Annotated in this window: 383 protein-coding genes, 1 tRNA gene, 2 other RNA genes, 21 pseudogenes and 3 riboswitches (1 of these 410 only partly in view); of the genes and pseudogenes, 206 read left to right on the forward strand and 201 right to left on the reverse strand. The window is 41.0% G+C overall.

Annotated features, from left to right (window positions below; all coding sequences use genetic code 11):
- Positions 1-303: 303 nt before the first annotated feature.
- From Q0Y52_RS00725 to Q0Y52_RS00740, 4 genes are all read right to left on the reverse strand, one after another.
- The gene (locus tag Q0Y52_RS00725) at positions 304-792 is read right to left on the reverse strand and encodes a ribonuclease HI (protein WP_297816702.1); all 489 of its coding nucleotides are present in this window, start codon (positions 790-792) and stop codon (positions 304-306) included.
- 382 nt (positions 793-1,174) lie between these two features.
- Positions 1,175-1,717, reverse strand: a complete 543-nt coding sequence (locus tag Q0Y52_RS00730; protein ID WP_297816704.1) for a demethoxyubiquinone hydroxylase family protein — start codon at positions 1,715-1,717, stop codon at positions 1,175-1,177.
- A gap of 10 nt (positions 1,718-1,727) precedes the next feature.
- The gene (locus tag Q0Y52_RS00735; RefSeq protein WP_297816707.1) at positions 1,728-1,868 is read right to left on the reverse strand and encodes a hypothetical protein; all 141 of its coding nucleotides are present in this window, start codon (positions 1,866-1,868) and stop codon (positions 1,728-1,730) included.
- 329 nt (positions 1,869-2,197) lie between these two features.
- A complete protein-coding gene (locus Q0Y52_RS00740; RefSeq protein ID WP_297816710.1) occupies positions 2,198-3,436 on the reverse strand; it encodes a serine hydrolase domain-containing protein in 1,239 nt (412 codons plus the stop codon).
- Positions 3,437-3,702: 266 nt separating this feature from the next.
- Here Q0Y52_RS00740 and Q0Y52_RS00745 point away from each other — a divergent pair, with 266 nt between their 5' ends.
- Both Q0Y52_RS00745 and pckA read left to right on the forward strand, forming a co-directional pair.
- On the forward strand, positions 3,703-4,095 hold the full coding sequence (locus tag Q0Y52_RS00745; protein WP_271862133.1) for a phasin family protein: 393 nt from the start codon (positions 3,703-3,705) through the stop codon (positions 4,093-4,095).
- A 634-nt stretch (positions 4,096-4,729) separates the two neighbouring features.
- Entirely contained in the window at positions 4,730-6,379 is a 1,650-nt protein-coding gene (pckA, locus tag Q0Y52_RS00750) for a phosphoenolpyruvate carboxykinase (ATP) (protein WP_297816714.1), read from the forward strand.
- Positions 6,380-6,744: 365 nt separating this feature from the next.
- On the opposite strand, the gene Q0Y52_RS00755 is transcribed toward pckA, so the two are convergent.
- Positions 6,745-7,734, reverse strand: coding sequence for a helix-turn-helix domain-containing protein (locus tag Q0Y52_RS00755; RefSeq protein WP_297816717.1), 990 nt, complete (start codon positions 7,732-7,734; stop codon positions 6,745-6,747).
- Between the two features lie 147 nt (positions 7,735-7,881).
- On the opposite strand from Q0Y52_RS00755, the gene Q0Y52_RS00760 reads away from it, so the two are divergent.
- The gene (locus Q0Y52_RS00760) at positions 7,882-9,786 is read left to right on the forward strand and encodes a beta-ketoacyl synthase (RefSeq protein ID WP_297816720.1); all 1,905 of its coding nucleotides are present in this window, start codon (positions 7,882-7,884) and stop codon (positions 9,784-9,786) included.
- Between the two features lie 276 nt (positions 9,787-10,062).
- On the opposite strand, the gene Q0Y52_RS00765 is transcribed toward Q0Y52_RS00760, so the two are convergent.
- On the reverse strand, positions 10,063-10,800 hold the full coding sequence (locus tag Q0Y52_RS00765; protein WP_297816722.1) for a crotonase/enoyl-CoA hydratase family protein: 738 nt from the start codon (positions 10,798-10,800) through the stop codon (positions 10,063-10,065).
- Positions 10,801-11,145: 345 nt separating this feature from the next.
- Here Q0Y52_RS00765 and Q0Y52_RS00770 point away from each other — a divergent pair, with 345 nt between their 5' ends.
- From Q0Y52_RS00770 to Q0Y52_RS00805, 8 genes are all read left to right on the forward strand, one after another.
- Positions 11,146-12,069, forward strand: coding sequence for a DUF1295 domain-containing protein (locus Q0Y52_RS00770; RefSeq protein WP_297816725.1), 924 nt, complete (start codon positions 11,146-11,148; stop codon positions 12,067-12,069).
- Positions 12,070-12,320: 251 nt separating this feature from the next.
- Complete coding sequence (locus tag Q0Y52_RS00775) at positions 12,321-13,217, forward strand: fatty acid desaturase family protein (RefSeq protein ID WP_297816727.1); 897 nt, start codon at positions 12,321-12,323, stop codon at positions 13,215-13,217.
- Between the two features lie 133 nt (positions 13,218-13,350).
- Complete coding sequence (locus Q0Y52_RS00780) at positions 13,351-13,776, forward strand: PaaI family thioesterase (RefSeq protein WP_297816730.1); 426 nt, start codon at positions 13,351-13,353, stop codon at positions 13,774-13,776.
- 365 nt (positions 13,777-14,141) lie between these two features.
- Complete coding sequence (locus Q0Y52_RS00785; RefSeq protein ID WP_297816733.1) at positions 14,142-14,465, forward strand: hypothetical protein; 324 nt, start codon at positions 14,142-14,144, stop codon at positions 14,463-14,465.
- A gap of 461 nt (positions 14,466-14,926) precedes the next feature.
- On the forward strand, positions 14,927-17,230 hold the full coding sequence (locus tag Q0Y52_RS00790) for a TonB-dependent receptor (RefSeq protein WP_297816736.1): 2,304 nt from the start codon (positions 14,927-14,929) through the stop codon (positions 17,228-17,230).
- A gap of 226 nt (positions 17,231-17,456) precedes the next feature.
- Entirely contained in the window at positions 17,457-18,803 is a 1,347-nt protein-coding gene (locus Q0Y52_RS00795) for a nucleobase:cation symporter-2 family protein (protein ID WP_297816740.1), read from the forward strand.
- Between the two features lie 512 nt (positions 18,804-19,315).
- The gene (locus Q0Y52_RS00800) at positions 19,316-20,113 is read left to right on the forward strand and encodes a thioredoxin family protein (RefSeq protein WP_297816742.1); all 798 of its coding nucleotides are present in this window, start codon (positions 19,316-19,318) and stop codon (positions 20,111-20,113) included.
- 213 nt (positions 20,114-20,326) lie between these two features.
- Entirely contained in the window at positions 20,327-21,166 is an 840-nt protein-coding gene (locus Q0Y52_RS00805) for a carboxylate/amino acid/amine transporter (RefSeq protein ID WP_297816745.1), read from the forward strand.
- Between the two features lie 267 nt (positions 21,167-21,433).
- Here Q0Y52_RS00805 and Q0Y52_RS00810 read toward each other — a convergent pair whose 3' ends face one another.
- The 13 genes and pseudogenes from Q0Y52_RS00810 to sbcD all read right to left on the reverse strand — a co-directional run bounded on the left by Q0Y52_RS00810 (position 21,434) and on the right by sbcD (position 38,360).
- Positions 21,434-22,459, reverse strand: coding sequence for an arginine N-succinyltransferase (locus Q0Y52_RS00810; protein WP_297816747.1), 1,026 nt, complete (start codon positions 22,457-22,459; stop codon positions 21,434-21,436).
- A gap of 451 nt (positions 22,460-22,910) precedes the next feature.
- Positions 22,911-24,776, reverse strand: coding sequence for a DUF885 family protein (locus tag Q0Y52_RS00815; RefSeq protein ID WP_297816750.1), 1,866 nt, complete (start codon positions 24,774-24,776; stop codon positions 22,911-22,913).
- A gap of 423 nt (positions 24,777-25,199) precedes the next feature.
- On the reverse strand, positions 25,200-25,847 hold the full coding sequence (locus tag Q0Y52_RS00820) for a LysE family translocator (RefSeq protein ID WP_297816753.1): 648 nt from the start codon (positions 25,845-25,847) through the stop codon (positions 25,200-25,202).
- Positions 25,848-26,389: 542 nt separating this feature from the next.
- A complete protein-coding gene (locus tag Q0Y52_RS00825) occupies positions 26,390-26,566 on the reverse strand; it encodes a hypothetical protein (protein ID WP_297816756.1) in 177 nt (58 codons plus the stop codon).
- Positions 26,567-26,965: 399 nt separating this feature from the next.
- Positions 26,966-27,217 (reverse strand): annotated as a pseudogene (locus Q0Y52_RS00830) (IS91 family transposase); the annotation flags it as partial.
- Positions 27,218-27,917: 700 nt separating this feature from the next.
- Positions 27,918-28,751: a hypothetical protein gene (locus Q0Y52_RS00835; RefSeq protein ID WP_297816759.1), complete on the reverse strand. Its 834-nt coding sequence runs from the start codon at positions 28,749-28,751 to the stop codon at positions 27,918-27,920.
- A gap of 872 nt (positions 28,752-29,623) precedes the next feature.
- Positions 29,624-30,967: a hypothetical protein gene (locus Q0Y52_RS00840; RefSeq protein WP_297816762.1), complete on the reverse strand. Its 1,344-nt coding sequence runs from the start codon at positions 30,965-30,967 to the stop codon at positions 29,624-29,626.
- Positions 30,968-31,564: 597 nt separating this feature from the next.
- A complete protein-coding gene (locus Q0Y52_RS00845; RefSeq protein ID WP_297816766.1) occupies positions 31,565-31,765 on the reverse strand; it encodes a hypothetical protein in 201 nt (66 codons plus the stop codon).
- Positions 31,766-31,767: 2 nt separating this feature from the next.
- A complete protein-coding gene (locus Q0Y52_RS00850; protein ID WP_297816768.1) occupies positions 31,768-32,376 on the reverse strand; it encodes a hypothetical protein in 609 nt (202 codons plus the stop codon).
- A complete protein-coding gene (locus Q0Y52_RS00855) occupies positions 32,360-32,680 on the reverse strand; it encodes a hypothetical protein (RefSeq protein WP_297818068.1) in 321 nt (106 codons plus the stop codon). The genes Q0Y52_RS00850 and Q0Y52_RS00855 overlap by 17 nt, the downstream gene beginning before the upstream one ends.
- 11 nt (positions 32,681-32,691) lie before the next feature.
- Entirely contained in the window at positions 32,692-32,883 is a 192-nt protein-coding gene (locus tag Q0Y52_RS00860) for a hypothetical protein (protein WP_297816771.1), read from the reverse strand.
- 567 nt (positions 32,884-33,450) lie between these two features.
- The gene (locus tag Q0Y52_RS00865) at positions 33,451-37,125 is read right to left on the reverse strand and encodes an AAA family ATPase (RefSeq protein ID WP_297816773.1); all 3,675 of its coding nucleotides are present in this window, start codon (positions 37,123-37,125) and stop codon (positions 33,451-33,453) included.
- Complete coding sequence (gene sbcD / locus Q0Y52_RS00870) at positions 37,122-38,360, reverse strand: exonuclease subunit SbcD (protein ID WP_297816776.1); 1,239 nt, start codon at positions 38,358-38,360, stop codon at positions 37,122-37,124. The genes Q0Y52_RS00865 and sbcD overlap by 4 nt, the downstream gene beginning before the upstream one ends.
- 358 nt (positions 38,361-38,718) lie before the next feature.
- Positions 38,719-38,870, forward strand: a riboswitch (cobalamin riboswitch).
- Between the two features lie 178 nt (positions 38,871-39,048).
- On the opposite strand from sbcD, the gene Q0Y52_RS00875 reads away from it, so the two are divergent.
- Genes Q0Y52_RS00875 through Q0Y52_RS00915 form a run of 9 tightly spaced genes read left to right on the forward strand, consistent with a single transcriptional unit; the run spans position 39,049 to position 47,093 of the window.
- Positions 39,049-39,882 carry an ABC transporter ATP-binding protein gene (locus Q0Y52_RS00875; RefSeq protein ID WP_297816779.1) on the forward strand — a complete coding sequence of 278 codons (834 nt, stop codon included), beginning with the start codon at positions 39,049-39,051 and terminating at the stop codon, positions 39,880-39,882.
- Positions 39,879-40,901 carry an iron ABC transporter permease gene (locus Q0Y52_RS00880; RefSeq protein WP_297816781.1) on the forward strand — a complete coding sequence of 341 codons (1,023 nt, stop codon included), beginning with the start codon at positions 39,879-39,881 and terminating at the stop codon, positions 40,899-40,901. Before Q0Y52_RS00875 ends, Q0Y52_RS00880 begins: the two co-directional genes overlap by 4 nt.
- A gap of 29 nt (positions 40,902-40,930) precedes the next feature.
- On the forward strand, positions 40,931-42,025 hold the full coding sequence (gene cobT / locus Q0Y52_RS00885) for a nicotinate-nucleotide--dimethylbenzimidazole phosphoribosyltransferase (RefSeq protein WP_297816783.1): 1,095 nt from the start codon (positions 40,931-40,933) through the stop codon (positions 42,023-42,025).
- Positions 42,026-42,035: 10 nt separating this feature from the next.
- A complete protein-coding gene (gene cobS, locus Q0Y52_RS00890; protein WP_297816786.1) occupies positions 42,036-42,824 on the forward strand; it encodes an adenosylcobinamide-GDP ribazoletransferase in 789 nt (262 codons plus the stop codon).
- Between the two features lie 16 nt (positions 42,825-42,840).
- Positions 42,841-43,377: a bifunctional adenosylcobinamide kinase/adenosylcobinamide-phosphate guanylyltransferase gene (gene cobU / locus Q0Y52_RS00895; RefSeq protein WP_297816789.1), complete on the forward strand. Its 537-nt coding sequence runs from the start codon at positions 42,841-42,843 to the stop codon at positions 43,375-43,377.
- Positions 43,374-44,024 (forward strand): histidine phosphatase family protein, encoded by a 651-nt coding sequence (gene cobC, locus Q0Y52_RS00900; protein ID WP_297816792.1) that lies wholly within the window; start codon positions 43,374-43,376, stop codon positions 44,022-44,024. Before cobU ends, cobC begins: the two co-directional genes overlap by 4 nt.
- A 3-nt stretch (positions 44,025-44,027) precedes the next feature.
- Positions 44,028-45,605 carry a cobyric acid synthase gene (locus Q0Y52_RS00905; protein WP_297816795.1) on the forward strand — a complete coding sequence of 526 codons (1,578 nt, stop codon included), beginning with the start codon at positions 44,028-44,030 and terminating at the stop codon, positions 45,603-45,605.
- Positions 45,606-45,609: 4 nt separating this feature from the next.
- Positions 45,610-46,212 carry a cob(I)yrinic acid a,c-diamide adenosyltransferase gene (cobO, locus tag Q0Y52_RS00910; RefSeq protein ID WP_297816798.1) on the forward strand — a complete coding sequence of 201 codons (603 nt, stop codon included), beginning with the start codon at positions 45,610-45,612 and terminating at the stop codon, positions 46,210-46,212.
- The gene (locus Q0Y52_RS00915) at positions 46,209-47,093 is read left to right on the forward strand and encodes a cobalamin-binding protein (RefSeq protein WP_297816800.1); all 885 of its coding nucleotides are present in this window, start codon (positions 46,209-46,211) and stop codon (positions 47,091-47,093) included. Before cobO ends, Q0Y52_RS00915 begins: the two co-directional genes overlap by 4 nt.
- Before the next feature lie 592 nt (positions 47,094-47,685).
- Here the strand turns inward: Q0Y52_RS00915 and Q0Y52_RS00920 are convergent.
- Positions 47,686-48,156: a BLUF domain-containing protein gene (locus Q0Y52_RS00920; RefSeq protein ID WP_297816803.1), complete on the reverse strand. Its 471-nt coding sequence runs from the start codon at positions 48,154-48,156 to the stop codon at positions 47,686-47,688.
- Between the two features lie 288 nt (positions 48,157-48,444).
- A complete protein-coding gene (locus Q0Y52_RS00925; protein WP_297816806.1) occupies positions 48,445-49,269 on the reverse strand; it encodes a LysR family transcriptional regulator in 825 nt (274 codons plus the stop codon).
- Between the two features lie 165 nt (positions 49,270-49,434).
- Here Q0Y52_RS00925 and Q0Y52_RS00930 point away from each other — a divergent pair, with 165 nt between their 5' ends.
- A complete protein-coding gene (locus tag Q0Y52_RS00930; RefSeq protein WP_297816809.1) occupies positions 49,435-51,660 on the forward strand; it encodes an alpha-ketoacid dehydrogenase subunit alpha/beta in 2,226 nt (741 codons plus the stop codon).
- 254 nt (positions 51,661-51,914) lie between these two features.
- Here the strand turns inward: Q0Y52_RS00930 and Q0Y52_RS00935 are convergent, their stop codons facing one another.
- The 5 genes and pseudogenes from Q0Y52_RS00935 to Q0Y52_RS00955 all read right to left on the reverse strand — a co-directional run.
- The gene (locus Q0Y52_RS00935; RefSeq protein ID WP_297816811.1) at positions 51,915-52,097 is read right to left on the reverse strand and encodes a hypothetical protein; all 183 of its coding nucleotides are present in this window, start codon (positions 52,095-52,097) and stop codon (positions 51,915-51,917) included.
- A 283-nt stretch (positions 52,098-52,380) separates the two neighbouring features.
- Positions 52,381-55,230: a putative Ig domain-containing protein gene (locus Q0Y52_RS00940; protein ID WP_297816814.1), complete on the reverse strand. Its 2,850-nt coding sequence runs from the start codon at positions 55,228-55,230 to the stop codon at positions 52,381-52,383.
- A gap of 978 nt (positions 55,231-56,208) precedes the next feature.
- A complete protein-coding gene (locus tag Q0Y52_RS00945) occupies positions 56,209-58,182 on the reverse strand; it encodes a family 16 glycosylhydrolase (RefSeq protein WP_297816817.1) in 1,974 nt (657 codons plus the stop codon).
- A gap of 334 nt (positions 58,183-58,516) precedes the next feature.
- Positions 58,517-58,885 (reverse strand): hypothetical protein, encoded by a 369-nt coding sequence (locus tag Q0Y52_RS00950; protein ID WP_297816819.1) that lies wholly within the window; start codon positions 58,883-58,885, stop codon positions 58,517-58,519.
- A 9-nt stretch (positions 58,886-58,894) separates the two neighbouring features.
- Positions 58,895-59,543 (reverse strand): annotated as a pseudogene (locus Q0Y52_RS00955) (hypothetical protein); the annotation flags it as partial.
- A gap of 746 nt (positions 59,544-60,289) precedes the next feature.
- A riboswitch (cobalamin riboswitch) is annotated at positions 60,290-60,469 on the forward strand.
- A gap of 160 nt (positions 60,470-60,629) precedes the next feature.
- Here Q0Y52_RS00955 and Q0Y52_RS00960 point away from each other — a divergent pair.
- The 5 genes from Q0Y52_RS00960 to Q0Y52_RS00980 all read left to right on the forward strand — a co-directional run bounded on the left by Q0Y52_RS00960 (position 60,630) and on the right by Q0Y52_RS00980 (position 68,980).
- Entirely contained in the window at positions 60,630-62,501 is a 1,872-nt protein-coding gene (locus Q0Y52_RS00960; protein WP_297816824.1) for a TonB-dependent siderophore receptor, read from the forward strand.
- Positions 62,502-62,671: 170 nt separating this feature from the next.
- Positions 62,672-64,150 (forward strand): betaine-aldehyde dehydrogenase, encoded by a 1,479-nt coding sequence (gene betB, locus Q0Y52_RS00965; RefSeq protein ID WP_297816827.1) that lies wholly within the window; start codon positions 62,672-62,674, stop codon positions 64,148-64,150.
- Between the two features lie 9 nt (positions 64,151-64,159).
- Positions 64,160-65,839, forward strand: coding sequence for a choline dehydrogenase (betA, locus tag Q0Y52_RS00970; RefSeq protein ID WP_297816830.1), 1,680 nt, complete (start codon positions 64,160-64,162; stop codon positions 65,837-65,839).
- Positions 65,840-65,890: 51 nt separating this feature from the next.
- Positions 65,891-67,108, forward strand: coding sequence for a BCCT family transporter (locus Q0Y52_RS00975; RefSeq protein WP_297816833.1), 1,218 nt, complete (start codon positions 65,891-65,893; stop codon positions 67,106-67,108).
- Between the two features lie 441 nt (positions 67,109-67,549).
- Positions 67,550-68,980 (forward strand): TonB-dependent receptor, encoded by a 1,431-nt coding sequence (locus Q0Y52_RS00980; RefSeq protein WP_297816835.1) that lies wholly within the window; start codon positions 67,550-67,552, stop codon positions 68,978-68,980.
- A 51-nt stretch (positions 68,981-69,031) separates the two neighbouring features.
- Here Q0Y52_RS00980 and Q0Y52_RS00985 read toward each other — a convergent pair whose 3' ends face one another.
- From Q0Y52_RS00985 to phoB, 6 genes are all read right to left on the reverse strand, one after another.
- A complete protein-coding gene (locus tag Q0Y52_RS00985; RefSeq protein ID WP_297816837.1) occupies positions 69,032-69,607 on the reverse strand; it encodes an NUDIX domain-containing protein in 576 nt (191 codons plus the stop codon).
- Positions 69,608-71,953 carry a zinc-dependent metalloprotease gene (locus Q0Y52_RS00990; protein ID WP_297818070.1) on the reverse strand — a complete coding sequence of 782 codons (2,346 nt, stop codon included), beginning with the start codon at positions 71,951-71,953 and terminating at the stop codon, positions 69,608-69,610.
- A 247-nt stretch (positions 71,954-72,200) separates the two neighbouring features.
- Positions 72,201-74,324 carry a S9 family peptidase gene (locus Q0Y52_RS00995; RefSeq protein ID WP_297816840.1) on the reverse strand — a complete coding sequence of 708 codons (2,124 nt, stop codon included), beginning with the start codon at positions 74,322-74,324 and terminating at the stop codon, positions 72,201-72,203.
- A gap of 74 nt (positions 74,325-74,398) precedes the next feature.
- Positions 74,399-75,628: a serine hydrolase gene (locus Q0Y52_RS01000; protein WP_297816841.1), complete on the reverse strand. Its 1,230-nt coding sequence runs from the start codon at positions 75,626-75,628 to the stop codon at positions 74,399-74,401.
- A gap of 706 nt (positions 75,629-76,334) precedes the next feature.
- Positions 76,335-77,666: a phosphate regulon sensor histidine kinase PhoR gene (gene phoR, locus Q0Y52_RS01005; protein ID WP_297816843.1), complete on the reverse strand. Its 1,332-nt coding sequence runs from the start codon at positions 77,664-77,666 to the stop codon at positions 76,335-76,337.
- A gap of 72 nt (positions 77,667-77,738) precedes the next feature.
- A complete protein-coding gene (gene phoB / locus Q0Y52_RS01010) occupies positions 77,739-78,428 on the reverse strand; it encodes a phosphate regulon transcriptional regulator PhoB (protein ID WP_297816846.1) in 690 nt (229 codons plus the stop codon).
- 436 nt (positions 78,429-78,864) lie between these two features.
- Here phoB and Q0Y52_RS01015 point away from each other — a divergent pair.
- Both Q0Y52_RS01015 and rdgC read left to right on the forward strand, forming a co-directional pair.
- Positions 78,865-80,562 (forward strand): annotated as a pseudogene (locus tag Q0Y52_RS01015) (ATP-binding protein).
- 227 nt (positions 80,563-80,789) lie between these two features.
- Positions 80,790-81,698: a recombination-associated protein RdgC gene (gene rdgC, locus Q0Y52_RS01020; RefSeq protein ID WP_297816848.1), complete on the forward strand. Its 909-nt coding sequence runs from the start codon at positions 80,790-80,792 to the stop codon at positions 81,696-81,698.
- A gap of 68 nt (positions 81,699-81,766) precedes the next feature.
- Here the strand turns inward: rdgC and Q0Y52_RS01025 are convergent, their stop codons facing one another.
- Positions 81,767-82,603: an HDOD domain-containing protein gene (locus tag Q0Y52_RS01025; RefSeq protein ID WP_297816850.1), complete on the reverse strand. Its 837-nt coding sequence runs from the start codon at positions 82,601-82,603 to the stop codon at positions 81,767-81,769.
- A 255-nt stretch (positions 82,604-82,858) separates the two neighbouring features.
- On the opposite strand from Q0Y52_RS01025, the gene Q0Y52_RS01030 reads away from it, so the two are divergent.
- Positions 82,859-84,562, forward strand: a complete 1,704-nt coding sequence (locus Q0Y52_RS01030) for a Zn-dependent hydrolase (protein WP_297816852.1) — start codon at positions 82,859-82,861, stop codon at positions 84,560-84,562.
- A gap of 54 nt (positions 84,563-84,616) precedes the next feature.
- Here Q0Y52_RS01030 and Q0Y52_RS01035 read toward each other — a convergent pair whose 3' ends face one another.
- Genes Q0Y52_RS01035 through folB form a run of 4 tightly spaced genes read right to left on the reverse strand, consistent with a single transcriptional unit; the run spans position 84,617 to position 86,684 of the window.
- Complete coding sequence (locus tag Q0Y52_RS01035; protein ID WP_297816854.1) at positions 84,617-84,982, reverse strand: histidine triad nucleotide-binding protein; 366 nt, start codon at positions 84,980-84,982, stop codon at positions 84,617-84,619.
- 27 nt (positions 84,983-85,009) lie between these two features.
- Entirely contained in the window at positions 85,010-85,810 is an 801-nt protein-coding gene (locus Q0Y52_RS01040) for an undecaprenyl-diphosphate phosphatase (RefSeq protein WP_297816858.1), read from the reverse strand.
- A complete protein-coding gene (folK, locus tag Q0Y52_RS01045; protein WP_297816860.1) occupies positions 85,807-86,328 on the reverse strand; it encodes a 2-amino-4-hydroxy-6-hydroxymethyldihydropteridine diphosphokinase in 522 nt (173 codons plus the stop codon). Before folK (Q0Y52_RS01045) ends, Q0Y52_RS01040 begins: the two co-directional genes overlap by 4 nt.
- Positions 86,325-86,684: a dihydroneopterin aldolase gene (gene folB, locus Q0Y52_RS01050; RefSeq protein ID WP_297816863.1), complete on the reverse strand. Its 360-nt coding sequence runs from the start codon at positions 86,682-86,684 to the stop codon at positions 86,325-86,327. Before folB ends, folK (Q0Y52_RS01045) begins: the two co-directional genes overlap by 4 nt.
- Positions 86,685-86,759: 75 nt before the next feature.
- Between folB and plsY the strand changes: the two genes are divergently transcribed.
- Positions 86,760-87,359: a glycerol-3-phosphate 1-O-acyltransferase PlsY gene (plsY, locus tag Q0Y52_RS01055; protein WP_297816865.1), complete on the forward strand. Its 600-nt coding sequence runs from the start codon at positions 86,760-86,762 to the stop codon at positions 87,357-87,359.
- A gap of 96 nt (positions 87,360-87,455) precedes the next feature.
- On the opposite strand, the gene tsaD is transcribed toward plsY, so the two are convergent.
- Positions 87,456-88,469 carry a tRNA (adenosine(37)-N6)-threonylcarbamoyltransferase complex transferase subunit TsaD gene (gene tsaD / locus Q0Y52_RS01060; protein ID WP_297816867.1) on the reverse strand — a complete coding sequence of 338 codons (1,014 nt, stop codon included), beginning with the start codon at positions 88,467-88,469 and terminating at the stop codon, positions 87,456-87,458.
- A 218-nt stretch (positions 88,470-88,687) separates the two neighbouring features.
- On the opposite strand from tsaD, the gene rpsU reads away from it, so the two are divergent.
- The 4 genes from rpsU to rpoD all read left to right on the forward strand — a co-directional run bounded on the left by rpsU (position 88,688) and on the right by rpoD (position 93,645).
- Positions 88,688-88,903, forward strand: coding sequence for a 30S ribosomal protein S21 (gene rpsU / locus Q0Y52_RS01065; protein ID WP_006991319.1), 216 nt, complete (start codon positions 88,688-88,690; stop codon positions 88,901-88,903).
- A 91-nt stretch (positions 88,904-88,994) separates the two neighbouring features.
- On the forward strand, positions 88,995-89,456 hold the full coding sequence (locus tag Q0Y52_RS01070; RefSeq protein ID WP_297816875.1) for a GatB/YqeY domain-containing protein: 462 nt from the start codon (positions 88,995-88,997) through the stop codon (positions 89,454-89,456).
- Between the two features lie 408 nt (positions 89,457-89,864).
- Positions 89,865-91,631: a DNA primase gene (gene dnaG, locus Q0Y52_RS01075; protein ID WP_297816878.1), complete on the forward strand. Its 1,767-nt coding sequence runs from the start codon at positions 89,865-89,867 to the stop codon at positions 91,629-91,631.
- Positions 91,632-91,731: 100 nt separating this feature from the next.
- Positions 91,732-93,645: an RNA polymerase sigma factor RpoD gene (rpoD, locus tag Q0Y52_RS01080; RefSeq protein WP_297818073.1), complete on the forward strand. Its 1,914-nt coding sequence runs from the start codon at positions 91,732-91,734 to the stop codon at positions 93,643-93,645.
- 575 nt (positions 93,646-94,220) lie between these two features.
- Here rpoD and Q0Y52_RS01085 read toward each other — a convergent pair.
- Together Q0Y52_RS01085 and Q0Y52_RS01090 are read right to left on the reverse strand one after the other, a co-directional pair.
- Entirely contained in the window at positions 94,221-97,331 is a 3,111-nt protein-coding gene (locus Q0Y52_RS01085) for an efflux RND transporter permease subunit (protein ID WP_297816880.1), read from the reverse strand.
- A gap of 3 nt (positions 97,332-97,334) precedes the next feature.
- A complete protein-coding gene (locus Q0Y52_RS01090; RefSeq protein WP_297816884.1) occupies positions 97,335-98,399 on the reverse strand; it encodes an efflux RND transporter periplasmic adaptor subunit in 1,065 nt (354 codons plus the stop codon).
- Positions 98,400-99,182: 783 nt separating this feature from the next.
- Between Q0Y52_RS01090 and Q0Y52_RS01095 the strand changes: the two genes are divergently transcribed.
- The 4 genes from Q0Y52_RS01095 to Q0Y52_RS01110 all read left to right on the forward strand — a co-directional run bounded on the left by Q0Y52_RS01095 (position 99,183) and on the right by Q0Y52_RS01110 (position 102,683).
- The gene (locus Q0Y52_RS01095; RefSeq protein ID WP_297818075.1) at positions 99,183-100,955 is read left to right on the forward strand and encodes an acyl-CoA dehydrogenase family protein; all 1,773 of its coding nucleotides are present in this window, start codon (positions 99,183-99,185) and stop codon (positions 100,953-100,955) included.
- A 456-nt stretch (positions 100,956-101,411) separates the two neighbouring features.
- On the forward strand, positions 101,412-102,266 hold the full coding sequence (locus Q0Y52_RS01100; protein ID WP_366939223.1) for an SPFH domain-containing protein: 855 nt from the start codon (positions 101,412-101,414) through the stop codon (positions 102,264-102,266).
- Positions 102,267-102,278: 12 nt separating this feature from the next.
- Entirely contained in the window at positions 102,279-102,476 is a 198-nt protein-coding gene (locus Q0Y52_RS01105) for a DUF4177 domain-containing protein (protein WP_271861867.1), read from the forward strand.
- Between the two features lie 6 nt (positions 102,477-102,482).
- Positions 102,483-102,683: an Arc family DNA-binding protein gene (locus Q0Y52_RS01110; RefSeq protein WP_297816892.1), complete on the forward strand. Its 201-nt coding sequence runs from the start codon at positions 102,483-102,485 to the stop codon at positions 102,681-102,683.
- Between the two features lie 54 nt (positions 102,684-102,737).
- Here Q0Y52_RS01110 and Q0Y52_RS01115 read toward each other — a convergent pair whose 3' ends face one another.
- Positions 102,738-103,481, reverse strand: a complete 744-nt coding sequence (locus tag Q0Y52_RS01115) for a choice-of-anchor H family protein (protein ID WP_297816894.1) — start codon at positions 103,479-103,481, stop codon at positions 102,738-102,740.
- 77 nt (positions 103,482-103,558) lie between these two features.
- Here Q0Y52_RS01115 and Q0Y52_RS01120 point away from each other — a divergent pair, with 77 nt between their 5' ends.
- Positions 103,559-103,846 (forward strand): hypothetical protein, encoded by a 288-nt coding sequence (locus Q0Y52_RS01120; RefSeq protein ID WP_297816897.1) that lies wholly within the window; start codon positions 103,559-103,561, stop codon positions 103,844-103,846.
- A gap of 280 nt (positions 103,847-104,126) precedes the next feature.
- Here the strand turns inward: Q0Y52_RS01120 and djlA are convergent, their stop codons facing one another.
- From djlA to Q0Y52_RS01135, 3 genes are read right to left on the reverse strand one after another with little or no spacing between them, the layout of a single operon-like run.
- Positions 104,127-104,957: a co-chaperone DjlA gene (djlA, locus tag Q0Y52_RS01125; RefSeq protein WP_297816900.1), complete on the reverse strand. Its 831-nt coding sequence runs from the start codon at positions 104,955-104,957 to the stop codon at positions 104,127-104,129.
- A gap of 9 nt (positions 104,958-104,966) precedes the next feature.
- On the reverse strand, positions 104,967-105,650 hold the full coding sequence (murU, locus tag Q0Y52_RS01130) for an N-acetylmuramate alpha-1-phosphate uridylyltransferase MurU (protein WP_297816903.1): 684 nt from the start codon (positions 105,648-105,650) through the stop codon (positions 104,967-104,969).
- On the reverse strand, positions 105,647-106,678 hold the full coding sequence (locus Q0Y52_RS01135; protein ID WP_297816905.1) for a phosphotransferase: 1,032 nt from the start codon (positions 106,676-106,678) through the stop codon (positions 105,647-105,649). The genes murU and Q0Y52_RS01135 overlap by 4 nt, the downstream gene beginning before the upstream one ends.
- 203 nt (positions 106,679-106,881) lie before the next feature.
- Between Q0Y52_RS01135 and Q0Y52_RS01140 the strand changes: the two genes are divergently transcribed.
- The 7 genes and pseudogenes from Q0Y52_RS01140 to Q0Y52_RS01170 all read left to right on the forward strand — a co-directional run bounded on the left by Q0Y52_RS01140 (position 106,882) and on the right by Q0Y52_RS01170 (position 113,570).
- Complete coding sequence (locus Q0Y52_RS01140; RefSeq protein ID WP_297816906.1) at positions 106,882-107,175, forward strand: hypothetical protein; 294 nt, start codon at positions 106,882-106,884, stop codon at positions 107,173-107,175.
- A 1-nt stretch (position 107,176) separates the two neighbouring features.
- Positions 107,177-108,913 carry an LPS assembly protein LptD gene (lptD, locus tag Q0Y52_RS01145; protein ID WP_297816908.1) on the forward strand — a complete coding sequence of 579 codons (1,737 nt, stop codon included), beginning with the start codon at positions 107,177-107,179 and terminating at the stop codon, positions 108,911-108,913.
- A 340-nt stretch (positions 108,914-109,253) separates the two neighbouring features.
- Positions 109,254-110,549, forward strand: a pseudogene (gene surA / locus Q0Y52_RS01150) (peptidylprolyl isomerase SurA).
- On the forward strand, positions 110,550-111,533 hold the full coding sequence (pdxA, locus tag Q0Y52_RS01155; protein WP_297816911.1) for a 4-hydroxythreonine-4-phosphate dehydrogenase PdxA: 984 nt from the start codon (positions 110,550-110,552) through the stop codon (positions 111,531-111,533).
- Positions 111,530-112,345, forward strand: a complete 816-nt coding sequence (gene rsmA / locus Q0Y52_RS01160) for a 16S rRNA (adenine(1518)-N(6)/adenine(1519)-N(6))-dimethyltransferase RsmA (protein ID WP_297816913.1) — start codon at positions 111,530-111,532, stop codon at positions 112,343-112,345. The genes pdxA and rsmA overlap by 4 nt, the downstream gene beginning before the upstream one ends.
- A gap of 32 nt (positions 112,346-112,377) precedes the next feature.
- Positions 112,378-112,752, forward strand: coding sequence for a Co2+/Mg2+ efflux protein ApaG (gene apaG / locus Q0Y52_RS01165; RefSeq protein ID WP_297816914.1), 375 nt, complete (start codon positions 112,378-112,380; stop codon positions 112,750-112,752).
- 5 nt (positions 112,753-112,757) lie between these two features.
- On the forward strand, positions 112,758-113,570 hold the full coding sequence (locus Q0Y52_RS01170) for a symmetrical bis(5'-nucleosyl)-tetraphosphatase (RefSeq protein WP_297816917.1): 813 nt from the start codon (positions 112,758-112,760) through the stop codon (positions 113,568-113,570).
- A 141-nt stretch (positions 113,571-113,711) separates the two neighbouring features.
- Here the strand turns inward: Q0Y52_RS01170 and Q0Y52_RS01175 are convergent, their stop codons facing one another.
- The 3 genes from Q0Y52_RS01175 to Q0Y52_RS01185 all read right to left on the reverse strand — a co-directional run bounded on the left by Q0Y52_RS01175 (position 113,712) and on the right by Q0Y52_RS01185 (position 115,929).
- A complete protein-coding gene (locus tag Q0Y52_RS01175) occupies positions 113,712-115,208 on the reverse strand; it encodes an IS66 family transposase (RefSeq protein ID WP_297816919.1) in 1,497 nt (498 codons plus the stop codon).
- Positions 115,209-115,285: 77 nt separating this feature from the next.
- Positions 115,286-115,636: an IS66 family insertion sequence element accessory protein TnpB gene (gene tnpB, locus Q0Y52_RS01180; protein ID WP_297816922.1), complete on the reverse strand. Its 351-nt coding sequence runs from the start codon at positions 115,634-115,636 to the stop codon at positions 115,286-115,288.
- On the reverse strand, positions 115,633-115,929 hold the full coding sequence (locus Q0Y52_RS01185; RefSeq protein ID WP_297816924.1) for a hypothetical protein: 297 nt from the start codon (positions 115,927-115,929) through the stop codon (positions 115,633-115,635). The genes tnpB (Q0Y52_RS01180) and Q0Y52_RS01185 overlap by 4 nt, the downstream gene beginning before the upstream one ends.
- A 351-nt stretch (positions 115,930-116,280) precedes the next feature.
- On the opposite strand from Q0Y52_RS01185, the gene Q0Y52_RS01190 reads away from it, so the two are divergent.
- The 12 genes from Q0Y52_RS01190 (at position 116,281) to Q0Y52_RS01245 (ending at position 132,778) form a co-directional block, all read left to right on the forward strand.
- Positions 116,281-117,090, forward strand: a complete 810-nt coding sequence (locus Q0Y52_RS01190) for a glycerol kinase (protein WP_297816926.1) — start codon at positions 116,281-116,283, stop codon at positions 117,088-117,090.
- 659 nt (positions 117,091-117,749) lie between these two features.
- Entirely contained in the window at positions 117,750-119,054 is a 1,305-nt protein-coding gene (locus Q0Y52_RS01195) for a Xaa-Pro peptidase family protein (RefSeq protein ID WP_297816930.1), read from the forward strand.
- Between the two features lie 22 nt (positions 119,055-119,076).
- Positions 119,077-120,801 carry a DUF885 family protein gene (locus tag Q0Y52_RS01200; protein WP_297816932.1) on the forward strand — a complete coding sequence of 575 codons (1,725 nt, stop codon included), beginning with the start codon at positions 119,077-119,079 and terminating at the stop codon, positions 120,799-120,801.
- 2 nt (positions 120,802-120,803) lie between these two features.
- Positions 120,804-121,334 carry a GDSL-type esterase/lipase family protein gene (locus tag Q0Y52_RS01205; protein WP_297816933.1) on the forward strand — a complete coding sequence of 177 codons (531 nt, stop codon included), beginning with the start codon at positions 120,804-120,806 and terminating at the stop codon, positions 121,332-121,334.
- A gap of 277 nt (positions 121,335-121,611) precedes the next feature.
- The gene (locus Q0Y52_RS01210) at positions 121,612-123,240 is read left to right on the forward strand and encodes a TldD/PmbA family protein (RefSeq protein WP_297816935.1); all 1,629 of its coding nucleotides are present in this window, start codon (positions 121,612-121,614) and stop codon (positions 123,238-123,240) included.
- A gap of 26 nt (positions 123,241-123,266) precedes the next feature.
- Positions 123,267-124,610 (forward strand): TldD/PmbA family protein, encoded by a 1,344-nt coding sequence (locus tag Q0Y52_RS01215; RefSeq protein ID WP_297816938.1) that lies wholly within the window; start codon positions 123,267-123,269, stop codon positions 124,608-124,610.
- A gap of 56 nt (positions 124,611-124,666) precedes the next feature.
- On the forward strand, positions 124,667-125,365 hold the full coding sequence (locus tag Q0Y52_RS01220; protein ID WP_297816941.1) for a DUF4159 domain-containing protein: 699 nt from the start codon (positions 124,667-124,669) through the stop codon (positions 125,363-125,365).
- A gap of 49 nt (positions 125,366-125,414) precedes the next feature.
- Entirely contained in the window at positions 125,415-126,452 is a 1,038-nt protein-coding gene (locus tag Q0Y52_RS01225; RefSeq protein WP_297816944.1) for a MoxR family ATPase, read from the forward strand.
- A gap of 20 nt (positions 126,453-126,472) precedes the next feature.
- The gene (locus Q0Y52_RS01230) at positions 126,473-127,393 is read left to right on the forward strand and encodes a DUF58 domain-containing protein (protein WP_297816946.1); all 921 of its coding nucleotides are present in this window, start codon (positions 126,473-126,475) and stop codon (positions 127,391-127,393) included.
- 13 nt (positions 127,394-127,406) lie between these two features.
- A complete protein-coding gene (locus Q0Y52_RS01235) occupies positions 127,407-128,564 on the forward strand; it encodes a BatA domain-containing protein (protein WP_297816948.1) in 1,158 nt (385 codons plus the stop codon).
- Between the two features lie 132 nt (positions 128,565-128,696).
- Positions 128,697-130,859 (forward strand): hypothetical protein, encoded by a 2,163-nt coding sequence (locus Q0Y52_RS01240; protein WP_297816950.1) that lies wholly within the window; start codon positions 128,697-128,699, stop codon positions 130,857-130,859.
- Positions 130,856-132,778 carry a hypothetical protein gene (locus tag Q0Y52_RS01245; protein WP_297816952.1) on the forward strand — a complete coding sequence of 641 codons (1,923 nt, stop codon included), beginning with the start codon at positions 130,856-130,858 and terminating at the stop codon, positions 132,776-132,778. The genes Q0Y52_RS01240 and Q0Y52_RS01245 overlap by 4 nt, the downstream gene beginning before the upstream one ends.
- A gap of 8 nt (positions 132,779-132,786) precedes the next feature.
- On the opposite strand, the gene Q0Y52_RS01250 is transcribed toward Q0Y52_RS01245, so the two are convergent.
- From Q0Y52_RS01250 to Q0Y52_RS01285, 8 genes are all read right to left on the reverse strand, one after another.
- Positions 132,787-133,539: a sulfite exporter TauE/SafE family protein gene (locus Q0Y52_RS01250; RefSeq protein ID WP_297816954.1), complete on the reverse strand. Its 753-nt coding sequence runs from the start codon at positions 133,537-133,539 to the stop codon at positions 132,787-132,789.
- 35 nt (positions 133,540-133,574) lie between these two features.
- The gene (locus Q0Y52_RS01255) at positions 133,575-133,808 is read right to left on the reverse strand and encodes an N-acetyltransferase (RefSeq protein WP_297816957.1); all 234 of its coding nucleotides are present in this window, start codon (positions 133,806-133,808) and stop codon (positions 133,575-133,577) included.
- Positions 133,805-134,002 carry a hypothetical protein gene (locus tag Q0Y52_RS01260; RefSeq protein WP_297816958.1) on the reverse strand — a complete coding sequence of 66 codons (198 nt, stop codon included), beginning with the start codon at positions 134,000-134,002 and terminating at the stop codon, positions 133,805-133,807. Before Q0Y52_RS01260 ends, Q0Y52_RS01255 begins: the two co-directional genes overlap by 4 nt.
- A gap of 64 nt (positions 134,003-134,066) precedes the next feature.
- On the reverse strand, positions 134,067-134,534 hold the full coding sequence (gene ybaK, locus Q0Y52_RS01265) for a Cys-tRNA(Pro) deacylase (RefSeq protein WP_297816960.1): 468 nt from the start codon (positions 134,532-134,534) through the stop codon (positions 134,067-134,069).
- Between the two features lie 18 nt (positions 134,535-134,552).
- On the reverse strand, positions 134,553-134,843 hold the full coding sequence (locus Q0Y52_RS01270; protein WP_297816961.1) for a hypothetical protein: 291 nt from the start codon (positions 134,841-134,843) through the stop codon (positions 134,553-134,555).
- A gap of 55 nt (positions 134,844-134,898) precedes the next feature.
- The gene (locus tag Q0Y52_RS01275; RefSeq protein WP_297816964.1) at positions 134,899-136,113 is read right to left on the reverse strand and encodes an FAD-dependent monooxygenase; all 1,215 of its coding nucleotides are present in this window, start codon (positions 136,111-136,113) and stop codon (positions 134,899-134,901) included.
- 4 nt (positions 136,114-136,117) lie between these two features.
- Positions 136,118-137,437: a Xaa-Pro aminopeptidase gene (gene pepP / locus Q0Y52_RS01280; RefSeq protein ID WP_297816967.1), complete on the reverse strand. Its 1,320-nt coding sequence runs from the start codon at positions 137,435-137,437 to the stop codon at positions 136,118-136,120.
- A gap of 79 nt (positions 137,438-137,516) precedes the next feature.
- Positions 137,517-138,086, reverse strand: a complete 570-nt coding sequence (locus tag Q0Y52_RS01285) for a UPF0149 family protein (protein WP_271861898.1) — start codon at positions 138,084-138,086, stop codon at positions 137,517-137,519.
- 163 nt (positions 138,087-138,249) lie between these two features.
- On the opposite strand from Q0Y52_RS01285, the gene ssrS reads away from it, so the two are divergent.
- The 9 genes from ssrS to Q0Y52_RS01330 all read left to right on the forward strand — a co-directional run bounded on the left by ssrS (position 138,250) and on the right by Q0Y52_RS01330 (position 145,982).
- Positions 138,250-138,431: non-coding RNA, 6S RNA (gene ssrS, locus Q0Y52_RS01290), on the forward strand.
- Between the two features lie 95 nt (positions 138,432-138,526).
- Entirely contained in the window at positions 138,527-138,874 is a 348-nt protein-coding gene (locus Q0Y52_RS01295; RefSeq protein ID WP_297816970.1) for a hypothetical protein, read from the forward strand.
- Between the two features lie 137 nt (positions 138,875-139,011).
- Positions 139,012-139,902 carry a ribokinase gene (locus Q0Y52_RS01300; protein ID WP_297816972.1) on the forward strand — a complete coding sequence of 297 codons (891 nt, stop codon included), beginning with the start codon at positions 139,012-139,014 and terminating at the stop codon, positions 139,900-139,902.
- Between the two features lie 19 nt (positions 139,903-139,921).
- Entirely contained in the window at positions 139,922-140,881 is a 960-nt protein-coding gene (locus Q0Y52_RS01305) for a nucleoside hydrolase (protein ID WP_297816975.1), read from the forward strand.
- Between the two features lie 46 nt (positions 140,882-140,927).
- The gene (locus tag Q0Y52_RS01310; protein ID WP_297816978.1) at positions 140,928-141,050 is read left to right on the forward strand and encodes a hypothetical protein; all 123 of its coding nucleotides are present in this window, start codon (positions 140,928-140,930) and stop codon (positions 141,048-141,050) included.
- Between the two features lie 3 nt (positions 141,051-141,053).
- Positions 141,054-141,653, forward strand: a complete 600-nt coding sequence (locus Q0Y52_RS01315) for a 5-formyltetrahydrofolate cyclo-ligase (RefSeq protein WP_297816981.1) — start codon at positions 141,054-141,056, stop codon at positions 141,651-141,653.
- Between the two features lie 63 nt (positions 141,654-141,716).
- Complete coding sequence (gene rpiA, locus Q0Y52_RS01320; protein ID WP_297816983.1) at positions 141,717-142,373, forward strand: ribose-5-phosphate isomerase RpiA; 657 nt, start codon at positions 141,717-141,719, stop codon at positions 142,371-142,373.
- Between the two features lie 381 nt (positions 142,374-142,754).
- Positions 142,755-144,383 carry an acetate--CoA ligase family protein gene (locus Q0Y52_RS01325; protein WP_297816986.1) on the forward strand — a complete coding sequence of 543 codons (1,629 nt, stop codon included), beginning with the start codon at positions 142,755-142,757 and terminating at the stop codon, positions 144,381-144,383.
- A 711-nt stretch (positions 144,384-145,094) separates the two neighbouring features.
- Complete coding sequence (locus tag Q0Y52_RS01330) at positions 145,095-145,982, forward strand: SDR family NAD(P)-dependent oxidoreductase (protein WP_297816989.1); 888 nt, start codon at positions 145,095-145,097, stop codon at positions 145,980-145,982.
- A gap of 156 nt (positions 145,983-146,138) precedes the next feature.
- On the opposite strand, the gene Q0Y52_RS01335 is transcribed toward Q0Y52_RS01330, so the two are convergent.
- From Q0Y52_RS01335 to Q0Y52_RS01350, 4 genes are all read right to left on the reverse strand, one after another.
- The gene (locus tag Q0Y52_RS01335; RefSeq protein WP_297816992.1) at positions 146,139-146,609 is read right to left on the reverse strand and encodes a hypothetical protein; all 471 of its coding nucleotides are present in this window, start codon (positions 146,607-146,609) and stop codon (positions 146,139-146,141) included.
- Between the two features lie 168 nt (positions 146,610-146,777).
- Positions 146,778-148,031 (reverse strand): S-methyl-5-thioribose kinase, encoded by a 1,254-nt coding sequence (gene mtnK / locus Q0Y52_RS01340; protein WP_297816996.1) that lies wholly within the window; start codon positions 148,029-148,031, stop codon positions 146,778-146,780.
- 75 nt (positions 148,032-148,106) lie between these two features.
- Complete coding sequence (locus tag Q0Y52_RS01345) at positions 148,107-149,282, reverse strand: dipeptidase (protein WP_297816999.1); 1,176 nt, start codon at positions 149,280-149,282, stop codon at positions 148,107-148,109.
- Between the two features lie 81 nt (positions 149,283-149,363).
- Positions 149,364-150,263, reverse strand: a complete 900-nt coding sequence (locus Q0Y52_RS01350; protein ID WP_297817001.1) for a LysR family transcriptional regulator — start codon at positions 150,261-150,263, stop codon at positions 149,364-149,366.
- A gap of 152 nt (positions 150,264-150,415) precedes the next feature.
- Between Q0Y52_RS01350 and Q0Y52_RS01355 the strand changes: the two genes are divergently transcribed.
- The gene (locus tag Q0Y52_RS01355; protein ID WP_297817004.1) at positions 150,416-151,414 is read left to right on the forward strand and encodes an NADP-dependent oxidoreductase; all 999 of its coding nucleotides are present in this window, start codon (positions 150,416-150,418) and stop codon (positions 151,412-151,414) included.
- Between the two features lie 115 nt (positions 151,415-151,529).
- On the opposite strand, the gene mutT is transcribed toward Q0Y52_RS01355, so the two are convergent.
- From mutT to mraZ, 19 genes are all read right to left on the reverse strand, one after another.
- Complete coding sequence (gene mutT / locus Q0Y52_RS01360) at positions 151,530-151,931, reverse strand: 8-oxo-dGTP diphosphatase MutT (protein WP_297817007.1); 402 nt, start codon at positions 151,929-151,931, stop codon at positions 151,530-151,532.
- Positions 151,932-152,022: 91 nt separating this feature from the next.
- Positions 152,023-154,716 (reverse strand): preprotein translocase subunit SecA, encoded by a 2,694-nt coding sequence (gene secA / locus Q0Y52_RS01365; protein ID WP_297817009.1) that lies wholly within the window; start codon positions 154,714-154,716, stop codon positions 152,023-152,025.
- Between the two features lie 145 nt (positions 154,717-154,861).
- Positions 154,862-155,770 (reverse strand): M23 family metallopeptidase, encoded by a 909-nt coding sequence (locus tag Q0Y52_RS01370; RefSeq protein ID WP_297817010.1) that lies wholly within the window; start codon positions 155,768-155,770, stop codon positions 154,862-154,864.
- 285 nt (positions 155,771-156,055) lie between these two features.
- Complete coding sequence (lpxC, locus tag Q0Y52_RS01375; RefSeq protein WP_297817013.1) at positions 156,056-156,970, reverse strand: UDP-3-O-acyl-N-acetylglucosamine deacetylase; 915 nt, start codon at positions 156,968-156,970, stop codon at positions 156,056-156,058.
- 141 nt (positions 156,971-157,111) lie between these two features.
- Positions 157,112-158,284: a cell division protein FtsZ gene (ftsZ, locus tag Q0Y52_RS01380; RefSeq protein ID WP_297817015.1), complete on the reverse strand. Its 1,173-nt coding sequence runs from the start codon at positions 158,282-158,284 to the stop codon at positions 157,112-157,114.
- Positions 158,285-158,380: 96 nt separating this feature from the next.
- Positions 158,381-159,610 carry a cell division protein FtsA gene (ftsA, locus tag Q0Y52_RS01385; protein WP_297817017.1) on the reverse strand — a complete coding sequence of 410 codons (1,230 nt, stop codon included), beginning with the start codon at positions 159,608-159,610 and terminating at the stop codon, positions 158,381-158,383.
- Between the two features lie 97 nt (positions 159,611-159,707).
- Positions 159,708-160,466 (reverse strand): cell division protein FtsQ/DivIB, encoded by a 759-nt coding sequence (locus tag Q0Y52_RS01390; RefSeq protein ID WP_297817021.1) that lies wholly within the window; start codon positions 160,464-160,466, stop codon positions 159,708-159,710.
- A 4-nt stretch (positions 160,467-160,470) separates the two neighbouring features.
- On the reverse strand, positions 160,471-161,427 hold the full coding sequence (locus tag Q0Y52_RS01395) for a D-alanine--D-alanine ligase (RefSeq protein WP_297817023.1): 957 nt from the start codon (positions 161,425-161,427) through the stop codon (positions 160,471-160,473).
- Positions 161,424-162,878 (reverse strand): UDP-N-acetylmuramate--L-alanine ligase, encoded by a 1,455-nt coding sequence (gene murC, locus Q0Y52_RS01400; protein ID WP_297817026.1) that lies wholly within the window; start codon positions 162,876-162,878, stop codon positions 161,424-161,426. The genes Q0Y52_RS01395 and murC overlap by 4 nt, the downstream gene beginning before the upstream one ends.
- Positions 162,875-163,963 (reverse strand): undecaprenyldiphospho-muramoylpentapeptide beta-N-acetylglucosaminyltransferase, encoded by a 1,089-nt coding sequence (gene murG / locus Q0Y52_RS01405; RefSeq protein WP_297817029.1) that lies wholly within the window; start codon positions 163,961-163,963, stop codon positions 162,875-162,877. Before murG ends, murC begins: the two co-directional genes overlap by 4 nt.
- A complete protein-coding gene (gene ftsW / locus Q0Y52_RS01410) occupies positions 163,956-165,296 on the reverse strand; it encodes a cell division protein FtsW (protein ID WP_297817031.1) in 1,341 nt (446 codons plus the stop codon). Before ftsW ends, murG begins: the two co-directional genes overlap by 8 nt.
- Positions 165,293-166,600 carry a UDP-N-acetylmuramoyl-L-alanine--D-glutamate ligase gene (gene murD, locus Q0Y52_RS01415; protein WP_297817034.1) on the reverse strand — a complete coding sequence of 436 codons (1,308 nt, stop codon included), beginning with the start codon at positions 166,598-166,600 and terminating at the stop codon, positions 165,293-165,295. Before murD ends, ftsW begins: the two co-directional genes overlap by 4 nt.
- A gap of 18 nt (positions 166,601-166,618) precedes the next feature.
- Positions 166,619-167,701, reverse strand: coding sequence for a phospho-N-acetylmuramoyl-pentapeptide-transferase (gene mraY / locus Q0Y52_RS01420; RefSeq protein ID WP_297817037.1), 1,083 nt, complete (start codon positions 167,699-167,701; stop codon positions 166,619-166,621).
- The gene (gene murF, locus Q0Y52_RS01425; RefSeq protein WP_297817039.1) at positions 167,695-169,104 is read right to left on the reverse strand and encodes a UDP-N-acetylmuramoyl-tripeptide--D-alanyl-D-alanine ligase; all 1,410 of its coding nucleotides are present in this window, start codon (positions 169,102-169,104) and stop codon (positions 167,695-167,697) included. The genes mraY and murF overlap by 7 nt, the downstream gene beginning before the upstream one ends.
- Entirely contained in the window at positions 169,101-170,663 is a 1,563-nt protein-coding gene (gene murE / locus Q0Y52_RS01430) for a UDP-N-acetylmuramoyl-L-alanyl-D-glutamate--2,6-diaminopimelate ligase (protein WP_297817043.1), read from the reverse strand. The genes murF and murE overlap by 4 nt, the downstream gene beginning before the upstream one ends.
- Positions 170,653-172,491 (reverse strand): penicillin-binding transpeptidase domain-containing protein, encoded by a 1,839-nt coding sequence (locus tag Q0Y52_RS01435; RefSeq protein ID WP_297817045.1) that lies wholly within the window; start codon positions 172,489-172,491, stop codon positions 170,653-170,655. The genes murE and Q0Y52_RS01435 overlap by 11 nt, the downstream gene beginning before the upstream one ends.
- Positions 172,488-172,808, reverse strand: coding sequence for a cell division protein FtsL (ftsL, locus tag Q0Y52_RS01440; protein WP_297817047.1), 321 nt, complete (start codon positions 172,806-172,808; stop codon positions 172,488-172,490). The genes Q0Y52_RS01435 and ftsL overlap by 4 nt, the downstream gene beginning before the upstream one ends.
- Positions 172,805-173,740, reverse strand: a complete 936-nt coding sequence (rsmH, locus tag Q0Y52_RS01445; RefSeq protein ID WP_297817050.1) for a 16S rRNA (cytosine(1402)-N(4))-methyltransferase RsmH — start codon at positions 173,738-173,740, stop codon at positions 172,805-172,807. The genes ftsL and rsmH overlap by 4 nt, the downstream gene beginning before the upstream one ends.
- On the reverse strand, positions 173,740-174,198 hold the full coding sequence (mraZ, locus tag Q0Y52_RS01450) for a division/cell wall cluster transcriptional repressor MraZ (protein ID WP_297817053.1): 459 nt from the start codon (positions 174,196-174,198) through the stop codon (positions 173,740-173,742). Before mraZ ends, rsmH begins: the two co-directional genes overlap by 1 nt.
- Positions 174,199-174,687: 489 nt before the next feature.
- Between mraZ and glpK the strand changes: the two genes are divergently transcribed.
- Together glpK and Q0Y52_RS01460 are read left to right on the forward strand one after the other, a co-directional pair.
- The gene (gene glpK / locus Q0Y52_RS01455) at positions 174,688-176,181 is read left to right on the forward strand and encodes a glycerol kinase GlpK (RefSeq protein ID WP_297817055.1); all 1,494 of its coding nucleotides are present in this window, start codon (positions 174,688-174,690) and stop codon (positions 176,179-176,181) included.
- Complete coding sequence (locus Q0Y52_RS01460) at positions 176,178-177,251, forward strand: aldose epimerase family protein (protein ID WP_297817058.1); 1,074 nt, start codon at positions 176,178-176,180, stop codon at positions 177,249-177,251. Before glpK ends, Q0Y52_RS01460 begins: the two co-directional genes overlap by 4 nt.
- A 96-nt stretch (positions 177,252-177,347) precedes the next feature.
- Here Q0Y52_RS01460 and Q0Y52_RS01465 read toward each other — a convergent pair whose 3' ends face one another.
- From Q0Y52_RS01465 to Q0Y52_RS01490, 6 genes and pseudogenes are all read right to left on the reverse strand, one after another.
- A complete protein-coding gene (locus Q0Y52_RS01465; RefSeq protein ID WP_297817061.1) occupies positions 177,348-178,121 on the reverse strand; it encodes a SapC family protein in 774 nt (257 codons plus the stop codon).
- Between the two features lie 357 nt (positions 178,122-178,478).
- Entirely contained in the window at positions 178,479-180,086 is a 1,608-nt protein-coding gene (locus tag Q0Y52_RS01470; RefSeq protein ID WP_297817064.1) for an FAD-dependent oxidoreductase, read from the reverse strand.
- 16 nt (positions 180,087-180,102) lie between these two features.
- Positions 180,103-181,582: pseudogene (locus tag Q0Y52_RS01475) on the reverse strand (SLC5 family protein).
- 105 nt (positions 181,583-181,687) lie between these two features.
- The gene (locus tag Q0Y52_RS01480; RefSeq protein ID WP_297817066.1) at positions 181,688-182,452 is read right to left on the reverse strand and encodes a SapC family protein; all 765 of its coding nucleotides are present in this window, start codon (positions 182,450-182,452) and stop codon (positions 181,688-181,690) included.
- Between the two features lie 6 nt (positions 182,453-182,458).
- A complete protein-coding gene (locus tag Q0Y52_RS01485; RefSeq protein ID WP_297817069.1) occupies positions 182,459-183,997 on the reverse strand; it encodes a tryptophan halogenase family protein in 1,539 nt (512 codons plus the stop codon).
- Between the two features lie 192 nt (positions 183,998-184,189).
- On the reverse strand, positions 184,190-187,003 hold the full coding sequence (locus Q0Y52_RS01490; RefSeq protein ID WP_297817072.1) for a TonB-dependent receptor: 2,814 nt from the start codon (positions 187,001-187,003) through the stop codon (positions 184,190-184,192).
- 522 nt (positions 187,004-187,525) lie between these two features.
- Between Q0Y52_RS01490 and Q0Y52_RS01495 the strand changes: the two genes are divergently transcribed.
- Positions 187,526-189,685 carry an alpha-galactosidase gene (locus tag Q0Y52_RS01495; protein ID WP_297817075.1) on the forward strand — a complete coding sequence of 720 codons (2,160 nt, stop codon included), beginning with the start codon at positions 187,526-187,528 and terminating at the stop codon, positions 189,683-189,685.
- A gap of 198 nt (positions 189,686-189,883) precedes the next feature.
- Positions 189,884-191,080, forward strand: coding sequence for a dipeptidase (locus tag Q0Y52_RS01500; protein WP_297817078.1), 1,197 nt, complete (start codon positions 189,884-189,886; stop codon positions 191,078-191,080).
- Between the two features lie 118 nt (positions 191,081-191,198).
- On the opposite strand, the gene yghU is transcribed toward Q0Y52_RS01500, so the two are convergent.
- The 3 genes from yghU to Q0Y52_RS01515 all read right to left on the reverse strand — a co-directional run bounded on the left by yghU (position 191,199) and on the right by Q0Y52_RS01515 (position 193,647).
- A complete protein-coding gene (gene yghU, locus Q0Y52_RS01505; protein ID WP_297817081.1) occupies positions 191,199-192,062 on the reverse strand; it encodes a glutathione-dependent disulfide-bond oxidoreductase in 864 nt (287 codons plus the stop codon).
- A gap of 180 nt (positions 192,063-192,242) precedes the next feature.
- Positions 192,243-192,500 (reverse strand): EF-hand domain-containing protein, encoded by a 258-nt coding sequence (locus Q0Y52_RS01510; protein ID WP_297817085.1) that lies wholly within the window; start codon positions 192,498-192,500, stop codon positions 192,243-192,245.
- Between the two features lie 115 nt (positions 192,501-192,615).
- A complete protein-coding gene (locus tag Q0Y52_RS01515) occupies positions 192,616-193,647 on the reverse strand; it encodes a rhodanese-related sulfurtransferase (RefSeq protein ID WP_297817088.1) in 1,032 nt (343 codons plus the stop codon).
- 410 nt (positions 193,648-194,057) lie between these two features.
- Here Q0Y52_RS01515 and Q0Y52_RS01520 point away from each other — a divergent pair, with 410 nt between their 5' ends.
- Entirely contained in the window at positions 194,058-195,734 is a 1,677-nt protein-coding gene (locus Q0Y52_RS01520; protein WP_297817091.1) for a BCCT family transporter, read from the forward strand.
- 176 nt (positions 195,735-195,910) lie between these two features.
- On the opposite strand, the gene Q0Y52_RS01525 is transcribed toward Q0Y52_RS01520, so the two are convergent.
- The gene (locus tag Q0Y52_RS01525) at positions 195,911-197,611 is read right to left on the reverse strand and encodes an RluA family pseudouridine synthase (protein WP_297817093.1); all 1,701 of its coding nucleotides are present in this window, start codon (positions 197,609-197,611) and stop codon (positions 195,911-195,913) included.
- A gap of 321 nt (positions 197,612-197,932) precedes the next feature.
- Between Q0Y52_RS01525 and Q0Y52_RS01530 the strand changes: the two genes are divergently transcribed.
- Positions 197,933-198,931, forward strand: a complete 999-nt coding sequence (locus Q0Y52_RS01530; protein WP_297817096.1) for a D-cysteine desulfhydrase family protein — start codon at positions 197,933-197,935, stop codon at positions 198,929-198,931.
- Between the two features lie 261 nt (positions 198,932-199,192).
- On the opposite strand, the gene Q0Y52_RS01535 is transcribed toward Q0Y52_RS01530, so the two are convergent.
- The 4 genes from Q0Y52_RS01535 to Q0Y52_RS01550 all read right to left on the reverse strand — a co-directional run bounded on the left by Q0Y52_RS01535 (position 199,193) and on the right by Q0Y52_RS01550 (position 201,346).
- Positions 199,193-199,321, reverse strand: coding sequence for a hypothetical protein (locus Q0Y52_RS01535; protein WP_297817099.1), 129 nt, complete (start codon positions 199,319-199,321; stop codon positions 199,193-199,195).
- A complete protein-coding gene (locus tag Q0Y52_RS01540) occupies positions 199,311-199,721 on the reverse strand; it encodes a hypothetical protein (protein ID WP_297817102.1) in 411 nt (136 codons plus the stop codon). The genes Q0Y52_RS01535 and Q0Y52_RS01540 overlap by 11 nt, the downstream gene beginning before the upstream one ends.
- Positions 199,722-199,872: 151 nt before the next feature.
- Entirely contained in the window at positions 199,873-200,418 is a 546-nt protein-coding gene (locus Q0Y52_RS01545) for a nucleotidyltransferase family protein (RefSeq protein WP_297817105.1), read from the reverse strand.
- Positions 200,419-200,482: 64 nt separating this feature from the next.
- Positions 200,483-201,346 (reverse strand): DUF1295 domain-containing protein, encoded by an 864-nt coding sequence (locus tag Q0Y52_RS01550; protein WP_297817108.1) that lies wholly within the window; start codon positions 201,344-201,346, stop codon positions 200,483-200,485.
- A 155-nt stretch (positions 201,347-201,501) separates the two neighbouring features.
- Between Q0Y52_RS01550 and Q0Y52_RS01555 the strand changes: the two genes are divergently transcribed.
- Positions 201,502-201,759 (forward strand): hypothetical protein, encoded by a 258-nt coding sequence (locus tag Q0Y52_RS01555; RefSeq protein ID WP_297817111.1) that lies wholly within the window; start codon positions 201,502-201,504, stop codon positions 201,757-201,759.
- Between the two features lie 75 nt (positions 201,760-201,834).
- Positions 201,835-203,961, forward strand: a complete 2,127-nt coding sequence (locus Q0Y52_RS01560) for a trypsin-like serine protease (RefSeq protein WP_297817114.1) — start codon at positions 201,835-201,837, stop codon at positions 203,959-203,961.
- A 93-nt stretch (positions 203,962-204,054) separates the two neighbouring features.
- Here the strand turns inward: Q0Y52_RS01560 and mazG are convergent, their stop codons facing one another.
- The 12 genes and pseudogenes from mazG to Q0Y52_RS01620 all read right to left on the reverse strand — a co-directional run bounded on the left by mazG (position 204,055) and on the right by Q0Y52_RS01620 (position 215,986).
- Positions 204,055-204,900, reverse strand: a complete 846-nt coding sequence (gene mazG, locus Q0Y52_RS01565) for a nucleoside triphosphate pyrophosphohydrolase (RefSeq protein WP_297817116.1) — start codon at positions 204,898-204,900, stop codon at positions 204,055-204,057.
- A 1-nt stretch (position 204,901) separates the two neighbouring features.
- Positions 204,902-207,058, reverse strand: a complete 2,157-nt coding sequence (gene relA / locus Q0Y52_RS01570; protein WP_297817119.1) for a GTP diphosphokinase — start codon at positions 207,056-207,058, stop codon at positions 204,902-204,904.
- Between the two features lie 257 nt (positions 207,059-207,315).
- Positions 207,316-207,700 (reverse strand): annotated as a pseudogene (acpS, locus tag Q0Y52_RS01575) (holo-ACP synthase).
- 5 nt (positions 207,701-207,705) lie between these two features.
- Positions 207,706-208,437, reverse strand: coding sequence for a pyridoxine 5'-phosphate synthase (pdxJ, locus tag Q0Y52_RS01580; RefSeq protein ID WP_297817122.1), 732 nt, complete (start codon positions 208,435-208,437; stop codon positions 207,706-207,708).
- The gene (gene recO, locus Q0Y52_RS01585) at positions 208,434-209,195 is read right to left on the reverse strand and encodes a DNA repair protein RecO (RefSeq protein ID WP_297817124.1); all 762 of its coding nucleotides are present in this window, start codon (positions 209,193-209,195) and stop codon (positions 208,434-208,436) included. The genes pdxJ and recO overlap by 4 nt, the downstream gene beginning before the upstream one ends.
- A 30-nt stretch (positions 209,196-209,225) precedes the next feature.
- Entirely contained in the window at positions 209,226-209,507 is a 282-nt protein-coding gene (locus Q0Y52_RS01590; protein WP_297817127.1) for a hypothetical protein, read from the reverse strand.
- A gap of 353 nt (positions 209,508-209,860) precedes the next feature.
- Complete coding sequence (gene recJ, locus Q0Y52_RS01595; RefSeq protein WP_297817130.1) at positions 209,861-211,579, reverse strand: single-stranded-DNA-specific exonuclease RecJ; 1,719 nt, start codon at positions 211,577-211,579, stop codon at positions 209,861-209,863.
- Positions 211,580-211,664: 85 nt separating this feature from the next.
- Entirely contained in the window at positions 211,665-212,396 is a 732-nt protein-coding gene (gene dsbC, locus Q0Y52_RS01600; RefSeq protein ID WP_297817133.1) for a bifunctional protein-disulfide isomerase/oxidoreductase DsbC, read from the reverse strand.
- A 155-nt stretch (positions 212,397-212,551) separates the two neighbouring features.
- Positions 212,552-213,466 (reverse strand): site-specific tyrosine recombinase XerD, encoded by a 915-nt coding sequence (gene xerD, locus Q0Y52_RS01605; protein WP_297817136.1) that lies wholly within the window; start codon positions 213,464-213,466, stop codon positions 212,552-212,554.
- A gap of 35 nt (positions 213,467-213,501) precedes the next feature.
- Entirely contained in the window at positions 213,502-213,813 is a 312-nt protein-coding gene (locus tag Q0Y52_RS01610; RefSeq protein WP_297817139.1) for a DUF2007 domain-containing protein, read from the reverse strand.
- A gap of 8 nt (positions 213,814-213,821) precedes the next feature.
- Positions 213,822-214,934: a PilT/PilU family type 4a pilus ATPase gene (locus tag Q0Y52_RS01615; RefSeq protein ID WP_297817142.1), complete on the reverse strand. Its 1,113-nt coding sequence runs from the start codon at positions 214,932-214,934 to the stop codon at positions 213,822-213,824.
- Between the two features lie 2 nt (positions 214,935-214,936).
- The gene (locus tag Q0Y52_RS01620; RefSeq protein WP_297817145.1) at positions 214,937-215,986 is read right to left on the reverse strand and encodes a type IV pilus twitching motility protein PilT; all 1,050 of its coding nucleotides are present in this window, start codon (positions 215,984-215,986) and stop codon (positions 214,937-214,939) included.
- Positions 215,987-216,015: 29 nt separating this feature from the next.
- On the opposite strand from Q0Y52_RS01620, the gene Q0Y52_RS01625 reads away from it, so the two are divergent.
- From Q0Y52_RS01625 to Q0Y52_RS01655, 7 genes and pseudogenes are all read left to right on the forward strand, one after another.
- Complete coding sequence (locus Q0Y52_RS01625; RefSeq protein WP_297817147.1) at positions 216,016-216,702, forward strand: YggS family pyridoxal phosphate-dependent enzyme; 687 nt, start codon at positions 216,016-216,018, stop codon at positions 216,700-216,702.
- Positions 216,703-216,711: 9 nt separating this feature from the next.
- Positions 216,712-217,533, forward strand: coding sequence for a pyrroline-5-carboxylate reductase (proC, locus tag Q0Y52_RS01630; RefSeq protein ID WP_297817150.1), 822 nt, complete (start codon positions 216,712-216,714; stop codon positions 217,531-217,533).
- A 39-nt stretch (positions 217,534-217,572) separates the two neighbouring features.
- Positions 217,573-218,115: a YggT family protein gene (locus Q0Y52_RS01635; RefSeq protein WP_297817153.1), complete on the forward strand. Its 543-nt coding sequence runs from the start codon at positions 217,573-217,575 to the stop codon at positions 218,113-218,115.
- Positions 218,102-218,554, forward strand: a complete 453-nt coding sequence (locus Q0Y52_RS01640; protein ID WP_297817156.1) for a DUF4426 domain-containing protein — start codon at positions 218,102-218,104, stop codon at positions 218,552-218,554. The genes Q0Y52_RS01635 and Q0Y52_RS01640 overlap by 14 nt, the downstream gene beginning before the upstream one ends.
- A 598-nt stretch (positions 218,555-219,152) precedes the next feature.
- Positions 219,153-220,280: pseudogene (locus Q0Y52_RS01645) on the forward strand (phosphoserine transaminase).
- Between the two features lie 201 nt (positions 220,281-220,481).
- Positions 220,482-220,733: a hypothetical protein gene (locus tag Q0Y52_RS01650; protein WP_297818077.1), complete on the forward strand. Its 252-nt coding sequence runs from the start codon at positions 220,482-220,484 to the stop codon at positions 220,731-220,733.
- 28 nt (positions 220,734-220,761) lie between these two features.
- Positions 220,762-221,502: a phosphoglycerate dehydrogenase gene (locus Q0Y52_RS01655; RefSeq protein ID WP_297818079.1), complete on the forward strand. Its 741-nt coding sequence runs from the start codon at positions 220,762-220,764 to the stop codon at positions 221,500-221,502.
- 310 nt (positions 221,503-221,812) lie between these two features.
- On the opposite strand, the gene Q0Y52_RS01660 is transcribed toward Q0Y52_RS01655, so the two are convergent.
- The 7 genes and pseudogenes from Q0Y52_RS01660 to Q0Y52_RS01690 form a co-directional block, all read right to left on the reverse strand.
- Entirely contained in the window at positions 221,813-222,031 is a 219-nt protein-coding gene (locus Q0Y52_RS01660; protein WP_297817159.1) for a hypothetical protein, read from the reverse strand.
- A 137-nt stretch (positions 222,032-222,168) separates the two neighbouring features.
- On the reverse strand, positions 222,169-223,416 hold the full coding sequence (locus Q0Y52_RS01665) for an acyl-CoA dehydrogenase family protein (protein ID WP_297817162.1): 1,248 nt from the start codon (positions 223,414-223,416) through the stop codon (positions 222,169-222,171).
- Between the two features lie 844 nt (positions 223,417-224,260).
- Positions 224,261-224,917, reverse strand: coding sequence for an FAD-dependent monooxygenase (locus Q0Y52_RS01670; RefSeq protein ID WP_297818082.1), 657 nt, complete (start codon positions 224,915-224,917; stop codon positions 224,261-224,263).
- Between the two features lie 58 nt (positions 224,918-224,975).
- On the reverse strand, positions 224,976-225,410 hold the full coding sequence (locus tag Q0Y52_RS01675) for an FAD-dependent monooxygenase (protein WP_297817165.1): 435 nt from the start codon (positions 225,408-225,410) through the stop codon (positions 224,976-224,978).
- A gap of 17 nt (positions 225,411-225,427) precedes the next feature.
- A pseudogene (ovoA, locus tag Q0Y52_RS01680) lies at positions 225,428-227,546 on the reverse strand (5-histidylcysteine sulfoxide synthase).
- Positions 227,547-227,615: 69 nt separating this feature from the next.
- Positions 227,616-228,710, reverse strand: coding sequence for a hypothetical protein (locus tag Q0Y52_RS01685; protein WP_297817167.1), 1,095 nt, complete (start codon positions 228,708-228,710; stop codon positions 227,616-227,618).
- A gap of 72 nt (positions 228,711-228,782) precedes the next feature.
- Positions 228,783-229,046 carry a TIGR03643 family protein gene (locus Q0Y52_RS01690; protein WP_297818085.1) on the reverse strand — a complete coding sequence of 88 codons (264 nt, stop codon included), beginning with the start codon at positions 229,044-229,046 and terminating at the stop codon, positions 228,783-228,785.
- A 128-nt stretch (positions 229,047-229,174) separates the two neighbouring features.
- Here Q0Y52_RS01690 and Q0Y52_RS01695 point away from each other — a divergent pair.
- The 3 genes and pseudogenes from Q0Y52_RS01695 to Q0Y52_RS01705 all read left to right on the forward strand — a co-directional run bounded on the left by Q0Y52_RS01695 (position 229,175) and on the right by Q0Y52_RS01705 (position 232,299).
- Positions 229,175-230,637: pseudogene (locus tag Q0Y52_RS01695) on the forward strand (deoxyribodipyrimidine photo-lyase).
- Positions 230,634-232,172 (forward strand): cryptochrome/photolyase family protein, encoded by a 1,539-nt coding sequence (locus Q0Y52_RS01700; RefSeq protein WP_297817170.1) that lies wholly within the window; start codon positions 230,634-230,636, stop codon positions 232,170-232,172. Before Q0Y52_RS01695 ends, Q0Y52_RS01700 begins: the two are co-directional and overlap by 4 nt.
- Positions 232,159-232,299, forward strand: coding sequence for a DUF2256 domain-containing protein (locus Q0Y52_RS01705; protein WP_297817174.1), 141 nt, complete (start codon positions 232,159-232,161; stop codon positions 232,297-232,299). Before Q0Y52_RS01700 ends, Q0Y52_RS01705 begins: the two co-directional genes overlap by 14 nt.
- Before the next feature lie 470 nt (positions 232,300-232,769).
- Here the strand turns inward: Q0Y52_RS01705 and Q0Y52_RS01710 are convergent.
- From Q0Y52_RS01710 to Q0Y52_RS01730, 5 genes and pseudogenes are all read right to left on the reverse strand, one after another.
- Positions 232,770-235,875 (reverse strand): annotated as a pseudogene (locus Q0Y52_RS01710) (efflux RND transporter permease subunit).
- Positions 235,875-236,963 carry an efflux RND transporter periplasmic adaptor subunit gene (locus tag Q0Y52_RS01715; RefSeq protein ID WP_297817176.1) on the reverse strand — a complete coding sequence of 363 codons (1,089 nt, stop codon included), beginning with the start codon at positions 236,961-236,963 and terminating at the stop codon, positions 235,875-235,877. The pseudogene Q0Y52_RS01710 and the gene Q0Y52_RS01715 overlap by 1 nt, the downstream one beginning before the upstream one ends.
- Positions 236,964-237,546: 583 nt before the next feature.
- Positions 237,547-238,260 (reverse strand): alpha/beta hydrolase, encoded by a 714-nt coding sequence (locus tag Q0Y52_RS01720; RefSeq protein ID WP_297817179.1) that lies wholly within the window; start codon positions 238,258-238,260, stop codon positions 237,547-237,549.
- A gap of 81 nt (positions 238,261-238,341) precedes the next feature.
- The gene (locus tag Q0Y52_RS01725; protein WP_297817182.1) at positions 238,342-239,853 is read right to left on the reverse strand and encodes a deoxyribodipyrimidine photo-lyase; all 1,512 of its coding nucleotides are present in this window, start codon (positions 239,851-239,853) and stop codon (positions 238,342-238,344) included.
- Positions 239,843-241,108 (reverse strand): DASH family cryptochrome, encoded by a 1,266-nt coding sequence (locus Q0Y52_RS01730; RefSeq protein ID WP_297817185.1) that lies wholly within the window; start codon positions 241,106-241,108, stop codon positions 239,843-239,845. Before Q0Y52_RS01730 ends, Q0Y52_RS01725 begins: the two co-directional genes overlap by 11 nt.
- A 441-nt stretch (positions 241,109-241,549) precedes the next feature.
- Between Q0Y52_RS01730 and Q0Y52_RS01735 the strand changes: the two genes are divergently transcribed.
- Entirely contained in the window at positions 241,550-241,732 is a 183-nt protein-coding gene (locus tag Q0Y52_RS01735) for a hypothetical protein (RefSeq protein ID WP_297817187.1), read from the forward strand.
- A 215-nt stretch (positions 241,733-241,947) separates the two neighbouring features.
- On the opposite strand, the gene arsB is transcribed toward Q0Y52_RS01735, so the two are convergent.
- From arsB to Q0Y52_RS01755, 4 genes are read right to left on the reverse strand one after another with little or no spacing between them, the layout of a single operon-like run.
- Positions 241,948-242,976 carry an ACR3 family arsenite efflux transporter gene (arsB, locus tag Q0Y52_RS01740; RefSeq protein ID WP_297817190.1) on the reverse strand — a complete coding sequence of 343 codons (1,029 nt, stop codon included), beginning with the start codon at positions 242,974-242,976 and terminating at the stop codon, positions 241,948-241,950.
- Positions 242,977-243,007: 31 nt separating this feature from the next.
- Positions 243,008-243,709: an arsenical resistance protein ArsH gene (arsH, locus tag Q0Y52_RS01745; RefSeq protein ID WP_297818087.1), complete on the reverse strand. Its 702-nt coding sequence runs from the start codon at positions 243,707-243,709 to the stop codon at positions 243,008-243,010.
- 17 nt (positions 243,710-243,726) lie between these two features.
- Complete coding sequence (locus Q0Y52_RS01750; protein WP_297817191.1) at positions 243,727-244,218, reverse strand: arsenate reductase ArsC; 492 nt, start codon at positions 244,216-244,218, stop codon at positions 243,727-243,729.
- Positions 244,219-244,246: 28 nt separating this feature from the next.
- Entirely contained in the window at positions 244,247-244,579 is a 333-nt protein-coding gene (locus tag Q0Y52_RS01755; protein WP_297817193.1) for a metalloregulator ArsR/SmtB family transcription factor, read from the reverse strand.
- 129 nt (positions 244,580-244,708) lie between these two features.
- Between Q0Y52_RS01755 and Q0Y52_RS01760 the strand changes: the two genes are divergently transcribed.
- Positions 244,709-245,227, forward strand: coding sequence for a M48 family metallopeptidase (locus Q0Y52_RS01760; RefSeq protein WP_297817195.1), 519 nt, complete (start codon positions 244,709-244,711; stop codon positions 245,225-245,227).
- A gap of 93 nt (positions 245,228-245,320) precedes the next feature.
- Complete coding sequence (locus Q0Y52_RS01765) at positions 245,321-245,707, forward strand: YacL family protein (RefSeq protein WP_297817197.1); 387 nt, start codon at positions 245,321-245,323, stop codon at positions 245,705-245,707.
- 344 nt (positions 245,708-246,051) lie between these two features.
- On the opposite strand, the gene gnd is transcribed toward Q0Y52_RS01765, so the two are convergent.
- Entirely contained in the window at positions 246,052-247,515 is a 1,464-nt protein-coding gene (gnd, locus tag Q0Y52_RS01770) for a decarboxylating NADP(+)-dependent phosphogluconate dehydrogenase (RefSeq protein ID WP_297817199.1), read from the reverse strand.
- 1,250 nt (positions 247,516-248,765) lie between these two features.
- Here gnd and Q0Y52_RS01775 point away from each other — a divergent pair.
- From Q0Y52_RS01775 to Q0Y52_RS01785, 3 genes are all read left to right on the forward strand, one after another.
- A complete protein-coding gene (locus Q0Y52_RS01775) occupies positions 248,766-249,053 on the forward strand; it encodes a hypothetical protein (protein WP_297817202.1) in 288 nt (95 codons plus the stop codon).
- On the forward strand, positions 249,050-251,287 hold the full coding sequence (locus Q0Y52_RS01780; RefSeq protein WP_297817204.1) for an EAL domain-containing protein: 2,238 nt from the start codon (positions 249,050-249,052) through the stop codon (positions 251,285-251,287). Before Q0Y52_RS01775 ends, Q0Y52_RS01780 begins: the two co-directional genes overlap by 4 nt.
- 1,392 nt (positions 251,288-252,679) lie before the next feature.
- Positions 252,680-252,976: a DUF1330 domain-containing protein gene (locus tag Q0Y52_RS01785; RefSeq protein ID WP_297817207.1), complete on the forward strand. Its 297-nt coding sequence runs from the start codon at positions 252,680-252,682 to the stop codon at positions 252,974-252,976.
- A gap of 568 nt (positions 252,977-253,544) precedes the next feature.
- On the opposite strand, the gene Q0Y52_RS01790 is transcribed toward Q0Y52_RS01785, so the two are convergent.
- The 4 genes from Q0Y52_RS01790 to Q0Y52_RS01805 all read right to left on the reverse strand — a co-directional run bounded on the left by Q0Y52_RS01790 (position 253,545) and on the right by Q0Y52_RS01805 (position 257,248).
- Positions 253,545-253,629 (reverse strand) — tRNA-Leu (locus Q0Y52_RS01790).
- 752 nt (positions 253,630-254,381) lie between these two features.
- Positions 254,382-255,785 carry an NAD(P)(+) transhydrogenase (Re/Si-specific) subunit beta gene (locus tag Q0Y52_RS01795; RefSeq protein ID WP_297818090.1) on the reverse strand — a complete coding sequence of 468 codons (1,404 nt, stop codon included), beginning with the start codon at positions 255,783-255,785 and terminating at the stop codon, positions 254,382-254,384.
- 9 nt (positions 255,786-255,794) lie between these two features.
- Entirely contained in the window at positions 255,795-256,076 is a 282-nt protein-coding gene (locus tag Q0Y52_RS01800; protein ID WP_297818092.1) for an NAD(P) transhydrogenase subunit alpha, read from the reverse strand.
- Complete coding sequence (locus Q0Y52_RS01805) at positions 256,076-257,248, reverse strand: NAD(P) transhydrogenase subunit alpha (protein ID WP_297817210.1); 1,173 nt, start codon at positions 257,246-257,248, stop codon at positions 256,076-256,078. The genes Q0Y52_RS01800 and Q0Y52_RS01805 overlap by 1 nt, the downstream gene beginning before the upstream one ends.
- 522 nt (positions 257,249-257,770) lie before the next feature.
- Here Q0Y52_RS01805 and Q0Y52_RS01810 point away from each other — a divergent pair.
- Positions 257,771-258,286 (forward strand): RDD family protein, encoded by a 516-nt coding sequence (locus tag Q0Y52_RS01810; RefSeq protein WP_297817213.1) that lies wholly within the window; start codon positions 257,771-257,773, stop codon positions 258,284-258,286.
- Positions 258,287-258,297: 11 nt separating this feature from the next.
- Here the strand turns inward: Q0Y52_RS01810 and lptG are convergent, their stop codons facing one another.
- On the reverse strand, positions 258,298-259,365 hold the full coding sequence (gene lptG / locus Q0Y52_RS01815) for an LPS export ABC transporter permease LptG (protein ID WP_297817215.1): 1,068 nt from the start codon (positions 259,363-259,365) through the stop codon (positions 258,298-258,300).
- Positions 259,358-260,467, reverse strand: coding sequence for an LPS export ABC transporter permease LptF (gene lptF / locus Q0Y52_RS01820; protein ID WP_297817219.1), 1,110 nt, complete (start codon positions 260,465-260,467; stop codon positions 259,358-259,360). Before lptF ends, lptG begins: the two co-directional genes overlap by 8 nt.
- A 248-nt stretch (positions 260,468-260,715) precedes the next feature.
- Between lptF and pepA the strand changes: the two genes are divergently transcribed.
- From pepA to Q0Y52_RS01835, 3 genes are read left to right on the forward strand one after another with little or no spacing between them, the layout of a single operon-like run.
- Positions 260,716-262,221, forward strand: coding sequence for a leucyl aminopeptidase (gene pepA / locus Q0Y52_RS01825; RefSeq protein WP_297817222.1), 1,506 nt, complete (start codon positions 260,716-260,718; stop codon positions 262,219-262,221).
- A gap of 41 nt (positions 262,222-262,262) precedes the next feature.
- The gene (locus Q0Y52_RS01830; RefSeq protein ID WP_297817225.1) at positions 262,263-262,730 is read left to right on the forward strand and encodes a DNA polymerase III subunit chi; all 468 of its coding nucleotides are present in this window, start codon (positions 262,263-262,265) and stop codon (positions 262,728-262,730) included.
- A complete protein-coding gene (locus Q0Y52_RS01835; protein WP_297817230.1) occupies positions 262,723-265,575 on the forward strand; it encodes a valine--tRNA ligase in 2,853 nt (950 codons plus the stop codon). The genes Q0Y52_RS01830 and Q0Y52_RS01835 overlap by 8 nt, the downstream gene beginning before the upstream one ends.
- A 512-nt stretch (positions 265,576-266,087) precedes the next feature.
- On the opposite strand, the gene Q0Y52_RS01840 is transcribed toward Q0Y52_RS01835, so the two are convergent.
- Together Q0Y52_RS01840 and Q0Y52_RS01845 are read right to left on the reverse strand one after the other, a co-directional pair.
- On the reverse strand, positions 266,088-266,624 hold the full coding sequence (locus tag Q0Y52_RS01840; RefSeq protein WP_297817233.1) for a DUF3016 domain-containing protein: 537 nt from the start codon (positions 266,622-266,624) through the stop codon (positions 266,088-266,090).
- Between the two features lie 198 nt (positions 266,625-266,822).
- The gene (locus Q0Y52_RS01845) at positions 266,823-268,835 is read right to left on the reverse strand and encodes a beta-propeller domain-containing protein (protein ID WP_297817237.1); all 2,013 of its coding nucleotides are present in this window, start codon (positions 268,833-268,835) and stop codon (positions 266,823-266,825) included.
- A gap of 498 nt (positions 268,836-269,333) precedes the next feature.
- Here Q0Y52_RS01845 and Q0Y52_RS19340 point away from each other — a divergent pair, with 498 nt between their 5' ends.
- Positions 269,334-269,555, forward strand: coding sequence for a MipA/OmpV family protein (locus Q0Y52_RS19340; RefSeq protein ID WP_366939209.1), 222 nt, complete (start codon positions 269,334-269,336; stop codon positions 269,553-269,555).
- 110 nt (positions 269,556-269,665) lie between these two features.
- Here Q0Y52_RS19340 and Q0Y52_RS01855 read toward each other — a convergent pair whose 3' ends face one another.
- A complete protein-coding gene (locus Q0Y52_RS01855; protein ID WP_297817242.1) occupies positions 269,666-270,031 on the reverse strand; it encodes a hypothetical protein in 366 nt (121 codons plus the stop codon).
- A gap of 243 nt (positions 270,032-270,274) precedes the next feature.
- Between Q0Y52_RS01855 and ccoG the strand changes: the two genes are divergently transcribed.
- The 4 genes and pseudogenes from ccoG (at position 270,275) to Q0Y52_RS01875 (ending at position 274,646) form a co-directional block, all read left to right on the forward strand.
- On the forward strand, positions 270,275-271,714 hold the full coding sequence (gene ccoG / locus Q0Y52_RS01860) for a cytochrome c oxidase accessory protein CcoG (protein ID WP_297817244.1): 1,440 nt from the start codon (positions 270,275-270,277) through the stop codon (positions 271,712-271,714).
- A pseudogene (locus tag Q0Y52_RS01865) lies at positions 271,711-272,675 on the forward strand (serine/threonine protein kinase). Before ccoG ends, Q0Y52_RS01865 begins: the two are co-directional and overlap by 4 nt.
- Before the next feature lie 645 nt (positions 272,676-273,320).
- Positions 273,321-273,944, forward strand: coding sequence for a thiol:disulfide interchange protein DsbA/DsbL (locus tag Q0Y52_RS01870; RefSeq protein WP_297817247.1), 624 nt, complete (start codon positions 273,321-273,323; stop codon positions 273,942-273,944).
- A 93-nt stretch (positions 273,945-274,037) separates the two neighbouring features.
- Entirely contained in the window at positions 274,038-274,646 is a 609-nt protein-coding gene (locus tag Q0Y52_RS01875) for a thiol:disulfide interchange protein DsbA/DsbL (RefSeq protein ID WP_297817249.1), read from the forward strand.
- Between the two features lie 129 nt (positions 274,647-274,775).
- Here the strand turns inward: Q0Y52_RS01875 and Q0Y52_RS01880 are convergent, their stop codons facing one another.
- Together Q0Y52_RS01880 and yaaA are read right to left on the reverse strand one after the other, a co-directional pair.
- Positions 274,776-277,127, reverse strand: coding sequence for a DNA polymerase II (locus Q0Y52_RS01880; protein WP_297817252.1), 2,352 nt, complete (start codon positions 277,125-277,127; stop codon positions 274,776-274,778).
- Between the two features lie 498 nt (positions 277,128-277,625).
- On the reverse strand, positions 277,626-278,399 hold the full coding sequence (yaaA, locus tag Q0Y52_RS01885) for a peroxide stress protein YaaA (protein ID WP_297817255.1): 774 nt from the start codon (positions 278,397-278,399) through the stop codon (positions 277,626-277,628).
- A 181-nt stretch (positions 278,400-278,580) separates the two neighbouring features.
- Here yaaA and Q0Y52_RS01890 point away from each other — a divergent pair, with 181 nt between their 5' ends.
- The 5 genes from Q0Y52_RS01890 to Q0Y52_RS01910 all read left to right on the forward strand — a co-directional run bounded on the left by Q0Y52_RS01890 (position 278,581) and on the right by Q0Y52_RS01910 (position 284,159).
- Complete coding sequence (locus Q0Y52_RS01890) at positions 278,581-279,201, forward strand: DUF2799 domain-containing protein (protein WP_297817258.1); 621 nt, start codon at positions 278,581-278,583, stop codon at positions 279,199-279,201.
- Positions 279,202-279,462: 261 nt separating this feature from the next.
- Positions 279,463-280,416, forward strand: a complete 954-nt coding sequence (tal, locus tag Q0Y52_RS01895; RefSeq protein ID WP_297817261.1) for a transaldolase — start codon at positions 279,463-279,465, stop codon at positions 280,414-280,416.
- A 231-nt stretch (positions 280,417-280,647) separates the two neighbouring features.
- Positions 280,648-282,291, forward strand: a complete 1,644-nt coding sequence (pgi, locus tag Q0Y52_RS01900) for a glucose-6-phosphate isomerase (RefSeq protein ID WP_297817264.1) — start codon at positions 280,648-280,650, stop codon at positions 282,289-282,291.
- A gap of 421 nt (positions 282,292-282,712) precedes the next feature.
- Positions 282,713-283,869, forward strand: a protein-coding gene (locus Q0Y52_RS01905) for an IS3 family transposase (RefSeq protein WP_297816341.1) whose coding sequence is annotated in 2 segments (ribosomal slippage) — positions 282,713-282,959 and positions 282,959-283,869 — 1,158 coding nt in all. Because the reading frame shifts where the segments join, the coding sequence is not laid out codon by codon here.
- Positions 283,870-283,988: 119 nt separating this feature from the next.
- Entirely contained in the window at positions 283,989-284,159 is a 171-nt protein-coding gene (locus tag Q0Y52_RS01910) for a DUF3545 family protein (protein WP_297817267.1), read from the forward strand.
- A gap of 470 nt (positions 284,160-284,629) precedes the next feature.
- Here Q0Y52_RS01910 and ung read toward each other — a convergent pair whose 3' ends face one another.
- From ung to thrA, 4 genes are all read right to left on the reverse strand, one after another.
- Positions 284,630-285,289, reverse strand: coding sequence for a uracil-DNA glycosylase (gene ung, locus Q0Y52_RS01915; RefSeq protein WP_297817270.1), 660 nt, complete (start codon positions 285,287-285,289; stop codon positions 284,630-284,632).
- 9 nt (positions 285,290-285,298) lie between these two features.
- Complete coding sequence (gene thrC / locus Q0Y52_RS01920; protein WP_297817273.1) at positions 285,299-286,582, reverse strand: threonine synthase; 1,284 nt, start codon at positions 286,580-286,582, stop codon at positions 285,299-285,301.
- A gap of 86 nt (positions 286,583-286,668) precedes the next feature.
- Positions 286,669-287,664: a homoserine kinase gene (gene thrB, locus Q0Y52_RS01925; protein ID WP_297817275.1), complete on the reverse strand. Its 996-nt coding sequence runs from the start codon at positions 287,662-287,664 to the stop codon at positions 286,669-286,671.
- Positions 287,664-290,126: a bifunctional aspartate kinase/homoserine dehydrogenase I gene (thrA, locus tag Q0Y52_RS01930; RefSeq protein ID WP_297817278.1), complete on the reverse strand. Its 2,463-nt coding sequence runs from the start codon at positions 290,124-290,126 to the stop codon at positions 287,664-287,666. Before thrA ends, thrB begins: the two co-directional genes overlap by 1 nt.
- 971 nt (positions 290,127-291,097) lie before the next feature.
- On the opposite strand from thrA, the gene Q0Y52_RS01935 reads away from it, so the two are divergent.
- Entirely contained in the window at positions 291,098-291,703 is a 606-nt protein-coding gene (locus tag Q0Y52_RS01935; RefSeq protein ID WP_297817280.1) for a PEP-CTERM sorting domain-containing protein, read from the forward strand.
- Between the two features lie 151 nt (positions 291,704-291,854).
- On the opposite strand, the gene Q0Y52_RS01940 is transcribed toward Q0Y52_RS01935, so the two are convergent.
- The gene (locus Q0Y52_RS01940) at positions 291,855-293,675 is read right to left on the reverse strand and encodes a S8 family serine peptidase (protein ID WP_297817283.1); all 1,821 of its coding nucleotides are present in this window, start codon (positions 293,673-293,675) and stop codon (positions 291,855-291,857) included.
- 91 nt (positions 293,676-293,766) lie between these two features.
- Positions 293,767-293,851: riboswitch (cyclic di-GMP riboswitch) on the reverse strand.
- A gap of 409 nt (positions 293,852-294,260) precedes the next feature.
- Entirely contained in the window at positions 294,261-294,647 is a 387-nt protein-coding gene (locus tag Q0Y52_RS01945) for an MAPEG family protein (RefSeq protein WP_297817286.1), read from the reverse strand.
- A 59-nt stretch (positions 294,648-294,706) separates the two neighbouring features.
- On the opposite strand from Q0Y52_RS01945, the gene Q0Y52_RS01950 reads away from it, so the two are divergent.
- The 4 genes from Q0Y52_RS01950 to Q0Y52_RS01965 all read left to right on the forward strand — a co-directional run bounded on the left by Q0Y52_RS01950 (position 294,707) and on the right by Q0Y52_RS01965 (position 298,307).
- Positions 294,707-295,624, forward strand: coding sequence for a 1-aminocyclopropane-1-carboxylate deaminase/D-cysteine desulfhydrase (locus Q0Y52_RS01950; RefSeq protein WP_297817288.1), 918 nt, complete (start codon positions 294,707-294,709; stop codon positions 295,622-295,624).
- Positions 295,625-295,798: 174 nt separating this feature from the next.
- Positions 295,799-296,419, forward strand: coding sequence for a nicotinamide riboside transporter PnuC (gene pnuC / locus Q0Y52_RS01955; RefSeq protein WP_297817291.1), 621 nt, complete (start codon positions 295,799-295,801; stop codon positions 296,417-296,419).
- Positions 296,416-296,958 (forward strand): ATP-binding protein, encoded by a 543-nt coding sequence (locus Q0Y52_RS01960; RefSeq protein WP_297817294.1) that lies wholly within the window; start codon positions 296,416-296,418, stop codon positions 296,956-296,958. Before pnuC ends, Q0Y52_RS01960 begins: the two co-directional genes overlap by 4 nt.
- Before the next feature lie 146 nt (positions 296,959-297,104).
- Entirely contained in the window at positions 297,105-298,307 is a 1,203-nt protein-coding gene (locus tag Q0Y52_RS01965; RefSeq protein ID WP_297817296.1) for a saccharopine dehydrogenase family protein, read from the forward strand.
- Positions 298,308-298,399: 92 nt separating this feature from the next.
- On the opposite strand, the gene Q0Y52_RS01970 is transcribed toward Q0Y52_RS01965, so the two are convergent.
- Entirely contained in the window at positions 298,400-300,736 is a 2,337-nt protein-coding gene (locus Q0Y52_RS01970; RefSeq protein WP_297817299.1) for a putative Ig domain-containing protein, read from the reverse strand.
- 297 nt (positions 300,737-301,033) lie between these two features.
- Between Q0Y52_RS01970 and nspC the strand changes: the two genes are divergently transcribed.
- From nspC to Q0Y52_RS01990, 4 genes are all read left to right on the forward strand, one after another.
- Entirely contained in the window at positions 301,034-302,173 is a 1,140-nt protein-coding gene (nspC, locus tag Q0Y52_RS01975) for a carboxynorspermidine decarboxylase (RefSeq protein WP_297817302.1), read from the forward strand.
- Between the two features lie 111 nt (positions 302,174-302,284).
- The gene (locus Q0Y52_RS01980) at positions 302,285-302,707 is read left to right on the forward strand and encodes a hypothetical protein (protein ID WP_297817306.1); all 423 of its coding nucleotides are present in this window, start codon (positions 302,285-302,287) and stop codon (positions 302,705-302,707) included.
- The gene (locus Q0Y52_RS01985) at positions 302,704-302,904 is read left to right on the forward strand and encodes a helix-turn-helix transcriptional regulator (RefSeq protein ID WP_297817308.1); all 201 of its coding nucleotides are present in this window, start codon (positions 302,704-302,706) and stop codon (positions 302,902-302,904) included. The genes Q0Y52_RS01980 and Q0Y52_RS01985 overlap by 4 nt, the downstream gene beginning before the upstream one ends.
- Before the next feature lie 196 nt (positions 302,905-303,100).
- On the forward strand, positions 303,101-304,621 hold the full coding sequence (locus tag Q0Y52_RS01990; RefSeq protein WP_297817311.1) for a Na+/H+ antiporter NhaC family protein: 1,521 nt from the start codon (positions 303,101-303,103) through the stop codon (positions 304,619-304,621).
- A 57-nt stretch (positions 304,622-304,678) separates the two neighbouring features.
- Here Q0Y52_RS01990 and Q0Y52_RS01995 read toward each other — a convergent pair whose 3' ends face one another.
- From Q0Y52_RS01995 to Q0Y52_RS02005, 3 genes are all read right to left on the reverse strand, one after another.
- Positions 304,679-305,977, reverse strand: coding sequence for a ribonuclease J (locus tag Q0Y52_RS01995; RefSeq protein WP_297818094.1), 1,299 nt, complete (start codon positions 305,975-305,977; stop codon positions 304,679-304,681).
- A 300-nt stretch (positions 305,978-306,277) separates the two neighbouring features.
- Positions 306,278-306,760 (reverse strand): thioredoxin, encoded by a 483-nt coding sequence (locus Q0Y52_RS02000; protein WP_297817314.1) that lies wholly within the window; start codon positions 306,758-306,760, stop codon positions 306,278-306,280.
- A gap of 153 nt (positions 306,761-306,913) precedes the next feature.
- Positions 306,914-307,741: an MBL fold metallo-hydrolase gene (locus Q0Y52_RS02005; RefSeq protein WP_297817316.1), complete on the reverse strand. Its 828-nt coding sequence runs from the start codon at positions 307,739-307,741 to the stop codon at positions 306,914-306,916.
- Positions 307,742-308,074: 333 nt separating this feature from the next.
- On the opposite strand from Q0Y52_RS02005, the gene Q0Y52_RS02010 reads away from it, so the two are divergent.
- On the forward strand, positions 308,075-310,075 hold the full coding sequence (locus Q0Y52_RS02010; protein WP_297817319.1) for a GGDEF domain-containing protein: 2,001 nt from the start codon (positions 308,075-308,077) through the stop codon (positions 310,073-310,075).
- A 45-nt stretch (positions 310,076-310,120) separates the two neighbouring features.
- Here Q0Y52_RS02010 and Q0Y52_RS02015 read toward each other — a convergent pair.
- A protein-coding gene (locus tag Q0Y52_RS02015) for an IS3 family transposase (RefSeq protein ID WP_297817322.1) occupies positions 310,121-311,277 on the reverse strand; the annotation gives its coding sequence in 2 pieces (ribosomal slippage) (positions 310,121-311,031 and positions 311,031-311,277; 1,158 coding nt in all).
- A gap of 51 nt (positions 311,278-311,328) precedes the next feature.
- Positions 311,329-311,544, reverse strand: coding sequence for a LysE family transporter (locus Q0Y52_RS02020; protein WP_297817325.1), 216 nt, complete (start codon positions 311,542-311,544; stop codon positions 311,329-311,331).
- Positions 311,545-311,735: 191 nt separating this feature from the next.
- Here Q0Y52_RS02020 and Q0Y52_RS02025 point away from each other — a divergent pair, with 191 nt between their 5' ends.
- Entirely contained in the window at positions 311,736-312,632 is an 897-nt protein-coding gene (locus Q0Y52_RS02025) for a LysR family transcriptional regulator ArgP (protein WP_297817328.1), read from the forward strand.
- A gap of 455 nt (positions 312,633-313,087) precedes the next feature.
- Here the strand turns inward: Q0Y52_RS02025 and Q0Y52_RS02030 are convergent, their stop codons facing one another.
- The 7 genes from Q0Y52_RS02030 to Q0Y52_RS02055 form a co-directional block, all read right to left on the reverse strand.
- Positions 313,088-314,122 (reverse strand): MBL fold metallo-hydrolase, encoded by a 1,035-nt coding sequence (locus Q0Y52_RS02030; RefSeq protein ID WP_297817331.1) that lies wholly within the window; start codon positions 314,120-314,122, stop codon positions 313,088-313,090.
- A 489-nt stretch (positions 314,123-314,611) separates the two neighbouring features.
- Positions 314,612-315,505, reverse strand: a complete 894-nt coding sequence (gcvA, locus tag Q0Y52_RS02035) for a transcriptional regulator GcvA (protein WP_297817334.1) — start codon at positions 315,503-315,505, stop codon at positions 314,612-314,614.
- Positions 315,506-315,523: 18 nt separating this feature from the next.
- The gene (locus Q0Y52_RS02040; protein WP_297817337.1) at positions 315,524-316,306 is read right to left on the reverse strand and encodes an IclR family transcriptional regulator; all 783 of its coding nucleotides are present in this window, start codon (positions 316,304-316,306) and stop codon (positions 315,524-315,526) included.
- 10 nt (positions 316,307-316,316) lie between these two features.
- On the reverse strand, positions 316,317-317,813 hold the full coding sequence (locus Q0Y52_RS02045) for a CoA-acylating methylmalonate-semialdehyde dehydrogenase (protein WP_297817340.1): 1,497 nt from the start codon (positions 317,811-317,813) through the stop codon (positions 316,317-316,319).
- A 28-nt stretch (positions 317,814-317,841) separates the two neighbouring features.
- Positions 317,842-318,999: an iron-containing alcohol dehydrogenase gene (locus tag Q0Y52_RS02050; protein ID WP_297817343.1), complete on the reverse strand. Its 1,158-nt coding sequence runs from the start codon at positions 318,997-318,999 to the stop codon at positions 317,842-317,844.
- A gap of 34 nt (positions 319,000-319,033) precedes the next feature.
- Positions 319,034-319,135, reverse strand: a complete 102-nt coding sequence (locus tag Q0Y52_RS19345; RefSeq protein WP_366939224.1) for a hypothetical protein — start codon at positions 319,133-319,135, stop codon at positions 319,034-319,036.
- Positions 319,136-319,152: 17 nt separating this feature from the next.
- Entirely contained in the window at positions 319,153-319,419 is a 267-nt protein-coding gene (locus Q0Y52_RS02055; RefSeq protein WP_297817346.1) for a BCCT family transporter, read from the reverse strand.
- A 235-nt stretch (positions 319,420-319,654) separates the two neighbouring features.
- Here Q0Y52_RS02055 and Q0Y52_RS02060 point away from each other — a divergent pair, with 235 nt between their 5' ends.
- Together Q0Y52_RS02060 and Q0Y52_RS02065 are read left to right on the forward strand one after the other, a co-directional pair.
- Positions 319,655-322,276, forward strand: a complete 2,622-nt coding sequence (locus Q0Y52_RS02060) for a CoA transferase (RefSeq protein ID WP_297817348.1) — start codon at positions 319,655-319,657, stop codon at positions 322,274-322,276.
- A gap of 541 nt (positions 322,277-322,817) precedes the next feature.
- Positions 322,818-324,377 carry a long-chain-fatty-acid--CoA ligase gene (locus tag Q0Y52_RS02065; RefSeq protein WP_297817351.1) on the forward strand — a complete coding sequence of 520 codons (1,560 nt, stop codon included), beginning with the start codon at positions 322,818-322,820 and terminating at the stop codon, positions 324,375-324,377.
- Positions 324,378-324,928: 551 nt separating this feature from the next.
- Here the strand turns inward: Q0Y52_RS02065 and rnpB are convergent.
- Both rnpB and Q0Y52_RS02075 read right to left on the reverse strand, forming a co-directional pair.
- An RNA gene (rnpB, locus tag Q0Y52_RS02070) (RNase P RNA component class A) lies at positions 324,929-325,318 on the reverse strand.
- 475 nt (positions 325,319-325,793) lie between these two features.
- Complete coding sequence (locus Q0Y52_RS02075) at positions 325,794-326,132, reverse strand: FKBP-type peptidyl-prolyl cis-trans isomerase (protein ID WP_297817354.1); 339 nt, start codon at positions 326,130-326,132, stop codon at positions 325,794-325,796.
- A gap of 101 nt (positions 326,133-326,233) precedes the next feature.
- Here Q0Y52_RS02075 and Q0Y52_RS02080 point away from each other — a divergent pair, with 101 nt between their 5' ends.
- Complete coding sequence (locus Q0Y52_RS02080; protein ID WP_297817356.1) at positions 326,234-326,830, forward strand: thioredoxin family protein; 597 nt, start codon at positions 326,234-326,236, stop codon at positions 326,828-326,830.
- Between the two features lie 154 nt (positions 326,831-326,984).
- Here Q0Y52_RS02080 and Q0Y52_RS02085 read toward each other — a convergent pair whose 3' ends face one another.
- The 4 genes from Q0Y52_RS02085 to Q0Y52_RS19350 form a co-directional block, all read right to left on the reverse strand.
- The gene (locus tag Q0Y52_RS02085; protein ID WP_297817358.1) at positions 326,985-327,893 is read right to left on the reverse strand and encodes a hypothetical protein; all 909 of its coding nucleotides are present in this window, start codon (positions 327,891-327,893) and stop codon (positions 326,985-326,987) included.
- The gene (locus Q0Y52_RS02090; protein WP_297817361.1) at positions 327,890-328,750 is read right to left on the reverse strand and encodes an ABC transporter ATP-binding protein; all 861 of its coding nucleotides are present in this window, start codon (positions 328,748-328,750) and stop codon (positions 327,890-327,892) included. The genes Q0Y52_RS02085 and Q0Y52_RS02090 overlap by 4 nt, the downstream gene beginning before the upstream one ends.
- Positions 328,750-329,112, reverse strand: coding sequence for a GntR family transcriptional regulator (locus Q0Y52_RS02095; RefSeq protein WP_271864156.1), 363 nt, complete (start codon positions 329,110-329,112; stop codon positions 328,750-328,752). The genes Q0Y52_RS02090 and Q0Y52_RS02095 overlap by 1 nt, the downstream gene beginning before the upstream one ends.
- Before the next feature lie 305 nt (positions 329,113-329,417).
- Positions 329,418-329,495, reverse strand: coding sequence for a MerR family DNA-binding transcriptional regulator (locus Q0Y52_RS19350; RefSeq protein WP_366939225.1), 78 nt, complete (start codon positions 329,493-329,495; stop codon positions 329,418-329,420).
- A gap of 180 nt (positions 329,496-329,675) precedes the next feature.
- Between Q0Y52_RS19350 and Q0Y52_RS02100 the strand changes: the two genes are divergently transcribed.
- The 5 genes from Q0Y52_RS02100 (at position 329,676) to Q0Y52_RS02120 (ending at position 333,767) form a co-directional block, all read left to right on the forward strand.
- Complete coding sequence (locus tag Q0Y52_RS02100; RefSeq protein WP_297817368.1) at positions 329,676-330,521, forward strand: transporter substrate-binding domain-containing protein; 846 nt, start codon at positions 329,676-329,678, stop codon at positions 330,519-330,521.
- Between the two features lie 839 nt (positions 330,522-331,360).
- Positions 331,361-331,696 carry a PBPRA1643 family SWIM/SEC-C metal-binding motif protein gene (locus Q0Y52_RS02105; RefSeq protein WP_271864130.1) on the forward strand — a complete coding sequence of 112 codons (336 nt, stop codon included), beginning with the start codon at positions 331,361-331,363 and terminating at the stop codon, positions 331,694-331,696.
- Between the two features lie 833 nt (positions 331,697-332,529).
- Complete coding sequence (locus tag Q0Y52_RS02110; RefSeq protein WP_297817370.1) at positions 332,530-332,967, forward strand: nucleoside deaminase; 438 nt, start codon at positions 332,530-332,532, stop codon at positions 332,965-332,967.
- 112 nt (positions 332,968-333,079) lie between these two features.
- A complete protein-coding gene (locus Q0Y52_RS02115) occupies positions 333,080-333,550 on the forward strand; it encodes a hypothetical protein (protein WP_297817373.1) in 471 nt (156 codons plus the stop codon).
- A 1-nt stretch (position 333,551) separates the two neighbouring features.
- Positions 333,552-333,767: a helix-turn-helix transcriptional regulator gene (locus tag Q0Y52_RS02120; RefSeq protein WP_297817375.1), complete on the forward strand. Its 216-nt coding sequence runs from the start codon at positions 333,552-333,554 to the stop codon at positions 333,765-333,767.
- Between the two features lie 125 nt (positions 333,768-333,892).
- Here Q0Y52_RS02120 and Q0Y52_RS02125 read toward each other — a convergent pair.
- Positions 333,893-335,456, reverse strand: a pseudogene (locus Q0Y52_RS02125) (GNAT family N-acetyltransferase).
- Between the two features lie 175 nt (positions 335,457-335,631).
- Between Q0Y52_RS02125 and Q0Y52_RS02130 the strand changes: the two are divergent.
- The 5 genes and pseudogenes from Q0Y52_RS02130 (at position 335,632) to speA (ending at position 338,975) form a co-directional block, all read left to right on the forward strand.
- Positions 335,632-336,147 carry a hypothetical protein gene (locus tag Q0Y52_RS02130; protein WP_297817378.1) on the forward strand — a complete coding sequence of 172 codons (516 nt, stop codon included), beginning with the start codon at positions 335,632-335,634 and terminating at the stop codon, positions 336,145-336,147.
- 82 nt (positions 336,148-336,229) lie between these two features.
- Positions 336,230-336,400 carry a hypothetical protein gene (locus Q0Y52_RS02135; RefSeq protein ID WP_297817381.1) on the forward strand — a complete coding sequence of 57 codons (171 nt, stop codon included), beginning with the start codon at positions 336,230-336,232 and terminating at the stop codon, positions 336,398-336,400.
- A gap of 197 nt (positions 336,401-336,597) precedes the next feature.
- On the forward strand, positions 336,598-336,771 hold the full coding sequence (locus Q0Y52_RS19355; protein WP_366939226.1) for a hypothetical protein: 174 nt from the start codon (positions 336,598-336,600) through the stop codon (positions 336,769-336,771).
- Positions 336,752-337,030 carry a magnesium transporter gene (locus Q0Y52_RS02140; RefSeq protein ID WP_297818096.1) on the forward strand — a complete coding sequence of 93 codons (279 nt, stop codon included), beginning with the start codon at positions 336,752-336,754 and terminating at the stop codon, positions 337,028-337,030. The genes Q0Y52_RS19355 and Q0Y52_RS02140 overlap by 20 nt, the downstream gene beginning before the upstream one ends.
- Positions 337,031-337,055: 25 nt before the next feature.
- Positions 337,056-338,975 (forward strand): annotated as a pseudogene (speA, locus tag Q0Y52_RS02145) (biosynthetic arginine decarboxylase).
- Between the two features lie 29 nt (positions 338,976-339,004).
- Here the strand turns inward: speA and Q0Y52_RS02150 are convergent.
- Complete coding sequence (locus Q0Y52_RS02150; RefSeq protein WP_297817384.1) at positions 339,005-340,177, reverse strand: serine hydrolase; 1,173 nt, start codon at positions 340,175-340,177, stop codon at positions 339,005-339,007.
- Positions 340,178-340,454: 277 nt separating this feature from the next.
- On the opposite strand from Q0Y52_RS02150, the gene Q0Y52_RS02155 reads away from it, so the two are divergent.
- Positions 340,455-341,807 (forward strand): AlkA N-terminal domain-containing protein, encoded by a 1,353-nt coding sequence (locus tag Q0Y52_RS02155; protein ID WP_297817387.1) that lies wholly within the window; start codon positions 340,455-340,457, stop codon positions 341,805-341,807.
- Positions 341,765-342,274 carry a methylated-DNA--[protein]-cysteine S-methyltransferase gene (locus Q0Y52_RS02160; RefSeq protein WP_297817390.1) on the forward strand — a complete coding sequence of 170 codons (510 nt, stop codon included), beginning with the start codon at positions 341,765-341,767 and terminating at the stop codon, positions 342,272-342,274. Before Q0Y52_RS02155 ends, Q0Y52_RS02160 begins: the two co-directional genes overlap by 43 nt.
- A 181-nt stretch (positions 342,275-342,455) precedes the next feature.
- Here the strand turns inward: Q0Y52_RS02160 and Q0Y52_RS02165 are convergent, their stop codons facing one another.
- Positions 342,456-342,566, reverse strand: coding sequence for a diguanylate cyclase (locus Q0Y52_RS02165; protein WP_366939227.1), 111 nt, complete (start codon positions 342,564-342,566; stop codon positions 342,456-342,458).
- A 198-nt stretch (positions 342,567-342,764) separates the two neighbouring features.
- On the opposite strand from Q0Y52_RS02165, the gene glmU reads away from it, so the two are divergent.
- The 8 genes and pseudogenes from glmU (at position 342,765) to selD (ending at position 353,982) form a co-directional block, all read left to right on the forward strand.
- Complete coding sequence (glmU, locus tag Q0Y52_RS02170) at positions 342,765-344,123, forward strand: bifunctional UDP-N-acetylglucosamine diphosphorylase/glucosamine-1-phosphate N-acetyltransferase GlmU (RefSeq protein ID WP_297817393.1); 1,359 nt, start codon at positions 342,765-342,767, stop codon at positions 344,121-344,123.
- Between the two features lie 203 nt (positions 344,124-344,326).
- The gene (locus Q0Y52_RS02175; RefSeq protein ID WP_297817396.1) at positions 344,327-345,106 is read left to right on the forward strand and encodes a DeoR/GlpR family DNA-binding transcription regulator; all 780 of its coding nucleotides are present in this window, start codon (positions 344,327-344,329) and stop codon (positions 345,104-345,106) included.
- A 1-nt stretch (position 345,107) separates the two neighbouring features.
- Entirely contained in the window at positions 345,108-346,940 is a 1,833-nt protein-coding gene (gene glmS, locus Q0Y52_RS02180) for a glutamine--fructose-6-phosphate transaminase (isomerizing) (protein WP_297817398.1), read from the forward strand.
- Between the two features lie 271 nt (positions 346,941-347,211).
- A pseudogene (locus tag Q0Y52_RS02185) lies at positions 347,212-347,451 on the forward strand (N-6 DNA methylase); the annotation flags it as partial.
- Between the two features lie 172 nt (positions 347,452-347,623).
- A complete protein-coding gene (locus tag Q0Y52_RS02190; RefSeq protein ID WP_297817401.1) occupies positions 347,624-349,453 on the forward strand; it encodes a DUF885 family protein in 1,830 nt (609 codons plus the stop codon).
- Between the two features lie 628 nt (positions 349,454-350,081).
- Positions 350,082-350,258, forward strand: coding sequence for a hypothetical protein (locus Q0Y52_RS02195; protein ID WP_271864124.1), 177 nt, complete (start codon positions 350,082-350,084; stop codon positions 350,256-350,258).
- A 415-nt stretch (positions 350,259-350,673) separates the two neighbouring features.
- On the forward strand, positions 350,674-351,756 hold the full coding sequence (gene mnmH / locus Q0Y52_RS02200; protein WP_297817405.1) for a tRNA 2-selenouridine(34) synthase MnmH: 1,083 nt from the start codon (positions 350,674-350,676) through the stop codon (positions 351,754-351,756).
- A gap of 87 nt (positions 351,757-351,843) precedes the next feature.
- Complete coding sequence (selD, locus tag Q0Y52_RS02205; RefSeq protein WP_297817407.1) at positions 351,844-353,982, forward strand: selenide, water dikinase SelD; 2,139 nt, start codon at positions 351,844-351,846, stop codon at positions 353,980-353,982.
- Here selD and Q0Y52_RS02210 read toward each other — a convergent pair.
- A complete protein-coding gene (locus Q0Y52_RS02210; RefSeq protein WP_271863662.1) occupies positions 353,979-354,245 on the reverse strand; it encodes a DUF6356 family protein in 267 nt (88 codons plus the stop codon). The genes selD and Q0Y52_RS02210 overlap by 4 nt on opposite strands.
- Positions 354,246-354,634: 389 nt before the next feature.
- A complete protein-coding gene (locus Q0Y52_RS02215; RefSeq protein ID WP_297817414.1) occupies positions 354,635-355,534 on the reverse strand; it encodes a hypothetical protein in 900 nt (299 codons plus the stop codon).
- Between the two features lie 313 nt (positions 355,535-355,847).
- Here Q0Y52_RS02215 and Q0Y52_RS02220 point away from each other — a divergent pair, with 313 nt between their 5' ends.
- From Q0Y52_RS02220 to Q0Y52_RS02240, 5 genes are read left to right on the forward strand one after another with little or no spacing between them, the layout of a single operon-like run.
- Positions 355,848-357,011: a Gfo/Idh/MocA family oxidoreductase gene (locus Q0Y52_RS02220; RefSeq protein WP_297818101.1), complete on the forward strand. Its 1,164-nt coding sequence runs from the start codon at positions 355,848-355,850 to the stop codon at positions 357,009-357,011.
- Positions 357,011-358,066, forward strand: a complete 1,056-nt coding sequence (locus Q0Y52_RS02225) for a sugar phosphate isomerase/epimerase (RefSeq protein ID WP_297817417.1) — start codon at positions 357,011-357,013, stop codon at positions 358,064-358,066. Before Q0Y52_RS02220 ends, Q0Y52_RS02225 begins: the two co-directional genes overlap by 1 nt.
- Positions 358,067-358,090: 24 nt before the next feature.
- A complete protein-coding gene (locus tag Q0Y52_RS02230; protein WP_297817420.1) occupies positions 358,091-359,326 on the forward strand; it encodes a sugar MFS transporter in 1,236 nt (411 codons plus the stop codon).
- Between the two features lie 54 nt (positions 359,327-359,380).
- The gene (locus Q0Y52_RS02235) at positions 359,381-360,019 is read left to right on the forward strand and encodes a gluconate 2-dehydrogenase subunit 3 family protein (RefSeq protein ID WP_297817423.1); all 639 of its coding nucleotides are present in this window, start codon (positions 359,381-359,383) and stop codon (positions 360,017-360,019) included.
- 53 nt (positions 360,020-360,072) lie between these two features.
- Entirely contained in the window at positions 360,073-361,806 is a 1,734-nt protein-coding gene (locus Q0Y52_RS02240; RefSeq protein ID WP_297817426.1) for a GMC family oxidoreductase, read from the forward strand.
- 88 nt (positions 361,807-361,894) lie between these two features.
- Here the strand turns inward: Q0Y52_RS02240 and Q0Y52_RS02245 are convergent, their stop codons facing one another.
- Both Q0Y52_RS02245 and Q0Y52_RS02250 read right to left on the reverse strand, forming a co-directional pair.
- Positions 361,895-362,650 carry an MBL fold metallo-hydrolase gene (locus Q0Y52_RS02245; protein WP_297817429.1) on the reverse strand — a complete coding sequence of 252 codons (756 nt, stop codon included), beginning with the start codon at positions 362,648-362,650 and terminating at the stop codon, positions 361,895-361,897.
- A 12-nt stretch (positions 362,651-362,662) separates the two neighbouring features.
- Positions 362,663-362,836 carry a hypothetical protein gene (locus tag Q0Y52_RS02250; RefSeq protein ID WP_297817431.1) on the reverse strand — a complete coding sequence of 58 codons (174 nt, stop codon included), beginning with the start codon at positions 362,834-362,836 and terminating at the stop codon, positions 362,663-362,665.
- Between the two features lie 173 nt (positions 362,837-363,009).
- On the opposite strand from Q0Y52_RS02250, the gene yjjX reads away from it, so the two are divergent.
- Positions 363,010-363,540, forward strand: coding sequence for an inosine/xanthosine triphosphatase (gene yjjX / locus Q0Y52_RS02255; protein ID WP_297817434.1), 531 nt, complete (start codon positions 363,010-363,012; stop codon positions 363,538-363,540).
- A 148-nt stretch (positions 363,541-363,688) separates the two neighbouring features.
- Positions 363,689-363,901, forward strand: a complete 213-nt coding sequence (locus Q0Y52_RS02260; protein ID WP_297817437.1) for a hypothetical protein — start codon at positions 363,689-363,691, stop codon at positions 363,899-363,901.
- Positions 363,902-363,956: 55 nt separating this feature from the next.
- Here the strand turns inward: Q0Y52_RS02260 and Q0Y52_RS02265 are convergent, their stop codons facing one another.
- Positions 363,957-364,079: a hypothetical protein gene (locus Q0Y52_RS02265; protein ID WP_297817440.1), complete on the reverse strand. Its 123-nt coding sequence runs from the start codon at positions 364,077-364,079 to the stop codon at positions 363,957-363,959.
- Between the two features lie 505 nt (positions 364,080-364,584).
- Here Q0Y52_RS02265 and Q0Y52_RS02270 point away from each other — a divergent pair.
- Together Q0Y52_RS02270 and Q0Y52_RS02275 are read left to right on the forward strand one after the other, a co-directional pair.
- Complete coding sequence (locus tag Q0Y52_RS02270; RefSeq protein WP_297817442.1) at positions 364,585-365,004, forward strand: hypothetical protein; 420 nt, start codon at positions 364,585-364,587, stop codon at positions 365,002-365,004.
- Positions 365,005-365,234: 230 nt separating this feature from the next.
- Positions 365,235-365,393 (forward strand): annotated as a pseudogene (locus Q0Y52_RS02275) (IS256 family transposase); the annotation flags it as partial.
- Between the two features lie 16 nt (positions 365,394-365,409).
- Here the strand turns inward: Q0Y52_RS02275 and Q0Y52_RS02280 are convergent.
- Positions 365,410-366,018, reverse strand: a pseudogene (locus Q0Y52_RS02280) (IS66 family transposase); the annotation flags it as partial.
- A gap of 61 nt (positions 366,019-366,079) precedes the next feature.
- On the opposite strand from Q0Y52_RS02280, the gene Q0Y52_RS02285 reads away from it, so the two are divergent.
- Positions 366,080-367,236, forward strand: a protein-coding gene (locus tag Q0Y52_RS02285; RefSeq protein WP_297817445.1) for an IS3 family transposase whose coding sequence is annotated in 2 segments (ribosomal slippage) — positions 366,080-366,326 and positions 366,326-367,236 — 1,158 coding nt in all. Because the reading frame shifts where the segments join, the coding sequence is not laid out codon by codon here.
- Positions 367,237-367,243: 7 nt separating this feature from the next.
- Here the strand turns inward: Q0Y52_RS02285 and Q0Y52_RS02290 are convergent.
- The 3 genes and pseudogenes from Q0Y52_RS02290 to Q0Y52_RS02300 form a co-directional block, all read right to left on the reverse strand.
- Positions 367,244-368,137, reverse strand: a pseudogene (locus Q0Y52_RS02290) (IS66 family transposase); the annotation flags it as partial.
- A gap of 77 nt (positions 368,138-368,214) precedes the next feature.
- On the reverse strand, positions 368,215-368,565 hold the full coding sequence (gene tnpB / locus Q0Y52_RS02295; RefSeq protein ID WP_297816922.1) for an IS66 family insertion sequence element accessory protein TnpB: 351 nt from the start codon (positions 368,563-368,565) through the stop codon (positions 368,215-368,217).
- On the reverse strand, positions 368,562-368,858 hold the full coding sequence (locus tag Q0Y52_RS02300; RefSeq protein WP_297816924.1) for a hypothetical protein: 297 nt from the start codon (positions 368,856-368,858) through the stop codon (positions 368,562-368,564). The genes tnpB (Q0Y52_RS02295) and Q0Y52_RS02300 overlap by 4 nt, the downstream gene beginning before the upstream one ends.
- 106 nt (positions 368,859-368,964) lie before the next feature.
- On the opposite strand from Q0Y52_RS02300, the pseudogene Q0Y52_RS02305 reads away from it, so the two are divergent.
- A pseudogene (locus Q0Y52_RS02305) lies at positions 368,965-369,084 on the forward strand (transposase); the annotation flags it as partial.
- A gap of 9 nt (positions 369,085-369,093) precedes the next feature.
- Here the strand turns inward: Q0Y52_RS02305 and Q0Y52_RS02310 are convergent.
- Positions 369,094-370,250 (reverse strand): IS3 family transposase gene (locus Q0Y52_RS02310; protein WP_297817448.1). Its coding sequence is split into 2 segments (ribosomal slippage): positions 369,094-370,004 and positions 370,004-370,250, totalling 1,158 coding nucleotides; the frame shifts between segments, so codons are not numbered across the junction.
- A gap of 56 nt (positions 370,251-370,306) precedes the next feature.
- Between Q0Y52_RS02310 and Q0Y52_RS02315 the strand changes: the two are divergent.
- From Q0Y52_RS02315 to panP, 5 genes and pseudogenes are all read left to right on the forward strand, one after another.
- Positions 370,307-371,235 (forward strand): annotated as a pseudogene (locus Q0Y52_RS02315) (IS256 family transposase); the annotation flags it as partial.
- A gap of 283 nt (positions 371,236-371,518) precedes the next feature.
- The gene (locus Q0Y52_RS02320; RefSeq protein ID WP_297817451.1) at positions 371,519-372,484 is read left to right on the forward strand and encodes an ABC transporter ATP-binding protein; all 966 of its coding nucleotides are present in this window, start codon (positions 371,519-371,521) and stop codon (positions 372,482-372,484) included.
- Positions 372,477-373,247 (forward strand): ABC transporter permease, encoded by a 771-nt coding sequence (locus Q0Y52_RS02325; protein ID WP_271863640.1) that lies wholly within the window; start codon positions 372,477-372,479, stop codon positions 373,245-373,247. Before Q0Y52_RS02320 ends, Q0Y52_RS02325 begins: the two co-directional genes overlap by 8 nt.
- Positions 373,247-373,903, forward strand: coding sequence for an SAM-dependent methyltransferase (locus tag Q0Y52_RS02330; protein WP_297817455.1), 657 nt, complete (start codon positions 373,247-373,249; stop codon positions 373,901-373,903). Before Q0Y52_RS02325 ends, Q0Y52_RS02330 begins: the two co-directional genes overlap by 1 nt.
- 479 nt (positions 373,904-374,382) lie before the next feature.
- On the forward strand, positions 374,383-376,002 hold the full coding sequence (gene panP / locus Q0Y52_RS02335) for a pyridoxal-dependent aspartate 1-decarboxylase PanP (RefSeq protein ID WP_297817458.1): 1,620 nt from the start codon (positions 374,383-374,385) through the stop codon (positions 376,000-376,002).
- A 22-nt stretch (positions 376,003-376,024) separates the two neighbouring features.
- Here panP and panC read toward each other — a convergent pair whose 3' ends face one another.
- From panC to sfsA, 7 genes are all read right to left on the reverse strand, one after another.
- The gene (panC, locus tag Q0Y52_RS02340; protein ID WP_297817461.1) at positions 376,025-376,876 is read right to left on the reverse strand and encodes a pantoate--beta-alanine ligase; all 852 of its coding nucleotides are present in this window, start codon (positions 376,874-376,876) and stop codon (positions 376,025-376,027) included.
- Positions 376,877-376,935: 59 nt separating this feature from the next.
- Positions 376,936-377,730 carry a 3-methyl-2-oxobutanoate hydroxymethyltransferase gene (gene panB / locus Q0Y52_RS02345; RefSeq protein ID WP_297817464.1) on the reverse strand — a complete coding sequence of 265 codons (795 nt, stop codon included), beginning with the start codon at positions 377,728-377,730 and terminating at the stop codon, positions 376,936-376,938.
- Between the two features lie 96 nt (positions 377,731-377,826).
- Positions 377,827-378,324, reverse strand: coding sequence for a 2-amino-4-hydroxy-6-hydroxymethyldihydropteridine diphosphokinase (gene folK, locus Q0Y52_RS02350; RefSeq protein ID WP_297817467.1), 498 nt, complete (start codon positions 378,322-378,324; stop codon positions 377,827-377,829).
- Positions 378,321-379,616, reverse strand: a complete 1,296-nt coding sequence (gene pcnB / locus Q0Y52_RS02355; RefSeq protein ID WP_297818104.1) for a polynucleotide adenylyltransferase PcnB — start codon at positions 379,614-379,616, stop codon at positions 378,321-378,323. Before pcnB ends, folK (Q0Y52_RS02350) begins: the two co-directional genes overlap by 4 nt.
- Before the next feature lie 164 nt (positions 379,617-379,780).
- Complete coding sequence (gluQRS, locus tag Q0Y52_RS02360) at positions 379,781-380,737, reverse strand: tRNA glutamyl-Q(34) synthetase GluQRS (protein ID WP_297817469.1); 957 nt, start codon at positions 380,735-380,737, stop codon at positions 379,781-379,783.
- A 65-nt stretch (positions 380,738-380,802) separates the two neighbouring features.
- Positions 380,803-381,252 carry an RNA polymerase-binding protein DksA gene (gene dksA, locus Q0Y52_RS02365; protein ID WP_297817472.1) on the reverse strand — a complete coding sequence of 150 codons (450 nt, stop codon included), beginning with the start codon at positions 381,250-381,252 and terminating at the stop codon, positions 380,803-380,805.
- 166 nt (positions 381,253-381,418) lie between these two features.
- Complete coding sequence (sfsA, locus tag Q0Y52_RS02370) at positions 381,419-382,123, reverse strand: DNA/RNA nuclease SfsA (RefSeq protein WP_297817475.1); 705 nt, start codon at positions 382,121-382,123, stop codon at positions 381,419-381,421.
- 73 nt (positions 382,124-382,196) lie between these two features.
- On the opposite strand from sfsA, the gene pepB reads away from it, so the two are divergent.
- Positions 382,197-383,480, forward strand: a complete 1,284-nt coding sequence (gene pepB / locus Q0Y52_RS02375; protein WP_297817478.1) for an aminopeptidase PepB — start codon at positions 382,197-382,199, stop codon at positions 383,478-383,480.
- Positions 383,481-384,437: 957 nt separating this feature from the next.
- Entirely contained in the window at positions 384,438-385,022 is a 585-nt protein-coding gene (locus Q0Y52_RS02380; protein ID WP_297818107.1) for a YjaG family protein, read from the forward strand.
- Positions 385,023-385,027: 5 nt separating this feature from the next.
- Here the strand turns inward: Q0Y52_RS02380 and rsmD are convergent, their stop codons facing one another.
- Complete coding sequence (gene rsmD, locus Q0Y52_RS02385; RefSeq protein WP_297817481.1) at positions 385,028-385,642, reverse strand: 16S rRNA (guanine(966)-N(2))-methyltransferase RsmD; 615 nt, start codon at positions 385,640-385,642, stop codon at positions 385,028-385,030.
- A gap of 71 nt (positions 385,643-385,713) precedes the next feature.
- On the opposite strand from rsmD, the gene ftsY reads away from it, so the two are divergent.
- The 3 genes from ftsY to ftsX all read left to right on the forward strand — a co-directional run bounded on the left by ftsY (position 385,714) and on the right by ftsX (position 388,815).
- Positions 385,714-387,033, forward strand: coding sequence for a signal recognition particle-docking protein FtsY (gene ftsY, locus Q0Y52_RS02390; RefSeq protein ID WP_297818111.1), 1,320 nt, complete (start codon positions 385,714-385,716; stop codon positions 387,031-387,033).
- Between the two features lie 38 nt (positions 387,034-387,071).
- Positions 387,072-387,767: a cell division ATP-binding protein FtsE gene (gene ftsE / locus Q0Y52_RS02395; RefSeq protein WP_297817484.1), complete on the forward strand. Its 696-nt coding sequence runs from the start codon at positions 387,072-387,074 to the stop codon at positions 387,765-387,767.
- A 67-nt stretch (positions 387,768-387,834) separates the two neighbouring features.
- Entirely contained in the window at positions 387,835-388,815 is a 981-nt protein-coding gene (gene ftsX / locus Q0Y52_RS02400) for a permease-like cell division protein FtsX (protein ID WP_297817487.1), read from the forward strand.
- 132 nt (positions 388,816-388,947) lie between these two features.
- Here the strand turns inward: ftsX and Q0Y52_RS02405 are convergent, their stop codons facing one another.
- Together Q0Y52_RS02405 and parC are read right to left on the reverse strand one after the other, a co-directional pair.
- Positions 388,948-390,225 carry an alkaline phosphatase family protein gene (locus tag Q0Y52_RS02405; RefSeq protein ID WP_297817490.1) on the reverse strand — a complete coding sequence of 426 codons (1,278 nt, stop codon included), beginning with the start codon at positions 390,223-390,225 and terminating at the stop codon, positions 388,948-388,950.
- Between the two features lie 121 nt (positions 390,226-390,346).
- Positions 390,347-392,659, reverse strand: coding sequence for a DNA topoisomerase IV subunit A (gene parC, locus Q0Y52_RS02410; RefSeq protein ID WP_297817492.1), 2,313 nt, complete (start codon positions 392,657-392,659; stop codon positions 390,347-390,349).
- Positions 392,660-392,875: 216 nt separating this feature from the next.
- Here parC and Q0Y52_RS02415 point away from each other — a divergent pair.
- The 4 genes and pseudogenes from Q0Y52_RS02415 to Q0Y52_RS02430 all read left to right on the forward strand — a co-directional run.
- Positions 392,876-393,969: pseudogene (locus tag Q0Y52_RS02415) on the forward strand (7TM diverse intracellular signaling domain-containing protein); the annotation flags it as partial.
- Between the two features lie 210 nt (positions 393,970-394,179).
- Positions 394,180-394,800, forward strand: coding sequence for an ATP-binding protein (locus Q0Y52_RS19360; protein ID WP_366939228.1), 621 nt, complete (start codon positions 394,180-394,182; stop codon positions 394,798-394,800).
- Positions 394,801-395,187: 387 nt separating this feature from the next.
- Complete coding sequence (locus Q0Y52_RS02425) at positions 395,188-395,406, forward strand: hypothetical protein (protein ID WP_297817495.1); 219 nt, start codon at positions 395,188-395,190, stop codon at positions 395,404-395,406.
- 10 nt (positions 395,407-395,416) lie between these two features.
- Complete coding sequence (locus Q0Y52_RS02430; protein ID WP_366939211.1) at positions 395,417-395,998, forward strand: response regulator; 582 nt, start codon at positions 395,417-395,419, stop codon at positions 395,996-395,998.
- Positions 395,999-396,031: 33 nt separating this feature from the next.
- Here Q0Y52_RS02430 and Q0Y52_RS02435 read toward each other — a convergent pair whose 3' ends face one another.
- From Q0Y52_RS02435 to Q0Y52_RS02445, 3 genes are all read right to left on the reverse strand, one after another.
- Positions 396,032-396,718 (reverse strand): DUF2982 domain-containing protein, encoded by a 687-nt coding sequence (locus Q0Y52_RS02435; RefSeq protein ID WP_297818120.1) that lies wholly within the window; start codon positions 396,716-396,718, stop codon positions 396,032-396,034.
- Positions 396,719-396,990: 272 nt separating this feature from the next.
- Positions 396,991-400,128, reverse strand: a complete 3,138-nt coding sequence (locus Q0Y52_RS02440) for an efflux RND transporter permease subunit (protein ID WP_297817498.1) — start codon at positions 400,126-400,128, stop codon at positions 396,991-396,993.
- Positions 400,128-401,300 (reverse strand): efflux RND transporter periplasmic adaptor subunit, encoded by a 1,173-nt coding sequence (locus Q0Y52_RS02445; RefSeq protein ID WP_297817501.1) that lies wholly within the window; start codon positions 401,298-401,300, stop codon positions 400,128-400,130. The genes Q0Y52_RS02440 and Q0Y52_RS02445 overlap by 1 nt, the downstream gene beginning before the upstream one ends.
- Positions 401,301-401,422: 122 nt before the next feature.
- On the opposite strand from Q0Y52_RS02445, the gene Q0Y52_RS02450 reads away from it, so the two are divergent.
- Positions 401,423-402,055, forward strand: coding sequence for a TetR/AcrR family transcriptional regulator (locus Q0Y52_RS02450; protein WP_297817504.1), 633 nt, complete (start codon positions 401,423-401,425; stop codon positions 402,053-402,055).
- 185 nt (positions 402,056-402,240) lie between these two features.
- On the opposite strand, the gene Q0Y52_RS02455 is transcribed toward Q0Y52_RS02450, so the two are convergent.
- Positions 402,241-402,564 carry a hypothetical protein gene (locus Q0Y52_RS02455; protein WP_297817507.1) on the reverse strand — a complete coding sequence of 108 codons (324 nt, stop codon included), beginning with the start codon at positions 402,562-402,564 and terminating at the stop codon, positions 402,241-402,243.
- Between the two features lie 544 nt (positions 402,565-403,108).
- Here Q0Y52_RS02455 and Q0Y52_RS02460 point away from each other — a divergent pair.
- Together Q0Y52_RS02460 and Q0Y52_RS02465 are read left to right on the forward strand one after the other, a co-directional pair.
- Complete coding sequence (locus tag Q0Y52_RS02460) at positions 403,109-404,164, forward strand: agmatine deiminase family protein (RefSeq protein WP_297817510.1); 1,056 nt, start codon at positions 403,109-403,111, stop codon at positions 404,162-404,164.
- On the forward strand, positions 404,157-405,053 hold the full coding sequence (locus Q0Y52_RS02465; protein WP_297817512.1) for a carbon-nitrogen hydrolase: 897 nt from the start codon (positions 404,157-404,159) through the stop codon (positions 405,051-405,053). The genes Q0Y52_RS02460 and Q0Y52_RS02465 overlap by 8 nt, the downstream gene beginning before the upstream one ends.
- 171 nt (positions 405,054-405,224) lie before the next feature.
- Here the strand turns inward: Q0Y52_RS02465 and Q0Y52_RS02470 are convergent, their stop codons facing one another.
- On the reverse strand, positions 405,225-405,833 hold the full coding sequence (locus tag Q0Y52_RS02470) for a glutathione S-transferase (RefSeq protein ID WP_297817515.1): 609 nt from the start codon (positions 405,831-405,833) through the stop codon (positions 405,225-405,227).
- A 360-nt stretch (positions 405,834-406,193) separates the two neighbouring features.
- Between Q0Y52_RS02470 and Q0Y52_RS02475 the strand changes: the two genes are divergently transcribed.
- A complete protein-coding gene (locus Q0Y52_RS02475) occupies positions 406,194-406,556 on the forward strand; it encodes a DUF2237 domain-containing protein (RefSeq protein ID WP_297817517.1) in 363 nt (120 codons plus the stop codon).
- Positions 406,557-406,564: 8 nt separating this feature from the next.
- Here the strand turns inward: Q0Y52_RS02475 and Q0Y52_RS02480 are convergent, their stop codons facing one another.
- The 6 genes from Q0Y52_RS02480 to tolC form a co-directional block, all read right to left on the reverse strand.
- Positions 406,565-406,981 carry a DUF4112 domain-containing protein gene (locus Q0Y52_RS02480; RefSeq protein WP_297817520.1) on the reverse strand — a complete coding sequence of 139 codons (417 nt, stop codon included), beginning with the start codon at positions 406,979-406,981 and terminating at the stop codon, positions 406,565-406,567.
- A gap of 15 nt (positions 406,982-406,996) precedes the next feature.
- The gene (locus tag Q0Y52_RS02485) at positions 406,997-408,277 is read right to left on the reverse strand and encodes a DUF819 family protein (RefSeq protein WP_297817522.1); all 1,281 of its coding nucleotides are present in this window, start codon (positions 408,275-408,277) and stop codon (positions 406,997-406,999) included.
- A gap of 191 nt (positions 408,278-408,468) precedes the next feature.
- Positions 408,469-409,551: a ferrochelatase gene (gene hemH, locus Q0Y52_RS02490; RefSeq protein ID WP_297817525.1), complete on the reverse strand. Its 1,083-nt coding sequence runs from the start codon at positions 409,549-409,551 to the stop codon at positions 408,469-408,471.
- A gap of 540 nt (positions 409,552-410,091) precedes the next feature.
- On the reverse strand, positions 410,092-410,907 hold the full coding sequence (locus Q0Y52_RS02495) for an ion transporter (protein ID WP_297817529.1): 816 nt from the start codon (positions 410,905-410,907) through the stop codon (positions 410,092-410,094).
- Between the two features lie 141 nt (positions 410,908-411,048).
- Positions 411,049-412,239, reverse strand: coding sequence for a hydroxymethylglutaryl-CoA reductase (locus Q0Y52_RS02500; protein ID WP_297817532.1), 1,191 nt, complete (start codon positions 412,237-412,239; stop codon positions 411,049-411,051).
- Positions 412,240-412,341: 102 nt separating this feature from the next.
- Positions 412,342-413,709 (reverse strand): outer membrane channel protein TolC, encoded by a 1,368-nt coding sequence (tolC, locus tag Q0Y52_RS02505; RefSeq protein ID WP_297817535.1) that lies wholly within the window; start codon positions 413,707-413,709, stop codon positions 412,342-412,344.
- 305 nt (positions 413,710-414,014) lie between these two features.
- On the opposite strand from tolC, the gene nudF reads away from it, so the two are divergent.
- From nudF to Q0Y52_RS19370, 7 genes are all read left to right on the forward strand, one after another.
- Positions 414,015-414,650, forward strand: coding sequence for an ADP-ribose diphosphatase (gene nudF, locus Q0Y52_RS02510; RefSeq protein ID WP_297817538.1), 636 nt, complete (start codon positions 414,015-414,017; stop codon positions 414,648-414,650).
- Entirely contained in the window at positions 414,643-415,086 is a 444-nt protein-coding gene (locus tag Q0Y52_RS02515) for a DUF1249 domain-containing protein (protein WP_297817541.1), read from the forward strand. Before nudF ends, Q0Y52_RS02515 begins: the two co-directional genes overlap by 8 nt.
- Positions 415,087-415,098: 12 nt before the next feature.
- Positions 415,099-415,851 (forward strand): metallophosphoesterase, encoded by a 753-nt coding sequence (locus tag Q0Y52_RS02520; RefSeq protein WP_297817543.1) that lies wholly within the window; start codon positions 415,099-415,101, stop codon positions 415,849-415,851.
- 2 nt (positions 415,852-415,853) lie between these two features.
- Positions 415,854-416,432 (forward strand): YqiA/YcfP family alpha/beta fold hydrolase, encoded by a 579-nt coding sequence (locus tag Q0Y52_RS02525; RefSeq protein WP_297817547.1) that lies wholly within the window; start codon positions 415,854-415,856, stop codon positions 416,430-416,432.
- A 99-nt stretch (positions 416,433-416,531) separates the two neighbouring features.
- On the forward strand, positions 416,532-418,421 hold the full coding sequence (parE, locus tag Q0Y52_RS02530; protein ID WP_297817550.1) for a DNA topoisomerase IV subunit B: 1,890 nt from the start codon (positions 416,532-416,534) through the stop codon (positions 418,419-418,421).
- A 54-nt stretch (positions 418,422-418,475) separates the two neighbouring features.
- The gene (locus Q0Y52_RS19365; RefSeq protein WP_366939212.1) at positions 418,476-419,153 is read left to right on the forward strand and encodes a hypothetical protein; all 678 of its coding nucleotides are present in this window, start codon (positions 418,476-418,478) and stop codon (positions 419,151-419,153) included.
- 49 nt (positions 419,154-419,202) lie between these two features.
- The gene (locus Q0Y52_RS19370; RefSeq protein WP_366939213.1) at positions 419,203-419,763 is read left to right on the forward strand and encodes a hypothetical protein; all 561 of its coding nucleotides are present in this window, start codon (positions 419,203-419,205) and stop codon (positions 419,761-419,763) included.
- A gap of 17 nt (positions 419,764-419,780) precedes the next feature.
- Here Q0Y52_RS19370 and Q0Y52_RS02540 read toward each other — a convergent pair whose 3' ends face one another.
- Entirely contained in the window at positions 419,781-420,089 is a 309-nt protein-coding gene (locus Q0Y52_RS02540) for a hypothetical protein (RefSeq protein ID WP_297817553.1), read from the reverse strand.
- 92 nt (positions 420,090-420,181) lie between these two features.
- On the opposite strand from Q0Y52_RS02540, the gene Q0Y52_RS02545 reads away from it, so the two are divergent.
- Positions 420,182-420,367 carry a hypothetical protein gene (locus Q0Y52_RS02545; protein ID WP_297817555.1) on the forward strand — a complete coding sequence of 62 codons (186 nt, stop codon included), beginning with the start codon at positions 420,182-420,184 and terminating at the stop codon, positions 420,365-420,367.
- Here Q0Y52_RS02545 and epmB read toward each other — a convergent pair whose 3' ends face one another.
- On the reverse strand, positions 420,368-421,393 hold the full coding sequence (gene epmB, locus Q0Y52_RS02550; RefSeq protein WP_297817558.1) for an EF-P beta-lysylation protein EpmB: 1,026 nt from the start codon (positions 421,391-421,393) through the stop codon (positions 420,368-420,370).
- Between the two features lie 34 nt (positions 421,394-421,427).
- On the opposite strand from epmB, the gene efp reads away from it, so the two are divergent.
- The 4 genes from efp (at position 421,428) to Q0Y52_RS02570 (ending at position 424,252) form a co-directional block, all read left to right on the forward strand.
- Positions 421,428-421,997 (forward strand): elongation factor P, encoded by a 570-nt coding sequence (efp, locus tag Q0Y52_RS02555; RefSeq protein WP_297817562.1) that lies wholly within the window; start codon positions 421,428-421,430, stop codon positions 421,995-421,997.
- 64 nt (positions 421,998-422,061) lie between these two features.
- Positions 422,062-423,036: an elongation factor P--(R)-beta-lysine ligase gene (gene epmA / locus Q0Y52_RS02560; protein ID WP_297817565.1), complete on the forward strand. Its 975-nt coding sequence runs from the start codon at positions 422,062-422,064 to the stop codon at positions 423,034-423,036.
- A 141-nt stretch (positions 423,037-423,177) separates the two neighbouring features.
- The gene (locus Q0Y52_RS02565) at positions 423,178-423,618 is read left to right on the forward strand and encodes a hypothetical protein (RefSeq protein WP_297817568.1); all 441 of its coding nucleotides are present in this window, start codon (positions 423,178-423,180) and stop codon (positions 423,616-423,618) included.
- The gene (locus tag Q0Y52_RS02570) at positions 423,608-424,252 is read left to right on the forward strand and encodes a hypothetical protein (RefSeq protein ID WP_297817571.1); all 645 of its coding nucleotides are present in this window, start codon (positions 423,608-423,610) and stop codon (positions 424,250-424,252) included. The genes Q0Y52_RS02565 and Q0Y52_RS02570 overlap by 11 nt, the downstream gene beginning before the upstream one ends.
- A 377-nt stretch (positions 424,253-424,629) precedes the next feature.
- Here Q0Y52_RS02570 and Q0Y52_RS02575 read toward each other — a convergent pair whose 3' ends face one another.
- Together Q0Y52_RS02575 and Q0Y52_RS02580 are read right to left on the reverse strand one after the other, a co-directional pair.
- A complete protein-coding gene (locus Q0Y52_RS02575; RefSeq protein ID WP_297817574.1) occupies positions 424,630-425,229 on the reverse strand; it encodes a peptidylprolyl isomerase in 600 nt (199 codons plus the stop codon).
- A gap of 17 nt (positions 425,230-425,246) precedes the next feature.
- The gene (locus Q0Y52_RS02580; protein WP_297817577.1) at positions 425,247-426,404 is read right to left on the reverse strand and encodes a methyltransferase; all 1,158 of its coding nucleotides are present in this window, start codon (positions 426,402-426,404) and stop codon (positions 425,247-425,249) included.
- Positions 426,405-426,426: 22 nt separating this feature from the next.
- Between Q0Y52_RS02580 and Q0Y52_RS02585 the strand changes: the two genes are divergently transcribed.
- Together Q0Y52_RS02585 and bolA are read left to right on the forward strand one after the other, a co-directional pair.
- The gene (locus tag Q0Y52_RS02585) at positions 426,427-427,056 is read left to right on the forward strand and encodes an alpha-ketoglutarate-dependent dioxygenase AlkB (RefSeq protein WP_297817580.1); all 630 of its coding nucleotides are present in this window, start codon (positions 426,427-426,429) and stop codon (positions 427,054-427,056) included.
- A gap of 170 nt (positions 427,057-427,226) precedes the next feature.
- The gene (gene bolA / locus Q0Y52_RS02590) at positions 427,227-427,547 is read left to right on the forward strand and encodes a transcriptional regulator BolA (protein WP_297817583.1); all 321 of its coding nucleotides are present in this window, start codon (positions 427,227-427,229) and stop codon (positions 427,545-427,547) included.
- Positions 427,548-427,621: 74 nt separating this feature from the next.
- Here bolA and Q0Y52_RS02595 read toward each other — a convergent pair.
- A pseudogene (locus Q0Y52_RS02595) lies at positions 427,622-429,807 on the reverse strand (TonB-dependent receptor).
- 444 nt (positions 429,808-430,251) lie between these two features.
- Here Q0Y52_RS02595 and Q0Y52_RS02600 point away from each other — a divergent pair.
- The 15 genes from Q0Y52_RS02600 to Q0Y52_RS02670 all read left to right on the forward strand — a co-directional run bounded on the left by Q0Y52_RS02600 (position 430,252) and on the right by Q0Y52_RS02670 (position 444,910).
- Complete coding sequence (locus Q0Y52_RS02600; protein WP_297817587.1) at positions 430,252-430,701, forward strand: TRAP transporter small permease subunit; 450 nt, start codon at positions 430,252-430,254, stop codon at positions 430,699-430,701.
- Positions 430,701-432,059: a TRAP transporter large permease subunit gene (locus Q0Y52_RS02605; RefSeq protein ID WP_297817590.1), complete on the forward strand. Its 1,359-nt coding sequence runs from the start codon at positions 430,701-430,703 to the stop codon at positions 432,057-432,059. The genes Q0Y52_RS02600 and Q0Y52_RS02605 overlap by 1 nt, the downstream gene beginning before the upstream one ends.
- Positions 432,060-432,081: 22 nt before the next feature.
- Positions 432,082-433,182 carry a TRAP transporter substrate-binding protein gene (locus tag Q0Y52_RS02610; protein ID WP_297817593.1) on the forward strand — a complete coding sequence of 367 codons (1,101 nt, stop codon included), beginning with the start codon at positions 432,082-432,084 and terminating at the stop codon, positions 433,180-433,182.
- A gap of 276 nt (positions 433,183-433,458) precedes the next feature.
- Positions 433,459-434,637, forward strand: coding sequence for an enoyl-ACP reductase FabV (gene fabV, locus Q0Y52_RS02615; RefSeq protein WP_297817595.1), 1,179 nt, complete (start codon positions 433,459-433,461; stop codon positions 434,635-434,637).
- Between the two features lie 409 nt (positions 434,638-435,046).
- Positions 435,047-436,387 carry a Na(+)-translocating NADH-quinone reductase subunit A gene (locus Q0Y52_RS02620; protein WP_297817596.1) on the forward strand — a complete coding sequence of 447 codons (1,341 nt, stop codon included), beginning with the start codon at positions 435,047-435,049 and terminating at the stop codon, positions 436,385-436,387.
- 2 nt (positions 436,388-436,389) lie between these two features.
- Entirely contained in the window at positions 436,390-437,610 is a 1,221-nt protein-coding gene (locus tag Q0Y52_RS02625; RefSeq protein WP_297817599.1) for an NADH:ubiquinone reductase (Na(+)-transporting) subunit B, read from the forward strand.
- A complete protein-coding gene (locus tag Q0Y52_RS02630) occupies positions 437,600-438,358 on the forward strand; it encodes a Na(+)-translocating NADH-quinone reductase subunit C (RefSeq protein ID WP_297817601.1) in 759 nt (252 codons plus the stop codon). The genes Q0Y52_RS02625 and Q0Y52_RS02630 overlap by 11 nt, the downstream gene beginning before the upstream one ends.
- A 12-nt stretch (positions 438,359-438,370) precedes the next feature.
- Complete coding sequence (locus tag Q0Y52_RS02635; RefSeq protein WP_271862048.1) at positions 438,371-439,003, forward strand: NADH:ubiquinone reductase (Na(+)-transporting) subunit D; 633 nt, start codon at positions 438,371-438,373, stop codon at positions 439,001-439,003.
- 3 nt (positions 439,004-439,006) lie between these two features.
- The gene (nqrE, locus tag Q0Y52_RS02640) at positions 439,007-439,615 is read left to right on the forward strand and encodes an NADH:ubiquinone reductase (Na(+)-transporting) subunit E (RefSeq protein WP_271862049.1); all 609 of its coding nucleotides are present in this window, start codon (positions 439,007-439,009) and stop codon (positions 439,613-439,615) included.
- Positions 439,616-439,638: 23 nt separating this feature from the next.
- Positions 439,639-440,871, forward strand: a complete 1,233-nt coding sequence (gene nqrF / locus Q0Y52_RS02645; RefSeq protein WP_271862050.1) for an NADH:ubiquinone reductase (Na(+)-transporting) subunit F — start codon at positions 439,639-439,641, stop codon at positions 440,869-440,871.
- Positions 440,872-440,950: 79 nt separating this feature from the next.
- Entirely contained in the window at positions 440,951-441,964 is a 1,014-nt protein-coding gene (locus Q0Y52_RS02650; protein ID WP_297818122.1) for an FAD:protein FMN transferase, read from the forward strand.
- A 41-nt stretch (positions 441,965-442,005) separates the two neighbouring features.
- On the forward strand, positions 442,006-442,239 hold the full coding sequence (nqrM, locus tag Q0Y52_RS02655) for a (Na+)-NQR maturation NqrM (protein ID WP_271862051.1): 234 nt from the start codon (positions 442,006-442,008) through the stop codon (positions 442,237-442,239).
- A 125-nt stretch (positions 442,240-442,364) separates the two neighbouring features.
- Entirely contained in the window at positions 442,365-443,426 is a 1,062-nt protein-coding gene (gene dinB / locus Q0Y52_RS02660) for a DNA polymerase IV (RefSeq protein ID WP_271862052.1), read from the forward strand.
- A 73-nt stretch (positions 443,427-443,499) separates the two neighbouring features.
- Positions 443,500-444,672, forward strand: a complete 1,173-nt coding sequence (locus Q0Y52_RS02665; protein ID WP_297817610.1) for an MFS transporter — start codon at positions 443,500-443,502, stop codon at positions 444,670-444,672.
- A gap of 28 nt (positions 444,673-444,700) precedes the next feature.
- Positions 444,701-444,910 (forward strand): DUF1653 domain-containing protein, encoded by a 210-nt coding sequence (locus tag Q0Y52_RS02670; RefSeq protein WP_271862054.1) that lies wholly within the window; start codon positions 444,701-444,703, stop codon positions 444,908-444,910.
- A 54-nt stretch (positions 444,911-444,964) separates the two neighbouring features.
- On the opposite strand, the gene Q0Y52_RS02675 is transcribed toward Q0Y52_RS02670, so the two are convergent.
- A complete protein-coding gene (locus tag Q0Y52_RS02675; RefSeq protein WP_297817613.1) occupies positions 444,965-446,692 on the reverse strand; it encodes a Na+/H+ antiporter NhaC family protein in 1,728 nt (575 codons plus the stop codon).
- Positions 446,693-446,786: 94 nt separating this feature from the next.
- Between Q0Y52_RS02675 and Q0Y52_RS02680 the strand changes: the two genes are divergently transcribed.
- A complete protein-coding gene (locus Q0Y52_RS02680; RefSeq protein WP_297817617.1) occupies positions 446,787-447,599 on the forward strand; it encodes an MBL fold metallo-hydrolase in 813 nt (270 codons plus the stop codon).
- Positions 447,600-447,971: 372 nt separating this feature from the next.
- Here Q0Y52_RS02680 and Q0Y52_RS02685 read toward each other — a convergent pair whose 3' ends face one another.
- Both Q0Y52_RS02685 and Q0Y52_RS02690 read right to left on the reverse strand, forming a co-directional pair.
- The gene (locus tag Q0Y52_RS02685; RefSeq protein WP_297817620.1) at positions 447,972-449,621 is read right to left on the reverse strand and encodes an amidohydrolase; all 1,650 of its coding nucleotides are present in this window, start codon (positions 449,619-449,621) and stop codon (positions 447,972-447,974) included.
- Positions 449,622-450,018: 397 nt separating this feature from the next.
- Positions 450,019-451,008, reverse strand: coding sequence for a serine/threonine dehydratase (locus Q0Y52_RS02690; RefSeq protein ID WP_297818124.1), 990 nt, complete (start codon positions 451,006-451,008; stop codon positions 450,019-450,021).
- A gap of 108 nt (positions 451,009-451,116) precedes the next feature.
- Here Q0Y52_RS02690 and Q0Y52_RS02695 point away from each other — a divergent pair, with 108 nt between their 5' ends.
- From Q0Y52_RS02695 to Q0Y52_RS02710, 4 genes are all read left to right on the forward strand, one after another.
- Positions 451,117-451,470, forward strand: coding sequence for a PH domain-containing protein (locus tag Q0Y52_RS02695; protein ID WP_297817623.1), 354 nt, complete (start codon positions 451,117-451,119; stop codon positions 451,468-451,470).
- 708 nt (positions 451,471-452,178) lie between these two features.
- A complete protein-coding gene (locus tag Q0Y52_RS02700) occupies positions 452,179-453,072 on the forward strand; it encodes a PEP-CTERM sorting domain-containing protein (protein ID WP_297817626.1) in 894 nt (297 codons plus the stop codon).
- 870 nt (positions 453,073-453,942) lie between these two features.
- A complete protein-coding gene (locus tag Q0Y52_RS02705) occupies positions 453,943-455,424 on the forward strand; it encodes an MBOAT family protein (RefSeq protein ID WP_297817629.1) in 1,482 nt (493 codons plus the stop codon).
- A 13-nt stretch (positions 455,425-455,437) separates the two neighbouring features.
- Positions 455,438-456,544 (forward strand): hypothetical protein, encoded by a 1,107-nt coding sequence (locus Q0Y52_RS02710; RefSeq protein WP_297817632.1) that lies wholly within the window; start codon positions 455,438-455,440, stop codon positions 456,542-456,544.
- 267 nt (positions 456,545-456,811) lie between these two features.
- Here Q0Y52_RS02710 and Q0Y52_RS02715 read toward each other — a convergent pair whose 3' ends face one another.
- The gene (locus tag Q0Y52_RS02715) at positions 456,812-459,037 is read right to left on the reverse strand and encodes a S9 family peptidase (RefSeq protein WP_297817635.1); all 2,226 of its coding nucleotides are present in this window, start codon (positions 459,035-459,037) and stop codon (positions 456,812-456,814) included.
- 125 nt (positions 459,038-459,162) lie between these two features.
- Here Q0Y52_RS02715 and Q0Y52_RS02720 point away from each other — a divergent pair, with 125 nt between their 5' ends.
- The 3 genes from Q0Y52_RS02720 to Q0Y52_RS02730 all read left to right on the forward strand — a co-directional run bounded on the left by Q0Y52_RS02720 (position 459,163) and on the right by Q0Y52_RS02730 (position 460,962).
- Entirely contained in the window at positions 459,163-459,795 is a 633-nt protein-coding gene (locus Q0Y52_RS02720) for an NAD(P)H-binding protein (RefSeq protein ID WP_297817639.1), read from the forward strand.
- Position 459,796: 1 nt separating this feature from the next.
- Complete coding sequence (locus tag Q0Y52_RS02725) at positions 459,797-460,510, forward strand: methyltransferase (protein ID WP_297817642.1); 714 nt, start codon at positions 459,797-459,799, stop codon at positions 460,508-460,510.
- 74 nt (positions 460,511-460,584) lie between these two features.
- Entirely contained in the window at positions 460,585-460,962 is a 378-nt protein-coding gene (locus Q0Y52_RS02730) for a hypothetical protein (RefSeq protein WP_297817645.1), read from the forward strand.
- Between the two features lie 56 nt (positions 460,963-461,018).
- Here the strand turns inward: Q0Y52_RS02730 and queG are convergent, their stop codons facing one another.
- A protein-coding gene (queG, locus tag Q0Y52_RS02735) for a tRNA epoxyqueuosine(34) reductase QueG (RefSeq protein ID WP_297817649.1) crosses the window boundary here: on the reverse strand, positions 461,019-461,373 show its 3' portion. It continues 791 nt past the right edge of the window; only the last 355 of its 1,146 coding nucleotides appear in the window; its start codon lies beyond the right edge, outside the window — the gene reads right to left on this strand; the stop codon is at positions 461,019-461,021.

A 461,373-nucleotide genomic window follows, 5' to 3' on the forward strand; every position in this document is an offset into this window, starting at 1 on the left:
CTCGTAACGCTGCTCGTTACAGTAAAGTGCAACCTTGGGGGGAGTTTGTCATCGAAGACGAACGTGTAATTACAGGCCAAAACCCTACCAGTGCCCATGCGGTTGGTGTAGCAATAGTGCAACAGCTAGGTAAATAAAAGAGTAAATGTGGGTAACGGAAAAGCATCTTCGTTACCCACAAACGTAATAGAAACATAAATTTAAGTGTAGACATGTGGAAAATCTGAAATCAAGCTGTGGGGTGTTTGGCTGAAACACTAGTTGAAACACTAGTTGAAACACTAAGAATACCCAAAGCACAGCTTAAAACTCTTCTCGCAACGCTCGCCTAGATGCCTTATCAACCAATGAGAACAGCGTATCTACTTCACTTTTTTTGGTTGATACCTGATGGCCAAACACTTTAACTAAGGTGTATTTTATGCCCGAGGTTAAGCGGTAAAACGCTTGGTACAGCTCGTAATTATTGAGCCTCTTATTTTTACTCGAAAAATAATTATTCTGTTCAAGGGCACTTTGCCTGCCAGGCAAACCAATAATATTTTGGGAATCGGTGTAAATGCACAAACTGATATCCCTTGCCTCAGCTACAGTAATGATGTCATCCAGTGCCCACAACAGGGTTTGTAATTCTAACTTAGTCGAACTCGTGTTTTCAAAACGTTTGATTTTCACCTTTTCTTGAAGGCTGTCTATAGACTGACTCTGTTTTGATACTATCAGATAAGCGCCATAACCCACCTTTAATTGCGTATTCACACTACCGTCTGTGAAAACCTCTAAGTGAAGCATTATTGACTCGCTCAAAATACAGTGATGGTTGAATTTTATAGCATATTGCGCACCCAATGGGGCTAAAAGTGCGAGTCAAAACAGGCTAAAATCTAAAGTGGACGTATTTAGTTTGGTGAATAACGCGGTGGGGCTAAGCCGGATATTGACTCGACACAGTCACAACAGGCACGCATTAATCTCAATGTCGCTTTTTCTGTTTCCACGTGCCGCCATATTGGTAATGAGGCTGACTTTTAACTTTTTTTTGACAGTTTAAACAAACAAAAACCCAAGGGCCTGGTTGCTGCAATCGGATCCGATACAATACTGATTCAGGTTCTGCACAGTCATCGCAGTGTTTCAGTTCCCGGTCTCTTTGTGATTTTCCCATCAATTTACGTTATAACAATTTAGCTAAAACGACAGCATAATGTGATCCAGTTGCAACCAGTTTGCCCCAAATCCGCATCATAAAATGAGGTTCGTTTTTCATCTCTTTCAGCGCTTCGTCTCTGTGGGCTTGCTCATCTGCATTACACGCTTCCATCATTTTTATGATGTCGGTCTTATCAAGAAATTCAAGCTTTGACAGAGTATTGATTTGTTGTCTGTAATGAACGTCAACAAATGACTCTACTTGGTAAATCGTGTAATAAACCCAGTTTTTCCCGAGCATCATCGACAATGCCCCCATCATGAACCCAGCAAAGATCCAAATAACAAGCAAAGCACTGCCTCTAAACCGATGAATAAGGTTTTCAAATTGAACAAGATGGTCTTTCTCTGTCGCTAAATGATGTTGTGCAAACGTGTCAATATCGGAGTCACGTTTAATACGATTGACCAACAATATACCGCGATATATCCAAACTGCACCCGTTTCTCCGGCATGGCTTGCACGAAGTTCAGCACGAATAGAGGATGCGTATCGTATGTTATCCATTGTCCTTACCTCAGGCATCTTTATTGATACCTTGTTTAGGTACTTGTGCATTACCACTTTTATGAGACATGGTTGTCAAACCGACACCAAGAACGACTATCATTAATATTGCCAAACCGACCACTGTGTAAGCTACCCAAGGTGTACCCACACTCCCTCCCAAAATAAAATGTATACATAAATGAAGTTACGCCTTGTGAGGAAAGAGGATCATATCAAGGTGTGAGTTTATCGATTAAACCACAAGTCTGGTTAAGCCTTGCCGTTTGCCTTAAAACCATTGCAATAATGACCCTACATTAAAGACTAAGCGTTGTATTTTGAAAACACTGAGCGTTTAAAAATGACCTTCTGTTAAGTCAGGGGGGGGGTGAGAGTTAGGAAAAAGGAAAAAAAGGGGGGGGGGAAAGAAAAGAAAGGAAAGGAAAAGGTTAACAACACAACCTAATGCTTTTATCAAATACCCAGCCAACTATTGCATTACTTCACCCAATGTCCGGGCTCATTGGTGCGGTAACCCAATGCTGTATACGCTGCATCCACTAACATTTGACCACGATCATTCAACATTAAACCAGCCCCCATTTTAGTCATGGAATAACCGAACCCAAGATGACATTCAGGATCGGCAAAACCAATACTGCCACCTGCTCCAACGTGACCAAAAGCCTTATCTCCGATAATAGCAGTTTCCAAATCACCCGAACTGCGGTAACGATTATCCATTGACTTCATAAAACCCAGAGCAAAACGCGTGGGGATCAACAAAGTTGCATCTTCCATTGTCGCCATAGAAACCGCACTCATCTTAGCGATATGATCACTTGATAGTAGAGTGACACCATTTAAGCTGCCTCCATTGGCTAAAGGTGCAAACAATCCTGCGAGTGCGCGAGCGTTGGCAATCCCCCCACCACCACCTATTTCTGCGGCATGCGCCTCACGGCAGTTGGGTTGAAAGTTACCGGAATTGAGAAAACATAAATGTTGAATAGAAGCCGGTTTAGTCATTATATGGGTTATAAAATCTGTGGGTTTATCCTCAGCACTCGGCGTGTAAGGGAGCATGCGTGCGGTGCGTTCCTCATGCTCTTCAGGCAAACCAATCCAATAATCGAGTCCCAAGGGCTCAGCAAAATTTTCTTTAAAATAACGACCCAGTGACATTCCCGACACACGCCGAACAAGCTCCCCAACAGTCCAACCGAAGGACATCAGGTGGTATCCATTACGCGTACCTGGGTCCCAAAAAGGTGCTTCTGCAGATAAGCGCTCAATCATGTAGTCCCAATCATAATAGCCCCCCTCTTTGATTGGCTCGTGAAATGCGGGCAACCCAGCAGAATGGTTTAGCATCATCCTCACAGTCACATTCTGTTTACCATTTTGAGCAAATTCTGGCCAGTACTGGCTTACGTATGCGTCAAGTTCCATTTTACCTTGATCGATAAGCCTATGGGCACACAGTGCGGTAGCGGCTTTCGTGCAAGAAAAAACCAGTGATAGGGTATCTTTCGCCCAAGGCGTTTTTGTATCTGGCTCGCTATATCCCCCCCACAAATCCACTAATGTCTCACCTTCAACATTAAGAGACACCGATGCGCCTATTTCTCCACGCACTTCAAAATTTTTCACAAATTCTTCAGCGACATGATGGAATTTCGGATCGCAAAATCCACTCACCCGACCTGATTTAGTCTTCACGTCTATTTTTGACATACACTTCTCATTTACGTTAACGAGTTAATCTTAACAGGTATTGAGACAGAGTAATCGCTATCCCAAGCCTAAGCAATCAGCAATATCCGGCTTTTCTGGGCGGTAAAAATGACCTTAATCAACTCCAACATTTATTCCATCTTTACCCTTTGATTAAAAAACCAGAATAAGATTGATTAATTAGTATGCGATTTCTAATTTTCATCCGTAATATATATTTCATCGAAAGCAGAGACTTAATTTTAAACATCCACGGAGTAAATATTATGAACAATATCGACATGATCAAAGAAAAAGCCGCCTCAGCAGAAGAAATGGCGCGTAAAGTATGGTTAGCGGGTCTTGGCGCATACGGTAAAGGCTACGAAGAAGTGAAAGGCCGTTTTGAAACATTGTCTACTGACTCAAACAAGTTGTTTGATGAGTTAGTTGTTAAAGGTGAAAAACTTGAAACAGAAGGCAAAGATAAAGTTAAAGACGTGCAAACCAAAGTAGCGGCTAAAACTGAAATCGAAACTCGCATCGAAACCGTTCGCACTAAGCTTGGTCTTAACAATATTGACACTGACAAAAAAATTGCAGACTTAAGTGACAAAATTGACGCATTAACGGCTGCTGTTGCTAAATTAGCGACGAAACCAGCAGTGAAAAAAGCGTAATTTCACTCTAATTTGAAAAAAGAGAGCACTCAGGCTCTCTTTTTTATAAGCAATAGACACTATTTCACTGACAGCCCAATAGTCTATTTCAGTCAGTTTACGTCGACCATTACATCATCTACATCAGCCTTATTAGCGTCAGGTTACAGCCATGTTTGCGTCAGGTTAGCGCCATAGTCACGCTCATCGAATACATATCCCTCAGAATAAACCGTCAATCATACACACATACATTACTTACTTAATTTCTCACACCCATTCTATGTTTACCCTTGACATGCTCACATGCTCACATGCTTACATGCTTACATGCTCACAACTAAAATATATCTTTCTGGGTGATGGAAGTACGTGAAGTGAAGGTAAGTGAAAGTAAAAAGACATACATTATTGTTCTTATTTGAGGCTTTAAGAGGTTATTGACGCTTCAATCTTATGACTTTTGGGCTCTGTCATCTTTTATTCACAGCACTTATAACCAAGATATAGCCGTTGTTGTGATTTATCCTTTTGGTTTGTGTATAAAACTAAGTAGGAACGCAACAGATGACATGTCCGGTACACGCAGCGCGATATTTTTTTAAAAAGTATCGTTTGGCAAAAAAGCTCAAGATAATCACTATTGGATCAACTTATGACAATCAAAGAACAGCAGCCCAGCGCATCAAACAATATCAGACTCCATAAAGTCCGCGCGCATCTCAACAGCATTGGGCTCAACAACATCAGCAACATTGTCCATAATCCAAGTTATGACACATTGTTCGCCGCCGAAACTGATGAAGCCTTAACGGGTTATGAAAAAGGAACAGTAACAGATTCAGGGGCAGTCAATGTCGATACCGGAATATATACAGGGCGTTCGCCCAAAGATAAGTTTTTAGTAAAAGATGATACCACCAAGGATACTGTTTGGTGGAGAACCGCTGACAATAACAACGATAACAAGCCCATTTCCTTAGACACTTGGCAAGCATTAAAAAAAGTCAGTCAACAACAACTTTCAGATAGCGATCTGTATGTGGTGGATGCCATTTGTGGTGCAAATTCGAATACCGCACTTAATGTCAGGTTTGTTATGCAAGTTGCTTGGCAAGCACACTTTGTCAAAAATATGTTTATTCGTCCTACAGAGGAGCAGCTTGATAATTTTGAGCCTGATTTTGTGGTGATGAATGCTTCAAAAACATCCAATCCACATTTTGAAAAACACGGCACCCATTCTGAAACCTTTGTCGCATTTAACTTAACTGAAAAAATGCAATTGATAGGGGGGACTTGGTATGGCGGTGAAATGAAAAAAGGTATGTTCTCAATGATGAACTATTTTCTTCCTCTGCAAGGCATAGCGTCGATGCATTGCTCGGCCAATGTCGGTAAAGATAATGATACCGCTATATTTTTTGGTTTATCAGGGACCGGAAAAACCACATTATCAGCTGATCCACAACGAGCATTAATTGGTGATGATGAACATGGCTGGGACGATGAGGGGATCTTTAATTTCGAGGGGGGATGTTATGCCAAAACAATTGACTTAGATGCCAATAAAGAGCCAGAAATTCATAATGCCATTAGACGTAACGCCTTATTAGAAAATGTTGTGGTAAAGGGCAATATACCTGACTACTTTGATAACGCTAAAACAGAAAACACCCGAGTCTCATACCCAATTGAACATATTGACAACCGCGTATTAGGCGTTAGCAAGTCGGGACATGCTAAAAAAGTCATTTTCTTAACTGCTGATGCCTTTGGTGTGTTTCCTCCAGTATCACGTTTAACCAGTGAACAAGCTAAGTATCATTACTTGTCAGGTTTCACTGCCAAACTGGCAGGCACTGAGCGTGGTGTTAATCATCCTACGCCTACGTTCTCATCTTGTTTTGGACAGGCTTTCCTGAGCTTACATCCCACACAATATGCCGAAGTACTCGAGCAAAGAATGTCTAATGCAGGTGCCAGTGCATACATAGTCAACACGGGATGGAATGGCACGGGTAAACGTATTAGCTTAGCGGCAACACGGGCGATCATTAACGCCATATTAAGTGGTGAAGTAGAAGATTCTGAGTGTGAAAACCTTCCCTATTTTAACCTTGCTTTCCCAACAACATTATCGGGCGTAGAGAGTCACATTCTCGATCCACGAAATACATATTCAAGCGAAGCTGAATGGGAAAAAGAAGCACAACAATTAGCCACACTCTTTATCGACAACTTTACTAAGTTTACTGATAACGAAGAAGGCAAAGCCCTGACCTTAGCAGGTCCTCATATATAAAATAGTTGACTGCAGAAGCGAACCACGCACTAAGCAAATGATTGCCTGTCCCTAAATCAATCAGCACAACTATTATTGAATCCATGATCCTTAATTAAGCGGCTTTAAATCTCCCTGAGGGGGTAATAACTTATGGCGATTGGTATTACAATGATTGAAAATATGTAGTCCAAAATTTAGACTGATGCAGTAAACGACAGCAAGCCCAATTCAGATTAAAACCTAAAAACACGGGGTAACTGGAAATGTTATCGGCCCGAACGCAAGGCTTGTAGACTCAGGCCTTGCATTCGAATGACCAATACTGATTAGAGTATTTAGGGGTAAAATTACACCATGAATGTCATTGGTTAGACTAACGATATTCAATCAACTGTAAATAATTTGGCGCGCACTGTAGCTCGGTACTCACGAGGCGACGTTGACAGCATTTTCATAAACAAAGCAGTAAAATATCCCACATCCTGATAGCCAATTTTATCTGCCACTTCACTCACGTTCAGATTACTGGTTTGCAATAAATCCTTTGCGATTTCAATACGTACTCCCTGTAAATACTGCAGTGGCGATTGCCCAGTGGCATTTTTAAAACGACGGTTAAAGGTGCGTACACTCATCTCAAAACGACTTGCTACTTCGCTTATCTTAACCTGTCGATGGTAATTATCCTGCAACCAAATTTGCGCCTGCACAATATCCTCATCTGGATGCTGCTTGGTACTTCCTTCGTAATAACTGGTGTTTTCATAGGAACGGCGAATTTCGTGAGAAAAATTCCGTTCAACAAAACTGGCTATTGCTTGGCCATAAATACGTTTGACAAAATGCACAGTGAGATCAGCCATCGCATTCACGCTGGCACAGCAGTATAAGTTTCCAGCTTGAGTAATAAAATATTGGCGTTTCAATTTTACCCTCGGGTAATCTCTTTGAAACTGATCAAAATAATGCCAGTGGGTGGTGGCAGGTTTATCGTTTAGTAAACCAGCCTCTGCTAAAAAACAAGTTCCCGTGCCTACTGCACAAATCATGGCACCATTTTCATAAGCCTTACGCAGCCAACCTAAAATTTCGGGATGTTTTTTTACAACAGGTCGCGGGTTTCGCCACAGTGCTGGTAAATAAATAATATCACTGTTACCTGCCTCTTCAAGCAAAATATCAGGCAACAGTGGGAAGCCAACACTGGTTTTCATTGGCAGTTTGTTTATCGCCGTGGTTTGAATGATAACCGGCTCAACATTGCGCCCCCCCCTACCACGAGCGGCACTTTCGGCGGCGCGTAACATTTCAAAAGGCAAGGTGGCACTGGTCGCCAACATATTATCGCAGAGTAAAAAGGTAATTTTATGCACGAGTCGACTTTGTTATGTTTAACCGGTAATTTCACAATAATACTGCTTACTTGTCTAAAATACCATGAATTATGGCCAATATAACCCTCCCAGATAACTCACCAAGGCAATATACTGCCTTCAATCAAAACATTGGGTGTTTTACGTATGTCTTCATTACCTGTCATCGTTGGATTTGGTGGTTTTAATGCCGCTGGTCGCAGTTCATCTCACCACGCTTACAAACGCATGGTCATAGAAAGTTTACCTGCCAGTGAACGCCAAGACACCTTACTTGGGTTGGCTACCATGATGAAACTCGTGCGTTTTGAAAACGACAGTTATAAAGATATAAACGAGCAGTCTTTCACTGCACAAGCAGTGGTTGAGCACTTTTCCGAGCAAATTTTGCGTTCCACACTTATTCGCAAAATCGAAAAGAGTCACTTTGATGTGGATGCGGTGCATTGGCAGAAAAATATCACTATGCGTTCGTCTGACAAGCAAGGAATTTGTTTTGAATTAAGTCGTAAACAATTACCCAAGCCTTTGCCCACAAGCTGGCACATAAGTGATATCGATAAAGAAAATGTTAAAATTGAAATTATTGGTGATGTTGAATTTAAGACTGACAGTTATCGTGAATGTCCGGTCAAGGTCGCGGGACAATTACCTTCTGGATTTAACCCTAGCGATCACTACAATGCGCGCTTTCATCCCCGCGCCTTACAAATGGCAATCATGGGTGCATCAGACGCCATTCGTTCATTAGGCATTGACTGGAAAACAGTAGTCGATGCTGTCAAGCCAGATGAAATAGGAGTATACGCCAGTAATGCCATGTCGCAACTTGATGAGAACGGCTTTGGTGGCATGCTCCAATCCCGCCTAAAGGGTGGACGAGTCAGCACCAAGCAATGTCCCTTAGGTCTCAATACTATGCCTGCTGATTTTGTGAATGCCTATGTACTAGGCAGCGTAGGCCACACTAGTGCCATTGTGGGAGCCTGTGCCAGCTTTTTGTATAATCTTAAAGCGGCGATTGAAGATATCAATACTGGCAAACGCAGGGTGGCAGTGGTGGGCAATGCTGAAGCACCAATATTACCAGAGATAATTGATGGTTATGCCACCATGGGCGCATTGGCCAGCGAAGACAATTTAAAACGTTTAGACCAAACTGAAACCGTTGACCATCGCCGATCCAGTCGTCCTTTTGGAGACAACTGTGGTTTTACCATCGCAGAATCAACCCAATATGTGGTGTTAATGGACGATGCATTAGCCTTAGAGCTAGGGGCTGACATTCATGGCGCAGTCAGCGATGTATTTATTAATGCGGATGGTTATAAAAAATCCATATCCGCCCCCGGCCCTGGTAACTACATTACAATGGCTAAAGCGGTGTCTGCCGCTCGCGCGATTGTGGGAGACGAGTCAGTTCGCAAGCGGTCTTTTATTCAAGCCCATGGTTCAAGTACCCCAGCCAACCGTGTCACTGAGTCTCGCATTTTTCATGAAATAGCAAAGGTATTTGATATAAAAGATTGGCCTGTCACGGCGCCAAAAGCTTATTTGGGTCATCCCTTGTCCCCCGCCAGTGCAGAACAACTGATGGTAAGTCTGGGCGTGTTTAAACACGGCTTAATTCCAGGCATTAAAACCATCGATAAAGTGGCAGACGATGTGTTTGATGAACGACTCAACATTTCAATAACAGATATTAATAAAGGTGCTGGGAATATTGACGTAGCGTTTCTCAATTCCAAAGGATTTGGCGGTAACAACGCCACCGCCAGTGTGTTGTCACCGCAAGTGGTCAATACTATGCTAAGCAAACGATACAGCACTGAAGAAATGACAGCTTATGAGTCAAAACGTGAGCAAGTGCGACATAAAGCGAGCGCCTACGACGTCGCCGCCACCCAAGGTAACTTTGACACTATTTATCATTTTGGTCAGGATCTTATCGATGAAAACGACATTCATATGACCGATGAAAAAATGCATATCCCCGGATTCGCTAACCCTATCGACTTAAAGATGAAAAACCGTTTTAAAGACATGATGTAACAGGTGAGCTCGGTCAATTAAAGACACTGAATGTGAAACAGAGGCGCAGATTAGGCAGATACCTGCTGGTAATGATCAGTACAGATTCACTGACCTTGCAGGTATACGCCTGGTATTATGTAACATGCAGCAACAATAACTATAGATAACCAGTATCGAATCAATATTGCGTTGCTCTAAATAACCGCGTTTAGATGCACTGCACTATATTTCTTATCTTTCTTATCTTTCCTATGCGTCCTATACGTCCTATATTTCCAGCGCCTCATTAGGTCTTTAACTGTCCTCGTGCAAAGACTCATAAATGGCTTGGATTTCTTCTGCTCGCATGAACAATTTATTTTCTGCATAACGCATGCTTGGCAGCTCACAAAGCTCAGTCAATTTCGCGATAGCGGTTTCTTGTACTTTGCCTGCTTCAACCGCTTCGTCCAACATGCCAATTTTAGCGGCTTGCAAAGCGGAGTAACCCTGTGATTGAACGATAGCCCGTATGTGATACATCGGATCGATGTGGGTTTTCGCCAGTATTCTCAAGGTTGAGTTGAAAGGCATATCAATTGCCGTTTCAGGCAGTTTAAGGACGTATTCGCCCAATGCACCTATACGGTAATCACATGCCAGTAAAAGAAACACGCCCATCCCTATAGCATGGCCTTCACAGGCTGCCACCACTGGTTGTGGGTGTGAATAGATTTTTTCTAGTAACAGCATACCGGCAGAAATCATCTTTTGGGCTGCTTCTGGGCCAGTCGCCATAACCTTCAGATCGAACCCCGCAGAGAATATGCCTACGTGCCCTGTAATTAGCACACCTTTGCCTTCTGTTTTAGCACGGTCTAGGTTAGCCATAAATTCTTGGGCAAGGTCGAAAGACACGGCGTTAGCTTTGCCATTGTCTAGTGAAATTTTGGCGATACCGCCTTCAAGTAGTTCATATTTCATGATATTTCTATTTCCTCGACTTTGTTTTGAATTTTTATTTGGTACGAATACTACCTGCTTTTTAGTCAAAAAGGGGCCTTGGTTAGGTAAAAAAAATCCTGTGGCCCAGTTCTGTTTGTTGACTCATTATGCTGAGATTACAGCATCATCTAGCAGGGACGAAACAACGTTAAATTTATCGATTGGGTGTCAACTTACATTATGTCACTAGCTTGTACGTCAATAATGAAATAATGGTTTGAGATAAAACATAAACCGCGAGGTGCCAACGTAAGCGACATGGAAAATCTTCCCTATGGCGTTGACGAATTAAAATATTCTCCAGACACCTCAGGTATCAAGTGATGAATGCGCTGAGAATACCGCACTAAAAAATGCTAGAGTAATTCGATTCGCCTAGTCAATAAGAACACAATGAAAATCTTTTTACCCTTTGCACCATATTTAACAGGCTGGTGCCTGTTGTTGCTCACATCTTCCCTGTATTCCATTAGCCTACTCAATGGTGGGCTTCAATTGGTTTTATTTCTTTTAGTGGTGTGTATACCCACCTGGCGCACGGGCCGAATGTCTTACGTAGATATTGGTTGGCCTTGGGGCTTAGTGTTAATTGGCATACTCACCTACCTATTTAGCGATGGTGATAGCCTGCGCAGTGCACTGGTCAGTATGGCTTACATTTTTGCTGGCGCAAGGATGGGCTTAGGTGCACTAAAAATGTGGAAATTAGGTTACCTGAAAAAAGAGTTCCCCCGTTATGAGTATCAAAAAATACGTTGGAAAAAAGCGGGCAAAACCAATGTTCGTTTAGCGATGCAGGTAGAAGCATTAGTGCAAGGCCTTGCCAATGCATCATTTTTGGCGATCCCCGCGTTTATTATCGCTTCCAACCCCAACCCAGAATTTTCTCTATTGGAAATAATAGGCCTGTTAGTGTGGATAAGTGCTTTTGTAATGGAGTCAGTTGCAGACGCACAAAAACTGAAATTTTTGAAGGATAAGCGCAAGGCTGGCGAAAAAAATCAAGTTTGTAATGTGGGACTTTGGCGGTTCACTAGGCACCCAAACTATTTTGCCGAATGGATGGTTTGGAATGGACTGGTGATTGCTGCTATCCCTTCTTGGATAGCATTATATGAGCGTGAGTCTTTGTTGATATGGGGACTGTTGGCCGTAGGGCTACTTTTTACATCCAGATTTATGTACACCACACTGGTTTATTACACAGGCGCGGTACCTGCAGAACATTACTCTGTTCTAAAACGCCCTGCTTATAAAGATTACCAGGCCAGTACCAATATATTTTTCCCCGGGAAGCCTAAACATAAAAAAGATTAGGCCTAACTGAGGTTAAGCCCCTAACTGAGGTTTAGCCCCTAACTGAGGTTTAGCCCCTGACTGAGGCTAAGCCCACTTAAACAAATGCAGGTAAAGGATGGTGCGCGACGAAAGTCACTACATACAGCCACGCAATGTCAAAATACCGGAAAAATCGCTGCAATTAGCTTAAATCTTGGGGGGAGCACGTTGCTCCCCCCGGATAAACATTTTGATAGTCTGTGTCAGAGTGGGCATGCTAGGATAAGCCGATGAAAGCACATGACATACTCACCAGACAAGAAATAATCCAACTGATGAACAAGAGTAATCTGCGTGCCACTGTGTTGCTTGTTAGCTGCTGGACAGGGGTGATAGCTGCCATGTTGGTTGTTGCGCTTTGGCCGAACATTGTCACCATCATCATTGCCCTGTTAATGATTGGTGGTCGGCAACTTAACTTTGCGATTTTAATGCATGATTGCGGCCATAACAGTCTTTTTAAATCATCCAAACTCAATCAATTTATCGGTACCTGGTTGCTGGCCGCCCCCATATTTTCAGATATGCAAACCTACTCTCGTCAACACACCACTCACCACAAAGACGTGGGTACTGATCAAGATCCTGACTTAGGTAACTACGCGGCTTATCCTATCAGCAAGGCGTCGTTAATGCGTAAAGTGTTACGGGATCTGAGCGGTTTAACCGCACTGAAGCTTTGGTTTTATATACTCAACACTCGGCATCCATCTCAAAAGAGCATGGTGAAAAATAGTGCCTTACTCAGAGGGTTAGCAGTCAACCTAGCGTTATTTTTATGCTGCTACGCGCTTAATGTTCCGTGGTTATATCTGATTTGGTTACTGGCTTATCATACGACATACTTTCTATTTCTTCGCATCCGCCATGTGGGTGAACATGCCGTTGTGCCCAACCCCAATAGTGGAAATATGTTTGAAAATACCCGTACTACTCTTTCAAGAGGGTGGGAGAGATTATTGGTCTGTCCAGTATACGTTAACTATCATATTGAACATCATTTATTGCCTTCAGTCCCCCCCTACAACTTGCCACTGATGCACAGTTGGCTGATAGCTAAAAAGGCTTATAAGAACACCCCTTTACCCTCAGGTTATATCGCGATGCTGCGAGGTGTAGTAAATTAACCTCAACATAAAAGGCCGCACTATTGGGTGACGCTGGCACTTTGTGTAGGGTATAACTGCCCATCGACTGTGTTACTCAAAGCCAATCTTAGGCTTACTCTGCTTATCATTTTAATTAAAGACAAAGGTATGTATGAACCCCAAAAAAGCGATGATCGAAAAAATAAACCTGCGTGGCCCAAAATTCATTGGCATGCTTGGTGGCCAGCTCGTAGATGTCGATACTGACAAAACAGCCTGTACCTTTGAATTTAATATCAGCAACGACTTCTGCCATTCAATTGACGTGGTTCAAGGTGGGTTTGTTACCGCCATGCTTGATGCAGCCATGAGCCATGCTATTTTTATCTGCGACCAAGCAGTTTTAAATGTCTCATCCCTTGAAATAAAAACCACTTACCTTGCACCAACACGTGCTGGAAAGCTCCGTGTTGAAGGCTGGGTAATTAAGCAAAGCTACAAAACAGCGTTTATGGAAGGTCACGTATATAACCAAGATAATGAGTTAACCGCGACGGCCAGCTCAGTTGCTAAACTACTGCGAGCACCTAAGCAATAATGAACGAAAGCGCACCAAGCCTTTTCAAATTCGTTGTGGCTTAAAACGGTCGTTAAAAACGATCCTAAACATTGAGTCAAATCAATAAAGTTTTAAAACTACCCGTTAGCATAGTATTCGTGAGCACATAATAAGGGGGGCATAGACTTTAAGTGGTAGCCCTTCCCCCCTAATTCACGTTATGCGACGCAGTCATACTTCACCAAATTGACAGTTTCACCGGATCTGTCCCTAAGGTTTAAGGAAACAAATTCCCTATCAACCGATACCGTGAAAGTAAAATACCAAAGCAAATTGATTTAAAATAAATACTGTATATAATTACAGTTAAATCATCTTTACAACCTGTCAAATCGAGGTGTCAAATGTCCAAAATTCTGACTTCAGAACCCGCTCATCTTACTCTTGAGCAGATTTACAGGGCTATTTTAGCTAAAGAGCGTGAACATGCCACTCAGCTTTATGCCCAATTAAAAGGCATTACTTTGGCCAGCGCAGGGCAAGCTATGGCTGTGCTTTATCGGGTATTCCATCTTGGATATGAGGATTGTCTTCACAATATCAGTATCGATGATATGCCTGGGTTTGAGAATAATGTGCATATAGATGTGTGGCGAGCTGGATTTGGGTATGCCCTTAAATTACCCACATTCAGGGCAAACAGTGAGACCGAACATAAAACAATTTGACGATAATGTGTGTCGTGTTAATGAACTCTGATTTGTAAAATAAACCTGATAATTGACATAGCCACCTTTTTATCTTCAACTAACTCGCCATTAATGCTTTCACATTCTCGGATGTTTTCTTATTTCATTTAGGCATTTTATTGAAAGTGCCATACCTTCATTTAAGGCGCGCATTCATTGTGCAATGTCATTTTTTTTTGCACATTTTAAGAGCAACGAAAATTCACTTCAATACCGTATCACTCCCCATGAAAACCCATTAATTTCAAATAAATTACATATTTATCAGTTAATTAACTAAGCCCCCCAAATCTTGTCTAAATGGTCAATAAATTGGCATCTTTCCTGCTATTTATTAACTACGCACGACTCATAAAGCCTGCATTTACAATTAAATACAGACAATCAAAATGGCAAACACCTATCACCACAATTTTTTTAATTCATCCAGAGAGAGCAAAATGAACACAACAACCTTTAAATTGAAATATCTAGCAGTGGCCATTGCGGTGTCTAATATGGCAGCACTATCCGTCAATGCACAAGAGCGTGCTATCGAGAAAATCGTAGTGACAGCTGAAAAGCGTGGTGAAAGTTTGCAGGATTTATCCCAGGCCGTAACCGCTTTTACCGCGAAAGATCTCGATAATAAAAATATTTTATCTTTTGTCGATTTAAGTGCCATCGCCCCCGGTGTCACTGTGGCAAAAAATGAAGGGTTTAAAACGGTTATTTCGATCCGTGGCGTGGGCAATGAAGCGAACCAAAATGCCACAGCTAATCCATCGGTCTCGTATCATATTGACGGTATCTATATTGCCTCACCTTATGCGCTACAAACTGATTTTATTGATATTGAGCGCATAGAAATTTTGCGTGGTCCTCAGGGTACCTTGTTCGGACAAAATTCCACAGGTGGTGCCATCAATGTGATAAGCACAAAGCCCAGCTTTGATGATTTTGTGGGTAAAGCAGATGTAAGCTTGGGCACTGACAATTTAATCAAAGTGCGAGGCACTGTAAATGTACCTATCAGTGATGACCTAGCTATGCGCACCTCCTTCAGCAGGGCGACACAAGATGGATACACTCAAAATGTCTACAACGGTCCTAATGTGCTCAACCCAAGTGAAACATTCGTTGGCAAAGACATGGATAACATCGATAATTTATCGATGCGCACTGATTGGCTATGGAACGCAAGCGATACATTAAGTCTTCGATTCTTGGCTCAGTACTTTAGCGGAGACTCAAACGGAGCCGGTATCAAGGGAATTGACGACCCCACGCCAGGTGCACGAAATTTGTCACAAGATACCGATTCTGCATATGAGCTGGAGTCTCAAGTATACGGATTAATAGCAGAATGGGATGCTGGTTTTGCAGTCATAAAGTCACTAAGCAGCTATCAAAAAGACGACATTACTGTGGTACGTGATAATGACCGTCATTCCTTTGTTACCAATCCAGAGATCCAAATCAGTGTGTTTAATCCTGAAGTGAATATTCAAACTACTTTTACCCAAGAGCTGAACGTTATTTCTAACCAGCCTCTGTTTGGCAAGTTAGATTGGATAGTTGGCGCATTTTTCCTTGATACTGACATAGATATCACTATTCGGGAGGAGCTTGATGTGGGTCGCGATGGTGTGCTCGATGGCTATATCCCTTCATTTCCAGCCGTATTTGGCGGCGACCGAGGCTTTATTTCTGACTCCAACCCGCAGCGCGAATCGTTGTCTTTTTACGGTCAAACAACCTACCCAATATCAGAAACGGTACGTTTGATTACAGGTCTTCGCTACACTAAGGATGAAGTGGAAAGTACCGTTTCTAACTTTTTCGCCCCCTCGCCTTCCTTTATTAATCCAAAAACCGAAGATCTTACTGGCCGTATAGCGCTTGAATGGGATGCCGGCGATGACGCTATGACATATGCTTCATACACCCGTGGTTTAAAACCAGGGGGCAGTAACTTGACCTTTTCAGAAGGGGATGATGCACTAGTTCGTGCGGCATTCGAAGACGAAACGATCGACGCTTATGAGGTAGGTTTTAAAACAGAGTTTATGGACAGTAGAGTACGCACCAACGTTGCGGCTTTTTATTATGATTACACTAACTTACAATTTCAGGCCTCTGACTTTAACGAGTTTGGTAGTGGTGTATCGAATATCCCAGAATCTGAAATCTATGGAATAGAGCTTGAAATGACCGCACTCATTGGTGACAGATTTAGCCTAGATGTGAAACTAGCAAGCATGGAGTCAGAAGTGTCTGCAGATTATTTAGCCTTGGACAACCGACTACTGATTGAAGACGTCTTCCTTGCCGATGGTGTCACACCTGCCAAAGAAGAAATTCATGGAGCCAACCGAGACGTAGCTCGGTTTCTACAAAACTTGAGTGGAAATGAGTTGGCAAAAACGCCTAGTTTGACGGCTGATATTAGCTTGGGCTTTGAAGACCAGTTGAAAGACGGTGCCTATATTGGTGCTAGCTTACAGTATACCTTCCGCGGCGAGTTTGAGCAGCGGGTATTCAATAACCCAGAAGTGGATACGGTTGACTCCTATGACTTGATTAATCTATCAGTGTCTTATGATAATTCTGACGAGGTATGGGGCGTAGATTTAATTGCTTACAACATGTTGGACGAGGATGGCATCAACTCGGCTATGACTGATGTGTTTGGTGTGAACGAAACCGGCTTCCAATACGTGGCGCCACGTCAGTTAATAGCTCGCTTTAGATACAATTTCTAGAGCCGATTAGTATTACAAAAATATCAAAACTGTATGCCCAGATTTTTTTCTGGGCTTTTAATTATGCATTAACGTCAAAAGTTAGCAGTTAGCAATTAGCAATTAAAAGTTACGCATTGAAATCACAGCAGTGAGCAAGCATTGGCTTACGTGATAACAAATTTTGGGATGGAAACTTTTCTAAACGTGTTCCATTATATAACACCACAACAAAAGGTACGGGTTTATGAGCAGTGAAAGACCGTCGGAACTGATATATCAACTCGATGACAAACCACCCGTTTTAGAAGCATTTTTCGCAGCGATACAACATTTGCTCGCCTCTTTTGTTGGTATTGTCACTCCAACTCTTATAATCGGAAGCGTTCTAGGGCTGCAGGAACACATACCCTACCTAATCAGCATGGCCCTCATTGCATCGGGAATAGGCACTTTTATACAAGCCTATAAACCCTTTGGCATAGGCGCTGGCATGCTCTGTGTGCAAGGTACCAGTTTTGCTTTTTTAGGGGCGATATTAGGTGCCGGGTTTATTGCTCGTGACGCCGGAGGCGGGCCTGAGGAAATTATAGCGTTAATCACCAGCCTGTGTTTTGTGGGTGCTTTTGTACAAATAGGCCTCAGTCAATTTATCCCACGGTTACGTAAAATAGTCACGCCACTGGTGACAGGTATCGTGATCACCAGTATTGGCATTAGCCTGATCAAAGTAGGTATGACTGACTTGGCAGGTGGGGTGGGTAGCTCTGATTTTGGTAGTCCCGCGAATTTAATGCTGGGCTTTTTTGTGATTGCTGTGATCGTATTGATGAATATATCCAGCAACAACTGGGTTCGCCTGTCTTCCATTGTGGTCGGCCTTATTGCCGGTTTTGGGCTCGCAGCATTTACAGGTATGCTTGCCCCAGGTGATTTGCTGCCATCAGCAGCCATTAGCCTGCCTATTCCCTTCAAGTATGGTTTTAACTTTGAACTAGCTGCCTTTATTCCATTGGCGGTGATTTATATCATCAGTTCGGTAGAGACAACCGGTGATATTACTGCAAACTGTATTATTTCCGGCCAACCCATTACCGGAGAACGTTATATCCAAAGGATTAAGAGTGGGGTTCTTGGGGATGGCATCAATTCCATGATCGCCGCCGTGTTAAATTCATTTCCTAATACTACCTTTAGTCAGAACACTGGGGTGATCCAGCTCACGGGGATCGCCAGCAGACATATCGGCATGTACATCGCTGGGATTTTAGTCTTGCTTGGCCTATTCCAAGGTGTGGGTGATATGTTGCAACAAATACCCAAACCAGTGTTGGGGGGCGCCACCCTAGTTATGTTTGGCACAGTGGCGGCAGCGGGTATCAAAATATTGGCATCAGAATACATCGATCGCAGAAAGATGATTATTATTGCTGTTTCCCTTGGTCTTGGCTTGGGCTTAACACTGGTGCCTGATGTGTTTTCGAAAACACCCGAGCTGGTACAAAATATTTTTAGTTCAGCCGCAGCCACTGCTGGACTTTCGGCAATGTTATTAAGCTTGCTCTTGCCAGAATTGAAAGAGCAGCAAGAGTAGAAAGTACGAGAAGTACAGGAAGAGCGTGATTATATTTATCAGTATCAGGTCAGGTTTTATGGTTTATGAAAATTAATCATCCAACCGCAGACAAATATTGCAACTAGCCGCTATGCCCTCTTCCATAGTCATAAGGCGATCCACCTTTGGGAACCAATAGCCAACGTGGTCTAAACGATTGCCACCTTCAGGTGGCGTTCTAACAATAAGTGGATTTGTAATATAGCTATTTATGGGTTTACCCCCTCGCCTGAAGACACTTAACAGCTCGCCATTTTTAGTTTGCAATAAGCATCAATCGTGTGTTGTGCAGGGGTTCAACGGAGTAAGCCAAAGCCTCTCACGTTTCGAGCCAAATGTTGACCACTCATCAGATACGTTTGATTACACATTAGACGCCTATACGCCTGTGCTACTATCGAATCATTATTATTTTTACTTTTAAATAAGGCGCTGCCTTACCACGTAAAAATTTATAACGATCCCCATAAATAGGCCGACTAGGAAAGACAATGATAAGAAAAAGCGTGATATTTTTAGTGATGATCTTGGGTGCTTGTTTTATAAATAGCGCCTTGGCTGCTGATACTATGCCCGTTTTGCCTGAATACCAGTTTGTACCCAGCAAGACTGTGTTACAGGACATGAATGACAAGCGAAACGCGGCAATATTAAAGAATAAGCGCTTATTGGTGGTGTTTGGGGCACAGTGGTGCCATGACAGTCGCGGATTGTCACAGCGTTTTTCAACGCCAAAAATGCACGCAATATTACAACAGCAATATGAAACGGTATTTGTTGATGTTGGCTATTTTTCCACGGGGTTTGAGGCTATTAAGCAGCTTAACCAGACGATATTTTACGGTACACCTACTGTTTTAATCATCGACCCGAAGACAAATACTCTATTAAATCAGGCCTCAATCATGCATTGGACTAATGCTGATTCATTAGAGCTAGCCGAGTATCATGACTATTTCTCTCAAGACTTTGCACTGCCTTTTAAAGCAGGAATGGGCGATACGGCTTTATTGGCTTATTTAGAGAAAATACGTCAGTTTGAGAACAGACAAGCCACTCGATTATACCGAGCATATCAAATTATAGAGCCATTATTAAAACGCTATGAAGAAACGGATAACGGATCAACAGACGAGTTTAAACACATCTGGGGCGAAGTAAAAAGCTATAGAACAGCCATCCCAAGTGATATAGCAAAACTCATCGATGAGGCAAAAATCAAATCAACACAGGGTGATACAACGGCGCTGGCGTTTCCACAATATCCAGCATTCAGCTGGGAAGAATAACACGCAAACTATATTTGCAAACTATTGACTAAGACACTCATTTAAATTGCAGGTGAATTGCGATGGGTATCTTGTTAAACACTCAGTATTTTAATGGACAAGCAGTGTCGGATGAAATCCGCCACTAGAGTCATGCTGGTAAACACCCACTGGTGAGCTTTTTTTGTTTATAACAGATAAACTGCAGCCATTAATTATTTAACGATGAAGTTTATGAGCTATTTATTTGCAGTGACTCTGCTTTGGGCATTTTCATTTAGTTTAATTGGGGTGTATTTAGCAGGACAAGTTGATGCGTGGTTTAGCGTTTTGATGCGCATTGCGCTGGCGACTTTAGTTTTTTTACCGTTTTTAAAGTTTAAAAAAACACCCAAACCCTTAGCAATAAAGCTCATGCTCATTGGCGCGATACAACTTGGCGCCATGTATAGTTTTTACTATCACTCCTTTTTATATTTATCTGTACCCGAAGTATTATTATTTACGGTAATGACACCCATTTACATCACCCTGATAAACGATGCACTTGAAAAGCATTTTAACCCGCGTTTTTTGGTTATAGCCATTATTGCCGTGTGTGGTGCGTTAGCTATTCGCTATGAAAGTATTAATAGTCACTTTTTGATGGGTTTGTTATTAGTGCAGGCCGCCAATGTGTGTTTTGCCACAGGGCAAGTGACTTACAAACATTTAATGAGCAACAGTAAGCTGGATCATAAAAATGTTTTTGGGTGGTTTTTTATTGGCGCATTAATAGTCGCTACTGTGTGCTATGTTTTATTTGGCAATACAGATAAGTTACCCAGCACAGCAACTCAATGGGGGGTACTCATCTACTTAGGCATAGTTGCTTCGGGCTTAGGCTATTTTGGATGGAATAAAGGCGCAACCTTAGTCAATGTAGGTGCGTTAGCAGCAATGAATAATGTACTCATTCCAGTAGGTATTGTTGTGAACGTACTAATATGGAATACAGAGGCCGACATACTGAGGTTGAGCATTGGCGCCGGGATTATTGTGGCCGCATTATTACTTAACAAAATAAACACTTAATAAGATAAACACTTAACAATAAACACTTAACAATAAACACTTAATTTTCGGTGGACAAAATATTGCCTGCTGGCTCGTTATAAAATATGAAAATATGAAAATATGAAAATATGAAAATGTGAAAATGTGAAAATGTGAAAAGATGACAAAAACTAAGTGTCTGTTGGCCACTTTAACCGACAACTTAACCAGTAACATAACCAGCAACTTAACACGCTTAGCTGACAAGCCCACGCCACAACGGGCGCTTGGTTAAATATTGCGAGTTCACGATGCACAGTAGCGAATGAAATCAGGTATACCAATCTTAAGCGCATCTAAGGCAGTTTGGGGTAATAGTACACTGCCGTCGGTTTCAATCATCAAACTACTAATGCAGACACGATAGGACCTAATATCACCGGCACAAACTAAATATTCTGGTTCACCTTGAAGCGCCATAGCTGCCACAGTGCCACTTACCCTGGCCTTGTGACTATCTTTGATTGTCTTTAGTTCGTCAATATGAGCGTCTACGCTGGGGGCACCATCAAAAATATCCACTTGGCCGTTATTTCTAAAGCCTTCCTTTTCAAGCATCGCTAATGCAGGCTTGCCTTGATCGTTTGGCCGCCCAATCACGTCTCTGGCTTCTATTGGCAATAAATTAACGTAAATGGGATGTTTTGGCATTAAGTCAGCAATAAATTGATTGCCATTAAGCGCACCATAAAGATCAGCTTCAGAGTAGCTCATATCAAAAAAGTGTCGTCCTAGTGCTTCCCAAAAAGGTGAACGCCCATTTTCATCAAAGTATCCTCGCAAATCCGCCATGACGTTATCGGGAAATCGTTCTCTAAACTGGGCCATAAACAGATAGCGACTGCGTGCTAATAGTTTGCCATTCCCATTTTTGCGATAAGCATCAGTGAGGTATAAAGTGGCCACTTCTGCAAACCCCTCAAAGTGATTGGTGAGATGTAACGTTTCTACTGTCACTTTCTTGTTTATTTGTCGGCTGTACTGGGTTTGCTTATTGAGCTTATAAGAATAAAACTGATCATCCATACCCAATTTAGCGATGATACTTGCTGTGCCCACTAATTTCCCTGTATCAGTATCTTCCATGACCAACAGATAGACTTCACTGCCCGGCTCTTTGATGGTACTGGTGATACTTTTTGATGAAATTAATATTTTTCGCTCTAAGCTTTCTCTGTCTGGAGGCAGTGTTGTCATTCCGGGCGAAGCTGCCAGAGCAATTTCCATAAGATAGTCTATATCTGTAATCTCTACTGGCCTAACAATGATCATAAGCAACACCTTGTTCAACGTGAGTGAAAGTACTCTTGTTTTTTTGTGGGAGGCAAGTCGTTACTTGCAATCGTGTATCTCACAGACCCGCTAGCCAATGGAACTGTGAGATGCTTAGCGGCAGTATTACTGCACGTTTGAAGTATTGGCCATGTAACCTTTGGTTAGTGAGTTAAATACACCACGAGATCAATCACACATTGTCCCATTATTTCTGGTGAGAACGATACTATTATCTGCCCCTCCTAATCTTGACTGGAAACAGCTCTCAATTTTAAGTGAGTTACGATAGATGCCTTGATCAATTGGTTAATCAATTGGAGGTTCTTTTAGCAAAAATAAAAATAGAGTGGGTGTTTTTCCCGGCTGCTCTGGGTTTGCCAGCTACCCTGCGCAAATAAAAAAGCCCTTGTGCGCATGCAAGGGCTTTGTTTCTTAAATAGTTTAGTGATTATAGTTGATTAGATTGAATGTATTCATCCACATACTCAGAAAGCACATTCAATGGTACGGGGCCATTTTTGAGAACCACATCATGAAATTCTCGAATATCGAAACTATTGCCCATTTCGGTTTTGGCTTTTTCACGTAGCTCAAGAATTTTTAACATGCCTATTTTATAGGCTGTTGCTTGAGATGGCATCACGATATGACGCTCCACCATTTTAACCGCGTCAGGTTTCGGGTTAGGCGTATTAGTAACATAATACTCAATACCCTGCTCTCTGTCCCACTGCATGGCATGAATACCTGTATCAACCACTAAACGACAAGCGCGCCATAGTTCCATTGCAAGGCGCCCAAAGTCTGAGTAGGGGTCTTTATAATAGCCAATTTCTTTAGGTAAAAATTCGCTATACAGTCCCCAACCCTCGGTATAGGCGGTATAACGGCCAAAACGTCTAAATTTAGGTAACGCACCTAATTCACCCGCAATCGCTAATTGCATGTGATGCCCTGGTATACCTTCATGAAAGGCTAAGGCTTCCATTTGATAAACTGGCATATCACTCATGCGATATAAATTGGCATAGTAAATACCGGGGCGACTGCCATCCATTGAAGGGCGTTGATAAAACGCTTTCCCGGCTGCTTTTTCACGAAAGGCTTCTACCGCTTTAACCGTTAATTCAGCTTTAGGCTTAACAATAAATAACTCATCTAAACGTGTTTTCATATCATCAATGATGGCGGTAGCTTCACTTAAGTAGCGCGCTTTACCTTGTGCCGTTTCATCGTAATAAAACTGCTTATCCACCCGCATAAAGTCAAAAAATTCATTTAAGGTACCTTCGAATTTCACCGTCTTCATAATGTCACGCATTTCAGTGTGTATGCGAGCCACTTCACTTAAACCAATATCATGAATTTCTTGGGCGCTTAAGTCTGTGGTTGTGGTGCGTTGTAAAGCCCGATTAAAAAAAGCTTCGCCCTCTGGAAATTTCCATGCGCCGTCACGAGTATCGGCTTTAGTGGCTAATTGTTTAACAGCAAAGATTAAATTTTCATACCCAAGTTTAACACTGTCTTTCAATGCACTCACTGCACCAGCAATAAGGGCATCTTTTTCAGCCTGCTCTATTTCAAGTTTGTTTACCTTTTTTGTAAAGTCGGATAATAAAGCACTGTCTTCACCTGTATCAAAAGGTGCGCCTGCAATCACGTTCATGCTCGACTCGGTAATATAAGGAAAGACAAATTTAGGCGGCACAATTCCCTTTTTTTCTCTAAGCTTGAGACCATCAATAACTTGAGAAAATAACGCAGGAATAGCATGTAAACGCGCAATATAGTCTTGTGCTTCTTTCACATTATCGATGGAGTGTTGATTGATCAGCAATGAGGGTATTTGTGTATGAATACCAAACATTTGATTTAATGGGTAGTTATGATGACGCCATTTATAATCATTGATATTATCTTGCAATGTTTGCTTTTGCAGGCGCAAACTCACCGCTGTTTGAGCGTCAAGTGTTGATGTATCAATGCTATTAATCTTAGCTAAATTGGCTATGGCAATTTCGTGATTTTCTTGGATACGTTCCTCTGAAACGTCATTCCACTTATCATAATCATCTTTAATACCAAGAAATGTTTGATACTGCGGTCTGCGCATTACGCCCTCGGTAAATATGTCTTCAAATAATGCATTCGCTTTTTCTGATTCAGTTTGCATAACTGGCGCCATAATTTGCACAGCTGCAGTGTCAGCTGGTGCTGTCTTAGTTATAACGGTTGTATCTGTGGGTACGTCATGACTGCAAGCCGCTAAAAATGCTGTACTGACAACAATGGCAATCTGTTTTCTTAATAACAAAATAAGCTCTCCTGTGGTTACAAGACTAATTTAATGATTGTCTTCAACTTGCTGCAGGGCCTTGTAATCCTGTGCAGCTTAAATTGAGTGCAGCTAGAATAAACGTAATTTTTCAGATCCGCACCTTTTTCATATTAATGAAGCAGCAAAAATGAATGGTTAAGCGGGTTGCATGCAAATAACAGCGTTAACCGAATATCCGTAGAATGAGAAAAAATCACCTGAATTACTGCATTGTATGAAACGTTAAAGGCTTAGCAGTAATGACATAGTCACCAAAAAAGTTCATCTGCGGTGAAGCTTACGCCCTTGAATTTATGATAATCAACTGATGTACATTATTACCCTGATTTCGTTGTATTGAGAATGCGTATCTAGGCAATTTTTTGAGTATATATGTGGAGATTTTTTTTAGTTTTACGATTAACTACGGCTTATGTTTTGCTCATCCAGGATGAGTTTCGCCCCCAAGCATAACAATACACTGCCTGTTATGCCTTCCATCCACCTCAACGCCGCAGGGTTCGCAAAAAAGCGTTTAGCAGAGCTGACAGCTCCCGCCAGCCCAGATTGCCAAATCATAGCCATCATAAAGTGTATACCGGCCATAGTCATAGCTTGCAGGAAAGGAGAGTATTGTGGATCAATAAATTGCGGCAGAAACGCAAGATAAAACACCGCGGTCTTGGGGTTTAACACGTTTGACAGAAAGCCCTCTTGGAGCGACCGACGAACGCTAAATGATCTGACATCAGTATCACCAATCGCAATCCCAGCGTGACCTTTAATAGCGGCTTTCAAGCCGCCCATGCCTAACCAAATAAGGTACGCCGCCCCTACCCATTTCATCGCAAGAAATAGTCCAGCCGATTGAAGTAACATGGCAGAGATGCCCACAGCAGAAAACGTCGCATGCACAAAAAGTCCGAGACAAATACCCAGGCTGGTCAATACGCCATCCTTGCCACCACTACGACTGGTATTCTTGATCACCAGCACCGTATCAATTCCAGGGGTGATGGTTAGTAACGCAATTGCTACAAGGAAGGCTTCAAAATTTAAAATGTGCATTAGTCTAACTTCACTTATTCATTTTTTATCGGGTGAAATCCCAAGATAATTTTATAGCATATCAAGCAAGACAATCAGCGCCCCCAATCAATCAAACGTTATTAAATTATTACTACCCCAACGTAAGGGCTTTGAATAACAACATTTATCTCTTAATAATCACATAGGCATTAACATAAAAACATCCCTATACATGTCATATATTATGAGTAATCATCATCAATCACCATGTATAATGCGATGGAAAGGGGAAAGAAAAGAGGGAGAGAGAAAGCGAGCCTATGGTAGATCATAGCCCCCAGTTTATCTAACAACGCAGTTGTACCTAGTTGGCGACGCTGTCGCAATAAGAATAACAATCACACCTATCCTAAAAAACACCATGAAATCTAGCGAGGTTTACGCGGGGTTTAGGTGCAAGGCCGCTCAACGGGCAATAAAATCCAAAGTCTCAAAGATTACATGATTGCGCCGGTCACCGAGGTTACCGTCACGGTAGGGTGTTTTAAGTGGGCTGCGCACCTTGGGGTAAGTCGTCATTGCTAATCTTTTTTCTGATACCCCAGAGCGAGATCCTCTTCAAAATAAGCAACGTCACAGCCTGCCGCAACACCTTGCTCTGCCATAGGTGCAATGTTTTGCAAGGTAAAGACCTTTCGTCCTTGCAGTTTGCCTGTAGCGATTCGGTAAGTAATGGAATACCCCTGAATTTGTAACATCGGAACGTCTTCCAGCCCATCCAAAGTCAGGTAGTCATTGTCATCATCGATCACTTATAAGCCCTCGCGCAAGAAAACCCGCCACACGCTGACTAAGATAGTGAGTAAGACGATTCAGTTCACTTTTTGTTGGGGCTTTTATTGGATGACTAATGCATCGGGAATGAATTAGGACAACTTCAGGTTGCCCGCAGGGTGGTGAACAAGGATGTTCATCATCAAAACGTGTTTTGCCATAGTTATCTTCGGCATATACACCATCGAGGTAGAGCATATGAAAAATCGGCAGGATAGTCGATTTACACAGCCAGTGGCTTCCACAAAGGGGTGAAGCACAGGGATGTGCTTCGTGAAAGCGGATATTTAAATGACTTCGGGCGTCCTGCCCTTCCCCCCCCCTGCTGAGCCAAATCGTTGGATCAGTGTGACCGCCCCCGTTTGTGTGGTCTGTTTGTTGTAACCTACTTTTTTAGTGATATGGGTGGCAAGTGTGCGATACACAATACCCAGTACTTTTCCCATAATCTGGGGATAGCTGGCACACAAAAATCTAAGTTGAAAAGGGAAGCTCAATGCCCATTGACTAATGGGCTCATGGGGCAACACATCATCAACCAGCAAGGTGGCGCTTTTTGCCATTCGTTGTGCACCTGCATCGAAAACATAGAACTCATCCCCATCATAATGTGAAGTTAGGTGCCGAGAGGATTGACACTTTCCTTGAATATATTCATATACAGATTGTTCGTATTTTTTACCCTCGAATAACACAACGAAATCACCTCCATCATAAAAACAAGTGAGACTATTGTCTTCTTTATGATTGTTTTGAAACTTTTTTTAAACCACGCTCCTGCACTGAGGTCTTTTTAACCTCAGAACTGTAAGCCATTAAAATAAAACCGTATTTCATCCATACCTCCTACTCTTATGCTATACAGTAATTTATACGCCACTGGAATTGGTGCCAAGCTGACTAAGAATACTATACAACTGCCTAATAATTGGCACCAAAACGCCTCTTACGGTCATCATGACACTGTTAAAATTTTGGGTTTCTGTAGTCGAGCGGGCTTACTTGGGGGTTTTCCTTAGAGGCCATTTTTTTACACACTTACGGTTTTCACAAATTGCATCTCCAGGAGGAAGGCAACGAACACTAGGCAAGTATTTATAACAAGCGGTATCCACTTTAATTTGTTTGAGTTTTTGCGCATCGGGCATTTCATTGTAAACTTCAAATGCCTTAACTTGCAGTAGCAATTAACCCTTTGCACACTAACCAGTTGTATGTTTATAAACGCAATCTTTGTCTACAACACAATAGTTTTGGCCTTCGGTGATAATAATTTTAATATTTAATGTGAGCTGAGGAAACCTCAATACATCGTGAGCTCAATAGCTGGAAAAAGTCATAGCCATCCACATATTGCATCATTTCCACTCCACTATCTTCGGCCATTATATAAGAAGTTTTATGATGAAATCCGTAATCATGTCCCGGATAGATATAGGTTTGGTTGAGTTTGTCACCACAGGCTTTTTTTAGACCTGGCAATCGTAACTCCACTTCATCCAATGCTGCTTGCCACAGTTCATCTGAGGTGGAAATAGCAGAGCATGAAGGACTGAGAGTGAGGTTGTTTAAATATTTGCGTTTATCAAAATATGATTCAGTACCACTGGAAATATAAAAAACAGAATTCCAAAGAGCTCGAGACTTAACAGTCCCTCGCGAATTATTTGTTCGTACAAATTCAAATATTTCCTCATAGACTCCATCTTCATGGGCTTCAACACTTCTTTTTTTGTCATTATCTTTGTTAAATATATCATAAACTTGGGACGCATTTGTATAGTGATGAAATGTTTCGTTACCATCAACAACCCATTCTGAAAATGCCGTATCCATTATGGGTCTGCGCGCCTTATGCAAGGCCTCGGTATAAAAATCACCACCTTTTTCGTATACTTTTCTCACAAAAGCGAAGCATTCAATACCCAGATTTTTTTCAAGATATTTTCCACGATTTTTGTCTGTAATGACATTCAAATAGCTTGTGCCCCTAGATTTATTTGCATTGTTTATACTTTTGTGATCACCTAATATTTCTTCAAAGGGAGATGCAAAGCTGGCAAAACTAAATAAAATTCCTAATATTACAACCACTGTATTCTTGTTCATAAATTAATACACCATTAAAAAAAACCAATAAATAAAATTTGAATTAGAAACACAGATAACCCTTCCAATGCTCCTCAGTCATGTGAGGGTAAATTCGTTGTTGATCATGAGGCTTCATTTGTTGCAGGATTTCTAAGTATGCCAGAACATGGCACCGTAATCTCCCTTATCAGAATTGAATCTCTCAGCATATTATGCATGAAACTTTGGATAATGTTCAGAACTGACCTTAATGTTTTGTAAGATAATCTTTTCTCTTTACTTCCCAGCATCTTCATAGCTTTATTATAGGTAAAATAAAACGTCACTTTTCCTAAAATTAAAATATTTAATGCCTCATACACTCCATATTGACATCTATTTTATATTCTTGAGGGAGTGAAAGTTGGCTATTTGTCATCTATTAATCAACCGTTTTTGCTTAATTCAGAATTTAACCCAAACGCCTCTTGCTGTTGTGAAAACCAGTTTTGCTTATGATGATAAACAGCTTTTATTCAAACAGACTTATCTGAGGCGGTGCTCGACTTTGTGGAAGAAATAGCTCGACGACTTCGTCATTTTTTGTACTCAGGTGACTGAGTATCTTTTAGTTCACCAATGGATCTTCAATGCAAAATCATAAAATCCCCTGCGCATATAACCAAAAGCAATCTTGCCTAATAGAGTACTGCGGGCATGGCGTTCTTTTATGTACTTAAGAGGCATAGTCACCCCGACCAAAGCTTTTTTACAGGCATTTTTGTGATACAGCACGGTGATATAGGCCGTCTGTGTAACATGTTATTAACGCTTACAAACTTGTTATCAACAGATATAAAAAAAGCGACATAAGTCGCCTTTTTATAAATTATTAAAATAATTTAGTGCGATTAAGGGATCATTTCGTACATGTCACTTTTTTTGTATTGATCAGTGATCACGAATCCACGATCTGAGCCAATGTTATAGGCTGCTTGCACTGTGATATCTCCATCAGGTGCATTAACTGTAACATCGATTGACAATTTGCCTTTGGTGAAATCTTGAGCAGCTAAGGCGTCTTTAACTTGAGCCGTGATCTTAGTGACCGAGCTTGCTCCTGCCGTAGCAACCATTCCTAAATCATAATGAGTGCCATCTTCATCATGGGCAGTCACATAAACACCGCCATCAAAATCACCCGAGTTGGTCACATATAATATCTGTGAAATACCCGGAGCGAAAGGCATGTAAGGAATATTAACCTCATTGCCATTTAGAGTCCATTCGCCAGCTGGAACGTCTTCGCCTGCAGAGAAAAATATATTAGTTGTTGTTATAAAACTGTACTCGGCAGATACTTCAAATTCCTGAGCGATTAAAGGTATCTGAGCAATTATAGCATCATGATAAGTGCCTGCCGCAATGGTATCGGTGGTTACAGGATAAGTATAATCAACGGTCAATATACCGTCATCAACATCATAACTCAGGTGTCCACCATTCTCAGAGTTCCAATTCAGCCCTTCACCACCACCCTCAATTTGAATCTCAATATCAACCACAGAGGTAGTAAATTCTGCAGGATCTTCTAAATCAGTGTTATTTCCAATCGTGAATGACATACTGTCATGACCTTCGCTCTCCTCTGTGAACATAGTGCGACCAGTATTGACATCAATGACTGCGTCAAACTCATTTGTAACAGTGATAGCTGTTATTTGAGATTCAGAATCCGCTAGCACACCCGTATTACTACCCTCGGAACCATTGTCAAACGTATCATCGCTTCCGGCTTTTATGCTTGAATACGTCACTGACACAGCACCTGCAGCAATTGAGGCCAGATTAAGGTTTACTGCCCCAAAATCCACGACAGTTTCTGAAGTGTCGTAGTTGTCAGTAACAGCAGTAACACGATAAGTCGCGGAGTCTGCAGTCTGGTCTAACAAACTAAAAGTAATTGAATTTCCTTTCTCATCACCGTCTGCTACAACAGTTCCTTCGAATTGAGTTTCTGCCAAAGCGCCTGCGGGTGTAAAAGTAATAGTTATCTCGTCAGATGCGATATAATTAGCGCCCAACTGGAAACCTAAATCTGTAATGGTTTTTGTTTTTTCTCCGTTAGCAGCTGAAACAACTAAACCTTCTAATGAATAAGTTAACGGTGAATTCAGAACATCACCCGCAACCGCATAATTGCTTAAACCAACTATAGTCGCGGCCAGTATGGTCTTTTTAAATATTTGTTTCATGTTTGATACGACTCCAAGTCTTGAAATATGGGTTAGGCCTACCTAATCCTTTGTTTATGAACGTTCATCATAATTCACCATTGTTATGGCTACCTAATTTACATACCATGTTACTGATATCTATAGCAACGATACCAATTTTTAATGCCCGTGTCTCGCTCTCCCTCATCGTTAACGAATGCGAATACTTTCGGGTATTTGTTGCTGTTCCAGTCAATAATCAGCATCAGCGACCTTGCTCTTTAAGCTTTTTGGACATAAACCAAGATTAATTCTGGCCTCAGTATTATGCGATCCCAATGCAGTGCGGTGGTGTACAAACCTTAGCAAAATCATAAAATCCCCTGCGCATATAACCAAAAGCAATCTTGCCTAATAGAGTACTGCGGGCATGGCGTTCTTTTATGTACTTAAGAGGCATAGTCACCCCGACCAAAGCTTTTTTACAGGCATTTTTGTGATACAGCACGGTGATATAGGCCGTCTGTGTAACATGTTATTAACGCTTACAAACTTGTTATCAACAGATATAAAAAAAAGGCGACATAAGTCGCCTTTTTATAAATTATTAAAATAATTTAGTCAAAGTACATATCACTATTTTTTGTATTGATCAGTGATCACGAATCCACGATCTGAGCCAATGTTATAGGCTGCTTGCACTGTGATATCTCCATCAGGTGCATTAACTGTAACATCGATTGACAATTTGCCTTTGGTGAAATCTTGAGCAGCTAAGGCGTCTTTAACTTGAGCCGTGATCTTAGTGACCGAGCTTGCTCCTGCCGTAGCAACCATTCCTAAATCATAATGAGTGCCATCTTCATCATGGGCAGGTCACATAAAACACCGCCATCAAAATCACCCGAGTTGGTCACATATAATATCTGTGAAATACCCGGAGCGAAAGGCATGTAAGGAATATTAACCTCATTGCCATTTAGAGTCCATTCGCCAGCTGGAACGTCTTCGCCTGCAGAGAAAAATATATTAGTTGTTGTTATAAAACTGTACTCGGCAGATACTTCAAATTCCTGAGCGATTAAAGGTATCTGAGCAATTATAGCATCATGATAAGTGCCTACCGCAATGGTATCGGTGGTTACAGGATAAGTATAATCAACGGTCAATATACCGTCATCAACATCATAACTCAGGTGTCCACCATTCTCAGAGTTCCAAATCAGCCCTTCACCACCACCCTCAATTTGAATCTCAATATCAACCACAGAGGTAGTAAATTCTGCAGGATCTTCTAAATCAGTGTTATTTCCAATCGTGAATGACATACTGTCATGACCTTCGCTCTCCTCTGTGAACATAGTGCGACCAGTATTGACATCAATGACTGCGTCAAACTCATTTGTAACAGTGATAGCTGTTATTTGAGATTCAGAATCCGCTAGCACACCCGTATTTACTACCCTCGGAACCATTGTCAAACGTATCATCGCTTCCGGCTTTTATGCTTGAATACGTCACTGACACAGCACCTGCAGCAATTGAGGCCAGATTAAGGTTTACTGCCCCAAAATCCACGACAGTTTCTGTAGTATCGTAGTTGTCAGTAACAGCAGTAACACGATAAGTCGCGGAGTCTGCAGTCTGGTCTAACAAACTAAAAGTAATTGAATTTCCTTTCTCATCACCGTCTGCTACAACAGTTCCTTCGAATTGAGTTTCTGCCAAAGCGCCTGCGGGTGTAAAAGTAATAGTTTATCTCGTCAGATGCGATATAAATTAGCGCCCAACTCGTAAATTAACGATTCAATTGTTTTTTCAGCACCTGGTGCCAAAGTTTGTAAACCTTCTGATGAATAAGTTAACGGTGAATTCAGAACATCACCCGCAACCGCATGATTGCTTAAACCAGCTATAGTCGCGGCCAGTATGGTCTTTTTAAATATTTGTTTCATGTTTGATACGACTCCAAGTCTTGAAATATGGGTTAGGCCGTTCTACCTAATCCTTTTTTTATGAACGTTTATCATAATTTACCATTGTTATGGCTACCTAATTTACATTCCATGTTACTGATTTCTATAGCAACGATACCAATTTTTAATGCCCGTGTCTCGCTCTCCCTCATCGTTAACGAATGCGAATACTTTCGGGTATTTGTTGCTGTTCCAGTCAATAATCAGCATCAGCAACCTTGCTCTTTAAGCTTTTTGAGACATAAACCAAGATTAATTCTGGCCTCAGTATTATGCGATCCCAATGCAGTGCGGTGGTGTACAAACCTTAGCAAAATCTCACAAATAATTGGATGAATAACATAGTTGGCGAGAGACCTTTTTTGCCTACTTTTTTTGGATGTAGACCATATTGACGTGTTCAATATGGAACAGCTTCCGCTGGCCTGAAAACTGATGGTTAAGAATACACTTCATAAAAAAGTAAGTCGCACAGTAAGCGGACGCCACGCGGGATGCTGTTTGAAAAAAGCTAGGTATGGCAGTGCCCGTTAGGGCATAAAAAACTCAAAGCACAGCAAACTGACGATCCAACTCACTCACCCCCAATCCACTCTTTTTCGTCACCCGCAACTGCGTTGGAATGCGTTCTTTCATCGCCTCAATATGACTGATCACCCCAATCATTTTACCCGACGCATTCAAGTTATCCAAAGCATCCAAGGCAATATCCAAGGTTTCAGCATCCAAAGTGCCAAACCCTTCATCAAGAAACAGCGAATCAATACTGGTTTTATGACTCACCAAGTCAGACAAAGCCAAAGCTAACGCAAGACTCACCAAGAAGCTCTCCCCACCTGATAAGGTTTTGGTATCACGCTCTGCATCTCCCTGCCAAGTATCGAGTACGGTCAGCGCTAACCCCTGTTCTTCTTTGCGTTTAAGCAGATAGCGGCCATGGATGCGGTCGAGTTGTTTGTTGGCAAGGTAGACCAAGTTATCCAGCGTGAGTCCTTGGGCAAAGCGGCGGAATTTATCGCCGTTGGCTGAGCCGATTAAACCGTGCAGGTAGCTCAACTGATCATAATCTTGTCGCTGTTGTTCGATTTGGTCGAGTAATGCTTGTTGTCGTGATGTCTGTTTTTGGTCTGCCGACAATTGATTGCTAATGCCACCTCTGCGCTCTACCAGTAAGTCTTTTTCACTTTGCAGCTGCTGCAGTAATACCTTCACGTCTTGTTGTGGTGTTTGTAACCATAAGGTTGCTTCTTCAATCGCATTAAGTTCATCGAGCTGGACCCCAGACTTTTCTAACAACGTATTAGCGCGCTGTAATTGGGTATCGAGTCTTTGTTTCAAACTGATTAGCTGGCTGCGCTGCTGTTCGGGCAGCAGTGCCATTTCAAATTCGCCTTGATGAACAAAAGGGCTGCTGGTGAGTAACGCATACCATTTATCGGTAAGCGCTTTAAGTGACAGTTCAAGCTCTGTTTGCTGTTGTATTTTTGCTTTGATGGCTGCCAATAAGTCGCTATATTGCAGCTCGATTTGTTTGTGAGTTGTCATCGCCAAATGATGGGCCTGCTCGGCAGTACTTAGCTGAACATTGGCATTTTCTCTGGCGAGTGCTACCGTTTGCTTGCCAAATAATTGATGGCGCTGTTTAGCGTTGTCATCCCATTGTTGTTTAAGCTCAGCTTCTTGTAATTGCTCTGATGACAGTTGCCCATCCAGACTCTGCAACAGCTTTTCGGATGTTGCATGTTCGGCACTGTTAAGCTCAATTTGTCGACTTATTTGTTCTTTATCGTGCATTTTTTGCTGATAACGGGTGGCATCTTCACGCTTACTTTGCAGCCATTGCACCCATTCATTTTCTAGCGGAGCGACGTAACCCAAGGCAGTAATATTGGTGAGTAGGGCCGTGCGGTTTTTATCTACCAACTCAATAAGCTGTGCGTAATCTTGCGTCGTTTTTTGACTGCTTTGTTGCAACGATTCTTGGCTTTGCTCCAGTAATTTAAGTTCGCTGCTGAGTTTGTCACTTTCGCGCTGCGTCATATTTAGCGCTTCTTTGTTGGCTTGGCGTGCTTTATCTAGCTGGCTGATTAATTTTAACTGGTTTGATACTTGTTCTAGCTGTTTTTTAAGTGCCCGTTCAAAGGCTTGTAAGCTTTGCGTATCGTTGATGGCGAAGTTGAGCTGTAGTGATGCTACTGTGCCCTGCCATTGCATGACTAACTCATTTTTGAGCGCGCCTAAATCAGCTAGGCGAGTTTGTAACTCTGTCGATCTTACCTTAAATGAATCCAGCTTTTCGCGAACCACTGTGCCTGCTTGTTTACATTGCTCGAGCAGAATTTCAGCTTGGTGTTTTCTGTTTACGGTTTGCGGAATATCTATCGCCATAGCCGGTGATTTAGGATGTTCAATTGCCCCGCACAACGGGCATGCTTCATCGGTTTTAAGTAACTGGCGATATTGTGCTAACTGCTCTTCTTGGCTAACCAGTTGCTGTAGATCTTTGCAGACTTGTTCTTGCTCTTGGTATTTTTGCACTAAGGTATTGCGCTGGGTTGTTAGCTCGTCTACTTGTTGCTGGCTAACCAGTAATTCATTCTGGCCACTGGTTTTATCTTTTTCTAATTGTAAATAACGACGTTGAATATCTTGTGCTTTATGTAACTCAGGCCAAAGGCTATTAATATGTGCAGTTTGGTTTTCAAGCGCGCTGGCGTCTGACTCATGAGTTAAGCTTTGGTAAGCTGTCTCTTTTTCTGCCAGCGCAGTCTGTTGCTGATTTAAACGTTCAGACAGATTTTGCCATTGTCCTTGTAGACGTTGTTTAGCCGTGATGTTTTCATTGCGTTGACGGTCGATGTCTACCGTTTGTTTTTGTAGTATTTGGGCTGCCTGATTATCCCGTTCAAGCTGTTCAAGTGACGCACTCCAGCCGCTTAGCTGCGTGCCTACAGCACTGTCTGCATGATGCTCAGCGAGGTAATTTTGCACAAGGCTATGTTGCGCGTTCAAGCCAGTTAACGCTGCGGTTAATACTTGCTGTTTTCTGGCCGACTCTTGTTGTTGTTGCTGTAATTGACAAATAGCCTGTTGTTTATCACTGTGTTTTTCAGTCAAAGCGCTTATCTGACTATCAAGGGGCTGTACTTTCTCGGTGATCAGTTGTTCCTGACGTTGCTGAGCTTGTTTGCTGCTTTGTAATGATTGTGCTGTTAGTGACAACTTATCGGCTGCGCTTGTTAACTCTACGCTCAATACCGTTTTTGTTTCATGTTGGCCTGCCATTTGTTCATGAGTCGAAGTGTGTTGCTGCGTGACTTCGACTAACCGCTCCCAGCTAGGGCGCAAGCGCTCAGCCGGTTCGCTTTTCTCTAGCAAAGTTAATTCGACTTGTGCATCAGCGATGGCTTGCTTGGCCTCGGTGTTTAATTTACTAGCATCGAGTTGATTTTGCTGGGTACTGAGTCGTTTGTCCCACCAGTTCACATGGCTTTCATGGGTTTTGATCTGTTGCTCTGTGTCTGTTTGTTTGTCTTGTAATTGCGTGAGCTCTTGTTGCAAAACGTGCTTTTGCTCTGCGCTAAGGACTTGGAAGGTATTGGCGCCCACTTGTAACGCATGTAATTTTTGTTTGGCTTGACTATGGTGTTCATGCACCTTTATTGAAACCTGACCATAGACTTCAGTACCGGTAAGCTCTTCCAGTAACTCCGCCCGTTTATTTTCATCTGCGTTAAGAAACGCGGCAAAATTCCCTTGGGAGAGCATCATAGACTTGGTAAAACGGCCAAAGTCTAAGCCAGTTAATTTTTCTATTTCTTCATTTTTTTGGCGAATTTGGGTGGCCAGTACTTTGCCCGTGGCGACCTCTGCGAGTTCAGCATCGGCGGGTTGTAAATTGCCCTCCACGTTGCCCCGTGAACGACGCATACTCCAAAAAGCCCGATACGCTTTGCCTTTTACCTCAAACTCCACCTCTGCCAAACATTCAGACGTGCCTCGGGTCATAATTTCGTTAGATGCATTCGTGATCTGACCCAGCCTAGGCGTTTGATGATAAAGCGCTAGGCAAATAGCATCTAATAAGGTGGTTTTGCCTGCCCCAGTGGGTCCGGTAATCGCAAATAGACCGTTTTTGGCAAAAGGAGAATGGGTAAAATCAATTTTCCATTCCCCCTTGAGTGAATTGAGGTTTTTTAACCGAATGCTTAAAATCTTCATACATCGGTTCCCTTATGGGCTACTTCAGATAATATCTGGCTAAACCGCTGTCGCACTTGCCCCAGTGTTTGCTGCTCATCCTCAGTGTCGAATACTTCCATGGCTAAACGTTTTTCAAATACGTCTTGGGGCGTTAACTCTGCAAGGGTTTCACTTTGCATTTGGCTAAGCAACTGTCTGCGCTGGTTGCGCGAACGCCGTAATTGCAACACCTCTACATTGACCCCTTGCGTGATATCTTGGATACGTTGCTGCAAGTCTGATAAATAATCTTGGCTGTCTACTTCTAGGCACAACCAACAGGCCAATTCTGTAGCATCTTTATGTTTAAAAGATTGTAACGCTGCTGTTATCGCTAACAAGTCACCTCCGAGCACTTGCATGGGCTGAAAAACAGGAATGTTAATGGGGGTTAAACGCGTACGTTTTGCCCCCGTAAATTCCACCAGCATGACTTGCTTCTGTGTACCGAGTTCATCAAAACTCAAGGGAATAGGTGAGCCGCAATAACGGATATGTTCAGACTTGGCGACTATCTGCGGCTTATGAATATGCCCCAACGCAATGTAGTCAGCGGGGGGGAATCCGTCAGCGGCAAACCCGTCTAAGGTACCGATGTAAATGTCGCGCACACTTTCAGATTGGCTGACCCCCAGCGCGGTTAAATGTCCGGTGGCAACGATGGGTATGGCTAGGCCAGAGTTTTGCCTTTTTGCCTCGGCGATTTGATAAAGTGTTTGGTAATGCTGCTTAATCGCATCGCCCAGTGCTTGGCGTTTTTGTAATCCTGTTTCACCTGCTGCACTTTGCAGCACATCTCTGGCTCGGATAAAAGGCACCGCGCATAAAATAGCCCCAGGTTGGCCGAGTTTATCGGGGATAGTAAAGACTTGTTCGTCAGTAGCGATACCGGTACTGGCCACCACAAAGGTATTCAAACAGGCAAGAATTTGCTTGGATTCGTTTAACGTCGAAACCGAGTCGTGATTGCCGCCCAGCACCACTAACACACAGTTGAGCTGTTGCATGTCCACCACAAACTGGTTATACATTTCTCGGGCGTAACTGGGTGGCGTACCCGTATCAAAAATATCACCGGCGATGATCACCGCGTCGACTTGCTCTGCAGCGACCTGCTGTAAAAGCCAGTCAATAAACCCTTGGTGCTCTTCTTTACGACTTTTAGTGAAGAAACTTTGGCCAAGATGCCAATCAGAGGTGTGCAGTATCTTCATTGTGACCCTTCCCAGACGTCTAAAAACAGGTTATTTCGGTGCAATAAGCGCGGATTGCCATTATACCCATGCTAAACCAAAATACTCTTAAGCCTATCCCTTTTAATTCCATGAGATTAAAAGTGATTTAATAAAACTGACAAAGCACACATATCCAATAATGGCAAAGTCAACAAAACCCTCAATGGGCGGCCCCGGGGTATAGTGGTATGCCTCTGAGTATGCTTAGGCACTGTTCAAAAGATTTAAAGCTCGAGTGTGCCACAGGGGCATAAACCAACACCACCCAAGGTGTGATAACATGATATTTCACCATCAAACCAATTCCCCCTCGAATCCCATCCACATACTTGTTATATTCGTAGCCTGTAAAGAAGGTTTTGGGTTGATATTGCTTGCAATAATCACCCAAAATAATTGGGAATTTGGTGAAAATCCAAAACTGTACCCGCAACTGTAAACGTTGATAAAAACGTCAGTCAGATACCAGCCTTATACCACCTTGAAGTAGGTAATCTACTTCAAGGTATACTTTAAATTTTCGTGCGGGAACACACGGATAACATTTTATCTAGACAGTTATCATGCTGTTGTTTGATGTGTTTCCCTGCCCTCGCTATTTGAGTCAACATTTTGATAGTGAATGTTATTCTGATTATTGAATACAAGCGTGAGTGCCAGCCATCGCATGTCTAGCACCTGCTCCCTTATTGCCACCAATGTGAGCCTAAAAATAGGTCAACAACAGATTTTGTCTGATGTGTGCCTTAATCTAGGCGCAGGCAAAGTCATGGGTGTGCTGGGACCCAATGGGGCCGGTAAAACCAGCCTACTTAAAATGTTATCAGGGCAATTAGCGAGTCATCATAGTGTCAGTTGGAATAATAAAACCCTGACAGATTACGATCCTATGTCTTTGGCAAAACAAATCTCAGTAGTGAATCAACTTAACGAAAGCGTCTTTGCTTTAGACCTATACCAGATAGTGCGCATGGGCCTGTTACCGCACAAATCATTACTCAGCAGACAAACACCCCATGACGACAAAAGCATCAGCGACGCCATATTCCGGGTAGGACTCGAAAACAAAGTTAAGCAAAGCTTTAATTCTTTATCTGGCGGTGAACAACAACGAGGTTTAATTGCCCGCGCCTTAGTGCAAAAAGCCGCACTTATCATCTTAGACGAGCCAGTTAATCATCTCGATATATATTATCAACATCAAGTGCTTAAGTTGCTGCGTTCCCTTGCTCACAAACTGAATATTACAGTAGTCATGAGCCTACATGACTTAAATTTAGCCGCCAATTATTGTGATCATCTTTGTTTGTTGGATGCAGGAAAAATGGTCGCACAAGGTTCACCGGAACAGGTGCTCACCTCACAACGCTTACAACAGGTGTTTAAAATACCATGCCAAATAAGGCATGAAGTTAACAATGCAGCATTTCGGGTGGACTTTTACCCACCTGATGAAGTTGAAACAGATATCATGTCTGCTGCTAAGGGCTGTGACACGTGAACAAAAAATGGATGTTTTTATGTTTACTGGTTATCGCCTCACCTATTGGCGCTTTGTTTTTTGGCGCCGCAGATTTTTCCAGTACACAACTTGTGCAATGTATCACCCAAGGTTGCCAAGATCCCGTGAACAGCATGATTTTTTGGGAAATCCGAGCGCCAAGAGTATTTGTGGGATTTTTGGTAGGCGCAGGGTTAGCGGTAGCGGGCGCTACATTACAAAATATTACCCGCAATGGTTTAGCCGACCCCTATTTATTTGGAGTGGTATCAGGAGCCGGATTAGGTGCCAGCATTGCCACCTTGTTATTTGATAGCAAGGTAGCTGAGCAAATTGGGCTGCTAGAAATGTTCCCTAATCTATCTTTTTCATTGGCCCTTCCCTTTGCAGCATTTTTAGGTGCGTTGTTTTCGGTGTTTTTAGTGCAGATTTTGGCGTCGAAAACCTTTGGCAGTAAAACTGAACATATGCTGCTCGCAGGCATAGCTGTGTCTTTTATGCTCAGTGCACTGAGTCATTTTTTATTGTTTTTGGGTGAACCTTTTGCTGCCAACAAAGTGATATTTTGGCTAATGGGCAGCCTCGCCCGAGTAGAGTCTTGGTATGCCTGGGTAATGCTGCCGGTTGTAGTGGTGAGCGTGGCAATATTACTACTTTATGGCAGGCATATGGACGCACTATTAATTGGGGATGAGAACGCTAAAACACTTGGCGTACAGGTCACCCGTTTACGGATTTTATCCCTGGCAATTTGTGCCGCACTCACCGCCTGCATTGTGTCTTATTGTGGGGGTATAGGTTTTGTTGGTTTGATGATCCCGCATATTGTTAGAACATGGTTGGGTGTCACCAGCCGTATTGTTACCCTCGGCTGCGTGTTACTCGGAGGATGTTTTATGGTGTGGGTTGATGTGTTGGCTCGTGTGGCATTGCCTAATCAAGAAATTCCCATAGGCATTATTACTTCAGCTATTGGCAGTGTGTTTTTTCTCATCGTGATGAGCCAAAGACGCAGTTAAAAATCAATTAACAAGGTATTCCAAATATTATGCAGACTCATCAACTTCCGGTTTTTACATCTAAATATTGGAATATCCCACAGCTAGATCAGGCGAAGCTTGCTGACATACAAGTTCACATCGACACGAAAACCAAACCCATTGGCGCCTTAGGTCAACTTGAAACCATCGCTAAAAGGTTAAGCCTGACTCAAGGCTATCATTCAGGCAATTACCAATATATTGAGATCATCCACCCCACCATTATGATTTTTGCAGCCGACCACGGCATTGCTCAAAACGGTGTGAGTATTGCGCCCAGTGAAGTGACAAGGCAAATGGTGGCAAACTTTTTAGCGGGCGGCGCTGCCATTAATTGTTTTTGTGACAGTTTAAATATACACCTAAGCGTGATTGATGCGGGCATGTTACACCCAGTAGAAACACCCCATCCTATGTTAATTAATCAGTCTATTGTACCGGGTACCGCTGACTTTTCTATCAAACCCGCCATGACCCATGTTCAAGCTGAACAATGTTTATTAATGGGTCAACAAGCCGCTGTACAACAATTACAAACAGGCACTAACGTCCTGGGTTTTGGCGAGATGGGCATTGGCAATACAAGTGCCGCATCTGCACTGCTGAGTGTGTTAACAGGTTTACCCGCCCAGCAAACCACGGGGATTGGAACAGGTATTACATCACAACAATTAATGAAAAAAATCCGCCTTATTAACCTTGCACAACAGCGAGTCCAAGGACAATATGCAACTGACCGGTTAAGCGCACAATCTGCATTAGTCGAAGTCGGCGGCTTTGAAATTGGGCAAATAGTGGGGGCGATGTTAGCCACCGCGAGTGCAGGTAAAACCATATTAGTTGATGGCTTTATTGTATCGGTTGCGGCTTTAATAGCCACTCGCATCTCGCCACAAGCACAACAATTTATGCTGTTTGCTCATTGTTCTGCAGAAAACGCTCATCAGCTATTGCTCAAAGAGCTCAATGCAACACCATTGTTGGATTTAGGGTTACGATTAGGGGAAGGTACTGGCGCTGCATTGGCTGTGCCTTTACTGAGAGTCGCAGCCAATTTCTATAATAATATGGCGACCTTTGACAGTGCGCAAGTCACAGTATGAGCAAGCCATAATGCAAACATGGTGTAGGTACCAATTAAACTTATTTTTACTCGCGCTGAGTTTTTTCAGTCGTCTACCTTCCTCCAAAAACATACAATACAGCCCAAGTAAAATGCGCAGGGCCAGTCGCTATTTTCCGTTAGTCGGTTGGCTTTTAGCATTCATACTTATTGGCGTGTATAGCGTTACTCAGCCATTGATTGGCAGTTCACCCGCTCTTTGTTTAATGATCATACTTAGCTTACTGATGACAGGCGCCTTACATGAAGATGGCCTTGCAGATACATTTGATGGCTTTTTTGGTGGTGATACTAAAGCGCGTAAATTAGCCATTATGAAGGACAGTCGTATTGGCACGTTCGGTACTTGTGCACTAGTTGTGGCACTCTTGAGCAAGTTTATTTTACTGAGCGCCCTTGCAGAACAAGGCTGGCTTGTCGTTAGCGTGTTGCTCGCTTACCCACTATCTAGAGCAATGGCGATTAGCTTAGTACAAGACATGCATTACGTATCAAATCACATTCCAAATAGTGGCAGTAAAAGTGCACCACTCGCCAAACCTTTTTGCACAAAAGTATTGAGCTTTGTGGTGATAACGGGAGCCGCCGCTTGTATTTTGTTACCACTTTTGACTGTTATTTATTTGTTAGTAGGTAGTTTGATATTGAGATATTGGCTGAGTTTTTGGATGAATAAACATATCAATGGTTACACTGGAGATTGCCTAGGCGCAGCACAACAACTGCAGGAATTACTGATTTACCTAATTATCTTGTCAAATATACAAGTCATTTTATGAAGCAAGGAGTGAATGAATGATACACCTAGTATTAGGGGGCGCTCGCTCAGGAAAATCACGTTTTGCTGTAGAGCAAGTGATAGAACTAAGCGCAATAACCAATTTACCCGTTACGTTTGTCGCCACCGCCACGGCCAGCGATCCTGAAATGGCACAAAGGATTGCTTATCATGAGGCGGAGCGCCCTGACCATTGGCGCTTAGCTGAGGTTCCACTAGATCTCACATTACTCTTAGCAGAAGTCGAATTTTTTCCTAAGCAAATATTGTTGATTGATTGTTTAACTTTATGGTTAAACAATCACTTATTCGAATACCCCGAACAAAATTACACGATCCTATTTAGTGAATTACTCGACGCCCTTGAAACCAGCAAATGTGATATCTATTTAGTGTCCAACGAGGTCGGATTAGGCATTATACCTATGGGGGAAGTCAGCCGTCAGTTCGTCGACCAAGCAGGCTGGCTAAATCAAGCTTTGGCAGCCCGTGTGGATAAAGTGACATTCATTGCAGCAGGTCTACCTATGACCTTAAAAGGCACATCAACATGACAGACGATATTAATAAGTCAAACGACACTCAATTCAATCTAGTGCGCCATGGACAAATAGACGGACCTGCGGCTTTATATGGTCGAACAGATGTGGCTTTAAGTCGTGATGGCTGGCAACAGATGTTTCAGCAGACTAATCGCCTTCATAATTTAGACAATATCATTAGCTCACCTCTAAGACGATGCCGTGATTTTGCCAAAGAGCTGGCCTCCGACCATCGACTAACATTACAGATTGAATCAGGTATGCAAGAATGTGATTTTGGCGAGTGGGACGGAATTGAGTTTGACGACCATTCCCAGCAATGGCCATTAATGACCTCGTTCTGGCAAGATCCCGACCATAATACGCCGCCTCAGGGAGAGTCACTGGAAACCTTTCATAATAGGGTCGTAGCAAGTTGGCAGTCACTGTGCAAACAACACAAAGGACAAAACAACTTAGTGGTATGCCACGGTGGTGTTATCAGGCAAATATTGGCCCACATCCTGCCCACAGACTGGCGATCAGGGGAATGGTATAGCCAATTACAAATAGGTCATGCCAGTTTGACCCGTATCGTTATTCCTGCCTACCCAGACGCTAAACCGAGTGTGGTTTTTATTGGCCTACCAGCAGACTTTGGGCAAGCAGATTTTGAATAAAAAATGACCAACACCCAAGCCGCCACTTTAATGATACAAGGCACAACATCCGATGCAGGTAAAAGTGTGTTGGTGGCTGGGTTTTGTCGTTGTTTAAAACGTTTGGGGTATCAAGTCGCGCCATTTAAACCACAAAATATGGCATTAAATAGTGCGGTGACCGCCGACGGAGGTGAAATAGGTCGTGCCCAAGCGTTACAAGCACAAGCTGCAGGTGTAGCGCCTCATGTAGACATGAACCCAATATTACTGAAGCCAAGCAGCGATACCGGTGCTCAGGTGATTATTCACGGTAAAGCCATCAGTAATATGCAGGCTCAGGCTTATCATGATTACAAAAAAATAGCGATGCAAGCGGTGCTAGACTCCCACCTGCGTTTATCTAAGCAGTATCAGGTCGTTATGGTTGAAGGAGCGGGTAGCCCAGCGGAAATCAACTTACGCGAGGGCGACATTGCTAATATGGGGTTTGCCGAAGCGGTTGATTGTCCTGTGATCATCGTGGCAGATATTGACAAAGGCGGTGTGTTTGCTCATTTAGTTGGCACCTTAGACTTACTTTCCCCAAGTGAACAAAACCGCGTGGTAGGTTTTGTGATCAATAAATTTCGTGGTGATATTGCGTTATTACAAAGTGGTTTAGACTGGTTAGAACAACGCACCCATAAACCGGTTTTAGGGGTCTTGCCCTATTTAATGGACTTACAATTGGCTGAAGAAGACGCCATTCAAGCCAACCAAACGATTGACCAAGACGATATACGTTTGCGTATTGCGGTACCTGTTTTCTCACGGATCAGCAATCATACCGACTTTGATATGTTGCGGACTCACCCTCAAATTGAACTGACCTTTGTGCGCCAAGGCCAAAATATACCCGCAGCTGATCTTATTATTTTACCTGGCAGTAAACATGTCAGAGCAGATATAGAATTGCTTCGCAAACTTAGCTGGGACAAGGATATTGCCAAACACTTGCGTTACGGTGGCAAAGTATTAGGAATTTGTGGCGGTTATCAAATGTTGGGGCAAACCATCCACGACCCAACAGGCATTGAAGGTACAATGGGCTCGTCTAATGGACTGGGATACTTGCCTATAAGCACCACACTGCAGATTGAAAAACAGCTGACTCTCAGCAAGGGTAGATTAATATTACAAGCAGACGTTCACAATAATGATATCGAAGTGTTAATCTCAGGCTATCAAATACATGTTGGACACACTGAACGAGAAACTGGTTTTAACGCTTTTGCACTATTAGATGATGGGCAACTAGGCAAAGGACAATTAGACGACAAGCAATTAGAAAAAGGGCAACTTGAGGGCTGTGTCAGCGCAGATAACCAAGTGGCAGGCAGTTATTTACACGGCATGTTCGACTCACCTGAAGCGTTGCAGCAGATTATCGCTTGGGCCGGAGTAAATACAGACGAAGTCGACAGCTATGTTAGCCATCAAGAATATGAATTAGACCGTCTAGCCGATGCCTGTATGACACATTTAGACTGGCAAAAAATACACACATTTATCACTGAACAAACATACATACATACAAACAAACAAACAAACAAAGAGTAAAACCATGACTGATGAAAAAGATAACGACCGCCACAAGGCGCGTATGCAAGAACAAAAAGCCAAGGTAGATGAACGTATCGCAGCGGCTCAAGAAGATAAAGGGTTACTGCTGGTGTTAACCGGTAACGGCAAAGGCAAATCCACCTCAGGTTTTGGTACCGTTGCCCGAGCAGTTGGACACGGATTAAAAGCGTCAGTCGTGCAGTATGTCAAAGGTGGCTGGGAGTGTGGTGAACGTAATTTATTAGAAAAAAATGGTGTAGAATTTCATGTAATGGGTACCGGTTTTACTTGGGAGACCCAAGACAAAGACACCGATAAAATAGCAGCACAAGCTGCTTGGGAACACAGCAAAAAATTACTGCAAGACCCCGCTATTGATGTGGTGCTTTTAGATGAAATCACCTACATGATCACTTACAAATACATTGATTTAGATGAAGTACTGGCTGCGTTAACCGCCAGACCAAAAGATCAACACGTTGTGGTCACCGGCCGTGCTTGTCATCGCTCTATCATCGAAATGGCTGATACAGTCAGCGAAGTCAGACCCGTCAAACATGCTTTCGACAATGGTATCAAAGCACAACAAGGCATTGATTGGTGAGTCTGACAGCAAGCCGTTATTTAAGTGTAATATTATTGGTTTTGATTGGTGTACATACCAATTATTCCGAGGCCAGTGGTGCTAGTGATGACTCACCACAAAAAAAACGGATTATTGCTCTTGCTCCGCATATAGTGGAGTCTTTATATGCCATAGGCGCGGGACACCAAATCATCGGCACCACCGCCCATGCTGACTACCCAAATGCCGCTGAAGATATTTTACGAGTAGGTAATTATGCACGTTTACAAATTGAAAAAATCATTCAACTTAAACCTGACCTGATCATTGCTTGGAAAACGGGTAACCCAATGGATGATTTAGCCCGACTCGAAAAATATCAACTCAAGGTGATTTACTCTGACCCACAAACCTTAGAAGATGTGGCGAACGAATTAATCATGCTGGGTAAGATTACAGGTCGAGAGGCAGAGGCTAATACTATAGCCGCAGAATATACGAAAAAGCTTCAAACATTAAGAAACACCTACAGCAACAAAAGCAAAGTCAGTGTGTTTTATGAATTATGGTCACGGCCCTTGCGCACGGTGGCAAACAAAGCATGGCCACAACAACAAATCGAGCTTTGCGGAGCCAGCAACCCATTTGCTAATGCTCAAGACGATTACCCGTCTATTGGTCTAGAACAAGCATTAGTTAGCTTACCCCAAATTATAATCCAGCCAGCTCAGCATAGTGCCGATAGCCCTGATGGGCTAAGTTGGTCTCAATGGCCACATATTCCAGCGGTAAAAAACAATTTTATTTTTCATCCCAATGCTGACAAAACCCATCGTATGACCACGCGTATGCTAGATGAAATGGTTATCCTATGTGAACAGATTGATGCGGCACGGCAATTTTATCAAGCTCAAAAATAGAATATAAAGCCGACCACCATAAGTGATTGGTTTTATATTTAAACAACAATATCAATAGACTGACGCCGGCGCTTAAAATTTTTGGCCCAGTAATAGAGTCTACGATCATATTCTTTTGGACATTTAAACATCTTGTATCTTCTATCATAACCCACACGTTTATCTATGATAAATACACCGCCAACACAAACAGTTTGTATGGCCTTATCTGGTAAAACATGTTCTGAGTATCTGTCCATAATTCACCCGCTTTAATCCGTTATTTAACGAGGTATTTGCTATAAATAAAAATAATTAATCAGCACAATCAATTGAATGAATTATAGCCAACCTCAAAGAAAAGCCAAGAAAAGCCTAAAAAAACTAAATGAAGATAGATTGAATCTGGGTGATTGGGTGATTGAGTGAACAGCCCTTTGATGATGACATAGCCATTAGACATTAAACTTTTGAATCTTGATTAATCAACGTTGAATTTGCGGAATATGGGGAGCTAAAATAGTTAGGGGCAGGTTTAAAAGTAGCCAATGTGAAGTTGATAAAGCTGAAATAAAGCATCCACTATTATGTGGTAGTCGTCTTTACTGTCACCCTATCGATTTGTCTCATTAAATTTAACGATAAAATTATAAGCTGACTGCGAATCGTATTCAAATGTTCTTAGCCTAATATTTTCTTGGATAAACGCTTCATAGTTTGAGTAGTACCCTGTTTCATTCATATTACAGAAACCCATTGACCAGTCGTTAAAGTTTCGTTTATTTATTGGGCCACTCATTATCTTATAAATATCTTTGTGACGCTTATCCATCGCTACTTTGTCATACAATTCAAGAACATGTTCTTTCTTACCTTCAATAATCTGCATGAAATTTCCTTCTTGATACAATAGCATTCCAGTTATTTCAGATTTTTCGTTATTTTTTTGACTCAGCTTATGAAGTTTCAAAAGTTCATCATTATCCATTAGCTTAACGGCAGAACTCACATACAGCAGGTAAAACATGGACAGATACTCCTGAAATTTAATGGTGGCATACAACAGGGTTTTGCCCAGACTCATTCATATACAACAAATATGTATTCAATAAAAACAAAAAACGATAATTTCAAAATAAATGATTTTTTTGAGATTTAACATTTATTTTACATGATTTCAATTATCCGGTTACTGGTATAAAACGAGTAAATATTAATTTATTTTGGGATCTTAATTTTTAACGTCAGAGTGATAATTGCGGATAAATATAAGCGATGCAGCACAAAACTAGGACTTGTATGTTTGCTACGATCCGTATCAATAAACTAAAAATTTCGGAAAGTTGAAATTATTCATGAAAAATAACTACTCTCAATGATGACTGACTAAGGCTTGCAACACTCTAATCGTATCAGACACATGGGTATAACCTAGACCAATCTCTCTTGAAATAGACAAGTCTCTTATCGATTTAAAGGCAATATGTTTGTCTTTGACAATAACCTCAGATACCGGAATAAAAGCACAGCCTAAACCGGCTTTCACAAGACCTAAAGCGTACTCGATGGTTTGAATTTTTGCTCTAATGTCTACTCTAACATTTGCATCATTCAGTGCTTTTGTTAAATAAGTCCAACCTTCACAAGGGCTTCGTTGTACAAAAGCAACATCCTGCAAATCCATAATATTAACGCTGTCGAATAAACTTAACCCATGACCCAGTGGAATAGCTAATTGATATTCCTCCTGCCACATAGGCACAAACTGTTCGTTGTTTAGTTGTAAGTCACGGTTAATGATCCGTGCTTGGCATGGTTCACCCTGAGAAACTAATGTGAGCTCTAAGGCGTCAACTGAACGGGTAAAGCGACCTAACAAATCGCTCATTCGTGCCACGCCTAAACCTTTTATCAACCCTAACCTAAAAGGTGTTTTTGTGGTGTCTGTGTTAAAAACATTTCGAATAACCGCTGCTTGCTCTAATAATTGCTTGGCTAAAGGATAAAGCTGTTGACCTGCATGGGTAGCCTGAACGCCTCTAGCATGGCGAACAAATAAGTGGGTTGATAAACTGTGTTCTAAATGTTTCAACGAGGCTGATATGGATGGTTGGGCGATAAATTTCTTTTTTGACGCTGCGCTTAAGCTTCCACTTTCGTAGATAGTCACAAAATATTCTAACGTACGTAAATCCACGTTGGTTGCTCTTATATTTAATATAGGTAAAAACTATAACAAATAAAGATTATTAATATTATTCCTTTAGCTAAATAATCCTTATGATTTGAAAACTCTTAACCTAGGCTGAGCAAAGTCTGGCTTACTGGTATTTTCTTAGACGTATATTTAAGGAGTTACAGCATGATGCAAGATCGTAATATTAAGGTTAAACAACAGATTATTGAGGCCATAGAGTCTGATTCGTTACCTGTTGTTAGTGCTTCATTTACGCCAGCTGAAGTGGGTTTGTCACATACACAATTAATAGACTTATTTGAATCACAAGTGATGAGTCGTCATCTGGACTTTCAGTCACGGGTGATGCAAAAAAAAGGGCAAAGTTTTTATACTATTGGTAGTGCAGGCCATGAAGGTAACGCGGCTTGTGCATTAGCTTTTCGGCCTAATGATATGGCTTTTTTGCATTACAGAAGCGCGGCTTTTGTCATTCAGAGATCTAAACAAGTGCCAGGGCAAACACCTGTGTACGATATGTTACTGAGTTTTGCTGCGTCCTCGGATGATCCCATTTCTGGGGGCCGGCACAAAGTATTAGGCAGTAAGAGTCTGTTTATTCCACCACAAACCAGCACCATTGCATCACACTTACCTAAAGCCGTAGGTACGGCTTTCAGCATTAGCCTGTCGCGGAAGGTAGCGGTAGATAATGTCTTGGAAAAAGACGGCGTTGTAGTGTGTAATTTTGGTGATGCCTCGTCTAATCACTCCACAGCACAAGGTGCCATTAACGCTGCGGCTTGGGCTGCGTATCAGTCAGTGCCTATCCCTATCGTATTTATATGTGAAGATAATGGCATTGGTATCTCTACCGCTACACCTAAAGGTTGGGTGCAGGCAAATTTTGAACATAGAGCGGGGCTGCATTATATTCAGTGTGACGGATTAGATCTACTCGACACCTTCCACAAAACTCAACAAGCGGTAGAGATTGCCCGAAAACAACGTAAGCCAGTTTTTTTACATATGAGAACCGTGCGTTTACTGGGACATGCTGGTTCAGACTCAGAATTTACTTATCGCAGTAACGAATATATTGAAGATACTGAAGCCCATGATCCCTTGTTGTTTAGTGCCGCGTTATTGTTGAAACACAACTGCCTAGATGGCCAGCAAATTATTGATTTATATCAAACCGTAGAAAAGTCTGTGGCAGACATCAGTCAACAAGTGATCACTCACCCCAAACTCACCTGTGCTGAGAAAATCAAACACAGTATTATCCCCCCTAAGTTAGATAAGGCTTATCTCAGTAACGTATCGAATACCCAACGCTGCGAATTATTCAGTCATGAAAAACACAATCTCCCTAAGAAACAACACCTCGCTAAATTGTTAAATTGGACCATGTTCGATTTAATGGCACAGCAGCAAAATATTGTGATGTGTGGTGAAGATATTGGCAAAAAAGGCGGTGTATATAACGTCACCAGTAAACTAGCAGATACATTTGGGCCGCAAAGGATCATCAATACCTTACTCGACGAACAGTCGATTTTGGGCATGGCAATAGGTTTAGCTCACAATGGGTTTTTACCGATGCCAGAAATTCAGTTTTTAGCTTACGTGCATAATGCCGAAGACCAAATACGCGGTGAGGCGGCCACCCTGCCCTTCTTTTCTAATGGGCAATTCAGTAATCCGATGGTGATAAGAGTCGCAGGCTTAGCTTACCAGCGTGGATTTGGTGGGCATTTTCACAACGACAATTCCTTCGCGGTATTTCGTGATATTCCTGGATTAATCATTGCGAGTCCTTCAAACGGCGCCGATGCAGTCGACATGCTCAGAGAATCCGTCAGGTTGGCTCAAGAAGAGCAACGAGTGGTTATTTTTATTGAGCCTATCGCGCTGTATATGAAAAAAGATCTACATCAAGAAGGTGATGCACTTTGGACCTTTGATTATGTGCAACCCAGTGATGCACACCCCATTAAAACAGGGCAACTAGGGTGTTTTGGCACCGGTCAGGATGTGTGTATTATCAGTTATGGCAACGGTTATTATTTGAGTCGCCAAGCTGAAAAACGACTCGCTGAGTCAGGGATTCATTGCACTGTCATTGATTTACGTTGGCTTGCCCCACTGGATGAAACGGCCATTATTACGGTTATTGGCGATATAAAGAATGTGCTGATAGTAGATGAGTGTCGTAAAACGGGATCCATTAGCGAAGCGTTAATCACCTTATTAATTGAACATGATATAGATCATTCCAGTCGAAAAATTGAACGACTGACTGCCCATGATAGTTTTATCCCACTTGGTTTAGCCAGTTTCGAAGTGTTACCCTCATGCGAGCTGATTGTTGAACAAGCCAAACGAATGATCGGTAAAAACCTTCAATAATCGACTACATTAATAAGATGGCTAAAGTCTGGCAAGGTTCTGGCTAAGAGCTGGCTAAAGCTAATTTAAAGTGAACAAACCAGAATATTACCTGTTGTCTGCCCATACTTAGATTTACTTGGACGTAATGATTTCATATACCGAAAATAACGACTGAAATAACCCTTTATATTCTCTAGTATCAAGTAGTTTAATGGCACAACAAACAACGTAATGAAGGTAGCGAACAAAATACCAAAAACAGCTTGCCTGACTTACCAAGCCACCTGGTTCAAATCTACCCCTAGTAATCGCGCTTCTGGCATAGGTTCTAGTTGTAATTTTTCTTTACCATCAGACAAAGAGTCTTCTATATCTGATACGGCCACATAATTAGCTAATTGAGTTTTTAGCCCTTCACTTAACACTGCCGATGATTCAGCGTCTCGGTCTTTCAATTCAATATTAATGGGTGCACCAGCACCAGCGCTTGTAGAATTTACAACTTGCCACCATCAATGGTATAAAATTCGATATACGAATTAGAGCCTGCTCTTAAAAACACTCCTATCTCTGTCAACGAAAAATCAACGTCTCCGCCTTCCATTAATTATTTATTTACAATAACTTTGGTCCAAGACATACCATCAATTCGGCTACAAAAAAGGGCTTACAATGTACATTGTAAACCCTTTTTAAAGTCAGATTAATTACACAGTAAGCTTAGGTACCATTACATAATTACTGAGTAGTAATACTGACATTGTCAAAATAAGCTGTTACTTGACAACCTTCAACCGCGCCACAAGCAGGTTGTAGTAATAACGTTACCCCCCATTCTGTGTTGTCACCGGCGGTAACGTCAAAACTATAATTTTGCCATTCCTCAGTAGGAACGACAGTCATAAGGTTATCTGTTTTACTGACACCTGTTGATGCTTCAGTGAAAAGTAATGCATTCACTACACCGCCAGGTCCCGCGGTACCCTTCATATCAAATGAAACGGTTAACGCTTGTCCATTAGTGATAACACCTTCACCAATTTTTGATTGCTTGATAGATGGATTTTGAGCTTCTGCTGCCACTATTTTTGCTAACCAGGTATCCATGTCATCCTGCATGGCAGAAATATCGCCAGCACCTTCGGCAAGCCAACTATCAAGATCACCACTCTCAAAACCACCGTTACTAACAAAACCGTAATTACCGATATCAGTAATGCCAACTACAGGATTACCGCCCGCTTCGTTATTGCCCGCACCAGCGCCGTCAGAGTATACGTATAAATTATCGACACGATATACTGCGCCTGCGCCTTGTCCCCAAGCTGGGAATATCATAACTAAATCAATAGCACTAAGATCTAAACCTGCAGCCGCTAAAGCAGATAAATTAAAGGTATAAGTTTGCCATTGACCAACAACCGGCTCTGCGCCTTCGTTGCTGCTATTTAGATTAAGATCTCCAGTATTAGTGGCAGCACCTACAGATTCTAATTTTAAGATCCATGGCGTACCGGCTGCTGGAGCAGTAACAACTTTCATCTCAAAACTGAGTGTGCCAGTGCTTGAAAATGCAGACGCATCAAAAGGAGTACCGCCTATGGCACCGTCGGCTTCACGTGCGGTAAAGCCTTGGACAGTTTCAGCTGCACCTAACACATCAAATTCGGCAACTTGATCATGATCAACATCATCAGTTTCCACTGAAGGCGTTGAGCCTGCACAACAATCCCACAATGCCCATTCACCTAGCGCCATGTTTTCAAAAACTGTAAGTACTTTATTAGTTGGAACTGGATTAGGCTCTGGATCCGGATCTGGCATACCTGCAGCGTTTACTATCATGACATTATCAACACGGTAAACCGCGCCTGCGCCCTGTCCCCATGCTGGGAATACCATAATTACATCAATAGCGCTTAGGTCTAAGCCTGCAGCCGCTAAAGCAGATAAACTAAAGGTATAAGTCTGCCATTGGCCAACAACCGGCTCTGCGCCTTCGTTGCTGCTATTTAGATTAAGATCTCCAGTATCAGTGGCAGCACCTACAGATTCTAATTTTAAGATCCATGGCGTACCGGCTGCTGGAGCAGTAACAACTTTCATTTCAAAACTGAGTGTGCCAGTGCTTGCATATGCAGAGGCATTAAAAGGTGTACCACCTACAGCACCATCAGCATCTCTAGCAGTAAAGCCTTGAACTGTTTCTGCTGCACCTAACACATCAAATTCGGCAACTTGATCATGATCGTCATCATCAGTTTCTACTGAAGGTGTTGAGCCTGCACAACAATCCCACAGCGCCCATTCAGCTAGTGCCATATTTTCAAATACGCTAAGTACTACGGCTGCTGGTTCTGGATCCGGATCTGGCATACCTGCAGCGTTTAACACCATGACATTATCAACACGGTAAACCGCGCCTGCGCCTTGTCCCCAAGCTGGGAATATCATGACTACATCAATAGCACTAAGATCTAAACCTGCAGCCGCTAAAGCAGATAAATTAAAGGTATAAGTTTGCCATTGACCAACAACCGGCTCTGCGCCTTCGTTGCTGCTATTTAGATTAAGATCTCCAGTATTAGTGGCAGCACCTACAGATTCTAATTTTAAGATCCATGGCGTACCGACTGCTGGAGCAGTAACAACTTTCATCTCAAAACTGAGTGTGCCAGTGCTTGAAAATGCAGACGCATCAAAAGGAGTACCGCCTATGGCACCATCAGCATCTCTAGCAGTAAAGCCTTGAACAGTTTCTGCAGCACCTAACACATCAAATTCGGCAACCTGATCGTGATCAACATCATCGGTTTCTACTGAAGGTGTTGAGCCTGCACAACAATCCCATAGCGCCCATTTAGCGAGTGCCATATTTTCAAAAATAACCAATTCAACTGAAGGAGCATCGGGCGCGGCCGCAGAAATTACAATGGTAAAAGTTTGACTAACTGCATCAGTACCGTCACTAACCATTAATTCAACGTCATAGCTATCTGCCATATCAGGTATTCCAGATAGAATACCAGTTGATGCATCAAAGTCTCCCCACGTTGGTAAGGTAACCGAAGACAAATCTAAGGTGTCATCATTGTCAACGTCTGTCGCCGTCAGCATATAGGAATAAGCAACACCAACGGTACCTGTTACGACAGCGTCACTGGTAATAGTGGGCGGCGTATTAACGACAGGCAAAGCGCTAACAGTAATTGTGAATGTTTCACTATCACTTAATTGACTGTCAGTTACTTCTAGGGTAACCGTGTAGTCTCCAACATCTGCTGTAGTTGGTGTGCCGGTTAAGGCACCTGTTGCAGCATCAAATGCCAACCATGTGGGTAAGGTGGTAGCACTGTAAGTTAGTGCATCACCTTCAGCATCAGTCGCAGTAAATGTGTAAGAATAGGCACTGCCTTCTTCTACATTATCAACACTGGTTGAAGTGATGCTCGGTGCAGTGTTAGCCACAGGAGGAGTTGGAGTAATAATCGGCTCATCATTGTCACTGCCACAAGCGGCTAGAGTTGAAACTAAACCGCCTATTATCAATAACCTTGTAAGTAGGTAAGTATTAAATTTAAACTTCATAACTTTTCCTTTAAAAAATGGGAGTATTCCCAAAAACCGTGTTCACAATTTACTGTAGATAGCGCAATAAATTTTTTAAACTAAAACTAAGAAAATACCTTTAACGTATATTATCTATTTACTCGCCTGAATCAAAGCATTTACAAAATTTTAACAAAGAATGTATACATATCTGTTGGACTCACAACACTTAAACGTTTAGATGGTTGCATGGGGAGACGAAGCGGATACACAAGTAAAAATTTAGCCTTTTAACCAGCATTTAATGAAGAGAATTTAAAGGTGATTTTTTGTTTTATCGATCAGTAGCGTGATAGACATCACAGCCATGTTAATCTAATGTTTTTTTTACCTCTTTAATAAACACTAAAATGATTAAGTAATACTGACAATTATTCTACGTGAGCGCTTAGGTGCAAAGATGATGAAATGTTACTTTTGGATCGTAGCAAGCGATGAAATCAGGACACGCGAACGGTTGCAAAGTTGACAGGTGCAGTAAAAATTCAGAAACCTCGAATGACAATTATGGCAAACGTGCCCTAAGACTAAAATTGATTTCACCTATAATTTGCAGATGATTAGCGAAATAATCCGATAATATATCGGTATCATTATTTGTCCGCTTTAAAACAGTTTTTGACTTTAAGCAACTACGTAACGGCCCTTATAGAACCGTGGTAGAGATGAAAGGGGCATTATCGTTTCACTCCACGTTGGAGTAAAATAAATATCGATTTTGATATTGAAAATCCGTCAAATGAACTTGAATGGTAACAATGTCAAATGTATCGGCGATAAAAGATGAGTTTATCATGCACTCCCACTAATCAGGCTCACTCGCTGACTAACCGCATACTGAACGAAATAAGTTTGATGTGTCAGCAAATAAGAGGCATTAGGGGATTTTGATTAAATAATTGACTGATACTGTGATCCCTGAATGATGTTACCAACATGTAGCCGTTCCATTATGGCTCAGGCTCTAATTCTTTTAGATATAAGTCTTGTTGCGTGCAACAAACTTAAGCCAAATAACAAAAATAAATTGATACTGCCGCCCCCCCCATCATTACCCTGACTATCAGGCATTACTTGAGAAGAAGGTGTCACGACTAAAAGTGTTATGGATGTCTCATCACCCAGTGATGGTTGTGCATTGTCAGATACTTCTACCCTAATCGAAATTTGTGCACTTGTTAAACCTAATGCATCAAAGCTGATGGCATTCTCGTTATTTTCAAATGCTGCAATCCCAGATACAGTCCAGACATAAGTATGCTCATCACCTTGATTTGCATCAACAATATTGGCTTCAATAGTGACACGGCCAGCACTTGTGTTAACGCTTGAGATAGTTACCCCACCCTGTGTGGTAATTAAACTTACAGTAGGTGCGATATTCACCTCTAGGGCGCAGCCTGTATTGTCTACCGCAATACCTGCTGGCGTATTAGCACACTGATCATCATTGTCCTGTATACCATCCATATCCCCATCAGGGGCTATTTCAGAGTCTGCACTGAAATAAATATTATCTAAGTAAACCGTACCATTACCTTCCACCTTTAATTGAAATATGTTGGATAAATCTACATCTGAAAAAATACTCAGCGGAATGACCAGACTTTGCCAATCTTGTTTCACTACATCAATGACATAAGGGGTTTCCCGTGGACCAGGGCTGACTAAATAAAACTTAAGCTGTGAGGCGTTATAAGTCCAATAGTCTAGATGAACATAGTCCATGTTACTCACGTCTTGTTTATTGTCACCAAAGTCTGTGCCCTGATAATTTAGCCCTGCGTATTTGAGTATATTGTTGCCCGCGATCTCTATTTGCGTGACCTGGGTTGCTTGCTGCCAATTAGGATTGTAATCAATATTCGCTATGTTGCTGTAACTGTCACTGAAAAGGGAAATCACTTGCTGGGCCATAGCTTGAGGTTCAGGGGCAACGACTGGAGGCTCAGTGACAAGTTCACAACCATTTTGGTCAACCACTGTGCCTTCTGGTGTGTTGGGACATTGATCCAACTCAGTGCTGACACCGTCATTATCCTCATCAGGAATCAGAGGGGTGCTTTCATTACATTGTTGAAACTCATTTAAATCTGACTTTACACAGTGGGCAACATAGTCAACTTCCATAGTTGCACTATTTAATTGGGGGTCAATCGTCCCACCTAAATTTCCACCCATAGCAACATTAAGTAAAATAAACATGGGTTCTTCATATTGTGCACAATTGGATAAGTCTTGCTCTACTACCACAGCATTATTAAAAAAGAACTTAATATTATCGGCTGTCCATTCAATCGCATAGGTGTGAAAGGCTAATACGTCTGGTGCTCCTCCCGGATAACTCACCCTGACATCGGAGCCACAGTTACCCGTATTAAAAAAGTTGGTGATATAGCGGTCACCATCGTTGCTAAACCATTCCCAGACATCTATTTCACCTGCTCCAGGGTTAGGCCAATTAATGGTATCGTTATCTCCTTTGAAAGGGTTTTCGGCAATCCTATTTTCAAGCATCCAAAAGGCTGGCCAACTGCCACCTTTTAACTCTGAAAATCGGATCCGCGCTTCAATACGGCCATATAAAAATTCAGCTTTGTCTTTACTGTTCAAGCGACCCGAGGTCCAAGACTTGTTTTCACCACCTAAACCAGGACAACTGATATTTTGTTTGCGAGCAATAATTTTTAAGGTGCCGTCAGATACCTCGTAGTTTCGTTGTGCCGAGTTATCATCATCGGTATAACACTGCACTTCATTATTATAGTTTGCTTGAATTTGTGGGGTCCAATTATTCCAGTTAACACCAGTTTCATCAAATCGGTCTATCCAAGTCACTTCCCAACCAGCTAAACTTATGGAAATGTTAGAAAGACTAAGAATGGCAACAACAATGCCGCTCTTTAAACACTTTTTAGACATACTTTTCATTTCATCAACCTTAAATGTGCCCATTAACCGAATAAATTTACTTTTAGCTCCCGGCAAGAAACAGCAAAATTCACATACAAAAATATCCGCTCACAATAAACGATTAAGATAAAATACAACAATCCTAAACGTTGAAAAGGACTGGTTGAAAGTTTAAATGTTTTTAACTCACTTTTTTGATTATCCTCTTATTGAGTTGCTAAAGCATTGGGGGGGGTGGTTGTAAATTGTCGACAGTTTACTGTATTTAGGACCAACGCATCAGAGTATTAGAATTTTTTGAGTGCGCTAATGATAGCCAAGTTTCATGTTATTTCTGATAATAGCTATCCCATTACAGATAGATCAAATGCCCTAGGACTTCTTTTAGTTTGTCGGAGAAGGGCAATAATTCCTCAATGGGAATATCATCCTGCATATCCATCAACTGCGCATACGCTTGCACGTGTTGATAAATCGCCTGCACTAAAAAAGGTAAGGCCAATAGTTTGACTTTACCACCGAGGATCAGGGGGTCAGTTCCGATTTGCAGGTAGTCCTTATGTTTACTTTTATTCAACAAGTGTTTTAACAAAATTGTTAAAGGAGGAGTGGGTAGAAGTGGCGGAAAATATAAGGTAAATGCTTCTCGCAGTGAGTCGGTTTCCCAAGCACAAGGAACTATATCAAGTGAATTAGCAATACGCGTAAAGTCGCCGCCCATTCGCTGATTAAAATACTCTGCGAAAGCATTGTTTCCTGGTGTTGGCCCAGCGAAAGCAACGCAGGAAATTTGTACATCTCCACCCAATATCTTTCAACCATAACGCTAATACTGGTGCAAGAGCCCCTCCAAGACTATGCCCAGTAGTACAAATTGATAAATTGTTATTATTTTGTAGTGCTTGTTTAAAAAACTCCAATATAGTGTGTTTATAACCGGGCATTCCTTCTTCGGGCCGCAATCCCTGTAATATTATCAAACCAAAGGCCGCTCTTTCGGACAGCATCGGCATTTTGAGTGGGTGTGGGTTCCCGTAGGGCCAAGCCTTTAACTCCTTGGCCTGAAAATCCCAGATGATCCAGTTTGGGATAGAAATGGGATTAGTTCCGCGGATGGCGATAACGTATTGACTTGGATCAAGGGTGTTCTGCACTACATACATTAAGGCATCATCATATTTTGTCCCTGGCAGCGAGAAAACTGCAGGGCCCCAGGCAAGTTGCCATTGGCCATTAAGGGGTGACCAGTTATCCAAAGCCTCGTTAAAAAATTGCTGGATTGTCTCGGCGTTACGGCGTTCAGATTCATCCATTGTAAAGCCATAATAGGCCATATAACTCAGCGCCAGCATGATTTGATTTCGGTTAAATGTTTTCATGTTAAATCCCTATTACAGGGTATAGATATTAGCTTACATTTTACCAAGCGCTCATTTTTTATACTCAAAAGCATATTATTCAATAAAGATAAGGGTTCAGATAGGACCCTATTTTAAGTGTTGTAACAAAATGGACATGACGACACTGGTAACGTTGGTTATTGCAAACGCATGATTGGCGGCATGATATGTTGCCAGTGGGATAAGCTTTATATCATGGGCAAATGTCGTTATTTCTCGCCCCCGTTATGAGAGGATCACAAACGTGTACCACCTCACTAATTGACGCTTGTAGGCACATAAAATCAAGCATCTAATTTCGCTTAAACGCTTGTTACTTTTAGCTACAGTTTTTGAGACTAATATTTGTTAGAGACACCCTTGCCGCCCTTCTTTAAGGCCACCCTTGGGACGTCTAACCTCGTAGTATAAAAAAACGCCTAAGCCAGTGAAAAAATAGCGGCAATCCAGAATAACAATTCAAATTCCTACCCCTACGATGAAGGTGGTTAATCATATCTGCCAACTCAGAAAACCAAGCAATCCCGTCAATGTTGGACTCAAGCAGAGTATTATGGGTACTTGGACTTAAAGAATAAGCTGCCAAGTTTTAGAATATAAAACTTAAACGGTTTGATTCTTGAAAATTAGCACCATAATAATGCTGATTAAATTACTGATGAAACGTGACAATATCACCTCCCACCCGTTCTAAACCATTGACATTACAGGGAACAAAACGTATCTTGCACGCCGCTATTCTAGGTGCTTATCGGTTGATACCACATCAATCTGGATAAGGTAAACGGGAAGTGTGGTAAGCCTAACTATTGGTATGTTATGTGCGAATCCACCGCTGCCCCCGCAACGGTAAAATGTGACATACGCATTTAAGCCCGACACCGGCCTCAGACATTAGCTTTTTTTACGAATGGAGCGGCGGGCTTCATTAGAATGCATATCCCTGTGAACGTTTATTGATGGTATTTGGTTGTGATATATCGAATCTATTCATCACGTTTTAAGTAAAGCATCCTCTTTTATCCCCCTCTCAATCGTTGTTATATTTAATAGATTGAGGATTTTATGAAACACACATCATTGGCACTAGCCATTAGTACAGCGCTTTTCGCGTGCCCAATATATGCACAAGAAACAAACGAAGAAAATGAGATGGAAAAGTTGGTAATTGTCTCAAGCCGAGTAGCCATGCCTCTACGTGAGATTGCGACGTCGGTGTCTCTAGTTACGCAGCAGGATATTGATGCTCGGGGCTACGCTAACTTGACCGATGTATTAAAAACACAACCATCCATTAGTGCATCTAATAGTGGTGGCATAGGTTCAACCACAGCCTTGCGAGTGCGAGGTGAAGAAGGTTATCGCACCTTAGTTCGCATAGATGGCGTGGATATATCCGACCCAACGGGTACACAGGTTGGCCCACAACTCGCTCATTTACAAAGTGCCAATATCTCTCGAGTCGAGATACTCAGAGGCTCACAAGGTCTGGCTTATGGTGCCGATGCTGGCGGTATAATCAATATATACAGCGGTTCACCTACAGAACAGTTCTCAGGTAACGTTAGCGGCGAATTTGGACGCTATGACACACAAAACCTTTCAGCCAATATGGGCGCGACTCATGACGACTTCGATTATTATATCGCAGCTTCCGATTACAAAACGAATGGGTTTAATGCGCGTTTAGACGATGCCACCCAAGACAAAGATGGTTACGAGAACACCACTTTACACTCACGATTAGGTTTTAAGGTCAGTGATGATTTAACGTTAGGCTTAGTAGTGAGAAACAATCATGGTCTGGGCCAATTTGATAATTGTGGGTTTGGTGCCAGTGCCAGCAATAACTGCGAAAGTGAATTTAACCAGAGCAACGTTCGCGCTGACCTAAATTTTTCTAATGACAACTCACAACATGAATTAGCCTTTGCTAAAACCTTTATCGAGCGAGAAAACTTCAATCAAGGTATCTCTGACTTTTTGACTAAAGGCACATTACAAAGAGTGGAATATTTAGGACATACCCAACTTAACCAAGAGCACCAGTTGGTATATGGACTGGATTGGGGAGAAGAGCAAATAACTTCTGCTGACCAAAGCCGCATTAGCAAAGGCTATTACTTTGAATACCAAGGCGAGGTGATCGAGAGCCTCTATTTCACGGCGGGAGTCCGCCATGATGATAACGAAGACTTTGGTGAACATACTAGTTTTCGGGTAAGCGCAGCTTATATTTGGGCATTGGGTGATGACGAACTCAAATTGCGAAGTGCGTATGGAACAGGGTTTAGGGCACCCAGTTTGTTTGAAATAGAATATAACCAAGGACCTTTTGCTTTCGCTCCAGCCTCGACCACAGCCTTACAAGAAGAAACCACCAAAGGCTACGAAATTGCTGTTGAGTTCAATACAAATCAAGGTTCTCGTTTTGAAGTCATCTATTTTGATCAGCAGATTGAAGACAGTATCTTTTTTGATTTAGCTGGGTTTTCTGGTTACTTACAGGATATAGGTGGATCAACGTCTGATGGAGTAGAACTCATTGCCAACATCAATATCAATGACGACTTACGTGTTCATGCTAATTACACCTACAACCAAACAAAAGATACGTCAGGTGAGCAGCGTCTTAGACGTCCCAAAAATGTGGCTAATATCGGTTTTGATTACCAAGTCCACAACCTAACGTTGTCTGCCAATGTCAGGTTCGTAAAGGACTTTGTTGATCTAGTGGTAGATGAAACGAGTTTTGCGAGTTCCCCACAACCTCAAAAAGATTACCACGTTTTTGATATCAGCGCCCGATATCAGGTTAATGCTAGCTTGACAGTCTTTGCCAGAGTCGAAAATTTATTCAATCAAAACTATCAAGACTTAGCCGCTTTTAATACCGCTGGCGAAACGCCACATATTGGTTTGAAATACCAATTTTAGATTAATACCACCACTACTGGTAACTTCTATCGCCCAGCTAGATTCCTGGCTGGGTAACTTCTGCAAACTTTGCGCTCAACACTATCAACACCGCCATTGATTCCCTTTTCAAGAGCAGGCATAGTGCCTGCGCAATGATCTATCCGTATCCTTAACTAGTGAGTTTATTCATGCCTCCATCATTTCAACACGAACTTTGTTATCAAAATTTTGTGAATGGCCAGTATCTTAGCAATCAAAATGGTGAAAAATTTGATGTAATCAATCCTGCAACAGGACAGGTGATTTATCAGGTTGAAGTGGCGGATGCCTTTATTCAACAACGTGCTATCGATAGCGCCCAAAAAGGCTTCGGCATTTGGTCCAGCATGACAGGAATAGAGCGCAGCCGAATATTACTAAAAGCCGTTGCCCTGTTAAGAGAGAGAAATGATGAGTTAGCTGTAATTGAGGTTGCTGATACAGGTAAACCATGGCAAGAGGCCAGCGTGGTAGATGTCGTATCTGGAGCCGATGCCATTGAATTTTTTGCAGGCCTTGCGCCTGCAATTGAAGGCAATCAACAGCAAGTAGGTGCAGATTTTTATTACACTCGCCCTGAGCCGCTTGGCGTATGCGCTGGCATAGGTGCGTGGAATTACCCATTACAAATAGCCTGCTGGAAAGCGGCCCCTGCCCTTGCCTGTGGCAACGCGATGATTTTTAAACCTTCGGAAGAAACGCCACTGGGTGCATTAAAGTTGGCTGAAATTTTTATTCAAGCCGGTGTACCTCAAGGCGTGTTTAACGTTATTCAAGGTGATGGCAGAGTGGGCGCTTGGCTAAGTCATCATCCAGATATTGCTAAAGTTTCATTTACTGGCGAAGTCGGCACAGGTAAAAAAGTGATGGCAGCGGCATCAGGCTCACTCAAAGAAGTGACGATGGAGCTAGGGGGTAAATCACCTTTAATTATTTTTGATGATGCAGATATTGATAATGCCGTATCTGCAGCAATGCTGGGCAATTTTTACACTCAAGGAGAGATTTGTACTAATGCCACTCGGGTATTTGTACAGAAAATTATGTATCCGGTGTTTATTGAAAAATTACATACCCGTATCAAAGCCAATATTGTGGCTGGTGACCCTATGCTTCCTAACACTAACTTTGGAGCGCTCATCTCTAAGAAACATCAAGACCTTGTACTTAGCTTCATTGAAAAAGGTAAAGCACAAGGTGCGACTTTATTATGCGGAGGAAAGGCACTGCACCCCCGAAGTGCCCCCGATGGCTATTTTGTTGCGCCTACGGTATTTACTGATTGTGAAGACGATATGAGTATTTGTCGCGAAGAAATATTTGGTCCGGTTATGGCAGTGCTAACGTTTGAAGATGAAGACGAAGTGATCGCTCGTGCTAACAATACTCACCTGGGTCTAGCTGCAGGAGTATTTACCCAAGATATTAGCCGTGCACACCGAGTCATTCATCAGATGCAAGCGGGTATATGTTGGGTGAACAGTTACGGTTTATCTCCTGTTGAAATGCCGGTAGGCGGTTATAAGCAGTCAGGAATAGGCCGCGAAAACGGCTTGGCTACGCTCAAACAATTTACTCAGTTGAAATCGATATATGTCGGATTACAACCTCTAGATAGTCCGTTTTAGAGGCCGCTAATGAATATCCAAGCAGATTATGATTACATCATTGTTGGCGCAGGCTCTGCAGGTTGTGTGCTGGCGAATCGTTTAACCGAAGACCTATCCAGCAGTGTGCTGTTGTTAGAAACCGGCGGCAGTGACAAAAGTATTTTTATTCAAATGCCCACCGCTTTATCTATCCCCATGAACAGTAAGAAGTATGCCTGGCAGTTTGAAACTCAACCTGAGCCCTACTTGAATGATCGCAAAATGCATTGCCCTAGAGGTAAAGTGTTAGGCGGTTCATCGTCAATCAATGGCATGGTGTATGTGCGTGGTCATGCTAGGGATTTTGATGAATGGCAACAAAGCGGGGCCACAGATTGGGATTATTCCCATTGTCTGCCTTATTTTAAAAAAGCCGAAACGTGGGCGTATGGGGCTGATGATTATCGTGGTGAAAAAGGACCACTTGGCGTTAACAATGGCAATCAAATGCAAAACCCACTGTATCAAGCCTTTATAGATGCGGGAACAGATGCCGGGTATTTTGCCACCGACGATTATAACGGTGAGCAACAAGAAGGCTTTGGACCTATGCATATGACAGTCAAAAATGGCCGCCGTGCGTCCACTGCCAATGCGTATTTACGCCCTGCCATGCAGCGCCCCAACTTAACTGTTGTGACCCATGCCCTAGTACATAAAGTGCTGCTTGAAGATAAAACAGCAATTGGGGTACGTTTTGCTCATAAAAATCAGACTCATGACATCAAAGTTAATAAAGAAGTGATTTTAAGTGCTGGCTCTATAGGCTCTCCGCACCTCTTGCAACTCTCTGGCATTGGCTCTAAAGAGGTATTGGATAAAGCAGGTATTGAATGTCTGCATGAACTAAACGGCGTAGGTGAAAATCTGCAAGACCACCTGGAGTTCTATTTTCAATTCAAATGCACACAGCCTATTACTCTAAATGGGCAACTAAACTGGTGGAGTAAGCTCAAAATTGGAGTGCGCTGGATTTTGAACAAAGACGGTTTGGGTGCCACTAATCATTTTGAATCCTGTGGCTTTATTCGTTCAAAAGCGGGGGTTCAATGGCCTGACTTGCAGTATCACTTTTTGCCTGCCGCGATGCGCTACGATGGTAAAGAAGCGTTCGCTGGACACGGTTTTCAAGTGCATATCGGTCATAACAAGCCAAAAAGCCGGGGGCGCATCAAGGTGGTATCTTCACAACCAGATGTCGCGCCCCAAATCAGCTTCAATTATTTGCAACATCAGGATGATATCCAAGGGTTTAGAGACTGCGTTAGGTTAACGCGTGAAATTATCAATCAACCTGCTCTTGATAACTATCGAGGAGAAGAGATTCAACCTGGGATGCATATTCAAAGTGATGCACAGATTGATGTCTTTGTCCGTGAATCAGTCGAAAGTGCCTATCACCCAAGCTGTTCATGTAAGATGGGTACAGATGACCTGTCTGTGGTTGACCCAGAAACAAAAGTACATGGCATTCACGGTTTACGTGTGGTGGACTCGTCGATTTTTCCGACCATTCCTAATGGTAATTTAAACGCGCCAACCATTATGTTGGCAGAGCGCGCAGCCGACATCATAAGAGGTCAAACACTGTCTCCAGAAAAAGTGAAGGTAACTGGGGATCCACAATGGCAAGTTCAACAACGAGCTAACCAACCTAAACGACAATAATAAGGGCTAAGCTATCACATATTTTTCGGTTGTACTTTTTTCGGTTGTACTATGACGATTTGGTTATCAGCAGGCATCTTATTCACTTTTTTTTGCATTGGCTGCATTTTATTTAAATGGGGAAATGTACGTTGTATCGGTGTAACGCCGGTAAGCACTTATACCTTTATTGCTATTTTGTTTACCTCTGGGTTAGATGTAGGGCTGATAATGTTTCCCTTAACCGAGTTTGCTGGCTACGCAGACATTGCTACCAGCCCAGAGTATGCGTTTACTAACCCCTTAGCGATTGAATTTGGCTACTGGGCGTTTTTGATTTGGGGTTTCTATTTTTTAACCTGCTTTTACTTTTGCATTATTGAGCCTAAAGTTCAGTTTTTTTCTATCCCGATCATCAAATTTATCAATAACTTAGTCATAATCGGCACCTGTGCATTTACCGCTTATTTATTATTAAGTAATTTACCTTGGTATATTCCCCAGCTTGCTGATGAAGGCGCACTCACCGCCAGTTTCTCTTTGATTGTGTTAATTGTAATAGCGGCTGCCGTTTATTCGAGCACCGATATCCGTTATGTACGTTTACTTAGCCTTGCTAGTACTTGGTTATTCTTTGCGCTGATTGCTTTAATCTGGTCAGGAGCATTGTTGACAGACCAAGGCAATGTCAGCGAGTTTTTACACACCTTTACCTTATTGGGCGGCTACTTTTCGAATATTGAGCAATTTGTTTTACCCCTTAATGCTTATCATGAATTCTATCTATATTGGTGGTTTGCTTGGAGCATTATGATTGGTCAATTTACCGCACGTTTTGTTGGTGGGTTGCGCACTTATCAAATATTTTTAGCCATGTTGATATTTCCTTCTATCCCGATCGCCATATGGTTTGTAGGTCTGTATTATTATCACCTCAACGAGTTAAGTATTGCAGGCTGGTTGAATGGCTTTATGGTGACCGTAGGCATACTCTTTGTAATCAATTCTTTGGACTCCTTGATACGCCTATACAGCGACAACTTAAACTTAACCATCACCCGTATTGGTAAGGTCCCCTATTTTATGGGCAACCTTTTGGTTTTAAGTGGCCTAACCTTATTGTTCACTCTAGATTTTTTACAAATCCAGTGGGTAGGTGCCATAGTGATTGGCTTAATGTTTAGTTGTTTACTGTTTATTGTATGTACCCGCTTTAAATCGGTGATCGAGATTGAGAACAGTCCAGAACAAAACATTTTAGACTTTCATGCTATTAAACGAATTAAGTAACAAATTAATCTTAAAAGATAACAAGTTGATTTCGCTGGGAACAGACATTTTTTTATCTATATTAATGCAGTAAACCTTTGCAAAAAGCATAGTTCTACGGACAAAAAAATACGTTCAACTATGATAGAAGACAGTAAGCAATTTACTGTGCACTTGACGCTTGTGATGGCAAATTTACGCTTAACCTATATTATGTTAGCGAAACATACTTCCTATATGGTGATATTATTTATCTGTGGCTGTGGTTTTCTCTATCCAATGCTCTTGTCTAGATTTCTCTGTTAATTTACCTCTACGCTTATTTATTAACCTTTCGTTAACATTTTCATCATATTATTCAATGAATTAGTCGTTACTATGATGAAAATTTAGATTTTTGCTCTGACAAAAAAAGGCTACAATAGCCCTGTACCACTATTTGCCACTTCCTTTGGAGAAATCATGGATAAAAAAACCGAGTCTCGTAAGAGCGTGAGTTCCCGCTCAACGACCCAAAAAGCGTTACGCATTAACCTTGATGAAAAGAAATACGGCACAATAGTGGAAATTGGTGCAGGGCAAGAAGTCGCCCGACAGTTTTTCTTGGCAGGTGCTGCGGCAGGTACCATTGCCAAAACCATGTCTGCCTATGACATGAAATTTTCAGATGCCATATACGGTGTGCAAGATGACGGCCGCTATGTCAGTAAAGCACGTGTTAAAGCCATGATGGAACAAGAATTTGACTTGGTGGTTGACCGAGTGGGTGACATTCGCTCTAAGTCGTCGCGTTATTTTGCCTATGCAGCCACAGTTTCGGCAAAAAGTTTTAATCGTAAAAACGAATGCCATGCATGGTGCGGTGTGCGCGTACAGATGTATCCTGGCGCAAAACCTTCAAACATCACAGTGCATGTTAGGATGCTTGACGACAATGCTGAAGCGCAACAACAGGCATTAGGTGTTCTTGGCGTCAACCTTATCTACGCCGCTTACCATTATTTTGAAAACCCTAAACAAATTATTGATTCATTAACTGATGGCATGAAAGCTGATCGCATTGAAATTGACTCAATCGATTTTGAAGGTCCTTACTTTGAAGATGCTGACAATAGAATTAAAAACATCCACCTTATCCGCAGTTGGAAAACCCGTGCCATCATGTTTAAACCCGATGGCAGTGTGGCGGTGCCAGCTGAGATGTTATACAAAAAAAATATACTTACTATTCGAGGCTCATTCCGCCCAGTCACCAAATTAAATGTAGACATGATTGAGCAGGGACAAAATTCTTTTTCTGAACTGCCCGGAGTCGACCCAAGCAACACGATTGCGATAGCTGAAATATCTCTTAACGATGCCCACGGTAACGATGCGAAAGTGCCAGAAAGTGACATTGTGGCAAGAGTACAACTACTCAATTCCCTTGGTTATAACGTAATGATCTCGGATTACACCCGTTACTTCTCTCTCAGAGCCTACTTCCGTCAATTTACCCAATTACAAATAGGTATAGTGATGGGTATGGTGAATGTTAAGCAGATATTCGATGAGAAATTCTACCGAGGTGTAGAAGGCGGAATATTAGAAGGTTTTGGTAAACTGTTTCCTGACAATACGCGTATATTTATCTACCCAGAAACAGATACAGATGGTCAATTAACAGAATTTACAGATGTGAAAGTGCCTGAGCATTTACGCTTTTTGTACCGTCATTTACTAGAAAACGGCTTTTTACATGGTATCGAATGCAGTGATCCAGCATTATTGAATATCTATTCCCGTAACATCCTACAACAAATTTCAAGTGGTAAAGGTGATTGGAAAAGAGATTTACCTGAAGGTGTAGCACAAGAAATTATAAATAATGAATTCTTTGGTTATCGTGGTTAGATAGCGTCATTTTTAAAAACAAAAAGTGGGTATAAGACTTGATTTTCATGCTCACTTTTTTGTCATCCCCCCTCGCCTATCATAATTATTTCCTCTTAAATACGCCCTCAATGCATTTTGCCCTGATGCAAAGGCAAGCTCATTAGCATTGACAGTCGACATATCCAACCAAAGATAACGACTCACTTCATCTTGCTGCAAAACTAAAGCAGGTTTAGTGGTTAGATGGATCTCAAAAAAGCTGTCTGAAGTGTAATAGAGCACATCTTGGTAAAGGTAACGATTCGGGTAAGAAAAAAGGTACCGCATGTTGTCAATGGGCAGCTGTAATTCTTCTAGTAACTCTCGTGTTAACGCCTGCTCATTTGATTCGTTGTAATCAACAAAGCCTCCAGGGAAGTCTAACTTTCCCTTGGATGGCCGTTGTGCCCTTTGCACCAGTAACATTTGTTGGTCACAAACAATCACCCCGCTAACTGCAGCAGCGACATTATGAAAATACACAAAGCCACATAAACTGCATCTAAAGGCTTTTTCTCCTTGCTTGAGGAGACTGGGCTGAGCGCATTTTACGCAATGCAAGGTTGGGGTATCATTAACCATACTGACCGAATTTGGGGCAAGCAATTAAATTGGTGAGCCCGGCGGTAAAGGTTTTAATGTAAACTGCGTATGCCATTTACCTAGACGCCAATACTGTTCCAACTGACGAGCCATTACTTCGTTGTGAGCATTGCGCTTTTTATTTTTTAACCACTTGTGTAAATCAATCAACTGTAATGCCATTTCGCCCCGAGCTTCAGGTGCCAATTTTTTCTGTTGCATGGCTTGTACCACTTGATCTAACACTAAATAATTGATCCGTTTACTCAGCTGCGGGTAGTCTCTGTCGATACCGTCTTTTATGGTCAGTTTAAACAGTTCAGTCAATAAATACGCCAAATCAGGTACGCCTTTTAACTGGTGTTTTTGTTGCGCAATACGGTTTAAACGTTCAGCTTGTAATAATAGGTTAAGACTGTAACCTGCGGCAGATTCTGCGGCGCTAATGGGGTCAAATGTATGCCCGGTTCGCCCTTTGAAACTTTCGCGATTGCGGCTTTCACCATAAGCTTTTGGAGTAATCAATTGAACCACAGACTCAGGAATACTCAAAAAATCACTCTGCAGGGTATTTAACATGGCCGTGAGGGCATCTTTTTGCTGTTTAGCAGAAATGACTTTGACACCCTTAGCAACTGAATAATCACCTTTTGATTCGTACTCGTAGTTCACCCCACCAATTAACTTAGCAACCGCATCTAACTGATAACGATGAAACAAATAAATAGGAGCAAAAATTTCCTCCAAAGAAGACAGTGTGGCACCGGTTTTAATGGTTTTAAGACCAAAGTTTGCTATAGCCACTTTGCGCACTTCGCTGATCCGAGTTAGCTCTCTCACAGGGTCTGCGCCATTGTCCCAAAGGTGCCCTTCTACATTGGCTGCATGAGACTGACGAGCGTCTGGGTCGGACTGATACTTGAACCCTTTAGCCCTAGCATCACTAACTAAATGTTTTAACGCTTGTTGTTCGGTAATGGCATCGGGGTATTCTTGATAACCATAAGCCACCACATATTTATCCCACGCTCCCATGCCCACATCGTAAGCATTATCTAAACTAATTTTACCATCCTTAACACTCACCAAAGGATGCGGGTAATCCATCACAGATTCTCGACCATATTCGCTGGCTGCAAAGTTATGAGAAATGCCTAAGGTGTGCCCTACCTCGTGAGCAGAAAGCTGACGAATACGCGCCAGGGCCATTTCTGTTTGTTTAGAGGTATCCACTTGATCATCAGACAGGTTATGTCTACTAGCAACGTCCGAAGCAGCCCCATCTCCACTAAAGGGGCTAGTCAAACCCAAGGCAATTAAATAATCCTGTTTAACCCGCAGTGAACCCAAGGTGACATGACCTTTAATAATTTCGCCGCTACGGGGGTCAATAACAGAGGAGCCATAAGACCACCCCCGAGTTGCTCTATGTACCCACTGGATCACGTTGTATCGCACATCCATAGGATCAGCATCCTGTGGTAACACTTTAACCTGAAAAGCATTTTTATAGCCTATAGCGTTAAAAGCTTGATCCCACCATAAAGCACCGTCTTTTAATGCACTCATTACCGGCTCAGGAATGCCAGGGTCAAGGTAATAAATAATAGGGTCAATTGCCTCGCTCATATCCGCGCTGGGCTGCTTTTTATTCAAACGGTGGCGAGGAATAAACTGTTTTTTCATGCTTTCTTGAATTGGCACTGAGTAATCTTCATAACCCACTGACCAGAATCCGGAAAAAGGGACAAATTTTCTTGGTTGATAATCCGTATTTGGTAACTTCACCAATGAATGATGTAAATGCACAGAAATACTAATGGGATCTGGCGTAACCTGATACACATACTGACCTGGTTTAGAGCCACCAAAGGTTACTAGGGCTTCTAGTTCAGTATTTTCAGGGAATGATTTACTACGCTTTAAAAATACCCCACTACGCGTTAAATCAACCTTATAGCTACCTTGTTTAGTTGCTGTTAGACGTTGAGAAATTTGATGAATATCAGACAGTAAAAAATCAGTATAATCGATAACAACTATATCACCGTCAGTGGCCACAACAGAGAAACCAGCAATGACCGAATCAGCAAAAGCTTCGTCAATACTCGCTTGTTCGGCAAGATTAGATGAACTAGCGCGATACTGTGTATTCAATTGTTTAAGCAGTACCTTGTTACCATAACGCTCGAATTTCACTAATCGAGTATCACCCAACTGCCCACGATCTAAGCCTATATCATTGGAGCCAATACCCTGTGGCATACTACTTTGGAATAAAAAAGATTGCCCAAACTTGTCAATCTTTAAGAAAACTTTGTCTGTCTCAATTTGATAGTAAAATTCAAAGAACCCCCTATGATGCTGCATGTCCTTAGTAAAGTCTGTAATACTCTTTCTAGTATTGGGATCAGTAGCAAAAACCTGTGTGGAAAGAATAAACAGAAAAAAATAGACAAAACGCATGGGAATATCTCTTAAACAATTATATACCCCTAACATTAACGGTATTTGCTAACAAACAAAAGCGATGTGAATAAATTGATAATGATAGGACATGTCAATTTTTCACGTGTCACAGTGAATCAAAGGTCAATAGGTCCATTGCCATAACAAATTAATTAATACCATGGGCAATAAGCGTAAAGGCGAACTCCTCAGCAGAGTCTTTTAAACGTCCATACCTACCAGTATTAGAGAAATGCCCTGCCCCCATATTGATGCGCATCACCAATAAGTTATTGTCAGTTTTGGTGGCTCGCATTTTGGCGGTCCACTTTGCGGGCTCCCAATACGTCACTCGCGGGTCGTTTAATCCGCCAGTGACTAGCATGGGGGGGTATTCTTTGGCTTGAATATTGTCATAGGGAGAGTAACTTTGGATGTATTCAAATGTTTGTTTGCTCATCAAAGGATTACCCCATTGGGTCCATTCAGGGGGAGTAAGTGGTAAAGTCGCATCTAGCATGGTATTAAGCACATCAACAAAAGGGACTGCTAAATTCACTGAACGCCATAAATCAGGCGCTTGATTGACAACGGCACCCATTAATTCTCCCCCTGCACTTCCCCCCTCTATGGATATATTACCCTTAGCAACATAACCTTGGTCGATTAGGTGATGAGCAACATCAACAAAGTCATTAAAGGTATTGGTTCGCTTGTCCAATTTGCCATCTAAGTACCACTGATAACCCATTTCATCTCCACCTCGCACATGAGCGAAGGCATAAACAAAACCTCGGTCAAGTAAACTTAAACGTGTGATAGAAAAGTTAGGCTCAAGCCCCATAGCATAGGCACCGTAAGCGTAAAGGTATAGAGGCTGGGATCCATCTTTCTTAAAGCCCTTTTTATACACAATGCTGATAGGTATTTTCGCGCCATCACGGGCCTCAGCCATAATACGTTCAGTGGTGTACAAGCTTTTTTCGTAACCAGAGGGAATGATTTTTATTTTGCGTAAATTAAGGGTTTTACTGGACACATCGTAATCATAGACACTGTCGGGCGTAATCATTGATTCGTATCTGATCCGCACGTGTTTTTGCAAAAACTCTGGGTTAGCACCTAAGCTGACACTGGCCACTTTTTCAGGTAACAGTATTTCATGGCTAGCCCCTTGATTAGGTAAAATACTGATCGACTCTAGCCCTTGAACACTTCGACCAATAACCACAAAGTCTTTGAACACCTGCAAATCTTTAAAATATCTCGTATTTGAACCTACAAATACAGTCTGCCATTGATCGTAATGCACTTGATCTTCTTTGCTTTTAGCGATTCTAAAGTTGACGTGAGTATCATTGGTCAACATATAAAAATACCCATTGCCATGGTCAACGTCTAGCCTAAAGTTTTGATCTCGCGTGTTAAGCATTTTTGGGGCTTGACTTAAGTCTGCCATGCTTACCACCGAGACTTCTGTTCTATCAGAATCACCTGTGGTTAATATCAAATACTGCTGACTACTGGTGAGGTCAAAATCTAAAAAAAAAGTTTCATCAACTTCACTAACCAACACCCTATCTTGATTTTGTTGAGTTCCCAACTTATGCACGTTGACACTCAATGTCCTCCATTTATCTTTTGCTAACAAAGAATAGATAAGAAGTTGGCTATCTTGGCTAAACAGCATAGAGCCTGCAGCATCGACTAATTCATCTTCAAGGTATTCATGCGTGGTTAAATTTTTGATTTTAATGATACTTCGTTCGCTGCCATCAATATCGACCGAGTAAGCTAAGTAGTCATTGTCTGGGCTGATATCCCAATCACCTAAATCGAAATATTCGTGTCCTTCAGCCAACAGGTTTTCATCCATAAATATTTGCTCAGACTCACTGTCTAACTTTCGCCGAGCCCAGGTTTTATATTCTTTACCAGGCTGAAAATACCACCGATACTCATAACCATTTTTTGCCCAAGGCACAGAGGAGTCAGTTTCATTTACTCGCCCTTTAAATTCTTCAAATAAGGTATCAACCAGTTTTTTATGGGGGGTGAGAAAGTTTGCATAGTAGTCATTTTCAGCCTTGAGGTAATCCAACACCAATTTATCGTTGACTTCTGGATAATCCTGATCTCTTAGCCAATGATAATTATCAGTTAAGGTCAATCCATGATATTGCGCCTTATAAGCTTGTGTGTTTGCTTCTGGTTGAGACATTTCTAACTGTTGTAACCTAGGAAATATCTTGTCTTCTGGCTCAGAATTACAAACGCTTAAAAGTGTGGTCATAGCGGCAGCTCCCAACATGAAAAAAGGTGAAAAAAATGACAAAAAGAACATTCCTTTGGCATCAAAATATTTTCTTATTTTGAAAAATGAATACTGATCCCACGGAACATAGCATAGTGTTTGGCTGCCCAGTTTAAACTTTTGTCCGTAAAACGATAATTAGCTGAATTTTTAACTATGACTAAGTTTTGATCTGGATCGACATAGATGTATTGATTGTAAATGCCCTGAGCAGAAAATTCGTCTTCAGCACCAAGTGGTAACCACCATTGATACCCGTAACCAAAAGAAGATGATGATGCGGGATTGTCTTTGCCTGCCACAAGATGCGGCGCAACGGCTGAAGTAGAGTCAATCACCCATTGCTTGGACACTATTTGCTGTGTATGTCCCTGTTTGTCAGTCCAAGTGCCTTGATTAAGATACAGCCAACCTAATTTAGCGTAGTCACGCAAGGACACATTGAGTCCCCCTAAAGCCAATTCCATGCCATGATCATCTGCTAACCAAAAGGCTTGATGCTCCATACCTAGAGGTTGCCAAATTTTTTCAGATAAATAATCAGTTAAGCTTTTCCCTGTCGCACGGGTTAACACCATACCAAGCACTTGCGTATCAATACTCACATAATGATGATAAGTGCCTGGCTCTTTTTCTCGAACTAATGAAGCTGAAAATTCATCTAAAGACGTGCCAAAAGCGGTGGCTCGGGAAAATCGATTAATGTCAGAATTAAAGTCGCTATAATCTTCGTTAAAACTGACACCTGAGGACATTTGCAATACGTTTTTTATACTGACGCCCTCATAGCCACTGCCTATTAATTCGGGGACATAATCAGTCACCGCCTGTTCGATACTCGTCACTACCCCCTCCTCAACAGCAATTCCCAGTAAGGCTGATACAAAGGACTTAGCCATAGAAAAAGAGATATGTTGTTTGTTTTTCTCATGACCAAGCCAATAATCTTCATAAACAATGTTTCCATTTTTCAACACCAACAGACCCGTTGTTTGGCTATCGGTGATAAAGCCTTGAGTAGAGATAGCATTGCTGTTGTATTCAAATGAATCAGGCAGTGCTTGGGTATCCACTGGAAAGTAAAATGGCTCTGCGCTTGCAGGAATGACAGTTGCATTAAACGATTGATACATGGTCAGGAAATTATTAACGATTTTGTCTTGATCATACAAAGTGACGGCGGTGTATAAACGCACAAGGTTTTTTTGATAAACACTGACCACTATCACTACAATAATGAACACACACACTATGACTTTTTTTACACTGAATAGCTTTTTCATTTGACCCTTTATTCAACACAGTAAGGTGAGACTTAATTCACTACCTTAAATTAGCCTCACACCAAAAACCACCTTATAAACTGACAAAAAAGAAAAACCGAGAATAATCAGCTCGGCTTTTGATACATCAATGATTCAATGAAATCAGAATGTTATCCTTGTTTGAAACACCAATATGATTGGCACCCTGGCTGCCCTCCAAGGGGAAAATACACCGCGGATAGAACCGATAACCAATGCGAGTAACAAAATATACCCCATCGCTTGAAGCCCTATGTTTTGGTCGAGTAGTAAGTTAGGTGAAAATCTGACTGAGTGTTCAGATGCCACTTTAAAAATAGGTCAGGATCCAAATTCTAAAGTTTTAAGCACCGCTATTATGCTCCCGATTGCCATAAGCAGTAATACTTGTCATATTTTAATTCAAGAACTGACTGAAGATTGCTTTCGATCTATTTTAAGCCGTTGAAGTAATTCACTTCTATCCTTCACGCCTTGACATGCAGACAAGAAATGTTCTCTGTGCTCAATACAGAGTTGGCAAAAGCCATTTAGTAAAAGTGCATCTGTAACAGGACTAATTATTACCTCTAGTTAGAAAAAACAAATAGACCAAAAGTCACAATATGCCTGTGACAACAGCCATTAATGACTAAAAAACGCTAGGTTAGAACAAGTGAAATGTGGGTACTCGATAGATGGACAATTATAACAAATTGCTTTTATTCGTTTTCAAATCGACTAAGAGTGTGAGTTCGTCAGAAAAAAGACAGGAAAACTCGCTTCCCTTGCCAACATCACTTTTAACTACCAAGTGAGAGTTGTGGTGGGATAAAACATGTTTGACGATAGACAACCCTAGACCAGAGCCTCCCGTTGTTCGCGATCTTGCTTTGTCTACACGATAGAAACGCTCTGTAATACGCTCAATATGTTCTGATGCAATACCATCTCCATTATCTCTAACACTAAACTTAGCCTGATCACCTTTCAGGGACCATCTTACTTCTATCACACCATTGTTAGGTGCGTAATTGATGGCGTTGAAAATAATATTAGAAAATGCGCTACGCAATTCAGACTCAATACCGTAGACATATAAAATTGGTGATATATCGAAGAATATTTTATGTGACTTTTCACGATTGAGTGCTTCTGCTTCAGCATGAATTTGCCACAACAATTGAGGCACATTCACCATTTTTTCGAAGACTCTTTCAGTGCTGGCTTCAATGCGTGACAACACCAGCAACTCTTCAATTAAATCTTGCATACGAATAGATTGGGAGCGCATTTCAGATAGAGCTTTTTTCATTACTGGTGCAGGTAGTTCGCCATTTTCTGGCAACATCTCCAAATACCCATTAATCACCGTTAAAGGCGTTCTCAACTCATGAGAAACATTGGCCACAAAATCTTTACGCATTTTTTCAATTTGAGTCAGGCGCGTCACATCACGAATGAGTATCATCAAATTGTCATCTTCGTAAGGTACTACTCTACACTCTAATACTTTGCTGGGATTAATAGGAGAGATAATTTCTATCGGCTGTTCAAAACGATTAGCGTGATAGAACTTGATAAACTGCTCATCATTAATACAATCATATACTTTACGCCCCATATCTTGGGGCCAACGTAAACCCAGCTCGATTCTTGCCAATCGATTACACCAGGTGATTTCAGAAGAATTATCAACTACAATTGCTGCGTCGGGAAGTGCTTCTGAACCCTGCCGAAAACGACGAATAATGTCACCTAAAGATTTACGCTTATTACGATTTTTTAAATTAGTGCCATAAATTCCTTGGTAAATATGCGACCAAATACCCCAGGCAGTAGGAGGAGAAATCTTTTTACTGTGCCATAACCAATAATTAAGCGTATAAATTCGCCAATACTGCCATACAAGCAGTATAAAAGTTCCCATCAACAAAATTAGGGCTAACTGCTCAATATATAAGCCAAGTAACGTGCAAGATGCCATAAAAATAATGACTCTTGCAATGCTTCTTAACCAAGGAAATGAGGGATGCATCTAGGTGCTATATTCCTGTTTTGGGATTAAAAAATATGTGTGTTTCTGAGAATTAACATTCGACTGCATTTATCACACTTTGCTGGAAAAACGGTAACCTGCACCACGCACTGTTTGGATCATATTATCATGTGAAAACTCAGACAAGGCTTTACGTAGCCTTCTAATATGCACGTCTACTGTTCTATCTTCCACATAAACATTTGTCCCCCATACATTGTCCAAAAGCTGTTCACGGCTATATACCCTCTCAGTATGGGTCATAAAAAAGTGTAAAAGTTTGAACTCTGTGGGTCCCATATCAATGGGCACGTCATTAGATGTCACGCGATGAGACAGAGGATCAAGTTTCAAACCTTGGTAATCAATAGCATCTTCGCTGGATGTGGGTGATACACGTCTAATCACGGCTTTGACTCTCGCCACCAGTTCTTTTGGTGAAAAGGGTTTAGTTACGTAATCATCAGCACCCGCTTCTAAACCTCTTATTTTGTCTTCTTCTTCGCCTCTGGCAGTTAACATAATGATTGGGATGTCTCGAGCGTATTCATGTTGCTTGAGTTTTTTGGCTAGTTGCACACCCGTGCCACCTGGCAACATCCAATCGAGTAAAATCAAATCTGGAAAAGGCTCTACTATTTTGTCTAACGCTATTTGATAATCTTCAGCCTCAACGGTTTCATAACCTGATTTTTCAAGTACAAACTTTAACATTTCGCGGATGGGAGCTTCGTCTTCCACCAGTAAAATACGTTTTGCCATTTTTATATTCCTTGCTAAAGCAACAACTCTTTAGATTATTCATATTTTGTGTGACATTTTTATGACGATCAGCATTTTAGTCTTTATTTATATCGCTAAAACAATAATTTAATAAATCAAAGACTTTTAAAAATGTTGATTAGACTGCTCCTCAAAAGACATTATTGCTCAATCGGCTATCTACACATACAACCCAAAAATAGGATTTGCAGCGAAGTCTAAAGCGGTTTAAGCATGGCGGCAACCGTTGTGGTCTTTATCATTAGGTATTGGCATAGGTGGTGATACTTCGTGTATCACTTAAATGCTTAAAACGGTGCCGAGCAGTTTACTGAAATGGAACTTCAAAGGTAATCACATCCTAGACATCTTGTTTATTTTTTTTATTCCGCATATTCTCTAGCAGCTGTTTAAATTTAAGGAGATATAAACTTCAATGTCAAACGTTAAGCAAGGCTTATCAACAAAGCTTCTAACCAGAGTGCTGGCAGTTTATTTTATCCTTACGCTACTAGTAACTGCAGGCCAGGTTTTCGCCGAATATTTAAATGCTAAAAGTCATATTGAAGGTGAGCTTAAAACCTTAAAAAACACCTTTAGTACTAGCTTGACTCGGGCTATTTGGGAGCTCAATACCCCTCAAGCAAAATCTATTGCAGTAGGTTTAATGGAACTGTCCATAGTTGAAGGTGTGCAGATTCGAGATGAAAACAGCAAGTATATAGCCGATTTGGGACGTACGTTTAAATTAGTCGGTGAGTCTGTTACTAATGGTGTGGTGAGAAATAACGCAGGCGGAACGTTTGGCTATAGTTTTCCCTTGATATTCCAATTCTCCGGTCGAACATCACTCGTCGGTGATGTCACTTTATATTCAAGTTCAGCCATTATTTTTAGTAGAATAGAAGTGGGAATATTTTTTTTGGTTGGTAATGCCATCGTTAAAACTGGATTTTTAATATTTTTATTTATGAGTGCATTTCGCACTATGCTGACAAATCCCCTGAATAAATTAACCCAACAAATTACTGATTTCAACTTAAACCACCCTGAAGCCTCCAAGCTTGACTTAAACATTGATGAAGACAATGAATTAAAGGTGCTGGAAACTTCTTACAATAAATTAATCGATGAAATGATTGAGTTTCAATCCAAACTTGCAGGCACTCAAAATCAGTTACAACAAGCTAACCTGAAATTAGATAAACAGAATATTTCATTGGAACAAGAGGTGGCTAAAAAAACAGCCACTTTGAGCAGAATTATGTTGGACTTAGAACAACAAAAAGATGATTTATTAATTAATCAACATGAACTGCGCCAAGAAAACGAAAATCGTCAATTTATCGAATATGAACTACGTAAACGAAATACGGAGTTAGCTGCATCGATGGAAACTATTGAAGTAGCTAAAGATAAATTAGTTGAATCAGAAAAAATGGCTTTATTAGGTAACTTAGTAGCTGGCATTGCACATGACGTCAATACGCCTTTAGGTATAAGTGTAACGGCAGCCAGCTCTTTACATGACGGAGTCAAAAAAATTAAAGCCGCCTACAATGATAAAAAGCTAACAGGTGATACCATGACGGTGTTTTTGACCGAGGCCGAGCAAACCACCACGTTACTCGTCAACAATTTAAACCGTGCATCTGATCTTATTTCAAGTTTTAAACAAATCGCTGTTGACCAAACGAGTGAAGTAGAAAGAGACATCAATGTCAGTGAGTAATGAACAGAAGTCGTACAATCTTTAACCCTAACTTCAAAAAGACTCAGCATACTATTGATATTCATTGTCCGGACGATTTGTCTATTAAATGTGCGCCTGGCGTGTTGGCACAAATATTAACCAATATGATTATCAATTCTCTGATCCATGGTTTCGCAGATAAACCCAAAGGAGAGCGTAAACTAGATATCTTGAAGCAAGACAACAACCTTATTACTAACGACTGTGACAATGGAAGACGTCTCGATGAGGCAACATTAAACCGCCATCACGATGCATTTTATACTACCAGAAGGGGGGAATGGAGGAAGTGGCTTAGGTACACACATTATGTACAATCTAATGACCCAATCACTAGGTGCCAATATAGAAGCATTTAGTCAACCTAACAATGACCTGTAATACAAAATCACTCTCCCCGTTTAAGTAAAACCCATTAAGGCATATTTATGTCCTTTCACATAGTAGATAGAGTTAATTCCTGATAGTCTCTATGACCATTTTTAATAGCGCAATTCTGCGCCAAGGTGTTTTATATTTTTCGCAATCCGAGCAGCAGTATGGCTTTAGATTGAACAACACTTGAATTTTGAAAGATAGACAGCCCCTCACTCTTAGCGGATTATTTTATGTGGTTTAAAAACCTAAAACTTTATGCAATTACCCAAGACATGGATTTCAAAGAACAAGACTTTGAAGACAAACTTGCTGAATTTAAATTTCGCCCTTGTGGCAGTCAAGAATTAGCCACTATGGGGTGGGCTTCTCCCTTTAATCAAGGGGAGACTTTGATCCACGCAACAGCCGGTAGGATTTGGTTAACGCTAAAGAAGCAAGAACGTATCTTGCCAGCTGTAGTGGTGAATGCAGAACTTGCAGACAAAGTAACGCTAATAGAAACCGAAACAGGCTCTCCTGTCGGCAAAAAAGCCCAGCAGGATATGAAACAAGAGATAATTCATCGTTTGCTGCCCCAAGCGTTCACCAAAAATAGCTATACACACGGCTTCATTTCTACCAAAGATCATTTAGTTGTAGTGGATTCGTCTGCAGATGGCAAAGCTGAGGCTTTCTTAGCCATGTTGCGCAAAGCCATAGGCTCCTTACCTGTTGTACCTTTAGCTAGACATTCTGTGCAGGCAAATTTAACCTCATGGTTAAAAGATGACTCAGCGCCAACAGATATTAGTGTATTAGAAGAAGCAGAACTAAAAGCATTGGAAGAAGATGGCGCCAGTATTCGTTGTAAAAATCAGGATTTATATAGCGAAGAAATCAAACATCATTTGGAAGCTGGAAAATCAGTTCAAAAAATTGCAGTTGAGTGGAGTGAAACACTCACGGCAATCATTCAGGAAGACTTAAGCATCAAACGCATAAAATTTACCGATGTTATAAGAGAACAAAACGACGACATACCTAAGGATCAGATGCTTGCTCGATTGGATGCAAACTTTGCGCTAATGTCGGGTGAAGTAGTTCGTTTCGCTAAGCGTCTGAAAGAAATATTTAACTTAGACGATGAAAAAGTGAGTTAGCACACAGGGAATATTCGTTATTAGATGCTGGTTCAACCCAGCATCTATCTGCGAAACAACTTAAAATGTTATAGAAAAATTTGCTTGGCGTTATCACATAGTTCGTTAAATTCGTCAGAAAGTAACGCAGATAAATCATCAATAAGACCTATATCTACAGCCCCTTTAAAAATTTCTTCTTCATGATTATTAAATTTTCCACAAAGTGCTGAAGCAACCCTGACCAAGTCTAAGTAAGAAACAGTATCGGAAGTCACAGACAAATCTTTACAGTTTTGAGTAATATCTACAAACTCTGGCTCAAAGCCCCACTCAATCATGATACTTGTGCCAATTTTACCCGCTAATTTCTCTAGAGCAACGTCCAAAAAGGTAGGGTTAGCAAATACATCCGCATGGCGCTCAGCCTCGGTTAATATTGGTAACACACCAATATTATGTATCAACGCAGCCAACATCATTGAGTCAAGGTTAAGCGCGCGGTTTTTGGTTTGATTAGTATGTATTTGCAATACCGCCATAGAGCTAGCCACAATGTCAATAGTGTCGACCCAAATACGAGACATATAACCTTTTACAATGTCATTTTTAGAAACAAACAACTGCTCCATTGCCAAAGCAGTAGCAATGTTTTTAATTTGGCGTAATCCAATACGCGTTACCGCCTGCTGTATCGAGGTAACTTTTACACTTCTTCCTAAATATGCACTATTAGCTATTTTTACCAGACGTGCACTTAAGGATGGATCTTGGCTAACAACGTCAGCCATCGCACTTAGATTGATGTCCGGATTGTCAGCTGCTTTCCTAACCTTTAATGCCACTGCAGGTAATGTGGGTAGAACCAATGTATCGTTATGAATTTTTTCTACCAAAATAGTAAGAAGCGCGTTTTCTGTACTCATATGTTTATATTATATCCTGTCAACAAACCGACTCTAGAATAAGTCTCTTTTATCTCACCCAAGATTATTTATCTGGTGAGTTAGTTAAAGTATTTTAGCTAATGGAACAGCGGAAAAAATTGATAATAAACCCTAGCACACTTTTTTGTGGTTTCTAGTTATGATAAACGCATTAAAAGCTAAAAATTTGTTATCTTTCCATTGAATTAAATCAAAGTAAATAGCGTATAACAACAATTAAAAAAGGAAGACGCAATGAAAATTCTTTCAAAATCATATATTTCAGCCATCGTATTAGTTGTTGGTTCGACATTGGTTTCATCTTGTAATAAACCAGTAAATAACGATACTCAGATACAGCAACCTTTAGACATGTCTACTGATAAAAAAGTAATGTTATCTCTGATTGGGGACTATGAAAACAGGCTCAATATTTATTTCCCTGTCACTTTGTCTGCAGACTTAAGCCATCTAAGTGCTAACCAGAAAAAAATGTTAGCTATTTTGATTGAAGCGTCAGTCATTATGGACGACTTATTCTGGCAGCAGGCATTTGATCAAGATAAGAATACATTTTTATCTCACATTAATGACTCTAAAGTGCAAGATTTCGCGGCAATTAACTATGGCCCCTGGGACAGATTGAACGGGGATCTGACTTTTTTATCCAATACAGCCGAAAAACGATTAGGCGCACAGTTTTATCCCCCAGACATGACAAAAGAAGAATTTGACATCAGCGACTTTGCAGATAAAGACGGCCTGTACTCTATGGTACGCAGAGATAAAAACGGGAATTTAACAGCTATCCCCTACTCCACTTTCTTTGCAAAAGAATTAAAAAACGCTTCACAACTCTTAAAAAAAGCCGCCACTTTAGCTCAGGACACAAGCTTTGCTGATTACCTCAAGTTACGCGCTGAAGCGTTATTAACCAATAATTACCAAGCTTCAGACTATGCATGGATGGAAATGAAGAGTAACCCTATTGAATTAGTCTATGGTCCCATTGAAACATATGAGGATCAGTTGTTTGGGTATCGAGCAGCATTTGAGTCTTATGTATTATTGAAAGATTTGGATTGGAGTAAAAAACTCAGTAAATACGCATCATTCTTACCTGAGCTACAACAAGGCTTACCCGTTGATGCACAATACAAAGCTCAAATGCCCGGCGCAAATGCTGACTTAAATGCCTACGATGTAATTTATTATGCAGGCCATTCCAACGCTGGTAGTAAGACAATTGCCATCAACTTGCCTAACGATGAAGAAGTACAGCTGAAGAAAGGCACACGAAGGTTACAACTCAAGAATGCGATGCAAGCAAAATTCTATAACATATTATTACCTATTTCGGAGCAGTTGATTGTGCCTCAACAGCGTCAACACATCACCTTCAACGCTTTTTTTGCTAATACCATGTTTCATGAAGTCGCCCATGGACTAGGTATCAAAACAGTATTAGGCAGCGAACAAACTGTCCGACAGGCTTTGAAAGAACATGCATCAGCATTAGAAGAAGGCAAAGCCGATATCTTAGGACTTTATATGGTGCAGCAGCTGTTAGCTAAAGGTGTAATTGATGAAGGTATGCTAGAAGACTACTATGTAACCTTTATGGCGGGTATTTTTCGTTCTGTTCGTTTTGGTGCATCCAGTGCCCATGGCAAAGCCAACATGATCAGATTTAACTTTTTTCAGGAATACCAAGCTTTTAGTCGTAACCAAGATGGCTTTTATCAAGTAGACATGCAGAAAATGGGTAAGGCTATTGATGCCCTATCAAATGAAATACTTACTCTGCAGGGTGATGGGGATTATGAAGCCGTAGCAAAATTAGTGGCAGATAAAGGCGTGATCAAAGCACAACTGCAGCAAGACCTTGACAGATTAACGGCTGCTGATATTCCAGTTGACATAGATTTTAAACAAGGGGTTAAGGTACTAGGACTTTAATCGAAACGAAATATGCCACGTATTGAGCTTATCGGCAGCTCAATACGTGATGTATCAGAGTGTTTTAAGCTTGTTTTGATAGGGTGGCCATCCCATCGCCTTACCTGCTAATACGTGCAAATGAATGTGAGACACGGTTTGTCCGCCGTTTTCGTTACAATTCATCACAGCCCGGTAACCATCTTGGGCAAAGCCATGTTTATTCGCTAATTGTGCTGCCACCCAATATAAATGACCAACTAACGCTTTATCGTCTTCTTCAATATCATTAATAGTCGTGATTGGCTTTTTGGGGATGACCAAAAAGTGAATAGGCGCTTGGGGATTAATATCACTAAACGCCATAGCTAATTCATCTTCATAAAGAATATCAGCTGGGATTTCTTTATTAATAATTTTTGTAAAAATAGTTTCACTCATATTTAAGGCCTTTTTATCAGTCCACTCTTAATAGAAAACAAACATTAGTAATAACGAGCCCAATAACAACCGGTAAATCACAAACGGCAACATACCAATTTTGGAGATCCACGCTAAAAATAGATAAATGCAAGCATAGGCACTGACAAATGAAAATACTGCACCAAAAATGAGCGCATTCCAATCCACAGCATTGGGATTTTGTAGCAATTCTAGCGTTGAAAGTAGACCAGCACCTAGGATCACAGGTATAGACAATAAAAATGAAAATCTAGCCGCACTTTCTCTGTCTAGACCTATCATCAAGCCAGCTGTCATAGTGATACCCGAACGTGACGTACCGGGGATAATAGCAATAGCTTGAGCAAGACCGATAAAAACAGCATTTCTCCAAGTGATTTGATGCACATTTTTAGCTTGAGTGGCTTTACTATCTGCAAACCAAAGTAGCAAACCAAAGCCAATAGTCGTAATAGCAATGACTAAAGCTGACCGACCGTATATCTCTATAATATCCTTAAAGAAAAACCCAAACATCACAGCCGGGATAGTGCCAATGATGATCCACCAAGCTAAACAACTGTCCTGTATTTGATTTTGACTCAAACCATGGCGAAACCAAGCACTCGTCAAGCGAAAAATATCCGCACGAAAGTAAATCATCACCGCTAACAAACTACCTACATGCACCGCCACATCGTAAGCTAGGCCTTGGTCATTCCAACCTAACACCTCTGAAGGTAAAATTAAGTGAGCTGAACTAGATATGGGTAAAAACTCAGTCAATCCTTGAATGATCGCCAAGATAATAATTTCAAACAATGTCATTTGTCAGTTGGACTCCAATCAAAATTAATCGCCCACAGCTTTTGTTGGCTTTTGTCATATGCTTGCCACAGGCTGGCGTAGTTTTTATTGGCTACTGGGTGGACTTCATCAGCGGCAATCTCAGCTAAAGGTTTTAATACAAATGCATTATAAAGCACCTCCGGCCGAGGTAATTCAATTGGCTGGGAAGTCACCTGGCAATCATATAGCAACAAATCTAAATCGAGCGTTCGGGGAGCAAACTTTTCTTCCCCACGCTGACGTTTGTTGTCTTGTTCAATTCGTTTAAGAACCGAACATACCTGCTCGATGGATAACGTAGTATTAGCCTTAACTACCAAATTATAAAAATTATTGCCTTCAAATCCGACTGATTCACTTTCAAAAACCGAGGAAAGTGTCAAATCACCGAAAGCAAGATACATACCCAGTAGTCCAGCTTTAGTGTGTTTTTCTTTATCTACATTGCTACCGACACTGATATAGATAATATGTGATTGTTTGATGTCAATACTCAAAGAGTTTGATCCTTAGTAAATTCAACCGCAACATTTTTAGCATTCGCTAGAATATCAGGCTTACTCAACTTTAGGCGCACTGTTTTAAGGTTTGGAAAGGATTGCAGCAACCAGTCAACCATATGACTTGCTAAGGCTTCTATCAGTTTAAATTGGCTTTTTGCAGCAAAGTCGCTAATGCCTTGCGCTATTTGGGCATAATTAAGCGTATTGTTAACATCGTCTGTTTGAGCTGCCTCAGAAAGGTCAGCACTGAGTTCAACATCCACTATTAATCGTTGTTGATGTTCTCTCTCCCAGTCATATACGCCAATCAACGCTAAGACCTCAAGTCCTTCAATATGAATTTTATCCATTGGTGATCCGCGATGCTTTTTAAGGGGGGTTGGTATATTCTGTTGAATTATAACCCATTTTTTTAATACAAGTACATGACAGCACTAACTATATTAATCTTTGCTGCGGCCTATTTACTGGGTTCTATTTCCAGTGCCATTTTAGTCTGCCGACTATTCAGCTTAGGTGACCCCAGAAAACAAGGTTCAGGCAATCCAGGCGCGACCAATGTATTTCGCCTTGGCGGAAATTTTCCGGCCGCGTTAGTATTAGTATTTGATGTACTTAAAGGCACCCTGCCAGTTTGGGTTAGTTATTACTTAGGTTTAGAGCCTATTTACTTAGCCTTTGTGGCTGTAATGGCATGTTTAGGCCATATGTTTCCATTATTTTTCGGGTTTTCTGGAGGTAAGGCTGTTGCCACAGCCTTTGGCGCCATATTACCTCTAGGGCTAGATCTAGCCGCTTTGTTAATGATGACATGGGCTATTATGGTTCGATTAACAAATTATTCTTCTGTGGCTGCCATTCTGTCAGTCAGTCTAGCACCCGTATTCACCGCACTACTAAAACCTGAATACACTTTGCCAGTGGGCATATTAAGTGTACTAATCGTCCTACGTCACAAAGACAACATAATAAGACTTTACCAAAAGCAAGAGCCCAAAGTACGCAACAGAAAAAATACCAAATAACCTAGACTAAGGTTAAATTCATGATGAGAATTGCAACTAATACCACCTCAAAATGCGAATTTCAGAGGTGGTATGGGCATAAAGGTTAATTGCAACTTAAATAGCCGCCAATTCTTCCAAAGACCAACGAGGTCTAGCTTTGGTCGATAAGCATTCGATTTCACCGGCTTTTAGACGCTGTAATCCGGCATAGGCGATCATGGCACCGTTATCAGTACAGAATTCCAACCTAGGATAAAACACCTCTCCTTGAATAGATTTCATCATGGCAGCGAGATCTTCTCTCAATTGTTTATTGGCACTGACACCACCTGCAATAACCAAACGTTTTAAGTGTGTGTGTTTTAAGGCGCGCTTGCATTTAATGGCCAAAGTATCGACCACAGCTTCTTGGAAAGCAAAGGCGATATTTGCTCGGGTTTGCTGCGAGCCATCAGATGCTCGAATAGTATTTGCTGCGAATGTTTTTAAACCACTAAAACTAAAATCTAAACCTGGTTTTGTGGTCATGGGCCGTGGAAATTTATAATGCCCTGCCTCACCTTTTTCAGCTAATTTTGCCAGTAAAGGCCCCCCTGGGTAATCTAGACCAAGTAACTTAGCCGTCTTATCAAAAGCTTCTCCTGCTGCATCGTCTACTGATTCACCTAATACTTCGTATTGACCAATACCTTCAACTTTCACCATCATCGAATGACCACCTGAAACCAAAAGTGCCACAAAAGGAAATTCTGGTGCTGAAACATCTAACATAGGAGCAAGCAAGTGCCCTTCCATATGGTGCACCCCCACAGCGGGTTTATTCCATGCATAAGCCAAGCTGCGCGCCACTGATGATCCCACTAACAAAGCGCCGACTAAACCGGGGCCTTTGGTGAAAGCGATACCATCTATGTCTTTGCCAATGCAATTCGACTCTTGCAACGTTTTTTTGATCAAAGGAATCAACTTACGAACATGATCTCTAGAAGCAAGTTCTGGAACAACACCACCATAATCAGCATGGAGTTTCACTTGACTATATAATTGGTGGGACAATAACCCTTGATGGTCATCATAAATTGCCACACCGGTCTCATCACATGAGGTTTCAATTCCTAATACACGCATTAATAACTTCTAACAAAAATACTTTAATTTAACGGTATTCTACTGATAAGCGGTCAAACCTCCAATTTAATATGACATTTGTTCGAATTAATCAGGTATTTAGGCTATCAAGACTTTACATCCTTTAAGGATATGATTAGAATTCCGCTCCATTTTTAACCGAGCTGGCTATACATTATACCGGCACGATATAGTTTTATTTTTGAGGTAAGAGTTTAATGCCAATCGTTAAAGTAAGAGAAAACGAACCTTTTGATGTTGCATTACGTCGTTTTAAACGATCATGTGAAAAAGCAGGTGTACTTTCTGAAGTTCGTCGTCGCGAATTTTTTGAAAAGCCTACTTGGGAACGTAAGCGTAAGAAAGCTGCTGCTAAGAAACGTCTTTTGAAGAAGTTATCTCGCGAAAACGCCCGTCGCATCAGATTATACTAAATATCTTCTGAAGCGCGTTTTTTGTGGTCTAAAACCCACGCGTTTTAAGTGATTTTACACACATCATTTTTCGTTTTCATTGAGTCATTCCATGTCATTATTAGATGATTTAAAAAATGCACAAAAAGATGCGATGCGTGCCAAAGACAAAATGCGTCTTGGTACTATTCGAATGGCTTTGTCTGCAGTAAAGCAACATGAAATCGATGGGCGTGTTGATCCTGATTATATTGCTCTGGATGAAGATGGTATTCTTGCAATATTGATCAAGATGGTAAAGCAACGAAAAGATGCAGCAAGTCAATATGAGGCTGCTGGTCGTCAAGACTTGCTTGATATCGAACTAGCAGAAATTGTTATTTTACACGACTTTCTGCCAAAACCTCTCAGCGAAGAAGAGCTTGATGCTTTGATCTTGCAAGCGATGGTGGAATCAGATGCCTCGGGGATGCAAGATATGGGTAAAGTCATGTCTTGGTTGAAACCTAAAGTTCAAGGCCGTGCTGATATGGGGCTATTAAGTGGTAAGATAAAAGCCAGACTTAATTCATAGTAAATCCCATACACAGTTACAATTTTCAAACCGCACTTCGATGCGGTTTGTCTGTTTTAGTGGATGTATAAAATTTAAATATGCCAAACTATATGGCACAATACTTATTCCACCTCAAGTTGCGCATTTAAGATCAAATGGGGCGCTTTTATTCAAGGCGCGTCGATGACTGAATGTTAATCACCTTCTGAATTGGCGTAACGAAGAAGTGGAATACCACAGTCCCTTAGGGCGGGTTTTAAAACGATGTATGTCGGGCGCCAAACACTGCGTGGGTTATTATTGACTTAGATGACTAAGCCTACAAAATAGTCTCATTGCCTAAATCGTTTCAAACTCCTGCTTAATCCGTCACCTTAAGGCGGTATGGGTATTAATTCAGCCGTTTTTGTTAATTGAGAAAGTATAATGTCTGGTCGTATCCCCCGCGAATTTATTGATGACATTATTGCTCGTACAGATATAGTTGAACTTGTTGACAGTCGTGTGCGGCTTAAAAAAGCTGGCCGTAATCATCAAGCTTGCTGCCCTTTTCACGACGAAAAAAGCCCTTCCTTTACTGTTAGTCAAGACAAACAGTTTTATCACTGCTTTGGCTGTGGTGCCCATGGTAATGTCATTTCATTTTTAATGGAATTTGACCGCTTAGAGTTTCCAGAAGCCATTGAAGAATTGGCGCAATATCATAGTATCGAAGTGCCACGAGAAAAAGGCGGTGCCCCACCACCATCAGCTGAGCAAAAACAACAAAAAGAAAGCGATTACGAGTTAATGGAAAAAGTGGCTAAATTCTTTGCCCAACAACTCAGAATTCACCCCGACAAAGCTAAAGCAGTCAATTACTTAAAAAATCGTGGACTCAGTGGTGAGATAGTTAAAGCTTTTGATATGGGGTATGCACCACCAGAATGGGATTCAGTACTCAAAAATTTCGGCGTAAGCCCTGAATATCAGCGACAATTACTTGACCTAAAACTTATAACCGAAAATGACAACAGAAGAAGGTTCGATTTTTTCCGCGATCGAATTATGTTCCCTATTCGTGACAAGCGCGGACGTGTTATTGGTTTTGGTGGCAGAGTATTGGACGATGGTGGCCCAAAATATCTGAACTCACCCGAAACTCGCATATTTCATAAAGGACATGAGCTATATGGCTTCTATCAGGCAAAACAAGCTCATCGCAATTTAACCCGGGTAATGATTGTCGAAGGTTACATGGATGTTGTAGCACTTGGACAATTTGGTATCGATTATGCTGTTGCATCTCTAGGCACCGCCACCACAGCAGAACATATTCAAATGTTATTCCGCGCTACCAGTGAAGTGGTGTGTTGTTACGATGGTGATCGTGCAGGCAGAGAAGCGGCTTGGCGTGCCTTAGAAAATGCCCTTCCTTATCTAAAAGATGGGGTGGAGATGAAGTTTCTGTTTTTACCCGATGGCGAAGATCCTGATACATTAGTACGTAAAATAGGTAAAGATATTTTTGAGGAAAGCTTGAAGAATGATGCTGTCCCTTTGTCAAAATTCTTCTTTGATAATTTATTACAACGTCATCACGTTAGCAGCAATGAAGGTAAAGCTGCTTTAAAAGCCGAAGCCATACCGCTAATTCAAAAAATAGTCGGCGATAATATTCGTGAAATTTTATTATCCGATTTAAGTAATCATATGGGTGACCAAAACAAACATAAATATGAGCGTGATGTTGCTCAAGCAAATCTGAGAAAAACACCTAAGAAATTAGACTTCAGCACACCGAATAAAAGTACAATATCGCCGATACGTATGATGATTAGATTACTACTAGATGATCCTAGTTTAGCGATAAAATGTCAGGCCGCTGATCCAACTCAGCTTGTGTCAGTAGATATACCAGGTATATCAATGTTAATAACCCTTTATCAATTTTGTTTAAGCAAACCACTGGCGAATACGGCTCAAGTCTTAGAACATTTTCGTCATCATCCACAAAGCGCTCAGTTAGCTAAATTAATGATGTGGGAATACGCCGAACAAAACCAAGCTGCGGTGTTTGAAGACAGTTTTGCCAAACTTTTAGATTGGCATTTAAACAGCCGAATGGATGAATTATTTTCCAAGTCCAGAGTGAGCAAATTAACCGATGCAGAAAAACAGGAACTTAATCTTCTTGTAAAAGAACACAAGTAACCTTGTAAAAGAACAAAAATGACCCAAGATCTAGCCCTATGCGTAATGAATCTGTTATACTGGTAAATTGGCTAACATAGCAGCAAATACACATTACTGACTGGGTGTATTAAGCAAGTTAAAGCGTAAATTCTCTCTAACGAGGGGTTTTGATGAATATTCAACTAATTCGAGAAGCGTAAGTTATATGGTGCAAAGCAAGCAGTCGCAGATAAAACTCCTCATTGCTAAAGGTAAAGAACAAGGCTATTTGACTTTTGCGGAAGTTAACGACCACCTTCCTCAAGATATTGTCGATTCAGATCAAATGGAAGACATCATCCATATGATCAATGATATGGGCATCAAAGTATTTGAAAGGGCTCCTGATAAAGATGAGCTTTTGATGCAAGAAAGCGATACTGATGATGAAGCAGCTGAAGCCGCAGCAGCAGCTCTTGCTACTGTAGAAAGTGAGATAGGTAGAACTACTGACCCAGTGCGTATGTACATGCGTGAAATGGGCACAGTTGAGCTTCTAACCCGTGAAGGCGAGATTGTTATCGCCAAACGTATCGAAGAAGGTATTAATCAGGTTCAGTGCTCTGTCGCTGAATATCCTGAAGCCATTACCCATTTGCTTGACCAATGGGATATGTTTGAAGCTGAAGAAATTCGTCTTAGCGATATCATCATCGGTTTTGTTGATCCAAACGAACAAGACGTAGCACCTACTGCTACCCACGTTGGTTCTGAATTATCTAAAGAAGAACAAGAAGATTCAGACGGTGATGATGATGATGAAGAAGAAGAAGAAGACACAGGCCCGGATCCTGAATTAGCACGGGAAAAATTCACTGCACTTCGTCATCAATATGAAAAAGCCCGAGATGTTATCGATGCAAAAGGCCGTTCTCATAAAGAAGCTCGTATTCAAATTAATGAATTAAGCGAAGTTTTCAAAGAATTTAGACTGACGCCTAAACAGTTTGATCGTATGGTAAAAAACATGCGAAGCATGATGGACAGAATTCGTGTGCAAGAGCGCATAGTGATGAAACACTGTGTTATCACAGCAAAAATGCCGAAAAAAGACTTTATTAAAGCCTTTGCAGGCAATGAGACATCTACCGTTTGGTTATTCAAAATACTCAACTCTACATTACCCTATGCAGAAGAGATGAGAGAGCACCAAGAAGAACTTGAACGCGCCATTAGCAAAATGAATACGGTAGAAGATGAGACCGGATTAATTATTGCCGATATCAAAGATATCAACCGTCGTATGTCGATTGGTGAAGCCAAGGCTCGTCGTGCAAAGAAAGAAATGGTCGAGGCCAACTTGCGTTTGGTTATTTCTATTGCGAAAAAATATACTAACCGTGGTTTACAGTTCTTGGACCTTATCCAAGAAGGTAATATTGGTTTGATGAAAGCGGTAGATAAATTTGAATACCGTCGTGGTTATAAGTTTTCAACTTACGCCACTTGGTGGATACGTCAGGCGATCACTCGCTCGATTGCTGACCAAGCACGTACTATCCGAATTCCTGTTCATATGATCGAAACGATCAATAAACTGAATCGTATATCACGTCAAATGCTTCAAGAAATGGGCCGCGAACCCACACCTGAAGAGTTGTCAGAACGCATGTTGATGCCTGAAGACAAAGTCCGTAAGGTATTGAAAATCGCTAAAGAGCCTATTTCAATGGAAACGCCTATCGGTGATGATGAAGATTCACACTTAGGTGATTTCATCGAAGATAGCACTATAGTACAGCCTTTAGACTCAGCTACAGGTGGAAGCTTAAAAGATGCCACTCAAGAAGTGTTAGCTGGCTTAACCGCACGTGAAGCCAAAGTTTTGAGAATGCGCTTTGGTATCGATATGAACACCGATCACACGCTTGAAGAAGTAGGTAAACAGTTTGATGTCACCCGTGAACGTATTCGTCAAATCGAAGCGAAAGCATTACGTAAGTTACGACACCCTAGCCGCTCTGAACAACTGAAAAGCTTCTTAGACGAATAAAAAAAAGCCTCAGCACTTTCTGAGGCTTTTTTTTGTCTGCGAAATATTGTCTCGTAAATTAACATCGAACTATAGGTGCATAGCGCAGATTACGCGATAGACGGTATATACCTCATCAGTTTATTGTTGATGAGGATTTAGCTTTTGGCAAAATTGGTCTAATTGGTGTAATCACGAACATGCATTCTTTCTAAGGAGGTATGAAATTCGTTAACTATAGCGCCTCCATTCAATGTATTTGATTGTTATAGGTGCGCTGGCCGTTTCACCAATCACATAGCCTTTAGATAAGTTAACGTTGGAATTGTCTGTGGTAGATTAGTCAATGTGTTCCTTTGGATTTAGATGCCAATAGTATTATGGTTCTGGTGAATCGTACGTGGTTAAATCTGCACATCAGTAAATGCTAGATTAGGCTTTATAGTATTTGGAAAAAGATAAAGGGAGCTTTTGCCCGTTTCCAAAGTCCTTAAACTAAAGCTAAAATCATCGCCCTACTAAGATGGTTCGTTACAATGATGTGTGCTTACTGATTGCAACGATAGAATGGGACAAACAAGTATCAACTAAAGGTATTAATGTTCATCACCTTTACGATAAGGCATGTTAATTTCCAAGTCTTCTATCTGCTTAGCCTGCGCATTAGGTGAGCCAGTATTCCTAGCAAGTAAATAATAAGCAGTTGGCACGATATACAGGGTTAAGAAGACCGAAACTGTCACACCTGCAAATATCACCATACCAATAACTGTTCTACTCTCAGCCCCTGCACCGCTGGCTAAAACCAGTGGTAGTGAGCTAAAAATAGTAGTAAAACCAGTCATTACTATAGGCCGTAACCTTTGAGTCGCCGCTTTTCGTAGGGCTTCTTCAAACTCTACCCCCACATCCCGTAATTGATTGGCAAACTCAACAATTAGTATACCGTTTTTTGCGGCTAACCCAATTAACATCACCAAACCAATCTGACTGTATATATTTAAAGTCATACCAGAAAAATATAAACCAATAAAAGCCCCTACTAGCGCCATAGGCACAGTTAACATGATCACTAAAGGATGGATCCAATTTTCAAATTGAGCCGCTAGGACCAAATAGGTGATGGCTAAGGCTAAGGCAAAAATAAATAAAATCGAGCCACCTGACTCTTGGTATTGTTGAGACTCACCTTTATAATCAATAGCGACCTCATCAGGCAGTTCAGTATCGACAATGTTACGTAAATATTCTAATGCTTCACCTACCGTATAACCGTCGGCCAAGTTGGCACTAATAGTGACACTGCGCATTCTATTGTATCGATTGAGCCTCGATGAAGTGGCGTTTTCACTCACAGTCAATAAGTTATCTAAGGGGATCAATTGATTAGACTGAGACGAACGAGCATAAATATTCTCAATGCTCGAGGGACTACGATAATCTTCTTCCCAGCCTTCCATGATGACATCGTATTCTTGGCCTTTATCAAGAAAAGTGGATACCCGCCTTTGCCCTAACATAGTCTCGAGAGTGCGACCTATATCACTAATAGACACACCTAAATCTGCGGCTCGGTTTTTATCGATATTGACCAATAATTGTGGCCACGTTTCTTTATAATCAGAGTCTATTCGCACTAAATTAGGATTTTCTCTAGCTTTAGTTAAAACGATATCTCGCCACTCTACTAGCTCTTCATAGGTATTACCTTGCAACACAAATTGTACCGGTCGGCCGAGTCCACGTCCCCCGATCCCACTGCGCATGACGGCAAAAGCAGTGACGTCAGGGATATTGACTAATTTACCGCTGATTTCATCCATCAAATCAAAGGTCGACCCCTTCTTATCTGGGCCAATAGCGGTACCAACTATCGCTATACCGGCAGTCCCTCCAAAACCAGGAGTACGCACTATGATACGTTCAGCTTCACCCGTTGCTGTATAAGGCAGTAATATACTCTCAATCTTTTTCAAATTAGCAGCATTACTCTCAAAACTCGAGCCTTCTGCACTTTGCATCAGTATAAAAAAATTGCCCCTGTCTTCTTTAGGCACAAATTCTCCGGGTAATATTTGTACCAACTTAAACAAAGCGACTATGCTGCCAATCACCAGCATGCTCATTAACCATGGTTGATGAATAGTTGTGCCTAGACCGTTGAAATATCCTCGCTCAATTTTACTAAATTTAGTGTCCACCCAATGAGAAAATCCTGAAGGATGACTGCGTTTTTTTAATAGTTTGGAGCACATCATAGGGGACAGCGTTAAGGCAGTAACACTAGAAAAGGCCACCGCTGCAGCGATGGCCAAAGCAAATTCAGTAAACAATCTACCAATATTGCCTTGCAAGAAAACCAAGGGGATAAATACAGATATTAACACTAAAGTGGTGGCTATGACCGCAAAACCGACTTCTCTTGCGCCTCGATAGGCAGCTAATATAGGTGGCTCGCCCATTTCTATTCGCCTGGAAATATTTTCCAACACAACTATGGCGTCGTCTACCACTAACCCTATTGCTAAAACCATAGCTAATAAGGTTAGTAAGTTAATAGAGAAGCCCAAGGCATACATAACGATGAAAGCTGAAACCAGAGACACAGGCACAGTGACTGCTGGGATCAACGTTGCCCGTATATTGCCTAAAAACACATATATAACGAGCACCACCATCAAGATAGCAATGGCCAAAGTTTCATATACTTCGTTTATCGATGCTTCAATAAACACTGAGGAGTCATAACTTGAAACGATAAAAATATTATCTGGCAGAGTCTGTTCGATACGTTCAATAGCGGCTTTTGCAGCCCTAGCCACTTCGAGTGTATTAGCCTTGGACTGTTTAACAATGCCCAGCCCAATCATGTTTACGCCGCCGCCACGAAACTCTGTCTCATCGTCTTCAGCGCCTAATTCGACTCGTGCAACTTCTTTAAGTTTCACTAAGTAACCATCGGCACTGGCCTTAATCGTTAGGTTGGAAAAATCTTCTGGACTGAGAAAACTTCTTGCTACCCGGACTTCAAAATCCCGATCGATAGATTCAACTTCACCGGCAGGTAATTCGACATTCTCAGAACGTATAACGTTCTCGATATCGGTCACGGTAATATCTCTGGCAGCCATGGCATTTCTATCTAGCCACACCTTCATCGCGTATCTGCGTCCGCCACCTAATTGAACGCGTGCAACCCCTTCTGCAACGGATAAACGGTCAACTACAAATCTATCAGCATAATCTGTTAATTCCATCACCGATAGATTATCACTGCGCAGGTTGTACCAAACGATAACGTCTTCGTCTGAGTTTGATTTTGACACCTCAGGTGGTTCAGCTTGATCAGGTAGGTTGTTCAGTACTCGGCTAACCCTCTCTCGCACATCATTCGATGCGGCATCAATATTTCTAGATAGGTCAAATTCAATACTGATAGATGAACGGCCATTACGGCTACTGGACTCAATATTTTTGATGCCTTCTATACCACTAATCCGCTCTTCTATTAACTGAGTGATACGCGTCTCCACAATCGAGGCTGAAGCACCAGGATAATTCGTGTTGATCGACACTATCGGGGGGTCGATGTCAGGATATTCGCGCAAAGACAATAAACTAATGGAGACGACACCAAAGACCACCAGTAACAAATTAACAACTGTGGCAAAAACAGGTCGCTTAACCGATACATCTGAAAGAAACATGGTTTACTCCTTTATCTCATCAGCATTAAGAACTTTGACTTTTGAGCCATGTCTTAATTTTAATGCTCCTTCAATCACAACCAGTTCACCTTCATTTAAACCCGAAACAATTTGCACTTTGCCAGGTTTCCGCAAGCCTATTGTCACTTGCTTTCTTGTTACCGTTTCACCGTTCACTACAAACACAAAATGTTTGTCTTCTACTGGTACTAAGCTCGCTTCTGGAAGCGTTAAAGTAGTCAGCATTTTCTTCTGTAAGTTAATCTGTAACAACATACCAGGACGTAATTTAAAATCTTGATTGTTAATGTTTGCTCGAATTTGGATCGCACGAGTAGCAGGGTCAACCCTAGATCCAATACTGACTATCTTGCCTTCGAATATTTCATCTGGGTAGGCAATGGAAGTGGCTCGAATATTTTGACCGATAGCCACACTGGGTAAGTGAACCTCGGCAATATTAAAATCAACTTTAATAATGGATAAATCATCTAAGGTAGTAATGGCATCACCGGGCCTAACTAGCGCCCCAACACTCACTTGACGCAGTCCCAATAAACCATCAAAAGGTGCTCTCACTTCAAGTGCTCGCATCTGAGTTTTTAATACATTCATTTCCGCTCTCAGGGCATTCACCTCGGCTTGTTGTTCGTCTAATAGTTGTTCAGACGCGACATTCTTTTTAGCGAGGTTGGCGATCCGCTTCAACTGGCGGTTTGCTTCCTGTAAATCAACGTCTAAAGCCGCTAATCGGGCTTTTTCTTCTAAGTCGATTAATGTCAGTAATACCTGACCAGCTTTGACCCTATCACCATCGTCAAAATGTATTTTCTGAACAATATCAGAAGTTTGTGTTGTTATAAGTACAGACTCATTTGCTCTACCTGTACCTAAAGCTTCAACCACTACCTCAAACTCTTCTTCAATGGTGCGATGCACTTTGACTAACGTGGTATTGGCTTGTTTGACTTGCTCAGACACATCCTTTGGCAGATACAAATACACCACTAAGCCTAAACACAACACAACGGCAATTAGCAGAGGAGAAACTTTTAACCCTTTAGACATTTGGTGACCTATTTAAATAAAAAAACTGAATAAAACCTGTGTAGCAAATTTTGAATTGCTAGCCTTTACAATTAATCGTGGAGAATGGGGAGATTAATGTGATAATAACTCATATTCATACCGCGGAGATACGTAACATTGTGCTGAATAGATTGTTTATAGCCATAACAATCTTGGTGATGGGGTGCAGTAGAGACATCCCTGCCGACCCTATGTGCCGAACTAATACATTATATACAGAAACCAAGCCCTCCGCAGCATGCCTGTCTTATAAAATCCAACATTCAACTGTTAGCAGTCAAAAATAATAATGATGATGGCTGGAATTTACCCACTCATAAACAACAAAATTTAATAAGCGCCCAATGCACAGCGCACCAAGCGGTTTGGGAAACAACGGGGCTAAATGTTGAAGTAGGTCAATTACTGTTTACTGCCCCTAACCAAACCCAATACTTTGAGTGCAAACTGACAGATGCCTTTTCTAGCCATCTGCAGGTATTTCCTGTTCCATCGTGGGCTCAACGCAACACCACTCACATATCTTTGATCAACCCATTTGAGACAGAACCAGACCATTGGGTAAACGACATTGATGTGATTACATTGCGTGAAGTGTATAATCGATTAGAATGATTTTTCATTGATCGTCGCCTAAAAGCAGCGAACATTCATGCAATTTCTCTCGCCACATCAACACTTATAATAGTCATTACATCGACTTTTAGGAACCAAAACCATCTAACAACAGTATAATCCCTACAACATTAGACTTTCAGAGATCTGTTTCTATGCCCCAATACACTCGCTCCAATAAATGACATGCAATTTGTACTGCATGATTGGTTAAACCTGTCGGCACATTATCAAAAACTAGGCTTAGAAGATTTTGATCAAGAGCTAGTCAATGAGATTCTGAATCAAGGAGCCAAGTTTTCAGAAGAAGTGATTGCCCCACTTAATCGCGAAGGCGATGAACAGGGCTGCAAGCTTACCAATGGCATAGTTACCACTCCTGAGGGTTTTGCAGCGGCCTATCAAGAATATATCGCCAATGGCTGGAACGCGATGCTAGGAAGTGCCGACTATGAAGGTCAAGATTTACCTCACACCATAGCCGTTCCTGTGCAGGAAATGCTGAGTTCGGCCAATATTAGCTGGAGACTCACCAGTATATTGACTGAAAGTGCTGTACTTGCTGTCACCAAACATGCAAGTGAAGAACTAAAAAAACTTTATCTTGCAAAACTCATTTCAGGCGTGTGGACCGGCACTATGTGTTTGACCGAACCACAAGCCGGCACAGATTTGAGTTTACTGTCGACTAAGGCTGAACCTAGTAACGATGGCAGTTTCAATATCACTGGCGGTAAAATATTTATCTCCGCCGGGGATCATGATTGGACCGATAATATTGTTCACTTAGTACTTGCCCGTTTACCCGGCGCACCGACTGGCGTAAAAGGTATCAGCCTATTTTTAGTCCCTAAATTTTTGCTCGATGCCAGTGGCTCACCCGCACAAGCAAATAGTTTATCAGTAGGCAGCATAGAAAAAAAGATGGGGCTCAAAGGTAGCCCAACCTGTGTCATGAATTTCGACGATGCCAAAGGTTTCTTAGTGGGCGCACCTCATACCGGTTTAGCCTGTATGTTTACTATGATGAATGACGCGCGCTTTCAGGTGGGTTTGCAAGGCTTGTCCATCAGCGAAGCCTCATATCAAGGTTCACTGACTTATGCCATAGACCGCTTACAATCTCGTGCTCCACAAGGCATTCAGCAAAAAGATAAAAAGGCCGATGGCATTATCCACCAGCCAGATGTGCGCCGAATGTTACTCACCCAAAAAGCCTTAGTAGAAGGGTGTAGAGCTTTCTCGCTTTTGTATGCTCAGCAAATGGATATCGAAAAATTTGCAAGCGATGCCATTGATATAAGCAAAGCCAATAACGTTATCGCTTTTTTAACGCCTATCGCGAAAGGTTTTATGACAGAAATGGCTACAGAGTTAGCTAATTTGGGAATACAGATATATGGGGGGCACGGCTATATTCGCGAATGGGGCATGGAGCAGTTAGTGCGGGATGCCCGTATCACTCAGCTTTACGAGGGTACCAACGGTATACAAGCAATGGATTTGATTTCTCGTAAGTTAGCCAGAGATAAAGGCACTATGCTGCAAGACACTCATGCCTTGTTTACCAGTAAAGTTGCCGAAATATGCGACCCACAAACCAAAACTCAGGCACAAAGCTTACTGCAAGAATGGTTAAATACCGCCGAGCAACTTAAGGCCTTAAACGCCATTGACTTAGCCGCTGCAGCTACCGATTTTATGCACTACAGTGCTTATTGCCTGCTTGGCGTAATTTGGCTGAGCATGGCAGATACAGCGAGTAGAAGTACCAATAAAAAGATTAAACACGGCAAAGCAAAAACCTGTGAGTTTTATATCAAAAGGCTGTTACCTAGAAAAGACGGCTTTAAAGCAAACTTGTTTAATGGGGCTGAAGATTTGATGGCTTTGAGAGATATGGAATTTGATTATCATTAACCAGTAAACTTAAACGTCAAATAAGTCAAAATATAAAATGCGGTTGATTCAATACTAACCGCCTTTTTTATTTTGCCAAAGTGATAGATTAAGCCTTATAACGGTAACCTGCAAAGACTAACAGAGCAGCAGCTAATAGGTTAAGCGTTGCTTTGTTAAATTCAATACAATATATTTTTTCAGATAGCAATTATGTCAAATGACCAACACAGAACCACCAGCTGCAATAAAGAAAAAACACACCTCAATCAATAATGTGAATGAAACACCAATCTCAATAATGATCATGCCATCAGCAGGATAATCATTTGGTTATTTGGTTCAGTCTTCCTCAAGCTCTCCATATTTTCTAGAAACATTGATTCAATCCATTACTTAACAAGCAGCTTGCTTTTTTAATAAAACCACATTAATCTCACAGTGACATCACAATGATATCATAAAGGAGTTTTCATGATTACTGAAAAAAAAGGTTTTTCGATTAATGGGTACTTGGCTTTTTTTGTCGTATTACCCTTATTACAAGTTAGCTTTGGCATTATGCTCGCAAACAAAATATTTATCCCTGTCAGTATTGTTTGCTCCATCATTGTTCTAATTTGCTGGGCGGGTTTCTTTATGGTGCAACCGAACCAGGCCAAAGTCATGACTTTATTCGGTAGTTATGTGGGCACAGAAAAACGTAATGGCCTGCGCTGGACCATCCCATTTTTTATGCGTAAAACCGTGTCTTTACGAATTCGTAACTTTGAATCAACCAAAATTAAAGTGAACGATAACTTAGGTAACCCAATAGAAATCGCCACTATAGTCGTTTGGTCTGTAACAGACTCAGCGGAAGCCATGTTTGAGGTGGATGACTATGAAAGTTACGTCACCATTCAAACTGAATCAGCCCTTAGGAATATGGCCAGCAGCTATTCCTACGATCCGCAAGATGATAATAATACTGACATTGCCTTGCGCAGTCATCCTCAGCATATTTCTGAAATGTTGAAACAAGAAGTCCAAGAACGTCTGGGTAAAGCGGGGTTAACAGTACTTGAGTCCAAAATTAGTCACTTGGCTTATTCACCAGAAATTGCCAGCGCCATGTTACAGCGTCAGCAAGCTACCGCTATAATTGCTGCTCGCAGCAAGATTGTGGAGGGTGCAGTAGGTATGGTTGAAATGGCACTGGATAGACTCAAATCGAGAGGTGTGGTTGAACTTGACGAAGAACGCAAGGCTATGATGGTCAGTAATTTGTTAGTGGTATTATGTGGTGATAAGAATGCTCAACCCATCATCAATAGCGGTAGTTTATATTGAGGAACATCGGATATGCAGTGGGAATACAAGGTAGTGAATTCAAAAATTAAGGCCAAAGGGTTCATTATTACTGAACCAGATGTCAATGGCTTTGAAAACAGTCTAAATGAATTGGGTAGGCAAAACTGGGAACTAGTCAGTTGCAGTATACCTTCAGCCAGTGCTTGGGGGGGCTCTCATATCCAAGCGGTGCTTAAACGACCTAGGTAGGTAAACGTGTCAAAAAAAGCTTTTCCTCTTAGAATAAACGCTGACGTATTGGCAGCTATGCAACGCTGGGCAGATGATGATCTACGGAGCGTCAATGCCCAAATCGAGTATATTCTCAGAGACTCCCTAGTGAAACACAGTCGTGTCAAATTGGTGCAAAAAGTCACCACTGAAGTGGTCGATGCTAACGATCCAAAAACCAGTTAGGCTGACTTTAAACCTAATAAAGTCAGCACTGTTAGCTTTTCGCTGTTAACCCAATTAAGCTCGTCTATAATGGCGCATAACAAGTAATAAGGATAACAGTAGAAAACTCCATAAACTGGCGCTGCCACCATGCTCACGAATAACCACTACCTGAATTGACTCGTATTCTTTGCTTTCAAGAGATAACAAATATAAATCGGCGTCGTTATTACCATCATAAACAGCCACTAGTTCATCGCTGGATGCGTCGTATATTTCAATTAACACCTCATATTCAGCGGAAGGAAAACCGTTTAACAGTTCACTTTCCACCACAAAACTATCGTCACTGTTGTCATAAAAGATGCTGAAGTTAACAGTAGTATGATATTCCTTGAACACCTCATCTTTACCTAAATATAACCTGGCATACACTTCTGCAAAGCTATATTCGGTATCGGCGTCGAACTCCACCGAAAAGTAGTTAAAATAGCCGTCTCTGTCGTGATCACTATATAATTCGACCCATGCATCAAAAATCCAAAATTCTTGGTTCGATGACTTTGCTTCTGGCCTGACAGTCAAGATTTTAGCCTGTGTATCCTTTTTACGACTATCGCTAGTCGCTGTTTTAGACTTAGCATTGGGAGTAATAGACAACAGATTATTCTGATTATCATGTGACGTTTTGTAAATCACCCTACTTGTCTGCTCGAATTGTTTTTCAGTTGACTGGGCACTCCAACTTTCATTGTCTTTACCCCATGTCAGACTAGATAAAAATAAACCACTTAACACTAACAACTTTAATTTTTTCATTTCATGTTCCTTTCCAAACTTAAGCTCAGTGTGGAATAAAAAACATGAACAAAAACTGAAGATACCCTTAATCAACTATGTTCTCTATATCGCTATTTGCCGATCAGTTTTTGCCAATGTATGCTAAGGCGATGATATTAAGCATCATTAAAATTCTGATGTTACCAATAACGGCTGGTTTGTTATTTAATCACTTCCTACATGGATGTTTTTCAATAGTTGATCGCGCTATACCGAAGTTATCTAGGGTGGGTATCACCATTATAATTACTGTAATCACAGCTGCAGGCCGCAATAGTTTACTCAACATAGGCGCGGTGTTAGTTGTGTTGGTGTGGATATTGGTAAAAAATATACTCAGATAAGTGTTGGATTATGGCACAGCAAAATTATTCGCCATGGACGAAGCCTTGTCGTGCACCATAGCTTTTAAAGTAGGGTTGCAAACTTTGGACTCGCATCAGGTATTACTTTAGAAATGGGGCGCGTTGCTAGCATGGGACTCACCCCTGCAGTATTCAGCCCATTGATGAATAAGACAGGCTCATCAATGACTGCATGCTGGCGAAGCAAACATCCTACTGTGCCATCAGAATAAGTGAATAATCTAAAAGATATAATTGTTCCTAAAACTAGCTAGGAACATTATTTAAAGCCGCGTTTTTCCTTGATCATTTCATAGGCGGATTGAATATCTTGGGTTTTATTTTTTGCTAGCTCCAACGCTTGTTTGGGTAAACCTTTAGAGACTAACTTGTCTGGGTGATGTTCACTCATCAACTTACGGTAGGCTTTTTTAATACTTTTATCGTCATCGGCCGTTGTCATACCGAGAATTTTATACGCGTCATCCAAGGATTCCTGGGACGAATACTTTTGTCCATTGGCTTTTTGTTTTTCACCGCCACCTTGTCTAAAACGCATTTCTGCTTCAAATGCTGACATTAAGTAGAATAAATCGTGATGGCTATAACCTAAATATTGAGACACTGTCTCTAAAATAGTTTGTTCGGCTTTATCTAATTTCCCGTCAACATAAGCCGCTTGAATTAAAATTTCTAAATACACCTGTAAAATATCGCGGCGACCATGGCAGGACTCTTTAAATTCTTGAACCGTTTGTTTCAGGGCGAAGTCTTCAGCTTTACCTTCTCTAAAAGCTTGTTGTGCTTCTTTGCGCATATCGCCTTCAAGATTCATCTGATCCATCAAGGCGCTAGCCATACGTATTTCGACATCACTCACCTTGCCATCCGCTTTGGCAACATGCCCCATAACCGAAAACAGACAGTGGAAAAAAATAGCTTGGGTTTTAAATTCATCCTGACTAGCAAAAAACCGGTTGAAACCTCCGGTTTGATTAAAGTTTTTGCTGTACCCTTTGTCGAACATATGCCCTACAAAAAAGCCTAAAACTGCGCCCAGAATGCGTCCAAACATAAACCCAAAAATGGTACCTAATATTTTGCCTATCATCTGATTCCGTTAACTATTTGTTTTATTTAATTCGGCTAATCTTTGGGGTGTGCCGACGTCTGTCCAATGTCCAGTAAGATGTTGCGCGCCGATTACCCCCTGCTTGATAGCTGCTCGCAACATAGGTGCTAAAGGTTTAACGTCAGCATTTATCTGTGCAAAAAAACCTTTGTGATAAACGGCTATTCCACTGAAAGTCATTTTACAGCCTTGTTCAGGGTGCAAATCATGTCCAGTAAAATAAAAATCCCCACCAGGATTATGATTTGGATTATCAACCATCACTAGGTGTGCCTCAACCCCTTTGGGTAAATAAGTAGGTAATGTGTCAAAGTCAAAATCAGTAAAAATATCGCCATTGACCACAGTAAATAGTTCATCCTCTTTATTTGGACAGAGCAATGGCACTGCGTTGCTGATGCCTCCGGCCGTTTCTAATGCTTGGCGCTCGGCAGAATAGAGTATGTCCAAACCAAAACGTTCACCCGTACCCAAGACACTTTCAATCTGTTGACCTAACCATGCATGATTAATAACAACTCGCTCATACCCTGAACGTTTTAGTGCTTCAAGGTGATATTCAATTAAGGTTTTACCCTTTATTTTTAATAGCGGTTTAGGAACTGAGTCAGTTAAAGGCCGCATCCGCTCACCTCTACCTGCAGCTAAAATCATCGCAGTATTAAGCGTCATGATGAGGTAGCTTTATTTTTTGCATTTAATTTTAGCAAGACGTCAGGCAACACTCGTTCACGAACAAAAATAGCGAACTCAGAATATTCAGGGTATTGACTGGCTTCATCAATCAGATAATCCAAAGTATGAGGAATGTCTGCAAGAAAACTTGGTTTATTGTCGCGTATACACAAACGAGCAAAGATCCCTGCAATCTTGATATGCCTCTGCATCCCCACACAATCAAACCACATTTTAAATTCAGCCCAAGGGTACTGCACATAATATTCTGCATGCCAATTTTGTAACCACTGCAACACTTTTACTTTTGGCCAGTCTTGATAACTGTCCCTTAGTAACGAAACTGCATCATAAGTAATAGGCCCAACTACCGCATCTTGAAAATCAATCACCCCTATTTCATCATTTTCAAGCAACATTAAGTTACGTGAGTGGTAATCTCTATGTATGCCTGCCTTAGGTTGTATCAGGCATGTGTTTTTGACTTCAGTAAACACCTTGATGAGCATATTTTGTTCTGCAACCGTCAAACGTAACTGCAGATATTGACCCAATAACCAATCTGTAAAAAGACTTAACTCCCTGTCGATAAATGCGTCGTTAAAAACTGGCAATGGCCCTTTTTCAGTAGATAAACAACTTTGAATAATGGGAATATTGGCCAGTGCTTTGGGATAAAGCAGGTCACTAGAATCAACGGTTAAAATATCACTAAACAAGCGATGACCGAAATCTTGCTGAAGATAAAATCCCTGTGCAAGATCGTAGGCGTATATTTCGGGTACATTTATCCCTTTTTCTCGGTAACTTTGCGCCACAGCAATATATTGGCTAGTATTTTCACTTTTTGGAGGCGCATCGACTGCAATAATAGACTGCTCATGATGAACGAATCGAAAATATCGACGAAAACCGGCATCTCCAGCCACTATTTCTAACGATTGACAATCGAAGTCAGTATTTTGGTTAATCCATATATGTAATTGTTGTTGTCGAAGTTGCTTGAAAGTTAACGGTGTTTCCAAGGGGATCTCTTATTATTGAACGATGTTTGCTGCTAAATTAAAGGTAAGAATGGCGAAATATAGGTTTTTTTGCAAGTTTACTGGTAAATCCCATTGAAACCTTAAAATTATACGTTAATACGTTGTTTTAAACCCAACCTTAGGTCACTTTGTACTTGCCTAGTATACAAAACAAACAAATCTTATTTATCAGTCTTCTGCTTATGTCGATTGGGCTAGCCGATGCTCAAGAAGCCTGTTTTGTTCCATTGGCTGGGCCTAATTTCGATAATTCGCTGCTTGAAGGGCAAATTCAAGTCAAGTCTGAAGATAGTGAAATCAACCAAGATACGTTTGCTCGATTCAAAGGCAAAGTAGAAATCGATAGCTTTGAAGCCAAAATTAAAGCGGACGAAGCGTTACTCAATCGTCAAACCCAAACTTTGAATGCCACTGGCAATGTGAGTTTCCAAGACAATAACATCACTGTATCCAGTCAAAAAAATGCAGCTGAATAGAGTGACAAATGCATTACTCATTGAAAAATCTTTGTACCAGCTAAACAAGGTGCAAGGTCACGGCAAGGCAGAAAAAATTGGCATTGGCGAAAATACAGGTATTAATCTTATAGAGTCGAGTTTTACTTCTTGCCCAGTGAACGATGAAGTGTGGCGTATCCAAGCAAGTAATATAAAAATCTCACCCGACCAATCTAGAGGAGTGGTAAAACACGCACGATTTTATATTAAAGACATACCAGTGTTATATTTACCCTACTTTTCCTTCCCAATTAATGACCAAAGACAATCTGGTATCCTCTACCCAAGTATTTCTAGTAATAGTTCCACGGGGTTAAGTGTCGAACAACCTGTGTATTGGAACATTGCGCCCAACTATGATTTAACCTTTAGCCCAAGGTTTATGACCGAAAGAGGATTGCAGCTTAAAACTGAATTCAGATATTTAACCGAGGAACATACTGGCCAGGTAAATATTGAGTATTTACCAAGCGACCAAGACCTAAACGATGATACCGAGCGATATTTTTATCGATTTGTGCACAGTGGGAAGATTGGTGAAAATTGGCAGATTAATGCTGATATTAACGGTCTGAGTGACGACAATTATATTGTTGACTTAGGTTCTGATTATTACAATCGAGCCGACACCCATTTATATAAAACACTAGGTCTGAGTTACTTTTCACAGAGCCTAGATTTTACGGCGCAATTTAGAGACTTTGAAGTACTAGGCGACCACCCGGACAGTTATCGTGCATTACCCGAAATAAGACTCAATTATTTAACGCCAATCGGCTTAGGCGCCGAATTCCAACTGAATTCAGAATTAGCCTACTTTGAAAGTGCTGAATTAGATAACCCAACCGCAACGCGCTTTCATATAGCGCCTACAGTTCGTTATCCGTTTCAAAATCAATGGAGTGAATTTTTAGCAGAAGCAACTATCTTGCATACTCGATATCTTCAGAAAAACGTTCAAAACTCAACGCTTGAAAAAAATATTTCCCGCACTTTGGGTCAAGCCAAAGTTTATGGTTCCTTGGCGTTTGAAAGGCCAGCAAGTTGGTTTGGAACAGAGGCCACCCAAACCTTTGAACCTAAAGTCCAATACTTATACACCAGCTTTGAAGACCAGAGCAACATTGGTCAATATGATACGACTCGGCTTTTTAATGACTTTGCGGGGTTATTTAGAGGGCAAGAATTTACAGGCCTAGATCGTATCAGCGACAACAATCAAATTACTGTCGGTATAACATCAAGGTTTATTGATAATAATAACCAAGAGCGTTTTAAATTAAGCTTAGGACAAATATTTTATCTAAAAGATAATCAAGTGGTGGATGCATCTAAAAATGATGACCGTTCGGCATTAGCGGCAGAACTAGATTGGCAAATAGGGAGTAAGTGGTTTGCCCATACCCAGGCTCAGGTTTCAACAATTACCGATAGAGTCGAACGTAGTAGTTTATCTTTGGAATATCAACTTTCCAAAAACAAGATTATTCAAATAAACCATCGGTATGTTAGGGATTTATCCTCAGAAAAAATTAATCAAGTGGGTATCACAGCCAGTTGGTCCTTAGCAAAAAATTGGCAATGGGTGGGCCGCTGGTATCATGACTTAGAACAGAACAGGACAGTGGAGAGTTATACCGGTTTGCAATATGAATCATGTTGTTGGAATGTCAGTTTTGGTGGCTCAACGTTATTTAAGCAACCGTTTCGACAATAATGGGGCACAAAGTACCACTGAATTTGAGTCGGGCTTTCATGTATACTTCACCAGTCGAAACTTATTAAGAGATGGGTTGTTTGGATATAGACGCCCTTATGTATTGTACTAAAGTGAAGATTGTTTGGTTATTAACGATCTTATGCAATGAATTAAAGTGAAGGTTGTTTGGTTATTAGACAGATCTTATGTAATGGACTAAAGTGAAGGTTGTTTGGTTACAGACAGACTTATGTATTGAACTATTTAGGGTTTGAGTTAAACTAATTGTTGCTAACCTTTTGACATACCAACCCGCGTAATCTATCAAACGCATTTAACTAAAAAAGTAAAGATAAACATGAAATTAATAGTAGTAGCCCTTTTAATCAGCTCTTTCTTATCTATCAAGGCAGAGGCAGCACCTGAACTATTAGATAGCGTATCCGTGATTGTGGATCAGGGTGTGGTGTTTAGAGAGTCAGATAACTGAATTAATAGCAGTGGTAAAACTTAATGCAGTGCTTAATAACCAATCTCTGCCTTCTGACCGAGCTTTGCGCACCCAAGCGATTGAAAAACTGATCATTGATAATTTGCAAACACAAATGGCAGAACGTATGGGGATCCAGATCAGTGATCCACAGCTTGAGCAAACTATTCTGAATATTGCTCAGGGCGAAAACATGAAGATTGCCCAGTTTCGTGAAAAAGTCGCCCAAGAAGGAGTCAGCTATGACACCTACCGCGAAGAGATACGCAAAGAACTCATACTAGGTGAAGTTCGCCGTGCCAACGTACGCCGCCGTGTTTACATTACCGAACAAGAAATTAATAATCTAGTCACCTTAATTGATGAACAAGGCGATGAACAAGCGGAATACAACTTGGGGCATATCTTAATTGAGTTTCCACCTGAGCCAACAGATACAGATATAGAGCAGGCTAAAAACCGAGCCAATAAAGTAATTGAACTGCTTAATAAAGGTTCAGATTTCGCCAAAAATTGCCACGGCTTCTTCAGGTGGCTCTCTGGCGTTAGAAGGCGGCGACATGGGCTGGATGAATATCAACTCCATGCCCACCTTATTTGCCGAAGCGGTGCAAAAAAAATCCAAAGACGACTTAATAGGTCCGATTAGAAGTGGCGCGGGTTTTCATATTTTGAAGGTAAAAAGACCTTCGTGGTATCGAAAAGATCGAAATAGCCGAGGTAAACGCACGACACTTTCTAATCACACCATCTGTAATCTTAAGCGATGAAAAAGCAGAAAAAATGCTCAAAGAATTTCGTGGACAAATTTTGGCGGGTGAAGCGGACTTTGCAGCATTGGCCAAAGAGCATTCGGCCGACTCAGGATCTGCGTTAAAAGGGGGAGAATTAGGCTGGGCAGATCCAAACATCTATGTGCCTGAATTCATAGCTACCCTAAATAAATTAGAAGTGGACGAAATCAGTGATCCTGTTCGCTCTCAATACGGTTGGCATCTGATGCAATTAACCGGCAAACGTTTAGGTGATGCGACTCAAAAACGCAAAGAAGAAAAAGCCTATCAGTTGTTATTTCAACGTAAATTTTCCGAGGAATCTGAGGTATGGTTGAGAGAAATACGTGCCAGTGCTTATATCGAAGTATTAACGCAGCAAGGCGAATAATTGAAACCATTAAAGTTGGCCATTACCCCTGGTGAGCCTGCGGGAATTGGTCCAGATTTGCTGTTGGGTCTTGCCCAAAAAGAATGGTCAGTACAATTGGTAGCTTTTGCTGATGGCGACATGCTCAGGCAACGTGCTAAACAACTCAACCTGACCATTACCTTAGTGCCATATGATGTAAGCATTGCGCACACTTTGCCTGCTGGGCAATTATTTTTAGTCGATATCAAAACTAAAGTGCCCGTTATCAGCGGTCAGTTAGATAGCGAAAACGGCCATTATGTAGTGGAGACTTTGCGCCAAGCATGTAAAAAAAATATAGATGGTGAATTTGATGCGGTAGTGACAGGCCCTGTGCACAAAGGCATCATTAATGATGCCGGCATCTCTTTTAGTGGTCATACTGAGTTTTTTGCACATGAGTCTAACACCAATGATGTAGTCATGATGTTAGCGACAGAAGGACTAAGAGTCGTGCTTGCCACCACCCATATTCCTTTAGCTTATGTCTCTAAAGCGATTACCTTCGAGCGTCTTCACAAAGTACTTCGCATAGTCAATACCGACTTAATGCTGAAGTTTGGTATCAAACGCCCCCATATTTTTGTATGTGGTTTAAACCCTCATGCTGGTGAAAATGGGCACATCGGCAAAGAAGAAATATTGGTTATCATACCCGCACTTGATGCTTTGCGCGAAGAGGGATTGAATATCACAGGGCCTTTACCCGCTGATACTATTTTTAATCCGAAATACTCAGAACAAGCTGACGTTGTGTTAGCTATGTATCATGATCAAGGACTCCCTGTATTAAAATATAAGGGCTTTGGAGCTTCCGTTAATATCACTTTGGGCTTACCTTTTATTCGTACATCTGTGGATCACGGTACAGCATTAGATTTAGCCGGTAGCGGTCATGCAGACGCCGGCAGCTTTAATCTTGCCATCGAAAAAGCCATATCAATAGCAGCGCAAAAAGAATGACTAAACAACATTTAGGGCATACAGCAAGAAAACGTTTTGGACAGAATTTTTTACATGATAACTATATCATCGACCAAATAGTTACTGTCATCGGGCCTCAAAAAGATCAACACATGGTTGAAATTGGCCCGGGGCTGGGTGCGTTAACTGAGCCAGTTTGCGAATTAATAGATTCACTCACTGTTATTGAACTTGATAGGGATCTAGCCGCTAGGTTAAGAACCCATCCTTTTATTGCTAGCAAATTGACCATTATTGAAGCCGATGCACTAAAATTCGATTTTTCTCAGCTACTATCCCAAGACAGCTTATCAGATGATAAACCTTTGCGTATTTTCGGTAACCTACCCTATAATATTTCAACACCCTTGATGTTTCACTTATTCTCTTTTGCCAATAAAGTACAAGATATGCATTTTATGCTGCAAAAAGAAGTGGTTAATCGCTTAGCCGCCTCTCCAGGTAATAAAAGTTATGGTCGTTTATCTGTTATGGCACAATATCATTGCCAGATAATACCTGTATTACAAGTGCCACCAAGTGCATTTAATCCTCCCCCTAAAGTAGACTCAGCAGTAGTTAGGCTTGTTCCCCATCAGCAAAAACCGGTATCTTTGATCAACGAAGACACCTTGCATAAAGTATGTGCCCAAGCATTTAACCAAAGGCGCAAAACTATTCGCAATAGCTTAAAAGAGAGCCTAAGCGAACAACAACTCATCGATATAGACATTAACCCCGAATTACGTGCTGAAAATTTATCGTTACAACAGTATGCAAAAATCGCCAATGCGGTAGACTCTTTAATATAAAATTCAAAGTGTATGGCAGTGTCAAATAACAGATGAAGCAAGTTAATAAAGTTGAGATTACAGTTAAGACTGAGTATCTAAAAAACCAGATACCCGATAAAGATAAGTATGCGTTCGCGTATAAAATATCCATCCAAAATAATGGTCAACATCCAGTACAGCTTATTAATCGATATTGGCTTATCACTGATGGTAATGGTAAAAAAACAGAGGTACAAGGTCCTGGTGTGATAGGTGAACAACCCCACATTTACCCTGGTGAGTCTTTTAACTACACCAGTGGCGCAGTATTAGATACGCCAGTGGGAACGATGCAAGGCTACTACGAAATGCAACAAAAAGATGGCGACCATTTTGAAGCAGCTATCAGCGTTTTTAGTTTGGCTGTTCCTAACGTAGTTAATTAACACTTGTGGCTACTTATATTGTAGGGGACATTCAAGGTTGTTTTGAGGGGTTGCAGGCACTTCTTAGAAAAGTCGAATTTTCACCTATTAACGACCGCTTAATTGCAGTGGGAGATTTAATTGGCCGCGGCAACCAACCGCTTGAAACACTGGATTACCTGTATTCTTTAGAAGACAGTTTTGATACAGTTTTAGGTAATCATGATTTAAATTTATTAGCCATTTACGCGGGCATTCGCAAGGCAAAACCCAATGATAATTTGGACACATTACTCGCCAGTCCAACACTCAAAACACATATCAATTGGTTGAAGTGCAAACCACTCGCTTTGATGGCCGACCAAGATACGTTAGTGACACATGCAGGCCTATATCCTCAATGGTCAGTAAAAAAAGCACTTAAACTTAGCAGTGAAGTCAGTGAGAAATTGCACTCAAACGATTGGAAAGCATTTTTAGCCAACATGTATGGAAATGAACCTTCAACTTGGAAAAAGTCATTGCAAGGCGCAGAAAGGTTTCGCTTTATTGTCAATGCCATGACACGTATGCGTTTTATTAAACATCATGATGAACTTGATTTTAGTTGTAAAACGTCACCAGATTTAGCGCCTGATCACCTAACACCTTGGTTTAATATAAAAAATCAAAAACTCAAAACAAACCAAAAAGTGGTATTTGGACATTGGGCTTCACTGAATGGAAACACTAAACTTCAACAATTTCATGCCCTAGATACTGGCTATGTTTGGGGACAAAACATGACCATACAAAGGCTGCCAAGTGGGAAAATATTTTCTATAAAATATCAAGATTAAGTAAAATCACTCGAAACCAATACAATTTATTGAACATTAGCCTAAAAAATACAAGTATTAAGAATAGAAATTATTATCCATTCGCGTTCATAATAATGAATAAGATGTAGTTGCATAAAGGTAAGCGTCCGGCAATCCCACCTAGTCTTTAGCAAATCGCCATGGTAGCAGTGGCTCGATATCGGTGTTTTGAACCGAGACTTGTTCAAGTAAATGCATCATATAGTCGAACGGCGTTAGTCCGTTTGCCTTTGCAGTTTCTATAATGCTGTACAGTATGGCACTGGCCTTAGCGCCTTTGGCCGTTTGACTAAACAACCAGTTCTTTCTGCCTATGACGAAGGGTTTTATCGCGCGCTCAGCGCGGTTATTATCGATGTTCAGGTGACCATATTGGGTGTAAGTGTTGAGTTTACTCCACTGATTTAAGCAGTAGGTGATGGCTTCGCCTAATTTGCTTTTTGCCAATACCTGCGACTCTGATTTTATCAGCCACGCTTCGAACTGTTTGAGCAATATAGTGCTCTTTTCCTGCCTTACTTTCCGCCTGTTATCAGGTGCACTCGCTTTTATTTGCGTTTCAATACGATACAGCTTTTGAATATGGTTAAGTGCCCAATCGGCTCTGCCGCTAGATTTTTTGCCCTGTGCGGTTTTGGCTTCAACGAATTTACGTCTCGCATGGGCCCAACAGCCTGCGAGTGTCGCTTGGGTTTTGTGGTAACCCGCATAGCCATCCACTTGTAGATACCCGTTGTAACCCTGTAAATAATCCACGGCACATTGACCCGCGCGACTCGATTGATAGTCGTACAGCACGATATTTGGGATGTCAGTATTGGGTAATTTCCCTTCAGGTGAGTCGGCGCCTGAGGTATACACCCACATATAGCATTTCGCTTTATCTTCGCTGACGACTTTTAAGGTGGTTTCATCAGCGGCAATGACGCCTTGCTTAAGTATCAATTCGTGTAAATGGTCATATAGCGGTGTGAGCAAGTCAGCGCACCTCAACATCCAATCGGCCATAGTTTTGCGGCTCAGTTCAATACCGTATTGTTTGAACATCGCTTCTTGACGATACAGTGGCAACCCAAATTGATATTTACTGGTGATTACCTGACTAAGTAAGCTTGGTGTCGCATAACCTTTAGGGATAACTGAAGGTGGCACCGGTGCTTGTTTGATGTGATTGCTAATGCCGTCCTTTTCACATACACGACACGCATACTTAGGACGAACATGCTCTATCACTTTAACTTGAGCAGGGATGAATTCAAGCTTTTCAGTCTTGTCTTCACCTATCTTGTGCAATTCATTGTTACAGCAAGCACAGACTTTATCTTCCTGTGCAATATCATGGATAACCACTTCACGAGGTAATGTTTTTGGTAATGGTTTACGCTTAGGTTTATTGCGTGTGTAGCTGATGTCTTCTTTTTCGACAGGTGTTTCAGCAACCAGCTCTTCTGCTTCATTAAACAATTCACCTTGACCAGGGTGACCTTCGCTACTCGCCCCAAATTGTTTTTGTTGGGCAAGACGAAACTGCTCTTCAAGAAACTGATTGCGACTTTCTAATCGTTCAACTTGCTTGCTAAGCTCGGCTATTTGTTGGCGTAGTTGGGCTTTATTCATGTCACTTATTATAACCCTAAGTGACTGTTTTCAATTAGATTAAAACGTGATCGTTAAATGCTACTTATGATCGTACGTTATAACCCAGAGGCCGTGTAATCCAAGCTGCGATGTCCAACGACATCATAGCCACCGAGCAACCATGTTAACTGCTGCTCACTCAAATTAGTGTGTTTGAGTTGGCCACACTTAGGCCATTTGAAGCGTTGTTTCTCCAACCGTTTGTACCATAATGCAAACCCGGTTTTATCCCAGTATAAGAGTTTGAGTTTGTCTTGTTTTTTGTTACAGAAGATAAATAATGCACCGGAGAATGCGTTTAATGTTAATTCACTTTCGATAATCGCCAGCAAGCCATTAATCGACTTTCTAAAATCAACATGCTCAAGGTGCAAATAAATGTCATCTGGCTCAACGAACATTCTCATGATTGCAGTGCCTTAACGAAACTTGCCAACCAAACAGGCTCGCAAGACGTCGAAAAAGATAACGAAACCTCGCCCAATCTGACAGATACTGATGGTTGAATAGTCGCGTCGATAGCAGACTTGCTAGCTTTTACAAAACGAGGCGGGTTAACTTGCTGTTGTAATCGCCCACGAAATTTATAAAAACTTGATGTGCTAACTCTGTGCTCTTTACAGAAATCAACAATGGCTAACCCACTCGTTTGTTGTTGGCTTATCAATTTCTGCCATTCATCTAGTGTTTTATGCTTCATAATACCTCCCATTACAGTGAGGAAGTATTTTCGAATGAATAATGGATGACTGCTAGGCGTGGATCACCGGACGCTTACGCATAAAGTAGCAGACCAATTATAAAAAAATATTCGGTGAGATTTGAGACGAGGAAAAATCAAAAATATAGGATTTTCCGTAAAATTGGCCGTGAGAATAAACATTCAAAAGATAGCTCTATTGCCGATAGCTATTTTATTTGTATACACTATTTCACTGTCATCTAGTTTAGGAAATGAATCATCAATTACTTTTCTACCACTGCCACTGCCAAACGCCTTAGTCTCGAGCCGAAGGCTCTTTTCGCTAAGCTTCAGGAAGTTAACCACATTGTGCGCGAGTCTGATAAATGGGCTTTAACTGCAAAAGGTAAGCTGGCCGGTGGCAGGATCAAGACCTCTGTAAAATTAGGTGATTACATTGAATGGCCTGAAAATTTTGATTTAACTCAGTTACCTGCTCACCAAAGTCCTGATATCCCAGTTGAGCTGGTGAGTTCGACTAAGATAGCCAAAGAATTTGCCATATCTGCCAACAAGTTGAATTATCTCTTTTCAGAGCTTGGATGGGTCAATAAAAGTTTAAAGGGTTGGATCGCAACCGTTCAGGGGCTCAAACAAGGCGCAATTCAAAGTGAAGATACTCGTTCAGGCGTGCCTTATGTTAGATGGCCAGAGTCGATCACTCAATCAAGATTACTGCTCAGCTCCATAGACGATATTACAGGTTCAACAAGCCAATCACCTAGCTCATCTGACGATACTAAGACCGCATCAACCTCAATGGGCTATAGTGAAAATGTTGAAGCCAAACACCGAGCGACTGACGGGCATTTTGTTCGTTCTAAAGCTGAAATGCTGATTGATAACTGGCTGTATATGGCTGAAATAATCCATGCTTATGAACACAAGCTACCCATTGAAGAAAACGTCTATTGTGACTTCTATATCCCCACAGGCAAAGTCTATATTGAGTATTGGGGTTATGATGATGATCCTAAGTATTTTGCCCGCAAAGCAAAGAAACTAGCCGTCTACAAAAAGTATGGGTTCAAACTTATTGAACTTGATGATACTGATGTGCAAAATTTAGATGATATTTTACCTCGAATGTTATTAAAATTTGGGGTGCAGGCTTATTAGATAAAGATTACCTGCATGCTCTGACTTGCATTGGACCCCGCGCGGTATTGGAGTCCTATTTTTGACTTGGATCCCTTTCTTCATTGGTTGAACTTCCCATTGCACGTTACCTTTGGTCAGAAATCTTATAAAAAACCCTAATATAAATGTTAAATAGCGTTTATTTTTTAGTATCTTGTGAAACACTGACAATATAAATTCAAGATCAGTATTGCTAAATATTTGCATAAAGCAGGTTTGGATGGGCTAGAAGTCTACCCGATGTTGCAAACTTACAAGCATTCAATGATCTAGCGTATCGCTTCAAGCAAACAGCAAGGTCGAAACGTCTTTATTTTGAAAACCATATACATTTATCAAAGATATGGCTTGTATCAGTCTGAACGGCTAGATATTTTGAAGAGAGTCCCGCTGGGGTATCAGAAAAAAAGTTTAAACAATGTCTAAATAAAATGGGGACTTGTCAATATCATTCAGCTATCAAACTATCAGTAAACCTTTACTTTTTCTTATCAATTAAAAACCCGAAAGTGGTATGAGTAATGCTACGGGTATCGCAATATTCTGCTAATACAGATGAGGTAAATATCTTCAAAATACAGACTATTTGTAATAGTCTGTATTTTGAAATAATGTACTTCATTCTGACAAGGCAAAACATGAAATTGAGTAAACGACAATTTTTAATAGCCAGTGGCGCTACCCTAGTAGCGTTGCCTCTTGGCCAAAGGGCCATGGCATCCACAACAACTGCTACCACAACTGCTAAGAGTGTCAAAAATAAAGATTTAAAAAGCTTAACCGACAACGTCAAGCCTATTTCAGTCACAGAACGCAAGGCGCGCATTGCAAAAGCCCAACAGCTAATGCAAAAACACAATATTGCAGCCATGATATTAGAGCCTGGTGCTGCTATGGATTATTTTAGCGGTATTCAGTGGTGGCGCAGTGAACGACTCACAGCAGTGGTGATCCCGAATGAAGGCGAAATAGCCGTTGTTTGCCCGTTTTTTGAAGAGCCCAGCATTCGGGAAAGCCTTGCAGTTGGTGAGGACGTGCGCGTTTGGCAAGAGCACGAAAGCCCTTTTGAACGAGTCAAACAAATACTGTATGACCGAAAGATCACCCAAGGCACCCTCGCCTTTGAAGATTCGGTGCGCTATTTTGTGCAGCGCGAAATCATGTCGCTGTTACCCAAGATGCAAGATGTCAGTGCTGAGCCTATTACCTTAGGCTGTCGCATGTTTAAAGACACACACGAATTACAATTGATGCACAAAGCGAATGAAATTACCCTAACCGCTTATGCGAATGTTTGGTCACAACTGGAATTAGGCATGAGCCAGTCACAGGTAAAAGACTTAATGTCTTCAGCGCAATCTGCTTTGGGCGGTAGCGATATTTGGAATATGGCATTATTTAACGAAGCCAGCGCCTACCCTCATGGTACTAATCAACAACAAACTATCCGCGAGGGATCAATAGTGTTGATGGATTGTGGTTGCAGTGTTGAGGGTTATCAATCTGATATTAGCCGAACATTTGTGTTTGGAGAGCCAAGTAAAAAACAACAAAAAATCTGGAATACGGTTAGAGAAGGCCAACGTATTGCCTTTGAAACCGCCACACTTGGCACTCCCGCGGGTAAAGTGGATGATGCAGTACGCGCTTATTATATGCGACAAGGTTTAGGCCCTGATTACAGATTACCAGGACTTTCCCATAGAACAGGCCATGGCATAGGTATGCAAGGTCATGAGCCCGTTAATTTTGTCCATGGCGAAACCGAAACCTTAAAACCGGGCATGTGTTTTTCTAATGAACCCGGCATATACCTACCTGGTGAGTTTGGGGTGCGTTTAGAGGATTGTGTGTATATGACAAACAAAGGCATCCAGTGGTTTACCGTTCCACCTGACTCTCTGGCCTCACCTATTGGTAAACTGGCTACTCTTGCTATCTAATAATAAAAATAAGAGAACATTCATGTTTAATAAAGTTTTAGCCACATTGACTTTCGCAACCCTTAGCTGGAACACCTTTGCTGACTCTAATAAAGATTTAACCCATATCATCGACCAGCACTGGCAACATGCTCAAAAGGAAAAAGTATTCTTTCGCACCGATCCTGATGGCTGGAAACCTAATGGCAAATTAGCTGAATTTACGCCACGGGCCCTGGCTAGGCGAAAAGCTTATAATATTCAGGTATTAAAAACGCTTAGCGAAATTGATACAAAAGCTTTAAGCGCAGAACAGCTCATGAATTACCGTTTATTTAAATATGAACGAGAAACGGAAGCACTCAGCCACCAATATCAAGATAAATATTTCCCAATTAATTTTTTAAGTGGTTGGCACACTTACTTTGCTGAAGCGCCGGCTAATATGGCATTTTTATCGAGCAATGATTACGATAACTTTCTAGTTAGCTTGGCCGACTATCCTCGTTTTAATCAAGAAAATATCAATTTGATGAAAGCGGGTTTAACCGCCGGTTATGTGCATCACTGCGAAAGTTTTAAGAATTATCATCAAACCATCAGTGCACACATAGTCAAAAACCCCAAAGACAGTGCACTATTTGAACCTTTCACCCGTTTTCCTAGCACCTTTAACCAACAACAAAAAAGTACTTACAGTACACAAGCCATAGAGTTAATCACATCAGCTGTGGTACCTGCCTATCAGAATTTTTATGACTTTTTTGTCAACGACTACATGCCTAATTGTCGCAAAGAGCCGGGTATTGCCAGTGCTAAGGGTGGCTTAGAATATTATACCTACGCAGCCAATTACTTCACCACTACCGATGCCACGCCCAAACAAATCCATGATTTAGGTTTAAGCGAAGTAAAGCGTATTCGTGTTGAGATGCAGGCGATTATTGAGCAAGTAGGATTCACAGGCAGTTACGCTGAGTTTTTACAATTTCTGGCTACCGACCCACAGTTTTATGCAGCCGACCGACAAGATGTCCTCGAAAAAACCGCTTTTCTCACCATGAAAATGTATGGCAAGTTACCGACCTTTTTTGGTCATCTACCACGAAATACCTTCACCATTAAAGGTTCAGCTTCAAGAGGCGCATTTTACATGCCGCCTCCCGACAATCGTACACCGGGCACTTACTTTTTGACCTCAGAGCCAAAACAACAACCCCTTTATAACTTAGAAGCCTTAAGCCTGCACGAAGCGGTACCTGGGCATCATCTTCAAAATGCTATAGCGATGGAATTAGATGTACCCGAATTTAGGCGTACACTGAGCCATTCAGCCTTTGGTGAAGGGTGGGGTTTATATTCAGAGCGATTAGGTAAAGAAGCAGGTTTCTACCAAGACCCCTATAGCGACTTTGGCCGCTTAGGCTACGAAATGTGGCGAGCCGTGCGCCTAGTAGTCGACACGGGCATTCATGCTTTTGGCTGGAGCCGTCAGCAAGCCATCGATTATTTAGCCCAACATACTGCGCTGACCCAAAAATCAGTCGAAAACCAAATTGACCGTTATATCTCATGGCCGGGTCAAGCACTGTCTTACAAAATGGGTGAAATCAAAATTCGTGAATTACGTGCTAAAGCTGAAAAAAAACTGGGTGCCAAATTCGATATTCGCAGTTTTCACGATACTGTGATCGGACAAGGTTCCTTGCCTATGGCAGTGCTTGAAGACGTGGTTAATGATTGGATAATCGCTCAAAAAGCCAAATAAGTATGAATAACCCCTTATCTATTATTCCTACTAAACGCACTGAGGATTGGTGGTTAGCGCGCCACAAGCAAAAATTGACAGCGCTTAAGGCTATCGACCAGCCTATCGATATGTTGTTTCTTGGGGATTCGATCACCCATGCATGGGAAGTGGAAGGTGAAAGCGCTTGGCAACGCTACTTTTCACATTACAGCGTGGTAAATTTAGGTTTTGCTGGAGACAGAACCGAACACCTTTTATGGCGTATCAGAAATGGTGAAGTAGCTCAGCTATCAACCAAATGGATTGTGCTATTGATAGGGACTAACAACGCAGGGCATAGACTTGATGCACCAGAAGACATAGCAGCGGGTATTCAAACAATATTAGAGGAATTACGGCTGCAGTTACCCGCAAGTAAAATACTGCTTATGGCGATATTCCCCCGAAGTCGAAATACCAATAAACCCATGCGCCAGCGAGTGGATGTGAGCAATGCTTTAATCAAAACAATTTACCGATGGCAAACACATACATTGGTTAGATATCAATAGACAATTTTTAACTGTAGATGGCGTATTACTGGAATCAGTGATGCCTGACTTACTTCATCCTAATGCCACCCAATATCATAAATGGGGCCATGCTATTTTATCCTATGTCGAGCATAACTAAGTCCCTTTAAGAGCCCAACTGTGTGAAATTTTACACTTATGTAATGACTTGTTACGTATTCAAACTAAATAACTCGCCTTACCCTATTGAGTGCTATTCAAACAATGCAATACACTGGTCTAATAAATATAAAAAACAACGGCAGAGGAAACAATAATGGAAAGACGCGATTTTATTAAAATCGGTGGTGTAGGTGTGGGGGCATTAATGCTGCCCATAACTGGCATCGCCATCTCAGCAGAACAAATGCTAGATAAACCCATGGACGTAGCCTATAAAAAGAAGCTGGCAGATATTGCCCTTAATGCTGCCAAAGCAGCGGGTGCAAGTTATGCTGATGCGCGCATTGGCCGCTATCTAAATCAATTTGTGACCACCCGTGAAACCCGTGTAGACAATATTGTGAATACCGAGTCAGCGGGCATTGGGGTGCGCGTAATCACAAATGGTACTTGGGGCTTTGCTTCAACGTCTAATATGACTCCAGATAGCGTGGCTAAAACAGCCGAACGAGCAGTCGCGGTGGCTAAAGCCAACTCTAAATTTCAGACAGTACCAGTTAAGCTTGCACCAGTAAAAGGTGTGGGTGATGTGAGTTGGCAAACACCTATCAAGAAAAATGCAATGGAAGTACCCATTAAAGATAAAGCTGATTTGTTACTCACAGCTAATGCTGCTGCCATGGGAAATGGGGCAAACTACATTACTTCCATGCTATTTTTAGTCAATGAACAAAAATATTTTGCCTCAACAGACGGCTCTTATATTGACCAAGATGTGCACCGCTTATGGGCACCGTTTTATGCCACTGGAATAGGTAAAAATGGCTTTAAACAACGCAACGGTTTGGGCAATCCTGTGGGCATGGGCTTTGAATATTTAGATGGTCTTGAAAAAGATAAAATCAAAATTACGGGTGCTAACGTTGGATATAACAACTCCTATGACTTGGTTGAAGATGCTGCTGCTGCAGGTAAGCAACTAAAAGCAAAACTAAAAGCAAAATCAGTCGAGCCGGGGAAATACGATTTAGTGTTAGATCCTGCGCACCTTATGTTGACCATCCATGAATCGGTTGGACATCCTTTAGAGCTGGACAGAGTATTAGGTTACGAGGCTAATTATGCAGGCACCAGTTTTGCGACCTTAGATAAATGGAAAAGTGGAAAATTCCAATATGGCTCTGATAGAGTTAACTTGTTTGCAGATAAAACCCAACCTTATTCATTAGGCAATGTTGCCTATGATGATGAGGGTGTCAAAACCAAGGACTGGGACTTAGTCAAAGACGGAATTTTAGTGAATTATCAAGCGACTCGCGATCAAGTTCATATGATTGACCAAAACGAATCACATGGTTGTAGTTACTCCCAAAGCTGGCGTGATGTGCAATTTCAACGGATGCCCAATGTATCTTTAAAACCTAATGAACAAGACATCTCAGCTGAAGATGTAATCAAAGATGTCGAAAATGGTATTTATATCGCCGGTCGTGGCTCGTTCTCAATCGATCAACAAAGATACAATTTCCAATTTGGTGGGCAACTATTTTACGAAATCAAAGATGGAAAAATTACTGATCAGATTGAAGATGTGGCTTATCAGTCCAACACCCAAGAGTTTTGGAACAGTTGCACCCAAATGGCCGGAAAATCAGATTATCGAGTAGGTGGTTCGTTCTTCGATGGTAAAGGTCAACCGTCACAGGTTAGCGCGGTTTCTCATGGTTGTCCGACTACGAGATTCAACAACATTAACGTCATCAACACTGCGCGTAATGTGTAAGTCGGCATTGAGAAGGAAAGAGAATTATGACTATTTTATCTGAACAAAAAGCCAAAGAGTTACTGACCAAAGTATTAAAATACTCTAAAGCTGACGAAATTGAATGTAACTTAAATGGCAGCATAGGCGGCAATATTCGTTATGCCAGAAATACAGTATCTACCGCAGGCGAAGAAAGTGATCTGGTATTGGCTGTGCAATCCACCTTTGGTAAAAAAACGGGCACCGCCACTATCAATGAGTTTGACGATGGATCACTTGAAAAAGTAGTACGCCGCTCAGAAGAACTGGCTAAATTGGCACCTGAAAACGAAGAACACATGCCCTTGTTTGGCCCACAAAAATATACAACTTCTAAGACTTATTTTGAGTCAACAGCGAATGTTACCCCAGAAAATAGAGCGCAAGCTGCCGAAGACAGCATAGTGCCATCGAAAAAGAACAAATTGGTGGCAGCAGGCTTTTTAGAAGAGTTTGTGACGTTTAGCGCCATCATCAATAACAAAGGTTTATTCGCTTATAACCAATCTACAGACGTAGACTTTTCGGTGACTATTCGCACCGAGGACGGTAAAGGCTCAGGTTGGGTCACACGTAATTTTAGCGATTATAAACTCTTAGACACGGCTAAAGCGTCAAGCATTGCCATTCAAAAGTCCATAGGTTCGGTCGATGCTAAAGCGATGGAGCCAGGCAAGTACACGGTAATCTTAGAGCCTGCAGCCAGCGTTGGACTGTTAGGCAATATGGTGCGTAATTTTGCTCAAAGAGGCGCGGATGAAGGACGTAGCTTTTTAAGTTACAAACTCAAAGAAGGCGAAGATGCAGCAAAGGCACCTAAAAATAAGTTAGGCCAAAAAATGTTTGACGAAAGAGTCAACATTTATACTGACCCTAGGCACCCTATTGCTCCAGCAGCCCCCTTTTCTCGAAATGGCTATCCACGCAATCGCACCGATTGGATAAAAAACGGTACCGTAGTCAATATGCCTAATTCGCCTTATTGGGCGAAAAAAACCGGCGTCGCTTACGTTCCCCGTGGTGGTAATATTATTATGGATGGGGGCAACGAATCCTTAGAAGAGATGATTAAAAGTACCCGTAGAGGCATTTTGGTTACGCGCCTTTGGTATATTCGCTCACTCGATCCTCAAACCTTGCTGTATACCGGATTAACCCGCGATGGCACTTTTTATATTGAAGACGGCAAAATAAAATATCCGATTAAAAACTTCCGTTTTAATGAAAGTCCGATTGTGATGTTAAACAATATAGAAGCCTTAGGTAAACCTGAACGAATTGACGGTAATATGATCCCACCAATGAAGATCAGGGACTTTACCTTCAGCAGCTTGTCTGATGCGGTATAAACAAATAGCCACAAACACTAAGCCTGTTTGTGGCTATTTGTTGATCCTTTTTTAATATGGATCGTCGTCACTTTATTCGCTCTGGTTGTGCGGTTGCCGTTTGCGCGGCACTGCCCTTTGCTGTGCGTAGCCAAAATAGTGAATATGACTTTTACTTTACCCGCTTGAGTTACGAATCAGGTAACTGGGAAGTAGATGAGCGAATGCCCGCAAATGTACTTAATTCACTGATTGAGTACACAAGTTTACGGGTCGATTTGCAGGAGCGAGTCATACCGCTTTCTGATCCAAGCATGTTAACCGCCCCATTTTGTTATATGGCAGGGCACAGATTAGTGCAGTTTAACTTGCAAGAAAGACAACACTTTCAACGTTATGTTGAAAACGGTGGATTTGTCTTTGTCGACGATTGTAATCACGATATTGATGGCATGTTTGCCAAAACCTTTGAAGCACAAATGGCGGATATGTTTGGCTCTGAGGCGTTGCAGAAGATCCCTAATGATCACCCACTGTATTCGTGTTTTTTTGAATTTGACGGACCACCGCGCACTTCAGTAGAACTGAATGGATGGGGCGACGATTTGGTGCATGAGTACCTCAAAGCCATTGAGATAGATGGACGAATAGCGGTGTTGTACAGTAATAAAGACCTTGGCTGTGAATGGGATTACGACTTTAGAAACAAACGTTGGTTAAAAGTGGATAACACCAAATTTGCAGTCAACATTGTCATTTATGCCATGACCGCTTGACGCACTTGCCACTCACCCTCTATTTCCACTTTAACCACTAAGGGTAAAAATGAGTACACAGAATTTATCCAAACAAGACATTCTCGTATTACTAGACAAGCTGACTCAGGTTGAGGACGAAGTAGCCAAAGTGATTGTAGGGCAGAAAAAGGTGATCCAGCAATTGTTAGTCAGTATCTTAGCTGGTGGGCATTGTTTATTAGAAGGGGTGCCAGGACTTGCTAAAACTCTCATGGTCAATGCCTTAGCAGAAACGCTCGAGCTGGGTTTTAAGCGTGTACAGTTTACGCCTGATTTAATGCCCAGTGATATTATCGGTACCGAAATATTGGAAACCGACCATGAGTCAGGAGAGCGTTTTTTTAAGTTTCAAAAGGGCCCGGTATTTACCAACATTTTGTTAGCCGACGAAATCAATCGTACCCCACCTAAAACCCAAGCAGCGCTGTTGGAAGCGATGCAGGAAAAGAGTATTAGTTACGCAGGAACGAGCTATGCTTTGCCTAAGCCATTCTTTGTGTTGGCAACCCAAAATCCTGTTGAACAAGCAGGAACCTATCCTTTACCAGAGGCACAACTTGATCGGTTTTTAATGTTTATAAAAGTGGATTATCCCTCTGAGCTAGAAGAAATTGAAATATTACGCCGCACGACAGGGAATACTCAAGCAACGTTAAATGCAGTACTCAATGCGCAAGACATTATCAGCTTGCAACATCTCGTTAGGGATATTGAGATATCTGAACCACTGATGGTGTATATCAATCAACTTACTCGCAATACTCGTCCTGGGGATAGTCAGTCATCATGCGTGAATCAATATGTGCGCTGGGGTGCTGGGCCTCGTGCGGGTCAAGCTATGGTGTTATGTGCCAAAGCGAATGCGTTACTGTCAAAACGTTTTGCCGTTACTATGGACGATATCAAACAGGTGGCTCATGGGGTCTTAAGGCATCGACTATTGTTGAGTTTTCAAGCAGAAGTGCAGAATATCTGCAGCGATGATGTAGTGGATGGTTTATTACAAGACATAGCAGAGCCAGTTAGTCCTTTTGGCGCTTCTTCCCCATCGTCCTCCGCTGTTTGATATGTTAAAAAGCGGATAGCATGCAACCACTTATTGACCCACTTGTTCTCGCCAGTATCAAAGATATGCCTTTGATAGCGAAGACTGTGGCTCACGGCTTGTTACATGGATTACATGCCAGTGTGCAGCGAGGTACAGGTGTAGAGTTCAGCCAGTATCGAGCCTATGAGCCTGGCGATCCCCTTGGCAATATTGATTGGAAGTTATTTGCGCGCTCCGACCGATATTTTGTGCGTGAAGCAGAACGCGAAAGCAATATCAATATTTGGCTCGTGTTAGATGCCAGCGCATCTATGTTGCAACGTTCGTCTGAATCTAGCTCTGAATCTGAATCTGAATCTAACGAAGGCTGGCATAAGTTTGACTACGCTAAACACCTTTTAGCCACTATCGCTTACATCGCACACCAACAAGGTGATGCCATCGGTTTATTGGGACTGTCGAGCGATAACCTGCACTTTTTGCCTGCCATGACGGGTAAACAACACTGGCAAAAATTACTGGTGCAACTCAGTCAAATGTTTACGGGTTCGGTGTTCCCACCCCCGCAAGTTTTACAACACCAGTTAAGTCACATGCAATCTAATAGTCTCATTTTTGTACTTAGTGATTTTTATCAAAAAGACAATGAAATAATCGACTTTATGGAAAACTTGGTTGGTAAAAGAACCGAAGTCATAGCCATGCAATTGGAAAGTGATGATGAACTGACCTTCCCCTATAAAGGGCAAATACGTTTTGAAGACAGAGAAAGCAAGCAACAAATATTAGTCTCGGCAAATTTAGCAAAAATGGACTACTTAGCGGCAAGACAAGTCTGGCAAGATTCCATAAAAAAGACCTTTAACCAGCTCAACATTCAACATTATATTGCCAACATCGACCAACCATTAGATAAAATGCTGCATCGTTTTTTAGCCGCTAGGCAAGCATTAAGATGAAGGCATGTTAAATATGCCATTCGTATTAGCATCCCCCATGGCATTATTGGGTTTGTTGACCTTACTTATCCCACTGGGAATACATTTATTAAGCAAAGCCCGCCCTCGTATTATAGCTTTTGCGCATATCGCTTTTATCAAAGTAAGCACCTCGCCTAGGTTACGACAGCTCAGATTGACACAATTAGCGTTGCTGGCTTTGCGACTGTTTATGTTTTTACTGGCAACTCTGATACTCACTCAAGTGTATTGGCAAAACAGTAACCAACAGGTTAACTCGCATATATTGTTGACCGAAGATTGGTTAAACCAAACCAATAATCAGGAAAGGCAAACATTAATAGACCAAGCTCAAGGCTCAAGTTTAGTGCTGTTGGGCACAAGTAATCGCAGTATTAATACAAGGGAATTAGCCCAGTGGTCGGCAAATCATCCGCCAGCACCGGCTCTCAACATATGGAGTAAAGTGGCAGACTACACCACGCAACTGTCTGCTGATTCAGCGATATCTGTGTATACAACAAACCGCCTAAAGCAGTTTATTGGAAAAAAAATACCGCTGCCTAAACAAGTTAAATGGCATGTTAAAGAGATACTTAAAGAAAATATTACTGAACAATATTCTACGAATATAACAGTAATCTACGATGATTTTAGTACGACTTCATTAGTCTATCTACGCGCCGCATTTGAAGTAATCAACACTCATAAAAAACTGAAATTAGCTGTCAACTATCTCACTTATGACGAAACAAAAAACAAGAGTATGCACTTACTTACTAGCGATAAAATAATTAACCTTAGCAAACAGCTTTTCGAACAACCAGCTCGTCATCTTGACACTCAATGGCCACCCACTATTATCACTCAAGCAGAGCTTAACAATCTACAACAAGCGGACTTCGTTTTAACCTTAGCTCAATTATTGTTTTCTTCACAAAACCAAGTTTGGTGGTTACAAAACACTCGATTATCCACATCACAAATTATTCAGTCTTCATCAAACAATGCGGTTCAAAGGACAGCAGCATATAAAAAATCATCCAGCAACATGGCTGACTCAACTTCATTACATATCTGGTTGGTATCGATCTTGGTAAGCGTTTTTATACTAGAGAGATTATTAAGCGAATGGCCTAATTCTCGAGTAAAAACTGAGTTGGACGAATAATTGTTTAGTCATCCAATAACTCCGCACAAAACACTCGATAATATCGTCATCCGCCTGAGGCGTAGATGGTTATTACAAAAACTCTCTTGTACATTTTTGCTAGTTTTATGTGCAGGTCAGGCCACTTATTGGATGACTGAGTGGATCGTTCTGCCCATCATTGCCGTTGCAGCAACAACTGCTTTAGCTGCGCTGCTATTTTCGCAAAGCAAACAATATCAAAATATTACGGCGAATGAGGTGTTGTTACATCTAAATCGACAATTCAGTGAATGTGAAGAAAGTGCCGAATTAATATTGTTGCCTAGTAGCGGCCTAACAACCTTACAACAATTACAGAAAAATCGCGTTCAACCAAAAGTAGAAAGCTTATTATCAACAGACCTTAGCTTGCGCTTACCTAGATATTCATCCCAGCCAGCAACATTATTAAGCGCAGCTGTAGTCCTAATATTCATACTAATTAAACTGATACCTGCTGATTTTATATCCCAAGTCAAACCAGCTAATACTGAATTGGTCAATCAAGCTCCAAAACCTACAATACCCATTAGCCTTGTGACTAAAATCATCACTGTCACTGCGCCCAGTTACACAGGTTTGGTGGCAAGACAAACAACAGAATTGAACTTAGAATTGATTGCAGGCTCAACTGTGACTTGGCGACTGCAGTTCAGCGGATTAACTCAACAAAACGACTTATCAATACTACTGCCTGACAAACAACGGATCGCCCTTATTCAACAAGCCGATGATTACTACTTAGCCACTACAGTAGTGAGTCAATCAGGTGTTTACCACCTAGCTGCTGATGAAAAAATACTCGGAGGTATTCACACTATTGCTGTCACAGCAGATACCAGACCCACTATTCGTTTTGTCGAACCTACTCAAACTATTACCGAGTTGGCTAAAGATTCTAAACCTAGGTTACAAGCGATTGTTTCAATCGATGATGACTTTGGTTTAAGTCAGGTAGAAATTCTTGCTTCGATTGCCAGTGGTTCGGGGGAAGCGGTTAAATTTCGTGATCAAACCTTTCAATTTGATTCTCACTCTTCAGTGGAAGGCAAGACACTTTTCGTTAAAAACTGGGATTTAACCGAGCTAAATATGCAACCCGGTGACGAACTATATTTTAGTATTAGGGCATGGGATAACCGCCAACCCATTGCTCAGCAAAGTCGTTCAGCCAGTAAAATTATTCGCTGGCTTGAAGATGAGCAACAGGCGGTTTTAGCCGACGGCGCGTTAATAGACTTTATACCCGAGTATTTTAAAAGCCAAAGACAAATAATTATAGAGACCAAAGAATTAATCGCTGATAAAAATAACCTGTCAAAAGATAAAATTGACCACATCTCCCGAGAATTAGGCGCTGCCCAAAGTTTTCTTAAACAAAAATATGGGCAGTTTTTAGGTGATGAATTTGACAGTGGTACACCTCAGGCAATGGAGGCTGGCCCAGAGTTGGAACATGACGAGCATGATGAAGATGATAAACATGCTGATGACGCAGAAAAACCAGCATCAGAACATGAACACGAAGACTCTGAGCACAGCTCAGAAGGCAACGATAAATCAGGCTATAGCACAGTTATTTCACAGTTTGGGCATGCTCATGGTGAAGCCGATGACGGTAATTTCATTAAAAATGGCACTCCAAACCCCAAACTATTAATGAAGCGGGCGATTGCTAACATGTGGCAGGCTGAACTACATTTGTTACTTTCCCAGCCAGAACTTGCATTACCCTTTGAAAATCAAGCTTTAGAACTATTGAACCGAGCGAAAAAAGCCGAACGCATTTACGTTAAACGATTAGGTTTTGCACCACCTCCGGTATCTGAAAAACGACGCTATCAAGGCGATCTAACCGACATACTAAGTTACCAGCGTAATGAAACAACACCTAAAAAAAACACAGCTAAACAATCAGCCTTAGCCTTACTCACTATTCTAAATCAACACTTAGATAAGTCATTAAATAACACCTTAACAATTGAACAAACCAGCATACTCGAAAAAGTAAAAACCTATTTTTCAGAGCAACTCTCTGTCACTCCTAAGGACATTACTTTTATCGCTACATTAGAGAAAATCCAATTAGCGGACTCTTTTAACCTAACTAATTGCGAAGACTGTATCAGCGAGTTACGTAAGAAATTATGGCAAATACTGCCTCCACCTATCGCTGCGCCGACAACTAGGCAAACATCCTATTCACTGCAGAACAAGATGTTGCAAAAATATCAGGCATTTTTACAACAACAGAAAAAGGACGCTCAGCCGTGACTTTCTCACTAGGATTATTTGCCGCTTATCCCATTGCCGCAAGTTTAATGGTTTTGCTGGTAACAATTGGTTTAATGATCACTAGCTACTTTGCGGGTCAGCGACTAAAAAACAAAAAGGCAAGGCTGACGGGCGTGTTAGTCATAAATACTGTTGCCACTTTGATGGTTGTGGGATTAGCCTTTGATATCCAAATAACCAGTAAGCAACCTTCAATGGTTTATCTGATTACTCATGGGGCGACTGATCAGCAATTAGAGAAAATAGACCCGCAACAAGCTGTATTTGTGATGCGAGGGGCGGCTAAATCAGTGACGAATAGCAGCATATTTGAGGTGGCTACGCAGATTGATGTTCCGTCACAAATATTATCTTACCGAGATGCTATTGATAATTTGTTTGTCGTAGGAGATGGGCTTAATTCAAACCAATGGCAAAACTTACAACTAGTTATGGGGAAATCATTCACTAATGTTTCAGTGACCTTTTCCGCTTCTAAACCACGTTTAGGACTAGTTGATATGTCGTGGCCAAAAGAGTTGGCTGTAGGCCAATTTGTGCAAATCATGGGGCAACTACAAGGCACAGATGAGCCCCTAGCAGCAGATTCTATTTACCAAGTGAATTTGCTTGATCCCGCAGGAAAAATCATTCAAACAACTAGGGTTAAACCCTTTGAGCGTTTTGCCTTGAGCTTTTCAGCAAAAAGTGTTGGCCAATGGACTTATAGGCTGCAGCTTAATCAAAACAACAACTCGAAAGTATTAGCAGACGAACCTATGGCCTTTTCTGTGACTAAACCAGCTAAGCTAAAAATACTGATAAAACAATCGAGCCCATCGTTTGAAACACGGCAATTAAAAAACTGGGCTGCAGAGTTCGGCAGTCAGGTAAGTATTTTGACACAAATCAGTCAAGATAAAGATATCCGACAAAATATCAATCTGAGCGCTACAGAATTAGCACAAATCACTGCGCCATTTGTTGACCGTACATTGGATAATTTTGATTGGTTAGTAATAGATGGACGCGCCTTACTGGCATTAAAAAAGCAATCAATGAATGCTTTACAAGCAGCGGTTAACAGAGGCTTAGGGGTTTATATTATTGCCGATAATGAGCTCGTCAGTGCTTGGCCTGTTGCGTCAATGGACTGGTTATCGGATATTCACATTCAACCTCTAGAAGTAGCGAATTATGCATCTACCCCCATTTGGCCACATAGCCAAATAGAACAGCTAATGCCATTATTAAAAGCCAAGATCACAGCTGTTAAGCATACTCCACTGGTACAAAATAATATCGCACAAACACTGGTATCTCTCAGCCATATCGGTTTGGGAAAAGTGGCGTTATCACTGATCAACTCGACTTATGGCTGGCAAACTGCGGGATTATCCGAACAATACAGCCACTATTGGCAGAGTGTTATACATCAATTAGCCAGACCCAAACAATCACCATACTGGCTAAAAACTAAACCGAACTCATTACGTTTGGTCAATCAAGGCCAACAAAAGTGTTTGCTGGGCGTCACTGATCCAGGTGTGACAGTTGATAAGACTAACCCGCTACCTTTAATATTGACCCAAGACCTAGTACAAACCGAACAACACTGCCTCACGATATGGCCAACAAAGAGCGGCTGGCACCAATTAACTTGGTCAGAAAATACTGGATTAGCTGCTCCACAAAATGCTAACCAGTGGTCATTAGATACCTGGTTATATGCTTATGCTGAAAAAAATTGGTCAGTGTGGCAACAAGCTAAAAATCACCAATCCAGCCAAAACATAGCGCAACAGCAAAATACACAACAGGTTGTAGAAAGCTCAGTGAAGTCACTTGATAAAAGCTGGTTATGGAGGCTGCTGGTCTTGTCTATGAGTTTATTATGGTTAGAACGAAAGCTGTTTTAGAATTGGTATTAAAACAACATCAAAACAGACGCTAAACCCGTCATTCCAATGACCAACCAACGATAATATTTTTCTTCTATACGTTTCACAATAACAATACCCACCCAAGCACCTAAAGCAATAAAAGGTAAACAGATTAGATTTAGCAAAAAAGAATTAAGATCAATACTCTCCCAACTAAACAAGTGAAAGGGTACTTTGAACAGATTAATCGCTAAGAAAAACCAAGCAGCGGTGCCAATATACTCGTTTTTAGGTAGTCGCATACTAAGCAAGTACAAAGCCATAACGGAGCCTGCTAAGTTGCCGACCATAGTCGTCACCCCCCCTACAAACCCCATCATTAATGCAAACCATAGATAGTCTGGAATAGAATCTTTATTGGCTTTTCCCATCCATAACATCAACCCCAAGCTGGCAAAAATAATCACACTCATTATAGTTTTAAATACTTGGTCATCAATGATATTACCCAGCCAAGTGCCAACCAATACTCCGATGGCGGCCGAAGGAAATAACTTGATCAAGAAATACCAATTAGCATGTCTGTGGTAATATTTAACGGCAAACAAGTCCGCCATAATCAACATGGGTAACATCAAACCTACCGACACTTTTCCACCAAAAACGATCGCGAGTAAAGGAACAGCAAACATAGACGCACCATGCATCCCGGTTTTAGCCATGCCAATAAAAAACGCCACTAAAAATAGCAGCACCAAGGTTGTATAATCCAATGAATAGGAAAACAGCTCTAACATAAAATGCAATCAATCATAAAGAGCCGCTTTATCTATCAAAGTGCTTTTTCCCAAAACAATGCCTTACTCATTTTGGGGTCGAGTTCATAACCAGCAAAACCAAACTTTAGGTAGGCATGTTTAGCCACTCGATTACCTTCTAACATTTCCAAGATGATTTTGCAGCAGCCCTTTTCTACAGCGATATTTTCAACATATTGCAACATTTTTTGACTGAGCCCTAAACCTCTATACTCAGACAACACTACTAAATCGTGAATATTAATCAAAGGTTGACACTTAAACGTTGAAAATTTTCAAAACAATTTACCAAACCTGCAGGCTTGTCTTCTACATAACAGATTACACTGAAGACTTGCGGTAATTTTACCAATTCAGATGCCAAATTATCTCTTACTGCTTGGCTTAACGCCATTGCTCCGCCCATAGGATCAAGCGTGTAGTGCTCAAGCAGGAATAACATATCTTGAGTATATGTGCGTCCTGAGAGTTCAGAGTAAAAACATCGATGTTCATTGAAGGTAACTTTATTGGGAGATAGTGGCGAATAATGCCTGGGTAAGGGTTTGCAAGTCTAGTGCATTTAATTCAATTTCTAAGCCCCTTCGGCCACCACTCACATAAATAGTTGGATATTGCTGTGCAGATTGATCAATGACTGTTTTCAACGATTTTTTCTGACCAATAGGGCTAACACCACCTAATACATAACCCGTGCTGCGCTGGACTTCAACCTTGTCAGCCATTTCAGCCTTTCTAGCTCCATAAGCCTTAGCAACACTCTTCATACTCAACATAGAATTAACTGGCAGTATTGCAACCACTAGCTGCGTTTCATCTAGTTTAACCACTAAGGTTTTAAAGACGCGTTCAGGCAATATGGCCAGCTTTTCAGCCGCTTCCAGTCCATAAGAAGGGGCCCCACTGTCATGTTGGTAATGATGAAGTGTATATTTAATTTTCGCTTTTTTAGCACTGTTAACCGCTGGGGTCATAATACAAGTTCTCGGGGATTATTTTTCGACTACACAATTTTTTTGGACTCTTGCTTTGACTCGGCGGATCATATTGATATCTCCTTCAGCTTCAGCATCAACCAAATCTAATCGCGAATCTTGGCACTTCAATTGGTTAGCTTGGTTAGTCAGATAAGCTTGAACTTTTTGCTTTTGGATAACCCCTTCTATTCCAGTGTATTGACCTCGGTCTTGTGGACGTTTGTCTTTTTCGTAAGCGGGTGCTTGATGAGAACCACAAGCAACCAGTGTCAGGGTGAAAGCGCTAACAATAATAAATTTATTCACTGGATATTCCTTTAAAATATAAATTACAACTGTTGAGATTTAAAAATACAAATATCTAATCTGAACGCCCTTTAGCCAACTCAGGTAATTCGCCTTCAAGACCCATGGCATGCTGAATGATTTTTTGTTTAGTAAGTGATGAGTGGTTAGCCAAACTTAAGCCAGCATCTCTGATAAATTTTTTAATAGGTTGATCTCCAGCAAATAAACGCTTAAAACCCTCCATAGCCGACACCATTTTAACGGCTTCAGTTTTGCGCCAGCGCTCAAAAGATCGTAAATTTTTAGCTAAACCAAAATCCTTGTCTTGTTCGACCAACCTAATAATCTGTTCAGCCAAAGCAGCAGCATCCAATATACCTAGATTGGCTCCCTGACCAGCCAAAGGGTGAATGGTATGTGCTGCGTCACCAATAATAGCCACTCTATTAGCTACCCACTGTCGAGTGTAGCGCATTTTAAGGGGATAGCTTTGCCTGTCACTAACCAGTTCACATAAACCTAAGGTGCAATCAAATGCTGCTGTCACAGAGGTATTAAATGCTTGGTTTGATAGTTTGAGTAATTCGGCTGCTATGGGTTCATCTTGTGACCATACAATAGAACAATGATGTGCATCCCATAAAGGCAAGAAAGCCAAAGGTCCAGTAGGAGTGAAAATCTGTCTAGCGGTGTGATTGTGAGGCAAAACAGTTTTAACCGTTGCGACTATGGCATGTTGATCATAATCCCAAAATGTTTGCGCTAAATTTGCTTGTTTTTTGACTATCGAATTAGCGCCATCAGCACCTATAACTAACCTAGCGGTTAACTGGCTATTGTCGTCTAAGGTAATAAAGCATTCTTGCTGGCCAAAAACTAATTGCTTAATTTTTTTAGGGGCGAGAAACTCAATGTATCCACTGCTCTGGGCTTGCACCCATAAGCTATGCCTAATTGCTTGATTTTCAACAATATGACCTAGTTGCTTTTTTTGAACTTGGTCAGCAGAAAACGCAATTTTTCCAAAACTGTCTTTATCCCAAACTTGCATATTTTCATAACTGCATAGCCTGTTAAGATCTAAATGTTGCCAAGCACCTAAATTTTGTAAAATATTTTCTGAAGCAAGCGTCAGCGCGCTAACACGTAACTGAGGAGCCCCAGTTGGCATAGATTCACTAACATGGCTTTCAACAACCGCCACCGACAGACCACTATTTTTTAAAGCAAGGGCTTGAGTCAACCCTACTGTGCCCCCCCCCACTATAATAATGTCATATACATGCATACTGTTAGCCACTCTTTTTTGTCATCAGTGCTTCAATGTCGTTGATAGTTTTAGGTGCAGCTTCAGTCAAGTTTTCATGACCACTTTGGGTTATCAGTAAATTATCTTCAATACGAATACCTGTGCCACACCATTTACTATCAACATCTGCATCAGGTGCTATATAAATACCGGGCTCAACCGTTAGTACCATTCCAGGTTTGAGCGGTCGCTCTTGACCATCTATTTTGTAATGACCGACATCATGTACATCTAAACCAAGCCAATGACTTAGACCGTGCATATAAAACGCACGGTAGGTTTGTTGTTCGATATTAGCGGCTAATTCCCCTTTCAATATATCTAAATCAATCAAACCTTGGGTGATCACAGCAATTGCCACGTCGCTAGCCTGCTTAATAGTGTTGTTGGGCTTAATCACATCAAAGGCGGCGAGTTGCGCATCCAACACCAGTTGATAGAGTTGCTTTTGCTCGATTGAAAAAATCCCAGAAACGGGGAATGTGCGGGTAATATCGGATGCATAACCTTGCCATTCGCAACCGGCATCAATTAAGACTAGATCGCCGACTTTTAGATCTTGATTATTTTCAGTGTAATGCAAAATACAAGCATTATCACCTGCCCCAACTATAGTGCCATAGGCTGGATATTTAGCGCCTTGCATGGCGAATTCATGATGAATTTCTGCTTCAAGGTGATATTCATTTTTACCCGCCTCAACAAATTTCATGGCTCGGATATGTGCTTGGGTCGCGGTAGCTGCCGCTTGACGCATCATGTCTATTTCATTAGCAGACTTAATTAATCGCATTTCATCTAAGATGATTCGAACATCAATCAGGCTAGAAGGAGCCTCTTTACTTTGTTTTGGGGCATCACGTAATGCTTGCAATAAAGAAAAAACAAGGTCATCGGCGTCAGGGTTATGTCCTTGAGCAAAATATATATTTTGATGGCCATCAATCAAATCTAATAACTGTTCATCTAATTCTTCTAAAGCAAAGGCCATGTTTACGGGGTATTGCTGTTTGGCTTGACTGAGACCCGTTCTGCGCCCATGCCAAATTTCCATAGTAGGGTCTTTATCTAAGCAGAATAAAACGCACAATCCCTTTGAATATTCTTGATGATTAGATAATACCAACCAAGCTTCTGGCTCAGGGAAAGCACACAAATATTGAAAATAACTGTCTTGGCGAAATGGATACTCTGTATCACGACTGCGAGTGACTAAGTTTGACGCGGGCACCAAACAAATACTGTTAGGCTGCATCTTTTCTAATAAATGTTTTTGACGTGTTAAAAATTCGGTGTTATTCATGGGCAATGACTTGACTCACTTTACTGTTTACAAAAACAAAGATGTTAGGCTTATTTTAATAAACCGCTGAATAAAACGTCTAGTGAACCGTTTTGGGTTGACTTTGTTGTTGTTCAGGTGACTTACCTAACTCGTTAAAACATAACATAGCGGTAACGCGCACATATTCCATTACTTCAAACAAAGCCTGTTCTGACTCTTCATTTTCACTCATTTCATCATCCATCCGCGCAATTTCCGCAAAATCTTCTAGGGCTTCTTTAACATCTTCAGAACAACCGGTTAAATCATCCTGATGTAAACCAAAACCAAGCATAAAACCTTGTACCCAATTCAATAAAGCCTGACCACGCTCGTTAATAGGGGATGAATCCTCAGGTAAACAAAGTACCAGTGCAAAATCATTTTCAACCAATTGCTGGCATGTACTATCGAAAAGACTTTTGAACGCTTCGTCTACTTCTTTGGAAAACATCTCACCTTGGTGAATAAAATCAGCGAGAGGCTCTAACCAATCTTGGCATTCTAGTGGCATACCACCACCTAACATGCCACAAAACATACCTTGTACTTCTGCGGCTGTGGTTAATATATTGTTCCGTTCGAGTAACGGAGTTAAAGTATCGAAAAGGTTAGTTGATGTATTCAAAGTGTTCTCTCAATCGTTGGACCAAATAATTCTACCACTCTCAGGAGGGCAAATACACGTTAGAGGATGCGATAGCGCTAGTATATCTGACTGCTAACTGATTAAATAAGGATGTTTGGTGTATCGCGAGTTATTTATTGGTGTAATAACAAACAGTTTTCTACGTCTCCTGGGGTGTTTGCCAGTTTAGTTATGTCCCTGGCCGATGCTTTTTACCTAGGGAGTTGATTCCACTACTATTGTGCAAGCTTGGCTCGTATCAAGAAGCCTAAGGTAGTGATGATACTTCCGCCCTGAACTTTCGGTTCACGGGCTTATACTAGACAGCGGCATTTTGGGAGACATCCAAACGTTTATAAACGGATTGAGACTAGAAGCTATATGAATCAAGAACAACAAATACACACTTACGGAAAAGATGTAATGGAAGCCTAACTTCTTTGGTTAAATGGAAATATGATGATTTTCATAAAGTGATGATCGCTGAATTTTCAGTAGATAAACAAGACCAAGTGTTTTTTACATTACAACAATTTTTACCTGTAATCTGGGATGTTAAAACCATCAAAAAAGCACCTGAAGAAGTCAAACATTACGCGGGGGCATTTTCAAAACTGGTTAAACAACAAAAGCTATTCAGTACCAATATTCAACGCCATCCAAAAATAATGGTTGTTTGGTGGCCTTGGGGTCATGGTGCCACAATATCTGTAAGATTATTTTTAACCAATGCCTCCCCCTTCATTACCAAAACTGGGTTTGTACATAAATTATCCATTTTTGCGTAGATAAATTTGCTGTCACAGTAAAAATCAATATAATTGCTTCTAGACCAAATGGTCAGTTTTTATGAAAGGTTATTATGCGCCTTTATTCGGCTAGAATAAATTCCAAATCAGAACTTTAAAACAAGAGGCAAGGCATCATGGCCGTTATTAATTTTGGTTCAATCAACATCGACCATGTATATCAGGTAGATCACTTCGTTCAGCCCGGTGAAACCATAGCATCCAGCCATTACCAGTGCTTACTAGGCGGAAAGGGAGCTAATCAATCCATCGCATTAGCCAGAGCAGGCTCTGAAGTACTCCATGTTGGTAAGATTAACGAAGTTGACGTTGCTTTCAAACAAACCATGATCCGTGATGGTATTGATTGTAAACATATAACATGCACTGAAACTGCCTCTGGTCACGCGATTATTCAAATTACTCCCTCAGCTGAAAACGCCATAGTATTGTTTGGCGGTGCCAATCATGAAATAACACATAAAGACATAATGGATGCATTAGACACTGTAAAACCTGAAGATTGGGTATTGACTCAAAATGAAACCAACAATATTGACCAAGTGCTGGCCCAAGCCAAAGCAAAAGGCTTACGCGTAGCTTTTAACCCCGCACCTATGACAGAGTCGGTCAAACATCTACCACATGAATGCATTGACTTATTAATAGTCAACGAAGTCGAAGCTGAAGAGCTCTCTGGTCGTAAAGATTTGGATAAAATAGAAGCGTATTTTCGTGAAGATTGGTCCCACGCCGAAGTATTGATTACCTTGGGTAAAGTTGGGGTGCGTATGCTTAAGAAAGACAAAACCATCGATGTGCCTGCTTTTGAAGTAGACGCAGTAGACACAACAGCAGCAGGCGATACATTTATTGGCTATTTTTTATCTGCTTACAGTAACCATACCGATTCAAAAACCGCCTTAATTCGTGCTTGCGCAGCCTCTGCACTGGCCGTTATGAAACTTGGCGCAGCACAATCCATACCTAATGAAGAAGACGTGAATCGTTTTCTTGCTAAGCAATAACCTTTCAGGGAGACAATAAATGCGCTACAAAATTATACTAGATACAGACCCAGGTATTGATGATGCAATGGCAATTTTCTTTGCCTTCCAACACCCCAAAATCGACGTGTTGGGGCTAACGACTGTATTTGGCAACGTACCAGTTGAAATGGCAGCCAAAAATGCAATTACTTTATGTGCCTTTGCTAACAAAGATATTCCTGTATGTAAGGGCGTTGGTATGCCTTGGGTAGGAAAAGAGTCGGGATATGCACATTTTGTTCATGGCGATGATGGATTTGGCAACATCAATTTCCCTGCAGCTGAGGGTAAACTAGACCCACGAAGTTCGGCGCAGTTTATTGTGGATATGGCACGTGAATATCCCGGTGAAATCACTGTTGTTGCTATTGGCCCATTAGGCAATTTAGCTTTAGCATTACGTCTTGAACCTGAACTGCCTAAATTACTTAAAGCGGTATCAGTAATGGGTGGAGCAGCGTTTGTACCTGGTAACGTCACACCTGTGGCAGAAGCCAATATTTGGAACGACGCGTACGCAGCTGAAATTGTGTTTGGGGCATCATGGCAGCTAAACATGTTTGGCCTAGATGTCACAAACTCTTGTCCGTTTAAACCTGAATTTTTAAGTCAGCTTAAACAAAATAATCCTACACTGGGCGGTTTTGTCCATGATGCAGCACAATTTTATATGAAATTTTATTCTCAAAATAGAGACGAGGAGGTGTGTTTTTTCCACGATGCTATGCCTCTTGCGCATTTGGTTGAACCTAGCTTGTTCGAGTTACAAACCGGTCACGCAAGGGTCTCTACCGATCCCTTAAACATTGGTCAAACCTCAGTTGCACTGCCTAACACCACTGCAAGTCCAGATTGGCTCAATGCGCAAACAATCAATGTCGCCACTAAGGTAGACAATAAACGTTTGACCCAACTGTATGTAGATACCTATAGCAATGTACAGGGTTTGGTGGAGTAATTAACTATGTTATGGTCTCATCAGTGTGAGACCAATTAGATATATTATGAAAATGGCCCCTCCAACAAAAGACGAAGCCGCTCGTTTAAAAGTGCTCTATGACTATGAAATTTTAGATACTGAAGCTGAAACAATATTTGACGACTTAGATCAGCTTGCGGATACTTAAAGCATGTCCTATTCAGATGCATTAGAAAGGCAACAATTCCGTCATACGTATCGAAAAAATCGAAAAATGTTATCGCCTCTGCACCAAGTAGAAGCGGCAACTAAAATACTCACAACCTGCCTTACATCAACCACACTCCCTCAAGTAAAAACCATTGCCTGTTATATTGCGAATGATGGAGAAATAGACCCTCAGGCAATTATTGACTATTGCTGGCAACAAGGTAAGTGCGTGTTATTACCTGTACTACATCCTTTTAGTAAAGGGCATTTGCTGTTTGTTAACTATCTCCCCAATTCGCCTACCCATAAAAACAGTTATGGGATTAAAGAGCCAATTGTGACCACCCAAAATATCTGCCCACTGACCAATATTGAATTGATACTCACCCCCTTGGTTGCCTTTGATGCTAAAGGCAATAGATTAGGTATGGGGGGGGGATATTATGATCGAACATTAGCCCCTTTACGTCGAGACTCACTACCCACTCAACTTATTGGCTTAGCGCATACCTGTCAACAAACTGATAGGTTGTTCACCGATAGCTGGGATATCCCATTAAATGGCATTGCGACCCCAGAGCAATTTTTTAGTGTCGACTGAACTGCCGCTTGAGTTACACTAATAAGAATCAAGGTATTTACAAATATTAGGGCCTGTAAACAAATGACTCAAGATGATAAAAAGAAAGCCGCAGCCCATGCCGCATTAAAATACATAAAAGATGACGCAATTGTGGGTGTTGGCACAGGCTCCACGGTTAATTATTTTATCGATGCACTGGCTGATGTAAAACATAAAATTCAAGGTGCCGTATCTAGTTCAAATGTCTCCACTGAGCGCTTAAAAGCGATGGGCATTGACGTATTTGACCTGAATTCAGTAGACAAATTCGATATATATGTAGACGGTGCAGACGAAATAACCCAGCACAAACATATGATAAAGGGCGGGGGTGCCGCCCTCACTAGAGAAAAAATTGTTGCTGCTGTGGCTGAGAAATTTATTTGTATTATTGATGATACTAAGCAAGTACCTATGCTAGGTCAGTTTCCACTGCCCGTTGAAGTGATCCCCATGGCCCGCTCTTATGTGGCCAGAGAAATAGTCAAACTTGGTGGCGATCCGGCCTATCGACAAGGTATCGTCACTGATAACGGCAATGTCATTTTGGATGTATATAATCTAAAAATTCTAAACCCAGTCGAACTTGAAAGACAACTCAATGCCATAGTAGGTGTGGTGACGAATGGATTGTTCGCTGATCGTGGTGCAGACATAGTATTGATTGGCACCAATAACGGGGTTGAAATAGTCACCTGAACAGAACAAACCACACTGAAATAGTTCTGACTCAACCAGACGATTTTTAAATTAGGTTTTGACCGAGCCCTGCAGTCGCCTAAGAGCGAATTCTGGACTTTAATCCTCAGATAAGCCTGTTCGAATAAAAGACGTTCATCATCATGGGCAATATTCAGAGCTGGTCTACGTAATAACGGTAAGCGCTTATTTTAGATTCTAAATTATTTGAAAACATATGATTAGTAAACGAAAATTAGCCAACTTTCACATCCTCAAAGACATAAAAGACATAAAAGACATAAAAGACAAGTAAATACGGAAAACATGATGCATTATATATTTTCAAGTTGTGAAAAATAGTGATTTTTTATTTTTACATGTACTAGAGGGCCGCGGTTTATGAAGATTGAAAGACAGCAGATAAAAGGCTACGCATATGGCGCGATACAGCCTTCGCTTATCTTGCGTTTCAGTGATGCTCCATCAGTAACAGACATACTTACTATACGACTTGCGGAATTGAGAGAAAGCCTGCCTTCCTTTAAAGACGACAACCGGTTTTCAGCTGACAGTTTACTGGTTGACCTTGACACAGCCCCAGCAATCTATGTCATAATAATTGATATATTGAACCACCACTGCGGGGACCAAAGGTTTACGCCCATTAAGTTGTTTGAGGAGGGAGGCGCATTATGCTTTGCCATCCCAACACTTTCTCCCGCCATGAGTATATTTAACGCCAACGCCTTACAGCCCCTATTATCAAACATGGGCCGAGGTATGATACATGAAGATATTATTGAATTTGCAGACAAACAGAAGAAACAAGCGCGCCGTTTTCTACCAGCAGGAACTAACGCAGGCAACTTTATTGCTGCTGCCGCCGAGCGAAAAATTCCATTCAATATATTCAACCAGAGATATATCATCTTCGGCTATGGAAGTGGCTCAAGTATCTTCAGCAGCTCGATCACCGATCAAGAAAGTGCCATTGGCGTCACACTGGCAAAAAGTAAAGTTGATACGAACCGTCTATTGAAAATGTCTGGCTTCCCTGTTGCTGAGCAGGCGCGTGTTAACACAGTTGAGGAAGCAGTGTCCTTTGCAGAAAAAATCGGTTACCCAGTCGTTCTCAAGCCTGAAGGTGAAGAGCAAGGTCGGGGAGTTTGCACTTTTTTGGAGACGGAGAATGAACTTGTCCAGACATTTAGAGATTTAGTGAAACGCTATAGCAACATAATTGTTGAGCGGCACTGCTTCGGCGATGCTTACCGAGTAACTGTATTAAACAATAAAATCGAGAGGGCCTTTAAGCATGAGGAGCTTCATGTGTTTTGCGATGGGGTGTCGTCTATCCGTCAGCTAATAGATATAGAAAATAATAGCAAAGAACGAAACCTTGTTTCAGCGGCGATGACACAAATCATTATTGATGAATTAGTGATAAAGATATTGGCTAAACAACAACATACACTATCGGACGTGCCCCCAATTGGACATAAAATTATCCTTTCACATTCAAGTAATGTAAGTCGGGGTGGGACAACGACCGATTTCAATATGTACCTGCATAAAGAGAACAAACTTCTTTGTGAGCAGGTCGCTAAAACAATGGGTCTCTATTGTGCTGGGGTTGATTTAATCTCCGTCGACGCATCCGTTCCTTGGTATTCAAATGGTGCTGTTATCTGCGAAGTGAATGCACAACCTCAGCTCGGAAGTTTTGGAAGAATTCCATTGCATGATCAGATGATTAAAGATGCTACTAACGCAAGGATTCCCGTTTCATTGACAGTGGTTAATCAAGCTATAGGTGCGATTGCAAGTATTTTTAATAAATGCGATGATCTATTAACAATTTCGATGTCAGTCGCTGATATTTTTAGGTCTGGTTCCCCAGTTCAATATTTTGACAGACTTGAGATATTTGATGATATCCCCGAGGATACCCGACGTAAGCTAGAGTATATGCTTGTCAGCGTTAGCCCGCTCTACACCAATAAGACAGCTGGTGTTGCACCATCTTGATTGTATTCGGTATTCCGTAATTATCCTGTCTTACTCCGCAACAATTTAAACGGATGTATCATTGTGAACGTTAACATTAACAATGTGTGTTGAGTGGACGCCTTTCACTGGCGTCCCGTATTCAATGCTTAAACACTATTTATAAAAATACTATAAACCTCTGATAATAAACGCTGTCCGTGTATTTAAAATCCTCGTGTCGTTGATTCTAATCCGCCTCCTGGCGCCACTTACATAAAAATAATTTAATCTATTAATTTAAATATGCTCAATTTATGTCCCCCAAATATAACTGAGAGCAAGGTCAACTTAAAACTTATACGTCAGCTAGTTTAAGCTTTTACACAAATTGCGCAGATATTCATTTTAAGAGTCGATTAGCCGATATTTTTGGTAATGCTAGAGCCCATTTATTAAGTATTTTCCCTCTAAATTAATTCTACAGTGAAGGTCTGCAAATGGCACAGTGTCGACTATCAGATCAGGTCAAATGCGTTTGCTTTCAAATGTCAGATAGAATCTAAGCGGCTGCAACGAAACACATTTTAAACTGCGTGATTTAACTTACGTTCACGCCCCCAAATACGCAGACAACATTCATTCTATGAAGCCTTTCCAATTCGCTAAATAAAGTGTTTCTGAATTCAATCACCTCTTAATATCCAGACATACACGTAAAGTTAACACGCCACATTATCGAGGAATATCATCATGTCGAACGAATTTTCGGGTAAAACAGCCCTTATATCTGGTGGAGCGGGAGGAATTGGTTTTGCCCTTGCAGAAGAATTTGGGCAATTAGGCATGAAAATAGTCATTGCTGACATCGATAAACAACAACTAGCAGAGGCAGAGCAAAAATTACAAGACGCGAATATCCAAGTATTAGCATGCCCACTTGACGTCACAAGTTACCAACAGTGGCAGGACACGGTCACTGCTGCAGAAAATAAATTTGGTGACATTCATATGTTAATAAACAACGCAGGTGTAGGGGGTATTCCCGGTTCAGTAGATACAACCAAAATTGAAACTTGGAGATGGGTATTGGATGTCAATGTGATGGGGGTCGTAAATGGTACTCAGGCCACAGCCCCTTCGATGAAACGCCATGGCCAGGGGGGCTGGATAATTAACGTTGCTTCCATGGCTGGAATGAACGGTGTGGCATACTCAGGCGCATATGCTGCCTCAAAAGCCGCAGTAGTATCAATGTCAGAAAGTTGGGCAGCTGAATTGAAAAAGCATAACATTGCGGTATCAGCCTTATGCCCTGCTTTTGTGAAAACACGTATTCATGAATCACTGCGTAACCTGCAACCTGAATATCAAGCGGTAAAGGATCAAGGTGGCCCTAAAATAGCATCAGAAAAACGAGTCAACTCAGCTGAAGCGTTAGTAGAGTCTGGCATACCCCCATCGCTTCTAGCAAAACGTGTTGTGGAAGCACTAAGATCAGGGCAGCGTTATATCTTTACACATCCAAATTTCAGATCACCCATTGCGTACCGATCAGCAAAAATAGATACCGCTTTTGCCGATGCTGAAAATAGTCCATTAGTGGGCCACTTAAAAGATGACGAAATAGTCATGTTATAAAACTAAGAGAAAGGCTATGCGCTAAAATCAAGCTATACCATTGCGAGTGAACATTCATTATTACGTAATGGTATTAAATTTGTAACGCCCTATTGTGAGCGAAAAGTAAACGACTCTGAAGCGTATTTATTGATTACTTAACTAAGATCTGTTGCTTTAGTGTCCGAGTCGAGCAACGCCGATTTGTATCTCACTGTCTTGAAAAACGATAGTTTTCCCCGCTGTAAGTACCATTTTTTTGGCTATGTCTATTGCATCCCCAGTAGCAAGTCGCACTCTCAGCCTAAGGGTAAAACTATTGGCTTCAGCACGATTTACCGCTAAAAATCCAGTCACCTTGGTTTTACCATTTGGGTTAGTAGGTAGCTTGGCATGTACGAAGGTCGTCATGGGCGTAGTCGTTTTTTTAAGTCGCTCATCAGACAGCAATTTTGTATGTAGCACAGCGTAAACCGGTAATGGCTTTTGTGCACAAATAGTGACAACAACAATGGCTTTGCGATCATCAAATAAAATTGAGCTATCGAGTTGATTGGCAAGTTGCTGTTCAATAAGTGACTGACAAGTTAATCCAAAGACTGATTGTGACAACAGTATTAGCATGGTGCTTAACACATATTTGAACATGGTATTTTCACTTTTATAAATTGGTAATTTTGATTAAGCAGTCAAAGGGTTACTAAAGTAATTACCTTTCGGTATGTTGACACACGACCCATCCGAAAAATATTATCTGAGCAAAACACAGTGAGCTTTTATCTTAACTCGGTTCCTGTTTAGTCATCACCTTCGGTTCTATTTCAGAATATCTGAACTAACACTCTCTGCCAATTCATTCACATCGGCAATATTTGTATAAGCTTGACGATTAACCAACATAGTTGTAGCCATTTTAAGGGCTTGGGTTTCTAATTTTGCTCTGAGACATTGATCCTCAAATTGCATAAAATCAGCCACTTTAGCCACACCTAAAATTCTGCGTATCATCTTACATGCTGCAAAACCCAAGGTATCGCTTAACACTTGTTCTATGAATACATGTCTAAACGTTTGATGACTACACCCTGTCAGATCCTTCCCCATAAACGCAACGTTTGCAGACTGCTCATGTTCTGACCACAAAGATAAAAACTTAGCTTCAAATTTAGACCAAAGGTCGTCAATCGTTTGCAACAACCATTGACTGTAATGGACAGATCCGGCTAATGGCTGGTGTGCATGCGAAAAATAGTTTAAGTATAAATTAGCAATGAGTGCGCCAATGTCGAATCCCATAGGGCCTGCAAAAGAAAACTCAGGATCAATTACAAAGGTTTGTCGTGGGTTTACCATGACTGAACTGGTGTGTAAGTCTCCATGTAATAAGGCTTCAGGCTTATTCATGAACACATACTTCATTTGTGCAACATGTGCTCTAACATTAGGTTCTTTTTGAACTGAATCGATAACTGACTGCGTTAGCGCAGGGTTGTAATCATTCATTTCATGATGCTCAAAAGGATACGTAAAGACAAAATCCTCAGTAATTTTGCACATATCCTGATTGCCACTTTTATTGACCATCACTTTTTTTTCTGCAGATGGCAAAGCAAAATCAGAGGAATAAAATAAGGTTTCTGCCAGAAAAGTAGATAAATCTTCTGCCAATCTGGGCAAATATCGACATTGTATAAGCTCGGTTCGCAAAATAGCGTGTTGATTTAGGTTTTGCATGATAAGCACTGACAAAGATTCAGATTGGTAGTAAACATCTGGCACCATCTCAGGGCAAACGCTAGATTGATAACTTAATGCATTAATCTCAGCAGTCATCCGTTGACGGGTCAATGGCCAGTCCTCACCTAATACTTTAATGTAAGGAGGGGCCTGCTTAACAAAAACTGATTGATTAGAGTCTAATGTGTTGGTAACTATGAAAGCGTAATTCATATTGCCATCGTTAATCTCCTGAACTTCTAAGTTATCAAAAGACGAAAACCTAAGGGGGGATCCTGGTAGCGATTGTAAGTAGCCAATAATATTGGTTTGATTTAGTAGATAGAATTCCATTGCACTCTTATACATTTAATTATATTCGACATTAGATCAATACATAACGTGGCATATTGACCTTACATATTCGACTTAATCAGGCAGATGCAATTGCAAATATCGCAGCATATTTCCACCCATCACTTGCTTTATTTGAAATTCGCTAAGCCCAACATCTAAAAAGGCTTGCGTTAAATAAACCAACTCTGATGTATCAAAAGGCACACTAACCGCGCCGTCATAATCAGAACCGAGGGCAATATGTTCAATTCCGACTAATTCAATACCATATTTAACCGCTTTAGCAATCTCGCTCGCATTAGGCGAGCATATAGCACCGTCCCAATAGCCCACTGCAATTAGACCGCCTTTAGCGGCAATCTGTTGCATTAAATCATCCGAGATATTCCGCGGTGATGGGCAATGTCCGTAAAAACCCGTATGGCTGACCAATAAGGGTTGGCGGCTAGTAGCCAATACGTCTTGGACCACTTGTTCAGAAGAATGGGACACATCCAGTATTATGTCCAAAGATTGCATTTGTTGCAGCGCTTCTTGTCCAAATGCTGTTAATCCTTCGCCACTTTCGCCGTGCAGTGAGCCACCTAATTTATTATCAAAAAAGTGCTGTAAACTCATCATTCGAAACCCACTGTCGAATAAGCGTTGAATATTGTTCAAATCACCGTCTAATGCATGGGAGCCTTCAGTGCCTAACAACAAACCTAATAGTTTTGGGTTGATTTCTCGCTGCAATAAAAATTGTGAGAGATCAGTTTTTGAAGTAATAAGTGAAACTTGCTGAGGAAACTCATCAACCAACTCCAGTGCTTTACTTGCTTGAAACAATGCCCTCTCAGCCAAGCTATTCCAAGTATTTGTAGGCCAAAGACTCACTAATCCCAGTTTCGTAATATTGTCACTGGCATCACTACTATTGCCTTCGTAGTTAAGACCGTCTGGAGACTTAGTCACTGTAGTCAACATTTGTAAAGCGACATTGCCTTGTTGCAATCTAGGAATATCCACATGACCATAATCATGTTTATCCATCAAATCTCTTTTCCACAATAAAGTATCACTGTGCCAATCACCAATAAACAACTGTTCATGTAAGGTTCTCGCTTGCTCTGATATCGCAGGCACAATCGAATCATGTAAAAGATTCGTTTGTTTATCTAATTGGGCAGGAAAAAACACAAAAAAACCAATAGCAGCGCAAGTGGTTACAACAGCGATGATTTTAAAAATGGTTGTTTTAGCAGGCATAGTTGTTAAATAAATGGTTGAGTAAGGTGAAACTGTAATATCGTGTTTTGCTATATAAATGTCAAATCTAAACGTTAATGCTTATCCTTTCACCCTTGCCACTAAAAAATCTACCGCAGCTTTGACTTTAGGCACCAAATATCGTTGTTTTTGGTACAACAGATAAACTGCCATATCGCGACTTTGCGTAATTTGTACTGATGGCTCTAACACCAGTTCTTCTAATTGCCCGCTTGCTAAATAATGTGCCGCCGCCCAACGTGGTGCCATTAATATGCCCTTCCCTTTTGCAGCCAGGTCACCTAACCATTTTCCATTATTGGAAACCGCCACTTGTGGTGCAGAGACATCTTGCCATTGACCATTGATATAACTTAGCCAAGGTGTTGGACCATTGGGCGTACGAAAATATAAACCTTTATGTTGTTTTAATTCAATTGCATATTGAGGCTTACCCATGTCAGCCAAATAACTCGGCGCTGCTACGGGAATAAATTGGTTACCCATCAGCTTGATAGCCAACACACGTTCGTTGGGTGCATAACCGCCGCGAATGGCTACATCAACATCATCACGAGTTAATGCAGATAACTCATCGCTTAGACTGACATCTAGAACGATCTCTGGATAAAGCTGACTAAATTCGTCAAGTAGTGGTAGTAAAATCCGCTCGCCAAAGCCCACCATCGAACTAATATGTAAATGCCCCATGGGTTGCGCTTGGTAGCTGCGTACCGACTCATTACTTTGCTCAAGTTGATTAAGAATATCTAACACCTGACTATAATAACGCTGCCCCACTTCGGTTAATTTCACGTCTCGAGTAGAACGCTTTAATAAAGTAGCGCCTAAGCTATTTTCTAAGTCGGCCACTCGTCTTGATAACGATGAAGGCGGCACGCCAAAAACAACCGAAGCTTTAGTAAAACTGCCCGTTTCTGCTACTTTACTGAAATATCTTAACGCTTTAAATTGATCCATTACACTCTCAAATATTATATTCAAGCCGACATTATTGTCTTTTCAACAATAAAGATAGTGTTTTTTGGCTATATATCTTGCTATTTTATTTAGCAATACTAGCTGCACTTAGATCATATTCTTAATAGTAATCACACATTGGAGTTCTAAATATGAGTACATTTACCGCGATTAATCTTGTTGCCCGCCCTGCCCCAGGCCCTATCGGTGCAGATCTTTTCGAAATTGTACAAAAACCAATGCCTAACGTAGGTCCTAGTCAAATTTTAGTTAAACAAACTCATATGTCTTTAGACCCCGCTATGGTCGGTTGGATGAGTCCTGATACAGAAAGTTATATCCCACCTGTTAGTTTGGGCGACGTCATGCGCTCCTCAGGTATAGGTGAGGTAATCGAAAGTAATCACCCTGACTTTGCTGTAGGTGAGCGTGTAATGGGTATGATGGGATGGACTGAGTACCTATTAAGCACTGGAGAAGGTCTTAGAAAAGTGCAAGCTGGGCTAGATGCTGAAATGGTTTTATCGGTATTTGCTTTACCTGGATTAACAGCCACCCAAGGTTTATTTGGTTTTGGTCATCCTAAAGCAGACGAAACCATAGTAGTCAGTGGTGCTGCAGGCTCAGTAGGCTCAATAGTAGGTCAACTAGCCAAAGCAGAAGGGCTAAACGTGATTGGCGTCGCGGGCTCTGACGAAAAGTGTGACTGGATAGTCAATGACTTAGGGTTTGATGGCGCGATTAATTACAAAACAGATGATATTGACACAAAGTTAACCCAGTTAGCGCCTAAAGGAGTCGATATCTATTTTGAGAATACCGGAGGTCCAATTCAACATCACGTCATCGACCATATGAATGCCCATGGCAGAGTAGTGGTGTGCGGCATGATTGCAGATTATACCGTTGAAACCCCAAGTGCAGGTCCAAATTGGGTTCCTATCATCAAAAAACGTATCACTATTCAAGGTTTTGCCATGCCCGATCACTTTGGTCAGCTACCTGAACTAATTGGTAAACTCACTCCCTATGTGATGCAAGGTAAAATCAAACACCGTGCCCATATATTAAATGGATTAGAGTCAGCTGTTGATGGTCTAAACTTATTACTAACTGGTGGTAACAAAGGTAAGTTAATCGTCAAATTGTAATATTGATTATTCACTTATTCACTTATTCACTTATTCACTTATTCACTTATTCACTTATTCACTTATTCAAAGAGGAGACATCGCAGTGGTGTCTTCGAATTTTGGTTAGTTAATACTATTCATTTTCAGTCAATAAACTCACTAATTTATCAATAATCACTTTATTAGCATCTGGAAAAGTAAATTGACTTAGCTCATTAATATCGACCCACTGACTTTGTTGCCCTTCTTGGTGATGTTCTTTGCCTTCAAACCCCTCTACCAAACGCACATCTAAACGTACCTTTTTATCTCCATAGTCGTGCTCAATCAAAATAAAATGGCTCTGTTTAGTGACCTTTATGCCAATTTCTTCTGACAACTCCCTGGCAAGCGCTTGTTCAATAGTTTCATTAGCTTCACGCTTACCACCAGGAAACTCCCACTTACCGCCTTGGTGTAAACCGTCGGCGCGTTTACTAATATAGATTTTATCTCCGCGTTTGATTACGCCCACTGCAACGTCGACTATCTTCATTTCGGTTCACCCTTATCTGGTAAAAACAATCTGTACAACCAAAAAAGTCGGACATAAGCCCGACTTTCATTGAAGTTTGTTAACGTTTACTTCAGCTCAATTTACCATGACACTGTTTGTACTTCTTACCCGAACCGCATGGACAAGCATCATTTCGACCTACCTTAGGACCTTGGCGTAAAGCTGCGTTAGTTTTTTCTGGCTCGTTCGCTGATTTGTGCTCAAAATGCTTTGTCGTGTCATCCGCCTGACGCCTTTTTTCTTCTACCGCTTCTACGTCTTCTTGAGCTTTGACTTGTACTTTGCTCAAGATAGTAACAACCTCGACTTTCAGCGCTTCTAGCATCTCAGTAAACAATTCAAAAGATTCACGTTTATATTCTTGTTTAGGATTTTTTTGTGCATAACCACGTAAATGAATACCTTGGCGCAAATGATCCATAGCGGCTAGATGCTCTTTCCAATGGCTATCAAGATTTTGCAGCATTACCGCTTTTTCGAATTGCCTAATGACTTCTGGTCCGACAATTTCTTCTTTTCTTTCGTACGCCGCAGATACTTCTTCTAACACTCGCTCACGCAGTTTCTCTTCATATAGCTTATCGTCTTCGTCAAGCCAATTTTGTACCGGCATGTCGGTCAAAAACTCAGCTTTAAAACGTTCTTCTAATCCAGCAATATCCCACATTTCCTCTAATGATTGAGGCGGAATATATTGGTCAAGTATGCCGTTAACAACATCCTCACGAATCACTTTAATTGTATCGCTGATTTCGCCTTCATCTAGTAATTCGTTGCGCTGTTCGTAAATAACTTTGCGTTGATCATTAGCAACATCGTCATACTCTAATAATTGTTTACGGCTGTCGAAGTTACGTCCTTCAACTTTACGCTGAGCGTTTTCAATAGCCCGCGTCACCCAAGGATGTTCTATGGCTTCGCCCCGCTCCATACCCAGACGTTTCATCATATTGCCCATTTTTTCAGAGGCAAAGATACGCATCAGCGCATCGTCTAAAGATAAGTAAAATCGTGAAGAACCTGCATCACCTTGACGACCTGAACGACCACGTAACTGGTTATCTATTCGTCGTGATTCATGGCGTTCTGTGCCTATGATATGCAAGCCCCCTGACGCTAACACTGCATTGTGGGCAATTTTCCAATCTTCTTTAATCTTTTCAACTTTGCTAGGTTTAGGATCATGAATTTTATCAATCTCAGCTTGCCAATTTCCGCCTAAAACGATATCAGTTCCTCGGCCCGCCATGTTAGTGGCAATAGTAATAGACCCTGGCTTACCCGCTTGGGCAATAATATCGGCTTCTTGTTCGTGGAATTTAGCATTCAATACTTTATGTGCGATTTTTGCTTTTTTAAGAATGCCCGAAATTAACTCTGAATTTTCTATGGATACTGTACCCACCAAAGCTGGTTGACCACGTTTAACACAGTCTTTAATATCTTCAACGATTGCTTCGTACTTTTCCTCAGCCGTTAAAAAAATCAAGTCTGCTTTGTCATCGCGCACCATAGGTTGGTTAGTAGGAATAACAACCGTATCTAAACCATAAATACTCTGGAATTCAAATGCTTCAGTATCTGCAGTGCCTGTCATACCAGAGAGCTTATCGTACAAACGAAAGTAATTCTGAAATGTGATAGAAGCTAAAGTCTGGTTTTCATTTTGAATATTAACGCCTTCTTTGGCTTCTATTGCTTGGTGCAAACCTTCAGACCATCGACGTCCTTCCATGGTGCGCCCAGTGTGCTCATCAACGATCACAATGTCGTTATCTTTAACAATGTAATCTACATCTCTTGAAAACAGTTTGTGTGCCCGTAATGCCGCATTAACATGATGTAGTAATGAAATATTAGCAGCAGCAAAAAGCGACTCTTCTTCGGATAATATAGCTTCACGCTGTAATATTTGCTCTACAAATATCTGACCATTTTCTGTTAAATGGATTTGTTTCCCTTTCTCATCAATAGTGTAATGACCGTCGCCGGTCTCACCTTCTTCGTCTTCTTTTTCTTGCCTGGTAAGCTCAGGAATAATGACATTAATTTTGCGATACAACTCTGAACTGTCTTCAGCCTGTCCAGAAATAATAAGGGGAGTACGCGCTTCATCGATAAGAATCGAATCCACTTCATCAATTACAGCAAAATGTAGGGACTTCTGAACCCGATCACCTGGACTAAACGCCATGTTGTCTCGCAAATAATCAAAACCAAATTCATTATTTGTACCGTAGGTGATGTCAGCTGCATAAGCATCTCTTTTTTGTTCGTGGTTAATGCCTGGAATATTACATCCTACCGTTAAACCCAAAAATTCAAATAATGCTCTACTCCAGTCCGCATCTCGGCTGGCTAAGTAGTCATTAACGGTAATAACATGTACACCTTTACCTGATATAGCATTTAGGTATGAAGGCAAGGTTGAAGTTAACGTTTTACCTTCGCCCGTTCGCATTTCAGCAATTTCGCCTTGATGTAACACTTGACCGCCGAGCATTTGCACATCGAAGTGACGCATTCCATACACTCGTTTACTTGCCTCACGCACTACTGCAAAAGCTTCAACCATAATATCTTCAGTGGTCTGATCTTTGCCTAAACGCTGCCTGAATTCGCTAGTTTTGTCTTTAAGCTGTTCATCAGTCAAGGCTTCGTATTCAGTTTCTAGCTGATTAATGAGATCAACAGACTTGCTCAGCTTTTTTACTGTCCGGTCGTTACGACTTCCGAAGATTTTGGTGAAAATACTAGAAAACATCGATTTGCAGCTTCCAATCTAAATGATTAATAATTTTAATTGCGCACAAATTACGAACAACTTGTGCACAATCCCTGTACTAAAATAAAACAATCGGCTCCAAAGAGCCGATTGACGTTAATATCTTTATAGCTTCTGAAAATATTTAGGAGTTTTTGCGGTACACATAAGGTAAAGGATCCTGGTGTTTACCATTGCGTATAACCTCGTAATGCACATGGGCGCCAGTAGAACGGCCCGTATTGCCCATTTCTGCAATAGTTTGCCCTTTGGTAACCACATCGCCAATTTTAACATTAACTTCCTTATTGTGCCCGTACCTTGTAATTAAACCATCGCCATGGTCTATTTCAACTAAATTGCCATATCCATAACGAGACCCAGACCACGTAATTATGCCTGCACCAGTAGCAAGGACTCGCTCACCTTCTTTTCCAGCAAAATCGAGCCCTTTATGCATGGCTGGCAAGCCACTGAAGGGGTCTTTTCGTATGCCATAATAAGAGGATAACCAGCCGGAAGAAATAGGCTTACCTTCTAATCTGGATTCTCTTTCTATATGGTGGCTTAACATGATAGATTCAAGTGCCATAAGTTCTTGTGCTTTATTTTGGATTTTTTCAAGCATTACGGACATCTTTGACAAAATTGCATCTTGAACCTGAATATCAACAGGTACTATATCCATTCGACCGCTCATGCTAGGTGTTTGTTCAAAACTAAACTCGTCAGGATTAAGCTTCGCTTGCTTTACCAACCTTGATCCCAATGCATCTAAGCGTTGAATTTGACTCTGCATATCAGCTAGCTTTAGCATCACACCCGTCATTCTTTGCTCAGTAGAATTGATGAGTGAGCTTACTTCTTCAGCTTGTTGTTTGAAGCCTGTTTTTGCGTGCTGGATCCTAGCAATATTTTCTTCTGGAGAGAGGGTAGAGCGACTAGAAATAAGGAAAAAAACACTGATAGCGAATAGTGCTAACAACAATTGTTTCTTACCTATATTCAACATTAATCGTGCTTTATTACTTCTAAAGAGTAACGTTAATTTCATTACTATTGACTACCTTTTCAACATGGACTCAATATATTAAGCTTAATTCACCAGAATATGAACTTTCAGAATTTTGAAATATACCAATCACAACAAGCTGCTGGATATTCATACGATTGGAACACCATCAAAGGTTGGCATTTCATCGATATCTAGTTAAATTTGAGTGTACATACTCAAATATCAATATAATTAAATCGACAATAACATACAGTTGGGTCAATTATTATTGATAACTATTGAAAAAAACTATTTAAATAACGAGTCTGAACAACGACCAAAGTTTTAGTTTGTTAATAATACTGATGCGAAACGTATAGGCATCTCTTCAGGTGTGTCATAACCAACAAATTCCCAACTTTCTTTACTTTTTAGTAATGCGTTAAGCAATTTATTATTCAAACCATGACCTGTTTTATAAGCAACTAACTCACCAATAATGCTGTGACCACCTAGATACAAATCACCAATAGCATCGAGTATTTTGTGTTTTAAAAACTCATCAGGGTAGCGCAAACCTTCAGGATTAAGAATGCGATATTCATCTAACGCCACGGCATTCTCCATGCTTCCACCCAATGCTAAATTGTGTGTGTTCATGAATTCAAGATCTTTCATAAAACCAAATGTACGCGCACGACTTACTTCTTCGACATAAGACGAGGAATTAAAGTCTAGTACCATATGTTGACGAGTTTGACTAATCACTGGGTGTTCAAAATCAATCCTAAAATCAACCCTGAAGCCATCATAAGGGCGAAGCTCTGCCCATTTATCACCGTCTTCGACCTTTATTACTTTATTGATTTTTATAAACTGTTTTGGTGCATTGATCTCTTCAATGCCTGCTGATTGCAATAAAAAAATAAACGGGCTCGCACTACCATCCATGATAGGCAATTCGTCACTGTCAACTTCTACAATAATGTTGTCTATACCTAACCCTGCTAAAGCAGAAGCTAGATGTTCAACTGTAGAAATCGTCGCACCGTCAGCGTTACTAATGCATGTACATAGCATAGTGTCACCTACAGCATCAGCACGAGCAGGTATGTCAGCATAAGGCTCAAGATCAACGCGGCGAAATACGATACCCGTATTCGCTGGCGCTGGCCGGAGAGTCATAGTGACCTTGTCACCTTTATGCAGACCGATACCTGTCTCTTGCACAGATTGTTTTATAGTGCGTTGTTTAATCATAATCTTTTTGCTTAATAGAATAAAAAGCGGCACGCATTATACTAAATATACTTAGCATTGTCAAAAACTGCCATACTTAACGCTATTTATAATGCTAGACAACCTTTGAACCAATTTATGAATAATAATTCAAATTAATGCCTAGTCAGCCTGTTTACGTAAAAATGCTGGAATATCCAAGTATTCCAAATCATTTCCCTGTATTACTTTTTCTTCGCTAGCTACCGTTTTTGAGGTTTCTGGCATCACGCTCGCACTTGGCATTACTTGTGATCCATTAGCCTGCAATTTGAACTCATTACTGTCAGCAATGGCTTTACTCGCTCTATTAGATACCAATGAAATATCTGGTTTCTTTTCAGCGCCAATACCCGTTGCCACAACTGTAACGCGCAACTCGTCAGACATATCCATATCGATTACGGTACCCACTACCACTGTGGCATTTTCGGATGCAAATGCTTTAACAGCGTTACCCACAGTTTCAAATTCATCTATAGAAAAATCAGGGCCAGCAGTAATATTGACCAAAATACCTCTAGCACCAGACAAATCGATATCTTCTAAAAGCGGACAAGCAATGGCACTTTCTGAGGCCTCTTCTGCACGGTCTTCACCGGATGCACTTCCATGTCCCATCATTGCGGTACCCATTTCAGACATAACGGTTCTTACATCGGCAAAATCCACGTTAATTAGACCAGGACGTGTAATAAGTTCTGCAATACCTTGTACAGCACCACTTAAAATATCGTTTGCAGCACTAAAAGCTTTAAGTAATGGTGTACCTTTACCCATCACCTTGAGTAACTTTTCGTTAGGAATGGTGATCAATGAATCAACGTATTTAGATAACTCGTCGATGCCTTGCTCAGCAAAATCTGTGCGTTTCTTTCCTTCAAACGGGAAAGGTTTAGTGACAACAGCCACTGTCAAAATACCCAACTCTTTTGCTACTTTGGATACTTCTGGCGCCGCACCCGTACCTGTCCCCCCTCCCATGCCGGCAGTAATAAATACCATATCTGCGCCTTCTAAAGCTTGCCGTATGGTTTCTCTGTCTTCTTCTGCAGCTTGGCGACCGATATTAGGATTCGCACCTGCACCTAAACCTTTGGTAACGCTTGAACCAATTTGCAGCGTCACATTTGCAGAGGAACTGCGCAGCACCTGAGCATCAGTATTGATGGCAATAAACTCCACACCTTCAATATTCTGTGCCACCATATGCTCTATTGCATTACCGCCACCGCCACCAACGCCAATGACCTTAATTACAGCTTCTTCGCTATGACTATCCATTAACTCAAACATTTTTACTCTCCGGTTTGTAAATAGAAACAGTCAGGAGTTCATCCTTGCCTGCTGTCCAACTTTATTATTTAAAATTTATTTTCAAAAGAAAAAATCTTAAAACTCACCTTTAAACCAACTTTGAATTCGTTGCCACACGCCTTCACTTACCTTGTTTTTCATAGCAAGCTGGCCAATGACATGCTCTTTTCCGTATTGCAATAGGCCTACAACTGTAGCAAATTTTGCATCTTCAACATATTCAGATAACCCTTTCATTCCTATGGGTTTACCTACACGAACTGGCATTTGAAAAATTTCTTCAGCAAATTCAACTGCGCCTTCCATTTTTGCCGTCCCACCTGTTAACACTATGCCAGCAGCAATTTGTTCTTCTAATCCACTGACACGGATTTCATCATGTACCAATTCAAACAATTCTTGATAACGTGGCTCAATTACCTCTGCTAATGTATGTCTTGACATAGCTCTTGATGGCCTACCACCCACACTGTGTACTTCGATATTTTCTTCCATACTGACCATATCTTTTAAGGCACAAGCATGTTTAATTTTTATCTCTTCTGCATGACTAATTGGTGTACGGAATATCTTTGCTATATCACTGGTAATTTGGTTACCCGCAGCAGGGATAACAGCAGTATGTCTTATAGCCCCATCTGTGTAGATCACCATATCAATGGTACCGCCACCGATATCTACCACACACACACCTAATTCTTTTTCATCGTCCGTTAATACAGCATAACTAGAAGCCAAAGCCGAAAAAATCAGTTGGTCAGCCGTTAATTCACAGCGCTCAACACACTTGACCAAATTTTTAGCCATGTCGTCAGCACAGGTGATAATATGCGCTTGCGCTTCCATCCTAACACCTGACATACCGATAGGATTTTTAATGCCTTCTTGTACGTCGATAGTAAATTCTTGAGGTAATACATGTAACAGCCGACGTTCCGCAGCAATAGGTACAGAGCGTGCAGCGTGGATCACATTGTCTACATCTTCCTGGGTCACTTCCTGGTTATTAATCGGTACCATGCCACTTTCGTTTTGGCATTTAACATGGCGTCCCGAAATCGCCATAAACACTGAAGAAACGCTACAGTCTGCCATCAGTTCCATTTCATGCACAGCACGTTTCACTGATTGCACCACAAGATTAAGGTCGTTTACTCCACCCTTATCCATACCTTTAGACGCATGACTACCTAAGCCCACAATGCTAATAGAGTTGTCGTTTAATAACTCACCCACTATGGCTTTAACATTACTGGTGCCTATATCTAAGCCAACAATTAGCTTTCTTTCTGTACCCTTAGACATATTTTCCAACTTTCAAACTCATCACACTCATCACACTCACGTTAATTTAATCGCTTATTATCTGGTTTTTATGTTACTTAAATTTATATATGCACATTTATACTATTTTCTTGGAGGGTTTCCAGCCTACGGCTAAGCCAGTATCATATCGCAAGTCAACATAATCCACTTGTCTGTTTTGTTGTGAAATAAGTGGTAATAAATCCACAAATCGCTGTAACCGATTAATAAATTTAGTCCGCCCTAAATTCAATTTAATGCCATTATTTAATGCCACATTCCAAGCAAAACGCTCGCTTAAAAACATTTCCACTATATACAAATTAGACGTTTCTAATAACGACTGCATATTACGGTAACCCTGCAGTGCTGTTTGTTCACTTCCACCCGGACCATATAAATTAGGCAGTCTTATTTTCAAACTCAGATCGGCACGGCTAATTTGTGCATCAAATACGTCACCATATTGATTAAGCAACATATCGTCGTTCCAAATAGCAAAAGGCTGTTGCTCAACTACAAAAATTTCTAAGCCACTAGGCCAACGTTTTCGAACTGATGCGCGATATACCCAAGCCATAGCCTCAACTGCTTGATGGGTTTGATTAACATCTAACTCAAAAAAACTCCCAGGTTGTGTTCTTTTTATCAACATTTTTATATTTTTATCATCGATAAAAGTGAGTTCACCTGAAACCACAATATTCTGCACTGGGGCTTGTTGCTCATCTTCAAGCCATTTATTAAGTTCGACTAAAGCAAAAACGAATAACCCCAACAAACTAATAAAAAACGTCAATCCCATACATAAATGAGGGTTTTTGTGAAGCATTTTCATAACAGGTAATTGGCTCATCAAGTCACCTCACAACATCAGCTGTTGCAAGCACAGACACAGACAACTCAGCAAAACTTAGCCCTGCCTTTTTAGCGGCCATTGGCAGTAAACTTTTTTCAGTCATACCTGGCACTGTGTTCGCTTCTAACAAATAAAAGCGACCTAGCTTATCTTGCATAAAATCTACACGCCCCCAACCTGAACCGGCCAATGCATCAAATGCTTCAAGCGCTAATTCACCCAGCATAGTTTCTAACGCATCGTTCAAGCCACTTGGGCAACTATATACTGTGCTATCCGCTTGATATTTTGCGGTATAATCATAAAAAACACGGGGAGTGGACATACTAATAGAGGGCAAAGCTTTGCCATTAAGTATGCTAACGGTATATTCAGAACCATGAATGAATTGCTCAATCAAGACCTTATCATCGTATTTAAACGCGTCTTGAATGGCTATTTCTAGTTGTAGAGCACTATTCACTTTTGCCATACCTATGCTAGACCCTTCCTGCGCAGGTTTGACCATTACCTCATCCCCCAGCTCAGCTAGTATAGCCTCGCATGATCCTGCATCAAAGCTTCTTTTATCAGCTATTTTATAATTGGCTGTAGGCAGTCCTAAACTCTGCCAAATCTGCTTACTACGAATTTTATCCATACTCAACGCAGACCCCAACACACCGCTCCCTGAATAAGGTAAATTTAGAAGCTGCAATGCCCCTTGAAGTGAACCATCCTCACCTCCTCGACCATGTAACATGATCAAGACACGCTCAAACTTTTCAACCAACAACTGCGTTAAAGGCTGTTCAGCAGGATCAAAAGCGTGGGCATCAATACCCATATCAAGCAACCCACACAATACGGCTTTTCCTGAATTCAGAGACACCTCTCTTTCAGCCGAGGCACCGCCAAACATTACGGCGACTTTTCCATAATCATTAGAGTTTGTGGATATTAACTGCTGCTCTCTCACGGCTGTAACCCTTTGTTTAATATTGTGGGTTCTAATTTACTTGTTTGTAAAAACTTGGCGATTTGCCCTATGTTGCCAGCACCTTGAGTCAAAACAACATCTTGATCGTTTAAGCTTTCAGATAGTAATTTAGGTAGTTCAGTAATATCCGACACATAAATGGGCTCGAGTTGACCTCGCTGACGAATAGAACGACACAACGAACGGCTATCCGCACCATCTATTGCGTCTTCACCTGCGGAATAGACCTCAAGTAACAGTAACACATCTACCTGCGACAGCACTTTGACAAAGTCTTCATACAAGTCTCGCGTTCGAGTAAAACGGTGAGGCTGATAGGCCATAACTAAACGCCTATTTGGCCAGTTATTCCTAGCTACGGCGATAGTGGCTGCAACTTCTGTAGGATGATGTCCGTAGTCATCTATCAAAATAGCTTGACCTTTTGACGTGGCATAGTCACCCAAAAACTCAAAGCGCCTGCCAATACCTGAAAATTCAGCCAACGCCTTGACTATATATGTATCTTGAAGTCCCTCATCACTTGCCACTGCAATAGCAGCCAAAGAATTTAGCACATTATGCTGCCCAGGAAGATTAACGGTGATGGCCAGTGATGGTAAGTTTTCACGTAACACATCAAAGGAACTTTTATTAAAGCCTAATTGAATATTTACGGCACGCACATCGGCTTGCTCAGACACACCATAGGTAAGGTATTTGCGGCCAATCCTTGGTAACAACTTTTGGATAACCGGATCATCAATACACAACACAGCTAAACCGTAGAAAGGCAAGTTATGCAAAAAATCAATATAGGTGTCCTGCATCTTCTGAAAATCACCCTGATAGGTTTCCATATGATCTGCTTCGATGTTTGTCACAACAGAGACCATAGGCTGCAGATGCACAAAAGATGCGTCGCTTTCATCAGCTTCGGCAATGAGATATTGACTATCACCTAATCTGGCATTGGTCCCGGCGCTATTTAACAGCCCCCCAATCACAAAAGTAGGATCGAGGTTAGCCTCAGCAAAAATAGTTGAAATCAAGCTAGTTGTAGTCGTTTTTCCGTGAGTCCCAGCAATAGCAATTCCATAGCGAAAGCGCATCAATTCAGCTAACATTTCTGCTCGGCGTATCACTGGAATACGTTTTTCAATAGCAGCGCTTATTTCAGGATTTATATTGTCAATTGCGCTCGACACTACCACCACGTTCGCTAGCGCTATATTACTAGCAAGATGGCCAAAATAAATAATCGCGCCTAAATTTTGTAATCTTTGGGTCATACCATTGGCTTGGCGATCAGATCCGGAAATATTGTAACCTTCATTGAGTAATACTTCTGCGATGCCGCCCATACCCGCACCACCAATACCCACAAAATGAATATGCTTAATCCTACGCATCTCAGGCACATGGTAATGGGCTGGGGTTTTTCTCGTCATTCTTCTCGCTCGCTTAATCGAATACAGTAATGTGCGACTGTCTTAGCTGCATCTAAACAGGCAACAGTCTTAGCGCGTTTTCCCATCTCTATAAGTGTATTTGGTGACTGCACATATTTTTCTAGCAAGGTGCATAACTTCTGAGCCGTTAGCTCACTTTGAGGTAACAACTCAGCTGCTTGTAACTCGACTAAAGTTTGCGCATTTTTTGTTTGATGATCGTCTACCGCATGGGGCAAGGGCACAAATATTGCCGGTACCCCCGCGGCAGAAACTTCAGCTACAGTTAAAGCACCTGCTCGGCAAATAACCAAGTCAGCCCAAGCATATGCTGCAGGAATATCATCAATAAACTCGGTGATTTGATACAAATTTTGTTCAATAGTTTGCTGGGTGTAGGCCTCTTGTACTTTTGCTAAATGCTCTGCACCGGTTTGATGACGTACATTTATCTGTTTAATATTAGCCAGCGACAAAGGCACCGTTTCATTTAACACTTGCGCGCCCAAGCTACCACCAACTACAAGCAGATTAAGAGGTAAATCAATGCTATTTTTTTCAGGAAGATTAGCAAACTCATTGCGTACAGGGTTGCCAACCCAAGAATATTTACAATTTTCGTTTAACTTTTGCTCTGGGAAAGTCTTATCAAACCCTGTAAGCACTTTATTTGCGATCCGCGACAACAGTTTATTTGTTACTCCGGGCACCGCATTTTGTTCATGTAATATCAAAGGTAATCGATTCAACCATGTGGCCACACCGCCCGGCCCACTTGCGAATCCTCCCATACCAATCACTACATGGGGTTTAAATTTTTTAATCACCTTGTGGGCTTGAATTATTGCTTTAATTATTTTAAAAGGTGCCAGAAACAAGGTGAATATGCCATTTTTACGTACACCTACTACGTCAATAAAACTGATTGGATAACCGGCTTGAGGGACTATTTGAGCTTCCATTCGACCAGCGGTCCCCAGCCAATGAATTTGCCAGTTTTGAGTAACCATTTCAGAAGCGACGGCTAAACCAGGAAAAACATGTCCACCCGTTCCGCCAGCCATGATCAGTAAGCGTTTAGTCATTGAGCCCCCCAACTGTAGCACTGGCAGAAGGTTCTATTTGTACTTCATCCACTACGTCCTCGATAACACTGGTGACTTCTTGCTTAGCTTTTCTGATTAAGGTTCTTTTTCTGCCTTTAAGCGCGCCTGATTTATTGATCGCTTGAATACCATCTACACGCATTTCAAAATCGATGCGCACTAAAATGGCTACCGCTACAGACATGATTATTAAACTTGAGCCACCGTAACTGAGTAAAGGAAAAGTTAATCCTTTAGTGGGTAAAATACCTGCACTGGCCCCCACATTGACAGCCGTTTGTAAGCTTAACCATATACCAATTGAATAAGCTAAATAAGCATCAAAAGGGCGTTCTTTACGTAACGCTAAATTCCCCATTACCATGGCTTTCATCACAATAACTAGCATGATAAGCAAGACCGTCGAAACCCCTGAGAAACCTAACTCTTCAGCTAAAATGGCCATTATAAAATCAGTATGAGCTTCAGGTAGGTATTCGAGTTTTTGTAAACTATTACCTAAACCTTGACCAAACACATCGCCACGGCCGTATGCCATCAATGATTGAGTCAGCTGATAACCGCTACCAAAGGGGTCGGCCCATGGATCTAGGAAAGAAGTGATACGCCGGACTCTATATTCTTCAAAAACGATGAGCAACACCACTGCCAAAGTACCAGCAATGGCCAAGCTGAAAAACTGCCAAAGTTTAGCCCCTGCCAAAAACAGCAGGCCAATAGTAGTAAACAACATGACCACTACGGTACCAAGGTCTGGTTGTAGTAGAAGTAATAAAGCGAGGGCAAAAAACACCACTAAAGGTTTGATAAATCCTTTTATATTATCCGTTACTTCCTCGTGCCGGCGCACTAGATATCCGGCTAAGTAACAAAAGAAAAACAACTTAGCCGGTTCTGCAGCTTGAATAGTGATTGGCCCAACGACCAACCAGCGTGTGCTACCATTAACGCTTCGACCTATTGCTAATACAGCAAGCAATAAGACCACCGCCAAGAGCAATAACCAAACATTACTCATGCGCCACCAACGCATGGGTATTTGCATAACAACCATGGCTGAAATCATTGCCAAAACAACATAAATAGCATGGCGAATAGCAAAGTGAAACGGATTACCATACAGTCTATCCGCAACCGGCATTGAAGCTGAAGTCACTACTACCAATCCTATTGATAATAAAGCAATCGCCAAAAGTATTAGTGAATAGTCATATTGCTGAATTTCAGCTTTAATAGGGGGTTGTGTTTCATCATGCTTAGACATAAATATTTGTCTAAGCGAGCTAACTTTATTTTCAGTGATTGTGCTCATGCTGCTAGCGCCTGCACAGCTTGAGCAAAAACATCGCCCCGCTGTTGATAATTAGTAAACATATCTAAACTGGCGCAAGCTGGTGAGAGCATCACAATATCACCTGGTTCGCTGTGTTTAGCTGCCACCAGAACGGCATCTTGGATGGTCTGTACTTTTACATTATTTGGGTGCAAACTCGCAATTTTATCACCGTCCTTTCCAAGAGTTATCAGCAAACCAACAGATTGAGTAAAACACTCGGCCATTATAGAAAAGTCAGCCCCTTTTCCTTCACCACCTGCAATCAGTATCAACTTGCCTGTAAGATTACTTACCAGACCATTAATAGCAGCCAAAGTCGCCCCAACATTGGTCGCTTTAGAATCATTGATCCAGCGCACACTATTAAACATAGATACGGTTTGGCACCTATGAGGTAAACCGCCAAATTGTTGAGCGCCTTGTCGTATACTCTTATCGTCTATGCCGAATACAGAAGCCAAAGCAGCAGCAGCTTGAATGTTTAACATGTTATGGGCGCCTACCAATAAACAATCCTTGCTGCTTAGGTAAGTGTTGCCGTTAAACAAAATGCAGGCTTCGTCATTATTCCAAGAAAACCCTTCTCTACTTTCAGACAATCCATAACTTAAGCTCGCCTTTGTATTTATCGGGCAAGACAAATCATCATCTCTATTACACACAATAAATTTGGAGTGTTTATATATGCTGAGTTTAATTTGCTGATAATTCACCAAGTCACTATGGCGGTCTAAGTGATCCTCAGTAATATTTAATACCGTCGCCACTATTGGTATTAAAGAATAGGTAGTTTCTAGTTGAAAGCTCGACAATTCGAGCACAATGACATCGGCCGATTGATTCAATAAATCCAACGCGGGCACACCAATATTCCCGCCCATCAATACCTTTTTACCTGCAGCTTTGCACATATCAGCCACTAGGTGGGTAACAGTCGATTTACCATTTGAGCCAGTAATAGCTATTACAGGACAGGTATTAAACTGTGCAAATAACTCAATATCCCCTATGACACGCACACCCGATTCAATAGCTTGTTGAATTGCAGGGGTATTTAGGTCAACTCCTGGGCTCAGCACTATTAAGTCAGCTTGACATAACTTGCGTGTATCAAACACGCCTAAAAACAGGGGGACTTCTAAACTAAGTGTTAATTCACTGCGGCTATCCATGGCAATCACATTGGCACTTTTAGTTAATAAAAACCGTACGCAAGATAAGCCCGTAAGACCCATACCCACTACAACGATATTTTTATTAGCTAAGGTAAATTTTTTCACTTTTTATTTATTCTTCCTTTAACGCAATTTCAAGGTCGCTAATCCCACCAGCACTAACATCAAAGAAATAATCCAAAAACGCACAATAACGCGCGGCTCAGGCCAACCTTTTAATTCATAGTGGTGATGTATTGGCGCCATTCTAAAAATACGTTTGCCACGTAATTTAAATGACCCGACTTGCAAAATAACGGACAACGTTTCGACCACAAAAATACCGCCCATAATAAACAAAACGATTTCTTGGCGAACTAACACCGCGAGTACACCCAATGTTCCACCTAATGCCAAAGAGCCAACATCGCCCATAAATACTTGAGCCGGATAAGTGTTAAACCACAAAAATCCTAAACCAGCGCCGACTATAGCAGTGCACACAATGACTAACTCACTGGTAAGTGGCAGATAAGGTATATGTAAATAAGTAGAGAAATTGATGTTGCCTGTCACATAAGCAAATATGGCAAAAGCGCCTGCAACTAAAACAACGGGGACAATTGCAAGCCCATCTAAACCGTCAGTCAAGTTCACTGCGTTACTTGTGCCAACAATGACAAAGTATGTCACCACCATAAATAACATGCCCATTTGCGGCATAACGTCTTTAAAAAATGGGACTAACAAAGCTGTTTCAGCTGGATTTTGTTGACTAGAATATAAATAAAACGCGACAGCAAGGGCAATCACAGACTGCCAAAGATACTTCCAGCGAGCGATTAAACCTTTGGCGTCTTTACGAATAACTTTACGGTAATCATCAACAAAGCCAATCGCCCCAAAACTCACCAAAACAAACAAGGTGACCCACACATACCTATTGCTCAAATCTGCCCACAACAGAACGCTCAACAGAATAGCCGCCAAAATCAACAGCCCCCCCATTGTGGGAGTACCTGATTTCGCCAAATGGGATTCTGGACCATCATCCCGTATAGTTTGGCCAATTTGCATGCGCTGCAACCAACGGATCATTTTAGGCCCAATAATCACAGCAATAAACAATGCGGTTAGGGTACTTAAGATAGCGCGCAAGGTTAAATACGAAAATACTCGAAAGCTCGTATCAAATTGCTGTATCCAATCGGCTAGCCAAATCAGCATGCAATTTGCTCCCTAAACCGTTCAAGCTTTCCCAATGGGGAGTCCTCCAGCGCTTTAACAACTAATTCCATTCTTGCACTACGAGAACCTTTAACCAAAATACTGACATCATGTTTTTCTGGTAATATTTGTTGGTTGATAAATTCAACCATCTGCACTAAACAACTAAAATGGCGCCCCTTATCAGTGAACACCGCGCTCGCACTTTGACTTAACACACCCAAGGTATAAAGATGATCTATACCTTTTTGCTTGGCATATTCACCTACCTGTTCATGGTAATAGCGCGCTTTTTCACCCAATTCTGCCATATCGCCAAGTACCAGTATTTTTCTTCCCGCAAAGCTAGACAATAACTCGATTGCAGCATTCACTGAGCCTACATTTGCATTGTAGGTGTCATCCAAAATTTTCACTTGATTAGTCAGTTGTTTGACGTGCAAACGTCCCGCAACATGAGGCATAGACATCAAACCATTGCGAACATCGTCTAAAGTCGCTCCCACGTGCAAAGCCAACGCAGCAGAAACCAAAGCATTACTTACATTATGTTGACCTGGCAAAGATAGACTAATAGCTGCACGCCCTATCGGCGTGACTAATTCAAATTGGGCACAGCCGTTCATACCAAGAATAATATCTTGTGCATACACATCTGCTTGTTTTTTAGCAGAGAAGGTTTGCACGTTATTGTGCTTCAGTTTATTTATCCAATAATCAGTAAACTGACTATCTGCATTGACTACCGCTAAACCTTTGTTCTTAGATAAACCTTTAAATATTTCACTTTTTGCTCGTGCTACCCCGAGCAAATTCCCAAAACCTTCTAAGTGAGCAGCGGCGGCATTCACAATAGTGGCTACATCAGGCTTAACCAAATTAGTGGTATAGGCAATTTCACCTAAATGATTGGCACCCATCTCAATTACCGCAAACTCATGTCGTTGCTCTAATCTAAGCAACGTCATTGGCACACCTAAGTCATTATTAAAATTACCTTTAGTTGCCAGCACTTTCCCTCGACGCGATAAGATGGCAGCAACCATTTCCTTAACCGTTGTTTTACCGCTGCTACCAGTTATACCGACTGTTTTGGGAGCAACTTTCGCCTTTACCGCCGCCCCTAATAAGCCCAATGCCTGCGTGGTATCTTCAACCAAAACGTAAGGAAGCTGGGTTTCAACTTTACGTGATAAAATCAACGCAATTGCACCTTTTTCTTCAGCTTGTTGCACAAACTTATGCCCATCAAAATGTGGGCCTTCTAGTGCCAAAAACAAATCAGTAGGTAAAATACTTCTGGTATCGGTGCTGACACCTTCGATTATCACATCCTGCTTTTGCTGAGCTATTAATTGCCCATTAACCTGTTCTGCCACCCAAGATAGTGAAACCGGGATCATACTGTTTTCCCCTCTTGAAAAAGTGCAACAAACTGACGTTCATCATATACCAGTGTTTGATTACCTATAATTTGATAATTTTCATGGCCTTTACCCGCGACTAAAATAATGTCCCCCGCAGAAGCCTGCTTTGCAGCCGCTTTGATCGCAGTTTTACGGTCATGTTCTACGGAAACTTTTTCTGGATTTATACAGCCTTCTAAGATGTCTTGAATAATGTCTTTCGGGTTTTCACTGCGCACATTGTCATCAGTTAAGATAACTTGGTCGGACAACCTTTCAGCAATTTCGCCCATCAAAGAACGTTTACCTGCATCACGATCGCCACCACAACCAAATACACAGAATAATTTTCCATGACAATGTTGTTTTGCAGCTAACAAAGCTTTTTCGAGGGCATCTGGCGTGTGGGCATAATCCACGACTATTGTTGCATGGTTTTGACGGCTATGAAGCTCCATTCTTCCGGCAACAGGTTTAAGCTTCTGTACGATATAAGCAATCTGTTTTAGGCTTTTACCCAGACATAATTGACTGCAGATAGCAGCTAAAACATTAGCTACGTTAAATTCAGCTAATAGCAATAATCGTAGTTCACATTCCCCCCAAGAGGATTGTATGGATAAAGCTATTCCATCCGCGTTATAGCGTATATTATTTGCCACACAGTATTGATACTCGACGGGCATCTCAGAGGCACTAATATTCTGCCCATAAAGTACAACAGAGGTTGTCTTGGGTATATTTACCAACCAGTTTTTATGCTCAGGATCATTGACATTTATTATTGCGTAAGCCAATTCGGGCTGGGACAACAAAAGCCTTTTCGCCAACCCGTATTCGGTCATTGACCTATGGTAGTCAAGATGATCACGGCTTAGATTGGTAAAAATAGCAATGTCGGTTTTAACAGCTTTGATACGATTTTGTACTAATGCATGTGACGACGCTTCCAGTGCAACTTGAAATGCACCTTCGTCAACAAATTTAGCCAATAAACGTTGCATACTGATAGCATCTGGCGTGGTGTTAACGCTGTTTTGTAAAGCTTGTGTGTTACCAGTCGGTGAATACATGCCTGTACCTAACGTGCCGATAGAAGCTGCTCTTTCCCCCATCAAATGGGCTAACTGGCTAGTTAACTGCACGGTAGAAGTTTTACCATTTGTACCAGTGACTGCGATTACAGACATTGAATCAGCTGGAAACTGATAAAAACACCCAGCTAATTCTGAAAGCTTTTCCGATAGTTGATAAAAATGCACAATGACACTTTGTTCACGCATTTCAACATGACCATGTCTCGCTATGTCGTCACATTGCGCCACGATCACTTTAGCGCCTAAACTGACCGCTTGAGGAATAAAGTCACGGCCATCCAATATGTGTCCATCAATGGCAATAAATGCTTTATGAATTGCGACATCTCTGCTGTCTAAGACTAAATCGCTGATCATAATGTCTGGTGCATTAATGTTGAAATTAGCCAACAACGGCTTGATACTTTGATCAAACGCCTGAAGAAATTGCTTATTAATACTTACCATATCAGCCTGCATTTAGAGTCTCCAAATTAGTTTTAACAGGAGTTACGGCTAATGATGATACGGTTTTATCATCCGGTGGTACGTTCAACATCTGTAAACTGGCGGCCATAATCTTGGCAAATACCGGGGCTGCAGTTAGCCCTGCATAATAGAGTTCACCTTTAGGCTCATTAATTAAAATGACCACCGCCAACCGAGGATCTGAAACAGGTGCAACGCCTGCAAAGATGTTCACATATTCATCACCGTAACCATTGACATTTGCCTTACGACTGGTGCCGGTTTTACCTGCTACACGATACCCTGGCACACTGGCCTTTTCTGCAGAGCCACCCTCTTGCAATACACTTTCCATCATGTGTAATACTTGTTTCGTAGAATGCTCACTAAGAACTCTTTCGCTCGCAACAGGCGCATCAGGTTTTACGATGCTAAGTGGACGTTTGACGCCGCCATCACCTAAAATGCTATACATTTTCGCAAGCTGCAAAGCTGTAACTGATATACCGTAACCGAAAGAGAGAGTAGATAATTCGAAGTCAGACCAACGGTTTCTATTATTAAAAATACCGCTGCTTTCCCCAAGTAAATTGGCGCCACTATCGCTCATTAAGCCAATGTTGTAGTACATATCTAGCAAAAATTCTTTAGGTACCGACAGAGCCAATTTTGAGGTCCCCATATTGCTGGACTTTCGAATAACTTCGGTCAAATCAATTTCACCATAATTTCTAGGATCTCTGACAATGTTACCACCTAGATGCATCCACCCAGGTGAGGTATCAATCAAAGAATCTGCTTGTGCAGTTCCAAATTCTAATGCGCTCAATACTGCCAGAGGCTTAACTGATGAACCGGGTTCGTATGCATCGGTCACTGCGCGATTACGAATTCTGTGTGCAGACACTCCCGTTCTGTTATTCGGGTTATAAGAAGGACTATTAACTAGGGCAAGAATTTCACCCGTTTTAACCGCCACGACCACAGCCGAGCCAGATGTCGCGTTGTAATATTGAACCGCCTGTTTTAATTCTTTATATGCTAAAGCTTGAATACGTTGATCAATGGTTAATTGAATATTTTGCGGCTTTTCACCTTTTTCAGATGCAATTAGCTCGACCATTCGGCCTTTTGCATCACTGCGAATTTTGCGTGAGCCTTGGGCACCTGCCAACCATTTATTGTATAACTTTTCGACTCCTTCTATGCCGGCATCATCAACATTAGTAAAACCAACTACGTGTGCTGATACTTCGCCACTTGGGTAATAACGTCTTGATTCATCACGTAAATATATTCCAGCTATCTTGAGTTTTTCAACATATTCAGCCATTGCAGGGGAAACTTGACGCTGCAGGTACACAAAACGCTTTTCTGAATGTCTAACTTTTTCTTTTAGCTCATCTATATTTTGCCCTAATACTTCAGCCAACGCCTGCCAACGCTTATTATTCTGATTCTGCTTAGCCATCAAATCGAAACCAGGTTCTTCCTTAGCTTTTTCCTCAGTTTCTTGTGTTGATTGTGCAATTGCTTTGGGATCGGCCCAGATTGCTCGAACTGGCACGCTGACCGCCAACTGCTGACCATTTCGGTCAACAATCAAACCTCTATGCAAAGGATTAACACGGGTTCGTAAAGTGCGATTATCACCACGTTGTATTAATAAATCTGGTGAGACAACTTGTATATACGCTGCACGAATACTCAAACCAACAAACACCAATACAATCACTGCAACCACGACAATAAAACGCCAATGTAATAGACTTGGCGCACTATTCACTTTTGCTTGATTGGTTCTGCTTTTGTTTGTTGAATGAGTGCTGCCTCGGTTCATTTTATCCTCACTACCACTTCTTCACTGGGTAAGGAACGATGCATGTTGAGCTGACTTGTAACCAGCGCCTCAATTCGGTTATGTTCAGTTAGAGCACTTTGCTCAAGCACTAAATTACGCCACTCCACATCTAGCTGATCTTTCTCTTGCATCAAGCGTTCGATGGCTATGGACATTTGTCTGTTATGGTGCGCACTGAGTATCACTAACCCCGCGCTAACTAAGAGTGCTAGAAACAACAAAACCCGCACTGGATGGCGGGTTAAATCAGCAGCTATAAAACTGAATAGATTAAAGTTCGTATTGGGGGCACTCATAACTTTTCGGCCACCCTTAACACCGAACTTCGCGCTCGAACATTTCGTTTTAATTCATCAGCCGATGGTTTAATTGCTTTGCCTATAGGTTTCATCGCTTTCGCTGCATCTATTTTTGACTGCATAATAGGCATGCCATGAGGTACATTCAAACCGCGACTTTGCTCGCGTATAAAACGTTTTACCAAGCGGTCTTCCAAAGAATGAAAACTGATAACTGTTAAACGTCCTTGTGGTGCTAAAGTAGACAAAGCCGCTTTTAGGCCAGTTTTGATTTCGTCCAACTCGCTGTTGACATAGATACGTATTGCTTGGAAGCTTCGGGTAGCAGGATGCTTGTGTTTGTCTTTCACCGGCACAGCCAAATCAATAATCTGAGCCAATTGCGCAGTATCGGTGATAGGCGCAATTTGACGTGCATTCACAATACCGTGAGCAATACGTTTACCAAACTTTTCTTCACCAAACTCTTTAATCACTTGGGTGATATCTTGCTCTTCAGCAACAGCTAACCAATCTGCAGCACTTATACCTCTGGTAATGTCCATTCGCATATCTAGAGGGCCATTACGCATAAAACTAAATCCGCGTTCAGCATCATCTAGCTGGGGTGAAGACACACCGAGATCCATTAAGATGCCGTCAATTTTACCAATTAAACCCAGCTCTTCGGCTACGGCTTGTAATTCAGAAAATGGCCGATGATGAATAGAAAAACGCAAGTCGCCTGCTAAGGATTTTGCCGCGTCAATGGCACTAAGATCCCGATCGATAGCAATTAGCTGCCCCCTAGGTGATAAGGCTTTTAATATTTGACTAGAGTGACCGCCGCGTCCAAACGTGGCATCCATGTAGATACCATCAGGCTTAATAGCTAAGCCGTCGATAGACTCCTGCAGTAACACAGACAGATGTGAAAAATCGTTTTCCATTAAAGTGAGAAATCCTGAAGTCGCTCAGTCAATTCAAAGTTAGCTTCTTGTTCAGTGGCTATATCTAAATTGATTTGTTGCTGCCATACTTCCACATCCCAGATTTCAAACTTATTGAATTGGCCCACTAACATAATCTGTTTATCCAACTTGGCATGCTGACGCAAAGGTGCGCCTAATAAAAACCGCCCATTTTTATCCATATCTCCTTCACTGGCATACCCCAACAATAATCGCTGCATTCTACGTTCGTGTTGATTCATACTCGAGAGACGGCTTAATTTAAGTTCAATTTCTTCCCATTCGGGAAGCGGGTAAAGCAGCAAACAAGGTTGTTGCGTGTCGATAGTACACACCAGTTGTCCCTGACAATCATCAAGCAAAGACTGCCTATACCTTGTTGGTATAGTCACCCGACCTTTAACATCTAGGTTGATTGCATTAGCGCCGCGGAACATAATTCCCCTAACCTTTTTTATTTTTATCTATCGAAAATTAACTAGTAAACACAACACTTCACAAAATCTGCTCTTATTTTTTTATGCTATTTTGGGATTATCTAACCCGTCAGATCCACTTTATGCCACTTTTACCCACAAGTGACAGTTTAGGTACCACCTGTCGTTCATGTCAAGGACTAAAAGTTGCAATTTGATCGGTTTGTCAGGGTTGTCATCACTGGTTTTATAGAAGTGTTTGAATTAGCGGTAAAAACCAGCAGGTTAGCGCAACTTGATAACAGCAGAAATAATAGGCTTACCGTTTTTTAATAGGAGGTCGTATGGGTTTAGAAGGGCAATGAATACAAACAAACATAGCATGGAAAATTGGTTATGTTCTCTGCATAAAAATATTATACTCGCCACACATTGTTAAGAGGATGTTATCTAATCATTAAACATCTGAAATAATTAAAATTATTGTCTATCTACCCAAAGGAATATCACATGCCGCTAGCAAACTGCATTTTGTCTATCGACCAAGGTACCACCTCTAGCAGAGCCATCGTTTTTGCCCCAGATTCGAGTATTGTTGCTTCAGCCCAGCAAGAATTTCCCCAACATTATCCCAATGATGGATGGGTGGAACATGATCCAGAAGATATTTGGACCACAACCGTCAATGTATGTGAGCAGGCGATTGCCCAAGCCACAAAAAAAGGAGCCGTTGTTGTCGCTATAGGTGTCACTAACCAAAGAGAAACCACTTTGGTATGGGATAAAAAGACCGGCAAGCCCATTTACAATGCCATTGTATGGCAGGACAGACGCACGGCTTCGCAATGCAGAGAACTACAAAATGCTGGCTATTTACCAGCGGTTCAAGAACGTACAGGTTTATTGCTCGACCCATATTTTTCAGCTTCAAAAGTCGCTTGGATCTTGGATAATGTTGAGGGTGCAAGGCAAAGGGCCAACGCCAACGAGTTGGCTTTTGGCACAGTAGACAGTTTTCTCATTTGGCGCTTAACAGGTGGAAAAATCCATGCCACTGATGTTACTAATGCCAGTCGCACCAATTTATTCAATATCCATAACTTGTGTTGGGATGATACGTTGCTCGACATTTTTGATGTGCCCAAATTGATGTTACCCGAAGTGAAGGAATGCGCTGATGATTTTGGGCACACTACAGAAGGACTATTTAGTTATTCGATTCCAATCGCAGGAGTAGCCGGTGACCAACAAGCAGCCAGTATTGGCCAATGTTGTTTTCATCAGGGCGACATCAAAAGTACCTATGGCACAGGTTGTTTTGTGTTGTTAAATACCGGCGAAAAAGCGCATGTATCCAAAAACAAACTACTCACCACTGTGGCTTACACTATTAAAGGTCAAACTCACTATGCATCAGAGGGCTCAATATTTATTGCCGGTGCAGCCGTACAATGGCTCAGAGATGGCTTAAAAATTATTGAAAGTGCATCTGAAACAGAAGCCATGGCCAAAAGTATCCCCGATGATCATGGCGTATTCTTGGTACCCGCTTTTGCAGGGTTAGGCACCCCCTACTGGGCACCTGATGCCAGAGGTGCCATCTTTGGTTTAACCCGTGCCACGAGCAGTGCACACCTAGCCCGAGCGGCACTTGAGTCTGTCTGTTTGCAAACCTCGGATTTACTTACAGCCATGAGTGAAGATGGCATCAGACCACAAAAATTAAGAGTCGATGGCGGCATGGTAGCCAATAGCTGGGTTTGTCAGTTTTTGGCCGGTGTACTCAATGTAACAGTAGAACGCCCTAAAGTTATGGAAACCACAGCATTAGGCGCGGCTTATTTAGCCGGTTTACAAGTGGGAATTTACCAATCGACCGACGAGTTGGCGAGCATGAACCAAATCGATAGCCGCTTTAAACCAAGTATGGATGCTACAAAACGTGAAAAGTTGCTGAAAGGCTGGTCAAGTGCCATTCAAAGCACCTTAAGTTTTAAAGCATGATAAACCAATCGACCTTTGGCAAAATGCCAGATGGCACAATAGTTAAACAGTTTTGCTTAACCAATAACCATAATGTCAGTATCGAGATCCTCAACCTTGGTGGGATTATTCGCCGCTGGTTGATACCCAAAAATAAAATTGAACACACCGATATTGTTTTAGGCTTTGATACAGTGGGTGACTACTTGTCTGACGACAGCTATGCAGGCGCGTTAGTAGGCAGGTATGCAAACCGTATTAACAAAGGAAAATTTAGCTTAGCAGGTATCAAACATCAAACAAATATCAACCAAAATGAAAATTGTCTTCATGGTGGTAGCCAAGGATTCAATAGCAAAGTGTGGCAGAGCACAGTGTTATCTAGCGGCGATAACCCATCCATTATGTTGGAGCTAACCAGCCCTGATGGCGATCAAGGTTTTCCTAGCAAATTAATAGCTAAGGTAGTTTATACCTTAACTGAGCATAATCGTCTAAAAATAGAATACTTTGCCACGGGTGAACAAAATACGGTATATAATCCTACCAATCACAGTTATTTTAATTTGTTAGGCCATAACAGCGGCTCAGTCAAATCCCATCAAGTTCAAATATTAGCCAGTCACTATACGCCAACAGACAACCAGGCCATCCCTACTGGTGAGATTACTGAGGTGGATAATACCCCTTTTGATTTTAGGTCGCTGACCACGATCGGACAGGCTCTAAATTCAGATCATCAACAAATTGAATATGGCAATGGTTTAGATCACAACTTATGCTTGGACTTATTCACTTCAAAAGCCAAAACGGTTACCTATGCAGGAAAAGCATTAGTCAAAGGGTCCGGGATCGAGCTCAAGATCTACACTACTATGCCTGGTATTCAAATCTTCACAGCCAATCATTTCTCAAATAAAGCTGGAAAAGAAGGCGCGAGTTACCAAGCTAATCAAGGGGTGTGTTTTGAAACCCAATTTTACCCAGACACGCCTAACCAACTGAGCTTCCCCAGCGCTATATTAGAAGCAGGTAAAGAGTTTTATTCTGTGACTGAATATGAAGTGTTATATAAAGAACATTCACTTTAGATGTTTTTTGTCTGTTACTAATAATGCAAAAAGCCCGTTACAATAAATTTGTAACGGGCTTTCGTATCACACTAATCTAGGTTTCTTTTTAGAGGGTTAGTTCGCTTTTGGTGTTGCTTCTGCAGCCACTTCCCCAGAGGGCTCTTCTGGTTGCAGTTGTAAAGCTCTGACAGGGTTTTCACCGCTTTGAGTAAGCTGAACTAAACGGTTCAATTGTCCAAGAGACAACATTACCGCATATATTGCACCTAAATAACCGAGTTTATGTAAATTATCGATGGTGGCAGCATCTAAGGCTTGTAACCGCTTTTCGCTGATAGTTTGCATACCGTTGATGTTACGTTGTTGGCCGTCAACATATTGCGCACGGATAACAATTGATTCAAATAAATCCAATTCTTCAACTTTCTTAACAAATTCCCGTGTAGCCATTTCGCTGTTAGCTAATTCTGATAGTAATTTTTGACGATTATCTAAGAAAGGGCTAGGTGCGTCTTCTGTGAAAAGTGGCTCACCCTCTTGACCAACTAAATCAGAGCTTTCATCGATAAACACACCTAACTTGTCACCATCTGGGCGCACATCAAAAGGGTAACGTTGAATATTAAGGGGCACAACATGACCAGACCATTTTCCGCCTTGCATAAACAAATTAACACTTTGCTCAATACCTAACATCGCAACACTGTGGGTAGTGTCGCTTTTAGGATCTTTGATGAAGATGATTGGCATACAACTGGCAATTTGAGCGTATTCACGGATTGATGCAGCTGCTAAATGTGTATCTTTAGTATGGGCATAATCACCGTTAAGTTTTACATGTAAGTCTTTATGTTTATTTTTATCTAGGGGGATATAATTCATAGTCATTAAAATGTTCTCTAATTATTTTTGATAAGGCGGTTTATAAGCCGTCCAGATCTCATTTGTGTGCGATTTAATTTGGGGATCATTATAACTTTTACAAGCTATAAAAAACAGAAATGTAATTTATTTGTAACTATTTAGTTTTAGTCTCATGTTTTGCTGTCGTAAAAATAAGACTCTGATTATTGTGAGAAAGGCTAGTTTTGTGCACAAAAAGCAAATGCCAAGAAAATCAGACATTGAAATGCTTTGTAAAAAAACACAAATCATTATTAAGAATGACTGTATAGAGACAAGTTATTGGCCTCGGTTTTGTTTAAACAGTCGCATATCTATATCATCAAAAATAGCTAACAAACATCAGCTCACTGCCTCAATATATTCTTGTAACTTAGCATCCGCCTCGTCACCAAACAATATCTCACAGGCTTCTTTCAAGCCAGGAGCAGATAGGATGTCTTGTTGTCTGACGACTAATGATATCTTCGAGCGGCGACGTAAAAAGTCCTCTAATTTAGTCACCATTTCGCGCTCTGCAGCATGCTCAATTTCTACCCGCAAGTATTCTGACGTTTCGATTAACAATTCAGCTTTTTCTGGGCTTTCACGGATTTTTTCTAACATATTAATAGCGTTACGCCCGTACCTTCGCCAGAATCTTTTAGTCAAAGGCTCTGAGGAGGTGGCAGGCGTTAATGCATCAAAGTCCATAAGCTCAGCACGATGAAAAAACTCGTCTCGCACCGTATCATCTGGCTCACCGTACCATTTGTAATTTGCATAAGGCAGGGTAATGCCCAGTTCTTTAACCAAACCAGCGACCTCGTCGCCAACGTTGATACAATCAGTAAGTTTTCCGCCAAAGATGGATAGATATTTGTCAACTTTATTGGTATCGACAGCATGTTTACGGGACAATTGCACCCAGTCTGCAACCCCCCCTTTATCTTTTATAGCAAGAGGACGCACCCCACAGCGTTCGGCGATGATATCGGCTTGCGTCAATGGTTTGGGTAAATCTAAAAGTTTATTCACATTATCTAAAACAAATTGCCGGTCTTCGTCTGTCACAGTTGCATGAGGATCTTCGACTTGAGTATCAGTTGTGCCAATGCAGGTTTTGGGACCCATAGGGATCACAAAAAATAAACGCCCATCATCAGCAAAAAAAGTGAGGACTTTATTGCTATCAGTGATTTTATCAACAATCAGGTGTATGCCTTTTGAAAATAAATGATGATGCTCCGTTGTCTGCTGATTCACTTGATTCATAGGATCAACAAAAGGGCCTGCTGAGTTGATAATCACCTTAGAGCGAATTTCGAATGCCTCACCACTGATCACATCTTTGGCTTGGGTTTTCCATTGTCCATCGATTTTTTCAGAGCCATTTGCTTGTACATAATTAGCGGCAATACAACCATAGCTCATACTCGAGCGAATAAAATTAAACACAAAGCGTGCATCGTTATCGTGTAAAAATGCATCCGAGTATTCAAAGCCACCATTGAGATTTTCAGTGTTCACCACATTTTCAAGTGTCTTAATTTTAGCGGCGGATAAATACTGCGGGCTTTGAGTGAAAAAACGTCCCATCAACCAATAAACAAGCGTACCCATAAACACAAATAAGGATGGGAAACGAAAACCTTTTTGAATACTAGTAAAGAAACGAATTTCTTTTACAGTAGATGGATAACTGCGCATCAGATGATTGCGGCTTTTGCACAATTTATTGACTAGTCCATATTCATGACTTTCTAAATATTTTATCCCGCCCCAAGCCAGATTGGACGAGTTAGAACTAGTAAAGCCAGCAAAATCACCTTTATCAATCAAGGCGACTTTTGCTCCTTTTGCTGCCAGTGCCGCTGCGGATACCGCCCCATTAATGCCACCTCCGATGATCAATACATCGAAGATTTTTTCTGGCAATTTTTGAATATTAGTCTTTCTAAGATTATGCACACTGTTTCCGTTTATTTTACGATTCTTGAATTAATCCGTCGTCGCTACCCCACGCAAGTTCAGCATTTTGTTTATAGAATACTTTGTTAATTAACAACGCCATGCTCACACAAGAAATCAGGGTGATAAACATCAAATGGATATAGTGCAAACCAAAGGGAGCATGGAAAGGTGAAAATTCGAATGATAAGAAACCGTATAAAAACACTCCAAAGATGACTGCAACAATACCCGCATTGGCATGTACGTTTCTAAACACTAAACCGACTATAAATATTGATAAAATCGGCATGCTGAATAAACCCCAAAGCTGTTGCAATAGATTAATGATGCTGTCTGCTTGCGCATAAACAGGCACCAACAATAAGGCGATCACCGTTAAGCTTACTGTGATCCAAGCACTTAACTTGGACACATTTTTTGGGTGGCCAATGTAGGGTTCGTGAAGGTCACAGACATACAGCGCCGTGGCCGAATTCAAATTACTGTTAAAAGTCGATAATACTGCTGCTGCCATTGCGGCAGCAAATATGCCAGACATCCAAGTAGGTAGAAGATCACCCACTATTTTTCCGTATGCAGCATCGCCAATATCGCCGTATAACTGAAAGGAAACAATACCTGGAATAACCACAATAGCAGGTACAATAAGAAGACGTATTCCAACCGCTGCAAACACACCCTTCTGCGCTTCTTTTAAAGAAGGCGCTGCCATTGCGCGCTGGGTGATAACCTGATTGGTTCCCCAGTAAAACATTTGAATAAAGATCATACCTGTTAACAAGGTGTGCCAAGGAATGGGGGATTCGTTGTCACCAATCAAAGTAAGTCTGTCAGCTGGTATACTAGAAAAGTCATAATTAACGGCATTAAGCGCCAGAAACACGATGACGATGGCCATTGTTAATAGCAACACACCTGAATAGGTATCTGACACAGCAACCGCCCGCAAACCACCAAAAATTGCATACATCGCACCTAAAGTGGCAAACGCCACAGCTATGTACATTAACGGTATATCCAAATCAAACATGGTTTTCATAAACAAAGAGCCAGAATAAATGACCGCAGGGCAAAATATCAAAGCGCTACTCAAGAAAAACAGCGCACCGATCACAGCACGGATATTTTTATTTTGATAACGTTTTTCTAATAATTCTGTGGTAGTAGTGCATTGATACTTATAATACAAGGGCAAAAAACACCTTGGCTAAAATCATCAACCCTACTAAAGCAGCAAACTCCCACCAGGCAAGTAACGCCATTTGTGTACCATTTGTGCCAACCAATTGATCGGTACTTAAATTAGTCAAGGTTATTGAGCCGGCTATGAAATACCATTTCAAGCCACCACCTGCCAGAAATAACTCCTTATTTTGCTGACCTTCGGTCGCATTTTGTAAACGACCTTTACCCTTGCACTGTATGTAGGTTAATAAACCAATAAGTGCGGTAACAACTGCAAATATCGACACTTGGATCATGGTTTCTGACATATTATGGCTCCTTGGCCAGTTTGCCTTTTGTAGGAAAAGCAAACTTATTATTTTAATGTATTATGCTGTTTTTTTTCTATAAAAAACGAAGGTGATACATACGGTTTAACCAGCTGCCCTATCTTTCGCCACTTCAATTTTCAGTTGCGCCACCTTAGGTAAGTCAATGTGACTATTTTGTTTTTGTATAATTGAGTTGAGTTGATAAATTGAAATCAATAGCGCATGAATTTGCACCAGATACCCCTGTTGGTTTAAGCCATGTAACTGTTCTGCAGATAGGGCATTAATCTTATCTTCGTCAATCGTTATCAACCCAGTAATGCTTTGATTTGTTCCATCCTGATACTGCACGACCAAATCGATGCTTTTTAACAACCCCATTTGTTCGAGCTCTTTGCCAAACTGGAAGGTATGTATATCATTTTGAATATCAGCTTCGAGTAATACTTTTGCGCGGCTAAGTTGCATAGACGCTTTGCCATTTTCTTCAAATAATAATTCGCCGTGTTCCTTAGAGAAAACCTGATTTTTTTCATCAATGCCTATGGTATAACTTTTTGCATCCGATTTAGAGCGCATCAAAAAGAAGGGGAAGGTCTTTATGGCACTGGGCTGATAGGTCGATTGCCATTGTCCGTCCTTTACAAACATATTTTGTTGACTTTCGAAGCTTGTCAAAGCAGAAAGTACTAATGCACCATCTTGCGCACTTCGTGTAAAGAATATTGGGAAATTACCTGCAGCCCGCCCCACCTCATTCACTCGCAATTTAACTATTTGCTGGGTTGCAGCAACTTCAACACCACAATTTACTCTTACTTTTAAACCTTGATGTTGAGTACTACTTAGTTCAACTAATTCTGACATCTGTTGTTATCTCTTATTCGCTGAGGCTAGCCACTTTTCAATATAATCTCTGTGCGGTGGCAATGTTTGCAACATCTGTTGAGTAAGCTGTTGGTTGCGTTTTATAATCTGTTCAGCTTGCTGATGTTGACGATATAAGTGACTTTGTTTACTAAAATCAGGATTAAAACCCATGCCATATAGCACATATTGGTAACTTGCCGCTGGGAACAGTTCGATGGCACTATCAAAGTCTTGGCTGGTTGGGCCTCGATACGACCATATTGCTAAGTCTTCTTTTAAGCTTTCAGGAATTGAAGCTTCAGCTACATGAGCTTGCCAATAAGGTTCGGGGCGTTTAGTCAACATATAATGCAACTTGAGAAAGTCTATAATACGCTGCCAACGGTATTGCATTTGTTGATTAAAACGCTTTTCTGCTATCGGCAACAATGAAGCATCGGCAGGCAAATTTTCGGCTATATATCTGGCTGACAACTCCACCAACATAATAGCCGTGGCCTCCAACGGTTCAACAAACCCAGCTGACATACCAACAGCAACACAATTTTTCTTCCAAAACTGCTTTCTATGTCCCGATTTAAAATTTATTTTTCGAGCACTAATACCCTCTGCAGCCACACCAAGATATTTACGCAAGTTGGTTTCGGCTTCATCGTCACTCAAATAATCTGACGAATACACATGCCCGACACCACGTCTATGGGTTAAGCCAATATCCCAAATCCAGCCTGCATTTTGCGCGGTAGCTATAGTATGACAGGCAATAGGACTGTCTATATCTTCATAGGGAACGTGCATTGCCAATGCCGTATCATTAAACAATACATCATCAACGGAAACAAAAGGTACGTCTAAGGCTTTTCCCAAAAGCAAAGAAGCAAAACCGGTACAGTCAACAAATAAATCTGCACTAATCACACCCACTCCAGATGCCACAATATGTTTTATTGCGCCGTCGTTAGTTAAAACAGTATCTTCAACGGTAGCGACGACATGCTCAACACCTAATTTACTTTTACAATGGTCTTTTAATAACTCAGCAAAAGCGCCTGCATCCAGATGATAAGCATAATTACATTGCCCCTTATATTCTGTTTCGGCCATGGTTCTGGGTGCGAGCCCAGCTTCACAAATATGATGTTGAAAATTCGACTCTACTGCATAGTTTTCAATGTTTTTTACATAAGGAGCTAAATCGATACGGCCGTAACCCAGGGGGACTGTAAAAGGATGATAATAAAAATCACCATTTCCATTGACCCAGTCAACAAATTTTCCACCTTGCTTGAATACTGCATGACATTTTTCAAATAAGTCACTTTCTTTAATACCAATTTGCTGCATGGTATTTTTCATAGTCGGCCAAGTGCCTTCACCCACCCCCACAGTAGGAATGTCAGAAGACTCCACTAGTACGACATGCACCGCGGGTTTTTGACCTTCCGCGGTAATACTTTGATGGTGTGCCGCTATCACTGCCGCAGTTAACCATCCAGCCGTACCACCACCTACTACCACTAATTTTTTAACTGCTTTTGACATGATAAGGAGTCTGTCCATCTTAAAATTTTTGATATTTTATTCTTATCTAAAACGACATGTAATAAAACCGTAAAGTAATAATAAATAACATTTTAGATAAAAACGGCCCGGACAATAATGCCACAGGCCATCGGATACACTTCACATCAATGCCTGTCAGACGAGGTTCATCTGACAAGCCTGCGTGACATACTAGAAATTAGCGCGTACGCCTACTGCATAGCGTGTTCCAGTATCTTGGATTTGAGTAGTTTGAATTGCAAAACGACCATGTTTCCGCGTTTCTACACCTGTCAAATTAATGCCTTCGATAAAAACAGTAATGTTTTCGTTGATATCATAACTGGCACTTGCATCCCATTGCCCATACGTATCGACAAACTCTGGTTCACCCGTTCCAGCAGCAAGGGTTTGCAGGAAAGCTTCTCGGTTGTTGTAGGCAATACGTGCTTGCAATGCATCTTTCTCATAAAACATTATCAAGTTTTGTGAATTGCCTAATCCTTCTAACGCAAACGTTTGTGAAACGGTAGTATCAATCTCTGCATCACTGTTAACAACAGTGGCATTAGCAGAAACACCAAAACCATTTTCCCACACATGGGTTACGGATAATTCAAAACCATTGACTTGGGCTGTTTCGCCATTTTGTGGACGACTTACCAAATAGTTTTCTGAAGCACCTTGCAATTCATCAGAAACAATCGCACCTGGAGGAAGTTGATCAGGTGCACAGTTTCCACAAATATTGCCTGGTGTGCTTGCACGATTTCCAAGAACGAATGTCTCTTCACCGCGCAAGGTTGTAATAAAGTCATCTACTTCTTTATTAAAATAAGCGAAGGTTAATGAGCTTGCATCACCAAAGTACCATTCATAGGACAAGTCCCAGTTTTGGGACTTGAAGGGTTTAAGCGCAGGGTTACCACCGGCTGCAGTAAGGTTTTGTAAACGAGGCTCACCAATATTTGTCACAGAAGATAACTGCGACAAAGTAGGTCGAGTTAACGAGTCATAAAAAGAGAAGCGTAATACCATGTCATCTTGAACATCTAGCTTAAAGTTCACACTGGGGAGCAAGTTGGCATAACTGCCACCTTTTGTAACCGGAGCTTCTGAACCTTCATAGACATTCTGGAACAATGTAGTATCACTGGTTGCGATAACATCGGCCAAAACACGTTCAGCACCTTCTACAGACGTATTAGTTTCACTGTACCTTGCACCAACGTTCACTGTCCATGGCATATCGCCTAATTCACCCTGAAACACAAAATCCAAATACAGACTCGTCACTTCTTCACTGATGATAGAAAAATCACCCGTACGCTCAGGATCCCATCCATTGTTAGCCGCGATAATGGCTGCAGTGGTCCCTGCTGGTATTCCTAACGTGCCATCATTGTCTAATTGCATTGCTGAGTTAGTTGATAATACATCAAAGAAAGCCGCTGCATCATATGTGTACCAAGTATCGGTTACGCCCTTGAAAAAGTTATTCGCCGTGTATGGTACTAATGTTCCGCTAGGGACGGAGCCACGATAACCACCGAACAAACCGAACATGCCCGCAATGTTATTTGTGTGAGAGAAGTTTTGAATAGATTTTTTACGATCCTGATGATAAGCACCGAACTTCATTTGAGTAAAGGTATCGCTGTCAGGTGTATAGATAAAATCAGCTTTTATCTCATTCACATCATCTTTATTATCTACACCACCTTTACCATAAACGTGGGTGCGCCCTAAACTTGCGTCAGGCAGAGAACCGCCAGAAAAACCATTATGCTGTGTAGTGAAACTTCCACCATCAAGAGAGGTTTGATAATTATTCACTATGCCGATAACAGTAAAAAAATTACTGCCATCAGATGTATCATTTTCAGCACTCGAGGATGAAAAATCAAAATTAGCTTTTAATTTATCATTAATATCCCACTCAACATTCAATCCCAAAGCTTCGATAGAGACGTTACGGCTATTACCTGAACTCTCAACAAAATCGGTTGCTGCATTACCACCCACTTGGTCAATAAACGTTGCAGTGCGAGTTTCGGGATCAACTGTGACACTGCCAACACGAGTCGGTTCGTACCAAGCAGCTAAATCATGCTGGATAGAGTCCACTTCAAATTCAGACATAAAGCCATCAAAAGTAATTGATATCTCGTCACTAGGTGCATACTGCAATACTAATGAAGCATTGGTTCTGGTTCGCTCTTGCTGATCAGATATATGATCGATATTTCGAGGTATATATACATTACTTGCAAGTACTTCACCTGCGGTATTAGATAGATTAATGCCTGGACGCCAGCCTGTTGTTCCAATGGAGTTAATGTCAACATCACGCTGTTGATGTGATGCAGAAAATAACACACCAAATTTATCATCATCAAATGTGTTACTAATTAAAACCGAGGCGCTTGGTGAGGTTTTTTCATTTAGTTTTTCGTAGGTTGCTTTTACTGAACCAGCTACCCTAAAACCGTCAATATCAAAAGGTCTTGCCGTTGATACATTAATAGTTGCGCCTATGCCACCTTCTTGGAGATCAGCACGTGTACTTTTATAAACATCAGCTCCACTGATCATCTCTGCAGCTAACACATCAAAACTGAATTCTCGACCTGGATTTTCAGTGGCGATTTGACGACCATTGACTAGTACGTTGTTAAATTGTGGACCAAATCCACGAACCGTAACAAACTGCCCTTCACCACCACTTCGGTCAATAGACACACCCGTTATTCGTTGCAATGATTCAGCAACGTTTAAATCTGGGAATTTACCCAAGTCTTCAGCAGCAATACCATCTGAGACAATCAGCGATTCTTTTTTATTTAACATTGCGCGTTTTAAACTACTTACAATGCCCCTTACTTGAATGACTTCAATATCATCAGTTGCGGTTGCTTCTTGAGCAACGACTGAAGACATACTTAACGTAGCTGCGGGTAATATTAAAGCAGCCTTTACTGCTGCCCAAAGATAATTTTTTTTCATATGGTGTGTCCTGTTTTTGTCTAATTAATTATTATATTAAGATGCCATAACTTTTAGCCATTTGGCTTTGTTACGAATATGCGTGTTCAAATAAAACAGGCAAGCATCAGTCCAACCGACAACAACTTATCAACATTTTTGCAACATAAAAATATTGCACTTTGCCATTTACTAGCCGTTACAGTCGACGTTACAAAGTAATATCTTGACTCACGACTAACTTACATTTCATCAAAGCCTTATGCTACATATGCTAACAGCCCATCCAACTTACACTTATATAAGACAAAAGAGTATTTTTTAAAATGATATATACAATTTATTATTACTTATATTCATTAACAAATAACGCCTCACCTCAATCAAAAAATTAACATTTGAAGCTTTTTAATGTTTGTTTTATCTAAAACCTAAGAAAAGTTAGCTAGTTTTAATTGCAAAAGATATTATTCTCACGCTATAACAGCCTCAATTTCTTGGCGTCGATTTTCTAAGCGTTTTAATAAGGTTAAAAACCCAAATATGACAACTTCTCCACAAAACTATATTTCACTTACTGGGCGAAACAGTAGCTTGGTCATCGATTGCAGTAATGACGCACCGCAGATTATGTACTGGCGTGAAAAACTCTCCGCACAAAGTACAGGCCAGATGATGAGCACATTGCGTTTAAGGCAAGAGGCGCCCGCTTCACCGATGAAAGAAATACGCCGTTCTTTAACACCTACCACGGGCCAGGGATATATTGGACATCCTGGTCTAAGTTTGCATGGGGAAACAGATCAATGGTCGGTAGCCACTAAAATATCAAAGATTGAATGTTTAGCGCCCAATCACTATAAAATCACCAACATAGATACCAACCGAAACCTCCAAGTGATTCATACACTCAATATGGATGCAGAAACGGACGTTCTGGCGATTTCAACAGAATTGATTAATAACAGCGATAGCGCTGTTCATGTAGACTGGTGCGCAGCTGCGACGCTTTCTATTCCTAGCTATTTTAAACATATTATTGGATTTGAAGGTCATTGGGCGGGGGAGTTTCAAGAGCATCATCTAGAGCAAAATTTTGGTTCCTACGTGCGTGAAAACCGCCGCGGAAGAACATCACATGATAGTTTTCCAGGGCTCATCATGCGCACCAAAGCCACCGATCAATTACAAGGTGAAGCCTATGGGTTTCATCTTGGTTGGAGTGGTAATCATAAAATTGTTGCAGAAAAAATGGGCGATGGACGTGCTTTTGTGCAAATGGGCGAACTCTTATTACCCGGTGAAATAGTATTGCAACAGGGCGAAACTTATATCTCTCCTACTCTTTACGCCAGTTATACCAGTCAAGGCTTATCGGCTCTTTCTCAGCAATATCATCAATATGTGCGTAAACATTTAATTCGGGAATCAGTTAAAAACAAACCTCGGCCGGTGCATTACAATACCTGGGAAGGCATTTATTTTGATCACGATGTCGATACATTAAAGGACTTAGCCACACGAGCCAGCGCATTAGGAGCAGAACGTTTTGTATTAGACGATGGTTGGTTTATTGGTCGTGATGATGACACAGCAGGTTTAGGTGATTGGTACGTAGACAAAAAGTACTACCCACAAGGCTTAACGCCACTCATCGAGCATGTCAAAGCTGTGGGCTTAGAATTTGGTCTTTGGTTTGAACCCGAAATGGTAAATCCAAACAGTAACTTGTTTCGTGCTCACCCTGATTGGATATTGGGCACCCCCCCCAATCCTCAAACAGGGTTCCGCAACCAGTTAGTATTAGACTTAAGCCGCCAGGCAGTATTTGATTACCTGTTTGAACGTATTGATAGTTTATTGACTGAGTACGACATTACATACATCAAATGGGATATGAACAGAGATCTCAACCACCCAGGCAATGCAAACGGAAAACCTGCGGTTCATAATCAAACCCACGCCTTCTATCAGTTATTAGCCAAGTTAAAATCTACGCACCCAGGGGTGGAAATTGAAAGTTGTGCATCTGGGGGCGGTCGCGCCGATTATGGGGTGTTAGCACACACCGATCGCATTTGGACATCTGACTCAAACGATGCGTTAGAAAGATTAAAGATCCAAAAAGGCTTTTCCTATTTTTTCCCCGCTGAATTAATGGGCTCACATGTGGGACCTAGAGACTGTCATATCACCCATAGAAATATCAATATGGCTATGCGAGCATCGGTCACCTTGTTTGGTCATATGGGCATGGAAATGGACTTACGCGAATTAACCGACGAGGAAACTGTCGAGTTAAAAGCGATGGTTGAGCTGTATAAAAAACACCGTCAACTGGTGCATTCTGGTGATTTATTCCGGCTAGAATTACCTGACTACATGCATGGATTAGGCATAGTTGCACAAGATAAATCTGAAGCGCTGTTTTCGTATAGCTTGATTGCTTGCAGCTCAGCTTCGTTACCAGACCAATTCCACTTTGCTGGACTAGATAAGCAAACTGTATACAAATTAGATATTATCTGGCCAATAAAATCAGGCGAACACTGGCCTAAAGCTTCAATCTTCAATTTTAAGACTTGTCTTCCCAACGTAGACGGCAAACAGTTTTCAGGTGAAGTATTGATGCAACTGGGTATGCAATTGCCCTTACTAACACCACAAAGCAGCCTAATTTTCCATTTATCCAAAGTCAGCTAGCTTAAATTTCCCTAAATGGAAGGGCCTTTAGCTTTCTGGGGGCTTTTACTTTATCTCTGCAACCTATAGACTCAGACTACATCCAAAAGAATAGTTAGGGAAATTCTCCTCAACAATCATCTTTAATCAATTACAACTTAATCCATTGAAATAAATGGAATGGATCGTAAGATAATTAAACCTCGGGAGACTATCATCGTGAATAGAATACTTAACCTCAGTGCTGTGTTTGCTATCAGCACATTATGTGTCAGTCATGTTTCGGCTATCACAGTCAGTGATAAAGCCAATAAAATGGCTCAAGAAAATATTATTATTGACTCCCATATTGATGTGCCATATCGCCTCGAAAAAAAGTGGGTAGATGTGACCAAAGCCACAGCAGATGGTGATTTTGATTACCCTCGCGCCAAACAAGGTGGCCTCAATGCGCCTTTCATGTCGATTTATATTCCAGCCAGTTTAGATAATTCTGCCAATTCGACTAAGTTAGCCGACAAGCTGATTGATTATGTTGAGGCAATAGTGGGTCGCGCGCCCGATAAATTTGCAATTGCTACCAGTACAACAGATGTCGAACAACAATTTTTAAAGGGTCTTATTTCATTACCACTGGGTATGGAAAACGGTTCACCTATTCAAGGTGATTTAGCCAACCTGCAACATTTTTATGAACGGGGAATTCGTTACATAACACTTGCTCATTCACAAGCGAACCACATATCTGATTCATCCTATGATTTGCGCCGTAAATGGAAAGGACTCAGTCCGTTTGGTAAAGAGTTGGTGCAAGAGATGAACAAGGTTGGCGTGTTAATTGATATCTCCCATGTCTCTGATGCGGCTTTTTATCAAACCATAGAAATGACGAAAACACCTGTGATTGCCTCACACTCTTCATTGCGCGCATTTACACCTGGATTTGAGCGTAATATGGACGACGATATGATCAAAGCACTGGGCAAAAACGGTGGCGTAATCCAAATTAACTTTGGTTCAACCTTTGTCACTAAACGTGCCAATGCGTGGAGCAAAAAACGCAGTGCAGGACAAAAAGCGGCAGAAGAAAAATTTGGTCCAGACAGCGAGGAGTATAAAAACTTTCGAGATCAATTTGCCGAAGAAAACCCACTGCCTTACGCTGCATTAGACAGCGTGTTAGATCACATTGACCATGTAGTAAAATTGATTGGCATTGACCATGTAGGCATTGGTTCTGATTATGACGGTGTGGGCGACTCCCTACCAACAGATTTAAAAGACGTGTCGACGTATCCCAACTTAATACAAGGTTTATTAAATCGCGGATACACCGATGCACATATAATCAAAATCCTTAGCGGTAACTTTATGCGGGTTTGGAAGACCAACGAACAATTCGCTGCACAGCACTAAAAAAACCACAAAAATGCAATGTAATATATAGCACGTTAAAGATTGATGTTAAAAAGCACCTTATTGATAAGGTGCTTTTTATTGGGCAGCTGTTTACTTTGGGCTAACAGCTTTAGTCTTAGCCAAGTTTATCTTGGGTTTTATTATTAAAATCACTGGCGTCATTACGCTGGCGTAGTTGACCTTCAGGCTGGCCCCAACTGCGATTGACCATCTTACCGCGCTGCACAGCATCCCTAGCATCAATTTGTTTAGCCCAGCGTAATAAATGTGTATATGACTTAACATCTAAAAACTCAGCCGCTTCATATAACTTGCCTAGCACCATAGCGCCATTCCATGCCCAAATAGCCATATCAGCAATAGTGTATTGGTCACCACAGATAAATTCTTTATCTGATAAGTGAATATTGAGTACATCAAGTTGACGTTTGACTTCCATCGCATAACGATCAATCGGATATTGGTATTTTTCTGGTGCGTAAGCATAAAAGTGTCCGAATCCACCACCTAACATCGGCGCACTGCCCATTTGCCAAAACAACCATGACGTACACTCTGCCTTTTTAGCAGGATCACTGGGTAAAAAAACGTTAAATTTTTCTGCTAAATACAATAAAATAGCCCCGGACTCAAATACACGAGTCGGGGGGTTAGCGCTGTTGTCCATTAAAGCTGGTATTTTTGAATTAGGGTTGATAGCAACAAAATCACTGCCAAACTGCTCACCTTCCATGATATTCACTATATAAGCATCATATTCTGCCCCAGTAAAACCTGCTGCCAGCAACTCTTCTAACATCACAGTGACTTTTACACCATTAGGCGTAGCTAATGAGTGCAGCTGCAAAGGATGTTTACCAACTGGTAACGTTTTATCGTGGGTTGCACCGGCAATAGGGCGATTGATATTGGCAAATTTCCCACCACTTGCAGCATCCCAAGTCCAGACTTTAGGGGGGACGTAAGTTGCATCTGTCATATTAAGGTTTCCCGTTCAGAATAAAGTGAATAATGATGAGGTAAGACTAACATAATAAATCTTTCGCCCACTTAGGGGTAAATGTTGAACATAAACTATTCACAAAAGAACAGGTTGTATATACTAAAAAGGGTTCCAAAAATTTGAAACCCTTTTATTAAGTGTGACCAACGACTAACGCTAGTATTCCCACCAAGACTGTTGCCACCATTCTAAAAACTCTTCAAAGTCGATAGAGCCGTCGTTGTTCTTATCGATTAAACCAAAGCCTTCTTGAACATGGCTCGCTTTGGTCTTGGGCGATAAAACCGTTAACAACTCAATAAATTCTCTTAAGCCTATTGTACCGCTGCCGTCGACGTCAAAGAAATCAAACTCTTGTCTAACTTCAGCAATTTTTTCAGGGGCTAATGCTTTTTCAGATGCATTCTCAGACATAATCTATCCAATTTCTTCACTTAAATTTTAATGAGTTAAGTTTAACGCTTATGACGAGTCAGTGTCTATATTCTATTCATAAAGCGGTCAAATAAGTCGTCTATTTTTAAGTCAATCAACCGTTGCTTTTACCCATAGCAGTGCGCTGCGCCCGACGACTAGCAGCCTTGTGTTGGCGTCTTAACTTGATGGCCTTACGCGCCTCTAAACCAAGATGCTCCTCATTACGTTCTTTGGCTAAACTCACTTGTTTTTCTCGCTCTGTGAACCTTGCAAGCTGTTCTTCAGTGTGTTTACCATAGCACTTGGGACAACTCACACCCGCTTCAAACTCGTCACTTTCTTTGTCTTCTTCAGTAATAGGCAAACGGCATGCGTAACATTGGTCATAATGGCTTTTTTCTAAATCGTGATTTACCGCCACGCGATTGTCAAACACAAAACAGTCGCCTTCCCATAAGGTATTATCTTTTGGCACGTCTTGTAGATACTTAAGAATGCCACCCTCAAGGTGATACACCTCATCAAACCCTTGTTCTTTTAAATAAGCGGTCGACTTTTCACAACGAATACCACCGGTACAAAACATCGCTATTTTTTTGTTTTGTTCTGGGTCTAGATTATCTTTCACATATTGAGGAAACTCACGAAAAGACTCTGTATTGGGATTAACCGCATGCTTAAAAGTACCAATTTCAATTTCGTAATCGTTACGAGTATCAATTAACAACACCTCAGGATCAGAAATCAAAGCATTCCAATCAGCAGGTTTAACGTAGGTACCCACTGTTTTAAGGGGATCTATACCTTGCACCCCCATAGTCACAATCTCTTTTTTAAGCTTGACCTTAGTACGGTGAAACGGCTGGGTCTCGTCTACAGACTCCTTGACCGATATTGGATTAAGTCGCTCATCAGCGTTCAACCAATCAAGTAAGATATCGATGGTTTGGCGAGTACCAGAAACAGTGCCGTTGATGCCCTCTTGTGCGAGAAGCAACGTGCCTCTGATATTATTAGACTCCATAAACTGCAGTAAAGGCTCACGAAGGGCTTCGAAATTCTCGAGTGTGACAAATTTGTATAACGCGCAAACAACGTACTTTGCTGGTTCAGACGTACCTGAAAGAGTTGAAATATGTGACATAATAACTACCTTGCGAATTGGGGCGTAATCCCAGAGCAAAAATTGAAAGGAGATCTTAGCAGGTTTGGGGGTTTTGCGTCAATTTTAGGAGTTTGTTATAACATGGGTATGTTATGACAATGCGATGTAAATCATCGCTTACTGCCATCCAGATTGGCGTCCGTATTGCACGTTGCTCAGAGTCCCTTCTGTGACCAGTTTGCATATTGAGGAGTTCCCCTCACACCAACACACGTCAATGCAGAATTGTTAATCAGTTTGCTAATTAAGAATACAAGATCGTTATCCACAAATAGAGCTAGGTGTCATGCATTGCGCAAGCGTGCTATCTTAGTTGGTTAGTTATTTCGTTTGGGTGTCTGATTCATGTCTAGTTAATCCCAATAAGAATAGTCAAAGGGGAAACAATCATGGCACCAAAACCAGCTTTATCAAAACTTCCGATTAAGCTCGCGACGTCGGGGTTTTATCGGGGCTTTAGTGTCGATGTGACTGTCGTGAGTAAAATCATAATCAGTGCACTGGTTGTTTGGGCGATCTTTTGGCCAGTCCATGCAGGCAAGTTACTGGGGGATTGGAACTCTCTAATTCTGGCCAATTTCGCAGCTTGGTACATCTGGGGTGTCGCCCTTTTTGTGATTGTATGTATTGGCTTAGCAATTTGGCCTGCCGCAGGCCGGCTTAACTTGGGACAACCGGGTGAGAAACCTGAATTTTCAAATTTCTCATGGTTTTCGATGATGTTCAGTGCAGGGATTGGTGTTGGTATGCTGACATGGGCAGTGGCCGAACCCGTTACCCATTTTGCCAACAACCCTGAGGTCATTCAAGGGATCACCACAGGCGGTGAGGCTGACAATGTGCGCATGGCATACAAATGGTCATTCTTGCACTGGGGTACAGGCGCATGGGCTTGCTACGCCATTGCCGGCCTTTCAATGGCGTTCTTTAGCTATCGCCGTGCATTACCATTAACCATACGATCATCGCTGACGCCTTTATTTGGCAAGTCGCTGTCTGGGCCATTGGGGCATATTATCGATATTGTGGCCGTTGTTGCGACCATTTTGGGTGTGGCACAGACTCTTGGGTTTGGTGTGGAACAATTTGTTGCAGGACTGACTCGCATTGGTATTAGCGGTCTGGTAAATGCAGAGGGCGCTACAACCACCTTCGGTATCATTTTTGCGTTGGTAATCATTATGGGAGCTTCAACCTTGTCTGCCCTTTCCGGTGTGGGTAAAGGCATAAAATGGCTTTCCAATGTCAACATGGTTCTGTCGGTCATCTTGCTCGGATTTTTTATCATCTTTGGCGCAACGTTCTTTGGTGGCAACGCGATATTCTTTGGCATTTGGGATTACCTTATCGCACTGCCACAGATGAGCTTTAATGTCTGGAAGACAGATGGCGTTGAAGGATCAGAGGCATTCTTACTGACACAGTGGCAGGGCTGGTGGCCAGTGTTTTATTGGGCATGGTGGATTGCGTTTGCACCATTTGTAGGGTTATTTCTTGCACGTATATCTCGTGGGCGCACAATACGTGAATTTGTACTTGGTGCGATGTTAGTACCATCAATTATGTGTTTTATTTGGTTTGCTTGGGCCGGTGGAACTGCCATCGATTTGGAACTAAATGGCGGTGCCAACGGTATCATCTTTGATGCGGCCAACGCTGACAAAATTTTTGCCATGACACAATTCATGTTAGAGCCAGTCAGTGAATGGTTATCATGGGGCATGACACTATTGATCGTTGTCCTATTGATGACGTTCCTTGTCACATCAGCTGACTCGGCAGTGTTGATTGTGAACACTATAAACGCAGGTGGCGACGAAGGTCCCAAAGCCCGGCCACATATCCTTTTCTGGGGTGCGGCTCTTGGTCTTGTGGTGGCAGGGCTGCTTATTTCTGGTGGTACAGCGGCTATTAAGACGGCGATGGTCATTGGGGCGCTGCCATTTTCGTTTGTGATGGTTTTAATGTGTTTTGCACTGGTCTTTGCGATATTCAACGATGGCCTGCGAGCGGCTGCTGGCGTACAAACCACATTTGCAAACAACAATGCAAAGCCTACAGGATAATCTGCTACTGATATAAAAAAAGGGCCCTGTGCTTGCACAGGCTAAACACTATTTACACTATTTACACTGTTTACGACCGCCCTTGATATCTTAGTTAAATGTATAACCGTAATTTGCCAATTATTAACTAAGTTACAATGGGGAACCTGATTAAATCTTTAACAATTAGTCAGTACTCAAAATTCCGCATCAACCTTAAATATCATTATTTTTTTGCTAGTAGGGTGTTTGATTTTTAAAATTTGTGCATGCAAATGTAAGCGCTTATCAGGAATTCCATATAAATCATCACCCACTATGGGCATATTCAACCCTTGTGCATGGGCGCAATGCACTCTTAATTGATGGGTCCGGCCGGTATGCGGGGTTAATAGTACTTTTGTTTGATTGTTCTCAGGGTAACGTTTAAGCACCTGCCACAGGGTGTGAGCTGGTTTGCCATCTTGATGACACATGATTTGTTTGGGTCTGTCGTAAAGGTCGCCCCTTAAGGGTAAATTTACCTCTCCTCCATCCTCTAGTGGTAAACCTTCGATTAACGCCACATATTGTTTGTACACTTCTCGGTGGATAAATTGTTTTTGTATATATTTATTTGCCTGTGAGTTGAGTGTTATCACCATCAAACCGGATGTAGACATATCTAACCGATGCACTATCAGCGGCCCAGTCGCTTCAGGAAATTGCTGTTTGATTCGCTGATATACAGAATCAGATATTTCTTTTCCAGGTACAGATAAAAACTCTGTTGGTTTGTTCACTATTAAGATGTCTTCATCTTGGTAAATGATATCTAATTTTTTGTCTTCCCCATAATTACGAATGAGTAGGTTCTCATCCAACTGCATACCAACCAGCATATGTTTTAAGATGGGCTGACATTTACCGCTGCAGGCAGGATAATACTGCTGATGTTTCTTCATTTCTGATTTGGGCGATGCTCCCCACCAAAACTCCGCCATCGCCAGAGGCGTGAGTTGTTGTTGAAACGCGTATTGTAAAAGCTTCGGCGCCGCACATTCCCCTGCTCCAGCCGGAGGTGTTTTAAGAGCTGTATCTGCAAAAATATCCACCAGACTTTTAGGCACTAGTTCTTTATTTAAAAACTGGTATTGACAGAATATTTTAGCTTGTAAATCTGCAGATAGGGTTTTTCGTTGTAGCTTACACTGGGCTATCTGATCAATAAATTCGTTCACTTTTACCTGCAACAGCCCTATTAATTGTTGCGAATGTTCGGTTAACTCTTTTAAGCGCCATTTATCATGCACACTTTGTTGCGCGAGTTCTTGCAGGCCTTTATCTGTGATAGTTTTATCTTGGTTTTTATCGCCAATACTCTGCAGCCTCTGGCGCTGTTTTTTGCGGATTTTACGGTTTTCAACTAACTCTTCCCTGAGCGCAGATAGCTGTTGGGCATGCTCTGCTTTTAATGTGACTAACTGTTGCCTTAACACTAATAATTCTGGCGTGTTTTCTAAGTTTTTTATCTCTTCATTTAGCTTATTAATAGCCACTCGTTCTGATAAAAAGAAACTGTCTTGGGCCAATAAATCAAATACCGGGGGCACAAAACCATAGATATGATTTTGCCCCGCCAACTTACCTGAAAAGGCCGATATAAAACCCAAATCTCCCTGAACATTCCTTACCAATAACACGCCAAACATTTTGCCAATGATATTAGTGGGATCATCAAACAAACCAAAATTGTGTTGCCATTGAGTTTGAGTTTCAAGGTGGCGCTGTAACTGCTCTGCTGCCAGTACACATAGGGGATGTGGTTGGTAATAAAATGGAAACGTAAAACGCTGAGGCAAGTCATGTTTTTCAATAGATTCAGTAAAACGCGTAAAACAAGGATATTCTGTATTCATGTTGTTAATTCAAGTCCTGTGCATTGACTAGAGATGGTAATATTAGTCTTTGCTTATTGCCTAGATTACCATCCCAATAGTACATAGCATTCATACCCTAGCGCCCTTCTCATACTTGATTTCTTATAATGCACCCGATGATACTTTAAGGGGCACAAGTCTTACAATTTAATAAGGCATACCAAACATATTTGCCATGTTAGTCGACTAATATTCATATTCGTCAAAAATTGTAAGTGTGATTTTCTAAAACAGGCATATCACCACTGACGGATAAACTTATATACTCCAGACATATTATTGGCAAATGTGAAATATTCTATGCAATTAGAACAGATTGAGAAAACATCTTTAGGGTTTTTCCCCACCCCATTGGTTGAGTTATCAAGGCTCAGTCATTTTCTGGGTGGGCCAAAAATATTCATGAAAAGGGACGATCTGACAGGACTGGCTTTAGGTGGAAATAAAACAAGAAAGCTAGAATACATATTGGCTGACGCATTAAAGCAAGGTTGCGATACAATCATTACAGCTGGTGCGGCTCAGTCTAACCATTGCCGTCAAACTGCCGCAGCGGCCGCTAAACTAAACCTAGACTGCCATCTGTTACTAGGCGGGGAAGCTCCACTAAAAACCCAAGGAAATTTGTTATTAGATCATATTTTCGATTGCCACATTCATTGGACAGGTACTAATCGAAAAGGAGAAGATATAGCCCGCATATTCACACAACTGAAAGCGGCGGGTAAAAAGCCATACTTAGTGCCATATGGAGGCTCTAATGAATTGGGAGCAATATCATTTATTGATGCTGTGGCAGAGTTGCAGCAGCAAAACAAAGGACGTGAGTTTTCTCATGTGGTATTTGCTTCAAGTTCTGGCGGTACCCACGCAGGTTTGACTCTAGGTAAACATATTTACAAAAAAACCTTTGAATTAGTGGGTATCAACATTGACAAAGACACAAATGCTAGCCTGCCATTCGACCAACAGATTACACAGCTTATTATCAGTACGGCAAAGTTCATAGGCTTGGATTATTCCTTCTCAAAAGATGAGTTAATTTTAAATTCAGATTTTGTGGGTGATGGTTATGGTGTTGTTGGGCCACAAGAGAATGAAGCCATTGCATTAACTGCAAAATTTGAAGGTATATTATTAGACCCTGTTTATACCTCAAGAGCCATGGCTGGGCTTATTGACCTTATCCGTTCAGGCAAAATAGGAAAAAGTGATCAGGTCCTTTTTTGGCATACCGGGGGAGCGCCATCCTTATTTGCCTATGCAGACGATTTAGATTTTTCTCTATCTGATAATTAAATATAAATGACTCCTATACTCTTTAAAGAACCTCTATCTCCCCAACATCCTCTTTTCACGGTTGTCACTCTGGTGATATGTTAACCCACAATTTTTTGATCATGCTTATTCTGGTTGCCTTAGTAATTTGAGCAGTGCATGAGACATCTTCACGGGGTTGCCAAAATTTAAGGATAAATCAAGGAATGATTTTAGCTGAGGTTACAAAGATCCCTGGCCAGAAATGGACCCTAACTGCTGCAACATATCAAATAGCCCAATTTAATCTACATGAACTATTTTTTCTTTAGCCATTTGCATGCGTGTTTGGGTATTAATACTGCAGTTAGCGATAACGTCTTCACCAATTTTATCAGATTGGTTGTATTGAGATAAAGGTTCAGGATGCATGGCTAACCAGAGCAGAGTGAAGTTGGCCACTGTGTATTAATTGACGGGTCTGTTGGCAGGTTTGCCAATATGAATCATTGGCACTCAATGGACTCCTGCGATAATGATGGAAGTCATGATTAATTTCTTCATTAACTTCTGCACCTTGATTTATTTGTTTTGACGCTTCTATGCGTGGTCTATGGATGCATTCTTGTTCGAGCATCGCCATCATTAACGTAAATTTTGCGCCTTCACTGGCTGCACGATTAATCGTACCGTTTAGCTCATAGTCACTTGATAATAACGCTTCGGTAATAGCATTATTAGCTGATTCACTTGTATTGACCGAGTCGAGCAAAAGGTTATCGCTGCAAAAAGAAGGAGATAATCTAGTTATCGCGTTTAATAACAAAGACATTAGGTCTGAATGTTCAAATTGCGAAGAACCCTATTAGATAGGAATATTTACCACAGAGGAAAAAGAGTACATAGAAAAAATAACCCAATAAATTTTTTGCTTTTTATTCCTCTATGCTCCTCGTGCACAAAGCCTTCGTAGTTAGGCTGTTTTACTTTTTAATGACCAATTTAGGCCAAGTTGTTAGCCAACACTTTTTTTCAACTCGTTGCCAAAACGCGTGTTCATCTGCTTTTTGATTCAAGGTGATACATCCTTTAAAAAGAGACGAAAGACCAAAAGGAGCGACAATAGAAAATTTGCCATTTTCGTCAAGTTTTACACCAACAGCAGTTTCTTGCTCTGGCCAAAATGACATGGCATCAGCACTGCTAAGATACTGACTATGCTGACGTTTAATATGCATCAAGGCTTGGTTTTTGACTTGCCAATTAACCTCGGGTAGAAGTGCTTGCAACTCATGAGTAGCACGAATAGCTAACTGACCTTGGTTATCATGTTGACAGTAATAAATAACATCTACATCATTCAAATGCGTCTTTTTGTGATGTAAATAATCCCATATCAAGTTACGCACAAAACCGGCAGCCACCCAGCAGTCAGGCAAACTTAAAGTTGATACTGCCCGCAAAGTTTTCATTCGATGCGGGTCATTTTCAAGTAAAGCCTGAAGTCTATTTTGATAGTTCTCAATCAATGACGCTAAGCCTCAAACTTTAAAAAACGTGTTTATGTTTTATTTTAGCTGAACAATTTTGGGATCAAAACAGGGGTACGTCTTTTATAAGCTTGATAATCAGAGTCATCTGCCCAGCGTTGGTCTGCTTGAACTTTTCTTGCAATGAAATCCCGCTAACTTTTGTCAATAATAAAATCACAAATATTGGCGAAATAAGCGTCACTAGTTGCCATTGGTAAAGCGAGGGGTAAGCAATGACGGCCACACCAATCCATAATAATATTTCACCAAAATAGTTGGGATGACGTGACCGAGCCCATAGTCCAGTTTGGATAAATTCTTTGTGGGTATTTTTTTGTTGTTTAAAGACACGCTTTTGATTGTCGGCTACCGCTTCTATTGAAAATCCAATCAGCCAGAGCAACAAACCTAAGGCTCCAAACCAGCCAAAATCTGTCTTATGGCTAGATGTAATAGCAGCTATTGCTGCACCGGCTGTAATGAGTACCCACAACCCTTGAACTGTCCATGCAATAGAAAAGCGCCAGAAATTTAATTTAATCTCATCAAAACGGCTATCTGAACCCTGTTTTCTTACTCTTAAAAACAGGAAGCTGGCCAAGCGGAGCGCCCAAATAGCCACCAGGCAAGTAAGCACTATCGATCGTAAATCATGTTGTTCACTTTGAATAAAAGCAAAAATGATGACGGCTAAATAAGTAGCCCCCCCCGTTAAGTCATAAAAGTGTTCTGTTTTTAATAGATATGCGGGGATCAACGCGAACCATTGCACAATAAAGGCAATTAATGCACAACTTGCAAAGATAGTCAGCCCAGTTTCAAAACCACTATTTAAAAACTGGCCACCATTACTTCCTGACCATACAACGCCTGTGGCTATAAAGAAAACGACAATATGAACAATTAAAGCACGAAAGAATTGCATGAAACTAAATATCCTTGATTTTTAAAGGGTTAATAAGTGTCGACCACCATTATACCGTCGCTGTATAAAAAAAGTTCTTTTGAATAGTTTTATATTATCAAAAAAACATAAAGTTTTTTCTAATGTTTTGAGTTTTACACCCTAAACGAGATCAAATGAAAGCATTTAATAAAGTTGGTGATACTATGAAACTTGGAGTTATCAACTTTACTGGCCATTGCCAATCCTCCTGGCCTATTGATTATCAGTTATTCTTCAAATCTCAATATCGGCTGTTTGCAGCTTTTTTTGTGGTATCGGTAATTATCATTTTGTCCGGTATCAGAATTTTTCTTAAAAGATCTGTTCAAAACCGGACAAAACTAGCCAATTATCCAGTTGAAATTTTGGAAATAAACATCGACTATAGATGATTGTTAATTTTTTGTACAAAACTTAATATAAGTAAACGCAGTATAAAATTGGTGGGTAAGTCACTTGGAGTATTTATGTTGAAATTTTTTTTTAAAACGGGGATCACCTCTGCCCTAATTTTTATGTGTGACTTAGCAGATGCGACAGAAAGTCCGTTGGCACATTTAAACAAAGCAAATAATCAAATAGCCGAAACTCGTATTGTTGGGGGCGAAGAAGCCACTCAAGATAATTGGCCTTGGATGACGGCATATGTCGTGACTTTTAATGAGTTAGCAACGTCATTAAGTGTTAATAACGTTTTATACGAAACCAGACCGTTTACATCAGGGGCCGGTGGACAAGCAAGCGGCGAAATAGTGACATGTGGACTTGGTGACGCAGTATGTACTGATGCAACAAACAACGTATGTTTAATAGAGCGTGGCGAGGTTAATTTTTCTGAAAAAGCAGACAATTGTGAAGCTGGTGGCGGTATCGGTGCCATTATTTATAATAATGAAGAAATGGGTAATATTTCTGGTACTTTGGGTGATGAATACGTGGGCAGTATTCCTGTTATTGCCATCACACGAGATGATGGCTTAGCGCTTTTGGATCAAATAGGCAGTATTGCCACGTTATCAGTCAGTGAGACCACTTTATTGCAACAAGACGCCTCATGTGGTGCCACATTTTTAGGGGATAGATGGGTGCTTACCGCCGCTCACTGTGTGGACAGTGCCAACGCCAGTTTATTTAAAATGAACGTAGGGGAGTATGATTTATCTGATGGTGCACAAAATGCTACTGACATTGCTAATATCTATATTCATCCTCTTTATGATAATGACACTTTTGATAACGATATTGCCATTGTTGAGCTTGTCTCTGCACCTTTGAATGCCCCACCAGCGGTACAAATTGCAAGCGCTGCCCTAACTGAGCAGTATACTATTGAAAACAGTCTAGCCACAGTAGCAGGTTGGGGAGGGAGACAAGGTTATTCACCTGGTGAAGGGCCTACGTCAGATTTTCCCGATATTTTACATCAGGTTGACTTACAACTATCAACCAACGCTCAGTGCAGAGAAGTATTAGGTGAAACTTTTGACATACCCGCAAACAGTGTAAATGTTACCGATGTCATGATATGTGCAGCAGTATCAGAGGGAGGCAGAGGTTCATGCCAAGGTGATAGTGGTGGGCCACTAGTGATCAATACTGGTTCAGGTCTACAGCAAGTGGGCATCGTCAGTTGGGGGTTTGGGTGTGCGGAGGCGGGTTATCCTGGTGTATATACCCGAGTGTCGGAATTCAAAGACTGGATATCAGCTTTAACTAAGGGAATAGCAGTTTCTCAGCGTCAGGACTTTGGCTTTGGCCTTGAAGGTGTTCAACAAACTAGCGAACTAACTGTCACAAACAACAGCGAGACCAATGTCGGGTTGAGCTTCAAGTTTTCGGAAGATAGTGACAGTGACTTTAGTTTGGACACCAGTAATTGCATCAACTTGGATGCAGGTAGTGACTGTCAGATTATTGTAAGTTATCTTCCTGGCACTGCAAACAAAGTGTCTGCTGAATTGGTTATCACTTCTGACAATGACCAGGTACAAACCAGTAACACCTTTATTACAGCTACAACACTGAGCGCAGCATTTAATCTATCCACTGCAGCTGGTACTGCAACTGACGCGGTGACATTGTTTAGTGGCGGGTCAAATGGTGCTTCAGGGTGGGCGGCCAATGCAGTTGAAGGAATTGAAAGCGGTACTAATGATGATCTTCAAGACAGCATAGTAGTGGCTCGAATTGAGGGTGAAGGTGTTCTCACTTTCGATTGGTCTGTATCGTCTGAAGAGAATACAGACTTGGATATAACTGACCCAGACTTTGAACCCTACGATGCACTTTATCTCTACGTTAACGGAGAACTGATTGAGTCCATATCAGGTGAAGTGGAATTCACACAAATGAGTATTGACTTAGCAGAAGGTATAAATATCATCAATTGGACCTATAACAAAGATCCCGCAGTTTCTGAAGGTGACGATAAAGGATTGGTCCGTAATCTTGTATTTACTGTACCCGTAGTGGTGACGCCTACCCCCGTATTTCTTCCAACACCTGTTTTATCAGACTCTTCAGGCGGTGGGAGTTTAGGATGGATAATACTGTGTTTATTTGGTTTAGTATTCAGGCTGAAAACTAAAATATAATCATTAAAAATGACTTTAAAAGGCAGGCTATTTACATAATAACCTGACTTTTTTATGTCTTAAGTAAAAATAATGTGTATGAAGTGGGTATAGTTATCGGCTTTTGATATCCTGCCAAGCGGCTTCCATTTGCTGATGACTAGCAGATTCCATGCTAAGCCCTTCTTTTTCTATCACTTGCTCAACCTGCCTGAAACGCTTTTCGAATTTTCGATTGGCTTTTATTAAGGCTGATTCAGCGTTAACTGAGGTATGACGGGCTAAGTTTACGACTGCAAACAATAAGTCACCAATCTCTTCCTCCACTGCCTGTTGGTCACGCTCCGATGCATTTACTTCAACTAAGACTTCTTCTATTTCTTCATAAATTTTAGCGACAACCGGTGGCAATTCAGTCCAGTCAAATCCAACATTAGAGCATTTTTTTTGTATTTTTTGGGCTCGCAGTAGAGGTGTCATGCCCTGAGGAATATTGGCTAACGTACTGGTATCCAGCTCTTCGTTTTTGCTTGCGCGCTCTTGAGCTTTTATCTGCTCCCACTGATTTTTGAGTTTATCTTGGGTGTTACAGTCGTTTTCTATTTTAAGCTTGATTGCATCAGATACATAAGAAGGATCAAACACGTGGGGATGACGCCGTATCAACTTATCACTGATGGCCTTAGCAATATCTTCAAAATCAAAATCGCCCTGCTCTTTTCCAAGCTGCGCGTAAAACACGATTTGAAACAACAGGTCACCCAACTCATCTTTGATGTTTTGCATATCGCCACTAAAAATAGCGTCAGCCACTTCGTAAGTTTCTTCGATTGTGTGGGGCACTATGCTTTTAAAACTTTGTTTTTGATCCCACGGACATCCTGTTATAGGTGAGCGTAATTGCTGCATAATTTCTAGTAAACGCAACAATTGGTCAGTATTGGTGTTAATTTTTAGCATATTACTTATCTACCTTTAATACCTCAGTAACACCTTTAATAAGTTGTAACCGGCTTATAGCTTTTGACAAACAAGATAAGTCTTTTACTTCTAGACTTAATTCTATTTTAGCTCTGTTAAGCTTAGTATCGCTGATGCTGTTTACTCCTAGCAAACTGACCCTCTCGTTGGCGATAACCGTGGTAACATCTCTCAAAACACCCGCTCTGTCATCACTTAAAACATGTAATTTGGTTTGAAATGCCGCTTGTAAGTTGCTGGCCCAATTAACGTCAATTTGTCGTTCTGGATGTTGGTCTAATAGATTATTGAGCTGTTCGCAGTCTTCTCTATGTACACTCACCCCTCGCCCCTGTGTGATATAACCTAAGATAGACTCACCCGGTAATGGTTGGCAACATCCAGCAATTTGATTCATTAAATTGCCCACTCCTTCCACCACTATACTGTCTTTTTTAAACTTGGCAGATTGTGGTTTTTTTGATCTTATTTTTAATTCAGGCTCAGGTGCATATTTTTGCTGTAAAAAGTGTACTACCTGCATGATACGTATATCACCACCGCCAATGGCTGCGTACAAGTCATCGAGGTTTTGCATGTTAAAACGTGTGGTTGCTTCGCTAGCCATCTTCGACTCAAAATTGATTTTACTCAATTCTCTATCGAGCAATTCCTTACCTGCTTGTTGGTTTTTACCTTTATCTTGTTTCTTAAAGTAAGTTTGAATTTTGGCTCGGGCACGGGACGAATATACATAACCTAATCCAGGGTGCATCCAGTCTCGACTGGGGTTTGAATGTTTACCTGTGTGAATTTCAACCTGATCGCCAGTTTGTAATTCATAAGTAAAAGGCACGATCCTGCCCGTAATTTTTGCGCCAATACATCTATGACCTACATTACTGTGAATGTAATATGCAAAATCCAGTGGCGTTGAACCAAGCGGTAAATCAACCACATCACCTGTAGGCGTAAACACATAAACACGATCATCAAATACCTGACTGCGCAATTCTTCTACTAAATCGCCACTTTCTGCGACTTCTTCCTGCCAAAGTAATATTTTACGTAGCCAGTTAATCCTTTCTTCATAACCAGATCGGCTTGAGGTGGTGCCTTCTTTATAGCGCCAATGTGCGGCCACACCAAGCTCGGCATCTTCATGCATTTGTGCGGTACGAATTTGAATTTCAATGGTTTTGCCTTGCTTACCCAAAGTCACCGTATGAATGGATTGATAACCGTTGGCCTTGGGCGTAGCTATATAATCATCGAATTCATCAGGGATATGTTTCCACGTGGCATGCACTACGCCTAATGCAGCATAACAATCTTGCAGGCGATCAGCAATAATACGCACGGCTCGTATGTCATACAGTTGTTCAAAATCAAGATGCTTTTTATGCATCTTTTTCCAGATGCTATAAATGTGTTTAGGCCTTCCATACACCTTAGCTTTAATATTTTGTGAATCGAGTACCTTTTGTAATTCACCTACAAAATCCTCAATATAATGCTGTCGGTTAGCGCGGCGTTCATCTAATAATGTGGCAATTTGTTTATAAGTATTAGGATGTAAATAACGAAAGGAGTGATCTTCCAGCTCCCATTTTAATTGACCTATCCCTAATCGATTAGCAAGCGGTGCATAAATATTAGCGCACTCACGAGCGACCAAAACCCGGGTTTCTTCATCTTCATGTTTGACTTTTTGTAAGGTGCAAATACGTTCAGCAAGCTTAAGCACCACAGCCCGAACATCTTCTACCATGGCCAACAACATACGACGCACGTTATCAATTTGGACTTCATCGTTTTTCTTTTTACTGTTGGCACGGGTATGCAAAGATTTGATCGCATCCATACGCCTGACACCCACGATTAGCTTTTGAATACCTTCGCCAAACTGTTCAGTGATTTGCTCTTCATCCAACTCATGTACCTGGCAATAGGGGTAAATTAACGCTGCTTGAAGGGTTTCGTCATCCATGTGTAATTCATGAAGGATCTCCACCATTTCCTGCCCAATTAGCAGTATTTCTGGAGTATCGGATACATCTCTGAGTTTTTGTTTGCTTGCCTCAGGCAGGTTTAAAGCTGCCAGCCATTCATCAAACGGCGGGCGGTCATCTTCATGTACTGTTCGAATTGAAACCATATAAACCTGTCCTACTTCACCTAAACCTGACTAGGTAGGTTAAAAAATAATTGAGTGAGACAACAAAAAAATTCACATTTTTCATACTATCTTTATGTCGTTCTCATATTACCTTCATATTACGAGCCAACATTTACTGCATCAACCTCCTATGTAATCAGGCCTAAAGGGGGTTAACTGATAGCAGTTGCATCACACTTGTCCTAAGTGGCACCAAAATAGTGCGCTAACAGCCAATAATTTCATCGCCTTGAATATTAGCTAGATTCTAAAACAACGGTGGCCATTGCATAATGTTGTTCATCAGAAATTGAGATAAAACTGCGACTGATATTGTGTTTTTCGCACAATTCAGCAAATTTTCCTGAAAACTCAAGTGTAGGTTGGCCCGAAGACAAATTTACCACTTCCACATTTTGAAAACTGACGCCACTTCCAATTCCAGTGCCTAAAGCTTTTACTGCCGCTTCCTTGGCAGCAAAGCGCTTAGCTAAAAATCGTTCAGGAAATTTATGGTGTTCGCTAAACGTCTGCATTTCGGTCGGCGTCAATACCCGCTGCGGCTAAACGCTGTGACTTATCTAACTGACTAGCAATCCTGGCTATTTCCACCACATCAGTGCCCAGCCCCATAATCGACACCGCTCTTAAGCTCTTGCTTCTTGCATCAATCGGTGCATATCTGCCACGGCCTTATGCAATCCATCAAATGCAGCACGGGCAATAATCGCATGACCAATATTGAGTTCATACAACTGAGGAATAGCCGCTATAGGTTTTACATTGTGATAATGCAAACCGTGGCCGGCATTAACCTTCAAACCTTTTGAGTGAGCATATTGAATGCCCTCTATCAAGATATCTAACTCTTTTTGTTGTTCTGCTTCGTTGTTAGCTTCTGCGTACTGACCTGTATGAATCTCTATAAAAGGCACATTTGCTTCTAAAGCTGCATCGATTTGATTTTTATCGGCATCAATAAATAACGACACCAAAATTCCTGCGGAAGCTAAACGAGCACAAGCCACATTCATTTTTGATTGATTACCCGCGACATCCAAACCGCCTTCTGTGGTCAACTCCTCTCGCTTCTCAGGAACCAAACAACAAAGTTCGGGACCTATTTGCTCAGCAATCTGCAGCATTTCTTCGGTCACTGCCATCTCAAGGTTCATACGAGTTTGAATGGTTTGTTTAAGAATCTGTACATCGCGATCATTAATATGTCGTCTGTCTTCACGTAAATGCACCGTAATACCATCAGCGCCAGCTCTTTCAGCTACTTCTGCTGCATGAACAGGATCTGGGTAAGCCGTGCCTCTGGCATTGCGTAAGGTAGCAATATGATCAATATTCACACCGAGTAAAATTTCCTTCATTTCGCGTTCCCAATATTGGCTGATTTTGCAGCCATCCAAGTTTGTTGAAACAACTCTCGGCTCTTAAGTGGTTTACGACCTAGTAGCGGTGAGAGTGCCATTCTGGTAATTCGTTTTGCACATTGTAGGCTGTTTGGCGTCCAAATATGTTGACTCACTTGTAATAATGCTTCTCCGGTGAATCGATTAGATCCTTGCGGGTTAAGTCCTTGCTCACCCTGCGCACTAATATCAATACGTTTGATCCCGCTTTCTAGGACCAAACAATAGTCAACATTCGGCTCGATAGTTTTTCCATTCTCATATTCTTGAGTTAAATCACAACCGTACCCCATTTCATCTAACAGCGATAATTCGAATTGACGTAAACAAGGCTCGATATCTCCACCAGCCGCTAACCATTGTAGGCTTTGTTGATAGGATATAAATAACTCAGGATGAGGGACTTCTTTAGGTAATAATCGATTCAGCAACTCATTCAAGTACATGGCTGAAAATAATTGATGGCCAGTAAGTTGCAACATGGAACCGGCTGATTCTAGTTGGTGAAGGTTACGCAATTCATGTTTACCCGAAACCGATAGCAACAAGGGCTGAAATGACTGCAATAAACTTTTTTTGTCACCTTTATTGCCTCGAACACCTCTTGCAACGGCACTGACTTTACCTAGTTCAAGAGTAAATAAATCGGTTAAATAGCTGGTTTCTCGATATGAGCGTCGATGTAACACAAAGCCGGTAAGTTGCTCAGGTAGCAACGTTAAAATCCTTATATAACAAGTTTAAGACTAACTTACTTTTATCCGAACAACTTTCATGGCTTCAAACTCCATACCGGCAATTTCTTCTTTCATTGGGTAATAAGTTAAATTGACTCTCGCTCCTGTCAGATTTTTATATACCTTTCTGCGTCGAAATTTAAAAGGTACTTCTGTACCTTCAACCAATAAGGTATTCATAAACCAGTCATCGTCTTTTCTCTGGACATGTGAAATGACGACCAACTCTTCAGAATGAGTAAGATTATCGTGCTTATCCAGCAATTTTTCTACATCGGTTTTTTTTACCATGGTCACTAATAAATTCAGTTAAAAAAAACAATTCTAGCACTTATCTCAAAGCACATAAATAATAATACCCAACTCACCGCAAAATGCCTATTTCAGAGCAACTTGGGGCTCTTCAATTCAAGACGCACCAAACACTGCATGTTAATCACCTTATGAGTTGGTGCAACGCAGTAGTGGAGAGCCTTGGACGATGTCTTTAGGAGGTGTTTTCAATCCATGCAACATGCGCTGTCATTTTAACTTAGCTTACAAAATCTAAAAATAGTTGCTTTGCCTAACTTCCTTTCAAATCCAGTTAAATCCATAATTTTGAGGTGGTCTGGGTATCTATTGTTGGGTGTAGGTTGCTAGAGCTATAAAGCGCTCACTCCCTCAACCATTAATTGCAAGCTAGTTCTGCCACGAAATTCGTTGATGTCTAACTTATATGCAATATTCACATGACTGCATCGTGCATTAGGCCATAAGGCCAAGTCGACATTAAAAGCAATAGCATCGATTAACACACCACTTTGATGCTTAACTATCATTTTTAAGTGTTTACTGCCTACTAAGCGTTGATCTATCAATTCGAATTCGCCATCAAAAAGTGGCTCTGGAAACCCCTGCCCCCAAGGCCCTGCTTCTTTTAAACAGAGAGCAAAAGCTAAGGTAAAGTCTTCGGTCTGCAACTCACCATCAGAAATCAATTCGCCAGCTAAGGGTGTACCTTTAAGATTTTCTTCAGCAATCTGATGAAAAGCTTGCTCAAAAGCAGATAAGTTTTTTAAGGGTAAACTGAGACCCGCTGCCATAGCATGGCCACCGAACTTACCAATAATATCGGGATAACGGCTGTTTATTTCTTCAAGTAAATCACGAATATGTAAACCAGGAATAGAACGAGCTGAGCCTTTAAGTGTGTCATCGTCCTGATGAGCAAAAGCGATCGTAGGTCGATAATATTTATCTTTAATACGCCCTGCTAAAATACCAATCACTCCTTGATGATAATCGGCTTGATACAGCACTAAACCAAAAGGTAATGCGCTTTCTTCAAGATCTACCCCCTCTAAAGCTTTAACTGCTTCTTGCTGCATCGAGCCTTCAATTTCGCGTCTCTCACGATTTAAGCTATCTAACTGTACGGCAATTTGCCTCGCGCGTGCAGGATCGTCCGTCATCAAACATTCTATTCCCAACGACATATCGTCTAAGCGCCCAGCAGCATTAAGTCGTGGGCCGACTACAAACCCCAAATCAGAGGCCACTAAACGATTTCTCTGTTTACCTGCTACGTCAATGATCGCCTGTATACCCGGCCGACATTTGTCGCCACGAATACGCTGTAAACCTTGGTGTACCAGTATTCTATTGTTGTCATCTAACGGAACAACATCCGCTACAGTGCCAAGTGCTACCAAATCTAATAATGTGGCCAAGTTAGGCACTGGTAAACCTTGTTGTTCAAACCAACCATTGGCTTTCAGCTCTGCTCGCAACGCCAACATTAAATAAAATGCGACACCAACACCGGCTAAGTTTTTAGACAAAAACCCACAACCAGGTTGGTTTGGATTGACGATTGCATCAGCAATAGGCAATGATTCAGCTGCTAAATGGTGATCAGTTACAATGACAGTTATACCCAAAGATTTGGCTTTTTCAACACCAGTAAAACAAGCAATCCCATTGTCAACTGTCATGATCACTTCTGCTTGTTGCTGAGCCGCGACTTCTACTATTTCTGGGCTTAGGCCGTACCCAAAATCGAATCGATTCGGCACTAAATAATCATGATGGGTTGAACCCATCATCCACAAAGACATCATGCTTAATGCAGTACTTGTGGCACCGTCGGCATCAAAGTCACCTACGATGATAATTTTTTTGTTGCTGGCTAAAGCGTTAACTAACAAACTAACCGCTTTTTCAACACCTTGCAATTGGTCATAATGCAACAATGCTTTTGCACTGCGATTCAGCTGTGCAGCTTCATCCACACCTCTATCGGCATATATTTGTTTTAATCTTGGATGCAATTGCTCAGGAAAGTGTTGGCTATTTTTTTGAGGTCTACGGCTGATGTGCACTTAAATATTTACCCATTGCAGAAGTGAAAACAAAAAAGCCGGTATCCTTAAAAATACAGGCTTAATAATGACGTAATATCAACAATCAAAGCAGGGCTTTCAGCGCTTGTTCAAGTTGCTTAGGCGGTTGATAACCCGGAATAACTGAACCATCAGGCATTATGATATTAGGTGTACCGTTTACGCCAATTTTCTGACCAAAAGCGTATTGTTCGGCGACTTTTGTTTCACAGTTTTTAGTTGCCACGGTGCCACCAGCTTTAGCATTATTCATAGCTACTTGTTTATCATCCGCGCACCAAACGGAAACCATATCATTGTATGAGTTAGTATTAATGCCACCTCTAGGGAAAGCGAGATAACGGACAGTAATACCTAAGTCGTTATATTGTGCCATCTCGCCATGTAGTTTCCGACAATAACCGCAAGTGATATCAGTAAAGACATTGACCACATACTTTTCGTTATCAGCTTTGTATTCGATAACCGCATCGTTGAATTTTGCTAAACCACCTAAACGCACACTTCCAAGTGCTTCTTCGGTTAAATTACGCATCCCCTCTTCAACATCATAAATACGTGCTTGCAGCAAATATTTGCCATCTTGGCTAGTATAAAACAATCCCTTCTCTGTCATTATTTGCAACAGGCCAGTTACTGGCGCATCGCCAATCGAGCTTATTTGCAGACCAAGACCCGCTTGAAGCTTGGCTTTTACTTGTTCAAAATTTGACATTTTGTCTGCAGCAGACAGATTAAAACTAAGGGTGAGCATTAATCCGCTAAAAATAGCGCCGATTTTTATCCACGTTTTCATAAGTTTTCCAAATAATTGCATTAGTAATATGACCCTCAACAAAGTAAATAATTTCAAACATTCAGTGGGTGTAGTTTAGCTGAACCCAAGATGTAAACCAACGTCATTTAAGTATCCATAACAATCAATAGGTTTATTAATCTGATGTTTACTCATCATCCCCGCGGATGATGCTCCGCAACCAGTTTCTGCAATCGCTCAGTCGCTACATGGGTATAGATTTGCGTGGTCGATAAGTCACTATGCCCCAACAACATCTGTACAACTCGTAAGTCTGCTCCATGGTTGAGTAAATGAGTAGCAAAGGCATGACGCAAGGTATGGGGTGATAAGTCGGTTTGTATATTAGCAATTTTACTGTATAACTTAATTCGATGCCAAAAGGTTTGACGGGTCATAGCCACACCACGTTTGCTTGGGAAAATAATGTCACTTGCGGATTTAAGTAACACACCTCTTCCTTGTTTTAGAAAAGTAGAAACCCACTCAATCGCTTCTTCACCTAACGGCACCAGTCTATCTTTATTGCCTTTACCTGTGACTCTTACCACACCTTGTTGAATACTCAGTTGATCTAATTTTAAGCTCACCAACTCTGTCACCCTAAGCCCTGTGGCATACAACACCTCTAACATGGCTTTATCACGTAATTGAATAGGATCGTCGGTTTTAGGCGCATTTAATAAGTCGATAACTTGCGACTCGGTCAACGTTTTAGGAAGTGACTGAGGAAGTTTGGGGTTTTGCAATAGGCTTACTGGATCATCATTGCGAATTTTTTGTCGTAGCATATATTGGCATAAACTACGTAAACTACTTAAAAAGCGTGAAGTGCTTCGCTCAGATAACCCACTGTCATATCGCGTGGCTAGATATTTATTCAATACATCTTTTTCAAAATCGATTAATTGCACTGGCCCACCTTCTTCACTTTCTCGGGCAAGATAAAGTGCGAACTTGTTTAAATCAGAACGATAAGCACTAAGGGTATTTTCACTTAGTCCCTTTTCTAACCACATAGCTTCAACAAAGTTTTCTATCTGAATAGAATCAAAATTTTTTAGCGACATGAATTTTAGGTTTCTTATGAGTAAAAGGTTTGAATTTATACACTCCTATCTTCGCCACATTGCCAACAAAGCTCAAAACTAGCGACATTTTGCTCATGGCATTGACTGCATATCCAAGGATATGAATATAGTGATTGATTTTCAAAGTCTGCTATAAACTTCAGGGCCTTTGGCAACCATTGTGCATCGTTTATCCAGATTTCAGGCAACACGTCAATAGGTGATAACTCCCCCATAGCACCTATAGCAAATTCATTTTTCACAAAACAAGGAATACCTTGTTCATCAAGCAATTGTTTGATTTGAAAGACCATAAAGCGATCATGGTGACTGTAAACTTTATTCAAAGATATCCTTAATTCATATCAATAGAAACATTACACAGCGAACCAAGTTGATTGCCCTCATCCGAATTTAGCTTGATCATAAGACGTAAATCGTTTGGCGAGTCAGCATGATGAATAGCATGATCTAAGGAAATTCTACCAACTTTATACAATTCATAAAGGGCCATGTCAAAACTCTGCATGCCTATTTCCTTACCTTTTTTCATTGCTTCTTTTAAACCACCAATTTCGTTTCGCTGAATGAGGTCTGTGACTAAAGGTGAGTTAAGTAATATTTCAATAGCTGCCACTCGGCCTTTACCATCAGACGTGGGAACTAATTGTTGAGCAATAATGGCGCGCATATTTAAACTTAGATCAAAGCGTAACTTTTCATGTTGATCCGGTGGCGCCAAATGCATAATTCGTTCAATCGCTTGATTGGCATTATTGGCGTGCATCGTAGCTACACACAAATGTCCAGTATCAGCAAAAGACATAGCGTACTCCATGGTTTCCATTGAGCGAATTTCACCAATCATAATGACATCAGGCGCTTGGCGTAATGAACTTTTTAATGCGTCGTCAAAGGACTTAGTATCGATACCTACTTCTCGCTGGGTGACCACACAATTGGCATGTTCATGCACAAACTCTATCGGGTCTTCAATAGTCAGAATATGACCTCTGGAATGTTGATTTCTATGACCTATCAATGCAGCTAAAGAGGTCGATTTACCCGTACCGGTAGCACCCACAAATAACAACAATCCTCGCTTTGACATAATGACGTCTTTTAATACTTCAGGTAAACCTAGGTCTGAAACTTGAGGGATTTGTGTGATAATAAGCCTCACAACCATTCCGGCCATATCTCTTTGCCAAAAAGCACTGCAACGAAAGCGCCCAATTTCATCGCGAGCAATAGCAAAGTTACATTCTTTCGTTTGTTCAAACTCAATTTTTTGTTTGTCGCTCATAGCATCATGCACTAAAGCTAAAGCGTCTTCTTCACTTAAATTACTACCGCCTAGAGGAGTCATTTGACCGTTTACTTTTGCACTAACTGGAAAGCCAACAGTAACAAATAAATCTGATGCACCCAAACCTTGCATCTCCTCTAAATAAGTCGTGAGTTCCATAATTAATTCCCAAAACTAGAATTGGTTTTTTTATTGATAGATTTTGCTGCAGCGTCTTGAACCGTAATAAGGCCTTTTGCTACTAACTTTTGCAAACACTGATCCATAGTTTGCATCCCATGAGATTGTCCTGTTTGAATAACCGAATACATTTGAGGCACTTTATCTTCGCGGATGAGATTTCTAATTGCTGGAATACCTAGCATAATCTCATGAGCTGCCACTCTCCCGCCCCCCACTTTTTTCAATAATGTTTGAGAAATAACCGCTCGTAGAGACTCAGACATCATGGAACGTATCATCGATTTTTCCGCAGCAGGAAAAACGTCAATTAATCTATCAATCGTTTTAGGCGCTGAGTTGGTGTGTAATGTGCCAAATACTAAATGTCCTGTCTCGGCGGCTGAAATGGCCAAGCGGATAGTTTCTAAATCTCGTAATTCACCCACCAAAATAATATCAGGATCTTCACGTAACGCAGAACGTAGCGCATTATTAAAGCTGTGTGTGTCTCTATGCACTTCGCGTTGATTAAGCACACAAAGTTTGTTTTCATGAACAAATTCAATGGGGTCTTCAATCGTTAAAATATGCTCTCGTTTGGTCGAGTTAATATGATCGACCATGGCCGCTAAAGTGGTACTTTTACCCGAACCTGTAGCGCCAGTCACAAGTATAATTCCCGAGGGTTGATTGATGATTTTTTTAAAGATTTGCGGTGCACCTAAGTCATCTAGACTTAAGATTTCACTTGGAATAGTTCTTAATACTGCGGCCGCACCACGATTTTGCATGAAGGCATTCACCCTAAAGCGTGACAAGCCTTTTACCTCAAAGGAAAAATCAGCTTCGAGGTTCTCTTCATATTCTTTACGCTGTTTATCGTTCATGATTTCAAAAATCAAAGCATGCACTTCTTTATGCTCGAGTGCAGGTATATTTAGTTTTCGCATTTCACCGTCAACACGTATGATTGGTGGCAATCCGGCAGAAAGATGTAAATCAGAAGCTTTATTTTTTACACTAAAGGCTAAAAGTTCGGTAATATCCAAGCAATATTCTCCGTATATCATGTTGCAATATGGAAACCATAGCAGAACGACTCAAAAGCGTACAAATAACCGTCGAGCAATCTACCTTAGACTCACATCGTCCATCAAATTCGGTAAAATTGCTAGCGGTGAGTAAAACCAAACCCGTATCTGATATCGTGCAAGCGTATGAAGCGGGACAACGTTTGTTTGGTGAAAACTACGTACAAGAAGGCGTAGAAAAAATACAAATGCTACAATCTCTCGCTGATATTGAATGGTATTTCATTGGGCCGATACAATCGAATAAGACCCGCTTGGTGGCTGAAAACTTTGATTGGGTGCAAGCAGTCGACCGACTCAAAATAGCTAAGAGGCTAAACGACCAAACAATACCCCATAAAACATTAAACGTGTGTATCCAGGTGAATATTGATGACGATAAAAATAAAGCGGGTATAGGCGTAAACGAACTACATGACTTTGCCAAAGCCATTAATGAGCTACCTAATCTAAGATTGCGTGGGCTAATGACTATTCCTAAAGCTAATCAATCTCAGGCCGAACAAACAGTCAGCTTTAATCACATGGCGGCATTATTTGACAATCTAAAAAAGCAATACCCATCAGTTGATACATTGTCTATGGGCATGTCAGGAGATATCCAAAATGCCATTAATAATGGTAGCACTATGGTCAGAGTAGGTTCAGCCATTTTTGGCTTGCGTAATAAATAAAGGACAATCATGCAACATAGAAAAATAGCGTTTATCGGCGCAGGTAATATGACTAGGAGCATCATTAGCGGCTTAGTTAACAACGCTTACCCAGCAAATTTGATAACGGCAAGTAATCCATCGATGGGCAAGCTGTTAGCTCTGCAGTTTGATTTTAAAATTAATGTTACCCAGGAAAATAACGAGGCGTTAGATGCAGCCGATGTTATTGTGCTTGCAGTAAAGCCCCAACTTATGGAGCAGGTATGTGCCAAGCTCGCACTGGAACAGAACATAAGTGATAAACTTTTTGTATCAATTGCGGCCGGCATCACGACCTCAAGGCTTCAGGACATGCTTGGCGGATCATTCCCTATTATTCGGACTATGCCCAATACACCTAGCTCATTAGGCAAGGGAATGACTGGCCTATTTGCAGATGTTAACATTGATAAAATTGATAAAAAATATGCCGCTGACTTAATGGGTCAAGTGGGTGAAATTGCTTGGGTTGAAAAAGAGTCGATGATAGACGGTGTGATTGCAGCGGCAGGCAGCAGCCCGGCATACTTTTACTTATTTTTAGAGGCCATGCAGACAGAAACAGAACGGCAAGGATTTGACCATGCTACTGCTCGGTTAATGGTTCAGCAAGCCATGTTAGGCGCTGCTGAAATGGTTTGTCACAATTCTCACCTTGAATTAAGCGAGTTGCGCACCCAAGTTACTTCTAAAGGTGGCACCACTGCCAAGGCTATAGAATCGTTTCAACAACAAGGTTTAGAACATGTAGTTTCCATCGCCATGCAAGCTGCGGTCAAACGGGCGAAAGAAATGGCTGAGCAATTTTAGAACACACAACTTAGATAAATACCGAGGAAAATCCAGAATATGAGTTCAGTTCAGTTTTTAATTGATTTTGTTTTTAACATTTATTTAATGGTGGTGCTGCTGCGCCTATGGTTACAATTTGCCAGAGCCGACTTTTACAATCCGTTCAGCCAGTTTGTGGTTAAAGCCACCCAACCAATTGTGGCTCCAATGCGTAGGATATTACCCTCGATTGGTCGTTTAGATACCGCGACCTTTGTACTTGCGCTTATAGTTGCAGGATTAAAGATTGTCACCCTTAACGTAGTGTTGGGAGGATCAGGTCTCAACATCATGTCTGTGGTCATCCTATCATTTGTCATCGTTATTAAAGAAATTCTGACATTGGTGATGTATGTGCTTATTATGCGCGCCATTATGAGCTGGGTAAGTCAAGGCAACAACCCAATGGAATTAGTATTAAGTCAACTCACTGAACCAATGCTGGCACCTATTCGTAGAAGAATGCCTGAGATGGGCGGATTAGACTTGTCGATGATGGTCGTGATCGTTATGTTATTGTTTATTCAAAAACTATTAGGTGATTTATTTGGCATTTTTTAATTTGAAGGTTGTTTACCCTTACTTATTGAGTATTACATTATTAGTAGTGCTGATGTTTTTTTCTCAAGCACACGCAGAACAAAAGCAAGTGTTAGGTAACTGGGACGTCCATTATATAGCCTTGAACACTACTTTTTTATCGCCTGAGGTGGCTAAACAATATGGCATAGTACGTAGCAGATTTAATGCGTTAATTAATATTTCAGTGTTAGACAGGAAAGACAAGTCAGCACAATCGGTGATCTTAACTGGCGAAGCTAAAAACTTAATTGGTGTGATTAAAAAGCTGACGTTTAAACAGGTTAAAGAAGGTAAAGCAATCTATTATCTGGCCGTATTGCCTTTTAGTGACTTAGAGCAATACCGTATATCTATTAACATCAACGATGGGCTTGAGCAAAAAACATTTAAATTCCAACATAAATTTTATGCTGATTAATGTGATGTTTATTTGTGCATTAAACGAGAGTGATATGAATATATGTGCAGTATCTGAGATATAAAAAATACGTCTACGCTGTGCCAAATGTGTCGAGTGAGTCGCTGCGAGACGCATCTTTTAACAAACATCACCTTATTAATTTTGGTTGTCTAAGGTATCTATTTATTGCCGCTATTGTGTATTAGTGGGTGAGTAGTTAACTTTTCTTAGGTTGTGATAAGTTGAAGCCGTTATTGCTAAAGCGAAAACTATTAACCCTATGTTGTCGATATAGATACAAGATAAGGCAATAAGAAAGGTTTAAACAATCGACCTTGATGACGGTTCAATTATTATCTCCGGCGACTCCCATACGATTATCCACGCTATTGTTTAAGCGTTAATCTATTATGAAAAAGCATCATTATGATATAAAAAAAATATAGTTATATTTTTATAGGTGTATAAATTTGTGTAAACACATAAGATCGTGGTGTATTCAATATTCATATAATACGATAGGTATAGTTCATGTTACTTGAATATTGGTGATAGGTTTGAATCACTTGTATTCTCAATATCTTCTATATTCACATACCTTTCGTTCGAGGAAATCATGTATCCGAACCTTAAACCTGCTAACCCTAATTTCTCTTCGGGTCCTTGTGCCAAACGCCCCGGTTACGATGTCAGCAAACTCGATTTATCCGTATTGGGTCGTTCTCATCGAGCACCTATCGGTAAACAAGCGCTTAAAAGTGCCTGTTTAGATACGGCTAAAATTTTGGGCTTGCCTGAAGGTTACCGCGTTGCTGTTGTACCTGCTTCCGATACTGGCGCCATGGAAATGGCCATGTGGTCAATGCTAGGTGAGCGACCAGTAGATGTCTTGTACTGGGAATCTTTTGGACAAGGCTGGGCCACGGATATTATCAAACAGTTAAAATTGGAAAACACCCGAGTGCTAAGTGCAGAATATGGTCAATTACCTGATTTTGCAGAAGTGAACTGTGAACACGACGTTGTGTTTACATGGAATGGCACCACGTCTGGAGCAAAAGTGCCCAATGCAGACTGGATTGACTCTAATCGTAAGGGGTTAACCTTTTGCGACGCCACCTCAGCAGTGTTTGCGCAAAAAATGGACTGGGATAAACTTGATGTGACCACCTACAGCTGGCAAAAAGTATTAGGCGGTGAAGGTGGACATGGCATGTTAATTCTTAGCCCTCGTGCAGTCGAGCGTCTTGAAAGTTATGCACCACCACGCCCGCTACCTAAAATTTTCCGCATGACCAAAGCTGGAAAATTGATTGAAGATTTATTTAGCGGCGCAACGATCAATACTCCTTCTATGCTATGTGTTGTGGATTATCTAGACGCCCTAAACTGGGTTGAATCATTAGGTGGCGTAGCTGCAACTATTGCTATTGCCGATCAAAATTTAACCACAGTAGAAGCCTTTGTTGGACAACATGATTGGGTTGACTTTTTAGTACAAAAGACAGCGGCATACGCTCGAATACTAGTGTATGTTTGACCTTCGACTTAACTCCCGAACAAGTCAAATCAGTCATCAGATTACTTAGAAGAACATCAGGTCGCTTACGACATTGGTGCCTATCGAGATGCGCCAGCGGGCCTGCGGATTTGGTGTGGTGCCACCATCGAAAACAGTAATCTAAAAGCCCTAATGCCTTGGCTTGAATGGGCTTACCACAGCGTTAAAAAGCAAATTCTTTAAAAGACTAGAACGCTGCAATTTACGCCTCACAGTAATCGAGGGTCAATATGTATAAAATCGTAACCTTTAATCAAATTTCGGTCAAAGGGCTAGAGTCGCTTTAGTCGTGAAAAAGACGAAGTGGCCTCGGATATTGGGCGCCCAGATGCTGTGTGACTGCGCAGTCATAAATTACATAATGAAACCCTGCCTGACTCAGTTCTGACTGTCGCAAGGGCTGGAGCAGGCGTAAATAATGTTCCCGTTGAAGACTACAGTAAAAAAGGCATAGTAGTATTTAATACCCCTGGCGCCAATGCTAATGCGGTAAAAGAATCAGTCCTCGCTGGACTACTTTTAGGCTCTCGGGGTATTAAATCAGGCATTGACCATGTTGCTACCTTGCACGATATGCATGATGCAGGTGAGTTGCACAAAACCCTAGAGATACAAAAGACAGCAACTTGCAGGTAACGAACTCAAAGGTAAAACCCTAGGCATTATAGGCTTAGGTGCAATAGGCTCGTTAGTTGCCGACATGGCACTAGCCCTTGGGATGAATGTAGTAGGCTTTGACCCTGCGCTGTCGATTGAGGCTGCATGGCGTTTATCTAGCAACGTACAAAAAGCTGAAAGTATGTACGCCCTTCTCACCCGTTGTGATTATGTCAGTTTGCATGTGCCTGCTATTAAGCCCACTCACCATATGATCAATCAAGATTCACTCGCACAAGCTAAATCTGGCATGGTATTAGTCAACTTTGCCCGTGAGTCTATCGTCGATCCACAAGCCATAGTCCAAGCACTTGATAGTGGCCAATTGAGAGGTTACGTGTGTGACTTCCCAGAGCCTATTTTTTATGGTCGAAGCGATATAATATCCATGCCACATATAGGTGCATCCACTGCCGAAGCCGAAGAAAACTGCGCTATCATGGCTGCCGATCAAATTATGGATTACCTAGAAAATGGTAATATCAAAAACTCAATTAACTTCCCCGAAGTGAGTATGGCAAGATGCGAAGGGCAACGCATCATTTTTGCCAACAGAAACGTCCCAAAAGTATTAGGCAGCGTGTTATCTGTGCTGGCAGATCACAACGTGAATGTACTCGATATGATGAACAAAAGCCGTGGCAATTTGGCTTATAACATACTCGATGTAGAGCAAATGAAAAGTGGCGATGTGATTGAAGCTATTCGTAATATTGAGCATGTGACAAAAGTCAGGCTCATTGATTAAGGCAAGCCCAAATTCGAAAAAGTGAGTGCTAGGTGATGCTAGTCACGCTTTGTGTAAACACGCACATCCTTAGATGCTTAAGTGCAGAAGGCAGGGCAGAGGCACAATGGCAAAGTATATTTCTTGCAGCAACCTATGGCTTGTTACTCTAGCTCATTAGGTAACATACACCATGGATTTTATTTCAACCTATCAAAGTCAAATACATTAACCAGATACTTATATTTACTATTATTCATGGCGTCAAAAATTTAAGTGCTGATAATGGGTGTTGACATAATTCATCTGAATAATTCCACCGAATGATATTCTATCTAGAGCGCAAAAAATCCTTATCCAGTCCACCGGAGATATTACGCAGCTCATAATCTATGACTTCTGCAGTACGAATGGCTCCTGCGGTTTTTGTCATTTCTGCGATTAAAGTGATGATCGTTGCTTCTAGTACTTCGCTGTCGTTAATTTTTTCCTCTTTTGCTGCAGTTAAGGCTGCAGCCATACACTGTTTTGCAATACTATATTTACTCATAATGCTCTCCTTGGCAAAAATCCTAAAAACTATATTGGATACAAAAAGGGCCAGATTGCACCAGCCCTTACTACTTATCTACTCATTCAAAAAAGCCTCGAAAAAACTTTCAAAAAAGCTTCAGAAAAATAGAGTACTTAGCTTTTATTACACTCAAACTCACGTACTTCATTACGGCCAACAACCATGTGATGAACCTCATCTGGGCCATCAGCAAAACGTAAGGTGCGCTGACCTGCATACATGGCAGATAGCGGTGACCATTGTGAGATACCCGTGGCACCATGAAGTTGCATGGATTGATCGATGATTTCACACACTCGCTCTGGGATCATCGCTTTGATCATGTGGATCCATATACGCGCTTCTTGGTTACCCAATACATCCATGGCTTTAGCTGCTTTTAATACCATCATACGCATGGCTTCAATGTCGATACGCATTTTCGAGATGACTTCAATATTCTTGCCAAGCTGATATAATTTTTTACCAAAAGCTTCTCGTGAAGTGGATCGTTCAAGTGCAAGCTGCAATGCTTTTTCAGCTTGGCCAATTGAACGCATGCAATGGTGAATGCGACCAGGACCCAAACGTACTTGAGAAATTTCAAAACCACGGCCTTCACCTAACAACATGTTGGTCTTTGGTACTCGCACGTTTTCAAGCTTTATGTGCATATGACCGTGAGGTGCGTCGTCATGACCAAATACATGCATTGGACCTACGATGGTGACACCCGGTGCATCTAATGGCACTAGAATTTGTGATTGTTGTTTGTGTGTTGGGGCATCAGGGCTGCTTTTAACCATGCAAATCATAATCTTACAGCGAGGGTCACCGGCACCAGAAATATAAAACTTTTCCCCGTTGATGACCCAGTCATCTCCATCTTCAACAGCCGTAGTTGATATGTTTTTTGCGTCAGAAGATGCAACATTGGGTTCAGTCATCCCAAAGCAAGAGCGTATTTCACCTCTAAGGAGGGGGGCCAACCATTGTGCTTTTTGCTCGGGTGTACCCACTCGCTCTAATACCTCCATGTTGCCTGTGTCAGGAGCAGAACAATTTAATGTTTCAGACGCTAAAGGTGCTTTACCAAGTTCAACAGCAATATATGCGTAATCCAAGTTGGATAAGCCTTCACCTGTTTCAGCGTCAGGCAAGAAAAAATTCCAAAGGCCTAACTCTTTTGCTTTATTTTTTGCGCCTTCTAGCAGTTCTATTTGACGTTCAGAATAACTCCAACGGTCAGCCAGTGTTTCACCAATTGAATAAAATTCATCTTGGATCGGAATAACATTCTCTTCAATGTGCTTCTTTACAGCAAGGTAAAGTGGACGCACAGCTTCAGACATGCGTAAATCGTTTAAGTCTTCAGTCGACATATTTGTTTCCTTAAAATTTGGTGAAATCTGTCGCGCTTAACTGACGCCACACACCACAAAGTGTGGAGCTTAGATTTCCAATAAATCGCTCAAAATATAATAGTTGAATGATGCAGGAATGGCTATCATGATCGCTCCAAACAGCTGAAACTAATGATATTTTTAGAAAAAAGACCATTTTAGGATTTTTTTATAACAGTGATTTATAGTGATTCATCACTGTTATTTTTAACGCTCTATTTTTAACGTGCTATGACAAGATAACAATCCAACGACCGGCTGCAACTTAGACAAATTTAATAACCACTAATGCTCTTTTTATCCCAGTATTTTTAGTGCATTAGTCACTTTAATGGAATGAATCGAAGTGTCCCGTTATTTTTTGCTGCCGTGATAACTGATAGCTAAAAAGCAAAGCGGCTTTATCACATTACTTTGGGTTGACTTATTTCTATCAAAGATAGCTCAGCATTTTTTGTTGTAGCTAAAATCTAAATACAGTAAAAGAAATACTTCAATCAAAGTGGAGCCTGATGAAGATGTATAGGTAACATAACTAGGCGCGCCCCATTTGAGGTATTCTTCGATTTTGCCAAATTCATTTGAGCTTTTAGCAAGAAAAAAAATCATTGCCGAATAGTGAATAGGGCCAGTTTGATTTGAGGTGGGTAATGGTCAAATGCTTGGTGTATCGCTGAGTTTTCGAGGTGCATCAATCACTCTCGAATTTACCTGCTTAACTGCTTAACTGCTTAACTGCTTAACTGCTTAACTGCTTAACTGCTTAACTGCTTAACTGCTTAACTGCTTAACAATATTGTAGGCATAGATAGAGTCAAGCTTGTTAGCTGCCACGGCTATCACTTAAGCCAATAGTCGATAGTCCCGACAATACCGCTAACTTGACCTGCTCAATGGGTGAGCTCATATGATACAAACCTGCGTTTTTACGGGCATTAAGTTGAATCTGCCGTGTTCGGGGTAAGCGTATATTTTGGTAGGCTTGTAACGCAGTTTGAGTGTGGCTGTCACTCGCCAAACAATGTGCCAAAACATAGCTGTCTTCAATCGCCATAGCCGCACCTTGGGCTAAAAATGGCAACATGGGGTGGCATGCATCGCCTAAAAGGGCAACCTTGTTATCTGTCCATTGGTTAAGTGGTTCTCTGTCGAACAAAGCCCAAAGAAAACAAGACTCTGCAGCAGCTAATAATTCTGTGACTTCTGGATGCCAACCATTAAAGGTCTCTCTCAGCTGGTTGACATCACCTGGTTCATGCCATGATTCTTTTTGCCAATCCCTGCGTTCCTGCACGGCTACAAAATTAATTAAATCGCCGCCACGTATGTAATAACAAACAAAATGTTTACCCGGCCCTACCCATAAATTAGCATTAGGCTTGATTAATCCTTTGGGAAGTTTACTTGCTGCAACCACCCCTCTCCAGGCGACTTGTCCCGTAAACTCAGCTGGCGTTTGACCTAACATACACGCTTGCACTTTTGACTTTATGCCATCTGCACCTATTAACAAGTCTGCGTCTAGGCTTTCGCCATTTTCAAATTGGATAGTGAGATTTTGGGAAGCGTGCTGATAACCTTGAATAGCTTGAGCCTAGGTGAATATTCACCCCCATTTTTTCACAGGCATCATGAAGGACGGTCAGTAAATCAGCACGGTGAATATGCAGGTAATCCGCCCCATACTTTTTTGTGGCTGCACCACCTAAAGGTACACGGAAGTAAGTTTTTCCCGTTTGGTAATGACGCATCACCGCTGACTGTGGACTAAAAGCTTTCGCTTTAACCTGGTCGGCGATACCGAGAGATTGTAATACATGTACGGCGTTGGGGCTCAGTTGCAACCCTGCCCCAACTTCAGCAAGTTGTGTAGATTTTTCGTAAACAGCTGTCTCGGCACCGCGTTTAGCCAACGCCAACGCTGCACACAGACCACCAATACCCGCACCCGCAACAACATATTTCTTGCTCAAAGCCACTATCCAGTAATTTAGACTCGTTTGCGCCAGATAGTAATATGGTTGTTGGCGGTTTGGCTAGTGCGTTGATCTAATTCAAACTTGCTAGTGACTTGTGTCTCTTGCAGCAGGTCAAACTCTGCAGACATAATTTCAAACAAATGTGCTTCACTGCTGAGGTTTTCACCATTTTGTTTAAAGCCGCCGATCCAATGTGCCATGTCGGTAATAGATACATCCCAAGCATAACTGCTGCCCAATACCACTAATCCGCCAGCTTTTATCCTTTGGCTAAGTTGTTGTAATAATGTTTGAGGATGATAATTGTATTCAATAACTCGATAGCAGATTGCCAAGTCGTAATCGCTAAACTGTGGTTTTAGGTTTAGCCCATCGCCTTGTGCAAAGTGCAGGTTTTCTGGTGATTGCTCCAGTCCCAGGTTATTCAGGGTAACCTCATGAAAGTCGAAAATTTCGCCTTGGGTAGGCATGGCATATCGTAATTGCCCTTGTTCTTTTAAACTAAGGCAATGTTGAATATGTCTTGCTGTAAAATCTATACCATCAACATGTCCAGCTGGTTTTAGCTAATTCAAAAGCTAAACGCCCAACACCACACCCCAAGTCTAGGACTTTGCTAGTCGATGTTAGATAGGGTTTCACTAGGTTAAGAAGCTGCTGTAAGTCATGGTCAGCTTGGTAACTACTGACACCAAAGTGATGGTGTAATAAACGGCCAATGTCTATTTGCATCTCACACTGTGTTACGGCAGTAATTGGGGCTTCTTTACCTGTTTACTTGAAACGTAACGAAAGCCAGCATGTTGATGAAAATGGCGACGAAACGCGATAGCGAGAATCGCGAGTGGCTTCATTACCGGTAGACATCCAGCTGCCCCCCTTGATCAGATTATGCTGTCCATCAAAAGTAGGCGTTGAAAAATCATCGTATAATGGATGAACCTTAAACCCTTCGTAACCGTCTATAGGGCTTTCAGTCCACTGCCATACATTACCAATCACATCGTAAAATTCAGTCTGCTTGAACTTATCGACTGGGCATGATGAAGCAAAATGTTCCAAATTAATGTTACCAGGCGCCTTAGCCCAATAGGCTAGATCTGTATCTAGATGGTCGCGCAACACTTGCCATTCAGCTTCAGTGGGCAGACGTACAAAATCATCACTGGTATTGTCTTTCCAATTACAAAAGGCCTTGGACTCTAAATAATTAACTTCGACCGGCCAATTAAGAGGCAGAGGGATTTCTTCGGTAAGATTTCGTTGCCAATATTGACCATTTTTACGCCGCCAAAAACGTGGCATGACACTTTTAGTAAAGTCTAGCCACCTTTGACCTTCTTCTGTCCAATAGTTTGGTGTTTGATAACCACCTGCGTCGACAAATTCCATGAATTCTTGGTTAGACACTAGATATAAGGAGGCAGAAAAATCACTCACGTTAATCGGTAGTTGCCCGTATTCGTTGTCCCAACCATAAGTTTCGTTGGAATCTGGTTTGCCTAGCACTAAAGATTGGCCTGCAACGCTCAATAAAGAATTTTTTGGTGCTTTGCCTAAATCTGGACAACTTTGCCATACATTAGAAGACGTTAGGTAATCAGTATCGAGCATACGTATGATCACCGACGAAGTTTCAATGTGAATACGCTCATGTTCACAGCCCATGAGGATCACCCAAGCTAAGGAATCTTGTGAGATAGGTAGCGCCAGTGACATATTATCAATTAAATCCAATACAGTTACTTTCACTTTATCGCGATATTCAGAGACAGCTTCAACACTTGGCCATTGATAATTGCCCGGGGATAAATCGTCCCAGGACATTTCGTCTACACCCACCGCACACACAGACTCGATTTGCTTATCGACTCGATTTTGAATAAATTTGCCAAGCAATAATTTATTCACGTAAAAAACTGCCGTATGTCCATAATAAAAAATAAGTGGGTGACGCAGCGGCTCTGGACGCAACACATAAGCTTCGTCATTATTAATTAACGAAAAAAGCGATTCATACAGCTCCCACGTTTGCTCAAAGTAAGCTTTAAGCTCGGCGCGTTTGTTTTCAACATCACTGCCGGTTAAGAGCGGAGGCTTGTCTAATATAATTAATTTTTGTTTAAGCAAAAGGTGCTTTCCTAATATCTTGTATCTATCTGAACCAACTTTAATGTTGTTAATTCAACTTTTATTAATTTACATAATAACCGTTCGTTGGTATTTACTGAGCATCATTTCTTTAATCTTTTCACCCAAATCCATTCCATCTATATTGGGCATGTCTATGCAGTAATAATCTATTTTATTTGCAAACCAGTTATCATTTTTAAATAAAGACAGCGCACCTAACTTTTCTTGCCCATTTTGCTTGTTGTGTTCATCAAACAAAGACACGGGTAAAACTTTATCTTCAAATTTTGGGGCCGTTTCTGCAACTTGCCACTTTGAGATACCTTCAAGTACATTAATAAGAATAAACAACATATTCAAATAAGGATCATAGTTTTTACTGGTTGCACCAATTCTATGCTCTACTCGCGCAGTTTTTCGCCAATCACCAGCGTAATGCAACACTGAATTGTCGGATGCAAAAAATAGCGGCTCCAAACCCATCACCTGATTGTGTTTACCTATTTCTTTGTACAAGGCAATACTACCTTGATGCCCACCAGATAGCACAACCGGTGAACTAAGTTCAGCGTCTAAACCATAGTCTTGGCGTAACGCTAAACGTTTAAAGGCGTCTTCTTCGGGTAAGAATAAAAGGCAACAAGCGTAACTATTGACCAACAACTCATACTGGATCCATTCACCTAACCCTTTATGAGCAAATAGATTTTCGCCCTGTTGGTTTTCAACGCTGACATTCATTTGAATCGCATTTGGAATATGAACAGACCTAGTATCCAGTGAAAAAATCGCACCAGAACCATGTATATACCTACCCTTATCAGCTCCCCAAGCAACGGGCACCATCATGACTTTTTCGGCACCATGTTGGCACATTATTGTGGGTAAAACCCGCATAGCATGAGCTAAATTTTGAGCTTCCTTTAATGGCGACTGACCATTAAATAATGATACAAATTCCCATTGATTTTTCCAATACTCAGACTTTAACTCACCGTCTATGCCCAACAGTGCAAGTTTCTGATTGATTTCTAAATAATCAAGCCTTTGCTGATTGTTACGTAACTCGCACACGCCTTCCAGCTCGAAATGCACTAAGGTTTTAAAACCTTTCGCTTCAAGGGTATTTAACAGGTGTAGGATGACATCTTGTATCAGCATAAAGTAAACAATGAATACTTTGTATGGGTAGACAGTTTTGCTAGTGTAAAGCGCAGCCAATAACAATCAACATTATTTACCGCGGCTGTGTTTATATTGTGTCTTGCAGTAACCCCGTAAAATACCTTCAGGCCGTAAACTAAGATGTTTAGTTTGTCTGCCTCGCATACGTTTTCGCCATACTTTGAAGGAGCCAATTTTAAGTTCGCTGCGCATTAGGTCTATGAGCTGATTAGAGTTGATGCCAAACAATCCCTCTATAGCCTCAAAGGGCGTTCTATCCTCCCAGGCCATCTCGATTATGCGCGATGTGTCTTCGACATTATAATTTTGTATTGTTTTTTTTCATGTTCACGCTTACGGATGAATTCAATATTGGGTTCACTTATATAAAAAAAAGTGATAATGGTGCGATCTAGAAATGCTTATTATCAGTATATATCAGCCTACATACAACTACCGGAGTGCCTTTTATCACCGCATCGACTCTAGTTTGGTTTCGTAGAGACCTACGTTTACGAGATAATCCAGCACTTGCCTACGCTAGTGCAGACGCGGATCCGTTATCCCACTGTACATCGCTGACACTGATTGCCCCGAACATTTTATACCGGGTGGTGCCAGTAAGTGGTGGCTGAACAAGTCACTTATTTCATTAAATAATGCACTCAAAGGTCAGCTTCACTTTACAAAAGGTGATGCTAGCAAGATTTTGATTGATGTGATCCGACAACATGACATCAAAAGCGTCGTATGGAACCGAACTTACGAACCGTGGCAAATAAAACGAGACACCCAACTTAAACATGTACTAACAGAAGCGGGGGTAGATGTAAAAAGTTTTAACAGCCATTTGTTGTGGGAGCCATGGCAAGTTCTCAAGAAAGATGACACACCTTACAAAGTATTCACTCCCTATTATCGTCGCGGTTGTTTGTCTAAAGTTGCTCCAAGAATGCCCGTAGAAGCGCCTGAAAACCTAAAAGTTGAATATTTCCCTAATTTAGATAACGGTGTGAATTCCCTCGAGTTAATGCCAGAGATAAATTGGTACACCACAATCAACGAAATGTGGAGCCCAGGCGAACAAGGTGCATCAAAACACCTTAGTAATTTTTTGCCAGACGGGGCCAAAGAATACAAAAACAAGCGAGATATCCCCGACCTAGGCGCTACCTCCAAGCTATCACCGCATTTACATTTTGGTGAAATATCGCCCAATCAAATCTGGTATGCCGCCATTGATGCACTAAATGGCAATATTGAAGATGCAGGCTTAGATTGTTATTTAAGTGAATTAGGCTGGCGGGAATTTTCACATTATTTATTATTTCATTTTCCACACATCCCGCAAAAGAACTTCAGCCCCAAGTTTGAACATTTTCCTTGGCGATCTGATGACAATGACCTTAAGGCTTGGCAACAAGGCCAGACAGGCATTCCAATTGTTGATGCAGGTATGCGCGAACTCTGGCAGACCGGCACCATGCATAATCGTGTGCGTATGGTCGTGGCCTCATTTTTAGTAAAAAACCTATTGATAGATTGGCGAAAAGGCGAACGTTGGTTCTGGGATTGTTTATTAGATGCAGATTTGGCAGCTAACAGTGCAAGTTGGCAATGGATAGCAGGCACAGGAGCTGATGCTGCTCCCTACTTTAGGATTTTTAACCCCGTTACTCAGGGGCAACGCTTTGACCCCCAAGGGCATTACGTAAAACGTTATTGCCCAGAACTTAGCAAGATACCTGATAAATTCATTCACAACCCGTGGGATGCGCCACAAAATATTTTAGACTATGCGGGTATAAAACTAGGTGATAACTACCCTAAACCTTTAGTTGATTTAAAGGTATCACGCCAGCGGGCACTTGATGCTCTGGCACAATCCAAACAACAACCGAATGAAGTGCCGATTTCAATATGACCACACTTAGATTAATATTAGCTGACCAACTCAGTGATTCCTTGGCCAGCCTTCAACAATGTGACTTAGGCAAAGACTGGGTGTTAATGGCAGAAGTCAGGGAGGAAGCCAGTTACGTTAAACATCACAAAAAGAAAATAGCCTTTTTATTCTCAGCGATGCGCCACTTTGCACAAAAGTTAGTCGCTCAAGGGCACAATCTTCATTACACCCATTACAACGACCAACACAATCAGGGCAGTTTATTTGGCGAAGTTGAACAGCTGTGCAAACAAAAAAATATCAATAAAATAGTACTGACTCACCCCGGAGAATATCGTGTACTAGCAGAAATGAAAAGTTGGCAAGACAATTTAAATATACCTGTTGAAATCTGCCAAGATGATCGCTTTTTATCAAGCCTTGATGAATTCGCCACTTGGGCAGAGGGCCGTAAACAATTACGTATGGAGTTTTTCTATCGAGAAATGCGCAAAAAATGGCATTTTTTGATGGATGGCGATAAACCAGTAGGTGATAAGTGGAATTTTGACAGTTCAAACCGCAAAGCGTTACCCAAAGGCATGTCGCCGCCATTACCCACAAAGTTTGAACCTGACTCCATAACGCAAGATGTGTTGCAATTAGTAGAGGAGAATTTTAGTGACCATTTTGGGGAGCTGGGTAACTTTCACTTTGCCGTCAATCGAGAACAAGCATTGGTTGTTTTAGATGAATTTGTTGCTCAGCGCTTAATAAATTTTGGCGATTACCAAGACGCCATGGTGCAAGGCGAACCTTGGATGTATCACTCACATATAGGTTTTTACTTAAACTGCGGGCTATTAACGCCCAAAGAAGTAATTGAACAAGCTGAGAACGCATACCGAAATGGTGATGCCCCGCTAAATGCAGTTGAAGGCTTTATTCGTCAGGTTTTAGGCTGGCGCGAATATGTGCGCGGTTTGTATTGGCTAAAAATGCCTGATTATAAAACTGAAAATTTCCTCGAAGCGACACGATCGCTACCTAAATTCTTTTGGGATACAAAAACCAAAATGAATTGCCTACATCAATGCGTCAAAGAAACCTCAGAAAACGCTTATGCCCACCATATCCAGAGATTAATGGTATTGGGTAACTTCGCTTTACTAGCAGGTCTGCACCCTGATGAAGTCAACGAGTGGTATTTGATTGTGTATGCTGACGCTTATGAATGGGTAGAAATGCCTAATGTCACCGGCATGATCCTCTTTGCAGATGGCGGTTTACTGGCTAGTAAACCTTATGCAGCAAGCGGTAGTTATATCAATAAAATGTCTAACTATTGCAAAAGTTGCCACTATAAGGTGAAAGAAAAAAATGGCCCTCAAGCCTGCCCATTTAATTATTTATACTGGGATTTTTTAGACCGAAATAAAGAAAAGTTAGGTAATAATCCGCGTTTGGGTATGCCCTACCGTACCCTAAACAAAATGACTCACGAAAAGCGCCAAGCTATCCAGCGAGACGGACAAATATTTTTCAGCGCCTTAGACAATAATGAAAAAGTCTGAGCTGCCCAGTAAAGTTTGTACTGTATGCAATCGTCCTTTTAATTGGCGTAAAAAGTGGGAGAGATGCTGGGATGAAGTGAAATATTGCTCGAAACGCTGTCGTCAGGAAAAGAAAATAGAGGGATGAAATTTTCTATTTTCTATTTTCTATTTAGTACACATCTATTCGAATAAAAATTACTGAATAGTCTTAATAACTTTCAGGATCGCTATTTCTTAATGTGTTCGAAAAATATTTTATAATACATGTTGGCAATATAATGATAGTGGTAAACCTTCCAGTTACACCGTAATAATTAGTTTGAAGTATATTATGTCCAAAATACAATACAGTCTGAGGCGTTTTTTATGTGCTGCATATTGATTAACGAAGATGCTGAAGGTGCTAAAGGTGCTGAAATTATTGTCGAGTTAGACGCAAAACCTCGTTGATAATTCGCTGTCAAAGCTCAGTTACTTATAATATAAAACTGCGGCAAGTGACGAAAACAGCGAATTAATAAGCCTAAATAAAAAAGAAGACATGTAAATTCGCCACTTGGTCAATTTACCAGAGTGATGGGGTATCACCCTCAATTAAAATTCACTAATACCTCATTACAATTGGTCCTTCGCCGCTTCTAACTCAAGGTTTAAACGATCTTCTTCATCTGCTTTAGGCTTTGTAAAACGGGCAAAGGCGTAATACAGCACGGGTGTCAAAAACAAGGTAAAGACAACCGCTAAACCTAGACCGCCAAAAACGACCCAACCAATAGCATTACGTGCTTCAGCGCCTGCGCCGGTAGAAAGAATAAGTGGTAACCCACCTAAGATAGTAGAAACCAAGGTCATCATAATAGGGCGTAGTCTTACCTTACCGGCTTCAATAATTGCTTCTTTCACGTCCATCCCAGCATCACGCAGCTGATTAGCAAATTCAACCAGCAAAATTGAGTTCTTAGCTAATAAACCAATCAACATGACTAAGCCGATTTGCGAGTAGATATTGATTGATGTACCAGTAAAGTAAAGTGCATAGATAGCAGCCGCAATACCAAAAGGTACGGTTAACATTACTACTAGAGCACTGTTAAAACTTTCAAATTGTGCGGCCAAGACCAACAGCACAATTAAGAATGCTAATAAGTAGGTCAGCATGACTTGTTGATTGGTTTCTTGATAGGTTAGCGCTTCACCTAAAAACACCACGCCGATACCCGCAGGTAGAGTGTTGTTGGCTAATGCTCTAATGGAGGTAACAGCTTGCTCAATAGTAATTTCAGCAGGTAACTCCATTTCTAATTCTATTGCACGCCGCTGAGCGTGACGCTCTAGTTCAGCAGCTACGCCTTCTTCGGTGACGAAAGCCACGCTAGAAAGGGGGGACTAAACCACCCTTGTTAGAGCTAACATACAAATTAAGGATGCTAGCTGGATCTAACGAATTTCGGTTACTGGCTTGCAATATGATAGGCACACCCTGATCGCCTACATTTAAGTCAACAATATCATCACCGTTGATAGCTGCACGTAAAGTGCGTGATACATCATCAAAAGCGACACCTAACTCTTCAGCTCGACGTCTATCGATGCTCACCCTTAATTGCGGCTGAGTCGGCTCGTAAGAAATCTTAACTCTGCCTAACTCTGGCAGTGTGTCTTCAATTTGTTTAGAAAAGTCGAGCGCAGCTTGATAAATGTCTAGATAATTATCGCCCGTCAAGGCCATTTCAAAACCCCCGCCAAATCCCCGTAAATTAAGACTGTTGCTACCAAATGCGCGACCTGGCGCGCCTGCAACTTGTGATAACATGGGACGTAATTCGTCAATGATCTGTTGTTGTGAGCGGTCTCTATTTTCCCATTTGGCTAAAGGTACAGTGATAAACAGAATATTAGGATCCCAACGGCCGACAACGGTATAAATTGATTGGATTTCGCCTTGGTCAATATTAGGCAAAAGTAACGCTTCCGTTTTAAGGGCTTGCTTATCCATAAAGTTAATACCTGTGCCGTCAGGGCCTCGGGCAAATATACGTATCACGCCTCTATCTTCGGGGGGGAGTAACTCGTTATCCAATTCATTAAACACATAATAAGCGCCAGCACCTATTAATGTGCAAAAAACGACAACGGCAACCGAACACTTTAAAACAAAATGTAAAGCGCGCTCATACCCATTGACACATGCAATGCCAAAACGACTGAGCAGGCCCATTTTTTTTTGTTTTGTAACATTTATAGCGGGAATTTTTGCTGTCAGTGCAGGCACCAATGATAGTGCAACAAATGATGAAATAATCACACTTCCAGCTAATACCCCACCAAATTCTCTAAATAGTCGTCCTGCCGTCGAGGGTAAAAAAGCGATGGGTACAAATACTGCCACTAGTACCGCTGTGGTAGCCACTACAGCAAAAAATACTTCACGCGTTCCTATTACCGCTGCCGCTCTAGCTCCCATACCTGCAGCTCGGCGACGCTGGATATTTTCTGATACAACTATGGCGTCATCCACTATCAATCCAGTGGCTAGAACCAAAGCCAGTAAAGTCAGAATATTAATCGAAAAACCAAACATCCACAGAATTGCCAAAGAGCCAATTAAAGAAACAGGGATCGCTAACGCGGGTATTAAGGTCGCTCTAAATTTGCCAATAAATAGCCATAATGTCGCTATCACTAAAGCAATGGTTAACACCAGTGATTGCAATACTTCGTCAACTGAGTCGCGAATAAACTCAGCATCGTCTGAGGTAACTGTCATCTCTAAATTAGGAAAACGTTGACGCAAACTATCCACCATTGATAACACTTCATTTGAAATTTCGATGGTGTTAGAGCGTGCTTGCCTAATCACACTTAAACCAATAACAGGCTTACCATCTAAACGCACTATACTGCGAAGGTCAGCGGGACCAAAATAAACGCTGGCTACATCTCCCACTTTGACGTCACCTGAGATCACAATGTCGCGCACGTCTTGTTCGTTAACAGATGTAGCATTAGCACGCACGATTAACTGATGATCAGTAGAACGGATACTGCCAGCAGGTACATCAAAGGGTGCGGTACTCAGTGCTCTAGCCACATCGGATATCGATAACTGGAAGCTGGTTAATCGTAAATTATCGACGCTGACTCGCAGCACACGCTGGCGATCGCCATCAAGACGCACATCTGCCACACCAGGTACATTTAAAAATAATGGTGCTAAGTCTGTTTCAACTATATCGGTCAGGGTTTCTAAATCATATTTTTCACTAGAAACGGCAATGTTAACGACACCTTGCGCGTCGTTATCCGCTTTAACAATAGCTAGCTGTTCAACTTCTGCAGGTAATCTCCGCTCGACTTGGGCGACTGATTCACGGGTTTCGTTAGCGGCATCTTCGATGTCGATACCGGGACGAAATTCAACTCGAATGCGGCTATTGCCTTCTTCACTTTGGGCTCGAATGGCTTTCACACCACTCACTCTTGCGACGGCCCCCTCTAGTCGACTGGTCACTTCAGAGTCTACGGTTTCAGGTGCGGCACCGGGATAGTTGGCAGAAACGGTAATAATAGGCCGATCAACGTCTGGTAACTCACGGACTTCAAGAGAATAAAGGGCTGCAATTCCGGCTGTAACAATTAACAGATTCAACACTAAAATCAATACTGGTCTGCGGATAGATAACGAAGGTAAGTCGTCTTTAAAAAGAGTATTTTTGAACACTAGCTTGCAACCTTTGGTTCAGCGTGTTTTTGACTCAATTTCAATTCACTATCTTGGATATTTTGAATTTTTAAGGCTTGACCGTCACGTAACCCTTGGATCCCCTCTACAATCAAGGTTTCACCATCACTTAAATTTCCGGTCACCAGAATTCTGCCTCTCAACCTTTGTTCTATTTGCACATTTACCCGTTTGACTTTTTCGTTTTCAGCTAACCATACAAAGGCACCGTTTGCCCCCCAAGATAATGCTGCCTCGGGGATCGCTATATATAATTCCCCACGTACCTCTAATGTCACTCGAAAACTCATACCAGGACGATATTGATCGTTTAAGTTGTCTAATAACGCTCTTGCTCGAATGGTTCTATCTTGAAGGCTGACTCGGGAGTCAATTTCAGCTACTTTTGCGGGTAACAGAGTCAACCTGTCAGTCCAAGGTTGCAATTGAACCATAGGTTTTTCCATCAAATAAGATACCGCTAATTCAGGTGCAACAAAATTCACAAAAAGTCTGGTTCTGTCATCTAAGGTAGTTATTTCAGTTTGTGGGGTGATACGATCCCCAGCCTCAACATCAGTTAAACCCACAATGCCGTCAAAAGGTGCACGCACTAAGCGATCTTCTTTATTCTTTTTCGCTTCTAGTAGCGAAACACCAGCCAATCTAAATATTGTGTTAGCATTATCAACTTCACGCTCAGTAACCGCACCTTTTTTAAAGCTATTTTTAGCCCTGTTAAGATTTTTGTGGGCGTCTTCCAACTCAATTTCTGCTCGCTGCATATTGACATCTTGTAACCCACTGTCTAACTCAAGTAAAACCTCATCTTTTTTTACAGTCTGTCCCGGTGCAAAGTTTACAGATGTGACTTCATCTGAGACACTCGCAAAGAGTGTCACGGAACGTCTTGCTTGCGCTGAACCTACAGCCTCTACCTTTGAAGTTTCATATTCAAAACTTATTCTCTGAACCACAACGATACGTGGGCGATCTGCACCGCGGTATTGTGCAGCAGCAGGAAACGTCAGCATAAGCACCACAAAATGTGTAAACAGAATAATCAATGTGGATAAACGAGATAACATATTAAGAAAAATTCCTGCGCTATTAATCTATTTAACAGTGTATAACAATAAATAGAGCAAAGATGATCACTTTTTTAGGTCTTTGCTCAGCAGTAACTTGTAAGGTTTTGTTAACGTTCAATGTCTCAAATTGGATGCGTGTGCCCCCTAGCTTTCAACAGGCTTTATATTAAGTGTGTACGCTTTATCAAACTTGTATTGAATCAACGCATTAAAAACCAAAACAGCTTTTAATAATTTAGGTATTTTACGTTGAAAATAATGTTCAAAATATACCTGCAGCACCCAACTATTCTAGACAAAAGCGGTATATCATTGATGTAAAAAACATCCCACAACAATTTTTAGCCTCAATCATACATCAATGGTGAGGGAACGTTCTGCACACTAAAGTCACTTATTTTATGCCAGCGAATCTATTTTATAGTGAGCGCCGACTGGTATTATTCATATTAGCGTTACGAAATCACATTGAGCAGAGAAAATTGAACACGATAATCCAGTAACAATTATGATCTCTGGCTAAAGACACACCATATGCATCTGAAGATAGGTGCATACCTTACGACCATCCTGAAACGAATCAGCTTCCTAGTACGTCAGCAATGGTCAGCCACACTTTTGGGTTAACGCCCAATCCCATATGAGAGCCATTGACTTCAATATTAATAGCTTGATGGTTGTATTTATCGACTGAAGCCTGCCAAGCAACTACACCATCAGATTTGCTATAAATTGAAGTGACGGGCTGAGTCAAACCGATAGAGTTGCGTTGATGTACGTCCAGTTCAAACTCATCTAAATCAATATTATTTCGCTTAGCATATCGTTTACCAACTGAAGTAAATTTGGGGCCACCTACTATAGGTGTCCCCAAAGTTATTACTTCTTGAACTACATCAGGGAATAAGCGTGCGACTTCTCGGGTAAGAACGCCACCGAGACTCCAACCGATTAACGTTACTTTTTCACCACCTACACTTTGTGATACAGATTCAACTCGATCACCCAATCGCATCATATCAGTGTTGATCTTGCCCATATTTCGACCTAACTCGGTGTAATAGACATCATAATTAAGATACTTAAGGTAGGCACCGAGTGGACGCATAGAGTGATCATCAGCTAAATAACCCGGCACTAACAACACAGCTCGTCCATTACCTCTAGGTGCTTGTCTTAATGCATGAAAATGAAGTGCAACCGAAGCAAATTCAAAAGGTGCTCTAACCTCTCGTAACATGTCGAATAAAGAGGGCTTGGAAAATTGTGGTGGTTTTGTCAATTCAATATTCAAAAGGAGACTCCTTATCTAGAGGTGTTATACTACAGACAAAATATTGATATCATACAAATTGGTTTGGTGCTGGTAAATAAGTTACATATTCTTGGGACGATTTGGCAGAGTATGGCGTCTCAATATTCGTCGTCCCTCTGCTTGCACATCATCACGTTTCTGGAACGCCCATAATTTGTCTCTGGCAGCTTTTGAACTTGCTTCAAAATCAATAATAGGTATGGGATAATCAACGCCCATTTTAACATCATACATCTGCTGTTCCATTTGTGTTAGTTGCCAAGGTTGATGGATCAACTCTGTGGGTAATTCTATAAGTTCCGGACACCACTTTCGAATAAAATCACCTTTGGGGTCTTTTTCTTGGGACTGTTTAATCGGGTTATACAATCGAATTAAGTTGATACCAGTGATACCGGCTTGCATATGAAATTGTGGATAATGAATACCCGGTTCAAAGTCTAAAAATAACTTAGCTAAATGTGTCACGCCAGCGCGCCAGTCGACGTCGAGTTGATGGCACAAAAAACTCACTAACATGGAGCGCATCCGAAAATTCACGTACCCAGTTTGATGTAAACAGCGCATACAGGCATCGATTAATGGAAAGCCAGTTTGACCTTGCTTCCATGCCTTAATGTTGGCTATGGCTAATTCGCTTTGATCATATTGATATTTTTCATAGGCTCGATTAACGGGTCGAAATTGCATCTCAATTTCACTCTCAAATTTTTGCATAAAGTGACAATGCCAATGCAATCTTGAAGTGAAAGCCACCAGTGACCTTCGCCAGCCCTTTTTTTGCCAATTGCTTAGCGTAAATTGATACACCTGCCTAAGGCTGATATTTCCCCATGCTAAATAAGGAGACAACCTTGAACATGATTTACGGCTGGCTGTCGGGCTAGAAATGGAATAAGCATACTCCCTCCCCCTCTCAGCAAAGAAATGATGCAACGTATACCATGCACGTTTTTCTCCCCCCGCTTGAAATTGAGGAGCGGGTGTTTGCCATTTTTCAGGTATATCAGGCTGTTGCAGTTGAAACACCGAGTGCGTTTGAGCAACAAAATTGATATCTTCCAATGGTCGGTCAAAACATTGTTGGCGCATACGTTTTTGCCAGTTATTATCCCAATCATCGCGCTGAGTTAACCCACGGATAACAGCCCCATAACCGAATTCTGACCATTGAATAGCATTTGAATCGCACCATTGCTGCACCGCTTTGTCTCGCTCAAAAGTATTACTTAAACCAATTTCCTGATAACTGTAGATATGTTGGATCGTGAGAGTCTTTAATATTTCTGAAAAAACAGCGGTGGCTTCGCCCTGCATGATCAGTAACTGACAATTAAAAGGGGCAAGCTGTTGATTAATATCTTGTAAAGATTGCCAAATGAAACGCCAATGACGGACATCATAATGAGGATCATTCAATAATATAGGTTCAATTACGTAGGTAAGCAATATCGGGTTAGCGTCAGCTGAAGCATTGAACAAGGCTTCATGATCCCTGAGCCGTAAGTCCCGTTTTAACCACACCAAATTGACCTTATCGGATCCCAAATCACCAATATTATTAATTGCCACCACCTAACCATCTATGCCTAAACACAGCTTGTGGATCATATATGGCTGTTTGTTTATTTAAATCAAAACGTCTATGGCCTCGGGGATCAGCACCAACACCTGCCAAGTATTGCCAATTTCCCCAATTACTTGCCACATCGTAATCAATCAACTGCCGTTCAAAGTACGCCGCGCCATAACGCCAATCTAAGCCCAGTTCATGTACAAAACAGCTGGCAACCAACTGTCTGCCACGATTTGACATATACCCTGTTTGATTCAATTGACGCATACAGGCATTCACTATGGGGTATGCGGTCATGCCTTCACACCAGCGAGTAAATGTTTGCTGATTAAACTCAGTTAACGGTGCGACTTGTTGGATACCAGAAAAATGAAATAACGTGTCTTGGTGTTTGGCTAGATACCACTGAAAATATTCGCGCCATAACAACTCAAAATAAAGCCAGTAAGTAGAATCATTTTCTCCACGCTGGGCTTCGTATTGTTTGATAGTGTGATAAACCGTTCTAACCGACAAACAACCGTTAGCCAACCATAATGACAACTTACTTGAACTACCCCAATCATCGAGTGCGTTGCGAGTCTGTTTGTATTGTCTAATAAGGTCAGTACCAAACAAATAGTTATTTAACTGCTCTACAGCTGCAATTCCGCCCCCCTTTATACTACCCTGCGATAATAATGGTTGTGGCATTTCAGGAATCGGGCATATCGCACTGGGAAGCACTGAAAGTGCTTCAACAGGTAAGTCAATTGTAAGACCCTCTACTTGTTTTCTAAAAGGTGTAAAACTTTTTGGTAAAGATTCACGTTCAAAAGGTAAGTCGCTCGAGGAGAAAAGTGAGTGGCCAGTCTCGCTAATGAATTTGGCTTGGGGGTAAGCATTTTTTAGGGCTGTAAAAGAATTTTGTTCATAAACACCTGGATGAAAATCAGCAGCAATGTGCGTCACTTTATGATGCTGAATTAAGTCGGTCAAAGTGGAATGGGATGGAGAGTCTAAAATTAACAGAAATTGTTTTTTTTGCCTCAGGCTCTTATCTAGGGCCAATACACTTTGATGCTGAAATATTTCTTTAGGTTTGCCCGTATAAACTTCACAAAGACTGCCTTGCAGTTCTTTATTGTAGCGCTGCATGTAAACACAAATAAGCCGGTCGACTTGTTTGCACAATTTGTTAAAAGTAGGGTTATCGGTTAAACGTAAATCGTGTCTGAACCAATACAATCCTGTGGTTATTTTAGCTGTCATAAAATGTATAAGTACCTCAAGCAAAATCAGATCAGTTAATAAATGTCAAAATATGACTAAATTTTCGTGAAAATTGACACAACATAAAATGGCTAGGATCAGAAACCTATCGTATGTTTAGAGGCATAATACAATGTCATAAAATAATTGGTTAAATTTCAGCTTTAAAATGTGACTAATTAATGGATTCACAATTAACCCTAAACTAGTGAATTTTGGTAGAGTTTCTAATGGCAGTAAACGGTTCAGTATTGTGATAAATATGACGTAATTCACAACACATAACGACTTACATTATTTTTTCTTAAAACAGGCAAAAATGGCGGTATGCCTCATTAAGAGAAGCAACAATCGTTGCTGTTATAGATACTACCCAAGACAAAACCACCAATATACTGTGATCAATATAGACACTGGGAAACACCCTTGGAGATTTACCCAATGTTGAAGTCAATACAAGTAGGTATTTTAATTTTAACTATTAGTTTTAATACGTCAGGAATGGAATTGGACGCCCCCTATGTATTTGTTAAAGACGCAGCAACTGCCACTTTCGCTCAAATAAAACAAGAGCAGACCCTAATCAAAAATGATCATCAAGCATTGCCATTAAAGAGCATGTAATCTGCATCTTCTAGCTATAATAATCCTAACTCAACACCTCTAGCACTGATACACCAAGCACAGCAAATAACAATAAAATAAAAGCCTTCATAGCCCATTATGGCTTGATGATATTATTTGAATAATGATTGATGTTGTCAGCAAAGAGTATGCATGCAAACACTATTCGTGGTTTGTTCTATCTACTCATTTTTGATCAAAGCTTGTCACTACTTTTAATCAAACCAATGGCGGGTTTTATTTACAAAATACACCAAAGATAACATCACGGGTACTTCAACCAATACTCCGACCACAGTCGCCAGAGCAGCACCGGAGTGCAATCCAAACAGCGAAATAGCCACAGCAACCGCCAACTCAAAAAAGTTAGACGTGCCAATCATACTGGCGGGGGCAGCAATATTGTGTGGCAGTTTTAAACGCTTAGCAAAAAAATAAGCGATAGCAAATATACCATAGGTTTGAATAATGAGCGGTATGGCAATTAACACTATTGTTTGTGGTTCGGCCAGAATTGTTTCTGCTTGAAAACCAAATAACAAAACTACAGTGGCAAGCAACCCCAGAATCGACCAAGGTTTCAGTTTAGCGACAAAATTGTCTACATTTTCATGTTCTTCAATTTCCCCTGTTCTTTTATCTAACAAAGAACGTGTCAATGCTCCAGCAATCAAAGGTAATAAGACATAAAGCAACACCGAAATAACTAAGGTATTCCAAGGTACTTGAATATCACTGACACCCAATAAAAGTGCAGTCAAAGGCGCAAAGGCAAAGATCATAATGATGTCGTTAATCGATACTTGCACCAAAGTATAATTCGCATCACCTTTGGTCATTTGGCTCCACACAAATACCATAGCAGTACAAGGTGCTACACCCAGCAATATCATGCCAGCAATATATTCGTTTGCTGATTGTGGGTCGACCCAATCAGCAAAAAAACCTTTAAAAAATAGCCATCCTAAAGCGGCCATTGTAAAAGGTTTAATTAACCAATTAATAACCAGTGTTAACGCTAACCCCTTAGGTCTTTTACCTACATCTTTGATGGATGAAAAATCGATTTGGATCATCATGGGATACACCATTAACCAGATCAATACTGCCACCACAATATTCACGTGGGCATATTCTAAACTTGCTACTAACGCAAAAAATGAGGGGATAATACTGCCTAAAATAACACCCGCAATGATGCTAATGCCTACCCACACAGATAAGTAACGCTCAAATAATCCCATATTTTTGTTCCTCTATGCTTTTTATGAAACGCTAGATAGCACGCTGATTAACGCGCTGGCTGACTTGCTCAGCTGATTCTACGCGCTCTGAATATCGATCGACTAAATAATCGCTGTTATCTCTGGTGAGTAAGGTAAATTTCATCAGCTCTTCCAACACATCAACAATGCGATGGTAATAAGGGGACGCTTTCATTCTGTCGTTGTCGTCAAACTCCATAAAAGCCTTAGCGACAGACGATTGATTAGGAATAGTCAACATTCGCATCCAACGGCCTAAGATACGCATTTGGTTAACCGCGTTAAATGACTGGGAACCTCCAGAAACCTGCATGACCGCTAGGGTTTTTCCTTGAGTAGGCCTGACACCCCCTATATTCAGCGGCACCCAATCAATCTGGCTTTTCATAATACCTGTCATTGCGCCATGACGCTCAGGAGAACACCATACTTGGCCCTCAGACCACATCATCAGTTCACGCAGCTCCACTACTTTTACATGTGTTGCTTCGGCGCCATCGGGCAAAGGTAAACCAGTAGGGTCAAAAATCCGTGTTTCGGCTCCCATGGCATCTAACAAACGGGCTGACTCTTCTACCACCAGTCGACTAAACGACCGTGTTCGCAATGAACCATACAGCAACAGTATTTTGGGTTTATGTTCAGAGCTTGTTTTGACGAAATTTGCGGCTCTGGGAGACTGAAATTGGGTGAAATCAAGGTTTGGTATCATCCCATTAGAATGAGGCATTAAACTGCACCTAAATTAGCAAGCGCAGCTTTTAAAGCGACCTTATCTTTTACATCCACATCGAGGTTAACCAGTTGTTCTACTCGTTGTTTAATTTGTTCGATGGTTGCTCTAAAGGCCTCGGAAATTTCTACTTCAGAGCCTTGTAACTTAGATGGATCGGCTAAACCCCAATGTACTTTAAGGCTTTTGCCAAACCACACTGGGCAAGTTTCACCGGCAGCAGAATCACACACAGTCACCACTAAATCAGGCGCAAAGTGTTCAAAATCATCCCAGGATTGGCTTTGTAAGCCATCTGTAGAAATACCCGCTTCTTGCAAGTATTTAATCGACAATGGATGCACTTCACCTGCAGGTTGACTACCCGCACTTTTGGCAACTATTGATCCTACTTTTTTTCCTACTTTGCCATCAGAAAATTGGTTAGTAATCGCTTCCGACAAAATACTGCGGCAACGATTATGGGTACAAATATATAAAACTTTCATTTAAATTCTTTCCATGGGTGTAATAGGGTTAACAGCAGTTATCGAATGGCTTGGCTGCATCTAAGTTATGTAAACAATCATTTAAGTAGACTTGGTTTTCTTGTGAGGTAAGTGCTAACACCTCAAGTGCCCATTTAGGCAAGGATTGATCGAGTTGATAAAACACCCACTTTCCACGTCTGTTATCTAATAAAATCCCACATTTTCTCAATTCAGCTAAATGCCGGGATACCTTGGGCTGACTCAACTGCAGTGCAATGATTAAATCACACACACACAACTCACCTTTGAGGGTGATCAATAACAAACACTTCAAACGTGTGTCTTCAGATAAACATTTATAAAAAGCGATTGGATTCAATGAAGTTGTGCCCAAACCAATACATATGAAATATCATATATATGTTTTTCCATATGTCAACGTGAAAATCCTGAGGACTATTTTGCTGTAAAGACTTAAACTATCCTCCTCATTCGTTTAGGTATTACTATGTCACACGCACTCCCTTACCTTGCTCACTATCCGGCTTACTTACAAAATGACATTCAAAATTTACTTGAACAAAAAAAACTGGGCGAATGGTTGCGTGGGCGTTACCCAAACATACACAAAGTAGCCAACGATAACGATTTACGTGAGTACGCAATAGCCTTAAAAAATCAATATATGAAGAAAACCCAACCATTGAGCAAAGTGATATATGACAGTAAAATTCATATAGTCAATCACGCATTAGGTTTACATAGTTATGTATCTCGGGTTCAGGGCGGTAAGTTAAGAAGTAAAAATGAACTGCGCATCAGTACTTTGTTTAAAAATACCCCTGATGCTTTTTTGAAAATGATTGTGGTGCACGAACTGGCCCACTTAAAAGAAAAACAACATAACAAGGCATTTTATCAACTATGCCAGTATATGCTGCCTGACTATCATCAAATAGAATTTGATGTCCGTGTATATTTAACCGCACTAGAGCACTCAGGTTCGGTATTCAAAAATACGGCTTAGATCATAATATAAATTTATCAATATTAATTATCCACGGGGGCAACTGCTTTGGCGTATAATGATAGCTCCTTTTTCAACAACCTGTGACATCTAATGGACTATCAATTTTCCCATGATATTTTGGGTAATCCAGTAGCCACATGTGAGCTTGAGTGTGAAGCTTTTGGTGATTGGTTAAGTCATGAAATTGCTCAAGACTTTAGGCAAATCACACTGTTACTCAACACCGTCCACCAGCTACAAGCCAATCAACTTACAAGCTACCAACACAATGGTAAGGAATACCATTTAGAGTTTGATAAAGATGAGGTTGAACTCATCTTCAATAATAATCATATCCAAGAGATGACATCTTTAGAAGAAGATGACACTCAAGAATTAAGTGATTTACATATCCAATCAGGCTGTGGCTTAGCCGATTTTCACATTTTACTAAAAGCTTGGCTGAAGTTTATTAACCAGACGACTTCGCAACCCTAAAGAAGTGTTCAAAAAAGATTATCCACAGGTATCCCTCAAGTCAGAGGCAAGGTTGCACTAAATTTCTATAGCCCTATAAACCTTGCGTCGAATCACGACAACATTTCCATGGACTGGGGGAGAAATTACTTATTCGGCATTACGATAACTCAGTTATGTATCTGCGGGTTCAGAGCCGCTGATTTACATAAGAAGCAACACTCGTCAGTGTCTGCTTCTCGCTCAAACCCGCTTGTCAATTTATTAAGAAGGGCTAAGTTTCAAACATTCATATACTGGTACACCAATTACGAAAAAGGCCGTAATTTGTATCCAAGTTACGGCCTTTTATTTATTAAAATAACTTAAGCGTTATAAGTTGACGACGAAGTATTACCACCCCGACCGGTCCAGTTTGTATGGAAGAACTCGCCTCTTGGCTTGTCAATGCGTTCGTATGTGTGAGCACCGAAATAATCACGTTGGGCTTGTAATAAGTTAGCCGGTAAACGCGCGGTGCGATAACCATCAAAGTAGTTAAGTGCGGCCATTAAGCAAGGTGCTGGAACGCCAGTCGTAATAGCATTCACGGCTACCCGTCTCCATCCTTCTTGGGCGCCGACCACGGTTTCTCTGAAGTAGTCATCTAATAGTAGATTGTCTAACTCGGGATTCTTATCGTAGGCTTCTTTGATTTTACCTAAAAAAGCAGAACGGATGATACAACCGCCACGCCACATCAATGCGATGCCGCCGTAGTTAAGATTCCAATTATATTCTTTGGCAGCTTCACGCATTAAGGTATAGCCCTGTGCGTAAGAGACAATCTTTGATGCGAGCACTGCTTGGCGTAAATCTTCGATGAAGGCAGCTTTTTCGGCAGCATCACCACTGAATGTTTTGGCTGGACCACTAATCACTTTGGCCGCTTCAACACGTTCATCTTTCAGTGCAGAGATACAGCGAGCGAAGACCGACTCAGCAATCAGGGTTAATGGCACACCTAAGTCTAAGGCCACTATACCGGTCCATTTACCGGTGCCTTTTTGGCCCGCGGTATCAAGAATCTTTTCTACTAATGGACCGCCGTCTTCGTCTTTATAGGCTAAAATGTCGCGAGTGATTTCGACTAAATAACTATCTAGTTCAGTGGTATTCCATTCTTTAAACACTTCATGCATTTCATCGGCTGACATGCCAAGAGTATCTTTCATAATTTGGTAAGCTTCACACAACAACTGCATGTCACCATACTCAATACCGTTGTGCACCATTTTAACAAAATGTCCGGCACCGTTTTCACCTACGTAATCACAACAAGGCGAACCGTCTTCTACCTTAGCAGAAATGTCTTGGAAAATAGGTTTCACTGCTTGCCATGCTTCAACAGATCCACCTGGCATAATTGAAGGTCCTTTTAGCGCACCTTCTTCACCACCAGATACACCGGCACCCACAAAGTTAATCCCTTTTTCGGCACAATATTTTTCACGGCGAATAGTGTCAGGGAAGTGAGTATTACCGCCATCGATGATGATGTCACCTTTGTCTAACAAAGGGAGAAGTTGGTCAATAGTGGCATCCACTGGCGCACCTGATTTCACCATAATCATGATTTTACGAGGAGTGGCTAGCGATTGAACCAACTCTTCAACTGAATAAGCCCCGCGAATGCTTTCGCCTTTTGCTCGTCCATTAATAAAGTTTTCAACTTTATCGGTGGAGCGATTATAAGCAGTAACGGTATAACCTTTACTTGCCATATTCAGAATGAGGTTTTCCCCCATAACAGCAAGGCCGATTAAGCCAATATCAGATAGTGTTTTCATAAAATTCCAATGTTTATTTTAATTAATAATGCTTGCTTAACCATTCAACGTTATACGTCAAACGCTTAAACACAGTCCGAAGGTGAAGGGCCAATTGAACCAAGCAATTTAAGGTGTTAGAACATGCCAATCTCTTATATTAACTATTAAGAAGCAAATTAACACTTTATAAATACATAAATAAATAATGCATTGGTATAAGAAATATTGTTCAGCCCTTTCTAATGCAACAAACTACACTGTCAAAGTTTACTCTGAGGTCTCTAAAATGTCATTAATCACTACCGTAAAGAACAAACAACAGCTTGATGAATGTATCGTCCAAATGGCCTGTAACAAGCAAACAAAGACAGTAAAACCAACACACTTCTCAGCATGCTGCATAGGATCATCGAAGCATTATCTTTGGCTCTAAACGTGACTTCATCCCTGCTTGTGGAAACTCAAACCAAAGTAATAATACCCGGGTAAAATTAATCATTTTATTCATTAGAATGTGGTGGGGTAAGTTAGTATTAAATACAACAAACTGCTATAGCAGTTTGTTGTATCTTTTAACCTTAACCAATTAAAAGAGGGTGCAGGTAGTATAAAGTGGTGCAGGGGGAGCATTGCGCCGGTCGACATAATCACTTAACCGGACGTCAAGTTTCGGTGCATATAATCAAGCAACAGTGCCAGATGAGAGTTTCTAATTGGTCAAAATTTGAGGACTATTTAGCACCAAAAGAAAAGAGTAATAGCGTTACTGCTATTAAATGTGTCTTCAATTTATATCCCTGCATTAAGTGGTTATAATCTAGCAGCGCAATGAGTTAATAATCTATCATGCTCTATGCACAAATTGTTTCATAATTTTAGCGCATATTGATTAAAGCGTATCACCGTCATGCATTACATCAGCATGATCGTACTGTTCTCCCAGGCCCATCTGTATCATAATTTTTGCCGAACACCGTGAATGTTTTAATCCAAGTCCTTACCATCATTAAGGTGTGCTATATCCGCTTGGGCTGCCTGAGACTGTTAGCCTCAAATAGATTAGAATTCTATAAATTTAAAGTAAATCTATCTTAAATTCATCTCGATAGTGAAGGGACAGGCTGATAGACATTCCCTATAAAATTGGTCAATTACGTAAAGCTGGTATTTTCTGAATCCGGTCTGCAATATTGCCAACTTTCATAAATTTGTATATTATTCGAGTAAGTAATGATATTAATATACGTATAATACAAAGGAACTGTTTTATGCTAAAACCAATGCAAATTTTTATTACCAAGCGGTTACAACCAAATCAAACAATAAATAAAGATTGTTGTGCACGCACTCTCTTTGATGCAATACCATTTCATCTCTGCTTAAGCAAAAAAATGGTTAATATGTTCTTTGTTGACTCAGCTTGGCAAAATATTAACGATCTAACCTGCCCTTCACCTGCATCCAATGATTTTTTGATAAGCCCTCAATATTTTCAAAGCCCATTCCAACATAATCAAAAATCGTACGATAGTTTTAAGGGTGCGCAGAAATTATGACCAAGAATTCACGCCGCTCACCCACTGATGGTAAATTGCTAAAAGAGGCAGAGTCGCGTCTATACAATGATCCATTATCCAATGATGAAGTTACAGACTCATCAAGTCTTCTGTATGAATTACAAGTCCACCAGATCGAATTAAAATTGCAGAACGAGCAACTGATTAATTCAACGAACGCAGCTGAAAAAGCTGCTGCACGTTTCACAACACTCTATGATTTCGCGCCAATAGGCTACGTTACGCTGAATCTTAAGGGGAATATTACTCACTCAAACTTTGCGGCTGCCAAGCTATTAGGAATGAGTCGCAGTAGGTTACAAGGTGCCCGTTTGGCAGCGTTTGTGACACAGGACGACTTAGTTAAATTCAACAATTTACTCTCGCCTTCTAATATGCAAAATATTCATGTCATTCAAAGATCTTGTGAAATTGAACTTGCAGGCATGGTTACAAAAACGGTGCAGATAGATATTAGTTTCAATGATAATAATTTGGAATATCTCCTAGTATTGACCGATATCACCGAACGAAAAAAACATGAGGTTAGGCTGCAACTCGCAGCGAGTGTTTTTTCGCACGCTCATGAGGGCATCATGATAACTGATGCTAATAACACGATAATTGAAGTCAACGATATGTTTTCTCAGATCACAGGCTTCAACCGAGTAGAAGTGCTCGGCAAAAACTCAGATATGCTTAAATCTAACAAACAGTCACCTGAGTTTTATGATGCCAGACAACAGGCACTACTTGAAAAAGACTTCTGGTATGGTGAGATATGGAGCAAAAGAAAAGATGGCGAAGTGTATCTTGCGATGCAAGCCATCAGTGCCGTTAGGGATATCACAGATAAAATACAACATTATGTTTTGCTCTTTACCGACATTACGAAATCAAAAGCACATCAGCAGCAACTGGAATACGCGGCTAATTACGATGCATTAACCAACCTGCCTAATCGATTGCTGTTACTTGACCGCTTGCATGTCACACTTCTTCAATGTCAGCGGCACTCTAAAATGTTAGCCGTCGTGTATATAGACTTGGACGGTTTTAAACAAGTGAATGACACCTATGGCCATGATATGGGAGACAAACTATTAATATCCATATCACAGCACATGAAGGATGCATTACGTGAATGCGATACCCTGGCTCGTATCGGTGGCGATGAGTTTGTAGCGGTGTTAGATGACTTGGAAACTCCCAACGATTGTAAGCCGATACTCAAGCGGTTACTGAAGGCCACATCACAAAGTATTTCTGTTGATGATGTTTTGTTAAACGTTTCAGCCAGTATGGGAGTTACGATTTCCCCCCAAAACGGCACTAGTGCGGATTTACTTATACGCGAAGCTGATAAGGCGATGTACATAGCCAAAGAGAGCGGCAAGGATCACTACCATTTTTTTGATGAACATTGTGGAATTGAAGCCAGAACTCTATCCGAAAATTTGAATGCGGTACGCCATGCCCTTGCTGAAGGTCAGTTCGAATTATTTTATCAACCTAAGATTAATATGCGCACTTTTAAAGTAGTGGGTGTGGAAGCCCTAGTTCGCTGGCGACACCAAGAAAAAGGACTATTAGAGCCAAGTGAATTTCTCCCTTTTATTGAGAAACACCCGATCCGCATTGAGCTAGGTACATGGATAATCAATATGGCGCTGACTCAGATCAGTCATTGGAATAAACAGGGATTAGATTTACCCATCAGTGTAAATGTAAGTGCCTATCAGCTAAACGACAAAAATTTCCTTGCACAACTGACTACAGCACTCGAAGCTCATCAAAATGTGCGGCCAAACCAACTTGATTTAGAGATTTTGGAAACCTCTGGGCTAGATACTATGACTCACCTCAGGACGTTGATTTGTGAATGTAAAAAGCTAGGTGTGAACTTTTCACTAGACGATTTTGGCACCGGCTACTCATCCTTATCTCACCTTAAGAACCTGCCTACAGATTCGATCAAGATTGACCGGTGTTTTGTACAAGACATGTTAACCAACCCAGATGATTTAGCCATTGTACAAGGAATTATTAATCTAGCAGAAGCTTTCGGTCGTAACGTCATTGCTGAAGGAGTAGAGTCTGCTGCCCATGCCGACAAACTGCTATCCATGAACTGTAATATAGGACAAGGTTACGGTATTGCTCGGCCTATGCCGTCCGCTAAGTTACCTTCATGGTTGAATAGCTGGCAGGCTGCCCCTACTTGGCAAGCTTAATAAATTGAACAAAACTTAGTGCATGAATAAGAACAGAAACATCGGATTTAGTCAGTCTACAATAACCCGATTTTTATATCCTGCTCAGACCCAAGGTTGAGTATCAAAAGCGCACACTAGATTATTGCGCTTTTTTAGTTAATTTACCTAAACATAAACCACCTTAACGCTTTACTTTTCTTAAGACTTATACAGAGGCGGGTCTAAATATTTGTCTTATCCAGTCTCAACCTGCGTAAGCTACTTGTCCACCATCCAAAACAACAGTATGACCACATACATAATTGCTCGCACGAGAGCAGAGATAAATGGCGGTGCCAGCAATATTAGTAAGTTTGCCAATCATTGCGCTATTCCACTTGACCCACCAGTAACTTCGGAGACTTTTCCAGCAACCAAAAATAAATTTTTCATGTATGACCCGTTATGCAAAAACGTAAGTGTTGGAGGCGCTTAATCATATCAGCATGCCCAAGTATGCTAGAAATGAATGATAAATGTTTGTTCATGTTCGTTATGAACGGATAGGTACATAACCTGAATATAAAAATATAATCGAACAGGTACCTAATAAGCACTGATATGCAAGAGCTCTAATTATCAAACTTTCCATTTACACGTTCCAAAAACTTTAGGTGGCCATTTGTAAAATTAAATGGGTCATTGAGTGTGGGAGTTGATATAAATTCTGATAGGAGTTATCCGCTTTTTTTATTTCAAAATCAAGTATCTCCATGGCCATAATAATCAATATGACCGGCACGTTGCATTTTTGAAATGCGATGAGGAGACGCCTTGCACTAAACCAAGGAGAACAGCCAATTTATCCATAACACCGAGTATATTACTGTCATGTTACTAATGGGTAACTTTCAAAAATCATCAGGCATAAAAGTCTCAGTTTTATCGTTAGGCCCTTAGGTAGCTTTTGGAAAGCAAGTTGATTTTAACGATGCAAAACAACTATTAAAGACCGCTTACGATGGCGGCATAAACTTCTTTGATTATGCCAAAGGCTATACGATTACGGGCCTAGGTTTAGTATCTAATCCCTATGCGGTGCCTTCATAAGTATTTTGGAGGGCAACATTGCAGCCACCTAACCACATATAGAATGAATGCCACAGCAGATTTCATCCCTTTGGCACAAACGACAAGATAGAGAGCATTTCAAGCAGATTATTGGCCAAAATGTTGAACTTCAAATAGCACAGGTTATGGACAGTTTATGTTAGTAAAGTAAATAAAGTGATGTGCCAATGAAGTCAGTTTTTTCTGAGCGACGTCCGCCCTAAATTAGAGTTCAAAATCCTAATAGCGTTACAAAAAAACTACTTAATAACACGATTTTTTAGTAGCATAATCTCTTAACATCGTACCGACTGGAACATTATGACCGTATACATTCTTTCAAGACTCTCTATTCATGACCGTGCAGAATATGAAAAATATGAAAATCAATTTAATGAGGTATTCGCTAATTTTAGCGGCAAACTGTTAAGTGTCGATGAGGAGCCTCTTGTCCTAGCTGGTGAATGGGAAGCTACACGTTCGGTTCTTATGGAATTTCCCTCAAAAGAAGAAGCATTTGCATGGATGCAATCTGATGCCTATCAACGTATTTCAAAGCACCGTAATGCCGGCAGCACATTGAGTTCGATATTAGTTAAATCGTCTGCAACCGATTAAGTGTCATCACAAAATTTTAAATTATAATACCTGAAATCACGCTATAAAGATTAACAGACACATTAGACCGACATAAGTCGGTTTAATGTTATATCCAAAGAAGGATACCCAGCAATTAACAAGACATATATGGACACTCAGGGATGTCAACGTTCTACTTGCCCCTTCTTGCTACCTTTCAGCCCACACTACGTTTAAATCTAGCATTACCACTAGTCCATTGTGTTGAAGACAGTCTACAGTTGGCTTAGTTTTGAGATGTATTCAGGCCCTTTAACTGTATTGGCTTTATCAATACAGGCCTCTGATAAAGTCCGTACCGGATAACGCGCAACATACCGCTTTTAAATACCTACACGGATTATTATCCTTGTTCCAGTCTGGCTTTGATGAGGTAGTGAGGACCATTTTGTAGGGTTAACGTTTTTACAGTTGACAATATTTACTGGGTAAATATTCAACAGGTTGGCCTAATCACTTAAGGGGATATATAAACACCTCAAATTTCAGATATAAAAAAACCGACAAATGTCGGTTTTTTTATTTTCTAATCTTCACAATTAGAAAATGGTACCAGTGGGCGGACTCGAACCGCCACTCCCGAAGAAACCAGATTTTGAATCTAGCGTGTCTACCAATTCCACCACACTGGCTTTGCAAATACTTAGAAGTTGCTACAACCAATCTCCAAGTGGAACGCATTATAGCCATAGAGGCTTTGCTTGCAAGTATTTTGTTAACTATCATAAGAGTTTGTCGACTTTTTAATCGACAGACCTTAGGACTACTTAATATTGTACCTAAATCAGTAAATTACCCAACCTTGCATTGAGGATCTAATTGAGATGATTTAATTGCATATGGGCATCTAATACGGCGGGAATGAAATCCTATGAAGCGACTAATTCACTTACATTGCGACATATTTAATAAGCTTACTGAGCTTACAAACATAAATATCGAAATTGCATTCGTGGCCTGGGAGAGATTTTTTATAACCCAATCTTGGATGATGGTATTTCAATATGAAAGGTTAGTAAAAATAGAAGCCTGCGAAAAATTAAGGTTTATTTGACATAGATTGACATCCTTTAAAGACTTTATGACCCAACATAAATAGAAAATTCGCTCAATGCAGGCAACTTTACTGAGTCATCAGCTAGCGGTTCAAATAGTCAATGACGCCGAGTTACGTTCAATGAAGTCCAGAAGAACTGTCTCTATACTCCCTCTGCTATATACTCCCTCTGCTAGGATGATATTTATGGACCACTGAATTGAAAGGTGCCAACAAAAAAAACAAACCCGCCAATAAGCAGGTTTGTTTGTGAGTATTTTATTTATTATGATCACACCACTGACAGATTTTTAAACACCTAGGCGCTCACTAATTTTCAGATACGCCTTAGTCTGAAAACTGCCTGATGATGCCATTAAGAGTTTCTTTGGCGTCACCAAATATCATTCGACAGTTGGGTTTGAAAAACAGCGGATTATCAATGCCTGCAAAACCTGAGGCCATACCGCGTTTGAGCACAAACACGTTTTTTGCCAGATCCGCATTGATCACCGGCATACCATATATTGGGCTGCCTTTCATTTCTCGGGCTGCTGGATTGACTACATCATTGGCACCAATGACTATGGCCACGTCAAAGTTTTGAATACGCTTATTTATTTCGTCCATTTCAAATAACTGCTCATAAGACACATCGGCTTCCGCTAACAGTACGTTCATGTGCCCAGGCATCCGTCCCGCGACCGGATGAATGGCATATGCGACTTCAGCACCATTTTCTTCTAACAGTTGCTGCAGCTCTTTCATGGCGTGTTGTGCTTGCGCCACTGCCATACCATAACCAGGAATGACCACCACGGATTGCGCCGCTTCGAGCACGTAATAAGCATCCTCAGCCGATAAGGGTTTTACTTCCCCTTCTATTACCATATCTGTTTTAGTCACTGACATAAAGCCACTGAATAACACATTGCTTAAGGAGCGATTCATGGCTTTACACATGATCTTAGTCAAGATAATACCGCTAGCACCTACCAGCGAACCAGCCACTATCAGGATGTTATTGTGCAGAGCAAAACCGGCTGCACAAGCTGCTAGTCCCGAGTATGAGTTCAGCAGTGAAATAACCACTGGCATGTCTGCCCCACCAATGGGTAATACCAACATGATGCCAAACAACAAAGCAAAACCCATGGCTGTGCACAACACCACATTAAAGTCGATGGGTATATCAGCCAGCATTGTGGGCTGGGCAACAAACAGATAAGCGGTAAATATAATAGCCAGTACCAATAGACTATTAAACGCCGACTGACCTGCGAACGTTATCGAACGACCAGAAATGCGTTCACTCAGTTTTGCCCAGGCAATCAGGCTTCCTGAGAAGGTCACACCACCAATTAAAAGGGCCAAAAATGTCACTATCATGGTGAAAGCTGTAAACTCACTATTAGCTTCAACCGTCGCCCAAGCCACAAACAAGCTGGCAAGACCACCGATACCATTCAACAATGACACCATTTCTGGCATGGCAGTCATGGCTATCATCCTAGCGGCAAGGATACCTATTATGCTACCTGCTAACATCGCAATAGCTATCATCTGAAAACTAACAATGTTGTTATCGAACATGGTGACGACAATCGCAATCAGCATCGCAATGGCTGAAAGCAAGTTACCCTTGCGAGCTGAAGAAGGATGGCCAAGCAGCTTTAATCCAAAAATAAATAAGGCAGCAGCGAGTACATAACTGAAGTTGATTACTAGATCGGTTGTGGTAGTTTCTATCATCATATTTTCCTACTGCTTTTTCTTGAACATGGCAAGCATTCGGTCAGTAACCAAATAACCACCCACGACGTTTATCGTCGCCAAAAAGACTGCGAATGCACCAAGATAAGTGGAATATTCACCCATGCGGTCACTGCCAGCTAAGGCCAACGCACCCACAACCGTGATACCAGAGATGGCATTCGCTCCAGACATCAAAGGTGTATGTAAGGTAGCAGGAACTTTTTGAATAAGTTCAAAACCAACAAAAATTGACAGTAGTAAAATGAATAGTAAGTATATGGCGTCCATCATTGATCCTCTTTTTCGCTTGTGGTTTGATTATTAGCCTCATAAACAGACTTAAGCATGGCATTCACTACTTGTCCTTGATGAGTAATGATACAACCAGACTGAACTTCGTCTTCAAGATCGAGCTGAAAAATATTGTCTTCTTTGTGCCAAAATTCGCTGATTAAATTAAACAGGTTATTGCTGTACATTTGTGTGGCATGTTTGGCTACTCCATTTGCCCAATAACCCGTGCCAATAATAGTTACTCCTTCGTGCTTGATAATTTCACCCGATATGGTGCCTTCAACGTTACCACCATTTTCAGCGGCCATATCAACTATCACACTGCCCGCTTGCATCGATTCAACCGTTTTTATGTCGATAAGCATGGGAGGCTTACGCCCAAATAACTGAGCGGTGGTGATCACTATATCTGACTCGGCAATACATTTAGCTTGTTCGCGTTGCTGAATTTGCATTTGCTGTGGCGTTAAAGCCTGAGCATAACCCTGCCCTGTTTCACCGGTTTCACCTAAATCGATATTCAAGAACTTAGCACCTAAGGATTGAACCTGCTCGGCTACCACGGTGCGGGTATCAAAAGCCGTGACACTGGCACCTAGGCGTTTAGCCGTGGCGATAGCTTGTAAACCTGCCACCCCAGCACCAATGACAAATACTTTAGCGGGCTTAAGGGTGCCTGCTGGCGTCATCATCATGGGTAAAACACTTTCAAGCTGATTAGCCGCTTGCATCATCATGACATAACCCGCCAAACTTGCCTGAGAACTGAGGGCATCCATCTTTTGACAACGACTAATACGCGGGATCATTTCCATACTGATGCTGGTGATATCATTGTCACAAAGACTGGCTACAAATCCCTTCTCATTAAATGGGTCTAAATAACTCATGATAAGGGCGTTGGGCTTTAAATGACGAAGGTCATCTGTACTGAGCTTGTGCAAACTAGGTACAATGTCGGCACTAGCTAATAAATCAAGGCGACTAGCCACAATTTCAGCTCCAGCGTCTGCGTATTCCTCATCACTCACATGGATATGTTGACCAATACCAGCTTGCACATGCACAGTAGCACCCAATAATTTGTATGCTTTAACGTTTACTGGTAACACAGCACAACGTTTTTCCTGTGGCTTAATCTCAGCAGGGAACCCAAGAATTGTCATAGAAACCTCAAAGTTAATGGAGTACGATAAATATGCCTTATTTAAGAATGAAATAAAAATTCATAGTATTTATAGTGGGTATGATATTGCCTGGTTTTTAGCAAAAAAAAAGAAAATACTGATCGATTTGCATTAAAAAACAGATTGGCTGTATCAAAATAGTTAACCTAAACTCGGATAATAATAGATGCAGACTGTCGAAAGCATTATATAAAGCAATCGCTCTTAGAGCGTTGGATCACAATACCCGCAAAAGTTGAAGCATGGTTTGCCAGTTTGGCGTTGCATGGGTATAAAATTTTTACTCAATCTACACTTTATTGCTTTTATTTTTTCAGCACCGCAAGAAGATCGGCTTATAGAAAATTCATGAGCCTGCAAACACATGTTTTTTAACATACTACTGAACGCTGATGATCAAAACCTGATGGCTAATAAAAATTTAAATATTAAGTCATCTCAAAATGTATATTTCTGTGATTTTACTGATAAGCTCTAACTTTATTTCTATCAAGGTATATTGTGAGCTCTTCGCACCCACAACACATCCGAGCCAATTTCTTACGTAGACTAGCTGCCATGGTATACGACATATTAGTGGCGGTAGCTGTCGGCATGTGTGCGGCAATGATAATGTTACTGACAATGTTGTTGCTAGTTGAAAACAATGTGCTGGACAATCAAGGTTATGAGCACTTTAGTGATCTCATTCAACAGTCTTTTAGCTATCAATTAACTTTGCAGGTATGGGTAGCCTTATGGGTTGTTGGATTTTTTCTTTGGTTTTGGCGAAATGGCGGTCAAACTATAGGTATGAGAGCGTGGCGCCTTCGTTTATTTAGTACCAATGAGAAACCTTTTGGCTATAGACGCGCACTTTTGCGTTTAATATGTTCGTTTGGCGGATTAGGCACTATTTTAGTGTTGTTGGATTTCAAATCAAAACAATCATTGCAAGACAGGATCGCCCAAACTGAAATATTGGTGTTAAGCAAAGAAGATAACCATCATTCTTCTTGGGGGAAAATACAAGAATAAACGGACAGACACTAACCTTTTCTTTGCAGTAAATACATTGAAAAAGCGGCAAAAACTAAGCTAGGCAGAGCTGCCCCTATGAACGGTGGAAGTTGGTAAACCAAGCTTAAAGCGCCAAATACTTCGTTACTGACAAAAAAGCCAAAGCCTGTTAATACCCCTAATATCACTCTCGCTCCCATGGTAACACTGCGAAGCGGTCCAAAAATAAATGACAATGCCATTAACAACATCACACCGACAGACAAAGGCTGCAGTACTTTTCGCCATAAGGCTAACTCGTAGCGACTAGGATCTAGGCTGTTATTATTACTATAATTAACATATTCAACTAACCCCCGAATCGACAGAGCTTCAGGCTTGACTGTTACGACACCTAGTTTGTCTGGTGTGAGTGTCGACAACCACATCCCTTTGTCAAGTTGTTGGTATCGGATCCTCTGATCGTCAATAAAGGTGTATTTGACTTGCTCTAATTGCCAACCATCCTCGCTATAATTCGCTTGCAAAGCACTGATAATTTGCCTTAGTACCAGATTCTCATCGAACTCGTATACATTGACCTTACGCAAAGTATTGGTATCGACCACTTCACCGATACTCACAAAGTTATCACCATCTTTTGCCCAGGTTATTCTGTCAGAAGCAAATAAACTACCGCCAGAAATAGCCTGAGTTCGTATTTCTTTGGCTTTTGTTTCAGTAACAGGAGCAACCCATTCACCTATGAACATCACAAATAACATCATTAATAGAGCGGACTTCATGGCAGAAGTAATAATATTCCAGCGGCTTTGACCGGCTGCTTGCATCACAACCAATTCGCTGTTGCTAGCCAAAATCCCCATACCAATTAGTCCTCCAATCAAGGTAGCCATAGGGAAAAATTGCTCAACATCTCTGGGTAAACTAAGTAAGACATACACTAATGCGACTGTCATATCATAACTGCCACGCCCTACTTGTTTCATCTGCTCGATAAATTTAATTAAGGCGCTTAATCCTATCAACACACTCAAACTCAGTGCAGTTGTTGCCAGCAAAGTCTTAGCAATATATACATCGAGTATTTTAAGCATGGACATCACCTTTTAATCGAGCACGCAGCTTTACACCAAAAGGACGACCTTTTAGCAATAATACGGCTCCAATGGATAACAACACTGCATGCACCCACCATAATCCTAATTGCTCAGGTATGTTGCCATCTTCTAATGCCTTCCTCCCCGCCATTAGCAGCATAAAGTAGCCTAAGTACAGCAACAATGCAGGAAACATTTTTCCAAAGCGACCTTGTCTAGGATCAGCGGCACTGAGGGGCACCGCAATCAGTACCAAAAATGGTAGCGATAAAGGAATAGCAATGCGCCAATGAAGTTCTGCTAGCGCATCTAATGATGGGTCAGTTATTAGGTCTGCGGTTGGATATGCACTTAATTTTCTACGTTTTTTTTCAGGTTGTTGTTCAGCAATTTGAATTTGATACTCTTCAAACTCAACAACCCGATAGTCTTGCCTACCCACTTCGCCCTCATATTGTTTGCCTTGATTCAGTATCAATTTTTGGGCGCCATTTACTTGCTCTTTTATGCCACCACTGGTTGCATACACAATTCGCACATCTTCAGAATCGGAGTCTGCATCTCTTTGTGCTAGAAAAACCTTTCTTAAGGGGTTCTGACTATTATCGATATCATGTACAAATATTACGGCTTGCTGATTGGCAGTTTGTTGGAAACGTCCAGGGATCAAGCTTGTTAAGCCACTTTGTGCACCGACCTTTTCTTCTAGTTGGTAAGTACTTTCAATGGATAAAGGCGTTAGCCACAGAGTTAATCCCCCTGTAAATAAAGACATAAAAAAAGCAAGGATTAGCATAACACGGGTGATATACCACTCACTGATACCACATGCCCGCATAACACTGATCTCGCTGTCGACGTACAATCGGCCATGTGCCAACATAATGCCCAAAAACAGGCTCAGTGGTAACACTATTGACGCTAAAACCGGCGTATGCAAAGCTAAAAAACCTAATACTAAACCAGCAGGGATTTCTCCTTCAGAGGCATCAGCTAATACCTTGACGAATTTTTGCGTAATAAAAATAGCCATCAACAACATAAAAATTGCCAGTTGAGACTTCAAAGTTTCTTTCATTAAATAGCGGAAAATCAGCACAACACATCCAAGGGAAAGTAGTATTTTTAGTGGCACTATGGGAAATTTTAAGTAAACTTAACGTTTTCACAAGTTTAATTTATAAAGTGTGCATATTTAATGCACTCAGCCACGATCTTATTTACAGATTATGTCCGGCTGAAGTTAATCTTACAATAATATAGCTGTATTACCCAACGTCGCCTTTCAATTATGAATTAAAAGGAAAAATGGTTGCAGTATTATTCATCATGTAACGAGGATTCAAAGTGGAATTTAGCGTAAAAAGTGGCAGTCCAGAAAAACAACGCAGCGCCTGTATTGTGGTAGGTGTGTTTGAGCCTAGGCGTCTAACATCTGTGGCCGAACAGCTCGATATTATTAGTGAAGGCTATATTAGTAACCTACTAAGAAGAGGGGATTTGGAAGGTCAAGCCGGTCAAATGTTATTACTTCACCATGTACCTAACATCTTAAGTGAGCGAGTATTGTTAGTAGGATGTGGCAAAGAGCGCGAACTAGACGAACGCCAATACAAACAAATCATCTCCAAAACTATTAAAACGTTAAATGAAACAGGTTCAATGGAAGCGGTTAGTTTCTTGACTGAATTACATGTTAAAGGTCGCGATACATATTGGAAAGTGCGCCAAGCTGTAGAAGCCACACAAGATTCGCTTTACACTTTTTTACAGCTTAAAACCAAAAAAGGTGAATTACGCAGGCCATTGCGAAAAATCGTTTTTAATGTATCCACACGTCGCGAGTTATCCATTGGCGAACGAGCACTTGGGCATGGTTTAGCCGTCGCGCAAGGCGCTAAAACCGCTAAAGATGTAGCCAATATGCCACCAAATATTTGTAATCCCAAATATCTACTTGAACAAGCAGAGATGTTAGCCGTTACTTATGAAAACCTGCATGTTAGCTCAGTCAATGAAAAACAGATGGACGAGTTAGGTATGCACACTTACTTGGCTGTGGGCCGAGGCTCCGTCAATGAGTCAATCATGACTATTATGGAGCATAAAGGGGGCCCATCAGATCAAGCGCCAATCGTTTTAGTCGGTAAGGGATTAACCTTCGATTCAGGTGGTATTTCTATCAAGCCAGGCGAAGCCATGGATGAAATGAAATATGATATGGGTGGTGCAGCTGGAGTGTTAGGGGCAATGCATACCATTAGCGCTCTGAATCTGCCGATTAATATTGTTGGTATTTTAGCGGGTTGTGAAAATATGCCCGATGCAAATGCATACCGACCTGGTGATATTTTAACCACTATGTCAGGCCAAACAGTTGAAGTGCTCAATACCGATGCCGAAGGGCGATTAGTATTATGTGATGCCTTAACTTATGTAGAACGTTTCGATCCTGAGTTGGTAGTAGATGTTGCTACATTAACGGGTGCTTGTGTTGTGGCTTTAGGCAAACACGCTAGCGCAGTATTCAGTAACCATAACCCTCTTGCTCATGAATTGATCAATGCATCTGAACAAAGTGGCGATAAAGCTTGGCGTTTACCTTTATGGGATGAATATCAAGATCAAATTGAAAGTCCTTTTGCTGATATGAGCAATCTTGGTGGCCGTCCTGCAGGCGCAATCACTGCAGCCTGCTTTTTGTCTCGTTTTACTCGTAAATATAACTGGGCCCATATGGATATTGCGGGCACAGCTTGGGTTGGAGGTAAAGAAAAAGGTTCTACTGGTCGGCCTGTGCCTATGTTGTCTCAGTTCTTAATGAACCGTGCTGGTATTGAAACAGAAGATTAATCACGCTTTTTAGGAACCACATCTTAGGAACCACTTCGTATATGTCTAATGTAACGTTTTATCTGCTTGATGAAACAGATGACACACACCAACAGCCAGCGCACTTTGCGCTGGCTTGTTTGTTGGCGACCCGTAGTTATCGGCACAAACAAAAATGTTTAGTTTATTGTCAAGACCAAAGCCAAGCCGAGCAATTTGATGAATTACTATGGCAACTGCCCAACGATGCCTTTGTTCCTCACAATTTAGCCGGAGAAGGTCCGGTGGGCGGCGCACCTGTTGAAATATGTTGGCAAACACCCAGCCAATTTAATCGACCCTTACTGATTAATTTGGCAGACAAAATTCCCGATTTTCATCAACGATTTAGACAAGTCATTGATTTTGTGCCTGCAAAAGAGCAACTCAAACCTCAGGCCAGAGAACGATATAAACAATATAGAGCGGCAGGTAATCAACTCGATACCCTACCCGCCTCAAGCATTAACGAGGCACAAAATAATGGATAAGACATTTAATCCACAAAATATAGAACGCGACATATACCAAAAATGGGAAGATAGCGGTCAATTTAAACCTTCTGGAGAAGGTGAGTCCTACAGCATCATGATACCGCCACCAAACGTGACGGGCAGCCTGCATATGGGCCATGCGTTTCAACAAACCATTATGGATGCCTTAACCCGATACAAACGTATGTCAGGCAATAATACCTTATGGCAAGTGGGTACTGACCACGCTGGCATTGCTACTCAAATGGTAGTGGAGCGAAAGTTAGCAGCAGAAAATGGACCCACTCGTAAAGAATTGGGCCGCGATGCTTTTATCGACAAAATTTGGGAATGGAAAGCCGAGTCAGGTAATACTATTACCAACCAAATGCGTCGATTAGGTGCTTCAGTTGATTGGGAACGTGAGCGTTTCACTATGGATAAGGGGCTTTCAAACGCAGTAAATGAAGTATTTGTACGCCTGCATTCAGAAGACTTGATCTATCGCGGTAAACGCCTTGTTAACTGGGATCCTAAGTTACATACCGCCATATCTGACCTAGAAGTAGAAAGTAAAGACAAAAAAGGTCACATGTGGCACTTTCGTTATCCCTTGGCTGATGGGGTTAAAACAACTGATGGCAAAGATTACCTTGTAGTCGCAACAACCCGACCTGAGACAGTGATAGGTGATACAGGTGTAGCCGTTAATCCAGCAGATCCTAGATATAAAGACTTGATTGGTAAGTTTATCGATTTACCTTTGGTAAATCGTCGTATTCCTATCGTTGGTGACGAACATGCAGATATAGAAAAAGGCACCGGCTGCGTAAAAATTACGCCAGCTCATGACTTTAACGATTATGAAGTCGGTAAACGTCATCAATTACCGATGATCAATATTTTGAATTTCTCTGGTGAAATTCGCCAGCAAGCTGAAATATTCGATACAAATGGTGAAGCAACCGATGCCGTAAATTCAGCCATACCTGAAGAATTTCAAAACTTGGACCGTTTTGCCGCCCGCAAAGCCATAGTGGCCAAATTTGATGAAATAGGCTTCTTAGAAAAAGTAAAAGACCACGACCTCACTGTGCCTTATGGTGATAGAAGTGGGGTGGTGATTGAACCTATGCTGACTGACCAATGGTATGTACGTGCAGCACCTCTAGCCAAAGTCGCAGCCGATGCCGTCACCAATGGCGAGATTGAATTTGTACCTAAACAATATGAAAACATGTATTTTTCTTGGATGAATGATATCCAAGACTGGTGCATTTCACGTCAATTGTGGTGGGGCCATAGAATACCCGCTTGGTACGATGAACAAGGAAATGTATATGTGGGCCGCAACGAAGCACAAGCTCGTGCAGAAAACGGCTTGGGCGCTGATGTGTTACTCAGACAGGATGACGATGTATTAGACACTTGGTTCTCCTCTGCGCTGTGGACGTTTTCTACATTAGGTTGGCCTGAAAATACTGAAGACTTAAAAACGTTCCATCCTAGCGATGTATTGGTCACTGGTTTTGACATCATTTTCTTCTGGGTAGCCAGAATGATCATGATGACTATGCATTTTATTAAAGATGAAAACGGCAAACCACAAGTACCTTTTAAAACAGTATATGTAACAGGCCTTATTCGTGATGATGACGGGCATAAAATGTCTAAGTCTAAAGGTAACGTCATTGACCCCTTGGATATGATTGATGGTATTTCTCTGGAAGATTTACTCGAAAAACGTACCGGTAATATGATGCAGCCTAAAATGGCTGAAAAAATTAAGAAACAAACGGCGAAGCAGTTCCCTGATGGCATAGAGTCTCATGGCACAGATGCACTGCGTTTTACCCTAGCAGCAGTCGCTTCTACCGGCCGTGATATCAGTTGGGACATGAAGCGCTTAGAAGGCTACAGAAACTTCTGCAACAAGTTATGGAACGCCAGTAACTTTGTGCTGATGAATACCCAAGAACATGATTGTGGGTTTAATTCAGATTCGAGTATGACTTTTTCACTTGCAGACAAGTGGATCATGGGGCAATACCAAAACACCATAAAAGCTTATCGCGATGCGATGGATACCTATCGTTTTGATATTGCCGCACATACATTATACGAATTCACATGGGATCAGTTTTGTGGTTGGTATATAGAATTAACCAAACCTATTTTATTGCAAGGTACTGATGAGCAGCAACGCGGTACTAGGCATACCCTAGTTACCGTCTTAGAGTCTTTGCTACGATTGATGCATCCTATTATGCCGTTTATCACAGAGACTATCTGGCAAAATGTATCGCCTATCGCTAACTGTCATAGCGCCACCATCATGAATCAGGTGTACCCTGAATATGATGTTGCCAAGGTTGATGCCACAGCGATGGCAGATTTGGAATGGGTAAAAGGTTTTGTTTTATCTATTCGTTCTATTCGTGGTGAAATGGACATCTCGCCAAATAAACCTTTGTCGGTGTTACTGCGCAATGCCTCACCAGAGGATATTAGGCGGCTTGAAGAAAACGTCATATTCTTGCATTCAATTGCCAAGTTAGAAAGTGTCACCACATTGAGTAAAGAGGATATATCACCCGCTTGTGCTACATCGTTATTGGGCTCACTTGAAATTATGATCCCCATGGCAGGCTTAATTGATAAAGATGCTGAATTGGCTAGGATTGCTAAAGCTTTGGATAAATTAGAAAAAGACTATGCTCGAACTCAAGGAAAACTCGCCAATGAAAAGTTTGTGGGTAATGCGCCTGACGTGGTGATTGAAAAAGAAAAAGCGAAGCTGGCTGATTTTACTATGCAGATGGGCAAACTACATGAACAGCGCAGCACCATTGCATCGTTATAGGATGAAGTGGTGATGAGGGAATGTGTTATCAATATTGGTGACACGTTCTAGTTATTTTTAGTGCTGTTGTATTGTTGTGCAATTGAATAGATAATTTTTACGATAAAGAGGTCGTTACAGAGTATTGGCTAAAAAAGGCAATCTATCATAACCTCGCAAATTATTTGCCAGTCAATCCATTTTAATAAACCTATCTGAATTTACGATTAACGGCACCGATATAAAGACTTCGTTGCCGGGTATCTAGGTAAATAACTAGTTTGTGTTATGCATAATACTGATACAAAAAATGCACGGTAGATAGCAATACATATCCCTTAAAATATAGTGCTGCCACATAAATACAGCGATGTGGCAGTCTACGTGACTATGGGCAGTGGCATTAAGACTTAACAACCAATGCTATATTGGCGATGGTAGCTATCATTAAACAAACCGACACTGCTTATGTTGCTAAATAGGCAATTACTCATATCGCCATTATTCCTCAGTTCAGCCCTCGAAGTAGCCAGCTATTTTGGGGTAACCTTCTGATTTATATACGCAGCGAATTCTTGTTTAAACCAACGTTGCAACATGTTTTTTTCGTAACGCAATGACTCACTTTTGAACAAGTGATGACTGCGATCTAGAAAAGACATATCTTTGAGTTTCACTTCGGCCTGTTGCACTACTTCACCAGACTCATCCAATAATTTATAGCTAAAATTTATCCTTGGTATATCAATATTTTTAACGATCCGCACATCAGATGTTCCATGTCCTAAACCAAGATGAGAGGCAGGCCAGACTTGTCCAGCCAGATCAAGATCAGTGACTTTCATTAGTAATTTTTGGTTATCAGGTAATGCCAACGATAATTCATTCATATATTCGTTAATATCTTCAAAAGTCGCGTCTCTAAATCTTTTTCGCGACTGATTACTGGGCCTAACATCACGGTATTTTTCGGGCTTATCCCATTCAATTTCGACTTTAGCCTGAGCCAAAACTTGATTAGAAAAACCTAATGTCATTGCAGAAATAATCAATCCGCTTAATATTTTCATAATAAATCTCCTGCATTAAGGTAGTTGTCAGTATTACCATGACACCTGAATATATACTGAATCTAATTTAAATAAGTTGCAATAGGTCTATTTATCTTCCATTTACAGAGCTAAAGCCAAACAAAAAAATCGGTTTACACCGAGCAAGGATGAGAACCCGGATCAAGCTAACACAATCAGCAACATAATTATCACTGATTAAAAAGGCCCAAAAATAGCAGCATTTTTAGACCAAGTGGTCTGCCATACTTGATTACCGTGGATGTAATACACCTTGTCACCATGAATAATACTTCTGTCATCCCATCCACTGGCATAAGGTTGTTCACTTACATCAGGCCGTACCTCACTCCTTTGAATTAACTCTGGATTGTTAGATGTGGTGTCCACTTCGAGCAACAACAAACTATTAGATGATCCCCAGTAGTCTAAAAGTTCATCGATAGGCATGTTCCAACTTTCAACAGGCAGTGCGAATTGGTAATTGCCATTACTATTTAGCACTGTCAATGCCCGATAATCATATTCGACTGGCGTATAACTGCTGGGCTTAATGATACTGTTCACTTCAACGGGGTTGGTTGGTTCAGATACGTTAAACAAACTAATTTTCATACCTTCTTGAGACACAGGTTCGTCAATTACCTCTCCACTTTCAGGAATGTTGTTAACGTTAACCTGCTGACCTATTCCAAGTAAATAGCCATTATCCAAAGGATGTAAATAGCTAGAAAATCCAGGGATTTCTAATGCACCTAACACCCTTGGGGCGTTAGGATCCGCTAAATCGATTACATAAAGTGGGTCTATCCTTTCGAAGGTGACAATATATCCTCGGTCTCCCAGAAATCGGACGGCATAAATATCTTCACCAGGTTTACCGATAGGCTCTGGGGATGAGTCATTGGGCAATGTAGCCAACATAGCTAACTCATTGCCTTGCTGATTTAAGATTGAAAGTTTATGTTCAGGCTCACCAGAAGTGTAATCAGTGGTCACAATACGTAAGTGATCATTTTGTTCACTTAAACGCAGATTAGCTGCTCCTCGCCAACCAATAATACCGTCTACGTTTCCTGTTGCCTGATACGTCAAATTTGCGTCTAACGACACTTTATGCAAAACAGTTTTATTATCCACAGATGCACTGAGATACAAGTTTGCCTCTGACATATATAACATATTCGCTACAGAGCTAATGCAGCTTGATTGAATGTCATTCGGGTCAGTTAAACTAATCCTGCTTACAGTCAAAAGATGGGCATAACCATCTTTCTCATTAGCCTGAGCAGGTATGACACAGTCTTTAGTTGAGTTCAGAGGTGTGCCTTCGTCGCCATTCCGATAGATCTTTGGCATAAGCCCCGAATTAGGCGTATCCAAAATAATTAAATAGTTGGCCAGTAACTCTTCTTCTGTTGTTGCATTAGGGTTAAGCCCCTCAACATAGGCAGTATAACTAGTCACTAGATAAAGATCATCGCCTATGCGACGACTCGATACCATCGCACCATCTATCTTAATATTGCTCACCGTGGATGGGTTACTCGGTAAAGAAGTGTCATATATATCTAAAGTTAATTTCTGCTCATTTGGTGACCAAGGCTCTGGGGCAATCGAAAGAGCATCAATAGCATAAAATTCAACATTGGCACTCAATACTGCTAATCTATCATCATGTTGATACATGCCTCCTATATTCGAATTTTCATCCAAAAGAGGTAACTCAGCCACTGAATTTAACGAAAAATCATTTTGTCTCTCTAACACTCTCACCTTTGACTGAGAAACGCCTTCCTTAAGCCACTGCTGATAAGCAGCCAAATACAATATGTTGCCATCGTATTCTATACGGTCTGCTTCATCGACCCCAGATTCTTGAGTGTTGGTAGTAGAAAAACTGGCACTGACACTATCTTGGCTTACTGTTGGTACTGCCACTCCTTCTTTAGAAGTCTTGGCATATTCAAATGCCGCCGAGTAAATACCATTTTTGATAAAACGGCTAACAGACACTTCACCCGCCCTAACCAAGGGTCCATCAAATGTAGTTGCCGAGTTAAGCTGCGGTGCTTCAGTAGGTCTTTCATTTACAGATTCGACAGCGACTTGTGCAGTGTCATCTGAACAAGCTGTTAATACAAAAACGATCATCAGTATGATTGCTAAACACAACTTGTTACTAATATTATTCGTTTGGGTTTGAAGCATGCTCAAATACCTTTTCATATAAATCTTATAATTTAATATAATCATTTGAAGCTATTATTTATACGTAAATATGGATCTAATTGTGAATAATGGTAACCCACTGACAAGTACCACAAAAACTCTACTAGGCTTCGCACATTATTAATATTAAATGTTTTGTTTCACACACAGCATTTTTTGTTCATTTTCTTATGTAAGTGTGTCTCGGGAACAATACTAGTCTGTTGTGAAGATGGAACATGCATTAAGACAAGTAGCTGGCAACTTGGTTTAGCATTTGGGGTCGGCGTTAAAGCCAGTCCACTGGTGGATAGAGACGATATTCCGTTAGTGATACTGCCTGACATTGCCTGACACTGCCTGACATTGCCTAGTACGCAGAAAAAGCCTATTTTGATAATGGTGAGCTAGGCTATCAATGGCAGTATTTGAGGACATTATTTTTTATCAAATGGCGAATGGCAACTCATATTCCAGCAAGATATCAGTCATGTTCATGTGGGCCAGCAGGTAGGTCTGGATTACAGTTATAGATGGTTATGGCATGATTTTCGATTGGGATTACGCATAGGCACTGATTGGAAAAATGCAGATTTGATTGACTATTATTATGATGTTTCACAAAGAAATACCGACTTTTCCGGATTTTACTTTAAAGGCAAATCAGGATGGCAAACTTATATGTCAATCAATGCTCAAAAGCCCATTAACGAAAACTAGCCATGGTTTAGCTATCGTAAATAGAATTGATGATTGGCATCAAGGAGACTGCTATGTAACCGATGGGAAATTGGGCGGTGCTAAATTTATTATGAGCTTGCCCAGCCCTTTCAACTAAGATTATCAAGAATACCTTTTCGACTAATCTCACCGCAGACGTGACGTAAATTGCTCCCATAAATATAAGGATTTTTATCTCCAGCATAACAATAATGCTGATTAAAGTTTTTTAGTTCAGTTTTTGTGCTGGTGATTTTATATAAATATTCAGTTTGCGACTCGGTAAAACCTTGAACCTGCTCCGAAATTTCATTTCTAAATTTGGCGAGTTGCTGATTATCAATGGTCATAGATATACCATGCATCCACTGTGAAGTCGTCGTTTGCATATCCAACAACCAAAGTTGCACCAACGCACTGCGCAAAATCATTATCAAAGCCAAAATTTCGAACGTCACTACAAAAAAACGCAACATATATTATGTCTCAAAAACCATCTATTGATATAAGGATTTTATACATTACGTGATGATGGCACCGAAAACATCCCCCAGAGTTATACCTTCGGATAACCACGAATAACCATTCTTGAGTTTTGATATGAGTATAAGAAAGACTGACTGGGATCAAGCACGGCAGTAAACATGCTGATATACTCTACAAGCGACCAGTCTGTTGAACTCTCAACATCTGTCTTTTTGATATACCAAGGACATACCATGAGTGAGCGAATTCCCGTAAAAAATATCTCACCCGTAAAAGTACACTACCCAGATAAAAACAAACATGGCAATTCCTATACTCCTCGCAACAGAATATACGTACGAGCGGTCACAGGCATGTTGGAAAATATTCGTCGCTTTTTTGGAATGTTTTTTTTAAGTGGTTTTGCACTTTTACCTTGGCTCCAGTTTAATGGCAGCCAAGCAGTGTTACTTGATTTCGGTGCACAGCGTTTTAAAATATTTGCCTTAACACTATGGCCACAAGATTTGACGTTATTCGCATGGATTTTAATAGTGGCCGCCTTTGCGCTATTTTTTGTAACCACCTTTGCCGGGCGTGTTTGGTGTGGCTTTATGTGTCCGCAAACTACCTGGACTTTCTTATATATCTGGTTTGAGGAAAAGATTGAAGGCAGTCGCAACAAACGAATGAAGCTAGATGAAAGAAAAATGGACTTTGACAAGCTATGGCGTAAGGCCCTAAAACATTTCACTTGGATTGGGATTGCTTTGATCACCGCATTAACTTTTGTTGGTTATTTCACACCGATTGACTCTTTATTTGTAGCATTTTTCACTTTTTCAAGTGGTTTTTGGGCAGTCTTCTGGGTGCTATTTTTCACACTTTGCACCTATGGTAACGCTGGATGGATGCGCGAAATTATGTGTACCCACATATGTCCCTATGCACGTTTTCAATCCGCTATGTTCGACAAAGACACCTTTACTGTTGCGTATAACACTGCTCGTGGGGAACAACGCGGACCCAGAGGACAAAAAGTCAGCCGTGAAGAAAATCAAACCAAAGGCTTAGGTGATTGTATTGATTGCAACCTATGTGTGCAGGTTTGTCCGACTGGAATAGATATTCGCAACGGTTTGCAATATGAATGCATAAATTGCGGGGCCTGTGTTGATGCCTGTAATGATGTTATGGAAAAGATGAACTACCCCAAAGGTTTGATTAGTTTTACTTCAGAAACAGAATTAGCAGGCGGTAAAACAAAAATATTTCGTCCTAAATTAATCGGTTATGGCATTGTTTTATTATTAATGTCGGGGCTGTTGGTATTCGACATAGCAACGAGAAAACCTTTGGAAATAGACATTATAAAAGACAGGGTACCTATGTACCGGGAAACAGGTAATGGCCTTATTGAGAATGTGTTTACCTTAAAAATTCTGAATAAATCTCAATACACCCAGCGCTATGATATATACATAGATAATCTTGAAGGACACACCTACATTGGTGAAGATGAAGTAACAGTTTCAGGAGGTGAGGTGTTCAATTTACCTCTGAGTATCGCCATCAATCCAAATAAATTAACCCAAGAGTCCACTGCATTTAGCTTCAGAGTTGAATCAATTGATGCTGAAAACACCCCAGTGACCGTTCAAGAAATCAGTAAATTTTTGTACCCTAATTTGTGAATACTTTCAATTTTTCGGAACTCACGCCTGATTTGATACTCGACGCCATAGAATCACAAGGCATGCTAGTTGAGTCTGGATTATTGACACTTAACAGCTACGAAAATAGGGTTTATCAGTTTATTGCTGAAGATAAAAAACGCTATGTTGCCAAGTTTACCGACCGCAGCGTTGGAGCCAGAACCAAATTCAAGAAGAGCATGATTTTTCTATTGAATTGGCATCCCACGCTATCCCTGTAGTTGCACCGCTGGTTTGCAACGCGCAAAGTCTGCAGGTTTACAAAGGATTTTCCTTTGCACTTTTCCCCTCAGTCGCTGGGCGGCAATTTGAAGAAGACAATGTAGATCACCTTGAATGGATGGGCAGTTCTATCGGTCGTATACATAGGGTTGCTAAAAGTCGCCACTTCAAACATCGACCTACTATGTGTATCGAAGAACATTTACTTGCCCCTTTGCAACAGTTGCAAAATAGTTCTCTGATCCCTTCTAGTTTGCCTACGGCGTTTTTCACTATTTTACAGCAAGTAGTCGATTTAGCTCAATCGCTTTTCGTCAACACAAATAACATTAGGCTTCATGGCGATTGTCACTCTGGTAACATATTATGGCGCGATGGCCCCACCTTTGTTGATTTAGATGATTGCAGAAGTGGTCCCGCGATCCAAGATTTATGGATGATGCTATCAGGCGACAGGCAACAGCAGTTGATTCAAATAAATACCCTAATCGAAGCTTATGAAGAATTTTGTGACTTTGATATGAGTCAGTTAACATTAATAGAACCCTTACGTGCCATGCGTATGGTGCACTACATGGCTTGGTTGGCAAGGCGCTGGCAAGACCCTGCTTTTCCACAAGCGTTTCCATGGTTCATCGATGTCAAGTATTGGGAACAACAAATACTTGCGCTGAAAGGGCAATTATTGGCACTTCAAGAGCCGGCATTAACACTGTAAATAGCGACTAAAACTCACGTCTCCCTCATGTGAACCCAATTTTCTGGATCTGGTGTTTATAATTAATCTCAGTTCAAATTGTGTGACTGTCAGTTAAACAATATTTTATACATGTGGATCAATTAGTAAGCATGTTTAATTCAAGCTATTCAAAAAAACCTAAAGTCAAAACGCGCCTTTTAACAGGTCATTAATGGGTGGTAAGGATATCAAACATATATGATATATCTGCGAACAACATCAATGCATTACCCGCTAGCTTGCCCAGCCCTATCCAGATTTTGAAATGAACGTTTACTGATAACTAGGAAGTTATAACGCGAAGATGAGGTTAGGTTAGGATAGGGTTCGAATACTAAAATGCCCAAAAACCTCTCTCGCAAAATATTTCAATAATCTGACTCAAAACACCTACGCCATCCTTTTAAATAAAAGTGAAAACCATGTTTTCTAAATGATTAAATATTCAATATTCAATATTCAATATTCAATATTCAATATTTAATAAATGGCACATTGTTAGTTAGATTTTTATATGTCATGTAAAATCATTACTATTATTAACATCGCTTTACAAAGTCCTATCGGATTTTTTTGATAGCTATGCTAATCTGCGAATAAATCTGAAATAAGTTGTGAGACGTTATGAAAAAAATATTATTGTTACTCAGTGTAGTTTTATTGCTACCTTTACAGGCCTGCGCTCAAGAAAAATGGCGCGAAGGCACACATTACAAAGTCATACTGGAACAAGCGACTGAGAAAAAAGAAGTCTTGGAATTCTTTTCTTTTTGGTGCCCCCATTGCTTTAACTCTGAACCTCTTGTTAAAGCAATCAAAAGCAAATTGGCTGATGATGTTGAATTCAAAAAAGTACATGTAAATTTTATGGGCTTTGCTAGCAAACAAACCCAAGATAACGCCACAAGAGCTATGATGGTGGCTAAAGCGTTGAAAAAAAGTGATCTGCTGAATCAAGCCATATTTCAATATATTCACGTCGCCCGCTCATCTATAACCGATATGAAAGATTTGAAAAACATCTTTATTGTGAACGGTGTTGAGCCTGAAAAATTTGACAAAATGGCCTCTAGCTTTGGGGTAGACAGCATGCTGCAAATGAATAATAAAGCCATTCAAAAATATCGTAAATACGTGAGTAGCGTGCCAAACTTTATTGTTAACGGCAAATTCCAAGCAACGTTCACGCGTGATATGAACCAAGCTGACATGGTTGATTTAATTGTATTTTTGTCAAATAAAAAATAATTTAAACTGAGTAGAAATAATAAATATTTAGCCGATTGTTTTTCAATTGGCTTTTTTAATTCAAAATTATAAATAAACTTTAAGAGGGTTTTTATGCGCAGGTCATTTTTAATCGTATTTTTATTTTTAACTTCATTTAATACCTTGGCACAATCAAAGTGGCAAGAAGGTACTCATTATAAAGTGATCGCTCAGAAGGCTAGCGCTAAACCCATAGTGCAAGAAGTTTTTTCATTTTGGTGCCCCGCTTGTAACGCATTTGAAACCATAGTGCCGCAAATTAAGCGCGCGCTCCCTCCAGGCATACCCTTTCAAAAGGTACATGTTAATTTTAATGGCAGCACATCTAAAGACACACAAAATGATGCAACAGCAGTGATGTTGGCCTCAAAAGCGCTAAAAACCGATGCACTGTTCAATAAAGCGTTATTCAATACTATTCATCAAAAAAGAACAAAAATAACCAGCAAGGCTGACATCCTTGCAGTGTATGCGGCGACGGGATCAGACGCCCTTAAGCTAGAAAAAATGATGTCTAGTTTTGGTATTCGTAGTCAGGTTGCCAAAAACGACAAAATTGCTCGTGGTGTAAGAAGTGTACCTACCATCATTATCAATGAAAAATACCAGGCTATATTCACCCGCGATATGACCCCAGATCAATCTGTTGAGCTTATCAGCTGGTTAGTTAAGCAGAGATAACGCAAAGAGCGCTGAACCAAATAGGATATGGCATACGTCAATTAGGCAGAGATAAAAAAGTCCAATATGTTGTTTATCTTTATCTCTGTTACCTTGTTGCACTCTGCGGTGACAAGCTTTATTAATTGACTAAAACAAGCCCATTTGTTGACTGGTCATGTCTTCAAAAGATAATCCTATGAAGGGCAAAATGCCTTCGGCAATAGGTTTGATTTGTTTATCTACGTAGTGGTCGTAATCTATTTGGCTGGTGATGTATTCTATTGGTTGTGGGCCATTAATAGTGATGACATAAGCTATCCAGCCTTTGTGCTGATATCTGAGTGTTTTACCTAAAGCTGCATTTTTTTGATCAGCCAACCTTGCTGCCTTTACATGAGGCGGTATGTTTTTTACATACAAATCTAACTTACGGCGAATTCGTTTGCGGTATACCAGTTGCTCGTTAAGCTTGCCTGAACGAGTATCTTCGATTATTTGCAGTAAATAATCGTGGACCTTATGCCCTGCAAAGACCATTTTGTATAATGTAAGCTGAAAGCCTTTAGCTAATTGCGTCCAATCTGAACGAACAGTTTCCAAACCTTTAAAAACCAGTTTTTCCCCATCTTTGGTGGTTTTTAAGCCTGCATAACGTTTTTTGCTACCGAGTTCTGAGCCACGAATAGTCGGCATTAAAAACTGACTAAAATGCGTTTCAAACTCTATCTCTAAATCACAATCGAGCTGATGCTCTTGTAGAATATTGTCTTGCCATTTTTGGTTAATTTCACAAACAAGAGATTGACCGATGTCAGAGGCTTGTTGATCTGATATCTCTGCGTCTAGCCAAACAAAAGTCGAATCAGTGTCACCATAAATAACTTGGTACCCCGCGTCTTCAATCCATTTTGCTGTAGTTTGCATAATGTCATGACCACGCATAGTAATAGAGCTAGCTAAACGTGTGTCATAAAACGGGCAACCACCTGAGCCTAGTACCCCATAAAAAGAGTTCATCAGAATTTTTATAGCCTGGCTACGAGCAGCATCTTGGTTTTTCTTAGCTGCATCGCGCTGTTGCCAAAGTGAGGTAATAATATCCGGTAAAAAGTGTTTGTCTCGACTGAATTTAGCCCCGCGGTAACCTTCAATGGCCTGTTCTGGAGACATTAAACCTTCCACTAAGCCCAATGGGTCAATTTTAAAGGTGCGCATGATGGACGGATATAGGCTCTTAAAGTCGAGTACCAATACATGTTTATATAAGCCAGGCTTAGAACTCATCACATAACCACCAGGGCTGGCTAAACCACCATCTTCTGGTCTGTTAGGTGCGATATAACCTGCTCGATGAAGTTTGGGTAGATACAAATTAATAAAAGCAGCCACCGAGCCACCCATTCTATCCAACTCAAGTCCTGTTAGCTGGTTACGTAACGTTAAAAAATCCATAACTTTGGTGTATTCAAAAATATCTAACACCAACTGACAATCTTGTAGGTTATATTCTGCTAGCTTGACTTTATTATATTGAAAATCATGTTCAATTTGGGCCAGCCGATCGTCAACGTCTTCGGTCTTTTTACCTACCCCTAAAAGGGTTTGAGCAACATTTTCTAAGCTAAAACTGTCAAACTGATAGGTTGCAGTTTTTAATGCGTCTATGCCATCAATAATCACTCGACCGGGCATAGAGACAAAACCCTGATCCACTTCATTCCTGGCATCTCGCCATAAAATAGGTTGATTATCCCGCCCCAAAGACAATTCAACTTTATGCAAAGCGGCCCGTTGAATCAGCAAACGAAAGTCAAAATTAACCACGTTCCAGCCAATGATAATATCGGGATCGATTTGACACACTTGAATAACAAACTGCTGCAACAACGCCTTTTCATTGTCTAACCAGTGGACCCATTCTGCTGCGGCTTGTGCCTTGCCAATCATCAATACACACTTATAGGTATCGCTGGCTAAACCAATTGAGAACAACTCGCCATCTTCACTGCATTCGACATCAATAGATAACAGGCTAAAACTCGGCACGAACTGACAGGGTTTACACTGAATATCTGTTATTTCTGTTGGCTTATGTGCCACTTGCTTACCAGAAAAAGTGGCACTGCCATAAACAAAACGTTCCATCAAGTAACGCTCGGTTAAACGTATATCATCCTCAAAACAGTTAATGTGGTACTGTTTAAGCAGTGTTTTTGCTTTATACAGTGAGTTGTTTCTATCAAAGTAGATACCGCCCACGTCTTGATGCTCAAACGTTTTTAACGCTAAGGGTTTGTAGTGATGTTCAATGCCACTTTTTTTTAATATTTGCGATGCTTGCGCCTGATCTTTTTGATCAATAAAAAACACCCCTTGTTGCGCTGTCGATGTCCCCTTTACTACGCTATTTTCAGTAAGGAACCAGCATTCAATATAAGTTTTACCTTGGCGTTCTATACTGCGAGCGGTAAGAATAAATCCCTCTAAGGAGACTTGCATAAGTGGCGATTCTAAAAATATAAGTGACGGCAAGGTAAGGGTAATTGTAAAAGATAGCAAGCCATAATAAAGACATTCAGCAACGCTAAATATCTCTATCAAAGGCTCACAATTTGTTTAGTCTGCTAAATCAGAATTGGTGGGCTTTTGTGGCTATAGGCTTGATTTCGCTTAACTGCATTATGAATCCAGGTCCGGCAGCGAATAAGAATGATACAATTATGCTATACACATTGCTGCCAGCCTCATATTTTAGCGATGTTGTGATATAAATTCACCCACCCAATTCAAATCACATCGACAACATAATGTAACCTTGCTTATTTGCTTATGTTGCGGCCCAAACGAAGATAAATGATAAGCAAAAAGTAGAATAAGTATTGAGCATTCAAACCTAGATGTTTATGTGTTTTTAATTTTCATCATAAAAATGGGTACATCTAAACACTGCTAGAACACCCTTGAGCCAAATAAGAACAGAGTATTCCCTTACATAAATTATAGTTCTTCACGTGTAAACACCAACACATTACCCTGACTCTTTTCAGTGGAAAACTGATATCCGGCAGAATCGAATTGTTGCAATTGACTAACCTCAGTTAACTGGTTTTGTAATATATACCTAGCCATCATGCCCCTGGCCTTTTTAGCGAAAAAGCTGATCACTTTATACTGCCCGTTTTTACAATCTTGAAATACAGGAGTGTAGATTTCAGCGTTAAGAGCATTAGGCTTAACGGCTTTAAAATATTCATTCGAAGCCAAGTTAACCAACACATTGTCACCTTGGGTAGCGATTGCTTCATTTAACTTGTGGCTAATACGTTCACCCCAGAACTGATACAAATTTTTGCTTTCGCCTATGTCCAATTTGGTACCCATCTCTAAACGATACGCCTGCATCAAATCCAGTGGACGTAACACACCATATAAGCCTGATAAAATACGTAAGTGTTGCTGAGCAAATTCGAAGTCTGCTTGGCTAAACGAGCTGGAGTCTAAACCGGTATAAACATCACCGTTAAATGCCAATAGTGCTTGTTTCGCGTTGCTGGTATCAAAAGGAATGTGCCAACTGGCGTAACGATCTGCATTGAGTCCTGATAACTTATCACTGATTTTCATCAACGAGCCAATTTTGGCTGGACTTAATGTTTGGCAATGTGTAATGAGCGTCTGTGAATCATCCAGCATCTCTGGCTGAGTATAAGTGTCGGTTGCTGCTGGGGTATCATAATCGAGGTTTTTGGCTGGCGAGATAACAACTAACATTCAATGGGATCCTGTAACGATAAAACTTGTTTTAAAAATAGTCATTGTGAATATGAAGTATACGTGGACAAATACAAGTTGGATTTTAATTTTCTTTGTATTTGAGAGGCGCTTCAGCCATTATTAAGTCCAATCGGACTTCACACTTCCTATATTAACCGACCTTTAGTTAAGGATAAATATGCACATAAAATTTTTAGCTATGACAGCCATCATTTTATTGTTATCAAATTGTGCCAATATGAATGAATCAGATTGTTTAAACGCAGATTGGCAATTAATAGGTTTTGAAGATGGGAGTTTTGGTAAGAACGAGTCACATGTTTCGCAGCATAGAAAAGAGTGCGCCGAGCACGGTGTCACACCTGATTTGATGGAATATCGCAATGGGCACTTCGATGGGTCTAAACGTTTTTGCACAGCAAACAATGGTTTCTCTCGAGGGAGACATGGAAAAGATTATAGTCGTAGTTGTCCTGAACAGTTTGAAGCTGAGTTTTTAAAAGGGTTCAGCGATGGTCAAACACTATACGGATTAAAAAAGATATTAAGTCAACGTGCAGCGGAACTCGAAAGCACTTATAAAGAGATCGATTGGCTAGAACATGCCATAGCAGATAAAAGTGAGCTTATGATTGCTGACGGTCTTAAACGAGATCAGCGATTAATGGTGAGAAACGAAGTGGCACAACATCAACAACAACAAGTTGAGCTTTACAATACCTTACCTGAACTAAAGCAGGAATTTGAACATGCGCTTCAAAGTTACGAGCGCGGTAAAGATAAATTCTCCTACTACTAAATAACCCAACATTGTTTGTAATTTTAAGCTGGCTTTATGAACATATGATTTCATATGGACGTTATTTTTTAGTGAAATCGGTCTTTTACTGGCGTCTGCTATTTAACGGTTATATCCTGTTCCCATACGTTTCAGTCACCATACGGTAAGCATTAAGACATATGATAGTCAGCTTACTTCTTTGAATTCCTGAACAATGTTGCCAAGCTACACCTAATTGATCGCAATAACGATAAAGTGTCATTACTTACAGAGGATAATATGTCTAACCAATTACAAGCACTACGAGAAATCACCACTGTTGTGGCTGACACAGGCGATATCGAAGCCATTAAAAAATACCAACCGGTAGATGCCACTACTAATCCTTCGTTGTTACTTAAAGCAGCAGAAATGCCGCAGTACAAGTCTCATCTTCAGGGGGCTGTGGCTTGGGCAAAACAACAATCTTCTGACGCTGAACAACAAATTACCGATGCGGGCGATAAATTATCTGTGACTATTGGTACTGACATTGTGAATATCGTACCGGGAAGGATCTCTACAGAAGTGGACGCGCGTTTGTCATTTGACACCGCTGCTAGTATCGATAAAGCCCATAAATTGATTGCGCTTTATAAAGAAGCAGGCATCGACAAAAGTCGTATATTAATTAAGTTAGCCTCCACTTGGGAAGGTATCAAAGCCGCAGAAGTGTTAGAAAAAGAAGGCATTAACTGTAACCTCACTTTACTGTTTGGTTTTGCTCAGGCACAAGCTTGTGCAGAAGCCGGTGCATTCTTAATTTCTCCGTTTGTTGGACGAATTCTAGATTGGTTCAAGAAAAGTACCGGTAAAACTGACTACACTTCAGCCGAAGACCCAGGGGTTGTTTCAGTCACTAAAATTTATAACTACTATAAAGATCATGGTTATAAAACGGTAGTTATGGGTGCAAGTTTCCGTAATACCGCTGAGATTACTGAATTGGCCGGTTGTGACCGTTTAACTATTGGTCCTGCTTTACTTGAAGCATTATCACAGACTGATGCACCTTTGCCGATTAAGTTAAAAGACAACGGCGCAATCAAAACACCTGGGGCACCGTTAACAGAAGCTCAGTTTCGCTGGAATATGAATCAAGACGCCATGGCGACTGAAAAATTATCTGAAGGTATTCGCAACTTTGCTGCTGACCAAGTTAAGTTGGAAGCCATGTTAAGAAGCTACCTGTAACCTACATAACTTATTGTAAAAGCGTCGAATTCGGCGCTTTTAATTATGTTATACCCAAAGCCATTGGAGTTGCAGCAAGGCGATAAAGGCACTCAGCCCATGAGCTTAGGCATGCTAAGTGCAACGTCGGTTACCGATTAGGGTAAGTGAGAGTAGCCAACAACGCTAAAGCTTCAAGGGAGACGGGTATAGAGGCCAGACCTGAGCTTTATCTTATATTGAGAACACAAAATGACAGCACTAACTTCATCACCAGCGTGGCAAAACCTTGAAAATTTAGCCACAAAAATCAAAACTCAACATATGCGGGACTGGTTTGCTGCAGACCCGCAACGTGCTGAAAATTTTACCCAAGCCGCCTGTGGGATTGAATTAGATTTTTCAAAAAATCTTATTACTGATGAAGTCATGCAAGCATTACAAGCACTTGCGACTGAATGTCAGGTAAGTGAAAAAAGCCAAGCAATGTTTGCTGGTGAAATCATCAATCACACCGAAAAGCGGGCTGTTTTGCATACTGCGCTGCGTAATTTTTCCGGCAACCCTGTATTAGTAAACGGTGAAGATGTGATGTCAGAAGTGTTAGCTTGCCAACAAAAGATCCAAGATTTTGTTAGCAGCATCCACAGTGGTAACCGTAAAGGTTATACCGGCAAGTCGCTGAAGCAAATTGTCGCCATTGGCATTGGTGGTTCCTTCCTTGGTCCTAAAATCATGTCTCAAGCCCTTAAACCTTATTGGTTTGAAGGAGTAAAAGTACACTATGTTGCCAATGTTGATGGATGTCATATCCAAGATGTTTTAGCTTCTGTTGATCATCAAGAAACCTTAGTGGTGATGTCATCTAAATCTTTCACTACTCAAGAAACCTTACAGAATACTATGACAGCTAAAGCTTGGTTTTTAGCGTCAGGTGGTACACAGCCTGATATCGCTAAACACTTTATTGCGGTGTCTTCCAATATTAAAGCGGCTACCGAATTTGGTATGGCAGAAGACAATATTTTCCCTCTTTGGGATTGGGTAGGCGGACGCTATTCACTTTGGTCGGCAATTGGTTTACCTATTGCACTCACCATAGGTTACGACAACTATCGCGAATTATTGCAAGGTGCATTTGAAATGGATGAACATTTCCAAACTGCGCCCATTGAGCAAAATTTACCAATGATATTAGCCTTACTAGGTGTGTGGTATGTGAATTTCTTTGGTGCACAAAGTCATGTGTTATTGCCTTATTATCACTATTTACGTGGTTTCCCCGCTTATGTGCAACAGCTAGATATGGAAAGTAACGGTAAACGTATTGCCGCAGCTCACACCCAAGTAGATTATGCTACAGGGCCAATCATTTGGGGCAGTGAAGGTACTAATGGTCAACATTCGTTCCACCAGCTTATCCATCAAGGGACTGTATTAGTGCCAGCTGACTTTATGTTACCGTTAAAAGTGCCTAATCAAGATGATACTCATCATGCCATGTTAGCCTCCAACTGTTTTGGTCAAACACAAGCATTAATGCAAGGTAAAACTTTCGAAGAATGCAAAGCTGACTTAGCGTCAAAAAACTTAGACATCCCCCCCCTTGAGTCACTTGCTACCCATAAAACCATGCCCGGCAACAAGCCAAGTAATACCTTGCTGTTCAAACAAGTTGATCCTAAAACCTTAGGGGCTTTGGTGGCGATGTATGAGCATAAAGTCTTTGTGCAAGGTGCAATATGGGGTGTGAACTCATTCGATCAATGGGGCGTGGAACTGGGTAAGGAATTGGGCAATCAGGTGTTAGATAAGCTGGTGAACACCGATGCTGAGTTACCTTTTGATGCATCAACCAACCAGCTAATCAGCAAATTTAGACAGGCAAACAGATAACCACGAAACAGGTTGGGGCACCTCATAGGCTTAAAGATAAGAGCGTCTCACCGTAGAAAAAATGCAGCGCCGGATGCCTTCGGCCTTGCTACACAAAGGAATATATATTCGCTTTTTGACCTCTGTGCGCGGCACCCGGTGATCTCTTTTTTCTCTGTGGTTTAAATACTTATGTTTTTATATTCTTAGCTTCGAGCTTCACAAAATGCTTCTAGGGTAAATGACCCAGTCAATCAAGATGAGTGATATTTATATCTTTCTTTTTGAGCGAGAAGCTAGCTGCACGAAATGGCTCTATTTTAGAGCTCAATATTTTCCACTTATTCGTAAAAGCTTCAAATACTTATATTATTATCACTGTTGTGGTTGAATTAACCGGACACTTCAATAAAGGATTATAATCCTGTTAATTGAGGTGAATATGACTAAACGAACAAATAAACATTATCCCGCAGAATTTAAACAAGAAGCGGTCGCTCTGGTAATAGAGCAAGACTATCCAATCGTACAAGCTGCTGCATCTTTAGGTGTGACAGACAAACTACTTTACAACTGGGTAGCTAAGCATAAGAAACAGGCACTAGGTGATGCATTATCTGGTGATGAACGGGCAGAGTTAATTCAGCTCAGGAAAGATAGTAAACGTCTACAAATGGAGCGTGAAATCCTAAAAAAGGCCAGTGCCTTCTTCGCGAAAGAAATGAAGTAAGATATTCTTTTATAAGTGAGCTTGATGCGAAGTATCCGGTGTCAGTTGCTTGTAAAGTGATGGAAGTGAGTTCGTCAGCATACTACGCATGGCTAAAAAAACCTGGTGAACTCATTAGCGCTCAAATGCTAAGACTGTATCGACGAGCCAAAGCATTATTCAAGGCAAGTCGAAACAGTTTAGGCAGCAGAGAGCTTGCTAAAGCACTACGCAAAGAAGGCTTTGAAATAACGCGGTATCGCGCCATTAAGTTAATGGAACGGCTTAAATTAGTTGTGACTCAGCGAATAGCTTATAAAGTGACAACCAAGCGCAAACACAGTGATGCTGTGGCTGACAACTTGCTAAATATGAATTTCAATCCTGTTGGACCCAATCAAATTTGGGCGGGTGATGTGTCCTATTTAAAGACTGGTGAGGGCTGGTTGTACTTAGCCATTGTCATGGATTTGTATTCACGCCGGATTGTAGGTTGGCATATATCAAAACGCATGACGCGTGATTTGGTCGAGCAAGCACTGACAAAGGCTCATAATTTACGCAAACCACCAAAAGGTTTGGTGTTTCACAGTGACAGAGGCTCTCAGTACACGAGTAAAGGCTTTAGAAATCTACTGTCGCGATTAGAGTGTCGAGCTAGTATGGGAGATGTTGGAGCTTGCTGGGATAATGCTGTTGTGGAGCGCTTCTTTGGAAGTTTAAAGCATGATTGGTTGTTTAAAGTACCGCAGCCCACTCGAACACATATGCGAGAAGATGTTGCTAGGTACATGAAATATTATAATGTTGAGCGACTACATTCAGCTAATTTGGATCAATCGCCAATTGAATTTGAAAACTCCTTTAGAAAAGTGTCCGGTTGGACTTGACCAGAACACACTGTCTGTATGGTACACAGTATATAATTTATTGTTTTATGTCGATAATCACAAAGCTTGAAGAGTATTGTTTTATTCACTGCGCTATAAAAATAAGGAAAGAAATCGAAATGGATAAGTCCGAATTATTGTCTACCTTAGATTCAGAAACAAAGTCCTCTAAAAACAAAGCAAATAAACTCAAATGGCGAGAAATTGAAGCCATACACGACAGAAAGCGGCTCAAACAAGAATTACGAGAGTTGGGAATGTCACCAGAGGATGATTTAAAATTTTTATAAATGCAAAAGCCCTGAATTGTCAGGGCTTTTTTATGTATGAGGACTGAGTCGCGACTTTTCTAACCCACAGGCCCTTCAACTACATATTAATTGGGTATAAAAGTATCAGCTGATGACTCTTTCATCTCTTGACCAACAATATCCAACTGACTATTTTCTTTCAACAAACAATCAGCTGTTAAATTGAGATATATTTCAACATATCCTTTAATTTCGGATTGGCGATTTTGCTGTAGCTGCGAGAACGAATTAACTGACTTAGATTCAATAAGCCAGCACAAGAAACCAAATCAAAAGTCGCTGGCACTGTCTCTTTATAAAGCTGGCAATAGGGTTTGCTTTATGACCCCACCATTAATTATCTGACCTTTTGTGGTGATTAAAAAGCACGGCATTGATAGCATAATCTGGGAATGAATATGCGTGAGCTGATAAAAAATAACGCAATATTAAGTTAACTTTATATTGCGCTATACCTGCCAATTAATTGGTCTTTTACCTTGCTGTTTTAAAAGCTCATTGGTGTGTGAGAAATGTTTACAGCCAAAAAATCCTCGGTATGCTGATAGCGGTGAAGGATGCGGAGCACTCAGTACATGATGTTTTTGTGTATCTATCACTTCACCTTTTTTCTGAGCGTGGCTGCCCCACAGCAAAAACACCAGGCCATGACAATGCTCACTGAGTTGTTGAATAACAGTATCAGTAAATCGTTCCCAACCTATCTTTGCATGAGAATGAGCTTGCCCTTGTTCGACCGTAAGAACGGTATTGAGTAACAGTACGCCCTGTTCTGCCCAGCTTTGTAAAAAACCATGTTGGGGGATAGTGAAGCCAGATATGTCAGAGGCTAATTCTTTATATATATTAACCAATGAAGGAGGTGTTTTAACATGGGATAAGACCGAAAAACATAATCCGTGAGCTTGATGAGGGCCGTGATAAGGATCTTGGCCTAATATCACCACCTTCACTTTATCCAGCTCAGTTAAATTAAAGGCATTAAACACATCTTGACTAGGTGGGTAAATCATTTTTCCAGCAGCCCTGTTACTGTCAACCAATTGCATCATTTGTTGAAAGTAAGGCTGCTGTTTTTCTTGTTTTAAAATATCTGCCCAAGTGGTCATCAGATATATTTAGCCCAGTAAACGGAACAAATGCGCTTTTAGCGCCTGGTAATCACAAGGTAACTCAACTGACAATCCCTCTTTACCTGCACAATCAGCAAGAGGCTTAGGCAAACTGATAGGTTGACCTAAAACATTTTCAACCGTTTCACGAAATTTAGCTGGGTGAGCGGTACCTAAGAAAATACCGGTCTGACCTTCTTCCATTTTTCTGACTAAGGCTTTGTAAGCAATCGCAGCGTGAGGCTCACTTACATACCCTAATGAAGCTAATTGACGCATGGCCACTTGGGTGTATTCTTCGTCTATTGTGGCGCCAGAGATATCAGATTTATCGACCTGACCTTCCTCAATCATAGCTTCAATTCGCGGCCAGTTATTGGGTTGACTCACATCCATTGCATTAGACAAAGTAGCAACGGTGTCTTTAGGTTGCCACTCGCCGGTTTTTAAATAACGAGGCACAGTGTCGTTTAAATTGGTGGCAGCAATAAAATGTTTAACCGGTAAACCCATGACTTTTGCAATGAGACCTGCGGTCAAGTTACCAAAATTACCACTGGGGACTGAAATCACTAAATCTTCACGTTCGGCTGGAGTAAGCTGTGACACTGCTTCGAAGTAATAACAAACTTGTGCGGCTAAGCGGCTTATATTAATAGAGTTTGCAGAATTTAAATGCAAGCCTTCACGAACGTCTGGGTCATCAAAGGCACTTTTTACCAATTGCTGGCAAGCATCAAAATCGTCTTCAATCGCCACGGTATGGATATTGCCACCAAGAGTCGTAAATAACTTCTCCTGTAGCTGACTGATTTTACCTTTTGGATACAAAATCACTACATTGATATTTTCTATGCCATAAAATGCATGAGCTACAGCTGCACCAGTATCTCCCGATGTAGCGGTTAAAATAGTGATCGGCTGACCATCAGAGATTGCAACTAAGCACTGTGCCATAAAGCGACCGCCAAAATCTTTGAAGGCTAATGTAGGGCCATGGAAAAGCTCCAAAGCGTAAACATTATCTGTCACCTTAGCCAAAGGAGCGCCAAACAGAAAAGCTCGCTCAACAATACCTGCCACCATTTCGCGTGGTAATTCATCACCAATTAAGGTGGCTAAAATTTCTACACTGCGCTCAACAAAAGGCATAGCCAGGATTGATTCAATATCATCAAACTTGGGTAATTGCTTAGGAAAAAATAACCCTTGGTCTTTACCTAAACCTTTTTTTACTGCTTCTGCAAACGTGACTTGCTCAGAGGCGTCTTTTAAATTTACGAGTTCCACTTTACTACCTTTTTAATACTTAAATGTTGCGCTGGTAACAGAAAATGATGACCATATGTTACTAGCTCCGATGAAAGCTATCGCTTTCAAGAGTGGCTTATGGATGCGCCACTCATGTCTAACTGACAAATATGACTAAAACCTGTGTCATTTTGAATATAATTATCAGCTAGCCATTGATTAATGATTTGGGCATCTTCTATATTATCACATACTGCAAATACTGTTGGTCCAGAGCCTGAAATACCAAAGGCCAGCGCGCCGTGTTGTATTGCAAATACTCGTGACTCATCAAACCTTGGTAACAGTGATTTACGATAAGGTTCGGCAATCACATCTATCATCATGGCCGCGGCTAGTTTTTCATCCTTTCGGTACAAGGCGTCAGTAAATACCGCTAACTGACGACCAAACTGGATAGTATCTGCCATAGCAATCTGTTTTGGTAAAATATTCCGTGCTGCAGCTGTCGAGACACTAATACCAGAGTAACAAGATACCCAATACCAGTTTTCAAACATGGGCAATTGCAATGCGACTTGCTCTTTATGTTCCGCCATTAACGTTAAACCACCAAGGAAGCATGGCGCAACATTATCATAATGTACACTACCGCTTATTTGCCCTTCTAGTTCACCCATCACCAACAATAATTCATTTTCTGTGAAAGGCGCCTTACCAAAATACTCAGTAAAAAACTGATTCAGGCCATGTAGTGCAGCCACAATCGAGCTGGCGCTTGAGCCTAATCCACTGCCAATAGGTAGGTGTTTGTACAGGGTCAATTTAAGTGCGGGGATAGCGCTTTTAGCATAACCTTGTTGCTCTAACACCGCCATAAAGTGCCGATAACAACGGGTCACGATATTGCTGTTTGGATCAGGTGGCAACTTGTCAGCAAAACGTCCCTTGACGTCCAAACTAAACTGCTCTGCCACTTCGATATCGACTTCGTCACCTAACAAACTGCCGTCTATTGGTTTTAATGCCGCGCCAAGTAGGTCAAACCCCAAGCTGACGTTACCGATAGAGGCAGGGGCATAAGCTCTTAAGGTAGATTGCTTCATTTGAACTTTTGACATTATATAGATTGTTTCCAGGGCATAGTGCGCATGATATCTGCGAAGACGCCTGCTGCAGTCACCGCAGCACCGGCTCCGTAACCACGAATAACATAAGGAATAGGTTGGTAATAATGACTATGAATGGCCAAGGCATTTTCGCCCTCTTTTACCATATACAGTGGATGAGACTCATTTACAGCTTCGATACTGACAACACATTTACCATGCTCAATTGAGCCTACATAACGCAATACTTTGCCTTCATCCTTCGCGGCAGCTACTTTTTGTGCGAAGTAACTGTCTAATTCAGGCAAACGCGTCATGAAATCTTCGATACTGCCGCTGGCATCAAAAGAAGATGGTAATACTGGCTCTATAGTGATGTCTGATAGTTCAAGGGTTAGACCTGATTCACGGGCCATAATCAACAGTTTTCTGGCGACATCCATACCACTCAAATCATCACGTGGATCAGGCTCCGTAAAACCATTCTGTTTAGCAATTTCGGTTGCCTCAGACAGACTCAAACCTTCATCTAACTTACCAAACACAAAAGATAATGAACCAGACAATATCCCCTCAAAACGCACTAATTCATCGCCAGCATAAAACAAATTTTGTAGATTATCGATAACCGGTAAACCCGCACCGACTGTGGTTTCGTATAAAAATTGACGATTGGTTTTTTGAGCGGTATCTCTTAAAAGCTGATAAAACTCGGTGCTGGCTGTATTGGCCTTTTTGTTTGGTGTGACAACATGAAAGCCATCTAACATCATCTGAGGGTATTGTTCAGCAATGTAAGCGCTACTCGTACAGTCGATAACGACAGGGTTAACCAGGCTATTGTCGTGTACAAAACCTTTCAAATTATCGATAGAGAATTGTTTATCACTTTTATCCAAGTCTTCTTGCCAAGAGGCACTCAAATCGATGCCGTTAGATTGCAGCAATAATTTTTGACTATTGGCAATCCCGTACACTTTTAAGCTAATATTTTTTTTAAGTAAAGCGGCTTGTTGCCGAGCAATTTGAGCTAACAGCTCTTTTCCAACACTGCCGCAGCCCACTAAAAAAGCATCGATAGCATGTAGGTTAGAGAAAAAGTTCTGATGCACGACTTTCACTGCTTTTTTAGCTTTACTGGCTTCGATAACAGTGGAGATAGAGCGTTCAGAAGAGCCCTGAGCAATAGCCACGTTATTGACTCTGGCTTGTGCCAAGGAGCTAAAGAATTTAGCGGCCAACCCTTTAGAATGACGCATCCCGTCTCCTACCAAAGTAACAATGGCTAATTCATGACGGACTTCAATCGGGTCAAGCAAATGATTACTGAGCTCTAAAGCAAATGAGTCTTCTAATAAATCCTGAGCGCGGCTGGCATCTTTACTGTGAATACAGAAACTAATGCTGTATTCAGACGAAGATTGCGTAATCAAGCTAATCGAGATATTCGCGTTAGACATAATTTCGAACACCCGGCTTGCCATACCCACCATGCCTTTCATGCCAGGGCCTGCCACGTTGAACATAGTCATATCATCTAAGTGTGATATTCCTTTTACGCTAGTCCATTTAGTGCTCGCTTGGTTACTGATCAAGGTACCTGGCGCTGCTGGGTTGAGTGTATTGCGGATTAAACAGGGGATATGATGTTGAGCGATGGGGCCGATTGTTTTAGGGTGTAACACTTTCGCACCAAAATAAGACAATTCCATCGCTTCTTGATACGTCAGCTTATCAAGCAATACCGCACCATCGACTTGGTTTGGATCAGCATTGTAAACACCGTCTACGTCTGTCCAAATCTCACAACACTGTGCATCAATACACGCAGCCAAAATAGCGGCTGAATAATCTGAACCATTTCGACCTAGAGTGACCTTTTCACCCGCTTGGTTGACAGCAACAAACCCAGGCATAATTAATATTTTGTCACCTGAGATATCCACATCACTGAAGCGAGCCTGGCTAGCAGATACATCGGCTATGCTGTCTAGGTAGTCACCTTCAGCAACAATATAGTTAACCGGATCAATAATGCAATTGGCATGACCTAAACTGGTCAATATTTCACTGAATATATTCACACTCACGTATTCGCCAACGCTTAACACCCTAGCGACCACTTCCTCAGGGGCGCACCGCAACAACGCAAAACCTTCTAAATGCTGATTGAGGTCGTTTAAGGTATGTTGAATGAATTCAGCTAATGTAGCTTGAGAAAAATGGGGAAGGCTAATTTTCAGGTCATCCAAAATACCAAACAAAAGCATATTTAATTTGGCAAACAATTCGCCGTAATCTTTGCCCGATGCCGCTTCATCACACAATAACGATAAGGCATTGGTGACGCCCTTTGGAGCAGACAATACAACAGCCGCACCGACATCATTGTGACATGCGAGGCTAATGTCTTTGACTCTTAAGTAACGTTCTGCATCAGCGAGTGACGACCCACCAAACTTCAATACCTTCATTTTTAATTCCTTAACTGTTTCAACACACTGTCTTTATCAATCACGTGTTTATCAATCACGTGTTTTAAGCATCTTAATAACAAAAAAGCCCGCGGTAGTGGCGGGCTTTTTATGTGTAATGCGTATGCACTAGCCAGCGAACACCTTTTCAAAGGTAATGATAATGATGCCGGTTGTGAGTGATATTATAAATTTCATTGATTTAATTTGCCGTATAGACGTCTATAAGTCAACTAGCACAAAGGGTTGTTTTGTTATTTGTTATTCCAGCACCGTGCAGCGCGCCATTATTTAGACTTTAATCGCGTCAAGCATATCGTAATTTTTACATCACGAACAACAATCACGAGACGTGTGTAATAAGTGATAGCCATAGCGGTTTAGCATCCCTTACTATTGCCTATCTAAAATACGGACCCCAGACTATTGATGCATAATCAATATCCTTGACTGTTGTAATTTGTGGTCACAAAAATATTCAGTCACTTTAACAAAAAAGTCCACAATAGAATTCTTGCCCAAATACTACGAACGCTCTCAGTCTACCTCTTTACATTCAATATGCCCGAGAATAGGAGTTGCACCGTATTTTCGGGTCTAACGTATGACTAAAGTACGTGTGGTAAAAATACGTGTGGTAAAAAACTTTACATTATAGAGTTGTGTATTTCTTACTTTATGCAGGTGAAATATAATAAAAAATAGCTATTTATCTCTTAACTCACTATTTTCACTTCGGTAAAACGTCAGGTATTTTTACATGTTTGCTCATATAGCAACATTCGGTTTTTATAACTGGTTGATAATTAGTATTATAAAATTTTCGGTATAGAAAATGCATCTATCTTTACTAGCTTAATTTTATTAAAGGCGAAGTAATAAGCTTAGTGGTGCCTTTGTAACTCGGCGTGTAAATAAACAACACTATTCGGCTTATTTATTTACCCTAAAATTACGATAAGGAATATTCTATGCAACTTAAAAAATCTATCGCTGCTTCACTTTTATTCGGGTTGATGTTCAGCTCACAAGCCTCGGCAATTTTCATTAATGATGGCGGGGCTGGCGTTTTAAATGGTAATAATGTTGGAGTATTAGACACGCTTCTCGCCACAACGACGGACTTGCAATCAATAAACCCTGCATGCCCAAATGGCTCTAATGAAGTAGCTGAACTTTGCTGGGCCACTTCTGTGACGGGTATGACCTACACATTGAGCGGAAAGACAGATCCGGTTCAAGCGTATACTACTGATGAAACGGATGTAATCGCGTTTCAGTTGTTATTTGGACCTGGCACTTACATTGTCAAGAACTCTACTGACTGGGGGCTGTTTACAAATCTGGCAGAAACTACTTGGGGAGTGATCGATACCGATCTCCTCGGTGGATTTAATTTGAGTGATACCCAGTTAACAATCAGTCATGTCACTCAGTTTGATGGTGGTGGTGGCGGTGGTGGCGGTCCTCAAGATATACCTGAGCCTGCCTCGCTACTTTTACTCGGCATGGGTTTATTGGGTTTGGGGGGGCTGCGCCGTCATAAAGCCCACTCAACTAGCTTGCCTTTAAGCTAGTTAATAGCCCAGCAATAAAAAGGCACCACTGCATATGATGCATAGTGGTGCCTTTATCTTTTAATCTCAGGAACTAGCTTACCAACCTTGAGCCATAGCATGGCATGGCATAGCATGGCATGGCATAGCCTTGTCTTGAATTAACTTACATCTATTTACGCCCTCTTTTTTTTGTAGTGGTAATATTAACCTGCACACTGCTCTGTGTTTGATTACCTGCCGCATCAAATGCTTTGCTTAAAATAGTATGCAAACCAGCACGCGCCTTACGGCTATTCCAACCGTACGACAATACAGACGTATTCGTTTGGGCTTTTAATTGACCGTCAATATAGAGCTCAACCTTAGTCACCGCTACATTATCAGTTGCAGAAACAGTAATAGCGACATTGCCGCTCACCGTGCTGCCATCAGCTGGGTTAGTAATAGTTACATTCGGGGCAATGTTATCAGCTACATCGACAATATTATCAATGACCAGCCAGTGAGTGGCTGAGCTGCCCAGGTTGCCAGCCGCATCTTCAGCGCGAGCAGTAAAGGCGACATTACCATCGGCCACATTATGACTGTCGAAACTAATACTAAAGGGCGCAACATTGTCGCTGCTAATGTATATGCCATCGGCGTATAAGCTCACCGAACTGACCGCAATATTATCTTCAGCATTAACATTAATATTAAAGATACCCTCTTGCGTACTATTTTCAGTGGGCGACGTTATCGCCACTGTGGGGGCTTGTTGATCAATGCTAGGGGCTTGCTGAGCCATAATCACAGCGGCGGCAGCATCAACCCGGCCATGACCATAAAAGACACTAAATCCACCACCACTTTTAGTTTTGTCCGCACTGGACTCTAAAATATTCTCCAGTTCATCGTTACTAAGATTGGGGTTAGCTGATTTTATCAATGCCAGCGTTGCTGCTGTTGCAGGACTGGCAAACGAAGTTCCACTGGGAGCACTATAACCGCCACCCCTTGTTGTGGTCCAAATACCTACTCCAGGCGCTGCCACATCGACACAATTACCGTAATCTGACCAACTGGCTTTATTATCAGCACTGTCTGTGGCCGAAACAGTAATAATGCTGGCATTATCGCTGCAGTTTAGATTTGAACCACCGTTACCGGCTGAAGCGACAACTAATCCCCCTCGATTACGCATATATTGCGCCGCATTGGTGACAGTGGAGCTGCTACTGACCTGGTAGCTAATATTGGCAATGTCGGCACCATTATCGGCGGCCCAAGTTAAGCCATTGGCAACATCGCTCCAATACGCATAGCCTGCGCTGTCGTTGGTAATTCGCACTGGCATAATAGATGCGTGCCAGGCGATTGAGGTCACACCCGTGTTATTGTCGCTTATTGCCGCGACAACCCCCGCCACTTTAGTGCCATGGCCATTCACATCGGCCGTATCGTTATTTTGGCTAACACTATTCCAGCCTGTTACCATATTGGCTGCCAAATCATTGTGATAACCATTTACGCCGCTATCCAAAATAGCCACGACTACTCCATTTCCTTTAGCATAGTCCCAAGCAATAGGTAATTGCATGTTACTTAAGTGCCAAGCATTTGCGTAGTAGGGATCATTAGCCGTGACTGCAGTGGGTTTTACCAGTAAGTCTAGCTCTGCAAATTCTATATTGGGATTGTTAGACAAGGCTCTCACTATCGCCTGTTCAGCTTGAATGGGAACTTTGATTATATGGGTGTTGAGTTGTTTGAGCTTTCCTTTTGAACTGGCTTGGTGTCCTTTTAAAATCTTTTGAAAATTTTCTTCAGACAAACCGGAGGTGGGTTGCACCAAAATTTGTCCTTTAGCCCACACTTTTGGCAGTGGTGGATCTGCTAGAGCGTGTTGGGTGAAAAACAGGGGTAACAACAGGGTGCTTAATACTGAGCCACGGCTGCTAATTTTTACTAATGAACTGATACTGGGTAAATTGGTGTTAATATACTTCATTTTGTGACTCCACAGTTTGTGAAGTCTACAGAAAACCCTTCGCTTAAAATTGCCTTTAAATACAGATTATCAAAAACACAACAAGCTGCTAATTGGCAGTTCCGCTATCATAGGAATCATCCCGTAGACCGGTTACTTTGCGTCACTTTCTTTCGAAAGTTTTGCCCTTTTCAATTACAACTGCTTATCAATTTAACTCACAGTTGGGAGAGGAATACCTCTTTTGAACGTCGTCATTTTAGGTTGGTATGACTCAAGGTGTCAACATAAATCGTACAAAAAACAACCAATTTTAGAGGTGTTGAATGTAAGCTCTTAATTAATAAAGAATAACCTTTAAAAAATATTTCACATCGATTTTCTGATCGCTCACATTGAACATGCGGATCAAAATAAGCAGCTAAACCCAGCATTGCACAAAAATTGAGTGCCCCTCAGCACTTTCAAAATCATGAGTACGGATAACGAAAAGTGGAATGTTGCTTCCCAATGCTAAATTTGGACAAAATTCACTGTGTTCTATTCAAAGAACGCTCCGTCATAAAAAATATGTCACAACTCACTTTCATTAATAAGCAGCACAAACTAAGGAATAGCCAACCAAACAAGTGTCAGAGAAGATATAAAACCAATGCCCCAAAAAATGCTGCGCAATACATGTTTATCAAAGTAATATGCGAATAGGTAAGCCAACCTAGAGGCAACGAATGCAATAGCAATATATTCTGCTAACTGCCCTGCATTATTTGTGACAAGCACTGCGAGCGCGCCAGGGGTAAACATGATTAGCGCTTCAAAACAATTTTCGTGAGCCGCTTTAGCCCTTGCACCAAAACCTGATAAAGTCTTTTGTTGCTCACGGGGATTTCGATTATCATAGCCACCCGCCTTATTCATAGCCATAGCCAAGGGTGCTTTAGCGAGGATAGGCATTAAGGTTGCGATAAATAAACAGATTATGATGATGGTCATAGTGACACCTTTAAATTGATTAATGAGTATTCAAACCACGAGGTTAAAACATAAATAGATTGAATGAAAATAATTTATTATCACAGTTAAAAATAGCCACTCCTTCAGCTGAATCCATCATTCAACCAGATTGGGCAATTGCACGTGGCATCACACTCGTAGTCAAACGTGACGATTTACTGCACCCCATTATTTCAGGCAATAAATGGCGCAAACTTAAATATGCTCTATTACAAGCCCATGATAATAACGTTAAACATATAGTGAGCTTTGGTGGCGGGTTTTCAAATCATGTGCACGCTTTAGGTTATTGCTGCCACCAACTCAATATACAATTTACCGCCATTATCAGAGGGGATTATTCACATAACCTTAGTCCTATGTTACGGGATTTACTGAGTTGGGGGACTGACATTCAGTATGTCGATAGAATTAATTACCAACAACGCGCCGAGCCCCAATACCTTCAGACACTTGCCACAAAATATCCCAATGCTTTGATTATTCCTGAAGGGGGTTCGCAGTTACAAGCTCTCAAAGGGGTAGCTGAAATTATTGATGAACTGCAAAATGAGTATGACTATGTTTTGGCGCCTGTAGCCAGCGGAGGCACCTTAGCGGGACTGGTTGATGGTTTAGCCCAAACGGGTAAGCATGACACTAGCCAGCTTTTGGGTATTGCGGTGTTGAAGGGTCAAGAATATTTAGAGCAATTAGTAGAAAATTTATTAACGGATAGACATCACAAATCAGAATGGTCAATTAGCCATGACTATCACTTTGGCGGATATGCAAAATCCAACAACGAACTTAATCAATTTTGCGCAGCGTTTGAGAAACAAACTCAAATCGCCTTGGAGCCGGTTTACAGTGGCAAATTATTTTATGCCCTGTACCAGTTAACAATAAACGGGTACTTCCCTGCTGGTAGTCGAGTCTTAGCAATACATACTGGTGGATTACAAGGAGCGAGGTAAGTCACCATTGCTTTATTCATCAAATATACGGTAGATTGTTTGCTAGTATGTTCCTCTACTTAAATCACTTTATTATGGTCATTTATTGTTTAAACAAATTACGTTTTTCTATAACAGCTTTAAATCATTGTTAGTTAATGTGACGACAGGTTTCAAAAATGTTGACTCGCTAATATGAACTGGATCACATGGTTTGAAGGTTTTGCTGGCGCATCACCACATGAATGGATAGCAACTGTATCGGGCTTTATCTGCGTTTATCTCGTCATTAAACGTAATATCTGGTGTTTTGCTTTTGGCTTTGTGCAAGTCAGTATTTACGCTTGGATTTTTTATGATGTGAAGCTGTATTCAGATATGGCATTACACGTATTTTATATTGGCTTTCAAATCTACGGCTGGATGTTGTGGAAAAACGCTCAAGACTCAACCGGTCATGTGATCGTTAACCAAGGTACAGCCAAAGAATATGTTTTATGGGTTATCGCTATTGCTATTAGCACAATGGTGCTCGGTACCATAATGACTCAATACACGGACGCAAGTTTCCCCTACCCTGATGCCTTTACTACCTGTGCAAGCTTAGGCGCCCAGTGGTTATTATCCCACAAAAAATTATTGAACTGGATGCTATGGATAGTCGTAGACATAGTGGCTATTGCAATATATTGGCAAAAGGGGTTATTTCCAACATCGGCTTTGTACGCCTGTTTCTTGGTTATGGCTATTATTGGCCAATGGCAATGGTATAAAAATTTGAGCGTTAATTTAAAACAAGGCCAGACCATTTCATGATCAAAAAAATTGTCTTTTTAGGTGGCCCTTCCACGGGTAAAACCACCTTATGTGAAGTTTTGGCCGATGAGCTAAATAGCGTAACAGTGCCTGAATACGGTCGAGATTTTTGGTTACATCATCAGGTCGACCGAAGGCTATCTCCAGAACAGCTATTGCATATTGCGCAAACCCAAAATCAATGGGAAGACCAAGCTGTATCTAAAGCTAACCAATATCTATTCTGTGATACCAGCGCATTTACTACTTGGCATTTTGCGCTGCATTACCATCAAAGCGCATTACCAGAGTTAGCACAGCTAGCGATACAATGCTGGCAACGTTATGATTTAGTGGTGCTATGTGATGATGATATTCCTTACGACGATACATGGGAGCGTTCAGGTGATGCTAATCGCCATGAATTTCAGGCGTTTAACCGTCAATATCTTAAACAACATGGCATCAAACACATACTTGTATCGGGTGACATCACACAAAGGAAAAAAGCCGTGCTTAAATCACTGGGCTTGGTATCAGTTGAAATGTGTACCAGTTAATTAAACCAATACGACGCGGTTGATTAAACAAATTAGACTCGTGATTAAGCAAACTCAGCTGCGTTTATCAATATTCAACTTGCACCACAATAAATTACTGCTAGCATTCAACTTTTATTTGTAAGCTAGATTATTAGGAACTCACTATGTCCCGCGTTCTCATCATTGGTGCTGGCGGCGTTGCCGCTGTCACCATAAAAAAATGTGCCCGTTTGCCTGAATTATTTGATGAAATATACTTAGCAAGTCGCACCGTTTCAAAATGTGAAGCACTGCAAAAAGAAGTCGGTGTAGACCGAGTAAAAGGTGTGTTTGCAGTGGATGCAGATCATGCCAGCGAAGTGGTTGCGGTCATCAACCAAGTCAAACCTGACTTGGTGGTTAACTTGGCTCTGCCTTACCAAGACTTAGCCATAATGGATGCTTGTTTAGAAACTGGCGTGGACTACATGGACACCGCTAATTACGAACCCAAAGATGTCGCCAAATTCGAATATTCCTGGCAATGGGCTTACCAAGAAAAGTTCCAGAAAGCAGGTTTAATGGCCTTATTAGGCAGCGGTTTTGATCCCGGTGTGACCAATGTTTTCACTGCTTATGCGGCTAAACATTATTTTGATGAAATTCATTATCTCGATATAGTTGATTGTAACGGTGGCGATCATGGTCAAGCTTTTGCCACTAACTTCAATCCAGAAATTAATATTCGCGAAATCACTCAGCGTGGACGATTTTATGAAAACGGCGAATGGAAAGAAACAGATCCATTAAGTGTCCGGGAAGATTTGGACTATCAAAATATCGGGGTACGTGCTTCTTACCTGATGTTTCACGAAGAATTAGAATCACTGGTCAAACATTTTCCTAGCCTTAAACGTGCTCGTTTTTGGATGACCTTTGGCGATGCATATCTGACCCACCTCAAGGTACTTGAAGGTATCGGCATGACCAGTATTGCGCCTATCGACTTCCAAGGTCAGCAAATTATACCTTTAGAATTTTTAAAGGCTGTCTTACCTGATCCCGGTTCATTGGCCGATGGTTACACGGGGCAAACCTGTATCGGTACCTATATAACTGGCATAAAAGATGGACAAGAAAAAACCATCTTTATCTACAATAATTGCGAACACGCCAAGTGCCATGAGGAAGTCGGTGCCCAGGCCGTGTCATATACCACAGGTGTACCAGCCATGATAGGCGCGGCACTGATATTAAACGGCACATGGAAAAAACCTGGGGTGTGGAATATGGAACAATTTGATCCAGACCCCTTCATGGATATGCTAAATGCGCACGGTTTACCTTGGCACGTAGTTGAATGTGACAGCAGCCCGTTTAGCCGATAGGTAACAATTGATACAAAAGAGCCTCAAATATTGAGGCTCTTTTCGCTTTTTAAAATGATGATAAATACTTACCTGGGTCTACTTCTATGCTGTCACTCAGTCACGTTGCTGACTAACTTGAGATCATCAAGGTAATATAGGTTATTGCCCGAGTTGTTTTCACCCGCTTCAAAGAACACCGCTATTTTTTGATGTTTTTCATTCATATGAGCAGAAAAATCGAATTGATATTCAACCCAACTATTGAGTTGAGACACCTGCATGTCTAGCTCCACAGCCAAGGATTGTCCACCTTCCAATTTCACTTTTAAAATCCCCTCCACTGGTGCCATCAAGTTGATACTAAAAACAGCATGCTCAGCAAGCTCAATGGCATCGTAATAATCAATAACCAGGGCATCCCAAGGCCCTTTTGGGTCCTGATATTGACCAATAAATTGACTGGGGTTTTGTGGTGTCACCTGTGGGTTTTCAACTATGCGAATGCCCGGTAACGGTATCAATTTTTGACAGTCGAAATCATTAATCGTACCGAGGATAATCTGACTATTGACACAAGGACTGATAGGAACAGAGGTATCTAGGGGGGCAGCAATAGCTGACTCAATACCACTGATTTCGCCGTTAAATATGGAGTACTGTGTATCCACTAAGTGCATAAACTCGAGGTAAACGCCCTCTTGGATCATAAACTCCCGTGTCTCATCTATCATACCTCCCATCATGGCTAAACTCGTCAAGGCTTTGCCATCCCATGTTAGCAGTGGCGTAATCGCAAATGTAGACGTGTCGTAGGATTCAAGCGAGCCATACTCACTGAGCATGTTGTCGTAGGCTAATATATTTTTCAGCCATTTGAGTCCAGTATTAGTTTGTTGGTTTTGGTCAGCTAACAACATGGGGAAAGTAGCATAAGGGGCTAAGGTGGTGTTTTTCACACCCGTTTGTGATGCTACAGCCTGTATGCCTAAAAGAGATTCATAGGTATTGGCAGGTGTGTTTACTGAGGCAAAAAAACCACGAAACTGATTTTCATTTGAATAATCGGCTCTGACTTTTTCACCGTTTAGAAATAAGTCACGAGTTATCTTATTATCAAGGTAAGGCAAAATTAAAAATTTCCACTGTTCATGTGAAGAGAATGCCCATCCTTCTATTACTGTGAGATTACCCCCTGTGGACGCTGCATAATTTCGAGTATTAACAAACTTATTTGCCCATAATTGTTGTTGTTGTGTTGCTGATAAATCAGGGCTGAACAAAGTCATAAAAACAGCCATTAGTTCCCCTTCAAAGGAGTCGGTTAATCCATAACTATCTTTGTTGTATATAAGTTGCTCGGGGGGCAATGAGGAGTCGGGATTACCGCTGCTATCAGTAAATCGGCTGATACCAGAGATAACATTGCGTTGGGTATCAAAAAATAGGGTTTTAGCATTTGTAGCCATTTTTTGAAAACGCTGCTCATAACGGCTTGCCATGCTGTCGTATCCCATCTTATAAAGGCAATGGTAAACAACAAATATAGACCAAGCCAATTGACCATTGTCTAATGCGGGCATTCTATCTTCCCATCCGCTAAGCGGGTACATGCTGACGCCATTACCTCTGTCCTGTGAGATAAACCAAGGCAGGAATCCCCCAAATGCTGGATATGCTGTATCAAACTGCTCGTATGTTGTCACTTTTTGTTCAAGTATGCTGAGCGCTTGGGTCACAGCATTATCAGCATCAAGTCCAAATAGTAAACGCTGCGCTCGCTCATCATTCAATACTACCTTTGCTAGCAGACTGAGATGCAATGACTCCTTGGAAGCGGCGCTAAATGGCGATGCTTTGCCAACAGGCTGTAAGGAAATACTATTCAGAAAAATGCCGTCTTGGGTCAGATATGTGTGGTCATTTACGGCAATGCCCAATTTAAAAAAATTGGACTCTTTTAAAAGTAGCGCATTAATATAATTGTTATCTTGGATCACTTGTTCGGGCGCTATAGGCTGAGAGACTGCACTTATATTGACTTCAAAACTAGTGGTGGTTGACATCCCTTGCTCGTCTGTAGCAGTCACCGAAATATTCGTATTGGCTAGATTCAAATTTGAAGCCAAGCCAAACAGTATGTTTTTTTGGGCGTCAAACCATATCCAATCTGGTAACGCGCCACTAGACGATTCGACAATGCTGAGGGCGAAACTGCCTTCATCGCTAAAACGCGCCTGCATATCGACTTGGAATAACAAACCCACTTCTGTGTTGATGTTGTCAAACTGGGTGTTGAGTTTTGGTGCGGCATTAATCGGTAAAATAGAAACGGGCTCTATTATTGTTGATGATGCCGAGCCACCACCACAGCCACTTAGCGCTAGCGCCAAAAACATCCCAATTAATGCTGGTTTAATTTTTACAGAATAAAGCATTGATAATGCCATATATTTTTATTTCCATAATGACTCACCACAGAAGCACTGTTGGTAATTTTAGTAACGTAACCTTCAAACAGTATACCTATTTTTGTTATCACATGTCCTAGCCAATTATCAAAGGATTGGGCTAAAAAAAGTACTTATTTGAGCGCTACACTTGACTAAAAATCAAATGGTTCATAACCAGAAACTCAATCACACTCATTTAAATCAATAACACAAATACAACTTTCACTTTAATTCTATTACCGGCAGAGATATTCTTAGCGTTCTACTTATCAGTCCCTAGAATGTACCCAAACTATGACCGACCCCATGTTAAATTCATCTATCCCTAGCCCCTGTTATGTGTGTGACGAAACGGCACTCGAAACCAATTTACAGCTAATGCAGTATGTACAAAAAGAAAGTGGCGTAGAGATAATACTGGCCCTGAAAGGTTTTTCTATGTGGTCAACCTTTGAATTGGTGGGTCAATACCTGCAGGGTTCGACTGCCAGCGCAGTATGGGAAGCCAGATTAGGAAAAGAAGAAATAGGCAAACAGGTTCATGCCTATTCACCCGCCTTTAAACCGGCAGATATTGATGAGTTAGTAAACTTAGTTGACCATATCTCCTTTAATAGTTTGGGACAGTGGCAAAGATATAAACAACAAATACTGGATTCGAATGTATCTGCGGGCCTGCGAGTTAATCCAGAACATCAAGAAGCTGAAACTGCACTTTACGATCCTAGCGCCCCGGGCTCACGCCTTGGTATCCGCGCACAAGACCTACACAGTGCAGATATAAAGGGGGTCGAAGGTTTACATATCCACAATTTATGTGAATCTGATTCCTTTGCAACCGAACGCACTATCAAAGCGGTAGAAGATAAATTTGCTAAATGGTTACCCAAGTTAAAGTGGATTAACTTTGGTGGTGGGCACTTAATGACTCGTCAAGAGTATAACGTTAAACATTTAGTCGATACGTTAAAAGACTTTAAAGGGCGGCATCCTCATTTGACCGTGATCCTTGAACCCGGTTCGGCAGTGGCTTGGCAAACGGGCACTTTAGTAGCAGAAGTGGTGGATATAGTAGAAAACCAAGACAAAATAGCCATTTTAGATATCTCAGCCACCGCCCATATGCCAGATGTATTAGAAATGCCCTATCGTCCTGATGTGCGCGGAGCAGGTAAAGCAGGCGAAAAAGCCTATACGTATAGACTCGGTGGTAATTCGTGTTTAGCTGGTGATGCTATTGATTTATATAGCTTTGATCACGAATTACAAATAGGTGAGCGGATAATATTTGAAGATATGATGCACTACACTATGGTCAAAACCACCTTTTTTAATGGTGTGGAACATCCCGCCATCGGTATTATTCGCAAAGAGGGTAATTTTGAGCTGGTGCGTAAGTTTGAATATGAGGATTTTAAAGGCAAGCTCTCTTAAATGTCACGTCATGCATTCTTTTTGTAAAATACCCTTGACATTATTTATTCAAAAGCTACACTCACATCAAAAGTAAAGCTTAGTTTACTTTATGACTTGAGGATTTGACTTATGAACACCATAAAACACAACGAAACACCTGGTACACAGCACAACAAGACCAAAACGTTACATCTAGGATTATGGACCTTAGCTTGGTTAGCGAGTACCGCATTATTGAGATTTGGCGCAGAATACATATGGGATTATCAACCAGCCTACTCGATTGCGGCCTTGATGACCCATCTTGCGCTAGGGGTGGCCATGATCATGGTGAACGTCAAACATTTAACAAACCTTGATGAATTGCAACGCAAAATCACTATGGATGCCATGGGGATAACCTTAGGGGTAGGTTTGATAGCTGGCATTGCCTATGAGCAACTAGAAGACATAAAACTGATAACCTTCGAGCCAGAAATTAATCACCTTATAATGCTCATGGCCTTCACATACATTATCAGTATTTTAATCGGTAATAGGAAATATCAATGAAAAACCGCTTAAAAGTACTGAGAGCTGAACGAGACTGGACTCAAGCGGATTTAGCTCATGCTTTGGATGTATCAAGACAAACGGCCAATGCCATCGAAAAAGGTAAATTTGATCCCAGTTTACCCTTAGCGTTTAAAATAGCTCGGTTATTCAATTTAACCGTTGAAGAGATATTTTTTGATGAGCAGATGACTTAACGCACCACATTACTTGAGTCAGTCGTGCCTCAGATAAATATATTCCAGCAGCGCAATCAAAAGCAACTGAGAATGTTAATTCTATTATGGTTTACACAGAGGCAACGACTCGTTTATGCTTAACAATATAGCAGCGTAGTTAATGTTAATTTAAGCACGCAAATATCCAAAGAGATAAATCATAGTGCTTAACATAATGACCAATACACTGCCAGATGCTGATATCACTTCTATTATTCCTATCGTCATTACCCTAGGGTTGTCACTCGGTACCCGCAACGTTGTGATTGGTTTGTTTGCAGGTGTAGTGAGTGCCGTTATCATGCTGGTAGGATTTAATCCCTTAGACGTAATGACTACCTTAGTCAAAGAGCATTTAGTGGCCACTGTGAGTGATAGCTACAACGCAGGGGTAATAGTGCTGTTGGTATTTATTGGAGGATTTGTGACCCTGATGGAAAAGTCAGGTGGCGGCCCAGCTTTTGCGCTCTCTATAGTGCGTAAAATTAGTAGCACAGGTCGCGCTCAACTATCAGCTTGGTGCGGAGGCATTTTCATTTTCTACTCTGACTTAGGCACTCCCCTGATTGTTGGCCCAGTGTTTCGACCATTATTCGATAAACTCAAAATTTCTCGACAAAAACTGGCATTTATTGTGGACTCCACCTCCTCCCCCGTCGCTATTTTAGTGCCTTTTATTGGATGGGGTATTTACATTATCAGCCTGATACAAAAAGAACTGGATGGTGCTGGACAAGATATATCAGCCCTGAATAGTTTTATTCAGGCCATACCTTTCCAGTTCTATGCAATTTTGGCCATCTTCATTGTACCGGTACTTATCTATGCAGACCTAGATTTTGGCCCCATGGCAGAGGCAGAAAAGACAGCCAAACGTGCGACAGAGCAAACCATCGCTGAGCAGCACAAGAACGATATACAGGCATTCAGTCACAGCAAAGCTCGGGCTTCATTTGTGTTTATTCCTCTGTTGATTATGGCCACAGTATTGTGCGCAATCTTACTTCCGTTAGGTTTTCCCTTTGAAAAAGTGGCGGGGTCAACCTTTCGTGCTGCATTATCCAGCGCCTACTTTTTTGCCGCCCTGAGCTTAATGTTAATAATGGCTTTCTATGGTGTCAGAACATTAACTGAAGGTATTGATCTGTATTTGCAAGGTATGGGTAATATGATGCAAGTCGCCATAGTACTTATTTTAGCTTGGACATTCAGTGCGTTGGGTAAGGAATTGGGCACCGCCACTTATATTGCTGAGCAGGCTCAACAGGGGTTTCCTTACTGGTTATTGCCGGCTGTGGCGTTTGCGTTGTCTGGGATTATTTCTTTTAGCACTGGCTCGTCATGGGGCACCTTCGCTATTATGTTCCCTTTGATGATCCCTACTGCGTTTGCCATAGAAGCATCCCTAGTCGTCAGCATTGGAGCAGTTTTATCTGGGGGCTTGTTTGGTGATCACTGCTCGCCTATTTCAGAAACCACCATACTCTCCTCCACTGGCTCGGGATGCAATCAGTTTGAACATTTTAGAACTCAGCTGCCTTATGCTCTAACCAATGGCGCCATTGCTTTATGCTGTTTTATTTTTGCGGGGTTCAATCCACAAACGTATTGGATATTGATTGCCCTTGCAGTACAAATGTCAGTTCTTTACCTGATCACGAAAATTCAAACATTTAGGCTGCAACAGGCCAAATAAAAGTATGCAACCTAAAGCACGTTTAATCCTATCCTGCTTGGATATAAGCGGTCTCTACTAAGACTGTTGTAAAGCAATCCTACCTGCTCTTACCGCTTGTTTAAGTACTTTCACCTCTGGTGCTAACTTAAACAGGTCGCCGTTTAATCCAGTGAGACTTCTAGGCACATGGCTTAAACGGGCCATCTCAGCGTTGGCTTGCATATGCTCAACCTCTCCGTGGGTAGGTATAGCGACTTGTGGACGCACCCATTCGTACATTTGTTTTAACTCTTCTTGGCATGGATGACCTGAAGCATGAATGGGCAATGCTGAATCATCGGCCATCAGGGTATTGATTTTGCGAGATTTATAGGCTTTAAGCAGATTTTCAATAGACTTTTCATTGCCTGGTATCACAATAGAACTGAACATCACCAAATCACCCTCATCCAAAGAAGCATTGCGATAGGTGTCTTTGGCCAACTGATTTAATGCGGCCCTTGGCTCACCTTGACTGCCCGTTGCTACCGCTAACACTTCTCGTGGTAATAAATATCCAGCATTAAAAGCATCAAGTATCGGTAAGTCATCTGGCCAATGCCCGGTGGCTTTGGCTGCACCCACTGTGTTTTGTAATGAACGGCCAAACAGCGCAAAGTAGCGCCCCGTTTCTTTCGCTATTTTTGCCAAGGTAATCAATCGCGCAATATTGCTACTAAAACATCCCACTACAACCCGTCCTTTTGCATTGACGACGGCTTGTTTCAAGCCCTTATAACATTGTTGCTCAGACACAGAATACCCTTCGCGGGTGGCATTAGTCGAATCACATACCATGGCTAATATATCTTGCTTCGCCAATAATTTAAAAGGATGAGAATTAAAAGGCTTATCAGTCACTGGTGCTAGGTCAATTTTCCAGTCCGCTGTATGAAACACATTTCCCGCAGAGGTTCTGATCACAAAAGCATGAGGCTCTGGTAATGAATGCGTTATCAGCATCCATTCAACGTTAAATTCGCCAATATCGACTCGCTCACCACTGTCTATTTCAATGATTGGAATATTGTCACCCAAACCACCCCGAGCAAGCTTGCGTCGTAATATTTCAGCAGTATATTTAGTGGTGTACACAGGGCATTTAAATCGACGCCATAAATAAGGCAAAGCACCTATATGGTCTTCATGGGCATGAGTAATCACAATACCCGCTAATTGTTCTTTGCGCTGACTAATAAACCAGGGGTCGGCAGCCACAATGTCATGTTTATGCAGCCCCGAGGTCTTAGATTCGGATTCTGTACAAAGCGGGCTGTTAAAGGTTATGCCACAATCCATCATCAACCATTGCCCGGCATGACCATAAAGATTCATGTTCATACCTATTTCGCCTGTTCCACCTAAAGGCAGAAACCAAAGATCTTTATCGGTAGGTGTGAGTGAATGAATAATAAATTCCTAATAAAGACTGATAAAATTGAGAGATAAATATCGTGTGTAAATGCGCAATTGATATAAAAAATCAAACATTTATAGACGGATTGCAAGGTATACGGCCAGCTATAAAGTTACGATCTACATAATGTCTTATACATAAGTGAGCATCACCACCTAAATTATTTCAGGACCCATTGGGAAGAAATGTTACATGGCTAATTAAAGAATGAAAGTTGTTTATCCTTTTGTAACAAACCGCGCCAAATCCTCTCCCAAACTTGTTACCGGTTTTTCAACAACACGGCCTAATTCATCTTCACCTTGCAACAGAATGATGGTGGGTGAATACCTTAAATGATGTTGCTGGTGCAAATTAGTCGGCTCTTGTTTATTATAATTGACACCATATAATGACAAACTTTCTAATTCAACACCGGACAAATCTAATAATTTCAACAACCTTGGCACTTCACGTTCACTGTCATGGCACCATGTACCGAATAATACGATCAAGGATTTGCCAGATAAAGATTTTACTGCAGCAATTTCTGCTGAGCTAGGTTGATATTGTTCATAAGCGGAGCGAAATAGCGGATATTCAGTAATCAGCTGACTTGCTGAAATCACACCGGTAAAAGGCTCGGATTTCAGCAATTGTTGCTCTGTAGCACCACAGCCAAAGGCTGTTAACACCAGAAAAGCTAAAAGAACTGTCTTCATGTTGTTTTTAATATCTTTTTATTCATTTTAAGCATCAGAATACTCAATAGTTTGATAAATAATAATACGCTATCTTGAGTAGACCTTTTTGGATATTTTATCTTTGATTTACATGCAGCGATACAGATCACTCGACCCCTTTTCGCCCCTATTTTAATGTTCATGCATATGCGGCTCATCTACTCTTCGCATCTCGCCAGGCTGGGTAAAATAGTCCTCACCGCTGGACTTAAGTTGGCGTGGGGTTTTAATTGGCACATGGATACCAATGCTCTTTTTAACATTAAGGATATCGGTCAATATATCCCTGCCCTCAGCCGAAAGATAAAACCAGTAGGGCGTTAATACGGTGTCGCTAATACGTTTTTGCCAATGGCTTTTATAAGGCAAGTAATGGTTATCATCAGCATCAGCATCGCCCATATGCATAACGGTAACAGATTCACTTTGACTTTTTAGAGTGACTCTAAAAACTAAGTTCTCGATGTCTGCACGTCCGGGCCAACCAGCATGCGGGATACGCACGGCATCAATCACCAAGCCTTCCACCTCTAAGGATTTTGGTGTTTGATTAAATGCCAATTTAACACTGGTCACTTGAGGCAATATTTGGTTCGCACCACTCAAAACACTCAGTTCTGTGACCGCTTGCTGTGGCGCAATGAGCTGAGTGTTAGGGTATTTTAGTAAATACTTCAACACATCGTCTGCAGCAAAGTGATCGCCGTGGGCATGGCTGATGACAATAGCCGTTAAGTTATCAAAAGGGGGAGTACCACTGAATATGGCCTGTTGAGTATACTCTGGTACCAACTGATAAATACCAAAGGCTGTGTGAAAAAACGGGTCAAACAATACTTTTTTATCTCCGTTTGTTATCAGTACTGCTTCATTTGCCACATAAGTGACAGAAGTTTGATGGGCCAGCACCTTAGAATGAATGCATATTATTAACCACACCAAGACAACTACTTTTATCATTAATTTTTCCTTTATTAAATTTTTTGATAGCTTTTATTTGCTCCACTCAGTTTAGCTAAAAACTTGCACAGACATTATGACATCTCAACATAATGTTTGGCTTCTAGTAAGTCACCTTGAAGGAAAAGCTCTTCTAATAAGATGGCAAAATCATTCGGTTTTTGAAAACCTTCACTCCCAGCTTATTATTTTAATTTGTGAAAACCTGAAGTGACAAACCTGAACGGCTTGCCAAATTAATTTTCAATCTTATAGTTAATGTAATAGAGTATAAAATGTACAGTTACACATTTAAATTGCTCAATTGTAGTTGACAATTTACAAGGAGTTTTAATGAGCAGTAACCTTATAAGCAAGAAGGATGATACCGATAAGGTGACAAGTGCAAAAAACGTGTGGGTGTTTTTTCGAAGTACCTACTCCACTTGGCTTATCTTTACATTAAGTCTCTGTATGACCTTCATTGCTTGGACAATCACCAGCAAATCTAGTCAAATTCATAGCCAAGATTTATTCACATTTGAGGTCGCCCAAACTCTTCGAGCTATCGAACAGCGAATGCAGGGATATCAACAAGTTCTGCGTGGGGGTATAGGGCTATTTAAAGCCAGTGCGAGTGTCAGTCGCCAAGAATTCCATGATTATGTCACTAATTTAGAAGTTGATAAACTTTGGCCTGGGATTCAAGGTATTGGTTATGCCGTGATGTTAACACCAGATGAAAAAGAAGAATTTGTCAATGCTGTGCAGTTAGAAGGCTTTAATGATTTTAATGTCTTTCCAGCAGGTGAGCGAGATAAGTACAGTAGTATTCTTTACCTTGAGCCATTCACAGCTAGAAATCAGCGCGCCTTTGGGTATGATATGTATTCAGAAAAGGCTCGCAATATCGCTATGGACATCGCCCGTGACAATGGTAATGTCGCAATTTCCGCCAAGGTTAAATTGGTGCAAGAGAATGGTGATGACTTGCAGAATGGGTTTCTCATGTACCTCCCCTTATATCGAAGTGGGACACCCATTGAAAACATAGCTCAGCGTCAAAAAGAACTAATCGGATATATATATAGCCCATTTCGTATAGATAATCTGATCAACGGTATTCTTTTGAGCGATAAAGACCGCCAAGTCATTTTTTCAATATATGACGGAGATTCCCAAGAGGCTGAGGATCTTCTTTATACGCCTAAGTTAGATCCTGATTATTTATCCGGTTCTGATCAAAAACAATTTCAACCTCTTTTTTCTGTGGTTAAAAAGATTGAATTCCCAGGCCGAAATTGGACCGTAAACTTTCACAGTACCCCTGTATTTGAAGGTATCGTTGAAAACGACCTTGCTAAACTAGTTGGCTTTACTGGTACGACTTTATCGGTGCTTTTACTGTTTGTGATGCTGAACATTGCCAATAACAATAAAAAAGCGCGCCAGACGAGCGAAAAATTAAAAGTATTGGTTGATCGACTAAAAGCAGGGGCTTCTGCCGGCATTGTTGGTATTTGGGACTGGGATGTTAAAAATAACATTTTGAATTGGGACTCAGTGATGTATCAATTGTATGGTTTAAAGGAGTCAGAATTTGAAGATTTATATGAAGCATGGATTGCCAGAGTGCATATAGATGACCGTGCACATATTGATGGTGAAATACAAGCGGCCCTAAGAAATGAGCGAGAATATTGTCCTGAATTTCGTATTTTATGGCCGGATAACTCAGTTCATTATATTAAAGCGGTATCAAAAGCCACTTTTGACTTAGCAGGCAACCCAACTCGGTTGGTTGGTGTCAACTATGATATTACCGAGCAAAAAGATATTCAAATGCGTCTGGATAAGGAAGCTTCATATGATCCCTTAACCCGCCTACCCAATCGTCGTTTGATCACCGATAGATTAAAGCAAGCTATCACGTTTGCTGACCGTAATAATAAAATGATGGCGATTCTTTTTATTGATTTAGATGGATTTAAAAAAGTAAATGATGTCCACGGCCACCATGTTGGTGATTGGCTGTTAATAGAAGTCTCTGCGCGTATTCAATATTGTTTGCGCGCCACAGACACCGTTGGAAGACTTGGGGGAGACGAGTTTGTAGTGGTTCTCTCTGATATTGATAAGAACGCAGAGGATGTAGCCAATAAAATACGCACAGCATTAAAAGAACCTTTTGTGATGGACAAGGGTGTAATTCTGAACATTTCTTCAAGTATTGGTGGGGCAATTTATCTTCAGCATGCAAACAATCAAACTATGCTGATGGAGTGTGCTGATAAGGCAATGTATGAGGCAAAGAAAAGAGGTCGCGATAAAGTGGTAATGTTTGCCGATTTTTAATCTTTGTGATTGAACATCGATTCACCATGTTTTTTTGTGTTCTGGTCAAGTCCAACCGGACACTTTTCTAAAGGAGTTTTCAAATTCAATTGGCGATTGATCCAAATTGGCTGAATGCAGTCGCTCAACATTATAATATTTCATGTACCTAGCAACATCTTCTCGCATATGTGTTCGAGTGGGCTGCGGTACTTTAAACAACCAATCATACTGTAAACTTCCAAAGAAGCGCTCCACAACAGCATTATCCCAGCAAGCTCCAACATCTCCCATACTAGCTCGACACTCTAATCGCGACAGTAGATTTCTAAAGCCTTTACTCGTGTACTGAGAGCCTCTGTCACTGTGAAACACCAAACCTTTGCCTGGCTTGCGTAAATTATGAGCCTTTGTCAGTGCTTGCTCGACCAAATCACGCGTCATGCGTTTTGATATATGCCAACCTACAATCCGGCGTGAATACAAATCCATGACAATGGCTAAGTACAACCAGCCCTCACCAGTCTTTAAATAGGACACATCACCCGCCCAAATTTGATTGGGTCCAACAGGATTGAAATTCATATTTAGCAAGTTGTCAGCAACAGCATCACTGTGTTTGCGCTTGGTTGTCACTTTATAAGCTATTCGCTGAGTCACAACTAATTTAAGCCGTTCCATTAACTTAATGGCGCGATACCGCGTTATTTCAAAGCCTTCTTTGCGTAGTGCTTTAGCAAGCTCTCTGCTACCTAAACTGTTTCGACTTGCCTTGAATAATACTTTTGCTCGTCGATACAGTCTAAGCGTTTGAGCGCTAATGAGTTCACCAGGTTTTTTTAGCCATGCGTAATATGCTGACGAACTCACTTCCATCACTTTACAAGCGACTGACACAGGATACTTAGCATCAAGTTCACTTATAAAAGAATATCTTACTTCATTTCTTTCGCGAAGAAGGCACTTGCCTTTTTTAGGATTTCACGCTCCATTTGTAGACGTTTATTATCCTTCCTGAGCTGAATTAACTCTGCTCGTTCATCGCCAGACAACACGTCACCTAGTGCCTCTTTTTTATGCTTGGCTACCCAGTTGTAAAGTAGTTTGTCTGTCACACCCAAAGATGCAGCAGCTTGTACGATTGGATAGTCTTGCTCTATTACCAGAGCGACCGCTTCTTGTTTAAATTCTGCTGGATAATGTTTATTTGTTCGTTTAGTCATATTCACCTCAATTAACAGGATTATAATCCTTTATTGAAGTGTCCGGTTAATTCAACCACAACAGGTATCGCTACTCGACAACACTAAACTTCCACCCAACACGCCAATCGAAATTAAAATCGCGTCGTATAGTATAAACAGTGCAGCCGTCGTTTTATGATGGTTTTTACGAATACCTTGAGTAAGCAGCATAGAGTTTTGGGTGCCAATGGGCGCAATCATGCTTAGTGTTAGGGTGAAGCCTTTGGCTAATATTAATAAACTCATGGTGTTTTTCTCTTAAATAAATGGTGCAGAGGGAATAAGTACAAACAAATTATTAGATAACGATTAAATAAAAAGTGACTTGGTAAATAACGATTGCCAGTTTGCTGTATACTTTGTTATAAATAAAATTAATAATATTTAACTATCATTAGCAAAATTAATACAGTGATAATAAATGAGGATCGAATAGCATGGCTAATTTTGATTACAAATTACTTTCAGCATTAACGGAGGTTATTGAATTACAAAGCTTTGAGTTGGCAGCGAATAAGTTGTTTATTTCTCAATCGGCAATATCTCAGCGAATTAAGAGTTTAGAAGAGTATATTGGCCAACCTGTACTTATTCGTAGTCAGCCAATAGTATTAACCACTGCGGGTGAGCAATTAGTTAGTCACTTTAAAAAAGTAGAGCAGCTTGAAAATGAATTAGCGCCAGTACTGTCGCCAGATAAACCACTACAACCAATGAAAGTTTCTTTAGCCGTTAATGCAGACAGTATTGCTACGTGGTTTATACAAGCGGTCACGCCAGTCTTGCAGAGTCATCTTGTTGAATTAAATTTAATGATTGAGCATGAAGAGCGGACGCTAGATAAGTTGCGGACAGGAGAAGCTATTGGTGCAGTAAGTGTTATAGAGAAACCACTGAAAGGTTATCGTTCTTTTCGCTTAGGTAAAATGGAGTACTGCCTAGTGGCGAATAAGACTTTTAAAAACAAGTATTTTAAAGACGGAGTGAATAGAGAGTCACTAAAAATGGCGCCTGCAATTAGTTATGATCACAAGGATGATATGCATGTACGTTTTATTGCTAAACGCTTTGATTTGGGAGCAAGTGAATATTTTTGTCATAGGGTGCGTTCGTCTGAAGCGTTTGTTGAGTTAGCAAAACAAGGGGTTGCTTATAGCCTATTACCTAAGCTGCAAATTGCTAATGAATTGGCCAATGGTGAGCTAGTAAATTTATCACCTGAGAATGAACTAATTGAAACACTATACTGGCATAGTTGGGTTTTGGTTAAGGGAATTAACAAAAAAATTTCGCAACAAATTGTAAAAGTTGGTCAGGAAATATTAGCTAGTTAGCTTTCATAAACTGATGGGACCAGTGCCGTTGATTTATCATGAATTCAATGGCTACTATAGGTAAAAGACAGAATGAGATCGACAAACTTTAAACAACTTATTTAAAATATCGAAGTATCAAAGGCCGCGAGCTACTTCAGTCCTATTAAACGACTTTTTTATTGCGAACAATTACTCAGTAAATAATACGCGTCACGTATCACCTAGCAAAGCGTTCATTACGGTGCCAGACATGATAAAAATACGTCCCGTAAAGAACCTGAATATATGTCAGAACTGAGCCACTTTAAGACTGCCTTCGCCACAGCGGGCAAGCGGTAACGAAAGGTTAAAACATAATTACCCCTGAAAATTAGCACAAAGGAGCAAGTAGCACATTGACATCACAAAGCGACGATATAAAATTTTAATTTTTTAGCCAAGCTCTATTGTTACTAGGCTCTTGTTGTACACACTTATTTTAAGATGAAAATAAACTGTCCTTTGGCATTGATTTGGCGGCTGAACTCACCCTCAAAATATAAATAATTGAGATGAGAAAACGCTTCTGCAACAGCAAAAAACATGTTGTGAGGGGTGAGTTTACGTTTAAACAACACAGGTAAACATTGCTCGATGGTCTTGCCCTGCTCACAAAACACTCTGAGGTTGTCTAAGTGGCTATGGTGATGTCGAATAAGCTCATTCACTCGGGTATGTAATCCATGAAACGGCTGTTTATGTGAAGGTAACACCAAAGTATCTTCAGGCAACTGCGTAAATTGTGGCAGCGTGTCTAAGTACATTTTTAGTGAATTAGCATCCGGCTCAGTACTGTACACACCAATATTGGGTGAAATACCCGGTAAAACGTGATCTCCAGAAATCAAAATATTGGTGTCTGAATTAAATAAGCAAACATGTTCTGGTGAATGCCCCCGGCCAATATACACTTGCCATTCATGTGCACCTATACGTATATGTTCACCTGCTTGCAAACGATAAAATTGCAACGGAATAGGCCGAATAGCTTGTCCCATACCTTTGCTATCTTTTCGCTTAATTTTAGCCTTGTGCACATAATCTTCAGACATGCCACAGCGGACTAAATACTCATCATCTTGCCAGTCAGACGCGCCACAAGCACCGGCTGATATAGCTCGGGCTGTGAAGTATTCAGCTTGGCTCATATACATTGGAAGGCGAAATTTTTCTACTAAATAGCCAGCCATACCAATATGATCGGGATGCATATGGGTCACAATCACTTTTGTAATTGGCTTACCTAATATGTCTAGCAAAGTATCCCAAAGCGCTTCTGTTTTACTCGTGCCGATACCTGTATCGATTAACGCGAAACCCTCTTGCCCATTTTGATTATCTTCAAGTAAGTATAAGTTGATGTGGTCGAGGTCAAAGGGTAATGGCATACGCAACCAAAATATTCCTGGAGCCACTTCTTGCAGTGTGCCTGGCTCTGGTATTTCAGCATCTATAAAGGTTACTTGCATCGTCTTTGCTCCGCTTAGACACATAATTTTTTGATATCGTGCGTCTGACATGAATTCGAGTGACGACTATTAGACCCAATAATAGTAACAACTTCCAAGCATCATTATGTATTGAGAAGTATCAAGGGTTTGAATTAAAAAAAGGGGTCAGTGTATTTGTGGGTGTAGTTATCTGTAATCTGCATTCTTTGTTCTTGTAAAAAACATGCTCAGTGGCCCGCTGTCTTAAAGTTCCTTAAAATGTGAGACGCAGCTATTCTTTATACCTAGGGTTCGACTCTAAGAGATTAAATTACAATGAGTCATTCTCTTAGGATTGGTGTGGTTGTGATAGCCTAATGACCCGTTGATAGAATAGTCGATGGCACTTTTTTCTGGTTTTTAAGTGCCAAATTTAAATGGAAATATTAGAGCAGAACCTTAGGCGCAGAGAGTTTGCACGAGTTTATAATTTTTTGGTTTTTTTTTGGTTTTTTTACATCTTTTCGATTAAGTTCTCTCTCGTTCAGCTTGCTCTAACAACCAGGTATTAAACTTTTGCACATGAGCCTGCACAGGCTTATTTGATGGCGTCGCCAAAAAGAAGGACTCTGAGGCTGGTGTCGTCTGATTAAAGGGAGCAACAAGGCGTCCACTCTCAAGCATTTGCCTTGCTACTGAGGTTCTACTTAGGGCAATGCCATGACCCAGAGCAGCCATTTCCATCGCCGTCATCAAGGTGTCAAAATGAATACCCTGTGAGGGGTCAATGTTGTGATGGCCGAAGTTTTTTAGCCAATGGCCCCAGCCTTCCTCATAACCTACTACATGCAGTAAGGTATAATTATTGAGGCCGCTAGCACACTCTGGAATGGCTTGGCCATTTAACAATTCAGGGCTGCAAACTGGTATAAGCTGGTCCCAGGTTAGACGATCTGAATTAAAATCTTTCCAGTTGCCTTTACCATAGGTGATTTCAATATCAGCCTCTATGTCGGCACCAGCATTCCATAGATTACTGATAAAACGTAAGTCAACATCAGGGTACTTTAAACGGAAATCAGCTAGTCTCGGTGCCAGCCAAGTATTAAAAAACACCAGATTAACTTTAACAGTGAGGGTTCGACTGCGCTCTTTTCCAAATATCTCATCAGTTATCAGTGCAAGATTTTCAAGAGATTTACGCACGCCTGGTATATAAGCTTGTCCTGAATCTGTTAGCTCTAAGCTTCTTGGTAAACGTTTAAAAAGTGCACATCCAAGCTGAGATTCTAAGCCTTTAATTTGTTGACTCAGAGCAGCCTGTGTCATATGCAGTTCAGTTGCTGCCTGAGTAAAATTGAGAAGACGTGCGGCGGCTTCGAAAGAGCGCAACCAATTTAATGGCGGAAGTCTTTTTTTCATGATAATAATCTCTACTATTTAACGGGTTGCACTGTCAGGTCCATCAATCAACGAACCTAATTCTAAGGCAGCTGCCCACAGAATATCACTATAGCCGATTAACTGGTCTAGGCTTTTTCTAAGCAGCGGCGCGTGAATAAAAAGACAGGCGCAGAGTTTATTATCGCTGTCCAAAATAGGTACGCTGCAGCCCACCATCCCGTCGACAAACTCTTCATTGTCGGTACTGATTTTACGGCTCTTGATGGCTAGTAACTTGGTTTCTAGTTCTTCAGTATCAACAATAGTGTTGCGAGCATATTGTCGTAACGGTAAGTGACTAATCATTTTCTGACGGCGCTGTTTAGGCAGTGAGCTGAGATACAGCTTACCGCTAGCAGTGCACCAAGCTGGCGTATGACTGCCCACCTGAAGGTTAAGCTGCAGTGGCCAATCAGATTGGACCCGATCGTAGTACACCATTTCAGTGCCCTTGGGTATGGCGATACCACAGGTCTCACCAATCTGTTCTGTTAACTGCTCAAGGATCGCTCTGCGAGCCGCACTAAATCGCTCGCTGTGTAATACCCCCCAAGCGACACCATGCATCCGTATCCCGGGGATGATTAAGCCGCGCAGGGTAGTTTGCACAAAGCCATCGTCTTCCAGTTGATTAAGAAAACGATGAATACTGGGTTTGGGAATATGCAAAAAAATGGCGAGATCGGCTGGCGACAATGGTCGCTCAGCCTTAGCTACTGCCTCAATGATCTGCATGACTCGCGAAACAGCAGAGCCTTTTTCTCTTAAGCTACTTTGCATAGTAATAGACTTAACTCATGGTTGGCATAGAGAAAATTGCCCCTTCACGCACCCCTGCTGAAGGCCAGCGCTGAGTAATGGTTTTACGTTTGGTATAGAAACGAACCGCATCTGGACCGTAAGCGTGCAAGTCGCCAAACAATGAGCGTTTCCAACCACCAAAACTGTGATAGGCCACAGGTACGGGTAGAGGTATATTGATGCCCACCATGCCTACCTGAATATTGTCAGAGAAATACCGCGCCGCTTCACCATCCCGGGTGAAAATACAGGTGCCATTGCCGTATTCGTGGGCATCAATAAGATCCATGGCTGCCTGCATAGTATCCACACGGATCACTTGCAGTACCGGACCAAAAATTTCTGCCTGATAACTCTCCATATTAGGTGTCACGCCATCGATTAGTGTGCCGCCAATATAGAAACCATCTGCATGGCCTGCGACATCCGGATGGCGACCGTCCACAACGATGTTCGCTCCTTGCTGCTCGGCACTATCGATATAGCCCATTACCTTGTGCTTATGTTGCTGGGTGATCACCGGGCCAAAGTCATTATTACTGTCATCAAAAGGCCCCACTTTTAAGGCCACCATGGCTTTTTGCATTTTGCTAACCAAAGCGTCACCCGCTGCATCACCCACGGCAATAGCGACAGAAAGCGCCATACAACGCTCACCAGAAGAGCCAAAAGCGGCCCCCAACAACTGGTTAACTGCGTTGTCCATGTCGGCATCGGGCATTACGATCGCATGGTTCTTAGCCCCGCCCAATGCCTGACAGCGTTTCCCATTGGCACTGGCCGTGGTGTAAATATATTCGGCAATCGGGGTAGAGCCAACAAAGCTTACCGCCTTGATATGTTCATTATGCAAAAGAGTATCAACCGCTTCTTTATCACCATTTACAACGTTCATCACACCGTCTGGTAGACCCGCCTCTTTTAGTAAGGAAGCAATAAACAGGGTTGAACTGGGGTCGCGCTCAGAGGGCTTAAGTATAAAGCAGTTGCCACAGACAATCGCCATGGGATACATCCACAGCGGCACCATGGCTGGAAAATTAAAGGGGGTAATTCCCGCTACCACGCCCAGTGGCTGAAACTCACTCCAAGAATCGATATTGGGTGCAACATTTTTACTGTGCTCACCTTTTAACAGCTCAGGTGCACCACAAGCAAATTCGACATTTTCAATGCCACGTTGCAATTCACCTGCGGCATCATGAGCAATCTTACCAAGCTCTTCGCCGATCATATGGCAGATTTTGTCAGCGTGTTGCTCGAGTAGATTTTTAAATTTAAACATCACCCTAGCGCGCTTAATCGCTGGAGTATTGCGCCAGGCTGGATAGGCTGCTTGCGCCGCTGTAATCGCCTCTTCCACAGTGGCTTTAGAAGCTAAAGCCACCTGTTTGCTAACGGCACCTGTTGAAGGGTTATATACATCCTGGGTGCGTTCGCTTGCCGTGGTCATTTGACCGTTGATAAAATGTCCTACTGTTGTCATGGGTATTTCCTCAAAATAAAATTGTGTATCACCACAGTGTTTTATAAATTTCAATAATGTCCTCAGCACTGGGTACCCGTGGGTTATTACCCGGTGAGCCAGAAGCTAAGGCCTGTTCAGCCATAATTTCAAGGTTGCCGAAAAAGTGTTCTCGGGGGATGCCAAATTGCAGCGGCGAAGGCACCTGCAGCTCTTCATTGATAGCATAAAGCTCGGACATCAGTTTCACATTGGCACTTGCATCGCTATCCGCCATGTTTGCAACACCCATGGCCCTAGCACAATCGGCATAGCGCTTCACAGCTGCGGGAATTGAGTATTCAGTTACCATTGGCAACAACATGGCGTTAGATAACCCATGGGGGACATGGTAAAACGCGCCAATCGGGCGGCTCATTCCATGCACTAAGGCCACCGAGGCATTAGAGAAGGCGATACCTGCTAATGTAGAGCCAAGCATCATCGCTTCCCGTGCCTCTTTATCGCTGGCATCGTGAAACACCCGGCGTAGATTAGGCGCCAATAGTTTCATTGCGGCGATGGCTTGAGTATCACTGTAGGGGCTAGCCTTTTTACTCACATAAGCTTCCATGGCATGGGTCAAGGCATCAATACCTGTGTCTGCAGTGGTGCGAGGTGGAAGGCTGAGCGTTAGCGTGTAATCAACCAGCGCTGCTGTGGGCATAAAGCCAATACCCACACAGAGCATTTTCTCATCATTGGTTTCATCGGTAATAATGGTAACACGTGTGGCTTCAGAGCCCGTTCCCGCAGTAGTGGGGATAGCAATAATCGGTAGCCCTGGCTCTGATACAATGCGAGGGAATTTATAGTCGCGCATAACCCCCCCATATTTACCAAGAATACTGATAGCTTTGGCACTATCGATAGGGCTACCACCGCCTATAGCAATTATCGAGTCATAGTTACCCTGCCTAACCTGATCAACACCGGCTTGAATAGAGCTAACGGTTGGCTCAGGAACAGTGTCGTCGAACACATCAGAGCTGATATTAAGTGCATTGAGGCTATCTTGCAGCTTAGCGACATAACCTAACTGCACCATCATTTTATCAGTCACAATAAGGGGACGCTTACAGCCAAGTGCGGTGATTATATTGCCAGCTTCATCGCTAGCACCGGCACCCACTTGAAGAATGCGCGGAAGAATGATTTGGTTTGACATGATTACTCCACAGACTTGGTTGTTGAGGGGTTAATTAAAAACGGTTCTTTGTTGTCGATTTTTTACCTTCAGCATACAGTGATTTACACAGGCCGTAGGTAGCCAAAATAAGTACCACAGAAAAGGGCAGAGCCACGACTATCGATGCGGTTTTTAAGGCTTGCAAACCTCCACTATAGAGCAATACTGCGGCAACAGCAGGGCAAATATTAGGTAGAAGTTCATTAGGGCTATGTAGTACCAACTCAGATTACTGGCGATAAAGTCTCGGGCTGAATTAAATACTGTGCCAGCATAATCTGGGTTAATCACCGTAAATAAAACAAACGTGACCACCAACAATGCAGAGCCCGTAACCATAACTGAACGAATATCACCCCAGAAGCCTAGTTTGCATGACTGTTTATCTGTGCTTTGCATTGAGACCAGAGCCTATTTTTATCTTTATTCTTATTGCTGAGCCTACGCCAATAAATCAATTAAAACCATCAATAATGATACAAATTGTATTGTTTTTGTAAATAAAATTAACAATTAAAAAAACGATGCCTTAGGCCAATGTTTAATTGATGGCGTGACTGACATTTCGTTCTTACACTTCGCAAAAATTAGGGTCACAAAGCGCCCTGACAGTATCAATAGGAACGGGTTTATTATGCAAAAGCATACACATCTGCCACTCGCTGGAGTGCGCGTTATCGATTTTGGTCAGCAGATTGCTGGACCAGCAGTGGCCATGGTGTTGGCGGATCTTGGTGCTACGGTGATCCATATAGACCCACCCCAAGGCCCACAGTGGAAGAGTCCTGCCAATGCCATTTTAAATCGCAATAAAAGTTGTTTGCGCCTCGACTTAAAATCTGCAGAGGGTTTAACCCAAGCACACAATCTGATTGACAGTGCCGATATTCTTATAGAGTCATTTCGCCCAGGGGTGATACAAAAGCTGGGTATAGACTTCCAGCTTTTGTGTTCACAACGCCCCGAACTTATTTGTTTGTCGATGCCGGGGTTTGCCAGTAATGACCAATTGCGACGTGATTGGAAAGCCACGGAAGCTGTGGTTGCAGGCACCTCAGGCGCTTTTACCGACATGGGCTTTAATCGCACTTTGATGGGCCTCAATCCATGCTACTCACCATTGCCACTTGGCTCTTCCTATGCTGTTTGCCTGGCTGCTAGTGCTTTGGTGCTAGCCCTGTTTGCTCGAGAGAAAAAAGGACATGGAGATATTATTGAAGTGCCCGTGATTGCAGCCATGATGGAAGGATTATCTTACAACTCCTATGTTGTCGATGGTTTGCCCCAACGTTATAAGACCATGCGTGAGCATGAGATAACACGTCGCCGTGAAAACAATATTCCCTTTGATCTTAGTTATGATGATTTACAAGAGTATTTGGATCCTTTTTACCGCTCTTACGACTGTGCCGATGGCCGAAAATTTTACTGTGTCTGTCCCTCGCATCGCACCCATGCGAAACGTTGCTTGCAGGTGTTGGGTCTCTATGAAGAACTGGTTGCACAAGGCCTTCCTGAGATTAGCGACCTGCATTTACCCACTAGTCAGTGGGATGGGGAAACCTCTATTGGTGTCTATCCCTTGCCAAAAAAATGGGCAGATATTATTGCCAAAAAAATGAAGTGGGTTTTTCTCAGCAAAACCTCAGATCAGTGGGGGCTGATTTTTGGCGAGGGGCATATCCCAGGGGCCCCGCATAGAACCACTCAGGAATGGGTTAACAGTGAACATTGTAAAAGTGCAGGTCTTATCGTCGCAGTCAATGATCCTGAGTACGGATTGATGAAGCAGCCTGGTCCAGTTGCTTGGTTAGAAGAATCAGCACACTTAATGCTGTCTCCATCACCACGCAAAGATGTTAACTTTGAGGAGGCCTTGCAACAACTGCAAAAGGTTAAATTAGCTGAAAAAATCACTCGCCCAGCGGTAACAGGCTCAGCGAGTGAAGAAAAGTCCGGCTGGTTGGACGGAATTCGCATCTTAGATTTAAGCAATGTGATTGCGGGCCCTCACTCATCGGCATTTCTAGCGCGTTTTGGTGCACAAATTATCAAATTACAGTCGGTTGTGCCTAGCTACGATCCCCTAATCGGTACCTTGTTTGCCTTTCAATCTGATATGGGAAAGCGCAGTGGCCTTTTAGATATCAACAAACCTGAAGGAAGAGAGGCTTTCGAGCGCTTGGTGCGCAGCGTCGACTTAGTGATTATTAATGCACCCGAGCGCCAGATGATCCCACTGGGCCTTGATCACGATACTTTGCAGGCGATTCATCCCGGTGTTTTATTTTGTCGCTTAGATTGTTTTGGTGGCCCAAGCGTTGGCCCAAAAACGAATTATATTGGCTATGATGATATTATTCAGGCCAATAGCGGCATTATGTCGCGCTTTGGCGGACAGGAAACTCCCGAGGAGCATGCCCATCTGGGTACACTGGATGTTAATTGCGGTTTTGCCGGCGGACTGTCCATGGCAGTGGCGCTTTATCACCGACTAAAAACGGGTATGACGTCCAGAGCGCGTACATCTTTATCAGCAGTTACAAACTTAGCGCAACTGCCATTCTGTTTTGATTATGTGGGCCTTCCCCCCTTTAATGAGCCAAGTGGCAGAGCGGCCATGGGCGCACATGCGCTGTCACAGTTTTATAAAACCTGGGACGCATGGATTTTTATTGATGCCGGTAAATCTGAACTTGAAATCTTAGAGAAAAAGGTACCTGGTCTTCAAGGAATAACGGTCACAGGGGATATTCAAACATTTTTAACCGTCGCTTTTCAGCAAGCTTCTACACAGGAGTGGGTAAAGCGCTTTATTGAAGCCGACATAGCCGCTGCCCAACCACTTTCAATTGAAGATCTGCGCACACAATATAGTCGCCAAACTGATGGCAAAGTGGGTACGGAATTAGGCAGCTTCGCCTTTTCAATTTACCCCGATCATCCCAGTGGTCATTGCCTGACCCAAATTGATCACTACGCAATTAGACCTCAGAGAGCTTCAATACGGGCGGTGACTGCCACCGAGCGTCATGGTCATTCAACCCGAGCCATTCTTAAGACAGTTGCGTATACCGACGATCAAATTGATACCATGATCGATAGTAAAGTCGCTTCTCTGGGATGGAGTACAGAGCATTTGCCCTCAGACCAAGGTTATGCATTAACCGTTACAGCAGAGAAAGCCAGCAGCGTTGAACAACTTTACCCAGAGTTATTAAATATCGAAGAGTTTGAGGCTGAACATCACCACTAGTTAAATCACGGAGTGACTCTGTATAAAAATGTAAACACATGGTTTTTTGGTGATCATATGGGCTGGGTGCCTAAGCTAACGTTTATCACACTCAGAGCAGATTATAGGTAGCATATTTCCATATTGACCTCTTTTGTATATCCTTGAGTAAGAGAAAATATGCGATGTCTCGTCTATTACTGTTCTGTTTTGACAGAATTCGAAATGCAAAATAAACGCCCCCCCCACTGTTATGTAAACGAGCTCTGAATATGACTTTCACAAGTTAAGATCAATTATCCAGAAGATGCCACATTGCAGAAATTTAGAACAATATAGTTGGCAGCGTTTGTAGATACCTGTCCCAAAGTCAGCTTGTTTGCCCCTTATATTAATCCTATTATTTATGATTTTATCAATAATATTATTTCCTAGGGGTCTGCAATATCACCACAATGATTAAAAATCAGCTGATTTTTCAAACTGGTATCTACCATATTGAGTGAAAAGGGATTAATCTCGATAAAAATAAATATAAATAACACGCCAAGGACATTATCTCATGCAAATCACATCCATCATTAGACGCGCAGCGCAAATCAACCCCCAAGGTATTGCCACTATATATGAGGACAGGCAGCAAACCTGGCCCCAGATGCAAGATCGCGTCGCGCGGCTGGCTGGAGGTTTGCAGAAATTAGGCATGAAATTAGGAGATAGAGTGGCATTATTATCGCTCAACTCTGACCGATTTATTGAATACTACTTTGCCACTGTCTGGGGTGGCGGAGCGATGATGCCAATGAATATCCGCTGGGCAGCGGCTGAATGTGCCTATGCATTAAATGATGCGAGTGCTGAGATCCTTATTGTGGATGAGGCATTTAAGGGGGTCGCAGCCGAGCTTAAATCCCAAGTGCAAGGTCTTAAAACTATTATCTACTGCGGTGATGCCGAAACACCTAAAGGCATGGTGAACTACGAAGATATCGTGGCATCCAATGCGCCCGCAGAGGATGCAGGGCGAAGCGGCGATGACCTGGCGGGTATATTTTATACCGGCGGTACCACTGGCTTTCCTAAGGGTGTGATGTTGTCCCACACCAATTTTTATGTGGGCGGTGTTGCCAATGCCCATGAGCTAAACATGCAAGAAGGCACGGTTTATCTGCACGCAGCGCCGATGTTTCATATCGCTGATTTGATTTGGTTTAGTGCAGTGACTTTTATGGCGGGAACCCATGTGGTGATCCCTATGTTTACACCTGATGGAACATTAGCTGCCATCGAGAAACATAAACCCAGTCAGGTGTTGCTGGTGCCCGTCATGTTACAAATGATCATGCAAAGCGAAAAACTGGCACAGACTGATGTAACGTCTTTGCGCCAGATTGCCTATGGCGCTTCGCCTATCACTCAGTCAGTCCTGGTAGACGCGTTTCAGAAGTTTCCCAATACCGCTTTCATACAAGCTTTTGGTCAAACAGAGCTTAGCCCTATCGCCTCAGTATTGTCTGAAGACTATCACGTTTTAGAAGGACCAAAGGCCGGAAAGCTTCGCTCAGCGGGACGCCCAACACGCGTCTGTGAAATCCGCGTAGTAGATGCGAACATGGTTGAAGTACCCCGCGGCGATGTAGGACAAATCTCGGTTAAAGGACCCACAACTATGCTTGGCTATTGGAATAAACCCGAAATCACCGCAGAAACAATCCGCGACGGTTGGGTACTGACAGGTGATGCGGGGTATATGGATGAAGACGGCTTTATCTTTCTGATGGACCGAGTCAAAGATATGATCGTCTCTGGGGGTGAGAATGTCTATTCGGCCGAGGTTGAAAATGCGATAGGCCAGCACCCAGCGGTAGCCACGAGTGCTGTGATTGGTATTCCAAGCGAACAGTGGGGCGAAAGTGTGCATGCTCTGGTAATTTTACACCCTGGTGTCGAAGTGACATCAAAAGCTTTGCAAGCACACTGTCATACGCTGATTGCCGGATATAAATGTCCTCATAGCATTGAATTCACAACTGAGCCATTTCCATTGTCGGGTGCCAATAAAGTGCTTAAGACCGAATTACGCAAACCTTACTGGGAAGGACAAGAACGCCAAATTTCTTAATACCTTGTTGATGCCGGAGTGTATCCGGCGCCAATGTTTTAGTTGACTTTTCACCTGGAAAATAAAAAAGACCAGCGCCGTTTTAAATAAGTGGTCTGTACTTTTGATTATCGATAACACTAGATTGCACCCTTGCGGCAGAGGGGCCGCGTCTATAGTTGTTTTTCATTGAAAAACGTTCTTTCTCGATACTCTGTTGGTAAATGGCAGTGAGTGCATGCTCTGAGCTTGAAACTTATTACTTTTCGTCAAACTGTGTTGAAAAATTAATTAGCAGCAAATTTAAAAAACAACTTGAACACTTTATAGAAGAAGTTGACCTGTAACCTAAGGTGGGCTGATATGTTCAAAGAGGCAGAGATAAGACTGAACCAAACCTACTGTTGGTTTAATCTTAGCCCTTGATAGTAGTGTTCACTTGAACAATAAAGTAGGAAAATTGGCTAAGCAAACATAACTTTTCTTTTTTACCTGTAGCAACTTATGTGGCACCTTTATCCTTGCATCGAATAAAGTTTTACATAAAACTTTAAAATCATAGGCTTAAAATTAGTTGGAGTTGGCCGATAAGCCGGGTTCTGTGAAGTTTGTTCGAAAACAAACAGCGACAATCATTCGTCTAGGCCAGCAATCGCTCACTGGCTCAAGCAACCTACCCGATCTCAACGTGGGCCACGCCATACGAGATCCTATTTGGTCTTGCTCCGGGTGGAGTTTACCTTGCACGTATACTGTTACCAGCAACGCGGTGCGCTCTTACCGCACCCTTTCACCCTTACCGATTTGTTACGAATAACAAACAGGCGGTCTTCTCTCTGCTGCACTTGTCGTCGGCTCGCGCCGCCCAGGCGTTACCTGGCACCCTGCCCTATGGAGCCCGGACTTTCCTCCCTTCAGAAATTCACGCATGAAAACTGAACGGCGATTGTCTGGCCAACTCCGGCGCGAATTCTACGCAGGTTGTAGATGAGATACAATCACTAGACTTAAACAATTGGTGATTGATAAAAGGTAAATTATTGCCACAGAATTTTATCTGTTGTAAGCGTGGTTGTAGCACCGCAATAAGCTTAGGAGTTTCAATATCAACTAATGGGTTATATGCAAAGCGACGCATCATGAGAAACAGCTGCCACACCCGCCGCGAACAACGTTAACTTGTTAGTAAAAACTGTGATTTTACATTACATGGCTTCGCGTTGAACAAGGCAAATTTGCTAGTGTATACCTACAAAAAAGTGTTTTAAATAGTGCGTTATTTATAGACAGTCTGACTGCATTTGAACAGTTTGTTAATGGGGTGATTAGCTGAGATGTCCTGTTCAAAACTTAGTTAAAGGGCTCAAATAACCACGAATGATTTGTTATGCACCAGCCATGTAGAACCCCGTTCAGTTTAATTGGCATCCTTATTTTTTAATCTCTAGTCAGTACTTCTAGTAATTGAATTTCAAATATTAGGTTGGAGTGAGGTGGGATCATCGTACCAATTTGACGCTCTGCATACGCTAAATGTGCGGGCACGCGCAATCGACGTTTACCACCCACTTTCATCTCTTTTAAGCCTAGTATCCAACCTTGGATAACGCGTTTGTTACTCAATACAGTTTGAAAAGGGATATTCTTTTTATAGGACGAGTCGAACTCTGTACCGTCTTCAAGCCAACCGATGTAGTGAGCTGTGATTAAGGCACCGCGTTCGGCTGTTTTACCTGTGCCCTTGACTAAATCTTCAATTTCTAATTCTTGTTGCATATTAATTTTTAAAACCAAATGAGGTTGAAAGTATACCTTGTAATGAATAGAGCAGGTAAACTGTCAGTGAAATCAATTCAGCCTAATTTAAGGAAACAAACATGGCAATGACCCCCTCTAATATGTTGCCACTAGGCCACAAAGCAGCGAGTTTCTGTTTACCTGATACAAGTGGCAATACTGTAAGTTTGAAAGACTACGAAGGCAGTAAAGGTTTGGTGGTGGCTTTTATATGTAACCATTGTCCTTACGTTATCCATATTGCGCCACAGCTGGCCAAAATTGGGCAGCAGTATCAAAAAAAGGGGATCGCTTTTGTCGCCATCAATAGCAACGACATCGAACAATATCCCGATGACGATATGGCACATATGATCCAAGAAAAACGGGCCAGGCAATACCCTTTTGCATACCTGCTTGATGAAAAACAGGAGGTCGCTAAAGCATATTCTGCCGCATGCACCCCTGATTTATATCTATTTAATGGTGAACAAAAGCTGGTTTATCGCGGTCAATTCGATGCTTCGCGACCGACCCGAATATCTTCTGGTGTCTACGACTCATCTGAACATCAAGCGACAGGTCGCGATTTAATTCAGGCTATGAATGCACTACTTGATGGTCATCATATTGACACAACTCAGACACCCTCTATGGGCTGCAATATCAAATGGAAAGCGGGAAATGAGCCTAACTAGATTGACTTATCATATTCAGACTGGATCCATCACTGCAGACAATTTATTAGGGTGTTAGTAGTTAAAACATACAGTCAAAGTCGATAATATTTCATCACGATCAGCTCCTAAACAGATTGGGCTGATCGTGACAGAAACATTGAAATTGCTTTAGTTAAACGTGGCTTTTGTTGACTCTTAACCAATAGGTGATGTACATCAAACCGACGCCTATCAGTGTGGCCACTCCACTTATTTTCGAGGACAAGGCCAAAAATAGCATGAACCTTGGTTGCTGAATATTGGCAACGTCATTCGAAAATACCCCTTGGCCGAATGCAAAATATTCACGTAATGTATGTAACAAAAATCCCTCATCAAGATGCAAATATTCCACCACATAAGATTCAATAACCAATATGGCGACTATGGGCAATATAGCCCATAAAAAAGGAGCCTTGCTGGCAAACATTGAGGCTAACATTAACCACGCAAAAACAGGAAACATCCACAGTGCATAGGGTAGCAAGGTTAACCATATAGAAGTTAAGTTACTAAAAATATCAGCACTGCCCCATAATCCCCACAAAGAAACGTCATATCCTAGCGACAACACCAAACAAGCAATGAGTGCAAAGAGTAGAAAAATAAACACTACACAGGTGGCTGCCAGCATAAATATTGTTGGTACAACTAATGCCCCAGTGATCAGCTTAACGCCAACACTCAAGACATCTGATACAGGCAGTGAACGCCAAAAATAGACCGATAGATCCCGTCTTTCGTCAAACAAACACGTCGTGAAATAATAGAGCTGTATGATGAGTGACACCATAATAAAAGGAACAAACATCCCCATAATGGCCGTCAGGAATATGCGCGTAAAACCCTCAACATTTGCTAAATTATCAACATTGGTAATAATACCCAACCACTCAGAAGATTGCTCATCTTCCATCAGTATCCACTTTAGCAAAGGCGCAGCTATGATAAAAATCGCGATGATGAGAGGCACCCAAAATAACGTTTTTTTGAATTCCCATATTTCTTTTCTAAAGCTGGTGATGACTTGTGATCTGTTCATAGGTGAGTCTCCTGGGTCATCACTCCAACAAAAATATCAGCCAATGTGGGAGAACTCACCTTACCTAACGTTGCCAAAACTTCTGGGGCAGCATTGTCAAATAACATGCTAGTGATACCCATCATACGAGTAGTGAAAAGTGGGTTATAAGTTTTGGCTAGCTCGAAGTGTTCGTTGTCAACTGCTACTAATTTAAATCGAATGCGAATAGCGTCCACGCTCTGGTTTAAAACTATCTTACCTTCACGTATAAATGCAACGTCTGTAAGAATATGCTCTATTTCTTCAATTTGGTGAGTGGTGACGATGATGCATTTATCTTTGTCATAAAAATCTTCCAATAAATGTGTATAGAATTGACGACGGGTCAAAATATCTAAGCCAAGTGTGGGCTCATCCAAGATCAGTATTTTTGCATCAACGGCTAAAATCAAAGCGAGGTGCAATTGCGTCACCATACCTTTGGACAAAGTGTTTACTTTAGCAGTTGCAGGTATATTGGTTTTAGCTAAAAACGCTTCGGCCTTTTGTCGATTAAAGTTGGGGTGAACCCCTTGCATATACGTCAGTGCTTGGCTGACTTTTATCCACTTTGGCAACACAGCCACGTCGGCGATATAAGCGACATCTGCAAGCATTTTCTCTCTGTTTTTTCTGGGGTTATACCCTAATACATCAATATTACCGTCATAGCTGATTAACCCTAACAGCGCCTGTAAGCAAGTGGTCTTTCCCGCACCATTTGGTCCTACTAAACCTAAAATTTGTCCAGCACTTAAGGTTAAATTAACGTCATTCAATACCTGCTTATTTTTATAAGACTTTTGCAATCCTGAAATCGAGACCATGGCTGACATCACTGATTCTCCTTGGAAGTACGCGTCAACTCTTCAACAGAAAGCTTTAACCGTGAAATTTTCTGCAAAATCAATGGCCACTCGGTGCACAGAAAAGATGCTCGCTCTTTTTCCAATATGCTATGAGGTGCACCAGACTTAACAAACAAACCTTTGCCTCGTTGTTTCTCTACATATTGTCCATCTTGTAACATCTGATAAGCCTTAGAAACAGTGACGGGGTTGAGTTGATATTCCGCAGCAACTTTTCTAACTGAGGGTAAAGCTTCACCCTCTTTAATGTTGCCGTCTAAAATACGCTGTATTACCTGCTGGTATAACTGAATATAGATAGGGACATCCCCATTCCAATGCATTGTCATTTATTCCCCCCCCCAAAAAAACCAAAAACATCATTGCTGTTATATACCACCAGCACACCCAAGGCAATTCTATGCATAACGCCATGTGAAAGTAATCGTTAGGTTGTTAACAATTTGACGATACTGAATGGTCAATTATCTATGCGGGTTAATACAATACAGAAATGAGCTTAACAATCTTAGGGCTCAACATTTTTTGAAGCTGATATACAATCAAACCAGCCAACACCAAGGCACAGCTTTGATACAGCACACCTATCATATCCGTGTGTTCACCATGGTGATAATTGCATTGACCAGCCTAACTAAAGTCCTATTTTTTCATGATAATACAATGTATGTGTGCTGATACCAGAACGCTCTGCCAAATCACTTATCTTCATACTTCTTCAATCTATTTCTATCGATAACGTTACTACTATAAAGCTTAGAGTAGTATCTAAGGTCAAGAAATGAGTGGCAGATTGTGATTTAAAACAAACGTTATGTTAAAAAATGATGAATCGACTCGCAAAATACAAATAGTAAATTACACTTAGTAAAAATTTTAAGGAGCAAAAACCATGAAAATTAACTGTCTGTTTTTACTACTACTTTTATCTTTTATTGTGAGCGCATGTAAACCTCAATCCCCTATTGAACACACCCAATTAGCGCCCGAAGTTATATCCGAAACAATCGTCCCAATGAAGAAACAGATACCCGACAAAAGCTGCCAATTCGTTCTTGGATTTGATGCATGGGAACCTTATCAATATGAAGATGTTGGTGAACGTGTCGCCGGACTTGATATTGAATTAGTTGCCACTGTGCTGGAAAATATGGGTTGCCAATTGACCTATCAACAAGGTACTTGGGTTGATTTATTGGTGGCCTTAAAACAAGGTGAGGTGGACATACTGCTTGGCGCATCAAAAACCGAAGCAAGGGAAGAGTTTGCGTTTTTTAGTGATGCATATCGAATGGAGGAGTTTTCTCTGTACATTCGTAAAGGCGATAAAGTGCGGGCAGGCTATAACACTCTGTCTGAGTTTATTCAAAATGCCAGTCGAATAGGCATAGTTGAGGATTATTTTTATGGCCCAGATGTATCAATGTTGTTAGATAATGCTGAAACATCTCAATATTTCGCCGACGCTATTATGGGCGAACTCAATGTGGCCAGACTTCTGGATGAAGATATAGACGGATTTTTTGAGGATAGTTTTGTGGGTGCTTCATTACTTCGCCGCAAAGCATTATCTAATTACATCGTTGCTCACGGTATCACCATACAAACCGGAAATGCTTATGTGATGTTCAGTCAAAAAAGTGTGACACCAAAACAGCTTAGCGACTTTAATACACAATTAGCAGAAGTGAAAAATAGTGATGTTTACCAAATTATCCTAGATAAATATTCTTATTGACGCTTAATGACGGGGATATTTATACATTGTCTCAAAATCTGAATACCCCAAGCGCGCTAAGGATATAATTTTAAAAAGATGTATTCAGCGCTCTGCACGTTTTACTGACGATTTTTGACTGATACACCTTTGTCTTAAACCAAGAGAGTATGAATAACCACTTTACCTACACTATTTCACACTCACATTGAAATAATTATTTTATGGTGGTTTGCTCATATGAAGCGGATTAAAAAATAAAAACGTTGTAGTCCATAAAATATTGGTACATCGCTATTCCACTAATCACCATCAATTTGCCTTCTTGAGGATCGTAAAAAGAGACATCATCTGGCACAACATCTGGTACATCATCTAAAAACAGTTTTTAGGTATCAAAACCAGCCACAATATAGACAAAGGCTTTACCCTACACGCTCGGCCTTACACCCGTATCTAAAGATAAGAAATCATGTATAACAGTCGTGCCATCCAACACTTATGTATTATTAAGCGATAAAATAAGTTCACCTTTAAGCAATCTGTTTGGATAGCCGATTAATGCCGCTGCGCCAAACCCAATGATGGAATCAGTGACATTAAACTCTGGTTTTATGAAAACCTTGAAAGGGATGGAATGCATAACTCAATGCACTGAAAAAAATAATCATAAAAAAAACCCAGCGCATGTTCACACATCAATGCAATAAACTAGAATAACAAGGATCATATTAGAGGAAACCTTGATCAGATATGAATTATAGCCTTTCAGTAAAATGAAAGAGTGCAAATGTCAGCTTTAAGTAGTGTCTTAAGCTTATCCTGCTATGATCTAGCCCTCACTATATTAGGATCAAATAATGCATAATGTTTTCTTCAAAGGTCGCATTGAAGTGCGAGAAAAATATCAACGTTTTGGTTATAACACCAACAGGCAAGTGAAGTTAGGCAGTGCAAACTCTCCGCTCACGCTATTAGTCAACTCAGTGCAGCGGAAAAAAGAAATAGAATCGGTATTGCTAGAAAATTCTCTTGTGGCAAATATCAAAGTCAGCGCAAATGAACCAGAAAATATTATTGAGCTAGACACTGTCTTAAGTAAACCTATTACTCAAACTACTTTGCCTAAACTTAATCGAAATGATACTTGTCATTGTGGTAGTGGCAAAAAAGTCAAAAAGTGTTGTGGTGTATAACGTCGTTTAAGGATTTATTTTTTTAAATAATGCTGGTGCATAGCTTTTGTAAAAGTAATAACAATAAAAACCAACACGGCAAAATAACACAACAAGTTACCTAAGACTGAAAACAACAGCTTAGCTCCCCCAGTGTGTTTCCAAACAATACAAACTAGGATAAATAAACCGCTTATAAAAAATAACAACATGAGGCCACCTACTTTTTGTCAGTTTGTAATCAAAAACAACAATAGATAGATGTACTCTGCTAGTTTCAGGCCAAAATAGTTAAGATACTGATTTCAGTACCATGCTCTAAAACATTAGATCAAAATTTTCATATCAGGCGACAGAGTGTCTCTTTTTAACAACACAATTATAATTGCCTAAAGTATAAGTATGAATATGACTTGTTTGGGCAAGGTACATGAATATTCATATTAAGTAGATGCTTCACAATTACATTAAACTAGTTGTTAATGGATATATATCAATTACACAGGGACTTAATATTCGTATTCTAAATGAGTTACTTTAAATACTTGATACTCCATGACCAATATACATATTATGACGAAGCGCCGCTGGATGAGTTAGTTTTGACAACCACATCAACACATGCAGAACTGGCATAGTGGTTCATCCTATTTGCGACGCAAAGTGATAATCAAGAAAGGTTTATGACCTCGAGATTAGAAAAAGTGAGATAAATCCAACCATACTCCTTCTCGATAAATGTATGTTTAATGAAAACATCAAAGATTGCCAAAAAAACACTTGAAAAAGTCAAGCCCATATTATTGACTTCTCAGCCCGTTAACAAAAACTGAACCAATAGTTAAGGCATACCAATGGACAAATTCATGCAAGCGGCAATTGAAGAGGCTCAAACAGGCTTGGCCGAGGGTGGGATCCCTATCGGTTCAGTGATTGTGCATAACAACAAAATTATTGGACGTGGTCATAATCGAAGAGTCCAAAACGGTAGCCCAATTTTACATGGTGAAATGGACGCATTTGAAAATGCGGGTCGGCAATCTGCACAGACCTATCGAGAGTCAATTATTTACACCACCTTATCACCTTGTGCAATGTGTTCGGGTGCCATTATTTTATATGGTATAAGCCAGGTAGTCATTGGTGAAAATCACACGTTTATGGGTGAAGAAGGGTTACTTAAATCTAAAGGTATTTCTGTGGAAGTCCTACAAAATCAGCAATGCATCAACTTAATGCAAGGCTTTATCAGCTCAAAACCTCAGCTTTGGAATGAAGATATTGGTGAATAAAAGACAATTAAAACATCCTTTATGCATATTAAAGCAAACTCAATGTTAATTATATTATACATTAAGTGCACTTTAGTTTACTCTCCTGACTATTAACAATGAGGAGGATTTTATGAACATGTCTTTTAGAGAGAAAAGTATTTGGATTTCATTAATTGCTACTTTACTTATTTTTGGTGACTATTTTTTAAATGTAATATCTTTAGGTGTTCTGCCTGCTGATGCAGCTAAAACCGCAGCACTAGGATTATCGCTTCGAGCGTTGTTTCTCATCGTTATTGTTGAAATAATATTCCAAGGAATGCTTGCTGTAAGTAACCGCAAAGCAGCTGAGTTAGGTGCTGACGAAAGAGATAAATTGTTCGAATATAAAGGTAATAATTTTGGTTACACTGTATTAGTTATTGGTGTGTTTATAACCTTAGGAAGGATCGTTTTTTTGGAAATAAACCCAGAGTTTATTGAACAAACTAATGGGCTAACAATCCCGCTTTTGACTGCGCATATTTTGTTATTCAGTTTCATCTTATCTGAAGTAGTTAGATTTTCAGCACAACTTTATTATTACAGAAGGTGCGACTAATTTGGCTACTCTTCCTATCAAAAACAAAATCCGCGAGTTGCGTTTTTTTGCTGAAGAAATGACACAACAAGAGCTAGCAGAATTAGTAGGAGTAACGCGACAAACGATCATGGCCATCGAGAAATGTAAGTACTCACCGACTCTCGAAGTAGCCTTTAAAATTGCTGAAGTATTTGGCCAATCCATTGATGAAGTATTTCAATATCAATCGGCTTAAAGCTTTAAGCCGATCACTTTTAATAACAACTCAATGCTAACCATTTAAATATCAATTTTTTGACAAAAAAATGCCTTACAAAACATGGTATTCTTATTGTTTCATTAAATGGTGTGAGCGCCCACTCACTTGCCAGTCCAATTAACTTTATACAAATCACGCCTTCTGTCGAGATAATTTCTGACTGAGCCTTCATTGCGAAGTTGTGTCAACCTGTCCAAGTCCAAATCTACAATTAAGGTCATTTCTGTATTTGGTGTGGTTTCTGACACGATTGCATCATGTGGAAAAGCAAAGTCAGAAGGTGAGAAAACAGCCGATTGTCCATACTGAATATCCACATTATCTACCTTGGGAAGATTACCCACACTACCGGCAATCGCTACATAACATTCGTTTTCAATTGCCCTTGCCTGTGCACATATTCTTACTCTAAGGTAACCATTTTTAGTGTCTGTCCAAAAAGGAATAAAGAGTATCTGGATTTCTTGATCGGCTAAGATCCTACCTAACTCTGGGAATTCAACATCGTAACAAATCAGAATACCTATTTTACCAAAATCAGTATCGAAAGCTTGAAGTTTGTCTCCTCCCTGCATGATCCAATCTTTCTTCTCATGGGGTGTTGGATGCAACTTATATTGGCAGTCTATTTGCCCATCGCGATGACATAAATAACTGATATTATATAACTCATCATCCTCAACAACAGGCATTGAACCGACTATCACGTTGATATTATATGACACTGCTAACCGAGACATTTCAGTTAAAATTTCGTCGCTATATGTTGCTAAATTCCATATTGCATCGATTGATGTTTCAGCCGGTTTAATACCCATAAGCGGTGCATTAAAAAACTCAGGGAAAAGCGCCACATCGCATTTATAATCTGATAGAGCATCAATGAAATATTCAGCTTGTTGCAACAATTCCGCGACATCATGAAAATATCGCATTTGCCATTGTATACAACCAATTCTCGCAGTATTTCTGTGTCCACCAAAAAGTTTAGGCGATTCAGCGTTGTAATAAATGTTATGCCATTGCAAAAGAGTGGCGTACCCCATCGAGGCTTTGTCTTCCGGTAGATAAGCTTTGAGTATTTGTTTAACCTCAAAGCCATTTGATATCTGAAACGTTAGGATAGGGTCAAATAAATCTTTAGACTTCACCGCCTCAATATATTCATAGGGTGTCATTGTAGCGGCGTGCTCAGCATAATTGGGTATTCGCCCACCAGCCATAATCGACTTTAAGTTAAGATTTTTACATAGTTCTTTTCTCGCTTCATACAAGCGACGACCTAATCTGAGGCCTCTATACTCTGGCGATACAAAGATATCTACACCATATAACACATCACCTTTTGGATCGTGCGTACCTAAATAAGCATCGCCAGTAATTTCATCATAAGTATGTTTGTCACCAAATTTTTCATAATCAACGATAACCGAAATAGCAGCGGCAACGACCTTACCCTTGTCTTCAATACAAATCTGTCCTTCTAGGAAAAGTATTAAGCTGTGCCTGATAATTTTTTAGTGGCCATGCCCCTCCTACTTGTAAATAGACCACATCCATTAACTCCTTCACATCCGCATAATCTTCGGGGGTAAGGTATCTCAACTCTAATTTATGAGTCGTATCGTCAATGCTTGGGGTTGGATTGGTTTCTCTGTCTTGCATATCGACTTCTCTAGTGATTAATAAAAAACATTTTTTGAATGGAATTAAGGCTACAAGGGATGGATATTTGCTTAGGCTTTGTATGCTACATAAGATACACCAAAAATATAATAAATCACTATGGTGTATTTACCTTTTATAGATACCATATAGGTTAGATATTAAGGAGAGTAAGATGGTCAGCCAAGAACAGCGAGAAAGTGCATTTTTATGGTTACTTGACCGGCTTAAAGAAGGTCAAGTGGCCGTGCCTATCACTGCCAGAGATTTCACCTCAGAAGATTGGGCTTTCGTATTTGAAGGGTTGCCTAAAGACCTGCGATTTATGTTGTGGCAAACACTCAGTGAAGATAAAAAATCACCTATATTGGCTGCCATGCGAGACGATTCGCGTGAACAACTTATGTCTTTGCTGTCTAATCAGAATATTGAAGACCTTGCTCTTGCCAGTACCACAGAACATTTGGTCGAAATACTTGATGCACTCCCCAACCGGATAGCTAAAGGATTAATTAAAAAGCTCAACGCCCAAGAGTCAGACCTAATTGCAGAAGCACTAAACTACTCTGATGAACAACTAGGTCGTTACGTTAACCATGATGTGTATACGGTCAATAAAAGTGTAACTGTAGGCGCATTACGAGAAGAGTTAAAAGTTGCGGCCTACCGGCTTATACCGATAGTATTTTAGTCGTAGACGATACAGGTCACTATTTGGGCCAAGTTGATATCAATCTTTTATTTACCAGCGAAGCGAGTACCCCCTTTTTCAGGTGTCTGAGTTTTCAGATCATGTGTTAGCGGCAGACTTAGAACTGTTCGAAGCGTCTGAAGCAGTAAAAAGTAGTGGTCGCTCAATGTTACCGGTTATCACCAAAGAAGGACGATTACTCGGACGCTTTTCTGTCAAAGATGCGATTGACGTATTACCAAGAATATTATGAAACTCAGTTGTCACACATGGGACGCGTAAGCGACGAAGACTTATTTGCACCAGTGTTTACAAGTTCAAGACGCAGGGCAATATGGTTGGGGATCAATCTATTAACCAGCTTTTGCCGCTTCTATTGTCATTGGCATATTCGATGAAGTGATTACACAAGTCGTCGCATTAGCTGTACTCATGCCTATTGTGGCAAGCATGGGCGGCATTACTGGGAGTCAAACATTGACCTTAACCATTAGAGGTTTAGCTACAGGGCAATTGGCCACATCTAACTCTACGAGCCCTTGGGAACAAAGAAGTATTAGTTGCTTTTTTCAATGGCCTACTCTGGGCTTTAGTTGTTTCGGCGATTACCTCCCTGTGGTTTGATAACCCATGGCTGTCAGCCATTATTGCAGTGGCTTTAATTATCAATATGCTTATTGCTGCCATTGCAGGCATAGTGATCCCCGTATTACTCAATAAAATGGGAATTGATCCTGCACTTGCTGGCTCCGTAATATTAACAACAGTCACTGATGGTAGTTGGCTTTTTTGTGTTTTTAGGATCAGCATCATTACTTTTGATTTAATAACAATAATCGTGCTGGTCAGCACAATTGTTGTTCATTATAATCCGCCGTTTTAACCCTTTTGATAGACAGTAAAATATTATGCCAAAAATTAAAAAATGGACCGTTGATGACTCGGAAAATATCTACCGGGTAAAACGCTGGGGTGCTGGCTATTTTGAAATTGGTCAAAATGGAAATTTACATGTGACCCCCGATCCATTAAATACCAATATGCGAATTGATTTCAAAGCAGTAGTAGAAGAAATCAAACAAGAAGGTATCCAGTTTCCTGTAGTGGTGAGATTTCACGACATCCTTCGATCGCAAGTGGCATTATTGAACCAAACGTTTCAACAAACGGTTAAAGACGCTGAATATCAGGGTGAATATATGGGGGTATACCCTATAAAAGTAAACCAGATGCGAGAAGTAGTAGAAGAAATAGTCGACGCCGGTGCGCCCTTTAATTATGGTCTAGAAGCAGGGTCAAAGGCTGAACTTTTGACCGTCATGGCGCTCAATACCAATACTGAGTCACTTACCATACTTAATGGATATAAAGACCAAGAGTTCATGCGTTAGCTCTATTAAGTCGCAAGTTAGGTCGAAAAACGATTGTGGTCATTGAGAAGTTTTCAGAACTCATTTTACTGGTAAAAATTGCTAAAGAGCTGGATATCATGCCAATAGTTGGCGTCCGCTCCAAGATGACGGTAAAAGGTCGAGGCAAATGGGAAAGTTCTGGTGGTGATAGAGCTAAATTTGGCCTAACTATCAGCGAGATAATCAATGCAGCCCGATACCTTGAAGAACATGACATGGCCGATTGTCTAAAACTATTGCACTTTCATATTGGCAGCCAACTGACCGACATTCGTGCGGTAAAAGAATCTATCACGGAAGGTGCAATGATTTACTCTGAGCTGCACAGAATGGGCTTTGAATTAGAGTACGTTGACGTTGGGGGAGGCCTAGGAATTGATTATGATGGCAGCCAATCAACCAATGACTCGTCACGAAACTACAGTATGCAAGAGTACGTGTCTGATATTGTATACGGCATGAAACAAGTGTGTGATTTAGAACATGTTCCCCACCCAACCTTAGTGAGCGAAAGTGGCAGAGCCATTACTGCCCACCATAGTTGTGTAGTCACCGAAGTGGTGGGTGAGATAAAGGCACACGGAGTCCGGGATCGCTACACCCCCAGTAGAGGGGGAACATATCTTAGTGAGTGATATGCGAGAATTAGCCGAAATCATTGATAAACAAAATAATTTACAAGAAATATTCAATGACGCCTCGCAGTTTAAAGAGCAAGCATTAAATGCATTTAAGTTACGGGTAATATCACTAGAAGAACTCGCCAAAATAGAAACCCTGTACTGGCAAATTATGGAAAAAGTACAACTTCGTCTCAAAGACGCTGAATTTGTACCTGAAGAAATGCAGGAGATTGACTTTGCGTTGTCATCTCAATATCTGTGTAACTTTTCAGTATTTCAATCCGCTGCCGACACATGGGCGATAGACCAAATACTGCCTGTGGTCCCCCTAACCAGAATGGACGAAAAGCCCACCAGCAATTGCTCATTGGTAGATATCACCTGTGATAGCGATGGAAAATTAGATCAATTCATCAGCGAACAAGGTATTTCAAATGTAGTACCCATGCATCACCTGAAACCGGCCGAAGACTATTATTTAGGACTATTTTTGACCGGTGCCTATCAAGATGTGATGGGTGACATGCACAACTTGTTTGGTCGTTTAAACGAAGTGCATATATTTTGTCATGACGAGGATCCCCAAGGTTTTTACATTGAAGAAATGGTCAAGGGTTCTTCGGTTGAGGATGTATTATCTATCATGCAATACCACCCAAGCTCAATGGCCAAAAGTATTAAGAAAATGATCGATATGCACGTTGCCAAAGGGCAAATGAAACCCAGAGAGGGAGTAAAATGGACTGACTTCTATGAGGATTGTCTGAAGGGTTATACCTACTTAAAAACCTAGCTGAACTGCCAGCATCTAACGCATAACATTTATTGATGTAAAATAGTGTTAGGTGCTGTTTTGATTGAGCCTGCAACCAATCTGGTTTGTTCTAAATGCATAAAACAACGGGCCCAAAAATCAGGGGTAAACTCATTGATTAAGTTGGACTCTGCATTCATTAACATCACATAACCCACCCCATATTCGGGAGAAAAGGCTATATCTGCACGGTAACCCTGTACCCACCCACCGTGATAATTAAGGGTATGCCCTGCAAAATCATAGACGCGCCAGCCTAATCCATAGTGGGCATCCGATAAAAATTTGCGCCATTGACGTCGATACATTTCCTTTTTACTTTTAGTCAGCGGTGTCGTCACTTTTGAAATCAACTCTGCAGATACGACGCCTGGCGCCTCTCCTAAAAGCGCGCGCATCCAAATAACCATATCCCGCATACTTGCATTGACCCCAGCGGCTGGAGAATATTTGTAATAGTCATCTCGTATTTTAGTCGAGCGCCAGCGATTTTTTGAAATGGCGACATGGGGTTTTGCCCACTTGGCAGATGATTCTAAGCCTGCTTTTCCCACACTTGCATGAGGCATGTTTAATGGCTTAATTATGGTGTGGGTTAAAGCCTGACCATAAGAAGAGTGATGTTGCTTAAAATATCCATCCACCACTGCAAACAAGGTGTTTTGATAAGTATAACATTGCCCTGGTTGACACAGAGGCTGCAATTCTGAAAGCATAGTGAGCACTCGGTTAACTGAATAATTGGCTTCAATTAAATTGTCATAAGCATTAGGCATATATCCACTAGACTGCCCAATAACATGCCGTAATAGCAACTCACTACCTCTCCCCTTTTCACTAGAGAATTCTGGCACCAATTGCGCCACAGGCATTTGCCAGTCTAATTGGTTTTGAGCTACGTATTTAGCCATTAACATAGAAGTAAAGGTTTTTGATACCGAGGCCAATCTGAATACAGTATCGACAGCAATAGGGTTGCCTGACTTGCTCTCTTTACCATACACCACCACAGAAGCTGGTTTACCTTTCTCAATATAGGCAAAGGTATACCCAGGTAAGTTCTTTTTTTGTGCCTTTAGTTGAATATCTTGTGCAAATTTTGTTAACCATCTATCAGCAGCAATACTCTGCTGGTTAAATACGCAGAAAAGTAGTACAACCCCTATAAAAGACTTAAACATGAAAAAGTTGAAGTGGTATAGGTTTGGCCAGTATGTCCAGTAAACCTAGCATTATATAAACAAAAAAAGCCATATGGATCCTATTATTAGATTGAGCTTACGAAGTGACATCTAGCCAACCCTGTTGATTGCCCTACTTGTTGCTACTTTATATCAACCATCTTTATGAATGGTTGATGCTGAACATAGCAAAATAACGATTGACTGCCGTTTTTGTCGCACCCACTCGATATAAATCGTTAAAATCATCATATCACAGGTAGTAAAGCACAAAATAATGCAGACTGAATATCAACAAGCTAGGCTAGCAAGAGACCCACGTTTTGATGGCACCTTTTTTATAGCAGTTAAAACCACACATATTTTTTGTCGACCCATTTGTCCTGCTACTGCCGCGCTTGAAAAAAATGTCGAATACTTTCAGTTAGCACAACAGGCCATGTTAGCCGGCTATCGCCCTTGTTTGCGTTGCAGGCCTGATAGTGCCCCCCATTCATACGCATGGCAGGGGGTGAATACCACTGTGCACAGAGCGATGCGTTTACTCAGGCAAAATAAAGAATTAAACATACAGCAGATAGCCACCAAGTTAGGTATAACAGCACGCTATTTTCGACAGCTTTTTCAGCAACATTTAGGCTTAAGTCCAAAACAGTATCAATTATTTGATAAAGTTTTATTTGCTAAGCGTCTACTGCATGAAAGCAACTTACCCATTGCACACATAGCTCATGCCAGTGGCTTTGCAAGTGCTAGGCGTTTACAACATAATTTTAAAAAAGTGACAGGGTTCACGCCCCAGCAGATAAAGCAGAGTAAAAACAAGCCAGGCGAGCTTATTAGTCTTAGGTTAGCTTTTCGGCCACCTTTCAACTGGGAATATATGCAATCTTTCTTAGCGTTGAGGGTGATTCAAGGAGTCGAGAATATGACTGAAAATTGTTATTCTAGAAGCTTTATTACTGGAACAGATAAAGGCTGGTTTAGCGTATCAGCTGTCAAGAATAAGCATTATTTAAAGGTAGTAATAAGTCTACCCAATATCGAAAAACTGACGACTATTTTAACGAATATTGAACGAATGTTTGATCTCAACGCAGATACCAACACAATCCAAACGCAATTATTAAGGTGCGGTGTCCCAAAAGACACTATGGTGACAGGATTAAGAATTCCTGGTGTATGGGATAAATTTGAAGCGGGTTGTCGTGCCATTCTTGGTCAACAAATATCAGTCAAAGCGGCCATTCGCTTATTATCCCAATTAACCCAGGAATTAGGCGCAACAGAAGGTGACAAGGTGTATTTCCCAACACCTGAAGCTATTGCAAATAGCGACCTTAGTTTTCTCAAAATCCCTAATAGCCGCAAGCAAACCTTGCGGCTATTGGCGCATCATAATGTCCATTCATCAGACTCTTCAGATTCATCAGTAGATGATTGGTTATGTATAAAAGGCATAGGACCTTGGACGGTAGCCTATGCAAAAATGCGCGGACAATCTTCCCCGGATATATGGCTTAACACCGACTTGATTGTTAAAAAACAACTGGCAAAATTAACAATCGATGCGGAATTAGCACGTCCATGGCGAAGCTACCTAACATTACAACTTTGGAGTATGGCGTGACTGAAAACAATCATTTTATTGAATATTTGGATACCCAGTTTGGCATATTAGAAGTGTGTGCCAACCAGGATGGCATAGGTTCAATAGGCTTTGTGCAACAAAAATGCAAACCTATAAGTAAGTGTTTACATACACAACAGGCACTTACACAACTAGCCGAATATTTTGCAGGTAACAGAACTCAGTTTAATTTGAACTTAAATGCAAAAGGTACTGATTTTCAGCAACAAGTTTGGAGACAGCTCACTACTATCAAATATGGGCAAACCTGCAGTTATGCCGATATTGCAAAAGGTATACACAATCCAAAAGCAGTGAGGGCTGTAGGCACAGCCAATGGACGTAACCCCTTGGCTATTGTTGTTCCTTGTCACCGTGTTATCGGTAGTAATGGTAAATTAACAGGGTATGCATGGGGGATGTCAATCAAAGCAGATCTATTGGCGTTGGAAAAAGAATTTATCTAATCAAACACCCTGTGTGTTTTAATCAGAATCTATTCACCGCATTCTCTCCATGTTTATCCCATCAGGTTTGGCCAAAAACAAGGTATCGTCTGCCCCGCAGATAACTTCTGAGATAATTCGACCGCTTCGTGAGGAACAGTACCGGACATCAATAAAATAAATTTAACCCCACCCCAGCGATCTAAAATATTTTTTCACGAATAGTATGTTGCAACATTTGCACAACTTGACGCAGCACTATATCGCCCGCTTTCCTGCCGTAAATGTCATTAATGGCATGTTTATCATCAATATCTGAAAAATGTCTACAGAGTAGACGTCAACGTACTTTATTTTTAATCATGATAAAAAGCCTTCAGGTGTGCTTAGATTAGAATAAACGTTAAACCAAATGTTATTACTGACAGAAGATTAGCAAGTCAGTAGAATATGAGATATCAAAGGTGTCGCATCATTGGACAATAGGCATCTCACTTTTAAAGGAAATTGCATGACTTTTTCAGTAATCGTTTTAGCAGCAGGCAAAGGCACGAGAATGCAATCTTCTTTGCCCAAGGTATTGCACCCCATTGCTGGCAAACCCATGGTTCAACATATCATTGATACAGTCAAAAAATTGGGTGCCACCAACATACACTTAGTATATGGCCACGGCCGAGAACAGTTGCAAAATAAACTCAGTCACAATGATTTGTCTTGGTGCCTTCAAGATCAACAATTAGGTACTGGCCATGCAGTGCAACAAGCCGCACCACATATTCAAGATAATGAAGACGTGCTGATATTGGTAGGTGATGCTCCGTTGATTAAAGAGTCAACGCTAAGGCAACTCATAGCAGTAAAAAAACAGGCTGATCTTGCTTTGCTTACGGTCGAGCTAAAGGATCCCACTGGCATGGGTAGAATAGTCAGGCAAGGTCAACAGGTCACCGCCATTGTTGAACACAAAGATGCTTCCCAGCAACAGCGTCAAATAAAAGAAACCAACACTGGCATGATGATTATGGGAGGCAAAGACCTGAAGCGTTGGTTGTCTGCTCTACACAATAATAATGCTCAGGGCGAATTTTATTTAACTGACGTGATTGAAATGGCCGCCAAAGAAGGAAAATCTATTCATGCTGCACAGCCCTCTTGTGCCATTGAAGTAGAAGGGATCAATAATAGAGTGCAACTTGCGTCCATCGAACGAGCTTACCAAGGCGAACAAGCTGAAGCGTTAATGATGCAAGGCGTGTCATTATTAGATCCATCACGCTTCGACTTAAGAGGTGAATTAGAGGTTGGCCAAGATATAACAATAGATGTAAATGTCATCGTCGAAGGTAAAGTCAAAATTGGCTCAAACGTCGCCATAGGTGCCAACTGTATTTTAATAGACAGCATCATCGAAGATAACGCGATTATCCATGCCAATTCAATATTAGAGCAAGCCATAGTAGGCCAGCATTGTAATGTAGGTCCTTATGCTAGGCTTCGCCCAGGTTCAGTATTAAAGGAAAAAGCCCGTGTAGGCAACTTTGTTGAAATGAAAAAAACTGTCTTAGGCAAGGGCTCTAAGGCTAATCATCTTACTTATCTTGGCGATACAGTGGTGGGCGAAGGAGCCAACATAGGCGCCGGTACCATTACTTGTAATTATGATGGTGTAAATAAATTCAAAACCATCATTGGCGACGGGGCTTTTATTGGCTCAAACAGTGCGCTTGTGGCTCCCGCCATTATAGGTGTGAATGCAACAGTGGGAGCTGGCTCTGTTGTGACTAAAGAAGTCGCTGCAAATGAATTAGCTATTGCCAGAGCGAAGCAAAGAAATGTGAGCAATTGGCAACGACCAAGCAAAAAGTAAAGATACAAAAAACGATATGACTCATACAGCTGAGATGAAAAACAAGGTTACGCTCACCAACTTATATATTGTGCTGTGTATATGCTGCTTTAACACCTAAATAATCACTGAAGTCTTTATTTTTACTTTTTTAGACAAACACAACTTGCGTTACGTAAGATTAAAGTTAGAATAAGTTTCAAATCGAAACTTATTCTAACTACATGCAAAAACGTAATACCCAACAAAGAAGACGTGCAATCGTCGAACAGCTCAATCTTACTGGCGAAGTAGCAGTGGATGAATTAGCTAGGTTGTTCTCCACTTCAGAAGTGACCATACGTAAAGATTTTGTCGAACTCGAAAGCAGTGGGCTGCTGCTAAGAAAGTTTGGTGGGGCTATTTTACTGCCAACCAGCTCTTCTGAACTATCAGATGAAAAGCGTTCCCCACACAAAAAAGCTATCGCTGGTGCCGCGGCTTCTTTAATTAGAGATCACAATCGCATTATTATTGACAGTGGCAGCACTACAGCAGCATTGTTACCTGAATTAAAACATAAGACAGGCCTGTTAGTGATGACTAACTCACTACAAGTAGTCAGTTATTTGTTAGAGCGAGAAAACGAACCCAAAGTGTTAATGACCGGGGGTACATGGGACGCTCAATCCCATTCTTTCCAAGGTAAAATGGCCGAGCTGGTACTGAATGAATATAACTTCGATCAAGCCTTTATTGGTGCGGCAGGCTTAGACCCGCTAAAAGGCACCACTACGTTTAATGAATTAACTCAATTAAGCCAAACAATGGCCAAGGTATCCAATCAAGTGATTGTGATGGCCGAGTCTGAAAAATTACAAAGAAAAATACCGAATGTAGAGTTGCCCTGGAGTGCAATTTCGGTTTTAGTAACTGACAATAAAATATCAGCAAATGTAAAACAACAAATTGAACAGCATGGCGTAGACGTTATCTGTGCCAAGACAACAGAGATTGGAGCTTAATATGTGTGGGATTGTAGGGGCTATTGCCGAACGTAATGTAGTTGAAATATTATTAGAAGGCTTACGCCGCTTAGAATACCGAGGATACGACTCGGCCGGCGTTGCCCTATTGGATAACCAAGGTAATCTCACCCGTACCAGACGAATAGGAAAAGTAAAAGAACTGGCACAAGCATTAAAAGAGCAACCAGTTAAAGGTGGAACGGGGATAGCCCATACCCGTTGGGCGACCCATGGAGGAGTGACCGAAGCCAACGCCCACCCACACTTTTCATCTGAACGTATTGCAGTCGTACACAACGGTATCATCGAAAACCACCAAACATTACGCCAAGATCTCACCCAAGCCGGCTATGGTTTTAGCTCAGACACAGACACCGAAACGATTGCCCATCAGGTTCACTTAGAACTTGACCAGTGTGGCGACTTACTTAAAGCAGTACAAAACGCTGTGACTAAGTTTCATGGTGCCTACGGTACGGTAATCATGGATAAACAGGATCTGCAGCGCATCATTGTGGCACGCTCTGGCAGTCCATTAGTGATTGGCTTAGGCATAGGCGAAAACTTTATCGCCTCAGATCAAATGGCATTATTACCTGTTACCAGACGTTTTATGTTTTTAGAAGAAGGCGATGTGGCCGAAATTACCCGTACCAGCATTCATGTTTACGACCAAACTGGCACACCAGTAGAGCGAGACATTATTGAGTCAGATGTCGAACACGATGCGGGAGATAAAGGCGGTTATCGCCACTATATGCTAAAAGAAATTCACGAACAGCCAAGTGTTATTCGTAACACATTGCAAGGCCGATTAAGTGATAACGGTATCAGCCCAAATATATTTGGCCAAGGTGCTGATAAAATATTAGCCGGTATTCAACATGTGCAAATTATTGCATGTGGCACCAGTTACCATTCAGGCATGACAGCACGATACTGGTTAGAACAATATGCCAATGTGTCCTGTAATGTCGAAATTGCCTCAGAGTTTCGCTACCGAAAATCTTTTGTGCATCCCAATAGTTTAATCGTCACTATTTCACAATCTGGTGAAACAGCGGACACACTTGCTGCACTTAGGCTTGCCAAACAACAGGGTTACTCAGCAAGTTTAACTATCTGTAACGTACCCGGTTCATCCTTGGTTAGAGAATCAGACTTAGCCTTTATGACCCTTGCTGGAGCAGAAATTGGTGTTGCCTCCACTAAGGCATTTACGACTCAGCTGACTGGTTTTTTAATGTTGACCTTAGCGATTGGCCAACACAACAACATGAGTCAAACAGACCATGACGATATTGTGAAAGCATTACATAGCCTACCCGCTAAATTAGAAGAAACCCTGACTTTAACCGATGGGATAAAAGAACTGGCTAAAGAATTTGCCGATAAACATCACAGCTTGTTTTTAGGCCGGGGCGATCAATACCCCATCGCGATGGAAGGGGCACTTAAACTCAAAGAGATTTCTTACATTCATGCTGAAGCCTATGCCTCAGGTGAACTTAAACATGGGCCGTTAGCGTTAATTGACGATGAAATGCCCGTCATAGTCGTCGCACCTAATAATGAACTACTCGAAAAGCTCAAATCAAACGTTGAAGAAGTCCGTGCACGTGGCGGCATTATGTATGTTTTTGCTGACAAAAACGCTCACTTTAAAAGTGACGATACGATGCGCGTGATTAACGTCCCACATTGCGAAGCGGCTGTAGCACCTATTGTTTATACACTTCCACTTCAACTGTTGTCTTATTACGTCGCAGTCATTAAGGGCACAGATGTAGACCAACCCAGAAACTTAGCAAAAAGTGTGACGGTGGAATAACTAACCAGTTAGGTTAGTGTGTTCGTTGTTAGTGTACGAATTAAATAAAGTACGAAACTATTTTAAAACCGAAACTAAAAAATAAAGAACAAAACTAGAAGCGACTATTCTTATGAGTAGTCGCTTTTTTATTAGAGCAGATTTATATTTAGGGGAAAATTCTCATCTATATTTCTCATCTATATATTGTTACGAATAATGTTTGATATTAGCAATCGAACCTTATGACTACATTTACCTTGCTTAAGATCAGGTCGAACGGCATAAATGAGTGATCAGCGCCATTTATGCCGATGCCCAAACCCGATTACTTGGGCCTAGGCATTTAGAGCTAACAATTAAACGTTTCGATGAAATTGAAGATTGCTTTAGTGATAACAAAGACGGTTTAGGGGATTTATACGAAGGCTTATTGGAAAAAAATGCCAGTGAAACAAAATTTGATGCGGGTCAATATTTCACTCCAATAGCATTAATCAATTCCATGGTGCGTTGCATTAACCCTAGTTCAACTCACTACAGAGTCAAATTGTCCTGGCTATCCATGTGAGTTGTTGGTTTGTAGGGTAAAAGCGTAAAGGGACATTACATAAGTCACAAAATCTGACAGTTGCAATACCAATTTACGAAGTGTGATAATAGTCTCTGATTTTGGATATAAAAATAACAACAAGGGACCAACCATGAAAGTCTTTTTTAAATGGCTAGGCATTACCATCCTAGCGTTAATGGTAGTTGCAGGCGCTTCAGCAACTTACGAATGGAATGCAGAAAAACCATTTTCATTCAATAATTTCCTAAACAGGACTTTAATTAAAGAGGCATTAGATAGCCCTGAACTCCTGACTTCAATTGGTATTCTTGAAAATTTAGGCATAACAGGTCATAACGCACATTTGAATGATGCGAGTGAAGCTACCTCATTGGCCCTTTTAAAGCGCTTAAAAAAAGTGCGTGAGACCATGTTGCAATATAAAGATGAAGACTTAAGTGAAGACGAGTTGACATCCAAAGAAATCGCCATGTATTTACTCAATCTCTTAGATGATATGGAAAAGTATCAATATCATGATTACCCGTTTAATCAAATGTTCGGAGCCCAAAGTAATTTTCCTAGCTTTATGGATGCGCAACATGCTATTTCCAATGTTGAAAGTGTTGAGCACTACATATCTCGACTAAGCGAGTCTAAACGTTTTTACACACAAACCCTTGAGGGTATGCGCATTCGTGCAGAAAAAAACATATTCCCACCCACCTTTGTTGTGGAGCGTGTGATTGATGAAATGACGGATTTCATCGGCATACCAGCCACAGAAAACGTGCTGTACACGTCGTTAGAGAAAAAAATAGATGAGAGTGAATCCATCACCAGCCAACAAAAAGCTGAATTATTGGCCGCAGTAGCAGCCGAAATTGAACAAACGGTTTACCCCACTTACCAAATGCTAATTGAATATTTTACTGAGCTAAAAAGTAAAACTAATTCAGATGATGGCTTGTGGAGCATGCCTCAAGGTGAAGACGTTTATAATCTTAGATTACGTTTTATGACCACGACTGATTTCAGTGCTGACAAAATTCATAATATTGGTTTAGAAGAAGTGGCGCGAATTCAAAGTGAAATATTATCTATATTGGCCAGTGAGGGGTTTGACGTTACCCAAGGTTTTACTGCTGCTATTAATGAACTCGCATCTCAAAAACGCTTTTATTACCCTGATACTGACGAAGGACGTGAGCAAATACTCGCTGATTATCAAACCATTTTAGATGAAATTGACAGAGGCTTAGGAGACAGTTTTTCTATACGGCCAGAAGCAGGAATGGAAGTGAAACGTATTCCATTATTTAAAGAGAAAACCGCACCAGGTGCTTACTATTATCCTCCTTCAATAGACGGTTCACGTCCGGGGATTTTTTACGCTAACTTATATGATGTCAAAGCCACACCAAAATATAGCATGCGAACATTGGCATATCATGAAGGCATACCAGGCCACCATTTCCAAATTGCTATTGGAATGGAGTTAGTTGGCTTGCCAATTTTCAGAACATTGCCACTATTTACTGCTTATTCCGAAGGGTGGGCTTTGTATACTGAATACTTAGCATGGGAGTTAGGCTTTCAAGATGACCCTTTCGATAACATAGGAAGACTTCAGGCAGAGCTATTTAGAGCAGTACGTTTGGTTGTAGACACAGGGATCCATGAGAAACGCTGGACGCGGGAGGAAGCTATCACTTATATGCTTAATAATACAGGCATGGCTGAATCGGATGTCACTTCAGAAATTGAACGCTACATAGTGTTACCGGGCCAAGCCACCGCATATAAAGTAGGCATGATGAAGATTTTAGAACTGCGGGAAAAAGCTAAAGCCGCTATAGGCGATAAGTTTGTACTAGGTGAATTTCATGATGTTGTTCTAAAAAATGGTGCAGTACCGTTAGATATTTTAGACCAATTAGTTGGAAAATGGATTGCTGAGAAATTAGCCAATAACGATTAGGCCACTCAATAAGAAACGGCAGCGTCATTTTAGGTATTGCCGTTTCTAATGTATTTTGAATTAAAAAATAGCTTCACCCTAAAGAAGGAATTATAAAAATAACTCAAAGATGGCAATATTTACTGATATAACAGGTATGTTATTTGGGATGTATCCGTATTTATTGGTAACTTAATGCTTTTGTTGTGGGCGGCATTATTAACTTTATCAGCAACTAAATCGCAGCCACAAAGTTCACTATCAACGACTAAATCAAAAGCGCCAAACATCTACCCTTATTAAACAACTCTAACCTCAGAGTCTGTTGACAAAAACTTACAATTTGAGACAAGTATCAGATCAAATAAAAATTAGTCTCACGCACAATCATTGATCAGGATCACACAATTAAAACTTACAATACTGCATACTACAGCCGCTGGAATTTAACGCCACGCGTGTACAACTTTTTGGACATCACAGTAGTCAGCATACATAGCGTTTTTTTGCTCTAACGGGTTCACTGAAAAGCACTGTTAAAATACTAAAGAGAAGCTTTGAAACGCTTCTAAACAGTATTTCAGGACCAGCTATTTTTAACCTGCTTCTAGTTATAATTATTAACATAAACAATAATAAGGATGTTTATATGAGCCGTATTGGTAACAAGGTTTTACAAATTTCACTAATAGACGCCATCAAAAGACAACGGGACATCAATGACGAGCTGCAAAAGTTGCCAAAACAAGGGCAATTACATAAATTAGTTGCGGAGCAAACAAGACTAATGAAAGAGACATTAAGCCTATTTGACCGAATGATCTAATTAGAACCGCTGCAATCTATAGGTAGAATAAAATGTTAATCTCCATGCCCATACAACATTACTTATTAGGGGTCGATAAAAGCGGGTCTTTGATATAGAGAATTGATAGTGCGTTTATTATACCGTTTAAAAACAACACCACTACGAGACAATAGACAATACAGGCCATAGCCTATGTATCTGTCACCTCGGGTTTTATTGGGTATTCCTACAAGTGACGGCTAGGCTTGTCCGCTAAGCGCATGTCAATCAAACTTGCTGCAAGGTCGGGTTGTCAATAATCAGAATGAACACCTTATTTTATCGATATATCTGCAAAATATTTGTGACCGTCAATTAATAACAGTTGAATCTTATTTGAGTTCTCCCCCCTTAGGGCGCCATAATACGTATTCACATTATCCGAGTCCTTATTTTGCAACCTATCACCGATTTCAAACAGCTATTTTTATCCGATACACCGATGATAGACGTGCGTGCGCCCATCGAATTTATGAAAGGGGCATTTCCCTGCAGCATCAATGCACCTTTAATGAATGATGATGAGCGCGAAGCAGTAGGTACCTGCTATAAAGAACAGAGTTCAGATGCAGCGGTTGCACTCGGCCATCAATTAATTTTTGGGGATGTAAAAGCGCAACGTTTACAACAATGGCAAAATTTAGCCAACGAACACCCCAACGGCATTTTTTACTGCTTTAGAGGGGGTTTACGATCTCGCATTGCTCAGCAATGGCTCAATGATACAGGCATAGACCGACCCTATGTGGAAGGTGGCTATAAAGCGATGCGTACTTATCTGCTTGAGCAATTGCAACAAAGAGCCGCCACAGGCAATTTTCTTGTATTATCAGGTAAAACAGGCAGCGGTAAAACAGAAGTCATCAGCGAATGGCCTCACTCCATTGACTTAGAAGGCTTAGCCAACCACAGAGGCAGCGCTTTTGGTAAAACCTTTGTTGCACAACCGACACAAATTAATTTCGAAAATGCATGGTCAGTGGCATGGTTAAAACGCATCCATGTTAACGATTCACCGGTACTGATTGAAGATGAATCACGTTTGATTGGTCGGGTTGTTGTATTTCCAGAGTATTTAGCGGCGACGAAGCTCGCCAATAACATTTTGCTCGAAGCTCATTATGAAGAGCGTATTGCTCGCATCCGACGAGATTATTTTATGCATGCGTTCGAGCATTATCAAAAAAATGACCCCGTCACCTCTTATGATGATCTGGACACTTTTATTCGTGATGCAGTTTTGCGCATTAAAAAACGCTTAGGTGGGGATCGATTTACGTTGATTAATGCAACACTTGATTCAGCAATTAACTCACTGAAAAGCCAAAGTCAGTGGTCTGGATTTGACGATATTATCCACATACTACTCAGTGAATATTACGACCCGATATATGAATATCAGTATCAACAAAAAAACGAAAAAACTATTTTCAAAGGCTCCCATGACGAAATCATTCAATGGCTAGCCTCAACATGATGTTATGTAAGCATTTGATCATTCCCATGAACACACCTTGGTTAGGTTATAAAGCGGTAGCCTTTGCGTTTATAAGTAAACATCACCATGTATGAACGTGACTTAGTGTTTATCGGCGGTGGGCATTCGCATTCTTTGGTGTTGAGAATGTTGGCTATGAAACCAATAGACAATGCGCGCTTAACACTCATTACCAATACGTTGTTAACGCCCTATTCAGGTATGCTGCCGGGCTATATTGCAGGTCATTACAGTGAACACGAGACACATCTAGACTTAAACAAATTGTGTAAAGCGGCACAGGTTCGTTTAATTCACGGTCGCGTCAACGGCATAGATTTAGCGAATAAAACAATACAATTAGACAACCAAGCCAGCATTGGATATGACAAAGTATCCATCAATACCGGCTCTACACCTAACGTCAATGTTACGGGTGCCCGTGAATTTGGTGTTGGGGTTAAGCCAGTTAGCCAACTCACTGCTAAGTGGCAAACACTAATTGCCCAAAAAACCAAGCACAATACGCCCCATTGGGCTGTTATTGGCGGTGGTGCGGCAGGGATTGAAATGGTACTTGCCATTGCTTATCGGTTTAAGCAGGCAGGCGATTCCTTAAAGCTGTCATTGGTGCAATCGGGCGCTACATTATTACCGGGTTATCATCGTAATGTACAAAAACACGTGGCGATTGCATTAAAGCAATATGGTATAGAATTGATTACAGGATTTCGCGTTTCTTGCGTCACTAAAAATGCGATTGAATCGGACACAGGCAACACCCTGAATATTGAAAAGTCTATTTGGTGCACTCCGGCAACGGCGCCGAAATGGCCGACACTTGCCGGACTTGATACGGACGAACGCGGATTTATTGCTGTAAATGAGTTTTTACAAAGCACCTCCCACAAGGATGTATTTGCCTGTGGTGATGTGGCAACTATGGTTCAATCACCTCGACCCAAAGCGGGTGTCTTCGCTGTGCGTGCGGCACCTTTTTTAACTAAAAACTTACGTGCTGCATTTAGCCAACAAGTGATGACACCTGTATCACTGCAAACTGATTTTTTGTCGCTCATTTCTCTTGGCGGTAAAAACGCAGTGGGCCAACGGGGTTGGTTAAGCTTAAAAGGTGAATGGGTTTGGCGATGGAAAGATCAAATCGACCAAAAATTTATGGCCTTGTTTTCTAAAAATCTACCTGCCATACCTGCAATGGATCACGAACCCATGCATTGCGCTGGGTGTGGCAGTAAAATTGGCCCTGCATTATTAGGCGATACCCTTAAAGAACTCAGTGTTTTTCCAAATAAACATTTTGATACAGATTTAACACAAGCAGAAGATGCGCCAGTTGCGGCAGTCATTAACAATACCTCGTTATTGCAAAGCATTGATGGGTTTCGCGCTTTTAGTGACGATGATTATAAATTGGGTATCGCGGCAACCCATCACGCTGTTAACGATTTATACGCCATGGGTTTACAGCCAACCAGCGCCCAAGTGTGGGTCAATTTAAAGTTTGAACACCCACGGTTAACCAAACGAGATTTTAAACGATTAATGCAAGGCGTCACCGACACCTTGCTTCACCATGAAACCACACTAGTGGGTGGCCATAGCACAGAGGGCATAGAGACCCATTTAGCGCTTGTGATCAATGGAACAGGCCACAAATATTGGCAAAAAAATGCCCCTCAAGAAGGTGATTGGTTACTTTTAAATAAACCATTGGGCTCTGGACTTATACTTGCGGCAGATTCCCAAGGTAAGGCGACCACTCAAAGTATTGAAGCACTGTGGCGTACCTTACTGCATTCAAATAGAGCGTTTTTCTTGACGCTCAAAAATATACAGATACACGCAGCCACTGACGTAACCGGTTTTGGTCTTATTGGGCATCTTTTAGAAATGCTTAAAGGAACACAATTTGGTGTAAAAATCATAACGGACAATGTGCCACTCATCGAAGGCGCACTTGAATTAAGTCGCCAAGGGTTTGAGTCCACATTAATGCCACAATTAATGCCGATGTTGCTTCAATGTGATACCAATAATGTAGATTGGGCGCTGATTAAATGTTTACTAGACCCTCAAACAAATGGTGGCTTACTGGTGTCTGTTTCAGCAGATGTGGGTCGTGACCTTATGAGTAAAAATGACGCGGTTAAGATTGGCGAGGTATATAAGGCTCAAGGCGATGAAAAAATATTGCAGTTAAGCTAAATCATATATTCTATCGGACTCTCAATATGTTCATTTGGGGCCACTTCACTACTAGCTTTCACCCTAAAAGTGACCATCTTTACATGTAACTCAGTAATGGCCTTACTGCCGGTTTTGATACATAAACCTGGCACTAAAGCATGAATAAAGCAGGCTATTGCTGCCTTAAAAAGTTTCATTGAAAAACTCATTGCGGTGAAAAAATGTTGTATGTATGTCTCGTTGACGGTCTTTGGATGGTCAATAAATAGTTGTTTAAACATATCTGTTTCCTATTGCTGAGTATAACTCGCTCGATGGCCTCATGGCTCAACATCATGTAGATAATATCACGTTAGTACGAACGAAGTTTCATTCCAATTCACTACTTTATTTTCTGTTATCAATCAATGACTCACTCAAAGGCGTTCACAACCTCCATTGAGGCACATTACAGTCCAAAAGCGGAAAAATAAAAGGCATGAAATAGCCCATCGGCTTTAATATTGGCCCGAAGACAGACGTTTTATCTGCATCAATCCTTGTGTACCAAAATTATCACAATGAGCCCAGTAATCCTTTTCTGAAAAAGATTTAACAACACCATTTTAAACATAATTAATACTCATTGTTACGGGCGACTCTGACAATAGACCAAGATTCGATTGGCGGGTTACAATGTGCAAACAAGCGCAATTTTACTGTTGAGTAAGTTCGTAGTGAGGCGCGTCACCCCCTTAGGGCAGACGTCAGAAACATCAGCAAAAGACCGCCAGCCTTTAACAGCATTTGTCTTATCCCACTGCATCAATACACTGTTGACTGCGGCGATGGCAAAACCGTTTCCAGACCAAGCGTAATAATAAGCACCTTTTGGTAAAGTAGTTAACCGTTCTATTTGGTCCGTATCAGGGTGATAACTTTTCAATTGCCATTGAATAGACTCCCCTGCACCAACAGACACGGTATAACTCATCAATGGCGAGTGTGGAATTGCTAACAAACTTGGACCAATATTTTCATCTAACACTTGGCTTGTCTGCTTTTGTACATCCGCTAGCTGCAATGTGTGAGACTCTCCCAGAACAAACAGCATCACCCGGTTATTATCTACCCAAGCGTGATATCCAACTGGATTGATATGGGTCAATAACTCACTTGCAGGCTTAGCAGATGGCCGCTCAGGATATAATGGATAGCGCCAGAGTTTCTGTTCATCATTAACAGCTCGTATCACAGAAAAGCTGTTTCCAGATGGCATTAAAGTTGGTGAATACTCACTTTCGGATGAATTTGTTAAATTTGAAATCTGACCTGACTTAAGAGAAATAAGCATACTGTCAGTTTGCTCGACCTTGTTTTTTGTTAGCGCAGAGGTATAAAGTAGCGCATCACTATCTGGCAAAAAAAAAGGCTGGTTCTCGTATGCGGATGTGTTAGTTAGCGCCTTAAGATGACTCACTTTTAATCGCTGATCTTTAAGCACTAAATCACCCAAGTAAATATCAAAACCCGGCATCTTGGCAGATGCTGAAAAAATCATAAACCCTAATAAACCAGTCATTAATTTCATATGTTACCTTTCACTATTATGCCTGTTTATCTCTCATGTATCGGTCGAGACTCAAGTCATGTATTTAGATACTGAAGCGTATGTATTTGTTCAAGCTACTCTAGACAAAAGATGGACAACCAAAGCAGGTTAAATTCAGAAGTCATATAAAAATTAAACACGCCGAATTTATTGCATTCTATTGCCGAATTTATCTTAGGCTCGAGTAACTTAAATAAGCTAGCATATTTAACATAAATTTAACTTATGATTATTCAATTAATCTATTTAGTGATAACTGGGCAACACCTTGGAACAGTCTAAAAAAATAAGAATGGGAATGGTCGGTGGTGGCCAAGATGCATTTATTGGTGCAGTGCATCGAATGGCAGCTAACCTAGATGGCAATATTGAATTAGTATGCGGTGCTTTCAGCTCAGATCCAGAAAAAAGTATATCTTCTGGCAAACACTTGTATTTACCTGCTACTCGATGTTACGCAGATTATGCCCAAATGTTCGCGGCAGAAGCTAAGTTACCGATACACCAAAGAATGCAGTTTGTTTCTATTGTTACGCCTAATCATTTGCATTTCCCTGTCGCTAAAGCGGCACTAGAAGCAGGGTTTCATGTACTCAGCGATAAGCCCGCTACTTTCACACTTCAAGAAGCATTGGACTTAGCAGAACTATTAAAAACATCTCACCAACTATACGGACTCACTCATACCTACAATGGTTATCCTTTGATTAAACAAGCCAAACACTTAATAGCAACGGGCATTTTGGGGAAAATCAAAAAAGTAGTAGTGGAATACAGCCAAGATTGGTTAGCAAGTAAAAATGATGAACTGAGTAAACAAGCACAATGGCGTGTTGACCCCTCAAGAGCAGGTGTAAGCTGCTGTATGGGAGATATTGGGGTGCATGCTGCCAATTTGGCTGAATATGTCACAGGTGCGAACATTTCAGCTATGTGTGCAGACTTAAATGCGGTGGTTGATGGTCGTCAACTCGACGACGATGGCACCGTATTATTGCGCTTTAATAACGGGGCTCGTGGCGTTTTAATGTCTAGTCAAATAGCAGTAGGCGAAGAAAACAACTTGCGCTTGCGAATATATGGAGACGAAGCCAGTATCGACTGGTCACAAATGGAGCCTAATAGTTTATGGCTAAGATCTAACACAAAATCTACCCAATTGATCCGCACTGGAGTGGGAGATTTTTGCCCTGCTGCTCAGGCAGCGATGCGCATACCCGCGGGGCACCCTGAAGGTTATTTAGAAGCCTTTGCCAATATTTATCAAAATTTTGCTAAACAAATACAAGCGTTTGAACAAGGCCTTCCATGCTCAAACGAAACATTCGACGTACCTGGAATTGTTCAAGCTGTCCGTGGCATGGCGTTTATCGAAAATACAGTGAAGTTTAGTCAGTCCGAATTAAAATGGCATGACTTCGATTTATCTCCCTCAACCGTTTCAGGAGTAGCCTAATGAAACAAATCAAAGGCCCTGGTATATTTTTAGCGCAATTCGCTAGCGATGACAAACCGTTCAACTCTTTTCCTGAAATTTGTAATTGGGCGGCAGGATTAGGTTTTAAAGGTATCCAAGTTCCGACTTGGGAAGGTCGATTGTTTAACTTAGAAATGGCGGCGAATAGCCAAGACTATTGCGATGAAATACGAGGTGTCGCAGGTGAAGCTGGACTAGAAATCACTGAGCTTTCCACCCATCTGCAAGGCCAGTTAGTTGCTGTAAACCCTGCTTACGATCAGATGTTTGACGGTTTTGCCCCAAAACATGTACGAAATAACCCTAAAGCACGCACCGAATGGGCAGTGGAACAAATGATGTATGCCGCTAAAGCCAGCCAGCGGTTAGGTTTAACAGGTCATGCCAGTTTTTCTGGTGCTTTATTATGGCAAACCATATACCCATGGCCTCAGCGCCCTGCTGGCGTGGTTGAGCAAGGCTTTACAGAATTAGCTAAGCGTTGGTTACCTATTTTAAACGCCTTTGATGAAGCCGGTGTAGACGTTTGTTACGAACTTCACCCAGGGGAAGATTTACACGACGGTGTGACCTTTGAACGCTTCCTAGAAGCCGTCGATAATCATCCCCGCGCCAATATATTGTATGACCCCAGTCATTTTGTATTACAACAACTCGACTACCTTGCCTTTATAGACATTTATCATGAACGCATTAAAGCCTTCCATGTAAAAGATGCAGAGTTCACTCCCAATGGGCGCAGTGGTGTATACGGCGGCTATCAAGCATGGATAGACAGACCTGGGCGCTTTCGCTCTTTAGGGGATGGCCAAATCGACTTTAAAGCCATTTTCAGCAAGATGACCCAGTACGACTTTGATGGTTGGGCCGTGATGGAATGGGAATGTTGCATTAAACACCCCCTTGATGGCGCGGCAGAAGGCGCTAAATTTATTAGCGAACATTTAATTAGACCAACCGAAAAAGCCTTTGACGATTTTGCAGGTGTAGAGCAAGACGTTGAAATGAATAATAAAATTTTGGGCCTAAAATGAGACGTTTAAAATGAGACTAACAATATGAGTAACACCGCAGAATTTACCGAAGCTCAAGCGAAAAGAGTATTTTTACTCAGTTGCATCGCATTAACTGTTACTTCAATGACATTTGCTATCCGCGCTGGGATCATCGGTGATTTGGGCATTCAATATGGCCTAACCACTGTACAGATGGGTTGGATTTTAGGTATGGGAACCTTTGGATTCCCTGTGGCAACTATGCTTGGAGGCATTTTATATAATGCCATAGGGGCAAAAAAAATAGTCTGGTGTGCATTTGTTGGCCACCTGATTGGAATAGGACTGACCATTACTTCAAGTAGTTTTTGGGGCTTAATGATTTCGACATTTTTGGTAAGTTTTGCCAATGGTTTAGTCGAAGCTGGTTGTAACCCTATGATTGCTGATCTATATCCAAAAAACAAAACCACCATGCTCAACAAATTTCATGTTTGGTTCCCTGGCGGTTTGGTGATTGGATCGCTCATTTCAGCAGGCATGACCTCCATGGGTATGGGCTGGGAACTTCAAGTTGCCGTGATTATTATTCCAACATTAATCTATGGCGCACTGATGTTAGGATGTGTTTTTCCAGAGTTTGATAAAATAACTAATTCGACGTCAAGCAACTTTACACATCTATTTTCACCCATGTATTTGTTTTTAATTTTTTGTATGACACTAACAGCCACCAGTGAACTGGGCACCGGCTCTTGGATTAATCAAATACTCGGTGCATCTGGCGCCCACCCCATGCTGATATTGGCTTTAGTGACAGGTATTATGGCCGTTGGACGCTTCTTTGCAGGTCCATTAGTACAGCGTTTTGCTCCTGCGGGCGTATTACTGATTTCCGCCATTTTGACCTCTCTCGGTTTATTCTTAATGATCCAGCTTCAAGGTAGCGCTGTGTACTTCGCGGCGGTAGTGTTCGCACTTGGCGTCACCTATTTTTGGCCGACTATGATTGGTTGTGTGGGTGAATACGTGCCGAAATCTGGAGCTTTGGGCATGTCTCTGATGGGTGGTGCAGGTATGTTGTCTGTCACGATTTGGAGTCCAATTATTGGTAGTTGGATTGAGAATGCAACTAACCAAGCCGAAGCATCCGGTTTAACGGGCAACGATTTAGCCCTTGCATCGGGCCAAGCTGCTCTGGGGAATTTAGTTATATTCCCATTGATTTTGATCGTCGCATTTGCAGGGTTTTATTGGTTTATGCGTAAAGTAAAAACTGAGCAGACCGTAGATTCATGAGCAGATATTGATACATAAAAGCACTTGTTTAGAAAACGTATTGAGGAGATTGATATGCCAACATATTTAATTAAAACCGAATTACAGAAAACAGTAAATGATCAAGGTAACCGCCGTCTTTTTATGAAAAAGATGGTTGGCTTATTTGGTGCAAGTACAGCATTAGCGGTCCTGTCAGGCTGCAGTAAACCTGAAACTGACACGTTTACAGCACAAGGGTTACCCTTATCAAAAAATGGCACTTTGTTTACAGAGCATGCACTCACTGTACTTTATAGCCTATGCGAAACCATACTGCCTAAAACAGACACACCTAGTGCAGTCGAAGCTGGATGTCATGAATTTGTCCCACATCAGCTGCAACACTGCCACTCGAAACAGCAACAAAATGACTGTATCCAAATTATAAACACCGTAGATATGCAGGCAAATAAAAAATTTGGCAAAACATTTGTGTTACTGCAGCCTCAACAGCAGCAGCAGTTGTTGCTAGATATTGAAAGTGATGCCTTAACGACAGATATTGAGAAAAGTCAATTTAGTTTTCTAAAAGCACTCATAGTATTTGGCTATTTCACCTCTGAGGTGGGCGCAACACAAGCACTCAATTACCAAGCTGTGCCAGGTGGCTTTAAAGGGTCTATACCAGCTACTGCAGAAACAAAATCTTGGGGTTCGCAGGCTTATTATTAAGTTTTGATAATAACGGTAAACGCACAGAACCAATCAGAATAAGAGTAAAAGACATGACAACAGATTTATATATTCACGAAAGCGCAATATTATACGATGCCATAGTGGTAGGTTCCGGTATGACTGGAGGCTGGGCTGCCAAAGAGTTTTGTGAACGTGGCATGCAGACCTTAATGATAGAGCGCGGACGGGTAGTCGAACATCGAAAAGACTACATTACCGAAGGTAAAGGCCCGTGGGAATTTGAAAACAGAACCAAGGTCGACAACTTACTGACCGAAGAAATATACTCCACACAAAAAAAATGTTACGCCTTCAGTGATATGACCAAACACTTTTTTGGTAATGACAAAGATTTGCCTTACAGTACCGAAGAAGGGACTGGTTTTGATTGGATTAGAGCTAATCAATTAGGTGGGAAGTCCCTGCTGTGGCATCGCCAGTCTTATCGTTTAAGTGATTTTGATTTTGCAGCTAATAAGGCAGATGGTCACGGAAATGATTGGCCTATTCGTTACAATGATCTTAAATCTTGGTACAGCCATGTAGAAACATTTGCAGGCATAAGTGGCAGCATGGAAGGTCTTGAACAATTGCCCGACAGCGAGTATTTGCCTCCATTTGAAATGATGGCACCTGAACTACATGTGAAGCAAAAAATAGAAGAGCAGTTTCCTGGCAGACATTTAATAATGGGACGCACAGCCCACTTAACAGAACCAACCCAGCTGCATCTAGATCAAGGTCGAGTAACCTGTCAGGCAAGAAATGAATGTCAGAAGGGATGTTCTTTCGGTGCATATTTTTCAACACAAAGCTCTACTTTGCCCGCCGCAGCGAAAACAGGTAACTTGTCGATTGCCCCCAATAGTGTAGTGCATAGCCTAATTTATGATGAAAAAACACAACGAGTGAAGGGCGTCAGGGTGGTTGATAACGACAACCTATCCACACGCGAATATTTTGCTAAAGTGGTTTTTTTATGTGCGTCGACCTTAGGCTCAGCACAAATAATGTTAAATACCAAAACCAAGTCGTTTCCAAACGGTATCGCTAATAGCTCTGGTGTGCTAGGCCATTATTTGATGGATCATAACTACAATGCCGGCGCTACAGCCACAGTAGAAGGCTTTGAAGATGAATATTTTTCAGGTAGGCGCCCTGGAGGTATATTAATCCCTAATTTTCAGTACAAACCATCATTATATAAGAAAGATTATATTCGTGGCTATGGGTTTTCAGGCGGAAGCTATCGTGAAAGCTGGGAAAGTAATGCCCAACAAAAAGGCATAGGCGCAGACTACAAAACTAGCCTGACTAAGGTAGGAAAGTGGAAAATGAAATTAGGTGCACAAGGGGAAATGTTGCCTCGGTTTGATAACTACATGGCCTTACATCCCACTAAAACTGACAAATGGGGCATTCCTCTTATTCATATTGACTGTACTTGGTCTGAAAACGAAAGATTAATGATGGCAGACGCAGAGCAAAACGCTGTTGATATGCTGACAAAAGCGGGACTAACGGAAGTCGAGAGTTTTAATTCGGTCGATAGGCGTAATCCTGGCCTTGCCATTCATGAATTAGGTACAGCAAGGATGGGGCGCGATCCAAAAGATTCAGTACTCAATGGCTTTAATCAATGTCACGACGTGGCTAATTTGTTTGTGACAGATGGCGCAAGTTTTTGTTCAAGCGCGGTTCAAAACCCATCCCTTACATTTATGGCAATAACAGTCAGAGCGGTCGATTATTGTGTCAATGAAATGAAGGGTAGGAGGATATAAATCCAAAGAGACTTGAAATAAGCAGCACAATCCAGTGCCATTATTATAAGTGGGGGTTAAATAACGCGACAAACAAGGCTAATATTAGTTAGCCTTGTTTTCTGAGCAATAAACGCTTTACCTTATTTTTAGCAGGTGTCCAAATGGTAAAAGGCTTTCTGGGTGCCACTGTCAGTACATGAGCAAAATCGCGTTCAGTTAACGCAACCTCACCACCATGGGCCAGCATCAAACTGGCAGGGTGTAAAGCCTGTACCTTTAGAATTGAATCGCGATATTGTTCAGGCAAATTCACTGGAATAGGCGGAATAAAACGGTCTTTCACTTTGACTAATAAATCTGCCACGTAGATCCGCTTTGAAGCGAGGTGCATAACAGATAAATCTCGATCCGTATGACCTGTAGTCAATAGCACACACCATTCATCAAAACCGGGTAATGTGTCCTGATCTGTCAACGCATAGTCAGTTTTCAGGTGTGGTGAATACCATAAATTTTTTTTAGCTTTGCCCATTCTGCTCGCCACCCATGTGGCTAATATAATATCCACAATGTGCGTAAATCTGCCAATTAGACCTGTGTACCATTGCCTGGACATATTGGCGCTAGCAATTCCACAACCGGTTATTTTACGTAATTTGTGGGCAGCACCTGCATGGTCTGGATGCATATGGGTAACGACAATTAATTTTAAATCAGTCAAAGAGCGACCTAAGTTGCCAGTAATAAACTGCTCAAGCATACTGATGTCTGCACGACAGCACCCATCAAGCAGCAATAAATTTTTGGGATATTCGACCAAATAAATCGATTGAATATGCCCTTGCAACTGATGTATTTTCAAGAGAAAAAAAAGTTAATATTCAATACCAGAAGCAACTTGTTGTTCAATATACTCAATAGCTTTTTGTAAACTACCAAAAGCGTCGACCAAATTTTTTCGGCCTTTATTCATCAGTTGCGGATCGTTGTTTTCGGACATCATCCACACCCAAGTGCGGATCAAAGACTCTGGGGGCGCATTTTTCATGACAGGGGGTGTATCTCTTATTATCATTCTATTAAACTTTTAGCATTATATCCTGCTGAATCAATGTAATCGAGTAGTGTTTTAATATTAATAAAACGCTTAGTATTACAATTTCAGGTTATTGGCTTAAATAATCTACCCTATTTGTATTTCATGAGACATTAAGGATCAGAATGATAAAAATTGTAGTCGGGTCAAAAAACCCCGTGAAAATTAGCGCAGCACAAACCGCAATACGTGACGCTTTGTCTTTAAAAGAAGTGGAATGTATCGGTATAAATGCCCCTTCAAGCGTAGCTGAACAGCCAATGACAAGTGAAGAAACAAAGCTTGGCGCAGTTAACAGGATCCAATATTGTCAACAGCACACCCGTGCTGACTTTTATGTTGCAATTGAAGGAGGTGTTGATCAATTCGAATACGGTCCAGCAACGTTTGCTTTTGTAGCTATCGCCAATCAAAAAAATGTATCGATTGGGCGCAGCTGTAATCTGCCTTTGCCACCCATCATTTACCAAGCCCTTAAAAGCGGTGAAGAACTTGGTGATGTTATGGACAGATTATTTAATACTGACAACGTCAAACAAAAGCAAGGTGCTATTGGCCTTTTAACCCATGGGTTAGCCACAAGAGAAAGTGTATATAGGCAAGCGATTATACTGGCCATGGCGCCTTTTATTCATCCAGATTTGTATACAGGATGAGCATTAATTTTTTTAGTGAGTTAACTTCTTAGCTAATAAAAGATAGTAAAAAATTAGACTGAAAACCTTGGTTTTCTTGATTTAGCTGGTATCGTAATCCCTAATATAGCTCATAGTAAATTAAGTCGTAAGACCACAGAGGTTAAACATGCAACAGACACCCAAAGAATCACGTTTTTTTCTCTCCAAATATTTAAGTAAAATCGAACTTTTTGGTTGGGGATTGTGTATTTTCTCGATGATGACAATCGTTTTTGCCAAACACCTTTCACCCGAAACTGAGCCTTATGCTTGGATTGGCGCCATAATTGGTGCAGGTGTTATAGGTTGGGGAATGGCACGTAAACACAAACGAGGCTAATGCAGGCCATAGTAAGTTAAGCAAGCCATTTACCCCTTAAACACCAAGCTCACCACTACTCCAAATTTATTTTTAAGGTATCTATTCTGATGTCACCTTGTCGATATTGGGCAATGATTTTATCTAACATCTGGGCGAATAACTCAGGCTCACCATGAAAAGTCGAGTTAGATACCATTACTTGACCATCAAATATCCTAGTAGCATAAGCTAACTGTCGGTCAAATTAGGCAAAGTAGTGTTAGTGACGACTTATCAAAAGTTAAAGTGTCGGTTCAACATCAAGGGGAGCCCATGAAAAACGCATTAGAGCCTAATGCTAAGACCAGACAATCAGGACTAAATGTTTTATGGGCCAGACAGAAAATTAGTCAACGGACTAGGAATAATAACAACGATAGATTTGATGTGGATCAATCCAGCTTAACCTTGATTACCTGTTACCCCTTTGATAGTGTGATGCCATACCCAACTTATATATATTTTTTGCGAGCAATTGCGATTTAATCTCAATCTGTCATCAGTTAAAGACATAAATAACAACTTTTTCTGACGAATATGACCTAAACTTTGTAAACTCACTACTTATATAGTTTGTAAACATTGAATGGAATTCGCAAAAGTCTTTTTTAAGAGCGCATTAAGCGAAAAACACTTCATTAAAAACACAACGAGGAATAAAAATGACTTTATCAAAAACTACTCTAGCAATAACATTTGCCTTACTCAGTATTGGGATAAGCGCTTGTACTGATAATCAAAAAGAATCAGCTCAGGAGGCAGAAACAGAGACCAAAGAAATGGTCTCCAAGGCGAAGGAAAAATCATTAGAGTTATATGACAAAACCAAAGAAGGTGCACCTCAGCTTGACGACAGCGCAGTAGATATGACAGGTGATTTAAAAGAGAGCACAACTGAGGCTTATGAAGAATCCGAGGTTAAGACTAGTGAAGCATACGATGCCTCAGCCGAAAAAGCATCTGACGTTATGGATGCTACAAAGGAAAAAGCGGCAGAATTAAAAACTGATGCAGCTGAAAAACTAAAAGAAGCATGTATCGCTACTCAGAAAAAGTTAGGGAAAGATCCTGAAGACTGTTAATGCAGTGTTCTTCAATTAGCGACAAAAGGGCGTTTTGCCCTTTTGTTTTTTAGCCTAGTTGAAAAATGTGAGCTAATCCATATTATCTCTTACCAACACCTAAATTGAGTTTTCATAATATCTGAGACTATATTTGCTACATCAAAAAGTAAAAAAGGAGGCTGTAACAAATTTTGTGTAACTGCTTATCATAAATTACTCTATTGAGAGTTAAGGATAGGCAGATGCAAATGAACAGAAAAGAACTTGAAGCTTTCGCTAAAGAAGCGGCCAAAGGCATTAAAACCCCAGAAGACTTGAATGATTTCAGCCGAATGCTGAAGAAAATAACCGTTGAGGCTGCATTAAATGCAGAGATGGATGAGCATTTAGGCTACGAGAAACGTAAGCGTCCGGCAATCCCACCTAGTCTTTAGCAAATCGCCATGGTAGCAGTGGCTCGATATCGGTGTTTTGAACCGAGACTTGTTCAAGTAAATGCATCATATAGTCGAACGGCGTTAGTCCGTTTGCCTTTGCAGTTTCTATAATGCTGTACAGTATGGCACTGGCCTTAGCGCCTTTGGCCGTTTGACTAAACAACCAGTTCTTTCTGCCTATGACGAAGGGTTTTATCGCGCGCTCAGCGCGGTTATTATCGATGTTCAGGTGACCATATTGGGTGTAAGTGTTGAGTTTACTCCACTGATTTAAGCAGTAGGTGATGGCTTCGCCTAATTTGCTTTTTGCCAATACCTGCGACTCTGATTTTATCAGCCACGCTTCGAACTGTTTGAGCAATATAGTGCTCTTTTCCTGCCTTACTTTCCGCCTGTTATCAGGTGCACTCGCTTTTATTTGCGTTTCAATACGATACAGCTTTTGAATATGGTTAAGTGCCCAATCGGCTCTGCCGCTAGATTTTTTGCCCTGTGCGGTTTTGGCTTCAACGAATTTACGTCTCGCATGGGCCCAACAGCCTGCGAGTGTCGCTTGGGTTTTGTGGTAACCCGCATAGCCATCCACTTGTAGATGTTGTGGTTGAATTAACCGGACACTTCAATAAAGGATTATAATCCTGTTAATTGAGGTGAATATGACTAAACGAACAAATAAACATTATCCCGCAGAATTTAAACAAGAAGCGGTCGCTCTGGTAATAGAGCAAGACTATCCAATCGTACAAGCTGCTGCATCTTTAGGTGTGACAGACAAACTACTTTACAACTGGGTAGCTAAGCATAAGAAACAGGCACTAGGTGATGCATTATCTGGTGATGAACGGGCAGAGTTAATTCAGCTCAGGAAAGATAGTAAACGTCTACAAATGGAGCGTGAAATCCTAAAAAAGGCCAGTGCCTTCTTCGCGAAAGAAATGAAGTAAGATATTCTTTTATAAGTGAGCTTGATGCGAAGTATCCGGTGTCAGTTGCTTGTAAAGTGATGGAAGTGAGTTCGTCAGCATACTACGCATGGCTAAAAAAACCTGGTGAACTCATTAGCGCTCAAACGCTAAGACTGTATCGACGAGCCAAAGCATTATTCAAGGCAAGTCGAAACAGTTTAGGCAGCAGAGAGCTTGCTAAAGCACTACGCAAAGAAGGCTTTGAAATAACGCGGTATCGCGCCATTAAGTTAATGGAACGGCTTAAATTAGTTGTGACTCAGCGAATAGCTTATAAAGTGACAACCAAGCGCAAACACAGTGATGCTGTGGCTGACAACTTGCTAAATATGAATTTCAATCCTGTTGGACCCAATCAAATTTGGGCGGGTGATGTGTCCTATTTAAAGACTGGTGAGGGCTGGTTATATCTAGCAATTGTCATGGATTTGTACTCACGCCGTATTGTGGGCTGGCATATATCAAAACGCATGACGCGTGATTTGGTCGAGCAAGCGCTGACAAAGGCTCATAATTTACGCAAGCCAGGCAAAGGTTTGGTGTTTCACAGTGACAGAGGCTCTCAGTACACGAGTAAAGGCTTTAGAAATCTACTGTCGCGATTAGAGTGTCGAGCTAGTATGGGGGATGTTGGAGCTTGCTGGGATAATGCTGTTGTGGAGCGCTTCTTTGGAAGTTTAAAGCATGATTGGTTGTTTAAAGTACCGCAGACCACTCGAACACATATGCGAGAAGATGTCGCTAGGTACATGAAATATTATAATGTTGAGCGACTACATTCAGCTAATTTGGATCAATCGCCAATTGAATTTGAAAACTCCTTTAGAAAAGTGTCCGGTTGGACTTGACCAGAACAAGATACCCGTTGTAACCCTGTAAATAATCCACGGCACATTGACCCGCGCGACTCGATTGATAGTCGTACAGCACGATATTTGGGATGTCAGTATTGGGTAATTTCCCTTCAGGTGAGTCGGCGCCTGAGGTATACACCCACATATAGCATTTCGCTTTATCTTCGCTGACGACTTTTAAGGTGGTTTCATCAGCGGCAATGACGCCTTGCTTAAGTATCAATTCGTGTAAATGGTCATATAGCGGTGTGAGCAAGTCAGCGCACCTCAACATCCAATCGGCCATAGTTTTGCGGCTCAGTTCAATACCGTATTGTTTGAACATCGCTTCTTGACGATACAGTGGCAACCCAAATTGATATTTACTGGTGATTACCTGACTAAGTAAGCTTGGTGTCGCATAACCTTTAGGGATAACTGAAGGTGGCACCGGTGCTTGTTTGATGTGATTGCTAATGCCGTCCTTTTCACATACACGACACGCATACTTAGGACGAACATGCTCTATCACTTTAACTTGAGCAGGGATGAATTCAAGCTTTTCAGTCTTGTCTTCACCTATCTTGTGCAATTCATTGTTACAGCAAGCACAGACTTTATCTTCCTGTGCAATATCATGGATAACCACTTCACGAGGTAATGTTTTTGGTAATGGTTTACGCTTAGGTTTATTGCGTGTGTAGCTGATGTCTTCTTTTTCGACAGGTGTTTCAGCAACCAGCTCTTCTGCTTCATTAAACAATTCACCTTGACCAGGGTGACCTTCGCTACTCGCCCCAAATTGTTTTTGTTGGGCAAGACGAAACTGCTCTTCAAGAAACTGATTGCGACTTTCTAATCGTTCAACTTGCTTGCTAAGCTCGGCTATTTGTTGGCGTAGTTGGGCTTTATTCATGTCACTTATTATAACCCTAAGTGACTGTTTTCAATTAGATTAAAACGTGATCGTTAAATGCTACTTATGATCGTACGTTATAACCCAGAGGCCGTGTAATCCAAGCTGCGATGTCCAACGACATCATAGCCACCGAGCAACCATGTTAACTGCTGCTCACTCAAATTAGTGTGTTTGAGTTGGCCACACTTAGGCCATTTGAAGCGTTGTTTCTCCAACCGTTTGTACCATAATGCAAACCCGGTTTTATCCCAGTATAAGAGTTTGAGTTTGTCTTGTTTTTTGTTACAGAAGATAAATAATGCACCGGAGAATGCGTTTAATGTTAATTCACTTTCGATAATCGCCAGCAAGCCATTAATCGACTTTCTAAAATCAACATGCTCAAGGTGCAAATAAATGTCATCTGGCTCAACGAACATTCTCATGATTGCAGTGCCTTAACGAAACTTGCCAACCAAACAGGCTCGCAAGACGTCGAAAAAGATAACGAAACCTCGCCCAATCTGACAGATACTGATGGTTGAATAGTCGCGTCGATAGCAGACTTGCTAGCTTTTACAAAACGAGGCGGGTTAACTTGCTGTTGTAATCGCCCACGAAATTTATAAAAACTTGATGTGCTAACTCTGTGCTCTTTACAGAAATCAACAATGGCTAACCCACTCGTTTGTTGTTGGCTTATCAATTTCTGCCATTCATCTAGTGTTTTATGCTTCATAATACCTCCCATTACAGTGAGGAAGTATTTTCGAATGAATAATGGATGACTGCTAGGCGTGGATCACCGGACGCTTACCGAGAAACATGCTAAGTCAGTAGTCAAAAATAGTCGTAACGGCAGAACTTCTAAACGGATAAAAACGGAAGATGGTGAGTTCGACCTCGACACACCACGTGATCGTGATGGCTCTTTTGAGCCTAAGTTGGTCAAAAAAAATCAGTCTCTGTTCTGGTCAAGTCCAACCGGACACTTTTCTAAAGGAGTTTTCAAATTCAATTGGCGATTGATCCAAATTAGCTGAATGTAGTCGCTCAACATTATAATATTTCATGTACCTAGCGACATCTTCTCGCATATGTGTTCGAGTGGTCTGCGGTACTTTAAACAACCAATCATGCTTTAAACTTCCAAAGAAGCGCTCCACAACAGCATTATCCCAGCAAGCTCCAACATCCCCCATACTAGCTCGACACTCTAATCGCGACAGTAGATTTCTAAAGCCTTTACTCGTGTACTGAGAGCCTCTGTCACTGTGAAACACCAAACCTTTGCCTGGCTTGCGTAAATTATGAGCCTTTGTCAGTGCTTGCTCGACCAAATCACGCGTCATGCGTTTTGATATATGCCAGCCCACAATACGGCGTGAGTACAAATCCATGACAATTGCTAGATATAACCAGCCCTCACCAGTCTTTAAATAGGACACATCACCCGCCCAAATTTGATTGGGTCCAACAGGATTGAAATTCATATTTAGCAAGTTGTCAGCCACAGCATCACTGTGTTTGCGCTTGGTTGTCACTTTATAAGCTATTCGCTGAGTCACAACTAATTTAAGCCGTTCCATTAACTTAATGGCGCGATACCGCGTTATTTCAAAGCCTTCTTTGCGTAGTGCTTTAGCAAGCTCTCTGCTGCCTAAACTGTTTCGACTTGCCTTGAATAATGCTTTGGCTCGTCGATACAGTCTTAGCATTTGAGCGCTAATGAGTTCACCAGGTTTTTTTAGCCATGCGTAGTATGCTGACGAACTCACTTCCATCACTTTACAAGCGACTGACACAGGATACTTAGCATCAAGCTCACTTATAAAAGAATATCTTACTTCATTTCTTTCGCGAAGAAGGCACTGGCCTTTTTTAGGATTTCACGCTCCATTTGTAGACGTTTACTATCTTTCCTGAGCTGAATTAACTCTGCCCGTTCATCACCAGATAATGCATCACCTAGTGCCTGTTTCTTATGCTTAGCTACCCAGTTGTAAAGTAGTTTGTCTGTCACACCCAAAGATGCAGCAGCTTGTACGATTGGATAGTCTTGCTCTATTACCAGAGCGACCGCTTCTTGTTTAAATTCTGCGGGATAATGTTTATTTGTTCGTTTAGTCATATTCACCTCAATTAACAGGATTATAATCCTTTATTGAAGTGTCCGGTTAATTCAACCACAGCACTCGATTTACATCCATGGATGAGAAAATCCTTTGGCTATATGCGCAAGGCATGAGCACACGTGAAATCGTACAAGCCTTTGATTAATGGTACGGGGCAGACATCTCACCCACGCTTATGTCGAGAGTGACTAACGCCGTCATCGACAAAGTCGTTGAATGGCAATCACGACCGCTCGACCCCATTTATCCGATTATTTATCTCGATTGTCTTGTGGTGAAAATTCGCCAAGATAAACGTGTTATCAATAAATCCATCTTCCTTGCGCTTGGTATTAATACCGAAGGCCACAAAGAGCTAATGGGCATGTGGGTAGCCGAGAACGAAGGCGCTAAGTTCTGGTTGAGTGTGCTGACTGAGCTGCAACATCGTGGTGTAGAAGATATTCTAATTGCCTGTGTAGAGATGGCCTCAAAGGCTTCCCTGACGCGATTAACGCAGTCTTTCCACAAACCCATGTTCAGCTTTGTATCGTGCACATGGTGCGTAACTCACTTAAATACGTTTCTTGGAAAGACTACAAGGCTGTTACTACTGATTTAAAGAGTGTGTATCGTTCAAGTACAGAGGAAGAAGCCTTGCTTGAACTAGAGCGTTTTAGCGACACCTGGGACGAGCAATATCCGCAAATTAGTAAGTCATGGCGAGCACAATGGCAGAACGTAAATACTATCTTTAATTATCCTGCGGACATCCGAAAAGCGATATATACGACCAACGCGATTGAGTCTCTCAACAGCGTTATCCGTAAGGCACTTAAGAAACGAAAGATATTTCCAAGCGACGATTCAGCTAAGAAAATGGTGTACTTAGCCATTACCGAAGCATCAAAAAAATGGTCTATGCCAATTCATAACTTGCGGCAGGCGATGGTTCGCTTTATTATCGAGTTCGGGGAACGCCTCGAGAAACATCTTAAATAATGGCAGTTACACAGAATCTGTTACAGGCTCTAAAAAGATAAGCAGTGACAAAAATATTAGCCTTCTAACAATAACCTACTCATTAAACAAATCTAAAAATTTACTCATAAGCTTGAATTGATCTCAGGAAACACAATATTATGTCCTAGAGACAGCCATTTCTCTTCTCAAAAATAAAACACACTTTGCACACTTTAATCGATAGAATTCGCTACACGAACTCGTGCTAACTATACGCATAGGTCTATCTCAATTTCGATTCACACTTTATTTGGCAGTCAATATGAACGCACTGAGTATCAAAGGATTAACCAAAACCTATAAGGGCGGTACCGAAGCCTTAAAAAACATAGATTTAACGGTAAAACAAGGGGATTTCTTCGCTTTACTTGGGCCTAATGGTGCTGGTAAATCAACTGCCATTGGGATCATTAGCTCGCTTGTGAATAAAACTCAAGGAGACGTTGATATATTTGAGTTTTCGTTAGCGACTCAGCCCATTGAGGCAAAATCTTGTATTGGTCTGGTACCACAAGAATTTAATTTTAATCAATTCGAACCCCTAATACAGATCATGCTAAATCAGGCGGGTTATTATGGTGTGCCTAAAAATGTCGCGAAACCCAGAGCCGAGAAATACCTTAAACAACTTGACCTATGGGACAAGCGTGATTCTCCTGCTAGGCAGCTTTCTGGCGGTATGAAAAGGCGATTAATGATCGCCAGAGCGCTTATGCATGAACCAAGAATGCTTATTCTTGATGAACCTACGGCCGGCGTAGATATTGAAATACGCCGCTCTATGTGGTCTTTTTTACAAGAAATTAATCGCCAAGGTGTGACGATTATTCTTACTACACACTACCTCGAAGAAGCAGAAATGTTGTGTCGCAATATCGCTATTATTGATAAAGGCATCATTGTACGTAATACCAGCATGAAGGCTTTACTTGCCACGTTGAACACTGAAACTTTTGTACTTGATTTATCTAAGAACTTACCTTCTTTAATTCTAGATGGCTTTGAAAGTCGTTTAGTTGACGAGCATACCTTAGAAGTAGATGTGCCTAAGCAGGCCGGGCTCAACTCAGTTTTTGAACAGTTAACTCAAAAAGAGATACAAGTATTGAGTATGCGAAATAAATCAAACAGATTAGAAGAATTATTCGTTAGAATGGTCGAGTCAGGAAGAGTCTCAAAAGACGTTAATTCAAACACAAAACAAGTTGTAGGAGACGCCAATGAATAGCCTCAATATGGTAGCCCTTAGGACAATGTGGCGCAAAGAATGTTTACGTTTTTTAAGAATTTGGATCCAAACTCTGCTTCCACCTGCTATTACTATGTCGCTATACTTTGTGATTTTCGGTAATTTAATCGGCAGTAGAATAGGCAAAATGGGCGGCTTTAGTTATATGGAGTTTATTGTGCCAGGCTTAATCATGATGGCAGTGATCACCAATGCTTACTCTAATGTATCTTCTTCTTTTTACAGCGCTAAATATCAACGAAATATTGAGGAGTTATTAGTTGCCCCCGTTTCGAATTGGATAATTATTGCTGGATACGTAGGGGGTGGCGTCGCCCGAGGGATGCTGGTTGGCATTATTGTTACCATCGTATCGCTATTTTTTGTAGATATACATATTCACAATTTGCTGATTATTTTTATTACTTTATTATTAACCACAGTATTATTCTCTACTGCTGGACTGATTAACGGCATTTTCGCCAATTCATTTGATGATGTGAGCATTGTACCCACCTTCATTCTCACACCATTAACTTACTTAGGCGGCGTTTTTTACTCATTAAGTTTATTGCCTGAATTTTGGCAGTGGGTGAGTAAGATCAATCCTATTGTGTATATGGTAAGTGGCTTCAGGTTCGGTTTTCTTGGCGTGTCAGATATTAACTTCTATGTGTCTTTGGGCATATTAATAGGATTTAATCTGGTGTTACTTGGTTGGGCTTATTCTCTCATTAATCGTGGTGTGGGTATTCGTAGTTAATGCAACAACAATCACGCACTATCAGCACCAATCAAACGGGTATTCATCAGAATTTACATAAGGTGGTTACTCGACAACTTGCCACAGCAAGTCAAAAGCCACTATCAGCGCATACTCAACAAGCCTTTCAAGATGCAACTAGTTGGCTTGGAGATTGGCAGGGAGATCTTATATTAGACTCTTGTTGCGGTGTAGGTGAAAGCACAGTGAATATTGCACAGGCTCATCCTAATGCTCGAGTAATAGGCATTGATAAATCCGCTTTACGTACAGACAAACATCAAGCTTACGCAAGTACTTTACAAAACTATTTGGTGTTGCGTGCAGATCTCAGTGATTTTTTAAGATTACTGGTTCTTTCTGATAAAAAATTGACTAAACATTATTTACTGTATCCTAATCCCTATCCTAAGTCAGCACATCTGCAGCGTCGTTGGTATGCCTCATCGGCATTACGAGACATGTTGAAATTGGGCGGAATACTTGAAGTAAGAAGTAATTGGCAGTTATATATACAAGAGTTTTCAGCCGCTTTAGCTATTGCTAATGTCAGTAATCAAATCGGGGTATTTGAGAGTGATAAAGCAATCACTCCCTTCGAACGGAAATACTGGCAAAGCGGACAAAGCAGCTGGCAACTGTTAGCAAATCTATAACAGTATTGCAGAAATGTGTAACGAGAGTATTGTCTGTAATCACACATTGAATGTCCAAAAAAGCACCACACTCCCTGGACAACTGGTTGAATTTCATGCGCTTTACGCGGTTTCTTTAATCGAATAGTGTTTAATATGTGTCCAATTTTTTAAGTTAAGATTGAAGAAACTTGAAGGCGCTGGAATCTGTCATATCCGACCCACACAAATTAATACTTCAGGCTATGTTGAGAAATTTAAAATAACAAGTAGAGCGACTAAACATGCTTTGGGTCAACTTAAAAAATGTTCGTTGCCTTGTAACTAAAAACAAAAATAATTTAGGTGATATCTATTTTTTATAACAGGTTAAAAGTTGCGTTAGGCATTCATCGTTCGACACCGCTTTACTCTTAAGTTTGAAGACATAACGTCTATTGTGTATAACAAAAATTAAGGTAAAATGTGATAGCGGATTTATTTCAGATAGGATTACAATAGTGGGCAAAGCTGAGGTTAGTTTAGAATATTTGTACAAGGTGTTTACTATGCCTGAAGGCAAAGATTCTAAACTTGCACAGATTGAACAACACCTGTCTGATAATCTGTCAGATTTTTTGTCGCAACACGTTGTGACCAAGGTGAACTCTCTTGCACAGATTGAAAAAAGTTTTGCTGAGTATTCGGTACCTGAGTCACCTGAGTTCGTGTCAAAACATGCAGAAGACCTCCTAGATAAGTTAGTCGCTAACTCTGTTAATACTTATTCCCCCAGCTTTATTGGTCATATGACCTCAGCACTACCGTATTTTCATTTACCTTTAGCAAAACTACTGGTGGGATTAAACCAGAATTTAGTCAAGATCGAGACATCTAAAGCGTTCACTCCTCTTGAGCGTCAAATGCTTGGTATGATGCATGAGTTGGTTTATAAGCAATCTGGGGATTTTTACCACACCTATCTTCACAGCGCGAACCATGCTTTAGGGGCCTTTTGCTCTGGTGGGACTATCGCCAACATCACGGCTTTATGGGTCGCAAGAAATAAAGCGCTACCTACCACAACTCAATTTAAAGGTGTGGCTCAGGAGGGTATGGCTGCAGGAATGATGCATTATGGCTATAAAAAAATGGTGATCATTTCATCTAAACGCGGCCACTATTCATTATCTAAAGCAATTGATATATTAGGTTTAGGCCGACAACAAATGATTACGATAGACTGTCCTACACAACGTTTATCTCCTGAAAAAGCTTTAGCTGTGGGCAAACAATACCAACAAGACGGTAACAAAGTATTGTCTATAGTAGGTATCGCAGGAACAACTGAAACGGGACATATTGACCCGCTAGACGAGCTAGCAGATGTTGCAAAAGAACTAGGTTGCCACTTTCATGTGGATGCTGCTTGGGGTGGAGCAACATTATTTTCTGACGAACATCGTCTTTTACTAAAAGGTATTGAGAGAGCCGATTCCGTAACCATGGACGCCCATAAACAGATGTATGTGCCTATGGGAGCTGGAATGGTGTTATTTAAAAACCCCAATGACAGCAATGCTGTGCGCCACAATGCCCAATACATACTACGTGCAGGATCGAAAGACTTAGGTGCCACCACTTTAGAGGGTTCGCGAAATGGCATGGCGATGATGGTGTATGCCTCTTTGCATATATTTGGCCGCCAAGGTTATGAACTGTTAATTAACCAGAGTATAGAAAAAGCCAAAACCTTTGCTCGTATGATCCAGTCACACCCAGACTTTGAACTTGTCACACCTCCCACTTTGTCTTTACTGACATACAGAGTAAATCCTGAAGATGTGCAAACAAAAATGAAAATGCAGCCAAAAATTGGTCATGCCTTAAATATGGAACTGGATAAACTAACGGTAACCGTTCAAAAACAACAAAGAGAGGCAGGCAAGTCATTTGTCTCTCGTACCCGATTAACAACTGAAAAATATCCTGATCAAGCAATTACAGTATTCAGGGTAGTATTGGCTAATCCATTAACGTCAGAGACAGACTTACAAAATATACTGGATGAACAAATTACCATAGCCAGCAATACTAAAACGTGGAAAAAGCTCTGTCTGAAACAAAAAAAGGCAAGCTAAGTTAGCTTGCCTTTACAACCTCTTATACCAGTCTAATTTGCAAATTATCAATCAAACGGGTTTTTCCTAAAAATGCCGCAGCTAACAGCACCAGATGCTGGTCTTCATGACCCGGCTGTAACAAATTTTCTACATTACGGATTTCAAGATAGTCAGGATTAAACCCTAGCTCAGCTAATTGTAACTTGTATTCTTGAGTTATTTTTGAAAAATCCCTACGTCCCAATTGAATTTCACTGGCTAATTGCTGCATTTTTTCATACAGACTAGGGGCTAACTTACGTTCTTTATCTTTCAAATACTGATTTCTTGAACTCATCGCTAAACCGTCATCATCCCTGGTAGTTGCCATACCAAAAACTTTTAGGTTCATTGATAAGTCAGTCACCATAGCTTTTATAACCTGTAATTGCTGAAAATCCTTTTCACCAAAAAAGGCTAAATTAGGTTGCACCATATTAAACAGCTTACACACTATGGTTGCCACACCACGGAAATGTCCTGGGCGACTGGCACCGCAAATCATATATGACAAACCTGGTACTTCCACAAAAGTTTGTTGCTCTAACCCTCTTGCATAAATATCGGTCGCTTTAGGCATAAATAGTACATCTACGCCTAACTCTTCCAATAAACGGCTATCGCTTTGTAAAGTTCTAGGGTAGGCATCTAAGTCTTCATCAGGACCAAATTGCATAGGATTGACAAATATAGACACCACTACAATGTCTGCTTGTTTCTTGGCTTCACGTACAAGGTTTAAATGGCCTTGATGCAAATTTCCCATAGTGGGAACGAAGGCAATCACCTTGGCACTGCTTTGCCAGGTGCGTCTAATTTCCCGTAGATCTAAAATGTCACTGATAAGTTGCATAGTGGTTTATTACTTTAATAATGAGTGGTTAGTAAACACTGAAAAGGTGTAATCGTGCACTAATTGAAACTGTGCTCATCTGAAGGAAAACTTCCATCTCGCACTTCCTGAATATACTGGCTCACAGCTTCACGCATATTATTAGTTTGTTGCAAATAATTCTTGGAAAATTTAGGCATGTAGTTTGCGCTTATACCAAACATATCGTGCATCACTAAAATTTGCCCATCAGTTTGTGCCCCTGCCCCAATACCAATAACTGGAATACTAAGGGTTTGAGATATCTTGGCAGCTAAATCTGTAGGAATACACTCCAATACTAATAACTGTATTCCTGCGAGCTCTAATTCTTTAGCCTGCTCAAGGATATTTTCAGCTTGTCGGTCATCTCGGCCCTGCACTTTAAATCCACCAAACACATGCACTGATTGTGGTGTTAGACCTAAATGACCACACACCGGCACGCTGCGTTCGTTCAACCCTTTAATGGCATCTAGTAACCAACTACCACCTTCTACCTTCACCATACTTGCCCCCGCACGCATTAGATGGGCAGCACTTAAGTAGGTCTGTTCTGGAGTGGAATAAGACATAAAAGGCATATCCGCCACAACAAACGCTCTTTCAACACCCTTTTTCACAGAGCAAGTATGATATGCAATCTCTTCAAGGGTAACGCTTAATGTATCGTCATCACCTTTTAGTACCATGCCTAGTGAGTCGCCAATCAACAAAACATCGATACCTTGTTCATCAAACAATTTAGCAAAACTTGCATCGTAAGCGGTCAAAGCAGTGATTTTAGTATTCTCTTGCTTCATTTTTAGCAAGCTTGAAGTCGTTACTTTTTTCATTAGCTATACCCTAATTTTTGATATCATAAAAAATACTATTTACTGCCTAAGTAAAGTGGTTAAGGTTAACTCACTATACTTTTTTTTTCAGAATTTCTAGATTAGTACCGAGTTAGTCATTTTTTGTAACCCATTTATCGGACATGTCATTACAAGGTTTGCTAATTTCTCACCGCAAGGCAAAATCAAATCGGGAGCTATTTCAAACAGTGGGTAAAGTACAAACTCTCGTTGTTTCATACCAGAATGTGGAACCGTTAGATGCTCGTTATCAATTCGTTGTAGACCAAACAACAACATATCCAAATCTAAGGTTCTAGGACCCCATCGGCTTGCCTTACGTATTCGGCCTTGCTGATTTTCTATCAATTGCGTATGTTGCAGTAAGCTTTCTGGGGAAAGTGCGGTTTCTATTAGTGCAACAGCATTCACATAATCGGGTTGATCTTGTGGGCCCATAGGTTGGCTTTTATACAAGCTCGAACACTTAATCAACACAGTGTCAGGTAACCTTGCCAAGCTAGCATAAGCAGCCTGTATTTGCTTTTCAGGCAGCGTTAAATTACTGCCCAAGCCAATATAAACATCAATCATAGTTTTGGTTTAGGTTTCTTGCGATTACGTCTTGGCCTTCTGGCAGTGGCACCTTCCTGTTCACGGAGGACTTCTAACATAATTTTACGCTGATCTTCCTCTGCCTCTTGGAAGTCAGTCCACCATTCAGCAAGTTCCAATAAATCGCCCCCTTCAATCTGGCCACGCAATAATAAGAAGTCATATGCGGCTCTAAATTTTGGATGCTCAAGCATTTGATAGGCTCTGCGACCATAACGCTTAGGTAACCTATTTTGTAACTGCCAAATTTCCCGAATAGGGGTACTAAAACGTTTTGGGATCATGATCCGCTGAATTTGGCGATGCATGACATCATTCAGCGCAAGATTAAATGCGTCAAAATGATTCAATCCACCTTCTACCATCAGTTGCTGACAACGCTCTTCTAGTGGATACCACATAAACGCAGCAAAAATAAACGCAGGCGTCACTCTTTGACCTGTATTAATTCGATTATCCGTATTGGTAAGCACTTGCTCTACAAATTGATTTTCGCGACTTCCCGGTTGCAACAATAAAGGTGCTAGTTGCGGAAACAGCGATTCAAACAAATGAAATTCTGACAATAATTTATAGGTAGCTAAACCCTGTCCCGATAACAATAACTTGAGTATTTCTTCAAATAATCTGGCGGGTGGGATATTTGCCATTAACGGTGCTAAACGTTTAATCGGTTCTGCACTCTGGGGGCTGATATGCATATCAAGCTTGGCAGCAAACCTAACAGCTCGTAGCATTCTAACCGGGTCCTCACGATACCGGGTTTCAGGATCGCCAATGAGTGTAATTTCTTTATTTTTGATCGCTTGCATACCGCCGGCAAAATCGCTGATCGAATAGTCGGCGATATTGTAATACATAGCGTTGATGGTGAAATCTCTGCGTTGTGCATCTTCTTCAATGCTACCAAATACGTTATCCCTGAGTAATTGACCGTGGTCGCTTTGTCTGCTTACTTTAGACTCGCCTTCATCATTATTTTCATGATGACCACGGAAAGTAGCAACTTCAATAATTTCTCGGCCAAACACAATATGCGCCAATCTAAATCGACGCCCAATTAATCGGCAATTACGAAACAACCCTTTAACTTGTTCTGGTGTAGCGTCCGTAGTCACGTCAAAATCTTTTGGCTCTTTACCTAATAATGCATCTCTTACACAGCCACCAACTAAATATGCTTGATATCCGCTGTTATGAAGGCGATAAAGAACTTTAAGTGCATTTTCACTCATTGAATTACGGGAAACAGAATGCTCTGCACGGGGAATGACAGTCGCAACAAGTGTAGCGGGTTTGTCTGGTTTTGTTGCGCGCAAAGCGCTCCTGACTTTGTCAATTACACGAGAAATAATATGCTGTGCTCCTTGTTTGGTCCTGGTTGTGCTTTTATCTTTTATATAACGGTGATCTAAGCAGAGAAATTGGGCGCTAATCATATACTGTCTTTGTGCCCAATTCTATTGTCAATACACTCTGTTTTAGCGGGTATTTTTCGCAAGTCCCACTCACAAAGAGCCCAATTCAATATATTTTGTACGGATCCCCGTAGCAACTCTTTGGGGAGTAAAAAACCAAGAAATTCAAGTGCATTTGTCAGGTTGGTTCTGGCATCATGAGGATTTATTTCACAGGCATGATTTTGTTTACTCAATTTTTTACCGGGTTCGGTCACCACTACAGGAAAATGTAAAAACTTCGGGGCGGGTCTATCAAAAGCTTGGTATAAGGCAAGCTGAAATAATGTTGCATCTAATAAATCAGCACCACGAGCCACTTCAGTTATCCCTTGCTGAATATCGTCAACTACCACAGCTAACTGATATGCAAACAGATTATCTTTACGCTTAATAGCAAACTGAGCAGGTATATCAAGCTTAGGGAAATTAACCTGTCCTAATAATTCATCAAAAAACTGTTGATGGATATTATGATGTCTAAATCTTATCGCACTATTTTCATTGTTTCGATTTTCATTGTTTACATTTTGATTAGCACAAACACATACCTGGTCAAACTTTAGGCTAGCCAACTGAGCACGGCTACACTGACAATGGTAAGTTAAGCCTTGCTCAGTTAAGTACTGAATTTTTTCAGTATACAAATAACCTCTGTGACTTTGGTAAACAACTTCGTGGTCCCAAAATAAATGGTGTGCTTCAAGACAGCGCATAATCGATTCACTCGCACCCGCAACTTCCCGTGGGGGGTCAATATCTTCTATTCTGAGTAACCATTTTCCATTTTGACTTTTTGCTTGTAGAAAACTACCTAAAGCGGTGACCAAAGAGCCAAAATGCATTTGGCCAGATGGAGAGGGTGCAAAGCGTCCAACGTAGCCACTGTCAGAGGTAACGTTTTTCACATGAAGGGATTTGAGTGCACTAGCCATAAGACACAAGTATCACCCCAAATAGCTGATTAAAGAATTAATAACTGCTTGAGGTAGAAGGAAAATTAACCCTGAAGTTGTTTTTCTTTGATTTCTGCCATTGTTTTGCAATCAATACACATATCTGCTGTTGGCCTTGCTTCCAAACGACGTACGCCAATCTCAATACCACATTCGTCACAAAAACCGAAGTCGTCTTCATCAATACGTTTGAGTGTTTTCTCGATTTTTTTGATTAATTTTCGTTCTCTATCACGAGTACGTAATTCAAGGCTAAATTCTTCTTCTTGAGCTGCACGATCAACTGGATCAGGAAAATTAGCTGCCTCATCTTGCATGTGATGCACTGTTCGATCCACTTCTTGACGAAGTTGATCGCGCCAGGCCCTCAATAACAAACAAAAATGCTCCATTTGCTTTTCGTTCATGTATTCTTCGCCTTTTTTCTCCTCGTAAGGAGTCAAACCGGCTAGCGCTAATAATCCAAGTGTTTTATTCGTTTTGTCTGTTGGCATATGCCAATTCTCCTAAACTACGGTATGAGCTGTTTTGTGCAAGCGGCGATATTTATCAATAATCGTTACTCAGGCTATTACTTGCTCTTAGCATCATTCATTACAGTGAAAAAAATATACTTTGGAACGCAATATGGAGGCCTTGCCGAAAAAATCAACTTCTATTTTATGAAAAAAACTGCAAAGATTGATTTATATAGATTTTTTCTGAATTAATCTCACACCTATAACATAAAATTTGTACTCCATTAAGCATAGCTTGCTTGAGTTCCTTAGCGTAGTCAGGGTCAATATGCTTTGCCACTTGCACGGATTGAATACCTGAATGTTGCACGCAAAAAAACAATACGGCCCGTTTACCTTGACTGGCAACATAACTTAACTCCCGCAAATGTTTTTGCCCACGAAGGGATTTTGCATCAGGAAAGTACCCCAGATTATTATCTAAAAGACTCACCGACTTAACCTCAACATAACAGTCTGCTTTTTCTGGAGCTGTGAGTAAAAAGTCAATTCGGCTATTTTCTTCGCCAAACTTTACTTCAGCCTTCAGGTTTTGATAGCCGATTAATTCAGATATCTTTTTATCTTGTATCGCTTCTTTTACTAATGCATTGGCTTTGTGAGTATTTACCCCAATCCAATGAAGTTGATTAGTGAGTACCACTTCCCATGTATATAACAACTTACGTTTTGGATTGTTACTAGGTGATAGCCAGACTTGCCATCCGGGCTCTGCACAGCCAGTCATAGCGCCTGTGTTGGGGCAATGTGCGATGACAATGGAGCCATCGGTTAATTGCACATCAGCTAAAAAACGCTTATATCGTTTTATCAATGTGCCTTGAATAAGAGTAGAGGAGAACTGCATAGTCGCTACTTAAAATGATGTTCGGCTATAAACGTCGTGCTATCCTAACTATTTTTCACTAAATGGAGAAGTTATGTCTCGTTTATCTGTTTCTATTACCAACCAAGCCCCAGCCAATTATTATTCAGCTGGAACGGTTTTGTCTGTTAATGGCCAAACCGCACAAATTCACTTAGTGGATTCAGAAAACAATTTACGTCATATCAAAAAAGCGGCGCGCAGTCTTGATAGCTTAGGTGTTATCCAGGTTGAGTTGATTGGCAGCTGGAAGATTGAGCAGCAGTGGGCTTTGGCTCAAAGCTTTACCACCACGAATAAACAGCACCATATCAAGTGGTGTGATGATGACAATGCACATGAATTGTCGCACCGCTATCAAGCTATGATCTTTACACGCAATATCACCAATGCGACTCCAGAAGATTTATCACCAGAAATGCTTGCTAATAAATGTGAAGATTGGCTTAAGTCGATAGACAAAAAACATATAAGCAGCAAAAGATGGGTCGGCGAAGCACTTAAAAATCAAGGCTGGATGGGCATTTACCATGTGGGTCGTGGAAGCACCCGTCCCCCAGTGCTGATTGAAATCGATTATAACCCAACGGGGGATATCAATGCCCCTATTTCAGCTTCCCTAGTAGGCAAAGGCATTACATTTGATAGCGGTGGATATAGCATTAAAAGCAGTGAAGGCATGCTGAGTATGAAATGTGATATGGGTGGTGCAGCAACCGTCACTGGTGCACTTGGCTTGGCTATTTTGCGAGGTTTGAACAAAAGAGTTAAGTTATTTTTATGTTGTGCAGAAAACCTCATTAGCGGTCACGCTTACAAATTAGGTGATGTGATCACCTACAAAAATGGTACAACTGTAGAGATAGTCAATACTGATGCAGAGGGTCGATTAGTATTAGCAGATGGCTTAATGGCAGCCACCGAAACAGGCTCTAAACTGATTATAGATGCGGCTACGCTTACAGGAGCGGCAATGGTGGCTTTAGGGGAAGAGTACAATGCTTTTTTTGCGTTGGATAAAGCATTGCAACAAAGAGTTTTAGGTTACTCGGCTCAAGAATTTGAGCCTTCATGGTGTTTGCCATTAGAAAAATGGCATCAAAATAAGTGCCCCTCCGCCTTTGCTGACACTGCAAATAGCAAATCACAAAAAGGCGGCGGCGGTGGCGGTGCATCTAACGCAGCAGGATTCTTATCAAGGTTTGTTAACGAACAAGGTAAGGGTTGGTTACATATTGACCTAGCTGCAGCATACAACGCTAATGGAACGGCATATATGCCTATAGGTGCCACTGCTCAAGGATTTAGAACTATAGCTCGAGCGTTATTAGAGGAGTAAAATACATCGAAATAGCGGGAGAAATAACACCCGCCTTTTCGGTTTTTAATTCACGTTCCCGCCCTAACTGTTCAGCAAGTGCCCTGTATTTTTCTACCGTTTCTTTTGCAAAAAATGGTCTTCCATCGGGGTCTATATCCGTAGTAGGGAAAAAACTAATGCGTCACTCCTTTTATGCCTTAATGATATTCGATAACTTATTAGTAAAGTGAAATGTTTGAGTTTTGCCGGTAAGAACTGTCATCTAGTGATATACATTAGATAAATTCGTACTTTACTGTTAATTGTCAAGCCTCTGAAATCAATACTAATTTATAGTATGAAGTGTTAGAAAATCAGGTTAAAGCATTATAATATTGAGAAAAAATTTGAACACATAATCTGATGTTGCTACCTTATTTTTGATTATTGATCCATCAGCTAATTTACCAGTCTTTATGCCTGATTGAAGACGCTTGAGTCCAAGCGAAGAATAATAATATGTTTGAGGGACTCATTGTTTTTACTGATTATTATGTTGGCTTTTTAAATGTTTGCCAAAAAAGTGTCAGCATGGCAGGAGGAGATTATTTTTTCCTGATGGGTCTTAAAATGATATTCCTGCAGTCAGGATTAGCCCTAAGTGAATAACCATTTATCGTAGCATTAGCCATACCTATTGTAGCGGGCGCCTCTGTCTTAGTTGGATATTATATTGGTCCTTGGCATTGGCATTGGCATTGGCAAAGTCATGGTTAGCCTCAGCGACCATACAGATACTTTTTAGCATGGATGATTTGGTGAGAGAGGATCAACCGCTATAGAGAAACTGAGGGGCATGATTTTGATAATGATTTCTATTCCAATATGATAGACGGGATAGGTAAATATTCTTCATTAAGGTAAGGTAGTGTTCGACACATTGGCTTTAAACTTGTTTCAAGGGATGAGCGGTTCGTAAACATTTTAATGAGACTAATTTTGAACAAAAAACTAAATATATTTCAGCAAGTAAGAGAACTAGAAGGCTGGCATGCAGTAGCCTTTTCAGCCACACTTTTAGAACGGATGTTACCCAATTATGTGCTTTTTTGTGAGGCCACAGAATTTGCTGATCATGCACAATATCGAAATAGCCTAAATGCAATTTGGGAATGGTTAGCTGTACCCAAAGCAAAAATAAATTTTACCGCCCAATTAGAAAAAGTAGAAGACGCAGTCCCTGATGCCAGCGATTTTGATAATTATGGTGTATATCCAGCAATCGACATGGCTATGTCACTGTCTGCGACTATTCTACTGATACAAGGCGAAGATCCTCAAGGGGCAGTAGTCGTAAGCAAACTATCTCAAGGTGGGGTAGAAGCATTTATCGAAGCGAGCTCTGATGAGGATGTCAACGACCTCGATATTAAACAACACCCGCTAATGCAATGGGAAGTCGATACACAACAAGAATTATTAATCTTATTATCCACGTGTGCAAAAAATGCCGAAAGCTGTAAACAATTGAAGCAATTAGCCACCGCAGAAGGGATGAGCAATATAGGTATAGCAATCTAAATAAGTCAGCTATTGCGTTGATAAACTCTGGCCAAAATTTGCGAACTACGTTTTTCTTTAATCAATCGCCAATTTTCAGGTACTGAATAACTGGCTCCTTGAGCTTCACATTCGATATAAATAACGCCATCAATAGATAACAAAACATTTTTATCTATGAGCTGTATCGTTTGCGGCAGCAGGTTTTGATTAAACGATGGGTCCAAGAAAATTAAATCGTATGGCAGATTTAAGTTGTTTAATGCATCCAAAGTATTGCCATGTATGATTTGTGCCTGCTGCGCAGATAAGCCTAATAATTGAATATTTTCTGCTACTTTTTTTGCTGCATTTTTATTTAATTCAATAAAAGTACAACTTTTCCCATAGCGTGACAAAGCTTCAAAACCCAATCCACCACTGCCTGCAAATGCGTCTAGGCATCTTGCATCTAGGGTATAGGGCATAAGCCAACTAAACAACATTTCCCTATTTTTATCCGTAGTTGGACGTAACCCCTGAACATCGAGAACTGGCAGCTTACGTCCCCGAAAACGCCCACTGATAATCCGCACTGTGCCACTAGGTTTTGAACTAGCTGCTGCGCTGTTGGTTGATGAACGTTTTTCGCCTCGCTTCATTTGGTATAGAAATGCTATTATTGAGAAATGATTTAAATAGTTTACCCAATTACCTAGGATTTCTCACCGGTATGTCAAAGTTTTTCAAATGGCTCAAAAAAGACAAGCAACAAGAAGAGTCTCCTGTCGATAAAAAACCCTCTATTCAAACCATAGATGAAGAAGTTTATAAAGAATCAGAATTTATAAATCATAATAATTCTAAATCCAGTCAATCAATTACAAAAACTGATGCAATAACGCAATCAGAGCAAACTAATTCGACGGATCCTTTACCCCCTCAGGTTCACACTCAAGGGGGGCCAGAGCTTGTTGAACCAAAATCTACATTAGAGACCGATGCAGCTGTCACCGAGTCCGCTATTGAAAATGCCCCTTTGACCGAAAATACCCTATTGGCTAACAATCAGCCTGCAGTAGCAGCATTAGAAAAACCATTTGTTGAACAACAAGACATAGAAAAATCCAGCCTTTTGGGTAAATTAAAGCGCGGACTGGCACGCACTAAAGGAAGTATTGGTAGTGGTATTGTTAATTTATTTCGTGGTAAAGCCATTGATGATGAATTATTTGAAGAATTAGAAACTCAATTGTTGGTGGCTGATGTGGGTATGGATACCACGGTCAAAATAATTAAGCAGTTAACTGAAAGCTCAGATCGTAAACAACTAAAAGATGGCGACACCTTATACCAATTATTAAAAGAACAAATGGCTGATATTTTAAGGAAAGTGGAATCGCCCCTAACACTCAAAACTGAGTCCGGGCCATTTGTTATTTTAATGGTCGGCGTGAATGGCGTAGGTAAAACCACCACTACTGGCAAAATGGCTAAACAATTCCAACAACAAGGTAAGAAAGTTATGTTGGCAGCCGGCGATACATTCAGAGCAGCGGCTGTTGAACAGCTTCAAGTGTGGGGCGAACGCAATAATATTCCAGTGGTGGCACAACAAACAGGCTCCGACAGTGCGTCGGTTATTTTTGATGCGTTTCAGTCAGCCAAGGCAAAAAATATCGATGTGTTGATTGCGGATACTGCGGGTCGCTTGCAAAACAAAGAACACTTGATGGAAGAGCTTAAAAAAGTAGTGCGAGTAATCAAAAAAATTGCACCTGAAGCCCCTCACGAAATAATGCTTACCTTAGATGCAGGTACCGGACAAAATGCGGTAAGCCAGACCAAGTTGTTCAATGAAGCAGTAGGCTTAACCGGTATAAGTTTAACTAAATTGGACGGTACTGCAAAAGGTGGGATTATCTTTGCGATTGCTGATCAGTTTGATATTCCTATTCGATATGTCGGTATAGGCGAAAGTATTGACGATTTGAGACCATTTAATAGCCAAGATTTTGTAAATGCGTTATTTTCAGAATCTGGCAGTCAGTAATAACAAACGAACCAAACCACTTATGATACTAAGCCCTTATGATCAAGTTTGAACAAGTCAGTAAAACCTATCCCGGCGGACAACAAGCCTTAAGAAAGGTGAATTTCCATATTGAGCCAGGCGAGATGGCATTTTTAACCGGGCACTCTGGTGCCGGAAAAAGCACCCTGCTGAAACTCATATCCATCATGGAACGTCCCACTGTTGGTAAAGTCTTGATCAATGGACACGATTTACGCAATATTCAACGTAAACAAATTGCTTACATCCGTCGTGACATAGGGATGATTTTTCAAAGCCACCAGTTACTGATGAACAAAAGTGTGTTTGACAATGTGGCGCTACCTTTAATTATTGAAGGTTATTCTCATAAAGAAACGGCTAAACGCGTGCATGCAGCATTAGAAATGGTGGGGCTAAGTGATAAGGTCAAACACCTACCTGCGATGTTATCAGGCGGAGAACAACAAAGAGTTGGTATTGCCCGAGCTGTAGTCAACAAACCTCCTTTATTACTGGCTGATGAACCAACAGGTAACTTAGATCCCAAATTATCGATGGAGATTATTCGTTTATTTGAGGATTTTAATCAAGCGGGGGTGTCCGTATTTATTGCTACTCACGACTTAGGATTAATTGCACGGATGAAATATAGAACACTCACACTTAAACAAGGCCAGATGATAACGGATGGCTTAACCGATGAATTTCAAAGTGACGAGCTTTATGTGTAAATCTTCTTACTATTGTGTGTGCTTAGCTCCGTATTGGATTGGCTCGCTCATTAATGAGGTTAAGTAAATGAGCATCTTGTTTAAAGGTCGAGTGCAAGGCGCGCAGATTTCTCACATCTCAGCTTATCAACGTTTACTGATGTTTTTTGTTAGTCATGTGAGACAGGCACTAGGTAGTTTAGGTGAATTATGGCGCTCAAAAGCGGCAACATTTATGACAATTGGCGTATTAGGGTTAAGCATCACTCTACCTAGCACGCTCTACGTAATGGTAAAAAATGCCGAAAATGTGAGTTCTGGTTGGGAGCAAGCCTCTCAAATTTCTCTATTTTTAAAGGAAAAAATCAGTCAGGGCGATATTAACCAGTTACTAAAACGTATTCAGCTATGGCCAGAAATTGATTCCATCAACTATATTTCAGCTGACCAAGCACTTGATGAGTTTAAGCAATTGTCTGGTTTTGGTGAGGCTATTACTTACTTAGATCACAACCCATTGCCCGATGTTATACTAGTCACACCCACCAGCCATCATGCTACTCCTGTAGCCGCTCGCTTATTGTTAGATAAGCTCAGAGACGAAAGAGAAGTTGATATGGGTAAACTAGATATTGAATGGCTTGAGCGACTCCACGCTTTGCTTAATGTAGTTAAAGATTTGGTCACAGTCATTGCTCTTTTGCTATTTCTAGCGGTTGTACTCATTATTGGTAATACGATAAGACTAAATATTCTTAGTAAAAAAGACGAGATTTTAATCATGAAATTAGTGGGTGCCACTGATGCCTTTATCCAACGACCCTTTATGTACACGGGTTTTTGGTATGGATTTTTAGGTGGTTTGCTAGCGTGGATAGCAGTTGTATTACTGCTATGGTGGATGAGTAGCAGTGTGAGTGCAGTCAGCGAATTGTATCAGAAGAGTTTCAACTTAACCGGAGCAGAATTTTCTACGTTCCTTTGGATGTTAGGCCTGTCGATTTTCTTAGGTTTGACTGGCTCAATGCTATCGGTGAAACGACATGTGCGAGAAATTGAGCCTAAATAATCTGCACCTTTAATCAAGAAGAACATTGTATTTCCAAATCAGATAATTAAAAACTTTAGATATCACTATTAACGAGTACTTCGTAGATTTTTGCCCGCTACGATCTCTACTTAACTGCACTCATACCAATCACTATTCAGAGGATTGACAATATTCTGTCATGAAATATTGAACATTTTTAATATTCCCACCTGTTTTGGCTGGCTTTATTTTCAAAGCGCAGGCCAATAAACCGTAAACGTCTATGTTATCGAAGGGTCTAGCTATGATTTTTTTCTTAAATGCTGGGCCCTTAGCAATGAAAGATGCGTGCATTAATGGATTTTGATTATCATAACCATGAGTGGCAATAGATTGACCTGATTTAGCCATAGGTTGTGACTGACGCTTATCTCGACTAGCGTAAATACTCCAACCAGCATCCGCAAGCAACATTAAATCGGGTTCTCTTTTTGGATGGTCAAAATGATAACTAGTTGGAAAGTCACCGCGGCGTAGCACTCGCATTTTAGGGTGAGCCTTATGTAATTTTGTATAAGCTGCATCCACTAATTCAGGGGCTGCGTACAAATATAGGAACGGAGCCTGCACTGAAGTCCTCTTATTTGACCAATCGGGTACCATAAAAACAGATAAATCTACCCATGGATCAAGATTAATCACGCGTTCGTCAGATAAATTGGCCATACCATGATCCGCCACAACCACTATATTGGTGCGCTGTTCAAGGCCTAATTTTTTGATACCCATGACCAAATCGCCAACATGTTTATCAACCATAGCAACTGCTTCTCGTTCTTGCGCCGAATCCACGCCAAAATTATGTGCTGCAGTGTCAACAGCTGAAAAATATAATGTTATTAATCTTGGTTGTTGTTTTTTAGGTAAAGCAAGCCATTGCAACACCTCTACAACTCGCTCAGCGTAATCTTTATTTTTTTGATAGGGTTTCCAGATAGATGGGCGTACACCATCAATTTCCACCTCTGAACCCACCCAAAAATAAGTGGCAGCCTTAACGCCTTGTTTCTCAGCTGTTATCCAAATAGGTTCACCGTTCCACCATTGAGGATCACCTGCGTCTGTTCGAGGATTAAACTTGCGCCCCAATTCTCGGTCATAAGGGTAATTGGAAATTAAGCCATGATGCTTTGGATGTAAACCAGTCGCTAAAGAATAAAAATTCACAAAAGTTGTAGTCGGCATAGCTGGGATCATACTAGCCCTCACGCCAAAATCTGCTAATAACTGTAAATTGGGTGCGGGCATACGTTCCAAGGTATCGGCTCGCAGCCCATCAACGCCAATCATAATAACAATAGGGTTTTCATTAGCTGTGGCAAAGGGAATATCAAAAAGGCTTAAGAAAACAAGCCCCAAAAAACGCTTCAATAAATGTTTAAGCTTCATAATAAACCTAATTTGATAAGCTAAAAAAGTATGATGGCTAAATGTGATGGTAAATAAAGTAGCAAGGAAATCATAGCGGATGAAACCATTGCATCCGCTTAACAGCATGTGAGTTATGCGCTTAGACTATACCATTGCCATCAACATGATTGGTTTCGTCTGATAGGGTAGGAACTGTTCCAGCTTTTACAACTTCAACCCCATCCACTCGTTGCAGACCCCGGGGTAGTTTATTTCCTCGTCTGCCTCTCTCTCCTTGATAGTGAGCAAGGTCAGCAGCGGTTAAAGTCATACCTCTTTTACCCGCTAAAATTTTAACGTTAGCTCCTTGAGGAATAATAGCTAACACACTGACATACTCTTCTCTAGATGCTACCTTTGCTGGAGGAATACTAAGCAGCTTGTTACCTTTTCCTTTTCCTAAACTGGGTAAGTCTCGCAGCGGAAACATTAACATTCTACCTTCGTTTGAAATAGCCAGACACCAATCAGTTTTGAGATCAAACACAGCCTGAGGATCAATGATTTTAGCCGCTGGAGACAGCGATAGATAAGCTTTCCCTGCTTTATTTTTGCTCACCATATCGCTGAATTTACCGACAAACCCGTAGCCGGCATCAGATGCCATTAAATACTGCTGCTCGTCATTGCCCATCACCATATGTTCAACACTTTCGCTGCTGACTATATTAAATCGGCCAGTTAATGGTTCTCCTTGACTTCGAGCTGAAGGTAATCCGTGAGCATCGCAAGAAAATGCCCGACCTGAGGAATCGAAAAATACAACTTGTTGATTACTTCGTCCTTTAGCACTGGCTTGAAAGCTATCCCCAGCTTTGTAACTTAAACCTTCAACATCTACATCATGGCCTTTAGCACATCGTGCCCAACCTTTTTCAGACAGGACCACTGTGACCGCTTCAGAAGGAATCAGCTCTTTTTCAGACAAGGCTTTAGACTCGCCTCGCGTAACAATAGGCGAACGTCTGTCATCACCATATACTTCTGCGGCCTCTAAGATTTCTTTTTTAATCAGCGTTTTCAGACGTTTATCAGAACCTAACAAAAGCTGAAGTGCATCACGCTCTTTAGCAAGTTCTTCTTGCTCAGCTTGGATTTTTACTTCTTCTAACTTAGCCAGGTGACGCAATTTTAAGTCGAGGATGGCTTCAGCTTGAATATCCGACAAATGAAACTGTGACATCAATTGTTGTTTAGGCTTTTCTTCGTAGCGAATAATGCGAATGACTTCATCAATGTTCAAAAATGCAATCATTAATGCTTCAAGAATATGCAATCTTGCAAGCACTTTATCTAATCTAAACTGCAACCTTCGAACAACTGTGTCTTTTCTAAAGATCAACCACTCGGTTAATATCATCCGCAAGTCTTTAACCTGTGGACGGCCATCTAAGCCAATCATATTGATATTAACTCTATAACTTTTTTCTAAATCTGTAGTAGCAAACAAATGTTGCATAAGTTGCTCTACATCAACACGATTAGAGCGCGGTGTGATCAATAAACGTGTGGGGTTTTCGTGATCTGACTCGTCTCGTAAATCACTGACCATAGGTAACTTTTTGGCTTGCATTTGTGCAGCAATCTGTTCAAGAATTTTGCCACCAGATGCTTGATGTGGCAGCGCCGTGATAATAATATCGCCACTGTCCTCTGTATACACTGCACGCATCCTGATCGAACCACGGCCAGTTTCATAAATCCTTGTAATGTCGGCCTTTGCGGTAATAATTTCAGCGTCTGTGGGGTAATCGGGGCCTTTTACAAATGCTAATAGTTCGTGTAATTCGGCTTTGCTGTTATCCAGTAAATGGGCGCAAGCCCTGGCGACTTCACGCACATTATGAGGAGGGATATCAGTCGCCATACCTACCGCAATGCCAGTGATACCATTCAATAAAATATGTGGCAAACGCGCCGGTAACACTTTTGGCTCGTCTAATGTACCATCAAAATTTGGCTGCCAATCAACCGTCCCTTGTCCTAACTCAGTTAGCAGAACTTCACTGAATTTGGATAAACGAGATTCGGTATAACGCATCGCAGCGAAAGATTTAGGATCATCTGGCGCCCCCCAATTACCTTGTCCATCAACTAATGGATAACGATAAGAAAACGACTGTGCCATCAACACCATGGCTTCATAACATGCGGAGTCGCCGTGGGGGTGAAATTTACCGAGTACGTCGCCGACGGTTCTTGCCGACTTTTTATACTTAGCTCCGTTATTCAGCCCCAACTCAGACATGGCATAAACAATACGTCTTTGCACCGGTTTCAAACCATCACCAATATGCGGCAATGCTCTGTCCATAATGACGTACATGGAATAATTTAAGTAAGACTCTTCAGTGAATCGATGCATCGTTAACTGTTCGATGCCATCTTTATTGATAATGGTTTCTTGACTCATGTTTGACTGCTTATACCACTTATTCTTGTTTTAGATTGCAGGTTAAAGTGAATAATGCCTAAAGACCTTATTACAATGCTATAGACTACCCTATAATTGACACTGTTTACATCACCTAAGTTTAGTTTTGCATATTGATAAATAAAGCTAATGTTTGCCATATGTATCAGTCAAATGCTTTAATAGGCTAATCATCTCCCACAAGGACTGAATAAGATGTTTCTTCGTGTTTGTAGATTTTTACTACTCACATTAATTTATTTACCTCTTTGGGCAGTGGCGCAAGGGGAAATTCAGTTAATTACCACGAATGAAGTTATCAGGTTATCCCCTCAATTCAAAGTATTTCGAGAAACGGGTCATCCTCTTGGGATATTGGACATCAAACAAAAACTGGGTGAGTTTGCTTGGCAATCCAGTGACAATCCACACTATGGGTTTTCCGATAAAGGAATTTGGCTACATACGACTATTAGTAATATTACCGAGAATAAGCAATGGGTAATTGATGTTGCTTATACTCAGCTAGAAAAGGTAGATATCTTCGTATTGCTAGGAGATGAGGTTCTAGCTAAAACAAGTCAGGGTAAAACCCGTTACAACCCTAAGTATCGTTTTCCAACATTGAAACTAGATATGCCATATGCACAAACACTCGATTTGTATGTGCGCTTAGAGGGCCAACACTCAGCGTTAATCGCTCCAGTTGATATCCAAACTAACGCTCGCCACGAACAAATTAATTTTTATGACAATCTTATTTGGGGTCTATTCTACGGTGGGCTTATCATGTTGGCCCTATACAACCTTATGTTGTACCTGAGATTAAGGGACAATAGTTTACTGGCATACATTGGTTTTATTAGTTCCACTCTAATTTGGCAGTTTGTTTGGGGGGGCATTTACACTTATTGATGCCCAATTCCATCTCTGCGTGGGCCAGTCATCATACCGATTTTATCTCTATAATCCCTGGTATTTTTGCTGGATTATTTACTATTTCTTTTTTAGAAATGTCTAAATCAGCGCCAAATTCGTTGGTTTATACTAAAGCTTGTATAGGCGTGTTAGCAGTCTTGGGCCTGTTGACATCATTTCATGTATTGCCCCCAGCTTGGCTGGGTAGCTTAATTTATTTAACAATTATAATGGCCATTGCAACATACACCTATGCTGGTTTTGAAAGTTATAGCCATCAGTTTTATGCAGCTCGTAATTTTATTTTTGCATGGAGTCTATTTGCTGGGTTTTCACTTATCGGTATATTGAGTTTGGCATCTATTTTGCCTGCTAATTTCTTTACAACTTATTGTTTTCCATTCGCTATTTTCATTGAGGCAAGTTTATTCTCGCTCGCCATTATAGATAAAAGCCGTCACCGCTTAAAACAAGAAGTAGAGCAAACTACAGTTGACTTAAGAAATAATATTAAACTAGTGGAAGAGCAAAATGTGCGTCTAGATATTGCTCGTAAAAATGCGATTGAAGCGAGCAACGTTAAGTCACAGTTTTTAGCCAACATGAGTCATGAAATCCGCACTCCCCTAAACGCCATATTAGGCTTCAGCAGAGAGTTACACTCAGACTCATTACCCCCAGAAAAACAAGAGCAGATCAGTATTATCAACGCAGCGGCTGATAACTTGTTAAGCATTGTCAATGATGTGCTGGATTTTTCTAAAATCGAAGCGGGTAAATTAAAAATCAACAACCACCCTTTTTCACTAAACGAAATATTAGAAGATATGGTGAGTGTCATGGCCAAGTCCGCTTACCTAAAAAAATTGGAGTTCGTATACAACTTAGAGCCTTTGCCTGAAAAACTGATTGGTGATAGTTACCGAATTAAACAGGTGTTAAATAACCTTTTAGGTAATGCACTCAAATTTACTGACCATGGTTTTGTCAGTCTTTCAGCCTCCGGAGAAGAGCAAGAGCATGGCATGTATGAAATTGTTCTACAAATTGAAGATTCTGGTATCGGTATTAGCCATGAAGACCAAAGAAAACTTTTTGCTGCTTTCTCACAAGTTGAGGACACTTTCAGCCGCTCATACCAAGGCACAGGTTTAGGCCTGGTAATCTGTCAAGAGTTAGTCAAGCTAATGTGCGGTGAACTCACTCTGCAATGCTACACCTGATTCCGGCAGTATCTTTACCGTGGCAATCAGACTCAACCTGCTTAATACTCATCTTTCACTCAGTCCAGAGCAGCGAATGGTTAAATAAAAATATTATTTATTTTGACCCTTTTCCACAGTCTCGGCATTGTGGTGTCAAAATGCTTACATACCTTGGTGCAAGCGTTACTGGCGTTGAATCATTAGCTTACCTAAGAGAATTGAAACAACATTATGATGTCGTGTTTGTTTGTGTACCAAACAACAAAGAAAATATATTCCCCAGCATTTTAGAAGCTCACGCGTCATCTAGATGTCGATAATGCTGTATTGTTACATTCAAATAACGAATCATTATCAAACCGTAGCGATCTTTCCCAATACTTTTCACATCAAATGCACCTGCCATTGACCCTTGGTAAACTGACCAGCTTATTGGATGCCCCGGAAGAAAGTCCCATAGACAAATTACAACAGCGCTTAGCCTCATTACCTAGTGCAAAAGTATTAGCGGTTGATGATATGGAAATCAATTTACGGCTACTCACTACTTGGCTAAAAAATACTAATTTACAACTTACGTTGGCTCTTAAGTGGTGCAGATGCAGTTTCACTATGCAAAGATAATGAGTTTGATTTGATCCTCATGGATGTGCAGATGCCACACATGGACGGATTAGAAGCCACCAAGCAGATCCGTCAAACAGACTTAAATTTAGGCACACCGATTATTGCTGTCACTGCTCATGCATTCAAAGAAGAGCAAGATAAATTACTCGCTTCTGGAATGGATGATTACTTACCTAAGCCAATTAATTTATCGGACTTAATAGACTTGATCAAACGCTGGTGTTTAATAGCGGAACCGACTAATAAAGCACAACCCAGTTTTGACTGGTCACTGGCATTAAAACGCGCTCATCAAAATGAGGGGGCAGCTAAAGACATTTTGCAACAATTTGTGCAGCAATTACCGCAGTGGGTAGAGTCTATCGAACAAGCTAACCAACACGAAGATTATGTAGAAATGCAGGCAAAGGTACATCAATTACATGGCGCATGTTGTTATACAGGTGTACCAGCGATGCTGACACTTTGCAGTGATATGGAAAGCGCATTAAAACTCAAGCAAATAGAGCTCGCGAAATTGAGAGTCAGCAGGTTAAAGAGTGAATCTCTTGATTTGTTATTGGCAGTAGAACAGGCGAAAATAATTTAATTGCAGCATCAATCGTTAGTTATCCTGAGTATATTAACTTGAAAGTGTTAATACTCGTTGCTGACATTGTCGCAATAAATCAACAAATTCCTGCTCTGGGCGATCCAATTCAGAGCTAGCAACAAAAATGTCATAACCTAAACGAGCTCTTAACTTTGCCATACGGTTAGCAAACATGGCTTGAATACCTTTGTACTCTATTCCATTACTATCTTTAAAATAATCGTGTTCTAACATATCGTCACTATGACAACTGCCAGTGGCACAGTCTTTAGAGACAGGCATATCATGAAATAATAATGGACGTTGTTCCATCAAAATATTAGTCATTAACCGTGGGGATACGTTCTGCAAAAAGACTGAATAGTCTTTAATCTTAATTGCCACCATCTCCAGCGATTGGTAATCTGCGCCATGAGAGACTCTGGGTACATCAATTCTCTGAATATTACTCCAATCAAGTTGCCATTGACCATGTCGATGCTTGTAAAGAATAGATTCTCTAGAGAGCAAAAAGCTAAACTGTGGCTCTCTATATTTAACCCAAGCAATGAGCAATGCCACAAGTGACGCACTGGTCAAAAATATTCCAATTAAGTACAGCGATTTAGGTAGCACTGAGAATGCAATACTGCCTAAACATAAGCCAATTAGACCAATCAATACGCTAACAATCACATTACGTTTAGCATGACTTCTGATTTCAATTATCTTTTGCATTGGATCCAGCCCATTCACGCTATTCACCCCAAAAGCCAAAGATAAATAACACAAGTGAATATTGCCCATATCATCAAGGCTCTTATCCGTTTGCACTTTATACAATCAGTATGCCACCAGCTAATTTGAGATTTTTTCATGGATTTCATCTTATCACTCAAGCACCAATTTCTATGTTTTGATCCTACCTTGCAAATAAGATATCAAGCAACATAAGTATGTTCATTTATCTCATGGCAGATTTTCTAAGACTAATCATACCGCTGTATACGTTAGATACTCTGTGCCGGTCTATTTAATCTAGATACAACTAAAGGCGTGAATACCAATGATAAAATCACCGAAAAACCTACTCCACCCGCTAAGACTACGGCTAGTGGTGGCCAAAATGAGCCATCACTAAATAACAATATGGGAAGAAATCCACCTACAGTGGTGAAGGTAGTAGACAAAATATGTCGGCTACAGCTCATAGTTTCTTCAACTATTTGACTAATATCCCCAGCTTTTGCTTTTGGATTGGCATTAATCGCCGCGATAACCACAATGGAGCCATTGATAGCCACACCAATAAGTCCTGCGCAGCCTAACAAAGGGTTAAACCCGATAGGCAGGCCAGATATCCACAAACTCAGCATGCCAAAGCCTACGGATAAAACCGCAACAGAACCAATCACTAAAGCTAGTCGCAAACTACGAAACGACAGTATCAAGGTGGTGATCATCAACACTAATAAAACAGGTGCGTATGTTGCCAACTGCCCTACTGCCTCTTGTTGTTCGTCAGCATCTCCGGCCATTTTAAAATGATAGCCTTTGGGCATACTAAAATTCATGTCCTTTAATCTTTTTAATAACCGCTCACTTGCATCTATGGCTGTGGCGCCCGGCAGTAAAAATGCCTCAACGTTATTCACTCGCTCACCGTTTTGCCTACTAATACCAGCAACCATAGGCTTTAGTGAAAAATCACCTAAAGCAGAGACTGGCATCGACACACCTTGGCTAATGAGTTTTTCGCTCGACAAAGGTAGACTCTGAATTTGTGCAAGCTCCCCTCTGAAATCGTCTCCCACTCTAATTCTTATGGGTATTTCTTCAGTACCTTCCAAAACAGAACCGCCTACTTTACCGTCCAAGGCATATTGTAATTGTTGCGAAATTTCAACCAATGACAACCCTGCCATTTGACTCGCATCTTGGGTTGCTTCAAGCACCCACTCGGGTTCACCAAAAGTAACAGAAGCAATAGATTGAGAGATGCCTGGTACTTGTGACATTGCCAACCTAACTTGATCACCCAATGAATTTAAAATATTGATATCTGGCCCAAATATTTTTATCCCTACTGGGGCCGATACTGGCGGTCCTTGACCGAATGCTCTCACCACAATTTTACTCTGCGGATAGGCTTGATCTAACTCGGTTTGCAATTGACCTATCAGTTCTTTGGCATCAGACACACTATTGGCTTTCACGACTGCATTTGCATAGTGTGATGAATTATCTTTGTTCATTATTTGGTTATAATACACAGCTGGAAATGACCCACCCACCAACCAACTTAGTTGCGTCACTTTTGGCTTTTTACGGATCAGTTCATCCACACTTTTTACCACTTTTTGTGTTTCATTAATGGCCGTTCCCTCTGGCATCCACAAGTAAATTTGGAATTGGTCTCTGTCGGCGCTAGGAAAAAACACATTGCCTAGCTGCCCAGCCAATATAAACCCAGAAACTGAAAAAGCAATACAAGCCGACACACCTAGCAAAGGTCTTTTAAGTGCTTTTTCTAGTGCGGCTCTGTAACCGAGGCTGATAGAAGGTGCTTGGATACCAATAGAATACCAAGCAGACAACTTTTGTGACTTTCTGGGCAAAAAACGCGCAGCAAGTGCCGCTATAATCGTGAGTGAAATAAACAATGAGCCAATTAGCGCCATCACCACACTAATGGCGATAGATCCGATAAAATCACCGATATTACCCGGCAACAAAAATATTGGCATAAAACCTAAAATCGTGGTCGAGGTGGATGCTAATAAAGGGACAAATAAATGTTGGATACTCTGGATCAACGCGTCGATGCGGCTGATATCAGAGTTGACTAATTTACTTCTAATTTCATCGGTAATAACAATAGCGTTATCAATCAGTAAACCGATAGCGATGATGATACCAAAAATTGACATTTGATGAATTTGTTCATCAAAAAAGGTTAATGAAAAAATCGCAAAAGCCGCACACAATGGAAGTGATAAACCCACTATCCATGACGCCTTTATACCCATAAAGATGAACACCACTGCCATAACCACTAAACTACCGAGTAGTAAGTTTATGGTCAGCTCAGACAAACGTGCATCAGTATAAATATTCTGCTCAAACACAACATTTGCCTTAACAGTGGCACCATATTGACGATTAAACTTATCCACAATCGCCTTAGCATTCTTTGTCCAAGTATCCACTCGTAAGGTAGTTTGCATCCGTGATGCAACAAATATGACCTGCCGTCCATCAACTAAACCGATGTCGTTAACCGGTAAACGTGCCACCTTTTCTACTGTTGCTATATCGCCTAGACGTAAATAGCCACCTTGTTCCGTTGCACGTAATGGTAAATCTCTGATGGTGGACACACTGTCTAATTCTTGTGCCACCTGAATTCGCATATTTTGTTCAGCCGAATACAGCACCCCGGCTGGCGTTTTGGGGTCTGCAGCGGCAATAAGATCACTCGCTTGGCTTATACTCAAGCCTGAACTTATTAGTTGTGCTGGGTCAATAGTGACTTGGATTTCTTCGTCAAGATCACCATAAACCCTGACCAATTCAGTACCAGGTACATTGCGCAGTTGGTCAGATAAATGCTCTGCCATGCGGCTAATGATGGGCAAAGGCATGTCATAGCCCGGTGCGGTTTGCAGACTCAATAGCAACGTAAAAGCAGTGGCTCCTCTGCGTTCGTCAAGAAAAGGGTCACCTGCTCCTTGAGGAAATTTAAGTTTCGCGTTGTTGAGCCCGTCGCGGATTTTTGAAAAAATTTGATCGTTGCTGCTGTTATCCACCCATGCCTGTAATTCAACACTGACAATAGATGTACCAGAGCGTGACGTAGATGTTATTTCTTTAACTTCATATAGTTGTCTAAGCTCATCTTCAATCACATCTGTGACTAACGCTTCAACTCGCTTTGCTGATGCACCTGCATAAGGAGTAATAACCAATACAAAACGGGTATCGATTCTGGGATCTTCTAAACGGGGAATATTATTGATTGCAGACAAGCCTGCTACCAGCAGTACCATGATGCTTAAAACTAGCAGGTGCCCGTTACGGAAAAACATGCTATACCATGGGTATTGATGCTGACTGTCTGGTTCAAATTCTGGTGATTGCTGTGACATTACAATACACCTGACAAGACATTAGACAATGTTTGAGTACTATTACCAATAATCACTTTTTGCCCAGGAACTAAGCGGTGAACGCCTTCTATCACTACTGATACTTCCTCTTTCAGGGCTCCGCGTACAAAAGCCTTGCTGTCATCTGCATGCACAACTTCAACTAACTTAACCACCAGTTGTTGTTCGCCATCAATCTGTTCAACAGTAAACAAACTCCATAACCCCCTAACACTGCTAACTAATGCCTTGCGTGGCACCCAAAAGCCTTGGGCCTCGATGTCACTACTGATATCAATATGCAGCAAGTCACCGGGTAAAATTGACAAGTGTTGCTCGGTCAAACTGACAATGATATCAACGGTACGAGTATCTAATCTGCGCTGCTGAGCAATGGATTTAATGTTACCCATTATACGCTTAGTTTGGGTTGAGAGGGTCATCACTTGGCCTAGGGTAAACTTATTCACATCATCAGCTGAAAGAGCAAACCTTACCTCCAATTGACCGTTTTGCTGCAAATCAAACAATGGTTGTCCAGCACCAACCACAGTACCTTTATCCACTAATCGGTTAACAACACTGCCGTCAAAAGGTGCTAGCAACGTGGTTTTACTTATTTCAACGAGTAATGTTTGCTGACGAGCTAAAATTTCATCAACAAAAGCTTTGGCCGCATTCACTGATTCTCTTGATTCATCCAATCGCTGAACTGACTCAAGTTTTTTATCCACCAGTTCAACCACTCGTTTAAGTGAGAGTTCCATCAAATTAGCTTCAGATTTGGCGCGATTAAACATGGCAGATAATTCACTCATTTGCGCTTTTAGCCTTTGGCCGTCTAATTTAGCAAGTATTTGTCCTGCGACGACACTTTGTCCTTCATCCACCAATATATCCACCACAGCACCAGATAAATCAAAGCCTATAGCTGCCGTTTGAGGGGCTTCTGCACGTCCAACAATTAAACGTTTTTGCTTATACTGCCCATGCCATTCAATAGGCATAACATTCACTAACAGTTTTTTAGCCTCAGTAGGGGGTTGCTCACTTTGACCATTACCGGATGCTGTCATTAATAAAACCAACGCGGTCAGCGCGATAAAAGGAACCAGCCAAATTAAATATTTCTTATAGCTGGGCAGAGGTGGCAACTGATTAACATTTGTCATAGAGTTCTCAGAGAGTTTGATAAAAATCACAATGAATTAAATACTAGACTGTCTAGTTTGATATATAGTAATGTCTATTGAAAACGTTGCAAATACTTTTTTGGATCAGAAGAGGATTATCGTTGTCAAATACACATACCATCAAGGCTGGAAGGCCTAAAAGTACTGAAAAACGTAAGCAAATATTAACTTCAGCAGGCGAGTTATTTTTAACCAGTGGTTTTAATGGCTGCTCGATGGAAATGGTGGCCAAACAATCAGGCGTGTCTAAACAGACTGTTTACTCGCACTTCAGTAATAAAGAAGCATTATTTTTAGCGGTGATTGAGGATAAGTGTGCCGAGTATCAACTAGATGATAGACACCTTGAAGTGGCAGACTATAGCTTGCCTCAGGTATTGCGTGAAAGGGGTTTGCAGATAATAAAGTTACTCCATGACGACCAAGTGATTGCTATTTACCGTGTCATAATAGGGGAGGTAAATAGTAACCCTAGAGTTGCCAAATTATTTTATCAAGCTGGCCCACAACATAATTTGGAATATTTGGCTAAGTGTTTTTTATCGTTTGCTAAACAACCTATCACTGAAAAGTTTGCTCATCAATGTGCAGTGACTTTTTCTAGCCTGCTGCATGGCGAATTTCACATAAAAAGTATTTTGGGGTTAGACTTTGCCCTATCTGATTCAGAACAAGTAGCTCAAGTAGAATTTGCCATTCAACAGATTGAAAAATTACTTGAAGCTAACAGATAGCAAAATTATTATGTGCTCTCACTGAGATAATACTCTAAATTGATTTCTTTGTTGTGTTGTGTTGTGGCCAGCATAATTCACCTAGAAAAAGATACCCTTCATTAAAGAATACCCCATACAATTATTACCCACCCATAACTCGCCATGCAAGCTGTGGACTGATAGTGGTATTGTGTGATTACAATTTACTGGGCATTAGAAAGATACTGATAGACTTGTAGAGCTTCGTGTTGCTGTGAAAATGGCACTAAATCAACCCCATTACATTCCACACCATTAGATGCGGTTAACTTTTTCAACACGGCTTGAGAGCTGCTCGCGATTAAACCGACTTTTTTTCTGACACTGCGCTTGAGCATCTTGACATCATCTTTAATTACGGCTTCGCAGAAATGTTTATATCCTAAGTCACCGGCATATTTTACCTTATCGGGTGAACCCAGTTTTGCACTGGCAATGTGTGCACAAATAACCATTGATATTGCAGATAGTGCGATCAGTTTTTTCATCAGTATTCTCCAGTTAGTTAATCATCACGGTAATAAACCGCCCACTATATATGACTGATCGACAAATAAACTTCTGTGATTTTATTGTATATAACTAGTAAAAGAGATGTAAAACAGTGAGTTAATATTATATAACAGTTATAATCAGCTGAAAAATATAGCTTTTTTAAAATGATATATTTCAAAAATAACGTTATAAACGGATAAAGATAATAATCGGTCTAAAAAAAGAGCAAATGAACACCAAAAATAGCGGTGTAAACTGTGTTTGTTAAACGTTGTTAACAGTTTTTAAGCTATCAATTTTTTTGAAGCCATATAAAAGCACCGTTATGTCTGAATACAACATCATCAAAAATATTACGCCAGAGTCAAGTTTAGACTTTTAGAACTCAATTTATCGCTTAGAACGGTTATTTCAGTAGCAGTGAATATAGATAGTAGAGCCCTATACCGTTTTTTTTAATGATATGAGAAAAAGCAAAACAAGACGCAAAGTAATCTAAGTATTATAATCCCCAGAAATTCTAAACGAACAATATTCATGACTGACCACTATCAACTGTTACCCGAATGGACTCAACAAGAGGCTATGATGCTTGTTTGGCCAGATAAAAAGACTGATTGGCAACCTTGGTTAGAGAGTGTCCAACACGTTTATCTAAATATTATTGAATCGCTTAACCAAGCGAATACTAACGTGGTGTTGTTAGTGCGTAGTGACGAGATTAAAAATTGTTTGAGTCGATTAAAAAAATCCAGCAGAGTATTGATCGTAAGCGCACAATACAATGATACATGGATAAGAGACTACGGATTTTTAAGCTGTGCTAATAAATCAGATTTACGCCCTATTGAATTTATATTTAATGGATGGGGACAAAAGTTTGAAGCCATTAAAGACAATAAAATAAATCAGGATGTTCTGAGTCAACTTTGTCAGCAGCCAATCAAATCAATTGATCTAGTGGTTGAAGGTGGCGCATTGGAGATTGATCAATATGGCACACTGTTATCTACCGAGCTTTGCCTGTCTAATCCTAAACGTAATGGTAATAAACCTATTATTTCTTACCAGCAAGACTTTGAAAGGACCTTAGGTGCTAAACACAGCATTATTTTACGAAACGGGCATTTAGAGGGTGATGATACTGATGGGCATATTGATACCTTAGTACGTTTTACTCCAGATAACGGTTTGGTTATCCAGAGCGCATTTAACCGTCCTCACGACTGTCATTTTGAAGGGTTGGCCGCCTTAGTTAAAGAATGTCAGCAAATTCTGCCCACACACCAAATTTATGAATTGCCATTACCGCACATTATTAATTCACAAGGTGACAGACTTCCGGCTTCTTATGCCAACTTCTTAATTTCTAACCAACATATCTTGTGTCCAATTTACCAACAAACAGAAGATGATTTAGCGATGCAAGTTATGCAAAATGCCTACCCTGAATTTACTATTGTGCCGATAAATTGCCTGCCCTTAGTTCAGCAATTTGGTAGCTTGCATTGTATTAGTATGCAAATACCTTGTGGCATACTTAAACCTGAAGTGTTGCAGTCTTTTACTAATGGAGTCAGTGTATATGAATAACCAGCACTTAAAGGTCGGAGTCGTACAACAAGCCGTTACCAGTAATGATAAAGATGTGAACTGGGCAAGGAGTGCTGAACAAGTGAGTACTTTGGCTGCACAAGGTTGTGAGCTGGTGATGTTGCAAGAATTGCACAGTACATTGTATTTTTGTCAGCAAGAAAACACCGATTTTTTTGACTTGGCAGAGCCCATACCTGGCGCTGCCACTGATTACTTTGCTGCCCTTGCAGCTAAATTAAACATCGTGCTTATTACCTCATTATTTGAAAAACGAGGTTCAGGTTTGTATCATAATACTGCTGTGGTGTTTGACCGCCAACAAGGTTTAGTCGGCAAATATCGCAAAATGCACATACCCGATGATCCTGGTTTTTATGAGAAGTTTTACTTTACTCCTGGCGATCTAGGCTTTGAACCGATTCAAACCAGTGTGGGGAAACTCGGTGTACTGGTATGTTGGGATCAATGGTATCCAGAGGCGGCAAGGTTAATGGCCATGGCTGGGGCCGATATGTTGTTTTACCCCACTGCGATAGGCTGGGATAAAAACGACACAGCAATAGAACAGAGCCGTCAACACGATGCTTGGAAAACCATACAGCGTTCTCATGCCGTGGCTAACTCGTTGCCCGTAGTAGTAGCAAACCGTATAGGTTTTGAAGCATCTCCAGTGGCGGGCGATCCCGGCATTCAGTTTTGGGGACAAAGTTTTATCGCTGGCCCACAAGGTGAAATGTTGGCTCAAGCCAGCAGCGATAAAGAAGAAAACTTAATAGTCGACATCGATCTTCACCGCACAGAACAAATCAAACGTATCTGGCCGTATTTTAGAGATCGTAGAATCGATGCCTATAATGATCTAACCAAGAGGTGGCGAGATACATAGATGATGTAAAACGCCATTTATGATGGAGTTTGATTACCGATTTAAACATCCCAGTACGCTGAAAATTTTCAAGAAGTCAGGTGTAACGTCATCACATAGCAGTGACAAGTCTTTTACCCCTGACGCCCACAAAATATTGACATCTATGCAGCCTAATCTGTATCCCTAAATTTAAGCTTTTGCACTTGGGCGGCTGCTTACTGCGTTATACCAACGTCTTAGATTAGTTTGTTCATCAGTCAGTTTAATATTAACCACTCGGGCAAAATCGACTGCACACATAGCAGTAATATCAGCGATAGTAAATCGGTCAGTGGCAATAAATTCAGACTCAGATAAACGTTTTTCTAGTACTTTTAGGTAATCTGCTGCGTTTTTACCCGCTACTTCACCGTATTCTTTAACGGGTGTCATACGATCTTTAAAATAACCGGTTGTATGTTGAAAACACATACCTACCTGACCAAAAAAGTACAATTCAACCTGACGGTGCCACATATCAATGCTCGCTTTTTCTAGGGCGTTTTTCCCCAACAGGTTGATGTCTGGATACAGCTGTTCAAAATACAAACATATCGATGCGCCTTCACTGATGCAGGTGCCATCGTCTAGCTCTAGGATCGGTATCTTGCCCATCGGATTTTTCTGGCGCATTTGTGGTGATATATTTTCACCCATTTGTAAATCAACTTGCACATATTCCATAGGGATATTTTTTTCAGCTAAAAAGATGCGAACCCGTCTTGGCGAGGGTGCTGTCTTAGTGTCATATATTTTCATAGTGGTGCTTCTTTGATATTGATTGCCACTAAAAGCGACGCTCGAAGTGAATAATCATTAATTTAGCCAGTAACGCTTGCGATACTTTTCATATGTGGTGTTTGTTTGAAATATTTCGGTCCTTGATTAACACCCCTCAACAGAAATATGTTTTGTTTAGATTCAGTCTTGGCCTAACTTATCGCTGTGGATGCTAAAGATAGGTAGAAAATAGAAAAAGTAGGTTTATCCACAGAGACAATAATATACCGTAATTAACGGTTGGTTTAAAATAGGCTCTTCAACTGAGGCAATTACCTAACCTCAAAGCTGGTATAATCTGCCCCAACATTAAACAATATTTATGAATTAAGAATATTTATGCCAAATGAAAAAAACGTTTTAGGCCAACCGTTAAAACTTTGCTGTGGAAATACTGGTTTTACCCGTGAAGGTTTTTGCTATGTGCCTTCAAGCGATCATGGCAATCACAGTGTGTGTGCAGTTGTTACTGAAGCGTTTCTAGCGTTCTCAAAATCAATAGGTAATGATTTATCTACTCCCATGCCACAATATGAATTTGCAGGGTTAAAAGCAGGAGATAAGTGGTGTTTGTGCGCTGCCCGTTGGCAAGAAGCATTTAATGCCAACTGCGCACCTAAAGTAGTGCTATCGGCAACCAACCAAGCATGTTTAGCCGTGATTAAATTAGAAGATTTAAATGCTTGCAGCATCCCCGAATAAATCAAGACTTAGCTATCCTGAGACTTTATCCATTTTTGAACAGCTTGCTGGCTGTTCGACTGGATTTGTTGATGATTCTGGCTAACCCACCACTTTTCCATAATACGCACATTTTTTTGGTTAGATTTATAAAGTAAATCCACCACATCCCCTACAAATGGGATTAAGCCCAGCAGAAAATCGATACCGATATTTTTTAGCATCGCTATCCTTAAAGCCCGCGGCACCGATATGCTTTTCGCCATAGCAACAATGCTCAAAGAGACAGCAGTCATTATCAGATCCCCTATCACCGGGATAAGGCCAATTAAAAAGTCTAATCCCAAGCGAACACCTATGATGGGTATGCGCACCTTATTGTCGGTCAAATTGGCCAACTTTTGTGCCTGCAAAAGCGCTTTGGGTGCCTGAACGGTTTCAGTCATTTCTTTTCAACGTTGTTATGCTTGGTTAATCACTTGCAAAATTTGCCCACAAAACCAAGCCATATAAGTGCCCACTGTATAACCAAATACAGCTAACATTACGGCTACAGGTGCCAGTGAAGGATGAAAAGCAGAGGCGACAATAGGCGCTGAAGCCGCCCCGCCCACATTCGCTTGGCTGCCTACTGCCATATAAAACAAAGGCGCTTTAATTAGCTTGGCAACAAGCAACATAAGCGAAGCATGGATTAACATCCAAATTGCACCAATCACAAAAAATAGAGGCTGATCTGCAATCATCGTTACATCCATCTTCATACCTATGGTCGCAATTAATATATATAAAAAAGCTGAGCCAATTTTTGAAGCGCCTGCTCCTTCTAGCTGACGCACTTTGGTGAAAGACAGCACCACACCAACCGTACTCGCAAAAACAATCATCCAGAAAAATTTACTATGGAAACTAAACTTCTGTGACTCAGGGAAGTTTTCAACAAAATATGGTGCAATAGTATCAGCAAACATATGCGCAAAACCTGTTACTCCTAGTCCCACCGCTACAATCAACATAATGTCAGTTAGGCTTGGAATGCGCGAATGTTCAGCCTCAAAACTCTTAACCTTTGCTTTAAGCTCATCGATTGCTGAAGTATCAGCACCCGTTTTAGCATCAATGGATTTTGCGTTTGCCGCCATAATTAACAGCACAGCCATCCATAAATTTGCCACTATGATGTCAACCGTTACCATGGCTGAGAACATCTGGTCACCTGCACCATAAATTTCTTTCATAGCCACTTGATTAGCACTACCACCAATCCAACTTCCTGCAACCGTCGTCATGCCTCGCCACACTGCATTGGGACCATCGACACCTAACAACTCTGGGAAAAAAGTAGCCACCAACATTAGAGCAATTGGGCCGCCAATCACGATGCCCAAAGTACCAGTAAAAAACAAAATAATCGCTTTGCTGCCTAACTTAGCTATGGCTTTTAAATCGACACTAATAGTCAATAATACTAAACAGGCAGGCAGCAGATAACGAGAAGCCACATAATAAAGCTGAGAGTTTTCGCCATCAATCAAGCCAAAGGTATTTAACAGCGAAGGTAAGAAATAACAAAGTAAAACTGACGGTACAAACATATAAAATTTGCGCCAAAAAGGAGCTTGGCTGTTGGCGGTATAAAATACTAAACCCAGTAAAATCGCCAAGATACCCATAACAGTAGCATCGTTGGTAAAAAATGGGGTGTGGCTCAAAGCTTGATCAGTTAGGTTGTGTGTAGACATGGAAATTCCCGTTCTGCATCCGTCTTATTCACCCATAACTGGGTTTGCGCGGCTTTTCTGATTATTATCTAATAATACCCATCAGATTATGTAATTCTAGCGACGTGAGCAACATAAGAATGTAAATATTATGTTAACACACGCCGCTGAACAGGTCTTGTTTGGCAATAATGCAGTATAAATCAAATTATTTACTTCTGGGCCCCTTTAGCTTTTGCCAGTTCATTGCGAAGTGCAGTGCTCTCTGAGATTGTTGCCCAGCCTTGCAAGTGAGACTCAAGTAAATTTGTAAGGGCTTGAATATGTGCTTCATCTGCATTCAGTGCCGCAATATATTCATAACGTTCACCGCCGGCTTCAAGAAAATATTCACGATTCTCTTCGCCAATTTCCTCAATTGTTTCTAAACAATCTGCAGCAAACCCTGGACAAACGATTTGTACTGATTTTATGCCTTGCTCTGGAAATGCCTTAAGCGAATGATCAGTATAGGGTTTTAACCATTCTTCTCGACCAAAACGTGACTGAAAACTGGTGAAGTGTTCATTATCTTTGAGGCCTAATTCTTCTGCAATTAGCCTAGAAGTTTTATGGCATTCACAGTGATAGGGGTCACCATTTAATAAATAACGTTTAGGAATGCCGTGATAGCTAAAGATCAACTTATCGGCTCGACCATGTTGCTCCCAGTGAACTTTAATTTTATCTGCCACCGCTTTTATATAATCTGAGTTGTCATGGTAATGCGTGACAAATCGCAGTTCAGGTATCCAACGTCTTTTACTGAAACTCTGGGCAATTGCATCAAAAGTAGAGCCGGTTGTTGAGGCGCAGTATTGTGGGTACAGCGGCAATACCAATAACTTTCTTACCCCCTGCTGTAACATTTTGTCGACCACAGAATCTACGGAAGGTGAACCATAGCGCATGGCAAATTCTACCTCTATATTATCGCCATACTGTTGTTTCAGGTTTTCTCGCAATGCATTGGCTTGATCTTGAGTGTGATACATAAGCGGTGAGCCTCGATCAGTCCACACAGTCTCATAAGCTTTAGCTGAACGTTTAGGTCGAATATTCAAAATCACCAGATTTAAAATCATCCACCATAGTAGTCTTGGCACTTCCACCACTCTGGGGTCAGATAAAAATTCTTTTAAATAACGTTTTAATTCAGCTTTTTTAGGCGCATCGGGTGTGCCCAAATTTGTGACTAACACACCCACTTTATCATTTTGGCTGTGGGTAAAAGTTGGACTACCTTGGTATTTCATGAATAACTCTTAATGACATTAAATAGGGAAAAACGAGTACTCGACATAATAACATTAGAACACGCAAAAAGGTTTTTTTTGGACGAGTCGCTCAAAAAATCCATGTATGAGTTAGTTAACCGTAAATGATGCTCTGGGAAGCTCGCGTCTACAATATGCCTCTCCCAATATCTTCGATGATACATCTATCACTTCACCGCAGTGCTAATCAGCGAGTATTGAAGCCAAATATAAGCCCACTGTTCGCATTTATTAAAAACAGTATTATTAAGAACAAGTTAATCCACCGTTATGTAAAGTAGAACGCACCGAAGGATTATTAATAGATAAGCCACTCGTCACAGCACCCAACAAAATAGTAAAGATACTGAAGGTATTATCATTCTTACAGTCATAACTTAAATGTAGAAACGGCATGACAAATAGAGTTTTCTAAAACAACTGCAATATTGCTAACAGATCCTTTTACAGCCAGCCTTTAGCTTATAAATATTTTTGGTTAACTGAAACAGTCAAAAATACTCATACAGTAGATTAAACTTAAGAGTCTTTCCTGTCATTTATCGTTAATATCTGGCGCTGTAATTGAGATATCTGTAGGGATATTTCTTTAAGGCTTGGTTCACCTTCTTCTTCTAAAGCTTCGGCTCGTGCATTAGCATTTTCTTGCTCCATGACATTCACTACTATGCCAATGACCATATTTAGAAATGCAAAAGCGGTGAAAAAGATAAAGCTCAGATAAAATATCCAACTCAACGGAAACACTTCCATGGTTTCATACATCACATCGGTCCAATCTTCGAAAGTCATCACTCTGAAAAGTGTCAGCAAGGAGATAATAATATTTCCCCATAGATCAGGATTAATGGTTGCGAATAAGGTGCTACCAACAGCAGCATAAATGTAGAAGATGATAAACATCAGTAACATAACATAGCCAAGTTGTGGCATAGCTTTAATTAACGACACCAATAAGATTCTGAGTTCAGGGATGATAGAAATCATTCTCAGCACTCTAAATACCCTGACTAATCTTGCCACCAACGCCAACTCAGTATTATCTGCGGGGATCAAACTAATGATGACGATCAAAGTATCAAAGATATTCCAGAAACTTCTGAAAAAATCTCGCTTACGATGCTCAGCCATAAATCGGATAGTAATTTCAGTCAGGAAAAAAGCGCTGATAAACCAATCAAGAAACTTGGCAATACTGTAAATGTTTTCTGACATTTCATAGGTTTTAGCCCCCACCAATAATGCTGAAAAGATAATGACAGTCACCACAAACATTTCGAATAATTTGTTTGAGCGAATTTGAATAAATTTGTCTTGTAGGGTCGAAGCTTTCATATTGGGACGTGGGTCTCTCAAGTTGCATAATCGGGGATAGACTAGTGTTTTAATAGAGGGTGTCAACAATTAAGCTTTGGCTGTCAATCAATTATCAACAACCAAAAAAATTGTTATTTAGCTTAGGATTTTATTTCGAGGTTAGCGGTTTCTTCCTAAACTATCGTGACTTGTGACCCAGTCACCTGCCAATACCGCGGCGCTAAGGGACAATTCACCAGCCAATACAGTGGCCCCGATAATTTCTGCAAGCTTTTTCACTTTGCCTTTACCAAAACACCCCATTAGCTGTAAACATTCCTTTTGTGTGGGTAATGCAGTACCACCGCCATAAGTAGCGACAATAAGTGATGGAATAGTCATAGCTAAATAATAATTACCCTCACTGTCCACATCGACAAAGCTTATGGCCGCAGAAGACTCGGCTACGTTGGCGGCGTCTTGCCCACAAGCAATAAATATGGCGGCGATGGCATTGGGTGAATGCGCTCCGTTATTCACTGAGCCCGCCATCATGCTGCCAACATTAGATATTTGGCGCATCTTAAATAACATATCTGCCGAGACTCCCAAATTTTCTCTTAAAAGTTGGTTGCTTATTGTGACTTCTGCAATCACTCTTTTACCTCTAGAATGCAAGGTATTCAGTTGTGAATGTTTTTTATCTGTGTCCATTGCACCTGACAAAGTGTATCGCTGTAAACCTGGATACGGATAGTTGGCTTTTATCCATTCGCAAGCTGCAAAACAGGCTTTGCTCACCATATTCTGACCAGCTGCATCACCAGTAGTGAAATTAAACCTTAGATAACGCATCCGCGCAGCAGCGTATTGCTCAATGTTTCGAAGTTGCCCAACTTGGGTAGTTGTTTCAGCTTGCGACTTAATTTTGGCAAAATTATCTTCAATCCATTCGCCCATTTGACGAGCTTGTCTGGCGTCTTCAAATATAAAAACAGGGGCCCGCTGCATGGCATCATCTACTACTGTGACTTTAGCGCCACCTGCTGCAGTAATAACTCGCATACCTCTGTTATAACTAGCGACTAATGTGCCTTCCGTAGTCGCCAAAGGCACATAAAACGCACCATTAGCGTGTTCACCATCAACCAGTATGGGGCCAGCAAGGCCGATAGGTACTTGAGCCACTCCAACAAAATTTTCTATGTTACCGGCTGTTTCCTCGGGTTTAACTGAATAATAACCAATATGTTTCACAGACATTTCAGATTGCTGGTTAACAAAATCACGACGTTGCATAGCCAATGACTCGGTATAATTGTTATTCTTATCTCGGGGAACCGACGGATATTGCTTATTATTATTAGACATAGGTTATCGCTTATTTTTCTTTTGTTGTCTGGGCATTATTTGTAGTGAAACAAAAATAAAAAAGGGCGGCAAAAGCCACCCTCTAAATCTGATTACATAATCTTAGCTGACTTTCGCAGGCATTAGACCACGGTTAATGTCTACCAAATCTTGCTCGGTTAGATTTCCCGACGCACGTTTCAAATCCAATATCGCACTGATAAAATCATAACGAGCACTGGCTAGTCGTTGCCTAGCATCAAATTGGTTTCTGGTGCTGTTTAGCACATCCACAATCGTTCTAGTTCCTACATCAAAACCCGCTTCTGTTGCTTTTAATGCACTGTCCGCTGAAACAACGGCTTGTTGTAAGGCACGAATAGTTGATGTTGCAGCAATAACATCATTATAAGCGGAGCGCACTGAACGAACTGTGGAACGGTAAGCCAGTTCTAAATCTTCACTGGCAGCCACAAATCGATATCTAGCTTGAGCAGTCCGGGCGGTGACTGCACCACCAGAATATATAGGGACACTTAAAGTCAAGCCTATTGAATTATTGTCTCTGGCTGGAAAATCACTGTTACCATTTATCTCAGTATCGTTTCTACCATAACTGCCTCCCAGCGAAAGGGTCGGGTAATGCCCTGCTTTGGCTGATGCTATGTCGTCTTTTGCGATGTCTTTTGAAAAATTTCTGACCATAAGATCAAGATTCTTTTCTTCCGCGATCTCTAACCAATTATCAACACCTTCAGGAAGGGGGCGCGAAGCGCTGAAATTTTCGGTATTCAGTACCGAAATGTTGCTATGGTATTTACCAGTGATCTCACGCATCTGCTCCAAACGTAATTCGACCACATTTTCAGTAATAATTTCTTGGGCAACAGTATTATCAAAATTAGCTTGGGCTTCATGCACATCAGTAATGGCGGTTAAGCCAACATTAAAACGTTGTTTAGTTTGTTCTAATTGTCGTTCAATGGCGCGTTTTTCAGCTTGCACAAAAATAAGGCTATCCTTGGCTCGAAGTATGGCTAAATAAGCGTCAGTAGTTCTGATAATTAAATCTTGTTTAGACAACGCATAATTTGTGTCGCTCTGATGCGCCACTTTCTCTGCACGAGATAATGCGACCCAATTTTGTCTATCGTAAATCGACAAATTCAGATTTAAACCTAAACCTATATTCTTCGAATCATTTTCAATTATACCAACCACAGGTTGCCCATTTAAATCAGTTTGGAAGTTAAATTGTTCTTGTGTGCTGTCTGAATAACTAATAGAGCCAGAAACTTGAGGCAATAAACTTGCTCGGCTAATTGATATACCTTCAAAAGCCACATCTCTATTAGCTTTAGCGCGGTTGGTAGTTGGGTCTTTCTCAACTGCCATTTGATAAACTTGATACAGATCATCTGCAAACACAGACGTAGAGAGCCCCATGCTGATCCCTATGTAGATCATCGACGACAAAAATGTTTTTTTCATTGGTAGTCCTATGTGTTTCTTTATCCGATCTTAGCCATGTTCTCAATGGAAGGTACGCATTAGCAAATTAAATTTTATGTATGGGTAAAGTCTAAGCAAATCATGTGTTAAGTAACAACCCTTTGTAGTAACACCCAGGCTTCAAGTGTAACAGAATATTATAAATTAACAGAGTGTAGGCGAAGAGCATATGAAACCTCGCTATGCTAATCTTAATTTTTAAGCGTTTGCGTATGGTCTATATAACTCAGATATAAGTAATCAAGATAACTTATGTGTAAGTACTCAAATAATCGGAGAATAGTTTGCCAAAAGATCAACAAAAAATTCAACAGTTTTCAGGTAAGGATGTACAAATATTAAGTAAGGAAACCCTGTATCAAGGCTTCTTTAAAATGGTTAAATACGCTTTCAAGCATAAATTATTTCAAGGCGGATGGAGTGATGTAGTTGTACGAGAAGTTTTTGAACGAGGCCACGCTATCGCTGTTTTGCCATACGATCCTGTGTTAGATGAATTTGTAATGATTGAGCAAGTGCGTATTGGTGCAATACCCACCTCCTCTTCACCTTGGTTACTGGAAGTGGTTGCAGGGATCATTGATGAAGACGAAACACCTGAAGACGTCTGTTACCGAGAAGCGAAGGAAGAAGCGGGCCTTGATTTAAAGAAGTTGCATAAGGCTTTGAGCTATTTATCTAGTCCAGGTGGCACAACTGAACGCTTACATATTTTCATAGGCTTGGTAGATGCCAGCGATGCTAAAGGTGTACATGGTTTAGAATATGAAAGTGAAGATATTTTAGTGCACAGAGTGCCCGCCGCTACAGCATTTGATTGGATCAACACAGGTAAAATTGATAATGCTGCTGCGCTGATTGCTTTACAATGGTTTGCTATGAATAAACAACAAGTATTGGAAAATTGGTCACATGACTAAAGAGATAGGTCGTAAATATATTCCCAAGTTAGCCAACATGCATCAGGTGTGTGAGGTTAACTATGGACGTTTATTAAGATTGCTTCCTGACTGCGATACAGAAGATTTAGAGTATCAGTTTCGAGTGAATGCTAGTTTGTTGTACACCATTAAAATTATAGACTGTAGCCGCTATACCAGCACCTTAGAAATGTCACAAAAAAGCCAAACGGGGTATGCATTTTTACGTCCAGTGGTACAGGTGAGGCTATATCACGATGCAAAAATGGCAGAAGTGCTTAGCGCTCAGAATATCGGGTCTCTGAAGCCAAGCTACCAATACCCCAATACCAAGATGTATCAGAAAAACGAAAAAGAAATGGTCAATTTATTTTTAGCCGAATGGGTGCAGTTTTGTTTAACTCAAAGCAACCAACTGCATGCTTCTCAAACCTAATTCATTGCCAAAATGAAAATCATACAAATTTCAGATTGCCATTTATTTGCAGATAATCAAAAGGTTGGTTACAACAACATCAACCCTTTTCAAAGCCTGAAACACATACTGGCTGAAGTTAAAACACAGCAGCCAGACGTGCTGTTAATAACGGGAGACATCAGTGGTGATGGCTCTGGGCAAAGCTACCAACATTTTTCTGGTTTAATCCATGAAACAAAAATTGATTGTCAAATTGGCATTATTCCAGGCAACCATGACAACCAAGCACAACTAAAGGCAAATGTTTTTGAAAAATATCTGTGGTTGAACAATCCACGAATAGTTTTACCTAACCAATGGCATATTCATTTATTAGACACCCAATACCAACAATCAATTGGTCGAATATCAGTGGATAGCTTGACCTCTTTAGCTGAATATTTAAGCCAACACACACACGATTATCACTTATTGGCAACTCATCACCACGCTGTTCCCTGTGGGGGCTGGATGGACAAACATGAATGGAAAAACCGGCAGATGTTTAATACTATTGTCGCAAAAAATCCGTCAATAAAGGGGGTGGTTTACGGGCATATCCATATGGCGATTGAACAGCAGATAGACCAGTGTTTATATATGGCTTGTCCCTCTACTTGTTGGCAGTTTGCCAACCAAGAAACGTTTGCTACGAACGATTTAATGCCAGGGTATAGAGTGATTAACCTGCTGAAAAATGGTCAAATAAACACCTTCACTGTTCGAATAAAAGAGCCCATTTAACTGTGCAATATGTTGTTATTTATCTTCATGGATTTCTAAGTTCTCCGCAATCTCAAAAGGCGGTGCAATTCCTTAAGTATGTCAGGGCTCACCATCCTGATTTAACCATAGAAATACCACAGCTTGCTAATTATCCTAATGATGCGCTGGCTATTATCGAACAGCTCGTCGCGGAACATAAAGGTAAAAAACTGCGGTTTATTGGTAGCTCTTTAGGGGGGTTTTTATCCACATTTATGGTGGAAAAATATTCAGGTAAAGCCGTATTGATTAACCCTGCAGTGCGCCCTTTTGAATTGTTAGTCGATTTTTTGGGTGAACATATTAATCCCAATACCCAACAACCCTTCTTACTAGAAAAGAAACATATTGATGAACTTCGTCAGTTGGATACACCAACGTTGAACTCAAAATCTGATTATTGGGTATTATTACAAACTGCGGATGAAACCTTGGACTATCGTCAGGCCGAAACCAAATACCAAGATTATAAATTAAATATAGAACAAGGTGGGGATCATAGTTTTCAAGATTTTCAGAGATTCTTACCAGATATTTTTAGGTTTCTACTGCAAGACTAATTGAAGCTTGGTATAACATGTTGCCTATGGCACAAATATTAGGTTGTAGGTATAACACCACAACCAACATTCGCATAATAAGAGCTCTGATTAAAAACTATGTCAAACGAATACAACGCAGACGCTATTGAAGTATTGAACGGCCTAGAGCCAGTTCAACGCCGCCCCGGTATGTACACCGATACCACGCGACCCAATCATTTAAGCCAAGAAGTCATTGATAACAGTGTTGACGAGGCCTTAGGTGGTCATGCTACCTCTATTCGAGTGGTATTACACTCAGACCAATCCATAGAAGTCACGGATGACGGTCGAGGAATGCCTGTAGACATTCACCCTGAAGAAGGTATTTCAGGGGTTGAGTTGATCATGACTAAATTGCACGCTGGCGGTAAGTTTTCGAATAAAAGTTATCAGTTTTCTGGTGGTTTACATGGCGTCGGTATTTCTGTGGTCAATGCCTTATCTAAACGGGTGGAAGTTAATATTCGTCGTGATGGCAACGTCCATCAAATTGCCTTTGAAAACGGCGACAAGGTTCAAGAGTTAGAGATTATTGATACCTGTGGTAAACGCAACACAGGCACCAAAGTTCATTTTTGGCCTGACCCAAAATACTTTGATTCTAGCAAGTTTTCTGTCACTAAGCTTTTACATGTGTTGCGTGCTAAAGCAGTGTTATGTCCGGGCTTAAGGATTCGATTTGATGATAAAGTCAACAATGAAACTACCGAGTGGTACTTTGAAGATGGTTTACGTGACTATTTATATCAATCAGTAAAAGAATATGTGACTTTGCCACAAGATAGCCCCTTCACAGGCGCAATTTCAGGAAACACTGAAGCTGCAGATTGGGCAGTTATGTGGTTACCAGAAGGTGGTGAAATGATCACTGAGAGTTATGTGAATCTTATCCCCACGGCCCAAGGCGGAACCCACGTTAATGGTTTACGCCAAGGATTGTTGGAGTCAATGCGTGAGTTTTGTGAATTTAGAAACCTAATGCCACGCGGAGTCAAACTCACACCAGAAGATATTTGGGAACGATGTAGTTATGTCTTATCCACCAAAATGCAAGATCCACAATTTGCAGGTCAAATAAAAGAACGTTTATCTTCGCGCCAAGCCGCAGCTTTTGTATCTGGAGTGGTTAAAGATGCTTTTAGTCTATGGCTCAACCAACATACTGATGTCGCTGAGTTGTTGGCCGATATGTGCATCAATAACGCACAAACCCGTTTACGTCAAAGTAAAAAAGTCGCGCGCAAAAAAGTCACTCAAGGCCCTGCTTTACCTGGAAAACTCACTGATTGTTCGACGCAAGATACCAGTCGCTCAGAATTATTTTTAGTAGAAGGAGATTCTGCTGGAGGCTCTGCAAAGCAAGCAAGGGACCGTGAATTTCAAGCTATCATGCCACTGCGAGGGAAAATCCTTAACAGTTGGGAAGTAGACTCGTCTCAGGTATTAGCTTCACAAGAAATTCATGATATTTCCGTAGCCTTGGGGATTGACCCTGACTCAGAGGATTTAAGTGGCCTTCGGTATGACAAAATTTGTATTTTGGCAGATGCTGACTCCGATGGTTTACATATTGCCACATTACTTTGTGCACTATTTGTTAAACATTTTAGAACTCTGGTGAATACCGGTCACGTTTATGTGGCTATGCCTCCACTGTTCAGAATTGATATAGGTAAAGAAGTATATTACGCCTTAGACGAAGGTGAAAAAGAAGGTATTCTAGACCGCATCGTCGCTGAGAAAAAACGTGGCAAAGTGAATGTGCAGCGTTTCAAAGGCTTGGGTGAAATGAATCCTTTGCAATTGCGCGAAACTACCATGGATCCGAACACCCGTAGGTTAGTGCAACTGATGGTAGACGATGCAGACCAAATGTTAGAAATGATGGATATGCTGCTATCCAAAAAACGTGCACCAGACCGAAAAGAGTGGCTTGAATCCAAAGGCAATATGGCGATTGTTTAGATATTTGTTTTTAGTCAATATACATATCAATTATCAGGCTTAAAGGCACCTATTTTGGCTAAAACTTTTACATATATCAGTTTTTTACTGCTGCTGATAATCATCGTTATTGCTGGTCTTTTTATAACCGTAATCGAACCTAACCCTGCAGTTGTTTCTAATAGTGGTGAACAGGTCAACCAAGCAGAATCAGTGAAAAAACTGATGACGCAACTCAGTGATAGTATTAAAAATAGAACGAACAGACAAAATATCGATATTACTCAAGATCAACTCAATAGCTTACTGGGTTTTGCACAGCGCGCTCATGGAAAAATTAAAGGCCAGGTTTTTATCAATTCACACGCAACCAGAATTTTGGCTAGCTACCAGCTGCCAAAAAATCCTGTTGGTCAATATCTGAATATTGATATTTTATTGTTACCAGGACTTGGTATTAAAGTTGGTCATGTGAAATTTGGATTTATAAATATTCCTGGTAATTTAGCTTTGGGGACCCTTGTCTACTTAGCTAATTGGTATACCAACAGTGATATCGCCAGTCAATTCGTTCAGCAAGTAGAGTCGGTCTCTATGAATGAGCAAAAGATGCAATTATCCATACTGCCACTGGATAAATTTCTCAGAAATTTAAACGATGTCAAACAAGGTGTGGGCGGCGGCAGTGATGAGGATATGCGCCTTAGAACGGCGGTATTATTTGAAACAGCTGTCTTTATTAAGCATAGGTAAAAGGTCAACACCACAATCTTTGGCTAACTATATTGGACCAATTTTTAGTTTGGCAAAAAAACGCTCCAATTACGACACTGCCCCTAAAGAAAACGAAGCCGCAATTTTCGCACTAGCGATATATGCTGGGCATCATAGATTTGCTAATTTAGTGGGAGATGTTCAGCCAAAAAAGGGCAAGGTAGCCATGCCTAAAGCCAAGTCCATGTTAAAATCCCGAACCGACCTTAATCAACATTTTATTTTCTCTGCCGCCTTAAAAATATTATCAGAACAGGGGCTGAGTATCGCCATTGGTGAATTCAAAGAATTGATGGACAGAAGTGACGAGGGCAGTGGCTATAGTTTTGTGGATTTGGCGGCCGATTTTGCTGGCGTGGAGTTTGCTATTACTGCCACTAATCCGTCAAGTGCCGGTTCAGTTCAGTCTATATTAGCTGGTATTACTAACGAAAACGTCTTTTTCCCAAACATTGATGGGTTACCTGAAGGTTTAAGCAAAAGTGATTTCACCCGAATATTTACTGAAGTTGACAGTCATAAATACCTAGAAATGGTGCGAAGTATCAACCAAAGGATTGCTGAATTACCCATACATCAGTCACGCTAAAAGCTATAAATTTATAGCTAACGGGCAGTTTTCTGAAATTTATTTAACGTTTTCAGCATCAATTCTATTTTCATTACTAAGCTGGGCAATTGTTCTTTTAAAGAATCTTGGGTGGTTTTTTCTAAGGCCAGCACTTCATTCGCTAATTCTTCTACGTAGGGTTTGAATAATCGACTACTTATAATAAAACCAGCATCTTCGGCAAAAACTGCACTAAACTTGCCCTTACCATCATGTTGCAGACGGCTAATAACTTGGTCAGCATCGATAGATTTTCGATAAATAACTTGAACATTTTCACTGAGAGTTTGAATAATGGCCTGCATAGCTAAAGATTTGCTTAAGGTTGTCGATAAAATTTTGATGAGGGTGATTTTGCCCTTTTTTGTACTCTGCTACAAGTATTAAGGAACACTGTATGGATATTTCAGGAGCAAGTTCCTCGTCGGTTAGTTCGACGCTTGAAATAAAGTCTCTACAACTTGCTAAATCACAGCAAAAAATAGAGGGCCAAGCGACATTAGAACTATTAGAGGCAGCTGCATCACCTAAAACTTCGTCTTCTAATCCATCAATTGGGTCTAACATCAACACTTTTGTTTAATTAAGGATGAAGCTGTAAATCAAGTGGCGTTTTGCCGGGCTGGCCACCTATTTCTCTCACGAGTTTAGGTACCAGGTAACCTGGCTGACGCTTTATTAATTCCCTCATCAGTTCTTTTGCTTTATGGTCAGGTAAGTCAAAATGTTCAGCCCCTTGTACCTTATCCAAAACATGTAAGTAGTAGGGCATCACGCCTATTTCGAATAACCCTTCATTTAAAGCAATTTGTTGGTCCGCAGTATCGTTTATACCTTTCAATAACACCGCCTGATTAAGTAATGTGACTCCTGCCTGTTTTAACTTTTGCATTGACACTGTCAGCGCATCGTCAATTTCATTGGCATGATTAACGTGTAACACCATCACAGGTTTTAAACGAGATTGCGAGAACCATGTAATTAACTCCGTTGTTATTCTAGAAGGGATAACCACAGGTAAACGTGTGTGAATACGTAATCGTTTAATATGTGGGATAGCCTCAATCTGTGCTGTTAACCAAGCTAAAAATTCATCCTTCGCCATCAGCGGATCGCCACCTGAGTATATGACTTCATCGATTTGTGGATTAGCTGAAATATAATCTAACGCTTGTTGCCACTGTTGTTTATTTAGATGGTTATCACTGTAGGGAAAGTGCCTTCTAAAACAATAACGGCAATTCACCGCACAGCCCCCTCTGACGAGCAGCAACAGACGATTGTGATACTTGTGCAATATACCGGACTGTTTATTGTTTTGCTCTTCTAATGGATCGGTGGAATAACCTGGTGCTGGATCAAATTCCTTGCGGCTAGTGAATACCTGCATAAACAATGGATCAAGTGGATCACCTTTTTTCATTTTGGCAGCAAAAGTACGTGGTACTCGCATTGGAAAAAGTTGCCGCGCCTTGATGTCATCTGTGAAGTCTTCTGCAGGTAATTCCAAATATTTGAGCAACAAAATAGGGTTAGAAAATGACATCGCCATTTCTTTTTGCCAGTTACTCTCTACAGTCATCAGTTTTTTAGGTATTATTTGTAACAATTACAGACTCAGCATAGTTATATTACGGGGACACATGGCGAATTTCAGCACAAATGAGTTTAAATCGGGCTTAAAGATAATGCTCGACGGCGAACCTTGCAACATTCTTGAAAATGAATTTGTTAAACCGGGTAAGGGGCAAGCCTTTAGTCGGGTTAAAATTCGTAAGCTTATATCAGGAAAAGTAATTGAGAAAACCTTTAAATCAGGGGATTCGGTAGAAGGTGCCGATGTTATGGATACTGACCTAGCCTATTTATACACAGATGGTGAGTTCTGGCACTTTATGAATAATGAAACATTTGAACAAATTGCCGCAGATGAAAAAGCGGTGGGTGAAAACGTTAAATGGTTAGTAGAAAACGATACTTGTACCATAACGCTATGGAACGGTGCTCCTATTGTTGTGCAACCAGCAAATTTTGTTGAACTAGAAATTACTGAAACCGATCCCGGCCTTAAAGGTGATACTGCAGGTACCGGTGGCAAACCAGCCACTTTATCTTCTGGCGCTGTTGTAAGAGTGCCTTTATTTGTGCAAAAAGGCGAAGTCGTTAGAGTGGATACTCGTAACGGTGAGTATGTGTCTAGAGCACAAAAATAGTTTATATATCAAAATAAAAAAGCCCACATTAGTGGGCTTTTTTATTATTTTAAATGGAATAATAATGCGATCAGAAAACTGGCGGCCTAGCGCTTCAATTAAAGTATTAAGAAAACGCGCCTTAGTTCTACAAAAAATCAGACTCTTTTTTGCACAGCGTGATGTGCTTGAAGTAGACACTCCCATATTAAGCCACGCCTCAGTGACAGATGAACATTTACATTCTTTCTCTACACAATTTAAGCATCCATTTTCACCGCAAACGAGTATCTTGTATCTACAAACTTCACCTGAATTTGCTATGAAAAGGCTCTTAAGTGCTGGTAGTGGACCGATATATCAAATCGGTAAGTCTTTTAGAAATGAAGAAGCTGGGCGTTTCCATAATCCTGAATTTACCATGCTTGAGTGGTACAGGCCGGGCTTTACTCATTTGCAATTAATGACCGAAATTGATGAACTTATGCAGCTGGTTTTAGATTGTGATTTAGCTGAACGTGTCACCTACCAAGATATATTTAAACAGCACTTGGGTTGCTGCCCACTAACAGCGAGTCTGTCTGATATCAAAACCCTGGCTAACCAACACGGCTATGATGAACTTACTGCCAATGAAAACAACAAAGATACATTACTCATGCTGTTGTTTAGTCAACACGTAGAGCCCCAAATTGGGCAAGTCCGTCCTTGTTTTGTAATGGACTTTCCCGCTAGTCAAGCTGCTTTAGCAAAAATAAGCTCCACTAACCCATTGGTAGCCGAACGGTTTGAGTTGTATTTCAAAGGCATCGAATTAGCAAATGGTTTTCATGAACTGACCGATGGGCCAGAACAACTGAAACGTTTTGAACAAGATAATACTAAACGTCAAAATATGGGACTGGATATCATGCCCATTGATAGTAATTTTATTGCGGCGATAAACTTCGGCCTGCCAGCATGTTCAGGTGTGGCTCTGGGTGTTGATAGACTTTTAATGCTTGCATTGCACTGCTCTGAAATTGACCAAGTCATCGCTTTTGAAAATAGTCGCGCATAGATTGAACATTTTAGCTCGACACACTGTATATTTGGTTGAGATGATGCATGCAAGAAAACCATTGGTTTAGAGTCCGTTAAGGGGCCATAACTTAATGCTGGATCAATAGAAAATTATCAATTTAAGGCCAATCAATAACCTATGTCTGATGTACAACTCCCCCTTCTGCAAACTGAGTGGCTCACCTTACAAAACCAATTCGATAGTTATGAGAAATGTTCTCTGGTTATCAAGCTCTTTAGTATCTTAGTCTGCTGCATTCTGGTTTTTGCATTAAATGCAGGTGTATGGTCGATGTTAGTCGTTGCTATCTTATGGCTACAAGACGGTATTTGGAAAACGTTCCAATCGAGAATAGGCAAACGCCTTGAAGTAGTCGAACAAGCAATTCAAGACAACCCACACCACGCTCCAGAGCTCTTATTACAAATGGGAATGCAGTTTAATCTTGCGTGGAGCCAATCAAGGCCTCAGGCCATTGGCTTGATTAGCGAATACATCAAACAATCACTTAAACCTACAGTAGCTTATCCTCACGTGCTTTTAATTGCTTTAGTCATTGGAGAGTTGTATGTCAGCTAACCAGAAACACTACCTTATTGGTTATGGCAGCTTACTTAGCCATGATAGTCGCTCACGCCATTCCAATATTTTTTGCCCCAATATGCCTATTGTTGCACACGGATGGCAGCGAGAGTGGTTGGCAAGAGGTATGGCACACTTACAAACAGCTTTAGGCGTGTCGAAAGTTGAAACGGCTAGCTTGAACGCAGTGTTATTGCGCATTAAACAAATATCACCTGAACTTCGTGACCGTGAGCAAGACTATCAATTCATAGAAGTCGCCCCTGACAGCATAGTGGCCGCCCAAGAGTCTGAGTTAGCACAGACTGAACTTGCCAACATTCGAGCTAACCCAGACACCTGTAAAATATTTATATGTGCCAATATGCATAAATTACCAGCCAACAGCCAATATCCTATCTATCAAACATATATAGATACGTGTTTAGTGGGGTGTTTTGATATGTGTGTCACCAATTTTGCCTCAGAATTTATCCAAAACACACACTTTTGGGAGCATGGTTGGATAAACGACCGCCATGACTGCCTTTATGCTAGACCTGCAACAGTTACGCAACAGCAACATCAACAAATTGACCAGCTATTAGCACAACATCAAGTATTAGAATATCGCCAAGAAACTAAACGTTAAAGATCAAAACGTCGTCTAAATTCAGAGTGCGAAAATTAAAAATAAAGTTACAAATCTTATTGGTAAACAGTTAAACGCCTAGATTGGCTAAGTATACTGGTGAGCGAAAAGTCAAAAACAGACAAGACCTCGTTACTTTTAATCAACAAAGGCCACAAATATGCACCCCAATATGGCAAAGGTTGCTTTAGAGACGGCCAAGCTGTTGTTGGCTGATGCTTGTGAACAACCCCTCACTGAAAGAGTATTTACTTTCACCTGTTGACAATGGAAAATCTATCAATCTACAGATAACACTCAGGTTCATATGTAAAAGATTGATTAAACTCGCAATCAGGACCAAACACATTTGTTTGAATTCTTCCCCCCGTAGATAATTAACCCGGTGGTAATACCATCACTTTTATCAAAATCACCTGCTCTACCGGTACGTCTGACCAGCCATATTTGGGGTCAAAATTAGTTTTCACTGCGGCCATTTTATCCAATACTTCATACCCTTCAACAACTGAGCCAAATGCGGTATAACCCCAATTTTTTCCAGGATTTAAGCTGTCGTTATTGCTCATATTGAAGAAAAACTGGCGAGTGGCAGAGTGTGGGTCACTCTGTCTTGCCATGGTAATGTTGTACATCACATTTTTTAAGCCATTGCCAGACTCATTGAATATTTTCCCAAACGATGGTTTTTCTAAAAAGTTGCTGTCATAGCCACCACCTTGCACAACAAAATCAGGCACAATGCGATGAAAAATGGTGTCTTCATAGCTGCGCTTGTCGACATAACGCAAAAAATTATTCACGGTAATAGGCGCTCTGGAACGGTCTAACTCAACGATGATATCTCCCATACTGGTCACCATTTTGACGTGGGGGTAATAATTACCGGGCTGAATATGTGATCCATCATCCTTAGCTTTTGCTGAGGTTAAGGATGAGGCGATGACAATATATGCGACAAAAATTGTTTTTAACATGGTGATAATCCTAGAGCCTATCGTTTCGTAGCAGACAAAATACTGAATTTTTGATTGGTTGCAACTGTTGCTGCATTACCAAATAGTCTTTTTAGTTTATTGGGGTAATCTAAATGGCGATTACCCACCACAACCAACTGTCCGCCATTTTGAAGCACTGACTTGGCATCTTTAAACATTTGCCAAGCAATGTGATCCGTGACGGTATTTTGTTGGTGAAAAGGTGGGTTACACAGCACCATATCCGCTTCAGTAAATTTAGATTTTTGAGTGAAGTTATCCAGACAGTTGTTTACAATAAAATCACATTGATGTTCTTTTTCTGCCATGTTGACCAATACATTTTTTTTGGCAGAGGCAACGGCCATATATGACTCGTCAACAAACACGACCTTAATGTGTTTACTTTGATCAAGGATATGTAACCCCAACACACCATTACCACAACCCAAATCAATAACCGTTTTGTTATTCATATTTGCTAATTTGGATAAATGCTCGAGCATAAACCTTGCGCCAATATCCAATTGCTGACGCGCGAACACGTTAGCCAAATTACTGATTTTAAACCGAGGTTTGTCGGTAAACCAAATAGTTGGATAAAGACTGGAATCAGATGTAATTCCCGCAGGCTGACAAAAAACTAAACGTGCTTTTTTCTTTGCTAATGAAGTAGTGGTGTTACCTAAATATTTTTCGAACAAGGCTAAGGTAGATTTTTGTATTAAGTTGGCCTTGCCTGCTGCTATTACTGTAGTTGAGGGTGACACTCTGGCTTGTAAGTCAATTAACTGTTGCTCAAGTAAAGCGGTAGTTTTGGGAACTTTGAGTAAAACGACTTCTACTGGTGAGTCTATTGGTGTCACTGAATCATAAAATGAAACTGACTCAATAGGGATATTATTTTGCTGCAAATTCACCAAACAAGATTGTTTAGCAACAAAAGAATCACTCACCCATATAGGTTTTGAATCAGCAAACCAGCACGCTAAGGCACCAAAATCATCATTATAAATACTAACCGATTGATTCTTTATGTCTTGAAAATTTTGTTCTACATATTCAATTATATACTCATCTGCAGCATCCCATGCTTGCCAACTCGGATGTTGTAAGTCTTGTGGATACCTAACTAACTGCAAATTTCTGTCTAAAAGCGTTAAACTGGTGTTCATTTTTGTCCAAATCTGATGGGTTATGCAACAATCACTGTTTGAATCACAATATGATAACACGCCAATACAGCTGGACATGCCAGATGCAGACCTAAAATACTACCCTAATTTTTTTTCGCCAGCAGAAGCAAACATTCTGATGAGTAGACTGCAGCAGTCTGTAGAATGGCAGCAAGAACAAATCACTCTATACGGGAAAACCTTTAATATACCAAGATTACAAGCCTGGTATGGCGATAAAGATGCGAGCTATCAATATTCCAATTTGAGCATGTGTCCTTTGCCATGGAGCCCAATATTACTTGAACTGAAACAAAAGTGTGAAAACGTCAGCCATTGTTCGTTTAACTCTGTTTTAGCAAATTTATATCGCCACGGCCAAGATAGTATGGGCCGCCATGCAGATAACGAGCCTGAACTAGGTCACCAACCTGTGATCGCTTCATTAAGCTTTGGTGAAACACGCAATTTAGACTTTTATCACAACGGCACTAAAGATAAGGTTAGAATACCCTTACACCATGGCAGTCTGTTGATAATGAGTGGCGATACTCAAACATATTGGCAACACAGCATGGCTAAAACCAATCAAGTACGCGCAGCGAGGATCAACCTCACATTCAGGCATATTCACAAAACCGCGCATCCTTAGCACTTAATCATATAAATACCTACCTAAAAACCAACAAAAAATATACCGATAACAGTCAATGAGTTATGCTCAAAGTCGCGTGCTTTGTCAAAAGCAATATGCTGCGTTGCCTTTTTAAAGCTAAAGTTGATGTAATAAAAATAAAAGGGAAATTTGATCTTGGAGAATATATGAAGATTCAAAATAACATTGAAAAAAAGTTACTCAGTCACTTTAATCCACAACACCTTGAAGTCATAAATGAAAGTGCTATGCATAATGTACCAGCGGGTTCAGAAAGCCATTTTAAGGTAGTGATTGTCACCCCAATGTTTGGTGGGGAACGCCTAATAAAACGCCATAGAGCGGTTAATGCAATATTAAAAGAAGAGTTAGCAAACGACATCCACGCTTTAGCCTTACATACATACACTCAAGAAGAGTGGCACAGTTTGTATGGTGCGTTTCCTACGTCACCTAATTGTCTGGGAGGAGGTAAAAAAGAGCAGTAAAAAGGCGTCATAATGACGCCTTTAATTCACAGTAAGATAACGCGCATCAGCTTACAAATAGCACGCTTAGATAATTAAAACTTATCATTAGCTTGGGCGTTATGTGTTCCTGAAACATAACCCGTCCATGAATCATAACTATAAGGTGGCTCTTCGTTAAACAAGTTGGTAACACCTAGCGTCAGAGTGGTATTTTCTATACCCGCATAGTTAACAGTAGTATCAACCGTGATCATAGCTTCGATATCCGGTGCTATAGTTCCGTTTGAACGATTGCGTATAGCAGAGTCTTGCTCAAACGCACCAATATAGTTGATGGCAAAATTTGCACTCCAGTCTGCTTTTACCTATGAACCAGAGGTTGTCCAACGTATTTCAGGCTGTTCAAATCCCCCTTCTTGGGTATCGATGCGGCCGCCAGTTCGAATATCTTCCTAATTCAATACATAATTTAAGACGTAGTTGAATTTAAAGTCGCCCCTGTCATTTGACATTTTGTCACCTAGATCAAGATCTAAACCAGATGTTTTAAGATCAAATAAGTTCTCAAAACGGTCCTAAACACGAACCACTTGGCCTGGATCACCCGCAACACGTGAAGGTAAACGTTCAACAACCGCCGAATTGTTACCTTGAGTGGTAAATACATACTGAGTGTCTTTACCAATGACGTTTTCAATGTCGTAATTGTAATAATCTAAAGAAAAATCAATATCCTCTGAGACTTCATAAATAATACCCAAGTTATAACTCTTAGACTTTTCAGATCCTAGGTTAGGATTACCAGCCAATATTGCCGTGTATTCAAAAATGTCACAGGCTTGGTCAACATTACCCACTGCAGCACATCGAACAGAATCGACCAAGCTAGGTGATCCGTCAGTGCTACCCAAACCGATTTGACTCAAAGAAGGCGCACAGAAAGGGGTACCAAACGAGCCTCATATTGATAGTTCATCGGTAGGTGGCCAAATAAAAGCGACCTTAGGATGGGTAGTAGTACCAAAATCACTGTAATCTTCGTGACGCACAGCTATCTGAACGTTGAGTGTTTCAGTCACAGGGATGGCTAGTTCAGCGAAGATAGAAGTATTATCACGCTCACCATTTGCTTGCGTTGCTTCCGTTCCAAAAACATCACCACGAAGGAACTGGTCATTCGGGTTATCACTAATGGTTTCTTCATGGTATTCAGCACCGACAGCCAGCATGAGTTCGCCTGCTGACATATTCATAATAGGACCAGATATTTTTCTATCAAAAGACTTGCTGGTTGATTTACCACAACGAGTCGCCTGAGTTTCTATATAATCAAGTGCTTCTTGGCTATTAGAGGAAGGTTCAAAGGGGTGCCATAAACGCTCTAAGTGTATGGTTCATTTCAAAATTACCCATATACATAAAACTTACACGTTCAGATGCAGGAACAGTGGTACTCATTGGTGCATAATCGTAACGACACAAAGTGCCTACAATTTGAACAGCAGGACAAACATCATTACCAAATGTATCTGGTGTACGAACAGTATTGTCTGAAGCAAAGGCTATTGTGCCTGGGTCACCTGACGAGCTTCTGCTGTGTGATGCATAAGGGTCATCAGGTCTCAAAGCAGTTTGATTTGACGAACTAGTGTAAAATCTGGCGGCGTTAAGTATTTCTTCACGCTCAAAATAATCCAATACAAATGTATGGTTGGATTTTTTTGAGCTAGTACCGAACAATAGGCGAGTGTTAGATTCTTTGCCGCCACCATCGGCTGTATCACCGATTTTTGCAGATGCTTCTAAACCATCATAATCGTCTTTCAATATGATGTTAACAACCCCAGCATTTGCCTCAGAACCATAGGTAGCCGATGCACCATCCTTCAATATCAACTCGTTTAACAGCCGCTAATCGGATGTTATTGATATCAACGAAGGCCGTGTCTATTTCATTTGCCTAAGGAGAAACAGAAATACGACGACCATTTACAAGGATAAGCGTTGAATCTTCGCCCAAACCTCGTAATGATACACTTAAACCACCGTTACCAATGCCGTCACTACTGTGACCTTGAGTTGAAAAGGTTCCTTGACCCGCCATTGTCAGCATAGTAAATAAGTCGATTAGGTCAGTCACTCCTGTTGTAGTGATATCTTCTGCAGATAGAGAGGTAATCGGTGAAGGGCCTTCCATATCGGTTCTTTTAATATGTGAACCTGTAGTTTGTATACGTTCAACTTTAATGATGTCGTATGACTGTGCTTGCACTGCCATACTGCTCGAAATGGCAGCGGCCAATAGGTGAGTTTTATGGTGATCGGTTTCATTATTATTCTTGATAGTCTTTTTATTTTAATAAGGAATTGAAGTACACTGTTCTTGCAGCATAACTCCCTTTAAGTCTTGCCACCAAACAACTATTGATGACAATATCTTTACGTTATGAAAGTCACTTAATAAATAGTAACTGGCGATTAAAAGGTTTGAGATTGTAGCCAAATGTTGATTTCAAATAATAGATTGATTTAATACCTTTTGAGTATTTTGATTAAAACACTCATTACTGACTTACACTCTTTCGGCGGCTTAGCCAACGTGACGGAAGACACCGAATAAGAAAAATAAAATATGCGTCAGTTTATAAACAATATTAACCTAAAGTGGATTGATTCACTGAACGATTTTTTATGTAAAATGGTTAGTTGGTTTACGCTATTAATGGTTTTATTAACATGTTTAATTGTAGTACTCAGATATGGCTTTAACTTAGGCTGGATAGCGATGCAAGAGTCAGTAATGTACTTGCATGGCATGGTGTTTCTATTAGGTTCGGCTCACACTTTGCGCGTCAATGGCCATGTAAGAGTCGATATTTTTTATCGGCGCTTCTGTCCAACAAAACAAGCAAAGGTAGACCTGTTTGGTAGCCTGTTGTTATTAATGCCAGTGAACATTTTTATTTTCATGATTAGTTTCGATTACGTCATACGTGCTTGGCGGGTCATGGAAACGTCTCAAGAGGCTGGGGGTATCCCTGGGGTATTTTTGTTAAAGAGCTTAATTTTATTATTTTCTTTTACTATGCTGCTCCAGGGAATAGCCGAGGTGATACGCAATATGGTGAAAGTGTCTCTAGATAAACCATTATCAGAAGCTGAGAGTCAGTAATGGAATATATCTCACTACTGATGTTTTTAGCGGTGTGTTTGGTGTTGTTATTAGGGTATCCCGTTGCCTATTCACTGGCAGGTACCGCACTCATTTTTGCGGGTGTAGGGGCTTTTTTCGGTGTATTCGACACAGCTTACTTACAAGCCGTACCCAGCCGCTTATTTGGCATAGTGTCTAACCAAACGTTAATTGCCGTACCGCTATTTGTTTTTATGGGAGTGATGTTAGAGAAATCCCGCGTAGCTGAAGATTTGCTACTCGCCATGGAACAAGTACTGGGTAGGTTAAAATCAGGACTGGCTGTTTCTGTAGTGCTCGTTGGGATGTTGTTAGCTGCCAGTACAGGCATAGTCGGGGCCACCGTGGTCACTATGGGGCTACTTTCTCTGCCCACAATGCTTAAAAAAGGCTACTCACCACCTTTTGCATGCGGGGCAATATGCGCCACCGGCACATTGGGGCAAATCATTCCTCCCTCCATCGCTTTGGTTTTACTTGGCGATGTGTTGTCTAGTGCATTTGTGCAAGCGCAACTGAATATGGGGATATTTTCACCACAGTCCGTGTCAGTTGGTGACTTGTTTGTTGGGGCTTTAGTCCCAGGTTTTTTGTTAGTAGGCATGTATCTTTTATATATTTTAGTGTTTGCCAGTAGGCAGATAACCCCGTCGCTCGAACAAAGTGATCAAGCACCTATTTCTGTTAGTGCATTGTGTGCAGCGCTATTTCCACCATTGTTGTTAATTTTTATGGTGCTGGGTTCAATTTTGGCAGGTTTTGCTACCCCCACTGAAGCTGCAGGTGTCGGTGCAACAGGCGCATTGGTCCTTGCAATGCTCAACAAACAACTTAACCTACAAAAATTGAAAGATGTGATGATGTCGACCACTAAAGTCACATCCATGGTTTTTTTAATTTTAATTGGCGCATCCATTTTCTCATTGGTATTTCGTGGTTTTGGTGGTGAAGAATTAATACAAGAATTGTTTAACCGTTTGCCAGGAGGGGTGTTTACTGCGGTTTTATTGGTGATGGTGGTGATATTTTTACTTGGCTTTATTTTAGATTTTATCGAAATTACTTTCGTAGTGGTGCCTTTAGTCGCTCCAGTATTATTGGCAATGGGAGTTGATCCTATTTGGCTTGGGATCATGATAGCCGTAAACTTACAGACTTCATTTCTCACCCCACCGTTTGGATTTGCCTTATTCTATTTACGTGGTGTAGCGCCACCAGAAGTGAATACCTCAGATATTTATCGAGGGGTCTTTCCCTTTATTCTTATTCAACTATTGTTGCTAGCTTGTTTGGCAATTTGGCCAAATCTGGTAACTTGGTTACCTTCTTTGCTTTAACATTATTTTTGAGAATCGAACTATGAAATTACTTCAATTATTTATTTTAGTTATATTTAGCATCTTGCTGATCTCTTGTGGCGACGGATCCTCTACTGTCCCAACAGCACAAGTCGAAGAGCAAAATTATGAATGGAAACTGGTGACATCTTGGCCAAAAAACTTTCCAGGCTTAGGTAAGGGACCAGAAACCTTTGCTAAGTATGTTGAACGCATGTCTAAGGGCCGGCTTAAAATAAAAGTATTTGGTGCAGGTCAAATGGTGCCAGGATTTGAAGTATTTGATACTGTTTCTAGTGGTGCCGCCGAAATGGGTCATGCTGGCTCTTATTACTGGAAAGGTAAAGCTCCCGCAACCCAAATATTCACTGCTATTCCTTTTGGCATGAATGCCACCGAAATGAATGCTTGGTTGCATTACGGAGGTGGTTTGGCTCTATGGAGAGAAGTTTATGAACCCTTTAATTTAATTCCTTTTGCTGGCGGTAATACTGGCGTTCAAATGGCGGGTTGGTTTAAAAACGAAATTAACAGTGTTGAAGATCTCAAAGGTCTAAAAATGCGCATTCCTGGTTTAGGTGGCGAAGTAATTAAAAAACTTGGCGGCATTCCTGTCGCCTTGACTGGTGGTGAACTCTTTACTTCTCTGCAGTCTGGAGCAATCGACGCCACTGAGTGGGTTGGCCCTTATAACGACTTGGCATTTGGTTTATACAAGGCGGCCAAATATTATTATCACTCTGGTTGGCATGAGCCCAGTGCCAACTTAGAGTTTATAGTTAACAAACAAGCATTCGAAGCACTTCCAGATGATTTACAAGCGATTATCGAGGTGGCAACGCGAGCCGTCAATCAAGATATGTGGGATGAATACACTGCTGCGAACAATGCAGCTATGCAGGCTTTAGTCGAGACACATAAGGTTGATATGCGTCCTCTTCCTGCTGATGTCATGCTAGCATTAAAAAACACTTCAGCTGAGGTGATCCAAGAACAGTCAGATGCCGACCCATTGTTCAAAAAAGTATATGATTCTTATTCAGATTTTCAAATCAAGGTGATGAAATACCACCAAATATCAGAGTTTGAATATTATAAAAATCGTGCTGGCAATAACAACTAATTGAGAAATACAGAATGTAAAAAGTTGACTCTATTAGACTAATATTGACAGTCTTGTATCTGCCTTTTATCGCTTTGTAAGGCGTCTGCACCTCAGTCAATTTTTCATCAATATATTACTGACTTTGTTTCGATTAATTCCCTAGGTAATACATAACCTTAGGTGAGTGTTAAATAATAAACAACGTTACACCATTGCATCTTTATTAGCTGTTCAGATGTGTTTAAGCGTTAACTAGCATTACAATGCACAAAAATTTATAAGTAGGAACTTTATATGATTGTTAAGCCTAAGATCCGTGGCTTTATCTGTACTAATGCGCATCCAGTTGGATGTGCGACTAATGTTCAACAACAAATTGATTATGTCAAAGCTCAGGGAACGTTGCACAATGCGCCTAAAAATGTGTTGGTGATTGGGAGTTCTACTGGTTATGGAATGGCTTCAAGGATCACTGCTGCATTTGCTGGAGGTGCTAATACCTTGGGGGTGTGTTTTGAAAAACCCCCAACAGAACGTAAAACAGGCACCGCAGGCTGGTATAACACAGCGGGATTTCATGCGAAGGCAGCTGCAGCTGGGCTATATGCAAAAACCTTAAACGGTGATGCTTTTTCAAATGAGCTAAAACAGCAAGTTATCGATACTTTGAAAGCGGATATGGGTAAAGTAGACTTGGTCATCTACAGCCTAGCATCGCCAAGAAGAACGGATCCTAAAACAGGTGAAGTATACAAGTCGACCTTAAAACCTGTAGGTCAAGCATACAGAACTAAAACTTATGATACTGATAAAAATGTCATTCATGAGATTGCGCTAGAGCCAGCCAACGAAGATGAAATTCAGCAAACCATTAAAGTTATGGGTGGTGAAGACTGGGAATTGTGGTTGGATGCGTTAGGCGAAGCAGACTTATTAGCAGACAATTGCAAAACCACAGCTTATACCTACGTTGGGAAAGAACTGACTTGGCCAATTTATGGACAGGCAACTATTGGTAAAGCCAAAGAAGATTTAGATCGCGCTGCTGCTGCCATTGTGAAAACCCAAGCGAGTAAAAATGTGCAGGCATATGTGTCATCTCTAAAAGCCCTAGTCACGCAAGCAAGTTCAGCTATCCCAGTTATGCCCTTGTATATTTCATTAATCTATAAAGTGATGAAAGAAGAAGGTACACACCAAGGTTGTATCGAACAAATTTACGCCTTATTTACTGATAAATTGACCCATGCTACGCCAGAGGTGGATGAGTTGGGTCGCTTATATATGAATAACAAAGAAACCAACGATGCAACACAGGCAAAAATCAAAACGTTATGGGATCAAGTCACCCAAGAAAATTTTCACGAATTAAGTGATTATGCAGGTTATCACCATGAGTTTTTGAAATTGTTTGGTTTTGACTTAACTGATGTTGATTATGATGCTGACGTTGAATCCTTAGTCGATTGGTAGAAGATAGGGGTAGGTCAAAATTTATTTAAAATACAAACCGCTGCGTGGCGGTTTTTTTACTTTCGTAATTTAGTTACCCCTGAAAGAACCAAATCAACACCAAACGAGTAAAAACCATAAAATAAATGAGTTTAAACAGCAAATTGCGTGGAAGAATTACACAGGATAATGCTAAAATTCTCTGCTGAGCGTGGGTGAACTTAAAAACATGTCTGAAATTTTCCCTAAACGCATAAATTTAAAGGGAGTTTAGACAATTCTACCTAGTTGCAAAAATTTACTTGTAGCTTATTAAAAAATCATTAATTGACGATACTTACCACCACTAGGTTTTTATTTACGGTTATAACGACAGCTGTAAAAGAGAGTCTAATGGTGCTGTGTATTAATTAGAGTAGTGCTATTGCGTATGATAAAAATTAACAAAGGGTTAGACCTTCCTATTCAGGGAGCCCCACAACAAAGTATCCAAAATGGAAACTCTGTCACCAGAGTGGCTATTTTGGGTGAAGAATATATTGGCATGCGTCCAACAATGCATGTCCAAGAAGGGGATAAAGTGAAAAAGGGCCAGATTCTTTTTGAAGATAAAAAGAATCCTGGCGTCAAATTCACCGCTCCAGCTGCCGGTAATGTTGTTGAAATTAACCGTGGTGCAAAACGTGTTTTGCAATCTGTGGTGATTCAGCTTGAAGGTGATGGAAGTGAAGTATTTGCTAAATATAGCAATACCGAACTAGCATCATTGGATGCGGTTAAGGTACAAGAAAACTTAGTGAATTCTGGCATGTGGACAGCTTTTAGGACCCGTCCTTATAGTAAGTCACCAGCACTTGATTCAAAACCTAACTCGATTTTCGTTAGTGTGATGGACACCAATCCTTTGGCTGCCGATCCTCAGATAATCATTGCCCAGCGAAGCGAAGACTTTGCTAACGGTTTGCAGGTTATTAGCCGCTTAACCGATGGTAAGGTCTTTGTAAACAAAGCACCAGGCGCTGACATAGATACTGGCGATGCCACTGTTGAAGTGAATGAATTTTCTGGTGTCCACCCTGCAGGCCTGGTGGGTACTCACATTCATCACTTAGATGCGGTGGGTCAAAGAAAAAAAGTCTGGCATATAGGCTACCAAGACGTATTAGCGATTGGAAGTTTGTTCATAACAGGTGAGTTAGACAACCGAAAAGTAGTGTCCCTAGGGGGCCCAGAAGCCAAAAGTCCACGTTTAGTGCGCACATTATTGGGTGCTGATATTACTGAGCTTACTGATGATGAAACGAATGCAGGCGATATTCGAATTTTGTCTGGATCTGTATTACTGGGTAATCACGCTCATGGTGTGCACGGTTATCTTGGCAGATTCCATAATCAAGTGTCTATTTTACGTGAAGGCCGTGAAAAAGAATTATTTGGTTGGATAAAACCAGGTGTCAATCAACATTCAGTCACCCGCGCTTACTTTGGTCATTTCAGTCCTAAGAAATTATTTGGTATGACCACAACAACAAATGGGTCTGATCGTTCCATGGTACCAATCGGTAACTATGAACGTATTATGCCTTTAGATATTTTGCCTACTTTATTACTAAGAGACATGATTTCTGGCGATACAGACGGGGCACAAAGCTTGGGGTGCTTAGAGCTAGACGAAGAAGATTTGGCATTATGTACTTATGTCTGCCCTGGCAAATATAACTATGGGCCGATCCTGCGTGATTGTTTAGAGCAGATTGAGAAAGAGGGTTAATAATGGGCTTAAAAGTATTTTTAGAGAAAATTGAACCTGATTTTGAAGCGGGTGGAAAATATGAAAAATGGTATGCCTTATATGAAGCGGCAGCGACCATTTTCTATACACCGGGTACGGTAACCAAATCGACTACCCATGTAAAAGACAGTATTGATTTAAAACGTATTATGATTTTTGTGTGGATGGCAACATTCCCAGCCATGTTTTATGGCATGTTTAATATTGGTCAACAAGCACAGATTGCCATCGTTACAGAAGGCGCATTGTGGGCTGACACAGCTACAGCGTTTTGGCAAGCAGGTCTATATGAAATACTTGGTGGTCAACTCGATGCCAGTACTGGTTGGATTGGCTTGCTGTTATATGGGGCTTGTTTCTTTGTGCCCGTTTACGCCACTGTATTTGTCGTTGGTGGATTCTGGGAAGTGCTCTTTGCATCTGTGAGAAAACATGAAATCAACGAAGGATTTTTTGTTACATCAGTTTTATTCTCGCTTACTCTTCCTGCCACAATTCCCCTATGGCAGGCGGCCTTAGGTATTACCTTCGGTATCGTTATAGCCAAGGAAATATTTGGAGGAACAGGACGTAACTTCCTTAACCCGGCATTATCTGGACGTGCTTTTCTGTATTTTGCTTACCCTGCACAGATTTCAGGTGATGCTATTTGGACAGCTGCAGATGGGTACTCAGGCGCAACATGGCTAAGTCAAGCAGCTAATGGCTCAGTGACTGACTGGAGTCTTAATGCTGATTGGTTTAATGCATTCTTAGGAAATATTCCAGGCTCTATGGGCGAAGTGTCTGCGTTGGCAATTTTAATTGGCGGGCTGTTTATTATCTACATGCGAATAGCCTCATGGCGAATTGTGTTAGGTGTGGCTTTGGGCGTGTTGTTATTTTCAAGTTTATTAAACCTTATAGGAAGTGCAACAAATCCGATGTTTGCGATGCCTTGGTATTGGCATATGGTAATTGGAGGCATGGCCTTTGGTATGTTCTTTATGGCAACCGATCCTGTGTCAGCAGCATTTACTAACCAAGGTAAATGGGCTTACGGTATTTTGATTGGTTGTATGACGGTAATGATCCGCGTTCTGAATCCAGCTTTTCCAGAGGGTATTATGTTAGCAATATTGTTCGCGAACTTGTGGGCACCTTTATTCGATTATTTTGTTGTTCAAGGCAATATAAAGCGGAGGATTGCACGTGTCGGCTAAAAAAGAAACGTTAGGTAAAACCGTAGGTGTTGTTGTTGCTGTATGTTTAGTTTGCTCAATTATTGTGTCCACTGCTTCAGTGGGTTTGCGTTCGCTGCAAGAAGCCAACGCAGCAATAGACAAACAATCTAATATTGTAGAAGCAGCGGGTTTAATTGATTTTGCTGCAGGTGATATTTCTGGAACGTTTGAAAAATACATTGAAGAACGCTTCATTAACCTTGATACAGGCGAGTATGTGGATAAGCCAAAAGATGGCTACGACATGTATAAAGCCGCTAAAAACCCTCAGTTCTCAGTTGAAGTCACTAACAGTAATGTAGGATTTAAACAGCGAGCCAGCATTGCTAATATTTATTTAGTAAGAAATGATGCAGGTGAAGTCACTCGTTTAGTACTACCGGTTCATGGTAGCGGCTTGTGGGACTTAATGTATGGACTTTTAGCGATTGATGCTGATGGAAACACCGTACGCGAACTGATCTACTATCAACACAAGGAAACGCCAGGTTTGGGCGGTGAAATACAAAACCCTAGCTGGAAAGCCAAGTGGGACGGTAAAAAATTGTTTGACGATGGAAAAGTAGCTATTGAAGTTAATAAAGGTGACAACTCAAACGACCAGTATGCGGTTGATGCTCTTTCAGGCGCCACGCTTACCAGTAACGGTGTGCAAAACACATTAACTTATTGGGCAGGCGAGAATGGCTTCGGGCCATATCTTAAAAACCAAACTTGGAAATCGTAAGGGATCGACACAATGGCTGAAATTAAAGAAATGAAACAGGTGTTGTTCGGACCCGTCCTGAACAATAACCCAATAGCATTGCAAGTGCTGGGCGTTTGCTCAGCCTTGGCAATCACGACTAAATTAGAAACAGCACTGGTTATGTCATTGGCATTAACCACAGTCTGTGCGTTTTCTAACTTTTTTATCTCACTCATCCGTAAACAAATACCTTCTAGTGTGCGGATTATTATTCAAATGACGATTATTGCTTCTTTGGTAATTGTAGTCGACCAAATACTCAAAGCTTACTCTTACGAGATATCAAAACAACTTTCAGTCTTTGTTGGTTTGATTATCACAAACTGTATCGTAATGGGACGAGCAGAAGCCTATGCTATGAAGAGTCCACCTTTGATGTCTTTTCTCGATGGCCTTGGAAACGGTATAGGCTACTCCGTGGTGCTAATCATCATTGGAACTATCAAGGAATTATTCGGTTTTGGTACGTTATTAGGTTTTGAAATCTTACCTTTAATTCAAAATGGTGGCTGGTATCAAGGTAATGGTTTATTGATTTTACCTTTCAGTTCATTCTTTTTGATTGGTGGTCTAATCTGGGTAATCCGAACTATACGTCCAGCACAAGTCGAGCCAAAGGGATAATTCATGGAACATTATATTAGTATTTTTGTTAAATCTGTTTTCATTGAAAACATGGCTTTATCCTTATTTTTAGGTATGTGCACTTTTTTGGCAGTATCTAAAAAAGTGAAAACAGCCATGGGTTTGGGTTTAGCAGTAATTGTTGTTCTGGGTATTTCAGTGCCTGTTAACCAAGTTATATTTGTGAATATTTTAGCCCCAGGCGCACTTGGCTGGGCTGGTTTCCCAGAAGCAGATTTAAGCTTTTTGAGCTTTTTAACTTTTATAGGCGTAATAGCTGCATTGGTCCAAATATTGGAAATGACGTTGGATAAGTTTTTTCCTGCGTTGTATAACGCACTTGGGATTTTCTTACCCCTTATCACAGTAAATTGTGCCATTTTTGGTGGTGTTGCATTCGCGATACAACGTGAATATAACTTCAGTGAAAGCATTGTTTACGGTGTGGGCAGTGGGTTAGGTTGGGCGATAGCTATCACCTTACTCGCGGCAGTACGTGAAAAACTTAAATATGCAGACATGCCGGAAGGCATACGAGGTTTGGGTTCAGTATTTATGATTACTGGACTGATGGCACTTGGTTTCCAGTCATTCACCGGCATCGCACTGTAAACGGCACTTTGAGGAATAGTTAAATGAATCCGAATGAAATTTATCTTGGTGTAGGCATGTTCATCGCTATTGTTTTAGCGTTAGTGTTTATAATCATGTTTGCAAAATCTAAATTGGTGCCAGAAGGTGAAATCACCATTACCATCAACGGTGGTGCTGAAGCATCAATCACAGCTCAGCCTGGGGACAAGCTTTTAGGTGCCTTGGCGAATGCAGGTATATTTGTTTCTTCTGCATGTGGCGGTGGCGGTACTTGTGGTCAGTGTCGTGTTGATATTAAAGCCGGTGGCGGAGAGCTTTTACCCACTGAAGTGGATCATATTAGTAAAAAAGATGCTAAACAGGGATGTCGCTTGTCCTGTCAGGTGTCTATTAAAGAAAATATGGACATTGAGCTAGAAGAAGAAATTTTTGGTATCAAAAAGTGGGACTGCGAAGTTATCTCGAATGACAACAAAGCCACCTTTATTAAAGAACTTGTATTGAAGATACCTAATGGCGAAAGTGTGCCATTCAAGGCCGGAGGTTATATCCAAATCGAAGCGCCACCCCACCATGTTAAGTACAAAGACTTCGACATTCCTGAGGAGTATCGTGGTGATTGGGAGCGATTTGGATTCTTCAATATTGAATCTAAAGTTGAAGATGAGACTATCCGTGCCTATTCCATGGCTAACTACCCTGAAGAAGAAGGCATTATTATGTTGAATGTGCGAGTTGCTTCGCCACCACCTAATAACCTAGCTTTACCCGCAGGTAAAATGTCATCTTACATCTGGAGTTTGAAAGAAGGTGATAAAGCCACCATTTCAGGCCCATTTGGGGAGTTCTATGCCAAACAGAGCGCGGCTGAAATGGTGTTTGTTGGAGGCGGTGCAGGAATGGCTCCCATGCGGTCACATATCTTTGATCAACTTCGTAGATTAAACACAACGCGTCCCATCACATTTTGGTACGGTGCACGATCTTTGCGTGAAATGTTTTACGTAGAAGATTTTGATATGTTACAAAAAGAAAATGATAACTTTAAGTGGCATGTTGCTTTATCGGATCCTCAACCTGAAGACAATTGGAAAGGTGATACAGGGTTTATACATAATGTGCTGTTGGAAAATTATTTAAAAAGCCACCCAGCACCTGAAGATTGTGAATTCTATATGTGTGGTCCACCAATGATGAACGCAGCCGTGATCAATATGCTTAAAGAATTAGGTGTAGAGGACGAAAATATTATGCTGGATGACTTTGGCGGTTAACTTTAAGACATTTAATAAGTAATCAATCTTTAAGGGGCTATATGCCCCTTTTCTTATAGGTACAGAATAAAATATGTTAATGCTTCTTAACCCCAGACTTTTGATTGTTGTCATTTCAATAATCTTAAACGCCTGCTCAGCGTCTAAAAACCAAGAAACACATATAACAGGCCCTACAATGGGTACCACCTACAATGTGAAATTTGTATCTATAGATGCCGTAGATAAGCTGGAATTAACACAACAGATTGAGCAATCATTAATTGATATCAATCTATTGATGTCGACCTATATTCAAGATTCAGAACTAAGTCGATTCAATCAATGGAACAGTGTTAAACCTTTTCCTATGTCGGCTACAACCCTCAAGGTTTTAAACGAAGCGAAGCGTTTAAGTGATATGAGTGAGGGAATGTTAGATGTGACAGTAGGCCCTTTGGTCAATCTTTGGGGATTTGGACCAAAAAGCCAGCCGGTAAAAATTCCCACAGAAGCGCTTATCAATATGACCAAAAAGCTAGTTGGAATAGACAAATTAACAATAGGACCGTCTTGGGCCAGTAAAGCTGAGCCGGCACTTTATGTGGATTTATCAACCATCGCAAAGGGGTATGCAGTTGATCAGTTGGCAGAACTTTTAGGTACCCATGCAATTACAAACTACCTTGTGGAAATAGGCGGCGAAATGAGATTGTCAGGTGTAAAAGCTTCAGGTACGCCATGGAAGATTGCAATTGAAAAACCTGAAACAGAGCAACGTGCAGTTCAAAAGATTATTAGCATAGGAACAAATGCGGTGGCCACCTCTGGCGATTATCGAAACTATTACGAGTCAGATGGTGTGCGTTATTCCCATCTTATCAATCCAAATACCGGTTACCCCATTAGCCACAACTTAGTATCTGTCACTGTGGTTCATCCATCCTCGATGACGGCTGACGGCTTGGCAACAGCACTTAATGTTATGGGCAAAGATAAGGCATTAGCGCTAGCAGAAACGTTCAATATTGCAGTGTTGTTGATTACTAAAGAAAAAGACAATTTTACCGAGTATACTAGTTCTAAATTTGAGCAGCTTGTAACTGTTCATTAAAATAATATCATTAACATATTAAGCTTTATTGGAGTCTGGTTTTGAGTACCTTTATTTTCGCATTTTTATTTTTTTTGGTGGTCGTTCTAGCTATGTCTGTTGGTTACATATTCCAGCAGAAGACCATTGCGGGTAGTTGTGGCGGTTTAGGTGCCCTGGGGATTGCTAAAGCTTGTGATTGTCCGGAACCATGCGACCGTAAAAAAATGCGTTTGGAAAAGGAACAAGCGAGACAAAACAAACTGAATCAATGGAAAAAAGACCAAATTCTGTAATTATATGTGAACAAATATATCAATACACAAAACGCCAGCTAGTCTGGCGTTTTTTTATATTGATAAATTCTAATATTCCTGCAAGATACTGACTATATATACAGTCTTTATGTCGGGCATATTCTTTGCGCAAAATCATTCACATTGATATGGACTGTTATTACGCTGCCGTTGAGATGCGTGACAATCCAGAATATCGAGATGTGCCACTAGCCATAGGCGGCAGTTCTGACAGGCGTGGTGTGATAGCTACCTGCAACTACCAAGCAAGAAAGTTTGGAGTGCGCTCTGCCATGGCAACAGCCCACGCCTTAAAGCTATGTCCTGAGTTGGTATTGGCTCCTGGCAGAATGGCCTTATATAGCGAAATATCTCAACAAATACGTGAAATATTCAGCAGGTACACAGACAAAATAGAACCATTGTCATTAGACGAAGCATATTTAGACGTGTCTGACAGCGACTTATTCTCAGGCAGTGCCACATTAATCGCTGAAGATATCAGAAGAGTGATTTTCGAAGAGACCCAACTCACTGCCTCCGCGGGCGTGGCACCATGTAAGTTTGTTGCTAAAATCGCCAGTGATGAAAATAAACCCAATGGCATTTGTGTTGTCACTCCCGATAAATTAGACAACTTTGTGATCAAATTACCCCTTGGTAAAATTCCTGGTGTGGGCAAAGTAACCTTAGCAAAGCTAAATAATATGGGGCTTTATAACTGTGCCGATGTACGTCAGTTCCCCTTTGAAGACTTAGTCAAACGTTTTGGTAAATTTGGCTCTGTGATTTGGGATAGAAGCCATGGTCTAGATAATCGAAATCTTAGTCTTACCAGACAACGCAAATCTGTAGGAGTAGAGAGAACATTAGCCGAAGACATTCATTCACAGGATGAATGTCTTAAAATGATCGATAGCCTTTTTCCATTATTAGAACAGCGATTGAACAAGACCCAAGCACACATTCAAAGTCAGGGTATAAAACTCAAGTTCAGTGATTTTCAGCAAACAACAGTTGAGCACAAATGTCAGGTATTGGATAAAAACTACTTTCTTAAACTATTAACCGAAGGCCTCTCGCGTCAAGCAAATAGAGGGATTAGATTGGTGGGACTCCATGTTGCTTTAGCAGAAATCACAGACAATAAACAATTAGCTTTTTCATTTTCTTCTACACAAGACTAACATCCTTCAAATCGTTACACTATGCTCAGACATTTCAGCTCTTATATAATAAGTGAATTTACCAGTGCAAAGCATGCCCATCAATGTTTGGCTATTAACGCTAATACAAGCCCTAGCAATGAGCGCAGGCACCATGCTGGTATTAGCAGGTGGCGTTTTGGGCGCCCAACTCACTCCAGATCCTAATTGGTCAACGCTGCCATTAGCCATGAGTATTGTTGGCACTGTCTGTGGTGTACTGCCCATTACCCGATTGATGCAACACTTTGGTAGAAAGCCCGTTTTTATTGCTGCCACCATCCTAGGTGCTCTGGTTGCGCTAATGGCCGCGGCAAGTGTTGTTAATAGTAGCTTCTGGGGGTTAGTGATATCTGCGTTTTTATTGGGCGTTATGATGTCTGCGATCCAACAAATTCGGTTTGCGGCTATGGAGTCAGTGCCTGTTGATTTGATACCTAAAGCGGCTTCAACCGTGTTGTTGGGTGGCTTAGTGGCCGCTATCTTAGGACCGGAGTTAGTGACTCTGGGTCAACAGGTTAACCAACAAACCTTTGTGGGGGCATTTTATCTGACGGCAGCCTTACTGGTATTGTGCAGCCTACTTTTTACCCAGATTGATAATACTCACGTTGTCACAGAAAAATCTGCAGATACCGGACGAAAATTACGTGTGATAACGAGCCAACCGGTGTTTGTTTTGGCTGTTTCAGCCTCAGTCGTAGGGTATGCCTTGATGAGCTTTATTATGACGGCCACACCTGTGCATATGCACGTGCATGAAGCTTATTCTTTGCAGAATACAAAGTGGGTGATCCAAAGCCATATCTTTGCGATGTTCTTCCCGTCATTATTCAGTGGTTGGTTAATCAGTAAATTGGGTACCTCGACTGTTATCTATTTGGGATTATTCTCTTATGTCGCCACCATATTAATCGCCCTGACAGGTAGCGAATGGTTGAACTATTTGATCGCTTTGGTGTTACTAGGTATTGGCTGGAACTTTTTATTTGTCGGTGGGACTGTATTACTCTCACAAAGTTATCAGCCTAATGAAAGATTTAAAGTTCAAGGTTTAAATGAGTTTTTAGTATTTGGGTGTCAAGCTATGGCTGCATTAAGTGCAGGAGTATTTCTCAACTCGATCGATTGGCGTGGTTTATTGCTCGCTAGTTCTACTATCATCGTCATCCAATTAATAGTGATTACATGGCAACAAATCAGACAAAAGCAGCTTTCCACAGATTAAAAATCAACCTAGATAAAGAGGAATAAGCATGTCATTGGAAATAGGTCGTTACCGTCATTACAAAGGGAATGAATACGAAGTGATTGGTGTGGCCAAACACTCTGAAGATGAAACTAATTTAGTAGTTTATAGACCTCTGTATGGTGAAAAAGGCCTGTGGGTGAGACCTTTGGATATGTTTGTTGAAACGGTAGAGGTTGATGGCGAAACAAAAGCAAGGTTTAAATATATTGGTTAATCATAAAGATTAACCAATATATTAGTGTTTTAAAAACAAAATTAAATATCTCTTCTAGGCAAAAAACAAAACTGTAGCCGTCCACAAGAGCGCAGCAAGAGAGGCCGCATAAGTGGCTGGTACAATCTGCGACTTTACGTGATCCATTAGGTCGCAGCCTGTGGTCATAGAGCTCAAAATAGTGGTGTCTGAAATAGGTGAACACTGATCACCATATACACTACCATTCAAAATGGTAGCGAAACATACCATCATAAACAATTCCGGGTTTTCTAAGCCTTGGCTTTGGGCAATAGTCCAAGCCAAAGGCAAGCCTAATGGAAAAGCAATAGCGTAAGTACCCCAGCTTGTGCCCGTTGAAAAAGCGATAAGCATAGTCATAAGTTGTAATATTATAGGTAAACACCAATACGGAATGTGCTCGCCTAAAGACTCAACCAAATAAATGCCACCGCCTAACTGTTTACTCAGCACACCTATAGTTAAGGCAAACATTAATATGACCGAAGCTACCACCACCCCTTTTAAACCATTTCCGAAGCCGTCTAACACCTCTTTAAGTGCCATACCTTTAGCCAACGCCATAAAAATAGACAGAAACAAAGCGCCTGAAAATGCCCAATGAATTTGTGGTGAGCCTGTCACAAAGTAGGATCCAATAGCGATAATAATTAAGCTAACTAAAGGTAAGATAAACTCTAGCCTGTGGGCTTTATATCCATCAGGGACTTGGCTTTGGTGTAATTCTTTAGCGCTAACAGGAGACGCGTTAGGCGCGTCTAATTCGCCTGTTTCAATTACACGTTTAATTGCTTTTTTAAGGGGGGAGCCACTGAAGGTCGTGATATTGAGGCTAAGTAATAAGGTACCCAACACAGCAAAAATTGCGTAGAAACTAAAAGGGATACTGGCAAAAAAGAACGCTACCCTGTCGCTTTCTGTGGCCAAAAATGCCACTCCTGGAATAAACAAAAAGGCTTGCACATAAGCAGGCCAAGCATTAAATGCAATGATTGACGCAATAGGTGATGCAGTAGAGTCGACCACATAACTGAGTTCTTCATGGCTGACTCCAGCCTTATCTGCAATAGGTTTAACCGTTGTACCTACTAATACCGTACTCATAGTCCCCCCTTGAAAAAACACTAAACCTAGAAACCAAGTAACAACCTTGGCTGAGCGTGGCCCTTTTACATAATGTTGACTCATATGGTTGGCAAAAGCCTGAGCGGCACCCGTTTTTGCCCACATCCCCATTAAGCCGCCAAGTAACCATAAATATAAAATCAAAATAGATGCCGCGCTCGACGTGCCGATATTAGGGATAAATACTTCATGGGTGATATCAAATCGTCCTAACATCACTGCACCAATCACTATACCGCAAAACAGAGCCACCAAAGGCTCTCGCGTCATTAAACACAATACAACAGCGACTAAAGCAGGCAATAAGGACCAAATACCAAAATGAAAGTCTGCTTTGAGTAAAACCACATCCTCAATAGTATTTTTATAAACCCATTGTTGCGACAAGGAAGGTTTGCTTTGTTGGATATTCAGCATTGATTGTCTTAAAGGAGACTCGGAATAAGGTACAAGATCTTCTATCACGTTCTCTTGACCGCTGGCGCGAAAAGCCAGTTGTCCCAACTCATTGTTATAAGTTTGATATTGTAACTGAGACTCAACCCAAGTCGGGTTGACATTGAAGTTAATAAAAAACGCAGTCGCCAGGCTGAGCACAAATAAAATAAAACTAATACGTTTTGTAAATTGAAACATGCAGAGTATCTTAACGGCTTTGTATAACCATAGTTTGTAGTCTGTTGCAGCAAACGTCTAGGATTTACTTAATTTTAATCAAGGAAAAACATGTATGCGCCCAAAAATTCTTTTAGTGACTGTGATGACGACTCTGTTTTCAGCCAGTTCAAGCTTTGCACAAGACAAGTGGGATAAAGTCGAAGTCACTAGCCAACCTGTGAGTGGATCGGTACATATGTTAATGGGGAGTGGCGGCAATATCGGTGTATCAATTGGCGATGATGGGATATTGATCATCGATGATCAATATGCCCCACTAGCTAAAAAAATAGCAGGAGCAATTGGTGATATTTCAAATCAACAAATTAAATATATTGTGAACACTCACTACCATGGTGATCACACGGGCTCTAATGCTTACTTCAAAGAAGTGAAAGGCACTACCATTTTTGCACATGACAAGGTGCGTCAACGTTTAGCCGATAAAGACGACCATCAACATGCTTCACTTCCTGTTGTGACTTATCAACAAGGTGTGACCTTTCATCTTAACGGCGACACCATCAAAGTGATGCATTTGCCAGCAGGTCATACGGACAGCGATAACGTTGTATGGTTTGAAGAAGCCAATGTTTTACACCCAGGAGACTTATTTTTTCAAGGCCGTTTTCCGTACATTGATCTGAATGGTGGGGGCACGGTTGCGGGTTATATTAAGAATGTAACTCAACTAATAGGTATGCTGAAAGACGATACAAAAATTATCCCAGGGCATGGTGATTTAGCCACTAAAGCCGATTATCAAAAGGCCTTGGATATGCTTGTTGATACTGCTGCCATAGTAAGAAGTATGAAAATCAAAGGCATGAGCGTTGAAGATGCAGTGAAACAAGGTTTAGGTGAGATGTACACAGCCTGGTCATGAAGTTTTATCACTGAAAAAAGGTGGATTACGACTCTTTACAAGGGCCTGAATTGATCAAAGCCAGTCATCAGGCAAACTACTCATGGGGAGGGCCAAATATGACCTACCCCATGACTGACAATAAGTTTTTTAAACACAGAACACGTCAAAACATGTTGCCTGCTCAATGATGAGCAGCAACATCAAGCCTTTCAGCGCAAACCGCTAAAAATGCTTCTTTATATGTATTCACAGAGCATGCAGCAGCTTACGGCTGTTATTGAACGCTTGGTTTTATTGAAACAGAGCACCCAGGTAAGGCCAAGGTCCAATTTAACATTACCAACCTGACCTCTTAATTTAAATAACCCGAATGCTGGTTAGATAGCCAAATTAAGGCGTTTTTGTAAAACGTCTTTCACCCGCAATCCATGTCTCAAGCACTTGTACTTTCCAAATATCCTGTGGTGAAATGGTAAAAATGTCTTGGTCTATCAAAATAAAGTCGGCCCATTTACCTTCGGTTAAACCACCTAAAATATTTTCTTGATGGGCTGCATAAGCAGCGTCTAGGGTAAAACCACGGAAAGCTTGTTTGACTGTCACCGCTTCGCTAGGTATCCAACCTTTGTTAGGTGAGTCATTGCGATCTTGTCTGGTGACTGCAGCGTGTAAACCAAAAAATGGGTTGGAGAGCTCTACTGGGAAATCAGAACCGAACGCCACTGGGGAGTCTTGTTTCAAGAAGGTTTGCCATGCGTAAGCGCCTTTGAGCCTGTCGGCGCCTACCCTATCTTCAGCCATATTCATATCGCTAGTAGCATGGGTGGGTTGCATGGCAGGAATAATATTCAGCGTTTTAAATCGTGGAATATCGTCAACATTAATAACTTGGGCATGTTCTACACGGTTACGTAGTGATTTGCCTCCAATGCGTTTAAAGCTATCAGCAAACTGATCTAGTGCTAAGCGATTGGCTTTATCGCCAATCGCATGAAAGTTAAGTTGGAAACCATTACCTAATACCAAATCAAATAACGGTTTCAAATCTCGTTCCCGGGTAACCAATAAACCACTGTTATCCATATCGTCAGAATAGGGTTGCAACAAAGCTGCACCTCGACTGCCTAATGCGCCATCACCATATAATTTCACACTCCTAACTGATAACCAATCGTGCTGATCTTGCACATGACCCTTTTCTAACAATTGATTTAACTGGGGGGAGGTTGCCGCAATCATGGGATAAATTCGCACAGGTAATGAGTGCTCTTCCACACGTTTTTGGTAGTAATCGTATACAGCGAGGTCAATACCCGCGTCATGGACACTAGTGATACCTTCAGAGAGAAGATGTTTGCCTGCAGCATTCAACTGGGCAGTTAAAATCGCTTCAGATGTTTTAGGCAGATATTTGAGCAGGAGATTCTCGGCGTTATCAATTAAGACCCCTGTAGGATTACCTTTTTTATCTCGAACAATTTTGCCACCTGGCGGGTCGAGTGTATCTCTAGTAATACCAGCAATTTCAAGTGCCTTGCTATTCACCCAACTTGCATGACCATCCACTCTGGACAACACCACAGGTTTATCATTGACATATTCATCTAACAAATTAGCAGTGGGGTAAGCTTTGCCGAGCCAAAGTACTTGATTCCAGCCGCGTCCAATTATCCACGCTAAACCCTGTTGATTTTTAGCATAAGCTTGTACCATTTTTGCAGCATCTAAAGCAGATTGACTCTCTCGCAAGTCAACTTGTAATAAGGTTTCACCTAGTCCCATTACATGCCCATGGGCGTCAATGAGTCCTGGTAACAGCACCTTATTTTGACCGTCGATGAAGGTTGCATTAGGATAAGTCTGGCTAAGCTCTTCTGCGCCAATTGCCACAACTTTTCCACCATCGAACACCATGTTTGAAAAGTGAATTAGCTCTCCAGCATTATTGAGAGTGTAACCTTTTACATTACCAATATGGCTAGGTGCAGCCAGCACCAAGGAACTGAAAAAAAACAAGCAGGCAAACAATATTATCTTCACAAGAGTTCTCGTATAAACGTTTCACTCAATTTGCCCTAGATTTTTAGTGGATGCAATACTTGTATAGTGATGAGCGTTTATAAATGAGATGGGTTACTGTTTTAGAATGAAAGAAAAATTTGTGGCAATCGAGCTAATCTTGACCACTCATCATGCTGAGACACGCAGCTTTATTTAAAAAGGCTGATAATTTTTTAATAAACGTTATCTAGCGACAATCGATTAGAGCGTTAAACAAGGTGGCACAACCACTATATCGGTTTAACATTTTCTCTTGCTCATTCACTTATACCCTCTTGCTCTACATCTTTTTTTAAATCATATTACTGGCACAGGTGATTTCGAAGCCTTTTACTGATCTTTAATGAAGTGGCGTTTTTAACCTATTTTATTCAGTCTATAAGCAAGGAATTTGTTGCAAATGATCGTCTTGCCATATTTGGCGCATTTTTTGTTGATCGATATTGCCACCAGATAACATCACCAATACCTTTTGCTCGCTGGTCTGTGATGTAAGCCACTCAACCACCCCTCCCATGCTCATTGCACAGGTAGGCTCAACATGTATTTTAAGCAAGTGTTGAAGCCATTGAGTCCAATATGCAATGGCAGTTTCATCTACCTCATAAAAACCATCTAAGGCCTGCAAATGTGGAAAGGTCTTTTCGCCAACTTGAAGTGTTGCCGCTCCATCTGCCAAAGTATTAGGCTGCTCTGTTAAAGATTGAATAATACCAGTACGCAGGGATTCTGCAGCATCATTTGCCGCCAATGGTTCTACACCTATGACACTTGCCTTAGGAAGCAATGCTCTGGTACTGATCAACGAACCCGACACTAATCCCCCACCGCCCACGGGTGCGAACACACTATTTACTTCACCCGTTTGCCCAATAGCCTCAAGTGCAGTCGTACCTTGGCCGGCTATAATATCGTTATGATTGAAAGGGGGCATCCATAATACATCTTGTTTACTGGCGGCCTCGGCGACCTTTTCGTCAGCCTCTTTGCGAGTCGCACTTAAGTCGAGTGTCGCGCCATAATATTGGGTTGCCGCGGCTTTTACTTTAGACAGGTTCTGTGCACTATAAATAGTAGCTTTCACACCTAATATTTTAGCGGCATAAGCCACAGCCTGAGCGTGATTACCCGAACTACTGGCCACCACTTGACAACCCAGTCGCCCTTCTTCTTTGGCTTTTAACATCATATTCAGTGCGCCACGGAGTTTAAAGGCCCCTGTTTTCTGAAAACACTCTGCTTTAAAAAACAACTTGTGCCCTAGCCAGCTATTTAATAACTGAGATTCAAGCACGGGTGTTTTATGGATAAAAGGACTGATACGTTTTTCAGCAGATTGCACATCGGCAAAAGTCACACTGGACATAGACTCATCATCACCATCATTAAAATATTGCAAGATCTTAGCCTTTAGTTGCTATTTTCGCACCAACAATTATGCTGATTATTCACTAAATGTTTTGAGGAAGTAAGAATGGGACTACTTGATGCTTTACTCGGCAACGCATCTGAAATTGATATCAGTGAAGTGGCAGACGAATTATCACCCATTATTGGCGACACTGAAAGTATTCAGCAAGTCTTTAAAGTTGTACGAGATATGTATGTATTCACTAACAAACGCCTTATTCTGATTGATAAACAAGGAATAACTGGCCGCAAAGTCGACTATCATTCCATCCCCTATCGCGCCATTACCCAATTTAAAATCGAAACAGCCGGACACTTTGATTTAGACGCAGAACTCAAAATCTGGATATCTGGGCAAGACAATCCAATAGGAAAAGAGTTAAAGAAGCATGCCGTTGTAGGCATTCAAAAACCTTAGCGCCGCATATGTTTGCTTATAAACAGTGGCTAGTAAATAGACATTAGCTAAAAGCAAAAGATGAAAGTTTCTCACCACGCAGAGCAACGAGTAAACATAGAAGAGAAAATTCCGGCTTCGCTGAAACTATTAATTCTGGTCAATGGCCCAAAATTAAACCTGACGGGCGGGAATGAGCAATCACTGGACAGTCAGCACTTTCACGTTATAGGGCACTGTCAGGTTTTTTTACACAATATTGACTCATGGATATTTCGTCGAAAATTGTCGCTTTATCACTGATTTAGTTAATCAATATCAAATTTTAGACAGTTATCATGCACTATCTGGCTCCTTCGAGCGAGCAGCGAAGATATGCCTAGACAGCTTTATATAAGAAGACCACACCGAGTCAGCGATCTGTCAATCAATACCTTTTTAAGTGTTCTAGCCTCTTTATTTATTGCTGCCGTTATATATCGGCACCTAATTGTTTTGTTTAACCCTTACCACAATGACGATATACATAGTTTCACTATGGGTGGATTGTGTCAGATTATTTTACATTTACAACACCATGATTTTCCATAGTTTTCATTAAATTATTGAATATAATCATATTTTATTTTTCGGCATTCTACTTGCTTAAATACATTTGAGTATAGTCAGTTAATGCACGCCCTTAGTATGGGATTAAAATTATAAATGGATAAATGGATAAATGGATAAATGGATAAATTAATGTTGCATGGGTTTTTAAAGGTAGTCATTTCTAGTGTTATTTTATTGGCAAGCGGTTTTGCAAATATTGCTTCAGCTTCTTTGATCGAGACAGCGCTGTCTGAAACCACGTACGATTGGAGCGCCAGTTGTTATGATTGTAGTCTTGTTAAAGATTATAGGGGACATCAACCTGACGACACTGATTGGACAACAGTAACCGGAAGTATAACTTTATCGAATTACACAATTGGAGATTTTTTCGACATGAAAGCGCTTGTTGGATTTACTTATGACGGGCCATCTAATCACGTTGTTCCGTTAAATCTAACGCATAAAAGCTGTATGGATGGCACTTGCCTAGCCAATGTTTCCGGTAAGTTATTCCATAATAACAATTTTTTTATCGAACTGACGTATGCACAGTTTACCGATAGAGAAGCCACATTATTAACATCACGTCAGAGTAGAATAGAAGCGTTACGGCAACCAACATATATTGAACTTATTTCGATTAGTGATGGCATTGAACTTGTCTTAAAAAAGTGTGAGAAGTATGCAGATAGAGATAAGTATAATATCTGTGAAAAATTTCAAAATAATAAAATAGATAACATAAATGAAAAAAGACAAATAAAAAACCAAGATAAGTTAAAAAAATATGATAGAAAATTAAACAAAATCATTGATAAATATGATAGATATTTTAATAAAAAAGCAAAAGACCCTATGAACGTGTTTTTCAATAATGTCGATGGCGAGTGGAGTATTGGAGGCGAGAACATGCCATGGGATTTTGGAACGTCAGCAAAATTATCGACCGTTAGCGAACCCAGTGCCCTCGTTATTTTTGCATTAGGCTTAATAGGTTTAAGTTTTCGTCGATTCAAGAAACAATCTTAATTTTGTTTCACTATCGAAATTAATTATCGATGACGGTATGCCTGAAAAAACTCATGAAAGTCAATAATCTCGGCACCTGATTAATAAGTGAGTAGCATCAAAAGGAATCTGCCAATTAAGCAGGTGTTTTTTGACTCATAAAGCTGACGTATTTTATTGACCGCGTTAGTTATCGTTTTATCCAGCGCGTACTCTACCTTTAATTGATTCTATTGTTGATTGACTCTCCTCACTGCCATGCGCAATTACCAGCAAGTTTTGGCTAATACAATGACTCGTCCATAAACCGGCTCTAAAAATAACTAAAGCCACCATCCATCTGCTAATCCAATCCATCTAAGTAATACGCGGCGATAACCGGTTATAAGTTACAGCCTCTGTAAATGCGATAGGGTATAGACTTAACCTACCGCCCCTTTCAACCTTCACTTCAAAATTCAATAACAGGCACAAGATAAAGGGGGTCAGTAATATTCAAAACCGGTTTGCATAATAGTGGGAGGCGCTTGTCTTGAATTCTGAGATACGTGCAAACAGTTGATTAATAATCGAAAAATAGCCAACTTTCACTCCCTTAAGAATATAAAATAGATGCCAATATGGAAAATATAAGACATCATGTACTTTGATTTTAGGAAAAATGACGGTTTATTTTATATGTTCTCATACTTGTGCATTTTAATTGAGCCTCGCTTGATGCGATATCTGTATATGCTGCAAGTGGGGTGTTAATGTATATTGTATTGATTCATTTTTTAACTTGAGAGTTAGTATTTCTTATTATTTAGTTGTGTTTTTGATTTAATTAAAATTTATTTTTTTGTGTATTGTTAAGAAACATTTTATTAAATTAAATCCTGAAGGGATGTTGTGTTATTTAATTCTATAGAATTTATTTTTTTATTTTTACCAGTTGCAGCGATCGTCTACTGGCTTTTATTAAAGGCGGAACTTCCAAAGCTAGCCAAGGTTTGGCTTGTTGCAAGTTCGCTTTTTTTTTATGGTTGGTGGAAGGCTGCTTATTTGATTTTATTGATTATCTCCATACTGATAAACTTTGCGTGTGGTTCGGCGATAATTGCAAGTCGGGGTGAAAAGCAAAAAAAGAGCTTAATGATCCTTGGAATAACGTTTAATTTAGTATTGCTTGGCTATTTTAAATATTCACATTTTTTGGTCGAAAATTTCAATAAATTTTCCACCAGCGAGTTTGGTCCTTTGGATGTGATCTTGCCTCTAGCAATAAGTTTTTTTACATTTCAACAAGTCGCATACTTATCTGATTGTCGCTCTGACCACGACAGTAAGTACAATCTTTTGGATTATTTTCTTTTTGTCTCATTTTTCCCCCAATTAATTGCAGGACCAATAGTTCATCACAAAGAAATGATACCGCAGTTTGCCATGTCCAATAGTAACTCAATGATCCCTAATAATATTGAAAAGGGGCTTTTTATTTTTGCTATTGGTTTATTCAAAAAAGTGGTTATAGCAGATACTTTCGCAATTTGGGCTACTGCGGGATTCTCATTCACAACACAATTATCTTTCTTAGACGCTTGGTTGACTAGTTTAAGTTATACATTTCAGCTTTATTATGATTTCTCTGGTTACACGGATATGGCGATTGGAGCTGCTCTTTTATTCAATATAAAACTTCCTATGAATTTTAATTCACCTTACAAGGCTAAAAATATTCAAGACTTTTGGCATCGTTGGCATATGACATTGTCTCGTTGGCTCCGTGATTATGTCTATATTCCACTTGGTGGGAACCGCTCTGGTAGTTGCAACACTTTCGTGAATCTATTTGTAACATTCCTCTTAGGGGGAATCTGGCATGGTGCTGGATGGACATTTATTATCTGGGGAGCCCTGCACGGATTTGCTGTTTTGGTTCACAGAGTGTGGCGAAATATTGGGATGGAAATGAATAATATTTGCGGCTGGATAATTACCTTTATGTTCGTTAACTTCTCTTGGGTATTTTTTAGGGCTGAAACAATAAATGAGGCCATTATGGTTGCTAGTGGAATGTTAGGTCTTAATGGTTTTGAATTATCAGAAAATTTTCATAGTATTTTTGTTTATATTTTAGATATCACCCCAAATAAACTCCCATCTATTCAAGAACAATTTGTATCATCTTCTGTAACGGTTTTATTTGTTCTTATTTTTGGAGCTATTGCTTTGTTTTGCAAAAACTCTATGGAAATTTCGGGCTTCAATTCAGACACTGTTCAAAAGCTCACTTTTGCCAAAGGATTTGCGACTATTATCTTAGCTTTTGCAGCATTATTTGTGAGCATGGGTGACTCAGTACCAAGTGAATTTTTATATTTCAACTTTTAAGAGCAATGTGTGAATGAAAAATCGATATTTTGCAGGTCTGTTATTAACCTTTGTCGGATTATCCATTACTCTAGCATTGTTTATATTTCCAAAGAAAAGCACTATTTATCCACATTGGATACCTGTAAAGTTTGAATGGCTTAAAGCAAAGAGAACCTTATCAAACCAATCGCGAATACTTATCCTTGCAGGCTCCAATGGGCAATTCGGAATAGATAGCAATGAATTAAGTATACTGACAGGCAAGAAAATATTAAATCTATCTTCTCATGCAGGTCTTGATTTGGGCTTTTATCGTTCAATATTAAAAAAATACCTTGTAAAAGATGACTTTGTTGTTATGCCGTTAGAGTTTAATCATTATTACCGACAGAAACTCACATCTGTACATACCGAAAGTATGTCAAACTGGGGTATGGCTTTTTTAGATACTTCAGCAAAAATTGACCTCGCGAAGGCTATAAATTTTAAAGAATTATTTACTGGACGACTTCAATATTGGGTTAAAAACGGGGTTTCTCTGGAAGAAGTCCGCAATAAAATTGCCAACAATAATTTTTCTCCAGGGCTCGGTTACAATTGGCAGGCGTTGACATCAAATGGCGAATTTATACATGATTTGAAGACTAAAGGTAAAGCTTTGAGCGATAGTTTTTATGGGCCCAGGGGAAATAGAATGCCCTTGTCACAGCGATTTATTGAGCAAATGTATCTCATTCAAAATTATGTCGAGGAAATTGGAGCGCAATTAATATTGACATATCCTACTACTATGAGAAACCCAAAATTTGATCTACAAAAAAAAGAAGATCAGAACCGTATCAATGACTTTAGTAAGCTTCTAAGTGCCAATGGGTTTTCATTACATTGCGATCCAGCATTATTCCACTTTAACAGAGAGTTTTTTTTCAATACGGTTTACCACTTAAACAAACAAGGCGTCATAATGAGAACTACAAATTTGAGTAAATGTATTAAAAACGTCATAGATGGTAAAAGCGATAAGATTAAAATTTCTGAAACATATGCTCGCGTCAGTGAGCAGCAACGAAAATTAAACGAATCACGGGACGTGTCATCAACCGATATTTACGTTGAGAAAAAGACTTATATAGAATAATTAAAGCACTTTACAAATATCAAGCCAAATACGGTACTTTGCCGATTAGCGAATAAGGAGGTCGTAGGCCATTAATTTTAAACCATAAATTTTTGCGGCGCAGCTATAACCGCTAATGGCATAAACATTAAAGCCAGTCATTCCTGGCTCTTAAACCCAATAAAAAATGTCTTTTCCACCTGCTTTTCCTCCGTATTTTCTTCGTTCTTTGTGGTTCAACTTCATTCCGTCTGTTACTAGTGACTAGCTACTAACATCTGCACCCTTCTACATCCCGAAGTGTTTATCGAAGAAATTGGTAATGGTTTTATACAAGTGAATACCCGTATTTTTACCTCGTATGCTATGTTTTTTGCCCGGATAATCCATGCTCTCGAATGGGATAGCTAAGTCTTGCAGGTGTTTATATAACTTAGTACTGTTAGTAAACAATACGTTATCGTCAGCCATACCATGATAAATCAGCAGGTCGCCTTTAAGATCTTTTGCATAAGGGAAGACTGAAGCGGCTTTGTAAGCTTCAACATCTACTTTAGGGTGACCCATAAATCGCTCAGTATAATGTGTGTCATACAATCCCCAATCGGTGACAGGTGCACCTGACACACCTGCTTGAAAATAATCACCGGCTTTGAACATCGCCATTAAGGTCATATAACCGCCATAACTGTGGCCATAGACACCAATGCGTGTTTCGTCCACATAGGGTAGCGTGCGTAAAAACTTTACACCTTCAACTTGATCGTCCAGCTCAACACTGCCCATCTTTTTGTATAATGGGTCTTCAAAAGCTTTGCCTCTACCTTTTGAACCTCGGTTATCGAGACTAAATACCACATAACCTTTACTTGCCCAGTACTGCATAAGTAAGCCACGATTGCCCCCCCAACTGTCTTTGACCACTTGTACGCCAGGACCGCCATACTGATAAACAATCACAGGATGTTTACCCTTTAGACTGTGTGGTGTGTACAAGCGATAATAGAGTTCGGTGCCATCAGCTAAGTTAAAACTAGCGATAGTCGGCTTGACCCAGTTAGCCAGATAGGGCTTGAGAGGATGATTATCGTCCACGGCATTTTCACTTAACCAAGTTAACTGCTCACCTGTGGACTTGTGCAAACTGACTTGTTGAGGTGTGTTGGTAGTAGAAAAATTATCAATATACACGCTGGCATCATCACTGAAAGAAATTTTATGAAAACCACTGCGTTGGGTTATTTTAGTGACTGAACCACCAGCTAAACCAACCTTGTACAATTGGCTTTGTGTGGGAGTATCTGCACGACCCGAAAAGTAAACCAAATCATTTTTCTGGTCGATAGCCTCTACCTGATCCACTACCCACTTTCCTTTTGTGAGCTGACGAACTAACTCACCATTGTTTTTGTATAAGTACAGATGTTTGGAGCCATCTTTTTCTGATGCCCAAATGAAGTGCTGATTGTCATCTAAAAAATGTAAATCTTCATGTAAGTTAACCCACGTATTACTGTTTTCTTCAACAAGAGTGTTTTGGCTATTATTCGATAGATTAAATGCCTTGAGCGCTAAATACTGCTGGCTGCGATCTTGTATTTGATAGGTCAATACTGAACTATCCTTCATCCACCTCACTCTGGCCAAATAAATATCTTGCTCGTCACCCAAATCTACCCATTGTTTTTGTTTAGTTGATACGTCAATAACCGCTAGCTTTATGAGCACATTGTTGGTGCCAGCACTGGGATAACGTTGGGTGACCATTTTTATAGAATCGGCGTAAATTTCGCTACGCGTGATTTGTTCAACAGGTGACTCATCAACTTGAGTAAAGGCAATATGTTTTTCGTCTGGCGACCACCAATAGCCTGTCATTCGCCCCATTTCTTCTTGAGCAACAAATTCAGCCATGGCGTTTTTAATTAAACCTTGTCCATCATTGGTTAAGCGTGTTTCTTTACCACTTATTATATGTTTGATGTACAAGTCTTGGTCGCGAACATATGATACAAAATTACCTTTGGGTGACAATTTAACATCGGTTTCAAATTCTGTTGTTTGAATGACTTGTTCAGCTTTTTTATCACCTAAACGGTAATAATAGGCGTCACCTGACAAGGGAAATAACAACGCTTTACCATCATTTGACCACTGGTAACTAACAATACCAGATCCACTTAAGCGCATACGTTCACGTCTAGCTTTTTCTTCATTAGACAAAGTTTCTAGTCCAGTGCTCAAATCGTCTGAATCAAATAACAGCTGAGTTTGGCCACTTACTATGTCGTATTCCCAAAGGTCTAATCGTTCATAATCGGTTTTTTTACCTTGTAAAAACGTTACACGCTTTCCATCAGGAGACACCTGTAATTTTTTTTGTGCTGCCCCCTGGAGGCTTGGAGATTGAAAAATACGTTCAATACCCAGTACTGATTCAGGGTGATTGTTGCCTGCTACATTTGCAGTCCATAAAGCCAAACTACTGACTAAAAGCCCGGTGAGCTTATTCATTCTAATTGTTCCCATTACTGTTTGTTCTGATCTTTATTGGATAAGATACATTATTCTTTTAGGGGTAATTCCCTCTAACCGTATTGTAGGGGTTTCTTACCTGCAGGTAAAATTACAGGTTATACATGTTAAAAACGGCTTTAGTGTTAGGTGCGACAGGTTTAGTGGGAAAGACATTGGTTGAGCAACTTTGCCAAGACCATCGATATCAAACAGTTACGTGTTTGGTTCGTAAACCCCTTTCTTTAGATTTTTTTTGTGCTAGTGCAGATAGTGCAGATAAAGTACAACCCATAGTGGTTGATTTCGACAACTTACAGGATTACCAAGGCTACTTTGGTTGCCCGCATATTTACGTGTGTTTAGGCACAACAATCAAAAAAGCAGGCAGCAAGGGAGCATTTCGAAAAGTAGACTTTGAGTATGTGCATGTCGCAGCCCAACTTGCCAGAGCACAACGTGCCGTTAGCTTTGTTTGGATTTCTTCAGTAGGCGCTAACGCTAAAAGTCATAACTTTTACTTACGGGTAAAAGGTGAATTAGAGAATGCTATTATTGGTATGTCAGGTTTGGATAATGCTTGTGCCGTCAGGCCATCGTTATTATTGGGAGAGCGAGAGGAAATGCGCCCTGCCGAGAAACTTGCCAGTGTGATCAGCCCATTCTTGTCACCACTGTTGGTAGGCGGATTAATGAAATACAAACCCGTTCAGGCTGCCGATGTGGCGGCTCAGATGATCCGTTTACAAGTGTTCTAAAGTGGGATTTAGGTTTAAAAAATTCACTATCGAACACGATGCCTGTGCTATGAAAGTAGGGACTGACAGCATTTTGTTAGGCAGTTGGGTGCAAACTAATAGCGCCCAGCATATTCTAGATATTGGTACTGGTAGTGGACTGCTAGCCATTATGTTAGCTCAAAAATCGCAACATACCTGTTTGATTGATGGGATAGATATCGACCTTGCCGCAATTGAACAGGCTAAAAACAATGGGAAAAATTGCCCATGGGCAGTGCGGCTGTCTTTTCAGAATACAAGCCTACAACAATTTCCAATGGGTACCCTTTATGACTTAATTGTTAGCAACCCTCCTTACTTTGCGATTAATGTCAGCGCAAATAAAGTTCACTCAATAAAAAATCGTCTCCATGCTCGGCAAACGATTGAGTTAGATCACCCAACACTATTACAAAAAGTAACAGAACACTTATCTGCTAGCGGCAAATTTTGCTGTGTATTGCCATCGGATGTCGCTAAGGTGTTCTTGGCAGATGCTGAAACACTAGGGTTGCATTGTTTGCGGGAACTTCAGGTGCAGCCAAAACACCAAACACATGTGACGCGAATTTTATTAGAATTTAGTCGTACAAAAAAAACTAAAATCTCTCATAAACTAAGTATTTATGATCATCTAGGTCGCTATTCCGAGGAATATATTGACCTTTGCAAAGATTATTACTTAAATTTTTGATCACTTTTGCACTTCTCTTCTATCATTTAATCAATAGAGTGTTAATAATTGATAGCTAATCTCAGGGAGAAATGATGAAAACATTTGAATTACCCAAATCAATATCTTCACTGGCTGAGAAACTGCAAGTAGTCGAAATGGTCTGGCATGGGGTGCCAGTTCAAATTCCCAAATTTGCTGTATATGCCATTATAGAACAACCGATATTTGATAAAGTTGTATTTAAAAACGACAGACAAATAGGTCTTTTATATCTGGGGCGATACAAAATACCCGTTTTAGATCCCTTTCAAGGAGATATTGATTGTCGCCCAAACTTTGCACTGATCATCAGTCATAGCCGTGGTAACCGTTTTGGCTTGTATGGTTATCCTGCGGATCATATTGCGTCAAACATGCAGCTTTTTTCATCTCATGGGGCGGTGCGCAGAATTGTTAAAGGTTATGTTTAGAGGCAACTGAGATAATATTCCACTTTATTGAGGTACACCGAATTAAGCATCCCGAACTAAGCGTCCCTAACCAACCCTTTTTCGATGCTACGAACTAACCTTTGGGTTAAGCGGCTGTCGTTATTTCCATCCTTCATTGCTTTGTTTTGGTGTTGCACCAAGGCCCATTGAATATGTTCTTTGACTAAATCTGTTGCGTGTTTCAAGGCGGCTTGCAATGTGCTAACGATCTGAATCGAATAAGGTGCATTCCCTAAGCCCACCGCTAAATTACGTTGCCAACGCTCAAAACCAATACGCCGGATAGCAGAACCTTCGGTATTTTTCAAAAAGGTGGGTTCATCCCAAGCAAACAAGTCGATAAGTTCTCGGCTCATCAGTTTTTGCCTAGGATGGAAATCAGCCTCATCT

The sequence above is a fragment of the uncultured Paraglaciecola sp. genome (assembly GCF_943787955.1).
GTDB lineage: Bacteria > Pseudomonadota > Gammaproteobacteria > Enterobacterales > Alteromonadaceae > Paraglaciecola.

What these genes read in the sequence shown, in the direction of transcription:
- Q0Y52_RS00725 (WP_297816702.1), bottom strand. Translation starts at nt 792, where the DNA reads ATGCTTCACTTAGAGGTTTTCACAGACGGTAGTGTGAATACGCAATTA.
- Q0Y52_RS00730 (WP_297816704.1), bottom strand. Translation starts at nt 1,717, where the DNA reads ATGGATAACATACGATACGCATCCTCTATTCGTGCTGAACTTCGTGCA.
- Q0Y52_RS00740 (WP_297816710.1), bottom strand. Translation starts at nt 3,436, where the DNA reads ATGTCAAAAATAGACGTGAAGACTAAATCAGGTCGGGTGAGTGGATTT.
- Q0Y52_RS00745 (WP_271862133.1), top strand. Translation starts at nt 3,703, where the DNA reads ATGAACAATATCGACATGATCAAAGAAAAAGCCGCCTCAGCAGAAGAA.
- pckA (WP_297816714.1), top strand. Translation starts at nt 4,730, where the DNA reads ATGACAATCAAAGAACAGCAGCCCAGCGCATCAAACAATATCAGACTC.
- Q0Y52_RS00760 (WP_297816720.1), top strand. Translation starts at nt 7,882, where the DNA reads ATGTCTTCATTACCTGTCATCGTTGGATTTGGTGGTTTTAATGCCGCT.
- Q0Y52_RS00770 (WP_297816725.1), top strand. Translation starts at nt 11,146, where the DNA reads ATGAAAATCTTTTTACCCTTTGCACCATATTTAACAGGCTGGTGCCTG.
- Q0Y52_RS00775 (WP_297816727.1), top strand. Translation starts at nt 12,321, where the DNA reads ATGAAAGCACATGACATACTCACCAGACAAGAAATAATCCAACTGATG.
- Q0Y52_RS00780 (WP_297816730.1), top strand. Translation starts at nt 13,351, where the DNA reads ATGAACCCCAAAAAAGCGATGATCGAAAAAATAAACCTGCGTGGCCCA.
- Q0Y52_RS00785 (WP_297816733.1), top strand. Translation starts at nt 14,142, where the DNA reads ATGTCCAAAATTCTGACTTCAGAACCCGCTCATCTTACTCTTGAGCAG.
- Q0Y52_RS00790 (WP_297816736.1), top strand. Translation starts at nt 14,927, where the DNA reads ATGAACACAACAACCTTTAAATTGAAATATCTAGCAGTGGCCATTGCG.
- Q0Y52_RS00795 (WP_297816740.1), top strand. Translation starts at nt 17,457, where the DNA reads ATGAGCAGTGAAAGACCGTCGGAACTGATATATCAACTCGATGACAAA.
- Q0Y52_RS00800 (WP_297816742.1), top strand. Translation starts at nt 19,316, where the DNA reads ATGATAAGAAAAAGCGTGATATTTTTAGTGATGATCTTGGGTGCTTGT.
- Q0Y52_RS00805 (WP_297816745.1), top strand. Translation starts at nt 20,327, where the DNA reads ATGAGCTATTTATTTGCAGTGACTCTGCTTTGGGCATTTTCATTTAGT.
- Q0Y52_RS00810 (WP_297816747.1), bottom strand. Translation starts at nt 22,459, where the DNA reads ATGATCATTGTTAGGCCAGTAGAGATTACAGATATAGACTATCTTATG.
- Q0Y52_RS00820 (WP_297816753.1), bottom strand. Translation starts at nt 25,847, where the DNA reads ATGCACATTTTAAATTTTGAAGCCTTCCTTGTAGCAATTGCGTTACTA.
- Q0Y52_RS00825 (WP_297816756.1), bottom strand. Translation starts at nt 26,566, where the DNA reads ATGTTACAAATTCAGGGGTATTCCATTACTTACCGAATCGCTACAGGC.
- Q0Y52_RS00835 (WP_297816759.1), bottom strand. Translation starts at nt 28,751, where the DNA reads ATGAACAAGAATACAGTGGTTGTAATATTAGGAATTTTATTTAGTTTT.
- Q0Y52_RS00840 (WP_297816762.1), bottom strand. Translation starts at nt 30,967, where the DNA reads ATGAAACAAATATTTAAAAAGACCATACTGGCCGCGACTATAGTTGGT.
- Q0Y52_RS00845 (WP_297816766.1), bottom strand. Translation starts at nt 31,765, where the DNA reads ATGGTTGCTACGGCAGGAGCAAGCTCGGTCACTAAGATCACGGCTCAA.
- Q0Y52_RS00860 (WP_297816771.1), bottom strand. Translation starts at nt 32,883, where the DNA reads ATGAAACAAATATTTAAAAAGACCATACTGGCCGCGACTATAGCTGGT.
- Q0Y52_RS00865 (WP_297816773.1), bottom strand. Translation starts at nt 37,125, where the DNA reads ATGAAGATTTTAAGCATTCGGTTAAAAAACCTCAATTCACTCAAGGGG.
- sbcD (WP_297816776.1), bottom strand. Translation starts at nt 38,360, where the DNA reads ATGAAGATACTGCACACCTCTGATTGGCATCTTGGCCAAAGTTTCTTC.
- Q0Y52_RS00875 (WP_297816779.1), top strand. Translation starts at nt 39,049, where the DNA reads ATGTCTAGCACCTGCTCCCTTATTGCCACCAATGTGAGCCTAAAAATA.
- cobT (WP_297816783.1), top strand. Translation starts at nt 40,931, where the DNA reads ATGCAGACTCATCAACTTCCGGTTTTTACATCTAAATATTGGAATATC.
- cobS (WP_297816786.1), top strand. Translation starts at nt 42,036, where the DNA reads ATGCAAACATGGTGTAGGTACCAATTAAACTTATTTTTACTCGCGCTG.
- cobU (WP_297816789.1), top strand. Translation starts at nt 42,841, where the DNA reads ATGATACACCTAGTATTAGGGGGCGCTCGCTCAGGAAAATCACGTTTT.
- cobC (WP_297816792.1), top strand. Translation starts at nt 43,374, where the DNA reads ATGACAGACGATATTAATAAGTCAAACGACACTCAATTCAATCTAGTG.
- Q0Y52_RS00905 (WP_297816795.1), top strand. Translation starts at nt 44,028, where the DNA reads ATGACCAACACCCAAGCCGCCACTTTAATGATACAAGGCACAACATCC.
- cobO (WP_297816798.1), top strand. Translation starts at nt 45,610, where the DNA reads ATGACTGATGAAAAAGATAACGACCGCCACAAGGCGCGTATGCAAGAA.
- Q0Y52_RS00920 (WP_297816803.1), bottom strand. Translation starts at nt 48,156, where the DNA reads ATGAGTCTGGGCAAAACCCTGTTGTATGCCACCATTAAATTTCAGGAG.
- Q0Y52_RS00930 (WP_297816809.1), top strand. Translation starts at nt 49,435, where the DNA reads ATGATGCAAGATCGTAATATTAAGGTTAAACAACAGATTATTGAGGCC.
- Q0Y52_RS00940 (WP_297816814.1), bottom strand. Translation starts at nt 55,230, where the DNA reads ATGAAGTTTAAATTTAATACTTACCTACTTACAAGGTTATTGATAATA.
- Q0Y52_RS00945 (WP_297816817.1), bottom strand. Translation starts at nt 58,182, where the DNA reads ATGAAAAGTATGTCTAAAAAGTGTTTAAAGAGCGGCATTGTTGTTGCC.
- Q0Y52_RS00950 (WP_297816819.1), bottom strand. Translation starts at nt 58,885, where the DNA reads ATGGGCGGCGACTTTACGCGTATTGCTAATTCACTTGATATAGTTCCT.
- Q0Y52_RS00960 (WP_297816824.1), top strand. Translation starts at nt 60,630, where the DNA reads ATGAAACACACATCATTGGCACTAGCCATTAGTACAGCGCTTTTCGCG.
- betB (WP_297816827.1), top strand. Translation starts at nt 62,672, where the DNA reads ATGCCTCCATCATTTCAACACGAACTTTGTTATCAAAATTTTGTGAAT.
- betA (WP_297816830.1), top strand. Translation starts at nt 64,160, where the DNA reads ATGAATATCCAAGCAGATTATGATTACATCATTGTTGGCGCAGGCTCT.
- Q0Y52_RS00975 (WP_297816833.1), top strand. Translation starts at nt 65,891, where the DNA reads ATGACGATTTGGTTATCAGCAGGCATCTTATTCACTTTTTTTTGCATT.
- Q0Y52_RS00980 (WP_297816835.1), top strand. Translation starts at nt 67,550, where the DNA reads ATGGATAAAAAAACCGAGTCTCGTAAGAGCGTGAGTTCCCGCTCAACG.
- Q0Y52_RS00990 (WP_297818070.1), bottom strand. Translation starts at nt 71,953, where the DNA reads ATGCAGCATCATAGGGGGTTCTTTGAATTTTACTATCAAATTGAGACA.
- Q0Y52_RS00995 (WP_297816840.1), bottom strand. Translation starts at nt 74,324, where the DNA reads ATGACCACACTTTTAAGCGTTTGTAATTCTGAGCCAGAAGACAAGATA.
- Q0Y52_RS01000 (WP_297816841.1), bottom strand. Translation starts at nt 75,628, where the DNA reads ATGAAAAAGCTATTCAGTGTAAAAAAAGTCATAGTGTGTGTGTTCATT.
- phoR (WP_297816843.1), bottom strand. Translation starts at nt 77,666, where the DNA reads ATGCATCCCTCATTTCCTTGGTTAAGAAGCATTGCAAGAGTCATTATT.
- phoB (WP_297816846.1), bottom strand. Translation starts at nt 78,428, where the DNA reads ATGGCAAAACGTATTTTACTGGTGGAAGACGAAGCTCCCATCCGCGAA.
- rdgC (WP_297816848.1), top strand. Translation starts at nt 80,790, where the DNA reads ATGTGGTTTAAAAACCTAAAACTTTATGCAATTACCCAAGACATGGAT.
- Q0Y52_RS01025 (WP_297816850.1), bottom strand. Translation starts at nt 82,603, where the DNA reads ATGAGTACAGAAAACGCGCTTCTTACTATTTTGGTAGAAAAAATTCAT.
- Q0Y52_RS01030 (WP_297816852.1), top strand. Translation starts at nt 82,859, where the DNA reads ATGAAAATTCTTTCAAAATCATATATTTCAGCCATCGTATTAGTTGTT.
- Q0Y52_RS01035 (WP_297816854.1), bottom strand. Translation starts at nt 84,982, where the DNA reads ATGAGTGAAACTATTTTTACAAAAATTATTAATAAAGAAATCCCAGCT.
- Q0Y52_RS01040 (WP_297816858.1), bottom strand. Translation starts at nt 85,810, where the DNA reads ATGACATTGTTTGAAATTATTATCTTGGCGATCATTCAAGGATTGACT.
- folB (WP_297816863.1), bottom strand. Translation starts at nt 86,684, where the DNA reads ATGGATAAAATTCATATTGAAGGACTTGAGGTCTTAGCGTTGATTGGC.
- plsY (WP_297816865.1), top strand. Translation starts at nt 86,760, where the DNA reads ATGACAGCACTAACTATATTAATCTTTGCTGCGGCCTATTTACTGGGT.
- tsaD (WP_297816867.1), bottom strand. Translation starts at nt 88,469, where the DNA reads ATGCGTGTATTAGGAATTGAAACCTCATGTGATGAGACCGGTGTGGCA.
- rpsU (WP_006991319.1), top strand. Translation starts at nt 88,688, where the DNA reads ATGCCAATCGTTAAAGTAAGAGAAAACGAACCTTTTGATGTTGCATTA.
- Q0Y52_RS01070 (WP_297816875.1), top strand. Translation starts at nt 88,995, where the DNA reads ATGTCATTATTAGATGATTTAAAAAATGCACAAAAAGATGCGATGCGT.
- dnaG (WP_297816878.1), top strand. Translation starts at nt 89,865, where the DNA reads ATGTCTGGTCGTATCCCCCGCGAATTTATTGATGACATTATTGCTCGT.
- Q0Y52_RS01085 (WP_297816880.1), bottom strand. Translation starts at nt 97,331, where the DNA reads ATGTTTCTTTCAGATGTATCGGTTAAGCGACCTGTTTTTGCCACAGTT.
- Q0Y52_RS01090 (WP_297816884.1), bottom strand. Translation starts at nt 98,399, where the DNA reads ATGTCTAAAGGGTTAAAAGTTTCTCCTCTGCTAATTGCCGTTGTGTTG.
- Q0Y52_RS01105 (WP_271861867.1), top strand. Translation starts at nt 102,279, where the DNA reads ATGCAGTGGGAATACAAGGTAGTGAATTCAAAAATTAAGGCCAAAGGG.
- Q0Y52_RS01115 (WP_297816894.1), bottom strand. Translation starts at nt 103,481, where the DNA reads ATGAAAAAATTAAAGTTGTTAGTGTTAAGTGGTTTATTTTTATCTAGT.
- Q0Y52_RS01120 (WP_297816897.1), top strand. Translation starts at nt 103,559, where the DNA reads ATGTTCTCTATATCGCTATTTGCCGATCAGTTTTTGCCAATGTATGCT.
- djlA (WP_297816900.1), bottom strand. Translation starts at nt 104,957, where the DNA reads ATGATAGGCAAAATATTAGGTACCATTTTTGGGTTTATGTTTGGACGC.
- murU (WP_297816903.1), bottom strand. Translation starts at nt 105,650, where the DNA reads ATGACGCTTAATACTGCGATGATTTTAGCTGCAGGTAGAGGTGAGCGG.
- Q0Y52_RS01140 (WP_297816906.1), top strand. Translation starts at nt 106,882, where the DNA reads ATGTCGATTGGGCTAGCCGATGCTCAAGAAGCCTGTTTTGTTCCATTG.
- rsmA (WP_297816913.1), top strand. Translation starts at nt 111,530, where the DNA reads ATGACTAAACAACATTTAGGGCATACAGCAAGAAAACGTTTTGGACAG.
- apaG (WP_297816914.1), top strand. Translation starts at nt 112,378, where the DNA reads ATGAAGCAAGTTAATAAAGTTGAGATTACAGTTAAGACTGAGTATCTA.
- Q0Y52_RS01175 (WP_297816919.1), bottom strand. Translation starts at nt 115,208, where the DNA reads ATGAATAAAGCCCAACTACGCCAACAAATAGCCGAGCTTAGCAAGCAA.
- tnpB (WP_297816922.1), bottom strand. Translation starts at nt 115,636, where the DNA reads ATGAGAATGTTCGTTGAGCCAGATGACATTTATTTGCACCTTGAGCAT.
- Q0Y52_RS01185 (WP_297816924.1), bottom strand. Translation starts at nt 115,929, where the DNA reads ATGAAGCATAAAACACTAGATGAATGGCAGAAATTGATAAGCCAACAA.
- Q0Y52_RS01195 (WP_297816930.1), top strand. Translation starts at nt 117,750, where the DNA reads ATGAAATTGAGTAAACGACAATTTTTAATAGCCAGTGGCGCTACCCTA.
- Q0Y52_RS01200 (WP_297816932.1), top strand. Translation starts at nt 119,077, where the DNA reads ATGTTTAATAAAGTTTTAGCCACATTGACTTTCGCAACCCTTAGCTGG.
- Q0Y52_RS01205 (WP_297816933.1), top strand. Translation starts at nt 120,804, where the DNA reads ATGAATAACCCCTTATCTATTATTCCTACTAAACGCACTGAGGATTGG.
- Q0Y52_RS01210 (WP_297816935.1), top strand. Translation starts at nt 121,612, where the DNA reads ATGGAAAGACGCGATTTTATTAAAATCGGTGGTGTAGGTGTGGGGGCA.
- Q0Y52_RS01215 (WP_297816938.1), top strand. Translation starts at nt 123,267, where the DNA reads ATGACTATTTTATCTGAACAAAAAGCCAAAGAGTTACTGACCAAAGTA.
- Q0Y52_RS01220 (WP_297816941.1), top strand. Translation starts at nt 124,667, where the DNA reads ATGGATCGTCGTCACTTTATTCGCTCTGGTTGTGCGGTTGCCGTTTGC.
- Q0Y52_RS01225 (WP_297816944.1), top strand. Translation starts at nt 125,415, where the DNA reads ATGAGTACACAGAATTTATCCAAACAAGACATTCTCGTATTACTAGAC.
- Q0Y52_RS01230 (WP_297816946.1), top strand. Translation starts at nt 126,473, where the DNA reads ATGCAACCACTTATTGACCCACTTGTTCTCGCCAGTATCAAAGATATG.
- Q0Y52_RS01235 (WP_297816948.1), top strand. Translation starts at nt 127,407, where the DNA reads ATGCCATTCGTATTAGCATCCCCCATGGCATTATTGGGTTTGTTGACC.
- Q0Y52_RS01240 (WP_297816950.1), top strand. Translation starts at nt 128,697, where the DNA reads ATGACTGAGTGGATCGTTCTGCCCATCATTGCCGTTGCAGCAACAACT.
- Q0Y52_RS01250 (WP_297816954.1), bottom strand. Translation starts at nt 133,539, where the DNA reads ATGTTAGAGCTGTTTTCCTATTCATTGGATTATACAACCTTGGTGCTG.
- Q0Y52_RS01260 (WP_297816958.1), bottom strand. Translation starts at nt 134,002, where the DNA reads ATGTTATTCCTGCTTGAGCACTACACGCTTGATCCTATGGGCGGAGCA.
- ybaK (WP_297816960.1), bottom strand. Translation starts at nt 134,534, where the DNA reads ATGACCCCAGCGGTTAACAGTGCTAAAAAAGCGAAAATTAAATATACA.
- Q0Y52_RS01275 (WP_297816964.1), bottom strand. Translation starts at nt 136,113, where the DNA reads ATGCATGTATATGACATTATTATAGTGGGGGGGGGCACAGTAGGGTTG.
- pepP (WP_297816967.1), bottom strand. Translation starts at nt 137,437, where the DNA reads ATGAATAACACCGAATTTTTAACACGTCAAAAACATTTATTAGAAAAG.
- Q0Y52_RS01300 (WP_297816972.1), top strand. Translation starts at nt 139,012, where the DNA reads ATGGCCGTTATTAATTTTGGTTCAATCAACATCGACCATGTATATCAG.
- Q0Y52_RS01305 (WP_297816975.1), top strand. Translation starts at nt 139,922, where the DNA reads ATGCGCTACAAAATTATACTAGATACAGACCCAGGTATTGATGATGCA.
- Q0Y52_RS01310 (WP_297816978.1), top strand. Translation starts at nt 140,928, where the DNA reads ATGAAAATGGCCCCTCCAACAAAAGACGAAGCCGCTCGTTTAAAAGTG.
- Q0Y52_RS01315 (WP_297816981.1), top strand. Translation starts at nt 141,054, where the DNA reads ATGTCCTATTCAGATGCATTAGAAAGGCAACAATTCCGTCATACGTAT.
- rpiA (WP_297816983.1), top strand. Translation starts at nt 141,717, where the DNA reads ATGACTCAAGATGATAAAAAGAAAGCCGCAGCCCATGCCGCATTAAAA.
- Q0Y52_RS01325 (WP_297816986.1), top strand. Translation starts at nt 142,755, where the DNA reads ATGAAGATTGAAAGACAGCAGATAAAAGGCTACGCATATGGCGCGATA.
- Q0Y52_RS01330 (WP_297816989.1), top strand. Translation starts at nt 145,095, where the DNA reads ATGTCGAACGAATTTTCGGGTAAAACAGCCCTTATATCTGGTGGAGCG.
- Q0Y52_RS01335 (WP_297816992.1), bottom strand. Translation starts at nt 146,609, where the DNA reads ATGTTCAAATATGTGTTAAGCACCATGCTAATACTGTTGTCACAATCA.
- mtnK (WP_297816996.1), bottom strand. Translation starts at nt 148,031, where the DNA reads ATGGAATTCTATCTACTAAATCAAACCAATATTATTGGCTACTTACAA.
- Q0Y52_RS01345 (WP_297816999.1), bottom strand. Translation starts at nt 149,282, where the DNA reads ATGCCTGCTAAAACAACCATTTTTAAAATCATCGCTGTTGTAACCACT.
- Q0Y52_RS01350 (WP_297817001.1), bottom strand. Translation starts at nt 150,263, where the DNA reads ATGGATCAATTTAAAGCGTTAAGATATTTCAGTAAAGTAGCAGAAACG.
- Q0Y52_RS01355 (WP_297817004.1), top strand. Translation starts at nt 150,416, where the DNA reads ATGAGTACATTTACCGCGATTAATCTTGTTGCCCGCCCTGCCCCAGGC.
- mutT (WP_297817007.1), bottom strand. Translation starts at nt 151,931, where the DNA reads ATGAAGATAGTCGACGTTGCAGTGGGCGTAATCAAACGCGGAGATAAA.
- secA (WP_297817009.1), bottom strand. Translation starts at nt 154,716, where the DNA reads ATGTTTTCTAGTATTTTCACCAAAATCTTCGGAAGTCGTAACGACCGG.
- Q0Y52_RS01370 (WP_297817010.1), bottom strand. Translation starts at nt 155,770, where the DNA reads ATGAAATTAACGTTACTCTTTAGAAGTAATAAAGCACGATTAATGTTG.
- lpxC (WP_297817013.1), bottom strand. Translation starts at nt 156,970, where the DNA reads ATGATTAAACAACGCACTATAAAACAATCTGTGCAAGAGACAGGTATC.
- ftsZ (WP_297817015.1), bottom strand. Translation starts at nt 158,284, where the DNA reads ATGTTTGAGTTAATGGATAGTCATAGCGAAGAAGCTGTAATTAAGGTC.
- ftsA (WP_297817017.1), bottom strand. Translation starts at nt 159,610, where the DNA reads ATGTCTAAGGGTACAGAAAGAAAGCTAATTGTTGGCTTAGATATAGGC.
- Q0Y52_RS01390 (WP_297817021.1), bottom strand. Translation starts at nt 160,466, where the DNA reads ATGAGCCAATTACCTGTTATGAAAATGCTTCACAAAAACCCTCATTTA.
- murC (WP_297817026.1), bottom strand. Translation starts at nt 162,878, where the DNA reads ATGACGAGAAAAACCCCAGCCCATTACCATGTGCCTGAGATGCGTAGG.
- murG (WP_297817029.1), bottom strand. Translation starts at nt 163,963, where the DNA reads ATGACTAAACGCTTACTGATCATGGCTGGCGGAACGGGTGGACATGTT.
- ftsW (WP_297817031.1), bottom strand. Translation starts at nt 165,296, where the DNA reads ATGAGCACAATCACTGAAAATAAAGTTAGCTCGCTTAGACAAATATTT.
- mraY (WP_297817037.1), bottom strand. Translation starts at nt 167,701, where the DNA reads ATGCTGATTTGGCTAGCCGATTGGATACAGCAATTTGATACGAGCTTT.
- murF (WP_297817039.1), bottom strand. Translation starts at nt 169,104, where the DNA reads ATGATCCCGGTTTCACTATCTTGGGTGGCAGAACAGGTTAATGGGCAA.
- murE (WP_297817043.1), bottom strand. Translation starts at nt 170,663, where the DNA reads ATGCAGGCTGATATGGTAAGTATTAATAAGCAATTTCTTCAGGCGTTT.
- Q0Y52_RS01435 (WP_297817045.1), bottom strand. Translation starts at nt 172,491, where the DNA reads ATGAACCGAGGCAGCACTCATTCAACAAACAAAAGCAGAACCAATCAA.
- ftsL (WP_297817047.1), bottom strand. Translation starts at nt 172,808, where the DNA reads ATGAGTGCCCCCAATACGAACTTTAATCTATTCAGTTTTATAGCTGCT.
- rsmH (WP_297817050.1), bottom strand. Translation starts at nt 173,740, where the DNA reads ATGGAAAACGATTTTTCACATCTGTCTGTGTTACTGCAGGAGTCTATC.
- mraZ (WP_297817053.1), bottom strand. Translation starts at nt 174,198, where the DNA reads ATGTTCCGCGGCGCTAATGCAATCAACCTAGATGTTAAAGGTCGGGTG.
- glpK (WP_297817055.1), top strand. Translation starts at nt 174,688, where the DNA reads ATGCCGCTAGCAAACTGCATTTTGTCTATCGACCAAGGTACCACCTCT.
- Q0Y52_RS01460 (WP_297817058.1), top strand. Translation starts at nt 176,178, where the DNA reads ATGATAAACCAATCGACCTTTGGCAAAATGCCAGATGGCACAATAGTT.
- Q0Y52_RS01465 (WP_297817061.1), bottom strand. Translation starts at nt 178,121, where the DNA reads ATGACTATGAATTATATCCCCCTAGATAAAAATAAACATAAAGACTTA.
- Q0Y52_RS01480 (WP_297817066.1), bottom strand. Translation starts at nt 182,452, where the DNA reads ATGTCAGAATTAGTTGAACTAAGTAGTACTCAACATCAAGGTTTAAAA.
- Q0Y52_RS01485 (WP_297817069.1), bottom strand. Translation starts at nt 183,997, where the DNA reads ATGTCAAAAGCAGTTAAAAAATTAGTGGTAGTAGGTGGTGGTACGGCT.
- Q0Y52_RS01490 (WP_297817072.1), bottom strand. Translation starts at nt 187,003, where the DNA reads ATGAAAAAAAATTATCTTTGGGCAGCAGTAAAGGCTGCTTTAATATTA.
- Q0Y52_RS01495 (WP_297817075.1), top strand. Translation starts at nt 187,526, where the DNA reads ATGACAACTTCTCCACAAAACTATATTTCACTTACTGGGCGAAACAGT.
- yghU (WP_297817081.1), bottom strand. Translation starts at nt 192,062, where the DNA reads ATGACAGATGCAACTTACGTCCCCCCTAAAGTCTGGACTTGGGATGCT.
- Q0Y52_RS01510 (WP_297817085.1), bottom strand. Translation starts at nt 192,500, where the DNA reads ATGTCTGAGAATGCATCTGAAAAAGCATTAGCCCCTGAAAAAATTGCT.
- Q0Y52_RS01515 (WP_297817088.1), bottom strand. Translation starts at nt 193,647, where the DNA reads ATGTCACATATTTCAACTCTTTCAGGTACGTCTGAACCAGCAAAGTAC.
- Q0Y52_RS01520 (WP_297817091.1), top strand. Translation starts at nt 194,058, where the DNA reads ATGGCACCAAAACCAGCTTTATCAAAACTTCCGATTAAGCTCGCGACG.
- Q0Y52_RS01525 (WP_297817093.1), bottom strand. Translation starts at nt 197,611, where the DNA reads ATGAATACAGAATATCCTTGTTTTACGCGTTTTACTGAATCTATTGAA.
- Q0Y52_RS01530 (WP_297817096.1), top strand. Translation starts at nt 197,933, where the DNA reads ATGCAATTAGAACAGATTGAGAAAACATCTTTAGGGTTTTTCCCCACC.
- Q0Y52_RS01535 (WP_297817099.1), bottom strand. Translation starts at nt 199,321, where the DNA reads ATGCATCCTGAACCTTTATCTCAATACAACCAATCTGATAAAATTGGT.
- Q0Y52_RS01540 (WP_297817102.1), bottom strand. Translation starts at nt 199,721, where the DNA reads ATGTCTTTGTTATTAAACGCGATAACTAGATTATCTCCTTCTTTTTGC.
- Q0Y52_RS01550 (WP_297817108.1), bottom strand. Translation starts at nt 201,346, where the DNA reads ATGCAATTCTTTCGTGCTTTAATTGTTCATATTGTCGTTTTCTTTATA.
- Q0Y52_RS01555 (WP_297817111.1), top strand. Translation starts at nt 201,502, where the DNA reads ATGAAAGCATTTAATAAAGTTGGTGATACTATGAAACTTGGAGTTATC.
- Q0Y52_RS01560 (WP_297817114.1), top strand. Translation starts at nt 201,835, where the DNA reads ATGTTGAAATTTTTTTTTAAAACGGGGATCACCTCTGCCCTAATTTTT.
- mazG (WP_297817116.1), bottom strand. Translation starts at nt 204,900, where the DNA reads ATGCTAAAAATTAACACCAATACTGACCAATTGTTGCGTTTACTAGAA.
- relA (WP_297817119.1), bottom strand. Translation starts at nt 207,058, where the DNA reads ATGGTTTCAATTCGAACAGTACATGAAGATGACCGCCCGCCGTTTGAT.
- pdxJ (WP_297817122.1), bottom strand. Translation starts at nt 208,437, where the DNA reads ATGAAGGAAATTTTACTCGGTGTGAATATTGATCATATTGCTACCTTA.
- Q0Y52_RS01590 (WP_297817127.1), bottom strand. Translation starts at nt 209,507, where the DNA reads ATGGTAAAAAAAACCGATGTAGAAAAATTGCTGGATAAGCACGATAAT.
- dsbC (WP_297817133.1), bottom strand. Translation starts at nt 212,396, where the DNA reads ATGAAAACGTGGATAAAAATCGGCGCTATTTTTAGCGGATTAATGCTC.
- xerD (WP_297817136.1), bottom strand. Translation starts at nt 213,466, where the DNA reads ATGTCGCTAAAAAATTTTGATTCTATTCAGATAGAAAACTTTGTTGAA.
- Q0Y52_RS01615 (WP_297817142.1), bottom strand. Translation starts at nt 214,934, where the DNA reads ATGGAACTCACGACTTATTTAGAGGAGATGCAAGGTTTGGGTGCATCA.
- Q0Y52_RS01625 (WP_297817147.1), top strand. Translation starts at nt 216,016, where the DNA reads ATGGAAACCATAGCAGAACGACTCAAAAGCGTACAAATAACCGTCGAG.
- proC (WP_297817150.1), top strand. Translation starts at nt 216,712, where the DNA reads ATGCAACATAGAAAAATAGCGTTTATCGGCGCAGGTAATATGACTAGG.
- Q0Y52_RS01635 (WP_297817153.1), top strand. Translation starts at nt 217,573, where the DNA reads ATGAGTTCAGTTCAGTTTTTAATTGATTTTGTTTTTAACATTTATTTA.
- Q0Y52_RS01660 (WP_297817159.1), bottom strand. Translation starts at nt 222,031, where the DNA reads ATGAGTAAATATAGTATTGCAAAACAGTGTATGGCTGCAGCCTTAACT.
- Q0Y52_RS01665 (WP_297817162.1), bottom strand. Translation starts at nt 223,416, where the DNA reads ATGTCGACTGAAGACTTAAACGATTTACGCATGTCTGAAGCTGTGCGT.
- Q0Y52_RS01685 (WP_297817167.1), bottom strand. Translation starts at nt 228,710, where the DNA reads ATGCTGATACAAGATGTCATCCTACACCTGTTAAATACCCTTGAAGCG.
- Q0Y52_RS01700 (WP_297817170.1), top strand. Translation starts at nt 230,634, where the DNA reads ATGACCACACTTAGATTAATATTAGCTGACCAACTCAGTGATTCCTTG.
- Q0Y52_RS01705 (WP_297817174.1), top strand. Translation starts at nt 232,159, where the DNA reads ATGAAAAAGTCTGAGCTGCCCAGTAAAGTTTGTACTGTATGCAATCGT.
- Q0Y52_RS01715 (WP_297817176.1), bottom strand. Translation starts at nt 236,963, where the DNA reads ATGTTATCTCGTTTATCCACATTGATTATTCTGTTTACACATTTTGTG.
- Q0Y52_RS01730 (WP_297817185.1), bottom strand. Translation starts at nt 241,108, where the DNA reads ATGACAGCTAAAATAACCACAGGATTGTATTGGTTCAGACACGATTTA.
- Q0Y52_RS01735 (WP_297817187.1), top strand. Translation starts at nt 241,550, where the DNA reads ATGTTGAAGTCAATACAAGTAGGTATTTTAATTTTAACTATTAGTTTT.
- arsB (WP_297817190.1), bottom strand. Translation starts at nt 242,976, where the DNA reads ATGGGATTATTTGAGCGTTACTTATCTGTGTGGGTAGGCATTAGCATC.
- arsH (WP_297818087.1), bottom strand. Translation starts at nt 243,709, where the DNA reads ATGATACCAAACCTTGATTTCACCCAATTTCAGTCTCCCAGAGCCGCA.
- Q0Y52_RS01750 (WP_297817191.1), bottom strand. Translation starts at nt 244,218, where the DNA reads ATGAAAGTTTTATATATTTGTACCCATAATCGTTGCCGCAGTATTTTG.
- Q0Y52_RS01760 (WP_297817195.1), top strand. Translation starts at nt 244,709, where the DNA reads ATGTCACACGCACTCCCTTACCTTGCTCACTATCCGGCTTACTTACAA.
- Q0Y52_RS01765 (WP_297817197.1), top strand. Translation starts at nt 245,321, where the DNA reads ATGGACTATCAATTTTCCCATGATATTTTGGGTAATCCAGTAGCCACA.
- gnd (WP_297817199.1), bottom strand. Translation starts at nt 247,515, where the DNA reads ATGAAAACACTATCTGATATTGGCTTAATCGGCCTTGCTGTTATGGGG.
- Q0Y52_RS01775 (WP_297817202.1), top strand. Translation starts at nt 248,766, where the DNA reads ATGCTAAAACCAATGCAAATTTTTATTACCAAGCGGTTACAACCAAAT.
- Q0Y52_RS01780 (WP_297817204.1), top strand. Translation starts at nt 249,050, where the DNA reads ATGACCAAGAATTCACGCCGCTCACCCACTGATGGTAAATTGCTAAAA.
- Q0Y52_RS01785 (WP_297817207.1), top strand. Translation starts at nt 252,680, where the DNA reads ATGACCGTATACATTCTTTCAAGACTCTCTATTCATGACCGTGCAGAA.
- Q0Y52_RS01795 (WP_297818090.1), bottom strand. Translation starts at nt 255,785, where the DNA reads ATGATAGAAACTACCACAACCGATCTAGTAATCAACTTCAGTTATGTA.
- Q0Y52_RS01800 (WP_297818092.1), bottom strand. Translation starts at nt 256,076, where the DNA reads ATGGACGCCATATACTTACTATTCATTTTACTACTGTCAATTTTTGTT.
- Q0Y52_RS01805 (WP_297817210.1), bottom strand. Translation starts at nt 257,248, where the DNA reads ATGACAATTCTTGGGTTCCCTGCTGAGATTAAGCCACAGGAAAAACGT.
- lptG (WP_297817215.1), bottom strand. Translation starts at nt 259,365, where the DNA reads ATGCTTAAAATACTCGATGTATATATTGCTAAGACTTTGCTGGCAACA.
- Q0Y52_RS01830 (WP_297817225.1), top strand. Translation starts at nt 262,263, where the DNA reads ATGTCTAATGTAACGTTTTATCTGCTTGATGAAACAGATGACACACAC.
- Q0Y52_RS01835 (WP_297817230.1), top strand. Translation starts at nt 262,723, where the DNA reads ATGGATAAGACATTTAATCCACAAAATATAGAACGCGACATATACCAA.
- Q0Y52_RS01840 (WP_297817233.1), bottom strand. Translation starts at nt 266,624, where the DNA reads ATGAAAATATTAAGCGGATTGATTATTTCTGCAATGACATTAGGTTTT.
- Q0Y52_RS01845 (WP_297817237.1), bottom strand. Translation starts at nt 268,835, where the DNA reads ATGCTTCAAACCCAAACGAATAATATTAGTAACAAGTTGTGTTTAGCA.
- Q0Y52_RS01855 (WP_297817242.1), bottom strand. Translation starts at nt 270,031, where the DNA reads ATGTTGCGTTTTTTTGTAGTGACGTTCGAAATTTTGGCTTTGATAATG.
- ccoG (WP_297817244.1), top strand. Translation starts at nt 270,275, where the DNA reads ATGAGTGAGCGAATTCCCGTAAAAAATATCTCACCCGTAAAAGTACAC.
- Q0Y52_RS01870 (WP_297817247.1), top strand. Translation starts at nt 273,321, where the DNA reads ATGAAAAAAATATTATTGTTACTCAGTGTAGTTTTATTGCTACCTTTA.
- Q0Y52_RS01875 (WP_297817249.1), top strand. Translation starts at nt 274,038, where the DNA reads ATGCGCAGGTCATTTTTAATCGTATTTTTATTTTTAACTTCATTTAAT.
- Q0Y52_RS01880 (WP_297817252.1), bottom strand. Translation starts at nt 277,127, where the DNA reads ATGCAAGTCTCCTTAGAGGGATTTATTCTTACCGCTCGCAGTATAGAA.
- yaaA (WP_297817255.1), bottom strand. Translation starts at nt 278,399, where the DNA reads ATGTTAGTTGTTATCTCGCCAGCCAAAAACCTCGATTATGATACCCCA.
- Q0Y52_RS01890 (WP_297817258.1), top strand. Translation starts at nt 278,581, where the DNA reads ATGCACATAAAATTTTTAGCTATGACAGCCATCATTTTATTGTTATCA.
- tal (WP_297817261.1), top strand. Translation starts at nt 279,463, where the DNA reads ATGTCTAACCAATTACAAGCACTACGAGAAATCACCACTGTTGTGGCT.
- pgi (WP_297817264.1), top strand. Translation starts at nt 280,648, where the DNA reads ATGACAGCACTAACTTCATCACCAGCGTGGCAAAACCTTGAAAATTTA.
- Q0Y52_RS01910 (WP_297817267.1), top strand. Translation starts at nt 283,989, where the DNA reads ATGGATAAGTCCGAATTATTGTCTACCTTAGATTCAGAAACAAAGTCC.
- ung (WP_297817270.1), bottom strand. Translation starts at nt 285,289, where the DNA reads ATGACCACTTGGGCAGATATTTTAAAACAAGAAAAACAGCAGCCTTAC.
- thrB (WP_297817275.1), bottom strand. Translation starts at nt 287,664, where the DNA reads ATGTCAAAAGTTCAAATGAAGCAATCTACCTTAAGAGCTTATGCCCCT.
- thrA (WP_297817278.1), bottom strand. Translation starts at nt 290,126, where the DNA reads ATGAAGGTATTGAAGTTTGGTGGGTCGTCACTCGCTGATGCAGAACGT.
- Q0Y52_RS01935 (WP_297817280.1), top strand. Translation starts at nt 291,098, where the DNA reads ATGCAACTTAAAAAATCTATCGCTGCTTCACTTTTATTCGGGTTGATG.
- Q0Y52_RS01940 (WP_297817283.1), bottom strand. Translation starts at nt 293,675, where the DNA reads ATGAAGTATATTAACACCAATTTACCCAGTATCAGTTCATTAGTAAAA.
- Q0Y52_RS01945 (WP_297817286.1), bottom strand. Translation starts at nt 294,647, where the DNA reads ATGACCATCATCATAATCTGTTTATTTATCGCAACCTTAATGCCTATC.
- pnuC (WP_297817291.1), top strand. Translation starts at nt 295,799, where the DNA reads ATGAACTGGATCACATGGTTTGAAGGTTTTGCTGGCGCATCACCACAT.
- Q0Y52_RS01960 (WP_297817294.1), top strand. Translation starts at nt 296,416, where the DNA reads ATGATCAAAAAAATTGTCTTTTTAGGTGGCCCTTCCACGGGTAAAACC.
- Q0Y52_RS01965 (WP_297817296.1), top strand. Translation starts at nt 297,105, where the DNA reads ATGTCCCGCGTTCTCATCATTGGTGCTGGCGGCGTTGCCGCTGTCACC.
- Q0Y52_RS01970 (WP_297817299.1), bottom strand. Translation starts at nt 300,736, where the DNA reads ATGGCATTATCAATGCTTTATTCTGTAAAAATTAAACCAGCATTAATT.
- nspC (WP_297817302.1), top strand. Translation starts at nt 301,034, where the DNA reads ATGACCGACCCCATGTTAAATTCATCTATCCCTAGCCCCTGTTATGTG.
- Q0Y52_RS01980 (WP_297817306.1), top strand. Translation starts at nt 302,285, where the DNA reads ATGAACACCATAAAACACAACGAAACACCTGGTACACAGCACAACAAG.
- Q0Y52_RS01985 (WP_297817308.1), top strand. Translation starts at nt 302,704, where the DNA reads ATGAAAAACCGCTTAAAAGTACTGAGAGCTGAACGAGACTGGACTCAA.
- Q0Y52_RS01990 (WP_297817311.1), top strand. Translation starts at nt 303,101, where the DNA reads ATGACCAATACACTGCCAGATGCTGATATCACTTCTATTATTCCTATC.
- Q0Y52_RS01995 (WP_297818094.1), bottom strand. Translation starts at nt 305,977, where the DNA reads ATGAATCTTTATGGTCATGCCGGGCAATGGTTGATGATGGATTGTGGC.
- Q0Y52_RS02000 (WP_297817314.1), bottom strand. Translation starts at nt 306,760, where the DNA reads ATGAAGACAGTTCTTTTAGCTTTTCTGGTGTTAACAGCCTTTGGCTGT.
- Q0Y52_RS02005 (WP_297817316.1), bottom strand. Translation starts at nt 307,741, where the DNA reads ATGATAAAAGTAGTTGTCTTGGTGTGGTTAATAATATGCATTCATTCT.
- Q0Y52_RS02010 (WP_297817319.1), top strand. Translation starts at nt 308,075, where the DNA reads ATGAGCAGTAACCTTATAAGCAAGAAGGATGATACCGATAAGGTGACA.
- Q0Y52_RS02020 (WP_297817325.1), bottom strand. Translation starts at nt 311,544, where the DNA reads ATGAGTTTATTAATATTAGCCAAAGGCTTCACCCTAACACTAAGCATG.
- Q0Y52_RS02025 (WP_297817328.1), top strand. Translation starts at nt 311,736, where the DNA reads ATGGCTAATTTTGATTACAAATTACTTTCAGCATTAACGGAGGTTATT.
- Q0Y52_RS02030 (WP_297817331.1), bottom strand. Translation starts at nt 314,122, where the DNA reads ATGCAAGTAACCTTTATAGATGCTGAAATACCAGAGCCAGGCACACTG.
- gcvA (WP_297817334.1), bottom strand. Translation starts at nt 315,505, where the DNA reads ATGAAAAAAAGACTTCCGCCATTAAATTGGTTGCGCTCTTTCGAAGCC.
- Q0Y52_RS02040 (WP_297817337.1), bottom strand. Translation starts at nt 316,306, where the DNA reads ATGCAAAGTAGCTTAAGAGAAAAAGGCTCTGCTGTTTCGCGAGTCATG.
- Q0Y52_RS02045 (WP_297817340.1), bottom strand. Translation starts at nt 317,813, where the DNA reads ATGACAACAGTAGGACATTTTATCAACGGTCAAATGACCACGGCAAGC.
- Q0Y52_RS02050 (WP_297817343.1), bottom strand. Translation starts at nt 318,999, where the DNA reads ATGTCAAACCAAATCATTCTTCCGCGCATTCTTCAAGTGGGTGCCGGT.
- Q0Y52_RS02055 (WP_297817346.1), bottom strand. Translation starts at nt 319,419, where the DNA reads ATGCAAAGCACAGATAAACAGTCATGCAAACTAGGCTTCTGGGGTGAT.
- Q0Y52_RS02060 (WP_297817348.1), top strand. Translation starts at nt 319,655, where the DNA reads ATGCAAAAGCATACACATCTGCCACTCGCTGGAGTGCGCGTTATCGAT.
- Q0Y52_RS02065 (WP_297817351.1), top strand. Translation starts at nt 322,818, where the DNA reads ATGCAAATCACATCCATCATTAGACGCGCAGCGCAAATCAACCCCCAA.
- Q0Y52_RS02075 (WP_297817354.1), bottom strand. Translation starts at nt 326,132, where the DNA reads ATGCAACAAGAATTAGAAATTGAAGATTTAGTCAAGGGCACAGGTAAA.
- Q0Y52_RS02080 (WP_297817356.1), top strand. Translation starts at nt 326,234, where the DNA reads ATGGCAATGACCCCCTCTAATATGTTGCCACTAGGCCACAAAGCAGCG.
- Q0Y52_RS02085 (WP_297817358.1), bottom strand. Translation starts at nt 327,893, where the DNA reads ATGAACAGATCACAAGTCATCACCAGCTTTAGAAAAGAAATATGGGAA.
- Q0Y52_RS02090 (WP_297817361.1), bottom strand. Translation starts at nt 328,750, where the DNA reads ATGTCAGCCATGGTCTCGATTTCAGGATTGCAAAAGTCTTATAAAAAT.
- Q0Y52_RS02095 (WP_271864156.1), bottom strand. Translation starts at nt 329,112, where the DNA reads ATGACAATGCATTGGAATGGGGATGTCCCTATCTATATTCAGTTATAC.
- Q0Y52_RS19350 (WP_366939225.1), bottom strand. Translation starts at nt 329,495, where the DNA reads ATGAAGATAAGTGATTTGGCAGAGCGTTCTGGTATCAGCACACATACA.
- Q0Y52_RS02100 (WP_297817368.1), top strand. Translation starts at nt 329,676, where the DNA reads ATGAAAATTAACTGTCTGTTTTTACTACTACTTTTATCTTTTATTGTG.
- Q0Y52_RS02105 (WP_271864130.1), top strand. Translation starts at nt 331,361, where the DNA reads ATGCATAATGTTTTCTTCAAAGGTCGCATTGAAGTGCGAGAAAAATAT.
- Q0Y52_RS02110 (WP_297817370.1), top strand. Translation starts at nt 332,530, where the DNA reads ATGGACAAATTCATGCAAGCGGCAATTGAAGAGGCTCAAACAGGCTTG.
- Q0Y52_RS02115 (WP_297817373.1), top strand. Translation starts at nt 333,080, where the DNA reads ATGAACATGTCTTTTAGAGAGAAAAGTATTTGGATTTCATTAATTGCT.
- Q0Y52_RS02130 (WP_297817378.1), top strand. Translation starts at nt 335,632, where the DNA reads ATGGTCAGCCAAGAACAGCGAGAAAGTGCATTTTTATGGTTACTTGAC.
- Q0Y52_RS19355 (WP_366939226.1), top strand. Translation starts at nt 336,598, where the DNA reads ATGGGCGGCATTACTGGGAGTCAAACATTGACCTTAACCATTAGAGGT.
- Q0Y52_RS02150 (WP_297817384.1), bottom strand. Translation starts at nt 340,177, where the DNA reads ATGTTTAAGTCTTTTATAGGGGTTGTACTACTTTTCTGCGTATTTAAC.
- Q0Y52_RS02155 (WP_297817387.1), top strand. Translation starts at nt 340,455, where the DNA reads ATGCAGACTGAATATCAACAAGCTAGGCTAGCAAGAGACCCACGTTTT.
- Q0Y52_RS02160 (WP_297817390.1), top strand. Translation starts at nt 341,765, where the DNA reads ATGGCGAAGCTACCTAACATTACAACTTTGGAGTATGGCGTGACTGAA.
- glmU (WP_297817393.1), top strand. Translation starts at nt 342,765, where the DNA reads ATGACTTTTTCAGTAATCGTTTTAGCAGCAGGCAAAGGCACGAGAATG.
- Q0Y52_RS02175 (WP_297817396.1), top strand. Translation starts at nt 344,327, where the DNA reads ATGCAAAAACGTAATACCCAACAAAGAAGACGTGCAATCGTCGAACAG.
- glmS (WP_297817398.1), top strand. Translation starts at nt 345,108, where the DNA reads ATGTGTGGGATTGTAGGGGCTATTGCCGAACGTAATGTAGTTGAAATA.
- Q0Y52_RS02190 (WP_297817401.1), top strand. Translation starts at nt 347,624, where the DNA reads ATGAAAGTCTTTTTTAAATGGCTAGGCATTACCATCCTAGCGTTAATG.
- Q0Y52_RS02195 (WP_271864124.1), top strand. Translation starts at nt 350,082, where the DNA reads ATGAGCCGTATTGGTAACAAGGTTTTACAAATTTCACTAATAGACGCC.
- selD (WP_297817407.1), top strand. Translation starts at nt 351,844, where the DNA reads ATGTATGAACGTGACTTAGTGTTTATCGGCGGTGGGCATTCGCATTCT.
- Q0Y52_RS02210 (WP_271863662.1), bottom strand. Translation starts at nt 354,245, where the DNA reads ATGTTTAAACAACTATTTATTGACCATCCAAAGACCGTCAACGAGACA.
- Q0Y52_RS02215 (WP_297817414.1), bottom strand. Translation starts at nt 355,534, where the DNA reads ATGAAATTAATGACTGGTTTATTAGGGTTTATGATTTTTTCAGCATCT.
- Q0Y52_RS02220 (WP_297818101.1), top strand. Translation starts at nt 355,848, where the DNA reads ATGGGAATGGTCGGTGGTGGCCAAGATGCATTTATTGGTGCAGTGCAT.
- Q0Y52_RS02225 (WP_297817417.1), top strand. Translation starts at nt 357,011, where the DNA reads ATGAAACAAATCAAAGGCCCTGGTATATTTTTAGCGCAATTCGCTAGC.
- Q0Y52_RS02230 (WP_297817420.1), top strand. Translation starts at nt 358,091, where the DNA reads ATGAGTAACACCGCAGAATTTACCGAAGCTCAAGCGAAAAGAGTATTT.
- Q0Y52_RS02235 (WP_297817423.1), top strand. Translation starts at nt 359,381, where the DNA reads ATGCCAACATATTTAATTAAAACCGAATTACAGAAAACAGTAAATGAT.
- Q0Y52_RS02240 (WP_297817426.1), top strand. Translation starts at nt 360,073, where the DNA reads ATGACAACAGATTTATATATTCACGAAAGCGCAATATTATACGATGCC.
- Q0Y52_RS02250 (WP_297817431.1), bottom strand. Translation starts at nt 362,836, where the DNA reads ATGAAAAATGCGCCCCCAGAGTCTTTGATCCGCACTTGGGTGTGGATG.
- yjjX (WP_297817434.1), top strand. Translation starts at nt 363,010, where the DNA reads ATGATAAAAATTGTAGTCGGGTCAAAAAACCCCGTGAAAATTAGCGCA.
- Q0Y52_RS02260 (WP_297817437.1), top strand. Translation starts at nt 363,689, where the DNA reads ATGCAACAGACACCCAAAGAATCACGTTTTTTTCTCTCCAAATATTTA.
- Q0Y52_RS02265 (WP_297817440.1), bottom strand. Translation starts at nt 364,079, where the DNA reads ATGGTATCTAACTCGACTTTTCATGGTGAGCCTGAGTTATTCGCCCAG.
- Q0Y52_RS02270 (WP_297817442.1), top strand. Translation starts at nt 364,585, where the DNA reads ATGACTTTATCAAAAACTACTCTAGCAATAACATTTGCCTTACTCAGT.
- tnpB (WP_297816922.1), bottom strand. Translation starts at nt 368,565, where the DNA reads ATGAGAATGTTCGTTGAGCCAGATGACATTTATTTGCACCTTGAGCAT.
- Q0Y52_RS02300 (WP_297816924.1), bottom strand. Translation starts at nt 368,858, where the DNA reads ATGAAGCATAAAACACTAGATGAATGGCAGAAATTGATAAGCCAACAA.
- Q0Y52_RS02320 (WP_297817451.1), top strand. Translation starts at nt 371,519, where the DNA reads ATGAACGCACTGAGTATCAAAGGATTAACCAAAACCTATAAGGGCGGT.
- Q0Y52_RS02325 (WP_271863640.1), top strand. Translation starts at nt 372,477, where the DNA reads ATGAATAGCCTCAATATGGTAGCCCTTAGGACAATGTGGCGCAAAGAA.
- Q0Y52_RS02330 (WP_297817455.1), top strand. Translation starts at nt 373,247, where the DNA reads ATGCAACAACAATCACGCACTATCAGCACCAATCAAACGGGTATTCAT.
- panC (WP_297817461.1), bottom strand. Translation starts at nt 376,876, where the DNA reads ATGCAACTTATCAGTGACATTTTAGATCTACGGGAAATTAGACGCACC.
- panB (WP_297817464.1), bottom strand. Translation starts at nt 377,730, where the DNA reads ATGAAAAAAGTAACGACTTCAAGCTTGCTAAAAATGAAGCAAGAGAAT.
- folK (WP_297817467.1), bottom strand. Translation starts at nt 378,324, where the DNA reads ATGATTGATGTTTATATTGGCTTGGGCAGTAATTTAACGCTGCCTGAA.
- gluQRS (WP_297817469.1), bottom strand. Translation starts at nt 380,737, where the DNA reads ATGGCTAGTGCACTCAAATCCCTTCATGTGAAAAACGTTACCTCTGAC.
- dksA (WP_297817472.1), bottom strand. Translation starts at nt 381,252, where the DNA reads ATGCCAACAGACAAAACGAATAAAACACTTGGATTATTAGCGCTAGCC.
- sfsA (WP_297817475.1), bottom strand. Translation starts at nt 382,123, where the DNA reads ATGCAGTTCTCCTCTACTCTTATTCAAGGCACATTGATAAAACGATAT.
- pepB (WP_297817478.1), top strand. Translation starts at nt 382,197, where the DNA reads ATGTCTCGTTTATCTGTTTCTATTACCAACCAAGCCCCAGCCAATTAT.
- rsmD (WP_297817481.1), bottom strand. Translation starts at nt 385,642, where the DNA reads ATGAAGCGAGGCGAAAAACGTTCATCAACCAACAGCGCAGCAGCTAGT.
- ftsY (WP_297818111.1), top strand. Translation starts at nt 385,714, where the DNA reads ATGTCAAAGTTTTTCAAATGGCTCAAAAAAGACAAGCAACAAGAAGAG.
- ftsE (WP_297817484.1), top strand. Translation starts at nt 387,072, where the DNA reads ATGATCAAGTTTGAACAAGTCAGTAAAACCTATCCCGGCGGACAACAA.
- ftsX (WP_297817487.1), top strand. Translation starts at nt 387,835, where the DNA reads ATGAGCATCTTGTTTAAAGGTCGAGTGCAAGGCGCGCAGATTTCTCAC.
- Q0Y52_RS02405 (WP_297817490.1), bottom strand. Translation starts at nt 390,225, where the DNA reads ATGAAGCTTAAACATTTATTGAAGCGTTTTTTGGGGCTTGTTTTCTTA.
- parC (WP_297817492.1), bottom strand. Translation starts at nt 392,659, where the DNA reads ATGAGTCAAGAAACCATTATCAATAAAGATGGCATCGAACAGTTAACG.
- Q0Y52_RS19360 (WP_366939228.1), top strand. Translation starts at nt 394,180, where the DNA reads ATGAGTCATGAAATCCGCACTCCCCTAAACGCCATATTAGGCTTCAGC.
- Q0Y52_RS02435 (WP_297818120.1), bottom strand. Translation starts at nt 396,718, where the DNA reads ATGCAAAAGATAATTGAAATCAGAAGTCATGCTAAACGTAATGTGATT.
- Q0Y52_RS02440 (WP_297817498.1), bottom strand. Translation starts at nt 400,128, where the DNA reads ATGTCACAGCAATCACCAGAATTTGAACCAGACAGTCAGCATCAATAC.
- Q0Y52_RS02445 (WP_297817501.1), bottom strand. Translation starts at nt 401,300, where the DNA reads ATGACAAATGTTAATCAGTTGCCACCTCTGCCCAGCTATAAGAAATAT.
- Q0Y52_RS02455 (WP_297817507.1), bottom strand. Translation starts at nt 402,564, where the DNA reads ATGAAAAAACTGATCGCACTATCTGCAATATCAATGGTTATTTGTGCA.
- Q0Y52_RS02460 (WP_297817510.1), top strand. Translation starts at nt 403,109, where the DNA reads ATGACTGACCACTATCAACTGTTACCCGAATGGACTCAACAAGAGGCT.
- Q0Y52_RS02465 (WP_297817512.1), top strand. Translation starts at nt 404,157, where the DNA reads ATGAATAACCAGCACTTAAAGGTCGGAGTCGTACAACAAGCCGTTACC.
- Q0Y52_RS02470 (WP_297817515.1), bottom strand. Translation starts at nt 405,833, where the DNA reads ATGAAAATATATGACACTAAGACAGCACCCTCGCCAAGACGGGTTCGC.
- Q0Y52_RS02475 (WP_297817517.1), top strand. Translation starts at nt 406,194, where the DNA reads ATGCCAAATGAAAAAAACGTTTTAGGCCAACCGTTAAAACTTTGCTGT.
- Q0Y52_RS02480 (WP_297817520.1), bottom strand. Translation starts at nt 406,981, where the DNA reads ATGACTGAAACCGTTCAGGCACCCAAAGCGCTTTTGCAGGCACAAAAG.
- Q0Y52_RS02485 (WP_297817522.1), bottom strand. Translation starts at nt 408,277, where the DNA reads ATGTCTACACACAACCTAACTGATCAAGCTTTGAGCCACACCCCATTT.
- hemH (WP_297817525.1), bottom strand. Translation starts at nt 409,551, where the DNA reads ATGAAATACCAAGGTAGTCCAACTTTTACCCACAGCCAAAATGATAAA.
- Q0Y52_RS02495 (WP_297817529.1), bottom strand. Translation starts at nt 410,907, where the DNA reads ATGAAAGCTTCGACCCTACAAGACAAATTTATTCAAATTCGCTCAAAC.
- Q0Y52_RS02500 (WP_297817532.1), bottom strand. Translation starts at nt 412,239, where the DNA reads ATGTCTAATAATAATAAGCAATATCCGTCGGTTCCCCGAGATAAGAAT.
- tolC (WP_297817535.1), bottom strand. Translation starts at nt 413,709, where the DNA reads ATGAAAAAAACATTTTTGTCGTCGATGATCTACATAGGGATCAGCATG.
- Q0Y52_RS02515 (WP_297817541.1), top strand. Translation starts at nt 414,643, where the DNA reads ATGACTAAAGAGATAGGTCGTAAATATATTCCCAAGTTAGCCAACATG.
- Q0Y52_RS02520 (WP_297817543.1), top strand. Translation starts at nt 415,099, where the DNA reads ATGAAAATCATACAAATTTCAGATTGCCATTTATTTGCAGATAATCAA.
- parE (WP_297817550.1), top strand. Translation starts at nt 416,532, where the DNA reads ATGTCAAACGAATACAACGCAGACGCTATTGAAGTATTGAACGGCCTA.
- Q0Y52_RS02540 (WP_297817553.1), bottom strand. Translation starts at nt 420,089, where the DNA reads ATGCAGGCCATTATTCAAACTCTCAGTGAAAATGTTCAAGTTATTTAT.
- Q0Y52_RS02545 (WP_297817555.1), top strand. Translation starts at nt 420,182, where the DNA reads ATGGATATTTCAGGAGCAAGTTCCTCGTCGGTTAGTTCGACGCTTGAA.
- efp (WP_297817562.1), top strand. Translation starts at nt 421,428, where the DNA reads ATGGCGAATTTCAGCACAAATGAGTTTAAATCGGGCTTAAAGATAATG.
- epmA (WP_297817565.1), top strand. Translation starts at nt 422,062, where the DNA reads ATGCGATCAGAAAACTGGCGGCCTAGCGCTTCAATTAAAGTATTAAGA.
- Q0Y52_RS02565 (WP_297817568.1), top strand. Translation starts at nt 423,178, where the DNA reads ATGTCTGATGTACAACTCCCCCTTCTGCAAACTGAGTGGCTCACCTTA.
- Q0Y52_RS02570 (WP_297817571.1), top strand. Translation starts at nt 423,608, where the DNA reads ATGTCAGCTAACCAGAAACACTACCTTATTGGTTATGGCAGCTTACTT.
- Q0Y52_RS02575 (WP_297817574.1), bottom strand. Translation starts at nt 425,229, where the DNA reads ATGTTAAAAACAATTTTTGTCGCATATATTGTCATCGCCTCATCCTTA.
- Q0Y52_RS02580 (WP_297817577.1), bottom strand. Translation starts at nt 426,404, where the DNA reads ATGAACACCAGTTTAACGCTTTTAGACAGAAATTTGCAGTTAGTTAGG.
- Q0Y52_RS02585 (WP_297817580.1), top strand. Translation starts at nt 426,427, where the DNA reads ATGCAACAATCACTGTTTGAATCACAATATGATAACACGCCAATACAG.
- bolA (WP_297817583.1), top strand. Translation starts at nt 427,227, where the DNA reads ATGAAGATTCAAAATAACATTGAAAAAAAGTTACTCAGTCACTTTAAT.
- Q0Y52_RS02600 (WP_297817587.1), top strand. Translation starts at nt 430,252, where the DNA reads ATGGTTTTATTAACATGTTTAATTGTAGTACTCAGATATGGCTTTAAC.
- Q0Y52_RS02605 (WP_297817590.1), top strand. Translation starts at nt 430,701, where the DNA reads ATGGAATATATCTCACTACTGATGTTTTTAGCGGTGTGTTTGGTGTTG.
- Q0Y52_RS02610 (WP_297817593.1), top strand. Translation starts at nt 432,082, where the DNA reads ATGAAATTACTTCAATTATTTATTTTAGTTATATTTAGCATCTTGCTG.
- fabV (WP_297817595.1), top strand. Translation starts at nt 433,459, where the DNA reads ATGATTGTTAAGCCTAAGATCCGTGGCTTTATCTGTACTAATGCGCAT.
- Q0Y52_RS02620 (WP_297817596.1), top strand. Translation starts at nt 435,047, where the DNA reads ATGATAAAAATTAACAAAGGGTTAGACCTTCCTATTCAGGGAGCCCCA.
- Q0Y52_RS02625 (WP_297817599.1), top strand. Translation starts at nt 436,390, where the DNA reads ATGGGCTTAAAAGTATTTTTAGAGAAAATTGAACCTGATTTTGAAGCG.
- Q0Y52_RS02635 (WP_271862048.1), top strand. Translation starts at nt 438,371, where the DNA reads ATGGCTGAAATTAAAGAAATGAAACAGGTGTTGTTCGGACCCGTCCTG.
- nqrE (WP_271862049.1), top strand. Translation starts at nt 439,007, where the DNA reads ATGGAACATTATATTAGTATTTTTGTTAAATCTGTTTTCATTGAAAAC.
- nqrF (WP_271862050.1), top strand. Translation starts at nt 439,639, where the DNA reads ATGAATCCGAATGAAATTTATCTTGGTGTAGGCATGTTCATCGCTATT.
- Q0Y52_RS02650 (WP_297818122.1), top strand. Translation starts at nt 440,951, where the DNA reads ATGCTTCTTAACCCCAGACTTTTGATTGTTGTCATTTCAATAATCTTA.
- Q0Y52_RS02665 (WP_297817610.1), top strand. Translation starts at nt 443,500, where the DNA reads ATGCCCATCAATGTTTGGCTATTAACGCTAATACAAGCCCTAGCAATG.
- Q0Y52_RS02670 (WP_271862054.1), top strand. Translation starts at nt 444,701, where the DNA reads ATGTCATTGGAAATAGGTCGTTACCGTCATTACAAAGGGAATGAATAC.
- Q0Y52_RS02675 (WP_297817613.1), bottom strand. Translation starts at nt 446,692, where the DNA reads ATGTTTCAATTTACAAAACGTATTAGTTTTATTTTATTTGTGCTCAGC.
- Q0Y52_RS02680 (WP_297817617.1), top strand. Translation starts at nt 446,787, where the DNA reads ATGCGCCCAAAAATTCTTTTAGTGACTGTGATGACGACTCTGTTTTCA.
- Q0Y52_RS02690 (WP_297818124.1), bottom strand. Translation starts at nt 451,008, where the DNA reads ATGTCCAGTGTGACTTTTGCCGATGTGCAATCTGCTGAAAAACGTATC.
- Q0Y52_RS02695 (WP_297817623.1), top strand. Translation starts at nt 451,117, where the DNA reads ATGGGACTACTTGATGCTTTACTCGGCAACGCATCTGAAATTGATATC.
- Q0Y52_RS02700 (WP_297817626.1), top strand. Translation starts at nt 452,179, where the DNA reads ATGGATAAATTAATGTTGCATGGGTTTTTAAAGGTAGTCATTTCTAGT.
- Q0Y52_RS02710 (WP_297817632.1), top strand. Translation starts at nt 455,438, where the DNA reads ATGAAAAATCGATATTTTGCAGGTCTGTTATTAACCTTTGTCGGATTA.
- Q0Y52_RS02715 (WP_297817635.1), bottom strand. Translation starts at nt 459,037, where the DNA reads ATGAATAAGCTCACCGGGCTTTTAGTCAGTAGTTTGGCTTTATGGACT.
- Q0Y52_RS02720 (WP_297817639.1), top strand. Translation starts at nt 459,163, where the DNA reads ATGTTAAAAACGGCTTTAGTGTTAGGTGCGACAGGTTTAGTGGGAAAG.
- Q0Y52_RS02730 (WP_297817645.1), top strand. Translation starts at nt 460,585, where the DNA reads ATGAAAACATTTGAATTACCCAAATCAATATCTTCACTGGCTGAGAAA.